Source organism: Dictyoglomus sp. LHC4 (genome assembly GCF_055181355.1).
On record NZ_CM143707.1, the window covers coordinates 1,095,759 to 1,557,131 of the forward strand.

At 32.2% G+C, this 461,373-nt stretch carries 480 protein-coding genes, 32 tRNA genes, 3 rRNA genes, 3 other RNA genes, 2 riboswitches and 3 other annotated features (2 of these 523 running past the window's edge); of the genes, 277 read left to right on the forward strand and 241 right to left on the reverse strand.

The genetic code is table 11. From position 1 onward, the window contains the following. Together ACY3JO_RS05340 and ACY3JO_RS05345 are read right to left on the reverse strand one after the other, a co-directional pair. Positions 1-2,060, reverse strand: partial view of a RelA/SpoT family protein gene (locus ACY3JO_RS05340; protein WP_463084015.1) — the 5' portion only. The gene continues 121 nt to the left of window position 1, outside the view; 2,060 of the gene's 2,181 nt are visible here — the first part of the coding sequence; it begins with the start codon at positions 2,058-2,060; its stop codon lies off the left edge, out of view. A 27-nt stretch (positions 2,061-2,087) separates the two neighbouring features. Beyond that, on the reverse strand, positions 2,088-3,251 hold the full coding sequence (locus tag ACY3JO_RS05345) for an MFS transporter (RefSeq protein WP_463084016.1): 1,164 nt from the start codon (positions 3,249-3,251) through the stop codon (positions 2,088-2,090). Positions 3,252-3,344: 93 nt separating this feature from the next. On the opposite strand from ACY3JO_RS05345, the gene ACY3JO_RS05350 reads away from it, so the two are divergent. The 78 genes from ACY3JO_RS05350 (at position 3,345) to ald (ending at position 69,637) form a co-directional block, all read left to right on the forward strand. Further along, positions 3,345-3,626 carry a TMEM165/GDT1 family protein gene (locus ACY3JO_RS05350; protein ID WP_463084017.1) on the forward strand — a complete coding sequence of 94 codons (282 nt, stop codon included), beginning with the start codon at positions 3,345-3,347 and terminating at the stop codon, positions 3,624-3,626. Between the two features lie 165 nt (positions 3,627-3,791). Continuing rightward, the gene (gene rpoB, locus ACY3JO_RS05355; RefSeq protein ID WP_463084018.1) at positions 3,792-7,004 is read left to right on the forward strand and encodes a DNA-directed RNA polymerase subunit beta; all 3,213 of its coding nucleotides are present in this window, start codon (positions 3,792-3,794) and stop codon (positions 7,002-7,004) included. 19 nt (positions 7,005-7,023) lie between these two features. After that, entirely contained in the window at positions 7,024-11,304 is a 4,281-nt protein-coding gene (rpoC, locus tag ACY3JO_RS05360; protein WP_463084019.1) for a DNA-directed RNA polymerase subunit beta', read from the forward strand. Between the two features lie 104 nt (positions 11,305-11,408). Then, positions 11,409-11,795: a 30S ribosomal protein S12 gene (gene rpsL, locus ACY3JO_RS05365; RefSeq protein ID WP_148805443.1), complete on the forward strand. Its 387-nt coding sequence runs from the start codon at positions 11,409-11,411 to the stop codon at positions 11,793-11,795. Then, positions 11,795-12,265, forward strand: coding sequence for a 30S ribosomal protein S7 (gene rpsG / locus ACY3JO_RS05370; protein ID WP_463084020.1), 471 nt, complete (start codon positions 11,795-11,797; stop codon positions 12,263-12,265). Before rpsL ends, rpsG begins: the two co-directional genes overlap by 1 nt. Before the next feature lie 21 nt (positions 12,266-12,286). Next, complete coding sequence (fusA, locus tag ACY3JO_RS05375; RefSeq protein WP_463084021.1) at positions 12,287-14,362, forward strand: elongation factor G; 2,076 nt, start codon at positions 12,287-12,289, stop codon at positions 14,360-14,362. Between the two features lie 20 nt (positions 14,363-14,382). Then, positions 14,383-15,600 (forward strand): elongation factor Tu, encoded by a 1,218-nt coding sequence (gene tuf, locus ACY3JO_RS05380; RefSeq protein WP_463084022.1) that lies wholly within the window; start codon positions 14,383-14,385, stop codon positions 15,598-15,600. A gap of 18 nt (positions 15,601-15,618) precedes the next feature. Further along, entirely contained in the window at positions 15,619-15,939 is a 321-nt protein-coding gene (gene rpsJ, locus ACY3JO_RS05385) for a 30S ribosomal protein S10 (protein ID WP_463084023.1), read from the forward strand. 15 nt (positions 15,940-15,954) lie between these two features. After that, a complete protein-coding gene (rplC, locus tag ACY3JO_RS05390) occupies positions 15,955-16,599 on the forward strand; it encodes a 50S ribosomal protein L3 (RefSeq protein ID WP_463084024.1) in 645 nt (214 codons plus the stop codon). An 18-nt stretch (positions 16,600-16,617) separates the two neighbouring features. Beyond that, entirely contained in the window at positions 16,618-17,247 is a 630-nt protein-coding gene (gene rplD / locus ACY3JO_RS05395; RefSeq protein ID WP_463084025.1) for a 50S ribosomal protein L4, read from the forward strand. Then, a complete protein-coding gene (gene rplW / locus ACY3JO_RS05400; RefSeq protein ID WP_463084026.1) occupies positions 17,244-17,531 on the forward strand; it encodes a 50S ribosomal protein L23 in 288 nt (95 codons plus the stop codon). The genes rplD and rplW overlap by 4 nt, the downstream gene beginning before the upstream one ends. Before the next feature lie 13 nt (positions 17,532-17,544). Next, positions 17,545-18,390, forward strand: coding sequence for a 50S ribosomal protein L2 (gene rplB / locus ACY3JO_RS05405; protein ID WP_463084027.1), 846 nt, complete (start codon positions 17,545-17,547; stop codon positions 18,388-18,390). Between the two features lie 13 nt (positions 18,391-18,403). Next, positions 18,404-18,688, forward strand: a complete 285-nt coding sequence (gene rpsS / locus ACY3JO_RS05410) for a 30S ribosomal protein S19 (protein ID WP_012547998.1) — start codon at positions 18,404-18,406, stop codon at positions 18,686-18,688. A gap of 15 nt (positions 18,689-18,703) precedes the next feature. Then, positions 18,704-19,048 carry a 50S ribosomal protein L22 gene (rplV, locus tag ACY3JO_RS05415; protein ID WP_148805470.1) on the forward strand — a complete coding sequence of 115 codons (345 nt, stop codon included), beginning with the start codon at positions 18,704-18,706 and terminating at the stop codon, positions 19,046-19,048. Position 19,049: 1 nt separating this feature from the next. Continuing rightward, a complete protein-coding gene (rpsC, locus tag ACY3JO_RS05420) occupies positions 19,050-19,787 on the forward strand; it encodes a 30S ribosomal protein S3 (protein WP_463084028.1) in 738 nt (245 codons plus the stop codon). Then, positions 19,774-20,193 carry a 50S ribosomal protein L16 gene (gene rplP, locus ACY3JO_RS05425; RefSeq protein ID WP_463082235.1) on the forward strand — a complete coding sequence of 140 codons (420 nt, stop codon included), beginning with the start codon at positions 19,774-19,776 and terminating at the stop codon, positions 20,191-20,193. Before rpsC ends, rplP begins: the two co-directional genes overlap by 14 nt. A gap of 3 nt (positions 20,194-20,196) precedes the next feature. After that, complete coding sequence (gene rpmC, locus ACY3JO_RS05430) at positions 20,197-20,400, forward strand: 50S ribosomal protein L29 (RefSeq protein WP_463084029.1); 204 nt, start codon at positions 20,197-20,199, stop codon at positions 20,398-20,400. A gap of 18 nt (positions 20,401-20,418) precedes the next feature. Beyond that, a complete protein-coding gene (gene rpsQ / locus ACY3JO_RS05435; protein WP_463084030.1) occupies positions 20,419-20,760 on the forward strand; it encodes a 30S ribosomal protein S17 in 342 nt (113 codons plus the stop codon). Beyond that, positions 20,741-21,103 (forward strand): 50S ribosomal protein L14, encoded by a 363-nt coding sequence (rplN, locus tag ACY3JO_RS05440; protein WP_463084031.1) that lies wholly within the window; start codon positions 20,741-20,743, stop codon positions 21,101-21,103. The genes rpsQ and rplN overlap by 20 nt, the downstream gene beginning before the upstream one ends. Before the next feature lie 12 nt (positions 21,104-21,115). Continuing rightward, positions 21,116-21,433: a 50S ribosomal protein L24 gene (gene rplX / locus ACY3JO_RS05445; protein WP_463084032.1), complete on the forward strand. Its 318-nt coding sequence runs from the start codon at positions 21,116-21,118 to the stop codon at positions 21,431-21,433. Positions 21,434-21,451: 18 nt separating this feature from the next. Continuing rightward, positions 21,452-21,991 (forward strand): 50S ribosomal protein L5, encoded by a 540-nt coding sequence (gene rplE / locus ACY3JO_RS05450; protein WP_463084033.1) that lies wholly within the window; start codon positions 21,452-21,454, stop codon positions 21,989-21,991. A gap of 23 nt (positions 21,992-22,014) precedes the next feature. Further along, complete coding sequence (locus ACY3JO_RS05455) at positions 22,015-22,200, forward strand: type Z 30S ribosomal protein S14 (RefSeq protein ID WP_463084034.1); 186 nt, start codon at positions 22,015-22,017, stop codon at positions 22,198-22,200. An 11-nt stretch (positions 22,201-22,211) separates the two neighbouring features. Then, on the forward strand, positions 22,212-22,607 hold the full coding sequence (gene rpsH / locus ACY3JO_RS05460; protein ID WP_463084035.1) for a 30S ribosomal protein S8: 396 nt from the start codon (positions 22,212-22,214) through the stop codon (positions 22,605-22,607). Positions 22,608-22,624: 17 nt separating this feature from the next. Continuing rightward, on the forward strand, positions 22,625-23,167 hold the full coding sequence (gene rplF / locus ACY3JO_RS05465; RefSeq protein ID WP_463084036.1) for a 50S ribosomal protein L6: 543 nt from the start codon (positions 22,625-22,627) through the stop codon (positions 23,165-23,167). 13 nt (positions 23,168-23,180) lie between these two features. Beyond that, positions 23,181-23,549, forward strand: a complete 369-nt coding sequence (rplR, locus tag ACY3JO_RS05470) for a 50S ribosomal protein L18 (protein WP_463084037.1) — start codon at positions 23,181-23,183, stop codon at positions 23,547-23,549. A gap of 17 nt (positions 23,550-23,566) precedes the next feature. Continuing rightward, on the forward strand, positions 23,567-24,103 hold the full coding sequence (rpsE, locus tag ACY3JO_RS05475) for a 30S ribosomal protein S5 (RefSeq protein ID WP_463084038.1): 537 nt from the start codon (positions 23,567-23,569) through the stop codon (positions 24,101-24,103). Further along, positions 24,100-24,546, forward strand: a complete 447-nt coding sequence (rplO, locus tag ACY3JO_RS05480; RefSeq protein ID WP_463084039.1) for a 50S ribosomal protein L15 — start codon at positions 24,100-24,102, stop codon at positions 24,544-24,546. The genes rpsE and rplO overlap by 4 nt, the downstream gene beginning before the upstream one ends. Then, a complete protein-coding gene (secY, locus tag ACY3JO_RS05485) occupies positions 24,546-25,805 on the forward strand; it encodes a preprotein translocase subunit SecY (protein ID WP_463084040.1) in 1,260 nt (419 codons plus the stop codon). Before rplO ends, secY begins: the two co-directional genes overlap by 1 nt. After that, positions 25,802-26,455, forward strand: a complete 654-nt coding sequence (locus ACY3JO_RS05490) for an adenylate kinase (protein ID WP_463084041.1) — start codon at positions 25,802-25,804, stop codon at positions 26,453-26,455. Before secY ends, ACY3JO_RS05490 begins: the two co-directional genes overlap by 4 nt. Then, the gene (gene map / locus ACY3JO_RS05495) at positions 26,445-27,197 is read left to right on the forward strand and encodes a type I methionyl aminopeptidase (protein WP_463084042.1); all 753 of its coding nucleotides are present in this window, start codon (positions 26,445-26,447) and stop codon (positions 27,195-27,197) included. The genes ACY3JO_RS05490 and map overlap by 11 nt, the downstream gene beginning before the upstream one ends. Positions 27,198-27,207: 10 nt before the next feature. Further along, positions 27,208-27,459 carry a translation initiation factor IF-1 gene (infA, locus tag ACY3JO_RS05500; RefSeq protein WP_463084043.1) on the forward strand — a complete coding sequence of 84 codons (252 nt, stop codon included), beginning with the start codon at positions 27,208-27,210 and terminating at the stop codon, positions 27,457-27,459. Next, a complete protein-coding gene (gene rpmJ, locus ACY3JO_RS05505) occupies positions 27,449-27,562 on the forward strand; it encodes a 50S ribosomal protein L36 (protein WP_148805503.1) in 114 nt (37 codons plus the stop codon). The genes infA and rpmJ overlap by 11 nt, the downstream gene beginning before the upstream one ends. A 17-nt stretch (positions 27,563-27,579) precedes the next feature. Further along, entirely contained in the window at positions 27,580-27,954 is a 375-nt protein-coding gene (gene rpsM, locus ACY3JO_RS05510; protein ID WP_463082220.1) for a 30S ribosomal protein S13, read from the forward strand. A 57-nt stretch (positions 27,955-28,011) separates the two neighbouring features. Further along, entirely contained in the window at positions 28,012-28,407 is a 396-nt protein-coding gene (gene rpsK, locus ACY3JO_RS05515) for a 30S ribosomal protein S11 (RefSeq protein ID WP_463082219.1), read from the forward strand. Between the two features lie 20 nt (positions 28,408-28,427). After that, on the forward strand, positions 28,428-29,048 hold the full coding sequence (gene rpsD, locus ACY3JO_RS05520) for a 30S ribosomal protein S4 (protein WP_463084044.1): 621 nt from the start codon (positions 28,428-28,430) through the stop codon (positions 29,046-29,048). Positions 29,049-29,078: 30 nt separating this feature from the next. Next, positions 29,079-30,050: a DNA-directed RNA polymerase subunit alpha gene (locus ACY3JO_RS05525; protein ID WP_463084045.1), complete on the forward strand. Its 972-nt coding sequence runs from the start codon at positions 29,079-29,081 to the stop codon at positions 30,048-30,050. Beyond that, positions 30,047-30,397 carry a 50S ribosomal protein L17 gene (rplQ, locus tag ACY3JO_RS05530; protein ID WP_463084046.1) on the forward strand — a complete coding sequence of 117 codons (351 nt, stop codon included), beginning with the start codon at positions 30,047-30,049 and terminating at the stop codon, positions 30,395-30,397. Before ACY3JO_RS05525 ends, rplQ begins: the two co-directional genes overlap by 4 nt. Next, on the forward strand, positions 30,397-31,215 hold the full coding sequence (locus tag ACY3JO_RS05535; protein ID WP_463084047.1) for an energy-coupling factor transporter ATPase: 819 nt from the start codon (positions 30,397-30,399) through the stop codon (positions 31,213-31,215). The genes rplQ and ACY3JO_RS05535 overlap by 1 nt, the downstream gene beginning before the upstream one ends. Continuing rightward, positions 31,206-32,069 (forward strand): energy-coupling factor transporter ATPase, encoded by an 864-nt coding sequence (locus ACY3JO_RS05540; RefSeq protein WP_463084048.1) that lies wholly within the window; start codon positions 31,206-31,208, stop codon positions 32,067-32,069. Before ACY3JO_RS05535 ends, ACY3JO_RS05540 begins: the two co-directional genes overlap by 10 nt. Beyond that, entirely contained in the window at positions 32,057-32,863 is an 807-nt protein-coding gene (locus ACY3JO_RS05545) for an energy-coupling factor transporter transmembrane component T family protein (RefSeq protein WP_463084049.1), read from the forward strand. Before ACY3JO_RS05540 ends, ACY3JO_RS05545 begins: the two co-directional genes overlap by 13 nt. Continuing rightward, positions 32,791-33,600 (forward strand): tRNA pseudouridine(38-40) synthase TruA, encoded by an 810-nt coding sequence (gene truA, locus ACY3JO_RS05550; protein WP_463084050.1) that lies wholly within the window; start codon positions 32,791-32,793, stop codon positions 33,598-33,600. Before ACY3JO_RS05545 ends, truA begins: the two co-directional genes overlap by 73 nt. Positions 33,601-33,653: 53 nt before the next feature. Then, positions 33,654-34,082 carry a 50S ribosomal protein L13 gene (gene rplM / locus ACY3JO_RS05555; RefSeq protein ID WP_463084051.1) on the forward strand — a complete coding sequence of 143 codons (429 nt, stop codon included), beginning with the start codon at positions 33,654-33,656 and terminating at the stop codon, positions 34,080-34,082. A gap of 14 nt (positions 34,083-34,096) precedes the next feature. Beyond that, positions 34,097-34,513, forward strand: a complete 417-nt coding sequence (gene rpsI, locus ACY3JO_RS05560) for a 30S ribosomal protein S9 (protein ID WP_463082210.1) — start codon at positions 34,097-34,099, stop codon at positions 34,511-34,513. A gap of 15 nt (positions 34,514-34,528) precedes the next feature. Beyond that, positions 34,529-35,056, forward strand: coding sequence for an AmmeMemoRadiSam system protein A (amrA, locus tag ACY3JO_RS05565; protein ID WP_463084052.1), 528 nt, complete (start codon positions 34,529-34,531; stop codon positions 35,054-35,056). 3 nt (positions 35,057-35,059) lie between these two features. Then, the gene (gene amrS, locus ACY3JO_RS05570; RefSeq protein WP_463084053.1) at positions 35,060-36,073 is read left to right on the forward strand and encodes an AmmeMemoRadiSam system radical SAM enzyme; all 1,014 of its coding nucleotides are present in this window, start codon (positions 35,060-35,062) and stop codon (positions 36,071-36,073) included. Continuing rightward, the gene (locus tag ACY3JO_RS05575; protein ID WP_463084054.1) at positions 36,070-36,471 is read left to right on the forward strand and encodes a hypothetical protein; all 402 of its coding nucleotides are present in this window, start codon (positions 36,070-36,072) and stop codon (positions 36,469-36,471) included. Before amrS ends, ACY3JO_RS05575 begins: the two co-directional genes overlap by 4 nt. Then, a complete protein-coding gene (locus tag ACY3JO_RS05580) occupies positions 36,468-37,805 on the forward strand; it encodes a phosphohexomutase domain-containing protein (RefSeq protein WP_463084055.1) in 1,338 nt (445 codons plus the stop codon). The genes ACY3JO_RS05575 and ACY3JO_RS05580 overlap by 4 nt, the downstream gene beginning before the upstream one ends. Positions 37,806-37,998: 193 nt before the next feature. Continuing rightward, positions 37,999-39,828: a glutamine--fructose-6-phosphate transaminase (isomerizing) gene (gene glmS, locus ACY3JO_RS05585; protein WP_463084056.1), complete on the forward strand. Its 1,830-nt coding sequence runs from the start codon at positions 37,999-38,001 to the stop codon at positions 39,826-39,828. 5 nt (positions 39,829-39,833) lie between these two features. Then, positions 39,834-40,226 (forward strand): holo-ACP synthase, encoded by a 393-nt coding sequence (gene acpS / locus ACY3JO_RS05590; RefSeq protein WP_463084057.1) that lies wholly within the window; start codon positions 39,834-39,836, stop codon positions 40,224-40,226. Then, positions 40,226-41,152, forward strand: a complete 927-nt coding sequence (locus tag ACY3JO_RS05595) for a tetratricopeptide repeat protein (RefSeq protein WP_463084058.1) — start codon at positions 40,226-40,228, stop codon at positions 41,150-41,152. Before acpS ends, ACY3JO_RS05595 begins: the two co-directional genes overlap by 1 nt. A gap of 264 nt (positions 41,153-41,416) precedes the next feature. Then, positions 41,417-44,023, forward strand: a complete 2,607-nt coding sequence (gene alaS, locus ACY3JO_RS05600; RefSeq protein ID WP_463084059.1) for an alanine--tRNA ligase — start codon at positions 41,417-41,419, stop codon at positions 44,021-44,023. Next, complete coding sequence (gene ruvX / locus ACY3JO_RS05605; protein WP_463084060.1) at positions 44,020-44,460, forward strand: Holliday junction resolvase RuvX; 441 nt, start codon at positions 44,020-44,022, stop codon at positions 44,458-44,460. Before alaS ends, ruvX begins: the two co-directional genes overlap by 4 nt. Positions 44,461-44,473: 13 nt before the next feature. Next, positions 44,474-44,548: transfer RNA gene (locus tag ACY3JO_RS05610), tRNA-Val, on the forward strand. A gap of 5 nt (positions 44,549-44,553) precedes the next feature. After that, positions 44,554-44,775, forward strand: a binding site (T-box leader). Positions 44,776-44,839: 64 nt separating this feature from the next. Next, a complete protein-coding gene (thrS, locus tag ACY3JO_RS05615) occupies positions 44,840-46,741 on the forward strand; it encodes a threonine--tRNA ligase (RefSeq protein ID WP_463084061.1) in 1,902 nt (633 codons plus the stop codon). Positions 46,742-46,753: 12 nt separating this feature from the next. Beyond that, positions 46,754-47,527, forward strand: coding sequence for a prepilin peptidase (locus ACY3JO_RS05620; protein WP_463084062.1), 774 nt, complete (start codon positions 46,754-46,756; stop codon positions 47,525-47,527). Next, the gene (locus ACY3JO_RS05625) at positions 47,524-48,003 is read left to right on the forward strand and encodes a prepilin-type N-terminal cleavage/methylation domain-containing protein (RefSeq protein WP_463084063.1); all 480 of its coding nucleotides are present in this window, start codon (positions 47,524-47,526) and stop codon (positions 48,001-48,003) included. Before ACY3JO_RS05620 ends, ACY3JO_RS05625 begins: the two co-directional genes overlap by 4 nt. Then, positions 47,978-48,370, forward strand: coding sequence for a type IV pilus modification PilV family protein (locus ACY3JO_RS05630; protein WP_463084064.1), 393 nt, complete (start codon positions 47,978-47,980; stop codon positions 48,368-48,370). Before ACY3JO_RS05625 ends, ACY3JO_RS05630 begins: the two co-directional genes overlap by 26 nt. Further along, complete coding sequence (locus ACY3JO_RS05635) at positions 48,367-48,921, forward strand: PilW family protein (RefSeq protein ID WP_463084065.1); 555 nt, start codon at positions 48,367-48,369, stop codon at positions 48,919-48,921. Before ACY3JO_RS05630 ends, ACY3JO_RS05635 begins: the two co-directional genes overlap by 4 nt. Before the next feature lie 13 nt (positions 48,922-48,934). Further along, positions 48,935-50,134, forward strand: a complete 1,200-nt coding sequence (locus tag ACY3JO_RS05640; protein ID WP_463084066.1) for a hypothetical protein — start codon at positions 48,935-48,937, stop codon at positions 50,132-50,134. Positions 50,135-50,206: 72 nt separating this feature from the next. Next, positions 50,207-51,202, forward strand: coding sequence for a type IV pilus biogenesis protein PilM (gene pilM, locus ACY3JO_RS05645; protein WP_463084067.1), 996 nt, complete (start codon positions 50,207-50,209; stop codon positions 51,200-51,202). A gap of 4 nt (positions 51,203-51,206) precedes the next feature. Continuing rightward, entirely contained in the window at positions 51,207-51,761 is a 555-nt protein-coding gene (locus ACY3JO_RS05650; protein ID WP_463084068.1) for a PilN domain-containing protein, read from the forward strand. After that, positions 51,758-52,327, forward strand: a complete 570-nt coding sequence (locus ACY3JO_RS05655) for a type IV pilus inner membrane component PilO (RefSeq protein ID WP_463084069.1) — start codon at positions 51,758-51,760, stop codon at positions 52,325-52,327. The genes ACY3JO_RS05650 and ACY3JO_RS05655 overlap by 4 nt, the downstream gene beginning before the upstream one ends. Positions 52,328-52,337: 10 nt before the next feature. Then, positions 52,338-52,910: a hypothetical protein gene (locus ACY3JO_RS05660; protein ID WP_463084070.1), complete on the forward strand. Its 573-nt coding sequence runs from the start codon at positions 52,338-52,340 to the stop codon at positions 52,908-52,910. 1 nt (position 52,911) lies between these two features. Then, positions 52,912-57,705: an AMIN domain-containing protein gene (locus ACY3JO_RS05665; RefSeq protein ID WP_463084071.1), complete on the forward strand. Its 4,794-nt coding sequence runs from the start codon at positions 52,912-52,914 to the stop codon at positions 57,703-57,705. A 24-nt stretch (positions 57,706-57,729) separates the two neighbouring features. Further along, the gene (locus ACY3JO_RS05670) at positions 57,730-58,803 is read left to right on the forward strand and encodes a M24 family metallopeptidase (RefSeq protein ID WP_463084072.1); all 1,074 of its coding nucleotides are present in this window, start codon (positions 57,730-57,732) and stop codon (positions 58,801-58,803) included. Between the two features lie 22 nt (positions 58,804-58,825). Then, positions 58,826-59,383 (forward strand): elongation factor P, encoded by a 558-nt coding sequence (gene efp / locus ACY3JO_RS05675; protein WP_463084073.1) that lies wholly within the window; start codon positions 58,826-58,828, stop codon positions 59,381-59,383. Positions 59,384-59,420: 37 nt separating this feature from the next. Next, complete coding sequence (gene accB / locus ACY3JO_RS05680) at positions 59,421-59,864, forward strand: acetyl-CoA carboxylase biotin carboxyl carrier protein (RefSeq protein WP_463084074.1); 444 nt, start codon at positions 59,421-59,423, stop codon at positions 59,862-59,864. Beyond that, positions 59,857-61,200 (forward strand): acetyl-CoA carboxylase biotin carboxylase subunit, encoded by a 1,344-nt coding sequence (accC, locus tag ACY3JO_RS05685; protein ID WP_463084075.1) that lies wholly within the window; start codon positions 59,857-59,859, stop codon positions 61,198-61,200. The genes accB and accC overlap by 8 nt, the downstream gene beginning before the upstream one ends. Before the next feature lie 31 nt (positions 61,201-61,231). Then, positions 61,232-61,597: an Asp23/Gls24 family envelope stress response protein gene (locus ACY3JO_RS05690; RefSeq protein WP_463082185.1), complete on the forward strand. Its 366-nt coding sequence runs from the start codon at positions 61,232-61,234 to the stop codon at positions 61,595-61,597. Then, complete coding sequence (locus ACY3JO_RS05695) at positions 61,594-62,127, forward strand: Asp23/Gls24 family envelope stress response protein (RefSeq protein ID WP_463084076.1); 534 nt, start codon at positions 61,594-61,596, stop codon at positions 62,125-62,127. Before ACY3JO_RS05690 ends, ACY3JO_RS05695 begins: the two co-directional genes overlap by 4 nt. After that, a complete protein-coding gene (locus tag ACY3JO_RS05700; protein WP_463084077.1) occupies positions 62,128-62,343 on the forward strand; it encodes a DUF2273 domain-containing protein in 216 nt (71 codons plus the stop codon). It begins immediately after the preceding gene. Positions 62,344-62,345: 2 nt separating this feature from the next. Next, a complete protein-coding gene (gene nusB / locus ACY3JO_RS05705) occupies positions 62,346-62,780 on the forward strand; it encodes a transcription antitermination factor NusB (RefSeq protein WP_463084078.1) in 435 nt (144 codons plus the stop codon). Beyond that, positions 62,761-64,623, forward strand: coding sequence for a 1-deoxy-D-xylulose-5-phosphate synthase (dxs, locus tag ACY3JO_RS05710; protein ID WP_463084079.1), 1,863 nt, complete (start codon positions 62,761-62,763; stop codon positions 64,621-64,623). The genes nusB and dxs overlap by 20 nt, the downstream gene beginning before the upstream one ends. Further along, positions 64,620-65,444, forward strand: a complete 825-nt coding sequence (locus ACY3JO_RS05715; protein WP_463084080.1) for a TlyA family RNA methyltransferase — start codon at positions 64,620-64,622, stop codon at positions 65,442-65,444. Before dxs ends, ACY3JO_RS05715 begins: the two co-directional genes overlap by 4 nt. Next, the gene (locus ACY3JO_RS05720; RefSeq protein ID WP_463084081.1) at positions 65,420-66,211 is read left to right on the forward strand and encodes an NAD(+)/NADH kinase; all 792 of its coding nucleotides are present in this window, start codon (positions 65,420-65,422) and stop codon (positions 66,209-66,211) included. Before ACY3JO_RS05715 ends, ACY3JO_RS05720 begins: the two co-directional genes overlap by 25 nt. 7 nt (positions 66,212-66,218) lie before the next feature. After that, positions 66,219-67,964: a DNA repair protein RecN gene (gene recN / locus ACY3JO_RS05725; protein ID WP_463084082.1), complete on the forward strand. Its 1,746-nt coding sequence runs from the start codon at positions 66,219-66,221 to the stop codon at positions 67,962-67,964. 1 nt (position 67,965) lies between these two features. After that, positions 67,966-68,496 (forward strand): NUDIX hydrolase, encoded by a 531-nt coding sequence (locus ACY3JO_RS05730; protein ID WP_463084083.1) that lies wholly within the window; start codon positions 67,966-67,968, stop codon positions 68,494-68,496. A 25-nt stretch (positions 68,497-68,521) separates the two neighbouring features. Continuing rightward, positions 68,522-69,637 carry an alanine dehydrogenase gene (ald, locus tag ACY3JO_RS05735; RefSeq protein ID WP_463084084.1) on the forward strand — a complete coding sequence of 372 codons (1,116 nt, stop codon included), beginning with the start codon at positions 68,522-68,524 and terminating at the stop codon, positions 69,635-69,637. Between the two features lie 35 nt (positions 69,638-69,672). On the opposite strand, the gene hslO is transcribed toward ald, so the two are convergent. Continuing rightward, positions 69,673-70,560, reverse strand: a complete 888-nt coding sequence (gene hslO, locus ACY3JO_RS05740; protein ID WP_463084085.1) for an Hsp33 family molecular chaperone HslO — start codon at positions 70,558-70,560, stop codon at positions 69,673-69,675. 89 nt (positions 70,561-70,649) lie between these two features. Between hslO and ACY3JO_RS05745 the strand changes: the two genes are divergently transcribed. From ACY3JO_RS05745 to ACY3JO_RS05790, 10 genes are all read left to right on the forward strand, one after another. Next, on the forward strand, positions 70,650-71,423 hold the full coding sequence (locus tag ACY3JO_RS05745) for a basic amino acid ABC transporter substrate-binding protein (protein WP_463084086.1): 774 nt from the start codon (positions 70,650-70,652) through the stop codon (positions 71,421-71,423). 10 nt (positions 71,424-71,433) lie between these two features. After that, entirely contained in the window at positions 71,434-72,090 is a 657-nt protein-coding gene (locus ACY3JO_RS05750; RefSeq protein ID WP_463084087.1) for an amino acid ABC transporter permease, read from the forward strand. Continuing rightward, the gene (locus tag ACY3JO_RS05755) at positions 72,083-72,811 is read left to right on the forward strand and encodes an amino acid ABC transporter ATP-binding protein (RefSeq protein WP_463084088.1); all 729 of its coding nucleotides are present in this window, start codon (positions 72,083-72,085) and stop codon (positions 72,809-72,811) included. Before ACY3JO_RS05750 ends, ACY3JO_RS05755 begins: the two co-directional genes overlap by 8 nt. Before the next feature lie 86 nt (positions 72,812-72,897). Then, complete coding sequence (aroE, locus tag ACY3JO_RS05760; RefSeq protein ID WP_463084089.1) at positions 72,898-73,737, forward strand: shikimate dehydrogenase; 840 nt, start codon at positions 72,898-72,900, stop codon at positions 73,735-73,737. Continuing rightward, positions 73,725-74,891 (forward strand): chorismate synthase, encoded by a 1,167-nt coding sequence (gene aroC / locus ACY3JO_RS05765; protein ID WP_463084090.1) that lies wholly within the window; start codon positions 73,725-73,727, stop codon positions 74,889-74,891. The genes aroE and aroC overlap by 13 nt, the downstream gene beginning before the upstream one ends. Then, positions 74,879-75,952, forward strand: a complete 1,074-nt coding sequence (gene aroB, locus ACY3JO_RS05770; protein WP_463084091.1) for a 3-dehydroquinate synthase — start codon at positions 74,879-74,881, stop codon at positions 75,950-75,952. The genes aroC and aroB overlap by 13 nt, the downstream gene beginning before the upstream one ends. A gap of 69 nt (positions 75,953-76,021) precedes the next feature. Continuing rightward, positions 76,022-77,050 carry a 3-deoxy-7-phosphoheptulonate synthase gene (aroF, locus tag ACY3JO_RS05775; protein WP_463084092.1) on the forward strand — a complete coding sequence of 343 codons (1,029 nt, stop codon included), beginning with the start codon at positions 76,022-76,024 and terminating at the stop codon, positions 77,048-77,050. After that, positions 77,047-77,889: a prephenate dehydrogenase gene (locus ACY3JO_RS05780; protein ID WP_463084093.1), complete on the forward strand. Its 843-nt coding sequence runs from the start codon at positions 77,047-77,049 to the stop codon at positions 77,887-77,889. Before aroF ends, ACY3JO_RS05780 begins: the two co-directional genes overlap by 4 nt. A gap of 3 nt (positions 77,890-77,892) precedes the next feature. Beyond that, positions 77,893-79,200, forward strand: coding sequence for a 3-phosphoshikimate 1-carboxyvinyltransferase (gene aroA / locus ACY3JO_RS05785; protein WP_463084094.1), 1,308 nt, complete (start codon positions 77,893-77,895; stop codon positions 79,198-79,200). Then, entirely contained in the window at positions 79,184-79,486 is a 303-nt protein-coding gene (locus tag ACY3JO_RS05790; protein WP_463084095.1) for a YerC/YecD family TrpR-related protein, read from the forward strand. Before aroA ends, ACY3JO_RS05790 begins: the two co-directional genes overlap by 17 nt. Positions 79,487-79,495: 9 nt before the next feature. On the opposite strand, the gene ACY3JO_RS05795 is transcribed toward ACY3JO_RS05790, so the two are convergent. The 5 genes from ACY3JO_RS05795 to ACY3JO_RS05815 form a co-directional block, all read right to left on the reverse strand. Further along, positions 79,496-80,482 carry an ABC transporter ATP-binding protein gene (locus ACY3JO_RS05795; RefSeq protein WP_463084096.1) on the reverse strand — a complete coding sequence of 329 codons (987 nt, stop codon included), beginning with the start codon at positions 80,480-80,482 and terminating at the stop codon, positions 79,496-79,498. Next, positions 80,475-81,443, reverse strand: a complete 969-nt coding sequence (locus tag ACY3JO_RS05800; protein WP_463085655.1) for an ABC transporter ATP-binding protein — start codon at positions 81,441-81,443, stop codon at positions 80,475-80,477. Before ACY3JO_RS05800 ends, ACY3JO_RS05795 begins: the two co-directional genes overlap by 8 nt. An 11-nt stretch (positions 81,444-81,454) precedes the next feature. Beyond that, a complete protein-coding gene (locus ACY3JO_RS05805; RefSeq protein ID WP_463084097.1) occupies positions 81,455-82,840 on the reverse strand; it encodes an ABC transporter permease in 1,386 nt (461 codons plus the stop codon). Positions 82,841-82,850: 10 nt separating this feature from the next. Then, positions 82,851-83,915 carry an ABC transporter permease gene (locus ACY3JO_RS05810; protein WP_463085656.1) on the reverse strand — a complete coding sequence of 355 codons (1,065 nt, stop codon included), beginning with the start codon at positions 83,913-83,915 and terminating at the stop codon, positions 82,851-82,853. 73 nt (positions 83,916-83,988) lie between these two features. After that, positions 83,989-86,091 carry an ABC transporter substrate-binding protein gene (locus ACY3JO_RS05815; RefSeq protein WP_463084098.1) on the reverse strand — a complete coding sequence of 701 codons (2,103 nt, stop codon included), beginning with the start codon at positions 86,089-86,091 and terminating at the stop codon, positions 83,989-83,991. A 149-nt stretch (positions 86,092-86,240) separates the two neighbouring features. Here ACY3JO_RS05815 and ACY3JO_RS05820 point away from each other — a divergent pair. The 10 genes from ACY3JO_RS05820 to ACY3JO_RS05865 all read left to right on the forward strand — a co-directional run bounded on the left by ACY3JO_RS05820 (position 86,241) and on the right by ACY3JO_RS05865 (position 92,175). After that, positions 86,241-86,315: transfer RNA gene (locus ACY3JO_RS05820), tRNA-Gly, on the forward strand. Positions 86,316-86,333: 18 nt separating this feature from the next. Beyond that, a tRNA-Cys gene (locus ACY3JO_RS05825) sits at positions 86,334-86,409 on the forward strand. 18 nt (positions 86,410-86,427) lie between these two features. After that, positions 86,428-86,502, forward strand: a tRNA-Ala gene (locus ACY3JO_RS05830). A gap of 31 nt (positions 86,503-86,533) precedes the next feature. Further along, positions 86,534-87,229 carry a hypothetical protein gene (locus ACY3JO_RS05835; protein ID WP_463084099.1) on the forward strand — a complete coding sequence of 232 codons (696 nt, stop codon included), beginning with the start codon at positions 86,534-86,536 and terminating at the stop codon, positions 87,227-87,229. A gap of 90 nt (positions 87,230-87,319) precedes the next feature. Further along, complete coding sequence (locus ACY3JO_RS05840) at positions 87,320-88,171, forward strand: sulfide/dihydroorotate dehydrogenase-like FAD/NAD-binding protein (protein ID WP_463084100.1); 852 nt, start codon at positions 87,320-87,322, stop codon at positions 88,169-88,171. Further along, positions 88,146-89,540, forward strand: coding sequence for an NADPH-dependent glutamate synthase (gene gltA, locus ACY3JO_RS05845; protein ID WP_463085657.1), 1,395 nt, complete (start codon positions 88,146-88,148; stop codon positions 89,538-89,540). Before ACY3JO_RS05840 ends, gltA begins: the two co-directional genes overlap by 26 nt. A 3-nt stretch (positions 89,541-89,543) precedes the next feature. Then, positions 89,544-89,792 (forward strand): metal-sensitive transcriptional regulator, encoded by a 249-nt coding sequence (locus ACY3JO_RS05850; RefSeq protein WP_463084101.1) that lies wholly within the window; start codon positions 89,544-89,546, stop codon positions 89,790-89,792. 66 nt (positions 89,793-89,858) lie between these two features. Continuing rightward, positions 89,859-89,935 (forward strand) — tRNA-Arg (locus tag ACY3JO_RS05855). A gap of 21 nt (positions 89,936-89,956) precedes the next feature. After that, positions 89,957-90,781 (forward strand): DUF4388 domain-containing protein, encoded by an 825-nt coding sequence (locus tag ACY3JO_RS05860; RefSeq protein ID WP_463084102.1) that lies wholly within the window; start codon positions 89,957-89,959, stop codon positions 90,779-90,781. Beyond that, complete coding sequence (locus ACY3JO_RS05865) at positions 90,778-92,175, forward strand: NAD(P)/FAD-dependent oxidoreductase (protein WP_463084103.1); 1,398 nt, start codon at positions 90,778-90,780, stop codon at positions 92,173-92,175. Before ACY3JO_RS05860 ends, ACY3JO_RS05865 begins: the two co-directional genes overlap by 4 nt. On the opposite strand, the gene ACY3JO_RS05870 is transcribed toward ACY3JO_RS05865, so the two are convergent. Then, positions 92,157-93,677, reverse strand: coding sequence for an amidohydrolase (locus ACY3JO_RS05870; RefSeq protein ID WP_463084104.1), 1,521 nt, complete (start codon positions 93,675-93,677; stop codon positions 92,157-92,159). The two genes, ACY3JO_RS05865 and ACY3JO_RS05870, sit on opposite strands and share 19 nt — an antisense overlap. 113 nt (positions 93,678-93,790) lie before the next feature. Here ACY3JO_RS05870 and ACY3JO_RS05875 point away from each other — a divergent pair, with 113 nt between their 5' ends. The 9 genes from ACY3JO_RS05875 to hflX are packed head-to-tail and all read left to right on the forward strand — an operon-like array spanning position 93,791 to position 105,041. Beyond that, positions 93,791-94,183, forward strand: coding sequence for a Fur family transcriptional regulator (locus ACY3JO_RS05875; RefSeq protein ID WP_463084105.1), 393 nt, complete (start codon positions 93,791-93,793; stop codon positions 94,181-94,183). Beyond that, positions 94,146-94,637 (forward strand): arginine repressor, encoded by a 492-nt coding sequence (gene argR, locus ACY3JO_RS05880; protein WP_463084106.1) that lies wholly within the window; start codon positions 94,146-94,148, stop codon positions 94,635-94,637. The genes ACY3JO_RS05875 and argR overlap by 38 nt, the downstream gene beginning before the upstream one ends. After that, entirely contained in the window at positions 94,638-96,068 is a 1,431-nt protein-coding gene (locus ACY3JO_RS05885) for a histidine kinase N-terminal domain-containing protein (protein WP_463084107.1), read from the forward strand. Position 96,069: 1 nt separating this feature from the next. Then, positions 96,070-97,392 carry a tRNA (N6-isopentenyl adenosine(37)-C2)-methylthiotransferase MiaB gene (miaB, locus tag ACY3JO_RS05890; protein ID WP_463084108.1) on the forward strand — a complete coding sequence of 441 codons (1,323 nt, stop codon included), beginning with the start codon at positions 96,070-96,072 and terminating at the stop codon, positions 97,390-97,392. After that, on the forward strand, positions 97,385-99,973 hold the full coding sequence (gene mutS / locus ACY3JO_RS05895; protein ID WP_463084109.1) for a DNA mismatch repair protein MutS: 2,589 nt from the start codon (positions 97,385-97,387) through the stop codon (positions 99,971-99,973). The genes miaB and mutS overlap by 8 nt, the downstream gene beginning before the upstream one ends. Next, positions 99,961-101,685, forward strand: coding sequence for a DNA mismatch repair endonuclease MutL (mutL, locus tag ACY3JO_RS05900; protein ID WP_463084110.1), 1,725 nt, complete (start codon positions 99,961-99,963; stop codon positions 101,683-101,685). Before mutS ends, mutL begins: the two co-directional genes overlap by 13 nt. Continuing rightward, the gene (miaA, locus tag ACY3JO_RS05905; protein WP_463084111.1) at positions 101,682-102,659 is read left to right on the forward strand and encodes a tRNA (adenosine(37)-N6)-dimethylallyltransferase MiaA; all 978 of its coding nucleotides are present in this window, start codon (positions 101,682-101,684) and stop codon (positions 102,657-102,659) included. The genes mutL and miaA overlap by 4 nt, the downstream gene beginning before the upstream one ends. Then, on the forward strand, positions 102,652-103,857 hold the full coding sequence (locus tag ACY3JO_RS05910) for an LL-diaminopimelate aminotransferase (protein ID WP_463084112.1): 1,206 nt from the start codon (positions 102,652-102,654) through the stop codon (positions 103,855-103,857). Before miaA ends, ACY3JO_RS05910 begins: the two co-directional genes overlap by 8 nt. Further along, complete coding sequence (gene hflX / locus ACY3JO_RS05915) at positions 103,821-105,041, forward strand: GTPase HflX (RefSeq protein WP_463084113.1); 1,221 nt, start codon at positions 103,821-103,823, stop codon at positions 105,039-105,041. Before ACY3JO_RS05910 ends, hflX begins: the two co-directional genes overlap by 37 nt. On the opposite strand, the gene ACY3JO_RS05920 is transcribed toward hflX, so the two are convergent. Next, entirely contained in the window at positions 105,030-105,719 is a 690-nt protein-coding gene (locus ACY3JO_RS05920; protein ID WP_463084114.1) for a DUF72 domain-containing protein, read from the reverse strand. The two genes, hflX and ACY3JO_RS05920, sit on opposite strands and share 12 nt — an antisense overlap. 196 nt (positions 105,720-105,915) lie before the next feature. Between ACY3JO_RS05920 and rho the strand changes: the two genes are divergently transcribed. The 31 genes from rho (at position 105,916) to holA (ending at position 128,569) form a co-directional block, all read left to right on the forward strand. Continuing rightward, positions 105,916-107,322 (forward strand): transcription termination factor Rho, encoded by a 1,407-nt coding sequence (rho, locus tag ACY3JO_RS05925; protein ID WP_463084115.1) that lies wholly within the window; start codon positions 105,916-105,918, stop codon positions 107,320-107,322. 6 nt (positions 107,323-107,328) lie between these two features. Beyond that, positions 107,329-107,835: a GerMN domain-containing protein gene (locus tag ACY3JO_RS05930; protein ID WP_463084116.1), complete on the forward strand. Its 507-nt coding sequence runs from the start codon at positions 107,329-107,331 to the stop codon at positions 107,833-107,835. A gap of 2 nt (positions 107,836-107,837) precedes the next feature. Beyond that, positions 107,838-108,563 carry a metallophosphoesterase family protein gene (locus ACY3JO_RS05935; RefSeq protein ID WP_463084117.1) on the forward strand — a complete coding sequence of 242 codons (726 nt, stop codon included), beginning with the start codon at positions 107,838-107,840 and terminating at the stop codon, positions 108,561-108,563. A gap of 5 nt (positions 108,564-108,568) precedes the next feature. After that, positions 108,569-109,117 (forward strand): phosphodiesterase, encoded by a 549-nt coding sequence (yfcE, locus tag ACY3JO_RS05940; RefSeq protein ID WP_463084118.1) that lies wholly within the window; start codon positions 108,569-108,571, stop codon positions 109,115-109,117. 63 nt (positions 109,118-109,180) lie between these two features. Continuing rightward, positions 109,181-109,258: transfer RNA gene (locus ACY3JO_RS05945), tRNA-Pro, on the forward strand. Positions 109,259-109,270: 12 nt separating this feature from the next. Next, a tRNA-Gly gene (locus tag ACY3JO_RS05950) sits at positions 109,271-109,345 on the forward strand. Between the two features lie 16 nt (positions 109,346-109,361). Continuing rightward, positions 109,362-109,438: transfer RNA gene (locus ACY3JO_RS05955), tRNA-Arg, on the forward strand. A gap of 30 nt (positions 109,439-109,468) precedes the next feature. Continuing rightward, positions 109,469-109,545 (forward strand) — tRNA-His (locus ACY3JO_RS05960). A 23-nt stretch (positions 109,546-109,568) separates the two neighbouring features. After that, positions 109,569-109,645: transfer RNA gene (locus tag ACY3JO_RS05965), tRNA-Arg, on the forward strand. Between the two features lie 5 nt (positions 109,646-109,650). Continuing rightward, a tRNA-Lys gene (locus ACY3JO_RS05970) sits at positions 109,651-109,726 on the forward strand. Positions 109,727-109,731: 5 nt separating this feature from the next. Continuing rightward, positions 109,732-109,815, forward strand: a tRNA-Leu gene (locus ACY3JO_RS05975). Between the two features lie 17 nt (positions 109,816-109,832). Then, positions 109,833-109,907 (forward strand) — tRNA-Gly (locus ACY3JO_RS05980). Between the two features lie 154 nt (positions 109,908-110,061). Further along, a complete protein-coding gene (gene tig / locus ACY3JO_RS05985) occupies positions 110,062-111,354 on the forward strand; it encodes a trigger factor (protein ID WP_463084119.1) in 1,293 nt (430 codons plus the stop codon). Between the two features lie 7 nt (positions 111,355-111,361). Then, on the forward strand, positions 111,362-111,949 hold the full coding sequence (gene clpP / locus ACY3JO_RS05990) for an ATP-dependent Clp endopeptidase proteolytic subunit ClpP (protein WP_463084120.1): 588 nt from the start codon (positions 111,362-111,364) through the stop codon (positions 111,947-111,949). 26 nt (positions 111,950-111,975) lie between these two features. Continuing rightward, positions 111,976-113,205, forward strand: coding sequence for an ATP-dependent Clp protease ATP-binding subunit ClpX (gene clpX, locus ACY3JO_RS05995; RefSeq protein ID WP_463084121.1), 1,230 nt, complete (start codon positions 111,976-111,978; stop codon positions 113,203-113,205). 12 nt (positions 113,206-113,217) lie between these two features. Continuing rightward, positions 113,218-115,860 (forward strand): valine--tRNA ligase, encoded by a 2,643-nt coding sequence (locus ACY3JO_RS06000; protein ID WP_463084122.1) that lies wholly within the window; start codon positions 113,218-113,220, stop codon positions 115,858-115,860. 34 nt (positions 115,861-115,894) lie between these two features. Further along, entirely contained in the window at positions 115,895-117,208 is a 1,314-nt protein-coding gene (rsxC, locus tag ACY3JO_RS06005; protein ID WP_463084123.1) for an electron transport complex subunit RsxC, read from the forward strand. A gap of 18 nt (positions 117,209-117,226) precedes the next feature. After that, on the forward strand, positions 117,227-118,198 hold the full coding sequence (locus tag ACY3JO_RS06010) for an RnfABCDGE type electron transport complex subunit D (RefSeq protein ID WP_463084124.1): 972 nt from the start codon (positions 117,227-117,229) through the stop codon (positions 118,196-118,198). Next, positions 118,195-118,731: an RnfABCDGE type electron transport complex subunit G gene (locus ACY3JO_RS06015; RefSeq protein WP_463084125.1), complete on the forward strand. Its 537-nt coding sequence runs from the start codon at positions 118,195-118,197 to the stop codon at positions 118,729-118,731. Before ACY3JO_RS06010 ends, ACY3JO_RS06015 begins: the two co-directional genes overlap by 4 nt. Positions 118,732-118,742: 11 nt before the next feature. Further along, positions 118,743-119,339 (forward strand): electron transport complex subunit RsxE, encoded by a 597-nt coding sequence (gene rsxE / locus ACY3JO_RS06020; RefSeq protein ID WP_463084126.1) that lies wholly within the window; start codon positions 118,743-118,745, stop codon positions 119,337-119,339. A 4-nt stretch (positions 119,340-119,343) separates the two neighbouring features. Further along, positions 119,344-119,931, forward strand: a complete 588-nt coding sequence (gene rsxA / locus ACY3JO_RS06025) for an electron transport complex subunit RsxA (RefSeq protein WP_463084127.1) — start codon at positions 119,344-119,346, stop codon at positions 119,929-119,931. A gap of 15 nt (positions 119,932-119,946) precedes the next feature. After that, positions 119,947-120,747, forward strand: coding sequence for an RnfABCDGE type electron transport complex subunit B (locus tag ACY3JO_RS06030; protein WP_463084128.1), 801 nt, complete (start codon positions 119,947-119,949; stop codon positions 120,745-120,747). Positions 120,748-120,752: 5 nt separating this feature from the next. Then, positions 120,753-121,715, forward strand: a complete 963-nt coding sequence (locus ACY3JO_RS06035; protein WP_463084129.1) for an FAD:protein FMN transferase — start codon at positions 120,753-120,755, stop codon at positions 121,713-121,715. Continuing rightward, positions 121,712-122,239 (forward strand): Gx transporter family protein, encoded by a 528-nt coding sequence (locus ACY3JO_RS06040; RefSeq protein WP_463084130.1) that lies wholly within the window; start codon positions 121,712-121,714, stop codon positions 122,237-122,239. The genes ACY3JO_RS06035 and ACY3JO_RS06040 overlap by 4 nt, the downstream gene beginning before the upstream one ends. Further along, entirely contained in the window at positions 122,236-122,481 is a 246-nt protein-coding gene (locus tag ACY3JO_RS06045; protein ID WP_463084131.1) for a DUF4321 domain-containing protein, read from the forward strand. The genes ACY3JO_RS06040 and ACY3JO_RS06045 overlap by 4 nt, the downstream gene beginning before the upstream one ends. Before the next feature lie 15 nt (positions 122,482-122,496). Beyond that, complete coding sequence (locus ACY3JO_RS06050) at positions 122,497-123,306, forward strand: permease-like cell division protein FtsX (protein WP_463084132.1); 810 nt, start codon at positions 122,497-122,499, stop codon at positions 123,304-123,306. Beyond that, positions 123,303-124,433 carry a murein hydrolase activator EnvC family protein gene (locus ACY3JO_RS06055; protein ID WP_463084133.1) on the forward strand — a complete coding sequence of 377 codons (1,131 nt, stop codon included), beginning with the start codon at positions 123,303-123,305 and terminating at the stop codon, positions 124,431-124,433. Before ACY3JO_RS06050 ends, ACY3JO_RS06055 begins: the two co-directional genes overlap by 4 nt. Before the next feature lie 28 nt (positions 124,434-124,461). Next, the gene (locus ACY3JO_RS06060; RefSeq protein WP_463084134.1) at positions 124,462-125,715 is read left to right on the forward strand and encodes a S41 family peptidase; all 1,254 of its coding nucleotides are present in this window, start codon (positions 124,462-124,464) and stop codon (positions 125,713-125,715) included. Beyond that, a complete protein-coding gene (locus ACY3JO_RS06065) occupies positions 125,716-126,273 on the forward strand; it encodes a helix-hairpin-helix domain-containing protein (protein WP_463084135.1) in 558 nt (185 codons plus the stop codon). A gap of 3 nt (positions 126,274-126,276) precedes the next feature. After that, on the forward strand, positions 126,277-127,605 hold the full coding sequence (locus ACY3JO_RS06070; RefSeq protein WP_463084136.1) for a ComEC/Rec2 family competence protein: 1,329 nt from the start codon (positions 126,277-126,279) through the stop codon (positions 127,603-127,605). Next, a complete protein-coding gene (gene holA / locus ACY3JO_RS06075) occupies positions 127,586-128,569 on the forward strand; it encodes a DNA polymerase III subunit delta (RefSeq protein WP_463084137.1) in 984 nt (327 codons plus the stop codon). Before ACY3JO_RS06070 ends, holA begins: the two co-directional genes overlap by 20 nt. Here the strand turns inward: holA and rpsT are convergent. Then, positions 128,559-128,834, reverse strand: coding sequence for a 30S ribosomal protein S20 (gene rpsT / locus ACY3JO_RS06080; protein ID WP_463084138.1), 276 nt, complete (start codon positions 128,832-128,834; stop codon positions 128,559-128,561). The genes holA and rpsT overlap by 11 nt on opposite strands. A 132-nt stretch (positions 128,835-128,966) precedes the next feature. Here rpsT and lepA point away from each other — a divergent pair, with 132 nt between their 5' ends. From lepA to ACY3JO_RS06115, 7 genes are read left to right on the forward strand one after another with little or no spacing between them, the layout of a single operon-like run. Then, on the forward strand, positions 128,967-130,769 hold the full coding sequence (lepA, locus tag ACY3JO_RS06085) for a translation elongation factor 4 (RefSeq protein ID WP_463084139.1): 1,803 nt from the start codon (positions 128,967-128,969) through the stop codon (positions 130,767-130,769). A gap of 5 nt (positions 130,770-130,774) precedes the next feature. Next, positions 130,775-131,533, forward strand: coding sequence for a 5'/3'-nucleotidase SurE (gene surE / locus ACY3JO_RS06090; RefSeq protein ID WP_463084140.1), 759 nt, complete (start codon positions 130,775-130,777; stop codon positions 131,531-131,533). Positions 131,534-131,539: 6 nt separating this feature from the next. After that, the gene (hemW, locus tag ACY3JO_RS06095) at positions 131,540-132,664 is read left to right on the forward strand and encodes a radical SAM family heme chaperone HemW (protein ID WP_463084141.1); all 1,125 of its coding nucleotides are present in this window, start codon (positions 131,540-131,542) and stop codon (positions 132,662-132,664) included. A 17-nt stretch (positions 132,665-132,681) separates the two neighbouring features. Further along, positions 132,682-133,278: an ANTAR domain-containing response regulator gene (locus ACY3JO_RS06100; protein ID WP_463084142.1), complete on the forward strand. Its 597-nt coding sequence runs from the start codon at positions 132,682-132,684 to the stop codon at positions 133,276-133,278. Next, positions 133,275-134,303, forward strand: coding sequence for a glycosyltransferase family 4 protein (locus ACY3JO_RS06105; RefSeq protein WP_463084143.1), 1,029 nt, complete (start codon positions 133,275-133,277; stop codon positions 134,301-134,303). The genes ACY3JO_RS06100 and ACY3JO_RS06105 overlap by 4 nt, the downstream gene beginning before the upstream one ends. Next, on the forward strand, positions 134,290-136,149 hold the full coding sequence (gene mnmG, locus ACY3JO_RS06110) for a tRNA uridine-5-carboxymethylaminomethyl(34) synthesis enzyme MnmG (protein ID WP_463084144.1): 1,860 nt from the start codon (positions 134,290-134,292) through the stop codon (positions 136,147-136,149). The genes ACY3JO_RS06105 and mnmG overlap by 14 nt, the downstream gene beginning before the upstream one ends. Continuing rightward, complete coding sequence (locus tag ACY3JO_RS06115; protein ID WP_463084145.1) at positions 136,136-136,897, forward strand: class I SAM-dependent methyltransferase; 762 nt, start codon at positions 136,136-136,138, stop codon at positions 136,895-136,897. The genes mnmG and ACY3JO_RS06115 overlap by 14 nt, the downstream gene beginning before the upstream one ends. A 12-nt stretch (positions 136,898-136,909) precedes the next feature. Here the strand turns inward: ACY3JO_RS06115 and ACY3JO_RS06120 are convergent, their stop codons facing one another. Next, positions 136,910-137,137, reverse strand: coding sequence for an FmdB family zinc ribbon protein (locus ACY3JO_RS06120; protein WP_463084146.1), 228 nt, complete (start codon positions 137,135-137,137; stop codon positions 136,910-136,912). A 163-nt stretch (positions 137,138-137,300) separates the two neighbouring features. Between ACY3JO_RS06120 and ACY3JO_RS06125 the strand changes: the two genes are divergently transcribed. Genes ACY3JO_RS06125 through ACY3JO_RS06135 form a run of 3 tightly spaced genes read left to right on the forward strand, consistent with a single transcriptional unit; the run spans position 137,301 to position 139,371 of the window. Next, on the forward strand, positions 137,301-137,879 hold the full coding sequence (locus tag ACY3JO_RS06125; RefSeq protein WP_463084147.1) for a hypothetical protein: 579 nt from the start codon (positions 137,301-137,303) through the stop codon (positions 137,877-137,879). A 12-nt stretch (positions 137,880-137,891) separates the two neighbouring features. Beyond that, entirely contained in the window at positions 137,892-138,854 is a 963-nt protein-coding gene (locus tag ACY3JO_RS06130; RefSeq protein ID WP_463084148.1) for an ROK family protein, read from the forward strand. Continuing rightward, a complete protein-coding gene (locus ACY3JO_RS06135) occupies positions 138,823-139,371 on the forward strand; it encodes a CDP-alcohol phosphatidyltransferase family protein (protein WP_463084149.1) in 549 nt (182 codons plus the stop codon). Before ACY3JO_RS06130 ends, ACY3JO_RS06135 begins: the two co-directional genes overlap by 32 nt. A gap of 5 nt (positions 139,372-139,376) precedes the next feature. Here the strand turns inward: ACY3JO_RS06135 and ACY3JO_RS06140 are convergent, their stop codons facing one another. Further along, positions 139,377-141,440, reverse strand: a complete 2,064-nt coding sequence (locus ACY3JO_RS06140) for a phosphodiester glycosidase family protein (RefSeq protein ID WP_463084150.1) — start codon at positions 141,438-141,440, stop codon at positions 139,377-139,379. Between the two features lie 92 nt (positions 141,441-141,532). Between ACY3JO_RS06140 and ACY3JO_RS06145 the strand changes: the two genes are divergently transcribed. Genes ACY3JO_RS06145 through hisIE form a run of 9 tightly spaced genes read left to right on the forward strand, consistent with a single transcriptional unit; the run spans position 141,533 to position 148,703 of the window. Continuing rightward, positions 141,533-142,558 carry an ATP phosphoribosyltransferase regulatory subunit gene (locus ACY3JO_RS06145; RefSeq protein WP_463084151.1) on the forward strand — a complete coding sequence of 342 codons (1,026 nt, stop codon included), beginning with the start codon at positions 141,533-141,535 and terminating at the stop codon, positions 142,556-142,558. Then, a complete protein-coding gene (hisG, locus tag ACY3JO_RS06150) occupies positions 142,540-143,166 on the forward strand; it encodes an ATP phosphoribosyltransferase (protein WP_463085658.1) in 627 nt (208 codons plus the stop codon). Before ACY3JO_RS06145 ends, hisG begins: the two co-directional genes overlap by 19 nt. After that, positions 143,153-144,409, forward strand: coding sequence for a histidinol dehydrogenase (hisD, locus tag ACY3JO_RS06155; RefSeq protein WP_463084152.1), 1,257 nt, complete (start codon positions 143,153-143,155; stop codon positions 144,407-144,409). The genes hisG and hisD overlap by 14 nt, the downstream gene beginning before the upstream one ends. Before the next feature lie 4 nt (positions 144,410-144,413). Then, complete coding sequence (hisC, locus tag ACY3JO_RS06160) at positions 144,414-145,466, forward strand: histidinol-phosphate transaminase (RefSeq protein WP_463084153.1); 1,053 nt, start codon at positions 144,414-144,416, stop codon at positions 145,464-145,466. Then, on the forward strand, positions 145,463-146,023 hold the full coding sequence (hisB, locus tag ACY3JO_RS06165) for an imidazoleglycerol-phosphate dehydratase HisB (RefSeq protein ID WP_463084154.1): 561 nt from the start codon (positions 145,463-145,465) through the stop codon (positions 146,021-146,023). The genes hisC and hisB overlap by 4 nt, the downstream gene beginning before the upstream one ends. Then, the gene (hisH, locus tag ACY3JO_RS06170) at positions 146,020-146,622 is read left to right on the forward strand and encodes an imidazole glycerol phosphate synthase subunit HisH (protein WP_463084155.1); all 603 of its coding nucleotides are present in this window, start codon (positions 146,020-146,022) and stop codon (positions 146,620-146,622) included. The genes hisB and hisH overlap by 4 nt, the downstream gene beginning before the upstream one ends. Further along, entirely contained in the window at positions 146,619-147,347 is a 729-nt protein-coding gene (locus ACY3JO_RS06175) for a 1-(5-phosphoribosyl)-5-[(5-phosphoribosylamino)methylideneamino] imidazole-4-carboxamide isomerase (protein ID WP_463084156.1), read from the forward strand. Before hisH ends, ACY3JO_RS06175 begins: the two co-directional genes overlap by 4 nt. Then, complete coding sequence (hisF, locus tag ACY3JO_RS06180; RefSeq protein ID WP_463084157.1) at positions 147,337-148,092, forward strand: imidazole glycerol phosphate synthase subunit HisF; 756 nt, start codon at positions 147,337-147,339, stop codon at positions 148,090-148,092. Before ACY3JO_RS06175 ends, hisF begins: the two co-directional genes overlap by 11 nt. Then, a complete protein-coding gene (gene hisIE, locus ACY3JO_RS06185; protein WP_463084158.1) occupies positions 148,077-148,703 on the forward strand; it encodes a bifunctional phosphoribosyl-AMP cyclohydrolase/phosphoribosyl-ATP diphosphatase HisIE in 627 nt (208 codons plus the stop codon). The genes hisF and hisIE overlap by 16 nt, the downstream gene beginning before the upstream one ends. A gap of 8 nt (positions 148,704-148,711) precedes the next feature. On the opposite strand, the gene ACY3JO_RS06190 is transcribed toward hisIE, so the two are convergent. Further along, on the reverse strand, positions 148,712-150,625 hold the full coding sequence (locus ACY3JO_RS06190) for a transglycosylase domain-containing protein (RefSeq protein WP_463084159.1): 1,914 nt from the start codon (positions 150,623-150,625) through the stop codon (positions 148,712-148,714). A 72-nt stretch (positions 150,626-150,697) separates the two neighbouring features. Between ACY3JO_RS06190 and rapZ the strand changes: the two genes are divergently transcribed. From rapZ to ACY3JO_RS06460, 54 genes are all read left to right on the forward strand, one after another. Continuing rightward, positions 150,698-151,591 carry an RNase adapter RapZ gene (gene rapZ, locus ACY3JO_RS06195; RefSeq protein WP_463084160.1) on the forward strand — a complete coding sequence of 298 codons (894 nt, stop codon included), beginning with the start codon at positions 150,698-150,700 and terminating at the stop codon, positions 151,589-151,591. Continuing rightward, positions 151,588-152,562: a gluconeogenesis factor YvcK family protein gene (locus tag ACY3JO_RS06200; protein WP_463084161.1), complete on the forward strand. Its 975-nt coding sequence runs from the start codon at positions 151,588-151,590 to the stop codon at positions 152,560-152,562. The genes rapZ and ACY3JO_RS06200 overlap by 4 nt, the downstream gene beginning before the upstream one ends. Positions 152,563-152,634: 72 nt before the next feature. Next, on the forward strand, positions 152,635-153,825 hold the full coding sequence (locus tag ACY3JO_RS06205) for a phosphoglycerate kinase (RefSeq protein ID WP_463084162.1): 1,191 nt from the start codon (positions 152,635-152,637) through the stop codon (positions 153,823-153,825). 19 nt (positions 153,826-153,844) lie between these two features. Further along, positions 153,845-154,201 carry a roadblock/LC7 domain-containing protein gene (locus ACY3JO_RS06210; protein WP_463084163.1) on the forward strand — a complete coding sequence of 119 codons (357 nt, stop codon included), beginning with the start codon at positions 153,845-153,847 and terminating at the stop codon, positions 154,199-154,201. A 32-nt stretch (positions 154,202-154,233) separates the two neighbouring features. After that, on the forward strand, positions 154,234-154,983 hold the full coding sequence (gene tpiA / locus ACY3JO_RS06215; protein WP_463084164.1) for a triose-phosphate isomerase: 750 nt from the start codon (positions 154,234-154,236) through the stop codon (positions 154,981-154,983). A 16-nt stretch (positions 154,984-154,999) separates the two neighbouring features. Beyond that, positions 155,000-155,221 (forward strand): preprotein translocase subunit SecG, encoded by a 222-nt coding sequence (gene secG, locus ACY3JO_RS06220; protein WP_463084165.1) that lies wholly within the window; start codon positions 155,000-155,002, stop codon positions 155,219-155,221. Positions 155,222-155,246: 25 nt separating this feature from the next. Beyond that, complete coding sequence (locus tag ACY3JO_RS06225) at positions 155,247-155,378, forward strand: hypothetical protein (RefSeq protein ID WP_463084166.1); 132 nt, start codon at positions 155,247-155,249, stop codon at positions 155,376-155,378. Positions 155,379-155,442: 64 nt separating this feature from the next. Then, positions 155,443-156,372, forward strand: coding sequence for an ABC transporter permease (locus ACY3JO_RS06230; protein ID WP_463084167.1), 930 nt, complete (start codon positions 155,443-155,445; stop codon positions 156,370-156,372). Positions 156,373-156,399: 27 nt separating this feature from the next. Continuing rightward, positions 156,400-157,002, forward strand: a complete 603-nt coding sequence (locus ACY3JO_RS06235) for an ABC transporter permease (RefSeq protein ID WP_463084168.1) — start codon at positions 156,400-156,402, stop codon at positions 157,000-157,002. Further along, complete coding sequence (locus ACY3JO_RS06240) at positions 156,995-157,279, forward strand: ABC transporter permease (RefSeq protein WP_463084169.1); 285 nt, start codon at positions 156,995-156,997, stop codon at positions 157,277-157,279. Before ACY3JO_RS06235 ends, ACY3JO_RS06240 begins: the two co-directional genes overlap by 8 nt. After that, the gene (locus ACY3JO_RS06245) at positions 157,251-157,676 is read left to right on the forward strand and encodes an Asp23/Gls24 family envelope stress response protein (RefSeq protein ID WP_463084170.1); all 426 of its coding nucleotides are present in this window, start codon (positions 157,251-157,253) and stop codon (positions 157,674-157,676) included. The genes ACY3JO_RS06240 and ACY3JO_RS06245 overlap by 29 nt, the downstream gene beginning before the upstream one ends. After that, positions 157,673-159,316 carry a DAK2 domain-containing protein gene (locus ACY3JO_RS06250; RefSeq protein ID WP_463084171.1) on the forward strand — a complete coding sequence of 548 codons (1,644 nt, stop codon included), beginning with the start codon at positions 157,673-157,675 and terminating at the stop codon, positions 159,314-159,316. The genes ACY3JO_RS06245 and ACY3JO_RS06250 overlap by 4 nt, the downstream gene beginning before the upstream one ends. Before the next feature lie 6 nt (positions 159,317-159,322). Continuing rightward, positions 159,323-161,677 (forward strand): ATP-dependent DNA helicase RecG, encoded by a 2,355-nt coding sequence (recG, locus tag ACY3JO_RS06255; RefSeq protein ID WP_463084172.1) that lies wholly within the window; start codon positions 159,323-159,325, stop codon positions 161,675-161,677. Further along, positions 161,667-162,239, forward strand: coding sequence for a 16S rRNA (guanine(966)-N(2))-methyltransferase RsmD (rsmD, locus tag ACY3JO_RS06260; protein ID WP_463084173.1), 573 nt, complete (start codon positions 161,667-161,669; stop codon positions 162,237-162,239). The genes recG and rsmD overlap by 11 nt, the downstream gene beginning before the upstream one ends. Continuing rightward, positions 162,236-162,721: a pantetheine-phosphate adenylyltransferase gene (gene coaD, locus ACY3JO_RS06265; protein WP_463084174.1), complete on the forward strand. Its 486-nt coding sequence runs from the start codon at positions 162,236-162,238 to the stop codon at positions 162,719-162,721. Before rsmD ends, coaD begins: the two co-directional genes overlap by 4 nt. A gap of 2 nt (positions 162,722-162,723) precedes the next feature. Next, on the forward strand, positions 162,724-163,167 hold the full coding sequence (locus tag ACY3JO_RS06270) for an ATPase (RefSeq protein ID WP_463084175.1): 444 nt from the start codon (positions 162,724-162,726) through the stop codon (positions 163,165-163,167). Then, the gene (locus ACY3JO_RS06275; RefSeq protein ID WP_463084176.1) at positions 163,149-163,757 is read left to right on the forward strand and encodes a S16 family serine protease; all 609 of its coding nucleotides are present in this window, start codon (positions 163,149-163,151) and stop codon (positions 163,755-163,757) included. The genes ACY3JO_RS06270 and ACY3JO_RS06275 overlap by 19 nt, the downstream gene beginning before the upstream one ends. An 81-nt stretch (positions 163,758-163,838) precedes the next feature. Beyond that, entirely contained in the window at positions 163,839-164,108 is a 270-nt protein-coding gene (rpsO, locus tag ACY3JO_RS06280; protein WP_463082082.1) for a 30S ribosomal protein S15, read from the forward strand. Between the two features lie 4 nt (positions 164,109-164,112). Continuing rightward, positions 164,113-166,194 (forward strand): polyribonucleotide nucleotidyltransferase, encoded by a 2,082-nt coding sequence (locus ACY3JO_RS06285; protein ID WP_463084177.1) that lies wholly within the window; start codon positions 164,113-164,115, stop codon positions 166,192-166,194. Positions 166,195-166,208: 14 nt separating this feature from the next. Further along, positions 166,209-167,477, forward strand: a complete 1,269-nt coding sequence (locus tag ACY3JO_RS06290) for a M16 family metallopeptidase (RefSeq protein WP_463084178.1) — start codon at positions 166,209-166,211, stop codon at positions 167,475-167,477. Position 167,478: 1 nt separating this feature from the next. After that, the gene (gene dapB, locus ACY3JO_RS06295; RefSeq protein ID WP_463084179.1) at positions 167,479-168,273 is read left to right on the forward strand and encodes a 4-hydroxy-tetrahydrodipicolinate reductase; all 795 of its coding nucleotides are present in this window, start codon (positions 167,479-167,481) and stop codon (positions 168,271-168,273) included. A 16-nt stretch (positions 168,274-168,289) separates the two neighbouring features. Then, entirely contained in the window at positions 168,290-169,186 is an 897-nt protein-coding gene (dapA, locus tag ACY3JO_RS06300) for a 4-hydroxy-tetrahydrodipicolinate synthase (protein ID WP_463084180.1), read from the forward strand. Continuing rightward, a complete protein-coding gene (locus tag ACY3JO_RS06305; protein ID WP_463084181.1) occupies positions 169,176-170,819 on the forward strand; it encodes a ribonuclease J in 1,644 nt (547 codons plus the stop codon). Before dapA ends, ACY3JO_RS06305 begins: the two co-directional genes overlap by 11 nt. A gap of 2 nt (positions 170,820-170,821) precedes the next feature. Continuing rightward, entirely contained in the window at positions 170,822-172,759 is a 1,938-nt protein-coding gene (locus ACY3JO_RS06310) for a DNA translocase FtsK (protein ID WP_463084182.1), read from the forward strand. A gap of 72 nt (positions 172,760-172,831) precedes the next feature. After that, positions 172,832-173,842: a BMP family lipoprotein gene (locus ACY3JO_RS06315; protein WP_463084183.1), complete on the forward strand. Its 1,011-nt coding sequence runs from the start codon at positions 172,832-172,834 to the stop codon at positions 173,840-173,842. A gap of 63 nt (positions 173,843-173,905) precedes the next feature. After that, positions 173,906-175,438, forward strand: coding sequence for an ABC transporter ATP-binding protein (locus ACY3JO_RS06320; protein WP_463084184.1), 1,533 nt, complete (start codon positions 173,906-173,908; stop codon positions 175,436-175,438). Next, entirely contained in the window at positions 175,435-176,538 is a 1,104-nt protein-coding gene (locus ACY3JO_RS06325) for an ABC transporter permease (RefSeq protein ID WP_463084185.1), read from the forward strand. Before ACY3JO_RS06320 ends, ACY3JO_RS06325 begins: the two co-directional genes overlap by 4 nt. Beyond that, positions 176,531-177,457 carry an ABC transporter permease gene (locus ACY3JO_RS06330; protein ID WP_463084186.1) on the forward strand — a complete coding sequence of 309 codons (927 nt, stop codon included), beginning with the start codon at positions 176,531-176,533 and terminating at the stop codon, positions 177,455-177,457. The genes ACY3JO_RS06325 and ACY3JO_RS06330 overlap by 8 nt, the downstream gene beginning before the upstream one ends. After that, positions 177,438-178,100: a lysophospholipid acyltransferase family protein gene (locus ACY3JO_RS06335; protein ID WP_463084187.1), complete on the forward strand. Its 663-nt coding sequence runs from the start codon at positions 177,438-177,440 to the stop codon at positions 178,098-178,100. Before ACY3JO_RS06330 ends, ACY3JO_RS06335 begins: the two co-directional genes overlap by 20 nt. Next, on the forward strand, positions 178,087-178,722 hold the full coding sequence (locus tag ACY3JO_RS06340; protein ID WP_463084188.1) for a lysophospholipid acyltransferase family protein: 636 nt from the start codon (positions 178,087-178,089) through the stop codon (positions 178,720-178,722). The genes ACY3JO_RS06335 and ACY3JO_RS06340 overlap by 14 nt, the downstream gene beginning before the upstream one ends. Then, positions 178,719-179,570, forward strand: coding sequence for a 4-hydroxy-3-methylbut-2-enyl diphosphate reductase (gene ispH, locus ACY3JO_RS06345; RefSeq protein WP_463084189.1), 852 nt, complete (start codon positions 178,719-178,721; stop codon positions 179,568-179,570). Before ACY3JO_RS06340 ends, ispH begins: the two co-directional genes overlap by 4 nt. A gap of 2 nt (positions 179,571-179,572) precedes the next feature. Then, a complete protein-coding gene (gene der, locus ACY3JO_RS06350) occupies positions 179,573-180,874 on the forward strand; it encodes a ribosome biogenesis GTPase Der (protein ID WP_463084190.1) in 1,302 nt (433 codons plus the stop codon). Between the two features lie 5 nt (positions 180,875-180,879). Further along, positions 180,880-181,485: a glycerol-3-phosphate 1-O-acyltransferase PlsY gene (gene plsY / locus ACY3JO_RS06355; protein WP_463084191.1), complete on the forward strand. Its 606-nt coding sequence runs from the start codon at positions 180,880-180,882 to the stop codon at positions 181,483-181,485. Next, positions 181,467-182,507, forward strand: coding sequence for an NAD(P)H-dependent glycerol-3-phosphate dehydrogenase (locus ACY3JO_RS06360; RefSeq protein WP_463084192.1), 1,041 nt, complete (start codon positions 181,467-181,469; stop codon positions 182,505-182,507). The genes plsY and ACY3JO_RS06360 overlap by 19 nt, the downstream gene beginning before the upstream one ends. A gap of 59 nt (positions 182,508-182,566) precedes the next feature. Then, positions 182,567-183,634 (forward strand): recombinase RecA, encoded by a 1,068-nt coding sequence (gene recA / locus ACY3JO_RS06365; RefSeq protein WP_148807583.1) that lies wholly within the window; start codon positions 182,567-182,569, stop codon positions 183,632-183,634. 61 nt (positions 183,635-183,695) lie between these two features. Further along, positions 183,696-183,783, forward strand: a tRNA-Leu gene (locus ACY3JO_RS06370). A gap of 74 nt (positions 183,784-183,857) precedes the next feature. Beyond that, positions 183,858-184,844: an ABC transporter ATP-binding protein gene (locus ACY3JO_RS06375; RefSeq protein WP_463084193.1), complete on the forward strand. Its 987-nt coding sequence runs from the start codon at positions 183,858-183,860 to the stop codon at positions 184,842-184,844. After that, the gene (locus ACY3JO_RS06380) at positions 184,841-185,830 is read left to right on the forward strand and encodes a dipeptide ABC transporter ATP-binding protein (protein ID WP_148807585.1); all 990 of its coding nucleotides are present in this window, start codon (positions 184,841-184,843) and stop codon (positions 185,828-185,830) included. Before ACY3JO_RS06375 ends, ACY3JO_RS06380 begins: the two co-directional genes overlap by 4 nt. A gap of 3 nt (positions 185,831-185,833) precedes the next feature. Beyond that, positions 185,834-186,133, forward strand: coding sequence for an Asp-tRNA(Asn)/Glu-tRNA(Gln) amidotransferase subunit GatC (gene gatC / locus ACY3JO_RS06385; protein ID WP_148807586.1), 300 nt, complete (start codon positions 185,834-185,836; stop codon positions 186,131-186,133). 5 nt (positions 186,134-186,138) lie between these two features. Further along, the gene (gene gatA, locus ACY3JO_RS06390) at positions 186,139-187,587 is read left to right on the forward strand and encodes an Asp-tRNA(Asn)/Glu-tRNA(Gln) amidotransferase subunit GatA (protein ID WP_463084194.1); all 1,449 of its coding nucleotides are present in this window, start codon (positions 186,139-186,141) and stop codon (positions 187,585-187,587) included. Positions 187,588-187,589: 2 nt separating this feature from the next. Beyond that, positions 187,590-189,035 (forward strand): Asp-tRNA(Asn)/Glu-tRNA(Gln) amidotransferase subunit GatB, encoded by a 1,446-nt coding sequence (gatB, locus tag ACY3JO_RS06395; RefSeq protein WP_463084195.1) that lies wholly within the window; start codon positions 187,590-187,592, stop codon positions 189,033-189,035. Next, positions 189,032-190,720, forward strand: coding sequence for a GspE/PulE family protein (locus ACY3JO_RS06400; protein WP_148807589.1), 1,689 nt, complete (start codon positions 189,032-189,034; stop codon positions 190,718-190,720). Before gatB ends, ACY3JO_RS06400 begins: the two co-directional genes overlap by 4 nt. 1 nt (position 190,721) lies before the next feature. Beyond that, positions 190,722-191,924 carry a type II secretion system F family protein gene (locus tag ACY3JO_RS06405; RefSeq protein WP_148807590.1) on the forward strand — a complete coding sequence of 401 codons (1,203 nt, stop codon included), beginning with the start codon at positions 190,722-190,724 and terminating at the stop codon, positions 191,922-191,924. Between the two features lie 80 nt (positions 191,925-192,004). Next, positions 192,005-192,241: a type IV pilin protein gene (locus ACY3JO_RS06410; RefSeq protein WP_463084196.1), complete on the forward strand. Its 237-nt coding sequence runs from the start codon at positions 192,005-192,007 to the stop codon at positions 192,239-192,241. A 43-nt stretch (positions 192,242-192,284) separates the two neighbouring features. Further along, the gene (locus tag ACY3JO_RS06415; RefSeq protein WP_463084197.1) at positions 192,285-192,449 is read left to right on the forward strand and encodes a hypothetical protein; all 165 of its coding nucleotides are present in this window, start codon (positions 192,285-192,287) and stop codon (positions 192,447-192,449) included. Positions 192,450-192,504: 55 nt separating this feature from the next. Then, positions 192,505-192,954, forward strand: coding sequence for a hypothetical protein (locus tag ACY3JO_RS06420; protein WP_463084198.1), 450 nt, complete (start codon positions 192,505-192,507; stop codon positions 192,952-192,954). A gap of 42 nt (positions 192,955-192,996) precedes the next feature. Beyond that, positions 192,997-193,431, forward strand: coding sequence for a pilus assembly FimT family protein (locus ACY3JO_RS06425; protein WP_463084199.1), 435 nt, complete (start codon positions 192,997-192,999; stop codon positions 193,429-193,431). Further along, on the forward strand, positions 193,428-193,814 hold the full coding sequence (locus ACY3JO_RS06430) for a type II secretion system protein (protein WP_463084200.1): 387 nt from the start codon (positions 193,428-193,430) through the stop codon (positions 193,812-193,814). Before ACY3JO_RS06425 ends, ACY3JO_RS06430 begins: the two co-directional genes overlap by 4 nt. Position 193,815: 1 nt before the next feature. Beyond that, complete coding sequence (locus ACY3JO_RS06435) at positions 193,816-195,456, forward strand: lamin tail domain-containing protein (protein ID WP_463084201.1); 1,641 nt, start codon at positions 193,816-193,818, stop codon at positions 195,454-195,456. After that, entirely contained in the window at positions 195,453-195,884 is a 432-nt protein-coding gene (locus ACY3JO_RS06440; protein WP_463084202.1) for a hypothetical protein, read from the forward strand. The genes ACY3JO_RS06435 and ACY3JO_RS06440 overlap by 4 nt, the downstream gene beginning before the upstream one ends. 1 nt (position 195,885) lies before the next feature. Next, positions 195,886-196,776 (forward strand): hypothetical protein, encoded by an 891-nt coding sequence (locus ACY3JO_RS06445; RefSeq protein WP_463084203.1) that lies wholly within the window; start codon positions 195,886-195,888, stop codon positions 196,774-196,776. Between the two features lie 197 nt (positions 196,777-196,973). Continuing rightward, entirely contained in the window at positions 196,974-197,270 is a 297-nt protein-coding gene (locus ACY3JO_RS06450; RefSeq protein WP_463084204.1) for a PilN domain-containing protein, read from the forward strand. Continuing rightward, positions 197,267-197,812 carry a type 4a pilus biogenesis protein PilO gene (pilO, locus tag ACY3JO_RS06455; protein ID WP_463084205.1) on the forward strand — a complete coding sequence of 182 codons (546 nt, stop codon included), beginning with the start codon at positions 197,267-197,269 and terminating at the stop codon, positions 197,810-197,812. The genes ACY3JO_RS06450 and pilO overlap by 4 nt, the downstream gene beginning before the upstream one ends. A 2-nt stretch (positions 197,813-197,814) precedes the next feature. Beyond that, positions 197,815-198,345, forward strand: a complete 531-nt coding sequence (locus tag ACY3JO_RS06460; RefSeq protein WP_463084206.1) for a hypothetical protein — start codon at positions 197,815-197,817, stop codon at positions 198,343-198,345. Here ACY3JO_RS06460 and ACY3JO_RS06465 read toward each other — a convergent pair. Genes ACY3JO_RS06465 through ACY3JO_RS06480 form a run of 4 tightly spaced genes read right to left on the reverse strand, consistent with a single transcriptional unit; the run spans position 198,342 to position 201,645 of the window. Further along, positions 198,342-199,103 carry a PilW family protein gene (locus tag ACY3JO_RS06465; RefSeq protein ID WP_463084207.1) on the reverse strand — a complete coding sequence of 254 codons (762 nt, stop codon included), beginning with the start codon at positions 199,101-199,103 and terminating at the stop codon, positions 198,342-198,344. The two genes, ACY3JO_RS06460 and ACY3JO_RS06465, sit on opposite strands and share 4 nt — an antisense overlap. After that, positions 199,100-199,660 carry a type IV pilus modification PilV family protein gene (locus tag ACY3JO_RS06470; protein WP_463084208.1) on the reverse strand — a complete coding sequence of 187 codons (561 nt, stop codon included), beginning with the start codon at positions 199,658-199,660 and terminating at the stop codon, positions 199,100-199,102. Before ACY3JO_RS06470 ends, ACY3JO_RS06465 begins: the two co-directional genes overlap by 4 nt. A 33-nt stretch (positions 199,661-199,693) precedes the next feature. Continuing rightward, positions 199,694-199,936 carry a hypothetical protein gene (locus tag ACY3JO_RS06475; protein WP_463084209.1) on the reverse strand — a complete coding sequence of 81 codons (243 nt, stop codon included), beginning with the start codon at positions 199,934-199,936 and terminating at the stop codon, positions 199,694-199,696. Beyond that, the gene (locus ACY3JO_RS06480; protein ID WP_463084210.1) at positions 199,933-201,645 is read right to left on the reverse strand and encodes a DUF4900 domain-containing protein; all 1,713 of its coding nucleotides are present in this window, start codon (positions 201,643-201,645) and stop codon (positions 199,933-199,935) included. Before ACY3JO_RS06480 ends, ACY3JO_RS06475 begins: the two co-directional genes overlap by 4 nt. A 245-nt stretch (positions 201,646-201,890) precedes the next feature. Next, positions 201,891-202,111 (forward strand) — a binding site (T-box leader). 43 nt (positions 202,112-202,154) lie between these two features. Between ACY3JO_RS06480 and ilvB the strand changes: the two genes are divergently transcribed. From ilvB to cimA, 8 genes are read left to right on the forward strand one after another with little or no spacing between them, the layout of a single operon-like run. Next, complete coding sequence (gene ilvB / locus ACY3JO_RS06485; protein WP_463084211.1) at positions 202,155-203,828, forward strand: biosynthetic-type acetolactate synthase large subunit; 1,674 nt, start codon at positions 202,155-202,157, stop codon at positions 203,826-203,828. A gap of 16 nt (positions 203,829-203,844) precedes the next feature. Beyond that, complete coding sequence (gene ilvN, locus ACY3JO_RS06490) at positions 203,845-204,327, forward strand: acetolactate synthase small subunit (protein WP_463084212.1); 483 nt, start codon at positions 203,845-203,847, stop codon at positions 204,325-204,327. Positions 204,328-204,353: 26 nt separating this feature from the next. Then, positions 204,354-205,349 (forward strand): ketol-acid reductoisomerase, encoded by a 996-nt coding sequence (ilvC, locus tag ACY3JO_RS06495; protein WP_463084213.1) that lies wholly within the window; start codon positions 204,354-204,356, stop codon positions 205,347-205,349. A 23-nt stretch (positions 205,350-205,372) separates the two neighbouring features. Beyond that, entirely contained in the window at positions 205,373-206,884 is a 1,512-nt protein-coding gene (locus tag ACY3JO_RS06500; protein WP_463084214.1) for a 2-isopropylmalate synthase, read from the forward strand. A gap of 37 nt (positions 206,885-206,921) precedes the next feature. Continuing rightward, on the forward strand, positions 206,922-208,196 hold the full coding sequence (gene leuC / locus ACY3JO_RS06505; RefSeq protein WP_463084215.1) for a 3-isopropylmalate dehydratase large subunit: 1,275 nt from the start codon (positions 206,922-206,924) through the stop codon (positions 208,194-208,196). 2 nt (positions 208,197-208,198) lie between these two features. Further along, positions 208,199-208,699: a 3-isopropylmalate dehydratase small subunit gene (gene leuD / locus ACY3JO_RS06510; protein ID WP_463085659.1), complete on the forward strand. Its 501-nt coding sequence runs from the start codon at positions 208,199-208,201 to the stop codon at positions 208,697-208,699. Continuing rightward, entirely contained in the window at positions 208,699-209,790 is a 1,092-nt protein-coding gene (gene leuB, locus ACY3JO_RS06515; RefSeq protein WP_463084216.1) for a 3-isopropylmalate dehydrogenase, read from the forward strand. Before leuD ends, leuB begins: the two co-directional genes overlap by 1 nt. Positions 209,791-209,796: 6 nt before the next feature. Beyond that, positions 209,797-211,371 (forward strand): citramalate synthase, encoded by a 1,575-nt coding sequence (cimA, locus tag ACY3JO_RS06520; RefSeq protein WP_463084217.1) that lies wholly within the window; start codon positions 209,797-209,799, stop codon positions 211,369-211,371. Here the strand turns inward: cimA and galK are convergent. The 10 genes from galK to rpsB all read right to left on the reverse strand — a co-directional run bounded on the left by galK (position 211,368) and on the right by rpsB (position 219,203). Next, the gene (gene galK / locus ACY3JO_RS06525; protein ID WP_463084218.1) at positions 211,368-212,513 is read right to left on the reverse strand and encodes a galactokinase; all 1,146 of its coding nucleotides are present in this window, start codon (positions 212,511-212,513) and stop codon (positions 211,368-211,370) included. The two genes, cimA and galK, sit on opposite strands and share 4 nt — an antisense overlap. Positions 212,514-212,515: 2 nt before the next feature. Continuing rightward, a complete protein-coding gene (gene galT / locus ACY3JO_RS06530) occupies positions 212,516-213,475 on the reverse strand; it encodes a galactose-1-phosphate uridylyltransferase (RefSeq protein ID WP_463084219.1) in 960 nt (319 codons plus the stop codon). A gap of 215 nt (positions 213,476-213,690) precedes the next feature. Next, positions 213,691-214,833 (reverse strand): 1-deoxy-D-xylulose-5-phosphate reductoisomerase, encoded by a 1,143-nt coding sequence (gene dxr / locus ACY3JO_RS06535; protein WP_463084220.1) that lies wholly within the window; start codon positions 214,831-214,833, stop codon positions 213,691-213,693. Continuing rightward, positions 214,830-215,612 carry a phosphatidate cytidylyltransferase gene (locus ACY3JO_RS06540; RefSeq protein ID WP_463084221.1) on the reverse strand — a complete coding sequence of 261 codons (783 nt, stop codon included), beginning with the start codon at positions 215,610-215,612 and terminating at the stop codon, positions 214,830-214,832. Before ACY3JO_RS06540 ends, dxr begins: the two co-directional genes overlap by 4 nt. Further along, positions 215,605-216,333 carry an isoprenyl transferase gene (locus ACY3JO_RS06545; protein ID WP_463084222.1) on the reverse strand — a complete coding sequence of 243 codons (729 nt, stop codon included), beginning with the start codon at positions 216,331-216,333 and terminating at the stop codon, positions 215,605-215,607. The genes ACY3JO_RS06540 and ACY3JO_RS06545 overlap by 8 nt, the downstream gene beginning before the upstream one ends. Continuing rightward, entirely contained in the window at positions 216,311-216,526 is a 216-nt protein-coding gene (locus ACY3JO_RS06550) for a hypothetical protein (protein WP_463084223.1), read from the reverse strand. The genes ACY3JO_RS06545 and ACY3JO_RS06550 overlap by 23 nt, the downstream gene beginning before the upstream one ends. Positions 216,527-216,530: 4 nt before the next feature. Then, positions 216,531-217,088 carry a ribosome recycling factor gene (frr, locus tag ACY3JO_RS06555; RefSeq protein WP_463084224.1) on the reverse strand — a complete coding sequence of 186 codons (558 nt, stop codon included), beginning with the start codon at positions 217,086-217,088 and terminating at the stop codon, positions 216,531-216,533. Next, positions 217,081-217,830, reverse strand: coding sequence for a UMP kinase (pyrH, locus tag ACY3JO_RS06560; RefSeq protein ID WP_463084225.1), 750 nt, complete (start codon positions 217,828-217,830; stop codon positions 217,081-217,083). The genes frr and pyrH overlap by 8 nt, the downstream gene beginning before the upstream one ends. A 4-nt stretch (positions 217,831-217,834) precedes the next feature. Next, positions 217,835-218,431 (reverse strand): translation elongation factor Ts, encoded by a 597-nt coding sequence (gene tsf, locus ACY3JO_RS06565; protein ID WP_463084226.1) that lies wholly within the window; start codon positions 218,429-218,431, stop codon positions 217,835-217,837. Between the two features lie 28 nt (positions 218,432-218,459). Then, positions 218,460-219,203, reverse strand: coding sequence for a 30S ribosomal protein S2 (gene rpsB / locus ACY3JO_RS06570; protein ID WP_463084227.1), 744 nt, complete (start codon positions 219,201-219,203; stop codon positions 218,460-218,462). Positions 219,204-219,429: 226 nt separating this feature from the next. Here rpsB and ACY3JO_RS06575 point away from each other — a divergent pair, with 226 nt between their 5' ends. The 12 genes from ACY3JO_RS06575 to ACY3JO_RS06630 all read left to right on the forward strand — a co-directional run bounded on the left by ACY3JO_RS06575 (position 219,430) and on the right by ACY3JO_RS06630 (position 229,303). After that, positions 219,430-219,729 carry a hypothetical protein gene (locus ACY3JO_RS06575; protein ID WP_463084228.1) on the forward strand — a complete coding sequence of 100 codons (300 nt, stop codon included), beginning with the start codon at positions 219,430-219,432 and terminating at the stop codon, positions 219,727-219,729. A gap of 138 nt (positions 219,730-219,867) precedes the next feature. Beyond that, positions 219,868-220,338, forward strand: a complete 471-nt coding sequence (locus tag ACY3JO_RS06580) for a ribosome maturation factor RimP (protein WP_463084229.1) — start codon at positions 219,868-219,870, stop codon at positions 220,336-220,338. 15 nt (positions 220,339-220,353) lie between these two features. Continuing rightward, complete coding sequence (gene nusA, locus ACY3JO_RS06585) at positions 220,354-221,442, forward strand: transcription termination factor NusA (protein ID WP_463084230.1); 1,089 nt, start codon at positions 220,354-220,356, stop codon at positions 221,440-221,442. Then, positions 221,435-221,722 carry an RNase P modulator RnpM gene (rnpM, locus tag ACY3JO_RS06590; RefSeq protein ID WP_463084231.1) on the forward strand — a complete coding sequence of 96 codons (288 nt, stop codon included), beginning with the start codon at positions 221,435-221,437 and terminating at the stop codon, positions 221,720-221,722. The genes nusA and rnpM overlap by 8 nt, the downstream gene beginning before the upstream one ends. Next, entirely contained in the window at positions 221,722-223,710 is a 1,989-nt protein-coding gene (infB, locus tag ACY3JO_RS06595; protein ID WP_463084232.1) for a translation initiation factor IF-2, read from the forward strand. The genes rnpM and infB overlap by 1 nt, the downstream gene beginning before the upstream one ends. 3 nt (positions 223,711-223,713) lie before the next feature. Further along, a complete protein-coding gene (locus ACY3JO_RS06600; RefSeq protein ID WP_463084233.1) occupies positions 223,714-223,995 on the forward strand; it encodes a DUF503 domain-containing protein in 282 nt (93 codons plus the stop codon). A 21-nt stretch (positions 223,996-224,016) separates the two neighbouring features. Next, positions 224,017-224,379 (forward strand): 30S ribosome-binding factor RbfA, encoded by a 363-nt coding sequence (gene rbfA, locus ACY3JO_RS06605; RefSeq protein ID WP_463082027.1) that lies wholly within the window; start codon positions 224,017-224,019, stop codon positions 224,377-224,379. Then, complete coding sequence (locus ACY3JO_RS06610; RefSeq protein ID WP_463084234.1) at positions 224,363-225,358, forward strand: DHH family phosphoesterase; 996 nt, start codon at positions 224,363-224,365, stop codon at positions 225,356-225,358. The genes rbfA and ACY3JO_RS06610 overlap by 17 nt, the downstream gene beginning before the upstream one ends. Next, positions 225,333-226,211 carry a tRNA pseudouridine(55) synthase TruB gene (truB, locus tag ACY3JO_RS06615; RefSeq protein ID WP_463084235.1) on the forward strand — a complete coding sequence of 293 codons (879 nt, stop codon included), beginning with the start codon at positions 225,333-225,335 and terminating at the stop codon, positions 226,209-226,211. The genes ACY3JO_RS06610 and truB overlap by 26 nt, the downstream gene beginning before the upstream one ends. Positions 226,212-226,216: 5 nt before the next feature. Then, positions 226,217-227,800: a bifunctional riboflavin kinase/FAD synthetase gene (locus ACY3JO_RS06620; RefSeq protein ID WP_463084236.1), complete on the forward strand. Its 1,584-nt coding sequence runs from the start codon at positions 226,217-226,219 to the stop codon at positions 227,798-227,800. Then, positions 227,800-228,537, forward strand: a complete 738-nt coding sequence (locus tag ACY3JO_RS06625) for a biotin--[acetyl-CoA-carboxylase] ligase (protein WP_463084237.1) — start codon at positions 227,800-227,802, stop codon at positions 228,535-228,537. Before ACY3JO_RS06620 ends, ACY3JO_RS06625 begins: the two co-directional genes overlap by 1 nt. Continuing rightward, positions 228,512-229,303: an HAD-IIA family hydrolase gene (locus ACY3JO_RS06630; protein WP_463084238.1), complete on the forward strand. Its 792-nt coding sequence runs from the start codon at positions 228,512-228,514 to the stop codon at positions 229,301-229,303. Before ACY3JO_RS06625 ends, ACY3JO_RS06630 begins: the two co-directional genes overlap by 26 nt. On the opposite strand, the gene ACY3JO_RS06635 is transcribed toward ACY3JO_RS06630, so the two are convergent. The 6 genes from ACY3JO_RS06635 to ACY3JO_RS06660 are packed head-to-tail and all read right to left on the reverse strand — an operon-like array spanning position 229,272 to position 236,269. After that, entirely contained in the window at positions 229,272-230,006 is a 735-nt protein-coding gene (locus ACY3JO_RS06635; RefSeq protein ID WP_463084239.1) for a DUF3307 domain-containing protein, read from the reverse strand. The genes ACY3JO_RS06630 and ACY3JO_RS06635 overlap by 32 nt on opposite strands. After that, on the reverse strand, positions 229,991-231,127 hold the full coding sequence (locus ACY3JO_RS06640) for an HD domain-containing phosphohydrolase (protein ID WP_463084240.1): 1,137 nt from the start codon (positions 231,125-231,127) through the stop codon (positions 229,991-229,993). The genes ACY3JO_RS06635 and ACY3JO_RS06640 overlap by 16 nt, the downstream gene beginning before the upstream one ends. Beyond that, entirely contained in the window at positions 231,117-232,886 is a 1,770-nt protein-coding gene (locus tag ACY3JO_RS06645; protein ID WP_463084241.1) for a CHASE2 domain-containing protein, read from the reverse strand. The genes ACY3JO_RS06640 and ACY3JO_RS06645 overlap by 11 nt, the downstream gene beginning before the upstream one ends. Before the next feature lie 57 nt (positions 232,887-232,943). Further along, positions 232,944-234,716, reverse strand: coding sequence for a FecR family protein (locus ACY3JO_RS06650; RefSeq protein WP_463084242.1), 1,773 nt, complete (start codon positions 234,714-234,716; stop codon positions 232,944-232,946). A gap of 56 nt (positions 234,717-234,772) precedes the next feature. Next, positions 234,773-235,540, reverse strand: a complete 768-nt coding sequence (locus tag ACY3JO_RS06655; RefSeq protein WP_463084243.1) for a type III pantothenate kinase — start codon at positions 235,538-235,540, stop codon at positions 234,773-234,775. Positions 235,541-235,543: 3 nt separating this feature from the next. After that, positions 235,544-236,269: an ECF transporter S component gene (locus ACY3JO_RS06660; protein ID WP_463084244.1), complete on the reverse strand. Its 726-nt coding sequence runs from the start codon at positions 236,267-236,269 to the stop codon at positions 235,544-235,546. A 147-nt stretch (positions 236,270-236,416) separates the two neighbouring features. Between ACY3JO_RS06660 and ACY3JO_RS06665 the strand changes: the two genes are divergently transcribed. Then, positions 236,417-236,971 carry a 5-formyltetrahydrofolate cyclo-ligase gene (locus ACY3JO_RS06665; protein ID WP_463084245.1) on the forward strand — a complete coding sequence of 185 codons (555 nt, stop codon included), beginning with the start codon at positions 236,417-236,419 and terminating at the stop codon, positions 236,969-236,971. 118 nt (positions 236,972-237,089) lie between these two features. Here ACY3JO_RS06665 and ACY3JO_RS06670 read toward each other — a convergent pair whose 3' ends face one another. The 48 genes from ACY3JO_RS06670 to ACY3JO_RS06905 form a co-directional block, all read right to left on the reverse strand. Further along, complete coding sequence (locus tag ACY3JO_RS06670; protein ID WP_463084246.1) at positions 237,090-237,608, reverse strand: TlpA disulfide reductase family protein; 519 nt, start codon at positions 237,606-237,608, stop codon at positions 237,090-237,092. A gap of 225 nt (positions 237,609-237,833) precedes the next feature. Beyond that, a 5S ribosomal RNA gene (gene rrf / locus ACY3JO_RS06675) occupies positions 237,834-237,950 on the reverse strand. Positions 237,951-238,016: 66 nt separating this feature from the next. After that, positions 238,017-241,030: ribosomal RNA gene (locus tag ACY3JO_RS06680) — 23S ribosomal RNA — on the reverse strand. 55 nt (positions 241,031-241,085) lie between these two features. Then, positions 241,086-241,161: transfer RNA gene (locus tag ACY3JO_RS06685), tRNA-Ala, on the reverse strand. A 15-nt stretch (positions 241,162-241,176) separates the two neighbouring features. Beyond that, positions 241,177-241,253: transfer RNA gene (locus ACY3JO_RS06690), tRNA-Ile, on the reverse strand. An 80-nt stretch (positions 241,254-241,333) separates the two neighbouring features. Further along, positions 241,334-242,881 (reverse strand): 16S ribosomal RNA (locus ACY3JO_RS06695). Together the 16S, 23S and 5S rRNA genes with 2 tRNA genes alongside form the textbook arrangement of a ribosomal RNA operon. Before the next feature lie 7 nt (positions 242,882-242,888). Continuing rightward, positions 242,889-243,026, reverse strand: a complete 138-nt coding sequence (locus ACY3JO_RS06700; RefSeq protein ID WP_463084247.1) for a hypothetical protein — start codon at positions 243,024-243,026, stop codon at positions 242,889-242,891. A 52-nt stretch (positions 243,027-243,078) separates the two neighbouring features. Then, positions 243,079-243,981: a radical SAM protein gene (locus ACY3JO_RS06705; protein ID WP_463084248.1), complete on the reverse strand. Its 903-nt coding sequence runs from the start codon at positions 243,979-243,981 to the stop codon at positions 243,079-243,081. Continuing rightward, on the reverse strand, positions 243,978-244,577 hold the full coding sequence (locus tag ACY3JO_RS06710) for a TatD family nuclease-associated radical SAM protein (RefSeq protein ID WP_463084249.1): 600 nt from the start codon (positions 244,575-244,577) through the stop codon (positions 243,978-243,980). The genes ACY3JO_RS06705 and ACY3JO_RS06710 overlap by 4 nt, the downstream gene beginning before the upstream one ends. Next, positions 244,574-245,338 carry a TatD family hydrolase gene (locus ACY3JO_RS06715; protein ID WP_463084250.1) on the reverse strand — a complete coding sequence of 255 codons (765 nt, stop codon included), beginning with the start codon at positions 245,336-245,338 and terminating at the stop codon, positions 244,574-244,576. Before ACY3JO_RS06715 ends, ACY3JO_RS06710 begins: the two co-directional genes overlap by 4 nt. 22 nt (positions 245,339-245,360) lie before the next feature. Beyond that, an RNA gene (gene ffs, locus ACY3JO_RS06720) (signal recognition particle sRNA large type) lies at positions 245,361-245,626 on the reverse strand. A gap of 12 nt (positions 245,627-245,638) precedes the next feature. Then, on the reverse strand, positions 245,639-245,866 hold the full coding sequence (locus ACY3JO_RS06725; RefSeq protein WP_463084251.1) for an ABC transporter permease: 228 nt from the start codon (positions 245,864-245,866) through the stop codon (positions 245,639-245,641). A 54-nt stretch (positions 245,867-245,920) separates the two neighbouring features. Then, positions 245,921-246,012 (reverse strand) — tRNA-Ser (locus ACY3JO_RS06730). A 30-nt stretch (positions 246,013-246,042) separates the two neighbouring features. Further along, positions 246,043-246,477: a nucleoside deaminase gene (locus tag ACY3JO_RS06735; protein WP_463084252.1), complete on the reverse strand. Its 435-nt coding sequence runs from the start codon at positions 246,475-246,477 to the stop codon at positions 246,043-246,045. Positions 246,478-246,485: 8 nt separating this feature from the next. After that, the gene (gene cutA, locus ACY3JO_RS06740) at positions 246,486-246,797 is read right to left on the reverse strand and encodes a divalent-cation tolerance protein CutA (protein ID WP_463084253.1); all 312 of its coding nucleotides are present in this window, start codon (positions 246,795-246,797) and stop codon (positions 246,486-246,488) included. A gap of 13 nt (positions 246,798-246,810) precedes the next feature. After that, a complete protein-coding gene (locus ACY3JO_RS06745) occupies positions 246,811-247,458 on the reverse strand; it encodes an HAD-IIB family hydrolase (RefSeq protein ID WP_463085660.1) in 648 nt (215 codons plus the stop codon). Then, on the reverse strand, positions 247,433-247,564 hold the full coding sequence (locus ACY3JO_RS06750; RefSeq protein WP_463084254.1) for a hypothetical protein: 132 nt from the start codon (positions 247,562-247,564) through the stop codon (positions 247,433-247,435). The genes ACY3JO_RS06745 and ACY3JO_RS06750 overlap by 26 nt, the downstream gene beginning before the upstream one ends. Beyond that, complete coding sequence (locus ACY3JO_RS06755; protein WP_463084255.1) at positions 247,557-248,192, reverse strand: TIGR03936 family radical SAM-associated protein; 636 nt, start codon at positions 248,190-248,192, stop codon at positions 247,557-247,559. The genes ACY3JO_RS06750 and ACY3JO_RS06755 overlap by 8 nt, the downstream gene beginning before the upstream one ends. Further along, positions 248,185-249,975: a TIGR03960 family B12-binding radical SAM protein gene (locus ACY3JO_RS06760; protein ID WP_463084256.1), complete on the reverse strand. Its 1,791-nt coding sequence runs from the start codon at positions 249,973-249,975 to the stop codon at positions 248,185-248,187. The genes ACY3JO_RS06755 and ACY3JO_RS06760 overlap by 8 nt, the downstream gene beginning before the upstream one ends. Then, positions 249,972-251,075, reverse strand: coding sequence for a rod shape-determining protein RodA (rodA, locus tag ACY3JO_RS06765; RefSeq protein ID WP_463084257.1), 1,104 nt, complete (start codon positions 251,073-251,075; stop codon positions 249,972-249,974). Before rodA ends, ACY3JO_RS06760 begins: the two co-directional genes overlap by 4 nt. Positions 251,076-251,077: 2 nt before the next feature. Then, entirely contained in the window at positions 251,078-252,301 is a 1,224-nt protein-coding gene (locus ACY3JO_RS06770; protein WP_463084258.1) for a DUF1015 family protein, read from the reverse strand. Further along, positions 252,298-253,248, reverse strand: coding sequence for a sensor histidine kinase (locus ACY3JO_RS06775; RefSeq protein WP_463084259.1), 951 nt, complete (start codon positions 253,246-253,248; stop codon positions 252,298-252,300). Before ACY3JO_RS06775 ends, ACY3JO_RS06770 begins: the two co-directional genes overlap by 4 nt. A gap of 82 nt (positions 253,249-253,330) precedes the next feature. Further along, entirely contained in the window at positions 253,331-254,023 is a 693-nt protein-coding gene (locus ACY3JO_RS06780) for a response regulator transcription factor (RefSeq protein WP_463084260.1), read from the reverse strand. Then, positions 254,020-254,733: a YggS family pyridoxal phosphate-dependent enzyme gene (locus ACY3JO_RS06785; RefSeq protein ID WP_463084261.1), complete on the reverse strand. Its 714-nt coding sequence runs from the start codon at positions 254,731-254,733 to the stop codon at positions 254,020-254,022. Before ACY3JO_RS06785 ends, ACY3JO_RS06780 begins: the two co-directional genes overlap by 4 nt. A gap of 6 nt (positions 254,734-254,739) precedes the next feature. After that, entirely contained in the window at positions 254,740-255,651 is a 912-nt protein-coding gene (locus ACY3JO_RS06790; RefSeq protein ID WP_463084262.1) for a biotin/lipoyl attachment domain-containing protein, read from the reverse strand. Continuing rightward, a complete protein-coding gene (locus ACY3JO_RS06795) occupies positions 255,648-256,361 on the reverse strand; it encodes a purine nucleoside phosphorylase YfiH/LACC1 family protein (RefSeq protein ID WP_463084263.1) in 714 nt (237 codons plus the stop codon). Before ACY3JO_RS06795 ends, ACY3JO_RS06790 begins: the two co-directional genes overlap by 4 nt. Further along, on the reverse strand, positions 256,358-258,055 hold the full coding sequence (locus ACY3JO_RS06800; RefSeq protein ID WP_463084264.1) for a radical SAM protein: 1,698 nt from the start codon (positions 258,053-258,055) through the stop codon (positions 256,358-256,360). The genes ACY3JO_RS06795 and ACY3JO_RS06800 overlap by 4 nt, the downstream gene beginning before the upstream one ends. Beyond that, entirely contained in the window at positions 258,052-259,122 is a 1,071-nt protein-coding gene (ftsZ, locus tag ACY3JO_RS06805) for a cell division protein FtsZ (protein ID WP_463084265.1), read from the reverse strand. The genes ACY3JO_RS06800 and ftsZ overlap by 4 nt, the downstream gene beginning before the upstream one ends. A 27-nt stretch (positions 259,123-259,149) precedes the next feature. Next, positions 259,150-260,361, reverse strand: coding sequence for a cell division protein FtsA (gene ftsA, locus ACY3JO_RS06810; RefSeq protein ID WP_463084266.1), 1,212 nt, complete (start codon positions 260,359-260,361; stop codon positions 259,150-259,152). Beyond that, entirely contained in the window at positions 260,362-260,940 is a 579-nt protein-coding gene (locus ACY3JO_RS06815; protein ID WP_463084267.1) for a hypothetical protein, read from the reverse strand. It abuts the gene before it with no gap. 4 nt (positions 260,941-260,944) lie between these two features. Further along, positions 260,945-261,829, reverse strand: coding sequence for a UDP-N-acetylmuramate dehydrogenase (murB, locus tag ACY3JO_RS06820; RefSeq protein ID WP_463084268.1), 885 nt, complete (start codon positions 261,827-261,829; stop codon positions 260,945-260,947). Beyond that, positions 261,813-263,204 (reverse strand): UDP-N-acetylmuramate--L-alanine ligase, encoded by a 1,392-nt coding sequence (gene murC / locus ACY3JO_RS06825; protein ID WP_463084269.1) that lies wholly within the window; start codon positions 263,202-263,204, stop codon positions 261,813-261,815. The genes murB and murC overlap by 17 nt, the downstream gene beginning before the upstream one ends. A gap of 2 nt (positions 263,205-263,206) precedes the next feature. Beyond that, positions 263,207-264,286, reverse strand: coding sequence for a UDP-N-acetylglucosamine--N-acetylmuramyl-(pentapeptide) pyrophosphoryl-undecaprenol N-acetylglucosamine transferase (locus tag ACY3JO_RS06830; protein WP_463084270.1), 1,080 nt, complete (start codon positions 264,284-264,286; stop codon positions 263,207-263,209). Then, the gene (locus ACY3JO_RS06835; RefSeq protein WP_463084271.1) at positions 264,283-265,368 is read right to left on the reverse strand and encodes an FtsW/RodA/SpoVE family cell cycle protein; all 1,086 of its coding nucleotides are present in this window, start codon (positions 265,366-265,368) and stop codon (positions 264,283-264,285) included. Before ACY3JO_RS06835 ends, ACY3JO_RS06830 begins: the two co-directional genes overlap by 4 nt. Further along, positions 265,355-266,725, reverse strand: a complete 1,371-nt coding sequence (murD, locus tag ACY3JO_RS06840; protein WP_463084272.1) for a UDP-N-acetylmuramoyl-L-alanine--D-glutamate ligase — start codon at positions 266,723-266,725, stop codon at positions 265,355-265,357. The genes ACY3JO_RS06835 and murD overlap by 14 nt, the downstream gene beginning before the upstream one ends. Beyond that, on the reverse strand, positions 266,710-267,648 hold the full coding sequence (gene mraY, locus ACY3JO_RS06845; protein WP_463084273.1) for a phospho-N-acetylmuramoyl-pentapeptide-transferase: 939 nt from the start codon (positions 267,646-267,648) through the stop codon (positions 266,710-266,712). Before mraY ends, murD begins: the two co-directional genes overlap by 16 nt. Beyond that, a complete protein-coding gene (locus ACY3JO_RS06850) occupies positions 267,645-269,042 on the reverse strand; it encodes a UDP-N-acetylmuramoyl-tripeptide--D-alanyl-D-alanine ligase (RefSeq protein ID WP_463084274.1) in 1,398 nt (465 codons plus the stop codon). Before ACY3JO_RS06850 ends, mraY begins: the two co-directional genes overlap by 4 nt. Beyond that, on the reverse strand, positions 269,032-270,522 hold the full coding sequence (locus ACY3JO_RS06855; RefSeq protein WP_463084275.1) for a UDP-N-acetylmuramoyl-L-alanyl-D-glutamate--2,6-diaminopimelate ligase: 1,491 nt from the start codon (positions 270,520-270,522) through the stop codon (positions 269,032-269,034). Before ACY3JO_RS06855 ends, ACY3JO_RS06850 begins: the two co-directional genes overlap by 11 nt. Next, the gene (locus tag ACY3JO_RS06860) at positions 270,519-272,072 is read right to left on the reverse strand and encodes a peptidoglycan D,D-transpeptidase FtsI family protein (protein ID WP_463084276.1); all 1,554 of its coding nucleotides are present in this window, start codon (positions 272,070-272,072) and stop codon (positions 270,519-270,521) included. Before ACY3JO_RS06860 ends, ACY3JO_RS06855 begins: the two co-directional genes overlap by 4 nt. A 20-nt stretch (positions 272,073-272,092) precedes the next feature. After that, entirely contained in the window at positions 272,093-272,398 is a 306-nt protein-coding gene (locus ACY3JO_RS06865; RefSeq protein WP_463084277.1) for a hypothetical protein, read from the reverse strand. Next, a complete protein-coding gene (gene rsmH, locus ACY3JO_RS06870) occupies positions 272,395-273,288 on the reverse strand; it encodes a 16S rRNA (cytosine(1402)-N(4))-methyltransferase RsmH (RefSeq protein ID WP_463084278.1) in 894 nt (297 codons plus the stop codon). The genes ACY3JO_RS06865 and rsmH overlap by 4 nt, the downstream gene beginning before the upstream one ends. Beyond that, entirely contained in the window at positions 273,276-273,716 is a 441-nt protein-coding gene (gene mraZ / locus ACY3JO_RS06875) for a division/cell wall cluster transcriptional repressor MraZ (protein WP_463084279.1), read from the reverse strand. Before mraZ ends, rsmH begins: the two co-directional genes overlap by 13 nt. A 170-nt stretch (positions 273,717-273,886) precedes the next feature. Continuing rightward, positions 273,887-274,255: RNase P RNA component class A (gene rnpB, locus ACY3JO_RS06880), an RNA gene on the reverse strand. Positions 274,256-274,567: 312 nt separating this feature from the next. Continuing rightward, entirely contained in the window at positions 274,568-275,284 is a 717-nt protein-coding gene (locus ACY3JO_RS06885; RefSeq protein ID WP_463084280.1) for a zinc ribbon domain-containing protein, read from the reverse strand. A 66-nt stretch (positions 275,285-275,350) separates the two neighbouring features. After that, the gene (locus tag ACY3JO_RS06890; protein WP_463084281.1) at positions 275,351-277,207 is read right to left on the reverse strand and encodes a glycoside hydrolase family 127 protein; all 1,857 of its coding nucleotides are present in this window, start codon (positions 277,205-277,207) and stop codon (positions 275,351-275,353) included. Positions 277,208-277,830: 623 nt separating this feature from the next. Continuing rightward, positions 277,831-277,906 (reverse strand) — tRNA-Val (locus ACY3JO_RS06895). Positions 277,907-278,462: 556 nt separating this feature from the next. Continuing rightward, positions 278,463-278,537: transfer RNA gene (locus ACY3JO_RS06900), tRNA-Ile, on the reverse strand. Between the two features lie 106 nt (positions 278,538-278,643). Continuing rightward, a complete protein-coding gene (locus ACY3JO_RS06905; RefSeq protein WP_463084282.1) occupies positions 278,644-279,996 on the reverse strand; it encodes a TrpB-like pyridoxal phosphate-dependent enzyme in 1,353 nt (450 codons plus the stop codon). A 43-nt stretch (positions 279,997-280,039) separates the two neighbouring features. Next, positions 280,040-280,276: a binding site (T-box leader), on the reverse strand. 128 nt (positions 280,277-280,404) lie between these two features. On the opposite strand from ACY3JO_RS06905, the gene cysE reads away from it, so the two are divergent. From cysE to ACY3JO_RS06935, 6 genes are all read left to right on the forward strand, one after another. After that, complete coding sequence (gene cysE, locus ACY3JO_RS06910; protein ID WP_463085661.1) at positions 280,405-281,073, forward strand: serine O-acetyltransferase; 669 nt, start codon at positions 280,405-280,407, stop codon at positions 281,071-281,073. A 22-nt stretch (positions 281,074-281,095) separates the two neighbouring features. Next, a riboswitch (TPP riboswitch) is annotated at positions 281,096-281,206 on the forward strand. Between the two features lie 92 nt (positions 281,207-281,298). Next, positions 281,299-282,099, forward strand: coding sequence for an energy-coupled thiamine transporter ThiT (locus ACY3JO_RS06915; RefSeq protein WP_463084283.1), 801 nt, complete (start codon positions 281,299-281,301; stop codon positions 282,097-282,099). An 11-nt stretch (positions 282,100-282,110) separates the two neighbouring features. Beyond that, complete coding sequence (locus ACY3JO_RS06920; protein ID WP_463084284.1) at positions 282,111-282,755, forward strand: thiamine diphosphokinase; 645 nt, start codon at positions 282,111-282,113, stop codon at positions 282,753-282,755. Positions 282,756-282,823: 68 nt separating this feature from the next. Then, on the forward strand, positions 282,824-285,247 hold the full coding sequence (gyrA, locus tag ACY3JO_RS06925; protein WP_463084285.1) for a DNA gyrase subunit A: 2,424 nt from the start codon (positions 282,824-282,826) through the stop codon (positions 285,245-285,247). Further along, positions 285,244-285,660, forward strand: a complete 417-nt coding sequence (locus ACY3JO_RS06930) for an archease (RefSeq protein WP_463084286.1) — start codon at positions 285,244-285,246, stop codon at positions 285,658-285,660. The genes gyrA and ACY3JO_RS06930 overlap by 4 nt, the downstream gene beginning before the upstream one ends. Next, complete coding sequence (locus ACY3JO_RS06935) at positions 285,660-286,661, forward strand: DUF933 domain-containing protein (RefSeq protein WP_463084287.1); 1,002 nt, start codon at positions 285,660-285,662, stop codon at positions 286,659-286,661. Before ACY3JO_RS06930 ends, ACY3JO_RS06935 begins: the two co-directional genes overlap by 1 nt. Before the next feature lie 6 nt (positions 286,662-286,667). On the opposite strand, the gene ACY3JO_RS06940 is transcribed toward ACY3JO_RS06935, so the two are convergent. Further along, on the reverse strand, positions 286,668-287,081 hold the full coding sequence (locus tag ACY3JO_RS06940; protein ID WP_463084288.1) for an RrF2 family transcriptional regulator: 414 nt from the start codon (positions 287,079-287,081) through the stop codon (positions 286,668-286,670). Positions 287,082-287,153: 72 nt separating this feature from the next. Further along, entirely contained in the window at positions 287,154-288,152 is a 999-nt protein-coding gene (locus ACY3JO_RS06945) for an alpha/beta hydrolase family protein (RefSeq protein WP_463084289.1), read from the reverse strand. Between the two features lie 116 nt (positions 288,153-288,268). Between ACY3JO_RS06945 and ACY3JO_RS06950 the strand changes: the two genes are divergently transcribed. Next, the gene (locus tag ACY3JO_RS06950) at positions 288,269-289,495 is read left to right on the forward strand and encodes an endonuclease Q family protein (protein WP_463084290.1); all 1,227 of its coding nucleotides are present in this window, start codon (positions 288,269-288,271) and stop codon (positions 289,493-289,495) included. Here the strand turns inward: ACY3JO_RS06950 and ACY3JO_RS06955 are convergent. Genes ACY3JO_RS06955 through ACY3JO_RS06965 form a run of 3 tightly spaced genes read right to left on the reverse strand, consistent with a single transcriptional unit; the run spans position 289,492 to position 291,937 of the window. Next, complete coding sequence (locus ACY3JO_RS06955; protein ID WP_463084291.1) at positions 289,492-290,283, reverse strand: ParB/RepB/Spo0J family partition protein; 792 nt, start codon at positions 290,281-290,283, stop codon at positions 289,492-289,494. The genes ACY3JO_RS06950 and ACY3JO_RS06955 overlap by 4 nt on opposite strands. Positions 290,284-290,285: 2 nt before the next feature. After that, complete coding sequence (locus ACY3JO_RS06960) at positions 290,286-290,870, reverse strand: metallophosphoesterase family protein (RefSeq protein ID WP_463084292.1); 585 nt, start codon at positions 290,868-290,870, stop codon at positions 290,286-290,288. Continuing rightward, entirely contained in the window at positions 290,867-291,937 is a 1,071-nt protein-coding gene (locus ACY3JO_RS06965; protein WP_463084293.1) for a bifunctional phosphoglucose/phosphomannose isomerase, read from the reverse strand. Before ACY3JO_RS06965 ends, ACY3JO_RS06960 begins: the two co-directional genes overlap by 4 nt. A gap of 128 nt (positions 291,938-292,065) precedes the next feature. Here ACY3JO_RS06965 and ACY3JO_RS06970 point away from each other — a divergent pair, with 128 nt between their 5' ends. From ACY3JO_RS06970 to ACY3JO_RS06980, 3 genes are read left to right on the forward strand one after another with little or no spacing between them, the layout of a single operon-like run. Further along, on the forward strand, positions 292,066-292,476 hold the full coding sequence (locus ACY3JO_RS06970; protein WP_463084294.1) for an OsmC family protein: 411 nt from the start codon (positions 292,066-292,068) through the stop codon (positions 292,474-292,476). Positions 292,477-292,500: 24 nt separating this feature from the next. Continuing rightward, a complete protein-coding gene (gltX, locus tag ACY3JO_RS06975; protein ID WP_463084295.1) occupies positions 292,501-293,940 on the forward strand; it encodes a glutamate--tRNA ligase in 1,440 nt (479 codons plus the stop codon). A 14-nt stretch (positions 293,941-293,954) separates the two neighbouring features. After that, complete coding sequence (locus ACY3JO_RS06980; protein ID WP_463084296.1) at positions 293,955-294,569, forward strand: YaaC family protein; 615 nt, start codon at positions 293,955-293,957, stop codon at positions 294,567-294,569. Here ACY3JO_RS06980 and ACY3JO_RS06985 read toward each other — a convergent pair. From ACY3JO_RS06985 to rplU, 7 genes are read right to left on the reverse strand one after another with little or no spacing between them, the layout of a single operon-like run. Further along, positions 294,536-295,564 carry a polyprenyl synthetase family protein gene (locus ACY3JO_RS06985; RefSeq protein ID WP_463084297.1) on the reverse strand — a complete coding sequence of 343 codons (1,029 nt, stop codon included), beginning with the start codon at positions 295,562-295,564 and terminating at the stop codon, positions 294,536-294,538. The two genes, ACY3JO_RS06980 and ACY3JO_RS06985, sit on opposite strands and share 34 nt — an antisense overlap. Next, the gene (locus ACY3JO_RS06990) at positions 295,555-296,166 is read right to left on the reverse strand and encodes a ThuA domain-containing protein (RefSeq protein WP_463084298.1); all 612 of its coding nucleotides are present in this window, start codon (positions 296,164-296,166) and stop codon (positions 295,555-295,557) included. Before ACY3JO_RS06990 ends, ACY3JO_RS06985 begins: the two co-directional genes overlap by 10 nt. Before the next feature lie 3 nt (positions 296,167-296,169). Beyond that, entirely contained in the window at positions 296,170-296,625 is a 456-nt protein-coding gene (locus tag ACY3JO_RS06995) for a VOC family protein (RefSeq protein ID WP_463084299.1), read from the reverse strand. Continuing rightward, complete coding sequence (gene nadD, locus ACY3JO_RS07000; RefSeq protein WP_463084300.1) at positions 296,615-297,229, reverse strand: nicotinate-nucleotide adenylyltransferase; 615 nt, start codon at positions 297,227-297,229, stop codon at positions 296,615-296,617. The genes ACY3JO_RS06995 and nadD overlap by 11 nt, the downstream gene beginning before the upstream one ends. A gap of 2 nt (positions 297,230-297,231) precedes the next feature. After that, a complete protein-coding gene (obgE, locus tag ACY3JO_RS07005) occupies positions 297,232-298,536 on the reverse strand; it encodes a GTPase ObgE (protein WP_463084301.1) in 1,305 nt (434 codons plus the stop codon). An 8-nt stretch (positions 298,537-298,544) separates the two neighbouring features. After that, the gene (gene rpmA, locus ACY3JO_RS07010; protein WP_148807410.1) at positions 298,545-298,805 is read right to left on the reverse strand and encodes a 50S ribosomal protein L27; all 261 of its coding nucleotides are present in this window, start codon (positions 298,803-298,805) and stop codon (positions 298,545-298,547) included. A gap of 19 nt (positions 298,806-298,824) precedes the next feature. After that, entirely contained in the window at positions 298,825-299,139 is a 315-nt protein-coding gene (rplU, locus tag ACY3JO_RS07015; protein ID WP_463084302.1) for a 50S ribosomal protein L21, read from the reverse strand. Between the two features lie 204 nt (positions 299,140-299,343). Between rplU and ACY3JO_RS07020 the strand changes: the two genes are divergently transcribed. Beyond that, positions 299,344-300,483 (forward strand): DUF362 domain-containing protein, encoded by a 1,140-nt coding sequence (locus ACY3JO_RS07020; RefSeq protein ID WP_463084303.1) that lies wholly within the window; start codon positions 299,344-299,346, stop codon positions 300,481-300,483. On the opposite strand, the gene ACY3JO_RS07025 is transcribed toward ACY3JO_RS07020, so the two are convergent. After that, positions 300,475-301,461 (reverse strand): Gfo/Idh/MocA family protein, encoded by a 987-nt coding sequence (locus tag ACY3JO_RS07025; RefSeq protein ID WP_463084304.1) that lies wholly within the window; start codon positions 301,459-301,461, stop codon positions 300,475-300,477. The two genes, ACY3JO_RS07020 and ACY3JO_RS07025, sit on opposite strands and share 9 nt — an antisense overlap. 170 nt (positions 301,462-301,631) lie before the next feature. Here ACY3JO_RS07025 and ACY3JO_RS07030 point away from each other — a divergent pair. The 11 genes from ACY3JO_RS07030 to ACY3JO_RS07080 all read left to right on the forward strand — a co-directional run bounded on the left by ACY3JO_RS07030 (position 301,632) and on the right by ACY3JO_RS07080 (position 306,528). Next, positions 301,632-301,707: transfer RNA gene (locus ACY3JO_RS07030), tRNA-Lys, on the forward strand. Positions 301,708-301,715: 8 nt separating this feature from the next. Continuing rightward, positions 301,716-301,793, forward strand: a tRNA-Glu gene (locus ACY3JO_RS07035). Between the two features lie 4 nt (positions 301,794-301,797). After that, positions 301,798-301,873: transfer RNA gene (locus tag ACY3JO_RS07040), tRNA-Val, on the forward strand. A gap of 26 nt (positions 301,874-301,899) precedes the next feature. After that, positions 301,900-301,978: transfer RNA gene (locus ACY3JO_RS07045), tRNA-Asp, on the forward strand. A 28-nt stretch (positions 301,979-302,006) separates the two neighbouring features. Beyond that, a tRNA-Thr gene (locus ACY3JO_RS07050) sits at positions 302,007-302,081 on the forward strand. A gap of 18 nt (positions 302,082-302,099) precedes the next feature. Further along, positions 302,100-302,513, forward strand: a complete 414-nt coding sequence (locus ACY3JO_RS07055; RefSeq protein ID WP_463084305.1) for a SoxR reducing system RseC family protein — start codon at positions 302,100-302,102, stop codon at positions 302,511-302,513. Beyond that, a complete protein-coding gene (locus tag ACY3JO_RS07060) occupies positions 302,506-302,754 on the forward strand; it encodes a putative signal transducing protein (RefSeq protein ID WP_463084306.1) in 249 nt (82 codons plus the stop codon). Before ACY3JO_RS07055 ends, ACY3JO_RS07060 begins: the two co-directional genes overlap by 8 nt. A gap of 57 nt (positions 302,755-302,811) precedes the next feature. After that, positions 302,812-304,059, forward strand: coding sequence for a glutamate-5-semialdehyde dehydrogenase (locus ACY3JO_RS07065; protein ID WP_463084307.1), 1,248 nt, complete (start codon positions 302,812-302,814; stop codon positions 304,057-304,059). A 20-nt stretch (positions 304,060-304,079) separates the two neighbouring features. Further along, complete coding sequence (proC, locus tag ACY3JO_RS07070) at positions 304,080-304,898, forward strand: pyrroline-5-carboxylate reductase (RefSeq protein WP_463084308.1); 819 nt, start codon at positions 304,080-304,082, stop codon at positions 304,896-304,898. Further along, a complete protein-coding gene (locus tag ACY3JO_RS07075; RefSeq protein WP_463084309.1) occupies positions 304,895-306,064 on the forward strand; it encodes a S1C family serine protease in 1,170 nt (389 codons plus the stop codon). Before proC ends, ACY3JO_RS07075 begins: the two co-directional genes overlap by 4 nt. Next, entirely contained in the window at positions 306,064-306,528 is a 465-nt protein-coding gene (locus ACY3JO_RS07080; RefSeq protein ID WP_463084310.1) for a 23S rRNA (pseudouridine(1915)-N(3))-methyltransferase RlmH, read from the forward strand. Before ACY3JO_RS07075 ends, ACY3JO_RS07080 begins: the two co-directional genes overlap by 1 nt. A 2-nt stretch (positions 306,529-306,530) precedes the next feature. Here ACY3JO_RS07080 and ACY3JO_RS07085 read toward each other — a convergent pair whose 3' ends face one another. From ACY3JO_RS07085 to rpsF, 59 genes are all read right to left on the reverse strand, one after another. Then, positions 306,531-307,601, reverse strand: coding sequence for an LptF/LptG family permease (locus tag ACY3JO_RS07085; RefSeq protein WP_463084311.1), 1,071 nt, complete (start codon positions 307,599-307,601; stop codon positions 306,531-306,533). Positions 307,602-307,604: 3 nt separating this feature from the next. Continuing rightward, on the reverse strand, positions 307,605-309,935 hold the full coding sequence (locus tag ACY3JO_RS07090) for an endonuclease MutS2 (RefSeq protein WP_463084312.1): 2,331 nt from the start codon (positions 309,933-309,935) through the stop codon (positions 307,605-307,607). Next, positions 309,936-312,332, reverse strand: coding sequence for a phenylalanine--tRNA ligase subunit beta (gene pheT, locus ACY3JO_RS07095; protein ID WP_463084313.1), 2,397 nt, complete (start codon positions 312,330-312,332; stop codon positions 309,936-309,938). It abuts the gene before it with no gap. A 12-nt stretch (positions 312,333-312,344) separates the two neighbouring features. Further along, positions 312,345-313,364 (reverse strand): phenylalanine--tRNA ligase subunit alpha, encoded by a 1,020-nt coding sequence (pheS, locus tag ACY3JO_RS07100; protein WP_463084314.1) that lies wholly within the window; start codon positions 313,362-313,364, stop codon positions 312,345-312,347. Then, positions 313,357-314,163, reverse strand: a complete 807-nt coding sequence (locus ACY3JO_RS07105) for a TrmH family RNA methyltransferase (protein WP_463084315.1) — start codon at positions 314,161-314,163, stop codon at positions 313,357-313,359. Before ACY3JO_RS07105 ends, pheS begins: the two co-directional genes overlap by 8 nt. 11 nt (positions 314,164-314,174) lie before the next feature. Then, positions 314,175-314,516 carry a 50S ribosomal protein L20 gene (rplT, locus tag ACY3JO_RS07110; protein WP_463084316.1) on the reverse strand — a complete coding sequence of 114 codons (342 nt, stop codon included), beginning with the start codon at positions 314,514-314,516 and terminating at the stop codon, positions 314,175-314,177. A gap of 18 nt (positions 314,517-314,534) precedes the next feature. Beyond that, positions 314,535-314,735, reverse strand: coding sequence for a 50S ribosomal protein L35 (rpmI, locus tag ACY3JO_RS07115; protein ID WP_463081920.1), 201 nt, complete (start codon positions 314,733-314,735; stop codon positions 314,535-314,537). Next, positions 314,728-315,312 carry a translation initiation factor IF-3 gene (gene infC, locus ACY3JO_RS07120; RefSeq protein WP_463085662.1) on the reverse strand — a complete coding sequence of 195 codons (585 nt, stop codon included), beginning with the start codon at positions 315,310-315,312 and terminating at the stop codon, positions 314,728-314,730. The genes rpmI and infC overlap by 8 nt, the downstream gene beginning before the upstream one ends. Then, positions 315,309-316,334, reverse strand: a complete 1,026-nt coding sequence (gene rpoD, locus ACY3JO_RS07125; protein ID WP_463084317.1) for an RNA polymerase sigma factor RpoD — start codon at positions 316,332-316,334, stop codon at positions 315,309-315,311. The genes infC and rpoD overlap by 4 nt, the downstream gene beginning before the upstream one ends. Before the next feature lie 26 nt (positions 316,335-316,360). Continuing rightward, positions 316,361-318,103 carry a DNA primase gene (gene dnaG, locus ACY3JO_RS07130; RefSeq protein WP_463084318.1) on the reverse strand — a complete coding sequence of 581 codons (1,743 nt, stop codon included), beginning with the start codon at positions 318,101-318,103 and terminating at the stop codon, positions 316,361-316,363. Then, on the reverse strand, positions 318,104-319,138 hold the full coding sequence (locus ACY3JO_RS07135; protein ID WP_463084319.1) for a deoxyguanosinetriphosphate triphosphohydrolase: 1,035 nt from the start codon (positions 319,136-319,138) through the stop codon (positions 318,104-318,106). A gap of 48 nt (positions 319,139-319,186) precedes the next feature. Next, positions 319,187-321,856 carry a pyruvate, phosphate dikinase gene (gene ppdK / locus ACY3JO_RS07140; protein WP_463084320.1) on the reverse strand — a complete coding sequence of 890 codons (2,670 nt, stop codon included), beginning with the start codon at positions 321,854-321,856 and terminating at the stop codon, positions 319,187-319,189. A 92-nt stretch (positions 321,857-321,948) separates the two neighbouring features. Continuing rightward, positions 321,949-324,012 (reverse strand): glycine--tRNA ligase subunit beta, encoded by a 2,064-nt coding sequence (gene glyS, locus ACY3JO_RS07145; RefSeq protein WP_463084321.1) that lies wholly within the window; start codon positions 324,010-324,012, stop codon positions 321,949-321,951. Between the two features lie 4 nt (positions 324,013-324,016). Further along, on the reverse strand, positions 324,017-324,904 hold the full coding sequence (glyQ, locus tag ACY3JO_RS07150; RefSeq protein ID WP_463084322.1) for a glycine--tRNA ligase subunit alpha: 888 nt from the start codon (positions 324,902-324,904) through the stop codon (positions 324,017-324,019). Between the two features lie 5 nt (positions 324,905-324,909). Then, positions 324,910-325,623, reverse strand: a complete 714-nt coding sequence (recO, locus tag ACY3JO_RS07155; protein ID WP_463084323.1) for a DNA repair protein RecO — start codon at positions 325,621-325,623, stop codon at positions 324,910-324,912. After that, on the reverse strand, positions 325,607-326,266 hold the full coding sequence (deoC, locus tag ACY3JO_RS07160; protein ID WP_463084324.1) for a deoxyribose-phosphate aldolase: 660 nt from the start codon (positions 326,264-326,266) through the stop codon (positions 325,607-325,609). The genes recO and deoC overlap by 17 nt, the downstream gene beginning before the upstream one ends. 17 nt (positions 326,267-326,283) lie before the next feature. Continuing rightward, entirely contained in the window at positions 326,284-327,177 is an 894-nt protein-coding gene (era, locus tag ACY3JO_RS07165) for a GTPase Era (protein ID WP_463084325.1), read from the reverse strand. Continuing rightward, entirely contained in the window at positions 327,177-327,569 is a 393-nt protein-coding gene (cdd, locus tag ACY3JO_RS07170) for a cytidine deaminase (protein ID WP_463084326.1), read from the reverse strand. Before cdd ends, era begins: the two co-directional genes overlap by 1 nt. Then, entirely contained in the window at positions 327,569-329,170 is a 1,602-nt protein-coding gene (locus tag ACY3JO_RS07175) for a CTP synthase (protein ID WP_463084327.1), read from the reverse strand. The genes cdd and ACY3JO_RS07175 overlap by 1 nt, the downstream gene beginning before the upstream one ends. Then, positions 329,167-330,441 (reverse strand): hemolysin family protein, encoded by a 1,275-nt coding sequence (locus tag ACY3JO_RS07180; RefSeq protein ID WP_463085663.1) that lies wholly within the window; start codon positions 330,439-330,441, stop codon positions 329,167-329,169. The genes ACY3JO_RS07175 and ACY3JO_RS07180 overlap by 4 nt, the downstream gene beginning before the upstream one ends. Positions 330,442-330,469: 28 nt before the next feature. Continuing rightward, positions 330,470-330,829, reverse strand: a complete 360-nt coding sequence (locus ACY3JO_RS07185; protein WP_463084328.1) for a diacylglycerol kinase — start codon at positions 330,827-330,829, stop codon at positions 330,470-330,472. Beyond that, on the reverse strand, positions 330,826-331,257 hold the full coding sequence (gene ybeY, locus ACY3JO_RS07190) for an rRNA maturation RNase YbeY (protein WP_463084329.1): 432 nt from the start codon (positions 331,255-331,257) through the stop codon (positions 330,826-330,828). The genes ACY3JO_RS07185 and ybeY overlap by 4 nt, the downstream gene beginning before the upstream one ends. Then, on the reverse strand, positions 331,254-332,150 hold the full coding sequence (locus ACY3JO_RS07195; RefSeq protein ID WP_463084330.1) for a PhoH family protein: 897 nt from the start codon (positions 332,148-332,150) through the stop codon (positions 331,254-331,256). The genes ybeY and ACY3JO_RS07195 overlap by 4 nt, the downstream gene beginning before the upstream one ends. 7 nt (positions 332,151-332,157) lie before the next feature. Continuing rightward, on the reverse strand, positions 332,158-332,328 hold the full coding sequence (gene rpsU, locus ACY3JO_RS07200) for a 30S ribosomal protein S21 (protein ID WP_148807442.1): 171 nt from the start codon (positions 332,326-332,328) through the stop codon (positions 332,158-332,160). A 16-nt stretch (positions 332,329-332,344) separates the two neighbouring features. Then, a complete protein-coding gene (locus ACY3JO_RS07205; protein WP_463084331.1) occupies positions 332,345-333,598 on the reverse strand; it encodes a MiaB/RimO family radical SAM methylthiotransferase in 1,254 nt (417 codons plus the stop codon). A gap of 4 nt (positions 333,599-333,602) precedes the next feature. Continuing rightward, positions 333,603-334,343, reverse strand: coding sequence for an RsmE family RNA methyltransferase (locus tag ACY3JO_RS07210; RefSeq protein WP_463084332.1), 741 nt, complete (start codon positions 334,341-334,343; stop codon positions 333,603-333,605). Positions 334,344-334,351: 8 nt separating this feature from the next. Next, positions 334,352-335,389, reverse strand: a complete 1,038-nt coding sequence (hrcA, locus tag ACY3JO_RS07215; RefSeq protein ID WP_463084333.1) for a heat-inducible transcriptional repressor HrcA — start codon at positions 335,387-335,389, stop codon at positions 334,352-334,354. Between the two features lie 97 nt (positions 335,390-335,486). After that, complete coding sequence (locus ACY3JO_RS07220) at positions 335,487-336,329, reverse strand: SDH family Clp fold serine proteinase (protein WP_463084334.1); 843 nt, start codon at positions 336,327-336,329, stop codon at positions 335,487-335,489. Between the two features lie 15 nt (positions 336,330-336,344). Then, positions 336,345-337,022, reverse strand: a complete 678-nt coding sequence (locus tag ACY3JO_RS07225; protein WP_463084335.1) for a rhomboid family intramembrane serine protease — start codon at positions 337,020-337,022, stop codon at positions 336,345-336,347. A 27-nt stretch (positions 337,023-337,049) separates the two neighbouring features. Further along, positions 337,050-337,427, reverse strand: coding sequence for a RidA family protein (locus ACY3JO_RS07230; protein WP_463084336.1), 378 nt, complete (start codon positions 337,425-337,427; stop codon positions 337,050-337,052). Between the two features lie 3 nt (positions 337,428-337,430). Further along, positions 337,431-338,033 carry an RdgB/HAM1 family non-canonical purine NTP pyrophosphatase gene (gene rdgB, locus ACY3JO_RS07235; RefSeq protein WP_463084337.1) on the reverse strand — a complete coding sequence of 201 codons (603 nt, stop codon included), beginning with the start codon at positions 338,031-338,033 and terminating at the stop codon, positions 337,431-337,433. Further along, positions 338,030-338,752: a ribonuclease PH gene (gene rph, locus ACY3JO_RS07240; RefSeq protein WP_463084338.1), complete on the reverse strand. Its 723-nt coding sequence runs from the start codon at positions 338,750-338,752 to the stop codon at positions 338,030-338,032. The genes rdgB and rph overlap by 4 nt, the downstream gene beginning before the upstream one ends. 2 nt (positions 338,753-338,754) lie before the next feature. Further along, on the reverse strand, positions 338,755-339,675 hold the full coding sequence (locus ACY3JO_RS07245) for an alanine-tRNA synthetase second additional domain-containing protein (protein WP_463084339.1): 921 nt from the start codon (positions 339,673-339,675) through the stop codon (positions 338,755-338,757). A 6-nt stretch (positions 339,676-339,681) separates the two neighbouring features. Beyond that, entirely contained in the window at positions 339,682-340,209 is a 528-nt protein-coding gene (locus ACY3JO_RS07250; protein WP_463084340.1) for a FumA C-terminus/TtdB family hydratase beta subunit, read from the reverse strand. Then, positions 340,206-341,048, reverse strand: a complete 843-nt coding sequence (locus ACY3JO_RS07255; protein WP_463084341.1) for a fumarate hydratase — start codon at positions 341,046-341,048, stop codon at positions 340,206-340,208. Before ACY3JO_RS07255 ends, ACY3JO_RS07250 begins: the two co-directional genes overlap by 4 nt. After that, a complete protein-coding gene (locus ACY3JO_RS07260) occupies positions 341,041-341,346 on the reverse strand; it encodes a DUF4387 domain-containing protein (RefSeq protein ID WP_463084342.1) in 306 nt (101 codons plus the stop codon). The genes ACY3JO_RS07255 and ACY3JO_RS07260 overlap by 8 nt, the downstream gene beginning before the upstream one ends. Before the next feature lie 14 nt (positions 341,347-341,360). Further along, positions 341,361-342,701, reverse strand: a complete 1,341-nt coding sequence (locus ACY3JO_RS07265) for an acyclic terpene utilization AtuA family protein (protein ID WP_463084343.1) — start codon at positions 342,699-342,701, stop codon at positions 341,361-341,363. After that, entirely contained in the window at positions 342,694-343,944 is a 1,251-nt protein-coding gene (locus ACY3JO_RS07270) for a methylaspartate ammonia-lyase (RefSeq protein WP_463084344.1), read from the reverse strand. The genes ACY3JO_RS07265 and ACY3JO_RS07270 overlap by 8 nt, the downstream gene beginning before the upstream one ends. 4 nt (positions 343,945-343,948) lie before the next feature. Beyond that, the gene (locus tag ACY3JO_RS07275) at positions 343,949-345,400 is read right to left on the reverse strand and encodes a methylaspartate mutase subunit E (RefSeq protein WP_463084345.1); all 1,452 of its coding nucleotides are present in this window, start codon (positions 345,398-345,400) and stop codon (positions 343,949-343,951) included. Positions 345,401-345,412: 12 nt separating this feature from the next. Continuing rightward, entirely contained in the window at positions 345,413-346,780 is a 1,368-nt protein-coding gene (gene glmL / locus ACY3JO_RS07280; protein ID WP_463084346.1) for a methylaspartate mutase accessory protein GlmL, read from the reverse strand. Between the two features lie 2 nt (positions 346,781-346,782). After that, positions 346,783-347,199 carry a methylaspartate mutase subunit S gene (gene glmS, locus ACY3JO_RS07285; protein ID WP_463084347.1) on the reverse strand — a complete coding sequence of 139 codons (417 nt, stop codon included), beginning with the start codon at positions 347,197-347,199 and terminating at the stop codon, positions 346,783-346,785. Positions 347,200-347,204: 5 nt separating this feature from the next. Beyond that, positions 347,205-348,302, reverse strand: coding sequence for a M20/M25/M40 family metallo-hydrolase (locus ACY3JO_RS07290; protein ID WP_463084348.1), 1,098 nt, complete (start codon positions 348,300-348,302; stop codon positions 347,205-347,207). After that, positions 348,292-349,092: a glutamate racemase gene (gene murI / locus ACY3JO_RS07295; protein ID WP_463084349.1), complete on the reverse strand. Its 801-nt coding sequence runs from the start codon at positions 349,090-349,092 to the stop codon at positions 348,292-348,294. The genes ACY3JO_RS07290 and murI overlap by 11 nt, the downstream gene beginning before the upstream one ends. After that, a complete protein-coding gene (locus ACY3JO_RS07300; RefSeq protein WP_463084350.1) occupies positions 349,085-350,422 on the reverse strand; it encodes an N-acetylmuramoyl-L-alanine amidase in 1,338 nt (445 codons plus the stop codon). Before ACY3JO_RS07300 ends, murI begins: the two co-directional genes overlap by 8 nt. A gap of 73 nt (positions 350,423-350,495) precedes the next feature. After that, positions 350,496-350,768 (reverse strand): hypothetical protein, encoded by a 273-nt coding sequence (locus ACY3JO_RS07305; RefSeq protein ID WP_463084351.1) that lies wholly within the window; start codon positions 350,766-350,768, stop codon positions 350,496-350,498. A gap of 42 nt (positions 350,769-350,810) precedes the next feature. Then, positions 350,811-351,162, reverse strand: a transfer-messenger RNA (tmRNA) gene (ssrA, locus tag ACY3JO_RS07310). Between the two features lies 1 nt (position 351,163). Further along, a complete protein-coding gene (gene smpB, locus ACY3JO_RS07315; protein WP_463081884.1) occupies positions 351,164-351,625 on the reverse strand; it encodes an SsrA-binding protein SmpB in 462 nt (153 codons plus the stop codon). A gap of 24 nt (positions 351,626-351,649) precedes the next feature. Beyond that, on the reverse strand, positions 351,650-352,639 hold the full coding sequence (galE, locus tag ACY3JO_RS07320; RefSeq protein WP_463084352.1) for a UDP-glucose 4-epimerase GalE: 990 nt from the start codon (positions 352,637-352,639) through the stop codon (positions 351,650-351,652). 15 nt (positions 352,640-352,654) lie between these two features. Continuing rightward, complete coding sequence (locus ACY3JO_RS07325; protein ID WP_463084353.1) at positions 352,655-353,758, reverse strand: DegT/DnrJ/EryC1/StrS family aminotransferase; 1,104 nt, start codon at positions 353,756-353,758, stop codon at positions 352,655-352,657. Continuing rightward, entirely contained in the window at positions 353,758-355,149 is a 1,392-nt protein-coding gene (locus tag ACY3JO_RS07330; protein WP_463084354.1) for a GumC family protein, read from the reverse strand. Before ACY3JO_RS07330 ends, ACY3JO_RS07325 begins: the two co-directional genes overlap by 1 nt. 18 nt (positions 355,150-355,167) lie before the next feature. Beyond that, complete coding sequence (argB, locus tag ACY3JO_RS07335) at positions 355,168-355,941, reverse strand: acetylglutamate kinase (protein ID WP_463084355.1); 774 nt, start codon at positions 355,939-355,941, stop codon at positions 355,168-355,170. After that, positions 355,934-356,521 (reverse strand): GTP-binding protein, encoded by a 588-nt coding sequence (locus ACY3JO_RS07340; RefSeq protein ID WP_463084356.1) that lies wholly within the window; start codon positions 356,519-356,521, stop codon positions 355,934-355,936. The genes argB and ACY3JO_RS07340 overlap by 8 nt, the downstream gene beginning before the upstream one ends. A gap of 24 nt (positions 356,522-356,545) precedes the next feature. Continuing rightward, a complete protein-coding gene (locus ACY3JO_RS07345) occupies positions 356,546-357,028 on the reverse strand; it encodes a roadblock/LC7 domain-containing protein (RefSeq protein WP_148807469.1) in 483 nt (160 codons plus the stop codon). A 76-nt stretch (positions 357,029-357,104) separates the two neighbouring features. After that, positions 357,105-358,466: a replicative DNA helicase gene (gene dnaB / locus ACY3JO_RS07350; RefSeq protein WP_463084357.1), complete on the reverse strand. Its 1,362-nt coding sequence runs from the start codon at positions 358,464-358,466 to the stop codon at positions 357,105-357,107. Continuing rightward, entirely contained in the window at positions 358,467-358,925 is a 459-nt protein-coding gene (gene rplI / locus ACY3JO_RS07355) for a 50S ribosomal protein L9 (RefSeq protein WP_463084358.1), read from the reverse strand. A 4-nt stretch (positions 358,926-358,929) separates the two neighbouring features. After that, positions 358,930-359,877: a DUF2232 domain-containing protein gene (locus ACY3JO_RS07360; protein ID WP_463084359.1), complete on the reverse strand. Its 948-nt coding sequence runs from the start codon at positions 359,875-359,877 to the stop codon at positions 358,930-358,932. Positions 359,878-359,925: 48 nt separating this feature from the next. Continuing rightward, positions 359,926-360,183: a 30S ribosomal protein S18 gene (gene rpsR, locus ACY3JO_RS07365; protein ID WP_463081875.1), complete on the reverse strand. Its 258-nt coding sequence runs from the start codon at positions 360,181-360,183 to the stop codon at positions 359,926-359,928. After that, complete coding sequence (locus ACY3JO_RS07370; protein WP_463084360.1) at positions 360,180-360,617, reverse strand: single-stranded DNA-binding protein; 438 nt, start codon at positions 360,615-360,617, stop codon at positions 360,180-360,182. Before ACY3JO_RS07370 ends, rpsR begins: the two co-directional genes overlap by 4 nt. A 6-nt stretch (positions 360,618-360,623) precedes the next feature. Beyond that, positions 360,624-360,917 (reverse strand): 30S ribosomal protein S6, encoded by a 294-nt coding sequence (rpsF, locus tag ACY3JO_RS07375; RefSeq protein ID WP_463084361.1) that lies wholly within the window; start codon positions 360,915-360,917, stop codon positions 360,624-360,626. A gap of 160 nt (positions 360,918-361,077) precedes the next feature. Between rpsF and ilvE the strand changes: the two genes are divergently transcribed. The 7 genes from ilvE to ACY3JO_RS07410 are packed head-to-tail and all read left to right on the forward strand — an operon-like array spanning position 361,078 to position 368,694. Continuing rightward, positions 361,078-361,965, forward strand: a complete 888-nt coding sequence (gene ilvE / locus ACY3JO_RS07380) for a branched-chain-amino-acid transaminase (protein WP_463084362.1) — start codon at positions 361,078-361,080, stop codon at positions 361,963-361,965. Further along, on the forward strand, positions 361,955-363,232 hold the full coding sequence (gene lysA, locus ACY3JO_RS07385) for a diaminopimelate decarboxylase (RefSeq protein ID WP_463084363.1): 1,278 nt from the start codon (positions 361,955-361,957) through the stop codon (positions 363,230-363,232). Before ilvE ends, lysA begins: the two co-directional genes overlap by 11 nt. Then, positions 363,229-364,503 carry a homoserine dehydrogenase gene (locus ACY3JO_RS07390; RefSeq protein ID WP_463084364.1) on the forward strand — a complete coding sequence of 425 codons (1,275 nt, stop codon included), beginning with the start codon at positions 363,229-363,231 and terminating at the stop codon, positions 364,501-364,503. The genes lysA and ACY3JO_RS07390 overlap by 4 nt, the downstream gene beginning before the upstream one ends. A 2-nt stretch (positions 364,504-364,505) precedes the next feature. Next, positions 364,506-365,546 carry a threonine synthase gene (gene thrC / locus ACY3JO_RS07395; protein ID WP_463084365.1) on the forward strand — a complete coding sequence of 347 codons (1,041 nt, stop codon included), beginning with the start codon at positions 364,506-364,508 and terminating at the stop codon, positions 365,544-365,546. Then, the gene (gene thrB, locus ACY3JO_RS07400; protein ID WP_463084366.1) at positions 365,543-366,436 is read left to right on the forward strand and encodes a homoserine kinase; all 894 of its coding nucleotides are present in this window, start codon (positions 365,543-365,545) and stop codon (positions 366,434-366,436) included. Before thrC ends, thrB begins: the two co-directional genes overlap by 4 nt. Positions 366,437-366,453: 17 nt before the next feature. Further along, positions 366,454-367,452 (forward strand): aspartate-semialdehyde dehydrogenase, encoded by a 999-nt coding sequence (locus ACY3JO_RS07405; RefSeq protein WP_463084367.1) that lies wholly within the window; start codon positions 366,454-366,456, stop codon positions 367,450-367,452. Between the two features lie 18 nt (positions 367,453-367,470). Further along, complete coding sequence (locus ACY3JO_RS07410; protein ID WP_463084368.1) at positions 367,471-368,694, forward strand: aspartate kinase; 1,224 nt, start codon at positions 367,471-367,473, stop codon at positions 368,692-368,694. 24 nt (positions 368,695-368,718) lie between these two features. Here the strand turns inward: ACY3JO_RS07410 and rplL are convergent, their stop codons facing one another. From rplL to ACY3JO_RS07475, 13 genes are all read right to left on the reverse strand, one after another. Beyond that, positions 368,719-369,096 (reverse strand): 50S ribosomal protein L7/L12, encoded by a 378-nt coding sequence (gene rplL / locus ACY3JO_RS07415; RefSeq protein ID WP_463085664.1) that lies wholly within the window; start codon positions 369,094-369,096, stop codon positions 368,719-368,721. A gap of 16 nt (positions 369,097-369,112) precedes the next feature. Then, positions 369,113-369,649, reverse strand: coding sequence for a 50S ribosomal protein L10 (gene rplJ / locus ACY3JO_RS07420; protein ID WP_463084369.1), 537 nt, complete (start codon positions 369,647-369,649; stop codon positions 369,113-369,115). 173 nt (positions 369,650-369,822) lie between these two features. Further along, positions 369,823-370,551, reverse strand: coding sequence for a 50S ribosomal protein L1 (gene rplA / locus ACY3JO_RS07425; protein ID WP_463084370.1), 729 nt, complete (start codon positions 370,549-370,551; stop codon positions 369,823-369,825). A 63-nt stretch (positions 370,552-370,614) separates the two neighbouring features. Then, a complete protein-coding gene (gene rplK / locus ACY3JO_RS07430) occupies positions 370,615-371,043 on the reverse strand; it encodes a 50S ribosomal protein L11 (RefSeq protein ID WP_463084371.1) in 429 nt (142 codons plus the stop codon). A gap of 15 nt (positions 371,044-371,058) precedes the next feature. Beyond that, positions 371,059-371,589, reverse strand: a complete 531-nt coding sequence (nusG, locus tag ACY3JO_RS07435; RefSeq protein ID WP_463084372.1) for a transcription termination/antitermination protein NusG — start codon at positions 371,587-371,589, stop codon at positions 371,059-371,061. Between the two features lie 16 nt (positions 371,590-371,605). After that, positions 371,606-371,818, reverse strand: a complete 213-nt coding sequence (gene secE / locus ACY3JO_RS07440; protein WP_463084373.1) for a preprotein translocase subunit SecE — start codon at positions 371,816-371,818, stop codon at positions 371,606-371,608. Between the two features lie 29 nt (positions 371,819-371,847). Further along, a tRNA-Trp gene (locus ACY3JO_RS07445) sits at positions 371,848-371,924 on the reverse strand. Continuing rightward, positions 371,923-372,072: a 50S ribosomal protein L33 gene (gene rpmG / locus ACY3JO_RS07450; protein ID WP_463084374.1), complete on the reverse strand. Its 150-nt coding sequence runs from the start codon at positions 372,070-372,072 to the stop codon at positions 371,923-371,925. The genes ACY3JO_RS07445 and rpmG overlap by 2 nt, the downstream gene beginning before the upstream one ends. A gap of 23 nt (positions 372,073-372,095) precedes the next feature. Next, positions 372,096-373,313 carry an elongation factor Tu gene (tuf, locus tag ACY3JO_RS07455; RefSeq protein WP_463084022.1) on the reverse strand — a complete coding sequence of 406 codons (1,218 nt, stop codon included), beginning with the start codon at positions 373,311-373,313 and terminating at the stop codon, positions 372,096-372,098. Between the two features lie 71 nt (positions 373,314-373,384). Then, a tRNA-Thr gene (locus tag ACY3JO_RS07460) sits at positions 373,385-373,460 on the reverse strand. Between the two features lie 18 nt (positions 373,461-373,478). Beyond that, positions 373,479-373,555 (reverse strand) — tRNA-Met (locus ACY3JO_RS07465). 8 nt (positions 373,556-373,563) lie between these two features. Further along, positions 373,564-373,649: transfer RNA gene (locus ACY3JO_RS07470), tRNA-Tyr, on the reverse strand. 16 nt (positions 373,650-373,665) lie between these two features. After that, positions 373,666-373,740 (reverse strand) — tRNA-Thr (locus ACY3JO_RS07475). A gap of 165 nt (positions 373,741-373,905) precedes the next feature. Here ACY3JO_RS07475 and ACY3JO_RS07480 point away from each other — a divergent pair. Further along, positions 373,906-375,555, forward strand: coding sequence for a S1 RNA-binding domain-containing protein (locus ACY3JO_RS07480; RefSeq protein WP_463084375.1), 1,650 nt, complete (start codon positions 373,906-373,908; stop codon positions 375,553-375,555). Between the two features lie 54 nt (positions 375,556-375,609). On the opposite strand, the gene ACY3JO_RS07485 is transcribed toward ACY3JO_RS07480, so the two are convergent. Further along, complete coding sequence (locus tag ACY3JO_RS07485; protein ID WP_463084376.1) at positions 375,610-375,963, reverse strand: hypothetical protein; 354 nt, start codon at positions 375,961-375,963, stop codon at positions 375,610-375,612. Between the two features lie 93 nt (positions 375,964-376,056). On the opposite strand from ACY3JO_RS07485, the gene ACY3JO_RS07490 reads away from it, so the two are divergent. Both ACY3JO_RS07490 and serS read left to right on the forward strand, forming a co-directional pair. Next, positions 376,057-376,758: a metal-dependent hydrolase gene (locus tag ACY3JO_RS07490; RefSeq protein WP_463084377.1), complete on the forward strand. Its 702-nt coding sequence runs from the start codon at positions 376,057-376,059 to the stop codon at positions 376,756-376,758. A gap of 10 nt (positions 376,759-376,768) precedes the next feature. Beyond that, positions 376,769-378,049, forward strand: coding sequence for a serine--tRNA ligase (serS, locus tag ACY3JO_RS07495; protein WP_463084378.1), 1,281 nt, complete (start codon positions 376,769-376,771; stop codon positions 378,047-378,049). 31 nt (positions 378,050-378,080) lie between these two features. On the opposite strand, the gene ACY3JO_RS07500 is transcribed toward serS, so the two are convergent. Both ACY3JO_RS07500 and ACY3JO_RS07505 read right to left on the reverse strand, forming a co-directional pair. Continuing rightward, complete coding sequence (locus ACY3JO_RS07500; protein WP_463084379.1) at positions 378,081-380,330, reverse strand: vitamin B12-dependent ribonucleotide reductase; 2,250 nt, start codon at positions 380,328-380,330, stop codon at positions 378,081-378,083. Positions 380,331-380,332: 2 nt separating this feature from the next. Next, the gene (locus ACY3JO_RS07505; RefSeq protein WP_463084380.1) at positions 380,333-382,948 is read right to left on the reverse strand and encodes a tetratricopeptide repeat protein; all 2,616 of its coding nucleotides are present in this window, start codon (positions 382,946-382,948) and stop codon (positions 380,333-380,335) included. Between the two features lie 133 nt (positions 382,949-383,081). Here ACY3JO_RS07505 and ACY3JO_RS07510 point away from each other — a divergent pair, with 133 nt between their 5' ends. Next, complete coding sequence (locus tag ACY3JO_RS07510; RefSeq protein WP_463084381.1) at positions 383,082-384,122, forward strand: 6-phosphofructokinase; 1,041 nt, start codon at positions 383,082-383,084, stop codon at positions 384,120-384,122. Between the two features lie 12 nt (positions 384,123-384,134). On the opposite strand, the gene ACY3JO_RS07515 is transcribed toward ACY3JO_RS07510, so the two are convergent. Both ACY3JO_RS07515 and ACY3JO_RS07520 read right to left on the reverse strand, forming a co-directional pair. Next, the gene (locus tag ACY3JO_RS07515) at positions 384,135-384,587 is read right to left on the reverse strand and encodes a DUF2062 domain-containing protein (RefSeq protein WP_463084382.1); all 453 of its coding nucleotides are present in this window, start codon (positions 384,585-384,587) and stop codon (positions 384,135-384,137) included. Continuing rightward, positions 384,568-385,071 (reverse strand): HIT family protein, encoded by a 504-nt coding sequence (locus tag ACY3JO_RS07520; RefSeq protein ID WP_463084383.1) that lies wholly within the window; start codon positions 385,069-385,071, stop codon positions 384,568-384,570. Before ACY3JO_RS07520 ends, ACY3JO_RS07515 begins: the two co-directional genes overlap by 20 nt. 64 nt (positions 385,072-385,135) lie before the next feature. Here ACY3JO_RS07520 and ACY3JO_RS07525 point away from each other — a divergent pair. After that, positions 385,136-385,225, forward strand: a tRNA-Leu gene (locus tag ACY3JO_RS07525). A gap of 12 nt (positions 385,226-385,237) precedes the next feature. On the opposite strand, the gene pfkA is transcribed toward ACY3JO_RS07525, so the two are convergent. From pfkA to eno, 39 genes are all read right to left on the reverse strand, one after another. Next, positions 385,238-386,191, reverse strand: a complete 954-nt coding sequence (pfkA, locus tag ACY3JO_RS07530) for a 6-phosphofructokinase (protein ID WP_463084384.1) — start codon at positions 386,189-386,191, stop codon at positions 385,238-385,240. Beyond that, complete coding sequence (locus tag ACY3JO_RS07535; protein ID WP_463084385.1) at positions 386,188-387,009, reverse strand: acetyl-CoA carboxylase carboxyltransferase subunit alpha; 822 nt, start codon at positions 387,007-387,009, stop codon at positions 386,188-386,190. The genes pfkA and ACY3JO_RS07535 overlap by 4 nt, the downstream gene beginning before the upstream one ends. Next, positions 386,994-387,848, reverse strand: coding sequence for an acetyl-CoA carboxylase, carboxyltransferase subunit beta (gene accD / locus ACY3JO_RS07540; protein ID WP_463084386.1), 855 nt, complete (start codon positions 387,846-387,848; stop codon positions 386,994-386,996). Before accD ends, ACY3JO_RS07535 begins: the two co-directional genes overlap by 16 nt. Positions 387,849-387,907: 59 nt before the next feature. Beyond that, a complete protein-coding gene (locus ACY3JO_RS07545; protein ID WP_463084387.1) occupies positions 387,908-391,291 on the reverse strand; it encodes a DNA polymerase III subunit alpha in 3,384 nt (1,127 codons plus the stop codon). 38 nt (positions 391,292-391,329) lie between these two features. Next, a complete protein-coding gene (locus ACY3JO_RS07550; protein ID WP_463084388.1) occupies positions 391,330-391,632 on the reverse strand; it encodes a hypothetical protein in 303 nt (100 codons plus the stop codon). Positions 391,633-391,662: 30 nt separating this feature from the next. Continuing rightward, positions 391,663-392,289 (reverse strand): uracil-DNA glycosylase, encoded by a 627-nt coding sequence (locus tag ACY3JO_RS07555; protein WP_463084389.1) that lies wholly within the window; start codon positions 392,287-392,289, stop codon positions 391,663-391,665. After that, entirely contained in the window at positions 392,277-392,933 is a 657-nt protein-coding gene (locus ACY3JO_RS07560) for a protein-L-isoaspartate(D-aspartate) O-methyltransferase (protein ID WP_463084390.1), read from the reverse strand. The genes ACY3JO_RS07555 and ACY3JO_RS07560 overlap by 13 nt, the downstream gene beginning before the upstream one ends. A 7-nt stretch (positions 392,934-392,940) precedes the next feature. Next, entirely contained in the window at positions 392,941-393,807 is an 867-nt protein-coding gene (locus ACY3JO_RS07565; protein WP_463084391.1) for a spermine/spermidine synthase domain-containing protein, read from the reverse strand. Further along, complete coding sequence (locus ACY3JO_RS07570) at positions 393,804-394,079, reverse strand: acylphosphatase (RefSeq protein ID WP_463084392.1); 276 nt, start codon at positions 394,077-394,079, stop codon at positions 393,804-393,806. The genes ACY3JO_RS07565 and ACY3JO_RS07570 overlap by 4 nt, the downstream gene beginning before the upstream one ends. Positions 394,080-394,091: 12 nt before the next feature. Next, positions 394,092-394,168: transfer RNA gene (locus ACY3JO_RS07575), tRNA-Pro, on the reverse strand. A gap of 10 nt (positions 394,169-394,178) precedes the next feature. Continuing rightward, positions 394,179-394,253: transfer RNA gene (locus ACY3JO_RS07580), tRNA-Pro, on the reverse strand. Between the two features lie 30 nt (positions 394,254-394,283). Next, positions 394,284-396,155 (reverse strand): ATP-dependent helicase, encoded by a 1,872-nt coding sequence (locus ACY3JO_RS07585; protein ID WP_463084393.1) that lies wholly within the window; start codon positions 396,153-396,155, stop codon positions 394,284-394,286. Between the two features lie 22 nt (positions 396,156-396,177). Next, positions 396,178-396,420 (reverse strand): cell division topological specificity factor MinE, encoded by a 243-nt coding sequence (gene minE, locus ACY3JO_RS07590; protein WP_463084394.1) that lies wholly within the window; start codon positions 396,418-396,420, stop codon positions 396,178-396,180. A 15-nt stretch (positions 396,421-396,435) separates the two neighbouring features. Then, a complete protein-coding gene (gene minD / locus ACY3JO_RS07595; RefSeq protein WP_463084395.1) occupies positions 396,436-397,230 on the reverse strand; it encodes a septum site-determining protein MinD in 795 nt (264 codons plus the stop codon). Positions 397,231-397,247: 17 nt separating this feature from the next. Beyond that, positions 397,248-397,829, reverse strand: a complete 582-nt coding sequence (locus ACY3JO_RS07600; RefSeq protein WP_463084396.1) for a septum site-determining protein MinC — start codon at positions 397,827-397,829, stop codon at positions 397,248-397,250. Continuing rightward, positions 397,822-399,549: a penicillin-binding protein 2 gene (mrdA, locus tag ACY3JO_RS07605; protein WP_463084397.1), complete on the reverse strand. Its 1,728-nt coding sequence runs from the start codon at positions 399,547-399,549 to the stop codon at positions 397,822-397,824. Before mrdA ends, ACY3JO_RS07600 begins: the two co-directional genes overlap by 8 nt. Next, positions 399,546-399,992, reverse strand: coding sequence for a hypothetical protein (locus tag ACY3JO_RS07610; RefSeq protein ID WP_463084398.1), 447 nt, complete (start codon positions 399,990-399,992; stop codon positions 399,546-399,548). Before ACY3JO_RS07610 ends, mrdA begins: the two co-directional genes overlap by 4 nt. Continuing rightward, a complete protein-coding gene (mreC, locus tag ACY3JO_RS07615) occupies positions 399,977-400,765 on the reverse strand; it encodes a rod shape-determining protein MreC (protein WP_463084399.1) in 789 nt (262 codons plus the stop codon). The genes ACY3JO_RS07610 and mreC overlap by 16 nt, the downstream gene beginning before the upstream one ends. Positions 400,766-400,777: 12 nt before the next feature. Further along, on the reverse strand, positions 400,778-401,824 hold the full coding sequence (locus ACY3JO_RS07620; protein WP_463084400.1) for a rod shape-determining protein: 1,047 nt from the start codon (positions 401,822-401,824) through the stop codon (positions 400,778-400,780). 28 nt (positions 401,825-401,852) lie between these two features. Continuing rightward, on the reverse strand, positions 401,853-402,440 hold the full coding sequence (locus ACY3JO_RS07625) for a Maf family protein (protein ID WP_463084401.1): 588 nt from the start codon (positions 402,438-402,440) through the stop codon (positions 401,853-401,855). Then, entirely contained in the window at positions 402,437-403,273 is an 837-nt protein-coding gene (locus tag ACY3JO_RS07630) for a YitT family protein (RefSeq protein WP_463084402.1), read from the reverse strand. The genes ACY3JO_RS07625 and ACY3JO_RS07630 overlap by 4 nt, the downstream gene beginning before the upstream one ends. A gap of 5 nt (positions 403,274-403,278) precedes the next feature. Then, on the reverse strand, positions 403,279-403,995 hold the full coding sequence (locus ACY3JO_RS07635) for a WecB/TagA/CpsF family glycosyltransferase (protein WP_463084403.1): 717 nt from the start codon (positions 403,993-403,995) through the stop codon (positions 403,279-403,281). Then, a complete protein-coding gene (gene csaB / locus ACY3JO_RS07640) occupies positions 403,989-405,002 on the reverse strand; it encodes a polysaccharide pyruvyl transferase CsaB (RefSeq protein ID WP_463084404.1) in 1,014 nt (337 codons plus the stop codon). The genes ACY3JO_RS07635 and csaB overlap by 7 nt, the downstream gene beginning before the upstream one ends. After that, positions 404,999-406,109, reverse strand: a protein-coding gene (gene prfB / locus ACY3JO_RS07645) for a peptide chain release factor 2 (RefSeq protein WP_463084405.1) whose coding sequence is annotated in 2 segments (ribosomal slippage) — positions 404,999-406,036 and positions 406,038-406,109 — 1,110 coding nt in all. Because the reading frame shifts where the segments join, the coding sequence is not laid out codon by codon here. Before prfB ends, csaB begins: the two co-directional genes overlap by 4 nt. Before the next feature lies 1 nt (position 406,110). Then, positions 406,111-408,468: a preprotein translocase subunit SecA gene (gene secA, locus ACY3JO_RS07650; protein WP_463084406.1), complete on the reverse strand. Its 2,358-nt coding sequence runs from the start codon at positions 408,466-408,468 to the stop codon at positions 406,111-406,113. Positions 408,469-408,477: 9 nt separating this feature from the next. Continuing rightward, positions 408,478-409,020 carry a ribosome hibernation-promoting factor, HPF/YfiA family gene (gene hpf, locus ACY3JO_RS07655; RefSeq protein ID WP_463084407.1) on the reverse strand — a complete coding sequence of 181 codons (543 nt, stop codon included), beginning with the start codon at positions 409,018-409,020 and terminating at the stop codon, positions 408,478-408,480. Positions 409,021-409,041: 21 nt separating this feature from the next. Then, positions 409,042-409,752, reverse strand: a complete 711-nt coding sequence (locus ACY3JO_RS07660) for a ComF family protein (protein ID WP_463084408.1) — start codon at positions 409,750-409,752, stop codon at positions 409,042-409,044. Continuing rightward, positions 409,740-410,894, reverse strand: coding sequence for a non-hydrolyzing UDP-N-acetylglucosamine 2-epimerase (gene wecB, locus ACY3JO_RS07665; protein ID WP_463084409.1), 1,155 nt, complete (start codon positions 410,892-410,894; stop codon positions 409,740-409,742). Before wecB ends, ACY3JO_RS07660 begins: the two co-directional genes overlap by 13 nt. Continuing rightward, a complete protein-coding gene (gene speB / locus ACY3JO_RS07670) occupies positions 410,887-411,786 on the reverse strand; it encodes an agmatinase (protein ID WP_463084410.1) in 900 nt (299 codons plus the stop codon). Before speB ends, wecB begins: the two co-directional genes overlap by 8 nt. Continuing rightward, the gene (gene speD / locus ACY3JO_RS07675) at positions 411,773-412,174 is read right to left on the reverse strand and encodes an adenosylmethionine decarboxylase (RefSeq protein WP_463084411.1); all 402 of its coding nucleotides are present in this window, start codon (positions 412,172-412,174) and stop codon (positions 411,773-411,775) included. Before speD (ACY3JO_RS07675) ends, speB begins: the two co-directional genes overlap by 14 nt. Before the next feature lie 100 nt (positions 412,175-412,274). Next, complete coding sequence (gene purD / locus ACY3JO_RS07680; RefSeq protein ID WP_463084412.1) at positions 412,275-413,528, reverse strand: phosphoribosylamine--glycine ligase; 1,254 nt, start codon at positions 413,526-413,528, stop codon at positions 412,275-412,277. Next, entirely contained in the window at positions 413,525-414,154 is a 630-nt protein-coding gene (purN, locus tag ACY3JO_RS07685; protein ID WP_463084413.1) for a phosphoribosylglycinamide formyltransferase, read from the reverse strand. Before purN ends, purD begins: the two co-directional genes overlap by 4 nt. Then, entirely contained in the window at positions 414,127-415,203 is a 1,077-nt protein-coding gene (gene purM / locus ACY3JO_RS07690; protein ID WP_463084414.1) for a phosphoribosylformylglycinamidine cyclo-ligase, read from the reverse strand. The genes purN and purM overlap by 28 nt, the downstream gene beginning before the upstream one ends. Next, positions 415,152-416,531, reverse strand: a complete 1,380-nt coding sequence (gene purF / locus ACY3JO_RS07695; protein ID WP_463084415.1) for an amidophosphoribosyltransferase — start codon at positions 416,529-416,531, stop codon at positions 415,152-415,154. Before purF ends, purM begins: the two co-directional genes overlap by 52 nt. Positions 416,532-416,549: 18 nt before the next feature. Further along, complete coding sequence (gene purL, locus ACY3JO_RS07700; protein ID WP_463084416.1) at positions 416,550-418,670, reverse strand: phosphoribosylformylglycinamidine synthase subunit PurL; 2,121 nt, start codon at positions 418,668-418,670, stop codon at positions 416,550-416,552. Positions 418,671-418,682: 12 nt separating this feature from the next. Then, complete coding sequence (gene purQ, locus ACY3JO_RS07705) at positions 418,683-419,336, reverse strand: phosphoribosylformylglycinamidine synthase subunit PurQ (protein ID WP_463084417.1); 654 nt, start codon at positions 419,334-419,336, stop codon at positions 418,683-418,685. Continuing rightward, on the reverse strand, positions 419,333-419,587 hold the full coding sequence (gene purS / locus ACY3JO_RS07710; protein WP_463084418.1) for a phosphoribosylformylglycinamidine synthase subunit PurS: 255 nt from the start codon (positions 419,585-419,587) through the stop codon (positions 419,333-419,335). Before purS ends, purQ begins: the two co-directional genes overlap by 4 nt. Next, on the reverse strand, positions 419,584-420,891 hold the full coding sequence (purB, locus tag ACY3JO_RS07715; RefSeq protein WP_463084419.1) for an adenylosuccinate lyase: 1,308 nt from the start codon (positions 420,889-420,891) through the stop codon (positions 419,584-419,586). The genes purS and purB overlap by 4 nt, the downstream gene beginning before the upstream one ends. 135 nt (positions 420,892-421,026) lie before the next feature. Beyond that, positions 421,027-421,128, reverse strand: a riboswitch (purine riboswitch). A 2-nt stretch (positions 421,129-421,130) separates the two neighbouring features. Then, positions 421,131-422,405, reverse strand: a complete 1,275-nt coding sequence (eno, locus tag ACY3JO_RS07720) for a phosphopyruvate hydratase (protein ID WP_463084420.1) — start codon at positions 422,403-422,405, stop codon at positions 421,131-421,133. 152 nt (positions 422,406-422,557) lie between these two features. Here eno and ACY3JO_RS07725 point away from each other — a divergent pair, with 152 nt between their 5' ends. The 8 genes from ACY3JO_RS07725 to ACY3JO_RS07760 all read left to right on the forward strand — a co-directional run bounded on the left by ACY3JO_RS07725 (position 422,558) and on the right by ACY3JO_RS07760 (position 434,981). Further along, entirely contained in the window at positions 422,558-423,145 is a 588-nt protein-coding gene (locus tag ACY3JO_RS07725) for a phosphoribosyltransferase (RefSeq protein ID WP_463084421.1), read from the forward strand. Next, a complete protein-coding gene (locus tag ACY3JO_RS07730; RefSeq protein WP_463084422.1) occupies positions 423,142-424,755 on the forward strand; it encodes a glycosyltransferase in 1,614 nt (537 codons plus the stop codon). Before ACY3JO_RS07725 ends, ACY3JO_RS07730 begins: the two co-directional genes overlap by 4 nt. A 12-nt stretch (positions 424,756-424,767) precedes the next feature. After that, positions 424,768-427,251, forward strand: coding sequence for a sugar phosphate nucleotidyltransferase (locus ACY3JO_RS07735; protein WP_463084423.1), 2,484 nt, complete (start codon positions 424,768-424,770; stop codon positions 427,249-427,251). 73 nt (positions 427,252-427,324) lie between these two features. Next, positions 427,325-429,316, forward strand: a complete 1,992-nt coding sequence (locus ACY3JO_RS07740; protein ID WP_463084424.1) for a sodium-translocating pyrophosphatase — start codon at positions 427,325-427,327, stop codon at positions 429,314-429,316. Between the two features lie 122 nt (positions 429,317-429,438). Then, on the forward strand, positions 429,439-432,363 hold the full coding sequence (gene ileS, locus ACY3JO_RS07745; RefSeq protein WP_463084425.1) for an isoleucine--tRNA ligase: 2,925 nt from the start codon (positions 429,439-429,441) through the stop codon (positions 432,361-432,363). 20 nt (positions 432,364-432,383) lie between these two features. Continuing rightward, positions 432,384-433,274 (forward strand): ABC transporter substrate-binding protein, encoded by an 891-nt coding sequence (locus ACY3JO_RS07750; protein ID WP_463085665.1) that lies wholly within the window; start codon positions 432,384-432,386, stop codon positions 433,272-433,274. After that, the gene (locus tag ACY3JO_RS07755) at positions 433,264-434,199 is read left to right on the forward strand and encodes a FecCD family ABC transporter permease (RefSeq protein ID WP_463084426.1); all 936 of its coding nucleotides are present in this window, start codon (positions 433,264-433,266) and stop codon (positions 434,197-434,199) included. Before ACY3JO_RS07750 ends, ACY3JO_RS07755 begins: the two co-directional genes overlap by 11 nt. Then, positions 434,196-434,981: an ABC transporter ATP-binding protein gene (locus ACY3JO_RS07760; protein WP_463084427.1), complete on the forward strand. Its 786-nt coding sequence runs from the start codon at positions 434,196-434,198 to the stop codon at positions 434,979-434,981. Before ACY3JO_RS07755 ends, ACY3JO_RS07760 begins: the two co-directional genes overlap by 4 nt. Here the strand turns inward: ACY3JO_RS07760 and ACY3JO_RS07765 are convergent. Genes ACY3JO_RS07765 through ACY3JO_RS07825 form a run of 13 tightly spaced genes read right to left on the reverse strand, consistent with a single transcriptional unit; the run spans position 434,956 to position 445,298 of the window. Further along, complete coding sequence (locus ACY3JO_RS07765; protein ID WP_463084428.1) at positions 434,956-435,546, reverse strand: hypothetical protein; 591 nt, start codon at positions 435,544-435,546, stop codon at positions 434,956-434,958. The two genes, ACY3JO_RS07760 and ACY3JO_RS07765, sit on opposite strands and share 26 nt — an antisense overlap. A 3-nt stretch (positions 435,547-435,549) precedes the next feature. After that, positions 435,550-436,212 carry a ribulose-phosphate 3-epimerase gene (gene rpe / locus ACY3JO_RS07770; RefSeq protein ID WP_463084429.1) on the reverse strand — a complete coding sequence of 221 codons (663 nt, stop codon included), beginning with the start codon at positions 436,210-436,212 and terminating at the stop codon, positions 435,550-435,552. 1 nt (position 436,213) lies between these two features. After that, positions 436,214-436,759 (reverse strand): PASTA domain-containing protein, encoded by a 546-nt coding sequence (locus tag ACY3JO_RS07775; RefSeq protein WP_463084430.1) that lies wholly within the window; start codon positions 436,757-436,759, stop codon positions 436,214-436,216. After that, positions 436,756-437,808: a dual-specificity RNA methyltransferase RlmN gene (gene rlmN, locus ACY3JO_RS07780; protein ID WP_463084431.1), complete on the reverse strand. Its 1,053-nt coding sequence runs from the start codon at positions 437,806-437,808 to the stop codon at positions 436,756-436,758. Before rlmN ends, ACY3JO_RS07775 begins: the two co-directional genes overlap by 4 nt. Beyond that, positions 437,798-439,093 (reverse strand): 16S rRNA (cytosine(967)-C(5))-methyltransferase RsmB, encoded by a 1,296-nt coding sequence (gene rsmB, locus ACY3JO_RS07785; RefSeq protein ID WP_463084432.1) that lies wholly within the window; start codon positions 439,091-439,093, stop codon positions 437,798-437,800. The genes rlmN and rsmB overlap by 11 nt, the downstream gene beginning before the upstream one ends. Then, positions 439,093-439,782 (reverse strand): zinc metallopeptidase, encoded by a 690-nt coding sequence (locus ACY3JO_RS07790; RefSeq protein ID WP_463084433.1) that lies wholly within the window; start codon positions 439,780-439,782, stop codon positions 439,093-439,095. The genes rsmB and ACY3JO_RS07790 overlap by 1 nt, the downstream gene beginning before the upstream one ends. A 30-nt stretch (positions 439,783-439,812) precedes the next feature. Further along, complete coding sequence (gene fmt / locus ACY3JO_RS07795) at positions 439,813-440,754, reverse strand: methionyl-tRNA formyltransferase (protein WP_463084434.1); 942 nt, start codon at positions 440,752-440,754, stop codon at positions 439,813-439,815. Beyond that, entirely contained in the window at positions 440,751-441,209 is a 459-nt protein-coding gene (gene def, locus ACY3JO_RS07800) for a peptide deformylase (protein WP_463084435.1), read from the reverse strand. Before def ends, fmt begins: the two co-directional genes overlap by 4 nt. Positions 441,210-441,221: 12 nt before the next feature. Beyond that, positions 441,222-443,336, reverse strand: a complete 2,115-nt coding sequence (gene priA, locus ACY3JO_RS07805) for a replication restart helicase PriA (protein WP_463084436.1) — start codon at positions 443,334-443,336, stop codon at positions 441,222-441,224. Between the two features lie 9 nt (positions 443,337-443,345). Next, positions 443,346-443,549 carry a DNA-directed RNA polymerase subunit omega gene (gene rpoZ / locus ACY3JO_RS07810; RefSeq protein ID WP_463084437.1) on the reverse strand — a complete coding sequence of 68 codons (204 nt, stop codon included), beginning with the start codon at positions 443,547-443,549 and terminating at the stop codon, positions 443,346-443,348. Beyond that, positions 443,536-444,165: a guanylate kinase gene (gene gmk, locus ACY3JO_RS07815; protein ID WP_463084438.1), complete on the reverse strand. Its 630-nt coding sequence runs from the start codon at positions 444,163-444,165 to the stop codon at positions 443,536-443,538. The genes rpoZ and gmk overlap by 14 nt, the downstream gene beginning before the upstream one ends. Further along, positions 444,162-444,422 (reverse strand): DUF370 domain-containing protein, encoded by a 261-nt coding sequence (locus tag ACY3JO_RS07820; RefSeq protein WP_463083587.1) that lies wholly within the window; start codon positions 444,420-444,422, stop codon positions 444,162-444,164. The genes gmk and ACY3JO_RS07820 overlap by 4 nt, the downstream gene beginning before the upstream one ends. An 18-nt stretch (positions 444,423-444,440) precedes the next feature. Further along, the gene (locus ACY3JO_RS07825; protein ID WP_463084439.1) at positions 444,441-445,298 is read right to left on the reverse strand and encodes a YicC family protein; all 858 of its coding nucleotides are present in this window, start codon (positions 445,296-445,298) and stop codon (positions 444,441-444,443) included. Positions 445,299-445,367: 69 nt separating this feature from the next. Between ACY3JO_RS07825 and rsmI the strand changes: the two genes are divergently transcribed. The 3 genes from rsmI to ACY3JO_RS07840 are packed head-to-tail and all read left to right on the forward strand — an operon-like array spanning position 445,368 to position 448,347. Then, positions 445,368-446,231 carry a 16S rRNA (cytidine(1402)-2'-O)-methyltransferase gene (gene rsmI / locus ACY3JO_RS07830; RefSeq protein ID WP_463084440.1) on the forward strand — a complete coding sequence of 288 codons (864 nt, stop codon included), beginning with the start codon at positions 445,368-445,370 and terminating at the stop codon, positions 446,229-446,231. Positions 446,232-446,257: 26 nt separating this feature from the next. Next, positions 446,258-447,265: a phosphate acyltransferase PlsX gene (gene plsX / locus ACY3JO_RS07835; RefSeq protein ID WP_463084441.1), complete on the forward strand. Its 1,008-nt coding sequence runs from the start codon at positions 446,258-446,260 to the stop codon at positions 447,263-447,265. Then, positions 447,262-448,347 carry a type IV pilus twitching motility protein PilT gene (locus tag ACY3JO_RS07840; protein ID WP_463084442.1) on the forward strand — a complete coding sequence of 362 codons (1,086 nt, stop codon included), beginning with the start codon at positions 447,262-447,264 and terminating at the stop codon, positions 448,345-448,347. Before plsX ends, ACY3JO_RS07840 begins: the two co-directional genes overlap by 4 nt. Here the strand turns inward: ACY3JO_RS07840 and ACY3JO_RS07845 are convergent. The 17 genes from ACY3JO_RS07845 to ACY3JO_RS07925 form a co-directional block, all read right to left on the reverse strand. Beyond that, entirely contained in the window at positions 448,344-449,405 is a 1,062-nt protein-coding gene (locus ACY3JO_RS07845) for a glycosyltransferase (protein ID WP_463084443.1), read from the reverse strand. The two genes, ACY3JO_RS07840 and ACY3JO_RS07845, sit on opposite strands and share 4 nt — an antisense overlap. A gap of 28 nt (positions 449,406-449,433) precedes the next feature. Further along, on the reverse strand, positions 449,434-450,600 hold the full coding sequence (locus ACY3JO_RS07850; RefSeq protein WP_463084444.1) for a glycosyltransferase family 4 protein: 1,167 nt from the start codon (positions 450,598-450,600) through the stop codon (positions 449,434-449,436). Positions 450,601-450,816: 216 nt separating this feature from the next. Then, positions 450,817-451,260, reverse strand: a complete 444-nt coding sequence (aroQ, locus tag ACY3JO_RS07855; protein ID WP_463084445.1) for a type II 3-dehydroquinate dehydratase — start codon at positions 451,258-451,260, stop codon at positions 450,817-450,819. Further along, positions 451,247-451,777, reverse strand: a complete 531-nt coding sequence (locus ACY3JO_RS07860; protein WP_463084446.1) for a shikimate kinase — start codon at positions 451,775-451,777, stop codon at positions 451,247-451,249. The genes aroQ and ACY3JO_RS07860 overlap by 14 nt, the downstream gene beginning before the upstream one ends. Further along, positions 451,774-451,902, reverse strand: a complete 129-nt coding sequence (locus ACY3JO_RS07865) for a hypothetical protein (protein WP_463084447.1) — start codon at positions 451,900-451,902, stop codon at positions 451,774-451,776. The genes ACY3JO_RS07860 and ACY3JO_RS07865 overlap by 4 nt, the downstream gene beginning before the upstream one ends. A 144-nt stretch (positions 451,903-452,046) precedes the next feature. After that, complete coding sequence (gene speE / locus ACY3JO_RS07870; protein ID WP_463084448.1) at positions 452,047-452,961, reverse strand: polyamine aminopropyltransferase; 915 nt, start codon at positions 452,959-452,961, stop codon at positions 452,047-452,049. Positions 452,962-452,996: 35 nt separating this feature from the next. Continuing rightward, the gene (gene speD, locus ACY3JO_RS07875) at positions 452,997-453,425 is read right to left on the reverse strand and encodes an adenosylmethionine decarboxylase (protein WP_463084449.1); all 429 of its coding nucleotides are present in this window, start codon (positions 453,423-453,425) and stop codon (positions 452,997-452,999) included. A gap of 162 nt (positions 453,426-453,587) precedes the next feature. After that, the gene (gene thpR, locus ACY3JO_RS07880; RefSeq protein ID WP_463084450.1) at positions 453,588-454,169 is read right to left on the reverse strand and encodes an RNA 2',3'-cyclic phosphodiesterase; all 582 of its coding nucleotides are present in this window, start codon (positions 454,167-454,169) and stop codon (positions 453,588-453,590) included. After that, complete coding sequence (pgsA, locus tag ACY3JO_RS07885) at positions 454,150-454,647, reverse strand: CDP-diacylglycerol--glycerol-3-phosphate 3-phosphatidyltransferase (protein WP_463084451.1); 498 nt, start codon at positions 454,645-454,647, stop codon at positions 454,150-454,152. Before pgsA ends, thpR begins: the two co-directional genes overlap by 20 nt. Continuing rightward, entirely contained in the window at positions 454,644-455,963 is a 1,320-nt protein-coding gene (rimO, locus tag ACY3JO_RS07890; RefSeq protein WP_463084452.1) for a 30S ribosomal protein S12 methylthiotransferase RimO, read from the reverse strand. Before rimO ends, pgsA begins: the two co-directional genes overlap by 4 nt. After that, complete coding sequence (locus tag ACY3JO_RS07895) at positions 455,960-456,703, reverse strand: helix-turn-helix domain-containing protein (RefSeq protein ID WP_463084453.1); 744 nt, start codon at positions 456,701-456,703, stop codon at positions 455,960-455,962. Before ACY3JO_RS07895 ends, rimO begins: the two co-directional genes overlap by 4 nt. Next, complete coding sequence (locus ACY3JO_RS07900; protein WP_463084454.1) at positions 456,679-457,398, reverse strand: pseudouridine synthase; 720 nt, start codon at positions 457,396-457,398, stop codon at positions 456,679-456,681. Before ACY3JO_RS07900 ends, ACY3JO_RS07895 begins: the two co-directional genes overlap by 25 nt. 2 nt (positions 457,399-457,400) lie before the next feature. Further along, complete coding sequence (scpB, locus tag ACY3JO_RS07905; protein WP_463084455.1) at positions 457,401-457,910, reverse strand: SMC-Scp complex subunit ScpB; 510 nt, start codon at positions 457,908-457,910, stop codon at positions 457,401-457,403. Further along, positions 457,885-458,559, reverse strand: a complete 675-nt coding sequence (locus ACY3JO_RS07910) for a segregation/condensation protein A (protein ID WP_463084456.1) — start codon at positions 458,557-458,559, stop codon at positions 457,885-457,887. The genes scpB and ACY3JO_RS07910 overlap by 26 nt, the downstream gene beginning before the upstream one ends. After that, the gene (gene trpS, locus ACY3JO_RS07915; protein WP_463084457.1) at positions 458,553-459,545 is read right to left on the reverse strand and encodes a tryptophan--tRNA ligase; all 993 of its coding nucleotides are present in this window, start codon (positions 459,543-459,545) and stop codon (positions 458,553-458,555) included. The genes ACY3JO_RS07910 and trpS overlap by 7 nt, the downstream gene beginning before the upstream one ends. A gap of 46 nt (positions 459,546-459,591) precedes the next feature. Next, entirely contained in the window at positions 459,592-460,197 is a 606-nt protein-coding gene (locus ACY3JO_RS07920) for a site-2 protease family protein (RefSeq protein ID WP_463084458.1), read from the reverse strand. A gap of 9 nt (positions 460,198-460,206) precedes the next feature. After that, a protein-coding gene (locus ACY3JO_RS07925) for a pyrimidine-nucleoside phosphorylase (protein ID WP_463084459.1) crosses the window boundary here: on the reverse strand, positions 460,207-461,373 show its 3' portion. 138 nt of this gene lie beyond the right edge of the window; the window shows 1,167 of its 1,305 coding nt (coding positions 139-1,305); its start codon lies beyond the right edge, outside the window — the gene reads right to left on this strand; its stop codon occupies positions 460,207-460,209.

Here is a 461,373-nt window from a genome sequence, read left to right on the forward strand (position 1 = left end):
TCTTTTCCAACCTTTGTTCCTAAGTCCAATATATTTATTCTTGCCTGTGAGATTCTCTCTATTAGATCTTTCAATAGGCCTACTCTGTCTATAGCATCTATCTCAATACCTGTTTTATATTTTCCTCCACCTTTGAGCTTTTGCCATTCAATAGTAATAACTCTTTCTGGATATCTATTTTTGAGGTGTATAAGATTAGGGCAATCTTTCCTATGTACCACTATGCCCCTACCTTTTGATACATAACCCATAACTTGGTCTCCTGGTATAGGGTTACAACATTCTGCAATTCTGATCATAATATTGTCTAAGCCAGATATTTCGAGACCTTCTACTAATTTGTTTTTTTCAGTTTCCCCCAAAGTCACTATAATTTCTTTTTTAAGCTCCTTCTTAAACCTCTCGATAAATTGTTGAGGGGTTATTTCTCCAGTACCTATGCTAAGTAAGAAAGACTCTATTTCTTTGAAACCATGTTCGTTCAAGAAATTCTTACCAATGGAAGATTCTAATAAATCATTTATAGAAATCTCATCTTTATTTAACACTTCTTTTAACCAATCTTCATTTTTCTTTATTTCATTCTCAATAGTTTCTTTGGCTTTTTGAAGTGTTTCTTCTCTTGCTAATTTTTTAAAGTATTGCTTTATCTTATTTTTAGCTTGACTTGTTCTTACAATATTAAGCCAGTCCCTACTTGGTTTTCCCTCCTCTTTACTTGTTATGATTTCAACAATATCTCCATTTTGAAGAATATAATTTAAAGGAACTATTTTCCCGTTTACTTTAGCTCCTTTACATCTATGGCCCACTTCAGTATGTATAGAATAGGCAAAATCTAAAGGAGTTGATCCTTGAGGTAAGGCAATAATATCTCCCTTAGGAGTAAAAACATAGATCTCTCTTTCAAAAAGATCACTTCTTATAGAATCTAAGAATTCTTGATCATCCAACAGTTCTTTTTGCCATTCAAGAAGTTGTCTTAACCACGATAATTTTTCTTCAAAAGAATCGGGCTTCTTTATCTCTTCTTTGTAAAGCCAATGGGCAGCAACTCCGTATTCTGCTATTCTATGCATTTCCCATGTTCTAATCTGCACTTCAAGAGGTTTTCCATCCATAGCAATTACTGTAGTATGAAGTGATTGATAGTTATTAGATTTTTTATTGGCAATATAATCTTTAAATCTTCCAGGAACTGGTCTCCATAAATTATGGATGATTCCTAATACTTCATAACATTCTATCTCATTGTTTACTATAATTCTTACTCCTAATAAATCATACATTTCTTCTATTTCAATTCCTCTACGAATCATTTTTTGATAGATGCTATAGAGGTGTTTTGCTCTTCCAGTGACTTCTGCTTCTATGTTAGCTTTTTTAAGTTCTTCTTTAATTATTTCAATGGCTTTCTCAATAAATTCTTCTCTCTTTTTTCTTGTTTCAGCTACTTTATTAGCTACGTAATGATATTTATCTGGTTCTAAATATCTAAAAGCTAAATCTTCTAATCTCCACTTTATATCCCAAACACCTAATCTATGAGCAAGGGGTGCATAGATTTCTAAGGTTTCTTTTGCTATTCTTTTTCTTTTTTCTTCTTCATGGTATTGAAGAGTTTGCATATTATGTAATCTATCTGCAAGCTTGACTATTATTACTCTTATGTCTTTCGCTATAGCTATAAACATTTTTCTCAAATTTTGAGCTTTATAAGCTTCTGTGGGGTAAAAACTTAATCTTTCTAATTTTGTAATAGCAGCTACCAAGGAAAGGACATCTTTTCCAAATTCTTTTTCCAATTCTAAAGGGGTAACATTTGTATCTTCTAAGACATCGTGAAGCAAACCTGCTATTACTACAGTTTCATCCATTCCAAGATTCGTGAGTATTTTGGCAACCTCAACGGGATGAGTTATGTAGGGTTCTCCAGATTTTCTTAATTGATCTTTATGAGCCTTTTGTGCGAAGAGGAAGGCTTTCTTCAGGTTTTCTGAAGAATATTTATTATTTGATGCTTGTAATAATTCCTGAAGTAAGTCTTCCTCATCTTTCATAATTTTATTAATTATACTATGAAAATGTTAAAGAATAAAGATTAATCCTATAGCTGAAAGTATTCCTAAAAATCCTCCAAAAAGAAAAGGGGCAGATGGACCAAAATAACTCCATAAAAGACCTGCTAAGAAGGAGGCTGGGAATAGTCCTATACCTACTAAGGTAGCGTGAAGACCAATTACCGTAGCCCTTAAATCTGATGGTGCAAGATCTGCAATAAGAGCTTTTTCAACCCCTTCTGTAAAGGATATATAAAGTCCATAAAGTACAAAAAGTAACCATAAATAGGGAAATTTAGATATAAATCCAAAGCCTAAATATACTAAACCATAGAATAAATATCCTATGATCAAGATTTTTTTGCGTCCTATTTTATCTGATAAAGCACCCGCAGGAAATGAAAATAATGTATAAACTAAGTTGTATAAAAGATAAAGATAAAGTACGTCAAGCATTGATGCACCTAAATTCTTTGATCTTAAAAATAGAAACTGGTTAGAAGAATTTCCGAGGGTAAATATAAAAGTAAATATTAGAAAAGCTTTCAATCTTTTATCCAGATCCCTCCATTTTAGTTTTAAAGTTAATTTAGATGTTGAATTATGTTTCATAGTTTCTTTTGCGAGGAATAATACTAAGACACCAAGAAAGGCTGGGATTATGCTTATTAGTATTATTTTTTTAAAGGTAGGTATGTAAATAGATAAATTAGAAGATGTTTCTTTGATTCCCAAAGAACTTATTATCCATATGGATATTAGAACCCCAAGAAAAGCTCCAAGAGTATCCATTGCTCTATGAAGTCCAAATGCTTTTCCTCGATTTTCTATAGAAGATTCCGCAATAAGTGCGTCTCGAGGAGCGGTCCTTATTCCTTTGCCAAATCTGTCAAGGATTCTACCAATAAAAACTCCAATCCATGAACCTGCAAGGTATAAAAAGATTTTACCAAAAGCTGAAAAAGCGTATCCTGCTATTGCAATGGGTTTTCTTTTTCTATTTTTGTCTGAAATATAACCCGAGTAAACCTTTAAAAGAGATGCTAAACTTTCTGCAAAACCTTCTACAATTCCTAATATGGCAGGTCCAGCACCTAAAGCAAGAAGATAGAAAGATATTAAAGGATAGAACATCTCTGTACTTATATCCGTAAGAAAGCTTGCTATACCAGTAATTATGACATTCCACATTTATTTTTCACCTCCTTGTAAATAATTTAGATATATATTATACTACCTTCATATAGTGTATGTTTATAGCTTATAATATGGAGGTGCTATAAATTGGATTTAAAGAGTAAAATGGAAATACTCTTATTGACCTTTGGAACTATATTTTTAGCAGAGCTTGGTGATAAAACTCAACTTGCTGTTTTGAGTCTTTCTGTAAAATCAAAACAGCCTTTTTGGGTTTTTTTAGGTGCAGCTTTAGCTTTGTCTTTAATTTCTTTTTTAGGAGCTTATCTTGGTGATTTATTGACAAGATATATTCCAAATAGTATATTTGAAAAAGTTGTTGGTATATTGTTTATTTTAATAGGAATATTTATAGTGGTCAAAAATTAAAGAGAAAAATCAGAAATAAGAAAAAGAAAGTAAAAAGAACCAAAAATAGAACATATTTCCTAATTTTTTAGGAATTCCCTCCTCTTTTTTTATATTTAAAATATAACCTCTCTATAGTATAATGTTATTTTGTCTAATCTCAAAATAGGGAAAAGGAGATGAGGTATGAGGAAAAAGGATTATAATATTACTGTTTTTTGGGATGATGATAGACCTATTTTTCAAAATATTCCTGATCTTCTTAAAATTCAATATGACTCATTTAATTGGTTTTTAAAAGATGGTTTAAGAGAGGTTTTAAACGAGATTAGTCCTATTGAATCAACAAGACAAGGACTTTCTTTGGTATTTGTTACAACAGAAGATGGTATCAAAATCGATCCACCCCAAAAATCTCCTGATGAATGTTTAGAAAAGGGTCTTACTTATGAATCTTCCATATATGTTAGAGCAAGACTTTACTTTAAGGATGAGAACAAAAACATAAAAGATATTAAAGAACAAATGGTATTTTTGGGAAATATTCCCCAAATGACAGAAAGAGCTACTTTTATTGTAAATGGGACAGAAAAAGTCATAGTAAACCAAATAACAAGGTCTCCAGGTGTATTCTTCCAAGAAGAAGGACACAGTATTATAGCAACCCTTATTCCTACGAGAGGTGGATGGATAGAATTCGAACTTGATGGAAATGGAATGATTTTTATTCATCCCAATGGTATTAAAAAATTTCCAGTATCTCTTATCCTTAGGGCTTTGGGATATGATCTTGATTTCTTTTCACAATATTTAGGAAAAGATGAATTAAGTTATCTTGAAACCACTTTTTCAAGAGATAATGTAAGTGATAGAACTCAGGCAATATTTGAAGCATGTAGTAGATTGAGACCAGGGGATGTTCCAAGTAAAGAGGATGAAGCCTTAAGAGTAATTAAGCAACAATTTTTTGATGTAAGAAAATATAATTTAGGAAAAGTTGGAAGATACAAACTTAATCAGAGGTTAGGTCTAAATATCCCTTTAGATAATTATGCTTTAACTGAAGAAGACTTTGTAGAAATTATCAAAAGAATCACTATGGTTAAAACAGGAAAAGATGATGTGGATGATATTGATCACTTAGGAAATAGGAGAATAAGATCTGTAGGAGAACTTTTACAAGTTCAATTTAGGGCTGGACTTGCAAGGGTAGAGAAATTAATAAGAGAAAAAATGGCTTTAACTGATCCAGAACAAGCAAGTCCAATAAACTTAGTAAGTACAAGGCCATTGATGGCGGCAGTGAGAGAATTCTTCAATAGAAATCCATTATCTCAATTTATGGATCAAACAAATCCACTTTCAGAACTAGCCCATAAGAGAAGAATAAGTGCTTTAGGACCAGGAGGATTAACTCGTGAAAGAGCCACCTTTGAAGTGAGAGATATACATCCATCCCATTATGGTAGAGTATGCCCTATTGAAACACCAGAAGGTCCTAATGCAGGTTTGATAAACTATCTTTCTACGTTAGCGATAGTAGATGATTATGGTTTTATTAGAACACCATATTATAAGGTAAAAGATGGAAAAATAACTAACGAAATAGTATATCTTTCTGCTACTGACGAGGAGAAATATACCATTGCTTCTTTTGATGTTCATCTCAATGAGGATAAGGAAATAGTTGATGAATTAGTACACGCAAGAAGAAAGGGTAAATTTATTCTCTGTTCTCCTAAGGAATTAGATTTTATTGGAGTTTCTCCATATCAAACAGTGAGTATTTCTACCGCTTTAATACCTTTCCTTGAACACGATGATGCTAACCGTGCTCTTATGGGGGCTAACATGCAAAGGCAAGCTGTCCCCCTGATAAATACAGAGCCACCACTTGTTGGTACTGGTATAGAAGAGACAGTAGCAAGAAATACTGGAGTAATGGTGATCTCAGATGTAGATGGGGTGGTAAAAAGAGTAACTTCATCCGAAATAGTTATAGAGACAGATGATAAAAAGGAGAAAAAATATAATTTAATAAAGTATAGAAGAACCAATCAGGGAACTTGTTGGAATCAAAAGCCAATTGTTGAAGTTGGCCAAAGAATTAAAAGGGGAGATATTCTTGCAGATGGTCCATCTACATCCAAAGGTAGACTTGCTCTTGGAAGAAATGTTCTTGTGGCCTTTATGCCTTGGGGGGGTTATAACTATGAGGATGCTATTATTATTAGCGAAAGATTAGTAAAAGAAGATATCTTTACATCTATCCATATTGAGGAATACGAGATAAAGGCAAGAGACACAAAATTGGGCCCTGAGGAAATTACAAGGGATATCCCTAATATAAGTGAAGATGCTATAAAGTACTTAGATAAGGATGGAATAATAATGATAGGTGCAGAGGTTAGTCCTAATGATATATTAGTTGGAAAAGTTACTCCAAAGGGAGAGACCGAGCTAACTCCAGAAGAAAGGTTACTCAGAGCAATTTTTGGAGAAAAATCAAGGGAGATAAAAGATACTTCTTTAAGAATGCCTCATGGTGAATGGGGTAAAGTAATAGATGTTAAGGTTCTTACAAGAGAAAATGATGATGAATTACCTCCAGGAGTAAATAAGATAGTTAAAGTAAGAGTTGCTCAAATTAGAAAGATTTCTGTAGGGGACAAATTGGCTGGAAGACATGGTAATAAAGGTGTAATTGCTACTATATTACCAGAAGAGGATATGCCTTTCTTAGAGGATGGTACTCCTGTAGATATAATATTAAATCCTTTAGGAGTACCTTCTAGAATGAATGTAGGACAGATTCTTGAAACTCACTTAGGATGGGCTGCTAATGAACTCGGTATTTATGCTATAGTACCACCCTTTGATGAGGTATTAGGAGAAAATAGATCTGCAAATCTTGTTAAGGAGATGTTGAGAAAAGCAGGTCTTCCAGAGGATGGACGTGTAACCCTTTATGATGGAAGAACAGGAGAACCTTTTGATCAAAAAATTACCGTGGGCTATATGTACATAATGAAGCTCATACATCTTGCTGATGATAAGATTCATGCAAGATCTGTTGGGCCCTATTCTCTTGTAACTCAACAACCATTAGGTGGTAGAGCTCAATTTGGGGGTCAAAGATTTGGAGAAATGGAAGTTTGGGCATTAGAGGCTTATGGAGCTGCCCATACTTTAGAGGAAATGTTGACCTATAAATCTGATGATGTGACAGGAAGAACTGAAGCTTATTCTGCTATTGTATCTGGAAATCTTATAAAAGAACCAGGTATTCCTGAATCCTTTAAGGTTCTTGTAAGGGAATTACAAGGACTAGGCATAAAAGTCTCAGCCTATATTGGTAATAAATTAGTAAATCTTTATAAGCTTGAAAATGAATCTTAAGGAAGGGGAGGATTAAACCTTGAGAATTAAAGATTTTGATAAATTAGTTTTTGGATTAGCTTCTCCAGAAGATATATTGAGTTGGTCTTATGGAGAAGTTAGAAAGCCTGAAACAATAAATTATAGAACTTTTAAGCCTGAAAGGGATGGCCTTTTTTGTGAGAAGATATTTGGACCAGTCAGGGATTATGAGTGCCATTGTGGTAAATATAAAGGACAAAGATATGAAGGTATAACTTGTGATAGATGTGGAGTTACGGTTACAAAAAGTGATGTTAGAAGAGAGAGAATGGGGCATATAAAATTGGCGGTACCTGTAGTTCACATATGGTATTTTAAAAATGTACCTAACTATATAGGATTACTTTTAAATATAAGCAGTAAGCAATTGGAAGAGGTTATTTATTACCATTCATATATAGTTTTATCTCCAGGAGATACACCATTACAAAAGATGCAGATTCTTACAGAGGAAGAATATGAAAAAGCTCTGAGCGAATTTGGTAATAGCTTTAAAGTAGGAATGGGTGCTGAAGCTATCAGAAAACTTCTTAAAGAAATAGATCTTGAAGAACTTTCTTATGATTTAAGAAAACAGATAAATGAATTACAAGGACAAAAGAAAGTAAAACTTATTAAAAGATTAGAGATTGTGGAAAGTTTTAGATTATCTGGAAATAAACCTGAGTGGATGATATTAGAGGTATTACCAGTCATACCACCAGATTTAAGACCTATGGTTCAACTTGAGGGAGGAAAATTTGCTACTTCAGATTTAAATGATCTTTATAGAAGGGTGATAAATAGAAATAACAGACTTGCAAAACTTTTAGAAATAAATGCTCCCGAAATAATTGTAAGAAATGAAAAAAGAATGTTACAAGAAGCAGTAGATGCGCTTATAGATAATGGAAGAAGAGGAAAACCTGTTACTAATGCTAGTGGGAGATCTCTTAGATCCTTATCTGATATTTTAGAGGGTAAACAAGGTAGATTTAGGCAAAACTTATTGGGTAAGAGAGTTGATTTTTCAGGAAGAGCTGTTATTGTTGTAGGACCAGAATTAAAGTTACATCAATGCGGATTGCCTAAAAAAATGGCTTTGGAGCTTTTCAAACCATTTGTAATAAATAAATTAATAGAACATGGTTTTGCTACAAATGTTAAGAATGCAAGGAAAAAAATTGAAAGAGAAACTTCTGAAGTATGGGATGTGCTAGATGAAATAATCAAAGAAAAACTTGTTCTTTTAAACAGAGCACCTACTTTACATAGGGTAAGTATTCAGGCATTTGAGCCTAAATTAATAGATGGAAATGCTATTCAGCTCCATCCTTTGGTATGTCCACCATATAATGCAGATTTTGATGGAGATCAGATGGCTGTTCATGTTCCTCTTTCCTTAGAGGCTCAAGCTGAAGCTCGTATCCTTATGCTTTCTTCTAATAACCTTATTTCTCCAGCTCATGGAAAACCATTAACATTACCAACTCAAGATATAGTTATTGGACTTTATTATCTTACCTTAATGGTACCAGGAAGAGAAATTGAAAATATAAGATTCTCAAGTCCTGAAGAAGTATTACTTGCTTTAGATGAAAGAAAAGTTGATTTACATTCTAAAGTGTATGTTTATAGAAAAAGCATGGAAGAAGTGTATAGAGTTGAATTTCCTGTTGAAAAAGTTTATATTGAGACTACTCCAGGTAGATTAATTTTAAATGAGGTTTTACCTGATAAATTAAGATATCATAATGGAGTTTTAACAAGAAAAGAAATTAGGAAAATTGTTGAAAAGTGCTTTAGTGAGTATGGTTGGGGAAGGACTGCAGAATTTTTGGATGAACTCAAAAAATTAGGCTTTATGTATGCTACAAAAGCTGGAGTTAGCTTCTCAATTGTGGATATAGAAATACCAAAAGAAGCAAAGGAAAAGATTATAAAAAAAGCTGAAGAGGAGGCTTTAAACTTACAAAAAGCAATAGAAAGTGGTCTTTATTCTGAAGAAGAAAGATATCATAGGGCTATTGAAATATGGACTAAAGCAACCGAAGAAGTAAAAGATATAATGCTTGCTAATTTTGATATGCTTAATTCAGTATTTATGATGGCCTTTTCAGGTGCAAGAGGTAATGTGGATCAAGTAAGACAACTTGCAGCAATGCGCGGATTAATGTCTGATCCTTCAGGTAGAATTATGGATATACCAATCAAGTCAAATTTCTATGAAGGACTTACTATATCAGAGCATTTTATATCATCTTATGGTGCTCGTAAGGGAGTAGTAGATACAGCTTTAAGAACGTCAGATTCTGGATATTTAACAAGAAGATTAGTGGATGTTGCTCAAAGTCTTGTAATAAAAGAAGAAGATTGTGGAACAAATGATGGAATATATGTGGAACCATTAGAAGATGAAGGAAAGATTGTATTAACACTCAAGGATAGAATTATAGGAAGATTTACAGCGGAGGATGTCTATACAGATACAGGTGAACTAATTGTAAGAAGAAATGAATATATAGATGTAGAAAAGGCTAAAAAAATAGAGGCTGCAGGTATAGAAAGAATTAAAATAAGATCTCCTATGACATGTAAAAGTGAAAAAGGTATTTGTCAAAAATGCTACGGTGAAGATTTAGCTATGCATAGAATAGTTAATATAGGTGAGGCTGTAGGTGTTATTGCTGCTCAGTCTATTGGAGAACCTGGTACACAGCTTACTATGAGAACTTTCCATACTGGTGGAGTAGCATTAACCTCTATAAGCCATCAAAATATTCAAGTTAGAGTAACTGGAAATGTAAAATTTGAAAATATTAAATTTAGAGAGAGATTTGAAGTTCTTGGAAAGAAAGAAAAAGTAGTTGTAAGTCCTAAGGCAAAAGTAATAATTGAAGGTGTAAATGAAAAAGAAGAAATTTTATTACCGCCTGGTGCTGTTTTGTCTGTATACGAAGGGGAAGTTGTAACCAAGGGGATGAGTTTAGGATATATAGAACCTAACTTAAGATATATCATGTCACCATATAATGGTAAGGTACTAAGTGTAAGGAAAGAAGATGGGGAAAATAGAAGATTTACATTTGTAGGGATTAAATATGATCGGGATAGAGGAAAAATTGATTATATATATAACGAAGAGTCTCATTATTGGGTCTATACTTTAATAATTAAAGGCGATGATGGAAAAGAATATAATGTATCTTTGCCAGAAGGTACTGGTTTTCTATTTAGGATAGGTGACAGAATTGAGGCTGGAGAAATTATAGCTGAATATAGTAGAGAAACTGTTAAAATACAAGCATGTAAAGATGGTGAAGTGGTAGAGATTAATGAGGGTAATGGAGAGATTATAGATAATATTGTTGCAACAGGAGAGGCTTATATTATTATAAAAACATCAGATGGTGAAGAAATTTACAGAATTCCTCGAGGTTTGAAAATACATGTAAAAGTTGGTTCAAAAGTTGAATTTGGCACAATCCTTGCTTACTTCCCATCCTATCAGCAGAGAACTGCAAAAACTGAAGATATTGTTCAAGGTCTTCCTCGTGTTGAAGAACTTTTTGAGGCACGAAAACCAAAAGGAAGGTCAATTATTGCTGGTAAGAGTGGTCTTGTAAAGATTGTAAGGACAAAATCAGGAGAAAAAATTGTTATAGAAGGAGAAGATGGAAAGGATGAACACATTTTACCACCTAATGCTCAATTATTAGTAAAAGAGGGTGATTATGTAACAGTTGGACAAGAGTTAACTAAGGGTTATAGAAACCCAGCTGATATTTTAGCTAATGAAGGACTTGCTGCCTTACAAAGATATATTGTGGATGAGGTACAAAAGGTATACACAAAACAAGGAGCAGAGATAAATGATAAACATATAGAAGTAATTGTGAGACAAATGACTAATAGGGTGAGAATAGAAGATCCGGGTGATAGTAACTTTTTGGTTGGTCAGTTAGTTAATAGAGTTACTTTTGAAAAAATCAGGCAGAAACTTGAAGAAGAAGGAAAAGTACCACCTATCGCAAAAGATGTTGTATTAGGTATAACAAAAGCAGCTCTTACAACTGATAGCGTTATTTCTGCAGCATCATTCCAAGAAACAACAAGAGTTCTTGCAGAAGCAGCCGTAAAAGGCAAAGAGGATCCTTTGGAAGGATTAAAAGAAAATGTTATTATAGGTAGATTAATTCCAGCAGGTACAGGACTATTTAAGAGAATTATTCCTGCAAAATCTCAAGCTCAAAAAGCTGAAGTCTTAGAAAATGGAGGTGAACCAGAAGAAATCTCTTGACAAAATTAAGTATATAATGATAAACTTTTTCGCTTGCTTTTAGGGGCATACTTTTATAGTTTTTAATAAAAATTTCAAAAAGATATAGAGTAGGAGGTGTAATTTTGCCTACCATAAATCAATTAGTAAAAAAAGGAAGAAAACCGAAAGAGAGAAAAAGTAAGTCTCCAGCCCTCATGGGTAATCCCCAGAAGAGGGGAGTATGTATTCGTGTTACTACAATGACTCCCAAAAAGCCTAACTCTGCTTTAAGAAAGGTAGCAAGAGTAAGGCTTACTAATGGAGTTGAAGTATGGGCATATATTCCTGGTATTGGCCATAATCTTCAAGAACACTCTGTAGTTCTTGTAAGAGGAGGACGTGTTAAGGACTTACCAGGTGTACGATATCACATTATACGTGGTGCCTTAGATGCTGCTGGTGTTGAAGGCAGAAAACAAGGAAGATCAAAATATGGAACTAAGCGTCCAAAAGAGGGAGGTAAGAAATAATGCCTCGTAGAGGACCTGTTACTCCAAGAGAGATTCCGCCTGATCCTGTTTATAATAGTGTACTTGTACAAAAGTTGATAAATAAGGTTATGTTGAATGGTAAAAAAAGTACTGCTGAAAAAATTGTATATGGAGCAATGGAAATAATTAGAGATAAAACAAAGCAAGATCCTTTAACTGTTTTAGAAAAAGCAGTACAAAATTTAACTCCACTTCTTGAAGTAAGACCAAGGAGAGTAGGAGGAGCTACTTATCAAGTACCTATAGAAGTTCCTCCACGAAGAGGACTTTCTCTTGCTTTAAGATGGCTTGTAAGAGCTGCAAGAGAAAGAAAGGGTATGCCTATGAGAGAGAGGCTCGCAGCTGAGATTTTAGATGCTCTCAATAATACAGGAGGCGCTATTAAGAAGAGAGAAGAAATGCATAGAATGGCAGAAGCTAATAAAGCTTTTGCTCATTATAGATGGTAGTTAAAAAGGAGGAAGATAAAAGTGCCTAGATGTCCACTGGATAAATTAAGAAATATAGGAATAGCAGCTCATATAGATGCAGGTAAGACTACACTTACTGAGAGGATACTGTTTTATACAGGAAGAACTCATAAATTAGGCGAAGTACATGAAGGAACTGCTACTATGGATTGGATGGAGCAAGAAAGGGAAAGAGGAATAACCATAACAGCTGCTACTACAACTTGTCGCTGGAAGGATCATGTTATCAATATAATTGATACACCAGGACATGTAGACTTTACTGTTGAAGTTGAAAGATCGATGAGGGTTTTGGATGGCCTTATTGCTGTTTTCTGTGGAGTTGCTGGTGTACAACCTCAATCTGAAACTGTATGGAGACAGGCTACTAAATATAATGTGCCAAGAATCATATTTGTAAATAAGATGGATAGGGTGGGTGCTAACTTTTTCAGGGTTGTAGAGATGATTGAAGATAGATTAGGAGTCAATGTGGCACCTGTTCAAATACCTATTGGTAGCGAGGACAATTTTAAGGGTGTTATAGATCTTTTAGAGAGAAAAGCAATTGTTTATTATGATGATCTTGGTATTAAGTGGGAAATTACAGAAATACCTGAAGAGTTAAAGGAACAAGCAGAAGAATATAGACATAAACTTGTTGAAAAAATTGTAGAGCTCGATGACGAGCTCTTAGAAAAATATTTAGAGGGAGAGGATATTCTTGTATCAGAACTAAAAAAGGTGTTAAGAAGAGCAACTATTGAAGGAATATTATATCCAGCGTTATGTGGATCTGCTTTTAAAAATAAGGGAGTTCAGCCCTTGCTTGATGCTGTTATTGACTACTTACCTTCTCCATTGGATTTGCCACCTGTTAAAGGTATAAATCCTATAACTGGAGAGGAAGAAATAAGAATAGTGAGCGAAGATGAATCTTTTGTTGCTCTTGCTTTTAAGGTTATGACTGATCCTTATGTAGGGAAGTTAACTTATTTTAGGGTATACTCGGGTAAATTAGAGAAAGGAAGCTACGTTTATAATTCTACGAAAGGTAAAAAAGAAAGAATTGGAAGGCTCCTTCAAATGCATGCAAATCATAGAGAAGATATTGATGCAGTATATGTGGGAGATATAGCTGCTGCTGTAGGCTTAAAATATACAACCACTGGAGATACTTTATGTGATGAGAATAGACCTATAATTCTGGAAGGAATGTCATTTCCAGAACCTGTTATTTCTGTTGCAATTGAACCTAAGAGTACTGAGGAACAAGACAAACTTAGTCTTGCTTTACAAAGACTTGCAGAAGAGGATCCTACTTTTAGGGTAACTTATGATGAAGAAACAGGTCAAACTCTTATTCATGGTATGGGAGAGTTACATTTGGAGATTATTGTTGATCGTTTGAAGAGAGAATTTAAGGTTGATGCTAATGTGGGTAAACCTCAGGTCTCCTATAGAGAAACTATAAGAAAACCAGTAAAGATAGAAGGAAAATACATTAGGCAGACTGGTGGTAGAGGTCAATATGGACATGTATGGCTTGAGTTGGAGCCATTGCTAAGAGGAAGCGGACTTGAATTTATTAACAAGATAGTGGGTGGTGTTATACCACAGCAATTCATTCCTGCTGTTGAAGCTGGTGTGAGAGAGGCTGCAGATAGAGGTGTATTAGCAGGGTATCCTGTTACTGATATAAGAGTTTCTCTTTTTGATGGATCTTATCATGAAGTAGATTCTTCAGATATGGCATTTAAAATAGCAGCCTCACAAGCCTTTAAAGATGGTGTTTTAAAGGGTGATCCAGTTCTTCTTGAACCAATAATGAAGTTAGAAATAATTGTTCCTGAAGAATATATGGGTGATGTTATAGGAGATCTTAATAGCAGAAGAGGAAGAATAGAAAAAATTGAATTTATAAATAATTCAAGAGTTATAAAAGCCCTTGTTCCTCTTGCTGAGATCTTTGGCTACGCTACAACTCTCCGTTCATTAACTCAGGGAAGAGGAATATTCTCAATGGAGTTCTCTCATTATGAAGAAATGCCATTAAATATTCAGGAAAAAATCTTATCTTCAAATTTTAAAAAATAATGAATAGGAGGAGATAAAGGATGGCGAAGGAGAAATTTGTAAGGACGAAGCCACATGTAAACATAGGTACGATAGGTCATGTAGACCATGGTAAGACGACATTAACGTCAGCCATAACGATGGTATTAGCGGCGGAAGGATTAGCGAAGCCATTGAAGTATGAAGACATAGATAAAGCGCCAGAGGAGAGGGCGAGAGGAGTGACGATAAACTTATATCATGCGGAATATGAGACACCAAACAGGCATTATGCACACATAGATGCGCCAGGGCATGCTGACTATATAAAGAACATGATAACAGGGGCTGCACAGATGGATGGAGCGATCTTAGTAGTATCAGCGGCGGATGGGCCAATGCCGCAGACGAGGGAGCACATACTATTAGCGAGGCAAGTAAACGTGCCATACATAGTAGTATTTTTAAACAAGATAGACATGGTAGATGATCCAGAGATCGTGGACTTAGTGGAGATGGAAGTAAGGGACTTATTAACGAAGTATGGATATCCAGGGGATGAAGTACCAGTAATAAGGGGGTCAGCATTAAAAGCTGTAGAGGTAATGAGTCAGAATCCGAACACGAAGAGAGGGGAGGACAAGTGGGTAGATGCGATATGGGAATTAATGGATGCGGTAGACAGTTACATACCATTACCGGAGAGAGATGTAGACAAGCCGTTTTTAATGCCAATAGAGGACATATTTAGCATAACAGGTAGAGGGACAGTAGTGACAGGGAGAGTAGAGAGAGGAAGAGTGAAGGTAGGGGATGAAGTAGAGATAGTAGGGTTAACGGATGAGATAAAGAAGAGTGTAGTAACAGGGGTAGAGATGTTCAGGAAGCAATTAGATGAAGCGATAGCTGGAGACAACATAGGGATATTATTAAGAGGGATAGACAAAGATGAAGTAGAGAGGGGGCAAGTAGTAGCGGCGCCAGGGAGCATAAAGCCACATACGCATTTCAAGGCGCAAGTATACGTATTAAGGAAGGAAGAAGGGGGAAGGCACACGCCATTTTTCAGTGGATATAAGCCACAATTTTATTTCAGGACTACTGATGTAACTGGGGAGATAAAATTACCAGAGGGAGTACAGATGGTGATGCCGGGGGACAATATAGAGATGGAGATAAAGTTAATAAAGCCTGTAGCATTAGAGGAAGGTTTAAGATTTGCAATTAGAGAAGGTGGAAAGACTGTTGGTGCAGGCGTCGTAACTAAAATTATTGAATAATGGGGGCGATCAGTAGACATGAGTAGTTATTCAGATAGACAAAAAATAAGAATTAAATTAAAAGCATTTGATCATAGAGTTCTTGATCAATCAACTAAAAAGATTATAGAAACAGTAAGAGGAACTGGGGCTAAGATTTCTGGCCCTATTCCTCTTCCTACAAAGGTTACAAGATATTGGGTATTACGTTCTCCACACGTGAATAAAAACTCTGGAGAACATTTTGAAATAAGGATTCATAAAAGACTAATTGATATAGAAAATCCAACAGCAAAAACAGTGGAAGCTCTTATGAGTTTAGAGCTTCCAGCTGGTGTTGAAGTTGAAATTAAAACATAGAGAGGGGTAAAGACTATGGCTGCTCCTACAACAAAAGCTATATTAGGTAGAAAAGTTGGAATGACCCAGATTTTTGGTGAAAATGGCGAGATTATACCAGTAACAGTAATAAAAAGTGGACCTTGCCTTGTATTAAATGTAAGAACTAAAGAAAAAAATGGATATAATGCTATTCAATTAGGGTTTGAGGGGTGTAAAGAGAGTAAGCTAAATAAGCCATTGTTAGGTATATTTAAAAAATTGGGATTTCCACCCTTTAAAGTTATAAAGGAAGTAAGAGTAGTTAATACTTCAGATTTTGTTCGTGGTCAAGAGATAAAAGTAGATATATTTCAAGAAGGAGAATTGGTTGATGTAACTGGTAAGAGTAAAGGGCATGGATATACTGGACATATTAAATTGTGGAATTTTGCACGTGGTAGAATGTCTCATGGTTCTAAATTTCATAGAAGAAGAGCGTCAATTGGTGCTGGTGGAGTTCAGCATGTAATGAAAGGTCAGAAAATGGCAGGAAGATGGGGCAATGAAACTATCACTGTTCAAAATCTAAAGATTGTAAAGGTAGATAAAGAAAAAGATTTAATTTTGGTTAAAGGTGCTGTTCCTGGTCCTGTAGGTAACTTATTAATTATCAGAAAAGCTGTTAAGGATATAAAGTAATAGGAAGGGGATAGAAAAATGATTCAAGTACCTTTATATAACCAAAAGGCAGAAAAGATTGGAGAGATTGAGTTAAAAGATGAGTTATTTGGAATAGAGAAAAGACCTGACCTTTTCTACACATGTGTGGTCATGCATTTAGCTAATGGTAGACAGGGTACTCATTCTACCAAGAGGAGAGGAGAGGTAAATAGAAGTAGTAGAAAGGTTTGGCCACAAAAAGGTACAGGTCATGCGAGACAGGGTGATAGAAAAGCTACTCATTGGGTAGGTGGAGGTAGACCTTTTGGTCCAAAACCTCGCGATTATTCTTATAAGATTCCTAAAAAGATGAGAAGACTTGCAATAAGATCTGCATTATCTACTAAGCTTATGGAAAATAATCTTTATATTTTGGATAAAATTGAATTATCACAACCTAAAACAAAAGAGTTGGTAAATATATTAAATAATTTTGGATTAAAAGAAGCAAAAGTACTTATAGGTATACCTCAAAAAGATGAAACATTAAAAAGAGCTGCTATGAATTTAGAGAATGTAAAAACGATGGTAGCATCTTGTCTTAATGTGTATGATTTATTAAAATATGATTATTTGTTATTGACTGTTGATGCTATACCTGTAATAGAGGAGGCATTTTTGAAATGAGAGATCCATACACTGTTATTATAAAGCCTGTTCTTACTGAAAAAAGTTTAAATTTGACTAAAGAAGGTAAGTATGTTTTTGAAGTGGCTAAGGATACAAATAAAATAGAAGTTGGAAAAGCAGTTGAAGAAATTTTTAAGGTAAGGGTTAAAAAAGTAGCTATAATAAATGAAAAACCAAAAAGACGTAGATTAGGTCTTTCTCAAGGATTTACTCCAACAAGAAAGAAAGCCATAGTAACTTTAGAACCAGGTTATAAAATAGAGCTTATTAGTGGAGTATAGGAGGTAGAAAAGGATGGGACTTAAAAAATTTAAACCTACTACGCCTGGATTAAGACATTTAATATTGCCTGATTTTTCAGAGATTACTAAAGAAGAACCTGAAAAATCTCTGCTAAAACCACTTAAGAAAAGTGGTGGAAGGAATAATTTTGGCCATGTTACTACAAGATTTAGGGGTGGTGGTCATAAGAGACTTTATAGAATAATTGATTTCAGGAGAGATAAAGATGGAATACCTGCTAAAGTAACAAGTATAGAGTATGATCCAAATAGAACTGCCAGGATAGCGTTATTACATTATGCTGATGGAGAGAAAAGATATATTATAGCTCCAGAAGGTTTAAAAGTTGGAGATATTATTATGTCTGGCGAAAATGTTGATATTAAAGTAGGGAATAATCTTCCTTTAAAGAATATTCCTGATGGAACATTGATTCATAATTTAGAGTTATATCCTGGAAAAGGGGGTCAGCTTGTAAGGGCTGCTGGAACAGCTGCTCAAATCTTAGGTAAAGAAGGAAAATGGGCATACGTAAGGCTCCCATCGGGCGAAATAAGGTTGTTTGATTTAAATTGTAAAGCAACTATTGGTCAAGTAAGTAATGTGGATAATCAGAACATATCCTTAGGAAAAGCAGGGAGAAGCAGATGGCTTGGTAGAAGACCTCATGTAAGAGGTTCTGCTATGAATGCTGTAGATCATCCTCACGGAGGCGGTGAGGGTAAGGCACCTATAGGTCATCCAGGACCTCTTACTCCTTGGGGTAAACCAACTCTTGGGTACAAGACAAGGAAAAAGAGAAAGCCTTCTGATCGTTTCATAATTCAAAGAGCAAACGACAAAAAAGAAATGAAGTAAAGGGGAGGAGCTCATGGGTCGTTCATTAAAAAAGGGTCCATATGTAGATCCAAAACTTCTTAAAAAGATAAGAGAGTTAAATGAGAAAGGCGAAAAAAGAATTATTAAAACTTGGTCAAGGAGATCTGTTATTGTTCCAGAAATGGTAGGACATACTATTGCTGTATATAATGGAAGAAAGCATATTCCAGTGTATATTACAGAGAATATGATAGGGCACAGATTAGGAGAATTTGCCCCTACAAGAACATTTACAGGTCACAGAATACCTACTGCTCGTATTACAGCGATTAAGTAGGGAGGTTGAATTTAGATGATTGAAGTAAAGGCTGAAAGCAAATATATTAGAATATCTCCTTACAAGGCAAGAAGGGTTATTGATCTTGTAAGGGGTAAAATGGTTAGTGAGGCTGAGGCTATTTTAGAAAACCTTCCTCATAAAGCTGCACATTTTATACTAAAATGCTTGAGATCTGCTAAAGCAAATGCTGAGCACAATTATGGGCTTAGGGCTGAAAGATTATATGTATCAAAGGCTTTTGTAAATGAGGGTCCACGTTGGAAGAGGTTAAATCCACGTGCAAGAGGAAGGGCAGATATTATACAAATTAGAAATAGTCATATAGTAATCTATTTAAAAGAGAAGGAGGAAGAATAATATGGGGCAGAAGACACACCCTTATGGTTTTAGATTAGGTATAACAAAAGATTGGAAAAGTCATTGGTATGCTGAAAAATCTGATTATTCCTCCTTAATACATGAAGATTGGGCTGTAAGAAATTATATTAAAAAGAACTATTATCAAGCAGGAATATCACGTGTTGATATTGAGAGAAAAGCTATAAATAGAGTTGATATAACAATTCATACTGCAAGGCCTGGTGTACTCATCGGAAGAGGTGGAAGTGAAATTGAAAATATAAGGAAAAATCTTGTTAAATTAACTAATAAAAATGTTTTTGTTAATGTAGTAGAAGTAAAAAATCCAGAACTTGATGCCCAACTTGTAGCTGAGAATATAGCAATGCAAATAGAAAAAAGAATAAGTTATAAGAGAGCAATGAAACAAGCAATAAATAGAGCTTTAAGGGCTGGAGCAAAGGGTATAAAAGTAATGTGTAGTGGAAGACTTAATGGTGCAGAAATTGCAAGATCAGAGTGGTTTAGAGAGGGCCGTATTCCTTTGCAGACTTTAACTGCTGATATTGATTATGGCTTTGCGGAGGCTTTTACTATCTCAGGTGTAATAGGAGTAAAAGTTTGGATATATAAAGGAGATATTCCTGAACTTCATAAAGGACCTATTCAAGAGTTACCGGAAAAGGCTACACCTCAAAAGGTTATAGATGAAGATATGTATGAGAAAGATGAGGTGAATTACGATGTTGATGCCTAAAAGAGTTAAACATAGAAAACAACATCGTGGAAGATTAAAGGGAGTAGCTACGCGTGGCAATAGGGTAGTATTTGGTGATTATGGTATACAAGCTTTAGCTCCAGCATGGATAACGAGTGAACAAATAGAAGCTGTGAGAAGAACTCTTACAAGACATGCTGGGAAAAATGGAAGAATATGGATTAGGATTTTTCCAGACAAGTCTGTAACAGCAAGGCCTGCAGAAAGTAGAATGGGTGGAGGCAAAGGTGATGTTAAAGGATGGGTAGCAGTAGTAAAGCCAGGTACAATACTTTTTGAAATTGGAGGAATCCCTAAGGAAGAAGCCATGGAAGCAGTAAGAATAGCGGGTAGTAAATTACCTATTAAGACAAGATTTGTAACAAGAGAATTGGGTGGTGATTAATATATGGGGAGAAGAGCTATGGAGTTAAGGGAAAAAACCAATGAAGAGTTAATGGGAGAATTAAAAAAATTGAGATCGGAGCTTTTTAATCTCCGAGTACAACAATCAACAGGTGGGTTAACTAATCCTCATAGATTGAAGGAAATAAGAAAAGATATTGCGCGAATTCTTACTATTCTGAGAGAGCGTGAACTTAAAAAATCTTAATTTAAGGAGAGAGATTAAATGAGTGGCAAGAGAAGAGAAATGATAGGAAAAGTTGTAAGTGCAAAAATGCAAAAAACTATTGTTGTTTTAGTAGAACAGACTTATACTCATCCATTATATAAGAAAACAGTAACAAGAAGGAAAAAGTATAAGGCTCATGATGAGCTTCAAGAAGCTCGTGAAGGTGATGTTGTATTAATAAGGGAAACAAGACCACTATCAAAAGAAAAAAGATGGAGATTAGTAAAGATCTTGAAAAAAGCAGAATTAATACCTACCTTATCTGAGGAAAATGTGGAAGAGAATATTACTAATGACAGTATAAGGGAAGGTGATTTAAATGATAATGCCTCAAACTAGATTGGTAGTAGCAGACAATAGTGGAGCTAAAGAGATAATGTGCTTTAGAGTTTTAGGAAAAAAGAGAATAGCTCAGATTGGAGATATTATAGTGGCCAGCGTAAAAGACGCTGTTCCAAGAGCTAATATCAAGAAGGGTGATGTAGTATATGCTGTGGTTATTAGAACAAGAAGAACTATAAGAAGAAAAGATGGATCTTATGTAAGATTTGATGACAATGCAGCAGTAATAATTGATAAGGATGGTAATCCAAGAGGGACAAGAGTGTTTGGACCAGTAGCCAGAGAATTAAGGGAAAAGAATTTTATGAAAATTATCTCTTTAGCAACAGAAGTCATATAGAGGTGAAGAGAGATGGATATTAAAAAGGGTGATTTAGTTCTCGTAATATCAGGAAAAGATAAAGGAAAAAGAGGAAAGGTTATCTCTGTTCTTCCTGCTGAAGAGAAAATAGTTGTCGAAGGAGTTAATATTGTAAAAAAACATGTACGTCCTTCTGCTAAAATGAGGCAAGGTGGAATATTTGAGAAACCGGCACCTTTATATAGGTGTAAAGTGATGCTTATATGTCCTCGTTGTAACCAACCTACGAGGATAAAGCATACATTTTTAGAAGATGGAAAAAAAGTAAGAGTTTGCTCTAAATGTAAAGAGATTATTGATCGTGTTTAATAAGGGAGGAAGGTAATAATGGAAGTTTTAAAGCAAAAATATATTCAAGAGGTAGTTCCTGCAATGATGAAGAAGTTCGGATATAAGAATCCAATGGCTGTACCTAAAATTGAAAAGATTGTAGTAAATATTGGAGTAAGTGAAGCAGTACAAAATCCAGGAGCAATTGAAGCTGCAGCCCGAGATCTCAGTATCATTACAGGGCAAAAACCCATAGTACGAAAAGCCCGTAAATCTATAGCAAACTTTCACTTAAGGAAAGGTATGCCTATAGGATTAAAGGTAACTTTAAGGGGAGAAAGAATGTATGCCTTCTTATACAAATTGATAAATCTTGCTTTGCCAAGAGTGAGAGATTTTTCAGGTGTTTCACCTAATTCTTTTGATGGTAGAGGTAATTACTCCTTAGGTCTTAAAGAACAATTAGTTTTTCCTGAAATAGAATATGACAAGATAGATAGAATAAGAGGGATGGATATTACCATTGTGACAACAGCAGAAACAGACGAAGAAGCTAAGGAGCTTCTTTCTCTTCTTGGAGTGCCATTTAAAAAATAATTTAAAAAGCGAGGGAGGAAATTGTGGCTAAGAAATCACAAATTGTAAAATGGCTTAAACCTAAGAAATATAAGGTCAGAGAATATAATAGGTGTAGAATATGTGGAAGACCAAGAGGATATATAAGAAAGTTTGGTCTTTGCCGTTTATGTTTTAGGGAACTAGCTTTAAAAGGCGAATTACCAGGTGTTAAGAAAGCAAGTTGGTAAGGAGGGTTGCTATGAACGTAACAGATCCTATTGCTGATATGTTAGTTAGAATTAAAAATGCAAATATGAGGCGACATCCTACTGTTGATATTCCTCATTCAAGAATTAAGGAAAAACTTGCAGAAATTTTGCTAAAGGAAGGATATATAGCAAAATATGAGGTAATAGGAGAGATTCCACAAAAATATATTAGGATTTATCTAAAATATAGAGGAAAAACTCCCGTAATTCAGGAATTGAAAAGAGTGAGTAAACCCGGTAGAAGATATTATGTTAAGAGAGAAGAAATTCCAAGGGTTCTTGGAGGTTTGGGAATTGCTATCTTATCTACCTCTAAAGGAATTATGACAGATAAAGAGGCAAGACTTTTAGGGGTCGGTGGAGAGCTTATTTGTATGGTATGGTAGAAAAGGAGGAATAAAATATGTCACGAATAGGAAGAAAACCTATACCAATACCACAAAATGTACAAGTAGAAATAAGTGATGGAAATCTTGTAAAGGTAAAAGGTCCTTTAGGAGAGCTGGAAAGAACTTTCCATCCTCTTCTATCTGTAAAGAGAGTAGATAGCCAAATAGTAGTGGAGAGAGCTAATGACGAAAAATTTACTAAAGCCTTACATGGTTTAACAAGAGCTTTAATAAATAATATGGTAATAGGAGTAACACAAGGATTTGAGAAAAGACTGGAATTGCAGGGCACAGGATATAGAGCAAGGGTACAAGGCAATAAACTTGTGTTAGAATTGGGTTTTTCTCATCCCGTAGAGCTTGATATTCCTACAGGGCTTACAGTAACAGTACAAGATAATACTAAAATAAGTGTGAAGGGTATTGATAAAGAACTAGTGGGGCAATTTGCAGCTATAATTAGAAGAATTAGACCTGCAGATCCATATAAAGGAAAAGGTGTAAGATACGAAGGTGAAAAGATTAGACAAAAAGCTGGTAAGACTGGTAAGAAGTAGGAGGTTTGACATTATGATTATAAAAAGATCAAGAAAGGAACTTAGAAAAGTAAGGCATTTAAGAATAAGAAAAAAGATTTATGGAACTCCTGAAAGACCAAGATTAGCTGTTTTTAAAAGCTTGAGATATATATATGTTCAGATAATTGATGATACGAAAGGTTATACTTTAGTATCGGCTTCTTCCTTGGAAAAGGAATTAAGATCACAGTTAAAATCTACTAAGAATATAGAAGCTGCAAAATTAGTGGGTGAAGTGATAGCAAAAAGAGCTTTAGAAAAAGGAATTAAAAAAGTAGTTTTTGATAGAGGTGGATTTTTATATCATGGTAAAGTCAAGGCTCTTGCTGATAGTGCAAGGGCAGCTGGCCTTGAATTCTAAAAAAGGAGGGAACTTCTTTGAAAGAGTTAGAACCTGTCTTTAAAGAAAGAGTTATAGAGATAAGAAGAGTAGCTAAAGTGGTTGCTGGTGGTAAAAATTTGCGTTTTAGAGCCTTAGTTGTAGTGGGTGATGAGCAGGGTACTGTTGGGGTAGGTATAGCAAAAGCTGCTGAAGTGCCAGATGCTATTAGAAAGGCTGTAAGAAGGGCTAAGAAGAATGCTGTGAAGATATCAATAAGCAAAGGTACCATTCCGCATGAAGTATATGGAAAATTAGGAGCATCTAAAATACTTTTAAAGCCCGCTGCACCTGGAACAGGTGTTATAGCTGGTGGTGCTGCGAGAGCAGTTTTAGAGCTTGCAGGAATTAAAAATGTTTTGGCTAAAGCTTTGGGTTCTACTACAGCCATAAACCTTGCTCAAGCTACTTTTGAAGCTCTTAAAAAACTTAGATCTATTCCTGAAGTAGCTGTAATGAGAGATAAAAAGATAAGAGAGATAATAGATGTAAAACCTAAGGAAGAGAATACCCAAAATAGGGAGGGAGAAAATTGAAACTATTTGAATTAAAGCCTAAATTAGGATCTCGTAAAAGGCCTAAGAGATGGGGATGTGGATATGCTGCTTCTGGTAAATATGCAGGTAGAGGTATGAGTGGTCAGAATGCAAGAACTGGAGATGGCGTACGACCTGGTTTTGAGGGTGGTCAAACCCCATTAACTAGAAGATTACCCAAAATGGATGGTATCCCAAATCCTCCCTGCAAAAAATTTACTGTAGTAAATCTTTCAGTTTTAGAGGAAAAGTTTAATGCAAATGAGGTTGTTGATCCTAATATACTTTTGGAGAAAAAAATAATAAAAGAAATTGGATATGGTGTAAAAATTCTTGGCAATGGTGAATTAACTAAACCTCTTTTTGTAAAAGCTCATGCCTTTAGTGAAAAAGCCCGACAGAAGATAGAAAGTGTGGGCGGAAAAGCTGAGGTGATTGAATAGTGTTTGATACTTTAGCTAGGGCTTTTAGAATACCAGATTTAAGGAAAAAGATACTTTTTACTCTTTTTATTTTTGCAGTATATAGATTAGGTGCTCATATACCTGTACCTGGAGTAGATAGGGTTGCTCTATCAAATCTTTTTAAAGGCCAAGGGGCTTTAGGATTTTTAGATTTATTTACAGGAGGAGCGCTATCAAGATTTTCTATATTTTCTATGGGTATTATACCTTTTATTAATGCTTCCATTATGATGGAACTTTTAACTGCTGTATTTCCATCATTAGCTGAGTTAAAGAAGGAAGAAGATGGAAGGAAAAAGCTAACAAGATATGCAAGGAATCTTTCTGTTTTATTAGCAGCCATTGAAGCTTTTGGATTAACTATTTTTATGCATAATTATAAAGTTATTCCAAGTCTTACCCCATTATATGTAATAAGTAGTGTAATAACATTAACAGCGGGAAGTACTTTTATAATGTGGCTTGGTGAGCAGATTTCTCAATATGGAATAGGAAATGGTGTATCCTTAATAATATTAACATCTATAGTTGCAAGATTTCCAACTGATTTGGCAAGAACTTTTGCTTTACTAAGTAGGGGGGAAATTGGAATTTTAAATGTAATTGCCTTCTTTACTCTTTTGATATTAATTATTATAGGTGTGGTTTGGGAAGAGAGTGCAGAGAGAAGGATTCCTGTACAATATTCTCGTAGAATTGTGGGAAGAAGAGTTTATGGAGGACAAAGTACCTATCTTCCTTTAAAATTAAATCAAGCTGGTGTGATACCAATCATTTTTGCAATTACAATTCTTATGGTTCCACAAAGTTTTATTCCGTTTGTAAAAATTGGCTGGCTGAAGAGTGTTTTAAACATTTTTTCTCCAAGTTCCATTTTCTATCCTATTATTTATTTTCTACTTGTTCTTGGATTTACTTACTTTTATTCATCCATAGTATTTGATCCTGCAGATTTAGCTGAGAATTTTAAGAAATATGGTGGATTTATTCCAGGAGTAAGACCAGGAAAACCAACAGAGGAATATTTATCGAAAACTTTAAATAGATTAAACTTTTTTGGTGGTGTATTCTTAGGATTGATTGCTTTGTTACCTACTTTTATTGAAAGAATTACTGGTGTTACAGAATTTCAACTTGGTGGAACAAGTATATTAATTATGGTTGGTGTGATATTAGAGACTATAAAGACTCTTGAAGCTCAAATGATAATGAAAAGTTATGAGGGGTTTTTAAAATGATGAAAGCAATTATATTTTTAGGTCCTCCAGGAGCTGGAAAAGGTACACACGCGAAAGAAATTAGTTCTATCTTAAATATTCCCCACATTTCTACAGGGGATATATTTAGGGAAGCTATTAAGAATCAAACTGAACTTGGAATGAGGGTTAAAGAATTTCTTAATTCTGGTAAATTGGTACCTGATGAACTTGTGTGGGAAGTAGTGAAAGATCGTTTAAATGCAGAGGATTGCAAGAATGGTTTTATATTAGATGGTTTTCCCAGGACTATTTTGCAGGCAGAATTATTAGATAAATATTTAAGTGAAAGGAATGCAGATTTAAAAGTTATATATTTGGAAGCAAGTGATGATTTAGTAATAAAAAGACTTTCATCAAGAAGGGTTTGCAAAAATTGTGGGGCAATATATAATATAATTTCTATGCCTCCTAAAAAGGAGGGAATATGTGATATTTGTGGAGGAGAGTTATATCAAAGAAGTGATGACTATCCCGATGTTATTAAGAAAAGATTAGAGACTTATTATAAAGAGACTCAGCCTCTCATTGATTATTATAAAAACAGAGGAGTAATGTATACAATAAGTGCCGAGAAAGATAGAGAAGAAGTTTTGCAGGGAATATTAAAGGTGGTAAAAGATGGCAATTGAGTTAAAAACAAAAGATGAAATAGCAATTATGAGAGAAGGAGGAAGAATATTATCAAAAATTTTTAACGAGATAGAAAGAATCCTAAAAAGTGGAATGACAACTTATGATTTAGCAAGAAGAGCAGAAGAATTTATGAATAACTATAATGTTAAACCGGCTTTTAAAGGTTATAGGGGTTATCCTGAGATAATATGTGTTTCAATAAATGAAGAAATAGTGCATGGAATTCCAAGCACAAAGAAACTAATAGAAGATGGAGATATTGTAAGTGTAGATATTGGTATAGAATATAAAGGATTCTTTTTAGATTCAGCAAAAACATATGCTATAGGAGATGTTTCTCCTTTAGCTCTAAAGCTTATAAGAGTTACTGAAGAGGCTCTTTGGCGTGGAATAGAGAAGGCTAAAGTTGGAGCAAGACTTTCAGATATATCATGGGCAATTCAAGAATATGTTGAAAAAAATGGATTTAATGTTATAAGAGATTTTGTTGGACATGGTATAGGAAGGAGATTGCACGAGTCCCCAAATGTTCTTAATTATGGGCCACCAGGAATGGGACCTGTATTACAAGAGGGGTTAGTTATTGCTATAGAGCCAATGGTTGTTACAGGAAGTTATGAGGTCAAAATCTTGAATAATGGTTGGACAGCTGTTACAGTAGATGGTGGACTTTCTGCTCATTTTGAACACACAGTAGCAATTACTGAAAATGGTCCTCAGGTATTGACCATAGATTAAGGGAGGGCCTATGACAAAAAAGGATAGAGAAGTTATTGAAGTTGTAGGAACTGTAAAAGAGGCATTGCCAAATGCTACATTTAAGGTACAATTAGATAATGGTCTTGAAATAATGGCTTATATATCTGGAAAAATGAGGATGAATTTTATAAGAGTAATGCCAGGTGATCGAGTAAAAGTAGAGATTTCAATATATGATCTTACTAAAGGAAGAATAACATATAGATTTGTAAATAAGGAGGGTAATAAGGATGAAGGTTAGAGCTTCGGTGAAGAAAATATGTGAAAAATGTAAGATTGTAAGGAGAGGCGGAAGAGTTTTTGTTATATGCGAAAATCCGAGACATAAACAGAAGCAAGGATAGGAGGTGTTTTATTTAAAATGGCACGTATTGCAGGAGTAGATTTACCAAACAATAAAAAAATAGAGATTGCTCTAACATATATATATGGAATAGGAAGAACTACAAGCAAAAAGATTTTACAAGCTACTGGTGTTGATCCTAATAAAAGAGTAAAGGATTTAACTGAAGAAGAAATAAGCAAATTAAGAGAGGAAATCGAAAATAATTATAAAGTAGAAGGTGATTTAAGGCAAGAGATAGCCTCTAATATAAGACGTCTTATAGAAATAGGATGTTATCGTGGTATTAGACATAAGAGAGGATTACCTGTAAGAGGTCAAAGAACTCGTTGTAATGCACGTACAAGAAAAGGCCCAAGAAAGACTGTAGGTGCTAAGAGAAAGGAAAAATGATTTTTAGCTTTAAATAAAACTGATAAAATTTGTTAAAACAGGAGGGAAACTAAGTAAATGGCTAAAAAGAAGAGAACAAGAGGTCCTCGTAAAGAGAAGAAGATTGTTCCTGTAGGAGTTGCACATATAAACTCAACATTTAATAATACGATTGTTACCATTACAGATCCTGAAGGAAATGTTCTTACCTGGGGTAGTGGTGGCACAGCTGGTTTTAAAGGTACAAAGAAAGGCACTCCTTTTGCTGCTCAACTTGCAGCTGAGATGGCAGCTAAAAAGGCTATTTCAGAGTATGGAATGAAGAAAGTAGATGTGTTAGTTAAAGGTCCAGGACCTGGACGTGAGACTGCTATAAGAGCCTTGCAAGCTGCAGGCCTTGAAATCTCTCTTATAAAGGATGTTACACCAATACCTCATAACGGGTGTCGTCCACCCCGTAGAAGAAGAGTGTAAAATTTAAGGGAGGAGAGAAAATGGCAAGATATACAGGACCAGATTGTCGTTTGTGTAGAAGAGAGGGAATGAAATTATTTTTAAAGGGTACAAAATGTTTTTCTGAAAAATGTCCTTTTGATAGAAGAGCTTATGCTCCAGGACAGCATGGCAGAGCTCAGAGAAAACTAACAGAATATGGATTGAGATTAAGAGAGAAACAAAGGGCTAAAAGAATATATGGTGTATTAGAGAGACAATTTAGAAGATATTTTGAGATAGCTTCTAAAGGAAGAGGAGTTACAGGTGAACGTCTTTTACAATTATTAGAAACAAGACTTGATAATGTGGTTTACAGACTTGGATGGGCTCTTTCTCGTGATCAAGCAAGACAAATAGTTTCTCATGGTAAGATTGCTGTTAATGGAAGAAGAGTTAATATACCATCTTTTAATGTAAAACCAGGAGATGTAATAGAACTTTTAGACAAAGATTTACTTCCAGTTCAAGAAGCTGTCTCTGTATTGGGAGGTAGATCTGTTCCTGCCTGGTTAGAATTGGATAAAGATAATTTTAAGGGTAGAGTTTTGAGACTTCCTGTCAGAAATGAAATAGATACACCAGTACAAGAACAACTTATTGTAGAATTCTACTCTAGATAGTTTTGTGATAGGAAAAGGGAGGTAGATAATTTGATAATAGAAGAAAATGTAAGGGTTATTATTGAAAAGAAAACTGATGATTATTGTCGTTTCATAGTAGAACCCTTAGAGAGGGGTTATGGTTGGACAATTGGAAATGCTTTAAGGAGAATACTTTTATCATCTATAGAAGGTGCAGCAGTTGTTTCTGTAAGGATTGAAGGAGTAAAACATGAGTTAGAAGTACTTCCAGGTCTTAAAGAAGAGATTCTTGAAGTATTAATGAATTTGAAAAGGATGGTAGTAAAGATAGAAGATAATAATTCCCATATACTCCATCTTGATGTTATGGGTCCAAGAGTAATAAAGGCAGGAGATTTCGTAGCACCTGCTAATGTTAAAATAATAAATCCCGATTTGCAAATTGCAACCTTAGTTGATGAAGTACCATTTAGAATGGAAGTAGAAGTTAAAAAAGGAAAAGGTTATGTTACTGCTGAAGAAAATAAGGAGCCTAACCAACCTATTGGAGTTTTAGTTTTAGATTCTATTTTTTCTCCTGTAAAGAAAGTTGGTTATGAGGTAGAAAAGACGAGGGTAGGTAGAAGGACAGATTTGGATAGACTTGTTTTAGATATATGGACTAATGGATCTATAACTCCAGAAGAAGCTTTTAGAGAAGCATCGAGAATTCTTATGGAATATTTTAAACTTTTAGCAGAGAAAGACTTTCAAATTTCCTATGAAGAAGTAACCGAAGAAATTACAACTTTGGAAGAAGAGAGCAAGAAGGGATTAACTCTTGAGGATTTAGGTCTTTCAACTCGCGCTTATAATTCCTTAAGACATGCTGGTATACACACTATTGAGGATTTACTTACAAAGACAAGAGAAGATCTAATTAAGATTAAAAACTTTGGTTTAAAGTCTCTACAAGAATTGGAGGAGAAGCTTAGAGAAAGAGGCTTGAGTTTAAGGGATACTGAAAACCTTGATTTAGAGAAAGGAGAGGACTTAGAATGAGACATCGAAAGGCATATAGAAAATTAAGTAAGCCAACACCTCAAAGAAAGGCTCTCTTAAAAGCTCTTCTAATTTCTTTATTTAAAAACGGAAAGATAATTACAACTTTACCAAGAGCAAAAGAGGTAAGTAGGTTAGCTGAGAAACTTCTTACTATAGCCAAGGATGACTCTGTTCATCATAGAAGGTTAGTTTATGCATGGTTACAAGATAGAGAACTTGTGAGGAAAGTTTTTGTGGAGATAGCCCCAAAATATAAAGATAGAAATGGTGGATATACAAGAGTATTAAAAGCTGGTTTCAGAAGAGGGGATGCAGCAGAAGAGGCAGTAATTGAACTTGTATAATGATTCAATTGAGAAATGTTTCTTATGTCTATCATGAAGGTACAATTCAGGAGAAGGTAGCTCTAAAAGATATTAATATAGAGATACCTTCTCCTTCTTTTTTAGCTGTAATTGGGGCTAATGGTTCAGGTAAGTCAACTTTTGCAAGGCTTTTGAATGGCCTTCTTATTCCTACTCATGGTGACGTGATTGTTGATGGTTTAAATTCTAAAAACTTTGAAAATTTGTGGGAAATAAGAAAAAGGGTAGGATTAGTTTTTCAAAACCCAGATAATCAAATAGTAGGAATGACTGTTGAGGAAGATGTGGCTTTTGGTTGTGAAAATCTTGGTTTGTCTCCCAAGGAGATTGAAGAAAGAATTGCTTTTGCTTTAAAATCTGTCGGGATGGAAGAATATAGAAAATATCCTCCTCATCTTCTTTCTGGTGGACAAAAACAAAGAATAGCAATAGCTGGAATATTGGCCATGTTACCTAAATATATAGTTTTAGATGAACCTACAACTATGTTGGACCCAAAAGGTAGAAAAGAGATAATGGAGGTTATAAAAAAATTATATAAAGAAGAGAAAACTTCTATTATACTTATTACTCATCACATGGAAGAGGTTGTATGGGCAGATAGAGTGGTAGTCTTTAATAAAGGAGAGATAGTTTTAGAAGGTTCTCCAAAAGAGATATTTATGGAAGACGAAAAGTTAGAAAAGTGGGGACTTTCTATACCATTAGTTACAAAGCTCTCTAAATGTTTAGTTGAAAGAGGTTTTAAAATACCTCATCCCATTCTTACCATTGAGGAACTTTCTGTATGGCTTTGATAAGACTTAAGAATGTACAATATATATATTTAGAAAAGACCCCCTTAGAACGAGAAGCAATTAAAGATATTTCTTTGGATATAAGGGAAGGGGAAAGTATAGGAATAATAGGGAAAACAGGATCTGGTAAATCAACTTTGATTCAGTTGATTTCAGGTCTTCTTTATCCTACCCAAGGAGAAATTTTTATAAAAGACAGAGATATTAGAAAGTGGAATTCTAAAGAACTTTGTAAGATTATTGGGATTGTTTTTCAATATCCAGAACATCAGTTTTTTGCTGAGACAGTTTTTGAAGAGGTAGCATTTGGTCCAAGGAATATAGGGATATCAGATGAAAAGTTAGAAAATTGTGTAAGAGAAGCCCTTATTACAGTTGGATTGCCATATGAAGAGATTAAAGATAGATCTCCATTTAATCTCTCTGGTGGAGAAAAAAGAAGATTGGCTATAGCAAGTATTCTTGCTATGAATCCAGAGGTACTTATATTGGATGAGCCTACTGCAAACATAGATCCTAAAGGTAAAATCGAAATAATGAACTATATTAATAGGTGGGTACAAAGTAAAAATAAAACCTTAATCTTGGTTTCTCATGATTTGGATGAGATAATAAAAACTGTTAAGAGGGTAATAGTTTTAAAAGAAGGAAAAATTATTTTTGATGGTCTTATTGAAAAATTGTTTTTAAATTATGAAAAAGTTGAAGAAGCAGAGTTGGAGCTTCCGGAAATTCTTAAATTAAGAAAGGTATTAGAAGATAAAGGCTATCCTTTGGAAGGAGCATTTACTTTGCATGAAATTGTAGAGAGAATTGTAGCTTTTAAGGAGCATATTTCGATATGGAAATCTTAAAGACTTTTCCATTGGGACAATACGTTCCGGGAAATTCTTTACTTCATGGAATTAGTGCTAAAGCTAAGATTATAGTATCTTTTTGTTTGATAATTATTATTTTTCTTCTTAAACTGAATTTCTATTCTTATTTACTTTTCTTTCTCTTGGTTTTACTTGGTATAATGATATCTTCTTTAACAATAAACTATTTTATTAGAAGTCTAAAACCAGTTTATTTCTTGATATTATTCACATTTGTAATTCATTTTTTCTTTGGGGAAGAAGGTGGAAGAGTATATTTTAGATATGGAATTATTCATATTACTGACAATGGTATCAAAATGGCTTTATTTATGTCTTTAAGACTCATATACTTAGTATTGATAACTTCCCTTCTTACTCTTACCACTTCAGTATTAGAGTTAGCCCAAGCTATTGAGGATCTATTAAAGCCATTGAATTTTGTTAAATTTCCTGTACATGAATTTTCCATGATGATGACTATAGCAATAAGATTTGTTCCTACTCTTTTAGAGGAAACAGATAAGATTATTAAAGCCCAGAAGGCGAGAGGAGCGGAATTTGGAAAAGGAAATTTAATATCTCAAGCCAAAAGTTTACTGCCTATAATTATTCCTTTATTTATAAATGCCTTTAGAAGGGCAAATGAACTGGCTGAAGCTATGGAAGCCCGTTGTTATAGAGGAGCAAAGGGTAGGACAAGATATAGAGTATCTTATTGGACTATAAAGGATTTAGTATTCTTAACTATTGGTATTTTATATCCAATTTTATTGCTGGTATTTTTTTAGTTGATATGCCAAACTGGAAATTGCAGATATCTTATTTAGGAAGAGATTTTTATGGCTTTCAAAGATTAAAAGGTAAAAGAACAGTTCAAGGGGAGATGGAGAAAATATTGAGTTATATATTTAATGAGGAAATAAAAATTGTTGGGGCTGGAAGAACTGATGCTGGTGTCCATGCATTGGGACAGGTAATTAGTTTTAAATCTCAAAGAGAATGGGAGGAAGAAAAAATTAAATCTGTTTTGAATAAATTACTTCCTACGGATATTGTAGTGAAAAATGTTGAAAAGGTTGAAGACAATTTCCATGCAAGGTTTTCTGCTAAAAGAAGGTGGTATATGTATTTCATATATAATCATTCAGAGAAAAATATTTTTTTAAGTGACTTTTCTTGGTGGATAAAAGAGCCTCTTGACAGGAATCTACTAATGAGATCAGCATTTATTATAAAGGGTAAACATGATTTTGTGAATTTTGCAGTTAAAGAATCAGAAAAAAACACTGTTATTGAAATTTTGGAATCATTTTGGTGTTTTAAAAAAGACCATCTTTTTTATTTCATATGTGCCCCCTACTTTCTAAGAAAAATGGTAAGGTTTTTGGTAGGTAGTATGGTAGAGATATCCTTGGGTAGGAAAAGTTTAGGCGATTTTGAGAGTTATTTAATAGAGGAATATAGAGATAGATTTTCAGCTCCTGCTCCCTCTAATGGTTTATATTTATATAAAATAGATTATTGACATATTTTACAAATTTATATTAAAATGCAACGGGAAAGGAGGAATGTTTAAAAATGAAAACTTTTATGGCAAAAAAAGAAGAGGTAAAAAGAGAATGGTATGTGGTAGATGCCAAAGGAAAAGTTCTTGGAAGGCTTGCCTCAGAGATAGCTAAAATATTAAGGGGTAAGCATAAACCTATTTTCACACCCCATGTAGATACAGGTGATTTTGTGGTTGTGATTAATGCTAAGGATGTAGTTCTTACAGGAGAAAAAGAAAATCAAAAAATCTATTTCTTTCATTCAGGATATCCAGGAGGGCATAGATTAATTCCTGCTAAGGAGTTAAAGGCTAAGAAGCCAGAGATGTTAATATATCTGGCTGTTAAGGGAATGTTACCTAAGGGTCCATTAGGAAGAAAAATGTTAAAAAAATTAAAGGTTTATCCTGGACCTGATCATCCACATCAAGCACAAAGGCCAAAAGAACTGAATATATAAAACGGGAGGGATAAATGTTGGAGTTTGCAAATCAGGAAGTAAAAGTAATTCATGAGGTAGGTGGCAGAAAGACAGCAAGAGCAAAGGTTTGGCTTAGATTTCCAGGAGAAGGTAAAATAATAGTTAATGATAAACCAATGGAAGAGTATTTTGGAGGGAGAATTTTTTTCCATAAAGTGGTACAAAAGCCTTTGGAACTTACTGGTATGAAAGATCAAGTAGATGTTTTAGCTCAAACGATTGGTGGGGGAGTCAGCGCTCAAGCTCAAGCTCTTGCTCATGGAATATCTAAGGCTCTTGTTGCCTTAAAAGCTGATTGGAGAACTCTTCTTAAGAAAGAGGGACTTTTAAAGAGAGATCCGAGAGAAAAAGAAAGAAAAAAGTATGGCTTAAAGAGAGCACGAAGAGCACCTCAATACTCAAAACGTTAATATGGAAGAATTTATATGGATATTGGTTATCATACAGTCTCTTTGGCAAGGAAAGCTATTGAGACATATCTCAGGGAGGGGAGAGTAATTTCTCCTCCCTTGGATTTGCCTCATGAACTTCTTAGAAGGAGATCAGGTGTATTTGTGTCTTTACATAAAAGACCTAATGGAGAGCTTAGAGGATGTATTGGTAGTATTTTACCTACTACTCCCAATATAGCTGAGGAAATTATAAGGAATGCTATAAGTGCAGCTATTGAAGATCCTCGATTTCCCCCTGTATCCTTAGATGAATTAGATAATATAGAAATTTCTGTAGATATTCTTTCCCCTTTGGAAGAAGTTCAAGATATTTCAGAACTTGATCCCCAAAAATATGGTATTGTAGTTCAGAAAGGATGGAGAAAAGGGGTATTACTTCCTGATTTAGAAGGTGTGGATACAGTGGAAGAACAGCTAAGTATCGCTCTTGCTAAGGCTGGAATATATCCCGATGAGGATTTTAAAATATATAGGTTTTCTGTTCAAAGATTTAAGGAATGATTAATGAGAGAGGCTCTATTTTGCCAAAAATTAAATCAAGGGAAAGTTCAGTGTCTTTTATGTCCTCATAAATGTATAATTTATCCTAATAAAAAAGGAATATGTGGTGTTAGAGAAAATAAAGAAGGTACTCTTATAACTCTTATATACGGAAAAGTAAGTTCTATTGCTTTAGATCCTATTGAAAAAAAACCTCTATATCATTTTTATCCAGGAAGTTCAATTCTTTCTATAGGCACAACAGGTTGTAATTTTAAGTGTCCTTTTTGCCAAAACTGGAGTATTTCTCAAGTTTTACCAGAGGAAATTTACTTAGAAGAAATTTCTCCAGAAACTCTTGTTAATATTGCTTTGAAAAATAAATCCATAGGAATAGCTTATACGTATAATGAGCCTTTTATATGGTACGAATTTGTTTTTGACGTTTCTAAACTCGCTAGAGAATATAACTTAAAAAATGTTTTTGTAACTAATGGATTTGTTGAGGAAGAACCTTTTTTAGAGATTGCCCCACTCATAGATGCTATGAATATAGATATTAAGTCAATTAATCCTGATTTTTATCGAAAACTTTGTAAAGGAGACTTAGAAAAGGTAAAAAGAATTATAGTTTTGGCTTTTGAAAAAGGAATTCACATTGAGTTAACAAATTTAATTATAACAAATTATAATGATAAGAAGGAAGAAATAATCGAATTAATTGAATGGGTAGCTGAAATTAGTAAGGATATTCCTTTACATTTTACTAGATATTTTCCAGCATATAAATTTATAGAGCCTCCTACTTCCCTTGAAATAATTAATTTTGCATATGAAGAAGGAAGAAAAAGATTAAATTATGTATATACTGGAAATGTAAGGGATGTTAGGGGTAGTACTACATATTGCCCTTCTTGTGGTAGTGAGTTGATTGTAAGAGAAGGATATTTTATAAGAAAAAATCTTTTACGAAACAATAATAAATGTCCTTATTGTGGTTATGAACTTCTTATATATGTAGGGGGTAATTTGTCATGAACTTTTTTAAAAATAAAAGAATAAGAAATTTTTTAATTTTTCCATTTCTTTTATTATGTTTTATAGGTTATAGTTATTACGATTGGTTGAAAGACTCTCCATGGAGAGAGAAATGGAGAAATATAGAAAAATATATAGGGAAAGAAATAACCATAAAAGGTGAGGCTACAAACCCTTATGGTATATGGGGAAGTATATATTCTGCCTATTCTCTTACTTTTGAAAACTTTCAGATTACTGTATTAAGTACTACTGGAATTCCTGCTGAAGGTGAAAAATTAATTGTAACTGGTGAGGTAAGAAAGAATTTTGAAGTAGTTGGTTTTTGGCAAGGTAAAGAGGTGAATGAAAAATATGATATTGTTATTTTGGAAAAGGAGAGGAGTGAAATTAAGTGAGAGAACTTTTTGGTACTGATGGCATTAGAGGTATTGTTAATAAAGCCTTAACTCCTGAGCTCGCGTATAAATTAGCTAGAGCTCTTGTAGGTTATTTTGATAATTCTCAAGGCAAGAAGGTTCTTATTGCTCAAGACACAAGAAGATCTTGTGATATGATAAAAAGTGCTTTGTCTGCAGGACTTACTTCAGGTGGTATAGATGTATTAGATGCTGGAATATTGCCAACATCATCTGTATCTTATTTAGTGAAAACTAATCCAGATATTTTATTGGGTATTGTAATTTCAGCCTCCCACAATCCTGTTGAATATAACGGTATAAAGGTTTTTGCCAATGATGGATTTAAGTTACCTGATGAAGTAGAGGAAAAGGTTGAGGAATATATGAAAGGAAATGATAATTATTACAGGGCAGACCCTTATGAAATAGGAAGAATATTTCAATTTAATGAAGGAAAAGAAATATATAAAAATTATCTTAAACAAGTAGTGAATGAAGACTTCACTGGTTTTAAAATTATGTTGGATTGTGCTAATGGATCTGCATCTAATGTGGCACCTGAAATTTATAGAGAATTAGGTGCAGAAGTGTATGCTTATAATACTAAATATAATGGTCTTAATATAAATGAAAATTGTGGAGCAGTATATCCAGAGATAGGTAAAGCTCTTTTTATAGAAAGTAAGTCTGATATAGGATTTACATATGATGGAGATGCGGATAGAGTCATAGGATTCTTTAAAGATCAAATTATCGATGGGGATAAAATTTTGGGTATTATTGCAGAATATTTTAAAAGGCAAGGAATATTAAGAAATAACAAAGTAGTTGGTACAATTATGACCAATTATGGGCTTGAGATGTATTTAGATAAAAAAGGTATAAAACTTATTAGGACAAATGTTGGTGATAGGTATGTACTTGAGACTATACTAAAACATGATTTAAATTTAGGTGGAGAAACTTCTGGCCATATAATTCTTTTTGATTATTTACCTACAGGAGACGGAATTCTCACATCTCTTTTTTTAGTAAAAATTTTTAAGCACATGAAAGATGATTTTGTAAGAATATTGGAAGAAATAAAACTTTTATCTCAAGTACATGATAAGATAAATATAAGTGAAATAAAACTAACGGAAGATGATGAGAAAAAAATAATAGATATTGCTAAGGAGGTGATAAAGGATAATAGTATAAGAATTATTATAAGAAGATCTGGCACAGAACCAGTTTTAAGAATCACATTAGAAGGAGATGTCCCTAAAAAGGAATTAGAATGTTTTCTAAAAGATATTAAAGAGAAAATTTTAAGTTATTTAAGTATCTAAGCGCCAGGACTTGCCTTTTAGGCAAGTTGACGAGGTGGAGGTTAATCGAGGTTTTCGGCGGATGCCTCCAGGCAGTAGCTACCTGCCTTAAGGGGACTCACAAAACTGGTAGGTGACTACCAGGACAAAAGGTCCCTAAGTAGCATTAGGGGCATTCTCCTTCTCCCAAAAAAATTTAAGGAGGAGGAGAAAGATGTGTGGTATTTTTGGATATATAGGAAGTAATAATTCTTTGCCTTATATAATATCGGGTCTCGAAAAATTAGAGTATAGAGGTTATGATTCAGCTGGTATTGCTTATATAAAAAATGGGGAGATAGAAATTAAAAAAGTGGTAGGAAAAGTACAAGACCTTAAGAATAGTTTAGATTTCTCTACTATTTCAAATATTGGTATTGGTCATACGAGATGGGCTACTCATGGTGGTATTACTTACGAAAATGCACATCCTCATGTGGATTGTTTTAAAAATATTGTCTTAGTACATAATGGAATAATTGAAAACTACAAAGAGGTAAAAAATTTTTTAGAGAATAAGGGTCATAAATTCTTAAGTCAAACAGATACAGAAGTTTCAGTTCATCTTTTAGAGTTTCTTATAGAAGAAGAAAAACTTAGCTTAGAGGAGGCTATTGAAGAAATCTTCAGAAGACTTGAAGGATCTTTTGCTTTTTTAGTTATGGATAAGAGAAGAGATAGAGAACTTTTTGCTATAAGAAGGCAAAGTCCACTAATTATAGGATACGGAAAAGGAGAGAATTTTATAGCTTCTGATATTCCTGCTTTAGGTATGTATACAGATACTTTTTATTTTTTAAAGGATAATGAATTTGCTAAGGTTACTCCTGAAAAAGTAGAGATATTCCATGTGACTGGTGATAAGAGTATATTAATTACAATTAATCCAATAAAAATACCCCAAGATAATATAAGGGCTGAGAAAGATGGTTACCCTCATTTTATGCTTAAAGAGATATTTGAACAGCCTTCTGTTGCAAGAAGAATTATTTCTAATTTAGAAAAGTACGATAATATTTTTGAAATTAAAGAGTTAAAAGAGAGTAATATTGAATGGGATAAAATTCAACATGCTTTCATAATTGCTTGTGGTACATCATATCATGCAGGCTATTTCGCAAAATTTCTATGGGAATCAGAGCTTCCTTTTTCTGTAGATATAGAACTCGCCTCACAGCTCTACTACAGATCTCTAAAGATTCCTCAAAATACTCTTTTTATTGCTATAAGTCAGTCTGGTGAGACAGCAGATGTGATTACAGCAGTTAAAAATTTGAAAGGGAAAGGTTTTAAAGTTTTATCTTTAGTGAATAACACCCAAAGTACTATTGCAAGGGAAAGCGATTATGTAATAGGGCTTAAAGCTGGAGTTGAGATTGGGGTTGCAGCTACAAAAACTTTTATAGCTCAATTAATATGGTTAGGTCTGTTAAAAGATTATATAAAAGCTAAAGTTTTAAAAGAAAATATTAATTTAGATGATTGGAATTTACTGCCCACTTATTTAGAAAACTATTTAGATAGTGTAAAGAATCTTGTAAAAAATATTTCGGATAAATATTATTTGAAAAGAAATTTTCTATATCTTGCTCGTGGTAAAAATTATCCATTAGCACTGGAAGGTGCATTAAAACTTAAAGAGATATCTTATATACATGCTGAGGCAGTTCCTGCAGGAGAAATTAAGCATGGTCCTATTGCACTTTTAGATCCTGATACTCCTGTTTTTGGTTTAGTATATAAAGATGAGACCTATTCCAAAATGGTAAATAACTTAGAAGAAGCAAAGGCACGTAAAGCTCCAATTATAGCTATAGGTAATGAAAAGGATGAAAAATTATTAAATTTGGTAGATGATTTGATTCCTATACCTAATATTGATCCTTTTTATTATCCATATTTAGCTGCTATTGTTTTACAGCTTTTTGCCTATTATATGGCTAATAATTTAGGTAGAGAGATAGATCAGCCAAGAAATTTAGCAAAATCAGTTACGGTAGAATAGATAATATGGAGAACGTTATTATTGATGTAGGTTTAGATATTGTTGAGATAGAAAGAATAAAGAAATTATTTGAAAAATATGTAAGATTTAAAGAAAGGATATATTCTTTAAGAGAGTTAGAGCAATTAAGTGGGAAAAAAGATTTATATCCCTCTTTGGCTGCGCGTTTTGCAGCCAAAGAGGCCTTTATAAAAGCCATTGGTGGGAGATATTCAGGTTGGGATTGGAAAGATGTGGAAATTCTTTACGGAATAAATGGAAAGCCTGAGATTAATCTTAGGAATAAAGCTCTTGAATTTGCCCTTCAAAAAGGAGTTAAAGATATAAAAGTGAGTATTTCTCATACTCATAAATATGCGGTTGCTGTAGTTTTAATAACTATAAAAGGGGATAAATAATGAAGGAAAGTCCTTTAGAAAAATTGAGGAAAAAAATAGAAGAGTTGAAGAAGATTTCTGGAAGACTTATAGTACCTGATTTTAAAGAAAGTGAGTCATATATTGAAAAATTTTTGACATTAAGACAAGAAGTAGAGGAATTGCTTATTGATCTGAAAAAATTAAATGTTCCAATTGATCCAGAGCTTTCTAGATTGAGTGAAATAGATGGCGAATTAAAGAAGAATATAAATTCTTTGTATAAGATAATGAGAAAGAGTAATAGACTAAAAAACAAATCTAATCTTTATCCTAAAGAATATTGGTGGTGGCACATAGTTGGGATAGTGGATGAAAAAAGGAAAAGAAAATTAAAAAGAATTTTTTTAGGAAGTGTTATTGCTATTATTACAATCGGGCTAATTATTTTTATATCTTTAAATTATAAGACACCTGCTGAAGAGATCTTAGAAACTATTGATCAAAGTTATAAGTTTATGGCAGCTAAAAAATATGAAGAGGCTGAAAAATTATTAAAAGAAAAAATCAAACAATATAAAGACGAAGAGGAGTTATACATAGTATTAGGGATTATTCAAGAAGAAGAAGGAAAAATAAAAGAAGCTGAAGAAACCTTTAAAAGAGGGCTTTTTATAAGTGGTGAGGAAGATAGGTTTTATTTACAGAGAGCATTAGAGTATAAAAGATTACGTAAATTTGATAAGGCTAAAAAAGATATTAAAGAAGTACTTGAAAGAAATAAAGATAATTCTAATGCTTTGTATATTTTAGCCACTATTTACGAAGAAGAAGACAATATTCTTGATGCTATAAAAACTTATAAGATTATTGAAGATTTAGGTGATAAAGCTGACCCGCAGATTTTAGTTATGGCGAAAGTTAGACTTTCAGTGCTACTTCAGAAAGTAACCTTACCACAAAAATAGGGTTATAATTGAAATTTGTTTGGTTTTGTGGTATATTCAATTTAGAGAGCCCTGCTGTGCGCGTGGTGTATGCTGTGGTCCTGGCTCAACACCTTGTTTCAGGAGGCTGATCTCCTGGCTTGGGATTGCGGCTCTTAAAGAGCTACATAACCAAGCAGGGTAGGCCTCAAAATTGTGGAACGGGGCACAAGGACTTCGGCATCACGGCATAGCGGGGCTTTTAATAATTGTTTAAAAAATTCTTACATTAGAGGGGTTTTAGAAATGAGAATAAGCCAACAAATAAGAGAGAAATTTACACAATATTTCGTTAGAAATGGCCATTTACATTTACCCAGTGCATCTTTAGTTCCTGCAGATGATCCCACCTTACTTTTTACCACTGCTGGAATGGTTCCTTTTAAACCATATTTTTTAGGGCAAGGTATACCGCCTAAAAGGTGTATTACCACAATTCAAAAATGTTTTCGAACTACAGACATAGAAAGGGTCGGCCTTACCCCAAGGCACTTAACTTTTTTAGAGATGCTTGGTAATTTTTCTTTTGGGGATTATTTTAAGAAGGAAGCAATTGGTTTTGCTTATGAATTCTTGACGAAAGAATTAGAGATTCCTTTATCAAGAATTTGGATTTCTGTATACGAGGAAGATGATGAGGCTTTTGAAATTTGGAATAAAATAATGGGAATTCCAAAAGAAAGAATAGTAAGATTAGGAAAAGAGGATAATTTCTGGGGTCCTCCAGGACCTACGGGACCTTGTGGTCCATGTTCTGAGATATATTATGATTTCGGTCCCAAATCTAAGGGGGAAGGAAATTGCAAGCCAGGTGATCCTTGTGATCGTTTTATGGAGATATGGAATTTAGTATTTATGGCTTACTATATGGATGAAGAGGGAAAACTTTCTCCTCTACCTCAAAAGAATATAGATACAGGAATGGGACTTGAGAGAATAGTAACAGTTGTTGAGAATGTTAGTAATGTTTTTGAAACAGATCTTTTTCAACCAATTATTCAAAAGGTAAAAGAAATTATTAATGATTCTGATTTGGTTGCGGAAAGAATGGTTTCAGATCATATTAGAGCTATCACTTTTCTTATGAGTGATGGTGTGGTTCCTACTAATGAGGGAAGAGGCTATGTTTTGAGAAGGTTAATAAGAAGAGCATTAAGAAGAGCCTATAAGTTAGGAGTGAAAGAGCCTTTTCTTTACAAAATTGTGCCTACTGTTGTAGATGTAATGGAAGATGCTTATCCTGAATTAAAAGAAAAATCTGACTATATTATGAAAGTACTCATCAAAGAAGAGGAGCAATTTATAAGAACCTTAGAACAAGGTCTTAATCTTTTGGAGGATTATTTTAGAAAATCTACAAGTAAAGTTGTTAATAGTGAGTTTGCTTTCAAACTTTATGATACTTATGGTTTTCCTATTGAATTGACACAGGAAATTGCAGAAGAGGTAGGGTTTAAAGTTGATATTGAAGGATTTAATAAAGAAATGGAGAAACAAAGAGAGAAAGCAAGATTGTCTACTCAAGAAAAACTTGAAAGTATATTCATATCATTATCTGATGATGAGGTATATCAATTAAGAGAGATTCCTAATACTGAATTTGTAGGATACGATACTCTTTCTTCTGAAAGTAACGTTCTTTTTTTCTTGGGAAATAAACATAATAGAGAAATAAAAGAAGAGGAAGAAGTATACTTTATATTAGATAAAACTCCATTTTATCCAGAAAGTGGAGGTCAAGTTGCAGATGCTGGCAAAGTATTTAATGATAATGTGGAGGTAATAGTTTCTGATGTAAGAAAACTTGGAGATAAATTTATTCTCCATAAAGGAAAAGTAGTTAAAGGAATCTTTAAAGAAGGGATGAATGTTAAGGCAGAAGTAGATAAAGAAAGAAGATATCATACTATGAGACATCATACTGCCACCCATTTATTACATTCAGCTCTTAGGAAGATTTTAGGTAATCATATTATGCAATCTGGTTCTTTAGTTTCTCCAGAATTTTTAAGATTTGATTTTACTCACCATTCTCCTATAACAGATGAGGAATTGAGACTTATTGAGAGAGAGATAAATAAAAATATTTTATCAAATTTTAAAGTTGATAAATTCTGGACTACATTAGATGAAGCAAGAAAAATGGGAGCAATAGCTTTATTTACTGAAAAGTATCAGAAGGATGTTAGGGTTATTAAAATTGATGATGTTAGTATGGAGCTTTGTGGTGGTATTCATGTAGATTATACAGGAGAGATAGGAAGTTTTTATATTTTCAGAGAAGAAGGAATTGGGAGTGGAATAAGAAGGATATTTGCAGTATGTGGGATTAAAGCTTGGGAATATCAGAAAGAAAAGGAAAATATTCTTAAAAGGTCTATGGATTTATTAGGTGCAAATAATATGGAAGAAATACCTTTAAGAATTGAAAGATTAATTTCAGAGTTAAAAGAAAAAGATAAAAAGATAGAAAACCTAGAGGAAGAAATAATTAAAAAAGAATCCTCTAATTTACTAAATAAAATTGAGATGGTTGGGGATATAGCTATACTTTGTGAAATTGTTGACATGGATGATGAAGCTATAAAAAGATTGGGAGATTATTTAAAGAGTAAAAAAGAAAATCTTGTTATAGTTCTTCTAAAAGAGATTGATGGACGTTTTGCAGGCACGGTTATGATAAGTCCTAAGTTAGTAGATAGAAATATTCTTGCTAAAGACATAGTAAGAGTAATAACAGAAGAGTTTAAAGGAAGAGGTGGGGGAAGGGATACATTAGCACAGTTTAATATTCCTAAAATAGATATCACGAAAATTAAGGAATATTTGAAGGATTATTTTAAAAACAAATGAGTAGATATCTTGGAATAGATTGGGGAGAAAAATATATAGGTTTTGCTATTTCTGATCCATTAGGGATTATAGCTCAAGGATTGGATGTTATAGAGTTTAAAAGCGAAAAATCCTTTTTCGACTATCTCAAAAGTATACTTCAAAGATATGATATTGAAGGGATAGCGATTGGCTATCCGATAAGCTTGCGAGGACATGAGAATGAGAAAACAGAAAAAATAAAAGAATTATCCAAGAAAATAGAAGAAAAATTTAAAATCAAAACCTATTTAGTAGATGAAAGATTCACTACTATGGAGGTAGAGAGGGTTTTAATAGGGGCTAATGTTAAAAGAAAGGATAGAAAGATTATTAAAAATAAGCAGTCAGCAATAATTATACTACAAAAGTTTTTGTCATCCATACAACTTGACACCGAAAAACAAGAAAAGGTATAATTTTACATCGTAAGGGCGCGTAGCTCAGTGGGAGAGCACTATCTTGACGCGGTAGGGGTCGGTGGTTCAATCCCACCCGCGCCCACCATAAAAGAAAAGGCGAAGAAGAGGAAAGTAATCTATTTCAGATATACAGAGAGGAAGACGAAAAGCTGGAAGTCTTCCATATCTGAAATAGATGAAAACCACCTCGGAGCTTCCTGTTGAAATTCCATTAATGGAAGAGTAAGCGGTGACGGGTGATTCCGTTAAAGATCAAGAGTGGATCTTTTTTAGATCCATTAAGGTGGAACCACGGGAGCTCTCGTCCTTTAATGGGACGAGAGCTTTTTTATTTGTAGAATAAATAGTGAAAAATTAAACGGGAGGTCAGAATATTATGAGTTGGAAAATGGTATATAAAAATAAAAGTTGGGAGAAAAAAGGCAGTTTGCTGAATGCATTAAGGGAAGAAGGCTTAGAAGATATAGTATTGGGAGCAAGGAGTAATGGTATTTTAACTGATCTGAAAATAACTCCTCCTTTTGGTAGTGTAGTGGAAATTGTGGATTGGGATGATGCTGATGGGAAAATTATTTATTGGCATACTTCTTCTCATATTTTAGCTCATGCAGTTAAAGAATTGTTTCCAGAGGTTAAATTAGGAATTGGACCTGCTATAGAAGATGGATTTTATTATGATTTTTATAAGGACACTCCTTTTACTCAAGAGGATTTAGAAAAAATAGAAGAAAGAATGAAGGAGATAATAAAGAAGGATATACCTATAGAAAGAATAGAGTTAACGAGGGATGAAGCAAGAAAATTATTAGAAGAATTAGAAGAGAATTTTAAATTAGAGCTTCTTGAGGAAATACCAGAAGGAGAAAAAATATCCTTTTATAGACAAGGTAATTTTATAGATCTTTGTAAGGGTCCTCATTTACCTTCTACAGGAAAAGTAAAAGCTATAAAGTTATTAAGCACCTCTGGTGCTTATTGGAAAGGAAATGAAAAAAATCCTATGTTGCAACGAATTTATGGTATATCTTTTCCTTCTGAGAAAGATTTAAATGATTACCTAAAAGAAAGGGAGGAAGCATTAAAGAGAGATCATAGGAGATTAGGAAGAGAACTTGGGATATTTAATACCTTTGAAGAAGCTGGTCCAGGCTTAATTTTTTATCCACCAAAAGGAGCTTTATTAAGACTAATTATTGAAGAATTTGAAAGAAAAGAGCATTTAAGAAGAGGTTACTTACCAGTTATTACTCCTCATTTAATGCAAGCTGATTTGTGGAAAATATCAGGTCATTGGGATAATTATAGAGAGAATATGTTTTTTTTACAAGTAGATGAAAAAGATTATGCTGTAAAACCTATGAATTGTCCAGGGCATGTTCTTATATATAAGTCTACTGTAAGAAGTTATAGGGATTTACCTCTTAGATTTTTTGAAATGGGAACTGTTTATAGATATGAAAGATCAGGGGTATTATATGGACTTGAGAGAGCCAGAGGTTTTACTCAGGATGATGCACATATTTTCTGTACAGAAGAACAATTGGAAGATGAGATTAAAGGAGTATTAGATTTTGTATTTTTTATGTTAAAAAGTTTTGGCTTAAATGAATATGAAATTACTCTTTCTACGAGACCCGAAAAATATATTGGATCTGATGAAATATGGGAAAAAGCAACGACAGCTATTAAAAATGCTTTAGAGAGTGTAGGGGTTAGTTATCAAGTTGCTGAAGGTGAAGGTGCTTTTTATGGTCCTAAGATTGATTTAAAGTTAATGGGGTTACTTGGAAAAAGATGGCAAGGGCCTACAATTCAAGTGGATTTTAATTTACCAGAAAGATTTGATTTAACCTATGATGCTTCTGATGGAACAAAGAAGAGACCTGTTATGATACATAGAGCAATATTAGGTTCCTATGAAAGATTTATAGGTATTCTTATAGAACAATATGGTGGAAGATTTCCTTTATGGCTTGCACCTGTTCAAATTGCTATTCTTCCTATATCAGAAAAGCATGAAGATTATGCCTTAGAGATTGCTAAGATTTTAAAAGGAAATGACTTCAGGGTAGAAGTTGATTTAGATCAAGCCAAGTTGAATTATAAGCTTAGAAAGGCTATAAATAACAAAATACCTTATATCTTTATAGTAGGGGATAAAGAAAAGGCAGAAAGAAAGGTAAGTGTAAGGACCCATAATCAAGATTTAGGAGTTTTTGAACTTAATGTCATCATTAACAGGCTTTCAGAGGAGATAAATACCAAAAAAGCCTTATAGGAGGATAAATAAATGTCATTTAAGATTCTTTTTACTATCTGGTTTTTCTTGCTAGGGAGTGCTGTTGGTAGCTTCTTAAATGTTTTAATATATAGACTTCCTCGAAAAGAATCTATTTTATTTCCTCCTTCTCATTGTCCTTCTTGTAATCATAAATTGGCACCGAAGGACCTTGTACCTATTTTCAGTTATATGTTTCTTAAAGGGAAGTGTAGATACTGTAGAGCAAAGATTTCTATAAGATATCCCTTGGTTGAGACCCTTACTGCAATTTTTTTTGCCCTATCTTTTTGGATATATGTAGGGTCTTTTCACTGTTTAAAAATATTAATACTTTTCTCATTCCTTTTGCCAATCTTTTTTATAGATCTCGAACATATGTTGATTCCTGATGTTTTGACTTTTGCTGGTTTAGGAATAGGTTTTTTTCTTTCTCTATTAGAAGGTAAGATTTATCAAAGCATTTTAGGAAGCATTGTTTTTGGAGGAATATTACTTTTAATATACTTAGGTGCTCTTCTAATATTAAAAGAAGAAGGCATGGGACAGGGAGATATAAAGTTGGGATTTTTTTTGGGAAGTTTTCTTGGATTAAAACTATCCTTATTAGCTTTATTTTTGAGTTACATTTTAGGGGGTGTTATATCTATCTTTATTTTGCTATTTAAAAATAAAAACTTAAAAACTGCTATACCTTTTGGTCCTTTTCTAATCTTGGGATCATTCATATCTTTATTTTGGGGAGAGTCTATAATAAGTCTTTATATTTCTTTATTTATTAAATGACACATTTAAACGGATATACACTGATAGAACTTTTAATAACTGTTGTCATTATTGGAATTTTATCCTATATTTCTTTTCATTTTATAATTTCAATCTTAGATAGAGCCAACCTGAATAGTTGTGCTATATTAATATTAAAAGAGCTTGTAGAACTTAGAGATAGTGCATATTCTTGTGATGAGGGTACTCCAAACATTTTATTTTTCTTTCCTTCCATAGACAAGATTGTTTTAAAATGTTATGATAAAAAAAGTAGTTTTTATAAAATTACGAAAACAATTGATCTGGCAGAAAAGAATATAGATCTTGTATTTTCAATTTTTGGTGTAAATGAATATGTTTACTTTAATAGGTTGGGAATTCCTTCTTCAGGGGGTTCTGTTGTAATAAGGTATAAAAATATGAGAAAATATATAGTAGTAACTCCTGCTACAGGGAGGATATATATAAGTGATAAAATGCCAGAAGGTTTGTAAGTATAGTGGTTTTAGTGTATTAGAAGCATTAATAGCTGGTGCGGTACTTTTAATAGTATTTGTAGGAATACTACAAATGTATTTTGTAACCTTTTATAATGCTCCAAAGGTAGAAAACCTTGTTAGAGCTAACTATATCCTTTCAAAAGAGGCAGAATTAATTTTTTCAAAAAGTTATACTTTTTTAGATAGTTATATAGCTTCTAATTATCCTAAGGTTGTAGAGGATAAAAACATGGTATATACTATTACATGTACAATAGATAATACTCTTACATGGGGAAAATTCATAAGATTAGAAGCATCTTGGAATGAAGGTAAAGAAAGTAAAAATTTTAGAATTGAATTTTTTAGGGCTAAATTATGAAAAAGGGTTTTACTTTAATAGAACTTTTAATAGGTGTTTCTATATCTCTCATTATAGTTGCCCTTGTAGTAAGCTTTTTAACTACAGGTTCCTTGGGTTATCAGTTTATTAATAAGAAAATACAATATCAAAGAAATGCAAGATTGGTGGCAGAGAGACTTATTAGGGAAGTTAAAAAGGCATCTATTATAGATAGTGCTTCAGACGGTAGTAATTTAATATTTAGTTATACTTATTATAACTTTAGTGCTGATCCTATTTCATCCACATTATCTACCATAAGATATTATGTAGATAATAATGGTATTCTCAGAAGACAAGTAAAACAGGGAAGTCTGTGGGTAGGTAATAATCCCCTAACAGAAAGTGATTTCAAGGTTATACCTCCTATATTTTTTTATTATGATGATTCTGGAAATATTGTTTCTTCACGGAATGCTCAAATTATTCAAGTGGTACTTAAATTTGATGGAAATAAAGATAATGTTGTTGATTATACCTTGACTTTTTCAATGTTTCTCCCTATAAAAAACACTTATTATTTAAAATAGGGGGAAGAGAAAAATGTTTTCTAATAATAAAGAAAAGGGACAATTAGTGATATTAATGAGTATTGTTATCTTTATATTCATATTGGGGTTAATTATTGTTCAACTTATACCCTCAGAAAATGTTATTACAAGGAGGACTCTTGAAAGTAATCAAGCCTTTTATTTAGCTCAATCAGGGTTACAACAAGCTTTTTATATAATAAATTCTAATCCAGATTTGGCATTTTTGACCCTTACTTTAAGAAAAATAAACGATGGCAATATGTTATCCTATACAATGACCTATACTAATGGAAGTGTATTTAATTTTAGATACAATATAAGTTCCATATCTGTTGGTGAATATACTATTACTGTTTCTTATACTCTTTCAAAATTAAATTCAGGGGGAATTTTGTTAGATTATCCTATATACAAGATAAGATGTGAAGGCTATGTACCATCCATGGATAACTTTAGAGTTATTAGGAAACTTGAAGTTTATGGAAATAATACTGAAATAACTCTTGATCCTTTTAAATTTGCAGTTTTTGCGGGTAAGTCTGTTAATTTTTCAGGAAAATCTGCGATTATTGAGGGAGAGAGATTGCCTGATGGGACCTTTGATACTGCCATATACTCCAATGGTCCTGTAGATTTAAGTAATCCTCCACTTATAAATGGTACCTATTCTCCTGTATTAGGGAGAGACGTTATTGCGAATGATAATTCCCTTTCTATGCCAACTTTAAATGAGGATTATCTTAAAGGTGTAGCTATGTCACAAGGTCTCTACAGATCTAGTGGAACAGTAGATTTAAAAGATTTAGTTGCTTATGCAAAGAGTAATCCTAATTGGTACAATTCTGCCACTAATACTTGGTTGACATGGTCACTAGTTATATATATAGATGGTGATGCTAAGATAGCAGGAAATGTTGAGTTTCAAGGTATGGTTATTATAAAAGGAGATGTTAAGATTACAGGTACAGGGAATAAAATAAGGGGAATATTATATGCTGCAAAAGTTGATTCTGTTACAAATGATCTTTCTATATTTGGAAATCCTATTATTGAAGGTACAAGTATAGGTGAGTCCGTAAGTATTGGGGGTAATAGTACTGTAAAGCACAATAGAAATTACATCGAAAATATCATGCAAACTCATAGTATAACAAATGTGGTAAAGGCTACAAAGACAAAATTGAAAATTCTTTCTTGGAATGAATTTTAAAAGGATTGTATATTTATATATTTTGTATTAAAATAAAATCTAATTCAGGGAGAGGTTGAAAGGAAGGGAAAGATGGGGATTTTTAATTTATTTTCTTCAGAAGAGCCTATTTTGGGTATTGAATTTGGAAATCCTATAAGATTAGTATATGGGGGGAGGAGAAGAAAAGATAAGAAGATTGTAATTAAAAATTCAGTTTCTTGTGTCTTTTCATCTGATATTTTTCAAGGAGGTCAACCCTTAGATATTTCCAAAATAATAGAGACTCTTAAAAAGGACTTAAAAGTATTTAGAGCAAAGAACCCAAAAACATATGTAGCTATACCATCTTTAAATGTGGTAGTAAGATTTTTTAATTTTCCTTATATGCCAGAAGAAGAACTTAGAGAGGCTATAAAATGGGAGCTTGATAGGTACATTCCATTTTCTGAGGAAGATATAGTATACGATTTAGAGATTATTGATGTAATAGAAAGGGAAGGAAGTAAAGAGTGCAGAGTAATGCTGGTTGCAGTACCAAAAGAAATCGTAAATCCATATTTGGAAATAGTAAAATCCTTAGGGCTAAATTTAGAGGTGGTGGATATAAGTATTTTTTCGGCCGTAAGATCAGTAGTATTTAATAGAAAAGAGCTTCCTAAGGGTAATACCTTGTTCTTGTATACCCACGATAATATTGCAGAATTTGTTGTGCTAAAGGATAATCACCCCGTATTTTTTAGAAGCACTATTATGGAAGAATGGAATCCACATGAAGAAGGAGTAGATGAACTTACAAGGTCTTTTATTCTGGAAGATTTTGTAAGAAAAATTCAAGAGTCTATTAATTTTTTCTTTCTACAGTTTCCAGAGGAACATATAGATCAAGCTATAGTTATGGGTAGCAATGCTAAAAATAAGGATTTTGTGGATCTTTTAGAGGCTCTCTTAAATGTACCATCAGAAGTAGCCCCATTGACTCCTAGTCCTGATATAATAATAAATGCAAAAAAGCAAGATAAATCATTTTTAGAAGACCTTTCTTCTTGGGTAGTACCTATAGGATTATTTTTCTGGGGAAGGATGTAGGGATATGTTTAAGATTAACCTTTTACCGAAGGAAGCTAAGAAAAAAGAGGCAATAAGAATTCCCTTTTTAGGTATTCTTATTACTGTGGTTGGGATATTACTTCTATTTGGAGAAATTATTCTTTATTTTAATCTTTCATCTGAAGTTAATAATTTAAGAAACGAAAATACTTCTCTTGAAGCCCAAATAAATGATCTTAAAATAAGAATAAAAGAATTACAAAAATTGCAAGACATAAAAAAACAATATGAAGAAAAGATAAATTTATTAAATGAGATTTCTTCTAAAGAGATATCTTGGGTTGATATTTTTGAGACAATAAATGGAATTACTCCTAAAAATCTTTGGATTAAAAGTTTTAGCTTAGATTCTTTGAATAATGTAAATATCGAGGGATTTGCTGTAAGCTACAAAGATATAGCAATTTTTTTAGATCAGTTAGAAAAAACCAATCTTCTGGAAAAAATTACCTTGGGTTTTGCTCAGAAGGTTGGACAGCCTCCACTTATTGCTATTAATTTTAGGATAGCAGCTCAGTATAAGAGGGGTGAAAGATGAAACCAAATATAAATATATGGATAATTGTAGGTATTTTTTTATTTGTTGTTGTTGGATTTTATTTTCTTGTATATAAATCTTTAGAGAATGAGAAAAACATATTGATGGAAAGCATCGATAATAATCGCCAAATGCTTCTTAAGTATCAGTTAAGTTACAAAAAGAGTTTAGAAGAGTGGGAGAAATTTAAAGAATCTATGCAGAGATTTGCTGAATTACAACAGAAGTTACCTACAAAGGAAGATCTTCCTCATCTTTTAGCTTTTGTAGAGACTATATGTAAAGAATCAAAGCTTTCTATAAATAGTTTTAAGCCAATTCAAGTACAAGAACAACCTCAGCCTACTTCACAAGAAGGGAAAAAGGAGGCTCCAAAACCTCTTTATGAAGAAAGAGATTATAGTGTGGACTTACAAGGTAGTTATGGTGGATTTCTCTTATTTTTAGCTAAGCTAAAGACAGCACCTCGTATTATTCTCTTAAAGGATTTAAAAATTGATCCTGTAGATACTACCGCCAAAGAACTGAAATTTTCATTCATACTGTCTACATTTATAATTAAATAGGTGAGGAAATATGGATATTAAAAGTATATTTAATGATCCTAAACAAAGGTTAATAGTACTTATAAGTCTTTTTATTATTGTAGGTGCAATTGGGGGATATTATGTTGTAACAAATTATGTGCTAACCCCCAAAGAGGAGCCTGTTATAACAACACCTAGAGCAAAAACTACAACAGAGACTTATACTTTTACCGAAATATTGGAAACTTTTACTGAACAAATAGGAGTGGTCTTTACTTATTCAAATGTTGCTTTAGGAAGAAGTAATCCTTTTCTACCAGTTATTGACTTGAATCCAAAACCACAGCCTAAGATATCATCTTTACCTCAATCAACTCTGAGAATTTCTGTATTACCTCAATCTTCTTCTGTTGGTAAGTCTTGGTATAGTGATTTTAAGCTTACAGGAATAATAAGGAGTAAAGATAGAAGTTATGCGATTATAGAAGAAGGTGATAGGGGATATATTATAAGAGAAGGAGAAATGTTTAAGGGGGATATATATCTTGAAAAGATTTTTGAACATTCGGTAATTTTAAGGAAAGGAAAAGAAACAACTACTATTAAACTGGGAGGTGAATAGTTTGTCTTACATAAGAAAATTAATTTCTTTGATTCTGTTTATAAACTTCTTGTTAATTGGGGGGATATTTGCTCAAAGTAGTTTAAAAAGTTTAGTGGGAATTCAAGTAGAAGATGATAGTGGTGGTACCATAAATATAAATATTTATTTTTCAACTACTTCGGTACCAAAATATGATATTAAACAATCTGCCTCAAAAATTGTAGTAACTTTTTATGATACTCAGATAAAAACGGCATCAAAAAATGTTGAAATAAATAAAGGATTTTTGACTAATTTAGAACTCTCTCAAAATAAAGATAATGCTATACTTGTAATAAATTTTGTGGGATCCTTACCTAAGTATTTAGTTACTTCTACTTCTGGAATTATAAAAATCAAACTAAGTCCTTCAGGTGCATCATCCCAAGGAGAAACTTCATCTATTAAACAGATTTCTTCAATAGAAAATACTCTTTTGAATATAAAGATTGATAAGAATTACAAACCCAATCTTATAGTGTTAGAGTTTTCTAGTAAAGCCCCAGATTTTAAAAGCTCGCTCCTTAAAAACCCTTTAAGATTTGTTATTGATTTAAATGATACGATAAACAAACTTGGCTCTAAGGTTATATCTGTAAATTCCAGTCCTATTATTTCAGTTAGAACTTCTCAATTTGGTGCCAAACCATTTGTTACAAGGGTAGTAATTGACTTGAAGACTTCTTTTCCTGCCATATCTGCAAAATCAGCTGATAATAAAATATATGTAGGGACAGAAGAGGTTTTAGCTAAGATTGTTCCAACAACCGCAAAGACTGTGAGTCAGAAGGCAATAGAAGCGCTAGAAAAAGAAAAGACTCCAAAGATAACTGAGATAAAAACTAGAGAAGTACAAGAAGAACAAAAAGTAGAGAACAAATTGGAACCTCCTAAGCTTGTAGAAGTAAAAGATAAATTCCAGCAAAAGATTTCAGTTTCTTTTGATAGGGCTGAGATAAGAGATGTTTTAAAAGCCATGGGGCAGTTGGCTGGACTTAATATAATAACAGATATCGGTGTCCAAGGAAGAATAAGCGTCTATTTAAAAGATATTCCATTTAGAGATGCTTTTTACGCTTTACTTGCATCATCGGATCTTGGATATGTGCAACAAGGAGAAGTAATTATTGTAGCAAATCTTGATAAGCTTCAAAAAATTGAAAGTAGAGATTTAGTTACAAAGGTATATCAACTTAGATATTTTGAAAGCCAAAAGGCTAAGGAAATTCTATCCAAAACATCTAAGACTGCAATTTTTGATTCTGATGATACGAGAAATTGGCTAATAGTTTCAGCTCCATCAACAGAATTTCCGAAGATAGAGAATTCCATCAAAATTTTAGATATACCATCTGAAAAAGTTGCTGAGACAAAGGGATTAGGTAAGGTTCAAGTTGAAAGGTTTGAAGATACATATCTTATTTCTCTTAATGCGAAGGGAGAAGATATTAAGGATATTCTTCAAGAAATAGCCCAGAAAACGGGTAGAAATATAATATTTTCAAAAGATATTTCTGGGGGTTTATATCTTACCTTAAACAAAGTTTCCTTAGATAGAGCTATAGATCTTATTATTAGAAGTTTAGGATATACATATGAGATAAGAGAAGGTGGATTTATAATAGTGAGTATACCTAAGGGTGAAGCTCCTTCAACAACTATTTTAGAGATAAAAGAACTTGTTAAGATAGATAAAATTAGTGATGTTTATTATGTTACCGCAGATCTTAGAAAATCTGATATAAGAGATATACTCCAAGAGATAGCAAAGAAAACAGAGTTTAATTTTGTAATAGATCCAAAGGTTTCAGGAAGTGTAGATCTATTTGTAAATAAAGTACCACTGGATGAAGTTCTTACTATTTTACAAAGACTTGCCAATTTTGATATGGAAAAAGTAGGGAAGACCTATTATGTTAAACCTAAGGAAATACAAACAGCACCTACAGTGGTTCAGCCTATATTAACTAAATTATATGTTCTTAAATACATTGATTTACAAGATATTTTGAGGGTAGGAGGGGCATTAGTAAAGAACATAAGTTTAAGTTATGATAGTAAGACGAGGTTATTGATAGCCCAAGGTAAGGAAGAGGACTTGAAGGTACTTGATGATCTAATAAGCAGGATAGATGTAGAAAGGAAAGGGGAAGAGGTAGTAGTAGCGAAGGAGCTATTAAGGGTAGAGAAAGAAGAAGGGAAGATATATATAAGCTGTGATTTGAAGAAGGCAGATATAAGGGAAGTATTAAGGGAGCTTGGGAAGAAGGCAGACATTAATTTTGTGATAGATCCAAAGGTAACAGGAGAAGTAGATCTCTATCTAAATAGGGTAGAGTTATCGGAGGTATTGAACATACTCCAGAAGGCAGCGAAGATAAGCATAACGAGAGATGATAAAGTGACCTATGTAAAGATGCAAGAGGAGAAGATAGCGGTACCAGTAGAGACAGCGAAGACGAAGATATATGTTTTGAAATATATAGACCTATCAGACATAGAGAGGGTAGGAGGGGCATTAGTAAAGAACATAAGTTTAAGTTATGATAGTAAGACGAGGTTATTGATAGCCCAAGGTAAGGAAGAGGACTTGAAGGTACTTGATGATCTAATAAGCAGGATAGATGTAGAAAGGAAAGGGGAAGAGGTAGTAGTAGCGAAGGAGCTATTAAGGGTAGAGAAAGAAGAAGGGAAGATATATATAAGCTGTGATTTGAAGAAGGCAGATATAAGGGAAGTATTAAGGGAGCTTGGGAAGAAGGCAGACATTAATTTTGTGATAGATCCAAAGGTAACAGGAGAAGTAGATCTCTATCTAAATAGGGTAGAGTTATCGGAGGTATTGAACATACTCCAGAAGGCAGCGAAGATAAGCATAACGAGAGATGATAAAGTGACCTATGTAAAGATGCAAGAGGAGAAGATAGCGGTACCAGTAGAGACAGCGAAGACGAAGATATATGTTTTGAAATATATAGACCTATCAGACATAGAGAGGGTAGGAGGGGCATTAGTAAAGAACATAAGTTTAAGTTATGATAGTAAGACGAGGTTATTGATAGCCCAAGGTAAGGAAGAGGACTTGAAGGTACTTGATGATCTAATAAGCAGGATAGATGTAGAAAGGAAAGGGGAAGAGGTAGTAGTAGCGAAGGAGCTATTAAGGGTAGAGAAAGAAGAAGGGAAGATATATATAAGCTGTGATTTGAAGAAGGCAGATATAAGGGAAGTATTAAGGGAGCTTGGGAAGAAGGCAGACATTAATTTTGTGATAGATCCAAAGGTAACAGGAGAAGTAGATCTCTATCTAAATAGGGTAGAGTTATCGGAGGTATTGAACATACTCCAGAAGGCAGCGAAGATAAGCATAACGAGAGATGATAAAGTGACCTATGTAAAGATGCAAGAGGAGAAGATAGCGGTACCAGTAGAGACAGCGAAGACGAAGATATATGTTTTGAAATATATAGACCTATCAGACATAGAGAGGGTAGGAGGGGCATTAGTAAAGAACATAAGTTTAAGTTATGATAGTAAGACGAGGTTATTGATAGCCCAAGGTAAGGAAGAGGACTTGAAGGTACTTGATGATCTAATAAGCAGGATAGATGTAGAAAGGAAAGGGGAAGAGGTAGTAGTAGCGAAGGAGCTATTAAGGGTAGAGAAAGAAGAAGGGAAGATATATATAAGCTGTGATTTGAAGAAGGCAGATATAAGGGAAGTATTGAGGGAGCTTGGGAAGAAGGCAGACATTAATTTTGTGATAGATCCAAAGGTAACAGGAGAAGTAGATCTCTATCTAAATAGGGTAGAGTTACAAGATACTATTGATATATTGAGTAGGATAGGAAATATAACCTTTGAAAAGTTGGGTGTTGTGACATATGTCAGACCTTATGTACCACCAGTTGTAACAGCTAAAGATGGAGTACAGACTATTACAAAAGAGTATAAGCTAAAATATATATCCTTAGATACATTAAAATCTGTAGTTTCAGGTCTTGCTAAAGATGTAACCTTCTATTATGATCAAACCTCAGGATTTTTGTTGGTTCAGGGTCCTGTAGACCAAGTTACAGCTGTGGAAAATATGATAGCAAAACTTGATAAGCCAACCCCACAAGTAAAAGTAGATGTTCAAATAGTAGAGGTATCAAGAGAAAATGTAAAGGATATAGGTATAGCGTGGGGTACACAAAATATAGGTACAGGTATTAAAATAGAAGCTAATGTTGGTTGGCAAGATCTGAAGTTAAGTATTATAAATCCTGAAAGTGTGCTTGCTACTATAAAGGCTTTAGAGACCCAAAACAAAGCTAAAATACTTGCTCAACCAAGTATGACAACTATAAGTGGTAAAGCTACAAGAATCATGATAGGTGATAGGGTACCATTGGTATCTTATGATGCTCAAGGTAATAGATCAATTACATATATAGATGTAGGAATAATACTTGAGGTAACACCAACTATAAATCCTGATGGTACTATTACTGCAAATATTAAGCCTCAGGTTAGTACAATAAGTGGTTATGCAGGAAAGGAAGGAGATGTACCTGTAATATCGACCAGAGAAGCTCAAACCATAGTTAACTTGAAGAATGGTGAAACTCTTGCCTTAGGTGGTTTGTTAAGACAAGAAGAAATTGAAAGTATGTCTAAGGTACCACTCTTAGGAGATATCCCAATTCTTGGAGAGCTCTTTAAAGCAAGGAAGACTCAAAATGTTCAGAAGGAGCTTATTATACTTATAACTCCTAAGACGATAGAATAAGATAAAAATGAGGATAAATATTTTATGAATGCAAGAATTAGAGAAGTACAAAATAAACTAAATAAAGAAGAAATAGATGGGATTGTTATTAGTAATATAGTGAATATTAGATACCTTACAGGATTTACGGGCTCAACAGCTGAACTTGTGCTTCTGAAGGAGGGGGGTTACATATTAGTTGATTCAAGGTATTGGGAACAAGTACACCAGGAAGTTGATATGGTGGAGCCTGTTCTTATTAATAGTGATGTGAATTTATTCTCCTTCTTAAAGGATCTTTCAAAAAAAGAAGATTTTAAGAGAGTAGCTTTTGAGGGACAATCATTCAATTATTTTAAGTATAAAAAATTGATTGAAAGTTTATTGAATATAGAATTGATTCCAGTAGAAAATTGGGTAGAAGAGATGAGAATGGTTAAGGATGATAATGAGATAGAGAAAATAAAAACAGCTTTAAAAATTGCAGAAAAGGCTTTTGAAGAAGTATTAGAAATTATAAAGCCAGGCATATCTGAAAGAGATTTAGCAATAGAATTAGAGTATCAAATGGCAAAAAAAGGTAGTGAGAAAATAGCTTTTGATACAATTGTGGCATCAGGACCAAGAGCTGCACTTCCTCATGGAAAAGCGAGCAATAAAAAGATATATGGAAATGAATTTATTGTATTTGATTTTGGGGCTGTTTATGAGGGATATAATTCGGATATTACAAGAACCGTGTATATCGGAAACCCAACTGAAGAAGAACTTTTAGTATACAATATTGTTTTTGAAGCACAGAAAAAGGCAGAAGAAGTAATAAAGGAAGGCATAGAAAGTAGTTTTGTAGATAAAGTTTCTCGTGATATAATTCAAGAAAATGGTTATGGAAATTATTTTGGTCATGGCCTTGGGCATGGTGTAGGACTTGAGATACACGAATTTCCAAGGTTATCCCCAAAAGGAAATTGGATTCTAAAGAAAAATATGGTAGTTACTGTTGAACCTGGTATTTATATTCCTGGAAGATTTGGGGTAAGAATTGAAAATATGGTGGTTGTTAAAGAGGAAAAGGCAACTATATTAAATAGTTTTACTAACGAACTTATAATAGTATAGGGAAAGGGAGGTAATAAAAAAGATGATTTCAGTAAATGATTTTTATCCTGGTCTTACTATTGAATTAGATGGAGAAATATATATAGTACTTGAGTACCAACATGTACATATGGCTCAAGGTCAGGCAACAGTTAAGGTAAAATTAAAGAACTTGAAAACAGGAAATGTATTGAGAAGAACATTTAAATCAGATGAATATGTTCCTCAAGCTTTTATTAATAAAAGAGAAGCAGAATTTCTTTACAAACAAGGAGATGAGTATTATTTTATTGATCATGAAACCTATGAACAACATATGCTCACTGAGGAGCAATTAGGAGATGCAATTAAATACTTAAAAGAAGGTACTATTGTTAGTGTGCTTTTTTATGAAGGAAATCCTATTGGTATAGAGCTTCCTACCACAGTTGTTTTAGAGGTTATAGAAACTGATCCCGGTCTTAGAGGAGATACAGTTTCAGGTGGATCAAAACCTGCAAAATTAGAAACAGGATTAGTAATACAGGTCCCTTTATTTATACAAATTGGAGATAAAGTTGTAGTGGATACTCGTTATGCAAAATATGTTGAAAGAGCATAGATTTTAATAATGAGTTTTAATAAAGAGGAGTATAACTATGAAAGAATGGTCTTTAGAAGAGTTAAAAGAGTTAATATGTCTATTTAACAAGAGTAATCTTTCAGAATTAATAATAGAAAATGGGGAAAATAAATTGGTTTTAAGAAGAGGAGATAATGTTGTTTCTGTTGCCTCAACTGAAGTAGAGCTTAATGTTGAAAAATCACAAACCATAAAAGATGTTACCGAGGAAGGTGTATATATTACTGCTCCTTTAGTTGGAGTTTTTTATCGTTCCCCTGCTCCAGGAGCTCCTCCTTTTGTTGAAGAAGGTGATTTGGTTGAGCCAGGGCAAACAGTATGTATAATTGAAGCCATGAAGCTAATGAATGAAATAAAGAGTCATGTAAGGGGGCGAGTTAAGAAAATATTGGTTGAAAATGGTCAGGCGGTGGAATTTGGACAAAAACTTTTTCTGATAGATACGGAGAGCAATGTTTAAAAAAGTTCTTATTGCAAATAGAGGCGAAATTGCAGTTAGAATTATAAGGGCTTGTAAAGAATTAGGCATTAAAACAATAGCTGTATATTCTGAAGCCGATAAAGAATCTCTTCATGTATATATGGCGGATGAGGCTATCTGTATAGGTCCACCTCCCGCTTCACAAAGCTACCTAAATATTCCAAACATAATAAGTGCTGCTTTAATATCAAATGCTGATGCTATCCATCCTGGGTATGGTTTTTTGGCAGAATCATCAAGATTTGCTGAAATTTGTCAGGATCATGGTATAGTGTTTATAGGTCCTAAAAAGGAAGTTATTGAAAGTTTAGGGGACAAGGCAAGGGCTAAAAAAATAATGAAAGAGGCGGGTGTTCCTTTGCTACCTGGGTCTGAGGGACTTGTTGAAGATGAAAAACAAGCAGTAAAAATTGCTAAAGAGATAGGTTTTCCTGTGCTTATAAAGGCTACTGCTGGTGGTGGCGGTAAAGGAATGAGGATTTCATATAGTCCTGAGGAATTGGTAAAAAATATAAGACTTGCTAAATTAGAAGCTGAGAAAAATTTTGGAAATCCTGGCGTGTACATTGAAAAGTTTATAGAAGAACCAAGACATGTAGAGATACAGATAATGGGAGATGCTTATGGTAATATTGTTTCTCTTGGTGAGAGAGATTGTACTATTCAGAGAAGATATCAAAAATTAATTGAGGAATCTCCTTCCCCAGTAGTAGATAGAAGATTGAGAGAGGCTATGAGTAGAGCTGCAGTTCGAGGAGCGTATAAGGTTGGATATGTAGGTCCTGGAACCTTTGAATTTCTTTTGGACAAAGATGGGAGATTTTATTTTATGGAAGTAAATACGAGAATTCAGGTAGAACATACTGTAACAGAAATGGTAACTGGTATTGATCTTGTGAAATGGCAAATACTAATTGCAGCTGGAGAGAAATTAGATTTTAAAGAGATAACATTAAGAGGACATGCTATAGAGTGTAGAATTAATGCTGAGGATCCTGATAATAATTTTGCTCCATCTGCTGGAAAAATAGAAAAATATATACCTCCAGGAGGCCCTTTTGTAAGAATTGATACTCATCTTTATGAAGGTTATGAAATGGTACCATTTTATGATTCTTTACTGGCAAAGATTATAACTTGGGGAAAAGATAGAAATGAGGCTATAATAAGGATGAAAAGGGCTTTGGAGGAATTTGTTTTGAGAGGAATTAAAACGACAATCCCTCTTCATTTAAAAGTACTAAATAACAGTTCATTTATAAAAGGAGACTATTCTACTAACTTTTTATCAAGAAGGGTGTTAGTAGAGGATTAATTTTTGATAAAATAGAGAGTGGTGATAAACTATGAAAGAAGAACTTTCATATGGAACGGTAAATATATCAAAAGGTGTTATCTCTGTAATAGCTGGTATTGCTGCTCAAGAGGTAGAAGGTGTCGCTCAAGTAGGAGAGCCTTCTTCTTCATTTATGAAACTTGTATCGGGTATACCTCTTGGAAGGGGCATAAAAATTGATCTATATGAAAAAGATGTATACATAATGATACCTATTTATGTAAAACAAAATGTTTTTTTCCCTGAAGTTGCAAGAGAAGTTCAGTCGCATGTTAAAGAAGTAATAGAAAGTATGACAGGATTAAATGTAAGGGAAGTGAATGTTATTATAAAAGGAGTATTGATAGGTAAAAAAGATAAGGAGGAGAAGAAATGAAACTTAATAAATATGAAATTATTATTTACTCTATAATTTTGTTAATTTTCTCTTTTATTGATCTTATTTTAATCCTTGGACTTTTCAAATGGGAATTGGCATTAAGTATAATAAATTGGGCTAAGGGACCTGGTTTTTTATTTTCTACTGTTTTACTTATAATTCTTTTTGTTCTTGCTTTTTCTTCAAGCTTTGCTCTGATTATAAATAGAGAGAAAACATCTGTGGTTATAGGAAATAGGACGGGTTTAGGTGATGTAATGATTTCTGTTAATGGTATTAAGAGTTCTATTAGAGAGATAGCTGGATATTTTTCTGAGATTCAAGATATAAGACCTGAGATTGAAATCATAAAGGATAAAATATATATTACTTTGAGAATAAAAATTCCTGCTAGTGTTGATATAACAAGAATTGTTAATGAGATGCAACAAAGATTAAGAGTTTATTTTGAAAGTGTCTTACCTTTGAATTTAGAAAAAATAAACGTAATGATCGATGATGTAGTTCCTTCAAAAAGGGGTAAGTAGATGAATCTTGAAAGGATAAAAAATTATAAATATAGGCTTATTTTCTCATTAATATTCTTAATACTAGGAATTCTTACCCTTGCTATTGGTTTTTGGAAAACCTTATTTCTAATCATTATGTTTCTAATAGGATATATAATTGGATCTATAATTGACAAGAACCTATTGTTCCTTTTTATAGAAAAAATTAAAGAGATATTTATGATGGGAAGGTAAAAATGAGCAAAGAAAGAACAAGATGCAGAGAGAAGGTTTTGATGTATTTGTTCCAGCAAGAATTAGGTCAAAGCGTTGAAGTGGATTTTGGTGATTTTTCACCCCAAGCTCAAGTTTTTGCTCACAAACTCTACGAAAGTACTCTTTATTTTAAAAATGTTGCTGATGCTATTATAAGTAAATTTAGTAAGAATTGGAGATTAGATAGAATCGGAGGCTTAGAGAGAAACATTTTAAGAATGGCAATAACTGAAATGTTTGCTTTTGAAGATATTCCACCTGGTGTTACTGTTAATGAAGCTGTTGAGTTGGCTAAAAAATATGTCAGTCCAGAAGCTGGAAGATTTGTTAATGGTATTTTAAGAAATATAGTTAGGAATTGGGATGAGGTTTTAAAAATTAGAGAGGAATATTTAAATGTGGTTAGAGAGAATTAATTCTCCAAATGATTTAAAATCTCTATCTGTGGGAGAGCTAAAGAATTTAGCTGAAGAAATTAGGGGAGTAATTATTAACACTGTAGAAAATAATGGTGGTCATTTAGCATCTAATTTAGGAACTGTTGAATTAACTTTAGCTCTTCATTATGTTTTTGATACACCAAAGGATAAGATAATTTGGGATGTAGGGCATCAGGCATATACTCATAAATTAGTAACTGGAAGAGCAAAAGATTTTCATACATTAAGACAATATGGCGGAATCAGTGGATATATTGCTCCTTGGGAGAGTGAATATGACCATTTTGCTGTAGGACATGCTGGTACATCTTTATCTGCTGCTTTAGGATTCGCTAAAGCAAGGGATATTAAAGGAGAAGAATATAAAGTTGTAGCAGTGATAGGTGATGGTGCCTTGACTTCTGGAATGGCATGGGAGGCATTGAACCAAATTGGATTCTTAAATACAGATCTTATTGTTATATTAAATGATAATGAACATTCTATTTCACCAAATGTAGGAGCTTTAGCAGTTTATTTGGCTAAATTAAGGAAACATCCTCTTTATAGATTTTTTAAGCAGACAACCCAGAATTTTTTGAAAAAGTTACCTTTAGGAAAAACCTTATTATCCTTGGATCTAAAATTGGAGAGAAGTTTAAAGAGTCTTCTTTTGGAAAATCCCATATTTGAAGATTTAGGTTTTAAGTATTTTGGCCCCTTTGATGGGCATGATATACCTCTTTTAGTCTTCGTATTTAAGGGTATAAAAGATAATCTATCTTGTCCAGTTTTGATACATGTCACAACAAAAAAAGGAATTGGTCATAAAGATGCAGAAGCCATACCTTCCAAGTTCCATAGTGTGGGATCAAAGAAAGAACGTGAAAAAAAGGTACCCACTTACACTGAGATTTTTGGTAAGACATTGGTAGAATTAGGGGAAAGATATGAAAAGATTGTAGCCATAACAGCTGCAATGCCAGATGGTACTGGACTTTCCTATTTTGCAGAAAGATTTCCAGAAAGATTTTTTGATGTTGGAATAGCAGAGCAGCATGCAGTGACTTTTGCAGCAGGGCTTGCCATGAATGGATTAAAACCTGTAGTTGCTATATATTCTACTTTTCTTCAGAGATCCTTTGACCAGATCATTCACGATGTTTGTTTACAGAAGCTTCCTGTAGTATTTGTATTAGATAGGGCTGGTCTTGTTAGTGATGATGGACCTACTCATCAAGGAATTTTTGATCTCTCTTATTTAAGGCTTATCCCCAATATAGTTGTTTCTTCTCCAAAGGATGAATCTGAACTTAGAGATTTATTATATACAGCAATTAATTATCCTGGTCCATTTGCAATAAGATATCCCAAAGGAAAAGGATACGGAGTAAAACTTCCTTCTAATCCTAATAAGATTGAAATAGGTAAAGCTGAGATATTAGAAGAAGGTGAGGATGTTCTTTTCTTGGCTATAGGTTCCATGGTGTATACTGCTTTGGAAGCCCATAATATTTTGAAGGAGAAGGGAATATATGCTAAAGTAGTCAATTTAAGATTTTTAAAACCTTTAGATATTCCATTACTTGAAGAATTATTCTCTAAGTTTAAATATATCTTTACATTAGAGGAAAACATTATAACAGGAGGACTTTTTGGAGCAATTTCTGAATTTGTTTCTAAGTTCCATTTTAACGTAAATGTATATCCCATAGCATTGCCAGAAAAGTTCATAGAGCATGGAAATGTTGAAATCTTAAAAGAAATATATGGTTTAAAAGAATATCATGTAGTAAAAGAAGTATTAAGGGTTCTTAATAAAACAAGGGTGGAAGGTTGAAAGAAAAAACTCCTAAGGAAAGGCTTGATACTCTATTAGTTAAAAAAGGATTTTTTGAAAGTAGAGAAAAAGCTAAGTCTGCTATTATTGCTGGACTGGTTAAAGTAGATGGCAAGATAGTAGATAAACCTGATATAAGATTTTCACCTTTTGTTTCTATTGAAATTCAACAATCTCTCCCCTATGTTAGTAAGGGTGGATTTAAACTAAAAAGGGCTTTAGATGAGTTTAAGATAAATGTTACAGGATTTATAGCTATTGATATAGGTGCAAGTACTGGTGGGTTTACTGACTGTTTATTACAAGAAGGAGTAAAAAAAATTTATGCTGTTGATGTGGGAAAGGGTGTTTTACACGAAAAATTAAGAACGGATACAAGAGTTATAGTGATGGAAGGGATAAATGCAAGATATTTAAAGGAAGGTGATATTCCTGATAAGGTTGATATTATAACTATAGATGTATCCTTTATATCAATATTGAAGATATTTCCTGTTATAAGACCTTTTTTAAAAGATGAAGGAATGGTTATTTCATTGATAAAACCTCAATTTGAGGCATCTCCAAAGGATGTTAATAAGGGCGGTATAGTAAAGAATATTGACGTCCATTTAAAAGTGATAGAAAATATTAAAAATAATTTAAAAGATCTTGGATTTTATTTAAAAAATACTACATATTTTTATAGCAAGGAAGGAAAAGGAAATATAGAATATCCAACATTGTTTGTTTTAAAAGAAAAATATGAGATTTCTATGGATAAGATAAAGGAGATAGTAGAGGAGGCTTTTTCAAATTGGAAATTACTTTCCAAAAAATAGGAGTATTTTACAACCCTAAAAAAAGAGATGCAAAAAAGGGGATAGAAATAATAAAAGAGTGGGCAGTAAAGAAGAATTATGAAGTTCTAATTGATAATGATGATGTAGATTTGGGAATAGCAATTGGTGGGGATGGTACTGTATTATATTCTTTAAAAAGGGTGGCATCTAAGGGTGTTCCTATAGCTGGAATAAATACAGGTAGACTTGGATTCTTAACTACTGTTGAGTTTAAAGATATAAGTAAATTTTTATTTTCTTTAGATGAAAAGAAGTTTTTTATAGAACAGCATCCTGTAATCAAATTAAAAATTGATGAGAAGATTTATTATGCCTTTAATGAGGTTGTATTTTTGAAATCTGAGAATACTCCATTGATATCTTTAAATCTTTTAATAAATGGGTCTTTGTTAAATACACAACCTGCAGATGGAGTAATTATTGCCACTTCTGCTGGTTCTACAGCCTATGCCTTATCTGCTGGTGGCCCTATAATTTTCCCTGATCTTGAAGCTTTTGAATTTTTGCCCATATGTGCCCATTCTCTTATATCCAGACCTGTTGTTTTTCCAATTAATTCGGAAATTCAAATCAATTTTTCAAAAAGGTCAGTACAAGTGCAAGTTTGGGTTGATGGTAAAAAAGTAGATCTTGTTGGAAATAGACAAAAAGTTATTATAACTAAAGCGGAATTTTATGGAAAACTTATTTTCCTTCCAGGATGGGATTTTATTAATAGATTAAAAAAGAAATTACATTGGAGGTAGATAAGAAATGCTTCTTGCTCTTAGAGTTAAGGATTTTGCAATAATAGATGAAATAACTTTGGATTTTCATGATGGTTTAAACGTAATCACTGGAGAAACAGGTGCTGGTAAATCTCTGCTTGTGGATGCTTTAGCCTTTTTGCTTGGAGAAAGAGCATCAACAGACATTATTAGAACTGGAAGTAATAGAAGTTTAGTAGAAGCTATGTTTGCTATGAATGAAGAAGCAGAAAGACTATTGGATGAATGGGAGATTCCAAAAGAAAAGGATGGAACATTACTTGTATCAAGAGAATTAAATAAAAATGGAAGAAGTAAATGTAGGGTAAATGGTGAACTTGTTACGGTAGGAATGTTAGAGCGTTTACTCTCGAATATTCTTGAAATACATGGACAACATGAACATCAGAAAATTCTTCATAAGGATTTTCAGTTGGAAGTTTTTGATCTCTTAGGTGGAGATTCATTAATAAAACAAAAGGAAAAGGTTAAAGAATTATTTTCCAGATTAAAAGGCCTTTATTCTGAAAGGGAAGAGATTTATGCAAAGGAAAAAGAGAGACAGCAAAGAATAGATCTTTTATCTTTTCAGATAGAAGAGATTGAAAAGGCAAATTTGAGAATGGGGGAAGAGGAAGAATTATTAGAGCAGCGGCAAAAGCTACAAAATTTTGAAAAAATAAGATATGGTATTGAGGATGCTATAAAATATCTGTATGAAAATAACGAAGGATATTCTGCTTTTGAATTAATTGGAGAAGGATTAAATAGTATAAAAGCTCTTTCTTCTATAGATGAAAATATTTCTAGAATATTAGAACTTTTAGAAAATGCTAAATTATATCTTAGTGAGGCAGTTGATAATTTAATGAGATATAAAGATAATTTAGAGATAGATCCTAATGCTCTTGAATATATAGAGGAAAGACTTTATAGAATATCTCAATTAAAAAGGAAATATGGTAAAAATATTGAAGAAATCTTAGATTATAAAGAAAAAGCTAAAGAAGAACTTAACACTTTATCCAATATGGAAGCCCATTTAGAGAACATTGAAAAGGAGATAAAGGAATTAGAGGAAAAGCTTTTATACGAAAGTGAAGTTCTTTCCCAAATGAGAAAAGAGGTTGTTGATAATTTTGTAAGAAAGGTTGAAAATGAGTTAAAGGATTTAGGAATGGAACATGCAAGATTCTCGGTTGATTTTCAAGAACCAACAGGAGGATTTATATTTATTGATGGAGTAAAAGTAGGAGAAAAAGGAAGAGAAGTTATAGAGTTTATGCTTTTATCAAATCCTGGAGAGTCTTTTAAACCATTGAGACATATAGCATCTGGAGGAGAACTCTCAAGAATAATGCTTGCCTTAAAAACTATACTTAACGAAGTTGATAATACACCTGTTTTGGTATTTGACGAAATAGACACAGGTATTGGAGGGGAAACGGCTTATCTACTTGCTCAAAAATTGTGGAATATATCTAAGAAGAGACAAATTTTCTGTGTGACACATTTACCCCAAATAGCAGCATGGGCTGATTATCATTTCCATGTGGAGAAGAAGATTATAAATGATCAAACAAGAATAAGGGTTTCTTTGTTAGAGGATAAAATCAGAGTGATGGAAATATCAAGAATGTTAGGAGGTAGTATAGTTTCTGAAGTAAGTCAACAGCATGCTAAAGAGCTGTTAATAAAAGCGTCAGAACTTAAAAGTAGAGAAAACTTGAGAGAAATAGGAGGTGGGATGTAAGTTGGATGAGAAAATAGTAAACGAAAGGGAAATTTATAAAGGAAGAATAATTACAGTAAAAGAGTACGATGTAGTACTTGAAAATGGAAAATTAGCTAAGAGAGAAGTAGTACATCATCCGGGTGCAGTAGCTATATTACCAATAGCAAGGGATGGATCCGTATTTTTTGTAGAGCAATATCGCCTTCCAGCTAAAAAAGTCTTATTAGAAATACCAGCTGGAAAACTTGATTTTGGAGAAGAACCAATAAATTGTGCTAAAAGAGAACTGGAAGAAGAAATAGGGTATATTCCAAAAAATTTAAAGTTAATCCATGTTTTTTACCCATCACCTGGAATAAGTGATGAGGTGTTATATCTATATGAAGCTACAGATCTTGAGAAGACAAATACAAATCCTGATAATGATGAATTTTTAAAAATAATTTCTTTAACAGTAGATGAGATAATAAAAGCTTTAGAAGGTGGTAAGTTTGAGGATTCTAAAACCTTAATTGCTATTTATTATTTCTTAAGATTAAAGAAGATATAAGACAGCAAGGAGGCTTAATAAAGATATGATTATAGGTGTTCCTAAAGAGATTAAACCTGAAGAAAATCGTGTTGCTATTGTTCCAGGTGGAGTACAAACAATGGTCAAAAAAGGACATAAAGTATATATTGAAAAAGATGCAGGATTAGGGAGTGGTTTTACAGATGAGGAATACGAAAAGGCAGGAGCAATAATATTAGAAAAACATGAGGATGTGTTTTATGAGGCAGAATTAATTTTAAAGGTAAAAGAACCCTTACCTGAAGAGTATCCTCTTCTTACTGAAGGAAAAATTTTATTTACTTACTTGCATTTAGCAGCATCTGAAGAACTTACAAAAAATCTTATTAAAAGTAAAGCAATATGCATAGCTTATGAAACTGTACAAACAGAAGATGGTTTTTTACCACTTCTTGCTCCTATGAGTGAGATAGCAGGCAGAATGGCTCCCCAAGAAGGTGCTAAATATTTAGAGAAACCTTCTGGTGGAAGAGGAATTTTATTAGGTGGAGTTCCAGGAGTCCCTTCTGCCAGTGTGGTTATAATAGGTGCAGGAACTGTTGGTTTTAACTCTGCAAGAATAGCTTATGGAATGGGTGCATCTGTAACTTTATTGGATATAAATCCAAGAAAATTAAGATTTGTGGACGATTATTTCCAAGGAAAGGTGAATACGATGATAGCAGATGAATACAATATTAGGATGGCTGTAGAATATGCGGATCTCCTTATTGGAGCAGTATTAGTACCAGGGGCAAAAGCTCCCAAAATAATTACGAGGGATCTTTTAAAGAGAATGAAAACAGGTGCTGTTATTGTTGATGTAGCTATTGATCAAGGTGGCTGTGCTGAGACATCACGACCAACAACTCATTTAAATCCTATTTATGAGGAGGAAGGAGTAATACATTATAGTGTGGCTAATATGCCTGGAGCTGTTCCAAGAACAGCAACGAGAGCTTTAACTCTAAATACTCTTCCTTATGTAATTGAAATTGCTGATAAAGGTTGGGAAAAAGCTGTGAAAGAGAACAAAAGTCTTGCCAAAGGTGTAAATATAGTAAAAGGGGAAATCACCTGTGAAGCAGTTGCTAATGCTTTTAACCTACCTTACACTCCTTTAGAAAAAGTATTAAGTTAATGTATAGAAAAACCCCTGGTTTTTCCAGGGGTTTTTTAAGTTTTGTTTTTAAGTTCAAGAATAATTTTTTCTATATCATGTTTTTGAAAAATATATTTCTTACCACAAAACTCACATTTCACTTCTATGTCTTCATTTCTTTTTTGTAGTTCTTCTAATTCCTTTAATCCTAAAGCAATGAGAGTATTTTCAGCTCTTTCTCGACTACACCTGCATGAATATTTCAATTCTTCTCTATTAAACATGTCGAAATCAAATCCTTCAAATATTTTATTAATTATATCTTCTGGATTTAGTCCATTTAATATCATTTGACTTGGTGGTTTTAATCTATTAATATTTTCTTCTAGCTTACTTACAATATCTTCCTCTGAATCTGGTAATATTTGTACAATATAACCTCCTGCTGCAATTACTTTTCCTTCTTTATTGACATAAACGCCTGCAGCAACAGCTGATGGTTGTTGCTCAGAGGAAGCAAAATAATAAGCTAAGTCTTTTGCTATTCCTCCAGAAACAAGTGGTGTCATTCCTTGATATGGCTTTTTAAGTCCAAAATCTCTTATGACACTTAGTACTCCTTCTTTTCCTATTGCAGAAGCTACATCAAGCTTTCCTTCTGGGGTAGGTGGCAGATCTATGTAAGGTCTTTTAATATACCCTCTTACATTTCCATTAGCATCAGCATCAGCAAAAACATTTCCTAAGGGGCCATTCCCTACGATTTGCAAACTAATTCTTTCATCTTTTTTCTTAAGCATTTTCCCCATAATAGCTGTTAGGGTAAGAGTTCTTCCTAAAACTGCTATCGCAGTAGGAGATGCATTATGTATAATCCTGGCCTGTTCTACCAGTTCTGTTGTTTTAGCAACGTAAGCAATAATTTTTTTGTCTTTAGAGATTCCTCTTATTAGGTAATCCATAATTTTTCACCTCCACTTCATATATTATACTTGACTTTTATGAATATTTATTCTTATACTTTTAAAAAATTCAAAAAGGGGGAAAATTTATGCGAAAATTATGGGTAATATTATTTCTATTAATATTTCTCTTAAGTTTACCAACATTTGGAGCTTCTGCTTTAGAGAAGATTAAGAAAGCAGGTATTCTTAAAGTTGGTAGTGATGTGGCTTATGCACCTTTTGAGTTTATGGAAGGTGATAAGCCTGTAGGTTTTGATATAGATATAGCTAATGAAATTGCAAAAGCCTTAGGAGTGAGATTACAAGTTATAAATACTTCTTTTGATGGAATAATAGCTGCATTAAAAGCAAAGAAGTTTGATATGATCATTTCTGCAATGACAATTACAGAAGAAAGAAAAAAAGAAATATCCTTTTCTATCCCTTATTATGATTCAGGACAAATTATAGTTATAAGAAATGATAATAAAGATATAAAAAGTGAGAAGGATTTAAAGGGTAAAATAGTTGGAGTACAGTTAGGTACCACAGGAGAAATAAGTGCTAAAAAGTTAAAGGATCAGGTAGGTATTAAAGAGATAAGGAGCTATGAAACAATTCCAGAAGCATTTATGGATCTCGAACTTGGAAGACTTGATGCAGTTATAAATGATCTTCCTGTATCCCTTTATTATTCAAAGAATAACCCAAAGTTAAAATGTGTAGGAAAACCCTTTACTAAGGAACAATATGGTATTGCTGTGAGGAAAGAAGATACTGATCTTTTAAGGAAAATAAACGAAATTTTAGTTAATTTAAAGAAAACTGGTAAATATAAAGAAATATATAAAAAGTGGTTTGGTACAGAGCCAATAGATTAGAGGTGATATTTTGGATTTTAATATAAATATCTTCATAGAAAGTATCCCATATCTGTTGAGAGGCGCATTAGTGACTTTGCGCCTCTCAATTATATCTGTAGGTATTGGTGTAGTTTTGGGATTATTTATTGGGCTTGCAAGAATTTCAAAAAAATATATTTTTAGGATACCAGCCACATTGTATGTAGAAGTTATAAGAGGTACACCCTTATTAATGCAACTTCTTATCATATATTATGCTTTACCATCCTTTGGTATAAATTTAGGAGCTATTACTGCTGCTATTGTTGGTCTATCGATTAATAGTGCTGCATATTCAGGAGAAATTTTTAGGGGTGGGATTCAATCTATAGAGAAAGGACAAATGGAAGCTGCGAGATCCTTAGGTATGTCCTATTTTCAAGCCATGAGATATGTAATTTTGCCACAAGCTTTTAGAAGAATTCTTCCTCCTTTGACGAATGAATTTGTTTCTATGTTAAAGGAAAGTTCATTAGCCTCTACTTTAGCTGTTACTGAGCTTCTAAGGGCTGGTAGAGAGATAGTTGCTTGGAAAGCAAATGTTTTTAGTCCCTTTTTAGGAGTTACTCTTATTTACCTTCTTATGACTTTACCTTTAACCCGTTTATCAATATGGATTGAAAAGAGGTTGAAAACAGGTGATTAAAGTTGTAAATCTACATAAAAAGTTTAAAAATCTTCATGTATTAAAAGGCATAAACCTGGAAGTAAAAAAAGGAGAAGTTTTAGTTATTATTGGTCCAAGTGGAGGGGGTAAAAGCACACTTTTAAGATGTATAAATAGTTTGGAAGAACCTACTGAAGGAGAAATATATATAGATGGAGTAAAAATTACAGATCCTCAGGTAGATATAAATAAAATAAGACAAAAGGTAGGTATGGTTTTTCAATTATTTAATTTGTTCCCTCATCTTACCGCTCTTGAAAATATAACTTTAGCTCCAATAAAAGTTAAAAAGATAGATCCTAAAATAGCTAAAGAGAAGGCATATGAACTCTTGAAAAGAGTAGGGCTTCAAGATAAAGCTAATAGTTATCCATCTCAACTTTCTGGGGGGCAACAGCAAAGAATAGCAATTGCAAGAGCATTGGCCATGGAACCAGAAGTAATGCTTTTTGATGAACCAACTTCTGCTATAGATCCTGAAATGACAAAAGAGGTTTTAGATGTAATAAGGGAACTTGCTTATGATGGCATGACTATGATAATTGCTACTCATGAAATGGGTTTTGCAAGGGAGGTGGCTCATCGAGTTATATTTTTAGATCAAGGACAGATAGTGGAAGAAGGTAATCCTAAAGAATTTTTTGAAAACCCTAAGGAACAGAGAACCATTGAATTTCTAAGTAAAATCCTTTCTGTTTGACAAAATCCGCTTTTTTTGGTAAATTATCCTTTAACTAAGAATCTCAAAGGGGAGATAATAGTGGAAAGAGGGGTGAATTATTTTCTTTGATTTCTTCATCGACAAAATTATTAGGACTTATTGGATACCCATTAGGGCATTCTATATCTTTTTATATACACAATGCCTCTTTTCAGGCATCAGGTATTGATGCTATTTACTTAAATGTACCCATTTTACCCGAGAATTTTAACCAAGCATTTTTAGGATTAAAGTATTTACCTATTTGGGGACTTAATGTAACTGTACCTTTCAAAGAGAAGGTTATAGAATTCTTAGATGATCTTTCACCCACATCTAAAATGCTGGGGGCAGTGAATACTATCTATAGAGATAAAAGTAATCGTTGGTTGGGTGATAATACAGATTTACCAGGTTTTTTATATACGTTAAGGGAATTAAATCTTCCTCAGGACGTGATTTATTTAGTATTAGGAGCAGGAGGAGCATGTAGAGCAGTTTTATATGCATTAGTTGAATATGGAGTAAGGGAAATCTTTTTAACAAATAGAACCTATGAAAGGGCAGAAAAGTTAGCAGAAGAAATATTGAATAATAAAGGTATTGTTATTAAATTATTACCTTGGGAAGAGAAGGAGAAAGTTAGAGATAAATTTGTACTTATAAATACTACATCATTAGGACTTGATAGCAAGAGTAATCCTTGGGATTCATCTTTAGATAAGGCTGTTTTTGTTTATGATCTGATATATAACCCACCTTTGACACCTCTTTTGATGATGGCAAAAGAAAATAATATTCCTTATAAAAATGGTCTTGATATGCTCATATATCAGGCAGCATTTTCTTGGAAGAGATGGTTTGGATTTATGGGACCTGTGAATATTATGAAGGAGGAGGCAGAAAAAATAATATGCGCTTTTTAACAGCTGGTGAGTCTCACGGAAAAGGTTTATTAGTAATAATAGAAGGAGTTCCTGCAGGGATTAAGATAAATAAAGAAGATATAGATAAGGAGCTTCGTAGAAGGCAAAGAGGATATGGAAGAGGAAAGAGGATGGAAATTGAAAAAGATATGGTGGAAATCATTTCAGGAATAAGAGGTGGATATACCTTAGGATCACCAATAGGGTTTTTAATAAAGAATAGGGACTGGGAAAATTGGAAAAATGTTATGGATCCCGAAGAAATTTACGATTATGTTCCTGTAACAAAACCAAGGGCAGGCCATGCTGATTTTGCTGGAGTTATAAAGTATCATTTTGATGATATAAGGAATATTTTAGAAAGGGCAAGTGCAAGGGAAACATCTGCAAGGGTTGCAGTAGGAGCTATAGCTAAATGTATATTGAGAGAATTTAATATAGATATAATAAGTTTTGTTGAAGGAATAGGTAATATTGAAAGTAGATTTGATATTAATAACTTTTCTTGGGATGATATTAAAAATAAAGTAGAGAACTCAGAACTTAGAATGATTGACGATGAATTAGAAGAACAAGCCAAAAAGTTGATAGATGAAGCAAAGGAAACGGGAGATACTCTTGGTGGGAGATTTATTTTACTTGCCAAAAATGTCCCTATTGGGATAGGAAGTCATGTTCATTGGGATAGAAGACTTGATGCATTGTTGGCATGTGCAGTTATGAGCATTCCCTCAGTGAAGGGAGTAGAAATTGGAGAGGCCTTTTCATCAAGTAGAGAAAGGGGATCCAGAGTTCATGATGAATTTATTAATGAAAATACAAGGTTGAGAAAAACAAATTATGCAGGAGGAATAGAAGGTGGTATGTCAAACGGAGAAATAATAATGATTAGAGCTGCAGTAAAACCAATACCAACTTTAAGAAAACCATTAAAAACTTTTGATATAAAAGAAAAGAGGATAACGGAAGGATACTATGAAAGAAGTGATGTTTGTGTAGTTCCATCTGCAGGAGTTGTAGGTGAAGCAATGATGGCTTGGATAATTGCGGATGAACTCCTTAAGAAATTTTCTGGAGATCATATAGAGGAGATTAAATTGTCTTATGAGAATTATAAAAATTATGTATATAAGAGGTTGGGATGGAAGAGTTAAGGATTTATTTGCCCGATAAAAGAGAATATCCTATATATATTGGTGATGATATATTGAAGGAAAAGATTAATGGATTAATTTTGCCATACTCCTCTTATTTTGTTATATCTCATAAATTTTTAATTAATTATTACAGGAATGATTTCGTAAATATAAAGGAAGATTCATATATATTTGTTCCTGAAGGAGAAAAAAGTAAATCCTTTAAAGAAGTAATTAGAATTGTTAGGAATATGGCTAATTTAGGTGCTGACAGAAAGAGTGTTTTATTAGCTTTTGGTGGTGGTGTTATTGGAGATTTAACAGGATTTGTGTCTTCTATTTATATGAGAGGTATTGATTATATACAAATACCTACTACTTTACTTGCACAAGTTGACAGCTCCATAGGAGGGAAGACGGGGATAAATATACCAGAAGGAAAGAATTTAGTGGGTACTTTCTATCATCCAAGAGCTGTTGTTATTGATGTTAAAACCTTAGAAACCCTTCCTCAAAGGGAATATATAAGTGGTATAGCGGAGATTGTTAAATATGGATTAATTATGGATTATGAGCTTTTTGAATATTTAGAGAAAAATTATTTAGAAATTAGAAATCGAAATAAAGAAAAATTAATATGGATTATAAGGAGAAGTCTTGAATGTAAAAAATACGTGGTTGAAAGGGATGAAAAAGAATCATCTTTAAGAATGATCTTAAACTTTGGACATACATTTGGCCATGCCATTGAGGTAAAAAGTAAATATAAAAAGTATTTGCATGGAGAAGCAGTGGCTATTGGTATGATATTAGCTACCCAGTTGGCGTATAAACTGAAGATGTGTGATTTCTCAGTTTATGAAAGATTAAAAAGACTTTTATTAAATTTTGGGTTTGTAGTGAATAACCCCTATAAATTGGAAGAACTTATTCCATTTATACAGCGAGATAAGAAAGCTTTTAAGGGCAAATTAAGATTTATATTACCTGAAAAGATTGGAAATGTAAAGATCATAGATTATTTAAAAGAAGAAGATATACTAAGGGTTATGAAAGAGGGTGATAGTTATGGAATCTGAGTTTTATGAGTTTAAAAACTTATCTTTTTTATTAAATTATAATCTTGTTAAAGGAGGAAAGATAAGAAAATGATAATTGTATTAAAAGCAGGAGCTTCTGATGAAGATATCCAAAAAGTTGTTGATAAATTGAAAGAATTTAATTATGGTGCCCACATTTCAAGAGGTGAAAATAGAGTTGTTATTGGTGCGATAGGGGAGAAGAGAATGGAAGAGAAAATTTTGATAATGGAACAGATAAGTTCATTACCTTTTGTTGAACAAGTAATTCCTATATTATCTTCATACAAATTAGTAACAAGAGAATTTAATCCTTCAGGAACAAAAATAAGAGTTTCTCCTGATGTGGAAATAGGAAATGATCAAATAGTAATTATGGCAGGTCCTTGTGCCGTGGAAAGCAAAGAACAGCTATTTGAGATTGCAGAATTTATAAAAGATGTAGGAGCTAAGGTTTTAAGAGGAGGTGCTTTTAAGCCTCGCACATCTCCTTATAGTTTCCAGGGTCTTGGAATAGAGGGATTAAAACTACTTTATAAAGCAAAGCAAAAATATGGATTACCAGTGATAACAGAAGTAATGGATCCAAGAGATTTAGAAATAGTAGCAGAGTACGCAGATATAATTCAGATAGGCGCCAGAAATATGCAGAATTTTACCTTACTTAAAGAGGTGGGTAAATTAAGAAAACCTGTTCTATTAAAAAGAGGTATTTCCGCCACTTTAGAAGAATTCCTTTTTGCAGCTGAATATATAATGGTAGGTGGAAATTCAGAAGTTATCTTATGCGAAAGAGGAATTAGAACCTTTTCGGATTACTCAAGAAATACTTTAGATTTAACTATTGTACCAGCTTTAAAGTATAAAACCCATCTTCCTATATTTGTAGATCCAAGTCATGGGACTGGAAACTTTAGATATGTTCCAAGTATGGCAAAGGCAGCTATAGCTGCAGGAGCTGATGGATTAATAATTGAAGTTCATCCACATCCAGAAAAAGCTCTTTCAGACGGTCCTCAATCTTTAACCTTCTCTGATTTCAGAAGACTTATGAATGAATTAAAAAGCATAGCTAATGCTATAGGTAGAAGGTTATGAAGATAGGAATAATAGGATTAGGATTAATTGGTACATCTATAGCAATGGCAACTAAAAAAGAAAATAGAGATATAGAGATATGGGGAATTGATAAAAATCTTGATACAATAAATTTTCTGAAGGATAAGGACATTTTTAGCTATATCTCTATCGATATACCTGAAATTGAGAAAGAAATATATAATACGGATATAATATTTATATCAGTATATCCTTCAGGGGTTAGGGATGTACTTTTAGAGCTTAAGAATTACATAACAGAAAGAAGTATCATAAGTGATACCAGTAGTACTAAGGGAAAAATTATGACTTTTGTAAATAACGATAAATTATTATGTGAAGTTTTTATAGGGGGACATCCCTTAGCAGGGAGAGAGATTTCAGGAGCATATGGTGCTATCCCTGATTTATTCAAGGGTAAGATTTATTTTCTTTCCCCTGCTAAGGGGGTAGAAAAAGATAAAATAGATATTTTGATGAATTTTATCAAAAATATAGGAGCATTACCAATTTTGATTGATCCATATGAACATGATAGGATTCTTGCATACTCGAGTCATTTACCACAGATTGTTGCTTATTTGTTGTCTTATACGTCAATAAAAAATTCAACTAATTTTTTTGGAACAGGATTTAAGGATACAACAAGAATAGCAAAGAGTGAAACTAAACTTTGGATGGATATTATAAAGGAAAACTATGATGAAATATTGAATGTATTTTTTGAGTTTAAAAATAATATAGATTTTTTTAGTAACTATTTAAGGGATAAAAATTTCGAAAAAATAGAAGAAATATTTAGAAGAGCAAGAGAAAAAAGAATGAAAATTGAGGGGTAAAATATGAAAAAAATCGTTATTAAGAGGAGTGTATCTTTAAGAGGAGAGGTTTTAGTACCAGGGGATAAATCTATCTCCCATAGAGCTTTAATTTTTTCTGCTCTATCTGAGGGAGAAGCTAAAATAGAAAATTTTTTGTTTTCTCAAGATTGTCTTTCCACATTGAATTGTTTGAAAAGCTTAGGAGTAGACATAGAGATTATTGGAAAAGTAATAAAAGTAAGAGGAGAAGGAATTAAAGGTTTTAAAGAGCCTGAGGATGTTTTAGATGCAGGTAATTCTGGAACTACAATTAGGCTTCTTACAGGGCTTTTAAGTGGTATACAAAACATGTTTTCAGTTATAACAGGGGATAATTCACTAAGAAGGAGACCCATGAGAAGAGTTATTGATCCATTGGTAGATATGGGTGCAATAATCTGGGGAAGAAATGATAGCAATAATCCTCCATTAGCTATAAAAGGTAATCAACTTAAAGGTTTCAAACATATATTAAAAGTGGCAAGTGCTCAGGTTAAATCAGCTCTTCTTATAGCTGGTTTATTGGCTGAAGGTGAGACATGGGTTACTGAACCTGCATTATCAAGAGATCATACAGAAAGAATTTTTGAATATTTAGGATTACCATTGGAAAGAGACGGTTTGACACTAAAGACTCACAAAATAGAGGGTTATAAAGCAAAGGATTTTTACATTCCAGGGGACATATCTTCTGCTGCATTTTTGATTGGAGCAGGGCTAATCTCTGAAGGATCAAGTATTGTTATTAAACATGTAGGATTAAATCAAACACGGGTAGGTATGTTGGAGGTATTAAGAAAATCAGGAGCAAAAATTGAAATATTAAAGGAATGGGAAGCTGGAAAAGAACCTATTGGTGATATCAAAGTGGAATTTTCAGAGATAGAACCAATAGAAGTTATGGGAGACATTGTACCAAGGCTCATTGATGAAGTCCCGATTTTGGCTATTATTGCAACACAGGCAAAAGGTAAAAGTGTTTTTAAGGATGTGGAAGAGCTGAAGGTGAAAGAGTCCGATAGAATAAAAGCTATAGTTAATGGAATAAATAAAATGGGGGGTAAGGCAGAAGAAATTGACGGAGGATTTGTAGTATATGGTCCTTCTAAACTCATTGGATCGGAGATTGATACTTTTAATGATCATAGAATTGCCATGGCATTTGCTATTGCAGGTTTAGTAGCAGAAGGAGAAACGATAGTAGAAAGTGAAAGTATTAGTATTTCTTTTCCTAATTTTGTTGAGGTTGTTTCTCAGTTAGGAGGTAATATTATTGAGTTATCAGCCTAAATGGGTAGATGATGATGTAAAATTTTTGGTGAAAGCAATTCTTTCTTTAAAAAATGAAGAAGAAGTATTAAGATTTCTTGAGGATATATGTACTATTAATGAAATAAAAGAGTTATCTCAAAGGTTTAAAGTCGCAAAAATGCTTTATGAAGGAAAATCTTATGAAGAGATTGAAAAAGAAACAGGAGCAAGTTCTGCTACTATTAGTAGAGTGAAAAAATTTCTATATTATGGAGCAGATGGTTACAAAACTATATTAGATAGATTGATAAAAAAAGAAGGGTAGGACTTAATCCTACCCTTCTTTATATAACCAGCATTTCACCCAATGATCTTTCGCAACATTAATTTCTCTTGGTTCTTCTTTCTTACATATTTCCATGGCAAAAGAACATCTTGGATGGAAACGACAGCCCTCTGGTGGATTTATAAGATTTGGAGGTTCTCCAGGTGGTACTTCTCTTAGTTTAAATCTATTTGTAGGATCTGGATCTGGTATAGCTGAAAGAAGGGCTTTTGTATATGGATGTAAAGGATTATTTAGTAATTTGTCAGTTTTCGCTCTTTCTACTAAGTTTCCAGCATACATAATGAAAATCCAATCTGAGAATGATCTTACAGTAGCAAGATCATGAGTTATATAAATTAAACTCATATTATGGTTCCTTTGGATGTCTCTTAGAAGATCTAAAATCTCAATTCTTACAGATGCATCTAACATAGATACAGGCTCATCAGCTATTATTAGCTTAGGTTTCATAATTAGAGCTCTTGCGATAACAACTCTTTGCATTTGTCCACCGGAAAGCATGTGGGGATACTTATTTATAAAATCCGAAACTGGCGTTAATTTTACTTCTTCCAGTGCCTTTATAATCATTTCTTTTCTTGATTCTGGTGTTCCTATCTTATTAATAATTAAAGGTTCTTCTAAGATTCTATAAACAGTAAAGTGGGGGGCTAATGCTCCAAAAGGATCTTGTTGTACAAATCCTGTTTCTCTTCTGTACCAATTTAGTTCCTTAAAAGGTAAATTTGTAATATCTTTATCCTCAAAGAAAATTTTACCATCAGTAGGTTCGTAAAGCCTCAAAATTGTTCTTCCAAGAGTGGTTTTTCCAGATCCACTTTCTCCTACTAAAGATATGGTTTCTCCTTTCTTTAACTCAAAGTTTACACCATCTACAGCTTTTACATATAGGGGCTGTGATATTATTGTTTTCCTGATTTCAAACCAAACCTTTAGATTTTCAACTCTAAGTAAGATTTCATTATTATTCATGGCTCTCACCTATATAACATTTAGCGTAATGTTCTTCACCTTTTTTAAACATAGGAGGTTCCTTTTCTCTGCATATATCCATAACATATTGGCATCTTGGATGAAATCTACATCCTTTTGGTGGAGATATAAGACTTGGTGGAGATCCTGGAATAGACTTTAACTTTTTTGTTGTCTTTAAAGTTGGTACACTGTTAAGAAGCATCATAGTGTATCCATGAGCAGGTGAGCTATAGAAGTTCTCAGCTGGACTTAATTCTACAATTTCTCCTGCATACATTACTGCTACTTTATCTGCTAGTTCACTTGTGGTTGCTATATCGTGGGTTATGAAAATATATGTAAGGTTGAGTTCTTTTTTCAAAATTTTTAATAAGTTTAAAATATTGGCTTGAGTAATAACGTCTAAAGCGGATGTTGGTTCATCTAATATCACTATCTTAGGATGTGTAACTAATGCCATTGCAATAACAACTCTTTGTTTCATACCTCCAGATAGTTCGAAAGGATATCTTTCTGCAAAGGATTCAGAAATACCTACAAAACTTAACATCTCTTTTGCTCTGTTAAAAGCTGAATTCTTATCCATTCCCATATGTGCTATTAATGGTTCTGCAACTTGATAGACGACTTTTAATACTGGGTTAAGAGAGTTCATGGCTCCTTGAAAAACCATAGAGATTTTACTCCATAGTACGTTTTTGCGGAAATTATCTTCTTTTAAAGATAATATATCTTCACCGTCAAGATATATTTTTCCACTTGCTTTTTCTAGATTTCTTGGAAAAAGTCTTAGGATACCTCTTGCAAGAGAACTCTTTCCACAACCTGATTCTCCAACAATAGCTAAAGTTTCCCCTTCTTTTAATTCAAAACTTACATTTCTTACTGCCTCTAAACTTCCTTTTTGAGTTTTATAAGAAACTGAAAAATTATCAAGCTTTAGTACTACATCTGTCATCTTCTTCACTCCTATATCTCTTTTAATCTTGGGTTTACTATCTTATCAATTACAAATCCAAGTAATGCAAAGGAGATAGCCATAAGAATAATTATGATGGATGGTTCTATTACCCAATAGTAGAATCCTTTATATAAGGCTCCATTTTGAAATGCATCTTCAATAATTCTTCCAAGAGTTGGTTCTGTTGGATCTAAAACTCCAAATAAAGATAAAATTGCCTCTAAAAATATATAAGAGGGTATACTTATAATCAAGCCAGGGATTACAGGTGGTAAGATTTTAGGAATAATATATAAAAAAACTATTCTCATATTACTTGCCCCATAAGTTCTTGCAGCTTCTATATATGGTAAGGTTTTGACTTGTAATACCATAGCTCTTTGAGTTTTTATACCTGACCCAAAAAGACTTAATATTATTAATACAACAAGTAATTTCCATATGGTTAATTTATAGAATAAGGAAATCATGATCATAAGGGGTAGAAATGGAAGAAGCATATATATTTCTGTGAATCTTTGAATTAGGTTATCCACAATTCCACCATACCAACCACTTATTGTTGCAAGAATTAGGTGAATAATAGTAATGCTTAAAGAAGCACCTAAACCGAAGGCAAGGTCTATAGGCATTCCCCATAATATTCCTAATTCTAAGGGTCTTCTCAAGTGATCAGTTCCAGCTATACCAAAGACCTTTCCATATATTATAGGTTCTATCTCAATAGTATCTGATTTATCTGAAAATTGCACTTCAACTATAAAAGAATAGGATCCCTTAGCAATAGATTGGTTTTCATTAGGTTCAATAAATAGCCCTTTCATTGTAGTTACAGGGAAAGGAGGATAATATCCCAACTTGTCTTGAATATATTTAGTTAAATTTTCTTCAATAGATGATTCATTTGCTAAATAAAAAGTATCTGCTTCTGATCTTTGTTGTTTTTCTAATAGAAAAATCTTATCTCCTTTGGAATTGATCCAATAAAGTCTTAAAATTGGTGGGTTGTTTTTATAACTGCTCTTGAGGAATATATTAACTTCGCTAGGAAAATCATCATGAAAATAAGAAAAATTATACTCGTATTTAAGAATCTTAGGATTATCTGATATGGTCTCAATTTTAGGTTCTTTAAGATTTATGTTTTTGGGGAGATTTTTCCCTGTAAATAAAGCCCACCAGGAGGGCATTGCATTTCTCGGATATTTAAGCCATGCCTGACTATCATTCCATAAAGTTTTAACCTCATTATAAGGCATACTTAAATAAGCATAAATAGAGAGTACAATTAATATAAAAAATATAAATAGGGAAAATAAACCAGCTTTGCTCTTAATAACTTCTTTTATTATTCCTTTTAAACTATAAGATGATGTAAATTCCATATTGTCCATACTTTTCACCTCATATTCTAACTCTTGGATCTATTAGAGCATAAATAAAGTCTAAGAGTAAAACAGTAGCTCCTAAAAGATATGCATATATTACGGTTATTCCTACTATCACTGGAGCATCAAAAGATCCTATAGCTCGAGAAAGAACCATACCTAATCCTGGCCAGTTGAAAATACTTTCTGTAACTATTGCTCCCATCCATGAGGATATAAGAGCCAAAGCAAAAGAGGTCACTATAGGTGGAAGTGCAGGCTTTAATATATATTTTCTTTCTATGATTTTATCAGGAAGTCCTTTAGCCTTAGCAACCTCTACATAATCTTCTGTGGAATATATGAGGAAAAAGTTTCTTTGGCTATATGTTCCCAAGAAAAGATAGCTTAAAAGCCATGATAAAACTGGTAGGATCATATGCTTTAAAACACTCAGAATCTTCCCTAAAATATCATTGGGTGGTGGAAAATCCATAAATCCTCCTGGAGGTAAGATATGAAGCCACGAGTAGAAAATCATTATAAAAAAAATTCCATAAAACCATCCTGGTATAGTAGATAGTGGTGATAAATAAACTATTAATTTGTCAAAAAAGGAACCATATTTTCTAGAAAGTTTTAACCCAAGATATAAAGTTACAAAAAATTCTAAAAGAGTAATGGTTGTAAAGAGTAATACGGATAAAGGAATTCTTTCTAAGATAATGTTTTTAACAAGCATTGATCCACTATCGCTGGTCATAGTAGTAGCAGTACCCAGGTCCAAAAGTAATGCTCTCTTCAAATGATAGATACTTCTTATTAAGAAGGGTTGGTCAAGACCTCTTCTTTTTAATTCATTTCTTACTCTACTTTCAATAATCTTTTGTTTCTGCTCATCAGTATATCCTCGTACTGTGGGATCATTTCTTAAATTCATTGCGACATTCATTCTTATTTCATCTTCAACTATTTTATCTACATATCCACCTGCATTTGCTATTACTATTGTCAAATAAATAGCAATAGCAACGGTAATAAAAATTGCTACTGCTCTTTTAAGAAAATATAGAAGTACTTTTTTTAGCTCTTTTATCTTCATCAACCTCCCTTTTATAAAAGTTCAAAAAAAAACCCAGGGGATTTTTTCCCCTGGGTTTATATTATACTATATTTTACTTCAAAAATTTAGTATTCTTTAAGAGAACTGTATGGGCAACAGTATCTGCTTTTTCAAGATAGTATGGACCATTACTTACCCAGAAATGTTTAAATCTATTATACCAGTTAGCAAGAGCGTTATATCTTTCTTTGATCTCTCCTTCTTTTACATATTTTCCTACGAAATTCTTAAATGGTACATAGTTGTCTTTTTGTGATTTATCAAGCATTTCTTTAAGTACTCCTAAACTTGGTCCACCAATGTAGTTCATCCATTCTACCTTTTGGGACTCAGCTTTATCAGCAGAAAAGGCAAGTTTACCTTCTTCTTCTGCTCTTATTCCAATTGCAAGGGTATGCCATGGGAATAATACAGAGGTGGTTGGCCAGAGAGCTGTCAATTCTGCATCGAGTTCAGCATAGTTAGTATAGTATTCGATAATAAGTGGATTTTCTTTTATAATCTTCCATGCAACAAAACTTTCTCTCCAAGAATTAAAGTAATCTACATAACCCTCATCGTAAAGTTTACTATCTTTACTTGCTCTTTCAAAACCTATAATAAAGTCAACCAAATAATCTGCAATACTTTGAACTGTTCCATCATGATATTTACTCTTACCAATAACATCTCCATAGTTGATTACTACTTTTACTTTAGCTTCCTTTACACCAGCTTCTTTTGCAGTAACCATATTTTGTTTCTTTACATCCCATCCATACCATGCATCATCTGGAACAGTAACAGTCTTAACCTTCTTAAATTTCAACCAGTTTTCTGATCCTTTATTGGGGAATGTAGGAACATCAGCTGTAACAGTAAGATCTACACTCTTGATTCCAAAGAGTATAGGAAGACCTGTGTATGGATGGTAGATCCAGTTTCTTCCAAAAGTTGCTTCCCAGAAAATAGTATCATAAACCCAATTAGATCCAGCTACTGGGTTCCATGGATCAATTATTACTTCAGCCATACCTGCCTTAACGCTTCCACCTTCTTTACCCGCGATTCTTAGTGTGTATGGCCAAGCTCTTGATGAATTTCCACCTGCATAATCTACTGCAATATCAATGTTCTTTCTTCTCACCCATGCAGCTTTTTGGTCAATTAAAAAGACTCTCACTGAATCTTTCAAGCAAAGTTCTAATGCCTTTCTCATTAAGTAGTTTCTTTCAGCTATAGATTTAAAGTTTCTTTGAGCAAGTTTGTTCGCTATATCTCTAAATTCTTTATCTGGTTTATAAGCTCTCCAAAGTGGAGAATAGGACATTTCAGAATCTGGTGTATAGAAGAATCTAAAGTTATCTGCCATATCTCTTGAAAGGACAGTTGTTATCCAGCCGCCTGTATAAATATCCCATTGACCATCTTCAGGATTACCTCTTATCCATAGTGGGGATGCTTCTCTTGAAGTCTTATACATTCTCTCTACCGTAAATCCTAATTTTTCAAGCTGTGTTGATACATAATCTCCTATTTGCTTTCTTCTATCCTCAGTTCTGATGATAAATTTTATTACTACAGGATTTCCTTTATAATACCATTTTCCACCTTTTAGCTCTGCTCCCATCTTTTTCATTTCTTCATCAATGATCTTTTTGCCTTTTGCAAAATCATATTTATAGAGTTTCTCCAAACCTGCTATAGTGTCTTTATATCTTTCATATTCTGGAAACCCTTTATTGAGAGGTAAAAGCTTTACTTCTGCAAGTCCTCCCATGATTTCATCCACTATATATTGCCTATCTATTATCACATTCATTGCTTCTCTAATTCTCTTATTACTAAATGGGTTTAATCTACCATCTTTATAGGTTGGTCCTACTGGGTTAAAGGTAAGTTCATAATAAAGTCCAAAGGATGTTCCATAAATTAAATTTGGATCTTCTTTGACCCTCTTGAAAAGTTGTGGGTCACTTATTTCGTTGAAATATATGTCAATATCTCCTTTGGACATCATTTCTACCGCTTTTGCCATATCCTTTTCTGGAATAAATGCTACTTGGTCAAGCCATCCATTTGGGTTCACATTGACTGTTTGTGCTTGAGACGATAAGAGGAAAAGGACTACAAGAAATACTACTAATAAAAGAACCCTAACACCTCTCTTTGGCATTTTAACACCTCCCGATGAAGATAATTTTAATTCTTATAATAATAAGAAAATATATTATTGTCAACCAAAATAATTATTTTAATTGATTCTTGACAAAATTAAAAAAAGAATTTATCCTCTATAAAAGAGTTGATTTTATACTTGGGAAGGCGGGTGTAGCTCAGAGGTAGAGCATCGGCTTCCCAAGCCGAGGGTCGCGGGTTCAAATCCCGTCGCCCGCTCCAAAAATGGTTAAAATTTGTGGCGGCATCGCCAAGCGGCTAAGGCAGGAGATTGCAAATCTCCCATTCCCCGGTTCGAGTCCGGGTGCCGCCTCCATTTTAAAAAAATCTTGGTGGGGCTGTAGCGCAGAGGGAGCGCGCTTCCATGGCACGGAAGAGGTCGGGGGTTCAAGTCCCCCCAGCTCCACCAATTTTTATTAATATTCTTTAAGAAGAAAGATATGTTTATAAAAAAACTCTTTCCACTTTTTATCATGATACTATTTGGACTTCTTACCATATCTGAAGGTAAGAATGGTGATGTATTATTAAAGATAGCAAAAGAGCAAGAAGATAGATTTTGGAAGAATCCTGATAATAGTTATGTGGCTTGGAATATTGCAGTAGATTATTATACTAAGCTGTATCAAACAGCAAATTATTTAGAGCTTCAGGAAAATTTGGTTAGGTTGCATATTGAAGGTGTTAAGATTAATGCTAAAAATCTTAATTTTTTTAACCTTCATTATGGTTATGCTATAAATTATCCTTTAAAAGTTTCTGTTCTTAATCTTAAGAATTATCCTAAATTTGATTATTATTTGTATGATAAAACATTACCCCTCTTTGTAAGTATATACAATAATGGGACAAGAGAGTTAGATTTAGGTAAAGCAATTTTTGTGTTAGAAGACATTTCTCGTAGTGAAGAAAGATTATTAAATAATGATGATACTTTTAGAAAACTTTTAGGTGATTCTTTGATATATATTCCTATAAATAAGATTCTAAAATCTAAAGAGTCATTTTCTTTTATCCTTCTTTTTACTTATAGCAATCCTCCCAAATCATTTAAAATAACAATAGGAGAGATTAATATAAATGTTATGTTTTTTGAAAATTTTCCTCTTATAGAATCCTCTTCTCCAAAAGCTTAATATAATTGCTTAATATAATATACCCATTTGGGTTTACTTGTTTATCCTTTAATGCTATACTTTTTCTCAAAAAAAAGGAGGGATTAATTCTTGTTTGAAATATTGGATAAGAAAATATTAGCTCCAGGAGTTAAGTTAATTAAAGTTAAGGCTCCTTTAATTTCTCAGAAGGCATTAGCAGGGCAATTCGTTGTAATAAGAGTTTATGAGAAAGGTGAAAGAATTCCTTTAACTATAGCAGATAAAGATGAAAAAGAAGGAAGTATTACAATAGTTTTTCAGGAAATAGGGAAAACCACAAAACTTCTTGGAAAATTAGAAAAGGGTGAATATATACTTGATGTGGTTGGTCCCCTGGGCAAACCAAGTGAAATAGATAAATATGGGGTAGTAATTGGTGTGGGAGGTGGAGTAGGAATAGCAGCACTTTTTCCTATATTAAAATCTCTAAAATCTTATGGAAATTATGTAATAAGTATTATAGGTGGAAGAAGTAAAGATTATGTAATTTATAGAGATGAAATTGAAAATTTAGTAGATGAAGCTTATATTACAACAGATGATGGTACCTTGGGAAGAAAAGGACTTGTTACTGATGTTCTTAAGGAATTATTAGAAAATAGGAAAATAGATAGAATATGGGCTGTAGGTCCTACTATTATGATGAAGGTAGTTTCTGAGGTTACGAGACCATATGATGTGCCAACTATAGTAAGTCTTAATCCTATAATGGTGGATGGTACTGGTATGTGTGGAGGATGTAGAGTTACTGTGGGTGGTGAGATAAAGTTTACCTGTGTGGATGGTCCAGAATTTGATGGACATTTGGTTGATTTTGACGAACTTTTATTAAGGTTAAAGACTTATAAGGAAGAAGAAATGCTCGCTCTAAAGATTCTTGAAGAAAGCGAGGCGAATAGGATTGAAAGTTTTAAAGACTAAAACTCCGATGCCTGAACAACCAGTAAAAGAAAGGATTAAGAATTTTGATGAGGTGACATTAGGCTATACTGAAGAGCAAGCTTTAATTGAGGCAAGCAGATGTTTGCAATGTAAAGATGCTCCTTGTATAAAAGGATGTCCTGTAAATATTGATATTCCCGCTTTTATTAGACTTATAAGAGAAAGAAGATATGATGAGGCTATTAAAAAAATTAAGGAGACTAATAATCTTCCAGCTACAACAGGAAGAGTATGTCCTCAGGAGAACCAATGCGAAGCACTATGTACTTTAAAAAAAGTTGGAGAACCAGTAGCAATTGGTAGATTAGAAAGATTTGTTGCAGATCTTGAATTAAAAGAAGGTATAGAAATTCCCAAAATAGAGAAAAGATATAATAAAAAAGTAGCGGTAATTGGTTCTGGCCCTGCAGGATTGACGGTAGCGGGAGATTTATCGAAGAAGGGAATTAATGTAAGTATCTTTGAGGCTTTTCATGAACCTGGAGGAGTCTTAATTTATGGAATACCTGAGTTTAGACTTCCTAAAAGAATAGTTAGAGCAGAAATAGAATATGTTAAAAAATTAGGAGTTAATATATACACAAATGTGGTGGTTGGTAGAACTATAACCATAGATGAGCTTTTGAAGGAATATAATGCCGTATTCATAGGTACGGGAGCTGGTGCTCCTCAGTTTTTGAACATACCTGGGGAAAATCTTGTGGGTATATATTCTGCTAATGAATTTTTAACAAGAATTAATCTCATGAAAGCATATAGATTTCCCGAATATGACACACCGATAAAAATAGGAAAAAGAGTGGGTGTAATAGGAGGAGGAAATGTAGCTATGGATGCTGCAAGAACAGCTCTAAGATTAGGTGCAGAAGAAGTTCATGTCTTATATAGACGTACTGAGGAAGAGATGCCTGCAAGATATGAAGAGATCATCCATGCAAAGGAAGAAGGAATTAGATTTAATTTCTTGGTTGCTCCTGTTAAATTTATTGGTGATGAACATGGTAAAGTAATAGGTATAGAACTTCAAAGAATGGTACTTGGAGAACCAGATAGTAGTGGAAGGAGAAGACCAATTCCCGTTCCCGATTCAAACTTCTTTTTCCCTTTAGATATTATAATTGTAGCTATAGGAACTATACCAAATCCACTAATAAGTATGACTACTCCGGATTTAGCTATAAGCAGAGATGGAACTATAATAATTGATGAAAAAACAGGAGAAACATCAAAAGAAAGGGTTTATGCAGGAGGAGATATTGCAAGCGGTTCAGCTACGGTAATAAATGCTATGGGTGCAGGAAAAATAGCGGCAAGGAGTATTATTAAATATTTATTGGAGGAGAATTAAACATTGGATAAGAAAGATTATCTTGTAGCTTTAAGAAGGATAGAAGGGCAGGTTAGAGGACTTCAAAGAATGATAGAAGAAGATAGGGACTGTAAGGAGATTATTTCTCAAATTGCTGCAGTAAGATCTGCTTTAAAGAGGGTGGGAATATTATTAATAGAAAATTATACTAAAAAGTGTCTTGTTGAAGGAGATAAAGATTTAGAAAACGAGATAAGTGAATTATTAAGAGATCTTCAATCACTGTTCTAATAAATAAGAATCTTTAACTTTCTTGACTTATTTAAAAAAAACATTTTATAATCAATTTAGAAGAGTGCGCCCGTAGCTCAATAGGATAGAGCGGCGGACTACGAATCCGTAGGTTAGAGGTTCAAGTCCTCTCGGGCGCACCATATATATGAGGGGAGAGGTATATGCCGCTTACTGGTAATTTAAAAGAATTTGATTTAGTCTCTTTGATACAGATACTATCTGGAAAATTTTCTTCTGGAAAACTCATTGTTAATAAACCTTTTAAGAAAGGAATTCTTTATTTTAAAGACGGAAGAGTAATCAATGGCGAGGTTGGTAAGCTCAAAGGAATGCCAGCTTTCCTTGAACTATTTACTTGGGATGATGGAAATTTTGAGTTTGTTGATGAAACAAATGTAGATGTTTCTGTTGCTATATCTATGTCTCCTGAAGCTTTAGTTTTAGAAGCAGCAAGAATTATGGATGAGTGGCATGAAAAAACAAAAAAATTAGGATCTCTTACAGTCGTTCCTTTCTTTCCTAATCCATCTCTTGCTATACCATCAAATGTTCAAGTACTTCTTTTAAGAAAAGATCCAGAGAATATGACACCCGAAGAGAAGGAAAGGTTCATTCTATCAAATATAGATGGTAGGAGAGATTTTGCTACAATTGCAAGAATAAGTGGATTAGGCACATTATTGGCTATAGATGTGGTATTAAATAATTTAGAATCTGGGAGACTTGCATTAAGAGATCTTGTAAATTTGCTGTATGTGGTACCTGAGAAGGTGGGTAACGTTTCATCTAATGATCCTGCAGTCCAAAAGATGCTGAAGATTATGGATGGAAAGATAAATATGGAAAAAATCCTCTTGGAAATTGAAGAAGAAAGAGGTAAAATTATTCCGGAACTTGTGAAATTGGTTAAAGGTGGTAGAGTAAGATTGAAAGAAGGTCTTGAATATCTACCAAGATTATCACAGGAGAATTTATATCCAGTATGAAGTATGATGTGATTATAGTTGGTGGCGGACCAGCGGGTATATTTAGTGCCATATCTTTAGTAAGGGGTAATAAGCCCCTTAAAATTTTGCTAGTAGAAAAAGGAGATATTACCAGTAGAAGGATATGTCCAGCTATTGTAAATAGACAAGGATGTGTTTTATGCCCGAGGTGTAATATTGTATCTGGATGGGGTGGGGCTGGCGCTTTTAGTGATGGTAAACTTACTTTTTCAACTGAGGTAGGTGGTTGGTTAAAGGATTATATTGGTGAGCAAAAGCTAATAAAATTGATGGATGATGTAAACGATATTTATACCGAATTTGGAGCAGATCAACCTATTGTAAAACCAGATCCTGATAAGTTTGCGTATTTCCAGAGAAAAGCAATAGCAGCAGATTTAAGATTAGTCTATTATGCTATTAGACATCTTGGTACTGAAAAATGTGCACCTATATTACTCAACATGTATGAATATCTAAAGGACAAAATAGATATTATCATGAATAAGCAAGTTATTAGAATTATTGTTGAGGAAAATAAAGTTAAAGGCGTAGAATTAGAGGACGGAAAGATTTATTATGCTGATTTTGTGGTTGTTGCTCCTGGTAGAGAGGGATCTAAATGGTTTTCTGAAGAGGGTAAAAGAATTGGGCTTTCTTGGGTCATAAATCCTGTAGATATTGGAGTGAGAGTAGAAATTCCTGCAGCAGTTATGAAGGAACTTACAGACGAATTATATGAGGCAAAATTTATATATTACACAAAAACTTTTGATGATAAGGTAAGGACTTTTTGTATGAATCCATATGGTGAGGTAGTAATGGAACAAAATGAAGGGATAATATCAGTAAATGGACATAGTTTTGCTGAAAAGAAAACTGAAAACACAAACTTTGCTATTCTTGTTTCAAAGAATTTTACCGAACCTTTTAAAGACCCAATTGCATATGGTAGAGCAATAGGTAGTCTTGCTAATTTATTGAGTAATGGTGTTATACTACAAAGATTAGGAGATTTATTAGCGGGAAGAAGATCCACATGGGATAGATTACAAAAAGGAATGGTTGTTCCTACTTTAAAAGATGCAGTTCCGGGAGATCTAAGTTTGGTATTACCTTATAGATATTTAGTGGATATCATTGAGATGATTCAAGCTTTAGATAAAGTTACTCCAGGGGTCTATTCTCGACATACTCTTCTTTATGGTGTAGAGGTTAAGTTTTATTCAGCAAGAGTAAAATTAAGCTCTTCTCTTGAAACAGAAATTAAGAACTTATATGCTATAGGAGATGGTGCAGGAATTACAAGAGGTCTTATGCAAGCATCGGTTTCAGGTTTAGTAGTTGGACAAGAAATTCTTAGGAGGCTTACTTCTTATTCATTAAAATCATAAGAAGGATTTTTATGTACAAATCTTCCTCTACAGATGGTTGCTAAGACTTTTATATCCAAAATATCTTTTGGATCTGTATCTAACGGATCTCTATCCAATATTACTAAATCAGCAAGTTTATTTTTTTCAATAGAACCTTTTTCATCATTCAAAAAACCAATGTAAGCACTATTAAAAGTAAACATTTTAATAGCATCTTTTATGGATATGCTTTCATCAGGATTTGGATGATTGACTGCAGAATAAATACCTAAAAATGGATCTATAGGAGTTACAGAACTATCAGACCCACCTCCAGCAGTTATGTTATGTTCTATAATACTTTTTAATGGTATTATTCTTTTACTTCTTTCTTTTCCTAAAAATTCCTCGTATAATTTCCCCTCTCCTCCCCAAAAGTATAAAAAGCTTGGTTGTATAGATAACATTAATTCCAAATCTGCTACCATTTTTATATGTTCATCTTTAGGTAATTCAAAATGCTCTATCCTATGTCTATGATCTTTCTTAGGGTAAGCCTTTAATACCTTCTTATAAGCTTTGAGGAGAAGATCAATTCCTCTATCTCCTACAGCATGAAAAGCTATTTGCAAGTTTTCGTTATGTGCGGATCTAATAAAGTTTATTAAGGAACCTAAATCCCAGTATAAGACGCCAAAGTTTTCTTTATCTACATTATATGGTTCCGACAAAGCTGCTGTCATACTGCTAACAGAACCGTCTACAAGAAGACATCCTCCAATTTGATTTAAGCCAAGTCCTTTTACCTTTTTTATAGAAGTTGTTTGGTAATATATGAGTACATCTATTGGAAAGTATTGCCTTAATCCCAATAAAAGTTGAGGAATATTGGGAGGGGATGTGTATCCGCCCTCTAAGGCATGTATTGTTGTGACACCTTTTTCTGCTGATTTTTTTAATATCTTTAAAATACCTTTTATTAATAAAGAAGGTTCAATATTTTGATAAACCTTTCCAACCACTATCTGATGATCTCTTCCTGTTAATATTTCACCTTCTGAGTATGATGAATTTAAGTTTAAGACTTTTTCTCCCATTGTATTTATAATACTTGAATGTGCATCTTTTCTTATTATTAAAACTGGATGTTTTGGAAAATATTTATCTAAATCTTCTTTTGTAATATTTGTTTTTTCTTCAATATTTTCAGGATCAAACTCCTTAGCAATAATCCATTCACCTTCTGGCATTGAATCTCTTAATGCCTCTAAAGCTTTAATAATTTCCTTTAGAGAAGAGAAATTACTTAAATCCAATAAAATATCACTGATGGCAGTTGATGAAAGATGAACATGAGAATCTATAAATCCTGGTAATATATAGCCTTCCTCAAAATTATATATAGGTACATTAGTTTCAGAAGGTAAGGGTTCATTTCCTAAATCTATAATTTTGTTATTTTCTATTAAAATCCAAGAATAAATGTTAAAATAAGGATCAAACGAATATATTTTTTGAGCTTTAAGAAAATATTTTTTCATATATCTTCCTTATTGATTTTTATTTTGAAATATTATATCACAAAAAACAGAACATTTTGACAAAGTAATAATTATAATCTAAACTTTAATATGGAAAGGAGATGAAAAAAGCTATGCAACGAGAAACAAGACAAAGAAAGTTAGTCTCGGAGATTTTAATGGAGAGTATGGATCATCCAGATGCTCTTACGGTTTTTAGAAGAGCAGAGGAAAGAGGGGCAAAAATAAGTTTAGGCACTGTTTATAGAACTTTAGAACTTTTAGTGAATGAGGGAAAGGCTATTAAATTTTATGATAGAAGTGCAGTTGCTCGATATGATGCAAAGATATTGCCTCATCATCATTTAATTTGTAAGATCTGTAGGAAGGTTGAAGATTGGGAAGGAGAAAATTTATATAGTGAAATGATTAGGAAAGAAATAGAGAAAAGTACTTCTTTTAAAGATGTAGATTTTCATATGATTATTTATGGAATTTGTGAAGAATGTGCAAAAAGGAGTAGATAATATTTTAAGTAAAAGAGAAAGATTAGAAAAGATCAAAATTATTTTAAAACAAAATAATATAGGTACCCAAAAAGAGTTAATGGAAGCCTTGAAAAAAGAAGGGATTAATGTAGTACAGGCGACTTTATCTCGAGATCTCAAAGAATTAGGAGTCATAAGACAAAATACTGAGTTTGGAAAAAGATATATTATTCCAGAGAATAATTTCAATTTACCATCCTTAAAAGACCTGTTCAAAAGGGTCGTGATAAGCATTGATTATGCAGAAAATCTTATTTTGGTAAAAACTTTACCTGGTAATGCACAGGCTGTCGCCTTTATGTTAGATAATTTTATGAAAGATTGGAATTATTTTGTGGGTAGTGTAGCAGGAGATGATACGATATTAATAGTTTTGAGAACTAAGGAGAAAATACAAGAAGCATTATCTAAACTTCAAAATTTACAGGAGTAAATGCTTAATAATAAAAAGGATACCATATATCTTTTTGAAGAATTTAAAGACTATTTACCCTATTTATATCTAATTTCTGATTTATTAGGAGCAGATCTTTACTTATATCAACCTATCTGGGATTTATCTGCTGTGGTTTTAATATCTGAGGCTCATCCTAAGGTAGTACCTCCTATTTCTTTGAGGCAAGAAGTGGGAAAGCTTATATTTTTTGAAGATGAGCAGGAGATATTTAAGCTAATAGACTCTGATAAATCAAAAATAAGAAAAACTGATATTGTCATAGGAGGATTTCCAGTAGAAGAGGAGTTTTATTCTATTAAAAAATCAGGAAAAATTATAGGAATTCTTAAGATACAGAGAAATCTTTTAATACATAATGAATTTCCTTATAATTCAAGGGTATTCAAAGAAACATCCCATTGGTTAATAAAATCTTTTATTAAACAAGAACTAAGTTGGAAAGGATATGTGGACCCTCTATTAGATAATGAGGGGGTTTTAATCCTTGATAAAGATGGTATAGTGCTTTTTGCTAATATGGCTGGAATGAGACTATTTAGAACTCTTGGAGAAGTGGGAAATATCTTGGGAAAAAAAATTAAAGATCCTTTCTTCTATAAATTCGTAGATGCTTATAAAGAAATGGGTACTGTTAAAGCATATGGGGAAGAACTCTTTGAAGAATATGGCGAAGAAACAAGAAGTTTTTATAAGAGAATACTTCCAGTTACAAAAGGGGATAATTCTCTATGGAGAATATTTTATTTAATAAAAGAGACAACTGAGCTTCGTCAAAAGGAAAGGGAATTAAATTTTAAATCAGTACTTATCAAGGAAATTCATCATAGGGTAAAAAATAACTTGCAAACTATAGCAAGTCTTTTAAGGATACAAATGAGGCGACTTGACTCTGAGAGTGCCAAGATAGCACTACAGGAAAGTATTAATCGAATAAATAGTATTGCATTAGTACATGAATCTTTATCTAAATTTGAAGAAGATAGAGTTGATATCATAGAAGTAGCTGAAAAATTACTTAATGCATTTAAGCAGACCTATCAGCATCTTCCTTGTAATTTTAAATTTGTAAAAAATAGAAAAAATATTTTCTTGTCATCTAAGAAAGCCACATCAGTTAGTTTAATTATGAATGAGCTGTTACAAAATGCAGTAAAGCATGGTACTTCTGAAGATATAGTTACAGAAATTATCCTTTCCATAAAACAAGATGATAAGTATATAATATTAGAGGTAACAAATAATCTTTTCGATAAAGAAACGAAAAGTTCAGAGCTTCTTTCCTCTAAAGGAAGTTTAGGTTTTCAATTGGTTCAAATGTTAGTAGATGAAATTAGAGGTAAAATAGATATTGATAAAGTAGATGATACATTAAAAATTAAGTTGATCTTTTCAAGAGGTGACGAATAAAATGCCTAAGTATCATATAATTACCTATGGCTGTCAAATGAATAAGTCAGATTCAGAGAAAGTAGCAGGTATACTTGAAAAATTAGGTTTTCTTCCTACCGAAATGGAGGAAGAAGCGGATCTTATACTTTTAAATACTTGTTCTGTAAGAGAAAGAGCTGAAGAGAAAGTATTTGGTAAATTAGGGGAGCTTAAAAAGTTAAAAAAGAGAAATCCAGAGTTAAAAATTGGAGTTTTTGGTTGTATGGCTCAAAGGATGAAAGATGAGCTTTTAGGAAAATTCCCTCATGTGGATTTCGTTTTAGGGAGTTATAAATTTGTAAGCCTTCCTGAGATATTAGAAGAACTAAAAGATAATAAAAAAGTTGTACTATTTGATGATGAGCCTTATCCGGAGGATGTGGATTGGAAAATCATAAAGAGGGATAGTAAATTTCAAGCTTGGATACCTATTATTTATGGATGCAATAATTTTTGCACGTATTGTATTGTACCTTATCTTAGAGGGAGAGAAAGAAGTAGAAAATTAGAAGATATTGTAGAGGAAGCAAAATATTTAGCAGGACAAGGAGTTTTAGAAATAACTCTTCTTGGACAAAATGTGGATTCTTACGGAAAAGATCTTGGTGATGTAGATTTAGCTGATCTTTTAGAAGAGATTCATAAGATCCCTAATATTAAGAGAATAAGATTTCTTACCTCTCACCCAAGGGATGTAACTGATAAGCTTATTAAAAGAGTGGCAAAACTTCCTAAGGTTTGCCCGCATTGGCATTTACCATTACAAGCTGGATCTGATAGAATTTTGAAAAGAATGGGTAGAGGATACACATATCAAGAATACAAGGATTTAATATATAGAATAAGATCTGAAATCAAAGATGCTTCCTTTTCTACCGACATAATAGTAGGATTTCCCGGCGAAACAGAAGAAGATTTTCAAGCTACAAGAAGAGCTTTAGAAGAGCTAAGATTTGATACGGTAAATTTAGCTATTTATTCTCCGAGGCCTGGGACTCTAGCAGCTAATTTTGAGGATCCAATACCTTTTGAAACTAAAAAGGAATGGTTTGAAGAATTAGAAAATCTTCAAAGAAAAATAATATATGAAAAAAATTTGAGAATGATAGGAAAGGAAGAAGAGGTAATTGCTGAAGAAATTAATCCTAAAAATCCAGAAGAATTAAGTGGTAGGACAAAGAATTTTCGTCTTGTATTTTTCCCAGGCGATAAATCCCTTCTTGGAAAATTATTAGTAGTAAAAATAAAGGAATCCAGATTATGGTCTCTAAGAGGCGAAGTTGTAAGAGAGGTGAATGATTAAATATTTTATGGAAAATATGACCCCTCTTTATAAACAATATAAGAGCATAAAAGACCAATTTTCAGATGCCATCCTTCTTTTTAGGCTTGGAGATTTTTATGAGGCTTTTGAGGACGATGCAAAGATTATATCTCAAGAATTAGATATTGTGCTTACCTCAAAAGAGATTGGAAAAGGAAAAAGAATTCCAATGGCAGGTGTGCCCTATCATGCTTTAGATAGCTATCTTTCAAAATTGGTACAAAAAAAATACAAAGTTGCAATTTGTGAGCAAGTTGAAGATCCTGCTTTGGCTAAAGGGCTTGTGAAAAGAGAAGTAGTAAGAGTTATTACTCCTGGAACTCTTGTTGAGGATACTCTTTTGGAAGATAGAAATAATAATTTTCTATCCTCAATCTATATATTAAATAAAGAATATATAGGTATAGCTACAATTGATGTTTCAACTGGAGAATTCTTTGGAACCGAGTGGATGGGTAAAGATGCTGAGGAAATAATCTATTCTGAATTTGTGCGATTAAAACCTAAGGAAATTATTTTGCCCTTTTCAACAAAGGATATTTGGGGTGAAATATTAACAGATTTAAAGAGAGAGGTTGATCCTAAAATTACCCTCGTTCCTGAGGAATATTTCGAAGAGGCAGAACATAGTTTGGAATTTTCCGAACCAAAAGAGAATTATCCCTTAGCCTTAAAGGCTTCTTATGGTATTTTAAATTATATAAAAGACGTGATGTTTACAATACCTACTCATATTGGTAGATTAGAGTTTTATAAACCTCATCAATATTTAATACTTGATAGTACTGCTATAAAGCATTTAGAACTATTAGAAACTGTTAGAGAGGGACAGAGAAGAGGAAGCCTTATATGGGTGATTGATAAAACTTTAACCTCAATGGGAGCAAGACTTCTAAAGAAATGGCTTCTGCAACCTCTGCTTAATGTTAACATTATCAGAAAAAGACAAGAAGCTATCAAGGAATTATTAGAAAAAGAAGTATTAAGAAGAGAGTTTGAAGAACTATTAAAGAACATGCCAGATCTTGAAAGAATAAATTCTCGCATAAATTATAATACTGCTACTCCGAAGGAACTTATATATCTCATGCAAGCTTTATCCTTCTTGCCTTTCTTAAGAAAGGTCTTTGAGAAAGTAGAATCTTCAAAATTAATTGAGTTAAAGGAAAATATACCAAATTTGGAACCTCTTTATGAGGAGTTAAATAGAGCTTTAGTTGATTCTCCTCCATCCCATATAAAAGAAGGTGGCTTTATTAGAGATGGTTATAATGAGGAGCTTGATGAGTTAAGAGCACTTCTTAGAGATAGCAAGAATTGGCTTATTGATCTTGAGAATAGGGAGAGAGAAAGAACAGGTATAAAGTCTCTCAAAATTGGATTTAATCAGGTTTTTGGATATTACATAGAGGTTACTAAAGCAAACTTAAACCTTGTTCCACCCGAATATATAAGAAAACAGACATTAGTAAATGCAGAAAGATTTATTACACCCGAGCTAAAAGAATGGGAAAATAAGATTCTCCATGCTGAAGAAAATATTAAAAGAATAGAAGAAAATTTATTCCAAGATTTGAGAAAAAAAGTTGTAGGAAGGTCTAAGGATATAGAAACTTTTGCTCAGGTTGTTGCAGAATTGGATGTCTATATATCTCTCGCTAAAACTGCTAAGGATTATGGATATGTTTGTCCACAAGTTACAAATGATTATGAAATAATAATAAGGCAGGGTAGACATCCTGTAATTGAAAGAATGTTACCTCCTGGTACCTTTGTTCCAAACGATACCTATTTAAGTAAGGATAAATTTATAAAGCTTATTACGGGACCAAATATGGCAGGTAAATCAACATATATAAGGCAAGTTGCTCTTATTGTTATTCTTGCTCAAATGGGGTCTTTTATTCCAGCTGAGGAGGCAAAAATAGGGGTTATAGATAGGATATTTACAAGAATTGGAGCATGGGATGATATCTCATCTGGCGAAAGTACATTTTTGGTAGAGATGAAAGAAGTTGGAAATATACTTTCTCATGCTACAGAGAGAAGTCTACTTATTTTGGATGAGGTAGGAAGGGGAACTAGTACCTATGACGGAATAAGTATCGCGTGGGCGGTATTGGAATATATCCATAATAAACTTAAGTCCAAAACCCTATTTGCAACCCATTATCACGAGCTTACTGAACTTGAAAAGGAGCTTAAGAATCTACAAAATTTGAGTGTTGTTGTTCAAGAAAGGGGGAAGGATATAATATTTCTTCATAAAATAGTCGAAAAACCAGCAGATAAAAGTTATGGAATATATGTGGCCCAACTTGCCGAATTACCAAAAGAGATAATTGAAAGAGCTGAAAAAATACTCGTAGAATTGGAAAAGGGCAGAGAAATTCAAAAGAAAGAGATTGTTCAACTCCCACTTTTTTCAGAAGTTACAGATATGCGATTTGAGAAATTAAAAAAGGAGATATTATCTATTAATACTAACGAATTAACACCTATTCAAGCCCTTTTAAAAATCCATGAGTGGAAAGAAATTATAAAAGAATGGGAAAAGTAATAATACTTCCGGAAGAAATTAGAAATAAAATAGCAGCAGGAGAAGTTGTAGAAAGGCCAGTTTCTGTAGTTAAGGAACTGGTAGAAAATTCAATAGATGCAGGAGCAAGAAGAATAATAATTGAAATTATTAATGCAGGAGAAAATTTAATTTCAGTTACCGATAATGGAGAAGGTATGTCTAAAGAAGATGCTATTCTTGCACTTAATAGGTTTGCCACTTCAAAAATAAAAAAAATTGATGATCTATTTAAGATAAAAACATTAGGTTTTAGGGGGGAGGCATTAGCGAGTATAGCCAGTGTTTCAAGAATGGAAATAAGAACAAAGACTGAAAAAGATAAGGGGGTTTTTATAAGAGTAGAAGGTGGAAATATATTGGATGTATTACCATGGGAAGGAAGTATTGGTACAAGTATTAGGGTTAAAAATCTCTTTTATAATGTGCCAGCAAGAAAGAAATTTTTAAAGACTAAGACCACAGAAAGTAATCTTATAGTAGATTTTGTAAAGAAGATTGCATTGGCTTATCCTAATATATCTTTTCAGTATATTGATGATGGAAAGACTAAATTTACCACTTTAGGGAGTGGGAAAATAGAGGATGTAATAATTGAAGTGTTTAAAAATATAAATTTGGATGATTTTATAGAATTTGAGAATACATATGGTGATTATTCTATTTGGGGATTACTAAGTAAACCTGGGAAGTTAGTTTCCATAAAGCCTCAAGATTTCTTTTTTGTTAACAAAAGATGGGTAAGAAATCTTAGTATATTTCAAGCAGTAAAGGAAGGATATAGAGGTAGAATATTGGAAGGTTATTATCCCTTTGTGATTTTATTTTTAAATGTTCCTTATGAGGAAGTAGATGTAAACGTACATCCTACAAAAAGGGAAGTAAAGTTTGAAAAGGAAAAAGAGATTTTTAGTTTTATAGAAAATTCTATAAAAGGGGCTTTGAAGAATTACGAGAAGACATTTAGAACATTAGAATTAGATCGCAACATAAATATTATTGAAGAAAATTATGAAACTAATAATGAAAAAACTTTCAAAGAAGTTATTCAATTACCTCTAACATCAATTGAAAAGAGCTATATTTCTGAAAAGGCTGAGAAATATTTACCTAAAAAAAGTTTTGGCTTTAGAATAGTTGGACAGATATTTAATAATTATGTAATAGTAGAAACTGGAGATAAGTTATTTATTATAGATCAACATGCTGCCCATGAAAGGATTAGATATGAAAGATTAAAAGAAGAAGTAAATTTAGGTCTTCTTCAAAATGTAGAGATTATTTTACCTATTATAATTGATGTTTCCTTAGAAGAAAAGAAGCAGTTAGAAGAAAAAAGAGGAATTTTAGAAAAATTTGCTTTTTCATGGGAAGATTTTGGCCCTAATAGGATAAGGCTTATAAAGGTACCATATGAGTTTTTGAATTTTGAGCCTGTATCCATTGAAAATCTTTTTAAAGAAATAATTTCTGGGATAAATGAAAAAGATTTAGAAGTTTTAGAAGATAAAATTATAAAAAGTATAGCTTGTCACGGAGCTATGAGGAGTGGTGATATTTTAATAAAGGAGGAGATGGAAGCTCTTATACAAATGGTTTTTGATAATCAAATCCCTATTACATGTCCTCATGGAAGACCTTATATATGGGAAATAAAAAAAGAAGAGTTGGAGAAGTACTTTCATAGAAAATGAAAATACCCATAGCAGTTATTTTAGGTCCAACAGGTACAGGTAAAACAGCTCTCTCTCTTGAGCTTGCTGATATTCTTCCAATAGAGATTATATCTGTTGATTCTATGCAAGTTTATAAAGATATGGACATTGGTACTGCAAAGCCTTCTGAAGAGGATAGAAAAAAAGTACCCCATCATATGATAGATATTGTCTCTCCTGATTATCCCTTTACAGTGGCAGAGTTTAAAGAAAGGGTTGAAAAAATAATACCTGAAATATATGAAAGACGTAGATATCCTCTACTTGTAGGTGGTACGCCCCTTTACTATAAAGTATTATTTGGTGAATTTTCTATTCCTCATGTACCGCCAGATTATAAGTTTAGAGAAGAAATGAAAAAAAGAATAGAAAAGGAAGGTATTGAAAGGATATATGAAGAATTGAAAAAAGTTGACCCTAGAACGGCTTCTAAAATTCATTTTAATGATTATAAAAGGATTATTAGAGCATTAGAAGTTTACTATAGGGTAGGAAAACCTATAAGTGAATTAGCTGGTACTAAGATTGAAGATAAATATTTAGTTTCAAAAATTGGACTTTTTTTACCAAAAGAATTGCATTATGAAATTCTTGATAAAAGAGTTGATAAGATGATAGAAATGGGATTAGTGAATGAGGTTAGAAGGCTTTATGAAAAGGGAATAGATGAAAATAAGGTTTCAATGCAAGGTATAGGTTATAAAGAAATATTACAGTATATTAAAGGGAAGATAAGTTTGGAAGAAAGTATACAATTAATTAAAAAAAGGACAAGATTATTTGTAAAAAGACAATATACATGGTTTAAAAAGGACAAAAATATTCATTGGTTTAATGTTTCTTTATATGATCTTCACCAATTGGCAATATTAGTTTATAATACCATAATCAAAGATTGGGAATTATTAGGATATAAATTCAAAGAAAGGGAAGGTGAAAATTTTAATGATTAAAAAGTCTAAAAGAATAGAGAATTTACCCCCTTATCTTTTTGCAAGAATTGATCAATTAAAAGAAGAGGCGATAAAAAGAGGTATAGATATAATAAGCTTGGGAATAGGAGATCCTGATCAACCTACTCCAATGCCAGTAGTGCAAAAATTGTGTGAAGAAGCATTAAATCCTGCAAATCATAGGTATTCATCTTATGAAGGAATGTTAGAATTTAGAAAGGCAGTAGCGGATTGGTATAAGTATAGATTTAATGTAGATCTTGATCCTAAAAAAGAAGTTTTAACCCTTATTGGATCAAAGGAAGGATTGGTGCATATTATTTGGGGACTTGTGGATAAGGAAGATATAGTTTTATGTCCTGATCCAGGATATCCAGTTTATAAAATAGCAACACTTCTTGCAGAAGGTATCCCTTATCCCATACCTTTGAAGAAGGAAAATAAGTTTCTTCCTAAATGGGAGGATATTCCATCGGATATAGCTAAAAAGAGTAAAGTAATGTTTCTTAACTATCCAAGTAATCCGACAGGGGCTGTGATAGATAAGCATGGCTTAGAAGAAGCTGTATCATTTGCAAGAGAAAATGATATAGTGATTTTATATGATAATGCTTATTCAGAGATAACCTTTGATGGGTTTGTTGCTCCAAGTATCTTAGAAATAAAAGGGGCAAAAGATATAGCTTTAGAGTTTGGTTCGCTTTCTAAAACTTTTAATATGACTGGTTGGCGTATTGGTTATGCTGTAGGAAATAGTGATCTAATATCTATTCTTTCTACTGTTAAAACCAATGTGGACTCAGGAGTTTTTCAGGCTATTCAATATGCAGGGATAGAGGCTTTATATAATCTTAGAGATTTTCCAAAGGAAAGTAGTAAGATTTATCAAAATAGAAGAGATATGGTGTTAGATGCTTTCAAAGATTTGGGGGTTGAGATTCTTCCTCCTAAAGGAACTTTTTATGTTTGGGTACCAGTTCCCGAAGGTTTTACATCTACTGATTTTGCTGCCTTTTTATTAGAAGAAATAGGAGTATTGGTAGTACCTGGGATTGGATATGGAGATTATGGAGAAGGTTATATAAGAATTTCTACTACTGTAGAAGAAAATAAACTTAAAGAAGCTTTAAGAAGAATAAAAGAATTTTTCGGTAAGGGGGATTGGAAATCGAAAAAGCCATCCTTGTTGCTAAAATAGAAGATTTAGATGATTTAGAAGAATTAAAACTATTAACAAAAACTGCTGGGGTTTTAGTTAAAGAGGTTTTAGTTTTTGGAGGTGAACCAGATACTTCTTCATTTTTAAGAGTTGGAAAGTTAAATGAGCTGAAGGATCTGGTTCTTAGAAATCAAATTGATGTGGTAATTTTTAATAATGACCTTACTCCTGTACAACTGAGGAATATAGAGAAGGAAATACCAGTTAAAATTATAGATAGAACTATGATTATTTTAGATATTTTTGCTCAACATGCAAGGACTAAGGAAGGTAAGATTCAAGTTGAACTTGCCCAACTTCAATATCTTTTGCCAAGGCTTGTGGGAAGGGGCGAATCTCTTTCCAGATTAGGAGGAGGAATTGGTACTCGAGGACCTGGTGAAACAAAATTAGAGATAGATAGAAGAAAGATTAGACGAAGAATTCATACCTTGAAGAATGAATTAGAAGAGGTTAGGAAAGAAAGGGAGGTACAGAGGAAAAAAAGATTAGATATTCCACAAATTGCTCTTGTAGGTTATACAAATGCTGGAAAATCAACTTTGTTTAATGTACTTACAGGAGAGAATGCTAAGGCAGAAGATCTACTTTTTGCAACTTTGGATCCAATGGTAAGAAGGGTGAAGTTTGAGAATGGTTGGGAATTTCTAATTTCAGATACAGTTGGCTTTATTAGAAATCTTCCCGAAGAGTTGCTTGCAGCTTTTAGAGCAACATTAGAAGAGATATATTATGTAGATGTTATATTACATGTCATTGATATATCTAACAAAAATTTTGAGATGCATATAGAAACTGTTGAATCTTTATTAGAAGAAATGGGAATTGAAGATAAACCTATAATAAGAGTATATAATAAAATTGATTTGTTAAATAAAGCTGAGTTAGCTTATCTGAGAAAAGAGTTATTTTATAGGCCTTCGGTTTTTATCTCAGCTTACCATAAAATCGGAATTAATAAATTAAAAATTGCAATTGTAAAAGAATTGCTAAAAGGTGTTAGAACATATAAGTTTAAAATACCATATGAGAGATGGGGTACATTTCAAAAAATTAAAAATAGAATTTATATTGAAGAAGAAAAATATCAAGATAATTTTGTAGAGATTAAAGCAAAGGTTCCAAAAGAATACAAGAAGGTTTTGGATTCTTTAAGATTTTAAGAGTTCCCACATAGTGATTCCATTTTCCAACATATAATCATTATTAAAGAATAAATATATTTTTTTAGGATTTAATTTTTTGATTTCTTCAGCGTATTTTATAATTTCACTGTCTTTGTAATAGTATGAATACCATTTTTCTCTTCCATGAAACCTCATATATAGTTGAGAATATAAATTTAGTATCATTTTATCTGGTAATTTAGGAGCACTTACTGATACTATAGTCATTCCATGGTTTTTTATTATATTAATAATCTTGTCATCAAACCATTCTATATTTCTCGGTTCAAAGGCAAACTTCTCTTTTAAATTGGAAAAATCATAAAATTTAATAATTTTCTCTAAATAGTTTATTTTTATACTTGGAGGAATTTGAAAAAGATAAAAATCAATAAAGTGATCTAAATCTAAGAAAACTTCATAAAATTTATCCCATTCTTCCATTGCTTCATCGTTAAATCTATGTAGGTGGGTGATTGAACGATTTACTTTGATAACAAATCTTAAATTCTCTGCAAAGGACAGCCATTTTTTAATTGTTTGTTTTTTAGGAATATGATAAAAGGTGCTATTAACTTCTATAGCATTGAAAGGAGTATTTTCAATGTACCAATCTAAGCTTCTTTTTGGATTCCAACTATAATTCCATCCTGATGTTCCAATATAAATATCCACTTTTATTTACCCCTTCGATATTATATAATAGAATCATAAAAAATTATAAATTTTTTAAAATTTTGTGTTTCCTTTGTTGACTATTTTTTACTTTTGTTCTATACTACCATGAACTTTCAAGAATGTACCTTATCTATTTTATTACTTGTATTTTTTACATCCGTAAAAAATTTCCTTACAAGAGGAGGTTTGAGGAATGCCTTATGAGGATTTAGCAATAAAAACAAGAGCAGAATTAGCAGAAATAGCAAGAGAATTGAAAATACCTGGGTACTATCGTATGACAAAAGAAGAAATGATAGAAGCAATAAGTAGGAAATTAGAAGAGGGGGGAGAAAATTTAATTGAGGAAAAAGGTGAGGAGATGGAAACCAAAGTAAAGCCAGATGTTTTAATTGAAAGTAAAGGAGAGACGGAGATAAAGAACGAAGAAAAGCAAGAACAAAAGGATAAGGTTATTATTGATGGTTTTGAGTGTGTTTTTAGAGAGGGTTATTTAGAGATTCAGGAAGAGGGATATGGTTTTATAAGGAAAAACTTTAAGCCAAGTGATGAAGATGTATATATATCTGCATCCCAAATTAAAAAATTTGGACTTAGGTATGGTGATTTAATTGGAGGAATGGTTAGACCACCAAAAGAGAATGAGAGATGGTATGCTATATTAAGGATAGATACGGTTAATGGAAGAGATTTAATGCATTCTCGCCAAAGGCCCAAATTTGATGATCTTATTCCGTACCATCCTACAGAAAGACTAAAATTAGAAACAACCCCAGAAGAAGTAGACACAAGACTTATTGATCTTTTAGCTCCTATTGGAAAGGGGCAAAGAGGTTTAATTGTTTCTCCACCAAAAGCTGGTAAAACAACTCTTTTAAAGAAAATAGCAAATGGAATTTCTGCTAATCATAAAGAAGTTAAATTATTTATTCTACTAATTGATGAGAGACCTGAAGAGGTAACCGATTTTAGAAGATCTGTTCAAGGCGAAGTAATTGGATCTACTTTTGATGAACCACCAGAAAGGCATATACAAGTTGCTAAGTTAGTTCTTGAAAGAGCAAAAAGATTGGTGGAATATGATGAACATGTGGTTATTCTCTTAGATAGTATAACAAGACTTGCTAGGGCATATAACTGGGCAGTACCATCAAGTGGTAGAACTCTTTCAGGTGGAGTTGAGCTTGCAGCTTTACATCACGCTAAAGAATTTTTTGGGGCTGCCCGAAATATAGAGGGTGGAGGAAGCTTGACTATTCTTGCTACAGCTCTTATTGAGACTGGTAGTCGTATGGATGATGTAATTTTTGAGGAATTTAAAGGTACTGGAAATATGGAGCTTGTTTTAGACAGGAAGTTGGCAGATAGAAGAATATTCCCAGCTATAAGTATTTCAAGATCTGGTACAAGAAAAGAAGAACTTTTATATCCTGAGGAGCAGTTAAAGAAAATCTGGTTCTTGAGAAGAACTTTGATAGGGCAAGAAGAGGGAGAAGCTATTGAGGGTTTAAAGAGAATGTTAAGAGAAACAAGAAATAATGAGGAATTTCTGAAATTTATTGATGGGATTATAAAGAAAGGAAATACTGTAAGAAGGTAGGTTAAGGTGACAAAAAGAATATTAATTATTTTATTTATAGCTCTAATAATAGGGACTTTGGCTTTTCTTCTCACTAAAGAAGATATTTCTATAAGGTTATATGTTTACAATCCTCAGAAACAGGCCTTAGAAAGCAAGGATATAAATATTAAGTTGACCAAACTTGAAAAATATTTTATAAAGGAAAAAACATATAAAGAAGCAATCAATAATCTTATTTCTTATTCTGACAATAATATATATCATCTACCTATACCAAAAGGGACAAAAATTCTTAATATATCTGTCAAAAACAATATAGCTTATATAGACTTTTCCGATGAATTAAGGAAGAACCATCCTGGTGGAAGTTTGGGAGAGATGTTAACTGTTTATAGCATTGTAGATACGCTTACAGAGTTTCCAGAAATTAAAAAGGTTCAAATTTTAATAAGTGGTGCTGTGGTAGAGACCTTAGTGGGACATATGGATTTAACCTCTCCTTTAGAAAGGGATCTTTCATTGGTTAAATAAAAATGAAAATTGGGATTATTTCAGATATTCATGCTAATTTGCCTGCATTAGAAAAGGTCTACAGTGAACTTGAGAAAGAAGTAGATGAAATATATTTTTTGGGAGACATAGTAGGCTATGGTCCATATCCCAATGAGTGTATGGAATATTTAAATAAATTTGGTTATTCTGTATTAGGTAATCATGATGCTGCAGTAGTTGATTTGAGAACCTATGACGATTTTAATCCTTATGCTCAATTTGCAATAGATTGGACAAAAGAAAGATTAAGTTGGGAGAATATTGAAAAATTGAAAAAGCTTCCTCTTATTATTGAAAACAATAATTTTTGTTTAGTTCATGGAAGCATCAGAGAACCTCTTGATGAATATTTAATAAATTATTATTCAGTATTGGCCAATTTTGAGATTATGGATGAGAATATTTGTTTCTTTGGACATTCTCATTTGGCTGGGGTTTTTGTATATTCGGATAAAGAAATATACTATGTAAATTTTAGCGAAGGAGGAGAATTAAAGTTACAGAAAAATAGTAAATATTTAATAAATCCTGGTAGTGTAGGTCAACCTCGAGATGGTAATTGGAGAGCAGGTTTTGTTATATATGATGTTGATAAAAAAATTTTAAAATTTAAGAGAGTTGAATATGATATAGGAAAAATACAAAATTATATGAAACTCTTGGGCTTTCCTAAACAGCTTTGGGAAAGGCTCCAATATGGGAGGTGATTAATTTGAAAGTACTTATTATGAGTGATACTCATGGTGATACAAGTTTTTGGGAGTATGTAAATGATTTTTTGTCAGAAGCAGATTTCGTTATACATGCTGGAGATGTTCTTTATCATGGTCCAAGAAATCCACTACCTGCAGGATATAATCCTAGCAAGCTTGCTGAACTTATAAATAACTCAAAACCTTTCTTTTTTTCAAAGGGTAATTGTGATGCTGATGTGGATCAATTAGTTATAAAATTTCCTATTTCTTCTCCTTATCTTCTGTTATATGTAAATCCTTTGAAGATTTTTGTTACTCATGGAGAAAATAAAAATGAAGATGATCTTTTTAATCTTGCAGAACTTTTTGATGTAGATCTTTTAATATTTGGACATATCCACACCCCAGTTCTTAAAGAAAGAGATAAAAGAATAATACTTAATCCTGGAAGTCCTGCTTTACCAAAGACAGAATATAAATCTGTGGCTTTTCTTAATGGAGAGAAAGTTTCGATTATAGACATAATAAGCAAAAAAGAGATTTTTAGTTTGAAATTGACTAAGTGATAATATAATTACATGTTAACTCTTGACTTTAAAGACAATTTTTTATAATATTTATTTAGCAGTCGGGGCATGGCGCAGTTGGTTTAGCGCGCCTGGTTTGGGACCAGGAGGTCGCTGGTTCAAGTCCAGCTGCCCCGACCATATAATAAAAGAGCGGGAGTAGCTCAGGGGTAGAGCATCAGCCTTCCAAGCTGAGGGCCGCGGGTTCAAATCCCGTCTCCCGCTCCAAATTTGATGGGCTCTTGCGCCCATAGCTCAGGTGGACGGAGCGGCAGACTTCGAATCTGCGGGTCGGGGGTTCAAGTCCTCCTGGGCGCGCCAGTAAGAGTAGGTCAAAAAATGTGAATGATGGTGAACGTAGCTCAGGATGGTAGAGCGCTGGGTTGTGGCCCCAGTGGTCGCGGGTTCAAGTCCCGCCGTTCACCCCATAATATATAATAATATATAAAAAGCGCCCGTAGCTCAGTAGGACAGAGCAACGGACTTCTAATCCGTGGGTCGGGGGTTCGATTCCCTCCGGGCGCGCCATTCGCGGGCCGTTAGCTCAACTGGCAGAGCACCTGACTCTTAATCAGGGGGTTGCAGGTTCGACTCCTGCACGGCTCACCAGTTGTGCGAGGGTGGCGGAATGGCAGACGCGCTAGACTTAGGATCTAGTGGGATTTCCCGTGTGGGTTCAAATCCCACCCCTCGCACCAAAGAGATAAGTTGATGAGCGGGAGTAGCTCAGGGGTAGAGCGTCTCCTTGCCAAGGAGAAGGCCGCGGGTTCAAATCCCGTCTCCCGCTCCAAATTTGTATAATATACCCAATGCAAACATTTTTTACGCAAATTTAATAAACTCTTTTTTATTTTTCTTCTTTAATAGTATTTTTTATGATGATATAATATAGCTTTGGTATTTAATATAAAATAATGCTATTTTAACAGATAGGAGGTAATGTAATGACAATTAATGAGACCAACATTAAATATGATGTAGAAAAGCTTGAAGGAAGCAGAGTAAAAGTGAATGTAGAAATAAATCAATCGGAGAGGAAGAAAAGCCTTGAAAAAGCATATAAATCTTTGGTTAAAAGAATTCAAGTACCTGGTTTTAGAAAAGGTTATACTCCTCGTCCTATTTTGGAAAGATACCTTGGAAATGAGACCTTTGAAAGTGAAGCAATAAAAATAGTTGCGAGAGAAACCTTGGAATGGTTTTTAAATAAAGAAAATGTTACACCTCTTCGAGATCCTTATTTTGATATTCCTGATTCTTGGAAAGAAGATGAAAATTTAAAATTCTCTTTTGTGCTAGAAGTGCCACCAGAATTTAAGCTTGGAAGCTATAAAGGTTTAAATATCAGAAAAGAAAAAGTAGAAGTTACTGAGGAAGAAATTAATAGGGTTATAGAACAGATAGAATTACAACTTAGTAAATTAAATCCTGTAGAGGAAGGACAAGTTGAGAAAGGTGATGTGGTCTATTTAGAAAGAATTAAAGAAGATAGTTCCCAGCTTCCCCCGATGTGGTTTACATTAAATGGAAAAGTGTTTCCAGAACTAGAAGATAAGATATTGGGAATGAAACCAGGAGAAGAAAAGGAATTTGAGATAACTTTTCATGAGGGTTTTTATGAAAAAGATTTATCAGGTCAAACTTTAAAATTAAAATGGAGGGTTAATAAGATTTGGAGATATGAAAGGCTTGATCAAGAAACTTTTCTTCAAAAGGTTGGTGTACAGTCTTTTGAAGAGTTTAGAGAGAAAGTAAGAGAAAGCATAAAGGAAGAAAGAGAAAGAAGGTCTGAGGACAAAGCTTTCTCTGAGATTATGAGCAAAATATTGGAAAATACAGAACTTGACCCTCCTTTAAGTTATGTACAGTATCTTGCAGAAAATATTTTTAGAGAATTCGTTAATGATCTTGCAAAAAGAGGAATGAGCTTAGATGATTATCTTAATGAGAAGGGAATAACAAAAGATGAGTTTATTAGAAATGTCATAGAGGATGCAAAGAATAGAATACGGATGGAGATGATTCTTGAAAAGATAGCGGAAGTTGAAAATATTTCTGTTTCTGATCAAGAGATAGAAGATTCTATAAGAGAGATTGCTGATAGTGAAGGTAGAGATTACGAAGAGATTAAAAAAGAAATTGAGAAAGGAGATTTAATAAATACTCTAAGAAGAAATCTTATTAGAGAAAAAGTTAAGAAATTTTTATTAGAACAAAACTTAATAGAGGAGGAATAGATCTATTATGACATTAGTACCTATTGTTATAGAACAGACCCCAAGAGGGGAAAGAGCATATGATATTTATTCAAGGCTTTTGAAAAGTAGGATTGTTTTTTTAGGTACAGCTATAAATGATGATGTGGCAAATCTTATAATTGCGCAACTTTTGTTTTTGGAATCTGAAGATCCTGAAAAGGATATTTATCTTTATATAAATTCTCCTGGTGGTGAAGTTTCAGCAGGACTTGCTATTTATGATACTATGAGACATATAAAGCCTAAAATAGCCACTGTATGTGTAGGTCAGGCAGCAAGTATGGCTGCTATCCTTTTAAGTGCAGGAGACAAAGGTAAAAGATATGCTTTACCTCATTCAAGAGTAATGATACATCAACCACTGGGTAGTGCATATGGCCCTGCTGCAGATATAGAAATTCATACAAGAGAAATCCTTAAAATAAAGAGGATATTAAATGAAATATTGTCATATCATACAGGACAACCTATAGAGAAGATCGAAAAAGATACTGACAGAGATTTCTTCATGTCTGCTTATGAGGCAAAAGAGTATGGTGTTGTTGATGAAGTATTAGAAAGTAAAAAAGGCTAAATCATAGATAAAGGAGATATCAATTTATGGGAAATAGAGAGCTTCATTGTTCCTTTTGTGGAAAGAGTCAAAAAGAGGTTAAAAAACTTATTGCAGGACCAGGAGTTTATATTTGTGATGAATGTATATCAATAGCTTATAAAATATTGGAAGAAGAGAATAAAAAAGACGATACTTATGATAACTTTGAACTTCCAAAACCATCCGATATTAAATCTTTCTTAGATCAATATGTTATAGGGCAAGAGAAAGCAAAAAAAATATTATCAGTAGCAGTTTATAATCATTATAAGAGAATATTTATGAGAGATAAATTAAAAGAGGATGTAGAAATTCAGAAAAGTAATATACTTCTAATTGGACCAACTGGTGTAGGTAAGACTCTTCTTGCAGAAACTCTTGCAAAATTCTTAAAGGTACCTTTTGCTATAGCAGATGCTACTACACTCACTGAGGCTGGCTATGTGGGAGAAGATGTTGAGAATATTCTTTTAAGACTCATTCAAAATGCAGATTGGGATGTTAAAAGAGCAGAAAAAGGAATAGTTTACATTGATGAGATAGATAAGATATCGAGAAAATCTGAAAATCCATCTATTACAAGAGATGTTTCTGGGGAGGGAGTTCAACAAGCTTTATTAAGAATTGTTGAGGGAACTATAGCTAATGTACCCCCACAAGGTGGGAGAAAACATCCTTATCAGGAGTTTATTCAGATAAACACAAAAGATATTTTGTTTATTGCGGGTGGCTCTTTTGAAGGAATAGAAAAAATAGTAGAAAAAAGACTTGATTTATCAAGTATCGGATTTGGTGCACAGATAGAACCTAAAAATAGAAAAAGTTTAAGTCAAATCCTCTCAAATATCATTCCAGAAGATCTTATAAAATTTGGAATGATTCCTGAATTTGTTGGAAGATTTCCTGTTGTAGCAGTTTTAGAACCTCTTAGTGAGGAAGCCCTTATGAAGATATTAGTAGAACCTAAAAATGCTCTTGTTAAACAATATAAGGCATTATTGGCTTTAGAAGGGGTAGAATTAGATTTTACAGAGGATGCATTAAGAGCTATAGTTAAAGAAGCACAAGAAAAGGCTACAGGTGCAAGAGGATTAAGAGCTGTAATGGAAGAACTTATGTTAGAACTTATGTATGAGCTACCATCTTTAGGAATCAAAAAATTTGTCATCACACCAGAATTAGTTTATAATCGTGGAAAATTATCTATAGAAAAATTAAAAAAGATGGCAGGTTAGGGGGTTTATTTTATGAAAGAGGAGATGGCTTCTGTTTATTCCTTTTTGGATGTGGAGAAAAAATGGTATGATTATTGGCTAGATAAGGATTATTTTCATGCAGAAGTAGATGATTCAAAAGAACCCTTCTGTATAGTGTTGCCACCCCCAAATATTACAGGTTCTTTACATTTAGGCCATGCTTTAAACGCGACTATTCAGGATATCTTGATTAGATGGAGAAGAATGCAAGGTTATAATGCATTATGGATTCCAGGCACTGATCATGCAGGCATTGCAACCCAAATGGTAGTAGAAAGAGAACTTTTAAAAGAGGGAAAAAGCAGATGGGATTTAGGCAGAGAAAAATTTTTGGAAAAAGTATGGAACTGGAAGGAAAAATATGGAAATACTATTGTAGAGCAGTTAAAGAAACTTGGGGTTTCATGTGATTGGAAAAGATTTAGATTTACCATGGATGAAGTATATTCAAAAGCTGTAATTAAGGCTTTTGTTGAGCTTTATAAAAAGGGATATATATATAGAGGAGAAAGAATAATAAATTGGTGTCCCCGTTGTAGAACAGCTATCTCTGATTTAGAAGTCAGATATATAGAAGAGTCCTCCTATTTATGGTACATAAAATATCCTTTCTATGATGAAGAAGGTTATATAGTTATAGCAACTGCAAGACCTGAAACCATGTTAGGTGATACTGCTGTAGCTGTTAACCCAGAAGATGAGAGATATAAGAATCTTATTGGGAAAAAAGTTATTCTACCATTAGTAGGGAAAGTAATTCCTATTATTGGTGATGAGACAGTAGATCCTAACTTTGGCACTGGTTCTTTAAAGGTTACTCCAGCTCATGATGCTGATGATTTTGAGATAGGTAAAAAACATAATTTGGATTTCATATCTGTGATTGATGAAAAAGGATTTATGAATGAGAATGCTGGTAAGTATAAAGGACTTAGTGTTTTAGAATGTAGAAAGAAAATAGAGGAAGATCTGGAAAAAGAAGGATTTCTTTTAAAGAAAGAAGTATATGTTCATGATATTGCCACTTGTGATAGATGTAGTACTCCCATAGAACCTATGATATCTAAACAATGGTTTATGAAAATGGATAATTTAGCAAATCCTGCCATATTAGCAGTCGAGGAAGGTAAAGTGAAATTTATTCCTGATAGATGGAAGAAAGTTTACTTTGATTGGGTGTATAACATTAGAGATTGGTGTTTATCAAGACAGTTATGGTGGGGGCATAGAATTCCCGCTTGGTATTGTAATGATTGTGGCCATATAAATGTGGCTGAAAAATCTCCTGATAAATGTGAGAATTGTGGTTCATCTAATCTAAAACAAGATGATGATGTATTAGATACATGGTTTAGTTCTGCTTTATGGCCTCTTGGTGCTTTAGGATGGCCAGAAGATACAGAAGATCTTAAATATTTCTATCCTACCTCTGTACTGAGTACAGCGAGAGATATTATTAATCTTTGGGTTGCCCGAATGATTATGATGGGGCTTGAGTTTAAAAAGGATGTGCCTTTCTACCATGTATATGTTCATCCAACAGTACTCACAAGAGAAGGAAAACGTATGAGTAAATCGAAAGGAACAGGTGTAGATCCCTTGGATTTAATTAATAAATATGGTGCAGATGTTACAAGATTTGGCCTTGCTATTCAATGTACTGAAATGCAAGATTTGAGGTTTCATGAAGAGAATTTTGAAAACACAAGAAATTTTACTAATAAAATATGGAATGCTTCCAGATTTGTAATATCAAATTTGGAAGATAGAAAATATTCAGAAGTAAAATTAGAATACCATCTCTTATCCTTATCAGATAAATGGATATTGAGCAGGCTTCAAAAAGAGATTAAAGAGGTAACAGATCATTTAGAGAATTATAGATTTAGTGAATATGTAAAAACTATATATAATTTCTTTTGGAATGAATTTTGTGACTGGTATATTGAGGTGGTAAAACCCAGACTATCTCAAAAAGAGAATCCAGAAAGTAGGTTAGTTTCTCAAACTATTCTTTGGAAGGTGTTAAGTGATAATCTGAAACTTCTTCATCCTGTAATGCCTTTTATTACCGAAGAGATTTGGCATAAACTGCCAGAAAACAGCGAAAGTATAATGATATCATCTTGGCCTATCTCTGATGATACCTTTATTGATGAAAAAGCAGAAAAGGAAATGGAATTTATTATGGAGTCAATTAGAACAATTCGAGCAATTAGATCTGAATTCAATATCTCTCCCTCTGATGTTATAAAAGTAGATTTTTACACTCTTGATAAAGATAAGGAGATTTTACTTCTCGGTAATTCTGGATATTTTGCTACGCTTGCAAAAGCAAAAATTAATAAAGTTGATGAAAAGAAAGATATTAAAAATGTAGTACATAAAGTCTTAGAAGATGTTGATTTATATGTAAATCTAAAGGGTTTAATTGATATAACAAAAGAAAAAGAAAGAATAAAGAAAGAATTAGAGGAAGCATTAAATTTAAAGAAGAAAATTGAAGAAAGACTTTCTAACGAGGAGTTTCTAAGAAAAGCCCCAGAAAATGTGGTAAAAAAGGAGAAAGAGAAATTAGAAAGTATTAATAAGAAGATAAGGAGCTTAGAAGAAAGTTTTAATACATTAGAGTAGTTAAGTAGTTTAAAAAATAAACAGGGAGGTTATTATGAAAATATATGGCTTTAAAGGTGGTGTACATCCCCCTGAAAAAAAGGAATTATCAAAGGATGTACCAATAACAAAAATTCCTCTCCCTGAAAGATTAATTATTCTTACAATTCAGCATACAGGAGCTCCTACAATCCCTCTTGTTAAAGCTAAAGACCATGTATTTAAAGGACAAAAAATTGGAGATGCGCAGGCTTTTGTTACAGCTCCTATTCATGCTCCAACTTCAGGAACTGTAAAAAGAATTGCACTTTTTCCTCATCCCAATGGAAGAAATGTTTTGGGTATTGAGATAGAGCCAGATGGAAAGGAAGAGATTTTTCCGGATATTCCCAAAGATTTATCATGGCAAAATCTTTCGCCTGACGAGATTAAAAAGAGAATTAGAGAGGCTGGTATTGTTGGACTCGGAGGTGCTGCTTTTCCTACCCATGTGAAGATGTCACCTCCACCAGAGAAAAAGATAGATACGGTTATTCTCAATGGAGCAGAGTGTGAGCCGTACTTGACTATAGACTATAGGCTTATGTTAGAGAAACCTCAACAAATTATAGAAGGATTGAGGATATTGATGTATGTATTAGGAGTTAAGAAGGGAATTATTGGTATTGAGAATAACAAGAAGGATGCAGCGGAAGTTTTGAGAAAATATATAGATAGGGATATAGAAATTGCTATTTTACCCACGAAATATCCTCAAGGTTCTGAAAAGCATCTTATAAAGGCTATTTTAGATAGAGAAGTTCCTTCGGGAGGTCTTCCTTTAGATGTAGGGGTAGTTGTTAATAACGTGGGAACAGCAGTAGCTATCGCTGAACATTTTAAAACAGGTCTTCCTTTAATTTCTCGTGGAGTAACAGTTACAGGTGAGAATATTAATTCTCCTAAAAATTTAGAGGTTTTGATAGGTACTCCTGTATCAAAACTTATTGAGGCTGCAGGAGGATTTAGAGAAAAGCCAGGAAAGATTATATTTGGTGGACCTATGATGGGTATAGCAATTTATGATATGGATACACCAGTTATTAAAGGTACATCAGGTGTGGTTGTTTTTTCTGAGAAGGAAACAAAATATTATGAGCCTGTGGAATGTGTAAGATGTGGAAGATGTATCGATATTTGTCCTATGGGATTAATGCCTACTATATTAGCTAAATATGTAAGAAAAGGTAAACTAATAGAGGCGGAGGAGTTAGGTATATTAGATTGTATAGAATGTGGTTCTTGTAATTATATATGTCCTTCCAGAAGACCCCTCCTTCAATGGATAAGAGTAGGTAAAACGGATATCTTGGCAAAGAAAAGAAAGTAAAAGGAGGCATAACCATTTATGAAGTCAGATGTGGATAAATTAATAGTTACTTCATCGCCTCATATTTTTGTTAAAGAAGATGTTTCATATGCAATGAGGCAAGTAATTTATGCACTAATACCTGCTACTCTTGCAGGTGTTTATTTTTTTGGTTTGTATTCTTTATTGGTTATATTAGTAAGTATAATTTCAGCAGTTTTATGGGAAGCTTTTGCTCTTATTTTGAGGAAAAAGCCATTAAATATACTTTTAGATTTTAGTGCTGTAGTTACAGGGCTTCTTCTTGCCCTTACTTTACCTCCTAAGGTTCCATTATGGATTCCTATAGTGGGATCTGGCGCAGCTATTCTTCTTGGAAAGCAGGTTTTTGGAGGATTGGGTGATAATTTTTTAAATCCTGCTTTAGTTGGAAGAGCCTTTCTCCTTTCTTCTTATCCTCAAATAATGACCTCATGGATGAAACCTATTCATAAAGTTGGAGGCATGGTTTCACAAGCATCCCCCCTTACTTCTACTGCAACCCCTCTTGCTATAGAAAAACTTAAACTTACTGGTTACCAAATACCATCATATTTACATCTTTTTATTGGTGATATTCCAGGATGTATAGGAGAAACTTCTGCCTTATTATTGCTTTTAGGTGGTCTTTACCTTATTTATAAAGAAATAGTGGATTGGAGAATACCACTTTCATATATTTCAACGGTTATTATAATTTCACTTTTATTCGGGAAAGACCCTATTTTTCAAATATTGGCTGGAGGACTTTTTTTAGGCGCTTTCTTTATGGCTACTGATTGGGTAACAACCCCTCTTACAACAAAAGGTAAAATTATTTTTGGAATAGGAGCAGGTTTCTTTACAATGATTATAAGATTATTTGGTATTTATCCAGAAGGAGTATCTTATGGAATTCTTGTTATGAATGCTTTGACTCCTCTTATAGATAGAACCTTAAGACCTCGCAAATATGGAGAGGTGAGAAAATGAAACAGATATTAAGATATGGATTAATCCTTTTTTTGGTATGTAGTATATCAGCTGGTGTTTTAGCTTTTACATATGAAAACACTCAGAAAGTAATTGAGAGCAATAGGAAAAAAGAAAAAGAGAGAATTTTAAAGGAAATAATTCCAGAGGCAACAGATTTCAAAAATGTTGAGAATCCTCCAAAATCTGATAGTAATTTAGTAAAAATAACCGAAGTGTATATTGCTTATAAAGGAAATGAAAAAACTGGAGCTGTTTGGGAAGTGACATCAAAGGGTTATAGTAGTGATATATTGATGATCATTGGTACGAATAAGGAAGGTAAAATTTCTCAAATAACTATACTTTCTCAACAAGAAACACCAGGCCTTGGGACTGAAATTGTTAAGGACAGTTTTTTAAATCAGTTTATAGGAAGAGATACCCCAAATTTAGAAGTAAAAAAGAATGTTACTCCTGTATCAGGAGCAACTATCTCTTCTTCTGCAATTGTGAGAGCTATAAATGAGGTTCTGAAACACAAAAACTTTTAGGGGGAAGAAAAATGAAAAAGCTATGGATATATATAAAAAATGGTATTTTTAAGGAAAATCCTGTTTTGATATTAATGATAGGTCTGTGTTCTGTACTTGCTGTTTCTATTAGTTTACAAAATGCGATTGGAATGGGTCTTGCTTTTACCTTTGTTATGGTTTTTTCTAATTTATTTGTATCTCTTTTAAGAAAATTTACACCTCATGACATAAGAATACCTATTTTTATTGTGGTTATTGGTACTTTTACTACCATTGTTGATCTTGTTATATCTGCTTATTTTCCAGAACTTTATAAGGCTTTAGGTATTTTTATTCCATTAATTGTGGTAAATTGCATAATAATTGGTAGAGCTGAGGCTTTTGCTTATAAACATTCGGTAATGGAATCTATTGCTGACGGTATAGGAATAAGTATAGGTTATATATGGGCTATAGTAGCCTTAGGAGCTATAAGAGAATTCTTGGGATCAGGAACTCTTTGGAATATAAATATTATTCCAAATTTTCAGCCAGCTAAGGTTTTTATAATGCCTCCTGGAGCTTTTTGGGGAATAGGATTATTGATAGGAATATTGAAATGGATAGATAGTAAAATTAGGAGGTAACAACATGGGATATATTGGAAAACTATTTCTTCTTTTTCTATCTGCTTCTCTTATCAATAATATTGTTTTTATGAGATTTTTGGCTTTATGTCCTTTTGTAGGCATGAGTTCTTTTCTTGAAACATCTATAGGCATGGGTGTTGCTGTAGCTTTTGTTATGACCATGGCATCGGTGGTTACATTTTTCATCTATTATTATATTCTCATTCCCTTTAATTTAATTTTTCTAAAAACCATATCTTTTATATTAGTGATTGCAGTTTTAGTACAACTTGTGGAGATGTTTATAAAAAAGACTTCTCCATCTCTTTATAAGGCTATGGGTATCTATTTACCATTAATAACTACAAATTGTGCTATATTAGGTGTTACGCTTTTAAATATAAACTATCAGCATAATCTTATTGAATCTATCATTTATTCATTGGGTGTCTCTTTTGGTTTTACAATTGCCTTAGCACTTCTTGCAACCATAAGAGAAAGGTTATCTTTTTCAGATATACCTAAATTTTGGCAAGGATATCCTATCGTTTTTATAACAGCTGGTCTATTGGCATTAATTTTTCTTGGATTCCAAGGACTTGCCCACTAAAAAGGAGGAAATGATATGGAATTAATAATAATATCAATCTTAGTATTAGGAGGGATTGGTTTTCTTTTTGGCTTAGGTTTAGCAGTAGCAGGTGAGAGATTTAAGGTAGAGGTTGATCCTCGTATTTCTCAGATTATGTCGGTTTTACCGGGGGGAAATTGTGGTGCATGTGGTTATACAGGTTGTGAGGCTTGTGCTGTAGCGATTTTAGAGGGTAGAGCACCTATTACTGCTTGTATTGTAGGAGGGGATAAAGTAGCGAAAGAAATTGCAGAAATTATGGAAGCTAACGAAGAAGTTAGTCTTGTGAAACAGGTATCTTTCCTTACATGTCAAGGAGGCAAAGGAATTGCTCAGGAAAGGTTTATATATAAAGGAGTAGAAACATGTAAAGCGGCAAATTTGGTTCAAGGAGGTTATAAGGGTTGTCCTACTGGATGTTTAGGATATGGTGATTGTGTTAGAGCTTGTCCTTTTGATGCTGTACATATGGGAGATGATACTCTACCTAAAATTGATGTGAATAAATGTACTGGATGTGGTTTGTGTGTGAAAGCATGTCCAAGAGGTATTTTAACTTTATTACCTGTTAATATCCCTTTACTTCTTGGTTGTAGAACAGAACTTCCAGGACCTGATGCAAGAAAGGTATGTTCTCATGCATGTATTGGATGTAGTATTTGTGAAAAGGTATGCCCTAAAGGAGCAATTAAGATGGATGGTAGATTTCCAGTTATAAATTATTACATTTGTGATGGTTGTGGAATCTGTGTAGAAAAATGTCCAACAAAGGCTCTTATATTATTAAAGCGTTAATTATATTGTCTATATTAATTTTCACCATTTTCTTGGTTAGAAGTTATCAAGAGAATAGGGAAGCATCTCATATTGGTATTTTAATGGATACTTTTGTTGATATAAGAATCTGGGGAAAAGACAGTGATAGAGCTCTTAATGAATCTTGGGCATTAATAGAAAATTTGAGTAAAAAAATTGACAGGTTCAACCCATATAGTGAAATAAGTAAGATCAATAAAAATGCTGGAAATTATGTTGAAATTTCTTATGACATTGTAGACATTATCAAAAAGGCTAAATATTTTGCTCAAATCACGAATGGTTATTTTGATCCAACGATAGCTCCTCTCATGAAGATTTGGGGATTTTATGATAAGAGTTACAGAGTTCCTGACAAAAAAGAGATTGAAGATAAACTTCAATATGTGGATTATAGAAAAATTCATATAAGAGGAAACAGAGTTATGATAGAAAAGGGAATGGAAATAGATTTGGGGGGTATTGCTAAAGGATATTTAATGGATAAAATATTTGAAGTTTTGAGAAAATATTCTATAGATAGGGCTGTTTTGAATTTTGGAGGACAAGTTGGAGTTTATGGAAGACCTCAAAAAGGAATTCTTTGGGAAGTAAGTATCAAGCATCCCCGTAAAGATCAAGGTTTTATTGGAAAAGTATGGATAAAAGAAGGTTCTGTTTCTACTTCTGGAGATTATGAAAGATTTTTTATTAAAGACAATGAGAGATATTGTCATATAATTAATCCTAAAAATGGATATCCATCAAACTCTGTTATAAGTGTTAGTGTGATAAGTAAAAGTGGAACAGAAGCTGATGCTCTATCAACAGCTTTTTTTGTTTTAGGTAAAGATACCATATCTTTATGGAAAGAAAAATTTTCTTACTTGGGCTTAGTTATTGTTTTTCCAAATTTAAATGTATGGTATTCTCCTAATCTGGAATTTGAAGTGGAGAGTAAAAAGTGAAAAGGATAAAGGAAAATAAAGTTGTTTATATTACTACCTTAGGTTTAATGATATCCTTAGCTTGTGTTCTCTATTATTTTGAAAGTATTTTTATCTCTCCTTTTCTTTTTCTACCAGGTGGAAAAGTTGGAATTGCGAATTTAGTTTCCTTAGTTGCTATTTATACTGTAGGTATAAAAGAAGCTATAATTATGACTGTACTTAGAGTTATAATAGTGAATGTAATTATGGGAAGATTTTTAGATATCTCTTTTTATTTAGGGTTTTTTGGCGGATTGATAAGTAATCTTTTTATGGGTTTCTTTTCAAAAACCTCAATAAGTGTTATAAATAATAGCATCATAGGAGCAATTATTCATAATATGACCCAACTTTTTATAGTTGCCTTTTTCGTTTTTCATAAGGGTATTTTTTACTATGCCCCATTCCTTATCATTTTTGGGTTTTTAGCAGGTCTTTTTAATGGAATAGTGGGTGGGTATCTAATAAAATATATTAAAAACTATTTAGGGGGTGACCTATGAGAAGAAATAAAATATCTACAAAACTTCTAATCTTTCTTATTGTTCTGGGACTAATTGTGGGTGGAGTTATTGCTGAGACATTTGGAGATAAGTTAGAACTTTTAAAGAAGGGATTAAATATTGGCTTTTCCCCAGTTACCCTTAACATGTATTTTTTTACTTTCACATTAGGATTTGATTTAAAAATTAATTTAGGTGGAGCTTTAGGAGTATTAATTGTGTTGCTTTTTTATAATATTTAGAGTTATAATTTAACTATGGGTAGTAGGGATTTTATAGAGGGGTTAAAAAACAAAGGTTTTTTTGTCTTTATAGGGTTTTTTATACTCTATATACTTTTATTGTTTTTGATTATTTTTATTACTTCTATGAATGGATCTCTAAATCTTTGGGCAGAGAAGATAAAAATTTATGCTTTTGTAAATCCAAAAACTTCTGATTCTGATATAGTTAAATTATTGACAGATTTAAAATCTAATTTTCATTTCAAGGAAGCAACTTATATAACCCAGAAGGAGGCCTGGGAAAAGCTAAAGGAAGTTGTAGGAAGAGAGAATGATATTTTTGCTTGGGGATCACCTGATTCTTTGCCTAAAACTATCGAAATAACCCCATCTTTATTAGAAAATATACCTGATATTATAAGATATCTTCTTAATTACAACATTGTTGAAGATGTAAGATATCCTGAGGAAATGGTTACTCAATGGTATAATTTGCAGGGCTTAGTGGAGATCATTAAAAAGATTTTTACATACTTAGGTAGTTTGTCTTTTCTTTTATTGTCTGTCGAATTACTTACTCATACTCATCTTGCTTATCCCATATTTTCAGTACCGTCTCAAATAATTGAGAATATAATAATAACAACAATTTCCTTTTTTTCTGCATTGGCTTCTATAAGTTTCTTGGGGAACATTTTTAAAGACCATATATCAACAATACTTCCTTATTTTTCTTATGTATTTGATTTAAAACACATCTTGATATGGACTTTTTATTTTGTAATCTCTAACGTAATTATTAGTTTTACTTCTGCCTTGATAAGCTTTCAGAGACTTAGATGAGAAGGATAATTGCAATAATAATTTTTCTATCACTATTATTAGTACCCATATTTACATGGGGTAACGTAGATAATACCATAGTTCAAAAACAAAAGGAATTGCAGAAAAAAAGAGAGCAAATAAATAGTTTAAAGATGCAAGTTAAAAATTTAGAAAAGAAGGAATTGAATATTGTTCAAGAAATAAGCAAGATTGATATGGATCTTGATAAAGCAGAAAGAGATCTTAGTATAGCGGAAACGAAACTTAGAGAAACTCAAGCAAAATTGGTGGTATTATCAACACAATTAAGTATAATGCAAAGAAATTTGAGATATAGAAGTTTAAACTACAAAGAATCCTTAGGTGATATTTTTAAGACTATACAACCTAAGATATATTTAGATATCATTTTTACACAGGATGTATTTGCTTCTGTTGCTGTTCCATATTATTTGAAGATATTAATGAAAAGAGAAGTAAATAGATTACAAAGTATTGATAAACAATGCAAAGATATAGATAAGAAGAAAAAAGAATGGGAGGCTGAAAAAAGGAAAGTTGAACTTTTAGTGAAGGATATATCAGAAAGAAAAGGATATATAGAAGCAAAGAAGAGAGAAAGAGAAACCTTTCTTCAGAAAATTAGAGAGCAGAAAAGGTATCAGCAACAAGTAATTGCAACCTTAGAGCGAGAGTCAAAGGAGATTGAGAATTTGATAAAGAGATTGGCATCTTCAAAAATTCAAAAAGCTAAAAAAGGATACCTCTCTTGGCCTGTTATTGGGAGTGTTACTTCTGGATTTGGTATGAGAAGACATCCTATACTTGGAGGGGCTCCTCTTTTCCATACTGGTATAGATATTTCAGCAGATTATGGAACACCTATAAGAGCGGTAGCTTCTGGTAGAGTTATTTTTGCAGGATGGTATGGCGGATATGGAAATATGATAATAATAGATCATGGGGGTAACATATCTACTGTTTATGGACATTTATCAAGAATAGCTGTAAGATCTGGAGAAGAAATTTCTGAAGGTGATATAATTGGATATGTAGGAAGTACAGGTTTAAGTACAGGTCCCCACTTACATTTTGAGGTGAGAGTAAATGGTGAACCTGTAGATCCAATGAATTGGTTAAAATAATAGAAAGTTATAAATAAAGGAGGAAAGAATGAGATTTAAAAAGAGAATTTTAATACTTGCTTTCATTGCTTTAATAGTAGTATTTTTAATCCCAAAATTAAATATAGCTAAGGATTCCATTGATGACATTATTACAAGTATTAGAGTTTTTATTGAAACTGTTTATTATGTAAGAAATGCATATATTGAGAAAAATTTAGATAATAAGAAATTAGAGTATGAAGCAATAAGAGGATATTTAAAGGCTTTAGATGATCCATATACCGAATTTTTTGATCCAAAGGCTTTTAAGACCTTTACAGAGGATATGCAGGGTTCTTTTGGTGGGGTTGGAATGAGGCTCGAGTCTAAAGACGGAAAAATTTTAGTTGTATCACCTATAGAAGGAACACCAGCTTTCAAGGCAGGTATAAAACCTGGAGATCAGATAGTAGAAGTGGATGGGCAAAGTGTGGTTGATAAACCTTTAGATCTTGTAGTTTCTATGATTAGAGGGGAGATAGGTAAAGAGGTAAAAATAAAAATATACAGAGAATCAGAGAAGAAATATTATGAGTTTGTTTTGAAGAGAGCACTTATAGAAGTGCCTGTTGTGGAATATAAGGTTTTAGATAATAATATTGGTTATATAAGATTTTATGAATTTACTCAAAACTCACCTCAAAAATTATCTGATGCATTTAGAGCATTGGAGAAGAAAGTAAACGGAGTAATATTAGATCTTAGAAATAACCCTGGAGGAGATTTAAAAGCTGCAGTTACTATAGCAAGTTTCTTTATTTCTGAAAATGATCAAGTAAAAACTATTATTAAAGATAATAATACATCTAGAACATTTGATACAAAAGGTATAATTGTTTATAGACAGGATAGGGATAAAAGATTATATGGAGAGAAAGTAGTAAAAGGAATATATAAATGGAATAAGCCTTTAATAGTTCTTGTTAATAGGTATTCTGCAAGTGCATCTGAGATTTTGTCAGGAGCTATAAATGACTATAATAAAGGTATATTAGTAGGAGAGAAAACTTTTGGTAAAGGAGTAGTTCAAACAATTTTCACTCTTTCAGATGGATCAGCTGTTAAAATAACTACAGAAAAATATTTACTTCCATCAGGTAGAGATATAAATAAAGAAGGTATAGTTCCAGAGGTATTAGTAGAGATGGCTCCAGAGAATGTGGGTAAGGATAATGATGTTCAGTTAAATAGAGCTATAGAAATATTGAAAAAGAATGTCTCTCTTTTAAGGGATAAAACCAAAGTAGTATTAAGAAAATAGATGTTTGATAAAAAAGAAAAAATAATTATCATAATTTTTGTATGTTTAGTTATTGTTTTTACCTTATTTAACTTATTTGGAAAGGAACAGAAAATATTAGAAAAGGATGTAGATAGTTTTATAGTGGTACATGTGGCAGGAGAAGTTAAGATTCCTGGGGTGTATAAATTACGAGATGGGGCAAGGGTTATTGATGCTATAAATATGGCAGGTGGTCCCTTGTCCTCTGCTGATTTAGATAAGCTTAATCTTGCAGATTATTTGAAGGATGGATCAAAAATAAACGTTCCTTCTAAAGACCAGTTCTTAAATTTAGTGACATCTTCTAAAGAAGAATTAAGAACTTCGGTTGGTATTTCCACCAATGATAAGATTAATATAAATACTGCTTCCAAAGAACAACTTGAGACTTTACCTGGAATTGGGCCTACCCTTGCTCAAAGAATAATTGATTATAGGAATGAACATGGATTATTTACTTCTTATGATGATCTATTAAATGTTAAGGGAATAGGAGAAAAGAAACTTGAAAAATTAAAAGATAAAATAACTTGGTGACCTTTGGGAATACCTTATTCATTTATTTTTTTAATAAGTTATGTTATAGGAATTATTATATCCAAATATCATTTTAGTTTTGGAGTACCCTTTTTTATTCTTGCATCCTTCATCTTTTTAAGGAGAAGATTTTTACTTATTTTCTTATCTTTGTCTTTTTTCTTTCTTGGATTTTTGTTATATAGGGTAGCATTACCTCAATATGAACTTTTCCATAAAAAATATCATGAGATTTATGGAGAGGTAAAAGATGTGAGATTTTCTCCAAATTATATACAATATGTTATAAAAGCAAATATTAGTAAGGAAGAGTTTATTATGTCTGTTGGTAAAAGTGTCAAGTATGAAGTAGGAGATGTGCTCCTTTTTAAAGGAGTAGAATATTATCCATTAGAAAATAATAATATTTGGAGTGAAAGTATTATATATAAAGTAAAAGTTAAGGAGATACAATTAGTCGAACATAGATACCTAAATAGATTTAAGATTTTAAGGTTAAGATTTAAAAAATATGTTGATCACATTTTGAGTTTTTTTAGTAATGATAAAAAAGAATTTATAAAGGCTATTACAATTGGAGAAAAATTAGGACTAAATAAAAATATAAAAGAGATATTTTCTGAAACTGGTACTTCTCATTTTTTAGCAATTTCAGGTTTACATGTTTCTTTGTTAATAGGAATTTTTATTAACTTGTTACCTTTTAGGAAAGTATTAAGCAGAATTATTTTTCTTCCTATACTTATTTTTTATGGTTATATTATTGGAGATAATCCGCCTATATGGAGAGTTATAGGGGAATATATCTTTCTACTTTTAGCTTTTCTTTTTAGACGTGAAGAAGATACTTTGAATGCAGTTTTCTGGGTTGCATTGATTAATCTTATAATATTTCCGTTAAAGCTTTTTAATTTAAGCTTTCAACTTTCTTATCTTTCCATGTTAGGTCTTCTGTGTAAGCCTCAATTTCCTAAGTTTTTACCTAAATTTTTTCAGGAAATTTGGGAAAGCTCTTTTTGGTTAATGATATTTTTATCTCCTCTTTATCTTTACTATTTTAAAAAAATTTCTTTCATCTCAATTCTCTCAAATATTTTTTCAATTCCCATAGCCTATACTATTTTAATTCTTAGTTTTTTATTATTTTCCATTAATATTTATCCAATTAATAGTATTTTTGTAAAACTATTATCTATTTTGATTGATATTCTGCTAAATGGTTTGCAATTCATACTTTCTCATTATAAAATTAGTCTTGTAATTTCCTTATTTCTTATCTTTTTACCAATAATCATGAGGAAGAGAGAGGATTATGAATTACTGGGAGTTTAGGCATTCATTAAAAGAAAAGAAGTTTTCTCCTGTTTATCTTTTTATAGGAGAGGAAAAATTTTTAATGGAAGAAGCTTTATTGGAACTTAAGAAAGTGAGATTTAAAGAATTTAACTATGTGGCCTTTTTTGGAGATGAAATAAATTGGAATGACCTTCTCCCATATTTAGAATCACCTCCGCTTTTAGGGAATCAATTTATTGTAGTTAGGCACGTCCAAGACCTTAAAGATCAAAATATTCCAAAAAAATTGGAGATTTTATTTAGAAGAATGACTAATACTTGTCTAGTTTTTATGGCTAATGCTGAAGAAGAAAAACCCAAAAAGATTTCTTTTTCAAAAATGATACCCCCAGAAGGAGTTGTAGAGTTTACTAAATTTAGGGCTGATGCCTTGAGAAAATGGATAAAAGAAAAATTTCAAGAGAAGGGTAAAAATATTGATGATGAAAGCATATATTTTCTATCGTCTTATTATTCTGAAAATATAGGATTACTCATTCAAGAGATTGATAAAGTGTGTATTTTTGCTATAGATAAAAAGGATATTACAATTGATGTTTTAAAGAGAGTACTCTCTCCTGTGGAGATAGCCTTTTATACTTTTTTAGATGCTATTTTGAGGAGAGATTTCTATCTTGCTTTGTCTGGAATTGATACTCTATTTAATGAAGGAACGTATCCTCAAGTTATATTGGAAATCCTTATTAGACAAATAAGACAACTTCTAAGAGCAAATGCATTATTTAAAGATGGGTATTCAAGTGAAGAGATTAGGGAAAAACTTGGTTTACATCCCTTTGTAGTGAAAAAGCTTTTAGATGCATTAACAAAATACTCTGCCGCAGAAATTTTTGAGATATATCTTCTTCTGCGGCAGACTGATTTAGAGTTTAAGACTACAACTAAAGATCCAAGAGTACTTTTGGAAAAAGTACTACTAAAAATTGGGGCTAAGATTTGACGGCAAGTTTTTCGTTAAGAAGCTTCATGAGTTTTGATTTCTTTCTTGCTGCAGTATTTTTATGAAGAGTTCCTTTTTGTGCTGCTTTGTCTATTGCACTTATTACTTCTGGAAGGATTTTTTTAGCTTCTTCTATTTTATTTTCTTTGAGGAGATTAAGAAACTGTTTTGTATAAAATTTAATTTTTCCAAGTCTTACACGATTTCTAATTCTGTTTCTTTCACTTATCTTTATTCTTTTAATTGCAGATTTTGTATTTGCCATATTCCTTTTCCCTCTCCTTTATAAAAATTTTTGATTTAACAGTGTGAATTATACCATAAAATTAAAATAGTTCAAAAGATTTTACAAAATGTTATATAATCAAAAATATGGCAAAGATTGGGAGGAGGAGTTATGCGAGATATAACTAAAATAAGAAATTTTAGCATTATTGCACATGTAGATCATGGTAAATCTACATTAGCGGACAGACTTTTAGAGTTTACAGGAGCTATAGATAAGAGAAAGATGAGAGATCAATTGTTAGATACTCTGGAAATTGAGAGAGAAAGGGGAATCACGGTAAAAGCTCAAGCAGTAAGGTTTTTTTATAAGGCAATGGATGGAGAAAACTATGAATTCAACTTAATTGACACACCTGGTCATGTGGACTTTACTTATGAAGTATCAAGGAGTTTGGCGGCTTGTGAAGGTGCAATTCTAGTTGTAGATGCCTCTCAAGGAATAGAAGCACAAACGATAAACAATCTTCTTCTTGCTCTTGAGAATAATCTGACCATAATTCCTGTTATAAATAAGATAGATCTTCCAAATACAGAACCTCAAAAGGTAGCTGAAGAAATTAAGGAACTCCTTGGGAGTGATTATATAGGAGAAACTTTTTTTGTAAGTGCTAAGGAAGGCTGGGGAATTGAGGAATTATTGGAAGGTATTGTTAAATATATACCATATCCAAAGGGAGATATTAATGATCCCTTAAAATCATTAATTTTTGATGCTAAATATGATCCATATAGAGGTGTTGTAGTCTATGTAAGAGTCTTTAGCGGAATGGTAAAGGTAGGTGATAAAATAAAATTTATGTCTAATAACGTGGAATATGAGGTACAAGAAGTAGGAGTATTTACTCCTGATATGGTAAAGGTGGAAAGTCTTCTTTCAGGAGAAGTTGGATATATTATTGCTAATATAAAGAATATTTCGGAAGCCAGAGTAGGAGATACAATTACAAAAACTGATAATCCAGCAAATTTACCTTTGCCTGGTTATAGAAAATTACAACCTATGGTTTTTTGTGGTGTCTATCCAATTGAGAATGAAGATTATGAGAAATTAAGGGATGCCTTACAAAAACTAAGTCTAAATGATGCTTCTTTATATTATGAACCTGAAAGTTCGCCTGCTCTTGGTTTTGGTTTTAGATGTGGTTTTTTGGGACTTTTACATTTGGAAATTATACAGGAAAGATTAGAAAGAGAGTTTGATTTAAATATAATTACTACTGTACCTTCTGTAGCTTATGAGGTAATTACGAAAAAAGGAGAGAAAAAAAATATTCAGAATCCTTTGGATTTACCTCCTCCATATGAAATCTCTGAGTTTAGAGAACCATTTGTAATAGCAAGCATTGTAACACCTAACGAATATCTTGGGTCGATTATGGAATTGATTGATAGAAGAAGAGGAGAATTTAAGGGTATGGAATATCTTACTACTAATCGTGTGTTAATTACTGCTGAGATCCCTCTCTCTGAGATTATAACTGACTTTTTCAATGTATTAAAATCTGTTACCCGTGGGTATGGATCATTAAGTTATGAGCTAATTGGATATAAAAATAGTGATTTAGTAAAATTAGATGTATATATCAACGGAAAACCTGTAGATGCAATTTCTCTTATTGTACATAAAGAAAAGGCTTATGAAGAAGCAAGAAAATTGGCACAGAAGTTGAGAGAAGTTATACCACGTCAACTTTTTGAGGTAGTAATACAAGTAGGTATTGGGAGTAAGGTTATAGCTCGTGAAGAGATAAAGCCTTTAAGAAAAAATGTTCTTCAAAAATGTTACGGTGGTGATGTAACAAGAAAAAAGAAACTTTTAGAAAAGCAAAAGGAAGGTAAGAAGAGAATGAAGAAAATAGGTCATGTGGAAATACCTCAAGAAGCTTTTTGGACTGTATTAAAGAGGGATTAGGAATTATGGAAAGATTAAGAATACTTATAACAAATGATGATGGAATAAATACACCTGCTTTAGAGATTATGAGCGAAAGACTAAAAGATATAGGAGATGTTTATATTATTGTACCTGAAAGAGAGAGAAGTGGAGGAAGTCATGCTATTACTCTTCATAAGCCTTTAAGAGTTAATGAGGTAAAATCGAAAATTCCAAATATTAAGTGTTGGACTACTAATGGCAATCCTGCAGATTGTATTCTTTTGGGGCTTTATGCTTTACTTCCTAACTTCCCTTCTGTTGTTATATCTGGGATAAATAAGGGATATAACTTAGGAACTGATATTATTTATTCTGGCACAGTTTCTGGGGCAAGGGAAGCATCTCTTAATGGTATACCTGCTATTTCCATTTCTGTATCTCATGAAGGAGAGGAGGAAGATTATGAAAAGGCTGTAGAGTTCTTAATAAAATATATACACTTATTTTTAAGGATATTACCTAAGGAAATTTTTTTGAATATAAATGTACCACCTAAAGCTGATATTTCAAATGTTTTTGTAACTTACCAGGGTAAGTTTCATTATAAGAATAGAGTGGAAAAAAGATATGACCCCAGAAATAAAGAGTATTATTGGCTTCATGGCGAAATAGAAAAGCAAGCAGAAGAAGGTTCTGATATCTGGGCAATTAATCATGGGATGATCTCTATCACTCCTCTTCACTCTAACATGACTTATTTTCCATTAATAGAAATAATTAAAAAGCTTATAACTGAATAAATATTTATGAAAACTATAGGAGTATATATTCATTATCCTTTTTGTGTGAAAAAGTGTCCTTATTGTGATTTTACCTCTTTTGTTTATTCTATTGAGGAAGAAGAAAGATACATGGAATATATTACTAAAGAGATACAACTTAAGGCTAAAGGAGAGATTGTAGATACGATATATTTCGGTGGTGGAACGCCGTCTTTAATGTCTTTAAAGGTATTGAATTCGATTTTTGAAAGTATTGATAAAAATTATAAGATAGGAAAAGATGCAGAGATAACAATAGAAGTCAATCCTGGTACTATAGACAAGGAGAAATTAAGTTTTTGGAAGAATATAGGAATTAATAGAATAAGTATAGGAGCTCAATCATTCATAGATGAGGAATTATTCATTTTAGGAAGGATTCATACTGTTTCAGATACGTTAAAAACATTTTTTTTATTGAGAGAATATGGTTTTGATAACGTAAATTTTGATCTTATTTACTCTATACCTTTTCAGAACTCTAATAACTTTTATAAGTCCTTGGATTTTACCCTTTCCCTAAGTCCCGAACATATCTCTATATATAATCTTACAATAGAGGAAGGTACATTATTTTATGAAAGATATATAAAGGGAGAATTTACTTTACCTGATAATGATGAAGAAGCTAATATGTATGCGTATGCGATGAATCTATTAGAAGAGGTAGGTTTTATCCATTATGAGATCTCTAATTTTGCACGAAACATTAATCTAAAATGTAGACATAATTTGAAGTATTGGAATCAAGAAGACTATCATGGATATGGTGTATCAGCTTATTCTTTTACTAATCACATAAGGTATGGAAATTACAAAAATCTTTTTGTATACTATGAGAAAATAAATAATGGTGAATTGCCAATTGAAAATATAGAAATTTTAAATGATGAAACTTATCCTAAGGATTATCTTTTTGTAAAGCTAAGGCTTATGGAAGGAGTTTCTGAAAAGGAGTTTTTTGAAAGATTTGAAAAAAAAATATCAGATTATATTCCAAATCTCTCTCTTTTTTTGAAGGAAGGTCTTATAAAGAGAAAAAAAGATAGAATATGTTTGACTAAAAAGGGAATATTACTTGCAAATGAAATATTTAAAGATATCCTTTGAGGAGGTTGCTGATACATATGAAAAAGCCTATAAGAGTATTAATAGCAGAAGATGAACCTATAGTTAGAATGGATATAAAAGAGATTTTAGAAGGACAGGGTTATGAGGTGGTAGGAGAAGCTTCAGACGGTCAGCTGGCTATAGAACTTGCAAGAAAATTGAAGCCAGATGTGATAATTATGGATATTAGAATGCCTAATTTAGATGGTATTGAGGCAGCTAAGATATTAACTCAAGAGGAAATTGCTCCCGTAATTTTTCTTACTGCCTATTCAGATAAAGAATTAGTAGAAAAAGCAAAAGAAGTTGGAGTTATATCTTATATTGTAAAGCCTTTTAAAGAATCTGATCTTTTTCCAGCTATTGAAATAGCTATTGCAAGATTTAAAGAATTTCAACTTTTAAGAAAGGAAGTAGAAGACCTAAAAGATGCTCTCGAGACAAGAAAGCTTGTAGATAGAGCAAAAGGATTGCTTATGGATAGAGAAGGTTTAAAAGAGCATGAAGCTTTTAGATTAATTCAGAAAGCAAGTATGGACAAAAGAAAACCTATGAAAGAAATAGCTCAAGCTATTATATTAGCCTACGAATTAAAAGACAAGAAGGAAAAATGAACATATTAATATCTTTTTCTTTATCTTTAATTATTTCTTTAATAGTTACACCTTGGATAAGAAGGAAAGCCTTTATAATAGGTGGAATAGATATTCCTACAGATAGAAAAGTTCATACTAAACCTATTCCAAGAATTGGTGGTGTTTCATTTTTTTTAGGAGTTTTAATAGTAAACATTCTTTTTAATAGGTCTCTTATTGTAGAGAGGATATTAATGGGGGGATCATTAGTATTTTTAGTAGGATTATTAGATGATTTTGTGGAATTAAAACCAGCACCTAAATTTTCTCTTACATTTATAGCTATACTTTTGGCAGTTATATTGGGAGTTAGAGTAGATTTGTGGAGAATTCCTTATACAGGAATAATAATAAAAGGTTTTTGGGCTCATTTAATATCATTTATATGGCTTTTAGGCATTGCAAATGCCATGAATTTTATAGATGGTCTTGATGGTCTTGCTGGAGGTGTATCAGCAATATCTTCTTTCTCTTTACTCATTATTTCTTTACTTTTGGGAAGATTAGAGATGGCATTTTTATTGGCAAGTATTTTGGGAGGTGTATTAGGATTCTTATTTTTCAATTTTCCACCTGCTTCTATTATTATGGGAGATTCAGGGGCAATGTTTTTAGGTTTTATATTAGGAGCTATATCTATAGTGGGAGTCTTAAAAATAAGTACTATCATTAATTTGTTTATTCCAATTCTTGTTATGGGATTTCCAGTTCTTGACACAGCTTTTTCTATTGTAAGAAGACTAATTGAAGGTAGGGCACCTTGGAAGTTTGATAAGGATCATATACATCATAGGTTTTTGAAGATTGGTATGACAACAGAGCAAAGTATTGCTTTTATTTATTTATTTACCATTTGTATGTCTTTAGTGGCAATACTAATTTCTTTAATTCAGGATCCTTATATATCAGCTCTTCTTGTTTTTGGCACTTTATTTTTAATATTATTTATACTAAAAAAGTTAGGAGTTTTAGAGATAAGGAGAAATGGCAATGGAAAAGTATGATGTCATTGTAGTAGGTGGTGGTCATGCAGGATGTGAGGCTGCTTATGCAGCCTCTCGTCTTGGTGTTAAAACTCTTTTGATTACTATGAATTATGATACCTTGGGATGGCTTCCTTGCAATCCAGCTATGGGTGGTCCTGGGAAGGGTCATCTAATACTGGAAATAGATGCTTTGGGTGGTGCCATAGGAAGAATAACAAATAGAAGCATGATTCAAGTAAAATGGCTAAATACTTCTAAGGGCCCAGCAGTAAGAGCTCTTAGGGCACAGGTAGATAAATGGCTTTATCCTATAAAGATGAGAGAATTTCTTGAAAAGCAGAAAAATTTAGATGTCTATCAAGGAGAAGTTATAGATCTAATTGTAGAAAATGATGAGGTAAAAGGTGTAGTTTTATCAACTAAAAAAGAGTTTTATGCTGAAAGAGTTGTTATTACCCCTGGTACTTTTATGAATGGTGTTATCCATGTAAGTACCTGGTCTAAGCCAGCAGGAAGAATGGGGGAATTTCCATCTATAGGTCTTTCTGATGCTCTTAGGAGATTAGGCTTAGAAGTAGGAAGATTTAATACAGGCACTACTCCTCGAGTAGATAAAAGAACTATTGATTTTAGTAAGACCATACCTCAACCAGGAGATGAAGAACTTCACTCTTTTTCTTTCTGGGAAGAGCCAGAACCAAGAGAGCAAGTTTTATCATATTTAACTAGAACCACACAAAAGACGAAAGAAATAGTACTTAATAATATTCATCTAACAGCCTCTCGAATTGGGGGGATGGTAAAAAAAGGACCGAGATATTGTCCATCTATAGAGGAAAAATATGTGTGGTTTCCTCATCATGAAACTCACCAAGTTTTTCTTGAACCAGAAGGAAGAAACTCGGTAGAGATTTATGTACAAGGAATATATACAAGTTTGCCAGAGGAAATTCAAATCCAAATTTTAAGAAGTATTCCAGGCTTAGAGGGGGTTGAACTTATAAGGCCTGGATATGCTATAGCTTATGATTTTGTATATCCTCAACAGTTAAAGACTACTCTTGAAACCAAGAAAATAAAAGGTTTATATTTGGCGGGTCAAATAAATGGTACTACTGGCTATGAAGAAGCTGCCGCACAAGGATTAATTGCAGGAGCTAATGCTGCGTTAAGTCTATTAGGAAGGGAGCCACTTATTGTAAGAAGAGACGAAGGATATATAGGGGTACTTATAGATGATCTTGTAATAAAGGGTGTGGATGAGCCATATAGAATTTTAACATCAAGAGCAGAATATAGATTACTCTTAAGACCTGATAATGCAGATCAAAGACTTACTCCCAAGGCTTACAAGTTAGGTCTAATAGATGAAGATATGTGGAAAATGTTTCAAGAAAAAATGGAAAAGTTAAAGCTTGAAAGAAAGAGACTTGAAAAAACATCAGTAAATCCTAATGAAATTAATAACTTATTAATAGAAAAGGGTACTAATCCTATAGAACAGTCGATTTCTCTTATCCAGATATTGAAAAGACCTGAAATAACCTATGATGATTTGGAAAAAATAGGTCTTTCTGGAGATTTACCAAAAAAGTGGAGAAGCATAATAGAAACAGATATTAAATATGAAGGATATATACAAAAGGAACTCCAAAAAGTTAAAGAATTTCAGGAATATGAAGATTTAGTAATTCCTCCTGATATAAATTATGACGAAATACCGCATCTTTCTCGAGAAGGAAAAGAAAAGCTTGAAAAGGTAAGACCAACTACTTTTGGACAAGCTCAGAGAATTACAGGGGTAAATGCTGGTGATCTTGCCATACTTTTGTATTATTTAAGGCAGAAATATGCAAGAAGGTAAAGACTGGAGAGATCAATATTTTGGTAGAGATTATTATCAATATCTTGCTAAACATCTAACTCCAGAGCGTACAAAAAGGGAAGTAGATTTTTTAGAATCTGTACTAAGCTTAAAAAGGGGATCTTTAATATTAGATCTTGGTTGCGGATTTGGAAGACATACTTTGGAACTTGGCAAAAGGGGATACAGAACAATTGGAATAGATCGTTCATCTGAACTTATTGAGATAGCAAAAGAAAATGCTAAAAAAGAAAAAGTTTTTAATGTGGAATTTTATGTGATGGAATACAAAGATATTGATAAGCTTGACTATAAATTTGATATCGTATTTTCTCTTTATACCAGTTTTGGGCTCTCCACATATGAGGAAGATAAAGAGACTCTTAATATGGTATATCAAGTGTTAAAAAAAGATGGTAAATTTCTTATAGATATTGAAAATAGAGACGCCCTTCTTAAGTATTTTATTCCATACTCTTGGGATCTTTTTGGGGAGGATTATGTTTTACTTACAGAACATTTTTTTGAGCCAGATACGGGATTTTATATATCAAATAGAATAGTTATTGATTTGAAAAACAATATTAGAAAGGAATTTGTAAGAAGAATATATCTTTATTCTCCTTCAGAGATTATACATCTTTTTAAAGAGAGCGGATTTCATGTAGATAGGCTTATAGGAGATTATGAAGGTCGTAAATTTCATATTGGATCAAGAAGATTAATAATATTGGCAAGTAAAAAATAAAAGGGGGAGAAATTATTCTTCCCCCTTACTATCAATAGATTTTTCATTAGAATTAGAAGATTTTTTCTTATAATCTGTAGTATAAAATCCTGATCCTTTAAAGACAATTCCTACAGGCGAGAAGATTTTTCTTAAGTTGCCACCACATTTTATGCAAGTTTTTGGTGGTTCTTCTCCAAGGTTTGCCATAATCTCATATCTTTCATGACACCTTTCGCATTCATATTCATAGATAGGCATTACTTTCACCTCCTTAGTATAATTATTAAACTTTCTTTTTAAGGTTCACTATTTCATATTTTTAAATCTTAAGATATTTATTGTCAAGAAGTCTTATTTTAATGTAAAATGTATTAGTGTGAAACTTTTTAATTTAGTTTAAGTTTAAAGGAGTGACTTAATTATGAAGAAGGTTATTTTTTGTTTTTTAATATTTACTATATTAATGATTAGCGGTTGTATAAAACCCGTAAATATATCCCCTCAAATTACATCCAAAGAGGGAGTAGAAGTACGCGTTGATATTATTAGGGATTCAAGATGGTATAATCTTTCAGAGGATATTTTGGTTATAAATCTAGAAATAGTGAATAACTCTTCAGAAAATATTTGGGGTTATCCACTGGGAAAATCTGTGATTATAGATCAAAACGGAAAACAATTTTCACCAATAAGAGAGATATATTATCAACCCTCCACAACTCCAAAAGTATCTTTTGAAGTTTCATTTGGGACAAATCAACCTCCTACTTTTTCTTTCAGTATAAGTTCTTCTGATAAAGAAAAATCTTTGGAAGAAATTATAAAAAGTTATGAACTTTTAAAGTTTAAGGATGGGAGAATTTTTGCAGGTTCAAGAGTAAGTGGTTTGATAGCTTTTCATCTACCTTATTGTAAATTCCCCGCAAGATTTATCATTCCTGATGTTCTTTTTGAAACAACAATGAGGAAAATAAATTTTGAATTTATATTAGTAAGATAAAGGAGGTTGAAGATGCGAAAAGCTATAGGTGTTGACTTAGGTGGTACTAAAATAAATGTACTTCTGGTTAATGAAAAGGGTGAGGTAATCTCAAGAGATAAACAACCTACTGAGTCTGAAAAGGGAAGAGACTATGTAATTCAAAAGATTAAGAACATGATAAATAAAGTACTTGTTGAAGCAAATATTAAAATTAATGATATAGAGGGTATAGGTATAGGTTTTCCAGGTATTATGGATAGAGAAAAGAAAACAACCTTATATGCTCCTAATTTAGGTGAAGAATGGAAAAGAGAGGTACCTTTAGGAGAAGGGCTAGAGAATGATTTTAAGGTGCCTGTATTTTTGGAAAATGATGTAAATTTAGTGGCTTGGGCAGAATGGCTTGTGGGGGCAGGAAGAGGGACTAAATCAATGATATCTGTCGCGATTGGCACAGGGATTGGTTCTGGAATAGTGTTAAATGGTAAATTATGGATTGGAGCACATGGAATGGCTGGTGAATTTGGGCATACTACGGTAATTCCCGATGGGCCTATTTGTGGTTGTGGAAATAAAGGATGTATTGAAGCAATTGCCTCAGGAAGTGGTATAGAAAGATATGCAAAATCTATTCTTCTAGATAATAAGGATAGTCTTATATGGAATTTAGTAAATGGAGATGTAGATAAAGTAACTGTAAGGGTAATATACCAAGCCGCAGAAAAAGGAGATAAATTAGCTATAGACATTTTCAATAGAGCAGGATATTATCTTGGTATAGCATTGGCGAATTATGTTCATATAATTGATCCTGAGAAAATAGTTGTAGGCGGTGGTGTTGCTAATGTAAGAGATTATATTGGAAAGCCTATGAGAGATGAGTTTTATAAAAGAGTTTTACCAAGCTTAAGGGATAAGATATCCTTTGCATGGGCAGAGTTAGGTGAAGATGCAGGAGGCATTGGAGCAGCTTTATTGGTGTTATATAGGTGAGATTAACATGTTTACTATTCCTAATTTATTGACCTTTATAAGATTTATTATTGTACCCTTTTATTTTTATTTTTTAGTTTCTAATCGTTACATGACAGCAGCAGTTCTTTATGGACTTGCTGCTGTCAGTGATATATTGGATGGATATTTGGCAAGAAAATTGAATCAAGATTCTGAGTTGGGAAAAATAATAGATCCAATAGCTGATAAGTTAATTGTAGGAGTAACTCTTATATTTTTTGCATTCAAAAGAACTTTTCCGCCAATACTGGTTATCATATTTGTATTAAAAGAGTTATTGATGCTTTTGGTGGGTTTGTGGTTTTTATTAAAAGGTATAAAGATAATATCTTCAAGAATATATGGAAAGATTGCAATGGTGTTAACCTCTATATCTGTATTAATGGCATTACTTCAACTACCCTTATCTATATCGGTTTTTGCTGTTGGACTTTTCTTTTCCATATTTGCAGGCTTAGATTATTTAAACTATTACTTAAAAGTTTTGAGAAAATAATTTTTTTATTTAAAATTTAAGCTATCAATGAGAAGGTTTCCAGAGATTTTATTGTTTAATCCAACCAAATAGATGCTAGCTAATCTAAGAGGAATTTTTGGAGTATATTTATTTATAGATATTAAAGGTCTTATTTCTGTGAGATCTTTATTAATAGTTGTCCATTTATTAAAGTTATATTGTAGTGTTGTTGTTAGATCCATTACCCATGGGGTTCCATCTTCATCATAAAATAATAACCTAATCCAACCATTTCCTTGCCCTTTTAGTGCAATAGAGAGGGAAGTTTTATCAGGAGGAATTGATATATTTAAATCAACATAGATAAAAGAATTCTCTTCTTTTGAATCATAGACTAACATAAAAGAACTTTTTCCTGTGTATGCATCTGATGTAAGTTTATAAAATGTACTATCGGGATTATAATTTTTTCCCCTTATATTCCATTTCTTGTCTTCCTCAAAATCTTCTATTATATTTGGTATAATTTCTATTGTATAAGTCACGGAAAGATTATCAAATGTATACGATAAGGTTGTAATTCCTGTGTTAATCGCAGTTAATCCCTTTCCATTTCTCCTAAAATAATTAGGGTCAAATTTTAATCCGTCTAATGAGAGAATCTTTTCCCTTTGAAAATTATCTATAGAATATATTTTAGGGAAAACACTATCACCCAAGTATACTTTATCTTTATCAATCTCTATTTTTAATGCTACATAGTCCCATACATATATTTTTTTAGAAGCTTCCAAATTGGATAAATAAATTGTTAAACTTGATTCTCCTAATTCCCTTCCTTCTATCTCTAATTTTGAGGGATTAAAGTTTATATTATTATTGGCTATGGTCCATGTTAACATTGTATATGTAATAGAATAGGGATGATAATTTTCATCTTGAAGTAATAGCTCCAATTTTAATTTTTCTCCTTTTCTTATATAGATATCGTCCTTTTCTTTAAAGCTTAGATATGTAGGATTTTTATAAGGATAGTTATTTTTAACTCCTATTCCTACTGGAACATTTCTTTCTGATACTTGGTTGATTAAATTTCCCCAAATTATTTTTTGACTTGATCCTCCCCCATCAAGATTAATGGCGTCTCTAATACCCATATTTTTTACAAGTTCACATGTTTCTGGAATAGAAAGACCTAAGGAATTATTATTTCTCCCTTCTATCACTATAAAGAAAATTTTATCATCTGTTATTCCTGCAACAGTACGAGGATGTCTTGAGTTGATGATATTTGAGGTAAAAGGAATTTCTCCTGTTTTGTCAAATACGATTTCACCATTTTTTATAAGAATAGGCCCTCCACATACTGCTTCTTTTAACATTATAGGAGGATTACTTTCAACTATTATGTCTATTTTTTTATCTAAACTAAAGAAAGGAAGATATTTTAAGGCAGTACCCCCTAAAGATATAATACAAGAATTATCTTTAATAATAGATTTTTTTACCCCATAATATATGTTAGTAATTTTGCCTGAGGTTGTACCTAAGGAAGGAATTCTATTATCTAAACTTACTTCTATATCAACTCCTGCTACTGCATTATCTAATATTTTGGTCTCTTTTCCAAAAAATTTAGTGAAAATTGTGATTTGGTCTACCCCACGAGGAGAGTTTAAATTATTAATTGGTATTATTGTATTGTCAATTTTTAGTTTTATGTTGATATTGAAAATATCTATAATAGCTTTATTGTCTGAAGTTATTCCAAAGACTCCCCTTTTTATAGGTAAATGTAACAGTTCATAATTCTTAACTACAAGTCCAACAGGCTCTTTACTATTAGGATCAAAGAAGTTTGCGTTTATAATAATATCATAGCTCTTTTCTTTTAGTATATCTGAAAGTTTTGTGTTTGTTACCACTGTTTCTATGTCTAATAAAGGATCAAATTGATTTATTGAAGTGATGTGATATACTAAACTATCTGATGTAACCTTTTTATACTCTATAGAAGGAGCTATATAGAAGCTTTCTGCTCCTAATATGTAGGATACTAAAAGTAGGATGAAAATTAGTAATTGTATAAATTTAACTGCCTTATTCATATTTGATATTATATCTTATGGGCTTTCTCTTGACAAAAAATATATTTTTTAATATAATCTTTACTACTTTAATAATTTAAAGTGATAAATAAATGAAGAGTATAAACATAGAAAATATAATTAGAAAAGAATTAGAACTTTGGGGATATACAGAGATTAGAATCCCTATAGTTTCAGAAAATTTATGGGGAAATGAAAATCTCTTATTTTTTGAAAAAAATGGTAAATTGTTATCTCTTCGTCCAGAAATGACCTCTGAAATACTAAGAAATATAAAAAGGGAAAACCTCCCTATTAGACTTTTTTATATGGGACCTGTCTTTAGTCTTAACGGATATAGTTTAGAAGAAAAATTTCAAATTGGTTGGGAACTTATATATTCACCTTCTCTTTGGAGAGATTTAGAGATATTATTAACCATTAAAAATATACTTAAAAAAATAGGCATAGAAAATTATATTATTGAGATAAGTGACACAAACATTTGGAATTTTTTAAGAAAATATATTAAAGAAGAAGAGATTAAGAGTTTAAAAAATCTTTTGCTAATAAAAGATTATGTATCTCTAATGGAATATGTAGAGAAACTTTCTTTATCAATAAATGTTTTAAATGATATTAAAAAACTTCTATTTTTTGAAGATAGTTATTCCTTTTATGATAAAGATTTAAATGATGAACTTAAGTCATTAAACTCTTTCAAAAGAGAGTTGATAAACTTAGGATATTCATCAGAATCTATATTAATAAATCCAGCTTTTATTAGACCTTTTGAATACTATAACGGACTAATATTTGAGGTTTATTTGGAGGATATGAAGCAAGCCTTAGGAGGAGGAGGAAGTTATGTGGCTACGAATAAAAATGGAGAAAAAATTTTTGGTACAGGTTTTGCTTTTGTTGAAGAAGATTTGTTAAAAAATATAAATGATAATAACCATAAAATTAATAAAAAATATTATGTTTGTTCCGAGAAAGATTTTCATAAAATTCAGAAATTGATAGAGGAAGAAAGAAGGAAGGGTAATATTGCTGTTTTTGTACCTAAGGAATTAGAAGGTCTAAATATAAAAGAATTAGAAAAGGATGGTGAGATTATATTAATAGAGAACCTTTAATTAGAATAGCTCTTCCTACGGGGAGAATGTTAGAACAAGCATTAAATTTCTTAAAGATTTTAGATCCATCATTAGAGAATGATGTTTCAAACAGGAAATTGAAATTCAAAGGAGAAAGGTTTGAAATCTTTTTTGCTAAACCATGGGATCTTCCATTATATGTGGAGGAGAGAGTTGCTGATTTGGGAATTATAGGTAGAGACATAATAATAGAACAAGAAAGAAAAGTAGTATCATTAATTAAACTTCCTTTTGGATATTGTAAAATGGTACTTGCAGGCTTTCCTGATAATAAGAATCTGGAAGAAGTGAAAATTGCATCTAAGTATGTAAATATTACAAGGAAATATCTCAATAATCGTTGGAATAGAATAAAAATAATAAAACTTAACGGATCTGTTGAATTGGGTCCTATTTTAAATATATCAGATTATATTGTGGATTTAGTAGAAACAGGTCGAACATTAAAAGAAAATGGGCTTGTTGTTAAAGAGATTCTTTTTGTATCTTCTGCATGTTTAATAGCTAATATATCCAGTTATGTATGGAAAAGAAAGGAAATATCAGGTATTTTGAAAGAGGTGGAGAACATTTATGAAAATAATTAAAGGTGATGAATTTAATCCTCTTCTTTTAACAGAAGATAAAGAAAAAGAGATCGATATAATTGAAAAAGATGTGGAAGAAATAATAAGATTAGTTAAAGAAAAGGGTGATGAAGCTTTATATGAGTTTTCATTAAAATTTGATAATTTTGATATAAAGAAAAATGGATTAAAAATATCTGTGCCTGATAAGGTCGAGGTTTCATCAGATTTTGCAGAAGCTATAGATATAATGATAAAAAGGGTTCAGAATTTTTACAGCCATGAATATAAAAATTCTTGGTTTTATACTGAAAATGGAAGCTTATTAGGGCAACTATTAGTACCAATGGAGAAGGTTTTATTATATGTTCCAGGAGGTAAAGCATCCTATCCATCTACTGTTGTTATGGGTACTATTCCTGCTAGAATAGCTGGAGTAAAGAATATTTATATAACTACCCCTCCAAGCAAAAAAGATGATAAAAATCTTCTTTATACTCTTAATAAACTTGGTATAAAGGAGTTGTATCTATTAGGTGGAGCTCATGCTATAGCTGCTTTTTCTTATGGTACTTATTCTGTTCCTAAAGTAGATATGATTATTGGACCTGGAAATTTGTATGTGGCTATTGCTAAAAAGAAGGTTTTTGGAGATGTGAGCATAGATGGTATATTTGGTCCCAGTGAGGTTTGTGTATGGTTTAAATCAGAAGATATAGATATAAATATAGTGGTGTGTGATTTTTTAGCCCAGTTAGAACATTCACCTTTTGATCGTGGCTGGCTAATATTAGACGAAAAAAGACTTAATCTTGTGGTTGAGAAAATAGAGGAAGAAATAAATAAGTCATCAAGAAGAGATATCTTAGAAAAATCTATTAAAAATGCTTATATTATAGTGGAAGAAAGGGAAGAAAAAGCCATAGAGATTATAAATACTATAGCTCCAGAACATTTAGAGATTGTGGATCCTAATGGAGAAAGATTTTTACCTTACATAAAGAATGCAGGGGCTATTTTTATAAATCAGTCTTCTATTTTTGGGGATTTTATAGCAGGACCAAATCATATTCTTCCTACAGGTGGTTCTGCAAGATTTTCTTCAGGTTTAAATGTTAGTATGTTTTTAAAAAGAGTAAGTTTTGTAAAATTAGCTGATGAAGATAAAGGAATATTATCATATTTTGGAAGTATAATAGCAAGAGAAGAGGGTTTTGATATGCATGAAAAGAGTCTAAAAAACTACTCTAAGAAAGGAGATTAGATAATTGGGTTGGAAAGATATTATTAAAAGTGATTATAAGGGTTACAAGGTAAATATTCCTGATCTTCCTATAAAACTCTCAAGAAATGAAAATCCTTATGATATACCATTATACATTAAGGAAGAAGTTTTGAAAAAGTTAGCTGAAACCCCATGGAATAGATATCCAGATGGTAGCGCCAAAAACCTTAAAGATAAGCTTTCAGAATTTTTAGGGGTAAGTCCTGAGAATTTACTTTTAGGTACAGGCTCAGGAGAGGTTATACAAATCATTTTTAATGGGCTATTGATGGAAGGGGATAAAGTTGTTCTTCCTATTCCTACTTTTCCTTTATATGAAAAATTACTTCAGCAAAAAAAAGTTAGAATTATAAAAACATATCTTAATGAAAAAGATTTTTCATTAGATCTCGAAAAGCTAAGAGAAACCTTTAAGAATAGTCCAAAACTTTTAATTTTGACAAATCCCAATAATCCTACTGGTAATTTTCTTATAAAAGAAAAGGATTTAGAAAAAATCTCTGATTTCTCTGGTTTTGTATTGATAGATGAAGCTTATTTTGAATTCTCTGGTTTAACTTTTCTTCATTATATTAATCAATTACCAAATCTTTTAATTTTAAGAACTTTTTCTAAAGCCTTTTCTTCTGCAGGAATAAGATTAGGATACCTTATCGCTAACTCAAGGATAGTAGAATATTTAGACAATTTTAGATTGCCATATAATTTAAACATTTTTTCTCAGATTGCAGGAGAAATTCTTCTTTCTTATTGGGGGTATTTAAAAGATAAGATTGATATAATTAAAAAGGAAAAGGAAAGAGTTTATAAAGAGATGAAAACTATGGACGGAATAATTGTATATCCTTCTGTTACCAATTTTATACTCTTTAGATCTAATAAGAAGGATGAAATCTTGAAACGATGTGAAGAAAATGGTATCTCTTTAAGGGATTTTAGTAAAGAACCAATTTTAGAAAATTGTTTAAGGGTATCAATAGGAGATAGAGAAGAGAATGATCTTTTCTTAAAAATATTAAGTGAGGTGCTTTCATGAGAAAAGCCAGCATTGAAAGAGAGACAAAAGAAACATATATAAAGATAGATATCAATTTAGATGGAACAGGAAATTTTGATGGAGAATATCCTATTCCTTATTTTAAACATCTTTTGACTTCCCTTTCTTTTTATGCGCAATGGGATGTAAATATTATAGCTAAAGGAGATATAGAGGTAGATCCTCATCACTTAATAGAAGATACAGGAATAGTTTTAGGAGAGGCTTTTATTACTGCAATAAAAGATTCTAATTTTAATAGATTTTCACAGAGAATTATTCCTATGGATGATGCTCTTGTGATGGTAGTAATAGATATTAGTGGAAGGCCTTATTTTTCTTTAATGGATGATGGAGAACTTCTAAGAGGCGGACTTGTAAAAGAGTTTCTAAGAGCTTTTGTAAATAAGGCAGGTATTACACTACACATTTGGATTCTTTCAGGAGAAAATACTCATCATATTGAAGAGGCAATTTTTAAGGGCTTAGGGCTTGCTATTAAAGATGCAAGTCAAACTATAGATAGTTTAAGATCTACAAAGGGAAGGATATTATGAAAGTTGTAATTATAGACTATTTAGGTGGTAATCTTTTTAGTATTTTGAAGGCTTTAAAATATATAGGAGTAGAGACTATAGTAAGTAAAGATCCTGAAGATTGGTTTAGAGGAGATGCAGTTGTATTTCCAGGCCAAGGAAATTTTGCTCAAGCTATATCGGAGCTGAAAAAAGATTCGAGAGATGAGACATTAAAAGAAATTCTTAAAAATAAATATTTTTTAGGTATCTGTTTAGGACTTCAGATTTTATTTGAAGAAAGCGAAGAATCTAAGTTGGAAAAAGGATTAGGAGTTTTCAAAGGAAAGGTAAAAAAGTTACCTGCCAAAAAAATTCCTCATCTTGGATGGAACAATGTAGAATTTGAAAAGCATGGTAGACTTTTAAATGGAATTCCAAATAAATCATTCTTCTATTTTGTTCATTCTTATTATGTTAATCCTGAGGAAGATATTGTAATTGGTTTAACAGAATATTCAATAAAATTTCCATCCTATATAGAAAAAGAAAATATTTTTGGAGTCCAATTTCATCCTGAAAAAAGTAGTAGTTATGGAATAAAGCTATTAGAAAATTTTATTAAGGAGTGTAAAAAATGATTGTCATTCCTGCTATTGATCTTTTTGGAATGAAAGCTGTTAGAATGGAAATGGGTAAAAAGGAAAAGATTGTTTTAGAGTTTGATAATCCTATTGAACTTGCAAAATATTGGTATTTAAAAGGAGCAAAGGCTCTACATGTTATAGATTTACAATCTGCTATAGATAACAATGATGAGAATAAGGAGATTATAAGGAGAATAATAGAGGAAATAGACATTCCTGTTGAGGTAGGAGGGGGATTTAGAAGTTATGAAAAAATAAAGAGCGCATTAGATTGGGGTGTTTGGAGAGTTATTGTGAGTAGCATTTTAGTGGAAGACACAAATTTACTTAAAAGGATATTCGATGAATTTCCAGAGAAAATTATACCAAGTTTAGATTGGAAAGAGGGAAAGATTGGAATAAAAGGGTGGAAAAATTTTATTGAATGGGATGATATTAAAGAAAAATTTGAAACATTAAATATTAAAGAGGTTATCTTTACTGATATATCGCGTGACGGTACATTGAAAGGTATAAATATATCTCATATTAATAATTTTTTGAATTTAAATAATTGTGATATTTGGGTCGCGGGAGGGATCTCTTCTATAGAAGATGTCATAAAGATCAAGGAATTAGCAGAGGTAACAGGGAGAATAAAAGGCATAATTGTGGGAAGAGCTCTTCTTGAAGGAAGGTTAGATTGGGAGGAGGTTAATCAAGTTATAAATGCTGGCTAAGAGAATAATTCCGTGTTTAGATACTATTGGAAAACAGGTTGTTAAAGGAACAAGCTTTAGAAATATTAGAGTTGTAGGAGATGCTAAGGAATTTGCTCATCGGTACGAGCGAGAAGGTGCGGATGAGTTGGTTTTATTAGATATAACAGCCAGTGAGGAAAACAGGAAAACTTTTATTGAGGTAGTTTCAGAAGTAGCAGAAGAACTTTTTGTTCCTTTGACAGTAGGAGGAGGTATAAGAGATATAGAAGATGTAAGAAATCTTCTTAAGGCTGGAGCTGACAAAGTTTCTATTAATACTTCTGCTGTCAAAAATCCTGATCTTATAAATAAAATAGTAGAAGAATTTGGAAGTCAATGTTTAGTTGTAGCTATAGATGTAAAGAGAAAAAATAATAGAGAGTGGGAAGTTTATGTTAAAGGGGGTAAAGAGCCAACGGGTATAAATTTTAAAGATTGGATACAGGAAGTAGAAAGAAGAGGAGCTGGCGAAATTCTTTTAACAAGTATTGATGCAGATGGTCATCAGTCAGGATATGATTTGGAGCTTTTAGAGTTAGCTTTAAATTACTGTAATCTTCCTATTATTGCTTCAGGTGGTGCAGGTAATTTGGAGGATTTATATAAAGCTCTTTATATTGGAGTTGATGCGGTACTTGCTGCTTCCATTTTTCATTTTGGAACTTATAGTATTAGGGAAGTAAAAGGATACTTAAAAGAAAGGGGTATATGGATAAGATTATGAATATAGATGAGCTTATTAAAGATTTAAAATATGATGAGAAAGGATTAATACCAGTTGTTGTACAGGATTATAAAACAGGAAAAGTTTTGATGTTAGCATACATGAATGAAGAAGCACTAAAGAAAACAATTGAGACAGGTGAAGCATGGTATTTTAGTAGAAGTAGAAATGCTCTTTGGCATAAAGGGGAAACCTCAGGACACTTTCAGAAGGTTATAGATATAGCAGTTGATTGTGATAAGGATACTATTCTTTTATTAGTAGAGCAAGTAGGAGTAGCTTGTCATACAGGTAATTTTTCCTGCTTTTATAGAGCAAAAAATTCAGGAGATAGTTTTCTCTTTTATCTTGAGAAATTTTTGAAAGATCGAAAGGAAAAACTTCCAGGAGAGTCTTATTCTGCAAAACTGTTTAAGGAAGGAAAAGACAGAATACTTCAGAAGTTAGGAGAAGAGATAGTTGAGACTATAATAGCAGGGATGAAGAATAATAGAAATGATTTTATCTATGAAAGTTCTGATCTTTTATTTCACCTTATAGTAGCTCTTATAGAAGAGGATATAGAGTTAAAGGATATCATTGAGGAATTAATTAGAAGGCATAGAGCTTAAGTTGGTTTTTATGGTGTATTTGTTTGAGTAGAAGTTTCTGTAACAGGCATAGAATATTCTATTAAGAAATCAAAATCTCTTGGAGGAATATCTTTAAGAGCATTACTCATAAATTCTTTCCATACCATAGCTGGGAGTAATCCACCAGGTACTTTATTTGTTGGAGTGTAGTCATCGTTACCCATCCAGACCCCAGTGCAAAGATCTGGAGTAAAACCTATAAACCAAGCATCTCTGTAATCATCAGTTGTTCCTGTCTTTCCTGCCGCAGGTCTGCCAATATTTGCTCTTTTTCCTGTACCATTTGTTATTACCCGTTTCATCATTTTGACAAGTGTTGATATTAAAGCTCTTTCAATAACAGGTATAGTTTCAGGAATTGCATTATATATTATATTTCCCTTACTGTCTTCTACTCTCAAGATAGCTATAGGAGTAATTCTGTTTCCTCCATTTGCAAAACCAGAATAAGATCTTACCATTTCGTATAAGGTTACACCTGAAGTACCAAGAGCAAGTGCTAAACTTGGTTCTAAAGGACTCTCTATTCCAAGTTTTCTTGCATTTTTAATTACATCACCTACGCCCATTTCTTCCAATAGGAGTATGGTTGCTATATTATATGAATTTTCTAAGGCTTCTTGAAGTGTAACGGTACCATGTAATTTTCCATCATAGTTTTTGGGTTTCCATTCCTTTTTATTAAAAGTATAGGTTACTTCTTTTTCTTCAATCAGATCCCATGGTCTAAAACCTTTTTGAAGAGCAGTCAGATATACGAATGGTTTAAATGCAGACCCAGGTTGTCTTACAGCCATAGAGACTCTATCAAATTGACTTTTACTATAATCTAAACCACCTACCCATGCTTTGATGTATCCAGTATTGGGATCTAAGCAAAACAAAGCTCCTTGGGTTACGTTATATTTTTTTCCATACTCATTTATAATTTTTAAAAGCGCTTTTTCAGCCATATCTTGCATTTTTGTGTCTATAGTTGTGTAGACTTTAAGTCCGCCTTCATACACCATATCTTTTCCATATCTTTTAATGAGGTCTTTTAATACAAAATCAAAAAAATAAGGAGCTGAATAACCAGAGTTTGGATTATTTCTTTTCACAATGCCAAGAGGTGCCTTTATAGCTTTTTTATAGTCTTCTTCTGATATATACCCAAGATTATACATTTTCTCTATCACAATATTTCTTAGCTTTAGGGCTAAATCGGGATTTCTATAAGGAGAATTAATCTCAGGTGCGGGAATCAACCCTGAAAGAAGTGCTGATTCAGGTACATTTAAGTCTATAGCGCTTTTCCCAAAATAAAATTGGGCAGCAGCTTCTGCCCCGTAAACTCCATGACCCCAATAGATAAGGTTTAAATACATTTCTAATATTTGTTGTTTTGTAAAATATCTTTCAAGCTGTAAAGCTATATATATTTTCTTTATCTTTTTCTTTATCGTTCTTTCTGGACTTAAGAATAATAATTCTGCTAATTGTTGAGTTATAGTACTTCCTCCTTGTTTTTTCTCTAAGTGGAATAGATCAATGATAGCTGCTCTTATAAGCCCTCTTAAGCTTACACCACTATGGTTATAAAATTCCTTATCTTCAGAGGCTATTACAGCTTGTTGTAAATATGGAGAAATTTTATATAAAGGTACGTAAATCCTGTTTTCCTTATATATTTTTCCAAGTATTTTATTATCGGAAGAATATATTATGGTAGTTTGACTTGGTTTTATTTCCATCCATTTATTAATAGGTGGTACTTCTCTTATCACCAAGAAAACATATATTCCTAAAGACAAACTTGAAAGCAAAATTAAACTAATAATAGCAATTAATATATATAAAAGGGTTTTTTTCCATTTTTTTTCTTTTTTTATCGCGACTTCTTCTATGTATTTTTTAGTCAATTTTATCTCTTTGTACCTCCTTAAAACATATGGTATTATGTATTATATAAAATCAGGGAAGGTTTTAACAATATGAAGGCAAAAACAGATAACTTTAGTCTTTACATTATTACAGGACTTTCAGGAGGAGGAAAGTCGCAAACATTACGTATATTAGAAGATTTAGGATTTTTCTGTGTAGATAATATACCTCCCAAGCTTGTTCCTATTCTTATAGAACTTTGTTTTTCTACTGATGGCAAAATATCAAGAGTTGCTTTAGTTATAGATATAAGAAGTGAAAACTTCTTAGAAGATTTTAGAGAAATGATAGAGAATATTAAAAAATTAAATGTTTACTATAAGATTTTATTTTTAGAAGCTGAGGATGAGGTTATAGTAAGAAGATATAATGAAACCCGACGTAGACATCCATTAGATAGAGAGGGTATAGGAATTCTCGAAAGTATAAAACTGGAAAGACAGAAATTATCAGAAATAAAAGAAATGGCAACCCATATAATTGATACTTCTAATATGAGTACTAAAAATCTTAAAGATAAGATACTTGAAATTGTATCCGAAGATATTTCCAATGTTAAATTAAGATTCATGGTAGGAATTACCTCCTTTGGTTTTAAATATGGGGTACCTATTGATGCACATCTTGTTTTTGATGTGAGGTTTTTACCTAATCCATTCTATATTTTAGAGTTAAGACCTTTGTCTGGTGAAAATGAAAAAATAAGAAATTATGTATTAGAAACTAAAGAAGCAAAAGAATTTTTAGATTATTTAAAAAGACTTTTAGATTTTTTAATTCCTCTTTATCAAGAGGAAGGAAGAACAAATCTTAATATTGCAATAGGGTGTACAGGTGGAAGACATAGGGCAGTAGTTATAGCGAATGAAATAGGAAATTATTTATCAGATAGGTATAATGTGAAAATTTTCCATAGAGATATAGATAAGGATATAAAAATATGAAGAGAATAAAAAATGTAACAGCTATTGGTGGGGGAACAGGTTTATCTAATATATTAAGAGGGCTGAAATATTATCCTATTAATATAAGTGCTGTTGTAACTGTTAGTGATGACGGGGGAAGTTCAGGAAGACTTAGTGAAGAACTAGGTGTTTTACCTCCTGGAGATATTCGTAATTGTCTTGTTGCTTTAGCAGATGAGGAATCGTTGATGGCAAAGCTATTTCAATATAGATTTAAAGAAGGAGGATTAAAAGAGCATTCTTTTGGGAACTTATTTTTAGTTGCTATGTCAGATATCTTAGGTGATTTCTTATTAGGTATAAAAGAAACAAGCAAAGTATTAGCCATAAGAGGTAAGGTATTGCCATCCACATTAAATCGTGTAAGTTTGAAAGCGATTTTTGAGGATAATACTCAAATTATTGGAGAGACGGCTATTTCAAATTATAAAAAAAGTAGAATTAAGAAGATTGAATTGATACCAGTAAAAGATGGGGAAAAGATATGTGCGACCCCTGAAGCTATTTATGCATTAAAAAAATCTGATATTATAACTATTGGTCCTGGAAGTTTATATACAAGTATAATTCCAAATCTTATTCTTGATGAAATCAAAGAAACATTGAAAAATATTTACTTAAATGATAAAGCTAAAATTATTTATATTTGTAATGTCATGACTCAGCCAGGAGAGACAACAGGATATAAGGCTTCAGATCATTTAAAAGCTGTTATTGAGCATATTGGTTTTAATATTTTTCATTATGTAATTTTAAATAATAAAAAGCCAAAGGATGATATACTTAAAAAATATCAGGAAAATGGAGCTGATTTTGTTCATCCTGATATAGAAAATATTAGGGCTTTAAATGTGGAGATAATTTCTGGTGATTTTATTTCTGAAACAAATGTAATTAGACACGATCCTTATAAAGTTTCCAATTTCCTTGTTAAAAATTTTTTAGAATAAAATAGTTTTATAAATTGACAAAAGATTGTAAAATTCTATAATATAAAGTAAATAAAGGAAGGAGGATTTTCTATGCCAAAAAAGACCATTTTAGATTTGACGGATGAGGAGCTTAAGGGAAAGCGTGTACTTGTAAGGGTTGATTTTAATGTACCTATTAAAAATGGAATTATAACTGATGATAGAAGAATAAGAGAAGCTTTACCAACAATTAAATATTTAATGGAAAAAGGAGCAAAAGTTATTCTTATATCTCACCTCGGTAGACCAAAAGGTTTTCAAGATGACTTAAGGTTAGATCCAGTTGCTAAAAGACTAAGTGAATTACTCGGAAAATCTGTTAAGAAATTAAATGATTGTATTGGAGAAGAGGTAGAAAGAGAAGTTGCTAATATGAATCCTGGAGATGTTGTTCTTTTAGAAAATATTAGATTCTATAAAGAAGAGGAAGCAAATGATCCAGAGTTTGCCAAGAAATTAGCAAAACTTGCTGATTTATATGTAAATGATGCTTTTGGTACTGCTCATAGAGCACACGCATCAACAGCAGGTGTTGCTAATTATATTCCTGGTGTAGCTGGTTTATTGATGAAAAAAGAGATTGAAGTTATGGGTAAAGCATTAGAAAATCCTGATAGACCTTTTATTTGTATTTTGGGTGGAGCAAAGGTTTCTGATAAAATTGGTGTGATCCAAAATCTTGTGAATAAAGTAGATGTTTTATTAATTGGTGGAGGTATGATGTTCACTTTCCTTAAGGCATTGGGTTATGAGATAGGTAAATCTATTATTGAAGAAGATAAACTTGATCTTGCGAAAGATTTGATAAATCTTGCCAAAGAAAAAGGAGTAAAATTTGTTCTTCCTGTAGATGCTGTGGTTGTTAAAGAGATTAAGGAGGATGCTCCTACTACTATTAAAGATGTGGATAAGTTTGATAAAGTTGATATTGGAGTAGATATAGGACCAAAAACTGTAGAACTATTTAGAGAGGAAATAATGAAAGCAAAGACAATTATATGGAATGGTCCTATGGGAATATTTGAAATACCTGCTTTTGCAAATGGGACAAGGAAAGTAGCTGAAGCTATCGCAGAAAATAAAAATTGTATAAGTATTGTGGGAGGAGGAGATACTGCAGCTGCCGTACAACTCTTTGAATTAGAAGATAAATTTACTCATATCTCTACCGGTGGAGGAGCCTCTTTAGAGTTCTTGGAAGGAAAAGTACTACCGGGGGTAGCAGTTCTTCAAGATAAATAAGTAAAAAGAGGGGGATAAATTGGCAACTATAAGAGAGACACTGGAAGAAATATCAAGGTTAGATGGTGTGCAAGTTTCGGTTTTGGTTAGTGACGATGGTTTGGTTATAGAAAGTGTAGGTAGAGATGGTTCAAATGCGGAACCACTTGCAGCTGTTGCCTCAGGAAGTTTAAGGGCATCAGAAATGATAGGGACAGAACTTGCAAAGGGTAGTACAAGAGAGATGGTCATTATATTTGAGGATGGTGCAGTATTTATTGTTCTTGTAGAAGGAAAACCTGCCATTCTTGTTGTAGTATCAAATAGAGGTGCAAATTTAGGAAAAATTAGGATAGGGATTAAAAAAGGAGTCTTTCAATTGGCAAGAATCATATAATTTTAATTATTTTGAATTAGGAGGGAACTATCTTGAGAAAAAAGATTATTGCGGCTAACTGGAAGATGTACAAAACTTGTACAGAGACAGAAAGTTTTATTGCTGAATTTAAAAATTTAGCAGGAAATTATGAGGAAAAGGAAGTAGTCATTTGTCCACCTTTTACTTCACTATTTGTTGTTCAAAACTTACTTAAGGATACACCATTTAAACTTGGTGCCCAAAATATGTTTTGGGAAAAAGAAGGTGCATATACAGGAGAAATATCTCCGGTAATGTTGAAGGATTTAAATTGTGAGTATGTTATAATAGGTCATTCTGAAAGAAGGCAATATTTTTGTGAAACCAATGAAAATATAAATAAGAAAATAAAAACTGCTTTTAATTGGGGACTTACACCCATATTTTGTGTTGGTGAAAAATGGGAAGAGAGAGAGAAAGGTAAAACTGAAGACATAATAAGAGAACAAGTAACTAAAGGATTAGAAGGACTTCCAATGGAAAATGTTGAAAAGATAGTTATTGCTTACGAACCAGTATGGGCAATTGGTACTGGGCATTCTGCAAAAGGAGAAGATGCAAATGAAGTTGCAAAATTGATAAGGGATATTATATCAACCCTATATAATAGTGATATTGCTAATAAAGTTAGAATACAATATGGGGGAAGTGTGAATCCTCAAAATATAGTAGAATTTTTAAGCCAGTCTGAAATTGATGGAGCCCTCGTTGGAGGAGCAAGCCTAAAACCTCAATCTTTTTGGGAAATTGTAAAATCATAAGAGAGGTGTAATAATAATGCAAGTATTATTATATATAATTCATTTTTTAGTATCTTTGGGAATGATAGTGGTAATCCTTTTCCAATCAGAAGTTGGAGAGGGACTTGGCTTTATAGGGGGAGGAGAAACTACTTTTTATAAGGCCAAGCGTAAGATGGAGAAAGGATTAAAACAAGCAACTGTAGTTTTAGCAGTATTGTTTATGGTAACATCTGTTCTTATTTTTGTTCTCCATTAAATAAATACATGGAAGGTACTTTAAAATGAGGAAAATTTTTGGGTTCTTTTTGTTAGTTTTTTTAATTTTTTCCATGATGGGTTTATCTGTAGCTCAAACTCCACAATCAGGTCTTTCTGGAGTAAGATGTAGGGTAGTGTGGATGGATAAGAAATAAGTAGAATTTAAAGAGGAAAAGGGCTCTGCTCCTCTTCCTCTTTTTTCAAGAAAGGAGGAAAGAAGTGCTAAGATACATAATAAGAAGACTTCTACAAGCTATACCAGTTTTTATAGGAGTTACACTTATTACTTTTATTTTATTTTTTATTGCACCTAGCGATCCAGCACGATTAATTGCAGGGCAAAGAGCTGATACTGAGACATTAGCCAGAATACATTCTACATGGGGGCTTGATAAGCCTCTTCCTATTCAATATTTACTTTTTTTGGGAAGGATTGTAAGGTTTGATTTTGGTCGATCATTTAAAACAAATATTCCTGTTATAGTATCTATTGGAGAAAGATTACAAGCAACTGCAATTCTTGGTCTTTTTGCCTTTCTTATAGCAATTTTAATAGGCGTTACTGCTGGTATTATTTCTGCTGTAAAACAATATTCTATTTTTGATTATTCTGCAATGGTTATTGCTCTCTTGGGAGTTTCTGCTCCAGTTTATTGTGTAGGAATAATCCTTCTATTAATATTTGGTTTTAACTTAGGATGGTTACCTTTAGGAGGGTATGTAACAGAATATGGATTTAAGGCTGTTATTCTTCCTGCAATAACTCTTGGAACAAGACCTGCGACTTACTTTGCTCGCCTTTCTAGAGCTTCCATGTTAGAAGTAATTAGACAGGAATATATATTAACTGCAAGAGCAAAGGGGGTTTCTGAAAGAAAGATAATTTTTAAACATGCATTAAGAAGTGCTCTTATTCCTGTTGTTACGTATGCAGGAATGGTGATTGGTGATCTCCTTACAGGAGCAGTTTTAAAAGAGACAATTTTTGCTTGGCCCGGAATAGGAAGATTAGTTGTACAAACCATATTTGATAGGGATTTACCAGTCTTGCAAGGTGGGGTTATTGTCATGGCTTTTATATACATTCTTGCTAACCTTGTAGTTGATCTTTCCTATGCACTTATAGATCCAAGAATTAGATATGATTAATGATATTTATTGGGGGTAAAAAGTATTATGACAATGGAAAGAGAAAATTTGTTGCAAAGCAGAAAGCCAAGAAGCTTATGGAGAATTACTTGGAAAAGGCTTGCAAAGAATAAATTAGTTCTCTTAGGGCTTGGAATAGTTATTTTTTTTGAAATTGTAGCTGTTTTGGCTCCTTATATTACTCCATATCCGTGGAATGAAGTGGATTTATCAAGAGCTCTTCAACCTCCAAGCTGGAAACATCTCTTAGGGACAGACGAATTTGGAAGAGATATATTCAGCCGAATTATATATGGTAAACGTGTATCATTACAATTTGCATTTTTTGCCCAGTTGATATCCATATCCATAGGCACAGTATTAGGACTTATTGCAGGCTTTTATGGGGGTTGGGTTGATGATCTTATAATGAGAATAGTAGAAATTCTCTTTGCTTTTCCATTTTTATTATTTGTTATTGCAGTAGTATCAACCTTAGGACCTGGAATACAAAATCTTTATTTAGCAGTAGCATTAATTGGTTGGGCTGGTGTTTCCCGTATAATTAGGGGGCAAGTTTTAAGTTTAAGAGAGAGGTTTTGTAGCCGGTGCTATAGCTATTGGCGCTTCTACTTGGAGAATATTGTTTAGACACATATTGCCTAATGCCCTTTCTCCATTTATAATAGAAGCTACCTTAGGAATGGGTGGAATGATTATGTTAGAGGCTGGTTTGTCTTTTTTGGGTCTTGGTATACAAGCTCCAACTCTGAGCTGGGGTTCTATGGTACAAGCGGGGCTCGCATATCTAAGGAGTTGTTGGTGGTATCCTATAGCTCCCGGTGTTGTTATAATGATAGTAGCTTTTGGATTTAATCTATTAGGGGATGGTTTGAGAGATGCGTTGGATCCAAGACTTTATATCTAAAAAAGAAAAAAATAAGCAAAAATATTATACAGAAATAGGGTGGATCGAAATTTCACCAAATGCAATAGCTTCTATTGCAAGTATGGCAACTATACAAAGTTATGGTGTAGTAGGTATGGCTGCAAGAAATATAGCAGATGGAATTTCTGAATTATTAAAATTGGAAGAGGTTAATAGGGGTGTTGATGTTGAGATTGATGAGAATGGAATAAAAATAAATCTTTATATTATTGTAGCGTATGGTGTTAAGATTCCTGAGGTTGCCCATAATATTATGGAAAGAGTTAAATGGAATCTTGAAAAGGTAACTGGTTTATCAGTTAAAGAAATAAATGTTAATGTGTGGGGAATAAGACTTCAAGAAGAAAAGGAGTCATTTCCTTGGGAAGAGATATGATGAGATTAGAAAAGATTGATTCAAATCTTTTGATAAAGCTTTTTGAATACGCAACTTACGAATTAAAGAAACATAGAGAAGAGATAGACTTACTTAATGTTTTCCCAGTGCCCGATGGTGATACAGGTACCAATATGTTATATACACTTCAATCTACATTAGATGAAATTAGAAAAGTTAAAAATAAAACTATAAAGACAATAGCAGAAGCTGCAATAAAAGGTTCATTAATGGGAGCTCGTGGAAATTCTGGGGTTATTCTTTCACAAATAATAAGAGGCTTCTGTGAGGTAATAAGAGAAAATGAGTATATTGATACAAAAGTATGGATTAAAAGTTGGCAAAATGCTACAAGAGTTGCATATAGAGCAGTAATAAAACCAACAGAAGGAACCATATTGACAGTATTAAGAGAAGGAGTAAAAGAAGGTGTAATTGCCTCAAGGGAAACGAATGACATTACATTAATTATGGAAAGAATGTTAAATAAAGCTAAAGAATCTTTAGCAAACACTCCTAATCTTCTTCCTATTTTGAAGGAAGCAAAAGTTGTAGATGCCGGAGGACAGGGACTTGTATGGATATGGACAGGATTCTATGAGGTTCTTAAAGGGATAGAATTTTTCATTGAAGAACCAATAAAGGAGAAAGAGGAAAAGATAGAAGTAAAGGAAAGACCTGAAGTAGAGGTTCTTGAAAGTTATGTAATTACTTATCAATATTGTACAGAATTTATAATAAATTCTTCTGAAAACACAGATTTCAGTAGTTTCAAGAAATGGTTAGAGAGTCAAGGTGATAGTATTGTTACTTCTGAGGCTCCTGGACTTTTGAAAGTTCATATTCATACTAATCATCCTGGTCTTGTTTTAGAAAAAGCCTTGGAATTAGGTTCGCTTTCAAGAATAAAGATCGACAATATGGCAGAACAACATGAAGAAAGATTAAAAGAAGAGATAAATAGAGATAGTATAACTCCATTAAAAGAGATAGGATTTGTTGCAGTTTCTTGGGGCGAAGGGATTAATGAAATATTTAAAGGATTAGGAGTAGATATCATTGTAAATGGAGGTCAGACTTTAAATCCCAGCGTAGAATTGCTTTCAGATGCAGTAGAAAAGGTAAGAGCAAAAAAAGTATTTGTTTTACCAAATAATAAAAATGTTATATTGGCAGCAAAACAGCTGGAAAATATACATAAAGAAAGGGTTGTAATTATACCTACAAAACATGTTTTAGAAGGAATAAGAGCTCTTTATGAATATAACCCAAGAGATACATGGGAAATCCTAAAAGAGAAGATGGAAAAAAGTATTGAAAGAATTAAAGTTGGAGAAATAACCAGAGCTGTAAAGGATTCTTCTTATAATGGATTGAAAATTGATGAGGGAGATATTATCGGATTGACAAATGATGAGGTAAAAGTTGCTGGTAAAAATATAGAGACTGTATGTTTAGATCTTCTTTCGCTTCTTGTTGATGGAGACTCAGAGGTTATATCTGTTTTTTATGGAAAGGATATATCTCAGGAAGAGGCAGAGAAATTAGTTAATAAATTAAATAACCAATATCCTTCATTATCAATTGAACTCCTTTATGGTGGTCAACCTTATTATTTTTATTATCTAGGTGTTGAATAGTTGGTAATGCAAGAAAAAGTGAAAATTATTAAAGGACTAAAATCGGTCCTTGAAAAGGAAATCTATTCAGGATATTCAAATAAAGCTATTAAATATGGTTTAGAGAAGACTGTAAGTGTAGCTATTAATCAATTTCCTATCTGGAATGGTTTCTGGACTCAAAAGGTATTAGATTTAGTGAAAGATTATGGTAAAAAAACTTTGGATGAGAGAAAGATAGTGGTGGATAAAGTATATGAAATAATTGATAAAGCTATAGTATTCTACTCATCTGAAGATTTTTGGAATAAATCGATACAATATATAAAAGGTATTGGTCCCAAAAAAGCAAAATTGTTTGAGAAACTTGAAATTAAAACTCTTTATGATCTTATAACTTATTATCCCAGAGACTATGATGATAGATCTAAGTTAAAAAAGATTTCAGAATTAAAACAGAACGATAAAGTTACTGTTAAAGTTAAAATAATCGAGTATGAGGAAGGAAGAACACTATATAAGAAAATTCCTATTGTAAAGGCAAGGGTGGTAGATAATTCAGGAGTAGCTTTTGCAGTCTGGTATAATCAAAAATATATTAAACAGGTTTTACCTCCTGGGACTCAAGTTCTTTTATCTGGAATACCAGAAAGGGTTTTGGGATATTGGGAATTTGAAAATCCGGAATATGAGATATTGGAAGAAGAAGAAGAAGAAAAAGAATTGATTCATGTGGGAAGAATTGTTCCCATATATTCATTAACTGCTGGACTTTCTCAAAAGGTAATTAGAAAAATAATTTATGATGCTTTAACAGAATATACAATGTTTATAGAAGATCCTATACCTCAAAGTTTAAAGCAGAAATATAATCTTTTAGATAAGCCAGTAAGTGTTTGGGAAAAACATTTTCCAACCTCCTTTCTTACCTTGGGAAGTGCTACAAAAAGGCTTCTTTTTGAAGAACTTTTCTTTATGCAGTTATTATTAATTAGGAAAAAACAGGAGATAGAACAACTTAAGGCTCCTATCTTTAAAACAGACAACCCTTTAGTTGAGGAATTTATCTCTAAATTACCCTTTGAACTTACAAATGCACAAAAAAGAGTTTGGGGGGAGATTAAAAATGATCTTTCATCTGGTAAACCAATGCATAGATTATTACAAGGAGATGTGGGTTCTGGAAAAACTATTATAGCAGTCCTTTCTATAATATGTGCCTATGAAAACGGATATCAGTCTGCTTTTATGGTTCCTACAGAAATATTGGCAGAGCAACATTACAATAGATTGAAAGAATATCTTGAGCCTTTAGAAATTAGAGTTGGTCTTCTTACAAGTAGTGTATCTAAAAAGGAAAAAAATAGAATTTATACTGATCTTGCTGAAGGTCGATTATTTGTTGTTATAGGTACTCACGCATTAATTGAGGAGGATGTTAAATTTAGTAAATTGGGATTAGTAATTATAGATGAACAACATAGATTTGGAGTAACTCAAAGATCAATACTTTGGAAAAAAGGGGAAAATCCTCATCTTTTAGTTATGACCGCAACTCCTATTCCAAGAACTTTAGCTATCGTTTTATACGGAGAGCTTGATGTTTCAGTAATTGATGAATTACCTCCAGGTAGGAAACATGTAATAACATATCTTGTTTCTAAGAGGAATAGAAAAAAGATCTATGATTTTGTAGCTAAGGAAATAATGCAGGGTAAACAAGCATTTGTTGTATGTCCTTTGATAAAGGAATCGGAAAAGTTAGAGGCAGAATCGGCAAAGAAGTTATTTGAAGAGCTTCAAAAGTATTATCCTCATATTCCTATGGGACTTATCCATGGTTTAGTTCCTAGCGATGAAAGAAATATGATAATGGAAAAATTCGGAAAAGGAGAAATAAAAATGTTGGTAGCAACAACAGTGATAGAGGTAGGAGTAGATATACCAAATGCTTCTATAATGGTTATTGAAGATGCTCATAGATTTGGTCTTGCCCAACTTCACCAATTGCGAGGTAGGGTTGGTAGAGGATCAGAGCAGTCTTATTGTTTTTTAATAGCTAATACTAATACTGAAGAGGCCAAAAGAAGATTAAAAGTAATGGTAGAGACAAATGATGGATTTAAGATAGCAAGCGAAGATCTTAATATTAGGGGTCCTGGTGAATTTTTTGGAGTAAGACAACATGGAGCACCTTCAATGAAAGTTTTAAATGTGAATTTATCAGATTTATCTCAAAATATGAGACTTTTGGAAATAGCAAGAGAAGAGGCTATTTCTGTTTTAAAAAACGAAATCGAAATGAAAGATAATGAAAGACTAATTCTTGAAAGACATCTTTCAGTGAATAATCCTTATAAGGAGAAGGGAATTGTCCTCTGAAGTAAGAATTTCCGGTGGATATTTGAAGGGTCAGACCATGAAGACTCTTAAAAAGGGGAATTATAGAATTACAATGGAACAAGTGCGAAGTTCTATTTTTAATATTTTAGATGAAAAAATAAAAGATTGTAACTTTTTAGATTTATTCGCTGGATCGGGAATTGTGGGAATAGAAGCCTTAAGTTATGGTGCAAAAAAAGTAGTTTTTGTTGAAAAACATCTGCCTGCTGTAAGATTAATAAGAGAAAATTTAAAGAAATTTGGATTAGAGAATAGGACAGAAGTTCATCTCGATGATGTTTTTACATTTCTTAGAAAAAATCCTCATGAAACTTTTGATATTATTTTTGCAGATCCTCCTTACGAATTAGGAGAAAAGATAAAGGATGTGGTAAAATACATAGTAGAAAATAGATGGCTTAAAGAAGATGGCATATTGATAATAGAACATCATAAAAAAACAGAGATTTTAAAAGAATATAATAGTTTGTTATTAATTTTTAATAAAAATTATGGAGAAACAGTATTATCTTTTTACGGTTTTAAAGGAGTAAATACATGATTAGAGCTGTATATCCAGGAAGTTTTGATCCTGTTACCAATGGTCATATAGATATAATACAGAGAGGGGCTAAGATATATGATGAGGTGATTGTTTTAGTAGCTGAAAATATATCTAAGATACCTCTTTTTACTTTAGAAGAAAGATTAAGTATGCTGAGAGAAAGTCTACAGCATATCCCTAATGTTAAAGTAGACTCCTTCAAAGGTTTATTAGTGGATTATATTAAAAAAATAGATGTGAGAATAATAATAAGAGGGTTGAGAGCTGTTTCAGATTTTGAATATGAATTTCAACAAGCATTAACCAACAAAAAACTTTATCCTGAATCTGAGACAGTTTTTTTAATTAGTGATATTAAATATACTTTTTTAAGTTCAAGTATGGTAAAGGAAATAGCCAAATTTGGTGGGTGTGTGGAAGATTTAGTTCCAGAATGTGTAGCTAAAAAACTTTATGAAAAATTTAATGTAAAAAGATAAGTATGGATATTGATAAATTATTAGAAAACTTAGAAAAACTTAAAAGTATTTTAGAAAATTCACCTACTGTTCCTGTATGGGATAAAATTATTCTTGATAAAGAGAAACTTTTAGAACTTATTAATGATCTTGAGAAAAGTATACCTGTCGAATTTTTAGAAGCTAAAAAAATAGTAGAAGAAAGGGATAAAATACTTAAAAGAGCTTATGAAGATGCAGAAGATATTATAAGAAACGCAAAGGAAAAGGCTAAGCTTCTTGTCAGTAGCAATAATATTACTATAGAAGCTCAAAAAGAAGCTGAGAAAATTATAAATAATGCTAAGAAAGAGGCAACTGAAATTAAAAAGGAGATGGAAGATTATATTGATAACCTTTTGAATAAGGTTGAAAATTTACTGGAAAGAGAAATAGAGTTAATAAGAAAGTGCAAATTAGAACTATAATTATAATCCTCTTATTTATAGTTTTTACTTTAGAAATAATTTCCCAATTTTATGTTTACTTTTATGATGGTTTTTGTGTAAATATAAAAGAGATTTTAGAAAATCTGCCTCAACATTTTCCTGATAATTTTTATGTGATACTTTTAAAAGAAAAAAAACCTCATTTTTATAATTTTATTTTTCTCTTTTTAAAGGGTCATTTGTATTTGAAGGACAATCTAACCAATGTGAAAATGGAAAGCTTTCATGGATATAAAATAAGAAAAAACATATACATATATGGAAAATCTTCTGATATTATTTTAAATCTTGCTTTCTGGAGTTTTGAGAAAAAATTGAATTTTCCTAAAAATCTAAAGATTTCAGGGACAGGAGAGATTTCTTATAATGGAGAGATCAATCCTATACTTGGGTTAGATTTAAAATTAAGTGTAGCTAAAAGAAATGGAATTAACGTTATGTTTTTACCTTTTTCTCAAAGAAAAGATAGAGATTATAATGGAATTGTGTATGTATATTCTAAGGATTTTGATGATGCAAAAAGAAATTTATTAATGTTTGTATTACCTAAGGTTGGCATAACTGAATAATTTATGTTAAAATATATTCAACCTATAGTGATGGGTTTCCATTACTATAGGCGATTTTTTGAAATAAAAAAGGAGGTAAAAATGGCTCTAACAAAAGAAGAAAAAAGAAAAATTATTGAAAAATTTAGATTGAATGAGAATGATTCTGGTTCACCAGAGGTACAAATTGCTTTGCTTACTGAAAGGATAAAGAGGCTTACTGAACATTTGAAGGTTCATAAGAAGGATTACCATTCTCGTGTTGGTCTTTTAAAGATGATAGGAAGAAGAAGAAAATTATTAAAATATCTTCAAGAGAAAGATTTTGAAAGATATAAGAAACTAATACAAGAATTAGGGTTAAGAAAGTAAGGTTATGCGGCAAGTTTATACATTTACTAAAGAATATGCAGGAAAACCTTTAAAAATAGAAGTTGGAAAGGTTGCTTGGCAGGCAACAGGGGCAGTTCTTGTACAATATGGGGAAACCACTGTTTTAGTTACTGTTGTAGCTTCAGAAGAAAGCAAAGAAGATGTTGATTTCTTCCCATTAACAGTGGAGTATGTAGAAAGATTATATGCTGCAGGCAAAATTCCAGGAGGTTTTTTCAAGAGGGAAGGTAAGCCTACAGAGCCAGAAATTCTTTTTGCTCGTTTGATAGATCGTCCTTTAAGACCCTTATTTGCTAAAGATTTTAGAAATGAAGTACAAGTTATAGTAACTGTACTTTCTTATGATAACGAAAATTCTACAGATATACCATCAATCATTGGTGCATCTTCTGCAATAATGCTCTCAGGACTTCCATTTAAGGGTCCAGTAGGAGCAGTTAGAATTGGTTGGGATAGTGATAATTGGTATATAAATCCATCTGTTTCTTTATCAAAGAATTTGCTTTTAGATTTAGTTGTGGCTGGCACTAAAGATGCTGTTCTTATGATAGAAGGAGATGGCAAGGAAGTATCTGAAGAGATTTTCTTAGAAGCTATAGTTAAAGCTCATGAAGCATTACAAGATTCTATAAGCTTTCAAGAAGAAATTATCTCTACAGTAAATCCTAATCCCTTTTCTTATAATCCATTTGTAATCGATGAAAGACTAAAGCAAGCGGTTCTTGATTTCGTAACCTTAGATAAAATCAAAGAGGCAATATTTACACCTAGTAAATCGGAAAGACAGAAATCCTTAGAGGACTTAAAGAAAAAAGCTCTTGATTACTTGAAACCTATCTATGGAGAAGTAAAAGCACAAATAGATGAAATTATAAATGAAGAAGCAAAGGCAATATTAAAGAAAGTTATATTGGAGGAAAAGAGAAGAGTTGATGGAAGAGAACTTGATGAGTTAAGACCAATAAGTTGTGAGGTAGGAGTACTTAGTAGAGTCCATGGATCAGCTTTGTTCCAGAGAGGGGAAACGCAAGTTCTTTCTGTAGTAACCTTAGGTGCAGGAGAAGAACAGATAATTGAAAGTGTAATAGAGAATGAGCCTAAAAGGTATATTCATCATTATAATTTTCCACCCTTCTCAGTAGGAGAAGCAAAACCTTTAAGAGGGCCAAAGAGAAGAGAAATTGGTCATGGTGCTCTTGCTGAGAGAGCTTTACTCCCACTTATACCCAAGGAGGAAGAATTTCCATATACTATTAGGGTTGTATCAGAAGTATTAAGTTCTAATGGTTCAACTTCTATGGCTAGTGTTTGTGGTAGTAGTTTATCTTTAATGGATGCTGGAGTTTCTATAAAAACACATGTAGCTGGTGTGGCTATGGGATTAATAAAAGATGGTGATAGGTATGAAATATTGACTGACATTCAAGGTCTTGAGGATGCTTTAGGTGGTATGGATTTCAAAATAGCTGGTACACGTAATGGGATAACAGCAGTACAACTTGATATAAAGGTAGATGGTCTTACTTTTGATATTATCGAGAAAACCTTAAGGCAAGCTAAAGAAGCAAGAACCAAAGTTATTGAAATAATGGAAAAAACTATTCCTGAACCAAGATCTCAAATATCACCTTATGCTCCTCGTATCATGGTATTAGAGATCAATCCTAATAAAATTGGAGATCTTATTGGGCCGAGTGGTAAGAATATAAAAAAGATTATAGAAGAGACAAATACTACTATAAATATAAAACCTGAAGGATTAGTTTACATTTCTGCTCCCAATCAGGAATCGGCTGAAAAAGCAGCTGAAATGGTACAAAATTATACTAGAGAGATAAAAGAGGGAGATGTATTCTTAGGTAAAGTTGTAAGAGTTACAGATTATGGAGTATTTGTAGAAATATTACCTGGAAAAATAGGACTTCTTCATATATCAAAGTTTAAAACTACAAAAAGCGGAAAAAGTGAAGTAAGAGAAGAGATTAACTTAGGAGATGAGATATTGATTAAGGTTGATTCTATTGATCCAATGGGTAGAATCAGTCTGAGCAGAAAAGATCTATAACTCATGTTAAAAGGATGCTAGTTACTGAAATAGAGATTGAAAATGGTCTAAAGATAATTCACGATTTTAATCCAGGCAGAAAAACCATAAATGTTGTAGTAGCAGTAAAGGTAGGAACCCGTGATGAAGATAGAAAAGAGCATGGCTTAGCTCATTTCGTAGAACATTTACTCTTCAAAAACAATTCTGCCCGGAGAATTGATGATATTCACGAAGAAATAGATCGTTTAGGCGGAGAGTTAGATGCCTTCACCACAAGGGAAACTACCTATTTCACGTTAAAGATTTTAGGATATCATTTTACAAGAGGAGTTAAACTTCTCAGTGATATTATATTAAAACCTGACTTTACTGAGGAAGAAATAGAGTTAGAAAAAATGGTAGTTAAAGAAGAGATAAAAATGTATAAAGATTCACCTGAAGAATTAGTCTTTGATAATTTTCTTAAGGCATCTTGGGATGGTCATCCACTGGTAAAAGAAATTCTTGGGACTGAAAAAAAAGTGTCAAGTTATAATAAAGATCTTATTGTTTCTTTTTATAAAAAACATTATGTACCAAATAAGTTCATTATTGGTGTAGGTGGTAATATCCCTACAAAGAAAGTTGAAGAAACTTTCAAAAACTTTTTTATTTTTAATGAGTCAAATATCAACAATGTAAATAAAAAAATCTCTTCTAAATCGCCCGTTTTTAAACCTAAAAATATTTTTCTAAGGAGAAATTTTGAGCAAATTCAATTGATATGGGGAACTGAAGGATACCCACCTGGTCATGAAAGAAGAGAAGCTTTGTCTCTCCTTTCTGTATCATTAGGGGGTGGAATGAGTTCAAGATTATTTAAAGAATTAAGAGATAAGCGCGGTTTAGTTTATAATATTGAGACCCAACTTATTACCTTTAGAGATGTATCTCTTTTTGGTATTTATACAGCTACTTCTCCTAATTCATTTTTAGAAACCTTTAAAACTCTATCAGAAGAAAAGGAAAAACTTTTAAAATATGGAATAAAGAGAGAGGAATTAGATCTTGCAAAGAAACAAACCATAAATAATATACTTATGGCTATCGAAAGTCCAACGCAGAGGCTTTTTTATTTAATAGACTCTTATCTAATATATGGAAGAATTTTTCCTTGGATTGAAAAGATTAAAAAGATAAGAAAGGTGAAAATAGATGATGTTAATGATACTATAATAGATATCTTTAACAAGCCTTTTTCTTTAGCAGTAATAGGTACTTTAGATCCTCAAATCAAAAATTTTTTAAAGGGGAGAGAGTAATATGATTAAAGTGGTTCTATTTGGTGCTTGTGGTAAGATGGGAAAAGTTATTGGAAAGGCAATAGTTGATGCAGATGATATGTTACTTGTAGGTGCAATAGATCCTAAATTTACAGGGGAAAATTATGGAAAAATTATAGGTACTGATAAGATTTTTTTAGATGTGGTGGGATCAATTGATGAAGTAAAGGATGATTTTGATGTAGGAGTAGATTTCACAACAGCAGAAGCAGCTTATGAAAACATAAAGAAGGTTTTATTAAAAGGTAAAAGAATGGTTGTAGGAACAACAGGACTTCCTAAAGAAAGTATAGAAGAGATAAAGAATTTAGCTATAGAAAATAAGACTTCGATATTGATTGCACCTAATTTTGCTCTCGGTGCAGTTCTTATGATGCAGATTGCAAAACAAATAGTAAAATATTTTCCTGATGTAGAAATAATAGAATTGCATCATAATGAGAAGATAGATGCTCCTTCAGGAACAGCATTATTAACTGCCGAACTTCTTTCTCAAGAGATGAAAAAATATAATCTAACCCATAAAGATGCCACAAAAATTGAAAAAATTCCTGGATCAAGAGGAGGAAAAGTAGAAAGTATAAATATTCATAGTGTTAGACTTCCTGGACTTGTAGCTCATCAGGAAATTATATTTGGAGGTATAGGTCAAACTCTTTCTATCAGGCATGATGCTTTGAGTAGGGAGTGTTATATTCCTGGAGTCCTTATGGCTTTAAGAGAGGTTGTAAAAAGAGATGGTTTCTTTTATGGATTAGAAAGCTTTTTAGAATAGAGGGGAGGTAAAACTTATGATTCATTTTGGTTCATTAATTACTGCTATAATAACACCTTTCAGCAACGATGATGAAATAAACTGGAAAGAAGTAGATAGAATAGTAGATAAGCTTTTAGAGGATGGCAGTGATAGTATTCTTGTATCTGGTACTACGGGCGAAGCACCAACTTTGTCTAAGAAGGAAAAATTAGAACTTTTTGTAAGAATAAAAGAAAGAGTAGGAAACAAAGCTAAAGTAATTGCAGGAACAACTACTTATTGTACAAAAGAATCGATAGAGCTGACAAAGGAAGCAGAAAAAATTGGGGTAGATGGTATTTTAGCTACTGCACCATATTATAATAGGCCACCTCAAGATGGATTGTACTTACATTTTGCAAAAATAGCATCTGAAACCTCATTACCAATCATTGTTTATAATATCCCATCAAGAACAGCAGTTAATGTTCTTCCTGAAACACTAAAAAGATTAGCCAATGATTACTCTAATATTGTGGGTGTTAAAGAAGCAAGCGGTGATATGAATCAGATTTCTACCATAAGAAGAATTCTTCCACGCCCCTTCTTACTATATAGTGGAGATGACTCTATGACTTTACCTCTTTTAAGTGTGGGGGGAGATGGAGTGATAAGTGTAGCATCCCATATTGTAGGAAAAGAAATAAAAGAAATGATAAATAGCTATTTTAAAGGTGATATAAACAAAGCATCTGAATTACATTTAAGACTTTTGCCTATATTTAGGATACTTTTTGTAACCACCAATCCTATACCATTGAAAGAGGCATTAAATTTATTAGGGTATAATGTGGGTAAATGTAGACTTCCACTAAGCCCTATAGATGCAAAAAGTAGAGCTGAGCTTATAAAAGTATTGAAGGAGTATGGATTTGAAGTAAATGAAGGATAAGTTGAAGATTATACCTCTTGGAGGATTTGGAGAAATTGGGAAAAATATGTTGGCTATCCAATACCAGGATAGCATTTTGGTTGTAGATGCAGGTTTAATGTTTCCTGATGGTGATATGTTAGGAATTGATTTCATAATACCAGATATCTCATATTTAGTTTCTAATAAAGAGAAAGTTAAAACTATTTTTGTAACTCATGGGCATGAAGATCACGTAGGAGCTTTACCATATATTTTAAAAGATATAAATGTGCCTATTTACGGAACTTCTTTGACCTTAGGACTTATAGAGAGAAAGTTGGAAGAATTTGGGTATAAAGCAACCCTGAAGAAGGTTGTACCTGGAGAATCTGTAGAAATATCACCCTTTATAATTGAAACTTTCAGGCAAACCCATAGTATACCAGATACTGTTGGACTTGCTATTAATACACCAGTAGGATTAATAGTTATAAGTGGAGATTTTAAATTTGATCAGAATCCCATAGATGGTATAATCCCTGATTTTAAAAAGATGGCTGAGCTTGCTGGAAGAGGTGTTCTTGCCCTTTTTTGTGATACTACGAATATCGAACAGCCAGGTACAACTCCCTCTGAGAGTCTTGTTAAAAGCACTTTTGAAAATATATTTGCATCTACGAAAAGTAGGATTTTTCTTGTTACTTTTGCTTCTAACTTTCATAGAATACAACAAGCTATAAATATGGCTAATAAATTTGGTAGAAAAGTGGCTATTGCTGGTAAAAGCCTAATAAACAATATAGAAGTAGGGAAGAAATTAGGATACTTAGATATACCGGATAATCTTATTATGAATATTAGAGAGGTAAATAATCTTCCTCCTGAAAAGGTATTGGTACTTTCCACTGGAAGTCAAGGAGAACCTTATTCTGCATTATCACTTCTTACTAATCATTCTTATAAACAACTTTCTTTGCAACCTGGAGATACTGTTATTCTTGCCACAAAACCTATACCAGGAAACGAAATGGTTGTGTATAGATTGGTAGATCAGCTTTTTAGAAAAGGGATTGAGGTAATATATGGAAAAGATGCAGGTGTACATGTATCAGGTCATGCTGCTCAGGAGGAGATAAAGCTTTTAATAAACATTCTAAAACCTAAATATCTTATACCCTATCATGGAGAGTATAGGCATTTAGTATTACTTAAGAAGTTAGGTAAAGATTTAGGTTTTTCTGAAGATAGTATAATTCTGATGGAAGATGGTGATGTTTTAGAATTAGATCAACAAACAGCTAAAATAGTTGATCATATAGAACTTTCTAATGTTTATGTGGATGGGTTAAGTGTGGGAGATGTTGGAAATATTGTTCTTAGAGAAAGAAGAGCATTAGCAGAAGATGGAGTACTAGTAATAGGTGTTTTATTAGATAGTGCTACTGGGTTAATTCTTGAAGGACCTGAGATAATATCTAAGGGTTTCATCTTTATGAAGGAATCTGAAGAATTAATAGAAGAAGCCAAAGAGGTTGTTAGAGAATTATTTAAAAAGAAAATTAAAAATGGTAATATAAGTAAGGAAGTATTAGTGAAGACCTATCTGGAAAATTTTTTTAATGAAGAAATAAGAAGAAAACCTGTAATAATTCCTTTAGTATGGGAAATATAGTTATGGAGAAACATAGGCTTATAGGAATAATTATTTTCTCTATTGTTATATTTATTTTCATGGCTTGGTTATTCCCTGATGCAAGTGGGCGTTTAGGGAAAACTTTAATAGACTTTTTAACTTTGGTTTTTGGTATATACCTAATTCCTTTATTTCTCTATCTAATAAGTATTTCATTTATGCTCATTAAAAAGGACTATCAACCAAATATTTTAAAGGCTTTATCATTTTATTTTTTATCTTTATTGTTTCTAATTTCGATCTTGATACATATTTTTAATCTTCAAAATTATGGTAAATTTATTGGAAGATTATCTTTTAGCATATATCAATATGTAGGAATAGGTGGATACATACTATTAACTTTGTTTTTTACTTTTTTAGGATTTCTCTTTTATCCATCCTTTGAAATTTTTAATAAAAAAAAGACTGTTTCAAAGGAAGAAAAGGTAGTAAAAAGAAAGAAAGAAGGAAAGATTGATAGGATACAAAATAAAGAGCAAGTCAAATTTATAAATACTTCTCAAAAACCTGTTACTAAAGAATTTTCTATCCCTCTAAATATTCTTTCCTATTCTACTCAAAAAAATGATGAGGAAAACTACGAAAAAATTGCTCGTAATTTGGAGGAAACCCTTAAAAGCTTTAAAATAGAAGCTAAGGTTAAAGACTGGAATATTGGACCTTCTGTAGTGAGATATAATATATCTATACCTCCTGGAGTTAGAGTAAATAGAATTTTGAGTCTTTCTAATGATTTAGCTTTAGCTCTTGCAGTACCAAGTGTAAGATTTGAGGCTCCAGTTCCCGGTGAATCAGTTATAGGAATTGAAATTCCAAGAAGCAAGCCAGTTAAAGTATATTTGAGGGAAATCTTAGAGAGTGATGTTTTTAAAAAATCTGTTCATACATTAACTATAGCTCTTGGAAAGGATTTGATTGGAAATATAAAAGTTGGTAACCTTGCAGAAATGCTTCACCTTTTGATTGCTGGTACTACAGGTTCTGGTAAGAGTATGTTTATTAATTCTTTAATTTTAAGTCTCTTATACAAAAATCCCCCTGAAAATTTAAATCTCATTCTTATAGATCCAAAAAGAGTAGAATTGTCAACGTATAATAAATTATTAGGTAAATATATGAGACACAAAGTTGTGATTGAGCCTAAAAAAGCTGTTTATGCGTTAAGATGGGCAGTCTCAGAGATGGAAAGAAGATACGAGTTATTTGAAAAATTGGAAGTAAGAAACATAGATGAATATAAAAATCTTTCTCAAATAGAAGAAAATTTACCCTATATAGTAATTATTATAGATGAATTGAATGATCTTATGATGATAGCTCCAAAGGAAATAGAGGATTTAATATGTAGAATAGCTCAAAAAGCAAGAGCTGCTGGTATGCATTTAGTGGTTGCTACCCAAAGACCCTCTACTGACGTAATAACAGGCCTTATAAAGGCTAACATTCCTTCTCGTATTGCTTTTGCGGTATCATCACAAATAGATTCAAGAATAATATTAGATGATGCAGGTGCTGAAAAACTTATAGGAAGGGGAGACATGCTATTTCATCCAATAACAAGCAGTCATCCTATAAGGCTCCAAGCACCTTATGTGGAAGACAAGGATATTAAAAATGTGGTATCATATATTGCAGAAAATTTTGGAAGTTTAAATTATGATGTTATTACCTTTGAAGAGAAAGAAGAGGCAGAAGGAAAAGAGATTGAGGAATTTGGAGATCCACTTCTTCCAAAAGTGATAGAACTCTTGAAGGGAAAAAAAGTAATTTCTACTTCTTATATTCAAAGAAAATTTAGTATAGGTTATAATAGGGCAGCAAGAATATTGGATATATTAGAAGAAAAGGGTTATGTAGCATCACAAGGAGAGGGGAAACCAAGAAGAGTATTAAGGGGAGGTGATGACATCTCATAAGATCAGGAATTTAGAATTTTAAGGGGTTGTTTGTTTTAGAAAATTTTCTCAATGGAGGAGGTTTAAATTATTATGCGTAAGTTTTTAATTGCTTTTTTAATTCTTTCTCTTATCCTATTTTCTTCTGTAGGATTTTCTGCAAAAACTATCAGAGTTGGCATAGTATATGATGTAGGTGGTAGAGGAGATAAATCTTTTAATGATGCTGCATATAATGGTTTGCAAAGAGCGATCAAGGTACTTAAAGTGGAAGGAAAGGATTTAGAACCTGGTCCTGGAGGGGCAAATAGGGAAGAGCTATTAAGGACCCTTGCTGAACAAAACTATGACTTAGTTATTGGGGTAGGTTTTCTTTTCACTGATGCTATTACAGCAGTAGCTAAAGATTTTCCAAAAGTAAAGTTCGCCATTGTAGATGGAGTTATAGAGAGACTTCCTAATGTTTCCTCTTTAGTATTTAACGAGCATGAAGGATCCTTCTTAGTAGGGGTTATCGCAGGTTTAATGACTAAGAGTAACATTATTGGATTTGTAGGTGGAATGGATATTCCCTTAATACACAAGTTTGAAGTTGGGTATAAAGCTGGAGCATTATATGTTAATCCAAAAGTAAAGGTATTGATAAATTATATTGGTGTAACAGGAGATGCATTTAAAGATCCAGTTAAAGGTAAAGAATTAGCCTTAGCTCAATATAAACAAGGAGCTGATATAATTTATCATGCTTCTGGTGCATCTGGAGAGGGAGTATTTGAGGCAGCAAAAGAAACTAAGAAATATGCTATTGGAGTAGATTCTCCTCAATCTTGGATCATGCCAGATAGAATTATTACAAGCATGTTAAAGAGGGTAGATGTAGCAGTATATGAAACTATAAAAGATGTAAAGGAAGGAAAATTTAAACCTGGAATTAGAGTTTTTGGTGCAGCAAATGGTGGCGTTGATTATGAAAAAACAAAGCTTCTTCCATTAGGTGTAATATCAAAAGTTGAACAAGTTAAAAAAGATATAATATCAGGAAAAATCGTAGTTCCATATGATGATAAGACCTTCGAAGAATTTAAAGCAAAATATCTAAAGTAAAAATATAATTTCTTACCCCCTCCCATTATGGGAGGGGGTTTATATAGGGAGGTAAGTAAACAAGTGGAAAAGATAATAAGATTAGAAGGAATAACCAAGATATTTCCAGGGGTTATTGCGAATGATAATGTATCCTTAACTATTTATAAGGGAGAAATTCATGCAATTGTTGGGGAAAACGGTGCTGGAAAATCTACCTTAATGAAGATAATATATGGTCTTTATAGACCAGATAAGGGTGAAATTTATATAAATAGTAAAAAGGTTAATATAAATTCTCCTAAAATTGCTATAAGTTATGGTATAGGCATGGTGCATCAGCATTTTATGCTGATACCTCCTTTTACAGTTATTGAAAATATTATTTTGGGATCAGAAGTTAAAAATGGTATATCTTTAAATTTAAAAAAAGCTGAAGAGAATCTAAATGATATTATTAATTCTCTTGGTTTTAAAATAGATTTGTATGAAAAGGTTGAAAATCTTTCTGTTGGTGAGGCCCAAAGGGTAGAAATTTTGAAACTTTTATACAGAAGGGCTGAAATATTAATTTTAGATGAACCTACAGCTGTGTTAGCTCCCCAAGAAGTAGAAGAGCTTTTCACTATTCTTAGAAAGCTTTCTTCTCAAGGGAAAACCATCATATTTATTTCTCATAAGTTGAGTGAAGTCCTTGAGATATCTGATAGAGTGAGTGTAATGAGAAGAGGAAAATTAGTGAATACAGTAAATACTAAAGAAACAAATAAGTTTGAACTCTCTCAAATGATGGTAGGAAGAGAGGTTTTTCTAAAAGTTGATAAAGTTAAAAGAGAAAGAGGAGGCGAAATATTTAGAGTTGAGGATATATGGGTAAGGGGAAGAAAGGGATTAGATGTAGTTAAAGGTGTATCTTTTAATATAAGAGAGGGAGAAATTTTGGGGATAGCAGGAGTTGAAGGAAATGGACAATCTGAGCTTGTAGAAGCTATAGTAGGACTTTTACCTTTAAAAAGAGGGAAAATACTATTTAAAAACAAGGACATAACTTTGGAAAAGATTAGACAAAGACGTCTTCTTTTTGGTCATATACCAGAGGATAGGCATAAAAGAGGATTAATTTTAGATTTCTCTGTAGCGGAGAATTGCATTTTAGGGCTTCACTATTTTAATAAATTTTCAAAGGGAATATTTATAGATTATTCAAAAGTGTATAAACATGCCAATGAAATTGTAGAGAAATATCAAGTAAAAACTCCTAACATAAAAATACCTATTAGGAATTTATCAGGTGGTAATCAACAAAAAATAGTTTTAGGAAGGGAATTGAGCTTTTTACCTGATCTTTTAATCGCAGCTCAGCCAACTCGTGGTTTAGACATAGGAGCTACAGAATTTGTTCATCAACTTTTAGTAGATCTAAGAAATCAAGGAAAAGCTGTGCTTCTTGTTTCTGCAGATTTAGATGAAATTTTAAATTTAAGTGATAGAATTTTGGTAATGTATAATGGAGAGATAGTAGGATCTTTTAGTCAATCGGAAGTTGATGAAAAAGAATTAGGTTATTACATGACTGGGGTTAAGAAACAAACTGAATTAAAGGAGGCATTAATTTGAAAAATCGGGAATTTATAGAAAACTTAATTCTCAATATAATAAGTCCTTTAATATCAATATTTATAGCATTATTTTTGGGCGGGATTATTATTTATTTACTTGGACATAATCCATGGGAAACATATAAAGAAGTAATAAATTTTGCTCTTGGAAATCCAAATGGATGGGGTTATGTATTATTTAATACCACATCTTTTATATTAGCTGGATTAGCAGTAGCTGTTGGTTTTAAAGGAGGTCTTTTTAATATTGGTGCAGAAGGACAAATTCTTGTAGGAGGATTAGTAGCTGCTTTGGCAGGTCTTTATATAGCTCCCTTATTTCCATCCTTTCTACATTTACCCATTACTCTTATTTTTTCAGCTTTAGGTGGAGCCATTTGGGCCTTTATTCCTGCCATATTAAAGGCAAGATTAGGGGTTCACGAAGTTATTAATACCATAATGATGAATTGGATAGGCTATGCTCTAACTAATTATTTAGTTGTTAATACTTTTAGAGAAAAAGGAGTTTTATATCCATTACCCCAAACTGATAAATTGCCTCCTTCAACAGTGCTACCTAAGCTGTATTCAATTTTTCAAAAGATAGGTATTAACATACCAGAAAGTAATCCTGTAAATTATGCATTGGTAATTGCAATATTAATGGTTATAGTTACTTACTATTTGTTATGGAAAACTAAATTAGGCTATGAGATAAGGGCTTTGGGGCTTAATATAAATGCATCAGAGAATGCAGGTATAAATGTGAAAAATGTCATATTGGTAACTATGTTAATAAGTGGTGCTATGGCTGGACTTGCTAGTATAAACGATGTTTTGGGATACAGATATAGATATCTCGATAATTTTTCCCATGGACTTGGTTTTACTGGAATAGCAGTTGCTCTACTTGGGAAAAATCACCCTGTAGGCATAATATTTTCTGCACTTCTTTTTGGTGCATTAAATAGAATGGCTATTGGTTTGGATGTTTTTACTCATATACCAAGAGAAATAATTTCAGTTCTGCAAGCAGTCATAATATTAACTATTGTGGTAGGTAATGAAGTACTCATTCGTTTTCTGAAAAAAAGGAGGAAAGTTATATATGCTTGAAATAATTTTTGCCTGGGAAACCATAACTTCTGCTATAAGAATGGCAACTCCACTTGCTTATGCATCCTTAGGGGGAGTTTTTTCGGAAAGAACTGGAGTAGTGAATATAGCTTTAGAAGGTATTATGTTATTTGGAGCATTTTTTGCTGCAGTTGGAACATATTTTTTTAAAAATCCTTTAATTGGAGTATTATTTTCTATAATTGCTGGTTCTATTATTGCATTTATTCATGCAGTGGTATCAATTAAGTTTAGAGTAAATCAGATAGTAAGTGGTACAGCATTAAACATGTTAGCTGTTGGAGGTACTACTTTTTTGTCAAGGCTGATATTTAAAGCTGCAGGATCCTCTCCCCATATTGAGGGTTTTATACATATAGATATTCCAATCATCTCTAAAATCCCTGGCATAGGGTTAATTTTTAGAGATCTTTCTCCATTAATTATCCTTATGATTGTTCTTGTTTTTTTATCCCAATATATACTATATAGAACAGCCTTTGGTTTAAGAATAAGGGCAGTAGGTGAAAACCCACAATCAGCAGATACATTGGGAGTAAATGTTTATAAATACAGATATATAGGTGTGCTCATAAGTGGAATTTTAGGAGGTATAGGAGGTGCCTTTCTTTCCTTAGAGCATGCAAGGGTTTTTGTCGAGAATATGACCGGGGGAAGAGGTTTTATAGCTCTTGCTGCTATGATATTTGGCAATTGGAATCCTATAGGTTCTTTAGGTGCATGTCTACTTTTCGGTCTGGCTGAAGCTCTAAGAATGAGACTAGAAGGTGTAGGTATTCCAACGCAATTTATACAAATGATACCTTATATTCTTACCATGTTAGTTTTAGCAGGAGCTGTAGGTAAATCTACTCCTCCCTCAGCAGATGGAGTACCCTATGAAAAAGAGGAGATATAGGGAAAGGTTTCAAATATTTGTTTATAAAAGTATTGCAGTTGTTCTTAGAAGATTACTAAAATGGTTTTATAATTTGGAAGTGTATGGTATAGAAAATATACCATTAGAAGGGCCTGTCATTATTGCTCCTAATCATAGGAGTAGTCTTGATGTTTTAGTTATAGCTACGACTCTGCCAAGACCTATTAAGGCTTTGGGTAAAATAGAACGATTCGAATATCCCATATTTGGTAGATTTGCAAGGTATTTGGGAGGAATTCCGGTTAAAAGAGAAAATATTGATTTGTCTGCTGTAAAGGATGGTTTAGAAGCTATAAGAAAAGGTGAAGTACTATTAATATTTCCAGAAGGCACACGTTTAAAAAGAGATAAGGGAGATATTAAAATCAAAAGAGGAATTGGTTATTTTGCAGCGAAGACTAAGACTCCTGTTATTCCTACGGCTATAATTGGAGCTGATAATATATGGCCTCCTGAGAAAAAACTTCCACATTTATCTGGTAAAGTAAAAGTTATATACTCAAAACCATTGATTTATGAGGGTGAGCATGATAGAAAGAAAGAAGAAGAATTTACAAATAAAGTAATGGAAATAATAAATCAAATTTTAATGGAAGCAAGGATAGAAAATGAAGAGAATTAAGAAGGAAATTTCCCATTTTTTCTATAAAATAATTATTTATGTTGTAAGATTTCTATTAAAAATTTTATGGGGCTATAAAGTTGAAGGGAAAGAAAAAATTCCCGAAAGTTCTTTCATTCTGGTTGCTAATCATGTCAGTTTATTGGATCCTATTGTTATAGGTGCTGCCTTTGATAAGAGACTTTTTTATCTTGCTAAAAAAGAACTTTTTAAATCTAAGCTTTTCAACCCTTTTCTAAGATGGCTTGGAGCTATAGATGTAGATAGACAGGATTTTAAGTTTGAAACATGGAAGAAAATTAAAAAACTTATAAAAGAGAATGAGACGATTGTAATTTTTCCTGAGGGAACAAGAAATGAACATCCTGAGAAAGGACTTCTTGAGATAAAGGATGGAGCTTCCACTCTTGCACTTACTCATGGTCTTCCCATACTTCCAATTGGAATTAAGGGTACCGAAAAGATCTGGAGAAGAAGAAAAGTATTTCCTCAATTAGGAGGAAATATTACTATAAAAATAGGAAGACCAATTTTTGTTATAAAAAATAATAAACCTACTAAAGAAGAGATAAAAAATCTTAATTATAAGATTAAAGAAAGTATTATGGAGCTTTTAAAATGAGGGTATATTTAGTAACACCTTATGGATGGTGTTCAGGCGTTAAGAAATCTATTAGTTTAGCAGAAAAGATTTTACAGACAAAGGGTGAAGTATATACATTAGGTGCATTAGTGCATAATCCAAAAGTGATAGAAGATTTAGAAAGAAGAGGAATAAAAATTTGGAATAATGAGTCCATTCCAGAGGGAAAAAAGCTTATTGTAAGAGCTCATGGTTTGCCATATAAGGAGGTAGAAAAATATAAAGAGTATGGTAATGAAATCTATGACGCAACATGTCCCTTAGTTAAGAGGGTACAAAAATTAGCTGAATTTTTAAGAAAAAATGGTTATAAAGTATTAATTGTTGGTGAGAAAAAACATCCAGAAGTGATTAGTATAATGAGTTATGCTGAAGAAAAGGGCGTATTAATTGAAAATATTAATGATGCTATAATGGTAGAGCCATTTCCTAAAATAGGTATAGTTATTCAGACGACTCAAAGTTGGGAAGAAGTGGAAGAGATTATAAAGTTAATACTAACTAAAGGGAAGGAAATAAGAATTTTCAATACCATATGTCCTGAAGTTGAGAAAAGGCAGAAAAAGGCAAAGATATTATCAGAAATGGTAGAATTAGTATTAGTTCTGGGAGGAAAAAATAGTGCTAATACAAGAAGATTGTATAATATTTTAGTTAAAAATGTACCTACTTATCATATAGAAAACTTAGAAGAAATTGATATGGAATGGTTTAATAATAAACAAAAAATTGGTATTATAACAGGCACATCTACACCAGAATCTTTTGTAGAGGAGGTTTTAAGATTATTAGAAACTCATCATCCCTTAGAACTACATTTGGTATAGATGTGGGAATCCCTGTAGTAAGTATTGTAGGAAGGCCTAATGTAGGAAAATCTGTGCTCTTTAATAGAATTGCAGGAGAGGAAAAAGCTATAGTTGCTGATGAGCCTGGAGTTACCAGGGATCCTTTAGTGCATCTTTGCGAATATGAAGGTAAGTTTTTTTATCTTATAGATTCAGCAGGGTATGGATTAAATGATAATTTAAGTGAACTTGTTAAAGAAAAAATAAATGAAGTGATTGAAATAAGTGATCTTATACTATTTGTGGTAGATGGAAGATCAGAGCTTACCTCTCTTGATTTTGAATTTTCTGAGATTCTTAGGAAATCTGGGAAAAGGATAATTTTAGTAGTAAATAAAATGGAAGGAAGAATTGATTCTGAAATTCATCTTTCCCCTTTTACTGTGTTGGGTTTAGGTGAACCTTTCCCTATCTCTGCTATTCATAAACAAAATCTTACTGAGCTTATTGAGAAAATATTATCCCTTATTCCAAATGTAGAAGTAGAAAAGGAAGAAAAGTTAATAAAATTTGCTTTTGTAGGTAGACCAAATAGTGGTAAATCATCCTTAGTAAATACCTTAATAGGTAAATATAGAAATATTGTTAGTGAAGTTCCTGGAACTACAAGAGATACAGTGGATATAATATGGGAATTTAATGGAAAGAAATACATGATTCTTGATACTCCAGGATTAAGAAGGCCTTCAAGAGTTGAAGAAGAGCTTGAAGAATTATCAGTAAGAAAAGCATTAAATACTATAAAAAGATTGGACGTAGCTATAATGGTTATTGATCTTTCGATAGGAATTAGAGATCAAGAGAAAAGAATTTTGCATTATATTGAAGATAAGGGAAAGTCTTGTTTAATTGTTTTTAATAAAACCGATTTATTTCCTTCTTTAAAAGAAAGAAGAGATTTTGAAAAAATAGTTCCGAGTTTACTTTCCTCTTTTGATTATTTCCCCTTTATATTTACATCTGCCCTTACTGGATATAATGTGAAAAAGATTATTCCTTGGGTAGACAAATTGTATGAACTAAGTCATATGAGAATTCCTACATCTCAAATTAATATGGCAATTCAAGAAGCTTTAAGTAGAGTTTCCTTTTCAAAAAAGGGTAAAAGTCTGAAAATCTACTACGCTACACAGGTTGAAACTGCCCCTCCAAGAATAGTCTTCTTTGTAAATGAACCAGAAATCATGAATAAGAATGTTCAAAAATATTTTGAAAAGTATATTAGAAATTACTTTTCTTGGACAGGTACTCCTATAAAAATAGAAGTAAGAAAGAGGGAGTAAAAGCCATGATCACAAAAATCTTGTTAATGTTGTTTTCTTATCTATTAGGATCTATACCCAGTGCATTAATTGTAGGTAAACTTTGGAAAGGTATAGACGTAAGAAATCATGGAAGTGGTAATTTAGGCGCTACTAATGTTCTTAGAGTGCTTGGATGGGGACCTGCTATTATTACAGCCTTGATGGATGTGGGTAAAGGAGTTTTAGCTGTATATCTTGCAACATCTATTCTTAAAAATGACCATATAGCTATTTTATTGTGTATTATCTCTGCAATTATAGGACACTCTTTTCCTATATTTGCTGGTTTTAGAGGAGGAAGAAGTGTAGGGATTTCTTTCGGTATTCTTATTTATCTTTTTCCTAAAGCCTCTTTGACTGTTTTGATAGTTGCCATAATAATTGTGAGTATAACAAAATACAAATCAGTAGCTTCTATTACCTCTGCTATTATTTATCCTTTTATTTTATATTCTTTAGAAAGACCAGTAATAGAATATATGATTTGTGTAGTAATTGTATGTCTTTTTATTATTTATAGACATATACCTAATATTGAGAGGCTTATAAGAGGGGAGGAACATAAAATAGATTGGAGAATAAAAAGATAAAGATTACAGTTTTTGGTGGTGGAAGTTGGGGAACCACATTAGCAGATATATTATCGGAAAGGAATTATGATGTAACTCTTTGGGTACGAGATAGCAAAAAGGCAAAAATTATAGAAGAAAAAAAAGAAAATATCTTTTATCTTCAAGGGTATAAGTTAAATCCTAATTTAAAGATTACAAGTAATATAGAATTAGCCACAAAAGATACTCTGATAGCAATTTTGAGTATTCCTATTCAAGGCTTGAGAGGTTTTATTAGATCAAATAGACATTATCTTACCCATATTCCATATTTTGTTAACACTGGAAAAGGTATAGATATAGAAACTCTTAAAAGACCTTCTGAAATAATTATGGAAGAGCTTAATATTGAACAGGGACAAGTTGCTATTTTTTCAGGTCCAAGTTTTGCAAAAGAAGTGATGGAAAGAAAACCCTTAGCTATGGTGATTGCTTCTCCAAGTATTGTAACTGCAGAATTTCTACAAAATATTTTTAATATGGATTTTATGAGAGTATATAGGAGTAATGATATGGTAGGTGTGGAATTAGGTGGTGCTTTGAAGAACGTAATTGCAATAGCAGCTGGAATATCGGATGGTTTAAATTTTGGATATAATGCAAAAGCAAGTCTTATTACAAGAGGTTTAGCAGAAATTAATAGATTTGCTATTTTATTTGGAGCTAATCCTTTTACTATACTCGGTCTTTCTGGACTTGGAGATTTAGTACTTACAGCAACAAGTACTTTAAGTAGAAATTGGAGGATAGGAAAATATGTGGGAGAGGGGAAAAGCTTACAAGAAGCATTATCTGAACTTCATGGTATGGTAGCAGAAGGAGTTTATACTGTAAAATCAGTTTATAATCTTTCCCAGAAATATAATATCTATATGCCTATTACTGAAGAAGTTTATGAAGTGTTGTATGGTGGAAAATCCCCAAAATCAGCTCTAATAAGTCTTTTATCAAAAGAACTAAAACACGAAATTGACGAAAATTTTCAAATTAACTTGTTATAAAAAATTACTCTTGTTATAATACTTTTAGAAATATAAAAAATTATGAGGTGTATTAAAGTATGGAAAAAGAAAAAGCCTTAGAATCAGCAATTTTTCAGATTGAAAAGCAATTTGGAAAAGGCTCTATAATGAAATTGGGAAGTAATGAAAGATATGAGGTACCAGTTATTCCTACTGGTATCCTTACACTGGATTATGCTTTAGGAGTTGGAGGAGTTCCAAGAGGAAGAATTATTGAACTTTTTGGACCTGAAGGTTCTGGTAAGACAACAGTTGCTTTACAGATCATTGCTTCTGCTCAAAAGCAAGGTGGAATTGCTGCTTTTATAGATGCTGAACATGCCTTTGATCCCAATTATGCAAAAAAAATAGGAGTAAATTTAGAGAACCTTCTTATTTCACAACCAGATACTGGAGAACAAGCTTTAGAAATTGCTGAAATTCTTGTAAGAAGTGGCAGTGTAGATGTAATTGTCATTGATTCGGTAGCTGCTTTAGTGCCAAGGGCAGAGCTTGAGGGAGAAATGGGAGATGCCTTTATAGGTTTGCAGGCAAGACTTATGTCCCAAGCTTTGAGAAAGCTAACTGGGGTTATTAGCAAATCCAAAACTGTAGCCATATTTATAAACCAGTTAAGAGAAAAAGTTGGAGTTTTCTTTGGAAATCCTGAGACTACACCTGGAGGAAGAGCCTTAAAATTCTATGCCTCAGTTCGTATTGATGTGAGGAAAGCAGAATCAATGAAGGAAGGAAGTGAGGTTACAGGAACAAAAGTAAAGGTTAAAGTTGTAAAGAACAAAGTGGCTCCTCCATTTAAAGAAGGCGAGTTTGAATTAATATATGGTGAGGGAATATCAAGAGAAGGATGTATATTGGATGCTGGTGTAGAAGCAAAGGTTATTGAGAAAAGTGGAACATGGTATATATACAAAGATATAAGGTTAGGCCAAGGTAGGGAGAATGCAAAAGCATATCTTAAAGAGCATCCAGAACTTGCTGATGAGATAGAAAGAGAAATAAGAAAGATATGGGGTTTTGAAACCTCTCAAGTATCAGAAAAATCTCAAGAGAGTGAGAAAACAGAAACAAAAGAAGAGAAGACTACAAAAAAATCTTCTTCTAAATAACAAAATTATCTCAGAATCTTGACATTAGATTATAGTATTTATATAATCAAAATCAAGAAATGCCGAGGTGGTGGAATTTGGCAGACACGTAGCATTGAGGGTGCTATGGGCTTTCGCCCGTCCGGGTTCAAATCCCGGCCTCGGCACCAAATTAGAATATGAACTCTTCCCCAGTACTCAGGGAAGGGTTTTATTTTAATTAGCTAACGGAGGAATCTTTATTGTGGATGATTATTTGTTAGAGGTAAAAAATCTAAGAACATATTTTTTTACAGATGAAGGGATTGTTAAAGCAGTAGATGATGTATCCTTTGGTTTAAAAAAGGGAGAGAGTTTAGGAATTGTGGGAGAATCAGGAAGTGGTAAAAGTGTAACTGCTCTCTCTATCATGAGACTCATACAAGATCCTCCTGGAAAGATTATTGGTGGGGAGATAATATTTAGGGGAGAAGATCTTCTTAAGAAGAAAGAAGAGGAGATGAGAGAGGTTCGTGGAAACAAAATATCTATGGTATTTCAAGACCCAATGACCTCTCTTAATCCTGTTTTTACAATAGGGGATCAGATAATGGAAGCTATAATCCTTCACCAAAAGTTAGATAAAGTTTCAGCAAGGAAGAAAGCTATTGAGATGCTGGAAATTGTTAGAATACCGGAAGCCTCAAAAAGAATTGATGAATATCCTCATCAATTTAGTGGTGGAATGAGACAGAGAGTAATGATAGCAATGGCATTGTCTTGTAATCCTGAAATTCTTATAGCTGATGAACCCACTACTGCTTTAGATGTTACAATTCAAGCCCAGATTATAGAATTAATAAAGCAACTTCAAAAAGATTTAGGAATGTCTCTTATATTAATAACCCACGATATGGGGATAGTGGCAGAAAGTTGTAAAAATGTGCTTGTTATGTATGCTGGAAAAGTAGTTGAGTATGCTGATGTGCGTACCATATTTAAAAAGCCATCCCATCCTTATACAATTGGACTTCTTGAATCAGTACCAAGGCTTGATGTAAGGAAAGAAAGATTGAAGGCTATAGAAGGTCAACCTCCAGATCTTGTTGCCCTTCCAAATTATTGCTATTATGCTGAAAGGTGTCCTTATAAAACAGAAAGATGTTTAGAAGAAATACCAGATTTAATTGAAGTAGAACCAGGTCATTATTCTCGTTGTCTTTATGCTAAGGAAATTGGAGTGAAAGTATGAATAACTATACAGATGATGTAATTTTAGAAGTTAAAAATCTTAAAAAATATTTTCCAATAAAAAGAGGTATTGTATTTTCAAAACATGTGGGGGATGTAAAAGCAGTAGATGGAGTAAGCTTTTATATTAGAAAGGGAGAAACGTTAGGTCTTGTAGGAGAATCAGGTTGCGGAAAAAGTACAGTAGCAAGAACTATTATCAGACTTTTAGATCCTACTGATGGTGAAATTATATTTGATGGGGTAGATATATCAAAACTTCCATATAGTTCTCTAAGAAGAATAAGAAGAGATATGCAGATTATATTCCAAGATCCATATTCATCTTTAAATCCAAGAATGACTGTAAGCGAAATAATAGGTGAGCCATTACAAGTTCATAAAATAGTATCCTCATCAAAAGAAAGAGAGAAGAGAGTACAGGAGTTATTGGAACTTGTAGGACTTGCTCCTTATCATGCAACTCGTTATCCTCATGAATTTTCTGGCGGTCAAAGGCAAAGGATTGGAATAGCAAGAGCCTTGGCATTAAATCCTAAATTCATAGTTGCAGATGAGCCAACATCTGCATTAGATGTATCTATAAGATCTCAGATTATAAATCTGCTTCAAGATTTACAAAAAGAATTTAAATTGACTTATTTGTTTATATCTCATGATTTAGCTGTTATAAGACACATATGTGATAGGATAGCTGTTATGTATTTAGGTAAGATTGTGGAACTTTCTGAAAATGAAGATTTATATACTTCACCGTTACATCCTTATACTCAAGCTCTTCTTTCTGCTATACCTATACCAGATCCTGAATTAGCAGAGAAAAGAAAGAAGATAGTACTTACAGGAGATGTACCAAGTCCCGTAAATCCACCATCTGGGTGTAGGTTTCATCCCAGATGTCCCAGTGCAATGGATATATGTTCAAAAATAGAGCCTGAATTAAAAGAGATAAAACCAAATCATTTTGTGGCTTGCCATTTATATTAAATTATGGAAAAGCAAGATTTTAAAAATCAACTAAAGAAAACTGCTCATCTAGCAAGATTATATCTAACGCCAGAGGAAGAAGAATTGTTTTCTCGTCAATTACAAAGTATTCTTGATTATTTTAATAAACTTCAAGAATTAGACACCACCAATGTAGAGCCAATGGCACATGTATTACCTCTATCTAATGTATGGAGGGAAGATGAAGTTAGAAAGAGTATTTCTAAGGAAGAAATTTTTATGAATGCTCCTGAAGTGGAGGAAGACGGATTTAAAATTCCAAGAATTTTGAAAAGGGAATAATTAGTATGAGAAATCTTAAAGAAATAAAAGATTTATACAATAAAAATGAGCTAAAAGTAAGGGAATTAATAGATTTTTATTTAAAAAAGATAGAAGAATGGGAACCCTTTATTCATGCTTTCCTTACAGTGCCTTATGAAGAAATAGAAAAACAAATTAATGAACTTGAGAAAAAACCTAAGGATTTACCTCTTTATGGAATTCCTATTGCTATAAAAGATAATATCCTTACTAAAAATATCAGGACTACTTGTGCTTCTAAAATTCTTGAAAATTTTATACCCCCATATGATGCTACTATCATAAGAAGACTTAAAGATAACGGGGCAATAATAATTGGAAAGACAAATTTAGACGAATTTGCTATGGGGTCTTCTACAGAAAATTCTGCCTTTGGTCCTACTAAAAATCCTTGGGACATTGAAAGAGTCCCGGGAGGATCAAGTGGTGGATCTGCAGCTTGTGTTTCAGCGGGAGAGATACCTGTTTCAATAGGATCTGATACAGGTGGATCTATAAGATTGCCTGCATCCTTCACTGGAGTTATAGGGTTAAAACCTACATATGGCCTTGTATCACGATATGGACTTGTAGCCTTTGCCTCATCCTTAGATCAAATAGGGCCTTTTGGTAGAAGAGTGGAGGATGTAGCCTCAATTCTTCAGGTTATTGCTGGACATGATCCTATGGATTCCACTTCTTCCCCTTATGAAATTCCAGATTATTTTGAAAATTTAGGTAAAAGTGTAAAGGGATGGAAAGTAGGATTTCCTGAAGAACTTTGGCAAAAAGGAGTTTCAGAGGAGGTTTTAAAGGTTCTTGATAGATCCTTTGATGTATTTAAAGATTTAGGGGTTGAAATAGTAAAAATATCTCTTCCTTCTGTAGAATATGCCCTTTCTGTTTATTATATAATTGCTACCTCTGAAGCAAGTTCAAATTTAGCAAGATACGATGGAGTAAAGTATGGATACAGAGAAGAGGTGGAAGACCTCATATCAATGTATAAAAACACAAGAGGCCATGGATTTGGAAGTGAAGTTAAAAGAAGAATAATATTGGGTACTTACGCTTTAAGTGCTGGATATTATGATGCTTATTATTTAAAGGCAACAAAGGTAAGGAATTTAATTAGAAGAGAATTTGAAGAAGCATTCAAAAAAGTTGATATAATTGTTTCACCAACAAGTCCTATTCTTCCTTTTAAATTAGGAGAGAAAATATCCGATCCTCTCCAAATGTATCTTACTGATATAATGACAATACCAGTAAATCTTGCTGGTATCCCTGCCATCTCTATGCCTGCTGGCTTCTATAATAATCTTCCTGTAGGAATTCAATTCATGAGTACTTTCTTCTCAGAAAATAGACTTCTTCAATTTGCCTATGCATATCAAGAAATGATGGATTTTTCAGATAAATATCCAACTCTTCCTCAAAAGGAGAGGGCTTAAACATGTTCAAACCAGTAATAGGATTGGAAGTACATGCTCAGCTATCTACTAAAACTAAACTTTTTTGTTCTTGTAGTACAGATCATGAAAATGTTCCACCAAATACTAATGTTTGTCCAGTATGTATGGGATTTCCAGGAGTCCTTCCAGTTCTTAATAAAAAAGCTGTGGAATTCGCAATAAAAGCTGGATTAGCTTTAAACTGTGAGATTTCAAATTACTCAAAATTTGACAGAAAAAATTATTTCTATCCAGATTTACCAAAAGGATATCAAATATCTCAATATGATTTACCTTTATGTAGGAATGGTTATTTAGAAATTTTTGTGGATGGAGAAGTTAAGAAAATAAGAATTAAGAGAATTCATTTAGAGGAAGATGCTGGAAAATTATTACATGTAGGAGTAGGGGATAGATTATCAGAAGCTGATTATAGTCTTGTTGATTTCAATAGAGCAGGTATCCCTCTTATTGAGATCGTTACAGAACCCGATATAAATTCTCCTAAGGAAGCAAGAATATTTTTACAGGAACTAAGATTAATCTTGAGATATTTGGAAATAAGCAGTGGAGATATGGAAAAAGGTTCTCTAAGATGTGATGCCAATATTTCAATACAAACTCAAGAAGGAGTTTTAGGGACAAGAACTGAGATAAAAAATGTGAATTCTTTTTATTCCTTAGAGAAGGCTTTAGAATATGAAATTGAAAGGCAGATTGAACTTTTGAAAAAGGGTGAACAAGTAATCCAGGAAACAAGGCATTGGGATGAAAAAAATCAAAAAACAGTAAGTTTAAGAGGAAAAGAAGAAGCAGAAGATTATAGATATTTCCCAGAGCCTGATCTTCCTCCTTTAATCGTAACAGAAGAGATGAAAGGGAAATTAAAAATGGAAATTCCAGCATTGCCTAAGGAATTAAGAGAAAAATATTTTGCATTAGGCTTATCACAAACTGAAGTCGAAATAATTATTTCTGAAAAGAAATTGGCAGAATTTTTTGATAAGTCTCTGGAATTATATAATAATCCTAAAAATCTTTTAAATTGGATATCTGTAGAAATCTTGAGTTATATGAACGATAATAATATTTCCTTTAAAGACTTAAATATACTTCCTGAGAATTTTATAAAATTAATACAGATGGTAGATAAAAATGAAATAACTCGTCCTGTAGCAAAGGATGTATTAAGAAAATATCTTACCACAGGTAAAGATCCTGAGAAAATAGTGGAAGAAAATGGACTAAAAATAGTATCTGATACAACCTATTTACAAGAGATTATTCAAAAGGTTATATTAAATAATGAAAAAGCAGTTTCTGATTGGAAGAAGGGGAAGAAACAAGTATTGAACTTTTTAGTAGGACAGGTGATGAAGGAGACAAAAGGAAGAGCAAGTTTAGATGTGGTAAAAAATCTTCTTGAAGAAGAATTAAATAAATTATGAAAGAGAAAAAGCCCTTAGGAGAATATCTTTTAGAATTAGGACTTATAACCAAAGAGCAATTAGAGAAAGCTCTTGAAGAACAGAAGAAAACTGGCGCTAAATTAGGACAAATACTTATAGAAAGAGGATATGTAAAGCCTGAAGATATCGGAAAAGTATTAGAAAGACAAAGTGAAATTCCTTATGTTTCTTTATCCGAAATACCTATTGATGAAAAATTAGCTGGATCTTTTCCAGAAAATCTTTTAAGAAAATATAAGTTTATACCTATAAAGAAAGAAAGTGGAATAATCCATGTGGCTATAGTTCCTCCTATCGATCCTGTAGTAGTTAATGAAATAAGAAGAATAGTAAAGGCACCAATAAGATTGTTTATTACCACTGATAAAGAGTTTAATCAGATTATGTCAAAACTTTTCCCCTTAGAGAAAAGTACTCTTTCTGCTGTTCAAGACTTTCAAAAAAGTATGCCAGTAGAAACAGTGGTAGAAGCTCCTCCCGTAATAGGTGTTGAAGAGGCTCCTATTGTTAGATTGGTGTCTTCTATAATTAATGAAGCGATTACAAGAAATGCCAGTGATATTCACTTAGATCCCCAAGAGAAAGAGATGAAGGTAAGATATAGAATTCATGGAATTCTTTATGATATTATGAGTATTCCTAAGGAAATCCAAGATGCTGTAGTAACAAGAATAAAAGTAATATCAGGAATGGATATAGCGGAAAAAAGAAGACCTCAAGATGGAAGAGCTACTTATAGATATGAAAATAGAATCTTTGATCTAAGAGTGGCATCAGTAGGTACTATCCACGGGGAAATGGTAGTTATAAGATTGCTGGATAAATCAAAGGTACTTATTGAGCTTGATAGGTTGGGCATGACAAATGAAGATCTTAATGTTTTTGAACATCTTATTAAAAGACCTTTTGGAATGATTCTTGTAACAGGTCCTACAGGAAGTGGTAAAACCACCACCTTATACTCAGCTTTAAATGTTTTAAATAAACCATCTGTAAATATAATAACCTTAGAAGATCCAGTGGAATATGAGCTTCCAGGAATAAATCAGATTCAAATACAACCAAGGATAGGTATAGATTTTGCTATGGGACTTAGAAATATCTTGAGGCTTGATCCAAATATTATAATGGTGGGTGAAATTAGAGATTCAGAAACCTTAAATACTGCTATTGAAGCTGCTTTAACAGGTCATTTATTGTTAAGTACCTTTCATGCCAACGATTCTGTAAGCGCTGTGGCGAGATTAATACAAATGGGATTGGAGCCTTTTTTAATTGCATCTTCCCTTATAGGTATAGTAGCCCAAAGATTAGTAAGAACCATATGTCTATCTTGTAAAGAAGAGTACACACCTTCATCTGAGGAAATAGAAGAACTTGGATTGCCGAAGGAAGAAGGAAAAAATATAAAGCTTGCAAGAGGTAAAGGCTGTCTATTTTGTAATTATACAGGATATTCTGGAAGAACCGGAGTTTTTGAGATATTAAAAATAACTAAGAACATAAGAACATTAATAAATGAAAGAGCTTCTATTGATGAAATTAGGGATATGGCATTGAGAGAAGGAATGAAGACCTTACATATGAATGCAAGAGAAAAGGTACTATCAGGAATAACTACCATTGAGGAGGCACGTAGAGTAATAGCTTGGGAGGAGGATTAATTTGCCCTCCTATAGATATGTGGCACGAGATCTTGAAGGAAGAAGATATAAGGGTATAATTGAAGCAGGTAATGAAAGAGAAGCAAGAAGAATTCTTAAATCAAGAAAATTATATGTAGTATCTTTAAAAAAAGAATCATCATTATGGAAAACTTTAACATATAAAAAGAAAGTTACTCTTCCAGAACTTGTATTATTTTCATCCCAATTTGCAACCCTTTTAAGATCGGGAATTATCCTTACAGAATGTCTTACTACTCTATCAGCTCAAACAAATAATCCTTACTTTAGAGATGTTCTTAATGATATAAGAAAAAATGTGGATTCAGGATTGAGTCTATCAGAGGCTCTTTCTAAATATCCTAATGTTTTTCCTAAGATATTTATAAGCTTAGTGAGGACAGGAGAGATTACAGGAAGTCTTGATATTATGTTAGAGAGACTTTCAAGATATTTTGATGAACAACATGAACTAAGGGAAAGGATAAAATCAGCCACCACATATCCTATAATAGTTATGGTAGCTGCAGTTTTGGTTGTAATATTTATGCTAACCTTTGTAGTACCAACTTTTCAAAGGATATATGGTAGAACCAATGTACCTCTTCCTCTTCCCACAAGGATTACCATATCCTTAGGTAACTTTGTAAAGAATAATCTTTTAATTATCTTTATTTTGACCTTTGCAATCATCATTGGAGTGAAACAAAGTTTAAAAAATAAAAAAATAAAAAGATGGTGGGATGAATTTAAACTCAATATACCCAAAATAGGTGATCTCTGGAGAAAAGTATTATTAAACAGATTTTCCAGTACTTTTTATGTACTTATAACAGGAGGAATATTAATAACTCAATCCTTAGAAATCCTTGAAGACGTAATGGGGAACCTATATTTTTCAGAAAATCTTAGAAAAATTCTTTCTGGAGTTTTGGAGGGTAGAAATCTATCTGAACTTATCGATGAAAATGTATTCACTCCTCTTCTCAAACAGATGATAGCAGTAGGAGAGAGAAGTGGTAGATTAGACTCTATGCTAGAAGAATATAGTAGGTTCTCTCAAAGGGAAATAGAGATTGGAACAAAGAGAATAACATCCCTTATAGAGCCAGCCTTAACTTTATTCTTAGGGGTTGTGGTTTTCTTTATAGTTATTTCAATGTATCTTCCTATGTTTAATATGGTTAGACTTTTCAGAAGATAGTAATACTTGCTAAGTAAGTATCTTGTGATATAATTTTATAAAGAAAAATAATTTTAAATTTAAGAAAGGAGGTGAATTAAGTGAAGGGAAATAAAGGTTTTTCATTATTGGAACTATTAGTGGTGGTAGCTATTCTTGGAATCCTGGTAGCTATTGCATTACCAAGATATTTTGATGCAGTAGCAGATGCAAAGAGAAATGCACAAAGAACAAATATTGCCATAATAAGGACAAGCTTAGAATATTACAGGAATAAGAATAATAAATATCCTCTAAGTATTGATGAGTTTAATCAATTCTTGACAAGACAGGAATAAGAATAATAAATATCCTCTAAGTATTGATGAGTTTAATCAATTCTTGACAAGTACAATCTATTTCTCTGAAACACCTACTTGTCCATATAATAATTTAACCTACAGTGGTGTTGCATCTATACCAGCTACTTGGACACCTGGTAATGCTCATGAATTATATTATGCAGGTACTGCTCTTTCCTACACATTATCATATACTGCTCCATAATTTAACGAGTAATATTCTCGCCCCGAAGCTTGCCTTCGGGGCTTTTTATTAATTGATGAATAAAATTATAGATATTCTTAAAAAAATTGAGAGACCATTATTATATACTTTCCTTATAAGTGTTCTATTAATCCTTTTATATATGCTTTTTAATATATTTGTGTGGCTTAGAGTTCAGGCTTATATCATTTCCCATGAGATTATTATAAATGCAAATTATGCTCTACAGCTTTCAGTTCTAAAAAATGAAAAAATAGTCTATAATTTTTACTATTCTCCTAAGACAAATTCTATTCAATTTTATTGGATGTATGGAGAAAAAACTAAAAAAACTTATCTCTCTCCTCACCTTATACCATCAGGAATAAAAGCAGATAGTCCAACAGGGACTTATACTTTTTATTTTGAAAATGGCAATATTTATCCAGAAGGAGAAATATCTCTTTCCACCTTTCTTTCAAAAAGAGTTATAAGGTTTTTTAAAAATGGAAAGGTAAGTTTTTAATATTTCTTGTAAAAACTTTTAAATATTTGATAAAATAAAAATATGAAAAAGGGGTTCTCATTCTTAGAGGTTATAGTTGTAATATCTATTTTAGGGATCCTTTTATGGGTTGCCTATACATCCGTATTAAGTAAACCAGACTCTAAAATATTATTACAAAATACTATAAATCAATTTACTCAGGATATAAGATATATAAGACAAAGGGCAATAATAAATAAGACTGTTTGGACATTAACAATCACTCCTTCAGCATACACTTCCTATACCTTTCTTGATGATAAAGGAAATATAGTAACAAGATCATTTAATAAGATTTCAGTAAATACAACTGCTACTTTATTTTCCTTTGATAGAGACGGCTATTTAACTGCTGATGATACAGAAACATATGCTATTTTAACATTAACGATTGATAATTATACTTCTACTATAAAGATAAACTCCTTAGGTTTTATTGAGGTACAAGGTCCATGAAAAAAGGATTCACCTTCTTAGAAGTTTTAATATCAATACTTCTTATAGGTATATTTATGGCATCCTTTGGAGTTGGGTTATATCATATTTTAAATGAGGATGATCTGGAAAAGATTGAAAGTACATGTTTGGAATTATCTGAAAGAGTAATGGAAGATTATAAAAGAACTATTTTAGCAAATTGGACAGCTTCTTTTCCTGTTTCTGGAAATTTTGCAAGTATTGGGTATACAAGCTATATTTATACAATGGTTATTACAGATATTACAAATTCACTAAGACAATTTACTATCACAGTTTGGAATGATATAAATAATAACAATATATTAGACGATTTTGAGGGTAAGTCAATTCTTGTTAGTTTAATTTCAAGGAGAAGATAATATGAAGAAGGGCTTAACCATAATTGAGGTAATCATAGGGGTTTTAATATTAGGAATGATCGCTCTTCTTCTTGCTAATATTCTTATAGGGACCATGGATCTTTTTGCCAGAAAACAAGAGTCTCAAGAAATATTTTCAAATGCTCAAATAATTCTTGATAGATTAACAAGAGAAATAAGGCAAGGCTCTCAAGTATTAGATATAAGTTTTGCCACTGATACTCTTGGTAGACTCACCGTTCAGCTTTGTACGGGGGATACAAGAAGTTTCTCCTACACATTATATAATGGTAAATATTATTTTACAGTTGATGGAGATATTCAGGCAGGTCCAATAAAAGAATTAAGATTTATTGGTTATGATTTTAACGGTACCTATACCACATTAACATCTACTATAAGGACATTGTCTATTACTCTTGTCATGGATAACAATGAAAAATATGTAACTTTAGTATCTTTAAGAGCACAGGTTCAAAGTCAAGTTTCAGGTGTATATATTACTGAGATTATGTATTATCCTTCACCAAGAGATAAAAGTGGAAATATTCAGGATGAGCGGGATATGGAATTCATTGTTATATATAATGGAACTACTTATACTGTGAATTTAAAGGATTGGAGGGTAAATCAAACTACAAAGATTTCTGATAGTTCTTCAGGTACTTTCTCTTTATCTCCACAAAGCTATGCTATTATCGGAGGGAACGCTTCAAATCTAAGTAACTTTTACAATCTTCCTTCCTCTTATTTATATTTAAAAACTCAACAGCGAGGACTTTATAGAGGAAATTCTGAAATACCAGATGATAAAGGATCTATTATTTTAGAGGATGATAGACAAAATATAATTGATCAGGTGAATTATTCTTACACTTGGGGTGGCTATCCATCTGGAACTAATTATTATTCATTAGTTCGTAAATCCATATCCGCTCCTTCCAATGATCCATCAAATTGGAGAAATAGTCCATATTTAAATTATTCTACAACAAGTCCTTCGCAAGTTTACGTGTATTGTCTACTTCCAAGATTAATAATTACAGAGATAATGTATTATCCTCCTGCATGGGATAAAAATGGTACAAATAGGGGAGAAAGAAACATGGAATTTGTTGAATTATATAATCCTACCAATCAAACAATAAATATCCAAAATTGGAGTATAAATAATAATAAATTTAATACCCTTGTCTCAGGGACATGGAATATACCCCCTAATGGTTATGTAATAATTGGTGGAAGTGGTTCAACACTTAATACATCATACAATCTTCCAGGAACTTATACTTACATAAGAACTTTAAATTCTGGACTTGGTGGTGGTACAGCACTTTTGCCTAATACCTCTGGAAGTGTAGTATTAAAGGATAATAATGGAAATATTATAGATCAAGTAAATTATTCTAATACATGGGGAGGATATATGATTTATACTGCAAATCCACCAAACTATTATTACTATCATTACTCCTTAGAGAGGAGAAATATATTTGGTATTTCTCAAGACCCTAATAATTGGGGCAGTAGTACAAATTTAAATTATTATTATAGAATACAACGAAGAATTGGTTTAATAATCTATTATTATCATTATTATTCATATTGCACTCCAAGCTCTAAAAATTCAATAATGCCATGAGAAAAGGGCAAATTTTAGTTGCAGTTTTATTAGTTTTTGCTATACTTAGCTTAGTTATAAGCGGTGTTATATCTATGTGGGAGGGGAATATTAAAAGTATTTCTGCTCAAATAGGGGAAAAACAAGCATTATATCTTGCAGAAGGGGTAGCAGAAATTGCTATTTATAGCCTTATATGGCTTACAAGTCCTGCCCCCTATTTTTCCAATACTTATACCTTTTCCTTTACAGGTTTTTGGGGAACTGCAAGATTGGAATATAATTTTGATAACACAAGTAATTCCTTTGTAATTTATGCAACAGCTCAAGTAGAATCAGTATATACAGGGGAAAGATATATCTATACAAGAACCTTAGATATAGAAGGAGTAAGAACAGGATCCTCTGCTCCTTATTCTCTTACTATTAATCAATGGACGGAGGAATGATATGATCTCAATTCATTGGGTTGATGGAAGGTTAAATATAGGACAAGTAAATATTAAAGGCAGAAAAATTGAATTGAAAAATAAATATAGCCTTGAAATACCAAAAGGGGATTTTTGGAATAGAAAAAGGGACATAGAAGATATAAAGAAAACATTAAATGATTTTTTAAAAAAGAATAAAATAAAAGATAACAATGCAGTGGTTTTTTTTGAGAATAAAGATATAATGATGAGAATTGTAGAGTATCCAAAGATGCCCGTTAAAGAGCTTGAAACTTACATTTTGGATGATTTAGAAGAATCTCAGGGTATAGACTTAGATAATTATTCTGTAGCTTTTTCTCCCATATCAAATGATAAAGATAAAGTAAAGCTTATTGTTGCAACTTTACCTAAGATTATAATAGACTCTTTTAAAGATATTTTTGAAAGTAATAAAATATCTCTTATTCGTTTTGAGCCCACCTCTTTATCAATTTTGAGATATCTATTGTATATACAAAAGGAAAATATCAGCTCTGTCATATTTATTGGAAATGATACTACAGATCTTATATTTTTGAATAATAGAAAATTATCTTCTTTTATAAACTTAAGTGTTGGCATTAATGATTTTACAAACTTAGATTCCTTAGAGGTAGATCCTGTCTATATAAGTTGGAAAGAAGAACTGATTACTTATTTAAATAGTGGATTATTCGATATGGAAGAAAAATCAGTTGTTATTGTAGGAGAAGATGATAGGTTTTTAAATGTAGGAGTTAATCTATTAGAAAATTTATCTTTAACCTTCAATACCAGCTTAATACAAGAAACAAGTTTACCCTTCTTAGGTTCAATTCTTTATAGAGAGAAGGTTGTACCAGATCTTAATTTTATAAAATTTAAATAGGTATTGATAAAGAGCTAATTACCCGTTCTTTATTATCTCTACTTTTATCTTTATCTTTACTATTTCCTTTAAATTTCTATTTAGATCTTAAAATTAAAGATTTAAATAGAAGAATACAAAGTTTAAATCAGGAGATAGCAAAATATAATGATCAGATTCTTAATTTAAGAAAACAGGTAGATGATGGAAATTTGTTGTTGCAAACTTTGGAAGGATGGTTTGATGAAAGATCATCTGTAGCATTACCTTTTTTATTCCTTTCTGATCTTAAAAATTTTATCCCGAGGAGTTGTTGGCTTACAAATTTTCAGATTGGCTTAGATAGAAAAATTATTATTGAAGGATATAGTCTTGATACGGAAGGAGTAGCAGATTTCATGCTTGCTTTATCTCAATATGAAAGAATTAAAAACATAAAATTAGAAAGTTCAATTTTAGAAATTGTTGGAGATAAACCAATTCAAAAATTTAGAATGGTAGGGTTTTTAAAATGAGGGATAAAATTCATATTTATATTTTTCTATTAATATTTCTCTTAGGTTTAATCCTTTTTATAATGCCCAAATATAGTCAAGTAAATAAGCTGGAGAGTCTTTATAGGAATAAGAGATTAGAATTAGAAAATACTATTGAGAGTTTAAATATTCTTAGAGATACATTAAATAAAATAGAGGAGAGGAAAAAATTAATTTTTGCTGAGAGAAATCTTCTTTTTCTAAAAGAGGAAGAAATTCCCATCTTTTATAAAGATTTAAGTATAGTTATAAAGAAAAATAATATAAGATTTTTTGAAATAAAACCAGGTGATATGGAAGACGTGAAAGATTTACCTGAAAATTTTCCCTTAAAAATGCAGAAACTACCCATAGAATTAAGATTAGTAGGAAACTACAATCAATTTTTGGATTTCTTTAGAGATCTTTATAACCAAAACTATCCTATAAGTTTTACCCAGATACAATTAACAAATAATGAGGATGGTAAGCTTATTTTATATACATCCTTTGATATATATATTCTTAGGGGAGGGGAGTAATAATGAATAAATTAGACTATTTTTTAGGATCATTATTGATAGTATCCATGGGTTTAAATGCATATTTAGTCTTAAATGTAGATAAAATGCTACCTAAGGAAGAGCATATAGAAATTATAAATGTGAAAAATGCATCCTTAGAAACAGATAAAAATGTCAATATAAAACCTTATGAGATAAAACCATTAAAAAGTTACAAATTAGTCCTCGGGAGGGATGATCCTTTTGCACCCCTTGTAAAAGTAAAGGAAAATAAAGAGACAAATACGAGTCAAAATTTAAACCCGATTAATAATCCTTTTATAGAGAAAAAAGAATCTTTTGAGGAGAGAGTTCCATATGAGCTTAAGGGTATCTTAAAAGGTGAGGAAAAAGGATTAGTTATTCTTGAAAAAGAAGGAGATGATAAAGGTATAGTTTTAGAGGAAGGAAGTTTAATAGATGGGTATAAGATTTATAAAATAGATGTAGAAAAGGGAGAGGTAATATTAAGAAAAGGAAATATTTCTTATAAATTAAGAATGAAAATTTAATAGGCTATAGGAAGCTCTTCTAAAAAGACCGCCCCTTTAAATTTTATCTCTTTATTTCTGTAGATATTTTGATATCTTCTTTGAGCACTTATAGTTATTTCTACCTGTTGTATATTTATACTTCTTGAGGTTATGGTATTTGTATACGTTGTATATGTATAAGATGATGTTATATCAATAACATAATAATTTACTGTAAACCCATTATTTAATATATAATCAGCTATAACCTTTGATCCTTCACCAGTAGTGAAGGTCAAGTTTGTAGGATAATTAATTATTTTTGCTATTTTTACAACTCTTGTTCCTCCTGTTTCTACAACTGTTAGAGTGAAAGTAGTATATTGGGGAGTCCAATTTATAAATTTTCTATAATAAAGAAGCATTCTTGCATTTGGTAATAAGGTATCTTGGGGATTTCTTGGGACAGTCAAATATGCATTTAAATAATATCCTCCAGATGTGGGTGTGATAGTTAATAATTTATTATAGGATACTTTTTCATTTATATTTAAATTAAAGTGAGAGTTATCTTTTAAAATAATACTTGCATCAGGAGGATATATGAAAATACTTTTTAAAACTGAATCTAAAATCTGAGATTTTGCTGTAGATAATTGATCTGACATCTCTCTATCAAGCCTTTGAATGATAAGGTCCCTCTGTATAGAAAACCACATACTAAAAGCAGCAGTTATCACTATGAAAAGAATTGTAATAGATATTATTAATTCAGGTAAAGACATTCCTTTTTTCATGGCCTTGATATTACTCCTACAATCTCAGCCAATGGATTTTCATATCTTTTTGGAGGACTTCCAGATCCCGGTTTATGAAAATTAGTATCAATTTTTCCATTTCTATTTGCATAATATACCCTTATTGTAATTCTTTTTAGTATGACTGTGGAAGTTCCAGGTTGAAAGTAATCTTTAATTAAGAATTGTATAGCATATTTGGGAGATCCATTTACTTGAGGTATATTAATAAATTGTGTATATATCATATCACCTGAAGATGGATCTGCTGGAATAGCAGGAGATATGGTTGGTATTGCTGGTATTGCTCCTTGAGCACCTGGTTTTTCATTTTCTTTTATAGCTTGAAAATTATCAAGGCTGTTTCCAGACCAAACCTTAATTGTTTCTATAATATTTTTTGCTATATCTTGAGCTTCAGCTCTGTCTTTTAATCTTTTATTTAAAGAAAAACTTAGTACTGTTGCCCCTGTTGCTCCCAAAACAAGAATCATCAAAATTATAGCAAAAATTACCACACCAATTAAAGATTGTCCTTTCTCTCTTTTATTTTTCAAACCCATCACCCCCTAAAATTACTTACCCTTAAATTACTCAATAAACTCCACAAATGGAGGATAAGGACCTCTTTTATTTTTGTTTTCTTCCTTAGTTTTAATTTGATTTGTATATGTATTTTTCTCCTCAAGCTCTAAATTTATATCCCTTTCTACTTTACTCTTTATTTCCATAGATGAATATTCTTCAGGTTTTGAAGGTATTAATCTAAATATGAGAATAACTATAAATATGGCTATACTGATTATGAGCAATATTCTATCTAAATCTTTCATCTCCAACTCTCCACCCACGAATCTATAGTTATCCATCTCTGTGTTTGAGGATTACCTTCTTGAATTGTTCTATTTGTAGTAGGGAAGTATGGAGGAGCATAACCAGTACGCATTCTATAATCATACCAGAAATCTCTACCATAACCTGTTTTCGGTATAGGATTACCGTTACTATCTGTAGAAAATGTACCAAATGCTCCGTACCTCTTTGATATAATTCCGCCAAGTAAATGTACATAACCTGCAGGAGATCTTGTATTGTAGTTCATTACTTGAACAACTCCATTTGGTGACATTAATACTCCGTGAATATTCGGATCAATAAGAGGTGAACCATCTGGATTTTTAGTATCAATCCATATATTTCCATTTTGTGCTAAAAGTCCAAGGACATTAATTGCATTAGGATTATTTCTTGGATCATCTTCATAAATAAGATTATTTGTAATAGTAATTGTGTATGTTGCAATAACAGATAATCTTTGATCTTTTTGAATTAACCCTTTTATACTTGTTATGTTTCCATCCACATATATGACTCCATTTGGAACTTTATTTATTACAATAGTATTATTCCCTATTTTTACATAAGTTTTATTATTTTCAAGATCAATGGTAAAAACATACGTATTACTCCCTTGAGTTATAGTATAAACCGCTCTTCCTGATGAATCTTTGCCAAATTCTATACTTGCATCTCCTTTTACGTATATACCGCCTCCATTTGCAATTGTAATAGTATATACACCATCTGGAGGAGGATTGTTGTTAATAGGAAGACCTAAGTAGCTTCTAACGACAGAGTATGTTGGAGAATAAGTCGGAAAAACATCGCCAGGGAAATATGATAGTGCTGCGTAAAGCTGAGTATATGTTGTAGGTGGAAGATCAATTTTGCTTGCACCTCTTATAAAGCCTTGTGCAAAGAACGGAACATCTCTTGGAGGATTACTATCTGCAGCAAGTCTTTTAATATTACCACCATTATAAAACAAAGCAGTTGTTGCATATGATGTTACTATATCAAAAAATTGTGGGGTATAAGCAAAAGCAAATTCACCATTGGTGTGAACTGGCCCATAAAATCTTGTTCTATCTGTAAACCATACCGTTGTTCCGTCAGTCATTTGGTGTAAATCTGTAAATAAAGCAAATCTTGCAAAATTTTCTCTTCGTAAAACTCCCTCAATTTTACCAGTAACAGTAACTGTTAGAGTAACTAAAGGTGAAAAATTTACTTTCCTACCTGTACATACAATGGTGTAATTATATGTATAGGTTATATAATCGGTAACTCCACCTCTAACGCTTGCTGAATAAGCAGATAAAGTAAAAGAGTAACTGTTTAAAGAATATACTGTGGTAGGATCTACCTGAGCAGTATTTGTATATATAAATTGAATGGTATTTATAAAATTTGGATTTGATGAAGATAGTATACTTCTCATTCTATCTTCTGTAATTTCAGAAACTTTAAGTTTACCTATTTCTTCTTTCAAGTAATATCTTGCAGTAGTTAAAATACTTTTAATTCCTATTTGAGTGGCATATAAAACCTGATCTCTTGCTTGATTTCTCCGTGTGAAATAGGATTGCTCAATAGGGAGATTTAGAAGCAAGGCTATAAGCGCGGTTACAAAAATAGCAAGAGTTAAAGCTGTTATTAAACTTATATCCCCCTTTTCCCTCTCCCTTTTTTTAGTTATCATACTCTCTACTCCCTTTATTTATAATTTCTTCTTTTAAATAATTATACCCCAAAAATTGCTATATTATAACAAACTTTTGGGTTTTTATTAAATAACTAACACAAATTTTTTATCATAAAATAACTTTACATAATATATATTATCGGAAGTAAAAATAAAAATAGAAAAATTCAGATAAAAATTTCCCTTAACCCCCTTTACAAAAAATATTTTGTATGATAATATTTCTGACTAAACACATAAAATCAAAGGCGATGAAGAGGAGTAGTATGTAGACTTGCATCTTTTACAGAGAGCCAGGAGTTGGTGCGACCTGGTGTTGCTGTCTACAGAACTCGCCTCGGAGCTTGAAGTCTGAAACTTTTAGTAGGATTTCACGTATCTCTGCGTTAAAGAGAAGAGAGGCCTTAAGTATAATTATCTTAAGGCAATAAAGGTGGTACCGTGGGAGCTTCTCATCCTTATTGTGGTTGAGAAGCTTTTATTTTAAGAAAGGAGGTAAAAATATCATGCAGATGACAGTAGCTGAAGCAATAATAAAATATATGCAGGAAGAAGAAGGGGTTGAAATATTATTTGGTTATCCAGGTGGTGCTGTTATAGGTTTTTATGATGCATTATATAATTCTACTCTTAAGCATGTATTAGTAAGACATGAACAAGGTGCAGCTCACGCTGCTGATGGTTATGCAAGATCCACAGGCAAAGTAGGTGTATGTGTGGCTACTTCTGGCCCAGGAGCTACCAATTTAGTGACAGGTATAGCAACAGCATATATGGATTCTACTCCTATCGTGGCTATAACTGGACAGGTAAGAACTTCTGCTATAGGGAAAGATTCATTTCAAGAGGTAGATACCCGTGGTATAACCATGCCAATTACTAAACATAATTATCTATTGAAAGATCCAAGTGAGGCACTAAGGATAATTAAAGAGGCTTTTTATATAGCAAAAACAGGTAGAAAAGGTCCTGTTTTAATTGATATTCCAGCAGATGTATTTTCTTCAAAAATTGAATACTCTGTTCCTGCCAAAGTAGAGCTTCTTGGATATCGTCCTAATTGTGAACCACATCCATTACAATTAAGAAAAGCAGCTCAATTAATAAAAGAGTCAGAAAGACCAATTATACTAGCAGGTGGTGGAGTAATATCTTCGGATGCTTCTACAGAGCTTATTAAATTTGCAGAAAAAATTAATACACCTGTAGTAACCACATTAATGGGAAAAGGCTCTATACCAGAAGATCATGAGTTATGTTGTGGGTTTATAGGGATGCATGGGGCTGCTTATGCAAATTATGCTATAAATGAAAGTGATCTTATTATTGCTATAGGAGTAAGATTTAGTGATAGATCCACAGGAAAAGTAGAAACCTTTGCTCCACATGCTAAGATAATTCATATAGATATAGATCCAGCTGAAATTGGTAAAAATGTTTCTGTTGATATACCTGTTGTGGCAGATGCTAAAAGAGCTTTAGAGAAATTGTACGAGATAGTAGAGCCAAAAGATAATCCTATCTGGTGGGAAAAGATTAAGGAATGGAAGACTAAGTATCCTTTAAGATATAGATGGTATGATGACGAGATAGTACCCCAGTATGTAATTGAAAAAATCTATGAAAAAACCAAAGGAGAAGCTATAGTAGTCACAGAAGTAGGACAAAATCAAATGTGGGCTGCCCAGTTTTATAAAGTAAAAAGACCCAGACAATTTATTACTTCTGGGGGCTTAGGAACGATGGGATTTGGATTTCCAGCCTCAATAGGAGCCAAAATAGCAAATAAAGATAAAATTGTTATTGATATAGCAGGTGATGGAAGTATACAGATGAATATTCAGGAATTAGCTACTGCTTCAGCAGAGAAACTACCTGTTAAGATCTTTGTTTTAAATAATAGCTGTCTTGGTATGGTCAGGCAGTGGCAAGAACTTTTTTATAGCAAGAGATATGCATGTACATTATTAGATGTAGCTCCTGATTTTGAAAAATTAGCAGACGCATATGGAGCCTATGGGAGAAAAGTTACTAAAATTGATGAACTAGAAGATGCTATTGAGTGGGCACTGAATATAAACGATGCTCCAGTAATAGTAGATATTAAAGTAAAAAGGGAAGCTAATGTCTTTCCTATGATCCCAGCCGGTGGTTCTATTGATAAAATGATGATTGATTAAAGGAGGCGAATGATTTATGCAACATACTTTATCATTAATTGTAGAAAATAAGCCTGGAGTATTAGCAAGAATTGCAGGACTCTTTAGTAGAAGAGGTTATAATATAGAGAGTTTAGCAGTTAATACCACAGAAACTCCTAATCTTTCACGTATTACATTAGTAGTAAATGGAGATGAAAAGGTATTAGAGCAAATAACAAAGCAAGCTTACAAACTGATAGAAGTTATTAAAGTTAATGATTTTACAAGTGTTCCTGTTGTAGAAAGAGAACTCGCTTTAATAAGAGTTAAATCAGATGCATCAACTCGTAGGGCTATTATAGATTTAGTTGAAATATTTAGGGCAAGTATAGTTGATGTTAGTGATAAAGATCTTATTATTGAAGTTACTGGAGATAGCGAGAAAATAGATGCCTTTAAGAAGAATTTGGAACCATATGGAATTAAGGAAATGGTACGTACTGGAAAAATCGTTATGGAGAGAGGACTAAAATTATAATAATTTTAATATGAGGAGGTTCTACTATGGCAAAGGTTTATCATGATTCAGATGTTAGTTTAGATATAATTAAAGGTAAAACTATTGTTATTATTGGCTATGGTAGTCAAGGTCGTGCCCATGCCAGAAATTTGAAGGACAGTGGACTCAACGTTATAGTGGGAGCAAGACCTAACGGTGAATCATGGAAAAGAGCTGTAGAGGAAGGTATGAACGTAGAAAAAATAGAGGATGCTGTACAAAAAGCCGATATAATGATGTTTTTAATTCCAGATACAGAACAACCACATATCTATAATAATCAAGTAATGCCATATTTAAAACCAAATCAAGCTTTAGGATTTGCTCACGGATTTAATATACATTTTTCTCAAATAGTTCCACCACCCTTTGTTGATGTATTTATGGTAGCTCCTAAAGGGCCTGGACCTCTTGTAAGAGATTTATATGTAGAAGGTAAAGGAGTACCTGCATTGTTTGCTGTATATCAGGATTATTCTCAAAAAGCCAAAGAAATTGCTCTTGCTTACGCAAAGGGTATCGGAGCTACAAGAGCAGGAGTAATAGAGACTACCTTTAAGGAAGAAACAGAAACAGACCTTTTTGGAGAACAAGTAATATTATGTGGTGGAGTTACTGCGTTAATTAAGGCTGGATTTGAGACTCTTGTTGAAGCAGGTTATCAGCCAGAAGTTGCTTATTATGAGTGTTTACATGAGATGAAGCTTATTGTGGATCTTATAAATCAAGGTGGTATAAGCTTTATGAGAAAAGCTATCTCAGATACAGCTAAGTATGGTGATATAACAAGAGGTCCAAGGATTGTTAATGAAGAAACTAAAAAAGAGATGAAAAAGATATTGTATGAAATTCAAAGTGGACAATTCGCAAAGGAATGGATACTTGAAAATCAAGTAGGAAGACCAGTTTTTAATGCTCTATTGAAAAAGGATGAGGAACATCTAATAGAAAAGGTTGGAAAAATCTTAAGAGAAATGATGCCTTGGTTAAAGAAAAAGTAATTAATTTAAGGTGGTGAGTTTTTATGTCAAAGGTATACATCTTTGATACAACTTTGAGGGATGGAGAACAAACTCCTGGAGTTAACTTAAATAAGGAAGAGAAATTAGAAATAGCAAAACAACTTGCTAAGCTTAATGTGGATATCATTGAAGCTGGATTTCCAATTGCATCTCCTGGAGAATTTGAGGCTGTAAAGAATATAGCAGATAATGTAAGAGGGCCTATTATTGCTGCTCTTGCAAGAGCTATTCCTTTAGATATTGATAGAGCATGGGAAGCTATAAAAGGAGCAGAATCTCCAAGGATTCATACCTTTATTGCCACTTCTGATATACATATTGAGAAAAAACTAAGAAAAACAAGAGATGAGGTTCTTGAACAAGCTGTTTCAGCTGTTAAATATGCAAAAAGACATTGTAGTGATGTGGAGTTTTCAGCAGAAGATGCAGTTAGAAGTGATTTTAATTTTCTATGTAAAGTGTTTGAAGCTGTTATAGAGGCTGGAGCAACCGTCATAAATGTACCTGATACAGTTGGTTATGCTTTACCCTGGGAATTTGGTGATCTTATTAAGAGGCTGAAAGAAAATGTAAAAAATATAGATAAAGTTATAGTTAGTGTACATTGCCATAATGATTTAGGGCTTGCTACTGCTAATTCTCTATCTGCAATAATAAATGGAGCAGAACAAGTAGAATGTACAATAAATGGATTGGGTGAAAGAGCTGGAAATGCAGCCATGGAAGAAATTATTATGGCAATAAAAGTCAGAAGACTTCCTTATGAAGTGGATATTAATACTCAGGAAATATATAAAACAAGCAAATTAGTAAGTACTCTAACAGGTATTCCTATTCAGCCTAATAAAGCAGTAGTTGGAGAAAATGCCTTTGCTCATGAATCAGGTATCCATCAACATGGAATAATTCAAGATCCAACTACTTATGAAATTATTGATCCTAAAATGATAGGTATACCTGAAAGTAGAATAGTCCTTGGTAAACATTCAGGCAAACATGCTTTTGAAAAGAGATTACAAGAATTAGGTTATAATTTGTCAGCAGATCAATTGGAGGAAGCTTTTAAGAAGTTCAAAGAATTGGCTGATAAAAAGAAGGAAATTACAGACAGGGATATTGAGGCAATAGTATCTAATCAAATGAGACTTATACCTGAATTTTATAAGTTAGAACATCTTCAAGTAGTGAGCGGAATAGGAATAGTACCAACTGCAACTGTAATTATTGCAGAAGATGGCGAAACAATAAAATCTGTAGAGATAGGAAATGGTCCAGTAGACGCTGTTTATAAAGCTATATCAAAGGCAGTAAAAATACAACATAATCTCGAAGATTTCTCATTAAAGTCTATTACTGGTGGTACTGATGCTTTAGGAGAAGCAGTAGTAAAGATATCAGATAAAGACGGAAACTTTTATGTTGGTAGGGCATCAAGTACTGACATAGTAGAAGCAAGTGCAAAAGCTTATTTAAGGGCTATTAATCAAATGATTATGTTTAGAGGTAAAGATTAACAGAATAAGTTTCGTAAAAAAGGAGGCTTTTAGATAAATGGGAATGACAATAACAGAAAAAATATTAGCAGATCATTCTGGAAGAGAGGAAGTATATCCAGGAGAATTAATTTTTGCAAAACTTGATTTTATTCTTGCCAATGATATTACAGGCCCACTTGCAATTAAAGAATTTGAAAAAATTGGGGCAGAAAAGGTATTTGATTCTGAAAGAATTGCTTTAATTCCAGACCATTCTACACCTAACAAAGATATAAAGTCAGCTATGCAAAGTAAAATTTTAAGAGATTTTGCAAAAAAACATAATATAAAATACTATTACGAGGTCGGTAGAGTTGGAATTGAACATGCTTTACTCCCTGAGGAAGGTTTAGTATTACCAGGTGATTGTATTATTGGAGCTGATTCTCATACATGTACCTACGGAGCATTAGGAGCCTTTTCAACAGGTGTAGGCAGTACTGATTTTGCTTATGCTATGGCAACTGGAGAAATATGGTTTAAAGTTCCAGAAAGTTTAAAATTTGTTTATTATGGAAAATTACCACAGTGGGTAACTGGAAAAGATCTAATACTACAAACAATAGGATATATAGGAGTTGATGGTGCAAGATATAAAGCAATGGAATTTACAGGTGAGATCATTAGAACTCTTCCTATGTCTGATAGGCTTACCATATGCAATATGGCTATTGAAGCAGGAGCAAAAAACGGAATAATAGAACCCGATGAAATCACATTAGAGTATATAAAAGGAAGAGCAAAAAGAGAGTATAAATTCTATAAAAGCGATTCTGATGCTAATTACAAAGAAATCTATGAATGGGATGTAAGTAAGTGGGAGCCAGTTGTGGCTTTTCCTCATTTACCAAGTAATGTAAAGCCGATTTCTTCAATAAGTAAAGACATTTATATAGATCAAGTCTATATAGGGTCATGTACTAATGGTAGAATCGAAGACTTAAAGATGGCAGCTAAGATTTTAAAAGGGCATAAAGTACATCCTGATGTTAGACTTATAGTAACACCTGCCACACCGCGTATATATATGGATGCATTAAGAGAAGGCTTAATAGAAATATTTTTAGAAGCTGGAGCTTCAATAACACCACCAAGTTGTGGACCGTGTTTAGGAGGACATTTGGGAGTATTGGCAGATGGCGAGAGAGCTGTAGCAACAACTAATAGGAATTTTGTTGGTAGAATGGGTCATCCTAAAAGTGAAGTATATTTAGCTAATCCCGCAGTAGCAGCTGCTTCTGCTATTCTTGGAAGAATAGCTGCTCCGTGGGAAGTGGAGGTGGAAGAGTAATGATGGTTTTCAGAGGGTTTGCATTAAAATATGGAGACAATATTGATACCGATGTAATTATCCCTGCAAGGTACTTAAATACAACCGATCCAAAGGAACTTTCTGAACATTGTATGGAAGATCTTGATTTGGACTTTAAAAATAAAGTAAAAGAAAAAAATATATTAGTAGTAGGAGAAAATTTTGGCTGTGGCTCTTCAAGGGAACACGCACCTATTGCAATTAAAGCTTCTGGAGTTCAATGTATAATAGCAAAATCCTTTGCTCGTATATTTTATAGAAATGCTATAAATATTGGCTTACCAATATTGGAGGTGCCAGAAGCAGCTGATAAAATAAAAGAAGGGGATGAAATAGAAGTAGATTTTGACAATGGAATTGTAAAGAACATAACAACGGAGGAGACTTTTAAAACATTCCCCTTCCCTCCCCTTATTCAAGAAATAATTAAAAAAGGTGGTCTAATTAATTTTGCTAAAGAAAGAATTGAAGGAGGGAAATAATGAAGCTTAAGATAGCAGTACTTCCTGGTGATGGCATAGGTCCTGAAGTAGTTAAGCAAGCTATTAAGGTTATTAAAACTATTGAGAAAAAATATGGGCATAATATTGAATTGTTAGAGGGCATTGTTGGAGGAGAAGCAATTGATAAATATGGAGATCCTTTGCCTGATGAGACATGGAAATTATGTGAAGAAAGCGATGCTATACTACTTGGAGCTGTAGGTGGACCTAAGTGGGACAATCTTCCGGGTGAAAAACGTCCTGAAAAAGCTCTTTTAAAACTTAGAGGTGGCTTTAATCTTTTTGCTAATATTAGGCCAATTAAAGTATTTGAAAAACTTTCATTTTCATCTACTATAAAACCAGAGGTTTTAAAGGGAGTAGATTTTGTAATAGTTAGAGAGCTTACCGGAGGACTATATTTTGGAAAACCCAAAGAGATAAGGGTTGAAAATGGAGAAGAGATGGCTATAGATACTATGACATATAAAGCTTCTGAAATAAGAAGAATTGCCCATGTTGCTTTTAAAATGGCTCAAAAAAGAAATAAAAAAGTTACATCAGTAGATAAAGCGAATATATTGGAATGTTCAAGGTTATGGAGAAAGATTGTGGATGAGGTAAGTAAAGAATACAAGGATGTGAACTTAGAGCATATGTACGTAGATAATTGTGCCATGCAGATTGTAAGAAATCCTAAACAGTTTGATGTGATTCTTACTGAAAATACTTTTGGAGACATTTTAAGTGATGAGGCAGCAGTAATTACAGGCTCAATAGGAATGTTACCTTCAGCAAGTTTAGGGGAAGGGACAAAAAGTTTATATGAGCCCATTCATGGTACAGCTCCAGATATTGCAGGAAAAAATATAGCAAATCCTTTGGCAACAATTCTTTCTGTGGCTATGATGTTCCGTTATTCTTTTGACTTAGAAAAAGAAGCGAAGGATATAGAAAATGCAGTGGATAGAGTAATTGATATTGGATACTTTACACAAGATTTATTTATAGGAAATCCCTACGCAAAGCAATTAGTAAGTACAGAAGAAATGGGTGATTTAGTTTGTAAGATAATTGAGGGAGGTGCTTAGTAATTCATGACAAAAATCTTTTTATATGATACTACCTTAAGAGATGGAGCTCAAAGTGAAAGAATTTCTTTTTCTTTAGAAGATAAAATTAGAATAGCTCAAAGACTTGACGAATTTGGTTTTGATTACATAGAAGGAGGATGGCCAGGTTCTAATCCTAAGGATTTAAATTTTTTCAAAAGAATTAAAGAAATACCACTTAAAAAAGCCAAGATAGCAGCCTTTGGGAGCACAAGAAGGGCCCAGGTAACACCGGAGGATGATGCTAATTTAAAATCTCTTTTAGAAAGCGAAACACCTGTGGTTACAATTTTTGGAAAGACATGGGATCTTCATGTTATAGAAGTTTTGAAAACCACTTTAGATAATAATCTTAAAATGATATATGATTCAGTTAAATATCTAAAAAGTCATAATAAAGAAGTAATATATGATGCTGAACATTTCTTTGATGGCTTCAAGTCTGACCCGGAATATGCTTTAGCTACATTAGATGCTGCAGTCGAAGGAGGAGCTGATTGGATTGTATTAGCTGATACAAATGGTGGTACACTACCATGGGAAGTAGAAGAAATTATGAAAAAAGTAAAAGAGAGAATAAAGGTTCCTTTAGGTATTCATACACACAACGATAGTGGTGTTGCAGTTGCTAATTCAGTAATAGCAGTTAGAGAAGGAGCTACACAAGTTCAAGGAACTATAAATGGATATGGGGAAAGATGTGGAAATTCAAATCTATGTACAATAATTCCAATTCTTCAATTAAAAATGGGATATGAGGTGATTCCAGAAGAGAAATTAGCTCAGCTTACAGATTTAGCTAATTGGGTTTCTGAAGTAGCAAATCTTCCTCCTGATCCTACTGCTCCTTTTGTTGGAAGAAGTGCTTTTGCTCACAAAGGTGGAGTACATGTAAATGCTGTGTTAAAAAATCCCAAGTCTTACGAACATATTGATCCATCAAAAGTAGGAAATAAAAGAAGATTTCTCATATCTGAACTTTCAGGTACAAGTACGATAGTATCAAAAGTAAAAGAATTAAATATTGATATTGATAGAGATTCACCTCTCGCAAAAATGATATTAGAACAAATTACCCATCTTGAAAATGAGGGCTACTATTTTGAAGGCGCAGAAGCATCATTTGAGCTTTTAGTAAGACATGCCTTAGGGCAAGAAACTAAATTATTTGATCTAATAGGATTGAGAGTTATTATAGAGAAAATTGGAGATAAAGGTGAAACTATTACTGAAGCAACATTAAAACTAAAAGTCGGAGATAATGTGGTTCATGTTGCAGCCGATGGTGATGGTCCTGTACACGCATTAGATCAAGCATTGAGAAAAGCTCTTATTGAGTTCTACCCAGAGTTAAAAAACATCCATCTTTCAGATTTCAAAGTCAGAGTACTTAATGGAGGTGCAGGTACTGCAGCAAAGGTAAGAGTATTAATTGATTCTTCTAATTCTAAAGGGGACACTTGGAGTACTGTGGGAGTTTCAACTAATATTATCGAAGCAAGTTGGGAAGCATTAGTCCAGAGTATAGAATATGGAATTCTAAAAATGCGGGAGATTTAAATCTCCCGCACCCCATCTGAGATATTTAGTAATAGAATTCCTGGGTCAAAACCAAATTTTTCTCTATAGCTCTTAGAAATGTTATCAGACCATTTATCTAATGTGTCTTGATGAACTAAATTTACTGTTGATCCCCCAAAACCGCCACCTGTCATTCTCGATGCAAATGCACCATATTCTAAGGCTTTTTCTACTAAAAAATCTAATTCTTCACAAGTAACCTCATAGAGATACTTTAAACTTAAATGGGAATCTAACATATATTTAGGAAGACTTTCCCAATTATCCCTTTTGATATCATTAACAAAATCAACAACCCTTTTATTTTCGTTATAAACATGAGCTACTCTTTCTTTTAATGGTGAAGGCAAGAATTCTTGTGATATTTTAAAAGTTTCATCATTTAAGTCTCTAAGTGAATTTATAGGAAGATATTTCCTAAGAATTTTTAAGGCTTCCTCCCCTTCTCTTCTCCTTGTAGAATATCCTTCACCAGCAATAGAATGCTTAATTTTTGTATCAACCACAACTAATTTTAAATTTCTCTTATTTAGATCAAAAGGTACATTCTCAAAATCCAAAGTTAATGTATCAATAAATAAGGCTGTATTTTCTTTACCAAAAGTAGCGATAAACTGGTCCATAATACCACATGGTGCACCCACAAAATTATTTTCAGCTCTTTGAGATAATTTAGCAATCTCTTTTTTATCTATCCCAAGATTAAAATAAGTATTCATTCCAAAAGCTACAGCAACTTCATAGGCTGCAGAACTTGAAAGTCCAGATCCCATTGGTATATCGCCATATATTAATGCGTCAAAATAAGGTATTTTACCTTTCAGTTTTATAATTTCATTGATAACCCCTTTTAAATAATTTATCCAAAGTTTTTCGGGATTATATTTGAGAGAGTTAAAGTCAAATTCATAAAGTTCTTTAAAATTGTCCGAATATATTCTAAATTTATTGAGATTATTTTCCTTAATGCAAAAATAAAAATATCTATCAATACTTACTGGTAACACAAATCCATAATGATAATCAGTATGTTCGCCTATGAGATTTACTCTTCCCGGAGCTCTAAAAATTCTAAATCCTTCTATATGGCCAAAAATCCTCTTAATGGTTTCATTAAGCATCTTTAAAGCCTCCTTATAACATACCTCATAAGTTCAGCAGATTCTTCTGGAGGTAAAGGGTTTATGAAAGTTCCGGCACCAGACTCTACTCCTGCTAAATATTTTATTTTGTCTTTTGATCTATGTAGAGAATAAAATTCTATATGAAAATGATAATTAGGAAACTCACCTTTTACAGGTTTCTGATGAAAAACCATCATATAGGAAAAATTAAAGCCATATACATTATCATAGGCTTTTGTGATTTTCTGAATTATTTCAGCAAGATATATTTTTTCAGCATATGTCATCTCTGGAAGAGATCCTAAATGTCTTTTAGAGTATATATGTAATTCAAAGGGATATCTTCCATAAAAGGGCACAAAAGCTACAAAATGTTTATTCTCATATACAACTCTTACTCCCTCACTAAGTTCTCTTTCTAGAATTGAACAAAAAAGACATTTATTCTTTTGATTGTAAAATTCATAGCTTGATATAATCTCTTTTTCTATAATTGGAGGAATATAAGGAAAAGCATATATTTGTCCATGCGGGTGGTGTAAACTTACACCTATAATTTCTCCTCTATTTTCAAATATAAAAACATATTTTATAAAATCCAGACTTCCTAAATCCTTGTATCTATCTTCCCAAACTAAAACTAACTTTTCTATTTGTTCTAAGGGCATTCTTGACATGGATGAATCATGCTCCATAGTATAAAGAACAACTTCACATACTCCTCTTCCCCCTTCTAATTTATACAAATCATCTTCCCAAGGTATAATATCAGGAGTTTCTTTTGTTAAGGATGGATATCTATTTTCGAAAACTGCTATATCAAAAGGTTTTGGAATCTCTACACCTCCATAGCATAGTGGACATACATTTCTTGCTGGAAGAACAGGTCTTTCTTGGACCTTCTCAGCCACAATTACCCATTCTTTTAAAAATGGATGCCACCTAAGTTCACTGCTCATCCTTAATCTCTCCCTCTAATTCAAAATCGTAATAATACATAAGCCTCCCATCTTCTTTTGTTTCTACCTTTTTAATCATTTTCCATTTCCTCATAAATGATTCCTCCTAAGAAATAGTATTACACAAATTTTAGACTGATTTTAGCAAAAATTCAACAAATATAAAACTCCCCAATAGATTATGTGGACTCTAATTCTAATAACGGGTACTATATTTAAGAAGAGTAGGTTTTAATAAGATTTTCCGATTCTTTTTTAACCCATTCAATAAGGCTAAACAGTTCATCAATGTTGTCAATGTTATTTTTTCCTTTCCATTTTTCCATAAGTTCCATTATTAAAGGAACAATTTGAGGAAATCTTATTTTTCCATTTATAAAATATGAAACAAATATTTCATCAGAAATTGCAAGAATTGCAGGATATATATCACCGCTTTTTACCACATTATAAAGATATCTGATAATAGGGAACTTGTCATCATCAACTGGATAAAATTCAAGTATTAAATTTTGTAAGTTTAATTTTTCCCATTTATAAATTGGTCCTTCAGGATAAAAAAGAGCATATTGAATTGCATACCTCATATCAGGAGGTGAAAGATATGCCATCATACTACCATCTAATAATTCAATGATTCCATGAACAATACTCTGTGGATGTATAACAACTTTAATATTTTCATACGGTACATTAAAAAGATAATGAGCTTCCACAATTTCTAAGGCTTTATTAACCAGATTTGCAGAATCAATAGTAGTTTTTTTCCCCATTTTCCATCGGGGATGTTTCAATACATCCTCTATTTTTGCATTTTCAATATCTTTTTTGTCATTTTTAAAGAAAGGTCCTCCTGATGCTGTTAATATAATATTCTCTATATGGATCCTATTTTTAATAAGCTGGAATATAGCACTGTGTTCACTATCTACAGGTATTATTTCTGATTTTGTATTTTTTAACCACTCTTTAATAAATTTTCCTGCAGTAACGATTACTTCTTTTGTGGCTAAGGCAATTTTTTTATTATTTAAAATTGCTTTTTGAGTAGGGTAAATAGCCTCTATCCCCGAAATAGCCATAACAATCAATTCTGCTTCGCTTAAAGACGCTAAAATTTCTAAACCTTCTCTTCCATAATAAACTTTAGGAGAATAATTTAAATTTGGTAACTTTACTGATTTATTATAAATAGAGATATAGGGAGGTTTAAATTCTTCTATTACATCTTGTAATAATGATATATTCTCCCTTACAGCTAACCCTAAAAGTTTAAACTTGTTTTTATGTTTTCTTATCACCTCTATAGTTTGTAAGCCTATTGATCCAGAGGCACCTAATATTACTATGTTTCTCATAATAATCGTAAGATAAACAACATGTAATAAGTAGTGGGTATTATAAAAAATAGACTATCAAATCTGTCTAAAATCCCACCATGACCTGGAAGTAACGAAGATGAGTCCTTTACCCCTATCTCTCTTTTTAACATTGATTCTACAAGATCTCCTAATTGTCCCATTATACCTAAGGATATTCCAAGAATTATAGGTAATAAATATTTTTCATAATAAATAGCCCCAAAAGCAAGAGATACTATAATTGATCCTATAATACCTGCAACAGTTCCTTCTATTGTTTTGTTAGGACTAATAGAAGGTGCTAATTTATGCTTACCAAAAAACTTACCTATAAAATATGCTGCTGAATCACTAACCCAAGTAACAAAAAGGGTATAATAAGTTAATACTTCACCTTGAGGAAGATTTCTCAATAACAAAAAGTAGCCCGACAAAAAAGGAATATAAAAGAAGCCTAAAAAGGTGAGTGATATTTCTATTATAGAATGCTCTTTTTTCAGTAATTCATATATAAGGATTGAAACTATAAGTAGAGGTAAGAAAATTCTCAGGGCCCATCTACTTTCGAGATAAAGAAAGGTTAAATATAAAAAACCAGCCATTATACCTTCTGTTTTTAGAGTTTTATAATTATTTTTCTCTAAAAGAGAATAAAATTCGTAAAGTCCTAAACATGCGACTAATACTACAAATATAAAAAAAGGTTGATCACCTACATGAACAATCCATAAAATTAAGGGAATTCCCCATAAGGCAGTAAAAATTCTTTTAAGCATTGTTATCTAAACCGCCAAATCTTCGTTTTCTTTTAGAAAACTCAATACAGGCTAATTTTAAATCTTCTTCGTTAAAATCAGGCCAATACTTTGGTGTAAACCATAACTCTGTATAAGCTAATTGCCACAAAAGAAAATTGCTTATCCTAAATTCTCCACTTGTTCTTATTAAAAGATCTGGATCGGGAATATCATAGGTTGAAAGAAAAGATGAAAAGGTGTTTTCATTTAAATCATCTAATGAGAATTTTTTAGATTTTACCTCATTTAAAATCTTTTTTACTGCCTCTAATATGTCCCACCTTCCACCATAGTTTAATGCTATTGTTAATATTCTATCCTTCCCGTTTTTAGTTTCTTCAATTACATATCTTATTCTTCTTTGTAAATAATCTGGTAAGGCTTCTATATTTCCTATAATCTTCAATCTAATATTGTTTTTAATTAATTTGTCTTTAAACTTATCAATGCTTTCATCCAGAAGTTTCATTAGACCTTCTACTTCTTCTCTTGGTCTTTTCCAGTTTTCTGTAGAAAAGGCAAAAAAGGTTAAATATTTTATCCCCCAATTAAATGCAGTTTCAGATATTCTTTCAACAACCAAAGCACCTTCTTTATGCCCCATCAATCTTGGAAGATTTCTTTCTTTCGCCCATCTTCCATTTCCATCCATTATAAAAGCTATATGATTTGGTAATTTATCTTTTGGAATCTCTATCATCTTTGATGTTTCTTATTTGATAATTTTCATATGATAATAAGAAATACCACTTCCCATTTACTCTTTTTTCAGCAACTATTCTCAAATCTCCAAAGGCTTCGCATGGTGCATCTAAATAGTTTAAGTCAAAAATTATATTTTCTTTGCCAATTTCTCTTTCTATTTCTTCATATTTTCTTCCTAAATAACTCATAGACTTAAACTTCCATAATCTCTTTTTCTTTTATTTTTATGAGTTTCTCAATTTCATCTATGAATTTGTTAGTTAGTTTTTGCAGTTCTTCTTGCAGGCGAAAAAATTCATCTTCTGATATTTTTCCTTCTTGTTTTTCTTTTTTAAATATCTCTAAATAATCTCTTCTAATATTTCTTATGGCTACACGTCCATTTTCTGCCTCTTTGTGTACTACTTTAACAAGTTCTTTTCTTCTCTCCTCAGTAAGTGGTGGAAATACAACCTTTATTGCCTGACCATCGTTTTGTGGGGTCAATCCAAGATCAGATTTTAATATAGCCTTTTCTATTTCTCCTAAAATACTTTTATCCCATGGCTGAATAATAACTACTCTTCCTTCTGCCACTTTAAGACTCGCTACTTGGTTTAATGGCATAAGATTCCCATAATATGAAACCTTTATTTCATCAAATATTCCTACAGAAGGTTTACCTGTTCTTATACCTTGAAATTCTTTTTTTACAACCTCTACTGCCTTTTTCATTTTATCTTCTATTTCTTTAAAATGCTCTTTACCCATCTTCTCCCCCCTTATCGGATATAATTTCAACCTCTCCTATATAGGTTCCTACTTTTTCTCCTAATATTACTCTTCTAAGATTCCCTCGCTCGGACATATTGAATACAATTATAGGTATTTTATTATCCATACACAAAGAAACTGCTGTTGCATCTAAAACTTGCAATCTTAATTTAAGAAATTCAATCGGTTCTATGGAATCAAATTTTTCAGCATCAGGATACTTTAATGGATCTTTATTATAAACCCCGTCAACTTTTGTTTCTTTTAGAATAACTTCTGCTTTAATTTCAGCTGCCCTTAAAGCAGCAGCAGTATCGGTAGAGAAAAAGGGATTTCCAGTTCCAGCTGCAAAAATTACTACTCTACCCTTCTCCAAATGTCTTATGGCTCTTCTTCTTATAAAAGGTTCAGCAATTTGTCTCATCTCAATTCCTGTTTGTACTCTTGTTACAACTCCAAGTTTTTCTAATGCATCCTGTAATGCAAGAGCATTTATAGTTGTGGCTAACATTCCCATATAATCAGCAGTGACCCGATCTATTCCTAAAGTTCTACTTTCTCTGCCCCTAAAAAAGTTTCCTCCTCCTACAACGACACCTATTTCTACCCCTAAATCGTGAACTTCTTTTATGTCTTCCGCAATATTTTTAATGCTCTCAGGATCTAAACCAAAACTTTGAGCTCCACTGAACGATTCTCCGCTTATTTTTAAAAGTATTCTTTTATATTTAGGTTCCATACACTTACTCTTCTCCTACAACAAACCTGGCAAATCTTCTCACCACTATATTTTCTCCCAGTTTTGATATGGCCTCAGTTATTAAATCCTTTACTTTTATTTCAGGATTTCTTACAAAGGGTTGCTCTAATAGACACACTTCTTCATAAAACTTTTCAAGTTTTCCTTCTATTATTTTTTCAATCACTTGGTCAGGTTTTCCTTCATTCTTAAGCTGAGTTCTATATATTTCTTTTTCTTTTTCAATAATCTCTTGAGGAACATCTTCTTTACTTACATATTGGGGGTTCATTCCTGCAATCTGGAGAGCTATTTCTTTTGCTAACCTTCTAAATTCATCTGTTCTTGCTACAAAGTCTGTTTCACAGTTTATTTCTACTAAAACTCCAAGTTTTTCTCCCGTATGTATATATGCCTCTATAATCCCTTCTTTTGCTATCCTTCCAGCTTTTTTAGCAGCCTTTATAACACCCTTTTCCCTCAATATGGTAACTGCTTTTTCCATATCTCCATTAGCTTCCTCCAAGGCTCTCTTAGCCTCCATTACTCCTGCTCCTGTTCTTTCTCTTAATTCCTTTATCATTTCAATAGTTATTTCCATCTTTATTCAACCTCCTATTTTTAATTAATTATTCTGAAATTTCTGATTGAAGATCTTCTTCTTTGAACTCAAGAGAAAACTCTTTTTCTCTTAGATCTCTACCCTCTATAATAGCGTCTGCTATTTTTGAAGTGATAAGTTTTATAGATCTTATTGCGTCATCATTTCCTGGAATTGGATATGTAATTAATTCAGGATCACAATTAGTATCCACAATGGCAACAATAGGTATACCCAACCTATTTGCTTCTTTTACAGCAATTTCTTCTCTTTTGGGGTCAACTATATACAATACATCTGGAACTCTCTCTATACCTCTTAAACCATCAAATATTTTTACAAGTTTTTCTAATTCTCTGTTTAATCTTGATGCTTGTTTTTTAGGTAGCTTTTCAAAATAACCATTATTCTTCAGCTCTTCTAATTTTATCATATAGTCAATCCTTGCCTTTATAGTAGTAAAATTAGTTAACATACCTCCAAGCCATCTTTGTGTAACATAAAACGCTCCACATCTTTTTGCTTCTTCTTCAATGGTCTGTTGAGCTTGCTTTTTTGTTCCCACAAAAAGAAAAGTTTTACCTTCTTTTGCTTGTTCTTTTACAAACTCATAAGCTTCTTCAAGTTTTACAAGTGTTTTTTGAAGATCAATAATGTGGATACCATTTCTCTCAGAAAATATGTATTCTTTCATTTTTGGACACCATCTTTTTGTCTGGTGTCCGAAATGAACTCCTGCTTCTAAGAGCTGTTTCATTAATACGTGTGCCATTGTAACACCTCCATATTTTGGTTTTTTCCTCCCCTTCCTTCTTCTTCTCTTGGAACTTCTCCTAAATGAGAAGCACCCCCAAGAGAATCTGGAAGGGTGAGTTCTCAAATCATTTAAAAAGGAGTATATCACGAAGTGATTTGGTTTACAAGACTATTTAAAGAAATTTTTATTTATGGTATACTTTGTTTAAAGTTTCTTTAAAAGAATGGGAGTTGTATTAAGATTGAACTACAATCTACCAATATATATAGTAAGAATATTGAAAAAGGATGAGAATATTAATAGATATGATATTCCTGTGGTTGCTATTGGAAATGCTCGGGAAATTTTAATACTTTGTCAAAAGATATTGGCTCCAAAACTCAGTTTGTCAGAATTTTTTCAAATATACAAAAAACAGGCAGAAGATAGAGGGATAAGTACTAAAAATTTAGAAATAAACACTTTCTTAAAGATCTTAGCTTTTTTGAATGTTATAGAAATATATGAAATACCAAAAGAAATATTTAGTAATGATGGTTAAAATAAGCTAAAATTTTTAATTATTTTATTGCTTTTTATAGTGATTTAATGTATACTTAAATAAAGTTTGTTAAAAGAGAAAGTTTAAGGAAGAAAAAGTGGGAACTCCCACTTTTTCTTTTTAATAAGGTAAAAGAAAATGAAAGATCAAATATATATGGAATTCATTAAAAAACTAAGAAGTATCGTGGAGCCTGTCTGCGAGAGATACTATTTTGAACTTGTAGATTTAGAATATCAAAGAGAATCTCGTGGATGGGTACTAAGGGTATTTGTTGATAAAGTAGGAGGTGTCACAGTAGAGGACTGTGCTTATATAAGTGAAAAAATAAGCAAGGAACTTGATATCCACGATCCAATTCCACATTCATATGTGCTTGAAGTTTCATCTCCCGGTTTAGATAGACCATTAAAGAAAAGGCGAGATTTTGATAGACATATTGGCGAAAAAGTAAATATTTTACTTTTAGAAAATATTGAGGGGAGAAGGAAGGTTGAAGGAAAAATTATAAATACCGATGAAGAAAATGTAATAATAGAAGTTGATGGTAGATTTATTCATATTCCTTTCTCCAAAATAAAAAAAGCAAAGTTGATTGTAGAATTTTGAGGAGGATGATAATTTATGAGATTAGGTGAAGATTTCTGGGTTGTTTTAGAACAGATTATTAAAGAGAAAAAATTAGATAAAGCTGTAGTTATAGAGGCTTTAAGAAAAGCCTTGCTTTCAGCTTTTAAGAAAGCTTATGGTACAAGCAAAGGTGCACGTGTAGAGATAGATGTAAATAGGCAAGAAATAAGAATTTATGTGGTAAAGAGAGTGGTTGAAAAGGTATTAGATCCAATTTCAGAAATTACACTTGATGAGACAGAGGCCTTAAAACCTGATGTAAAATTAGGAGATGAAATAGAAATAGAAGTGGAACCTCAAGAATTTGGGCGTATAGCTGTTCAAGTTGCAAAACAGGTTATTATGCAAAGTTTGAAAGAAGCCGAAAGGAAAATTTTATATGATAAATATAAAGCTAAAGAGGGAGAATTAGTTAATGGTACTGTGGTAAGAATAGAAAGAGGAAATGTTTATGTAAGATTTCCTGATATTGAGGCAGTGTTACCTGTAAAAGAACAGATTCCAGGAGAAGAATATTGGATAGGAAGAAGGTTAAGAGCTTACCTTTTGGAAGTAAGAAAGACCACAAAAGATCCCTTAGTAATATTATCACGAAGCCATCCTGGATTTTTAAAAAGGCTTTTTGAATTGGAAGTGCCTGAGATTAAAGAAGGAACTGTAGAAATTGTGAGCATAGCAAGAGAACCAGGTTTAAGATCGAAGGTTGCTGTTTATTCTCATTATCCTGAAATAGATCCAATTGGTGCTTGTATTGGGTTTAAGGGAGTTAGAATACAAAATATTATAAATGAGCTTAATGGAGAGAAAATTGATATAGTATTATGGAGTAAAGATCCAGCGGAATTTGTTGCAAGAAGTTTAAGTCCTGCTAAACCCGTATCAGTAGAAATAAAGGAAGATGAACATAAAGCTGTTGTTATAGTGCCTCCTGATCAATTCTCTTTAGCTATAGGTAAAGAAGGTCAAAATGTAAGATTAGCTGTAAAACTTACATCATGGAGGATTGATGTAAGGACTCCGGAAGAATATTCTAAAGAAAAAGATAATAAGGAAATAGAGAAGGTGGTAGAAAAAAATGAATAAGCATGTGCCTAGAAGAACATGTATAGGTTGCGGAGAGAAAAAGCCCAAAAGAGAGCTTTTGAGAATTTTTAGAGATGAAGATAATAATATAAGTTTTGATCCTACTGGTAAAGCTTCGGGTAGAGGTGCATATTTATGTCCAAAGATGGAATGTTTAGAATTGGCTTTCAAGAAAAGAGCATTTTCACATGCTTTAAGATGTGAGGTTTCTTTCGGAACATTACATAAACTTAAAGAAGAATTACAAAACGAAATTTCTCGTCGGGGGGAGATAAAGTAATGAAAAAGAGAATATATGAATTAAGTAAAGAACTGGGTATAGAAAGTAAAGACTTGTTAAAGATTCTTAGTGATTTAGGAGTTAATGCAAAGTCAGCATTAAATGTAATAGATGAAGAAGTGGAAGAGATTATAAAGGAACTTGTTACAGGAAAGAGTAAAGTAGAAAATCCCCCCACTATCTCAGAGGCTATTCAAGTTGAAGAAATAAAGGAAGATCAAAAATTAATAGAGACAAAATCTCAAAAAACAGAGGAAAACGAGCAAATAACTGTTAAAGAAAGGGAAAAGGTATTAATAATACAAGGAAGTATGAGGGTAAAAGATGTTGCTGATGCTCTCTCCGTATCCCCTACAGAGTTAATAATGGAACTTTTAAATATGAAAATATTAGCCAACGTGAATCAACTTTTAGATCCAGATGTTATTAAGAAACTTGCTAGTAAACATGGATATAAAGTAGAAGAGGAAAAACCTCAAGCAATAGTTAAGAAAGTCCAATTAACACCTGAGGAAGAAGCAAGACTAAAACCAAGACCACCTGTTGTGGTAGTAATGGGACACGTGGATCATGGTAAAACTACCCTCTTAGATGCTATTAGACAGACAAAGGTAGCAGAAAAAGAATATGGTGGAATAACTCAACATATTGGAGCGTCAATGGTAGAACATAATGGAAGAAAAATTGTCTTTTTAGATACTCCTGGTCATGAGGCCTTTACAGCTTTAAGGGCAAGAGGTGCTCAAGTTACAGATATAGCTGTACTTGTGGTAGCTGCTGATGATGGTGTTATGCCTCAAACAGTTGAAGCAATCAATCATGCCAAAGCAGCTAATGTACCTATTATTGTGGCTATAAATAAGATTGACAAACCTGATGCAAACCCTGAAAGAGTAAAACAACAATTATCTGAATACGGCCTTATTCCAGAAGAATGGGGTGGAGATACCATAATGGTGCCTATCTCTGCCATAAGGAAACAAGGCATCGAACAATTATTAGAAATGATCTTACTTATGACAGATATCTTAGAATTAAAGGCTGACCCTGATAAGCCTGCCAAAGGAACAATTATTGAAACAAAAATAGATAAAGGTAAAGGACCTGTGGCAACAGTAATAATTCAAGAAGGAACCCTCAGATTAAGGGATGTTTTTGTGGCTGGTGAGGTTATGGGACGTGTTAGAACAATGGTTGATGATAAGGGTAGATCTCTAAAGGAGGCCTATCCTTCTTGGCCTGTTGAAATTTCAGGATTTGAAGAGTTGCCACAAGCTGGAGATATTCTTGAAGTTGTACCTAATGAAACAGTTGCTGAAGAGATTTTAGAGGAAAGAAAGAAAAAGAAGGAAACATCTAATATAGAAGTGGTAGGACTTGGTGAAAAAGTTTTACCATTAATTGTGAAAGCTGATACTCAAGGTTCTTTAGAGGCTATTTTACAAACTATAGACAAACTTCCAACAGAGGATATAACTGTTAAAATAATACATTCAGGTGTAGGGGGAATAACAGAAAGTGATGTCATGTTGGCCTCTGCCTCTAAAGGTATGATTATAGGTTTTAACGTAAGACCAGATTCAAGGGCTCAAGAAGCTATTGCGAAAGAAAAAGTAATTGCTAAAACATACAGAATTATATATGAAATAATAGATGATTTACAGAATTATATCAAAGGGTTAAAAGCCCCTCAGATCAAGGAAGTAATTATAGGAAGAGGTGAAGTGAAAGCTACGTTTAATGTTCCCAAGGTTGGTACTGTGGCAGGAGTATATGTTAGAGAAGGTAAAATTCAAAGAAACGCAAAGGTTAGACTAATAAGAGACGGTGTAGTTATATATGATGGAAAGATAGCCTCTTTGAAGAGGTTTAAAGAGGATGTCACAGAGGTTCTTACAAATTTCGAATGTGGAGTAGGTTTAGAGAACTTTGGAGATATAAAACCAGGAGATATTTTGGAAATATATACCGTTCAACAAGTTCAGTAATTTATGTTAATAGGAGTATGTAGAGTTATTTTATCGATTCCAGAAAGTTTCTCCCTTAAGGAAAAAAGGAGAGTAAAGAGAAGTATTGTGGACAAAATAAGGACAAGATTTAATGTTTCTATAGCTGAGGTAGACTCTCAAGAAATATGGAACGAACTTGTCTTAGGAATAAGTATTGTATCTACGGAGTCAAAACATATATATCAAATATTATCAGATGTTATAAAATTGTTAGAAGAACAAAAAGACACAGAAATAGTAGATTATGAAATAGAAATTTTGTAAATTACTAGGAGTGATGTTAACATGAGACAAAGACAAGAAAGATTAAGTGCTTTAATTAGAGAAGAAATAAGTGAGATATTATTAAGAAGGGTTAAAGATCCTCGTATCTCATCTAATTTTGTTGTAATAACTGAAGTAGAAATTAGTAAAGATCTTAGATATGCAAGAATATATGTGAGTGTTTATGGTAGTGAAGAAGAGAAAAGAGAAACGATGAAGGGACTTGAAAGTGCTAAAGGATTCATAAGAAGCGAATTAGGAAAGGATCTTAGAATAAGATTTATCCCAGAAATTTCTTTTGAGCTTGACGAATCCTTAGAAAGAGGAGACAGGATACTTAGAAAATTGAAAGAATTGAAATTAGAGGATGAAGAAGATCAATAAAGAGATTAGAAAACTAATATATATAATAGATAAATATCAAGATTTTATTTTATTCACACACATAAATCCTGATGGAGATGCTGTTGGATCTATATTAGGATTTTATTATTTTCTATTAGAAATAGGAAAAAAACCATATATTTTTTTAAATTCACCTATCCCCTCTTATTATAGATTCCTTTTAAAGGGAGATGTAAATATAATAAGTAATTTGGATAGATCATATAATATAGGTATTGTCTTTGATTGTAGTGATATATATAGGGTTAAGGAAGATTTAAACGTAAAAGAAAAAACTAAAATACTAATAAATATAGACCATCATACTTCAAATTCAAAATTTGGAGACATAAATATTATAAACGAAAAAGCTTCATCGGTAACAGAAATTATTTACGATATTCTTACCAAATCAAAATTCAACATATCAATAAATGTAGCTACTTGTCTTTTAACTGGTCTAATAACTGATACAGGAAGCTTTAGATTTAGTAACACTACTTCTAAAAGCCTAAAAGTAGCAAGTAATCTTGTTAAGATAGGGGTTGATATTTCCTCTATATCAAAGGAGATATACGAGAAAAGAAAACTTTCGTCATTAAAATTATTAGGAATATCATTACTAAGAATAAATGTTGATAAAGATATTGCTTGGAGTTTTATCAATATGGAAGATATGGAGAAATATAATGCAACCTTAGAAGACATAGAAGGAATAATAGACAATCTTAGGGTATTGAAAGATGTGAGAGTCGTAGTGTTCTTCTATCCAATAAATGAAAAAACATTAAAAGTCAGTCTAAGATCTAAAGATAATCGTATTAATGTAAGTAAATTTGCACAATCTTTTGGTGGAGGGGGACACAAAGAGGCAGCAGGTTTTCAAGTAAAAAATAGTAATTCCGATGTTTATAACTTAGTTATCAATAAGCTAAAAGAGTTTATTGAAGAAAATGAACGGATTTCTTTTAGTAAATAAACCTCCTGGTATAACCTCCTTCGATGTAGTAAAAAAAATACGAGAAATAACAAAAATAGATAAAGTAGGACATATGGGCACTTTGGATCCCAGAGCATGTGGGCTTATAATAATAGGCTTGGGAAAATATGTAAGATTAGAGGAATACATTTTAAACTTTACAAAAACATATATTGTAGAGATTCATTTTGGTATAAGTAGTGACACTTATGATAGAGATGCTTATTCTTTTAAATATCAAAACAGAAAAAATCAAGATATTTCTCCCCAAAAAATAGAAGAAATATTAAAAAGCTTGTTAGGAGAAATTGAACAAGAACCACCAATCTATTCTGCTCTTCATATAAATGGTAAAAGGGCTTATGAACTAGCAAGGGAAGGAAAAAATTTGAAACTTCCAAAAAGGAAGGTAAAAATATTTAAGGCTGAACTATTAGATTGTAAGAAAAATAAATTTCCCATTGCTTTAATTGAATTTAAGGTTTCAGCTGGTACCTATATAAGAAGCCTTGTAAAAGATATAGGTGAGAAACTTGGATGTTATGCAATAACCTCTTTTTTATTAAGGACTGAAATTGGTCATATCTCTATAAATGATAGTATACCTTTTAACAAACTCTATAAACATTGGAAAAAAAATTTAATTTCTCCAGTTAAAATATTAAACTTTCCTCTAATAAAAGTTGATACTCTGAAAGAGAAAAGAATTTTAAATGGAAACGATGTTCTTTTACCTACTTATGAAAATAATGAAATTTTTGTCTCAGTGGTTAATTCAAAAGATAAGTTTATTGCTGTAGGTAAGATAAAAGGAAATGTTCTAAAACCAGAAAAGGTCTTTTCAATTGAATAATTATTATGGAAAAAGATATTAAAGTAATAAAGTTAAACAATATAGAAAAAAAGGAAAAACTAATTCTAAGTATAGGAGTATTTGATGGAATACACAAAGGACATTCCTCTATTCTAGAAGAGATGTTCAACTATGCACTGATTAATGATTCAAACACTGGAATAATAACTTTTGAAGATACATATCCCAAAGTTTTCAAAAATTTATCCTCTTTTCTACTAACAAAGGATGAGAAAAGAGAAATGCTAAGTTTAAAAGGAATTGATTATATGTTTTGTTTACCCTTTGACTCAAAACTTAGAAATCTCAGTCCCAAGGATTTTATTGAATTTCTTAGAAAAAATATGGAATTCTCATGTATACTCGTAGGGGATAATTTCAAGTTTGGAAAGGGAAGAACAGGAGATGTAAGTACCTTATTAGAATTGAGTAAAAATTACAATTTTAAAGTATTAGTAAAGCCACTTTATGATATAGATAATACAACTATATCAAGTAGTATGATAAGAGAAGCCCTTCAAAAAGGAGATATTTCTTTTGCTAATAAAATGTTAGGCTATAAATATTTTATAAGAGGTAAAGTGATAAAAGGTGATAATATAGGAAAAAAGATAGGCTTTCCAACAGTAAATGTAAAACCTGATCCTTCTAAACTTATTCCTAAAAATGGAATATATAAAGGTAAAGCTAAAATAAAAGATAAAATATATCATTCTGCTATTTATATAGGAACAAGACCTACTTTTAATGGTGAAGAGCTTCGTATAGAGGCATATTTATTTGATTTTGCTGGTAATATTTATAACGAGATTATTGAATTGGTCTTAGAAGAATATATAAGACCTGATATAAAATTTCATTCATTGGAAGAATTAAAGAAACAAATAAATCAAGATCTTTTATCTATAAAGTATAGAATATATGAAGAAGAAAAAGAAATTAAAATCATAACAATAGACGGCACTGCAGGATCTGGTAAAACTACAATAGCGAAATCTTTAGCAAGAAAATTTAATTTTGATTACATAGATAGCGGTGCATTATATAGAAGTGTGGGATTTTTGGCTATGAAATTTGATATTTTTGATGAGTGTAAATTGGTAGAAATTATAAAAGAAAATCAAATAAAATTTTTGTGGGATGGAGAAAAATTTAGAGTTTTCTATAAAGAAATAGAATTAACAGATTTGATAAGAACTACAGAAGTAGGACTTGTAGCTTCTAAAATAGGTAGATTTAGAGGAATTAGAGAGGTTATAACAGGCTGGCAGAGAGATTTTCTTAAAAAAGTGAAACGGGGATTAGTTTTAGAAGGTAGAGATAGTGGAACAATAGTTTTTCCAAATGCAAATTTAAAGCTTTTTATTAATGCTAATATTGATATAAGATGTGAAAGAAGAGCAAAAGATCTTAATGATATAAATAAAGAAAAGGTTCTTGAAAGCATAAGAGAAAGAGACTATTTAGACATAAATAGAGATTTAGCACCTCTTAGGCTTCCTCAAGGAGGTTATTTTATAGATAATTCATATACCACAATAGACGAAATTCTAAACATTATTACTACTTTGTTTATGAGATCAATGTAATGGTGATCATTTATTATAAACAAGTAACATCTACTATGGATATTGCTCACGATTATGCTTCAAAGAACTTTCCTCATGGTACAATTATTTTGGCTGATATACAGACAGAAGGAAGAGGTAGATTAAGAAGAAAATGGATTTCTCCTGAAGGTGGACTTTGGTTTTCCATAATCCTTTATCCTTCTATCTATCTGAAAGAGAAAATAGATTGTTTAGGTATTCTTATATCTGTAGCAGTATATAAAGCTTTAGATAAATTCTTGAAAGAAAAAGATATTCTTAATTTTAAATGGCCTAATGATATAGAACTCAATAAAAAGAAAGTTGCAGGAATACTATTGGAAAGTATTTATGAAAATAATGAAATAAAATACATAATAGCAGGTGTCGGAATAAATCTTTTTGTAGAACAATCATATTTTGAAAAATATAATATAGATGCTACTTCTCTTAAAGACCTAATGTTAATTGGAGATAAACTAATCATATTAAAAGAAATAAGAAATCAGATTCTTTCTCATATAGCTAATTTTCCTGAGAATTGGGAATATATATTTCAATTTTACAAAAGTAAGTTTCCATATATTGGGATAAAGGCTATAAATAAAATCAATAAAAAAGAAGTTAAAATTGTAGATATAGATGGTAATGGTAGTATTATATTGGAAGAAGATAAAGAAATTAAAAAATATCCATGGGGAGGTATTTCACTTGAAATTAAAAGGATTACTTATTGATCTTGATGGATCTATTTATAGAGGAGATGTCCCTCTTCATTACAGTAAAGAGTTCATAGAATTTTTAAGAAAGAAAAATGTGAAATTCATATTTCTAACTAACAATTCTACTAAACTTCCCGAAGAATATGTAGAAAAACTACGAAAAATGGGAATTTTCATTAATACTGATGAGATTCTAACATCTGGAATTGCTACAGCTATATATCTAAAAAAAATTAAAAATCAAGGTACAGCTTACGTTATAGGAGAAAAAGCATTGAAAAAAGTTATTTCTGACATTGGGTGGGAATTATGCGAAGATAAGGATATGGTTGATTCTGTGGTAGTAGGATTAGATAGAGAGTTTACTTTTGAGAAATTAAGAAAAGCGAACTATCATATACGAAATGGGGCAAAGTTTATAGCTACAAATCCCGATAAGACATTTCCAACTGAAAATGGTATAGATCCAGGGGCTGGATCCTTGGTAGCAGCTGTTTCTGCAGCATCTCAAAAAAGACCTTTTATAATTGGGAAACCATCACCATACATGGGAAAAATTGCTATAGAAAAGTTGGGCCTAAAATTAGAAGAAGTAGGAGTTGTTGGGGATAGAATAGATACAGATATTTACTTTGGAAAAAGACTTGATGTAAAAACTTTTTTACTCCTTACAGGAGTAACTCAAAGTAAAGATTTAGAAAGATCGAAGATAAAACCTGATTTTGTATTTGAAAATCTTGAGGATTTAACTAAATTCCTAAAAGAGTATTTAGAAAAGTAATCATAGAAAATATGAAGGTAAAATCATATATTAATATCAATAGAAAAGATATAAAGTTTCTATAAGTTTTATTAATGATCATTTCTAAAATTCTCAAAATTATAAAAACAAAAAGTGATAAATAAAATGAGCCTCTATAATAAGTAACGAATATTATAGTTCTTAAAATAACTTCCATATATTTTTCTTTTATTAATATTCCATCTTTGTAAAATATATTTTTTCCTCCAAAGGTTTTTACAATATAAAAATAAAAGATAGTTCCTGCAAAAGCAACAAAAAAATAACCAATAGATAAAAGAATATAGTAATCACTATTATATAAGCGATTTAAAAAGGATAAAGGAGAGCTTAGATTTAGATATTTGGGCTCTTTTGCTTGAGGTAATAAAAAAACAGAAGCTAAAGTTATAAAATGTTGAATTTGATCTTTCAAAAATTCTCTAATACCATTACTTTTGGATATTTTTTTGATTTTTGAAAGATCTATTATAGTGTGTAGTAAAAATAGAATAAAAATATAAGAGAAACACATTGGGGAAGTTAAGTAAGGTATGGAAAGTATAATTGTAATTACTAAGTAAATACTTGTATGTATCAGAACCCCATATTTATTATAGACTTTATATTTAAATACTCTGTTGGTCTGTAAAGTGAAATCTGCAATAAGATGTGCTAAAAATAACCTTAAAAACCAGAACATTTAAGTAATCCCTTTCTATAAAGAGATAGAAGAGCTTCAACTATAGAAGGATCAAATTGCTTTCCCTTTTCCTCTTTAATTCTATCTATTGCTAAATTTAAACTTATACCTTTTCTATAAGGTCTATCAGATATTAAAGCATCAAGACTATCTGCCACAGAAATAATTCTCCCAATAAGAGAAATCTCTTCACCTTTTAAGCCTTTTGGATATCCTTTACCATCGTATCTTTCATGGTGTTCTTCAATACCTTTTATAATATCTTCTAAAAGATCAATGGGTGCTAAAATATTTTTCCCTATTATTGGATGCTTTTTTATCTCCATTAATTCATCTTCAGAAAGTTTATCCTTTTTTCTCAGAATATCATCCTCTACCCCAATTTTTCCTATATCATGTAGTAACCCTGCAAGTCTAATTTTTTCTAAGTAATCAGAATCTAAATTTAATTCTTTACCAATCAAATATGAAAGTTCAGAGACCCTTTTTGAATGTCCGTGAGTATAAGGATCTTTTGCATCAATAGCATTTACAAGAGATTCTATAGTATCAAAAAATAGACTTTTTAAGTTATTGTATAAAAGAGCATTTTTTATTGCCACAGCTGCTTCATTTGCTATAGTTTGTAGTAAGTCTAAGTCCTCATAGTCAAAAGGTTTATCGCTTTTTTTGTTTATAACTTCTATTACACCTATTAGTTCATCTTTATATAACATTGGTACCCCTAAAACTGATTTGGTTTTGAAAGAAGTTAAATAATCAAATTTTGGATTGAATATATTACTACTTTCCACATTATTTTCAATAATAGGAGCTCTTGTTTGAGCAATTTTTCCTGCAATACCCTCCCCTACTTTTACTGTATATCTTTTGAGGGTATCTCCCTTTTCTCCAAGAGCTACTTCAAAATATAATTCTTCTTTTTTGGAGTTAAGAAGAAGTAACGAACAAGCTTCAACCATTAAACTCTCTTTTACTATTTCCATGATTATTTTTAAAAGATCAGAAAGATTTAAATTTGAAACAATCTTATAGGAAATTTCCCTAATTAAATAGAGTTTCTCTATTTCTTTTTTTAAAAATATATTTTCTTTAAGTATTTTACTTATTTTAATTTTCATTTTTATACTCTAATACTCTAAATACATGAACAGGTTTTTCTTTTCCTTTAATATTGAAAAAACCAAGATCTTCAATAATAAACTTATCTTTTATTTCATTATATGTCTGTTCACATATCAGAATCTCTCCTCCTTTAGCTAAACCTTCTAATCGAGATGCAAGATTTACAGTATTTCCAATTGCTGTGTATTCTATCTTCTGTTTGGGGCCTATAATACCTACTAAAGCTTCTCCGGAGGAAATTCCTATTCCCACTTCAAAAAAAGGATATCCTTTACTTTTCCATTCTAATTGTAGTTTCTTGATCTTTTCTTGTATTTCTAAAGCAGAAAGTACAGCTTTTTCTGCAGTATTTTCCAAAGGATAAGGAGCTCCAAAAATTGCCATTATTGCATCTCCCATAAATTTATCTACAGTCCCATTGTTTTTTAAAATAATATCCGAAGAGCTCTTTAAGAAATCATCTAAGATCTTAATTATCTCTTCAGGTTCTCTTATATCAGAGTAATAAGTAAAATTTCTAATATCTGCAAACAGAACGCTTATCTTCTCTCTTTTAGTAGTGAAAATTTTATCTCTATCTGTTTTAAGAAGCATTTCAACTACTTCTGGAGAGACAAATCTTTGAAATAATGTCTTAATTTCTCTCTTTTCTTGTTCTGTTTTTATAATTTCATATAACATGTTAAATAAATAAGAAATTAAAAGCCCAAATACTGGTATGTAATATGGAAGTAACGTATTAAAATAAACAAAAAATAAATTGGCTATTGTGAGGTATAATAAGGAAAATACCACGGATATTACAAATATAAAAATTGCCTTGTATTTTCTTATTAAAATAGTAGGAATAAAATTCATAAGTAATGTAATTATATATAATGGGAATCCATCATTAAAAGGTTTTATAAAATCTTTGCTAATAAGTGTGTCTATAGCATTAGCATGAACTTCTACTCCCGGCATTTTTCCTAATCTAATAGAACTTCCATATCTTATAAAACCATAAAATGGTGTAAAATGAGTATCGTGTAATGTTTCAGTTACTGCACCGATAAGAACAATTTTATTTTTGAAAACATTTGGATCAATATTTCCTTTTAATATATCAACAAAAGAGTAAACAGGATATCTAAAAGGTCCTCCTCTGTAATTTATATATATGTTATTTTTTTTATCTGTGAACAATTTTGTTTTAGAAATATATTCGTCTGAAGTTAGAGAAAGATATTCTAATGCTATTGAAAAAGGAAAAGAAATCCATTCCTTCTCTAAGACAAAATTTTTTAGTTGGAATCTTCTTATAAATCCATCCAAATCATGTTCTGGATTAACGAGTCCAACATTAGTGTTTTTCAAAAATTTATCAATGGGAAGAAAGAGTCTTTTAAGAGAACCATATCTTGGATCATCCACTGATATATAAAAAGCGGAAAGTATTATCCTTTTATCTCTTTTTAAAAGTTCCTCAAATTTCTCATCATCTACCGGAGTTGTTTCTGTATCAAAATATATATCAAAGGCTATAATTTTGGGATTTTTTCCCAGTTTATTTATTAATTCTACATATAAAGATCTATTCCAAGGAAAATTACCTAATTCTTGTATTGAATTATCGTCAATTCCTATTATTATGATATTATTTTCTGGCTCTTTCTCCCCTCTAAATATAAATCTTAAGTTAATAGAACCTAATTCAAGTTTTTGTAGTACTTGACTTTGAAACAATAATAGAGTCACTATAAAGGATATTAGCACTATTATACATCTTATGATTATGCCATTCTTTATAAACCTATTTATATAATTCACTTTTTAAAGTCTTAACTTTGTTGATACAAAATATATATCTGTCGGATTACCATAAGAATCAAAAGTTCTTTTTATAGTTATTATAGCATCTACATTTTGAGCTAATGGATATGTCATATTTAAAGTCATAATTGTATTTTCATTAAAGAGCATAAATGGTGTTTTTATCTCTTTTTGCTCGTATAGTAAGTTCACCTTTAATCTTTCATTTAATGACATAGTAAATCTACTATATATAGATGGACGCATACCATTAAAAGATTGGTAATTTATATTTAAAAAGGCAATATTTAATATATTAGTGTCTAAGTCTAATGTTAAGCCAAATATTCTATTTACAGACTCTTTTAAAGGGGATAGAGTATTAAGTACTTTATTCTTTTCATAATAAGCATTGAAATAGCCAGGATAAAAATTATCAGAAAAGTTTATTAACTGGGCACTAAAAACACTGTTGAAAAGGCTGAAATTGCTTTGAAGGCCTAATGCAACACCATTTTCATTTAGAACTCTTGGATCACTAATTGTTACTCCATCATGTATTATTCTTTGTGCAAAAGATGAATAAATAACAGTATTTTTTGTCAAAAAGTACGATAAATCTGCTCCAACTATTGCTTGTCTTTTATTTTCATCAACATCCATATCCATCATACCATTTATACCTATTTCTAATCTATTTATGGGTCGATAAAAAGCTCTCAATGCATATGTTGAGGTTAGATTCTCATATTTATTAAAAGGAGAAGGAAAGAGAGTAAGAATACCCTTTCTTTTTGGATCTTCTAATCGAACTACTAATCCGTCCATCTCATAGGTGGAATATCTATTGGCAATTAATCCATATCCAAGAGTAAAGTGATCTATAACACCATATTTTATTCCAAGCCAAGGTAAATTTAGTTCTCCATACCTTACTTTTCCTTGAATATAACTTATACTTTCTCCATCGGTATATAAAGAAAGATCAAGACCGAGTTTTAATATTCCAAAAGAAATTTCTGGAGAAAAAGAAAGTTTAGCAAGCATCAAATCATTCTTTTTATATAAGCCATAATCTAAATTGTTATTAAGCGCTAATCTGATCCCTTCGGATGATTCCCTTTGAGGAGGAGTAATAGGTTTCTCTTCTTTAATCTCTTCTTTGGGCTTTTCTTCTTTTGGTTTCTCTTCTTCATCAAACTTTTCAATTTCTGTTATTGGTGTCGGATTTTCAGGAGGATTTTCAGGTTTTACAATACTTTGAAAACCTTCTTTTACCTCTACTGTTACACCTTTAGCAGTAAAAAAAACTACTCCTTTAAGAGTTTTCACCACAGTTGTTCCATCTTCACTTACTTGTTGAATCCATTCTGTACCCCTTACACCTGCAACAGCTGTAGGTGTTTGTATCTCTACTCTTTCTCCTGTAGATAATATCTTCTCAACTGTCGCCCACACTTTTCCTAAAAGTAATTTAAATATTGATACATCTTTTTGTGTATTTTTGTCGCGATCCAATTTTAAAATATCAAGCTGGGTATTTGGAGCAAGTTTTAAGGTTGATCTATCTGAAAACTCTAATATAGCTTGTGAGTTTTGTTGTACCCAAATCTTATCTCCTGAAGAAAGTTCCATTTTTAACTTAGCAGGTATCCATAACTCTGATTCAGCCCTTTTTACATAAACATTTCCTTTTAGATATGTTATTATTGCTACCCTTTTTGATGATTGAGCAAAAATAGGGACAATAAGGATCAATAAAACTAAAAGAAAGACAAAAAGTTTTTTAAACATTTTTAATACACCCCGCTAAATTATTTTTAAAATAATCTTAAACTTTTTATATTATATCACAGGTTCTTTTTATAAAGATAATAAAGTCCTTTAAGAGTAAGATAAGGATCAATATTTTCCAATTTAAGGTACTTTGAATGAGGCACTATTCTTTTAGCCCAACCACCAGTACTTATAAGAACAGGATTTCCATTCATTTCTGATATTTGTCTTTCTAAAATTCCATCAACAAGTCCTGCAAACCCAAAAACTATTCCAGCTTGAATTGCAGATATAGTGTTTTTTCCTAAGGAAGATTCTGGAGCTTTGATATCTACTTGAGGAAGTTTAGCAGTTTTTTCAAAGAGGGCGTAGGATGCAGTCCCTACACCCGGTGCTATAGCTACGCCTAAAAATTTTTTATTCTCTATAGCAGAAAACGTAGTTGCTGTGCCAAAATCTATAGCTATTCCAACTGGACCATACTCTTCTTGAATAGCAACTACATTACATATAAGATCTGAACCCACCTCTTTTGGGTTTTCAGTCTCTATGGAGATTCCTGTTTTTATTCCTGGTTCTACAACAAAAGGAGAATAATTGAAGATATATCTTATGGCATCAACAAAAACTGAGGTAAGAGATGGAACCACAGAAGATATAGCTATACCTTCTACTTTAGCCTCGGAAATACCATTTCTTTTTAGAGTCCATTCAATAAGTAGTGAATATTCATAGCTTGTAGAGTATTTCTTAGTCTCAAATTCATAATGAGACATAATTTTATTCTTTTTAAAATAAGCTATATCAATATTTGAATTGCCGATATCTATGGTTAAAAGCATACCTTATGAACTCTCCTTAATTAATCTTTTTAATAAAACAACTATAGGTGGACAAATTATTGACGCGATAATTGCTTCTGGAATACCATGAAGAATTCCTATAGATATAATAATTCCTAATGGGAATATTTTAAAGATTGCTGCAAGACCAAGAGTTCCCACAGTGTTAGTCATACTTCCTAAAAAGGATGCTATTCCAATAGCAACTATTTCTCCTTCTTTTTCTTTTATCATAAATAAAATTAAAAAAGCTATAATAAAAGAGATTAAAGCTATTAAAAAACTAAATTCTAAAGTGTAATTAATAAGGCTTTCTGTAAACCACTCTCTCACGATATAGATACCACTAAGATACGCGAAAGAGAAAACCACAAAAGAAATAATAAAAGCGGTAGAGTTTTTAAGCTTCTTTTGAGACCTAAAAAAGGATAAAAGAAAATTATAAACAAGACCTGAAACAATACCAATAAAAGGTCTTGCAGGAAAAAGCACCCAGAAAGGAGCAATATGTGAAAAATACATAACTGCAGAAAGGCCAAAAATGCTACCTACTAAAGCTCCAAACCATGGCCCCATTACAATGCCTGCTAATATCACTGGAATATGCATTATTGTTGCAGCACCTGCTGGTGTTGGTAGTGATATATAGCCTATACGTGAAAAACCTAATAAGAGGGTAATTGCAACAAAAAGAGATGCTAATGAGATTTGTCTGATGTTTTTAAACATTTTAATACCTCCCTTCCGGCTCCCCCAACAAGGGATGCCGTTTTTTGATTTGATTGTTTATATTTGATATTGTCCCGCGATCATAAAGATCTGCAGGCTTTTTTGAATTATAATATATAAACTAAAAAAAGAAAAGAGGTTATATAAATGGATAAGAAAGAATTGCGGAAGATATTTTTAGAAAAAAGAAAGAGTATAAGAAATAAAGAGGCAAAATCTTATGAAATTTTTCATAAGCTAAAGAATTTAGTTATTTGGGGAAAAGCATCTATAATTAACACTTATGTTTCTATAAAAGATGAGGTAGATACAAGGTTCATAATTTATCATGCTCTTGTAGAAAACAAAAGAGTATTTTGCCCCGTTATCTTTGGTAACGACTTAAAATTTGGAGAAATTAAGACAATTAATGATTTAGAAAAAGGTCCATTTGGAATACTGAAACCTAAGGAGATCTATGAGATAGATTATAACTTATTCGATATTATTATAGTACCTGGAATTGCTTTTGATGTTAAAGGTTATAGAATAGGTTATGGTAAAGGTTATTATGATCGTTTTTTAAGCAACATTAAAAGAGGTATAAAAATAGGTTTAACCTTTGACGATTTAATCATTGATGAACTTCCAAAAGATCCTTACGATCAAAAAGTTGATATTATTATTTCAGATAAAAAGATTATTTTTACTAATAATTATTGAATACCTATACAAGATAAGCACAAAATAACACTATTTCTATAGATTTCATAAAATTCTCCCATATAAATACCAATAGTCAAAAAAAAGAATATAAGAAAGAATATAAAAAATCTTATAATTACTTTTTTAACCATTTTTCTAATTCCTTTTTAATATCCTTTTCTGAAAGAATTCCTAAATAAATTTTTCTTATAATAAAATTTTTATCAATTAAAAAAGATGTCGGTATAGCTACAATTTGATAGGTATACCCTACTTTCCCTTCTCTGTCAGAAAGAATAGTAAAACTAACTGGATTATTCTTTAAGTAATCATTAACATTTTTAGGATTGGAGTCTAGACTAACAGCCACTATTTCAAATCCTTTATTTTTATGTTCCTTGTATAGCTTATCTAATAACGGCATTTCATATCTACATGGAGGGCACCATGTAGCCCAAAAATTTAATAAAATAACCTTCCCTTTAAAATCAGAAAGCTTATAATTTTTTCCCTTTAGATCTTTAAGTGAAAAATCTATAGCTTTTTCATTTTCTCCTATATTAGCTATTGAGTAAGATGTATGGATTAACAGGACAAGTAATGTAATTATTAAAAAAATTTTTAAAAATCTATTATTCTTCATAATTTTTTCCATTTTAAACTCCTCCCTTTTTGCACATATTAATTAAAAGAACTTTCCAGGCGAGGTAGGGGGTGATGGGTGAGGGGGGAAGGGGACCCTCACCTGGAAAGGTTCTTAACAAATTCTTTTTGAAATAATCTTAACATTTTAAAAATTTTTTGTCAAGATTCCTAATTTTAAAATTGATAAAAAATAATATCAGAAATAATTTACACTGATCAAAAAAAAGAGGAGGCTCTCTGGCGATGACCTACTCTCCCACCCCGTTGCCAGGGCAGTACCATCGGCGCTAGAGGGCTTAGCTTCCGTGTTCGGAATGGGAACGGGCGTTTCCCCTCCGCTCTAATCACCAGTAGCCTCCTCTTCCTTCATAACTCCATCATAAATCCTCTTTGAGAGAGATCACACCGTAACCAGCCAGGCGTCAAAGCCTCGGCATATTAGTACCGGTCGGCTTCACGCATTGCTGCGCTTCCACCTCCGGCCTATCTACCTCCTCTTCTCGGAGGTGCCTTACCAGGTTTTCCCTGTGGGAAACCTTATCTTGGGGTGGGCTTCGCGCTTAGATGCTTTCAGCGCTTATCCCGTACGGACTTGGCTACCCAGCTCCTGCACCTGACGGCACAACTGGTACACCAGAGGTCCGCCTGCTCCGGTCCTCTCGTACTAGGAGCAGTTCCCCTCAAGTTTCCTACGCCCGTGGCGGATAGGGACCGAACTGTCTCACGACGTTCTGAACCCAGCTCACGTACCGCTTTAATGGGCGAACAGCCCAACCCTTGGGACCTTCTCCAGCCCCAGGATGCGGTGAGCCGACATCGAGGTGCCAAACCTCGCCGTCGATGTGGACTCTCGGGCGAGATCAGCCTGTTATCCCCGGAGTAACTTTTATCCGTTGAGCGATGGCCCTTCCACTCGGGACCACCGGATCACTAGGCCCGACTTTCGTCTCTGCTCGGCCCGTCGGCCTCACAGTCAGGCAGGCTTAACGCCCTTACACTTTAGGCACGATTTCTAACCGTGCCAAGCCTACCTTTGGGCGCCTCCGTTACCTTTTAGGAGGCGACCGCCCCAGTCAAACTGCCCACCAAGCACTGTCCCCCAAAAGGCTCTTCTTTTGGGGTTAGAACCCCAACACCACAAGGGTGGTATTCCACCGACGGCTCCACAGAGGCTGGCGCCCCTGCTTCTCAGCCTCCCACCTATCCTCTACATGTGGTGCCAAAGTTCAATGCCAGGCTGCAGTAAAGCTTCACGGGGTCTTTCCGTCCTGCCACGGGTAGTCCGTATCTTCACGGACACTCTAATTTCACCGGGCCCCTCGTTGAGACAGCGCTCCAGTGGTTATGCCTTTCATGCGGGTCGGAACTTACCCGACAAGGAATTTCGCTACCTTAGGACCGTTATAGTTACGGCCGCCGTTCACTGGGGCTTCGGTTCAGGGCTTCGGGTATCCCCCTAACCCTTCCCCTTAACCTTCCAGCACCGGGCAGGCCTCAGCCCCTATACATCGGCTTCTACGCCTTAGCAGAGACCTGTGTTTTTGGTAAACAGTCCCCAGAGCCACTTCACTGCGGCCCTTTCAGGCTATTCACCTTACTCGGGCACCCCTTCTTGCGAACGTACGGGGCCATTTTGCCGAGTTCCTTAACGAGGGTTATCCCGCGCACCTTTGGATCTTCACCTCGCCCACCTGTGTCGGTTTGCGGTACGGGCACCCGCTAACCTCCCTAGAAGCTTTTCTCGGCAGTGTGGGCTCAATGCCTTCGCCCTCTCTCGAGGACTCCCCATCACTCCTCGGTTCATCGGGAGTGCGGATTTGCCTACACTCCCTCCCTTAGAGCTTGGACCTGGTATGTCACCACCAGGCGCACCTACCCTCCTGCGTCCCTCCTTCGGTATTAACGGTTAGCAGGTGGGGCCGGAATATTAACCGGCTGTGCATCACCTACGCCTTTCGGCCTCGGCTTAGCTCCCGCCTAACCCTGGGAAGACGAGCTTTACCCAGGAAACCTCGGGCTTTCGGTGGGAGGGATTCTCACCCTCCTTTTCGCTACTCATGCCGGCATTCTCACTTCCGCCTCGTCCAGCGGTCCTTCCGGTCCGCCTTCTCCCTACAGCGGAACGCTCCCCTACCGCTCTACCTACCCGAAGATAGGTAGAACCCAAAGCTTCGGTGCCGGGCTTTAGCCCCGTGTATTTTCGGCGCAGCTTGGCTCGATCAGTGAGCTATTACGCACTCTTTGAATGATGGCTGCTTCTAAGCCAACATCCTGACTGTCTTCGCCAAGCTACCTCCTTTACCACTTAGCCCGGACTTTGGGACCTTAGCTGTTGATCTGGGCTGTTCCCCTCTCGACTATGGAGCTTATCCCCCACAGTCCGACTCCCAGCTATCCACCTAAGGCATTCGGAGTTTGACTGGACTTGGCAGCGGATCCCCGCCCCTCGCCCAACCAGTGCTCTACCTCCTTAGGTTTCATCGGCTGAGGCTAGCCCTAAAGCTATTTCGGGGAGAACCAGCTATCTCCAGGCTCGATTAGCTTTTCACTCCTACCCACAGCTCATCCCATAGCTTTTCACTGCTAACGGGTTCGGACCTCCACGGGGGGTTAACCCCGCTTCATCCTGGCCATGGGTAGCTCGCCTGGTTTCGGGTCTAATGCGTGTGACTAGTCGCCCTCTTCAGGCTCGCTTTCACTTCGGCTCCGGGACTCCTCTCCCTTAACCTTGCCACACGCATTAACTCGCCGGCTCATTCTTCAACAGGCACGCAGTCGAGCCAGCTCAAAAGAGTTACCCCTTTTGAGCATCGCTCTCCTACTCCTTGTGGACGTACGGTTTCAGGTTCTATTTCACTCCCCTCTCTGGGGTTCTTTTCACCTTTCCCTCACGGTACTATGCGCTATCGGTCACCAAGGGTATTTAGCCTTAGGCGGTGGTCCGCCCTGATTCGCGCAGGATTCCACGTGCCCCACGCTACTCGGGACTAAGGCCCATAAGAGATACATACTTTTCGCCTACGGGGCTCTCACCCTCTTTGGCCAGCCTTCCCAGACTGTTCGGCTAAGTATGTATTCCCTTACGAGAGAGTCGCGGCTCCCTCCGGCCTTATCCCTCTACCCCTGAGTGGCAACACCCGCGAGCTTCTCCACCACTCAGGTTTAGGCTCCTCCCCTTTCGCTCACCACTACTCAGGGAATCGATTATCTCTTTCTTCTCCTCGGGGTACTAAGATGTTTCAGTTCCCCCGGTTCCCCTCCCTAAGAGTTTCCCCTTAGGGATACTCTGGCATTACCCAGAGTGGGTTTCCCCATTCGGAAATCCCCGGATCATAGCTTGCTCGCAGCTCCCCGGGGCGTTTCGCCGCCTGCCGCGTCCTTCTTCGGCCCTTGGTGCCTAGGCATCCACCGTACGCCCTTTCTACTTTGACGCCCGGCTGATTACTGCATCATCCCTCTCTATCTTCTCTTGTCTAAGGTACAAATTTGGTGGAGCTGACCGGACTTGAACCGGTGACCCCCTGCGTGCAAAGCAGGTGCTCTCCCAGCTGAGCTACAGCCCCACCCCTCAAATAAAATGGTGGGCCCTCCTGGACTCGAACCAGGGACCTCACCCTTATCAGGGGTGCGCTCTAACCACCTGAGCTAAGAGCCCACTTTAAAAATCATAATTAGTCGGGAGAAAAGAGGGAGAAGAGATAAAGGAAAAAGAGAGCACTTTTCTTTCTCCATAAGAAAGGAGGTGATCCAGCCGCACCTTCCGGTACGGCTACCTTGTTACGACTTCACCCCAATCATCCGCCCCACCTTCGGCAGGCTCTTCGCCTGACTTCGGGTGTTGCGGACTCTCGTGGTGTGACGGGCGGTGTGTACAAGGCCCGAGAACGTATTCACCGCAGCGTGGCTGATCTGCGGTTACTAGCGATTCCGCCTTCACGCAGGCGAGTTGCAGCCTGCGATCTGAACTGGGGGTGGCTTTAGGGATTCGCTCCACCTCGCGGCTTCGCTCCCCTCTGTACCACCCATTGTAGCGCGTGTGTAGCCCAGGGCATAAGGGGCATACTGACTTGACGTCATCCCCACCTTCCTCCGGCTCATCGCCGGCAGTCCCCTTAGAGTGCCCGGCTTTACCCGCTGGCAACTAAGGGCAGGGGTTGCGCTCGTTGCGGGACTTAACCCAACATCTCACGACACGAGCTGACGACAGCCATGCACCACCTGTGCAGGCTCCAAATAAGGGAAAACCCCCTCATTCGGCACTTACCCTTTCGGGTAAGCTTTCAGCCTGCATGTCAAGCCCTGGTAAGGTTCTTCGCTTAGCATCGAATTAAACCACGCGCTCCACCGCTTGTGCGGGCCCCCGTCAATTCCTTTGAGTTTTAGCCTTGCGGCCGTACTCCCCAGGCGGGGCACTTATCGCGTTTGCTGCAGCACGGAGAGTCTGACTCCCCACACCTAGTGCCCATCGTTTACGGCTAGGACTACCGGGGTATCTAATCCCGTTCGCTCCCCTAGCTTTCGCGCCTCAGCGTCAGGGCCAGTCCAGAGAGCCGCCTTCGCCACCGGCGTTCCTTCCGATATCTACGCATTTCACCGCTACACCGGAAGTTCCGCTCTCCTCTCCTGCCCTCTAGCTTAGCAGTATCAGATGGCCTCCCCAAGTTGAGCTTGGGGCTTCCACATCTGACTTGCTAAGCCGCCTACACGCCCTTTACGCCCAGTAAATCCGGACAACGCTCGCCCCCTACGTCTTACCGCGGCTGCTGGCACGTAGTTAGCCGGGGCTTTTTCCTCGGGTACCGTCAGTTCTCTTCCCCGAGAAAAGAGGTTTACACCCCGAAGGGCTTCCTCCCTCACGCGGCGTCGCTCCGTCAGGGTTTCCCCCATTGCGGAAGATTCCCGGCTGCTGCCTCCCGTAGGAGTCTGGGCCGTGTCTCAGTCCCAGTGTGGCCGACCACCCTCTCAGGCCGGCTACCCGTCTTCGCCTTGGTGGGCCATTACCCCACCAACTAGCTGATAGGCCGCAGGCCCATCCCAGAGCAGTATACAGAGTTGCCTCTGTATACTCTTTCCTTACCTTAGCTCTCCGCTCGGTAAGTATATGGGGGTTTAGCACCCCTTTCGAGGTGTTATCCCCCTCTCTGGGGTAGGTTACCTACGTGTTACTCACCCGTGCGCCGCTCTCACTCCTATCGGTTATCCCAATAGGAGCTACCGCTCGACTTGCATGCCTTAGGCACGCCGCCAGCGTTCGTCCTGAGCCAGGATCAAACCCTCCATCCAATATATATCATACCTTCTCTTTCGGGTCTGTATCCTCGCTCCCTATATGCCTTCCTCTCTTCTTCCTTCTCTCTTCTCTCTCCCTTTTCTCCCTTTGTCTAATGTGCATCCGCCCTTTACCATCGGGCGGATTAAATTCTATCATATATATTTCCCTTTTGCAAGAGGGGGATTTAAATTTTTTAAAAGAAATTAGCTTATATATATATTCTTGTAAACCCCATATTTTTAGCTAAATTTATTGCTTCCTTATATTCATTTAGTAATATTGTTCTGTTTATTAATGGATATTCATAGGCTTTATAAAGCGGTCTGTATTGAGGCATTATGTTTATAAAAACATCTGTAGAGATTTCCCTTTTTAAAAATTCAAGCCATTCCTTTACAGATGAAACCTCATTGGGAAGAAGGAGATGTCTTACAATTAGGCCTCTTATAGCTACACCATTCTCGTCCGTTATAAGATTTCCTACTTGTCTATACATTTCTTTTACTGCTTCTTTTGCTACCTCAGGATAATCAAATGCATTAGCAAGTTTTAAAGATATATCATAGGACCAAAATTTTATGTCTGGCATATATATATCTATTATACCATCTAACTCTCTAAGGGTTTCTAAAGACTCATATCCACTACTGTTATAAACTAAAGGTATATTTAAACCCTTAGGAATAGCATAATAAAGAGCTTCTAGTATTTGAGGTACATAATGAGTAGGTGTAACAAGATTAATATTGTGACAACCCATATTCTGTAGTTTAATCATTATATTTGCTAAAGTTTCTGTATCAATAATTTCTCCAATTCCTAAATGACTAATAGTATAATTTTGACAAAAAATACAACCCAGGTTGCAATAAGTAAAGAATATAGTACCAGATCCCCCTTTACCAACTAAAACCTTTTCTTCTCCAAAATGAGGGAAATAACTTGATATAGTTATTTCTGATGAAGCCTTACAATACCCTTTTTCTCCTTTTTTTCTATTTGCTTTACAATTTCTTGGACACAGGTTGCATGATTCCAGTTTTTTACTTAAGATATCGATTTTTCTTTCCAACTCACCTTTCTTATAACTCTCAATGTAAATAGGCCTCATAAAGACCTTGTAAATTCCCTTACCTTAAATTTTACATTTAAATTATGGGCTACTTCTTCACATTTTTTTATATCTATAGAAGGTATATTAACAACACTTACCCATACATTTTTAATATAAATAGTAGAGATTTTGATAAATTCAATTAAATGTTTATATGCATCTTTAAATACTGGTCTTGATATTAAGCTATATTTATATTCATTTTCTGCATTTAGACTAATAGAAATACTATCTATAAAAGATGCAATTTCTGGCAAAATGTTTTTTCCATGAAAGACATTAGCATGTCCATTAGTATCTATTCTTATGTTTTTGTTGGGACAGTATTCTTTAACATATCTTGAAACTTTCTTTACTATTTCTACTCTTAATAAGGGTTCTCCATATCCACAAAATACTATTTCTTTATAGTCATTCAAATTTAATTCTTTTAATTCAGTAATAATATCTTTAAAGGTAGGTTCTTTTTCTAACCATAAAATTTTATCACCGATTCTATCTGAATAATTGCGTATACAAAATATACATCTATTAGTACATTTATTGGTTATATTAAGATACAAATTTTCACCTAATACATATGCTACGTTCATATAGTTATATTTTTGAATATTCTTTTTAAATTTTTCTTCATAATATCAGAGAGAGTGTTTAGATCTATTCCTTTTATTTCAGATATTTTTTGGGCTATCTCAGGTAAATAGGCAGGTTCATTAATTTTTCCTCTTATAGATTGAGGAGGAAGATAAGGTGCATCAGTCTCAATAGTTATTAAATCTAATGGTAATTTTTTTAAAACTTCTCTTAAATTATTTGCATTTGGATAAGTTATAGGTCCAGAAAAACTGAACAAAAAATTCCAATCTGCTATAATTTTTGCTATTTCATAACTTCCACCAAAACTATGCATTATACCTCCTACTTCCCATACTCTTTCGGCTTTCATAATACTTATAAGATCTTTCCAGGCCTCTCTACTATGAATGACAATAGGAAGTTTATTTTCTTTGGCATATTGAATAAATTGTATAAATACTAGCTTCTGAGAATCTTTTGAAGAGTATAGTTTATAATAATCAAGCCCTATCTCTCCAATAGCTATTACCTTTAAAGTAAGAAGTTTATCCCACTCTTTTTTATTAAATTCAAATTTGTCGGATTCATGAGGATGTAAGCCTATGATTGCATAAATATCATCATCTTCACTTAGTTCCACTGCAATTCGGCTTGACTCTATGTCATATCCTACTACAAAAAATTTACTAACCTCTTTTTCTTTAGCTCTATTTAAGATCTCTTTCCAAGAAGCATAAAGTCTCTTATCATTTAGATGAACATGTGTATCAATCCACATACTTTAAAATAATAGCCCAGGGCTATGCATCCACCATCGATTTGATCCTCCGGGAGAAGAGAGATAGGAAAGCTCCAATTAGGGTCACTGCGGCACCTAAGAAGTACCTCTTACCGTTGCTTCCTTTCGGACCTGGCGGGGTTTGAGGACCTCTTAGTGCACAGCTCCTAATCTTCATCGCTTCCATCTCTCCCTTCTTACCCACAAGATCAAACCTCAGGTGGCCTTTCGGCCCTGCTATAGCGGATTGCAGGTTCAGGGCACCGCTAGCTCCCCGCCTAAGCATAGCCCTGGGCATTTTTATTCTTGAATTCTTAATAATATGAATAAAGTACTAAAAATGACCCAAACAAATGAAAGTATTAATAAGAAAACTAATATTTTACCTATCCATGCCCCTATGCTTTTTTCATTTTTAAAAAACAAAGAAAAATTTAACTCTTTTACAACTGCAAAAGCAGCTAATATACCCACAAAAAAACTAATTATAATACTCGTTAGACTCATTAATTCTCTTATATTTTTCATACTCTTTAATATTAATTAATTATTATATTAATGTATATAATTATTTATACTAAATGGCGGAGAGGGTGGGATTCGAACCCACGAGGCCACCCTCGTGGCCTACTCGCTCTCCAGGCGAGCGCCTTCGTCCACTCAGCCACCTCTCCGCTTTATTTATATTTTATCATAAAACTATGTTAAGGTGAACTCCTTAAATTAGTAAAAAACTTTTTTAGCATTTCCTCGCTTTCTTCTTTCATTATTCCAGTTATAATTTCCAATTTCTGCCACTTTTTATAATTTTCAATATTGCATATAAACCTTGAAAATCCTTCTTCATGATTACTCGCCCCATATATTAATTTATCAAATCTTGCTTGTAGTATAGCTCCGAAACACATTATACAAGGTTCAAGTGTTACATATATAGTACAGCCATAAAATCTCCAATCACCAAGCTTTTTATATGCTTTTCTTATAGCTATAATCTCTGCATGGCAAAGAATATCTTTTTTTGATTCACGAAGATTGTATCCCCGAGAAATTATTTCTCCATTTTTTACAATAACAGCACCTACAGGTACTTCATTCTTTTCTAAAGCCTTTTTTGCTTCTCTTAATGCTTCTGACATAAAAAAGTTCATATCTTTACCGAGTCCATTACCCATTTTATATAATCGGGAAGTCCATAATTTATTGGGATACCTATAATTTCAGGAAGTTCATATGGGTGTAACTCTTTCACTTTTTTTACTAAATCTGGAAATTTACTTTTATCTGTTTTTAATAAAACTATCACTTCATCTGTAATTTGTTTTTCATTATTCCAATAAAAGTAAGACTTAACATTAGGAATAATGTTACCACAAGCAATTAGATGATCATCTAAAAGAGCGTTGACTATTTTTTCTGCTGTTTCTTCCTTATCCACCGTCAAAATACATAATATCATTTTTTTCTTCACCTCACTTTAAATTAATAATCTTCTCCGCAATTCTATATAAAGAATCATTTGGATTACAATCTAATATAAAATTAACAACTTTATTAAGTTTCTCTGACGAGTTTACCAATGTAAAACTTAATCCAACTAATTTTAACATATCTTCATCATTATCAAAATCCCCAATAGCAATAACTTCTTTAGGAGATATATTTAACGTATTTATAAGGATTTTGAGGGCATTACCCTTTGATATACCATATGGTAATATTTCTAAATAATAAGGAGCAGAGAATACAGCATTAATTTTATTATTATAATTTTCATCTATATGAGATTTAATAATTTTCAAATCTTCTTCTTTTCCTTCCAAGAATATTTTATTTATTTTTTCGTTTTCTCTTTCAAGTAACAATAAAGCCTTTTCATCTTCAACAAGCATATCTTCATAATATACCCTTACTTTTATTTTTTCATAATATATCTTTATAAATTGAAGCGAATCTTTAACTTCTCTATTGGATAAATATCTGATAAATAAAAATCTATTCTCCACAGGATAATATATTCCAGCCCCATTGTACAATATTACTGGTATATTAATATTTAATATTCTTATCTTTGATTCTATAGATGACCATCTTCTACCCGTTGCTATGGTAAAATCTATTCCTTTTTTCTCTGAGTTTTCTTATAGCAATAATGTTTTGAGACGATAAGGTTTCTGTATAATCAACTATACTTCCATCAAAATCAGCTACAAGTAGCTTATACATTTAAAATTACTTCTCTTACTTGATTTATTAGCAAAGGTTTATAGGAAAAAATTTCTAAGAATTCTTCCCCTCTAATAATTGAATCCTCTATCTTTTTGGTCTTCAACTCTATATTATGCCTATTGTTCCTTTTTTCTATTTTCATATCGTAAATATACCTTTTCAAATCTATTTCCTTTATCTTTTCTCCTCTTCTTACTAATATATAGACCTTATCATTATTCTTAAATCTTTCAATATCTTCTAAAAAAGAAATTTCATTAACCACAAAAACTTCTAACTCATAATTTATGCCGTAAGTATCATTGATAAGAGATGATTTAGGTGATTCTAACACCTCAAAAAATTGAAGATCTTCAGGTAATTCTTTGTTCCATTTATTAAGAACTTCTTCTTTTTCAATATAATACTTTAACGTAATATCTAACCACTCTTTTTTGCTCTCAATTCCAACTGGACAAGGTAATCCCAAGGATATTAGAGGCCTTGGACTATATCCCTGAGAATAAGCTACAGGTAAGCCAGACCTCCTTACAGCTCTATTCATAAAATTTAACATATCTATTGAACTTATATATTTAAGCAACCTTTTTTTGTAAAATGCAAGTCTATAGACTATTTTATCCATAATGAGATACTCCACAAAAATCACAAAATAATCCCCATTCACAAGGAGGTGTCTCTTCACATTTATAAGCTTTTTCTCTTTCTTTTATAAGATAATTTTTACTAACCCCGCAAAATATATGATCCCAGGGTAAAGGATCATATATATTTTTCTTTTCTGTATACCATTTAGGATTTATATTTAGATTATTAAAGATCTTTTCCCAAATATCTATTCTTAAAAACTCTGTCCAACTCTCAAATCTGCTTCCCATTTGCCAAGCTAAATTAAGAATGTCCGAAAGTCTTCTGTCACCTCTTGAAAAAATTGCTTCCAAATAACTCATATTATAGTCATGGAAATCTATAGAAATATTTTTTCTTTTAAGAGCTTTTCTTAAAATATTTTTTCTTCTCTCAATTATTTCTCTATCCTCAAATTTTTCCCATTGAAATGAGGTATGAGGTTTTGGAACAAATATGGAGAAGCTCAAATGTATTTTAGATCTTCTATTTAACCTTATTATTTTTTCAACTAAATTGACAGTTTCATAAATGTCCTCGTCTGTTTCTGTAGGTAGTCCTATCATAAAGTATAGCTTAATATTATTCCAACCTTTACTAAAAGCTACATCGAGAGTCTTAAAAAACTCTTCTTCTTTAAGGTTTTTATTTATCACTTTTCTCAACCTTTCAGTTCCTGCTTCTATCGCGAAAGTAAGACTTGATTTTTTATTTTTTTCTACTTTCTCTGCAAGCTCTAAGGAGAATTTATCAGCCCTTAGAGATGGTAAAGTAAAGTCTACATGTTTTCCTTCAAAATCCTCGTTCAATAAATCTAATAGTTTTTCTATACTAGGATAGTCGTTAGTACTTAAAGATAATAAACTAATTTCTTCATAACCTGTGCTCTCAAATATTTCCTTAGCATATTTTCTTATAGTATCTATACTTCTGTATCTTTTAGGTCTATATATATAACCCGCAAAACAAAATCTGCAACCTCTTTGACATCCTCGCATTATTTCTATTGATCCACGATCATGGGCGACCTGCTGGATGGGCACAATAGGACGAGTTGGAAATGGAGCGTTTTCTAAATCATAGACAATTCTCCTTGATATTTTGGGAGGAACCCAAGGATATAGAGGAATTATTTCTTTAAATTTATCCTTTTCATAAATTGGCTTATATAATGAAGGGATATATATTCCTTCTATTTTTACAAGTTCTTTAAACAATTGAGTTTTATTTTCTTTTGACTCTTTCCACTCCAAATATACATCAATAATTTCGTTAATAGCTTCTTCTGCTTCACCAATAAAAATTACATCAATAAAATCAGCAATAGGTTCTGAATTTAATACTGTAGGACCACCTGCAATTATTAAAGGATAAGATTCATCTCTATCCCTTGAGAATATAGGAATATGTGATAAATTTAATATGGTAAGAATTCCAGAGTAGGTAAGCTCATAGGATAAACTAAAAGCCAACCAGTCAAAATTCTTAATAGGCTTTTTCGTTTCTAATGAAAAAAGAGGGATTTTTCTATCCCTTAGCAAATTCTCTAAATCTATATAAGGAGCAAAAACTCTTTCACATAGTGCATCCTCTCTATTATTTAGTAAAAAGTAAATTATCTGAAAACCTAAATGAGACATTCCGATTTCATATAAATCTGGAAATGCTAATGCAACTTTCAATTTAACTTTATTCCAGTCCTTAATAATAATATTGTGCTCATTGCCTATATATCTTGAGGGTTTTTCTACTTTATCCAGGATTAGTTCTAAATCTCTCATAAAATATTTATTTCACTCCTCAATGTAATATTAAACATTAATCCCAACATAGCATAACTTACGATTAATGAGGTTCTTGCAAAACTTACAAAGGGCAGAGGAATACCAACAACTGGTGCCATTCCCATAACCATACTTAGGTTTATAAAGGTCTGGAATAAAAGGGTAAAAAGTATTCCTCCAATCACTAACTTACCAAAATTATCTTTTAGCCTTTTCCAAATTTCCCATATATTTCTAAATAATAAATAATAGAGGAAAACTAGCAAAACACTACCTATAAACCCAAATTCTTCAGCAAGAGATGAAAATATAAAATCAGTATGTTGTTCTGGAATAAGACTTAAATGGGTCTGGGGACCTTGTAACCATCCTTTTCCCAAAATTCTTCCAGAACCTATAGCTATCATAGATTGAATTACTTGATATCCACTACCAAGAGGATCTCTCATAGGATCAAAGAATGTCAATATTCTCTGTTGTTGGTAAGGCTTAAGAAAAAGCCAAAGAAAAGGAAGAATAGTAAGTATTAGAAAGAAGGTTCTTATAATATATTTTTTGGGAATACCATAAAGATATAAAACAAAAATTCCAGAAGCAAAAATAACTATTGCTGTTCCAAGATCCGGTTGTATAACCACTAACATGGTAGGAACTAAGATGAGTGATAAAATTAAAGAATAGTCTTTAAAAGAAAAACTTTTTTTATGTTTTGATAATTCAACAAGAAAGCCCGATATTGATATTATTATAAAGAGTTTTGATAATTCAGAGGGCTGAAAAGAAAAACCAAAAATAGAAAACCATCTTTGAGCCCCTAAACTTCTTCTTCCAAAGAAAAGAACAAATATCAGCAAAATTATATTTAATAGATATATTAATCTCCAAGCCCTTTCCCAAACTCTAAAGGGAACGGACATAAATAGAAAGAAAAATGTAATCCCTATTAAAAAAGCTACTAATTGTCTATTTACAAAAAAAAAGGGTGAAAGTTCCTGATAAGTTAGTCTACTTACAGTAGTATCATAAATAAGAAAAAGTCCTACAAACGTAAGTAATATAGATAATATAAAAATACGTACTAAATATTTTCGTACCATGTTTATTCATCCATTTTCCAAAGGACAAATCCTGATGCTGGTTTTGGATAAAAATATGTAGACTTTTGAGGAAGTCTTTCTCTGTTTATAGCCAAAGCATAGACGATTTCAATAGGTATGGAGGGTAATATGAAAGCATATCCAAATTCGTTAGAATTTATGTTTTTTCTTAACTCTTTAAGATCATGGGAAAATCTTATTAATCCTTTTTCTTGTAAATCACTTTCGGTAGTATTTAATATACCTTCCCAAACACCTTCTTGAAGTAGAGTTGTAGGTAAGATCCACCATAAGTCTGAAGCGTCATTATTCCTACTATTTATATATGAGGTATTCGGAACTAATTTCAATATTCTATTATCTTTAAGAAGGTATATGAAAGGTTTGTTTGGGTTAAATACAAGATCTAAATCATCTATATTCTCCCCTAAATATACATCAAAGTTATTTCTAAGATCCTCAATATTTAATTGAACTTCTTTACTAACTATTCTATGGGTTGGTAAAAGCTTAACTCCTGGATCGTATAAGTCAGTAATAAGCATAAGTATATATTTGGCTTTTTCATCTTTAGTCTCACTATAATAAAGCCATGAGGCTTCATATCTATGGTGGCCATCTGCAATTAAAATCTTTTTTCCAATCAAATATTCTTCAATGAGATTTATAAGTGATTCATCGTTTATTTTCCATAGATAATGACCTCTATAATCCCAGCTAGTTACTTTAATGAGAGGTTTCTCCTTTTCAATCTTCTTCCACAATGATGAAAGTTTTCCTTCTTTGTCTTCATAGATGCCCCAAATAGGTTCAAGATTAGCCCTTAATTCTTTGAGAAGCTCTAATCTATCTTTCTTTGGACCAGAAAAAGTACGTTCATGAGGTAAAATGTTTTCACCTAAGGGTTGTAATTCTAATATTCCTAAAAGTCCATACATCTTATCTATTTTATCTCCCCATTGATACTCTTGCTTATATAAAAAGTATCCTTTTTCCTCAAAGACAAGAATACCTTGATTTATCCACTCTTTAAAAACTTTAGATATTTCTATATAATCAGTTGGATGTTTATCTCCTAATGTAAGATAAGTTATATTGTAAGGATGCATAGATAGAAAATAATCCCTTTCTTCTTTTTGTATCACATCATAAGGTGGAGCAATAAGTTTTTCTAAGGGAAGATTTAAATTATATCTTAAAGCTCTAAATGGTAAAAACTTAATCATATATTATTACCTTCCTTTCTTTTAGGAATTATAATTTCAAATTTTGTCCCTTCTCCAAGTTTACTTTCTACTTTTATACTCCATCCGTGTCTTTCAACCAACTTTTTGACAATAGAAAGCCCTAACCCTGAACTAAATCCATCCTCATTAGTGCGAGACTTACTTACTCTATAAAATCTGTCAAATATTCTATCTATATCCTTCTCAGGAATTCCAATACCTGTATCTTGTACCCATAAGACTAAGTATTCATTTTTATCATTTACTCCTACCTCAATTTTCCCTAAAGAAGGGGTATACTTAACAGCATTTTCAATCAAATTAAATAAAATAGTGTCTAAATACTGTGGATCTGCAAATATTACAATGTTTTCTGGCAAATTTATACTTACTTTTAAGTTCTTCTTAGAAATATGAGGACTAAGTCTATCTAAGACATTAATTACACTTTCATAGAGAGATACATCTTTAGGTTGAAGTTCTATAACACCAGCCTCTAATCTTGATAAATTAAGAAGATTACTTATTAGTTTTGACATTCTCTCTATTTCTCTTCTTAAATAAGGAAAAAATTCACTATATATTTCTTCAAGAGTAATTTTTTTTTCAGAGAAAAGATCTATTAATATCTGTATAGAAGTAAGCGGTGTCCTTAATTCATGAGATGCATTTCCTAAGAATTCCTTGAAGTTTTCCTCCATTTTTTGTATAGGAGTATAATCATTTATTATTAACATCACTTCATTATTTTCCTTTAAATAATAGGCTTCGATTTCTAAAAATTTTCTTTCGTTTCCCCAAAAATTGAGGGATATTTTATTATATTTTTGATTTTCTAATGTTTTTCTAAATACATCATCTATTTCATAATCCGGTATTAATTCTATTAACTTTTTCCTTCTCGCTTTTTTTGGTATATCAAAAATTTCAGAAGCCTTCTTATTCACACATAGCACAGTACCATCCTTGTTAATGATAATTACCCCTATAGGAATATATTCTAAAAGAAAATTCCATCTTTCTTTTAACTTATTTATTTTCGTTCGCCTCCTGGAATTTGTAACCTAAATTTCTAACTGTCACAATATATTTAGGATGACTAGGATCATCCTCTACTTTTTCTCTTAACCATCTTATATATACATCTACCGCTCGAGGTTCTCCCCAAAAGTTCTCTCCCCATATATGTTTTATAATCATATCCCTCGTCCACACTCTTCCAGGTGAAGATATTAATAGTTTTAATATTTCAAACTCTCTATATGAAAGATTAACTTCTTTTCCTTTCACTTTTACAGTTCTTTTGACTAAATCCATTTCAAAAGGTGGGGCAACGATTTTTTGACTTTTTAAAAGATCTGATTGATACCTTCTTAAAACAGCTTCTATCCTTGCAAGTAGTTCTTTTGCGCTAAAAGGTTTTGTAATATAATCATCTGCTCCTATTTTTAAACCAAGAACTTTATCTACTTCTTCATCTTTAGCTGTTAACATTATAATCGGTACATTACTTACTTTTCTTATCTCTTTACATACTTCCCATCCATCCTTTTCAGGTAACATTATATCAAGAAGCACTAAATCAGGATTGAAGAGCTTGAATTTGTTTAATGCTTCTACGCCATCATAAGCTGCTTCCACTTCATACCCCTCTTTTTTCAATAAAAGCGATAGAGAGCTTACTATACCCTTATCATCTTCCACTAGTAATATCTTTTTCATCCTCTCACCTCAAATTCTTTAGAGAATATTATTCTTCCTAACCTAAGAAGGTTAGATCCCTCTTCAATAGCTATTTCAAAATCTTCCGACATTCCCATTGATAGATACCTTAAGTTTAGGTTCTCCTTAACTTTTAAAACCTCCCAGATATTATAAAGATTTCTAAAAACCCTCCTTACTTCATCTTTATCTGTAGTCAAAGGACCTATGGTCATAAGACCTTCTATTTTTAGGTATTCGTAACTCAATAATTCATTTAATGATTTCCAAAATTCATCCTCCTTAAACCCATATTTTGTTTTTTCTCCTGATAAGTTTAATTGAATTAATACCTTTACCACTTTGTTTTCTCGTTGTGCTTCTTTATTTAAAGCTTTAGCAAGATCCAATCTATCTAAGGAATGAATCAAGTCAAATAATTTTAATGCTTTCTTTACCTTATTTGTTTGTAAATGACCCACTAAGTGCCATTCACATTCTAAATCTCCTGCTAATTCGTTTATTTTTTTTTCTGCTTCTTGCACTCTATTTTCTCCAATTTTTCTAACTCCGACCTCATAAGCCTTTCTTATATAAGTTGCTGGAAAACCCTTAGAAACTGCAACTACTTCAATTTCATCAGAATTTTTTCCCACTCTAAGAGCAGTTTTCTCTATCTTTTCTTTTACTTTTTCCCAATTTTCTTTAATAAAATTCAATTCGTTATCCATAAGAGATTAATATATCTTTAGAATTTTTCCCTTAATAATCCTTTCTTTTAATATTATATTGTTAAATTCTAAAGGTAAAGTAGTTAATTTGTAAAAATTTTTTAAAAATTCAACTTTTAAGACTTTTGTTCTGATCAGATTTTTGGAAGGAAAATCTGTATCGATTATTATATATTTACCAGATTCTACAAAATTTTTAGAAAAAAGTATTAAAGATTTAGGTGGTAACTCCCTTATCACACATAAAGAATCCCCCTTTTTTACCCTTTTTCCAGAAAAAGAGGTATATTTTACAATATTGAGTTGTGAAAGTGATACCTCATTAAGATTTCTGTCTATTAAATTATCGATAAAAAAAGAAACATATCCAGATTTAATTGCAAAAATATAATTTTCTCCCTGAATCCTCTCTATATCCTTCCGAATATTTCCTTCTAAAACCTTTATACTGTTAAAAATTTTTAACCTTTCTTTAGACACACTTTTAAGATATAAAATATCTTTATCTATTTCTTTGAAATCATTATTAAAAACTTTAATCCTGATTTCATCAATTTTCAAATTAATTTTATCTCCCAGTCTATTTATTTCTTCAAGTAGATCTATGTATCTTTTATAGTATGAAGTATTCTGTTCTATCTTTTTATTAACTGTATCCATATAACCAATTATTTGTCCTACTCTAACTCTCTCCATATCCTCTATACTTGTTCTAAAGATTCCATCAACTGGAGCTCTTATAAGACTCTCATCAAGTTCAAAATATCCAATTATAGGAGGGATTCTATTAGACAGTAAAACATGAGTGAGAAAAACTATGAAAATTATAAAAATAATAAAAAATGGTAAAACTCTTCTAAAAAGTCTTTTTCTATCCTTTCTTAATCTATAAAAACCCTCTTTATAAAAAGGATTCATTTTAAAAATATATAGGCGATATTTCTTTGGGATGTTTTATTTCTCCTATAGGAGTAATAAGCATTGTTGCAATAGGTACATATATCAGATATATCAACGTTTTCTTTTGGTATTTTCTCTTCTTCGAGTTGTTGCAAAAGAAGAGCTATAAGATCATATTTTACCTTTTCTTTTTCATATATAAGGTATTTTCTATATTCCTTAGGCAACTGAGAAATAAAGTCTTGCTTAACCTCAAAACAGCAAGAATGAATGCTTGGACCAACACCTATAAATATATCCTCAGAAGAGATATTATATCTATTCTTTAATTCGGATATTAATTTTTTCGGAAGTTTTTTAATTGTTCCTCTCCATCCAGAATGTGCCAAACCAATCAATCTAATTTTAGGTATATAGACAAAAATTGGAATGCAATCTGCAAAAAACATAATAAGGGGATGTCTTCTTTCTTGGGTCAGCATAATATCAGTTTTATTTGCAATTTTGGGGAAAAAAGATACATTGCTAATTTTTGGTACATATATATTATCTCCATGGACTTGTTCTGCTACAACCCATCTATTTGGAAATATCTTAATTAAAGAAAGAAACCTTATATATGAAGGGATATGCCTAAAGGAGAAACAAAAAGGAAAAGAATATGGATCTGATACGAATCCATGGGATATTTCGTGAAATTTATTCAAAAGTTTGGATTGCCAAATCATATACACACCCCACAAGCCTTACAATAATCGTTACATGGCAAAGTAATAACTCCTTGATATGCCTTCTCTCTTTCTCTCCACAAAAATTCTCTTTTAACTCCCGTATCTATAAAACTCCAGGGAAAAATTTCATCCTTTTCTTTTTCTTCTAAGTAATACTCTTTCAATAGATTATCTTTCACGAGTTTCTTTAAAATTCTTAAACTATAAGGATCTTTTATATATTCTCTAAAAAATTCTTTCAATCTTCTATCTCCTCTACTTAAAACTCCTTGCCAAAAAACCCAAATGATATTTTCATCTTCCATTTTTGCATTATCCATTTTTCTAAGATTTTTTAATAGATAAGATCTAACCCTTTCAATATATTCAACATCTGCCATTTTTTCCCATTGGAAAGGTGTATGGGGTTTAGGAATAAAGGTAGACACACTTACACTTATCTCCATTTTTTTAACAATTCTTCTGATATTCATTATTAAATCCAAAATCCCTTCAATATCTTCCCAAGTTTCAGTAGGTAATCCAATCATAAAGTATAATTTTAAGGTTTTTATACTATAATCCTTAATTTTCCCACTAAAATTTAGGATATCATCATTAGTAAACTTTTTATTCAATACTTTTCTAAGCCTATCAGTACCTGCCTCTGGAGCTATAGTAATAGTTTTTTGATTAGTAATTTTTATAAGATCTAATATGTCTTCTGTAATATCTTCTAGTCTAAGAGATGAGAAAGATATAAGTATTTCACCTCTCTCTACATAATCCTTAACACTTATCAAACTTAAAGAGGGATCTATGGCAGGAACAATAAATCCTAATTTAGGTATATCCTCTCTATAGAACCAATTAACCTTTTCATATATTCTCTCTATGGAAGAAACTCTATAGGGTCTATAGAAATAACCAGCCAAACAAAATCTACATTGATATTTACACCCTCTAACCAATTCACATAATGCCATATCAGAAAATACACCTTTGTTAGATGTTATAGGTGAAACCATGGGGTTATTGGGAAAATTTGAATAAATTCTTCTTCTTAATGGTAATTTTTGTTCTCCCCATATTTTCTCTATTTTTTTACCGTTATATGTGAATTTGATAAATTTAGGTATATAAAAACCCTCATAATCCTTTACAGTATTTAAAAACTTTTCTTTTGTCCAACCATTTTTTTTCTTTAATATTAAAGCTTCTGATAATTCTGAAACCATGTCTTCTCCTTCACCTATTAGTATTAGATCAAAAATCTCAGATATTGCCTCTGGATTGGAGCTTAAAGCAATTCCCCCTCCAATTATTAGAGGATAACCGTCATCCCTTTCGTAACTATAAAGGGGAATTTTTTCCAAGTTTAAAATATAAATTATATTAAAAAAATCCAGCTCAAAACTAACAGAAAAAAGCAAAACATCGAAGTCTCTTAATTCCCTAAATCCCTCAATTGAATAAACTCTATAATCTTTTCTCCTTTTCCAATCCACAGGAATATATGCTCTTTCGCATAAAATTCCTTGTTGCTCATTAAAAATATGATATAAACCTATATATCCCAAATTATTTATGGATACATTATATGTGTTAGGGTATATAAATAATAACTTTACATCTCCACCCTTTTTACTTAACTTAAATCCTTTCTCACTGTTTAATATATCTAATATTTCTTTCTTTAGTTTCCAGTTCAAGAGTATCTCTTTCTCCGTAAAATAGCAGGAATATCTAAATCATCTTCTGATATGTTAGTATAATCCTTCTTATTAGAACTTTCCTCTATCTCTTTACCTTGATGATCAAAACCTGTGGCTATCAATGTAACTTTTATACTATCCTTCATATTTTCATCAATTACAGCACCAAACTTAATATTTGCTTCTGGATCAACCTTAGGAGTAATAACTTCTGCAATTTCTTCTACTTCATGTAAGGATAAATCTAAACCCCCTGTTACATTAAATATAACTCCTTTAGCCCCATTAATAGAGAAGTCTAAAAGAGGACTTTGTAAGGCATTTTGAGCTGCTTCTTTTGCTCTATTTTCGCCTTTTCCTACTCCTATACCCATGTAAGCTGTACCAGCCTTTGACATTATAGATTGTATATCAGCAAAATCTAAGTTTATCAATCCAGGAACAGTAATCAATTCTGTAATTCCCTGAACAGCTTGTTTTAAAACCTCATCGGCTTTCTTAAAAGCCTCAACTAAAGGCAATCTACTATCACCAAGTTTTAAAAGTTTATCATTAGGTATTATTAAAAGAGTATCAACTTTATCCTTAAGTTTCTCTATTCCCTCCATAGCATTAACTCTTCTTTTTCTTCCTTCAAAAGTAAAAGGTAACGTTACTACAGCTACCACAAGTTTTGCAATTTCTTTTGCTATTTCAGCTATAACTGGAGAAGCTCCTGTTCCAGTACCTCCTCCCATTCCTGCAGTTATAAATATCATATCTGTATCATCTAAGATATCTTTCAAAATCTCTTTACTTTCTATAGCTGCTTTTTCTCCAATCTTAGGATCTCCACCAGCGCCAAGACCTTGAGTCACTTGCTCCCCTATTTGGATTTTATGAGGAGCTTTATTAAGATCAAGTACTTGAATATCAGTATTAACTGCAATAAACTCAACACCATGAATTCCAGCTTCAATCATCCTATTAATAGCATTACCACCACCACCACCAACACCAACAACCTTAATTTTTGCCCTTATCTCTCCATTATTTAAGCTGTCTGTAAATCTTGATAAAGTCAATTTCTAACACCACCTTCCCCTAATTCTTTACTCTTTAAAAGGTCTAAATATATTGTTAAATGTTTCTTTTAAATAGTCAAGAAATTTTTTATTTTTATCTTCAAAAGAAATAGTCTTCAAAAAACTCTCTAAAGCCCCTACTGCAGAAGAGTAAAATACAGCATCTTTTTCTCCCAGAAAACTTCTCATTTGAGAAGGAGCACTTATTCTAACCGGTACTTTTAAATAATTACTTGCAAATTCATCTATACCATCTAAGAGAGCAGTACCACCTGTAAGCACAATACCTCCTGGAATAATTTCTAAGGGAGAATTTAGTTCTTCTAGTTTTTTTTGTATAAATTCTAAAATCTCTTCTACGCGAGGTTTTATGATCTCTCTAACTTGAGACGTAGATACTCTAATTTTTCTTTCTTGTAATGAGGTAACTTCTAACGTTTCTTCTTCTTCATCTTTTAAAGTTCCTAATATTTTTTTAACCTTTTCTGCTTCTTCGGTAGAAATTCTTAGCGTAATAGCCAAATCTCTTGTTATTCTTTCCCCACCTAATTTTAATATACCAATACTATAAAGACAACCTTCTCTATAAATAGCAAGATTAGTTAAATCTCCTCCAATATCTACCATTACTACTCCTAATTTTTTTTCTTCTGGAGTAAGTACTGCTTCTGCTGCTGCTATCTCTTGAGGAACAAATCCTTCAATATTCACTTCTGCTTTTTCCAAAGTATTGATAATATTTCTAAGTTGAATTTTATCATGAGTTACTAACAACAAATCAGATTCTAAGCGAGTACCTATCATGCCGACTGGATTTACAATTCCATCTTGGCCATCTAATCTAAATCCCCTAACTACATGATATATAATTTCCCTATCCGGTGGAATAGAGGTTGCTTTTGCTGCATCAATCGCCCTTTCAACATCCTTTTCCGTAACTTCTTGTTCTCTGCTTTTTACTATAATCATGCCTCTGCTTGGAATGGCTGCTACTTTTTCTCCACTAATTGCTGCATATAATCTTGATATGTTCTTTATTCCTGCAATTTTTATGGCCTTATTTAATGCATCTTTTATACTATTACTTGCCTCTTGGATATCAACTATAACTCCATATTTTATTCCCTTAGAAGGTGAGATAGAAAAACCAATTATTTCAATGTTTTTTTCTAAAACATTTCCTACCACAACTGCTATTTTTGTAGAGCCTAAATCTATAGCCCCAACAGTATCGGCCATCTATATTCCTCCAATAAAAGGAATCCTAAATCTGAAATCTAAACTTTTGTTTTCTATACTCATCTTCTTGACAATTTCTTTAAATGTTTTAATTTTTTCTTTAAAGTTATCATTAGAAAATTTTAATAAAAAGTTATTTCCATAAATCTCAAAATAATTTTTATAAAAAACTATTTTTTTTATATTTAGATCTTTAAAGGCTTCTAATATTGTTCTAATAAATTGAATATCCTTTGTACCTTCTATCTTTATTGTACCATCAAAAGGTTTAAATTTCTTCATCTCTTTAAGGTTTTGATTATAAAAAATTTTTATACTGTCATAGTCTACCTCAAGAAGAGTTACCTCAGGTTCCCAATTAATCTTTACACCCCAAGGAAGATAATTTATGTCTTTTATTATTATTCCATGTTTTCTCTCAACTAGGTTGATTTTTCTATTTAAAAAAAGAAGATTACTAAATTTAAAAACTTGACAAACATCCTCTTTAATTTTCGTATCACCATCATTTGTTATTACATATAAGATCCACGTAGATGAAAAGATTATTGTTAAAATTAAGACAAGAAATTTTCTCATAATTTTACCAAATCCTAATCTCAGGTTCTAACTCTATACCATATTCCTTCCTCACTTCTTCCTTAATTAAACTTATCAAAGAAATAACATCCTTATATTTAGCATGGCCTAAATTAACAATCACATTAGCATGTTCATAAGATACCATGGCATCTCCAATTCTTTTTCCTTTTAAACCAAGTCTTTCTATAAAAACTCCTGCTGGCCCTTGAGGAGGATTTTTAAAAACACTTCCTGCAGAGGGATATTTAGGTAACCTTTTAGTTCTTTCTTTTAAGTATTCTTTAGCTTGTTCTATAGAAATATCTTTATCTTTTTTTTCAAATCTTATCAATACTGATTTAACAATATACTCTTTTGGAATATTAGAACTCCTATAAGAGAAATGTAAATCCTTCTTATCTATATATTTTATACTTAAAGAATTATCCACAACATATAATCCTTCTATATAATCTCCAATAGCCTTTCTCCACGCTCCTGAATTTCCTGTTACAGCCCCACCAATGGTTCCTGGAATTCCCATTAAAAATTCTAATCCACCTAATTCGTTTTGCCATGCAAAATACAACAATTCTGAAATCAAACATCCACTCTCAGCCTCAACTATTAAAGAATCTATTCTTTTAACATTACCAAGGTTTCTACATATTTTTATCACTGCTCCTTTTATTCCCTCATCAGAAATCAGCACATTAGTTCCCGCTCCTAAAATCTTTGTAGGAATTTCTTTTTCTTTAAGCTCAGACAATATATAAATAAGTTCATCCCATGAATAAGGAATAATAAATAAATCTGCTTTTCCACCTATTTTAAAAGATGTATAAGGAGCCAGATCATGCTGTGAAAATATTCTACTCTTAAGTTTCTCATTATTGATGATATTCAACCTTACTTTCACTCCTCAATTTAGCAAGTAGCACTTCACCTACTTTCCAAACATTTCCTGCTCCTATTGTCAGTAATATATCTCCATCTCTTAATATGTCTAATGCTGTAGAAGCTGCATTGGTTAAGTTTTCCACATAGTATATATTAAAATCTGGCCTTTTTTTCTTAATTTCTTCATATATTTTTTTAGCCGAAATTCCTAATATAGGTTTTTCACCAGCAGAATAAATCTCTGTCAAAATGACTATATCAGCTAAGGTTAATGCTTCTGCTATGTCTCTATAAAGATAGAAAGTACGTGTATATCTATGAGGTTGAAAAACTACTACTATTCTTCTGTTATAAAGTTTAAGAGTTGACAAAGTCGCTTTTATCTCTGTGGGATGATGTCCATAGTCATCAAAAATTAAAACATTATTTTCTAATATACCTTTTAGTTGTATTCTTCTTTGTACTCCATTAAATTTTTCTAATACTTTGATTGTTAGATCCATATCTAATCCAAGTATTTTAGCAGTGGCTAATGCGGAAAGAGAGTTTAATACATTATGTTTACCTGGTATTTTTAACTTAACCTTACCTATTTCCTTTCCCCTGAAATAAGCCACATATTCAGATCCATATGGTGTAAGATTTATTATATTAGCAGTAAAATCTGCATTATCAAAGCCATACGTATAAAATTCTTTATTAATATAGGGTATGATAGACTTTATATTATCGCATTCTGAACATAATAAAACTTTTCCATTTTGGGGTATTTTATCTATTACATTAAGAAATGTTTCTTTTATCTTACCTAAGTCTTTATAATAATCTAAATGATCATTATCTATATTAGTGACCACAAGAATAAATGGAAAAAGTTTTAAAATAGAACCATCACTTTCATCTCCTTCTGCCACTAAAAAATCTCCATTCCCTAGTTTTGCATTTCCACCTATATCTTCTACTTCTCCACCTACAATAATTGTAGGGTCCACCTTATTATTTTCAAGAACAAGCCCTATTAAAGAGGTGGTTGTTGTTTTTCCATGAGTCCCGCTGACAATAATAGACTTTTTTTCTTTAGTTAGTTCTCCTAAAAGTTCACTACGATGTAATATGGGAATATTTCCTTCTTTTGCAGCTAAATACTCCTCATTTTCAGGAGGAATAGCTGAAGAGACTATAACTACATCCACACCTTTGAGATTTTCCCTATGATGTCCATTATATATTTTTACACCCTTTGCTTTTAATCTTATTGTAGAAATATTTTCTTGTATATCAGATCCTGATACTTTATAACCTTTTTCTGCAAAAATGTATGCAAGAGCACTCATACCTGTGCCAGCAATACCAATAAAATGAATCCTCTTATAATTAAACAAATTTAGTTCCTCCCTTCTAATGTCTCTAAAATCAAATTCCAAAAATATTCTCTACCATAAGGATTAGAAATTGAAATACAAGCAGTAGAAGCTTCTAATAACCTATTATCATCCCAATTCATAATATGTTTAAAAAGTAGATTAGGATTAAGATCCTTCTCGAAAATTATCTCTCCTCCTCCCCTCTTAACTACAAATTCTGCATTATATATTTGGTGATTATCTTTCGCATGTGGATAAGGAATATATATGGCAGGTAAACCTGCTACCAAAAACTGAGAAATGGTTGTAGCACCAGCCCTACTTATAGCAAGGTCTGATGCCCTTATTGCAATCTCCATATTTTTTATGAAAGGAACAGGATTATATCCTTTGTTAACCCATTCTTCAAGGGGGATATCTTTTACAAATTCCACATAATTTCTTTCACCTATTTGATGAAGTATCTGCCAACCATTCTCTAAAATCTGAGGAATAATCTCTTTTACTACCATATTTATCATCCTTGCCCCCTGACTTCCTCCAGTAATTAGAAGAAGTTTTCTATCTGTTCGAAACCCTAATTCTTTTTTACAATTCTCTTTATCTAAAGTCAATAATTCAGTTTTTATAAAATTACCAGTTACAAAAATTTTTGATCTATCTCCCAAATATTTTTTTGTGTCAGAAAAAGTAACTGCTACACCTGTTGAAAAGGGAGTAAACAATTTAGTTACTCTTCCTGGAATAACATTTTGCTCATGAAGCCAAAAAGGATATCTTCTAATAATAGCAGAGATCAAAACTGGAACTGTAATGTAGCTTCCAAATACTATTAAAAGATCAGGTTTTATTTCATTTAAAATATGTATACTTTTTTTCACCGAGGATAAAAACTTTGTAGATTTTAATTCTGTACTTCTGTTAAGTGGAAGACCATAAAACCGATATTTCCCAACTATAAGTCTTTCTTCTAAACTATTTTCTCTTCCTATAAAGATAATTTTCCAATGGGGTGCTTTACTAATAATAAAATCGGCCATATTAATGGCTGGTATCACATGCCCACCTGTTCCTCCAGTAGCAAAAACTAAACTAATCATTTTCTATCACCCATACTTCCAAGTTTCATTAATAATCCTACTTGAGCCCAATTAACTATTAGAGCAGAACCTCCAAAGCTTAAAAAAGGTAATGGTAAACCCATAACAGGTAAAAAACCTATATTCATTAATATATTTAAAATAATTTCAATACTCCAAAAAACTAATATTCCCATACTTAATAACCCACTAAAAAGATCTTTTTTCGAAATATTTAAAGATAAATAAAATATAGTTAAAATTAACAAAACATAAATAAAAATAATAAAAGTACCAGCTATTAATCCTCCTTCCTCAAAGATTACTGGCAACAAGAAATCATTATATGCTTCTGGAATATAAAATTTCAAGCTACCTCTACCCCAACCCTTTCCAAATAATCCTCCATCTTTTATTGCATTTAAAGCTTGACTTTGCTGATAAGTGGAAAAAAGGGGGAAAAATGATCCACTCATAACTATTCTCTGCTTCCTATAGTCACCAGTTAATATTGAGATACTTATAAAAAGGATCAAGATTAAAGCCAAAAGCGTGGTTTGTTTATAATCCATATTAGAAATAAAGAGAATTATAAAGGTTGAAAGAGAAAATAATATTAGCATACTTACATTAGGTTGAAGATACAGAAGAAAAGCTATTAAAAATAAAAAAATCATTATCCATATTAACCTTATGTTTTCTAATTTTTTATCCTTATTTAAAGATAAAAATTGAGCAAGAAAAATAATCCATGTAAACCTCATTATCTCAACTGGTTGAATCTGGATAGGCCCTATTTCAATCCAACGTGCAACATTTCTTGAGACTTTCCCAAAAGGTGGTATAAAAACTAATATTAATCCTAAAAAACCTAATATTAAGAAAGGAAAAGAAAACTTTTTCCAAAAACTTATCGGGATTATTGATATAAAAAATGCAATTCCAATACTTAAAGGTAAATAAATCAATTGGTGTTTAGAAAAATAAGAAGGGTTATTGAGCGAAATACTTGCCCACTTCCAGCTCGCTGTATGAATTACTGGAAGCCCAATAAGGGAAAGTAGCAATGATAAAATAAATATCATTCTATCATATTTTTTCATTTTTTAATCTCTCAACTATCTTATTAAAAGCTTTACCTCGCTCTTTATAATTCTCAAACATATCAAAACTTGCACAAGCAGGAGAAAATAATATTACATCACCAAAATCTGATAAATAATAAGCCCTTTTAACAGCTTCCTCTAATGTATTTGCTTCTTCATATGATATATCATAAGATTTGGCTAAATCTCTCATTATATTTTTAGTTTCTCCAATAAGAACTACATGCTTTACATTGCCATTTTGTTTTATACTTTCAAAAAGTTCGGTAAAATCAAAATTCTTATTTCTTCCACCCAATATTAATAAGATACTTTTATTAATACTTTTTATAGCTGATACGGTTGAAATTGGATTAGTAGCCTTTGAATCATTAATAAATACTCTTCCATTTATGGTATCTACTTTTTCTAGAGCAAAAGGTATTCCCTTAAACTTATTTCCCACATCTTCAATAACTTTTTCATCTATACCAAGAATTAATCCTACTAAAGATGCAGCCATAAAATTCTTTAGTAAAACACTATTCCATAACCCATTAGGAGAGGGATGTATAAAACCATCTTTGTTCTCTGTATGATAAATAAGTTTATTTTTATCGAAATATATGCCATACTCTTTAATTGGGTTTTCACTAAAGTATAGTTTATTTACAGGGTACTTTTTGACTACTTCCCTAATAATATCTTGATCATAATTTATAATAGCAAAATCTTCTTTTTTTTGATTCATAAAAATTCTTTTCTTTGCCTCTATATATTCATTCATGCTACCATATCTATCTAAATGATCGGGATAAATGTTTGTAAAAACTGATATGTAAGGTCTGAAACTCTCAATATCTTCCAACTGAAAACTGCTTACTTCTAATACAAAATAACCTTTATCAAGATTTTTTACAACACTTATAAATGGTAAACCTATATTACCAGCCACCACATTATCTATCTTTGCTCCATTTAAGATCTCTCCTATTAAAGTAGTAGTTGTTGATTTTCCTTTGGTTCCAGTCACAGCAATAATAGGTACCTTTGCAAACCAATAAGCAAGTTCTATTTCTCCAACAATTTTTAAGTTTCTTTTTATAGCTTCTTGATAAATAGGATTTGTTTTCGGGATACCAGGACTTAACACTAATAAATCAATATCTTGTAAAAGTTCTACTGGATGATCTCCAAAGAAGAAATCTATATCTTTTTCCTTAAGCAAAGGGATCAAATCTTTAAAACTATCTTCTTTTTTATAATCATTCACAATTACATCTATGCCTTCATTTTTTAAAAATTCTGCAATCTTCAAACCACTTATACCAAGCCCTAAAACTAAAGCTTTTTTAAAATTTAAATTAACATCCATAAAATAATTCCTCCTACAATCATAATGATATGAATTATATTAAATCTTGCTACTATCTTTGTTTCTTTCCATCCTTTTAACTCAAAGTGATGATGAAGAGGACTCATCAAAAAGATTCTTTTCTTTTTCCATTTATAAAAGAATACTTGTATAAAAACGGATAAAGATTCTATTAAAAAAATACCTCCTAAAAAGATCATTAAAAGTTCTACCCTTTTTGTTAAAGCTAAGGCAGAAATTGCTCCTCCTAAGGAAAAAGCACCCACATCTCCCATAAATATTTCAGCAGGATGCATATTGTACCAAAGAAAGGCTAAGATAGATGCTATAATAACACCTATATATATGTTTATTTGTAAGGAAGTATAAGAAAATTTATAAATTAACAAGGTTAAAAAAGTAATTAAAGTAGTCCCACCTGCTAATCCGTCAAGGCCATCAGTCAAATTAACTGCATTAGGTACTGCGATAAAAAGGCAAAAAAATAATATAAAGTAAATAATTCTTGAGTTAAATAGAGTGTATGAGCCCCAACTTAGCTTATAATCTGGAGTAAAAAATAAACCATAAGCAAAGAACAGTATCAAGGTTAAAGCAAAAGATAGAAATATTTTTTTAAGAGGTCTTATTCCATAATCTTTATTTCTGAGTAGTTTTAAATCATCTATAAGTCCTAATAATCCAAAAAGTATGGTGGATAAAGAGATAAAAAAGGTTTCTTTTATAAATAAAAAGGGTAATGAAATAATTATAAAAATTAATCCTCCCATTATAGGAGTTCCTGATTTAGAAAAATGAGATAAAGGTCCTTCTTTTCTAACATATTTGCCTATTTGTTTATTCTTTTGAAGTTTAATCCAGTAATTTAAAAAAAACCATGAAAATATGAAAGAAACAATACTGAAAAATAATAGTTCTTTCATATTTCCTCCTCAATGAACTTAATGAAATTTTCCATTTTCATAGCTCTTGAACCTTTAATTAAAATAATGTCATAAGGTCTCAAAATTTCTCTTAAAAAATCCTTTATCTCTCTTTCATCTCTCGTATAAAAAATTTTAGAATCAAGAATATCTTTTAATTCAGATTTCATATCATCAATAGCCTTACTAAACTCTTCGCCATAAAACAATAAATAATAAAAATCCTTATCTATAGCATATTTTATTACTTCTTTATGTGCAGAAATGCTATATTCCCCAAGTTCTAACATATCCCCTAATAATAGGACTTTCCTACCATATGAAGGCAATATATCTAAGTACTCAATAGCTGTTTTAACAGAATCAGGATTTGCATTATATGTATCATCAATAACTTTAATCCCTTTATATGTATTTTTAGTAGTCAACCTCTGTTTGGGTAATGACAAATCATAATTAACAAAAGAAAAATTATTTACAGATTTAGGAGAAAATATCCACAATACTCCAAAAGCAGAAAGGACATTTCTATATATGTTTAATGGATATAAATTTAGTAAGATCTCAATCTTAGATTCATCTGGAAAACCTATAGACATTCTTACTTTATCATCTAATTTATCTAAAATTTTCCCTCTTATATTACTTTCCTCATTAAACCCGAAGGTATATTTATTTAATTTTAAATTTTCAAAAATCCACATACTTAAGTCATCATCTCTATTTAAAATTGCATAACCTTGATCATTAATATAATCAAAAATCTCAGCTTTTGCCTCCATAATCGCTTCTCTGGAACCTAAAATTCCAATATGAGCCCAACCTATATTAGTTATGACTCCTACATCAGGTTCTGCAATTTTACTTAATTCTCTAATCTGTCCTTTACCTCTCATAGCCATTTCTAAAACTAAGAAATTCGTATCTATTTCCGTTTCTAATATAGTTAGTGGAACTCCAATTTCATTATTATAATTTTCTCTACTTATATTAACTTTTCCTATCTTACTTAACAATTCACCAATTAAATTTTTAGTGGTAGTCTTACCGCTACTACCTGTAACTCCAATAACCTTTGCCTTAATCTTTTTCCTATAATAATTTGCTAAATCTTGTAAGGCTATAAGAGTATCTTTTACCTTTATAACAATTACTTCTTCCGCTGGAATCTCCAAATCTCTACTAAAGATGAAGCCTTTTGCACCTTTTCTTATTACCTCGTTTATAAAATCATGTCCATCAAATTTCTCTCCTTTTAATGGTATAAATAGATCTTCAGGTTTAATTGTTCTTGAATCTATAGATATACTATTTACTACGTCTCTTAAATTCCCTTTAATTAGAAATCCCTTTGTAGCTTTTAGCATTTCTTCTACAGTAAGATTAATCTTCATACCCTGATAGGCGCTCCTTTATATATTTTCTTGCTACTTCTTGATCACTAAATGGATATTTCTGGGTTCCTATAATCTGATAGTTTTCATGTCCCTTACCTGCAATTAGCACAGTATCGTCTTCTTTTGCCATTTCTATGGCTTTTTTTATTGCTTCCTCTCTATTTTCTATAATCTCATAATTTCTAAAACCAACTCTTTTGACCCCCGCCTCTATGTCCCTAATGACTTTTAAAGGATCCTCAGTTCTTGGATTATCCGAAGTTATTATCACATAATCAGATAATTTAGCAGATATTTCACCCATTTTATCTCTCTTTGTAGGATCTCTATCTCCACCACATCCAAACACTACAATTATCCTTCCTTTAGTAAACTCTTTAATTGTCTCAAGAACATTCAGTAATCCATCTGGTGTATGAGCATAATCAACAATTACATTAAAATCTTGCCCCTCTTCTATAAACTCTAATCTTCCCTTTACTCCTTTAAAAGTAGCTAAATATTTACCAATATCATCTAAGTTTTCACCGCTTGCTATTAATAAACCTACAGCCAAAAGAAGATTATAAATATTAAATTTTCCTCTTAACTTGGTAGACAATTCTATTTGACCTTTAGGAGTAATGGCTTCTATGAACATTCCTTTTTTATTTACAAAAACTTTTTTAAGTACTATATCCGCTTTCTCATCATATAGAGACACCCAATAAATTTTTTTATGTTTTAGATTTATTTTTCCTGTCCATTCATTATCTTTATTTATAATTCCAAAGCCATCCTGCTCTAAATAATCAAAGATTTTCATCTTTGAATTAAAATACTCTTCCATAGTTTTATGAAAATCTAAGTGATCTTGAGTTAGATTGGTAAATATAACACCTTTGAATTCTAATCCTTCAATTCTCTTAAGAGCTAAAGCATGAGATGATACTTCCATAGAAACATATTCTATTTTTTTATCTACCATCTTCCTTAGAAGTTCCTGTAATTCATGAGGCTGTGGGGTTGTAAAATTGGAGGGATAGATCTCATCATCTATTCTATAATCTATAGTACCTATAAGACCTGATTTCTTACCTTTTGATTTCCAATAATGGTAGATTAAGTTCGCAGTAGTAGTCTTTCCATTAGTACCTGTAACTCCAAATATCTTTAAATGTTTATTTGGAAAATCATAAAAAGAAGAAGAAAAAATCCCAAGAACCTTGAATATATCATTTACTTTAATATAAGTTATTCCATCTTTTATTACATAATTTAAATCACCATTGTAAAAGATTACTTTAGCCCCATTTGATATTGCATGATCAATATATTTTTTCCCATCATCTTTAGTTCCAGGCAAAGCAAAAAATACATAATCATTTTTAACCTTTCTTGAATCTACACTAATACCTTCTATATATAGAGAAGTACTTCCTATAATATCAATTATTTCTTCTTTAAAATAACCTAATATATTCTGCAAATTTTTCAATTTATTAACCTCCCATATATAGAGAGTTTTTTAACAATCTCACCAAATATAGGTACTACTGTTTCTCTTGCAAACCTACCTTTCTTTGGCTTATCTAACATAACAAGAATACAATATTTTTTATCATCTAAAAAGAGGTAACCTAAGAAAAAGTGATTGTAATAAGATGTATATCCAAATTTACCAGAAATTTGAGCAGTTCCTGTTTTTCCAGCTATTTTATAATTTAGATCAGCTAGGATATTTGCAGTTCCTCTCTTTACTACCTGAAACATATAATTTAATGTCTGCAAAGATGTATCTTTAGAAAAAACTTGTCTGTATATTTCTGATTTAGATGTATATATAATTTTACCATTATTTTCTATCTTTTTGATTAGTTTAGGTTTTACTAAAAACCCATTATTTCCTACAAAACTAAGAGTCCATAACATTTTCAAAGGTGTCATCCCAATACCATGTCCAAAACCTAACGTACCATGCATAACAATACTACTTTTAACATCAGGTAAAATTGTATCTCCAGAAAATATCTTCACATCTAATGGTATATCAGAATCTAACCCTAAGAGTTTAAAATATTTTTCCCAGATAGATGCAGGTATCTTTTTTGCTAAATAATAAAAATATATATTACAGGATCTAACTAAAGCATCTTCTATATTTACTAATCCATGATGCTCTGTACATCTTACTTTATAACCGTCAATTATTTCTTCTCCTTTACAGTAGACAGAAAAATTTTCATCTACCAATTTTTCTTCTAATACAATAGCAGTTGTAACTACTTTAAAGAGAGATCCAGGTTCTAAAACAGTATTTAAAAGATTTCTAAATCTATTATTCTGTTCTATTATTTCATCAAGATTTCTACTTAAATCAATTTCAGGAAGAGTAGTTAGGGCAATAATTTCTCCTGTATTTAAATCCATAATTCCACCAAAAGCACCATCTGCATTATACTCTTTCATGTATTCTCTTAAATACATAGTCAAAAGCTCTTGAAGATTTTTATCTATAGTAAGATAAATACTATATCCATTTCTTAAGTAAGAATCAAGATATGCCTCTAATCCCGATAGTCCTTGGTTATCAACTCCGACAAAACCAATAAGATTTGAAATTCCTATTCCCATAGGATAAGTCCTATAAGGTTCATCTATAAAAATAATCTTTTTATTATCAACATATTTTTCTATTCTTTTAACATCTTCATCAGAGAGCATTCTTTTAATCCAGACAAATTCATATGGAAGATTTATCTTTTTGTAAAGTTCATCTGAAAAAAGTTTAAGATTATTGGAAAGTATGGATATTATTTTTTTTCTCTCTTTACTCTCAATACCTTTAGGATTAATAGTTAAAGATTTCCTTTTAATATTAAATACAATCTCTTCCCCATTTCTATCTAATATAATCCCCCTATCTTTTGTCCTTGTTTGGGGGTAAGATATATCCCTTCCTAACTGGAGTGTAATGACAAATATTTCAATAAAAAAAATTGTTATAATCCAAAAAGTTAAAAATATTCGTGCTCTTATAATATTCATAACAACTTATATTATCATATTTATTGTTCTAAAGAAGCTGCGTAGTACTTCTCACTTATTACCTCTGCCACACTACCATTATAAACTTTTATTTCTACTACATTTTTAGGATAAGTTAAACCCAATTTTTGAGCCTTAATTTCTATATCTTTAATACTTAAAGATGACTGAATTCTTGTTTCCAAGTATACTTTTTCTTTTTCTAAGTTATCTATTTCTCTGTTTATTTTTGTTATTTCACTTTTAAGAGTTGAAACTTTTACATTTAAAAAAACTGTACTTAAAAACACTAAAAAAAACAATATAATTACTAAAAATTGTTTCAACTTTCCACCCTCCTTTCCCCCACTCTCAACTTTGCACTCCTTGCCCTCTTATTATTTTCAATCTCTTCTTTTGAAGGTACTACTGGCTTTTTAGTAATAACTTCAAATTTATCTCTGTTATTCTTTAAAAAATTTTTTACAATTCTATCTTCCAAGGAATGGTAGGTTATAACTACAATTCTTCCTTGCGGATTAAGAATATGAGGTGTAATTTCTAAGGACCTTTCTAAAAGATCTAATTCTCTATTTACAGCTATTCTCAATGCTTGAAATATACGGGTTGCAGGATGCCTTTTATAATTTTGGATATTTTTCCCTATAACTTCTAACAAATCTTCCACACATTTTAAGGGTTTTATTTTCCTCCTTTCTACTATTTTCCTTGCTATCTTGTAGGCGTTGGGTTCCTCACCATATTTGTAAAAAATTTCTGCAAGTTCCTCTTCAGAAAAATTATTCAAAATATATTCAGCTGTTAAAGAGTCATCTTTAGAAAATCTCATATCCAAAGGTTCCTCAGGCCTTTGAAAGGAAAAACCCCTCTTGCTTCTCTCTATATGATATGATGAGAAACCAAGATCAAATAAGATACCATCAACCTTAGCTATATTTAGCTTTTCTAAAACTTCTGGAATTCTATCAAACGTTGTATTAAAAAGTACAAAATTATCTCCATAAATTTTCAACCTATTTTTAGCTATTTCTAAACTTTCTATATCTCTATCTATACCTATTAGTAACCCTGATCTATTTAATTCTCTCAATATGGCACTACTGTGTCCCCCAAGTCCACAAGTAGCATCAATATAGATTTTTCCAGGTGTCACCTTAAGGTAATATAACACTTTATCAAGCATAACTGATTTATGTATAATTTCTATCTCTTCCATAAGTCCTTTATCTTTTCATTTATTTCGTTCATATTATTCATTAAATCTTCTTCTCTATTAATTTCTTTCCACTTTTCCTCTGCCCAAATCTCTATATGTTTACCAGCCCCTACAATAACCACATCTCTATTAAGTTGGGCATATTCGATAAGAAAAGAGGGAATAAGAATTCTGCCCAACTTATCTGTTGTAACTTGTACAGAGCCTGAAAACCAAAACCTACATAATCTTCTTATATAATCATCCGTAGGAGAAAAACTACTTATTATCTCTGAGAAATTATTCCAATCCACAATAGTATAAATGTTTAAACATTTTTCAAAGCCTCTTGTTATATAAAAAGTATCTCCCAATAGTTGTCTAAAAACTGTAGGTATAACTATCCTCCCTTTCTCATCTAAAGAATAATGATATTCCCCACAAAACAATTTAATATCCCCCACAAAATTCCCACTTTTTACCACCTTTTTACACAATTATACAATGTAATCCTTAACAAATAGAAATAAGAGTTAAATATGATGCAACAAGGGTTTATTAAGACTGGTTAAATTAATGCCTAACTTTTGTTCAAATTTTGTTTAATAAATGCCAAGAGGGAAGAAGCAGACCATAAGCCGAATTCTGTTCCCCTTTTTAGGAGCGGCAACCATCTATCTAGGGTAAGGATTACTCCTTACCTCAAGCGGCCAACCCGAGGGTCGGCGGGCCACCTCAACCCCTCCTATTTGGCCTTGCACCGGGTGGGGTTTGTCAAGCCAGGAAGGTCACCCTTCCTACTGGTGAGCTCTTACCTCACCTTTTCACCCTTACCCATATAAGGATTTTCATTAACCTTATATGGGCGGTCTGTTTTCTGTGACACTTTCCTTCAGGTTACCCTGACTGGGTATTACCCAGCACCCTGCCCTGTGGTGTTCGGACTTTCCTCGGAATCTTTCGATTCCGCGGTTGCCTGGTCTACTTCTTCCCTCTCATACAATTTAGTCCAAGGTACAACTTCAAAACCTCTAAGTCCTTCTTTCCTAACTATTTTCCAGTAAGGAACTTTATATGTTACTTTCCTTTCGTATCCGCATTCACAGTATAAAGTCTTTTCTTCTATTCCATCTTCAATAGTTGTCGGAGCTTTGATTAATTTATAACGTACATTCAAAACTTTACCACAATTAGGACATCGAGGAGTTGTTAAATATTTAATAACTCTATCACCTATATATAATATCAAGATTGCAAAAAGTAATAATATTAATTCCATAAATTTCCTACCTTAATAATATTATTCCAACCATAAAATTCTACCACAATTTGGACAATTTACAATATCACCTTTTTTAACCTTTTCTAAAACAGCTTTAGGTATCGAAAGTCTGCACCCTTCACATATTTCTTTATTTATAACTCTGGCAATTGCTCTACTATTTTTAGATTTTAATAGATTATCAAACTCAATCAAATCTTGCTCAGGTATCTTAGACCTTTTCTCAGAAATGTTATTAGATAAGTTCCTTATCTCATCTTTAACTAAATTTATTTCATTTTCTAATATTTTCTTCTTTTTTTCAAACTCTTCTTTCATTTTTTGTAATTCTAAACTTACATCTTTTTTCCTTAAATCTATTTCTTCTGACTGAATCATTAAATTTAATATTTCATCTTCAAGATTAGTAATTTGTTTCTTTAGGTTTTCAATTTCCTTTTCAACATGCATTACCTCTTTAGGATTTTTTAAAGTTAAGCTCCTTTTTTCCTCCTGAGATAGTTTTTCCCTATATATTACAACCTTATCTTCCTTTTCCTTTTGCTGATCTCTAATTAACTTAAAATTATCAATGATCTTTCTTAACTCTTCTTCTTTATCATTAATCACCTTAAGATTTTCATTGAGATAGTTTTCAAATTCTAATTCCAAATTTTTAAGCCTTCTTTCATAATCTTTTAGTTGTAACATTAATTCTTGAATTTCCAATAAACTTGGTATTATTTCTCTCCTCATACTTTCTCCCTAAAATTTTTTATTTATATAAAGTATATCATTTAAAGTATATCATTTTATTATAATCTATCCTTTTCTTATCCAAACTGTCATAGGACCTTTTTCTCTATTTGCCCATGCATAATATGGTATGGCTATAAATTCTACCTCTTTTTTGTTTCTTTCTACTTCTTCCTTCGGTAAATATAAATTGTTCTCCCAAATTCTTCTGTTTACAATCTTTCCCTTGCCTTTTATCGTAACTATTCCTCCAAGAATCTCTGATAGCTCTGCTTTTAAATTATACTCAGAAATTTCCATGTATCTTGGATCTCCCCATGAATTGCCAACCTGCTCCATACAGTAAATTATTGGTCCCCTCTTTATCGTTACTTTCCCTATATTGTCTTTTACCTTTGGATGGCTCTCTATTATTTCTATCTCCATGGGTAATCTTAAATTTATTTTGTCCCCTTCATTCCATTGATTCTCTATCTCTATATATCCATTTTTTATTTCCTTTGTATTTAAATGATTTCCATTTATTTTTATCGTGTAGCCCTTTGCCCAGCTCGGTATCCTTAAAAAGATTTTGTATTCTCCTTCTGCTTTTATTTCAAACTCTATATTCCCTCCCCATGGATAATTAGTCCTTTCTATGAGTCTTATCTCCTTATCTCCCCATGGAATTTTGGCTTCATTCTCTCCATATAAATGAACCCATATTCCTTCTTCTGATGTAGTGTAAAAGTATCCCGGTATTGATGCTATTAATCTTGCTATGTTTGGTGGACAACAAGCACATGCAAACCATGGCTTTCTTCTGTGTTCTCCATTGTCTTCTAATGGGTTTACATAAAAGTATTCTTTACCATTCAGAGATATCCCTGATAGTAATCCATTGTATAATGTTTGTTCCATTATATCTGCAAATCTTCTTTCCCCTTTTGCAAGTAGCATCCTAAAATTCCACATGAAACTTCCTATTGCTGCACATGTCTCTGCATATGCTGTAATATTTGGTAGTTCGTACTCTTCTCCAAAGGCTTCTCCTTCATGTCTTGCTCCTGCACCTCCTGTTATATACATCTTCCTTTCTACAAAATTTTTCCATAATCTTTCTAATGCCTCCATTAGCTCTTTTTCTCCTGTGTCTAAATAGAGATCTGTAGCTCCACAGTTTAGATATAAGGCTCTTACTGCATGTCCTATAATTTCGGTGAGTTCTCTGAATGGTTTGTGGTCTATGTGATATGTTTCTCCGCCTATTAGTCCTCTTCCTCTTTCATCTATAAAGAATTTTGCAAGATTTAAGTATCTTTTATCTCCTGTCTCTCTGTATAGTTCTACAAGTGCCATCTCTATCTCGGGATGTCCACATGTGCCTTCTTTTTTGTCTGACCCAAATACATGGTCTATATGGTCCGCAAATCTTTTTGCAATGTCTAACAAAGTGTCTTTTCCCGTTGATCTGTGATGCGCAATTCCTGCTTGTATTAAATGTCCTGCACAATATAGTTCATGCATGTCTTTTAGGTTTGTCCATCTGTACCTTTTTCTTTCAAAGGTAAAATAGGCATCTAAATATCCGTCTTCATCTTGGGCTTCTGCTACTTCCTCTATGGTTTGATCTAATATCTTTTCTAAATTTTCATCTCTTCCATAAGATGCAAAGGAAAATGATACTGCTTCTTGCCATTTATATACATCTGTATCATTAAAGAAAAAACCATAATAGTCCCCTTCTACTTTTCCTGCTGCTCTTCTAAAGTTGTAAAATCTTTGTGTCTCTTCCAATAGTCTATATTGCTCTGGTAAGGTAACATCGTGTAGTGTTATTATTCTTTTCCCCCAAAAACCAGATACCTTTACAGAGGATATAGGTATTGTCTTTAATCTCGCATATGGACTCTTTGTAGTATCAATTACAAAGCTTCTATTCATCTTCTGTTCCCTTTTATTATTGATTTATTGAAAAATTTTATTAGCTTTCTCTTTAATTATTTTACGTTTTTCCAAAGTCTTGTCAAAAAGAGGATTAAAAACTTCAGGTAACCTTTTTATGATCTCACTAAAAGAACTCTTTTTTTCTAAGAAAAGTTTAGCTATTCAATATATATGATTTAAAATCACATGTCTTCATCTATCTCTGACATTTTAGTAAGAGTTAACTTTGAAACTTTTATTTTAGATATTTTTTCTATGTTTTCAATCGTTAATGGTCTTATAAAAGAAATAATGGGTCTTCTTCATTAAGAACATCTTTGATTACATCTAATAAATCTCTCAATTCAAATTGTTTTACCTATAGAAAAATATGTTTTGCTTTAATAGCCATATCTCTTTTACTATTTTCTTTCTTTATTTCAGGTACATTTTTTTCAAATCTTTAAGTTTATTTTTAACTCTTTGTAGAAATTATAATTCCTACACTTTCATTACCCATGAATCCAAAAAGTATGGTATTTTTTAGCTTTTTTCTGCTTATTCTAATATATATTATATAAAATTAAGAATAGAAAATATGGATCAGATTTGGGTCAATAGTAATTAAAATTAATTAAAGATGGTGGGCGGAGTAGGATTTGAACCTACGACCTCCTGCTTGTGAAGCAGGCACTCTAACCGCTGAGCTATCCGCCCAAGTTTGCTAATGATAAAGTAATACAAAAAGAAATTTTTGTCAATAACTATAAAGGAACCTTCCGGAAATTCTAAAATACAGTATTAGAATCTACAAATATCTTATCATTTTTCCCATTCTCCCATATACCCCAAATTATATAAGTTCTATAACAAGTAATGAAAGTTTTTAAGATGTCCCACAGAGTCACTCAAATACATACTTTTCTATAACCAAATCTAGTTCCATTAACTATTAACCCCTTCTATCTCACTTCTTTTCTTTGAAAAAAATACTTTCCCAACTTTCTTAATTAACTCATGTAAAATCTCCGTTGCAACTTTTTGAACCTTATAATGATATGTAGAGTTTAAAACAGCCAAAGATAAAACGATAAATACATCACTATGGGATTAAGGTTTGCCTACCTTTTTAGAGGCTAAAATTGGGTTTTCATTTAAAACTCTTTCACTAATTAAAGTGTTTTACAAAAAGAATATTTATCTTCTTCTTTCCTTTCATCCATTAACTAAAATCAAAAAGGATTTATAATGAAAATTACATAAAAATAAAAAATGGTGGGCCCGCCAGGATTCGAACCTAGAACCAACCGGTTATGAGCCGGCTGCTCTGCCGTTGAGCTACGGGCCCAACTTTCAACGAAAATTATATTATATTCTTCTATAAATTTCAAGAGCTTAAGTGTAATTTAAAAAGTAGAGGGGAGAAATCTTAAATTCTCCCCTCTTCAAATAGCTTAAATCTTAGGTAGATCCTTAAGTGCTTCTTCAACCTTTTCCTTGGGATAAGAATAATCTTCCAGTCTACCTGTTAAATATTGATCATAGGCAGAAAGATCAAAGAAACCGTGACCACTAAGGTTAAATAATATTACTCTTCTTTCTCCTTTTTCCTTGGCATCCAAAGCCTCATCAATAGCTGCTCTTATAGCATGGCAAGATTCTGGTGCTGGTACAATACCCTCCGTCCTTGCAAAAAGAACTCCTGCTTCAAATACTTTTGTTTGAGGATATGCTACAGCCTCAATATATCCATTATGGTAAAGAGCACTTACCAAAGGTGCCATTCCATGATAACGTAAACCTCCTGCATGAATAGAAGGAGGAATAAAATTATGTCCAAGTGTGTACATCTTTAAAAGAGGGGTCATTTTAGCCACATCACCAAAATCATATGTATATATACCTTTTGTAAGACTTGGGCAAGATTCGGGTTCTACAGCAATAATTCTAATCTTTTTACCCTTAAATTTTTCTCTTACAAAAGAAAAAGAAAGACCTGCAAAATTACTTCCCCCACCCACACATCCTATAATCACATCAGGAAATTCTTCTGCCATTTCCATCTGCAACAAAGCTTCTTCTCCAATTATGGTCTGATGTAAAAGTACATGATTAAGTACGCTACCAAGTGAGTATTTTGTATCATCTCTTTTAACTGCATCTTCTACTGCTTCACTAATAGCGATACCTAATGAACCAGGAGAATCTGGATCTTTCTCTAAAATTCTTCTTCCAGCTTCCGTATCTTGACTTGGGCTTGGTACAACCTTTGCACCCCATATTTCCATTAAGGATCTTCTATAAGGTTTCTGATAATAACTTACTTTAACCATATATACCTTGCATTCTAACTTAAAGAAATTGCATGCCATAGATAAAGCAGAGCCCCATTGGCCTGCTCCAGTCTCTGTAGTTAATCTTTTTACACCTTCCAGTTTATTGTAGAAAGCTTGAGCTACTGCAGTATTTGGTTTATGGCTTCCTGGAGGACTAACCCCTTCATATTTATAATATATATGTGCTGGAGTATCTAAATATTTTTCCAAATTTACAGCTCTATACAAAGGTGTGGGTCTCCAAAGCTTATAAATATCTAACACTTCTTCAGGAATAGGAATATACCTTTCTTGACTCACTTCTTGTTTAATTAACTCCAAGGGAAAAATAGGTGCAAGATCTTCAGGCTTAACAGGCTGTAATGTTGCAGGATGAACTACAGGAGGTAGCGGAAAAGGAAGATCAGGTATAATGTTGTACCAATCCTTAGGAAGTTTTGACTCTTCTAAAATATACTTATACTGACTCATACATTAAAAACCTCCCCTAATAAAAATTAAAGCCTCCTCATCCACAAAAGACGAGAAGGCTTGTTCTCGTGGTACCACCTTAATTGAGGTAGATATACCCCAACTCTTTGCCCACTTAACGGAGGCTAACCCGTTGGAGACTACTCGGAGATATATTTTCCCTTTCGTTCCAAGGCTCGAGGCCCCATTCACTACCTGCAAGATGGCTAGTTTACAGCTAATACCAACCTCTCTGTTATCTTGCTATTTGGTAGATACTATTTCCCTTCACAGCCTTTCCTATTTTTAGATGATATTATACTATAAATTTTCAATAACAAAAACTCTTGGTAGAAAATTTTTTATTTTTATGTTATTTTATATCAAATTGGTATAATTTATGAAGGATGGGGTGAAAAAATGCTTAAAATAATTGAAACAATAGTTGCAGACTATAAGGCTGTATTTGAAAAGGATCCTGCTGCAAGAAGTTTTTTAGAAGTAATACTTTGTTATCCGGGTTTTCATGCTATATTATTACATAGATTAGCCCATTTTCTTTGGAAATTAAAAATACCAGTTATTCCACGTTTAATTTCCCATCTCAATAGACTTTTAACAGGAATAGAGATTCATCCTGGAGCAAAGATTGGTAAAGGTTTCTTTATTGATCATGGTATGGGGGTAGTAATAGGTGAAACAACAGAAATTGGAGATAATGTACTCATATACCAAGGTGTTACCTTAGGAGGAACAGGTAAAGAAAAGGGTAAAAGACATCCTACAATAGGCAACAATGTGGTTATAGGAGCAGGAGCAAAAGTTCTTGGTCCAATAACTATAGGAGACAATACAAGAATAGGTGCTGGATCTGTAGTATTAAAGTCTGTCCCCCCCAATTGTACAGTTGTGGGAGTACCAGGAAGAGTTATAGTTCAAGAGGGGAGAAAATTAACTCCTAAGGAAATGTTAGAACATGGTAATATCCCAGACCCTGAACTAAGTTTAATTGAAGAACTAAAATCAAGAATTGAGTACCTTGAAAATAGAATAGAAAAGCTGGAAAAACTATTAAGAGAAAAATCAGAAAATTTATGATATAATTACAGATTAAAAGAAAAAAGGTTCCCGGGGGAGCCTCTGAATCCGAGGCTGAGAGGGTAGTGGAAGCTACCGACCCTTTGAACCTGATCTGGGTAATGCCAGCGTAGGGAAGGGCTAAGGATAAAAAAGTATAATATATTTAAGATTTATAAAATTTAAGGTTCCCTTCCACTATGCTGGCGAGGGAACCTTAAATTTTAATATAGGAGGTGCTTCATAATGTCTCAAAAGCCTGTAAGGCTTCTTACAGAGGGTGCTCTATCCATAGCTTTATCTCTACTTCTTTGGTATTTGCGAATAGGAGCTATGCCTCAAGGTGGAAGTATAAGTATGCAAATGCTTCCTCTCTTTATCTTTGCTTTAAGATGGGGAACATTATCAGGTATTTTAGTAGGATTAGTATATGGGGTTATACACTCTTTACAAGATATGTATGTTGTTCATTGGGCCCAATATTTATTAGATTATCCCATTGCTTTTAGTTTAATAGGCCTTTCAGGAATAGCAAAAAAGGTTAAGGCCTCAAAAATAATTACCTTTTTTATAGCTTTACTTTTCTTAGCAGGTTCAATTCTGTTTGTGGTTAATATATCTAATGAACTTCCTCAAGCTCAAAAAACTCTTGAAGAGTTAAAATTAAAACTTCAATCTGCCCAAGGTGAAGAAAAAACTAATATAGAAGAGGATATTAAAGATTTAGAATTTAAGTTGAAGTGGTTCCCAATTTCAAGAATAGTTTTAATAGTTGCAGGTATTCTTGGGGCATTACTTTTAATTTATGGTGCAGTCCTCAGAAAGACCCAAGAACCCATAGAACTTGGAGTATTTATTGGTGGTCTTGGAAGATTATTTGCTCATTTCCTGTCAGGCGTGATTTTCTTTTCCCAATATGCTCCACCTGGGACACCTGCATGGATTTACTCCCTAATATATAATCTTTTTGTAGTTGTACCTAGTACTTTTGTATGTTTACCATTAATACTACTTATATACCCCAGATTAAAAGAAAGTGAGATATAATAAAAGAATCTATGAAAATAGTAATTTTTGCAAATGGAGAAAGCACTTTAGATATAAATGATATAGGAACTATATTTCCTGTCGACAAAATTATTTGTGCTAACGGTGGTACTAAATTGGCATTAAGGTTTGATATAACTCCTGACATAATTATAGGTGATTTAGATTCATTAACAGAAGATATATTTAAAAAGTTTGAGAATAAAAAAATAGAGTGGAAAATCTATCCAAAAGAAAAAGATGAAACTGATTTAGAATTAGCTGTAAGAGAAGCTATAAAATTCAACCCCCAAGAAATATATTTTATTGGACTATTGGGGGGAAGAATTGACCATTTACTTTCTAATCTATTCTTTTTAGAAAAAGTAAAAGATATGGGCATAGAGCCATATGTAATAGATAAAAACTTAAATATATATCTTATGAAAGGGGAAGAAGAAAGAATATTTTGGGGGAACAAGGGAGATAAACTCTCCCTTATTCCCTTATCAGATGTAGTTGATGGGATCTTTTTAGAAGGCTTAAAATACCCATTACAAAATGAACCCTTATATAGAAATCTTACAAGAGGAATAAGTAATGAATTCGTTTTACCACAAGCAAAAATAAAAATTTCTGAAGGGACACTCTTTGTAATACACCTACACAAAAAATAAGCTTTTATGTTAAAATATATAGTCTTTATTTTTCAAAATCATTGAAATTTTTTTATTCTGGGGAGAAAATGGAAAAAAGCAAAATAATATTAGTTGGCTTAGAAAAAGAGATGGAAAATTCCTACTTAGATTATGCTATGAGCGTAATCGTAGGAAGAGCTTTACCTGATGCAAGGGACGGACTAAAACCTGTACAAAGAAGAATCATATATTCCATGTACGAATCTGGAATGCTACATAATAGACCCTATAAAAAGAGTGCCCATGTAGTAGGTAATGTCTTAGGTAGATATCATCCTCATGGTGATACTGCTGTCTATGAAGCCTTAGTAAGAATGGCTCAGGTTTTTTCCTTCAGATACCCATTAATAGATGGACATGGGAATTTTGGTTCCATAGACGGAGACGAACCAGCAGCTATGAGATACACAGAGGTAAGACTTGCTCCTATAGCATCAGAAATAATTGCAGATATAGAAAAAGATGTGGTAGATTTTATACCCAACTATGACAATTCACTAAAGGAGCCGGTAGTACTTCCCACTAAAATTCCTCAACTTCTTATGAATGGTTCTTCTGGAATAGCCGTTGGAATGGCAACTAATATCCCACCTCATAATTTAGGAGAATTAATAGATGCCTTACTATATTTAATAGAAAATCCTCATGCAGGGCTTGATGAAATATTAAGGTTTATAGATGGTCCTGATTTTCCAACAGGTGGAATAATTGTGGGAAGAAAAGGAATAAGAGAAAGTTACTTAACAGGTAAAGGTAAAATCATAGTAAGAGGAAAGGTTAAAATAGAGGAAACAAAAAAAGGTGAAAAAAATATTATTATTACCGAAATACCCTATCAGGTTAACAAGGCTAATCTACTAACCCAAATTGCCGAACTTGTACAAGAAAAGAAAATAACTGGAATAAAAGACCTAAGAGATGAGTCGGATAAACATGGAATAAGAGTTGTAATAGAGCTTAGAAAAGAAGCAGAACCCCAAATTGTTATTAATCAGCTTTATAAACATACCCAATTAGAGACCACTTTTGGAGTTATCATGCTTGCCATTTTAGATGGTCAGCCTAAAGTCTTTAATCTTATAGAATTACTTAAGATTTTCTTAGAACATAGAAAGGATGTTGTACTGAGAAGAACTAAGTATGATCTGGAGAAAGCAAAGGCAAGAGCTCATATTTTAGAGGGACTGTTAATAGCGTTAGATCACTTAGATGAAGTAATAAGAATTATAAGACAAGCTGAGAATGCTGATTCTGCAAGAGAGGAATTAATGATAAAATTTAAGCTCACACAGGTACAAGCCCAGGCAATCCTTGAAATGAGATTACATCAATTAACAAAGCTTGAAAAAGAGAAATTAATAAGTGAGATGGAAAGCATAAGAAAAACTATTGAAGAACTACAAAAAATACTTAACGATGAAAAAGAATTACGGAAAGTAATTGCAGGGGAACTAAAAGAGATAAAAAATAAATACTCTGATAAAAGAAGAACAGAAATTCAAGAGGAAGAAAAAAGCGATATAACTATTGAGGATTTAGTACCTGATAATCCTGAAGTTGTATGTCTTACTCGAGAAGGATATATAAAGAGACTTCCATTATCCACGTATCAAATACAGAAAAGAGGTGGAAAGGGTCTTAATACTCTTGCCAATAATATAAATGACATAATAACTTCTTTTGTAGTTACATCTACAAGAAGTACATTATTTTTATTCAGCAACAAAGGAAGGGTCTTTTACATAAAAACCTATGAATTAGATGAAACTTCAAGACAAAGTAAAGGTACTTCTCTTAAGAATTATATAGGCATATCAGAAGGAGAAGAAATAACAGAAATTATATCTTTAAATGAATTTCCTCAAAATCTCTATTTCCTATTTGTAACCTCTCAAGGAATAGTTAAAAAGACCCCTGTGGAAGAATTTCAAAATGTTAGAAAAACCGGTATAAATGCCATAAAATTAGCAGATAATGACCTATTGGTTAACGTATTCTTAACCACTGGAAACGATCAAATTATATTATTTACAAAGAAAGGTAATGCTATAAGATTTGATGAAAAAGATGTTAGACCTATGGGGAGATCTGCTCAAGGAGTGGTAGGAATAAAACTAAGAAAGGGCGACTCTGTAATAGGTGGAGTAATAGTTAAAAATGATGAAGACATTGTACTTGTTACAGAATATGGCATAGGGAAAAGGATAAAACCTGATGAGTTCAATTTGCAAAAAAGAGGTGGAATTGGAATTAGAGCAATAAAAATAACACCTAAAACAGGTAATTTGATAGGAATAAAAAATGTGTCAGAAAATGATGAAGTATTAATTAGCACTCAAAAGGGGCAAATCATAAGATTAGCTGTAAAAAATATACCTATCATGAATAGAAATACTCAAGGGGTAAAATTGGTAAAATTAAACGATGAAGATAGAGTAGTTAGTATTGATCTGATGAGTAACGAAGAATGAAAAAATATGAATTAATAGATCATACAGCAGATATAGGGATAATTGCATATGGAAGTACGAAAGAAGAAGCCTTTGAGATATCAGCAGAAGCAATGTTTGACCTTATGTGTCCGTTAGAAAAAATTGATGAAAAGGAAAGGTTTGACATTGAAGTGGATGCTGAAGATTTAGAATCTTTACTTGTTACATGGTTAAATGAACTCCTTTATGTATTTGACGTTAAAAGACTTATATTCAAGAAATTTAATGTCACCCTTATAGGGAATAATCAACTGATAAGCCGCTGTTTTGGTGAAAAATTTGATCCTAAAAAACATGAAATCATAAGAGAAATAAAAGCAGTAACATATAATCTATTAAAGATTGAAAATAAAGATAATCAATGGATAATACAGGTGGTATTTGATATTTAATGGCAAACTTAATAGTTGGAGAATCTCAATCAGGAAAAACAACACTTATAAAAGTCCTTTCAAGAGGAAAGGCACACATTAAATTTTCTGATTATAATATATGTGCAGTACCCAAAGAGGATGAAAGGCTAATAGAACTTTGGAAAACATTTAAAAGTAAATCTATTAATTTTATAAACTTAGACTTTATGGATCCACCAGGTAATGCTACTTTTACATCCCTAAATCCCCAACTTCATGAAAAAATACAAAAAGCAGAAATAATTCTTTATATGCTGCCCCTTTTTAGAGAAGATAAAGATCTTGATGAAATAAAAAACCAAGAAAATGAATTGATACTAAAAGATCTGGAAACCATAGAAAAACTTTTGAAAAATAGAAAATTAGGTATACCTGAAAAAGCAGTTTTAGATAAAATCCAAAAAAGTTTATTAGATGAGATTCCATTAAGCAATATGGTATTTAGAGAGGATGAACTAAAAATACTTTCTGCTTGGAATCTACTATCTATAAAACCAATTTTTTACATAATAAATATCTCAAATACTCAATTAGAAGATGAAAAACTTCTAAATTCCATAAAGGAGAAATTAAAAGATAAAATATATTTCTTATTTCCGGCTAAATTAGAAGAAGAACTCTTAGAACTTGATGAAAAGGATGTCACAGAGTACTTGTCCATGTATAACTTATCAAAAAGCATAAGAAATCTATTAATAGATAAAATTTTTGAATTTAACAATCTTATTTCCTTCTTTACAGCTGGAGAAAAGGATGCTCGAGCTTGGAAGTTAAAAAAAGGAAGCACAGCTTTAGATGCTGCCGGTGTTATTCATACAGATATTGCAAAAGGTTTTATAAGAGCTGAAGTAATAAGATGGGATGAGCTTGTAAAAATCGGTGATTGGAAAAAGGCATATCAAGAAGGAAAAGTAAGAATAGAAAAGAAAGATTATATAGTAGATGATGGAGATGTATTATATATAAGATTCCACATATAAAATTACTTAAGTCTTTTCTTCTTTAACAAAATCATAAAGTGTATATTTAGCCAGCGTTTCTCTTAGTTTATTTGTCATCTCAATCCATAAAGGTCGCGTTTCACACTGAGAAACTCTCTTGCATTTATTAGGAGAAACTATACAATCCACTAATGCAGTCCTACCTTCTAAAGCTTCCACTACCTCTAAAATCTTAATTTCCTTTGGATCACCATTTATATAATAACCACCTTCTGCTCCAACCTCAGCCTTAACAAATTTGTTTTGCGAAAGAACTCTCATAATTCTTTCCAAGTATCTTAAAGGAATCTCTTCAGCCTCAGATATTCTCCTTACACTTACAGGATTTCCTTCTTTTTGATTTTTAGCTATGTATATGAGAGCTCTCAAACCATATCTTGACCTTGTCGATAATTTCATAATTATTACACCTCTAAATTCATACTTTTTTAGGATATTTTACATATTATCCTTTTAAAAGTCAAACATCAATCAGATCAAAACATTCTTCAGCCATTGAAAAGATTTATTACCCCAAATCTCATGTCCTCCATCAAAAAACTCATAATTTAAATTATCAGATACATTTAAAAAGTCATATACTTTTTTAACCTTTGAAAAAGCAAATTTTGTCGCTTCTATAGGAAAAATAGGATCTTTTATACCATGCTCAATAAATAGAAATCTTGGCGCAATAAGTCCTGCAATATCATACATCTCTGCATATTTCAAAATACTATAAATATAATTACATTCACAATGAGAAATACTTAATATGCTGTCTTTAAAAGTATTTAAATATCCACTAATAACGGTAGCTTTAATACGATCATCCAAGGATGATGCAAATAAGGAAGAGGTCCCACCACCTGAAATCCCATAAATGCCTATAGAATCTTTTTTTACCTCAAGGAAATTGTGAAGTACATCAATACTTCTTATTATATCCCAAACCCTAAGCCCTATAACTGTTTTACCAAGCATTAAAGCCCAGAAAAATAACTCTCTACATGAAGAAATCTTTTCCTTCTTTATTATTTTCCTGTATCCAAAACCCAATTGTTCAACAACAAATGTAATGAAACCATGTTTTACCAATGAGATTCCAAAATCTTTCATATAACCAGACGGAATTTCTCTTTCATTACCATTCTCATCAAGTCCAATAGCATCACTCATTCCTATACCATGACCAGGAACAGCAATAACAGCAGGAGCAGGAAATTCTACCTTTTTGGGAGTAAGAAGATAAGCATAAACTTCTATATCTTCTGCCGAATTGAACATGATAAGTTCTCTCTTATAATCCTCAAAATACTTAGTATCTAAAACCCTCAAATTGATATCACATTTTTCTGGAAATCCCCCTAAAAGTTCAATTAACTTTAATCTAAAATTTTTTCTCCAATTTAGCCATTCTTCCTTATTCTTTGCCTTAAATCCATATAATCTTTCATTTTGATAAAGCTTTTTAAAATATAAAAAGTCCATAAGTATCCTCCTTAACCAAAATACTGTTTATATTGTACACCAGTAACTTATTTGATGTTAACAGAAATAAATGACTGTTTTAAAATAACTCAAGATGAATTAAAGAGGTTAATAAATTGAAGTTAATTACGGATTTTCATATACATTCAAAATGTAGCAGGACTACAAGTAAAGATATGGATCTATATGTCCTTACAAAATGGGCTAAAATTAAGGGAGTAAATATTTTAGGTACTGGCGATTTTACACATCCATTATGGTTTAACGAGTTGAAAGGTAAATTAAAAGAAGAAAACTACGGCATATATTCTTACAATAATATTTATTTCATTTTATCCTCAGAGATAAGTTTTATATATAATCAAAATAACAAATTAAGGAGAATTCATCTTCTTATTTTTGCTCCTTCCTTTGAGATAGCATATAAGATAAATCGTATACTTGAAAAATATAGTAATTTAACGTCAGATGGAAGGCCAACATTAGGTAAACCCATACAAAAAGTTATACCTCAACTTTGGGATTTATCTGAAGAGATCTATATAATACCCGCTCATGCTTGGACACCTTGGTACTCTATATTTGGCTCAAAATCAGGTTTTGACTCAATAGAAGAGGCCTTTAGTAATTATTCTAAATACATTTTTGCTATAGAGACTGGATTAAGTAGCAACCCCTCTATGAATCGGAGGTTAAGTAAATTAGATAAGATTTGTTTAATTTCAAATTCAGATGCCCATTCCCCAAATAAAATAGGTAGAGAAGCTAATGTACTTAATTGCAATTTAAATTACAAAGATATCTTTAATGCTATTAAAAATCAAGATAAAGATAAATTTTTATATACTATAGAATTTTTCCCAGAAGAAGGAAAATACCACTTTGATGATCATAGAAATCATAATATATTATTACACCCTAAAGAGAGTATTAAGTTAGGGAAAATCTGTCCCATTTGCAGTAAACCACTTACTATAGGTGTTCTACATAGAGTAGAAGAATTAGCTGATAGAGAAGAGGGATATTTACCTATTAAAATACCTTATAAAAATTTAGTACCATTGGAAGAGATTATTGGGCAAGCTTTAAATAAAGAACCTTCATCACCTATTGTACAAAGGGAATATTTAAAAATCATATCAAATCTTGGAAATGAGCTAAACATCTTAATGGATGTATCATTAGAGGATATAATTAGAATTTCTGGAGAAAAAATTACCAAAGGTATAGATCTTATGAGACAGGAAAAATTAAAAAAAATTCCTGGATATGATGGGGTCTATATTAAAATAATAATTTTTCTAGAAGAGGCATCTTTAGAAAATCAACTTTCTCTCTTCTAAAAAGGCCTTTTGAAAAGCTCTAAAATTTTATCCTTTAAAGTTATGCCTGGTACTAAGTTTTTAAAATCTTCAATAGCCTTATCAAATCCGATATCATAACCTCTTTTCTGACTCTCTAACCATTTATGATCTGATATATAAACGTAAAGATCTGCTTCTGTTCTTCCTGGGAAAGCATCCAAAAGTCTTTCTTGTTGGATTTTTTTAACAATTGGTAGATAAATATTTCTATACCAACCTCTTGCTGCTTCTTTAATATTAACCTCCTCTCCCCTTTTTTCGCTCATATAATATTTATGTTCTAAAATTTGATTTAAAAGCTTTCTATACTGCCCTATTTCTGTAAGAATTATTTCTCTTAATCCTGTAATTAATTCAAAATCTGACCTTTCTCTGTGTAATATATTTTCTATACTGTTTTCAGAAGGAATATATTCAATTACATGAGCATCAATCTCTTTTTGACCTAATTTCTTTGCTACAGCCACTCTATGATTTCCATCAACAACATAATATTCGTCTTTTATTTTATAAACCTCGATAGGAGGTAAAATTTTTCCTCTCAAAACTGCATTTTCAAGCTCTTGTAATCTACTTTTTGAACTACCTTTTAAAGGTCTAAATTCTTTATCAAAATCTTTATATCTTCCAACACTACCCACAATCTTATCAACCTCAATAGTCTGATAACCTAAGTCTCTCCATCCTGAAATTTCTTCTTCTTTTAAAACTTCATCAAAACTCTTTAAATGTTTTTTATTTTTAAAAAATCTCTTAAAAAACCTCATTTCTATAAATCCAAAAGAATTATTCCAGAACAGTTTATAATTTTTGTATTACCAAGCTCTGCAAATCTTTTAGAGTTATAAACATAATTCATGTGTGTATGTCCGTGAAGAAAATATTGAGGTTGATATTTCTCTATTAATTTTAGAAAAGCTTTAAAACCTTTATGAGCTAAATCATCTCCTTCATGAATTCCAAAAGGTGGAGAGTGAGCTACCACAATGTCTACACCTTTTCTTAACTTTAAAAATAATCTTCTAATTCTCCACTCCATTTCCCTTTCGGTATATTGAAATTTACCTACACTATATTTTATAGAACCACCAAGTCCCAAAATTTTCTTCCCTTTAAACTCTATTATCCTTCCATCAATACTTTCACAACCTTCTGGAGGCCTCTTTTCATATATCTCATCGTGATTTCCATGTACATAAAACACTGGTACATTTAACATTGTAGCTATATAAGTAAGAAGTTCAGACATAACATCCCCACAGGATATAACCCCCTCTACCCCTTTATATGGAGTTATATCAAATTTTTCATAAAAATTTGGAGATTCAATATCAGATATAGCTAATATCTTCAACTTAAGGGCTGTCCTATCCTCATCTTAAGTTCATTAATATATCCTATAGAGAAAGGATCCTTATCTGCTAAATAAGCAAGATATACAGTAGCAAAATCTCCTAAATATGTCATAGAAAAGAACTGAGTAAGAGGAGATTTTCCTTCAGCTTGCCACATGAATATAGGTACTCCTCTTTCAGAGATTTTCTCTTTCATAAACTCTACCCGAATCTTCATTTCACCATCAAGAGAAGTGTACAAGAAAATAAGAGTTAATGGTTTAATAACTTCATCCATAGCTTCCCACGCCATAATTTCATTATGGTTAAGCTCTGGAAAGAAGTGATAAAATGCAGGATATTTTGAATTTTCATTGATTTGACATTTCCATCTATAAGCTGCTACCTTCCATTTTTCCTCTACAGCATAAATAACAGGAATACGCTTAAAGATCATTTTTGCAACTTTTTTGGCCACATTTTCTTCTGTTGGTACTTCTCTCTTGAAGCTTTCTCTTGCCTTTTTAAGATAATTAATAGTCTCCTCTATATCTGACTTTTTGGAGGATACTACTCCTATTTTTTCCAAAACTACAAAAGAAGGAATTGTTACATAGCCTATAGCAGCTCTTGGTGCCATGCCTGATGGTATCTCAACCAAAGTAAGATTTTTTTCATTTGCAAATTCTTTTAATTTTCCTCCACTTGTTACTGCCACAACAGAGGCTCCTTTATCATAAGCAGCTTTGGCAGAATTTAAAGTTTCTACAGTATTACCTGAATAACTAACCGCAAATACTAAGGTTTTACTATCCACCCAAGTAGGGAGATCATAATCTCTGTTTACATATATAGGAAATCTTGCTTCTTTAAAAAGAACACTATGTAAAACGTCGCCTCCTATAGCAGATCCACCCATACCAAGCACAATAACCTTCTCTATGTTATAAGACACATTTTTTATAGGAGCAGAGTAAGAAACTTCTGCAGCTCTTTCTATTTGTTCTGGTAAATTATAAACTGCTGAGTACATGTCCTTGGGGTCTAAGTTTTTAAGAACTTCAATCTGATCTAATTTCTCTACCATCTTTATGCCTCCCTTAATTATTTTGTTTGTGAAATTATTTTAGCTTATAATTAAAGCGTTGACAATAATTAAATACTCTGTATACTTTAAAAGTATTTAAGATAGTTTAAGAAAGGAGGATAAAAGAAATGGAAACAAGAGTTGTATGGAATGGAAAAATGAAATTTACAGGAACAACTACTTCCAACTTCAATATCGTCATGGATTCTACACCAGATCATGGAGGAGAAAATGAAGGACCTCGCCCTATGGAGCTTATACTCGTAGCTCTTGGGGGATGTACAGGTATGGATGTAATCTCTATTTTAAATAAAATGAAAGAGAAGGTTGAACATTTTGAGATGAAAATCACAGCAGAAAGAGCCCAAGAACATCCTAAGGTTTATACTAAAATACATATTGAATACATTTTCAATGGGGAAAATTTAAATGAAGCTAATATCAAAAAAGCCATAGATCTTTCTCAAACAAAATACTGCTCTGTATCTGCTATGTTAAAAAATACAGCAGAAGTTACATATTCATATAAAATAATTTAATGGAAGGGAGAGAACAGGCTACATATGGATAATATAAGAGTAAGAATAGCACCAAGTCCTACTGGATATCTCCATGTAGGGACTGCTCACACTGCTCTTTTTAACTGGCTTTTTGCAAAGCATAACAATGGTAAATTTATATTAAGAATTGAGGATACTGATATACAAAGGTCATCAAAAGAATATGAAGAAAATATTTTAGAAGGACTAACTTGGCTTGGTCTATATTGGGATGAAGGTCCATATTATCAAACTCAAAGATTAGATTTGTACAGAAAATATGCAGAAGAACTTCTTAAAATAGGTGCAGCATATTATTGTTATTGCACTCCTGAAGAATTAGAACAAAGAAGACAAGAGGCTTTAGCTCAAAAAAGACCTCCAAAATATGATAGAAAATGCTTATATCTATCAGATGAAGAAAGAGCAAAATACGAAAGATGGGGACGAAAACCTGTAATAAGATTATTAGTCCCAGAAGGTAAAACTATTTTTAATGATATCATAAGAGGCGAAATAGAATTTGATAATGAGGATATAGGAGATTTTGTGATAATGAAATCAGAAGGCATTCCTACCTATAATTTTGCTGTAGTTGTAGATGACTACACAATGGGAATCACTCATGTAATAAGAGGAGAAGATCATATATCAAATACTCCAAAACAGCTTTTTATATATAATGCCCTCAACTGGACTCCACCTGAATTTGCCCATTTACCTTTACTTCTTGGTCCGGACCGATCTAAACTTTCAAAAAGACATGGCGTTACATCTGTTACAGAATATAAAAAGATGGGATATTTACCAGAAGCTTTAGTTAACTACCTTGCTCTTTTAGGATGGACCCCAGAAGAAAATAAAGAAATTTATACAATTGAAGAATTAATAGAACTTTTTGATTTAAGAAGGGTCACAAAAAATCCAGGTATTTTCGATATAACAAAACTTGAGTGGATAAATACACAACATATAAGAAGACTTTCTGTAGAAAAATTGGCTGAGCTTACTTTGCCATTCTTAGAAGGAGTGGAATGGTTCTATAAGAACAATTTTGATAAAAATTACTATTTAAAAGTTGTCTCTATTCTACAAGAAAGATTAAAAACTCTATCCCAGATACGAGAATATGGAGATTATTTCTTCTTAGATAAACTAAATTACGACCTTGAAACTGTAAAAAAAGTATGTAAAAGTCCAGATATACATATCTACTTAGAGAAAATTAAAGAAGAATGGTCTAAAATTCCAGATTCAGAATTCAACGCTCAAAATTTAGAAAACATATTAAGAAATTTAGCTGAAACCCATCAGATTCCAACAAAAAATTTAGTCCATCCTATTCGTGTTGCGTTAACAAATAAAACTGTTGGGCCAGGTCTTTATGAGCTTACAGAAATTCTTGGGAAAGAAAGAGTCATAAAAAGATTAGAAGAGTTTATAGAGTTCCTTAAAAAACTTTAAAGCCCAAAAGTAATATGTTAAGACGCTCTCCTTATAAAGATATAATAAATTACGAAAATATCCTTTCTAAGGATATAGTAGAAGGAGAGCGTCTTTTTCTGCACTATACCTTAATACAAGCAAAAAGCAATATAGAAATAGCCGAAAAATCTGACTATTTTGTCTCTCCTCTTCTCTTTTTCTATGGTATAGTAGCATTAGCTAAAATTATAATTTTTAAAAACTCCAAGATTATACCAAGAGAGGTTTTACATGGACTTACAGTAAGAGTAGCTGGAGCAAAATCCATAGATTGGACTAAAAATTATGATCCTAAAAATGAAACAGTTCTCGTTAAGGAAAAAGGTCTCTTTCCTCTTTTTTACAAATCTATATCTTCTCATGCTCTTCCCGAGGGTGAAAAATACACCTTAGGAGATCTCTTCCTCTTTCTCGAAAGAAAAACCTCATTAGAACCCTTAGCTGTCCATTATCTTATTCTATTTCTTCTATCCATGTTAGCAAGATATGAACCTCAAAAGTGGGGATGGGCATATGAAAAATCTTCTTTCTCAAGAGAATTGAATACCTATTTAAAAATTGTAGGAAGAGAGATTTATGATCTTTGGAGGGAGAAGATTAATTTATAATAGCTTTCAAAAAGATCCTTAATCAGGGTAATATTATAAAGATCTTTAAAACTCATCAGCTTATTATAACTTTTATCAAAGTATTTTTCAGCAGTATTAAAGGTAGCTTCTTTTACCCTTTTTTTATCTAAAAGTTCAATTATGTATAAAATATCCCTCTCAGATAATCTTTCCCTCATCCATATTTCTTCTAACATCATTCTTTCCTTATCTGAAGCCTCCGAATATAAGTACAATACAGGATAAGTTTTCTTCCGTCGTAAAAGGTCATTAAAGGTATTCTTTCCTGTTTTATTTGGATCCCCCCAAATTCCCATAGCATCATCAGTTATTTGGAAGAACAATCCAAAATCTCTACCAATCTCTTGGAAGATTTTTGCTATATCTTCCTTATAAATTGCTGAATAAGCCCCTAAATAGAAGCTCGTGGAAAAAAGTTTAGCTGTCTTTTTCTCTATCATAATAAGATATTCTTTAAGAGATACTTCCTTCTTTTTTTCAAACAATAAATCCAGATATTGACCTTCTATAAGTTCTCTTATAGTCTCAGTAATAGTTGATAGGGTTTTAGTAAGAAGCTTAGGATTTAAATTAGATAGAACCTGAAATGTCATATCAAATAAAAGATCTCCCACATTTATAGCTTGAGCTTCTCCCCAAATTTTCCATACAGTCCATCTTCCATGTCTTTTCTCATCTCTATCTTGAATATCATCATGAACAAGAGAAAAATTATGAAGAAATTCTAAAGAGGATGCTATATCTAAAGCAGAGTCAAGATCACCTCCTAAGGATTGATTTATTAATACACAAAAAAGAGGTCTTAATCTTTTTCCAACTTTAAACTCCACAAGAGGCTGAAAGTTTTCATCCACCCAGCCCATATGGTATGCAGTAATAAAATGAACTGGAACCTCTGATGAAAACTTATTCCAATTTTCTTGTAATCTTTTCTCTATTTGAAGAAGATATTTTTGAATTTCATTCATATCCATTCCATTATTTCTTTAAAAAATTCCAAAAATTGTTTATCTGATAAAGCTTCGTTATGAGCAGGTGTTATACATACTACCTTTCCATTACCATAATAATGATACCATCCTGCTATGGAATCCCCATTTAAGGATTGGGAATAAAGAAAAACATTTGTTCTTTCTTTATCACAATATACAAAATAGTGTTCATCAAAAAGCTCAAAATTTATATTTTCCCCATCCTTAGGCGATTTTCCGAAATATTCTACTTTCCCTCTTTCAGGATGATATTTAAAATAACCTCTTAATATATCTTTTACAAAAAGACTTTCTGGATTATAGGAGGCAAGACCAGAGTGCCAGACTAAAAATTTTCCTCCTTCTAATATATAATTTTTTATATTACTTTCTATATCTTTTCGCATCCAAACTTTGTCTTTATCTTGCTCTATTCTATTTCCCCTTCCCAAAATAATCAAATGATAATTTTTTAAATCAGTAGAAAAATCATCTGGAATTATGTAATCAATATAGTCCTCTTTATTTTTTACTTTTTCTAAGGCTTCTTTTAAATAAATTTCGGGATGATAAAAATCTCCTAATATTGCAAGAATTCTCCTCATTTTCTAAAAATTCTCCAAAAGTTCTATTATAAATTTTATTTTTTCAAATGAATCGAGATAAGTATACATACCACCTGTATAGTAGCCTTGCTGAGCAATTTCTATACCATTTTTCTTAAAATCCTCCATTATCTTTTGTGTACCCTTTACTAAAAATCCTAAATGATGTAATCCTTCCCCATGAGTATCTAAAAACTCTCTCCAAGTAGAAGGATTATCATCCGGTTCAATAAGTTCTATCTCTACGTTCTTAAAATTTTTAAAGAAAGCAAGCTTAGCCCTTGCTGGTGTAGGATTTCCTTTATATTGTGTCTTAGCTTTTTCATAGACATCAGTGATAATAATTTCAGGTTTTTCAACCCCAAAAATTTTAGAATATTCCTCTACCGCCTTTTCAATATTTCTCACAATTATACCTATCTGAACCACTACATCAGTACCTAAAATATCATTCACCATTTTCTTTTTCCTCCTTACAATATATTCTATTTTTTATTATATAATTTTCTACAAGCTCTGGTAACAAGTATTTAATAGACAATCCTTTTTTTATTCTATCCCTAATCTCTCTTGCCGAAATAGGGAAATATGGAAATTCTAGAAAAAAGATCCTATCTCCAAATTTTTCAAAAAGTTCCTTAATTTCTTTGGAAAAATAATTTTCTCCTCTACTTCCAATAACTATTTTTGAAAGTCTCAAAATATCATAAGGATCTTTCCAAGTTAGAAAATATTTAAATGCATCTTGTCCCAGTAAAAGATACATCTCCGTATTATAAAAAAGTGAAGATAGATCTTTTAAAGTGTCAATAGTGTAAGAAACACCTTCTCTTTCAAGCTCTATAGGTAATACCTCAAAATAAGGATTATTAAGAATAGCTAACATAACCATCTCATATCTTTGTTTTGAAGTAGCTTCTGGAATTTCTCTATGGGGTGGTAACTTATTAGGTATAAAAAATACCTTATCTAAATGAAATTTTTCTCTTGCATACTCTGCAAACCAGAGATGTCCATAATGAATAGGATCAAAAGTACCTCCTAAAACCCCAATTCTCTTCATAGTTATCCTTTCAATATTAAAGAATTATTTTTTTTATCAAATATAAACATGTAATCTCCTATTTTAACTATATCCCCATCAGACACTATATATTTATTCAAAAGTTTTATAATTCCTCGTCTTTTAATATAATTAGAAAAATAGGCAAAGGCTTGTGGATTATAAAGATCTAATTTATTAGCCATTTTTTCAGTTTTATCATCTTTAAGTACCCATATATTCTCTTCATTTTTCTCAAGTAATGGTACCTCTACCTCTTTAATTAATTCTTTATTAGAAATCTCTTTCTCTAAGTCAATAGCAGGAATATCTTTCTTCTTTTCTTTCACATATTTTTCTAACATTTCTAAAAACTTATCTATATTTATTCCCTCTTTGGCTGAGATAAAGATATAAGGTATATTTAAGCTTTTAAGCCATTCTTCAATTTCTTTCATTCTTTCTTGAGTCTCTGGTAAATCAATTTTATTGATTACCATAATCCTCGGTTTTTCAAGAAGTTTTGGACTATAAAGATTTAACTCTTTTTGTAATATTTCATATGCTTTTTGTGGAGGATTCTCCAAATCACTTCCATCAAGAACAAAAACCAGAACTGATGTTCTCTCAATATGTCTTAAAAATTCATCTCCCATTCCCTTGTTTTCATGGGCTCCTTCTATGAGTCCTGGAATATCTGCTACAGTAAATGTAAAATCTCCTCTATCCACAACACCAAGATTAGGGAATTTTGTTGTGAAAGGATAAGGAGCAATTTCTGGAGTTGCATTAGTTATTTTTGAAAGAAGAGATGATTTACCAGCATTTGGAAAGCCCACAAGTCCTATGTCAGCTAAAAGTTTTAATTCTAAATATAGCCACCTTTCCTCTCCTTTTTCTCCCTTTTCCGCAAAATAAGGAGTTTGTCTTGTAGAGGTTGCAAAATTAGCATTACCCCTACCACCCTTACCACCTTTTGCTATCACTATTCTTTGTCCATGGGATGTCAAATCCCCTAATAATTCTCCTGTTTCAGCATCAAAAATTAAAGTTCCTACTGGAACTTTAATAATTAAATCCTTTCCATCTTTTCCTTTTTGATTTTTACCTTTTCCGTGCTCTCCTCTCTCAGCATAATAATGACGTTTATAATGGAAATCGAGTAGAGTATCCAAATTCTCATCAGCTTCTATAATTACATCTCCACCCTTTCCACCATCACCACCAGCAGGTCCTCCTTTGGGCACATACTTTTCTCTACGAAAAGCAATACATCCATTACCTCCATCACCTGCTTTAATATATATTTTTGCCCTGTCTATAAACATACCTTAGACTAATTTTGAGAAACAGGAAGAACATTTATATATTTTCTGCCATGTTTTACAGAAAACTTAACAATACCTGGTTTTAATGCATAAAGAGTGAAATCTTTACCCAAACCCACATTTATACCAGGATAAATCTTTGTACCTCTCTGTCTAACTAATATATTACCAGCATCCACCAACTGCCCCTCAAATCTCTTTACTCCCAAATATTTAGGATTACTATCCCTACCATTTCTACTTGCTCCACCTGATTTTTTGTGAGCCATTTATTTTCACCTCCCATTTTTAAGGTGTTACTATTTCTTGTATTAAAAGTTGTGTGAATGGCTGTCTATGGCCATACTTCCTCCTATAATGTTTCTTTCTTTTGAACTTAAATACAATTACTTTTGGATATTTATCCTGCCTAACTACCTTTGCCTTAATCTTAGCACCATCTACGTATGGCTTTCCTACCAAAACATTATCCTCTTTACTTACCAATAGAACTTTATCCAATACTATCTCTTCACCCACATTTGCTTTTAATTTTTCCACATTAACTAAGCTTCCCACACTTACTTTATATTGTTTTCCTCCTGTTTCCACTATAGCAAACATTCCCTATAACCTCCTTACAAAAGTTGATATTTTAAATGAATTAACATTACAATTTATCACTTTATACAAGTATTTGTCAAGATTTCAAGATTAGAAAGTAAAATTTGACAGCTGTAGTTACATAATTCTATACTTATTCTATACTTTAATGAGCTTTTACTTTTATACATATATTTTGCATAGTATGAAAAGGAGGTTAATAATATGAACCAAAAAAGTAAAGTTAGTATAGTGAGAACAACTAATAAAAATATATATAATGCTGTTGGAGATGCAATAGATCTTATTGGCGGGATTGATAAATTTGTAAAGTCAGGTGATGTTGTTCTAATAAAACCAAATGCCTTTATAAGCAAGGAAGAGAAAGGTTTTATTTCAGACCCTGATGTGGTTCTCTCCATAGCAAGGTTATGTAAAGAACAAGGAGCAAAAGAGGTGTATATAGGAGAGAGAACACCTACTGTTTACAAATGGTATCCTCAAGAGAAAATAGATATAGCAAAAGTAGTATGCTTTGATGATACTCATTTTAATTTAAAGGTATTACCTAATGCAAGAGTTATAAAAACAGCTATTCCCATACCTAAAATTGTAGTAGATTGTGATGTATTTATAAATGTACCTGGTCTAAGATTTCATGCCTTAACTATTATATCAAACGGTATGAAAAACATAATGGGAATTATGCCTAAGGAAACAACTCTTTTGATACACCTTTTTGGATTAGAGGATGCAATTGTAGACCTTAACTATTTTAGAAGAAGTAATCTTGTAATCTCTACTGCAATACATACTATAGTTGGAAATTTCCCAGTTACAGGGTATGGAATAGTGAGTAACACATTAATTGCTGGAGATAATGTGGTTGCTGTAGATTCTGTATCGGCATTAATATTAAATGCTGATCCTCACAATATAAGACATCTAACTTTAGCAAATGAATTAGGGCTTGGACCTATAGATATGGAGAATATAGAACTTGTTGGTGAATCTATAGAATCTTTAGAGTGGAGAAAAAATATTGCTTGGCCAATTATAGACTATGAAAATTTTAGGGACAGAATAAATATAATAGATCCATTTAAGGCATGCCAGGGATGTAAAAGAGCAGTAAGCAGTGGGCTCTCAGACATCATTGAAAACTATCCAGATGTTGGTCTTTCAGATTTAACTATAGTATTAGGCCCTGTCGAAGATTTGGACAAATTTAAACTGACAGATAAAATCATTCTTTTTGGGAATTGCACTTTTCCATATAGAGATAGAGGACTATATATACAAGGTTGTCCCCCAAGAGCTAATATGGCAAAGCAAGCAATAAAGGATATTAAAAATTTAAAGTAATATAATTTTATCACTATCTGCTGATTCTCTTGCCTTAATAGCTACCTCAGTAACATAGAAGGAATCTTCTGGCCTAACCATACATTTTCCCTTCCCCATAATTTCATTGATAAAATCCACAAAGATATTTTTTCCTGGCATAAGTGGTAACTCTTCACCTTTATAATTCTCGTTTATTAAAAATACCTTGTTAAAAATGATTTCTATTATACCATCCGTACCCACAATTCTCATTCTATCATCATCATGAGTTGGAGCATTAGATGGTCTTAAATAATCAATGCTTAAAGAAGCAAATATTTCATTTTCCAAAGTAAAAAAACAAAAAGCTGTAACCTCTAAATCCCCATAATCTTTGTTATATTTTCTTGAGTGAGTAGCATATACTTTTTTAAATTTCTTATTGGTAAACCAATAAATCCAATCAATAGCATGAATTCCTACCCATAGAATAGTCCCCCCATAAGATTCTCTGTGTTTATAAAACTCTGGTCTATACCCTAATTTGTAAGATTTTTGAGTATTTATTAATCTAATATTACCTATTACACCTTCTTGAATTTTATGCCAAGCTGTTAGAAACCATGGTTTATATCTTATTCCAAACATAGCACATAGATGTTTATTGGATTCATAATAAACTTTCTTTAGACTTTCTAGATCTTCCATAGTAGTAGCCAATGGTTTCTCACTAAAAACATGACAACCATACTTCAATACTTTCATATTTATCCTTGCAATATCTCCAAAATGACAAGCAACTACTGCTATATCAGGCTTAGTTTCTTCGATCATCTTCTCATAATCATCATACACATTTACCTTATAAGGAAGAGCTTTTAACATTTCTAAAACCTTGCTTATGTTCTCACCATATGATCCAGGAGCAACACCAACAATTTTACATTCAGTAATTTCCTTTAATCCTTCCATCACGTAATTTATATGTCCAGAAACACCTATAATAACTATTTTCATTACTTTTTACCTCCTAAATAGATAATTTCTATGATCATTATATCTTAGAAATGATCATTGAAAAATCTCTTAATTTTTGATAAAATACAGCTTGGAAAGATCAGAAGATAAATTGTACATTTGAGATGTTGACAAACTACCAATAATATAGTATATAAAAATACCTGTGTGAGCCGCTAGCTCAGTCGGTAGAGCACCTGACTTTTAATCAGGGGGTCACAGGTTCGATTCCTGTGCGGCTCACCAATTAAAGCGCCCTCATCGTCTAGCCCGGCCTAGGACACCGCTCTTTCAAGGCGGTGACGGGGGTTCGAATCCCCCTGAGGGCGCCAAAGTGGGCGGATAGCTCAGTGGTTAGAGCGCCTGCCTTACAAGCAGGAGGTCGTAGGTTCAAGTCCTGCTCCGCCCACCACTAAAAAATGATATAATATATAATGTGGGGTCGTGGTGTAGCCCGGTTTAACACACCTGCCTGTCACGCAGGAGACCGCGGGTTCGAATCCCGTCGACCCCGCCATTTTTTTATAGTAAATTGAAGCTTGAGGGCCGGTGTAGCTCAGAGGCAGAGCAGCCGATTCGTAATCGGCATGTCGCCGGTTCGAATCCGGCCTCCGGCTCCATAAGAAGGTGTTATTTATATGGTTGAATTTGGCAAAGTTATAGATAAAAAGGGTAATATTTTAAAGATAGAACTAAACCCTACCTCTACGTGCAAGACATGTGGTCTTTGTCATTCGGAAGGTACATATAACTTTTATCTTGATGCCTTAGATAATTGTAATGCAAAAGTTGGCGATATAGTTGTTATTGAGATAGAAAGAAAAAAATATTATAAGGCCTTATTTTTGATATATGGATTACCTTTAACTCTTTTCATTATTGGTGTTATTTTGGGATACTTATTTAATCACAAAATACATTTTGACCATCAACTTTTTGGATTAATCTTGGGCTTCTTATTAATGGCTCTTGGTTATATTTTGGTAAGATTTTTAGATCGTAAGTTAAGTAAAAAGCAACAATATATTATGGTGGCTAAAAAAGTTGTTTAAAGATTTTAAGCCTCCAAAGGGATATAAATTACTCATAACTGCACCAAACTATATAATTGGTGAATTAGTATATAACTTATTAACCACTTCAGGTTTACACCCTCAAATTTTATCTTCCTCCTTTCCCTATACAGATCCTGTATATATGGGCAGAGGATTACCTGTTTACATAATAGTACCAGAAAACGAGTTTGAAGATGCTAAAAGAATTATAAAAGAAGAAAATATAGATAATAATTGACTTAATTTACTAACCTTTTTATAATCAGAAAAATCTTAAGTTCTGGGGTGAGAAAAGATGGAGAATATGGAAAAGAAATTACAGGAAGCTAAAACTGCAACTTATAAATTAGCATTACTTAATACAAAGGCAAAAAATGAAGCATTAAGAAAAATAGTAGAAGGTATAGAGAAAAATATTCAAATAATATTGGAGGAAAATAAAAAAGATCTAAAAAGAGGAGAAGAAAAAGGCTTAAGTAAAGCATTAATGGACAGAATACTTCTCAATGAGAAACGTCTAAAAGATATTGCTCGAAGCATTGAAGATGTAATTAAACTGCCAGATCCAGTTGGAGAAATCATTTCTATGCAAAAAAGGCCTAATGGGATACTAGTAGGACAGATGAGAGTACCTATTGGTGTTTTAGCTTTAATCTACGAAGCACGACCAAATGTAACTGTTGATGGAGCAATTTTAGCAATAAAATCGGGAAATTCTATAGTTTTAAGAGGAAGTTCAGATGCCTTATATTCAAATATTATCCTTGCTAATATAATGAAGGAAGCATTATCAGAATCAGAAGTACCCCCAGAAAGTATCCAAATTATAGAGACACCAGAACATTCAGCTGTAGAAAAACTTCTTCAAATGAGAGATTATATAGATGTGGCCATACCGAGAGGAAGTGCAAATTTTATTAAATATGTAATGAATATATCTAAGGTACCTGTTATAGAAACTGGCGCAGGAAATAATCATATATATGTAGAAGAAGATGCTGATTTTGACATGGCAAAAAAAATAATAATAAATGCAAAAGTTCAAAGACCATCTGTGTGTAATGCTATTGAAAAACTTCTTATTCACAAAAATATTGCAGATAAATTTATACCATTAATAGTTGAAGATTTAAGAAAATATAATGTGGAGATTAGAGGTTGTGAAAAAACATGTCAAATTATAAAAGATGCAATTTTAGCTACAGAAGAAGATTGGTACACTGAATATTTAGATTTTATTATTGCAATAAAAGTAGTAAATTCTTTGGAGGAAGCTATAGAACACATAAATAAATACAATACAAAACATTCAGAAGCCATTATAACAAAAGATTATCATAAAGCAATGACTTTTCTGCAAAGAGTTGATGCAGCTGCTGTTTATGTTAATGCATCTACGAGATTCACTGATGGTGGAGAATTTGGACTTGGAGCAGAGATAGGAATATCTACCCAGAAACTTCATGCTAGAGGACCTATGGGATTAAAGGAGCTGACCACCACTAAATATATCATCTTTGGAGAAGGTCAGATAAGAGAATAAGAAAGAAGGGAGAATTTAGTATGAAACTTGGTATTATTGGTGGAGGAATGATGGGAGAAGCTATTCTCTCGGGTATACTTTCCTCTTCCTTTTTAAAAAAAGAAGATATTTTAGTCTCAGAACCTCTTGAAGAGAGAAAGAAATATTTAACAGAAAAATATGAAATAAAGGTGGTTTCTGATAATGTATATACTGTGAATAATTGTGAATATATTCTTTTAGCTATAAAACCTCAAAACTTCAAAGAGGTACTTCAGGAAACTTCTCCACATATAAAATCCCATCATGTAATAATATCAATAGCAGCTGGTATTCCTATTTCCTTAATATCTAAATATATAAAAGAAGCAAGAAGTATTATCAGAGTAATGCCTAATCTTCCCTGTACTGTTAATAAAGGATCAATAGCGATTACATATTCAGAAGCAAAAGAGGAAGACATTAAGTTTACTAAAAGTCTTTTTGAAACAATTGGAAAAGTATGGATTTTACCTGAAAAATATTTTGATACAGTAACCGCTCTTACGGGAAGTGGTCCAGCTTTTGTTGCTTTAATTCTACAAGGTTTTACATTATCAGGTGTAAAAGGTGGGATACCATATAATATATCAAAAGAGATGGTTATTCAACTTTTCGAGGGAGTATTGGAGTATATTAAGAGTAAAAATCTTACCTTTGAAGATATAATTAGAATGACTTCATCACCTGCTGGCACAACCATCATGGGACTTGAAGTTCTATATAATGAAGGGATTATTGGAATAATTATGAATGCTATAACGTCATCCAAAAATAGAGGCTCTGAAATAATTAATGAGATTAAGGAGGGGCTACTATGAGAAGAGAAAGAGGAATATGGCAGGTTATACTTATTATTTTCATCTTGGGAGCTATAATAGGTGGTTTAATTGGAACTGTTGGAGGTTACTATTTAGTTAGTAATAAAAATAAAACATCATCCACAGAAATATCCAATAATATTCTTCCCACCCAAGAGGTTTATGTACCAAGTGCCTTAGGATCTTTTGAAAAAGATATAGTAGCTATTGTTAAAAAGACAATGCCAGCAGTTGTAAACATAAGTACTATTACTTTAGTTGAAGACTTTTTCTTTGGAGTATACCCTCAGTCAGGAGTAGGTTCAGGCTTCATCATAGATCCTAAGGGATACATTCTTACAAACTATCATGTGGTAGAAAGAGCAAGAAAAATAGAAGTTACCCTATCGGAAGGTAAAAAATATACAGGTAAGGTAATAGGATATGATAAAAGATCAGATTTAGCAGTAATCAAAATAGATGCTGAAAATCTTCCTTATCTACCTTTAGGAGATTCTGATAAATTAGAACCAGGTCAATTTGCCATAGCTATAGGAAACCCTTATGGTCTTAGTAGGACAGTTACCTTAGGAATAGTTAGTGCTCTTAATAGAACCATTATTGAACCTAATGGAGTAAGACTTGAAAATCTTATTCAAACAGATGCTGCTATTAACCCTGGAAATAGTGGTGGACCACTTATAAATATAAAGGGAGAAGTTATAGGTATAAATACTGCAATAAAAAGTGATGCCCAAGGAATTGGGTTTGCTATACCAATTAATAAAGCTAAACAAATTGCAAACAAATTAATTAAAGAAGGAAAAATTATCTATCCATGGATAGGTATAAGAGGATATGCTATTACTTCTGATATGTTGGATTATATTAAGTTCCCTGTAAATAAAGGAGTAGTTATAGCAGAAGTAGTACCTGGAAGTCCTGCTGATAAAGCTGGTTTAAAAGGAGGAAACAGAATCATTTATGTTGATGGTACTCAAATAATTGTAGGTGGAGATATCATCACTAAAATAGACGGAAAAAGTGTAGATAGTATGGAAGAACTAAGATCAGAAATACAAAAAAGAAAAGTAGGAGATGTTGTAGAAATAACATACATAAGAAATGGAAAGGAATATACCGTTAAAATTAAGTTAGAAGCAATGCCTGAGGACATATCTGGATAGTGAAAATTAAGATTTTATTAGTAGGAAAAATAAGAAATGAATTTATTAGGGTAGGAGTCCATGAATATAGAAAAAGGCTCCTACCCTTTTTTAATATAGACATCGAATATCTACAAAATTTCTCCGATTTGCCTAAGGAAATTGCTTTATCAAAAGAAGGAGAAATTATAAAGAAAATAATTAAGGATAAAAAATATATTATATCCTTAGATAAAGAAGGCAAAGAATTATCCTCTGAAGAATTTGCTTATAAGCTTTTTGATTTAGACAAAATCTCTCAAAATAATGAAACAATTTTTATTATCGGAGGAATATATGGAATACCAGAAGACATTAAAAAATCCAGTAATCTTATCTTATCACTTTCCAAAATGACCTTCACTCACGAATTTGCATTATTAATCCTATTAGAACAGATATACAGAGGAATAAAAATTTTAAAAAACGAACCTTATCATTATTAAGATTATTTCCTCTTTGTAAGAAGATATATACCTAAGATTAAAAAGATTGTATTTCCTAACCATGCTCCTAAAAAGTAAGGAATAATCCCTGCCTTGGCAAGAGATCTTCCTATAGAAAATAAAATGTAATACACAAAAATAGAAATAACGCTTAAACCAAAAGAAAGAGATCTACCACCTTTTCCCATCTGAAGACCTATTCCAAGAGCTAAAATTGCAAAAATTGGACAAGTAAAAGGGAGAGCAATTCTTATATGAAACTCTGTCTTTAGATTTCTTGTATTTAATCCAATTCCTTCAAAAAGTCTTATCTGATTTATAATATCAAAAATACTCATTTCCTCAATAGGCTTTGATGAAGGTGTTAATTGCTCTGGAGTTCTAGTTAGATTAACCTTTTGTTCCTTGAATTTTCCTTGAAAAATCATTTCCCCATTATCATTAAGTGAATATACCTCTCCATCTTGAAATCTCCAACCCACGTCTTCATTGAAATATGCCCTTTTAGCAGACGTAATTAATTTTATCTTTCCACCTTCTAAAAATTGAATTAATAGTATATCCTCAAATTTTTTATTTTTAAGATCCACTTTTCTGAAAAAGTAGAAATTATGGTTTTCATTGAAAAATACATTCTCACGTGCAGGAACTAGTACTGTATTATATACCTTACTTAATAATATTTTTTCTCTTTCATAGGCCTTAGGAGAAAGAATTTCATTAAAATAAAACATAATAATCTGTACAGAAAAAGACAAAATAAGTATAGCAGGCAAAAAATATCTTATAGAAGCTCCTGAAGCTTTCATTGCCATAATTTCTCCATGTTCACTAAATTGGCCAATAACAAAGATAACTGCGAGAAATATAGCCATAGGAAAAGTATAAGTTAAGTATGGGGGAATCTTTGTCAGAAAAATCTGAAAAGCTAAATCCAAAGGTACCGAACGAGCTATAACCAAATCCATAATACCAAAAAGGGGAGAAATAATTAAGATAGTAGAAAAAAGCAAAACTCCCACAATAAACACAGGTATAAAATTTTTGAGAAAATATTGAGAAATTATTTTCAAAGCCTAAACGAGGCTTTCCAATATGGCAATTGTAGCCCCTTCTCCTCCCTCCGCTGGTGATGCTAAATAAAATTCTTTTACATAAGGTGCACTTTTTAAATATTCGTGAACAACATTTCTTAATTTACCCGTACCTTTCCCATGAATTATTCTTACTCTTCTTAATCCAGCTAAAAAGGCCTTTTCTAAATATTTTTTTAATTCTTCTAATGCCTCATCTACAGTCATCATTCTTATATTAAGCTCAGAAGGAACCTTCTCTTTATTATCTCTTTGTATATATACATATTTATTAATAATCTGTTCCTCCTTTGGTATAACCTGCTCTAATTCATTCCAAGGAACGTTTATTTTTATAATTCCCACTTGTACTGTAACTATTTTTTTCTCTCTATCTATATCCAGTACTATACCTTCTTTTTTTGTATTTTTAATCCTTACTCTATCTCCTTCTTGAGGAATATATTCTATATTAACAAATTCCTCTTGAGAGATAAGATCCTTTTTAATTAATCTTATATCTTCTTGAAGTTTCTGTGCCTCTTTCATATTAATATTCCCTTTTTGCAATTCCCTAATTATATTTTTTACTTTATTCTCTACCTCCAACAATTCCTTCATTATCTCCTTTTTCTGTTTATCCCTTAACTCTTCCTTTTCTTTTTGTATACTTCTCTTCTCTTCTTCTATTTTTCTTTTCTCCTCCTGTAACTCTTTCCTCACCTTTTCTACCTTTTCTATTTCTTCTTGAAGCTTTCTTCTTCTCCTTTGTAATTCTCCTATAACCTCTTCCAATTCTATTTCTTTTTCACTTAGAAAACCCATTGCTCTATCCAAAATTTTTCTTGGCAAGCCAAGTTTTTTAGCAATTAAAAGTGCATTACTCTTACCAGGTATTCCGATGTTTATTTTATATAAAGGCTTAAGAGTATTCTCATCAAATTCAAGAGAAGCATTCTCCATACTTTTATATTTGGAAGCCAAAATCTTAAGCTGAGGAAAGTGAGTTGCTATAACATTTATTGTACCTTTACTATGGAAGTACTCCAATAAAGCTACTGCTAATGCAGCACCCTCTTGTGGATCTGTACCTGCTCCAAGTTCATCCAGAATTACTAAAACCTTTCTATCTCCAGTTTTCTCCAAATAATCTATAAATGAAATTATGTTAGTCATATGGGAAGAAAAGGTACTAAGATTTTGCTCAATACTTTGTTCGTCTCCTATATCTGGAAATACTTGATTGAATATTCCAAGAGCAGTGCCTTCTTTAGCAGGTACTGGAATTCCTGCTTGATTTAAAAGTACAAAAAGACCGATAGTTTTTAATGTTACAGTTTTTCCCCCAGTATTAGGACCTGTAATAACTAAGGTATTAAATTTTCTTCCTACTTCTAAACTTATAGGAACAGCCTTTTCTCCAAGAAACGGATGCCTACCTTCCCTTATAATTATTACAGTATTTTCATCTATAATGGGTATTATAGCATTATACCTTTGCGCCCATTTAATTTTCGCATATACAAAATCCAAATAGAAAGCAGTATTTAAGGTTTCTAAAACCTCCTCTTTATGTTCTAAGAATTGTAAAGAAAGCTTTCTTAATATCTTCTCTATCTCTTTTTTTTCTTCAACCGCTAATAAAGCTAACTGATTATTTAACTCAACGATAGAAAGAGGTTCTACATATACTGTAAGTCCAGAAGTAGATTGGTCATGCACAATTCCAGAAATTTTAGTCTTAAATTCTTGTTTTACAGGGACTACATATCTTCCATGCCTTATAGTGACAATTTGATCTTGTAAATATATACGCCAATCTTTATTTATAATATTATTTAAAGTTTCTTTGATTTTTTGTTGGATTCTCTCCTTCTTTTGTCTTATGGACTTTAACTCAGGAGATGCTGTATCAAGTATTTCAGCATTTTGAATAGCTTTTCTTATCTGTGAATAAAGATCTGATAATACAAATATACTCCTTCCCCATAGATTTGGTGCTAAATTTTTAGCTTTATTCTGATAATCTTTCAATTTTTTAAAAGTCTCTAATGTATTAGCAATTTCTTCAAATTCTTCAGGATATAATATTCCACCTATCTCTACCTTCTCAATATAACTTCTTAAATCTTTTACTCCAGAAAAGGTAGGATAACCTAAAGAATAGACTGTTTTTAAAGCCTCTTCATTTAATAAATGCCATCTCCTAATAATATCTATTTCTGTAATTGGCCTCAAATTTAATATTTGCTCTTTTCCACCTGTAGTTTCAGCATCCTTTTCTATCTCTTTTATAATCTTTTCCCATTCTAATACTTTTAAAGCTTTTTCCATTTATTTCTGCCTTAAATACACTCCTATTTCTGAAAGATTTAACAGTATATTTTTGATAATATCATCTACCTCATTATCAGTAAGGGTATAATCTTCTGAAACAAAAAACATAGAGAAAGTAACACTTTTGTATCCTTCCTCTATCTTCTCCCCTTTATATACATCAATAACACTTAAATTTTTTAATAAATTTCCAGAAACCTTTCTTATAACATTTTCTAAGTTTACTACTTGCATATCTTCTGGAACAAGAAGAGCAAGATCTCGCTTAATACCAGGATATATTGGTATAGGTTTATATTTTGTCTTTTCTTTTACAAAATTAAGTTTATCTAAATTTATCTCAGCAAAATACACTCTCTCCCTTAAATCCATTTCTTGAGTAATCCATGGATTTACTTCACCGAGATATCCCACTATTTCTCCATTTAAAGATATTTTGCTTTGTCTTAAAGGATGTAGAAAAGAATAAGTACTATTTAGAAAATCAGGCTTAGTACCCCATATTTTTTCAAAAAGAATTTCTATTATTCCTTTTAAGTCATAAAAATCTACTTTTCTAATCTCATATGGTATATTCCATGTATTTGTATACCATTCCCCAGAAAGCAAAATTGCCAAATGTTTTTCCTCAATATAATCGCTAGTGTTTTTGTAAAATACTTTTCCAATTTCAAATAGAAATACATCTTTATTTTGTCTATTATTATTAATTTGAGCAACTTTCAGAAGAGATGGAAGAAGGGAGGTTCTTAATACAGAGTTTTCCAAACTTAACGGATTTTGTATATTTATATAATTATTGAAAGGAGAGGTGTCTAATACGCCTGAGTTTTTAAGATCTTCGCAAGACATAAAACTAAAATTAATGGTCTCATAAAGTCCTATATCAGATAGAAGTTCTCTTATTTTTCTTTCAACAATCTCTTCTACCAAAGGTGAATCTACAACCATTCCTTTCTGGAGTGGTAAAGATGCTATGTTATTGTATCCATAAAAACGTGCAATCTCTTCAATTAAATCTATTTCCTCCTTAATATCTTGTCTATGAGATGGTATTTCTATCTCTAATATTGGATTGTGAGATATAACTTTAAATTCTATTTTTGATAATATTTCTGTAATTTCATGTTCTTTTAATTCTGTACCAAGAATCTTATTTACTCTTTGAGGTCTTAAAAATATTTTTGGTAAAGGAGGCAATCCTTGATTCAGATCTATTTTATCTTTTGATATCTCACCTTCAGCAACCAATCTTATCATCTCAGCAGCATAATCTAGTATCTCTGCAGTCCTATAAATATCTACACCTCTTTCAAAACGCAAGGAAGCATCAGTTCTTAAACCTAATTTTCTTGCACTTCTTCTAATATTAACAGACATAAAATTGGCTGCTTCAAGAAGTACATTCTCAGTGTTTTCATTTATTTCTGTTTCTTTTCCTCCCATAATACCACCAATACCTACAACTCTTTCTACATCAGCTATAACTAAAACATTTTCATCCAATTCTTTTTCTTCCCCATTTATTAATACAATCTTTTCTCCCTGTTTTGCTCTTCTGACAATTAATTTTCCTCCTTTAATAAGGTCAAAATCATAAGCATGCAAAGGCTGGCCTGTTTCTAGCATTATATAATTAGTAACATCAACTACATTGTTTATAGATCTAAGTCCAACTCTTTCTATTTTCCATCTTAACCATAAAGGAGAAGGACCTATTTTGACCCCCTTTATAAACTTTAAGGTAAAACGGGGACAAAGTTCATAATCCCATACCTCACAATCTGCAAACTCTTTTATAGAATAAGTTGAATCTTTCGGTTTCTTATATTCAAAATTTAAAGGAATACCAAAATACCCAGATACCTCTCTTGCAATTCCTATATAACTTAAACAATCTCCTCTATTTGATGGTACATCTATTTCTATCAAATAGTCTCCATCCCCAAAATATTCACTAAATTTTGACCCAACCTTAAAATCTTGAGGCAGAATCATAATTCCTTCTTTATCATCAGAAAATTCTAATTCATATTCTGAGCAGAGCATTCCTTCAGAAATAATGCCTCCAAAATCTCTCTTTTCTAAAGTTACACCTAATATCTGGGTATTGGGTAATGCTACGGGCACCTTATCACCAATATTGATATTTTTTGCTCCTGTCACAATACTTAAATTTTTATCCCGTACATCCACATTACACACTAAAAGATGATCATATTTAGAATGTTTATTTATATCTTTTATCTCTCCAATTAATATCTCATTCCAGTTTTTACCTATCTCTTTTTGAATAGTAGCATATAGACCAAGATTTCTTAATGCATTTACCAATTCTTTTACAGGAACATTCTCTTTTAGATAATCCATTAACCATCTATATGAGATAAGCATCTTATACCCCCTTTAAAATTGTTTTAAAAATCTTACATCATTTTCATAAAACAACCTTATATCATCTATTCCATATATTTGCATGGCTATTCTATCTGGTCCCATACCAAAAGCAAATCCTGAGTATATTTCAGGATCAATATTTACCACTCTAAATACTTGAGGATGTACCATTCCACACCCGAGAATTTCTAATACACCAGAATATCCACAAGCCTTACATCCTTCACCCTTACATACTCCACACTCTACATACATTTCTGCACTTGGCTCTGTGAAGGGGAAATAACTTGGTATAAAGTATACTTTTCTATCTTTACCAAATAATCTATGAGCAAAAATAGAAAGAACACCTTTTAATTCTGCAAAAGTTATGTCTGTATCAACAGCCAAACCCTCTATTTGATGAAACATGGGACTATGAGTAGCATCTGGCATATCTCTCCTATAACATTTACCAGGGGCAACAATCCTTAATGGAGGTTTTTTCTTTTCCATAACTCTAACTTGTACAGGTGAAGTTTGGGTTCTCAATAAATGTTCTTTATCAATATAAAAAGAGTCATGGGATTCTCTTACTGGATGATCTTCTGGTATATTTAATGCAGTAAAATTATAATAATCTGTCTCTAATTCCGGTCCATAAACCACTTGAAACCCCATCTCTTTAAAAACAGATAAAATCTCTTCTATAACTTGATTTATGGGGTGAATTTTTCCTACTATTTTTTTTCTTCCAGGAAGTGTGATATCAATATTCTCTTGATACAACTTATTTTGCAATGTTTTGTATTTTAATTCTTTTTCCTTTTCTTCATACAATTTTTCTAAAACCTCTTTCCATTCATTAACAAGTCTACCAAGCTTTACTCTTTCTTCCTGAGGTAGTTTACCTAATGATCTTAATAACTGAGTAAGAAAACCTTGTTTCCCTAATACTTCTCTCTTTATTTCCTCAAGCTCATTTGAATTTTCTGCTCTAATGATTCTTTCCTTTGCCTCTTCAAACTTCTTAATATAATCTTCATTCATTTATAATTCCCCCTTCATATCTTTGTCTTTGAGCTTCAAAAAGAAAAATAGAAGTAGCAATTGAAACATTAAGTGAATCTACTTCTTTTTTTAGAGGAATTCTTAGTAAAATAGGATTCATCTCTAAATATTCCTCTTTTTTAACACCCCATGCCTCATTTCCTACAATCAGTAAAAAAGAATCTACAAGATTTTCTCTAAAATAAATTTTTTCTGCCTTAGGATCTGCAATTATCACTTTCCATCCTTTAAATTTTTCCTTAATCTCATTTTTACTTGCAAACCATATGGGTAATCTAAATATGGAACCTGTAGAGGCTCTAATCACCTTATAATTATAAGGATCTACTGTATTTTTACTAAGAATCACAGCTGTAACTCCTGCTCCTTCTGAGACCCTTATAATAGTTCCAAGATTTCCAGGGTCCTGTACATCATCCACAAAAAGAACCGTTATATTATTTTTATCTTTTAAAATCTCCCATTTTTCACTTAAAAATAAAGGAAACACCCCCATAATTCCTGGGGGTGTTTCTAAAAGCGATATTTTCTTCATTAATGAATCATCTACAATCCTAATTATACTAAAGGAAACTAATTTTTCTATTTCTTCCCTTTTTTCTTCCCAATAACTTTTTGAGACAAAAACTTTCTCAATTAAAACTCCACTTTTTATCGCATCTAAAATCAATCTCCAGCCCTCAACTATGCATTTATTTAGCTTTCTGCGTTTCTCCTTATCATGAAGCTTTAAAATTTCTTTGACCTCTGGATTAGAGATGCTGGAGATATATTTCATCTCATATTTTACTATTTTACCTGATTTACAATCTCCTCAAAAACTTTTGGTTCATTAACACAAAGATCTGCTAAAACTTTTCTATCTAATTTAATGTTTGCTTTTTTCAAAAGTCCCATAAATTTACTATAAGAAAGGCCAAACTTTCTTGCAGCTGCATTGATTCTAATAATCCAAAGTCTTCTAAAGTCTCTCTTTTTTCTTCTTCTATCTATATAAGCATCAAAAAGAGCTTTAATTACAGATTGATTAGCTATCTTAAATATTCTGCTTCTTCTTCCTCTAAAACCCTTTGCAAGTTTTAAAATCTTTTTATGTCTTCTTCTTGTAATTGTACCACCTTTAACTCTCATTTCTTCATCTCCCCTATTCTATAGACTATATGGTAGATTTCTTTCTACCTTCCAACGATCAACACTTTTAATTTCTCCAGGAATATCTAATCTTCTCTTCCTGGAAGAACTCTTCTTACTTAAATTATGTCTTTTTCCGGCCTTCTTATGCAAGATTTTGCCAGTAGCAGTTACCTTAAACCTCTTAGCAGCTGAAGATCTTGTTTTCAGCTTACTCATTTTTTACCTCCTCTAATACTACTTTTTTATTTGAAGATTTTTTTGTAGGCACAAGCATTGTAACCATAGTCATTCCAACTTGTTGCCCTTTCTTTTCTGCTGTGCCCAAATCTGCTATGTCTTGCAAAATTCTTTCTAAAAGTTTATCACCCCATTCATTATAAATCAACTGTCTACCTTTAAAAAGTATTATCAGTCTTACCTTATATCCTTTTTCTAGAAATTCCCTTATTTTCTTTAGTTTAACCTGATAATCATGCTCTTCAATATTTGGTCTTATCTTGATCTCCTTTACTTCTGAAGCTATTTTTTGGCTCTTTTTAGCTTCTTTTTCCTTTCTTGTTAATTCATACTTAAACTTACCATAATCCATTATTCTACAGACAGGAGGATTTGCATTAGGTGCAACTTCTACAAGATCTAAATGTCTTTCTCTCGCCAATCTAATAGCTTGATCAATAGACATTATACCAAGTTGTTTACCATCTTCCCCTACTACTCTTACCTCCTTTGCTCTTATCTTCTCATTGATTCTATAATCTTTCTCTATTGAAATACACCTCCTTAAAAAAATTATTCTTCTAAGTAATCTTTTATCTTTTTACTTCTGCTTGGATGGCGCAATCTTCTCAATGCCTTGGCTTCTATTTGCCTTATCCTTTCCCTCGTTACATTAAAAAGTTTACCTACTTCCTCTAAAGTTCTTGGTTGATTATCTTCTAACCCAAATCTTAATTTAAGAATCTCCCTTTCCCTCTCAGAAAGCTCATTCAATAATTCCTCTATATCTTTTTTCAAAGATTTTTGAATTGCAATATCAGCAGGACTCATACCTTTGTTTTCCACGAAATCAGCCAATCTATTATCTTCATCCTCACCTACAGGCATCTCCAAAGATAATGGCTCTTGTCCTATCATACTTATCTCTCTTATCTTTTCTACAGGAAGACCCACCCTTTCTGCAATCTCTTCTTCAGTTGGCTTTCTTCCAAGTTCCTGCGTAAGTTGTCTTGTAACTTTATGTATCTTATTCATTGTCTCTACCATATGTACTGGTATTCTTATGGTCCTTGCTTGATCAGCAATAGCTCTTGTAATTGCTTGTCTTATCCACCAAGTAGCATAGGTAGAAAACTTATATCCTTTTCTCCAATCAAATTTTTCAACAGCTTTAATAAGACCAAGATTTCCTTCTTGGATAAGATCTAAAAAAGATAAACCCCTTCCAATATATCTTTTGGCTACACTTACTACTAACCTTAAGTTAGCCTCAATAAGCTTCTTCTTAGCCTCTTCCTCTCCTTCTTCTACCCTTTTGGCAAGTTCTATCTCTTCCTCCGGGGTAAGTAATGGAATCTTTCCGATTTCTTTTAAATACATCTTTACAGGATCATCTAATTCTATCTCTTCTGGAAGCTCTAAATCTTCCTCAATAGTTTCAGGTATACTATCCTCTTTTATATCCACAAATAAATCTTCCGCATCGATTAATTCATGGTCTTCCAAATATTTTTCCACTTCCTCTATATTATCCTCAGGATAAGGAAATTCCGTCAAAACTTCGTCAAGAGTTACTTTTTTAGGTTTTTTCTTAGTCATTTAAAATCATCGCCTCCTTAAAAATTTCACTTCTTTACTTCTAAGAGACTCCTCAAGAAATATATTTCTTCCATAATTTCTTTTTCTTTTTCAAGATCAGTCAATGATTTTGATAACTCCTCTATCAATCTGTTTATCTCCTTTTTTATTCTAAGCTTTTGAAAATGATCCCACAAGTAGGGAATTATATCTTTTTGTTTTATAAAATCTTCACCTGATAAAATTGCCCTCTCTATAAGGATTCTTTTATCTTCTTCCCATTGACTTAAAAATTCTTCTAAACCCTTTTCTTTATCCCAAATCCTCCACTTTTTTAAAACATCCTGATACAACACAAAGGTAAAATCATCAGGACTCATATTCTTTATTTGTGTATGTTCAACATCTAATAAAATCAATCCTAACAAAGCTTCTTCCGTTTTTGATACTCCATAATAACGTGTTATTTGAACCTTAGCTTTATCCTCTACTATTCTACCAGAAAAAATTCTCTTCTGTATCTCTTTTTGAAGCCCTTCTTCTGGCACTCCTATTCTCTTACTTATTAGTGGTAAGTATTGCTTTATTTTTTCTTGCTGGACAAGTATATTTTTACTACGAAGAATGGAAGATGTCAATATTTCAATTATTTCTTCTAATTTTTCTTTAAAGGTCATGGGTAAATTTAATACATGATCAATAAGAAAATCTAAAGAAGGTTTACTATCTTTAATAAGATACAAGAATTCATCTCTTGAATATTTTTGTATAAACTCATCTGGATCTTTTACATCAGATGGAAGAGATAACCAATATACATCTAAACCTTCCAACTCAAGAATAGATAATGCTCTTTTCCCTGCTTGAAAACCTGCTGGGTCTTGATCATATCCTAATATCACTTTATTAGTATAATTTTTCAAAAGCTTCGCTTGTGAAGAAGTTAATGAGGTACCTAAGGAAGCCACCACATTACCTATACCTTCTTGATGAAGTGAGATAGCATCCATATATCCTTCAACTAAAATTGCCTCCCCATCTCTTTTTATAACTTCCTTTGCTTGAAATAGGGCATATAGATTTTTACCTTTACTAAATATCTCACTCTCTGGAGAGTTTATATATTTAGGTTCTTCGTTAGTTATGGTCCTTGCCCCAAAACCTATTATATGACCTCTAAGATTAAATATTGGAAAAATTATTCTTCCAGCAAAAGGATCTTTCCATTCATCTTTTACGTTATATAAAATTTTAGATTTAATAATATCCTCTTTTTGAAAACCTTTTTTAATAAGATATCTAAGAAGAAGCAAGGAATTTTTAGGAGAAAACCCCAAAAGAAATTTTTCTTGAGTCTCTGGTAAAATACACCTCCTTTTTAAATATAATCTTCCTTCTGCTCCATATTTACTTGTTAGATAAAGATGATAAAACACACCAGCAGACTTATAAATTTCTAATAAAACATTACCTTCTGCTGTGATAGTCTCTGATTTTTTTGGTAATTCTAAACCTACCTCATGTGCTAATTCTTCTAATGCTTCTCTGAAGGTTATATTTCTGTAATTTATAAGAAAGGAGAAAACATCTCCCGCAGCCCCGCACCCAAAACAATGGTAAAGTCCTTTATCAGGACTCACATAAAAAGATGGTGTTTTTTCCTGGTGAAAAGGACAAAGGCCTACATAATTTTTCCCACTTTTTTTAAGATTCACATATCTTGAAATAACATCTACTATATTAATCCTTTGTTTAACTTCCTCTACAAAATCCTCCATCAAAAAACTCACTTAGAAGAACCTCCATGGCTTTGGGATAAAGATACTTTCATATAACTCTATTGCATATCTATCTGTCATTCCTGCCAAAAAGTCTTTAATTTTTATTACTAAATCATCTTCTGGAAGATTTTGAGGAAGTTTTTTAGGATTTTTCATAAAGTAATCAAAAAGTCCATATAATAGAAGTTTAACCCTTTCATTTTCTGATTTGACATGCGGATTTATATACAAAGTCTCATATAAAAAATTTCTAAGCTCCTCTATAGCATCAAGAATATCATATTCAAATTCAAGATGATCTTTATTTAGGCTGTTAAAGACTAAATTCTTTACCATGGTATCTATTCTTTCTCTATGTGTTTTCCCAAGAATACTTATAACCTTCTCAGGTATATACTTCTCATCTATCACTCCTGCTCTTAAAGCATCATCAAGATCATGATTTAAATAAGCTATAACATCTGAAAATTTTACAACTTCACCTTCTAAAGTCTCGCAAACTTTGTTACTAAAACAAATTCTAAGATCTTTTTGCCCTTTGCTATGTTGTAGTATACCCAACCTTACCTCATATGTTAAATTTAACCCCTTGCCACCTTTTTCTATTTTATCAACAACTCTTAAACTTTGTTCAGCATGAGAAAAACCAGAATAACCATAAGACTTTAAAATCTCATCAAGAACATCCTCTCCCATATGTCCAAAAGGAGTATGGCCCAAATCATGCCCTAAAGCTATAGCCTCAGTGAGATCTTCATTTAAAGAAAGAGCTCTTGAAATAGTTCGAGCTATTTGTGATACTTCAAGGGTATGAGTTAAACGAGTTCTATAATGGTCTCCCTCTGGAGCAAGAAATACTTGAGTTTTATGTTTTAACCTTCGAAAAGCCTTAGAATGGATAATTCTATCTCTATCTCTCTGAAAACATGTCCTTAAAGGACATTCTTCTTCGAATACAATTCTACCTTTGCTTTTACTACTCAAAGTAGCATAAGGTGAAAATAAAATTTTTTCTTGTTCTTCTAATCTCTCCCTGATTAACATTCTCTTAGGGGGAGAATTTTTGCTTCTCCCCCTAAATTTATCACCTCTTTAAGCTGTCCTATCTACAAATTCCATTTGTTTTTGATATTTCAATGTAGCTTGTGCAGCAGCAAGTCTCGCAATAGGTACTCTGAAAGGTGAACAACTTACGTAATTCAAACCTATTTGATAGCAGAACTCTATAGACTTAGGATCTCCACCATGTTCACCACAGATTCCAACTTTTAAGTCAGGTCTTGTAGATCTTCCTTTTTGAATTGCTATTTTCATTAGTTCTCCTACACCTTGTGTATCTAAGTGTTCAAATGGATCATCCTCAATGTATCCCTTTTCTCTATATCTTCCTAAGAACTTACCTTCAGCATCATCACGGCTGAAAGCAAAGGTCATCTGAGTAAGGTCATTAGTACCAAAGGAGAAGAATTCAGCAATTTGAGCAAGTTTGTCAGCAATCAATGCAGCTCTTGGAACCTCAATCATAGTCCCAACCTTATATTCAATATTAACTCCACTCTTTTCTAAAACTTCTTTTGCTACTCTATGTATTAAATCTCCAAGAACTTTCATCTCAGACTCTAATGCTACAAGAGGGATCATAATTTCTGGTTTTACAGGAAGTCCTTCTTTAGCTACTGCAACAGCCGCCTCCATAATTGCTCTTACCTGCATTTCAAATATTTCTGGATAAATCATTCCCAATCTACAACCTCTAAATCCCATCATAGGGTTAAACTCATGCAATCTCTTTACTACAGAAAGTAACTTTTCTTTTTCTTCTAACTCTTTTCCTGTAATTCCTTTTGCTTTCATAACTTCAACCTCTACAGTTAAATCCAGTAATGGTGGTAAGAATTCATGTAATGGTGGGTCAATTAATCGTATTGTTACAGGTTTTCCTTGCATAGCTTTGAATAATCCTATGAAATCCTCTCTTTGTATTGGTAATAATTTTTCTAAAGCCTTTCTCCTTTCCTCTTCATTTTCTGCAAGAATCATCTCTTGTACTAATGGAAGCCTATTTCCTAAGAACATATGCTCTGTTCTTGCAAGTCCTATTCCTTCAGCACCATATTCAAATGCTTTTTTGGCATCTTCAGGAGTATCTGCATTAGCTCTTACACCAATCTTCCTGATTTCATCAGCCCAAGAAAGAAGCTCTATTAATTCGTTGCTTAAAGTAGGTGGAATCATTGGAACTTCTCCTAAAATAACTTCACCAGTAGAACCATCTATTGTAATAACATCATCTTTCTTTACTAACACATCACCCACACGAAATTCTTCTTTCTCAAGATCTATCTTTATTGCCTCACATCCTACTACAGCAGGCTTACCCATTCCTCTTGCAACTACAGCTGCGTGGCTTGTCATTCCACCTCTACTTGTTAATACACCTTGAGCCGCTGCAAGACCACCAATATCATCTGGTGTGGTTTCAGGTCTTACAAGGATGACTTTTTCTCCTTCTTTTCCTCTCTTTTCTGCCTCACGAGAAGAGAATACTATTTTTCCAGAAGCTGCACCTGGAGATGCAGGAAGACCCTTTGCAATTACTTTCTTTTCAGCCTTTGGATCTATTTGGGCATGAAGCAACTGATTTATCTGCTCTGGAGAAACTCTTAATATAGCTTCCTCTTTTGTAATTAATCCTTCCTTAACCATATCTACAGCTATTTTAACCGCTGCTGCAGCTGTTCTTTTTGCATTTCTTGTCTGAAGCATATAAAGTTTTCCTTTCTCAATTGTAAACTCTATGTCTTGAACATCTCTATAATACTTTTCAAGTAAATCTCTAACTTCAAGAAGTTGCTTATAAACTTCAGGCATTTCTTCCGCTAATTTTGAAATTGGTTGAGGAGTTCTTATTCCTGCTACCACGTCTTCACCTTGTGCATTAGTTAAATATTCACCATAGAATTCTTTTTCCCCTGTAGATGGATTTCTTGTAAAGGCTACTCCTGTACCACTATCATCACCCATGTTTCCAAAAACCATAGTTACAATATTTACTGCTGTACCATAGTCCTCTGGAATATTATGAAGTTTCCTATAAATTATGGCTCTTTCATTATTCCAAGAATCAAAAACTGCTTTTATAGCCTTTTCAAGTTGTTGATATGGATCTTGAGGAAAATCTTTACCAGTCTCTTTCCTAACAAGCTCTTTATAGGCTTCTACTACTTTCTTAAGAGTTTCGGCTGTAAGTTCACTATCTAATTTAGCTCCTTGATCTTTCTTATAGTGATCTAAAATCTCCTCAAATTTCTCATGAGGAATACCAAGAACTACGTTTCCAAACATCTGTATAAATCTTCTATAAGAATCATAAGCAAATCTTTCATTATTACTCTTTTTTGCTAAACCTTTAACAGTCTCATCATTAAGTCCAAGGTTTAAAATTGTATCCATCATTCCTGGCATTGATACAGGTGCTCCGGATCTTACAGAAACAAGTAGTGGATTCTCAGGATCAGCAAATTTCTTACTTGTCTTTTCCTCCAATTTTTTCATTGCTGCTAAAACTTCTTCCATTAAACCTTCTGGAAGTTTCTTATCGTTTTCGTAATATTCTTTACATACTTCAGTGGTTATAATGAATCCTGGAGGAACTGGGAGACCTGCTTTGGTCATATCTGCTAATCCTGCACCTTTTCCACCAAAAAGAAGACGGTTTTTACCATCTGCCTCCTCAAATAGATATACTCTTTTCTTTGACATATGTCATCCTCCTTACTTTTATATTTTTTTAAACTTATCTTATGAGATTATATCATAAACGTATCAAGACTAATTTTAATGAAAGTTTAAAGTTATGAAAGTTTACTCCAATCACAAAATTCCCATAAAAAGGTCTTAATATTCCAAATTAAAGAAAGCCTATTATTCTTTTCATCTTCATTTGGAGACATCACTAAAACGTTGTCAAAGAATGCTTCTATGTCATTAGCAAAAGTAATTAATAGTTCATGCTTAAAAAGATTCAGATAATCACCTTTTTCTAAATCTTTTTCTAAATCATTCTTTATTTTAATAAAATCCTCATATAAATTTTTCTCATAATTTGAGACAAAAAGTTCTGGTCTGATTTCTTTTAGGGTTAACTCCTTTGGTAAGATCCTATAAAGCCTATTGAAAGCTTTGACCACACTATTAAAATTTGGATCCTTTTTTATTTCAATAATAGAAGCAATTCTTCTCTTTGTTTTCCATAATGGATCAAAATCCACGTTCAAAACACTTTCCACTACCTCAAGAGGATACATATCTAATAAAATATTCCTTAATCTTTGACCTATAAAAATAAAACCTTGATAAAGTCTATCTCTACCCTCACCAAAACCATATACTTTCCAAGCATACTCAAGAAGCTCCTTTATACTAAGCCTAATATCACTTTCTAAAAATATCTTTATAAGACCCCCTGTAATTCTTCTTAGTCCAATAGGATCCTCAGATCCAGTAGGGAAAAGACCTAAAAAGAAATATCCAGCAAGGCTATCTATTCTATCCGCAATTCCTAAGAGAGATGCTAAATAGTGAGATGGTATCTTTTCATCTAAGGTTCTTGGATAGATATATTCACCAATTATTATAGGAATAGGTTCTTTTTCTCCTGAAACTTTAGCATAGATACTTCCTATTATAGCATGTAGTTCAGGGTACTCACTAACCATTAAAGTTCCTAAATCTGCTTTATATAAATCAACGCTCCGTACCAATATTTTTGTTTCATCTTCAGAAAGAGATAAAATCCTTGCAATTTCATAAACTATTTTCTTTACTCTTTCTACTTTATCTCTAATAGTACCAAGCTTTTCTTGGAAAATAATACCTTCTAATTTTGACTTATAACTTTCCAAAGGATTCTTAATATCTTCATTAAAGTAATATTCTGCATCAGCAAGTCTTGCTTTCAAAACCCTTTCATTACCCTCTATTACAATATCTGCATAATCCTTTGTCCCATTTCTTATTACTATAAACTTGTTAACTAAATTACCATCTCCATTTCTCAATGGAAAATATCTTTGTTTCTTTTCCAATGTCACCTTCAAAACTATATCTGGTAATTTTAAATATCTTTCATCAAAGTGTCCTAATAAAGCAGTAGGATATTCTACTAAGAAATTAACCTCATCTAATAGCTCTGCATCATAATCTAATATGAGAGAATTAGATTCAGCTATTTCTTTTATTTGTTTTAAAATATTATCCTTTCTTTCTATATGATCAACAATTACAAAATTTTCTCTTAAGATATTTAAGTATTTTGTTGCATCATTAACTTCTATGAAGGATCTTAAATAAAATCTTGGAGGTCTTGTGTATTTTGATGAATTTACTCCTGCCACACTTATAGGTACCAATTCATCTCCATAAAGAGATAGAATCCAGCGTATGGGTCTTCCAAAAGTAAAATTAACGTTTCCCCATTTCATCATCTTAGGAAATCTTATATTCTTAAGCATATCTACTACAAAAGATTGGATAATTTCTATTGTAGGTTTTCCTTCTCTTACCCTTTTTAAAAAAACATATCTTCCTTTTGGAGTATCTTTTATAATTAAATCTTTTAAATCTGCCTTATTTTGTTCAGCAAACTTTTTAGCAACATCTGTCCATTCACCATCCCTATATGCTATATGGGCTGCAGGTCCTCTTATCTCTTCTTCTTGAGATTCTTGAAAATCCTTTAATTTTTCCACATATATAACTAACCTTCTTGGTGTCGCCCAAACTTTTAAATCACTGTATCTTAAATAATTTTTTTCAAAATAATCAACAGAAAAATCTTTTATTTGTTTAATTGCTGGTTCCAAAAAACTTGCTGGCATCTCTTCTGTGCCTATTTCAACTAAGAGATCTTTTTCCAAGATTTTATTCCCCCTTTCTCCAAGCCTTATTTAGAAGAGGATATCCTAAAGCTTCTCTACTTTTTAAATAGTTTTCAGCAGCTTTTGATGCTAATTTTCTAATTCGTGATATATATTGTGTTCTTTGTACCACACTTATAGCACCTCTTGCATCTAATAAATTAAATGTATGAGAACATTTCAAAACGTAATCATAAGCAGGAAAAGTTAATCCACTTTCTAATAATCTTTCTGCCTCTTTCTCATATTCATTAAATAAAAATCTTAATCTCTCAACATCAGCTAACTCAAAATTATATTTACAATGCTCTATTTCTCCCTGCAGGTGTATATCTCCATAAGTTACATTGTCTTGCCATTTTATATCTTTGAAATCATCAACCCCCTGTATATACATAGCAATTCTTTCAAGACCATAGGTTATTTCAGCAGATATAGGAAACAAATCAAATCCCCCACACTGCTGAAAATATGTAAATTGGGTAATCTCCATTCCATCTAACCAAACTTCCCAACCTATCCCCCATGCTCCTAAGGTAGGAGATTCCCAATTATCTTCAACAAACCTTATGTCATGCTTTTCTATATCAATACCTAAATATCTTAAACTTTCAATATAGATTTCTTGAACATCATCTGGAGAAGGCTTAAGGATTACCTGATACTGATAATAATGTTGAAGACGATTTGGATTTTCTCCATACCTGCCATCAGTAGGTCTTCTCGAGGGCTCTACATATGCAACATACCAAGGTTCTGGACCTAATACTCTAAAAAAGGTAGCAGGATTCATGGTACCAGCACCGACTTCTATGTCATACGGTTGTTGAATTATACATCCTTGTTTATGCCAAAACTCATCAAGTTTAAAAACAATCTCTTGAAAAAGCATTTTTTCTATACCTCCTGTTCTATCCTTTTTGTCAAAATAGGCATTAATTTTTTTATTTCTTCAAAGCGTGTAATCATATTAGAGCCAATCATATAATTAAAATCATAAGTTAAAATCTCGTTATATTTGTTTATAACCTCTAAATCTATTTCTATATCCAAATTATTACAATCTACACAATAAACTTTATAATCTTCAATATTCAATAACAATTTTTCATCACTACTAAATTTTCTTCCACACTTTACACAGTTAGTTGGGATGAAAGGTAAAAGTCCAAGTTTTTGCCAAAGTTTAATTAAGAGGATATCACCTGAAGTAGTAGCGTTATTCTTTTTTATTTCCTTTAAAAAAATATATAATAGATCAAAAACTTCATTATCTTTTACCCCCTCAGGAAGAAATTTCTCAGCCCTTTTTATATAAGTAGTAGCATGTATAAAGGTATCTACATCCCTTTTTATATTATCGAATCTCTCTATTACCTCCCAATTTATAAGAAGATCTAATTCTTTCCTTTTCACAAAATATCCTTTTCCAAGAGTGATAACCTCAACCTTTCCTCTTAGGCGATTTTTTATTTTTAAAGCACCTGGAGCCTTCACCCAATACTTCCCTTTCTCTTTTCCGTAAAAAAGTAAAACCAAATCTCCATCTCCTATTTTCCTTCTATCTATAATTAACCCTTCTTCATAATAATATCTACTCTCTAAGTTCATTTATTATAGCTATCCCATTAGATGTACCAATTCTATCAGCACCTGATTCTATCATTTGTAAAGCTTGTTCTAAAGTTCTTATACCTCCTGCTGCCTTAACTTTTAACTCATTTCCTGCAATTTTCTTAAGAAGCCTCACATCTTCTAATGTTGCTCCTGAGGAGCCAAAACCTGTAGATGTTTTTACAAAATGAGCTTTTTCTTCTTTTACTATATTTGTAACATAAATTTTCTCTTCATCTGTTAGATAACATGTCTCAATAATAACTTTTACTACTCTTCCTTGCGAAGCCTCTAAAACTTTTCTTACATCTTCCCTAAGTACTTTTTCATTCTTATCTTTTATAGCAGAAATATTAATTACCATATCAAACTCTTCTGCACCTTTTTTTAAAAGATCATCAACCTGAAAAGCTTTTGATGAAGAAGAGTTTAGACCATGAGGAAAATCTATAACTGTACAAACTTTTATATCAGAACCTTTTAAAATACTATATGCTAATGGGACAAAATAAGGTTGAATGCATACAGAAGCAAAACTATATTTTAATGCCTCTTTACAAAAATCAGTCACATCATTTGAGGAGGTATTAGGTCTTAGTAAGGTATGATCTATCATTTTTGCTAAAGCCTTTTTATCCATAAATTTTCCTCCTAATATTAAATATATCCAAGCTCTCTCAAAATTTCAGGTTTCTTTCTCCATTTTTCTCTAACTTTTACCCAAAGATCCAAATAGACTTGTTTTTTAAAATATTCTTCCAACTCCATTCTTGCAAGAGTACCTATTTTCTTCAACATTTGACCATTTCTCCCAATTAAGATAGCCTTCTGAGTAGGTCTTTCAACTATAATGGTTGCACGAATATAAATGAGTTGTCCGTTTTTTCGTTCATCAATTTCATCTACATATACTGCAACCGAATGAGGTACTTCTTGATGAGTAAGATGAATTATCTTTTCTCTTATTATTTCTGAAATCCAGAATTTATCAGTTTGATCAGTTAACATATCTGGAGGATATAAAAATTCACCTTCTGGAGATAATTCTTTTAGTTTTTCTAAAAGTAAATCTTTGTTAGTACCATATAGAGCTGATATTTCAATTATATTATTTGGATCTACTCCTAAGGAGATAATCTTATTTTTTCTTTCTTCCAAAATTTTCGGTAATACAGCATCAATCTTATTGAGTAATACTAAATAGGGCTTTTTTTGCCCTTTTACAAATTGAAGAAGGGATTTATTATCTTCATCAAGTTCTAAGGTTGCATCAATTACATATAATACAACTTCAGAGTCTTCAATAGTCTGTTTAATAGTTTTTTGCATATACTCTCCAAGCAAATGTTTTGGAGGAAACCATCCAGGAGTATCTAAAAAAATAAATTGTGCGTCTTCTAAAGTCAAAACTCCCAATATCCTTTGTCTTGTTGTTTGAGGTTTGTCAGCTACTATAGAAACTTTTTCTCCTACTAAAAGATTCAATAGGGTGGATTTACCAGCATTTGGCTTACCTATAATACTTACATAAGCAAGTTTAGTATTGCCCATTATTTTTCCTCCAATTTAAAATTGTGAGGTAATAACTCTTCTGCTTTATATCTATAAAATCTTTCTTCTTCAGAATTATACAATAATACTTTCATCTTAGGAGAAAATTCCATCATAACCTGCCTACAAGCCCCACAAGGTGGTACTCCATCTCCATCTTTACCAACAATCACAATTTTCAAAAATTCTTTCTCACCTTCACTAACTGCTTTAAAAATAGCAACCCGTTCAGCACAAATAGTTAGACCATAAGAAGCATTTTCTATGTTTACTCCAGTATATATCTTTCCACTCTTAGTTAACAAAACAGCTCCTACAGGAAAGTTAGAATAAGGAGAATAGGAAAATTTCAAGATATCTCTTGCAATTTTAAGAAGATCTTTATCTTCCATTATTTGGCTTTCTCCTTTACTATAGTTTCTATGAATCCTTTAAAGAGGGGATGAGGATTAAGAGGTCTTGATTTGTATTCAGGATGAAATTGGGTAGCCACAAACCATGGATGATCTACAAGCTCAATCATCTCAACCAATCTTCCATCAGGAGAAGTACCCACTACTTTAAGACCGTTTTTTTCAAAAAGATCTCTATATTTATTATTAAATTCGTATCTATGTCTATGTCTTTCATAAACAATCTCTTGCTGATAATACTTATAAGCTAAGGAAGATTTATCAATTACGCATGGATAAGCCCCAAGTCTCATAGTTCCACCCTTATCTTGAATATTTTTTTGTTCAGGCATAAGATCTATTACTGGATCTTTAGTGTTTTCATTAAACTCACTACTGTTTGCGTCCTTTAACCCAATACTTCTTGCAAATTCTATAACTGCACATTGAAGTCCTAAACATAAACCCAAGAAAGGAATCTTATTTATTCTTGCCCATCTAATTCCTTCTATCATTCCCTCAACGCCTCTTGCCCCAAACCCTCCAGGTACCAAAAGCCCTTCAGTTCCCTCTAAGATTTCATTTACATTTAATGAATTTACCTTATCACTTTCTATCCATCTTATATTTAACTTTACTCCATAAAATCTCGCTGCATGATTAAGGGCTTGTACTACACTTAAATAAGCATCTGGTAATGTTACATACTTTCCTAAAATTGTTACATTTATTTCTCTCTCAAGTTTTTTATTTACCATTTCGGACCAATCTCTTAAGTCACTCTCTCTTTTCTCCAACCCCAAAATATTACATACCAAATCTCCTAATCCTTCTTCTTCAAAATAAAGAGGTATAGCATAAATATCATTCACATCCACCCCACTTATTACTGCTTCAGGCTCCACATCTGTAAATAAGGCAATCTTTTCCCTAATACTCTTTGGCAATTTATCCTTTGCTCTACAAAGGATTATATCCGGCTGAATTCCTATACTTCTTAATTCTTTAACACTATGCTGGGTAGGTTTAGTTTTTAATTCTCCTGTAGGAAATAAAGATGGAACAAGAGTAACATGAAGATAAACAACATTATCTTTACCTACATCTTTTCTAAATTGCCTTGCAGCCTCTAAGAAAGGTAAGCCTTCAATATCACCTACTGTGCCTCCTATCTCCACAAGAACTAAATCAGCTTGGGTTTCGTTTGCTACTACTTTAATGCTTTCTTTTATCTCTTCTGTAATATGAGGAATTATTTGTACCGTTGAACCCAAGTATTTTCCTTCTCTTTCCTTTTTTATCACTCTTGAATATATCTTGCCTGTCGTAACATTATTTAGGGCAGACAAATTTACATCCAAAAATCTTTCATAATGCCCCAAATCAAGATCCGTTTCTGCACCATCCTCAGTTACAAAAACTTCTCCATGTTGATATGGATTCATAGTACCAGCATCCACGTTTATATATGGATCGAACTTCAGTGCTGTTACTTTATAACCTCTACTTTTTAAGATACGTCCCAAAGATGCCGTTGTAAGACCTTTTCCTAAGGATGATATAACTCCACCAGTAATAAAAATGAACTTTGTATCCTTCATTTCTCCTCTTCTCCCTCATCTTTCTTAGTTTTTTTTATAATTTTTACTTTCTCAATTCTTTGTCTTCTTACACTCTCTATTTTAATAACTACATCCCCTAAATCAATCTCTTCACCTTTTGATGGCACTCGCCCTAAAATATCCAAAATGAGCCCCCCTAAGGTATCATATTCTGTTTCTGGCAATCTCATACCCCAAGACTCCTCTAATACATCATTAAGTTCATAAATATTCATCTTAGCATCCACTAATAATGTGTGATCATCTATAAAAGAGAATTTAGTTTCTTCTTTATCATACTCATCTTCTATCTCTCCTACAATCTCCTCTAAAAGGTCCTCTAAGGTTACCAAACCTGCGGTACCACCATACTCATCTACCACTATAGCCATGTGTGCCTTTCGCCTTCTCATCTCATTAAAAAGCTCATTAATCTTCATATTCTCAGGTACATATATCACTTCTCTTATAAGATCTTTTAAGCCAATATTTTGATCCTTTTCGGCAAGAGCTTTTAAAATATCTTTAGCATGTACAATACCTATAATATTATCAATACTTCCTTCATATACGGGTAACCTTGAATGACCTTCTTCAATTATTTTTTTCCATGCCTCTTTTAAGGAAGCATCAGAACTTATACATACCATATCTATTCTTGGCACCATAACTTCATGTACTTCTGTATCTGTAAACTCAAGGACATTATTAATTAATTCCTTTTCTTCTTTTTCTATTATTCCCTCTTTCTCACCCACATTTACCAAGGTTAAAAATTCATCTATAGTAGCAAAGGGTGAAATTTTTTCTTGGCTTCCACCAATTATTTTATAAAAAAGGCTACTAAAAGTCAGTACAAAGTTGGTAATAGGAAGCATTATTAAATATATGGGATAATATAAATTAATTACAGATAAAGCATACCTCTCTTTATATCTTAATCCTAAAGATTTAGGTATTACTTCTCCAAAAATTACTATAAAGAAGGTAGAAAGACCTGTAGCAATAGCTATACCAAAATTTTGAGTTATGCTTAGAGCTATTCTCGTAGCAATCGAAGAAATCAAGATATTTACAAGATTATTAGCAATAAGGATCGTACTTAAGAGCTTCTGAGAATTTTCCATTAATTTCATCAACCTTTTTGCTCTTTTATCACCATTCTCTGCTAAATGGTGAAGTCGAATCTTAGGTGATGAGAGAAGCGATGCCTCTAAAGCAGAAAGAAAACCAGAAATAAATAATAAAATTAATATCGTAAAATATTCCAGCTTTTCCTCACACCCCTTTTATTGAAGTCTAAAGACTTTTAATATATTTTATAAATATTAAAATACCTGAAATAAAAGCCAAAAGCGACAATATAAAAACAGCTGATGCTGACAAGTCCTTAACTATTTTTATCTGAGGAGAATAACTATTATTTATAGAGTCCATAGCCTTTTCTATAGCAGTATTCATATACTCAGCACTTATAACAACTCCAATCCATAATAACACAACAAGTATATCATTTAAGCTAAAATGAAAATAAAGCATAAAGAGAATTAATATACCTGTAATTAATATCTGAATTTTAATGTTTCTTTCGTATTTAATACCAAATACAAAACCATCTACTGCTTTAGTGAAACTTTCCCTAAGACTTCTATTTTTCATTTTTTCCATAGACTTATTAATTTTAAGGTCTCTCTTTCCATTTCTTCAAAATCTTTTTCTTCTTCATGATCATAACCAAGAATATGTAAAGTGCCATGAAGACTTAAAAAGGCTATTTCATCTAATAAATCTTTATTATTTTCTATTGCCTGTTTTGTCGCAGTATCATAAGAGATATATATTTCACCAATAAGTCTACCCTTCGGATCTTTTCCTAAGGAAAATGACAAAACATCTGTAGGTATATCTTTCCCTCTATATTTGCTATTTAGCTCTTTAATCTTATCATCATCAACTATAACAATAGATAAATCATATTTATTATGTAAAAATCCCTTTTTCTTAAAAACCTCTTTAATAAAGTCTTTTACTTTATCAAGTTCCTTCTTATTAATTTTATTCTTCAAATCAAATACATTTATACTCATTTAATTTTTTTCTCCCATTTTTCATAAGCTTTAATTATCTCTTTCACTATATCATGTCTAACCACATCTTCTTCCGTTAGTTCCACAAAAGTAATACCTTTTATTCCCTGCAAAATTTCCCAAGCATGTGTAAGACCAGACATTTTATTAGCATCAAGATCTGTTTGAGTAACATCACCTGTAACAACCATTTTACTTCCAAAACCAAATCTTGTTAAAAACATTTTCATCTGCATTGGAGTCGTATTTTGTGCCTCATCCAGAAGAACAAAAGAATCTTTGAAGGTCCGCCCTCTCATATATGCTAGTGGAACTATCTCTATCATATTTCTCTCTATATTTTTTAAAAGTCTTTCTGGTCCTAAAAGTTCTTCTAAAAAATCATATAACGGCCTAACATATGGATCTACTTTTTGTTGTATATCCCCAGGGAGAAAACCAAGCTTCTCACCTGCTTCAACTACTGGTCTTGTCAAGACTAGCTTCTTTACTATATTATTCCTCAAAAAATAAATACCCATAGCTATAGCCAAAAAGCTCTTACCTGTTCCTGCGGGCCCTTTTGCAATAACAATTTCATTTTTTTCTATAGCTTCCACATATTTTTTCTGCCCTGGGGTTAATACTTTTACTATTTTTTTATCAAAAATTAGAAATTTACTTCCATCAGTAGGCTCTTTCTTAGAAAAACTATTTATCTGGTCCAATAAATATTGTTCAACCCTTTTTATAACTTCGGGAGATCCATTCATTGTAATCCTATTTTCTAATATTTTTATTTCTATGTTTTCTTCTATAACCTCTATTTCTTTTAACTTTTTAGCAATATTTTCCTTATATGCTTGTAATTCTTTTGGTATTATTATCTCTGTATTAATTATAGTCCTTTCCATATATCACTTACTTTTTCTTCTTTGATTGAGCCTTTTTTCTATTTCTTTTTTCACTAGGTTTTTCATAATATTCATGTCTACGTATATCTGACAATACTCCATCTTCTTGTAACTTTTTCTTAAATCTCTTTAAAGCACTATCCAAGCTTTCATCTTTTCCTACTCTTACTTCTGTCACATTCTTCCCTCCTTTCTTATCCTATTTTTAATTCATCTTTCGCTAATTTTGCATAAACTTTACTCTTTTCTTCATCTATATCTTCTAATATTACTTTTACATAATTACCTTCTTCCAAATAGTATGGCCCTTTAAACTCCACCTTTATATAATTATCAGTAGTACCCCTATATATATCACTCTCTTTCTCTTCTATCATAACCTCTATTTCTTTACCTATAAAAGATGATACATATTCCTCCCATAATAAATTACTCAGATCTAACAATTTTCTTTTCCTCTCTTCTATTATCTTAGGAGGAAGAGGGATAAGCTTTCCAGCAAGAGTAAAAGGGCGAGGAGAAAAAGGAAAAACATGTATTTTCATAAACCTAATTTTTTTAGCAAATTCTAAGGTTTGTTCAAAATGTTCATCGGTTTCCTCAGGATATCCAACTATTATATCTGTAGTAATTGCAATATCAGGGACTTTTTCCCTTAATTTATTGACAAGATCAGAAAAATATTTGGTATCATATTTCCTATTCATCTTTCTAAGGATCTCATCAGATCCACTTTGAAGAGGTATATGCCAATGCCTACAAAGCTTAGGATGAGAAGCAATAGAAATCAATTTATCAGATATATCCATTGGTTCTAAAGAACTTAGTCTTACCTTGTAAAGTCCTTCTATTTCAAATATTTCAGTAAGAAGCTTTACTAAAGCATTTTTATCTCCTAAATCATGCCCATATGCACCTAATCTTATTCCTGTTAATACTATCTCTTTATGGCCACGAGCCACCAATTCTTCAACTTCCCTGATTACATAATCCAAACTTTTACTTCTTTCTCTACCACGAAGATAAGGAACTATACAATAACTACAAAATTGATTGCAACCATCTTGTATTTTAAGAATAGCTCTTGCTCTATCCTCAGATACCAAGAATACGGAATCTTCATTACTCCCGAAAAATTCCCACTTTTGTCTATTATCTAACAAAAAATCTACCTTCAATTCTTCTAGTAAAAGTTTAATCCTCTCTGGGTAACAACCAGCAAGTGCAATTTTAGTATTTTTATAATGGTTTCTTATGTAATTAATGAGTCTTCTGGCTTTTCTCTCTGCTACATGAGTTACAGCACAACTATTAATAAAGAAAAGATCAGGTTCGTCATTTAAAGATACTACATCCCATCCCTCTTTTATAGCTAAATATTTAAGCTTCTCTGTTTCATACTGATTTACTTTACATCCAAAAGTATAAAAAGCAACTTTTCTACTCAAGGTATTATAGTAAACCTAAGCCTCCTTTCTCATAGAGAAGGAGAGCAGAAGAAACAATAGCAGCAGTGTCCACTTTTAATATTCTTGGTCCCATATTGAAAAGTTTTCCTCCAAAATTTCTCATCATCTCTATCTCTTCTTCACTAAAGCTTCCTTCTGGACCTATAAAAAGAAAAACTTTATCTTTAACTCCATTTTCAAACACTTTTTTTAAGTCCTCTTTAGCCCCTTCCCATGCTACCAATATATCTGCCTTTTCTTCTTTGGCCAACCTAATACATTCTTCCACATTCATTACGTTAAAAAGATTTGGTACAGAATTCCTTCCACATTGTTTAACTGTTTCTCTTATTATTTTATTCCACCTAACATACTTTTTCTCAAATTCCTCTTTTGTTAAGTTTACAATACTTCTTTGGGTTTGTAAAGGAATAAAAGCAAAAACTCCCAACTCGGTACACTTTTCCAAAATTAGCTCCCACTTATCTTTCTTTGGTAAACTTTGACAAAGATAAATATTTACCTTGCTTTCTTTGTCACCAATCTCAGAAACGATTTTGCAAGTTATTTCTTTATCATTTACTTTTTCAACTAATGTTAGATACAACTTAGAATCATAATTTACCTGTAGCAGATCTCCTTTTTCTATTCTCAACACTTTAGAAATATGGTAAACATCATTCTTATCATCAATTATCAAATAATCTGGGGGCTTTAGTTTTGAAGCAAAGAAAGTTGGAGACATAAATAATATTAATCTCCTAAAAGTTGGGTTAACCTTTCTGATAAGGTTCTACCTATAAGTTCTACAAAGGCTAAAGATCTTTCATATTTCATTCTCTTCGGACCTATCATACCAATAGACCCTATAGTATTTTCTCCCAAAGAATATACAGTTGTAATAATACTACAATCACTTAGTTCAGGGATACTAATCTCTCCTCCAATAAGTATTGTTAAACCCTTTCTAAGATAGGAGGTAAAAAGTAAAGAAGAGATAGTTTTTTCCTCCTCTAAGACATCTAATAAGGTTTTTACTTTATTTATATTCTGAAACTCCAAATACTGTAATATCTTTGAAACACCAGCTAAAATTACACCCTCTTCTCTTTCTGTATATAATAAGTCTTGTAAAATATCTAAAATTCCAGTTTTTATTTCTATCGGTACTTTAAAATCTAGTTTTTCCTTAGATAATGTCCAATAAATCTCCTGAAGCTCCTTATTTTCGAACCTTGTATTAAGTTTCACCCTCAAATCATTAAATTCCTCTTCAGGCATAGAGTTAGACAATCTTACTATCTTTTCCTTAACAATACCTGTAGAAGTAGTAACAATTATAACAACAGCATCTTCTTTCAAATCTATAAACTCAATCTTTTTCAAAGTAGTTTTATCAAGTTGGGGAAATAGAACTACACCAATAAATGCAGTTTTCTCAGAAATTAACTCAGCGACTTTTCTAAGAAGCCCTTCCCAATCAATTGAAGAAAAAATTATACTATTAGCCACCTCTATGTCCTCATTATATAATTCGTAATTGTCTAAAAGAAAATCCACATAGAAACGATAACCTCTATCAGATGGAATCCTACCAGCCGAAGTATGAGGTTGTATTAGATAACCTTCTTCCTCTAAATCTGCCATCTCATTTCTAATGGTAGCAGGACTCCATCCCAATAAATATTTTTTAGCTAATATTCTTGAACTTACCGGTTGAGCAGACTCTATATAATCCTTTACTGTAATTTTTAGTATGATCTTTTTTCTATCGTCTAACAACTTTAGCACTCTCCCTTTAAGACTGCTAATTTTTCCTTTAACATAATAGCACTAATTTTAATTTCATGTCAAGTTTAAAAAAAAGATTAAAGGGTTTAATTTGTTATTATTTTTCATTACCCTTATGCACCCCTTTATATGGTTGATAGGGAACTGGTATATACTGAACAGAAGGTCTTGTTCCTGGATTTTGAGGATAAAGGTTCATAAGGGCATATATCTCTTTCGGTAATCCTACCTTAACAGGTAACCCTAATTTTATGGCCTCCTCAACAGTTATAGGATAATCATGAGTCCATGTACCTGTAGCAAGAATCTCTGAAAGTTCTTTAGCTTTTTCTTCTGACATTTTGTCTTTTAACAGTTCATAAACCGATTCTTTTACTTGCTTAATAGCCTTTTCTGCCACATCTCCTAATATAAGAGTTTTATCCTCAACCTTATCTGCACCTTTTCTATTTATTGCGTTTAATATGGAAGCTGCAGGATATTCACCAAGTTGTGGATCTACTGGACCAAGAACCGCATTTTCATCCATAATGATCTCGTCTGCCGACAAAGCTATAAATGTACCACCAGACATAGCATAATGGGGAACAAAAACTGTTACTTTCCCCTTATGATTTTTCAAAGCATGAGCTATTTGTTCTGCTGCAAGTACAAGTCCACCAGGAGTATGTAAAATAAGATCAATAGGCATATCTTCCGGGGTCAATCTTATTGCTCTTAAAACTTCTTCTGAATCCTCAATATTTATATACCTTGCTATTGGAATACCAAAAAGGTTCATTGTTTCTTGTCTGTGAATTAGGGTTATAACTCTTGATCCTCTTTTTCTCTCTATAAGCTGTATTAACCTAAATCTTTCAGCCTCAATAACCCTTTGTCTTACTATGGGAGACAAACTACTTAATATAAAGATTATCCAAAATATGTCCCAAAAACCCATAAAATCCCTCCCTATTTAAAAATAATAATAATACCAATATCTTTTTCTAAAATATTTAGAAATCATAAACCCAAAAACAAAGCCACCTATATGAGCCCACCATGCAATTCCACCACTTAAGTCTAAAAATATCAATGAGAAAAAACCAGAAAATAACTGCAAAATAAACCATAAACCCAAATAAATAAAGGCAGGAACATAAATAAAATCAATAAAAAAACCCCAAAAAGCTATAGTTAAAATTCTTGCTCCTGGATAGAATCTGATATAAGCCCCTAAAACTCCCGCTATAGCACCACTTGCCCCAATAGCAGGTATATATGGATTTACACTAAATAAAACTTGAACTAACCCAGCAACAATTCCAGAAAAAAGATAAAAAAGTAAATATCTAAAATGTCCCATAGCATCTTCCACATTATCTCCAAATATATAAAGATATATCATGTTACCAATAATATGAGACCATCCCCCATGAAGAAACATGGATGTAAAAAGAGATAAAATCGCAGACGATAACAAACTTGGATTATAGAAACGATAAGGCAAAACACCAAACTTAAAGAAGATATTTTCCCTAATATATGATGGTAATGTAATTTCCCATAAAAAAACGGCTATATTAATAAATATAAGTAAGGTATTAACAAAAGGATATTTTTTTGAAGGAATATCGTCTCTCAGAGGGATCATTCTATTAACTTTCTTAAATAATATATTTTATAGTATGGCTATTGCTTCTATCTCAATTTTTGCACCACGAGGTAATGCTGATACTTGTATAGTAGATCTTGCTGGAGGTTTTTCTGGAAAATAGTCTTTATAAACTTCATTCATTAGAGAAAACTCAGATAAGTCTATCATAAATACTGTAATTTTTACCACATTTGCTAAACTTGCCCCTACAGCCTCTAAAATGCCTTTTATATTCTCCAATACCCTTTTAGTTTGCTCCTTTATATCTCCATCCACCATATTTCCAGAAGAAGGATCAATAGGAATTTGTCCTGATATAAAGATTAAGTTTCCTACCTTTACAGCTTGAGAGTAGGGACCAATAGCAGAAGGAGCCTTTGAGGTTGATATAATCTCCTTCATAAATTAACCTCCTTTAATTAAAATTGGAAAAAACTCTTTTAACTTTTTAAATGCTATAGTTCTATGACTTATCTCATTCTTTTCCTGCTCTTTCAATTCTCCAAAAGTTTTTCCGAGGGGAGGATAATAAAAAATTGGATCATAACCAAATCCAGAATCTCCCCTTATTTCATAAGCTATATAACCTTCCACAACTCCTCCTGTCACTATTTTTATATCATTTTTATGATCATAGTATACTACTTTACAAATAAACCTTGCAATTCTTTTTTCCCAAGGTACATCTTTTAATTTTTCAAGTATAATATTCATCCTTTCCTTATAACTTAATTCCTCCTCAAACCTTGAGGAATAAACTCCCAATATATCCTTTAACATATTTACCTCTAATCCAGAATCTTCACCTATAGCTGGCAGATTTAATTTTTCAGAAATAAATTTTGCCTTTAGAAAAGCATTTTCTTCGTAAGTTTTTCCTATTTCTTCGGGTAAAGATATCTCTATAAATTCATCCAAGGTTTTTAAATAATCTTTATATTCTTTTAAAATTTCATAAATTTCTTTTATTTTTCCTTTATTTTTTGTAGCTAATACTAAATACCTCATAATAAACCTAATGTCTTTTTTTGGATTTCTATTAGGTTTAGAATACCTTGTTTAGCCAAACTTAACATCTGTTCTAATCGTTCGTGAGTAAAAGGTACCTTTTCAGCAGTCCCCTGGATCTCAACAAATCTTCCACTCTCTGTCATTACAACATTGAGATCAACCTCTGCCCTCATATCCTCGTTTGCTGAAAGATCTAACAAAATCTCACCATCTACAATTCCAACACTTATAGCAGCAACAAACTCCTTTATGGGTATCTCCTTTATAAGTCCTTCTCTTCTTAATTTTTCTAATGCATCGTATAAAGCAACAAAAGCTCCAGTAATTGCAGCTGTCCTTGTTCCCCCATCAGCCTGAATAACATCAGCATCAATCCAGAGAGTCCTTTCACCTAACTTAGAAAAATCTATAACAGCTCTCAAAGAACGTCCTATCAGTCTTTGTATCTCTTGAGATCTTCCGTTTATTGTCCCTTTTACTATATCTCTTACTTTTCTCTCTGGTGTAGATCCAGGAAGCATTCCATATTCTGCAGTGAGCCACCCTTGGTTAGTTCCTTTCAAAAATGGTGGTACTTTATCCTCCATAGATACAGTACATATTACTTTAGTTTCGCCCATCTCAATAAGAACTGAACCAAGAGGATATTTTAAATATCTTCTTGTAATTTTAACTGGCCTAAGATCTGTGTTTGATCTTTTATCAATCCTGATCATTGTCACCTTCCTCTTTCTTTAAGTTTATTAACTATTTTATCATACTCATCTTTACTCACAAAACCTACAAGCAAGTATTCTTGTCCTTCTGAAAAAATAAGTTCTGGATATAAATAAAATTCCTTTATCTCTCTAGTGTTCTTAACATGAAGTCTTGGCCCTGCACAATGTATTACTTTGTCTCCTATTTTAATATGTTGTTTATCCCAATAAGAAACTTCTAAACTCATATCAATATATTCTCTAACTTTTTCTTCTATTTCTTTGGTATCTATATCAGGTTTTTCTTTTAACTTAATAACAAATCCATGTTTAATATCACTATGCCCTTCAATATATCTATATAACCCATATTCTTCTAATACTATACCTGTTAAGTCCTCAGCAGTATGAGCTCGTAATCTATATATCAAAGAAGGAAATACTATATTTACTATTTCTTGAGGTAAAGGACCAAACATATTAGGTCTCGTTACTATAACTTCCTCTCCAATCCCTATCAAAAGATCTGCGTTTCTTTTTAAATAAGGATAAATAAGTTCAAAATGCTCACAAACAACTTTTTTTTCATTTTCCAAGGCTTTTAGAATAGATTCTGCCAATATATATATAGGATAAAAAGCTAATTCAAACCTAACATCCACATGATAAATAAAATCATAAAAAATATTTCTTTGAAAATCTTCTATTATAGGCGCTGGACGTCGATATATACCTTCATCATCATTAGTTAAACTTAACCCTGGAAACAATCCTCTTATAAGCAAGGATTTCCCTGAACCAGAATCCCCAATTACTCCAATAAGTTTATCATCAGGAAGCAAAAAATTCTGAGAAATCACAGATCCAAGAAGCATAAGTCTTGCTTCTCCACGAGGGGCATAATAAATAGCTTCCTTTAGAAGTACTTTTGTATGAATCATTTTATATTATTTCCAAAAAGAATTACCTTCAGAATCTATGGCAACCATAGCAGGAAAATCTTCTATCTCAAGATAATAGATAGCTTCTGGTCCTAATTCAGGAAAAGCAAAAACTTCCATTTTCTTTATTTTATCTCCCAAATAGGCTCCAGCACCTCCTACTGTTACAAGATAAACTCCCTTATACTTTTTAAAATACATTTCAGTTTCTTTATTTCTTTTCCCTTTTCCTATAAAACCGACTATTCCTTGAGAAAGTAGCCATGGCACAAAAGGATCCATTCTTTTACTTGTTGTAGGACCAGCTGATCCTGAAGCTTTTCCTGGAGGTGCGGGTGATGGCCCCATATGATAAATAAGACTATTTTTGAGTTCTAAAGGTATATCTTTCCCTTCTTTTATTAGATCAACAAGAATTTTACATGCTTGGTCTCGAGCAGAATATATAGGACCATCTAATAATAGCCATTCACCTACTTTTAAAGATTTAAGTTCATTTATCTCATTTGGAATATGAATCTTATTAAACTTCATATTTCAAACCACCCATGTCTTATAGCAGAACATTGCATATTTATGGCCAAAGTAAAACCAGCAATGTGCACAGGAAATACCTCAATATGTACTCCTAATGCAGTAGTCTTACCCCCTAAACCTCCTGGACCTATATTTAACTCATTAATCTCATTTAACAATTTTTCCTCCATTTTGGCCCAATACGGATCATTATTCTTTTCTTTCAGGGGTCTTAAAGTAGCTTTTTTGGATAATAAAGCAGCCTTTTCTAAAGTTCCTCCTATACCTATTCCAACAAGTAAGGGAGGACATGCATTTGGACCATAGTTTTTTACATGATTGACTATCTCACTAATAAGTTCATCCTCATTTATTGTTGGTAGAAGGCTTTTAACAATGCTGGCATTTTCACTTCCAAAACCTTTTATCAATATATAAACCCTTAATTTATCCCCAGGTTTTATTTCGTAATGCACTATTGCAGGTGTATTATCTTGAGTATTTATCCTTTTAAGAGGGTCTTTAACTACAGAAGGCCTAAGATAATTTTTTTTATAAACCTCTGATACAGCCCTATTTATGAGATCATTAAGATTTCCTTTTATACATACATTATCTCCTATTTCTACAAAGACAATCACCATCCCACAATCCTGACATATAGGAATTCTCTTTTCTCTTGCTATCTTTGCATTCTTAATAAGTATATCAAGAACAATTCTTGCATTCTCATTATCTTCATTATTATATGCCTCTAAAAGTGCATCTTCCACATCCTTAGGTAATTCAAAGTTAGCTTTTGTTATAACATGGACTAATTCATTATAAATTATGTCCCCCTCTATAACTCTAAACATCTATTTTCACCTCAAGTAAAGGTGCATGTTGCTGAGCTCCATAAACATCTGAATCTCCGGGACTTCCTGATGGAACTTTTCTTTTAATGTTTGCTTTAACCGCATATACAGGATCAAAGTAAATAACCGAAATTACATCTGATCCTTTGATCCCATACAAGTTTGCCCAAAAATTTTTTGAAAAATAGTTCATATTTTTAAGTTTTTCATATACTTCCTTTTCCTTAAAGATTATGTCGATGGTTAAAATAAAAGGACCACTATTTTTTGTTCTTATAACTTTTGCTAATTCCACCATACTCCTCATAATAACTATACATCTACCACTTTAATAGGAAATTCATAGTCGTCAAGTTTTATAAGATGATATAATTTAAACTCAAAAACTTCCCCCCATATAACCTCCGAAGGAGAGAAAGGAAAAGCAAGATTACCTGCTGTTGCTATTCTTCCCTTATAACCATAATGAAGCAGCGTAGATCTTATATATCCTAATATCATCTTTGTTATATTAATATCCTTACTTATGACCTCTGTAACAAGACCTAATTCATGAGATACACCATTAAATCTTTCCCATTCACCCATTACTCCATTCTTTCCATATAAACGAAAATAAATTTGGTAATCATCCGTCATATCTCTAAAGTTTTCTCTTACTAATTCTCTATGAATTTCCAATATTTCATCTATTTGTGAAATCATGATAGGATCTCTAATACCTGCTATACATACACCTCTTATTCCAACAAACTTTGCTCCTTCTACTTTTAACCACTTTTCTTTTCCTTCTATAAATCTTGAACCCTTTACAACAACTGTTTTCTCATCCTTTTGAGTAAAAGTGGTAGTTGTCAAATCAATAATTCCATCTGGTCCATGTAAGAAATAAGGATCACTTTTTTCATATAATGTATGGGCAGCAACAGAGGTAACTGTACACTTTCTATTCTCATTTATGGGAAATACTTCAAAATGATCATCAAAGAGAACACCTATAAGTCCATCTCTTCCACTTCCTGGTTCTGCTGCAATAGCCCCACATTCTAATATTTTACCTAAATGAAGAGATAATCCCTTAGAATAACCATAATGTATAGGTAAAGCAGAAAAAGGTGCAGGGTCATAACTTCGTCCACAAATTATTATATTCACACTTTTTTTATAACCTTCTATAAAAGGATCAATACCAACCTGTGCTACAATATTTGTAATACTTTCTAAATCCTCTACTCCAACTTCTGAGGAACCATCCAAGGTTTTAATATTTCCGTTAGTTATGGATTCCTTTATTTTATCTTTAGGAATATCCGTATATATTATAGCTATTTTCATGTGCCAGTTATTTTCTTCTAGTATCTCCTTTACTATTTCAAAGGTCCAATCTACAGATGATTTACTGCCACATCCTCCAGCACTTCCTATAAATAATGGAATATCCAATTTATGAACCATATTAATTAGGTATTTTAAATCTCTTTTTGTAGCACCACGATCTACGAATGAGATACCCCTTCCAAGATAATATGGGCCAGGATCAGTAGACCCAGCATCAACAGCAACTAAATCCGGCTTTATTTCTAAAGCATTATAAAAACTTTGTTCTGGAAAACCATATCCAAGAATTGCTGTGGGAGCATAGATTTTAAACACTTTTTACTAAGCCCTTCCTTCTTAGAATTTGAAGTGTTCTATTCATTTCATTATTTACTATCATTAAACCTTCATCTACCCCCATTCCAGGTTTTGCTAATATCTGATCTGCTTGAACTGCAAGACTTATATGCACAGAAACTTGAGCAGACCTATCTGTCTCATTACAACTTCCTCCTATATAAGTACCAATGTTATGTTCTTTACAATATAAAGCTGCTTCAATAGAATTATGAATACCACCTAAAACAGGAGTTTTTATTTGTATCATATCAACCGCCTCTGCTTTTATGAAATCTCTAATATCTTCAAGACTATTACACCATTCATCAGCAACTATTTCTACTCCCACACCTCTTCCTTTTAGCTCTTTTCTCAATTTGCTTAAAAACTCAATTTGTTTCTCCCTATTTTCTAAATCAACAGGACCTTCTATTCTGAGTTTATGTGGAAATGAAATTTTTTCAAGCCTCGCTAAATATTCCACTATTTCATCGATATTATAATTAAATGCTATACCTATAGTTCCATATACATCTATGTGAAAAATTGGTAAATATCCTTCCTCTCCTAATATTCTTATCCTTTCTTTGAGCCAGCCTAAATATTCTATTAATTTTTCTCCTCTCCACCCTAATTTTGTCTCTACATTATTTATTAAACCATGTGGAAGAACATCTACTCTCTTCAGTATCATTTTATCCACACTAATATAACGATCGTCTCCTGATTGAGCAAAAATCGGAATTCTCTTTATATCAAAATTTAAATTATACTCCTCTCTTATTATCTCAGTCATAGTCTTCCTATAATGTTTTGAAAACACATCAAGAATTGCTTGAGAAATTCCATACCTTACTGCAGTATGTAACTTATGATCATTTATTTTGAAATTATCAATCTTAAAACATAAATCCTTAAAACTTTTCCATTCATCCTTTAACAGAAATGGAAAAACATGTTGCTCCAAAATTTGTACCCATTCACTAGTTTTAAAGAGAGGATCTCTTCCTCCTGCACCAGAATATTGAATAGCAGTACAATCCCCATAAGCTATCTGATTATCCTCTAAAATGAATATAATAGATATACTTTCTCCTTTCTGTCTTATAGCCTCATAACCTTCAGTTAATGGTACTCCTCTATAGGCGAAACCATCTTCACGAGCCCCTGCTTTAATAGCTCTTTGGTCATCAAAATAGAAACCAGAAAGTCCTATCGAATACAGTACATCTTTAATCATTTATTTACCTCGGTCTTCCTATTAATCTTCCCTTACTAATTGAATAGATATCATCAAGTACCATTTGAAAACTTACATTCCTTTTCTCAAAACGAGCTCTCTCTTCCAATCTTTCCTTATGAAAAGTTTTTATCTCTTCATCAAAAGGTAGATTTCCAAAATCAAAAAATCTAACAGCACCCTCATTATCCCGTATTGGCATTACTCTTCCATAGGTATATTTACTTGGCGCAAAAGGTACATCCAAAATTCCTGATAAGAAAGCCTTAGCGGCTCCCACAGCTATATCCCCTTCCCCTATTTCATAAACCCTATTGAGGATAGATCTTACTTCTCTTTCAATAATATATTCCTCTTGGCTTAACTTCTCTTCATCTATAAAATTTTGGTTTTCTAACATATTTAAAACCTGACGAGTATTCTTAAGGGCTAAGGCATTTGCTTCTTTTGTGGGAATACCAATAGCTTCTTGGGTTGTTTTTACAATTATCTTTGTGACCTTCGATATAGCCCCAGCTATAGTCCCAAAACTTATAACTGCGTAAGCTTTAGCTTCATCTTCTGGAAAACCTCCCATCCAGTGATGGAGAACAGTAGTTATATGAACATCATAATAACCAAAACTCGCAAGATATTCTCTTGTTAGTTTCTCTAAAATTTTTATTGAAGCTACATCTTGAATAATATTACCACATTGTCCATATCCTACACTAAAACTTTTCACTCCTTGTTCTGCTGCAAGAATAGCTTCTATTATTCCAATACTTATTGAGATAGAAGGTGGAACTAAAGTACCAGTGAGAGGTCCAAAAGATTCTCTATTTATAAATATTCCTTCTTGTGCATAAATTCCTACTAGATAATCTACATATTGCCAATACAAAATTGAATTTTCCAATGGAACATCCTTAGCATAAGGAATATTATAAGTTATTCCTCCCCCTTCAAAAGATGTAAAACCTGCAGCCAAAGTAATCTCAGCAAGAAGTCTTGCATCTGGAGTACCATGTCTTATTTCAACAGGCACTTTTACACTTTCTATGATTTCTCTACAAGCTTTTACTCCATAATTAACAGCTGGAAAGCCATTAAGAAGATACCTTCCTTCTTTTAAACTTTCTTCTACTCCCAATTGTGCTTCTTTATATCTATTCTGCCGAGTATAACTATCAATAGTTGTAGGTAAGATATCTGCTCCTCCCTCATCTTGTAAATATTGAAGAAGAGCAATATGATCTTTTAAAATTGGAATACCTGCTCTTGGTTGTAATAAGGTTTTATTATTCTGAGATGCTTCTTTTAATACATAATCAGTCTGCTTTTCTTTAGGTAAAGATGTTAAATATAAAAAGGCTTCTTTTAAATTAACTTCTCTACCTGTAGGCCATGAATTCAAGACCTCTTCTCTCATATTAAGAAAATATTTATGATCCCATTTCTTATTTTTTATAAACATAATCTCATCCCTCTATACTTTGTTTATATATTTTTCTACAAGACTAATAGATTTATCCTTATAGATCTCCGAGATTACTCCTATAGCAAACATTATATATTCATTATCTACATAAAAGGTAGGATTTTTAGGCTTCAATATAAAAGGTTCATCGTTAGAATATATTACACCCTTTAAACTTTCCACTCTATAAGGATTATATATTAAAGGCCCACCTGTACATACCACTTTATCCAATTCCCTTAAATCTTTCCCATATTGGAAAAGCAAGGTTCCCATAGGGGTATACACCATTTCTATATGCCCTACATGTCTCTCTGTAGCAATCTTTACAGCAAAAAAAGCAAGAATAGCGTCTAGATGTAAATCTTCATCATTTTTGGGGATATAACTCGTATTAATGCTTAAAAATTTTACTTTTTCCTCTATAACTTTAACCTTATAATGTGAGAAACTTTTTATAATATCTTTTTTGGCAGACTCAAATAAAGATAGTGCAGATACTCTAACACCCAAATCTCCTTCCACAGATCTTTTTACATATGGCTCTTTTAATCCCTTTAAGATTACATTATTCTGGGTAGATTCTCCCTTTGCCACAGAACAAACATCAGTAGTTGCTCCTCCCACATCAATCAATAAACATTCACCATATATCTCTGAGAAACTTTCCAAACCTTTTAATACAGCAAGTGGTGTGGGCATTACTACACCGTCTATTAATTCTTGCACTTTATCTAATCCCTTTGCATGTATAATGTTTCTTAAAAAGACCTCTCTGATAATGTTTTGGATCTTTTCTATATTTATAACTCCATATTCAGGCATTACATTTTCTGTTATGTATATTTCCTTACCATTAGCTAAAAAAATATTTTTTATTTCATCTTGTAAATCTTTATTTCCAGCATAGATAAAAGGAATATTTAAGGGAAGCTTTGATAATTTTTTAGTATTTGTTATTGGATAGTATCTATTTCCCCCATCTGTTCCCCCAGCCAAAATTATAATATCTGGCTTTAAATAAAGAATCTCGTCCAAATCCGAATCTGTAAGTTCATAGGAATAAGTCTTAAGAACCTTTCCTCCTGCTCCTAAACTTGCTTTCTTAGCTGCCTCAGAGGTTAAATCTGGAACCAAACCTATAGCAATTGTTTTTAAACCACCAGCAGCACTGCTTGTAGCTTTTTTAATATTAAAATCCATTATATTTAGTCCAGTTTGTCTTTCTATTTCAGAAATTACATTTTGAAGACCTATCGTTACATCTTCATTTACAGTAGATGGATATTTTGCTTTTCCTATAATTTCACTTTTATCTAAATCAAAAGCTAAACCTTTGGTAAATGTACTTCCTATATCAAATATGATTGCCTTCATAATTATTTATCTAACCCTAAATCTTTTTTCAAATCTCTAATAACTTCATCTGGCATTGTTTTTGGTGGATAAACTCTATGAAATCCTAATTCCTTAAATTTCTTTTCCACTTCTTCCCAATTTTTTTGGCCTATTCCCAAATTTCCACCTATATACAACACTACATTATCAAGACCTGCCTCTTGCAGTTTTTCCTTAAATCCTCTACAATCAAGCTCAGCATGTCCATATAAAGATGAAACTAAAATAGCTCTTGCATCTGATTCAATCGCTGCTTTTATGAAATCTTCTTGAGAAGAAAGAACTCCAATATTAACCACATCAAAACCTGCAGATCTTAAAGCATAGTCCAAAATTCTTAAACCAACCGCATGTACATCAGCCCCTATTACTCCGAGAACCACTGTCCTCTCCCCCATTAAAATCACCCCTTAATAAGATTAAATATTAATAGAGATGTATTATAAAGATTATCTAATTTAATTTTCTCCTCCTTAGAATGAGCATTCTCCATACCTATCCCCACATTTATAGTCTTTATACCATAAGAATTTAGAATATTAGCATCACTTCCCCCCATAGTATAAGTAAATACTGGAGTCTTTCCCATTTTATTTAATATGCTTTCTATATACTTTACTAATGTTTCATTAGGATCGATAGAAAAACCTTTGTAAAGACTTTCTTTCTTTAAATCAAAACTTCCACCTCTATCCTTTAGTGCCAAAAGTTCTTTTTCCATATTTTGCCATTGCGTACTAAGTTTACTCTCATCTATACTTCTAAATTCACCCTCCAGATAAACTTCATCTGGAACTATATTTGTAGCTCTTCCACCTTTTATAATACCAATATTAGAGGTTACATCTTTTTCTATTCTTCCCCATTTAAGTTTCAATAAAAACTCAGAAGCAAGAAGAATAGCATTTATTCCTTTCTCAGGAGAGGTACCTGCATGGGAGGCTTTACCCAATATCTTTAAATAAAACCTATCATGATATGGAGCACTAAGTATTAACGTACCAACATCACCTTCTCCATCTAAGACATATCCCTCTCTTGCATGTAAAAGTGAAAGATCCACATTTTTAGCCCCTAAAAGTCCGATCTCTTCGCTAACAGTAAAAAGAAATTCTACTTTCCTATTTTTAATATTATTTTCTTTTATTGCAGTTACAGCCTCTATTATAGCTGCTATTGCAGCTTTATCATCAGCCCCTAAAATAGTATTTTTATCACTGACTATGTAATCACCTTCAATCTTTGGATTTATATTTTCACCAGGACTTACTGTATCCATATGAGCGGATATTAAAAAAGGTTCTCCTTCACCATCCATAATTGCTATTAAATTTCCTGAATTTCCCCCTATTTTTTCACCTGAAAAGTCTTCATAAACTTCCAAACCTAATGCTTTTAATCTGCTCTTTAAAAATTGAGAAAAATCTTTTTCCTTAAGGGAAGGGGAAGGTATTTTGACTATTTGAAAAAAAGTATTAATAAGTCTCTCTTTACTTAGCAATCATTTCACTCCTTTCAATTTCAACTTGCTCTACTTTCCATTCTACATTAAGCAATTTATTTAATATTCTTTCAAATCCCACAGAATCACCCGTGGTATATACTTTTACAATAGGATTGGATAAATCCTCTTTTGACAGAATTCTTAATATCTCTTGGGACGGATCTATAATTGGAATTTGGGAATATAGTCTTTCTATAACAGGTTTGATAAAAGGTAAATGAGTACATCCTAAAACTAATCCATCAATATCTTTATCAATTAAAGGATCTATACATTTTTTAAGCTCGTTTGTTACTATTTCACCATCTATTATCCCGTTTTCAATGGTTTCTAAAAGAGGGCCTTCACTACAAGATTTTACATATACTTCTATATCTTGGGATACAAATTTATTTATTAAAGTAGGATAAATTTTACTTTCTTTTGTTCTACGGGTTGCAAGAACCCCTATTCTTTTCCAACTTGTATTTTTTATTCCATCAATAGCACTTAATATAATACTATATATCTTTATATGATAATCTTTAAACCTATCAAGTAAATAATCATAGGCAACAGCTGATGCAGTATTACATGCAATTATAATTTCTCCAATATCCAATCTTGTAAAAAACTCTACAATTTCTGATACTCTTTCTTGAATAAATTCTACCTTCTTAATACCATAGGGGAAATATTTTGTATCTCCTAAAAAATAAACTTCATCGTAAATCTTTCTTTTAACAACTTCTTTAAGAACAGAGAGACCACCGACACCAGAATCTAAGATACCAATCTTCTTACTCATTTTTTACTTCTCCCTTTCTATATAATTCTATAGCTTCAATAATCTTTCCTATAAGTTTATCCTGATATTCATCTTTTAACAATAATTTTCTATCCTCCTCGTTGGTTAGAAAACCCATTTCTATAATTACAGATGGTATAGGAACTCTGGAAAGTACATAGAACCTACCTTTTATACTCCTTCTAACAAGAAATTCACTTTTGTTGAAAATATTGAAAAGCATATTAACTAATCTCTCCGATAAATCAGTAGCATAACAAATCTCAATACCTCTAATATCATTGGAAAAAGCTGCATTTGAATGAATACTAATAAATAAAGAAGATGTGATAAGATTATTATTCAAGTTTATAGAAGAATTAACAATTTTCACACGATCATCCAAGGAGATATTAGAATCATCACTACGTGTTAGAATAACATTATAACCTTTCTGCTTGAGGATTTCAGCAAGTTTAAGTGAGACTTTCAGATTAATATCTTTTTCTTTAATATCTCCATATATAGCACCAGGATCACTACCTCCATGTCCTGGATCAATAAAAATAGTAAAATTATTATTTTCTAATTTATTTTCCTCTGAACTTAGCACTTCCTTCTTAAAAGATATTTTTAGTGCATTTTCTCCTATTTCTTCTGCAGTTTGAATTGAATCTGTATATGTCTCAAAAACTAATCTCATAATCCTTTTACCTTCATTTCTTAAACCAATTCTTAAAATCTTAACGGGATATACATTTATGGTTAACTCTTGAGAAGTCAAAGAAAAAGTTGAATCTATGAAATCATAGTAAACTCTTGGAGGATCATATAAAATCTTTTTTTCCTGAAAGTTATAATTTCCAAGAAAAGTAAGAAAAAAATCTACACTATCCTTTTCCTCTTTCCATTTTAAATCTGTTAATACAGATTGAATATTAGTATTTTGTTTTTGGCTTTTCTCTTCTGTTATATCATTTCCCGAAAATCTGACATAAATATTACCATCATTTAGTTTAATATCATAATTAGGGATTTTATCTTTAAATTCTACCACAACTCTAACAATATAAGGTGCTACATTAAATTGGGAAAAACGAATATTTTTAATATTAGCATCTTTAGGTATAATTTCTCCTTTGTTGTTTATATAAACTGTATTTAAAAGGTCAATCACAAGGCGAGAAGGATTTTGCAATACTAAAGTTTTTACTTCAACAGGGGATTCTGCTTTGAAAACTATAGATAGTAAATTTTTAGAATATTTTATTTCTAAAACTTCATGAACAATAAAAATAGTATTCTCTTTTAGATAGACTCTATACCCCAATAATCTAAAAAAAGAGGACAAAGGAAAATATATAACATCTTCTCTTATAATAGGATATAAAAGGGTAGTTTCTTTCTTATTTATTATGCATTTTTTATCTCCAATGTTTACAGAAAAAACCTCTTTTTTTTTCTCGATAAAGAATTACCTTATTATTTTCTTGGGAAAAATCATATTTAAAGGTTGATGCAAACAAGGGTAAAGGCATATATATTTCTGAATCTTTTATTTTCAAAACAGTAAGAATTTTAGTTTTCTCGCCTAAAAAATTTATTTCAAGAGAAGAGAGTTCTTCTCCTAAAATTATTACTGAAAGATGAATACTAAAAAACAAAAAAAATAAAACATATATGCTTACTTTCTTCAACTTTGTTAACTCCTCAATTCATTATGGTTACTTTAATAATTTTGGTGGAGGCGGCGGGAGTCGAACCCGCGTCCAGAGAGCAAGAACCAAAAGCCTCTACAAGCTTAGCGGGAGTTTTAAGATATTCGGCCCTTACAGACTCCCTCCCACAGGATTCTGTAAGTGCCTATCCCCTCTTATCTTACCCTCCCTTAGGGGAATCAGGAGGGGCAGCTGGCTTACTATGACACTCTTCTAATCCTGCCAGCCCGGATTAGAAGAGCGTAGCTGCTAAATTAAGCAGCTAAGGCTAAATTTGTGTTGGCACTTCTTTTTCGCCGTTGTTTTACGAGGTAACGGCACCTCGGCTTGCAGCTTTTGATCCTTGTACTCCCTGTCGAAACCAATCGCCCCCACTAATACTTCATCTTATATAATCTTTCTAATTCTCTTCTTTCAGCTTTTTCTGCCAAATCTTTTCTTTTATCGTACAACTTTTTACCTTTTGCTAATCCTAACTCTACTTTTGCCCAACCACGTTCATTAAAGTATATAGATAAAGGAATTAATGTCAAGCCCTTTTCTTTAACTTTACCTACAAGATAAGCAATCTCATCCTTATTCAGTAATAACTTTCTTGGTCGCTTAGGATCATGATTATATATATTACCATGCTCATAAGGGCTTATGTGAAGATTATAAATCCAAACCTCACCGTTTTTAACATCAGCATAACTATCTTGCATACTTACTTTACCACTTCTTAGAGACTTTACTTCAGTACCTGTCAAGGAAATACCAGCCTCAAAAGTCTCTAAGATAAAGTAATCATGCTTTGCTTTTCTGTTTACTGCTACAATCTTTTTTTCCTTTGCCATTTTCTATGTAAATTATATCAAATTTTACTCTGAATATCCAAAGGGGTGATTTTTCATCCAATTCCATGCAGATAAAATCATGGTTTCTAAATCTGGAAAATCAGGTTGCCATTGCAATTCTTTTTTAACCTTATCAGAGCTTGCTACAAGCACTACCGGATCCCCAGGTCTTCTTGGTGCCTCTTTTATTGGAATTTTTTCACCAACAACCTTTTCAGCAGTCCTTATAACTTCTTTAACAGAATATCCTTTTGAATTACCAAGATTAAAAACCTCAGAATTCCTTCCATTTAATAAAGCTTCTAAAGCTAAAATGTGTGCCTTTGAAAGATCGGATACATGTATATAATCCCTAATGCATGTACCATCAGGAGTTGGATAATCTGTACCATATATTTCTACATATTCTCTTTGCTTTAAGGCTGTTTTTAAGACAATGGGTATTAAATGTGTTTCAGGTCTATGATCCTCTCCTAATTCTCCCTCTATATCTGCACCAGCAGCATTAAAATATCGAAGAGAAATATACTTAATTCCAAAAAGCTTATCATACCAATCTAACATTTCTTCAAACATCAATTTCGAAGATCCATAAACGTTAGTAGGATTTTTAGAGTGTTCCTCTGGAATTGGAATAATTTTAGGTTCACCGTATACAGCTGCAGTTGAAGAAAAAATAAAATATTTAACTCCAAAATCTTTCATAGATTCTAAAATGTTCAATCCACCTAATATATTATTTTCGTAATATTTACCAGGATTTTGCATAGACTCTCCTACAGTACTCAAAGCTGCAAAATGCATAACTGCATCAATCTTATATTTATTAAAAACCTCTTTTACTTTTTCTTTATTTTTTAAATCTATATTCTCAAAATATTTAGACAATATGGCTTTTTTATGCCCTTTCTCTAAATTATCCAAAACCACAACTTCATATCCCTTTTTAAGAAGATCTTTAACTACATGACTTCCTATATATCCTGCGCCACCAGTTACTAATATATATCCCATTACGATAGTCCCCCTTCAATTTATGAAAAATTCTCTGATTGATTCAATAATATACTCTACTTCTTCATTGGTAAGCTCTGGCCACATCGGTAATGCAATAACTTCTTTACTTGCTTTTTCAGCCTCAGGAAAATCTCCACTTCTATAACCTAAATCTTTATAACATTCTTGTAAATGAAGAGGTAAGGGATAATATATAGCAGTACCAATACCTTTATTAGCAAGATACTCCTGTAATTCATCTCTATTTTTAGTTCTTATCACGTATTGATGGAATACATGTTTCACATATGGCTTTACTTCAGGTACTATAATATCTAAATCTCTTAGACCCTCCGAATAGATCTTCGCAATTTCTATTCTTCTCTCAATCCAATGATCTAAATACTTCAATTTTATCCTAAGAATAGCAGCCTGTATCTCATCTAATCTACTATTATGACCTATTAATTCATGATAATATTTTTTCCTACTTCCATGTACTCTAAGTAGCTTTATCTTTTCATACAATTTTTCATCATTAGTTGTAATTAAACCACCATCACCATAAGCACCTAAATTTTTTGTAGGGAAAAAACTAAAACATCCAGTATTCCCAATATTTCCTGCTCGCTTACCTTTATACTCAGCTCCTATAGCTTGACAAGCATCCTCTATAACATAAAGATTATATTTCTCAGCAAGATATTCAATATCATCCATCTCTGCCATCTGTCCAAAAAGATGTACGGGAATAACAGCTTTTGTCTTTGGGGTTATTGCATCTTCTATCTTATTAGGATCTATATTAAAAGTTTTAGGATCTATATCTACAAAAACCGGTTTTGCTTTTAATAAAGAAATTATCTCTGAAGTAGCAAAAAAAGTAAAAGGGGTTGTTATAACTTCATCTCCTTCTCCGATACCCAAGGCTTCTAAAGACAATAAAAGGGCATCAGTACCTGAAGCAACTCCTACTGCGTATTTTGTACCACAATAATCTGCAAGTTCTTTCTCAAGAAGTTCCACATTCTCACCTAATATAAATTGCCCCCTTGCCATTACTTCTTCTAAAACAGGCAATAATTCAGAAGATATTTTTTTATATTGTCTCTTCAAATCAAAAACTGGAATATTCATTATTTACCTCCCAATTTACTCCATTCTCTTTTAAAACCTTCCCAAAAATTGAAGAAAAAGGCAAGAAAAATACCTAAAAACACACTACTTATTCCTGCTATAAGTACATTAAGAACGGTAGAAGGTTTTGATTTTTTTATGGGGGGCTTTGCAGGATCAAGAACTGATATATTAACCATCTCCTTAGTCTCGTCTATTTTTGCTTGCTCATATTGGGACAAAAGCATGGTATAAATGGTTTCTTGTACCTTTACATCCCTTAATAATTTCGTTAATCGCAAACCTAATTCTGGTAGATTAGAAAGTTTTCTTTGATATTCTTCTAAAATTCTACTCAGCGCCTTTTCTTTTGCTTCATTACTTAAAATATTAATCTGAAGGCTAAACAGATCATAAAGAGAAGTATTATTTATGGCTTTATATATTCTTTCTAGTTCATCTCTCAAAAGTTTCTTTGTTTGCTCTATTGCATATTTCATTGAAACTACCTTGGGGTGATTTTCCCCATAATCAATAGTAAGCATAGCTAGTTCTGATTCTTGAGAAATAAGTTTATTCCTTAGATCTGAAAGAATAGTTGATGTGGCTGTAAGAGAAGTAATAGCAAGTAAATCTTTTTTCTGAAATTTTTGCTGTTTTATAAGCTCATTTTTAAGATTTTCAAGACTTTCCTTTGCTACATTTAAAGATACCAAAGTTATCTGTCTTTCACCTTCCAGTTTTGCCAAATTGTCAATAACAGTTTTTGCTTCTTCATTCACATCAAAAATAAGATTTTTTTCTTGAAACTCTCTTAAGCGATTTTCAGCCATCTCAAGCTCCCTTTTAACCCTCTCTATCTGCTTCTCTAAAAATTCTCTTGTTCTCTTTGCTGAATATATATTAAGGGATGCATTTATTTTCTCTAAGGCTTCTACATAAGTATTTGCTATGTCCGATGCAAGCTTTGGATCCTTGGCTTCTGCAGTTATGGTTATAGTATTTTCTTTATCATTAATTGTGATTTTAATACTTTTCATCAATTTTTCTAAAGCATCTTCTTTAGTTTTCTCTTTAAAATAATTTTCTAAGTTTAATTTATCAAAAACATATTCTGCGGCTGTTCTACTTTTTAAAATAGCCACCATATTAGCTGAAGGTGTTGTAGGAAAACCTACACCAAGAGAAAATGGAAGACTTTGAGCTAAAGCTGCTAAAGAAGAGCTACTAGTACTTTGGCTTGGAAGAAGTATAACAGTTTTAGATTCATATATCTTAGGAGAAAGTAAACTATAAAGAAGGGCTACAATAGTTGATATTAAAAATAAAGATATTATGAGTTTTTTTCTTTGCCAAATAACAAAAAAAAGCTCTACTAAGCTTATTTCTTCATCATATCTTGTTTCATTCATTACCCTTCCCCCTTATTCTCAAACATAGAATAAAGTTCCCTCTTCATAATTCCAAGCTTTTGAGAAATCATCTCCTCCCCATATTTGTACCTTTTCTACCCCATTTTTAATAGCAAATAAAGAAGATTCAATCTTAGGAATCATTCCTCCAGTTACCTTTCCATTTTTTATCAGTTCTAAAGCGTTATCTACATTAAGAGATTTTATAACTATTTCTTTACCCTCTTCTTTGATCATAACTCCTGGAACATCAGTACAAAAAATAAGCCTATTAACTTTAAGAAAAACTCCTAAGGATAATGCTGCAGTGTCAGCATTTATATTGTAAGAATTTCCCTCGTTATCCATCCCAATAGATGATATTACAATCACATATCTCTTCTCTAACAAAGCATTAATAGGTTCCAATTCCACATTAATAACCTCTCCTACAAAACCAAGATCAATATCATCAATATATAATTTTTTACAATAAAAAATAGACTTACCATTGATCCCAACAGCCTTTATATTTTCTTTTTTCATTTGGGATAAAACCCTTCCTTGTATTTCTCCAGATAGAACCATCTCTACAATTTTTAGCGTTTCCTCATCTGTAACTCTTCTTCCTTTTATAAATTTGGGCTCCAGTCCAAACTTCTCCATCCAAAAATTAATTTCTTTTCCTCCACCGTGAACCAAAATAAAATTCTCTCCTTTTTCATGCAAAATTTTTATCTCTTTTAAAAAAAGGGAGAGCTTATTTAAAAGGTTTCCACCTATTTTTATTAAGTTAATATTTTTCTTATCCACGGGTTAACTTTAACAAAACCTCCTGAGATATAGCTTTCAATGTCTCCATTACTCCCTTTCCTTCTATTGCAACCGCCTCAAAATATTTATATTTACCTTCAGGATTTAGCTTCTCATTTAACTCTTCAACGCTTACTATATCAGGCAGATCTCTTTTGTTATATTGAAAAACAAATGGTAAACTATTAAACTCATAACCAACAGCTGCTAACTCCCTTTTTAATGCTTCAAAAATTCTAACATTCTCTTCTAATCTGCTTCTCTGAGAATCCACCACAAAAACTAACCCGTCTACTCCTCTTAAAATTAGTTTTCTACTTGCCTCATATAAAGCTTGCCCTGGGGTTGTATACAATTGAAATCTTAATTTAAATCCTTGAACTGTTCCTAAATCTAAAGGAAGAAAGTCAAAAAATAGAGTTCTTTCTGTTTCTGTAGCTAAAGAAACTAATTCTCCTCTCCTATCAGGAGAAACCATTTTGTATATTTGTTGTAAATTTACAGTCTTACCACTCAAACCGGGACCACAATAAACAATCTTACAAGTAATCTCTTTTGCAGCGTAATTTAAGACAGCCATAAATTTTCACCTTTTCTAAAAATTTTACTTTTTAAAGAAATCTTCTATATCATTAAAATTGAATTCAGCTTTTGGAATATCTTTCTGTTTTTCCTTAATTTTCTTGATTATTTTAGCTAAATTTTCGCAAGCCTTTTGTGCAAAAAGTCTTACCATTCCTAATGTAGTAGAATCATCAAAAATAACTAAGAGCAACACTTGTTTTTCAATATGGGATATATGCAGATGGTTTCTTTTACCTTGATGAAATATTAAAGAAAACTCTTCTTCTCCAAGAAGTTTCGCCAGTTCTTGAGTCGCAGAGAAAGCTCCTGCAGCTAAGGCAGATATAGTTACAAAATCAAACTGAGAAGCAGTACCTCTACCACCAATAACAGTACCACTTTTATCTATCAATAGAGCAGCCTTGGCTTTTGATTCCGATAAAAATTGTCCCAAATAACGTTCAATCTCTTCCTGGTCCTCCAATGATATAACTAAAGATAATATCTGTTCTCTTTCATCCATTTAGAACCCTCCTTAGATATTACTTAATTAAAATTTTTTACAGAAATTATAATCCTTTAAAAGTCTATAGTCAAACTTAGAATTCTTCTCTTAGACTTAGCGACTTAAAGGAAGTAGAATTTTTGAGAAATAGCAATTTCACAGTTCCTGTGGGTCCATTTCTTTGTTTAGCTATTATGATTTCCACCTCTTCTGGCATATCTGATTCTACTTCTGATTCTTGAGCTTTATAATATCCTTCTCTATATATAAAAATTACCACATCAGCATCTTGCTCTAAGCCTCCGGATCCTCTTAAATCTGAAAGTTGTGGTCTTCTTTCTGCTCTTGTTTCCACAGCCCTTGATAACTGAGATATAGCTATTACTGGAACCTCTAATTCACGGGCTAAGGATTTTAATCCTCTTGAGATTTCTGATATTTGTTGATGCTCGCTCTTATCTCTATCGAGCAACCTTATAAGCTGTAAATAATCCACAATTATAAGAGAAAGTCCTCTTTCTGCTTTTAATCTTCTTGCTCTTGCTCTCATCTCTATAACATTCAAATCAGGAGTATCATCAACAAAAATAGGTGCTTCAGCAAGTTTACCAAAAGCTCTTGCTAATTTTGGCCACTCATGTTCTTTAATCTGACCAGTTCGCAACCTGTGAATATCTATTTGGGCTTCTGACCCTAAAAGTCTTAAAGCCAATTGAAAACTTGACATTTCTAAACTAAAAATAGCAACGGGTAAATGCTCTTCTAAGGCTACATGTTGGGCAATATTTAAACAAAAGGATGTTTTTCCCATACCAGGCCTTGCAGCCACAATAATGAGATCAGAAGGTTGTAAACCCCCAGTTTTTCTATCCAAATCCCAAAATCCAGTAGGAATACCCGTATACGGTTTTCCAGTCTGGTGTAATCTCTCTATTTCTTTAAAACTTTTTGCAAGTATATCTCTAAGAGGTACTAAAGTTCTAAATCTATGGTGTTGAGCTATATCAAATATTAACTGTTCAGCTTTATCTACCAGAAGTTCTGGTGCCTCATTTTCTCTATAGCCTAAGGATACTATTTCCGTACCCGCATATATAAGCTTTCTAAGTAAAGCCTTCTCAGCAACAATATTAGCGTAATATTCTACATTTGCTGCTGTGGGTACTACATCCAATAAAGAAGCAACATATACACTTCCCCCAACTCTTTCTAACAAATTTCTGCTTCTCAACTCCTCTGTTACAGATACTAAATCTACTGGAAGGCCCTTCTCAAAAAGCTCTACAATCACTCGAAAAATAATACTATGATGTTCATAATAAAAACTATCCGATTGAAGAATTTCAATAACTTTCGCAATAGCATCTCTGGAAAGGAGCATAGCCCCTAAAACAGCCTGCTCTGCTTCTTCATTATGAGGTGGAACTTTTCCTAATATATCTTCCCTATTTTTCATCTATTTCTCAGCTTCCACGATAATTTTTGCTTTAGCAACAACTTGAGGATGAAGTTTTATGTTCACTTCATATTCCCCTAAAGATTTTATCGGTTCATCTAACTCCACTTGTTTTTTATCTATACCAAGTTTTAATTTTTCGTTTATAATATCTGCCACATCTTTACTAGTTATAGAGCCAAAAAGTTTACCTGTTTCTCCTACCTTAGCTTTTATAACATATGTGTTTTTCTCTAATAATTCCTTTTCCTTTCTAAACTTTTCTATCAGTTTTTCTTCCTTTTTCTTTTTAGAAATTTCCTGTAATTTTAAATTTTCTAATAATCCCTCATTGACTTCTTGAGCTAATCCTTTTGGAAACAAATAATTTCTTGCATAACCGTCACTTACATCAATAACATCTCCTTTTTTTCCAAGATTATTTACATCTTTTAAAAGCATTACTTTAATCTTTTTCATATTTCTACTCCCTTTTCATCAAGATTTTCTCTCTTAAAGAATAAAAAATATCTATAAGCCCTACAATAAATATTATACTCCCGAAAATAGGATTTAAAATTATGAAAATCAATAATAACCATCTAAACCATTTAACCATAATATAATTTTTTAGAAATATCCAAAGAATAATATATCCATTCAAAAGTACCAAGGATTGAATCAATAAATAGATATTTATACCTAAATATTGAATCCACGATAAAGTTTTTAAAAAACTATAAGTTATTCCAGAGATAATATAAAAAAGAAAAAGAATAAATAATAACTTTTTAGAAACCCTTAAAGATTCTATATTTGGTAACTTGGGAATATCTACCTGAAATCTTCTTAAAACCCTCTCAGCTATGAGATAATTTGTAATTACTTGGGTAAAGGCAGATATAATTAGAAGGGTTGGGATAAAAAGATTTATATTTTTTACAAAATTTCCTTGTAAATTAATAATTTCTTGAAATTCCTTATCTTTAAAATATTTAGATAAAAGTTCTGATGATTTCTGCCAACTTTCCTTATAAACATCTAACCCCAGAGCTTTTTCAAAGGGGATCTTAAAAAATATCATAGAAATCATGATATCTAATACTTGAAAAAATAGAAGTATAACAAAACCGACAAACAACAACTTATATATATTCCATTTTGCTTTTATGCCGTATCCAATAAAAATACCCAAAAAACCAGAAGGTAGAAATAAAGCAAAAGTACTAAATGGATTCATCATTAAACTTGCAAGTATAAAAGAAATAAGAAGAGAAAGAAAGTTTATCTTAATACTATGCCGATAAGATAAAAAGATAAATGGCAAAGAACAAAAGAAAATTAGAGGAAAGAACCAATAAGAAAGCCAAAATAAAATAATACTTATAGCTGTTATTAAACTTCCTTCAGCAATACTGCGAGTATTGAACATACATCAAAAAAGGAGGGAGAGTATAAACTCTCCCTTTTAATAATCATTTTACTTAACCACATAAGGTAAAAGTGCCATATATCTTGCTCTTTTTATAGCAGTACTTAATTGTCTTTGATGTCTTGCACAGTTGCCACTTACTCTTCTTGGAATAATTTTGCCCTTTTCCGTCATAAATCTGCGTAATCTTTCCACATTCTTATAATCTATATAATCTATTTTTTCACTACAAAATACACAAAACTTTTTTCTTCCAGAAGAATATGCAAATCTTTGAGTTTTAGCAGAAACCTTATCATTACTCATTCATCTACCTCCTCGCTTTCCTCCAGTAATTCATTTAAAATCTCTTCTTCACTTTCAATTTCAATACTTGTAACATCTTCAATAGGTTCCTCTAAAGAGTTTGGTTCACTATTTTCCTCTTTCTTTCCCAAAAAATGAACATTTATAGCCTCTACTTCTACTACTTTTCTTTTCTGACCATCAGGAGTTTGATAAATCCTTGTCCTTAATCTTCCTTCAACCGCCACAAGTCTTCCCTTTTTTAAATAATCACCACATATTTCTGCAAGCCTTCTCCATGCCACTATGTCTATGAAATCTGCTGTTCTCTCACCCTTACTATTTTTGGGCCTGTTAACAGCTATTCTAAAAGTAGTAACAGGCACTCCACTTGGAGTGTATCTCATCTCTGGATCTTTTACTAAATGTCCAATCAATAATACTTTATTAAGCATAATTCATTATTCTTCCTTCTCTAATAAAGTAATCATATACCTTAAAATCTTCTCCCTCAACTTCAACCTTCTTTCAAATTCAGATAACTGATTTTGTGGGAATAAAAAAGTCATAATCACGTAATATCCATCATTAAACTTCTTAACTGGATAAGCCAATGTTTTCTTACCCCAGTTATCAACTGTTTGGACCTCTCCACCTAAACTTTCTATATCCTTTTTAAGGTCCTCTGTAAGTTGATTCAATTCTTCTTCTGAAAGCTCAGGACTGATTAAATACATTATCTCATACTTACGCATCTCTAACCTCCTTTGGACTTTTTTGGCCCCATGTTTTAAGCATGGAGCAGGATTTAGCTCAAAAATTATACTATTATTTTAACAAAAAGCCAAGATATTTCAATTGAAATTTTTTCATCATAACTGTATAATTTTACTTTAAAAAAAGGAGGAGCTGAAAATGGGGTTAGTGTATATAAATGGAGAATTTATCCAAACAGAAAATGCAAAAATCTCAGTCTTCGATCGAGGTTTACTATATGGTGATGGTGTTTTTGAAGGTATAAGAGCCTACAATGGTAGTATATTCAAGTTAAAAGAACATTTAGAAAGATTATATGCATCAGCAAAAGCCATTTGGTTAAATATACCTCTTTCTTTTGAAGAAATGGAAGAAGCTGTAATAGAAACTGTAAGAGTTAATAATTTAAAAGATTCATACATAAGACTTATTGTAACTCGTGGTGAGTATGGATTAGGGATTGATCCTTGGGAATGTAAAAAGGGTACCGTAATTATAATTGCAGATAAAATAAAGGTTTTTCCTGAAGAATTTTATGAAACTGGTCTTACTGCAGTAACAGTAGCCACTCGTAGATCACCAACCGACGTTTTGGATCCCAGAATTAAATCTCTAAATTATATGAGTAATATTTTAGCAAGAATTGAGGCACGTATTGCCGGAGCTGCCGAAGGTATCATGCTTAATCATCAAGGATATGTAACAGAGGCCACTGTTGATAATATCTTTTTTGTCAAAAAAGGAATTTTATTTACACCTTCTGTAACTCTGGGAGCTTTACCTGGGATTACAAGAGCAACAGTCATAGATTTGGCTAAGAAAGAACTCGGTCTAGAAGTGGTAGAAGGTTTCTTTACAAGATATGATCTATATAATGCTGACGAAGTTTTTCTTACTGGTACTGCTGTAGAGATAATCTCTGTTATTAAAATAGATGAAAGAATTATTGGAAATGGTAAACCTGGAGAAATAACTCAAAAAATAAGAAAAATATTCCATGAATATGCCCAATCTGGCATAGCGGGGAGTCCAGTATATGCAAAATAAAATATATCCTGAAACTTTTTATTTCCAAGATGAATGGAAAATAGATGGTATCAGTATTAAAAATTTAGCAGAAAAATATGGTACTCCATTATATGTAATTGATAAAAAAACATTAATAACTCAAGCCCAGAAATATATTAACTCATGGAAAAAGTACTATAAAAACAAATTTAAAGTACTTTTTGCTATTAAGGCTCTACCAATATTAGAAGTAATACGGATTTTCCATAAAGAAGGCTTAGGATTCCTTGTATCAACAGGTGGAGAACTCTTTATAGCAAGATCAGCAGGTGTAGATTCTCATAAAGTTTATTTTCATGGTAATGCAAAAAGCATTCATGAATTAGAATATGCTATAAAGGAAAATATAGGGGCCATAATAATCGACAACTTTGATGAATATGAAAAAATAAAATTCCTTACAGATAAACATTCAACTTCTATAAATGTACTTATTAGGTTAATACCAAATATTGAAGTAAGTACACACAAATCTATTAGAACAGGTCAAATAGATACTAAATTTGGTCTTCCCATTAACCAAGTTTATGAATTGATAGAAAGAATTAAGAAAGAAAAATACATAGATTTTAAAGGATTACATGCTCATATTGGTTCTCAAATTTTTGATATAAGTGTCTATACAAAATTAGCTGAAGTATTAAGCGAAATATATAATAATTTAAAATCAGCCAATACTAACATAGAAGAAATGAGTATAGGTGGAGGATTAGGCATTGCATATACAAAAGACGATAACCCTCCAGAAATAGAAGATTTAGCTTACCAAGTATCCCAAAAATTTGAAGAAACTATTGGACATCATTTCACATTAATATGCGAACCAGGTAGATCTTTAGTAGGAAGAGCAGGAATTACAATTTACAAAATAGAAAGTAGAAAGGAGATTCCAGGTATAAGAAAATACGTATCAGTAGATGGTGGAATGTCAGATAATATTAGACCTTCTTTATATGGAGCTAAATATTCAGCCTTATTAATAACATCTAATGAAAGTACAAATACTATATATACAATAGCAGGAAAACATTGCGAATCTGGAGATATTCTTATAAGGGATTTTGAAGATAAATGGCCAAATTATGGGGATTATTTAATAACATTTTCTACAGGAGCCTATAACTTTTCAATGTTTACTTGGTATAATGCTACGCTTAGACCCGGTGTAGTACTGATAGAGAATGGAAAAGACATATTAATAGTTAAAAGAGATACTTATGAAGATCTTTTGAGAGGTCAAATATGAAAATTGGACTTTTAGGTGGAGGACAAGTAGGACAAGCACTTTTTAAAGTACTATATTCAGAAAAAGAAACCATTCTAAATATTCTTAGAGAACCTTTAGAAATTAAAAAAGTTCTTGTAAAGGATTTAAATAAAAAAAGAGAAATTCCAAAAGATTTATTAACAACAAATCCTGAAGAAATCATATTAGATCAAGAAATCCAAATCATAGTTGAATTAATGGGAGGAATTGAACCTGCTTATTCCTATATAAAGAACGCATTAGAAGAAAGGAAAGTTGTGGTTACAGCCAATAAGGAAGTCATTGCTTTATATGGAGAAGAACTATATAAGATAGCAAGGAAAAAGGGCGTAGATATATTATTTGAGGCAAGTGTAGGCGGAGGTATACCAATAATAAAAACAATAAAAGAAGCCATGGTAGTCGATAAAGTAAAAGAAATCTGGGCTATATTAAATGGCACTACCAACTATATACTCACCAAAATGGAAGAAGAAATGAAAGATTTTGATGAAAGCTTAAAGAAGGCTCAAGAATTGGGATATGCTGAACCAGATCCATCAAAGGACATCTCAGGTTTAGATACAGCCTATAAATTGTCCATCCTATCCTCTTTTGCTTATCACACAACCATTACACCTCAATACATATACAGGGAAGGAATAGAAAGTATAACATTAAGAGATTTGTTATACGCAAAAGATTTAGGTTATAAAATAAAATTGCTTGCTATAAGCAAAGAAAATAACGGAGAAATTGAAACAAGAGTACACCCAACTATGATTCCAATAAATTCTCCACTTGCATCAATAAGAGGGGTATATAATGCAATCCTTTTAAAAACAGAAAAAAGAGGAGATATTTTATTATATGGTGAAGGTGCTGGTCCCTATCCTACTTCTATGGCATTACTATCCGACATATTAGAATCTGCTTATACTTTACTATATTCGTTACCTCGATATTATTCTTTTGCTTATCTTTATCCTTCCAAAATAAAAAGCTGGGAAAATTTCTTTACCAGATACTATATAAGAATTTGGGTAAAAGATCAGCCAGGGGTTCTTGCACAAATTGCTAAAATATTAGGAGAAAATAGTATAAGCATATCCTCCGTTATTCAGAAAGAAACGTCAGAAAAGGAAGAAAAAGCAGAAATAGTTATTCTTACGCATAAAACAAATGAAAATAGTATGCAAAAAGCTATAAGTGAGATTAAAAAACTCCCCATCTTAGAAAATTGGGGAAGTCTAATAAGAATTGAGGGATAAAAATGAAAGGAGTACTTTTTAAATACAAAGAATTTCTACCCTTAACAGATAAGACACCTATTATATCTTTACATGAAGGAGACACACCTCTCATTTATGCGTACAATCTCTCAAAAATTTATAACATTGATATTTGGCTTAAATATGAAGGTATGAATCCGACAGGTTCTTTTAAAGATAGAGGAATGGTAGTCGCTATAGCAAAAGCTCTTGAAGAAGGAAGCAAAGCAGTAATATGTGCCTCTACAGGAAATACCGCTGCTTCAGCTGCTGCTTATTCTGCATTAGCAAATTTAAAATCTTTTGTTATTCTCCCAGAAAAAGCTATTGCTTTAGGAAAATTAGCGCAAGCACTAATGTATGGTGCAAAGGTTATAAGTATAAAAGGGAATTTTGATGATGCCTTAAACTTAGTAAAAATAGCAGGACAAAAATTCCCCATAACCATTGTCAACTCAATAAATCCATATAGATTAGAAGGACAAAAAACTGCTGCCTTTGAAATATGTGACACCTTAAAAAGAGCACCTGAAAATTTAGCTATTCCTGTAGGAAATGCAGGAAATATATCCGCATACTGGATGGGCTTCAAAGAATATTTTAAAATAGGAAAAACTAATACTTTACCCAAAATGTTAGGTTTTCAAGCAGAAGGTGCTGCTCCTTTAGTAAAAGGATATCCTATTGAAAATCCACAAACTATAGCAACAGCAATAAAAATAGGAAATCCCGCAAGTTGGGATAAAGCAATAAATGCAGTTAAAGAATCTTCAGGCTTAATAGATACTGTTAGCGATGAGGAGATCTTAGAAGCTCAAAAAGAGTTAGCAAGTAAAGAAGGAGTTTTTGTAGAGCCGGCTTCTGCAGCATCATGGGCTGGTGTAAAGAAACTCATAAGAAATGAAAAATTTAAAGGTAATGAAGTAGTTTGTGTACTTACAGGACATGGCTTAAAAGACCCAGATATTGCCATTAAACAAGCAAAAATAGAATATGTTATAGAACCTGATATAAAAGAATTAGAAAGGATTTTAGAAAAGTGATCTACCATATAAAAGTTCCTGCCACATCAGCTAATATTGGACCAGGCTTTGACTCTATCGGTATAGCCTGGAATTTATATCTTCACATTTCCATAAAAAAAGATGAATCACACAAAGATAATATAAAGATTATAAATAAAAATAAAATAAATAATGATCTTTTTATTAAAGCTTTCAATGAAACAATAAATTATATAAATAAGAAACCATCAAATTATACTATAGAACTCTGGTCAGAAATTCCAATAGGAAAGGGCTTAGGAAGTAGCGCATCAGCTATAGTAGGCGGAATATATACAGCAGAGATAATAACCAATACCTCTCTTAATCTATACGAGAAACTGAACATTGCTTTAAAATTTGAAAACCACTTGGATAATATATCTGCAGCTATAAATGGTGGTATAAATATATGTTTAAAAAATGAAAAAGAGATTTATATATCCAAATTACCAATAAACTATGATTTTTGGGGATTAATTTATATACCAGACTATTACTTATCAACTCAAGAAGCAAGAAGTATTTTACCCCATAATTATAAAAGAGAAGATGTAGTGTTCAATCTTCAAAAATTCGGAATACTAATATCTGGATTATTTCAAAAAGATGAAAAATTAGTAAAAATGGGCTTAGAAGATAAGATTCACCAACCTTATAGATTTGAATTAATAAAAGAATACCATTTGTTATCAAAAGAAGTAGAAAAATATGGCAAAAAAATTGTTTTAAGTGGTGCTGGTCCATCTCTTCTTGTTCTTCTATTCAATGAACAAGAAGCTCTTGAAATTTTAGAAAAATTAGAAAATAATTTAAAGGAAGCCTTAAAAGGTGAATTTAAATTATTAAAAATAGAACACAATGGCATCACTTTAGAGAAACTTAATTGAAAAAAGGAGGTTAAGAGATGCCCTATAAAATTGCAGTCGTAGGAGCCACAGGTTTAGTGGGACAAGAAATGCTAAAAATCTTATGGGAAAGAAAAATTCCAATAAGTGAAATTTATCCCTTTGCATCAGCAAAATCTGAAGGGACTCATGTAGATTTCGGAAATGAAAAAATAAAAGTAGAGAAAGCCACTGTAGAAAATATTTCAAAAGCAGACTTTGCCCTCTTCTCAATAGGAGAAGACATAAGCTTAGAACTTGCTCCAGAAATTGCTAAAAAAGGTACAATAATTATAGACAATAGTAATGCGTTTAGAATGCATCCTGATGTACCTTTAGTTATTCCAGAAATTAATCCTGAAGATTTAAAAAATCACAAAAATATAATAGCTAATCCAAACTGTTCTACTATTCAAATGTTAGTAGCTTTAAATCCTTTACATAAAAAATGGAAACTTAGAAAAATATTTGTGGCTACATACCAATCAGTTTCTGGAAAAGGAAAAGAAGCTATTAATGAACTTATGGAAAGTACAAAGGCTTTCTTAGAAGAAAAGGAATTTGTTCCTTCTGCTTTCCCTTATCCTATTAGTTTTAATTTAATACCTCACATTGATACTTTTGAACATGAAAATTATTCAAGAGAAGAGATGAAAATGGTTAGAGAGACTCATAAAATTCTTCATGATTCATCAATAAAAGTCTCTCCAACTTGTGTAAGAGTACCTGTTATAAGAGGTCATTCAGAAGTAATTTATGCAGAATTTGAAAATGATTTTACTTTAGAGGAAGTATATAAAACTCTTGAAGAAGCACATGGAGTTAAAGTTATTGATAAACCTCAAGAAAAACTTTATCCTATGCCACTATTTTGCGATGGGAAAGACGAAGTATTTGTAGGAAGAATAAGGAAAGACCTCTTTGATCCAAGAGCTATCAACATGTGGGTAGTATCTGATAATATAAGGAAAGGTGCAGCTCTTAACGCGGTACAGATATTAGAAAAATTGATTTTCTAAATTAGGGAGGAATGAAAAGTGAGTTTAGTTGTTCAAAAATATGGTGGTACTTCAGTAGGATCAATAGAAAGAATCAAAAACGTAGCTAAAAGAATAGCTAAATATTATAAAGAGGGCTACAAATTAGTAGTAGTTGTCTCTGCTATGGGTGATACAACAGACGATTTAATAGAAATGGCGGAAAAAATAAATCCTAATCCTGAGCCCAGAGAAATGGATTTTTTACTCTCATCTGGAGAAAGAATATCTGCAGCTTTGACAGCCATGGCCTTACAAAATTTAGGAATACCAGCAATAGCACTTTCTGGAAAACAGGCAGGAATTATAACTGATAATATTCACACAAAAGCTAATATACTTAAGATAGAACCAAAAAGAATTCTTGAAGAATTAGAAAAAGGAAGAGTTGTTATAGTAGCAGGTTTTCAAGGATATGAACTTCAAAAAGGAGATGTAACCACATTAGGAAGAGGAGGCTCCGATGCAACTGCAGTTGCTCTTGCAGCAGTTTTAAAAGCAAATTTATGCGAAATATATACCGACGTTGATGGAATTTTTACTGCAGATCCAAGAATAGTTCCTAATGCTAAAAAATTAGACTTTATATCCTATGAAGAAATGTTAGAAATGGCAGGACAAGGAGCGCAAGTTATGCAGCTTAGGTCTGTAGATTTAGCAGCAACTTACAAAGTACCTGTTACAGTAAGATCAAGTTTCAATGAAAATTCTGGTACTTTAATTGGGGAGGGAAAAGAAGTGGAAACAAAACAAAAAGTAAAAGGAATAGCCCATAATAAAAATATAGCTAAAGTAACCATAGTGGGTGTACCTGATAAACCAGGTATAGCTCATAAAATATTTGCCCCATTGGGAGAAAGGGCTATAAATGTTGATGACATAGTACAGAACGTTAGTAAAGATGGTATCACAGATTTATCTTTTACTGTACCTGAAAAAGAGTTGCAAAAGACTATCGAAGCAATACAAGAAGTGGTAAAAGAAATAGGTGCAAAAGAAATAAATTATGATAATAATGTAGGAAAAGTATCGATAGTAGGATGGGGAATTCAAAGTACTCCAGGAATTGCAGCAAAAATGTTTGGTATTCTTGCATCTGCTGGAATAAATATAGAGATGATAACAACTTCAGAAATTAAAATTACATGTATTATAAGAAGAGATTTGGTTGAAAAAGCTGTTAGAGCATTACATGATGGATTCAATTTAGGGGGAGAAGAATAATATCTTCTCCCCCCCATTTTAATACTACTTAATTTCTACTACTGCTCCTTCTGCCTCTAATTTAGCTTTAATTTCTTCAGCCTCTTGTTTTGAAACACCTTCTTTTACTGGTTTAGGAGTAGAATCTACAAGATCTTTTGCCTCCTTCAAACCAAGACCAGTAATTTCTCTTACTACCTTTAAAACCTTTATCTTGTTTGCTCCTGCATCTTTTAGAATGACATCAAAAGTTGTTTTCTCCTCTACAGGAGCAGCCGCGGCTCCAGCTCCTGCTACTGGTGCCCCAACAGCAACAGGCATGGCTGCACTAACACCAAACTCTTCTTCCAATGCCTTTACTAATTCCACTAACTCCAAAACCTTCATCTCTTTAATAGCTTGAATGATTTCTTCTTTATTCATCATTCCTTACCTCCCTTTATTGATTTATAGAAATCTTTTCTTTTTCTTTAGAGATAGCATCTAATGTCCATACCAATTTGTTTATAGGCCATTTTAGACTCCATACTAAGGAACTTAAAGGTGAAGCTATACTTCCTACTACTTGTGATAAGATAACTTCTTTTGGTGGTAGGTTTGCCATCTCTTTTATTTCATCTGCTGTATATATGTCTCCATCTACCACTCCACCTTTAAGCTTTAAAGCCTCATGATCCTTTGAATAATCTGCTAAAGCTTTTATAACAGCAAAAGGATCATCATAACAGTAAGTTATTGCTGTCGGTCCTACAAAAAACTTGTCAAATTCTTTGTCAGGATATAACTTTTTGATGGCCAATAAAGCTAATGTATTTTTTACTACTCTATATTCTGCTTGTAATCCTCTAATTTTGCTACGTAGTTCAAAAAGATCAGCCACTGTTAGACCTTTAAAATCTGTAAATATTAATGCATTAGCCTTTTCCATTTTTTTATACATCTCTTCGACTTTTTGAACTTTCTCTGGTTTTGGCAAATTTTTCACCTCCTTTTCCTTTTTTATTAAATATAAGGGAAAGCCTTCTGGCTTTCCCTTATGGAATATACATATATTTCGAAAAACCAGCAAGGCCTACGTAGGATTTTAATATTTTTTTACCTACGGTCTTCGGCCCAAGTTATAGAATTTTATTTAATATCCGTATAAGTTTATGCTGCCTCCTCTTGTCTTATAATATCTGCAAGATTTTTAGTATCAATAGGAACACTTGGCCCCATTGAAGGAGATATATGTACACTCTTAAAATATTGACCTTTAGCAGAAGGGGGTTTTAATCTTAATATAGTGCTTAAAACTGTCATTAAATTTTTATACAAAGCATCCTCAGAAAATGAAGCCTTTCCAATAGGAACGTGAATTATTCCATATCTATCTGTTCTAAACTCTACTCTTCCTGCTTTATATTCCTTTACTGCCTTTGCTATGTCATTAGTTACTGTACCAGTTTTTGGGTTTGGCATAAGTCCTCTTGGACCTAAGATCTTTCCTAGTCGAGATGGAATCTTTAATGCACCCATAATATCAGGTGTAGCAATAGCAACATCAAAATCTAACCAACCATTCTCAATCTGTTTAACTAACTCTTCTCCTCCTACATAATCAGCTCCAGCCTCTTTTGCTTCTTGAGCTTTTTCTCCTTCAGCAAAAACCAATACCTTTTTCTCTTTACCAGTGCCATACGGTAGTACAACCGTACCTCTAACTTGTTGATCAGCATGACGAGGATCAACACCTAATCTTACAGCCAAGTTAATAGTTTCATCAAATTTTGTAGTAGCAAGTTTTTTTACTAAGCTTACAGCTTCTTTGGGTGAATATAATTTACCCTTTTCAACTAATGATGCTAATTGTAAATATCTTTTTCCTCTTTTTGCCATTTTATGTCCTCCTTATCTCTTTGTGGTTTTAACGAGGGTATATCCTCTCCCACCTAAACCCATCTATTCTTCTATTATTTCAATACCCATACTTCTAGCTGTACCCTCAATCATTCTCATTGCAGCTTCCATATCATGTGCATTTAAATCCTTCATCTTTAACTCTGCAATTTCTCTTATTTTACTTCTTTTAATTTTTCCAACTTTTATTTTATTAGGCTCTCCTGATCCCTTTTCCACACCAGCAGCCTTTTTTAGGAGATCAGATGCAGGAGGCGTTTTAGTAATGAAAGTAAAGGTTCTATCCTCATAAATAGTAATTTCAACCGGTATAATCATTCCCTCTTGACCAGCTGTTGCTGCATTATATGCCTTACAGAATTCCATTATATTTACCCCATATTGCCCTAAAGCAGGACCTACTGGAGGAGCAGGCGTTGCTTTTCCTGCGGGTAACTGTAGCTTAACTTTCCCAACAATTTTTTTAGGCAAGACTATTCCCTCCTTTTAATCAGTTTTCTCTACTTGAGTATGATCAATTTCCGTTGGAGTTTCTCTCCCAAAAATAGATAAAAGAACTCTAACTGTTCCTTTATCAGGATAAACCTCATCCACAAATCCCTCATATCCCATAAATGGTCCTGATTTAATATATACCCTATCTCCTTTTTTAACCTTAAGTTCTGGCCTTATTTCTTTCTGCTCCAAAAATCTCTTAATCCAATGTTCTTCTTCTGGATTAAGCGCACTTGGCTTTCCTGGAGTTCCAACAAAACCAGTAACTCCAGTAGTATTTCTAATAATCCTTTTTACATCTTCATCTTCCACCATTCTAATAAAAAGATATCCCGGAAAAACTTTTTTTATCTGAATTCTCTTTTTTCCACCTTTTACTGTCATTACTTTTTCCTCAGGAACAACAATTTCAAATACCTTATCTTCTAAATGTAATAGCTTTATTTGTCTTTCTAATATTGCTTTTACCTTATGTTCATGTCCGGCCAATGTATGTACTACATACCATTTAGGCTCTGCCACTGACATTACCTCCATTTTAGCCTGTAAAACTTCCTATAATAAGTCTACTTAAAAGAGTAAAGACAAAATCATAGAATGATATAATTATAATTAACAATATTAATGTTATCCCTAAGGCTAAAGATAATTGAAAGACATTATTCTTATCAGGCCACACAACCTTCTTTAATTCTAATCTTTCCTCAGCCCAAAAATTTTTTATTTTCCCCAATATACTTACCTTTACCATATATACACACTCCTAAATATAAAAATTTTTGGCAGGCCCGGCAGGGCTCGAACCTGCAACCCCCGGATTTGGAGTCCGGTGCTCTCCCTATTAGAGCTACGGGCCTACCTTACTTCTCTATGAACAGTATGCTTTCTACATCTTGGGCAATACTTTTTTAACTCCAACCTATCTGGATCGTTTTTCTTATTTTTTTCTGTAGTGTAATTTCTTTCTTTACATTCTGTACAAGCCAATGTTATAATTACTCTCATCCTATTATAACACCTCTCAGTTATTATTCAATAATTTTAGTTACGACGCCTGCACCAACAGTCTTTCCACCTTCTCTAATTGCAAATCTTAAACCTTCCTCTAATGCTACAGGCTTTATTAACTTTATCTCCATCTCTATATTGTCCCCCGGCATCACCATCTGTACTCCCTCTGGTAATTTTATCTCCCCAGTTACATCAGTAGTCCTGAAATAAAATTGTGGCTTATATCCACTGAAAAATGGCGTGTGCCTTCCCCCTTCTTCCTTCCTTAATACGTATACTTGCGCCTTGAAATGCGTATGTGGCTTTATGCTCCCTGGCGCCGCTACTACTTGCCCCCTCTCTACTTCATCTTTGTCTATCCCTCTTAATAATATCCCTATGTTGTCTCCAGCTATCGCTTCATCTAATTGCTTCCTGAACATCTCTACCCCTGTTACTACACTCTTCTTTATCTCATCCGTTAACCCTACTATCTCTACTTCATCCCCTACCTTCACTCTTCCTCTCTCTACTCTCCCTGTCACTACTGTCCCTCTACCTGTTATGCTAAATATGTCCTCTATTGGCATTAAAAACGGCTTGTCTACATCTCTCTCCGGTAATGGTATGTAACTGTCTACCGCATCCATTAATTCCCATATCGCATCTACCCACTTGTCCTCCCCTCTCTTCGTGTTCGGATTCTGACTCATTACCTCTACAGCTTTTAATGCTGACCCCCTTATTACTGGTACTTCATCCCCTGGATATCCATACTTCGTTAATAAGTCCCTTACTTCCATCTCCACTAAGTCCACGATCTCTGGATCATCTACCATGTCTATCTTGTTTAAAAATACTACTATGTATGGCACGTTTACTTGCCTCGCTAATAGTATGTGCTCCCTCGTCTGCGGCATTGGCCCATCCGCCGCTGATACTACTAAGATCGCTCCATCCATCTGTGCAGCCCCTGTTATCATGTTCTTTATATAGTCAGCATGCCCTGGCGCATCTATGTGTGCATAATGCCTGTTTGGTGTCTCATATTCCGCATGATATAAGTTTATCGTCACTCCTCTCGCCCTCTCCTCTGGCGCTTTATCTATGTCTTCATACTTCAATGGCTTCGCTAATCCTTCCGCCGCTAATACCATCGTTATGGCTGACGTTAATGTCGTCTTACCATGGTCTACATGACCTATCGTACCTATGTTTACATGTGGCTTCGTCCTTACAAATTTCTCCTTCGCCATCCTTTATCTCCTCCTAAAATTTGGTTTTGATTAAAAAATTAGAAATAAAATACCTACAATTATATTTAAAATGGAGCCCACGACCGGGATCGAACCGGTGACCTTACCCTTACCAAGGGTACGCTCTGCCGACTGAGCTACGTGGGCCCATTTAATATAAAAAATTGGTTGCGGGGGAGGGATTTGAACCCTCGACCTCCGGGTTATGAGCCCGGTGAGCTACCTGGCTGCTCTACCCCGCGATATTAAATGGTGGGGAGGGAGGGATTTGAACCCCCGAAGGCGTCCGCCAGCAGATTTACAGTCTGCCCCCTTTGGCCACTTGGGTACCTCCCCATATTCACACATCTCATGGAGCCGAGGAAGGGATTCGAACCCCCGACCCGCTGATTACAAATCAGCTGCTCTGCCGCTGAGCTACCTCGGCTCAATTTTTTCTTTTATAAACTTATCTCAACTGGACACTGAAAAGTATATACATAAATCAAATCTAAGTCAAGGGGCAGGCTTATTTTTTATAACAGTAATTGATGATATAATTAAAAAGGTTTTTGGTAATTTATTAAGCTATATTAAAGGAGGGATTCTATATATGGAAGAATTATCAGAAATAAAATTAGAAGAATCAGATTTATCATTAACTACAGATACTCTTGTTTATGGTGCCGTTCTAAGTGAGGATAAAGATGGAATATGGTTAGACATTGGAAAAAAATATGATGCATTTTTACCATATACTGAATTATCTAAGGAAATAAGATCCAAGATTGAGAAAAAACAGAAGGTAGATAAAATACCCGTCATTATTCGGCATATTAATTTTAAAGATGGTGTTATTTTAGTATCAAACAAAAAAGCCATAGAAAATAAAATATGGGAAGAGTTAATGTGGGCATATGAAAATGAAAAACCTATAAAGGGTAAAGTAATTGACTATCAAGATAGAAAATTTATTATTGAGATTGAAAATGAAATCACTGGAATAATACCACATAGAGAGATAGATATGTCCCCATTAAAACCTCCAAAATTTTATCTAAACAAAAAAGTGGAAGGGAAAATAGTAAAAATTAACCCGGAAAGAAAACAATTAATTATATCCGTTAGAGAATTATTAGAGAAGGAACAAGAAGAAAAAAAATTAGACCTATGGGAAAAAATTAAAAACTCTGATATAGTGAGAGGCAAGATCATAAAAGTAGAAGATGATAAAATAACAGTAGACCTTGGTTTTGGTATAATCGGAACTGTCAATTATGATGAATTATCGTGGCTCCTTATTAAAAATGTTAGGAGATTTTTTGATGTTGGAGATATTGTTAAAGCTAAGATTTTAAGGTTAAATGATGAATCAAAAACTGTAGAACTCAGTATTAAACAAACACAACCCAACCCATGGAGTGTATTTAAAGAAAAATACCCAATAGGAAGTATTATAGAAGGAGAAATAATTAAAATCACAAATGGAATTCTCGTTAAAACAGGTAATTTATTGGGGTATGTACCTCAAAATGAGATCACATGGGGAAGAATTAACGAAGAAAGAGAAAAATTTAAAGTTGGAGACAAAATAAAAGTAAAGGTATTATCGGTTGATGATGAAAGGCAAAGAATCATTTTGAGTATAAAGCAAACTGAACCCAATCCCTGGGAAGTAATTGACGACATCTTAAAAGTAGGAGAAATAACAAAAGGTAAAATCATTAATATTACAGACTTTGGGGTCTTCTTAGAAATAAAACCAGGCTTAGAAGGCTTAATTCCTAAAAAATATATCTCTTGGGAAAGAATAGATAACTTTTCAATTTTCTTTAAAATAGGAGACATAATAGAGGTTAAAGTTATAAATATCGATAAGGAAAATAGAAAACTCACTTTAAGTAGAAGAGATTTATTAAGAGATCCTTGGGAAGACATAGATAAAAGATTTAGAGAAGGAGATAACATAAAAGGAAAGATAATAGAAAAAACAAAAGATGGAATAATTGTAGAAATAGAACCAGGTATAGAAGGATTCCTACCTCAAAATCAAGTATACCTTGATAAAGAAGATAATGAAAACATTACAGATTACATAGAAGCTAAAATCATAAGAATTATTACTCAAAACAGAAAAATCATTCTTTCAAGAAAAGCATTATTAAAAGAGAGATTAGAAAAGGAAATTAGAGAACAACTAAAAGACTTTTCTCCTCCGCCTATAACATTAGGCGAAATCTTAAAGCTCAAAAATATTCAATAGCATAAATACTACCTTCCCCTCCTTTTGTTATTTTGAAGGAGGGGGGGTACTTTTTTATTTGGACATAATAATTTCTAAAATCCTTGTGATTTTTTTATCTAATAGAGCAATTTTTTGATCTAAATCTTGAAAGTTTAAGGTTGTGGATTGTTTCTCTGCTACTTTTTTAACTTCTTCTAATAAAGATGTTTCTTGTGTTCTTAAAACTCTCAACATCTCTGAAATTTCCCTTATCTCTCTCTTCAAAGCTTCTTCCTTATTGGATAATTCTTCTATTTTTTTATTTATCTCATACATCTCTGTAATTTTACCTTGGGATGAACTTAAAATTCTATATAAGAACACAAGAAAAACAATAATTATTCCAAAAATAACAAAATCTAAAATTCTACTAATATTAATCACCATTCTCCTTGTTCCCCCTCACAGACATTTTTAAATAGACTCTGAATTTTCTGTTATACTTATAAAATATATCATACAAGGAGGAAATAGTAAATAATGATATATAAGACACATTTAGCTTTAAATTACTTAGTTCTACAGACTATTCTCAAAATATCAGATGAGATGCCAGAAAAGATACTAACTCCTTGGGGTATTGGCACTATTATAGGAACAACTATTGGTACTTTTATACCAGATGTTGATGCACCTCACTCAGAAGTCTCAAAAAGACTTCTTCCAGCAAAAACACTGCTCAAATTACTCATACCTATTTTATCTGTTTTTTTCAGTTTAGCTTTATCTTTACTTATATTATATTCTAAAACTGGGTTAAACTATATATATGACGAAATAATCTTATTTTTTGTTATTTTTACAATTGTATCTATAATTTTATCTTTAGTTTTTAAGTTATTACTAAAACCCTTATTTGTACATAGAGGCTTTCTTCACAGCATATGGGGTTTATTAATTATAAACCTTTTTCTGTCTGCAATGTATATTAATAACCTTAAAAATCTTCCATTAAATTTTATAAACATGTATAATGGTTTCTATATAGGAATTAATATTGGCTATTTAGGCCATTTAATAGGAGATATGATGACATTTCATGGGATTAATCCCGTATTTCCAATAAAATGGAAAATAAGTCTGAAAATATTTCGTACAAATAGCTTAGAAGAAAAGATTTTTATGATTATCTTAATAATGGTAAACATAATCTTTTTTCTTGCAAATATTTTTAAATTTTAGGAGGTAAACCATGATTGATATCAAAACATTAAGAGAAAATCCTGATCTAATGAAAGAAAATATCCTATTAAGAAACTTAGATCCAGAAAAATATAATGTGGACTATATTTTAGAATTAGATTCCAAAAGAAGAGAACTCCAAAAAGAATTAGATAACCTAAGATCACTAAGAAATAAAATATCACAAGAAATAGGCAAAAAACAAGGTCAAGAAAGGGAAAAATTAATCAAAGAAGCTAAAGAATTAAAGGAAAAAATTGAAAAGATCGAAGAAGAGTTCAAAAATATTGAGAAAGACCTTTATCAACGTCTCTGGCAACTTCCTAATTTTCTTTCGCCAAAAGCCCCAAGAGGAAAAGATGAAAATGATAATGTAGAAATTAAAAGATGGGGTGAAATTAAAAAATTCAACTTTACTCCCAAGGATCATTTGGACTTAGGAATGATGGATGATTTATTGGATTTTGAAAGAGGTAGTAAAGTTACAGGATCAAACTTCTACTATTTAAAAAATGAAGCTGTAATATTAGAATTTGCTCTTATGCAAATGGTTATAGATACTTTAGTTCCAGAAGGTTTCAAAATATTTATTACTCCAGACTTAGCCAAAATGGAGATCATTGATGGCATAGGTTTTCAACCAAGAGGACCTGAAGCCCAAATATATAGAGTAGAAAATTTTGATTTAGGCCTTATTGCTACTGCAGAAATAACTTTAGGTGGTTACCACAAAGATGAAATTTTAGATGAGTTAGATCTTCCACTAAAATATTTAGGCTTTTCTCACTGTTTTAGGACAGAGGCTGGAGCATATGGAAGATATAATAGAGGCCTTTATAGAGTCCACCAATTTAGTAAAGCAGAAATATTTATTATATGTAGGCCTGAAGACTCAGAAGACATGCATGAATACATATTAGGATTAGAGGAAAAAATCTTCCAAAAATTAGAAATACCATATAGGGTTTTAGATATTTGCTCTGGTGACTTGGGAGCACCTGCTGCAAGAAAATTTGATATTGAGGCATGGATGCCAGGGAGAGGAGACTTTGGAGAGGTTACAAGCTGTTCAAATTGCACGGACTACCAAGCAAGAAGACTAAATATAAGATTTAGAAGAGTAACAGGAGAAGTAGAATATGTACATATGCTAAATGGTACAGCTATTGCAATTTCAAGAGCATTAATTGCTATCTTTGAAAATTATCAACAAGAAGACGGAAGCATCTTAATTCCGAAAGCTTTACAACCTTATACCTTAGGTGTTAGAGAGATTAAACCCAAAGCATAAAATAAGCCCCCTTAAAATGGGGGCTTAATTTTTAATAACACTTTGAGTATCCACAAACTCTACACGTTAAGCACCCTTCTACCATCTGTAGAGGTGCACCACACTCTGGACATGGAACTCCTGAATAGGAACTTTCCTTATCTGAAGATTTAGGTATAATTACAAAATTATTGTGAGAGGAAAAATTTACACCACCTTCTTTTAGCCCTAAATATTTTTCCAATGCTTTTGCAATAGCATCAGAACAAGAGAAGATAAAATCACCCTCTTCTGATCTTGTAGGATTAGGACATCTTATTCCCTTCAATTGTTTAATAATAGAATTTATATCTACACCACTCCTTAAGGCCAGAGAAATTAGTCTTGAGATTGCTTCAGTTTGAGATGCTGCACACCCTCCTGCTTTACCTAAGGTTGAGAAAACTTCACATATGCCAAATTCATCTTCATTCACCGTTACATATAGATTACCACAACCAGTCTTTATTTTTATTGTTGCACCATGAGTTATATTTGGACGTGGACGTGGTTTTACTTTATGTTCAGTTCTGTCCTCTCTTTCCTTTTTCATTTCTACACTCAAAACTTGTTCTGTTCTTGATTTATCCCTATATACAGTTATTCCTTTCAAACCTAACTCATAAGCCATTAGATAAATTTTTTTTATATCATCTTTGGTAGCTGATTGCCTTAAATTTACAGTCTTTGATACCGCATTATCTACATATTTTTGAAATGCAGCTTGCATTAGAACATGATCTTCATAATCTATATCCAATGCTGTAACAAACAATTTTCTTATCCTCTCTGGTATCTCTTCCATATCTTGAATAGTGCCTTTTTCTAATATCTTTTCTATTATTTCATCTGAATATATCCCTTCCTTTATTAATGCTTCTTTAAACAAAGGATAAATCTCATTCCATTCCCCTAAGCTCACCTTTCTTTTATATGCCAAAGCAAAAATAGGCTCAATACCAGAAGAGGCATTAGCTATTATACTAATACTTCCCGTAGGAGCAATAGTAGTTAGAGTAGCATTTCTTAACCTTAAACCTATATCCTTATAAATACTCTTTTCCCAATTTGGGAAAACTCCTCTTTTTTCTGCAAGATTTAGAGAAGCATTTCTTGCTTCATCAAGGATAAACCTCATAATTTCTTCCGCAATATCTCTTGCTTTCTGAGTATTATAAGGAATTTCAAGAAGAGTCAAAAGGTCATAAAAACCCATAACACCAAGTCCAATTTTTCTATTAGCTTTTGTAATCTTTTCTATTTGCTTTAAAGGATATGTATTAGCATCAATAACATTATCTAAAAAATGAACTGCCTTGTGTACTGTTTCTCTTAATTTATCCCAATCAATCTCATTCTTCTCACCATTACTCCTAATCATTTTACCAAGATTTATAGATCCCAAATTACAAGATTCAAAAGGAAGTAAAGGTTGCTCACCACAAGGGTTTGTAGCCTCAATTTCTCCAACTCCAGGCGTCGGATTTTTCCTGTTAACTTCATCAATAAACACTACCCCAGGTTCCCCATTTTTCCAAGCCTGTTCTACAATAAGATCAAATATTTCTCTTGCTTTTACTTTTTTAACAACTTCTTTGTTTCTTGGATTTATTAATTCAAAATCGTCATCCCTCAAAACAGCTTCCATAAATTTATCTGTAATAGCAACAGATATATTAAAGTTTGGTAGCAACCCTTCTTTATCTTTACAAGTAATAAATTCAAAAATATCAGGATGATCAACTCGAAGAATTCCCATATTTGCGCCTCTTCTTACACCACCCTGCTTTATTGTATCTGTCGCTGCATCATAAACCTTCATAAAACTCACTGGCCCAGAAGCAACACCTCCGGTTGTTCTAACAATATCCCCCTTAGGACGAAGGCGAGAAAATGAAAATCCAGTACCTCCTCCAGACTGATGTATTAAAGCTGCATACTTCAATCCCTCAAATATACTCACTAATGAATCCTCAATTGGTATAACAAAACATGCTGATAGTTGTCCTAATGGCCTACCAGCATTCATAAGTGTAGGCGAATTAGGAAGAAACTCTAAAGAAACCATCACATCATAAAATTTTTCTTTTGTTTCTTCCCAATTAGCGTTAGAGTCATAAATAAGATCTATTTTAGCAATACTTTCAGAAACCCTCTCAAACATCTCTTCTGGAGTCTCAATAACATTTCCATTTTCATCCTTTTTGAGATATCTCTTCTGTAATATATTTAAAGCTTGCTCAGTTAATTCTACTTTCTTCATTTTTAATTACTCCCTTTCCCTTTAAGTTTTTCCACTTCATCTAATAGACTCTTTAAAGATTCATCGTTAGGCTTATATTTAAGTCCATCCTTTATAATTTTTTTAGCCATATCTACCTTTCCTTTTTGTATTAAAACATAAGCAAGATTAGAATAAGCCTGAATATAGTCAATTTTAGTATTTATTGCTTTTGAAAACCAATACTCAGCATTATCATAATCTCCCAACATATAATAACAAACCCCAATATTATTCATAGCCTCAAAAGAGTTAGGATTTACCTCCAATGCTTTCTCGAAAAACTCTATGGCTTTCTGATAATTTTTATTATTGTAATAATCAAGACCTCTTTGTACTAAAACCCTATCGTTTAATTTTATTTGGGGTAAAGATTTTTTGACTCCCTGAGCCTCGTAAACTTTCTTTAAAAGGGCTAAAACTTTATCGTCATAGGGATCATAAGATAGTGCTTTCAATAATAATTCCTCAACCTTTTTATAATTTTTCAATTGATAATAAATTAATCCTAAATTGACATACAAATCCTTACTGTCCGGCTTTTGGTTAAGGAGATTTTCATAAATATTCTTTGCTTCTTCATATTTTTCTTTCACATAGTAGTATTGTGCCATATAATTCAACGCTTCTTCATGATTAGGATCTATCTCTAATATCCTTTTTGCAATTTCCAATGCTTTATTCTGATCTTTCAAATCAAAAGAATATAATCTCATCAAATTTTCCATAGGCGGTATTGAATATTTATCATAGGATAGAGCTTTATATGAACTTTCTTCAGCTTTGTATATTAAACTTTTATCCTTTTCTCCTAAATAATGATAAGACTGTGCATAAAATGCTCCTACAAGATTATATGTTAAAGATCTGTAATATGCATTTTTAAGCATACCTTCAATATGATATAAACCTCTATTAAAGGCATAATTTTTATCATTTTCATTAGTAGTAGCTCCCATTATATTTAAATAGGCCTTTACTGCTGCTTCTCTAAATGCTGATTCTTGAGGACGAAGTCTAATTGCTTCCTCAAATAAAGCTGATGCCTTTCCTGCATCTCCTGAGACAGAATAATCCAAACCGAATCTATAAAACACCTCTGCTCTGAAAAATCTTGCTGATATATAAATGCTAAACAAACTAATAAAAGTAAACATAATAAATAGAATACTTTTTAACATATGAGACAAATTCCTCACATCTATCTTCCATACTTTATCAGAATCATAAAATTTATAGGATAGAAGTATAAAAGCAGTAAGAGACCAAAAATAAAGATATGTAGCTGATAATCCAAAAAGAACCAAACTTTGGATGATAAAACCAATCCATCCTGAAATAACCCCTAAATATAATATCCTCTCTGAGTTAGGAATTTTATCAATCATGTAAACACCATTCCTGAAAGTATTTATTAATATCATACAAAAAGATATAAGGCCAAAAATGCCAAGAGGAAATAGAATATCAAGAAATTCATTATGTTCCCTATCTGGATATCCTTTACCCCGATCATATCTTGCAAGATCTAAGGATTTATATAGAGTAAAATTGAAAGAGAAAGTTTCAGGACCAAGTCCTATCAGTAACCTCATTGATTTTAAAATTTTATCCGTAAAAAGATTAATACTATCTCTCCACGTTAATATACGAGGATTTGATTGTGTAACGCCTAATCCTACACCAATACTTTGGAATCTTTCCTTTAGCGAGAAAACTCCTAAATTTTGTCTTTTTATATAGTATTCTTGTTCTGTAAAATAGAAGATTCCTATTGTAAATATCATTCCTACGATTAGCAATATTGTGATTAAAGAATTTTTCTTTATAAAATTTCTATTTCTTAAAAACATATATCCATAATAGAATACCAGAGATATAATGAAGGCTATCCAGGAACCACGAGTATAACTACCTAATAAAACCAAAAAAGAAGAAAGAAAAATTAGGAGATATAATATTTTTGAATAGTATTCTTTCGAGGTGTAAATCTTGGACAAAATAATAGGAATAACCATTACTAAAAAATGGCCTAAAAAGTCAGCATGCCCTAAGGTAGAAATAATTCGTGATTCAGTTCTAACCTTCTCAAACCAAGGCATCAATCTGTATATCTGTAAAATTCCAACAAAAGTTACAATAACTGTGGAGAAAATTATTGCCCAGAAAAAATAGTTTTGTTCTTTTTGAGAATCAACCACATCATAGATAAGGAAAAAAATAACAAAATAAAAGAAATAGCTAAGAAACCCCATCTGTCTCATATAGGAACCAAAAAAGCTTAGATAAAAATTAGTTGAAAAAATTGTAGATAAAATCCAAGAAATTAAGAATAAAAAAACCCATATAGAAAAACTCTTAGGAGGTAGTATAAATTCTCTTTTTCCTAAAATTAACCACAGACAGATAAGAAATAGAGCTAAACTCCCTAATATTCTTATTAATGTTACCTTAGGTAGCTCCGAAACATCGTGTATCCGCAAAAAATGTGGTTGAGTAATAGGTACTAAGAAAATTAATAATAACAAAGATGCAAAAATAAAGAGTCTAAGATAATGATCAGTATACTTCTCTTCAATCTTATTAACTTTTTTCTTCATCCTAACTCTCCCTCATATATATTAATTTTAACGATGGTAATAAAGTCTAACAAGGGTTAAAAACCTTGTCAATTTTTCTACTTAATAATAAAATCATAATAAGCATTAAAATTTGACAAAAGGAGGATGAAAAATGAGTAAAAAACGTATAGGTGTACTTACTGGTGGTGGAGATTGTCCAGGCCTTAACCCAGCTATACGCGGAGTAGTTATGAGAGCTTTAGATTATGGAGATGAAGTTATAGGACTAAAATACGGTTGGGCTGGTCTTATTAAAGCAGATGCTGTACCCTTAAAATTAGAAGATGTGGAAGATATATTAGAAATTGGTGGAACTATATTAGGTAGTTCAAGAACAAACCCATTTAAGAAGGAAGAGGATGTACAAAAATGCATCGAAAGTTTTAAGAAACTAAATTTAGATGCCCTAATAGCTATTGGAGGAGAAGATACCCTGGGAGTAGCGTCTAAATTTAGCAAACTTGGACTTCCCATGATTGGAATTCCAAAAACAATAGACAAAGACTTAGAAGAAACTGATTATACACTTGGTTTTGATACAGCAGTAGAGGTGGTAGTAGATGCAATTAAAAGATTAAGAGATACTGCAAAATCTCATGCAAGAGTAATAGTAGTTGAAATAATGGGTAGACATGCTGGATGGCTTGCTCTTTATGGAGGATTAGCAGGTGGAGCAGATTATATTTTAATTCCCGAAGTAGAACCAAATCTTGAAGAACTATATAACCATATAAGAAAACTATATGATAGGGGTCATACATATGCAGTAGTAGCCATAGCAGAAGGTGTACAGCTACCTGGTTTTACATACCAAAAGGGTCAAGAAGGAATGGTCGACGCTTTTGGACATATAAGATTGGGCGGAGTAGGTAATGTCTTAGCAGAGGAAATCCAGAAAAATATTGGAATAGAAACAAGAGCTGTAATACTTAGCCATCTTCAAAGAGGAGGAAGTCCTTCTATTAGGGATAGAATCTTAGGATTATTACTTGGTAAAACAGCAGTTGATTTAGTACACGAAGGTAAATCTGGTTACTTTATTGCAGTGAAAGGAAGTGAATTAGTACCAGTAGATATTACATTAATTGAAGGAAGAACTAAGAATGTTAATCCAGCATTTTACGAAAGTGTAAAAACATTCTTTAATAAATAAAAAAAAGACTTTTTAGGAAGAGGGGGGTTTTACCTTCCTCTTCCTTTTTCTATATGTGATTATAATATCTTTCACAACAAAATAAGATAAAATTGAAAATAAAATTGATATAATAAGATTTCCTAAAAGATATTTTAGAATAAAAATTTTTGCACCTGTTCTTTCTAATCCACGCCATCTAACTTTTCCTGTTGTTATAAAATCTCCTAATATATAACTCAATGTCCAAAAAAAGGGAGACGTAAAGTAGTTCATTATGAATGTTCCTAAAATGCCCGCAAGATAATTAAGTTTAAATATGCAACAAATAAAAATCATTATAATTCCACCCAATCCAAAAGTAGGAAAAATTCCAATAAACACTCCTATACTAAAGCTTAAAGCTATTGTTTCTGGCGTATCTTGAATTCTTACAAGCTTTAAATAAATATATCTCAGAAATCTCTTAATACTTCTTTTTTTCATTATAGATTTTTTCAATGGCAGACTTTAATTTTTTATATGTAGATGCTAAATCCTCTGGTATTACTTTAGTATCACCTATAACTACCATAAAATTTGAATCACCATTCCATCTTGGAACAACATGTAAATGTAAGTGCTCTGATATACCTGCACCAGCTGCCTCTCCTATATTCATACCAATATTAAAACCATGAGGTTTCATAATATTACTTAATGCCTCGACAGATACCTGCAGTAGAAACATCATTTCTTGTAATGTTTCTTTATCAAGAGATAAAATATCATTTGTATGTTTATAAGGTACTATCATTAAATGTCCATTATTATAAGGATATAAATTTAGGATTATGAAATTATATTCGCCTCTCAATAATATGTAATTCTCTTCATCTTTACTTTCCATAGGCTTTGTACAAAATATACAGTCCTTTGATTTTTCAGCTGTAAAATATTTTATCCTCCATGGACAAAAAAGTCTTTTCATCTTCTCTCTCCTTCCTTTACACTTGACAAAATATAGCCTTAAAAGTTAATATTTATAAAAAAGTGCCGAAGTGGCGGAATTGGCAGACGCGCCAGACTCAAAATCTGGTGGGTGGGTGACACCCGTGCCGGTTCGACTCCGGCCTTCGGCACCAAAATTTTTAATCTTACCATATCTTCTCCATCTCCCAATACAATTCAGAAGGTACTCCTTTCTTATTATTTATTACATCCTCTAAAGGGACAGAAACAGTAGTATTTTTTTGCCATCCTATCATTACTCCCGAAAACCCATTCATGAGGACTTTCACAGCTTCCACACCCATAAAAGTTGCAATAGTCCTATCTAGTACTGATGGGGATCCTCCTCTTTGTATGTGTCCAAGTACGACAATACGAGTAGGTATACCTATCCTATCTTCAATTTGTTTTCCAATAAAATAAGCACTTCCAACTCCCTCTGCAACTACTATAATATTATGTCCTTTATTCCTTTTTTGTCTTTCTTTTAATTTTTTTGTAATATAAGGAAAATCTATAGGAACCTCAGGAATAAGCACAATATCCGCACCACTAACTAATCCAGCAACAAAAGCTATATATCCACACTCCCTACCCATAACTTCTATAACAAAAGTCCTCTCATGAGCAGCAGCTGTATCCCTTATTTTATTTATAGCATCAATAACATTATTACACGCAGTGTCAAAACCTATTGAAAAGTCAGTTCCCCATATATCATTATCTATACTTCCTGGAATTCCTACTACTTTTATACCTCTCTTATATAGCTCAAAAGCTCCTTTAAGAGAACCCTCTCCACCAATTACAATTAAACCATCTATGTTTTGATTTTTTATGTTCTCTATAGCTTTTAAAATACCTTCTTCCTTTTCAAAATCCTTTGATCGAGCAGTATGTAAAATCGTTCCACCGCGTTGAACAATTTCACTTACATCATCTCTCCCAAGCTTTCTAAAATCCCCTTCTATTAAACCCTGATATCCCCTTTCAATCCCTATAATTTCTAAATTTTTAGATAATCCATATCTAACAATAGCCCTAATTGCAGAATTCATTCCAGGTGCATCACCACCACTGGTAAGTACACCTATCTTCATTTTTCTTTTTCCTCCTCTTGAAATCTTCCATAATTTCTTAACTTCAACCATCTTTCTTCTAATAATATTTTTACATCCTTCTCTTTCAACCTTTTTAATACCCTCTTTAAAGCTGATCTCAAATTATTAATTGTCCCTTCAAAATCCTGATGAGCACCCCCATTAGGCTCTGAAATTATCTCATCAACAAGACCTAACTTATAAAGATCTTCAGCAGTAATCTTAAGAGCCTCAGCAGCCTCAGGAGCTTTAGAAGAATCCCTAAACAAAATTGATGCGCAACCTTCTGGAGATATTACTGAATAATAGGCATTTTCAAGTATCATTATATAATCTCCAACCCCTATTCCTAATGCACCACCACTTCCACCTTCACTTAAAACTACTACTATTATTGGAGTTTTTAATATAGACATTTCTTTTAAATTTTGAGCTATTGCCCAAGCTTGGCCTCTTTCTTCAGCCCCTATACCTGGATATGCTCCTGCTGTATCAATAAAGGATATTACTGGTAAAGAAAATTTCTCTGCCATCTTCATAATTCTTAAAGCTTTTCTGTAACCTTCAGGATGGGGCATACCAAAATTCCTTTTCATCTTTTCTTGAACAGACTTCCCCTTCTCTTGACCTATAATTACCACACTTTCATCATTAAAAGTCCCTAACCCTGCAATGATTGCAGAATCATCACCATATAACCTATCTCCATGTAATTCAATAAAATTGTCAAACAATGCATCTAAAAAATCAGAAAAGGTAGGACGGTTTGGGTGTCTTGCAAGAAGTATTCTCTCCCAAGGCGTTAATCTTCTTTCCATGATTTCCTCCTAAGATGAGTCAATATTATAAATAAAGTATTTTTAAGTTTCTTCCTTTCTACTACTAAATCGACCATACCATGCTCTAATAAAAACTCTGACCTTTGAAATCCCTCTGGAAGTTTCTGTTTTATTGTTTGTTCAATAACTCGAGGCCCTGTAAAACCAATTAGTGCACCTGGTTCAGCAATAATTACATCTCCTAAGGAACCAAAACTTGCCAAGACACCTGCAGTTGATGGATGGGTTAACACATTGATATATGGTATTTTAGCCTCACCTAGCCTTGCAATTGCAGCACTTGTTTTTGCCATTTGAAATAAAGAAAAAAGTCCTTCTTGCATTCTTGCTCCTCCTGAAGATATTACACTAACCACAGGTATTCTGTCTCTTAATGCTCTTTCAATTGTTCTCACCACTTTTTCTCCTACAACTGACCCCATGCTGCCCCCAATGAATCTAAAATCCATCACCATTATATGAACAGGAATTCCATTAATCTCCCCTTTACCAACAATAATGGCATCTTTTAAACCGGTAGCTTCTTGTGCCTCTTTTATTCTTTGGGTATAGGGTTTTGTATCTATAAAACCGAGTATATCAATAGGTGAAATATGAGCATCAAATTCCTCAAAAGTGCCATCGTCAATTAAAAGATCTATGCGCTCGTATGAGGTTAACTGATCATGATATCCACATTTTATACATACTTTTAGATTTTCATACCAATCCTTGGAATAGATGATTTGAGAACATTGAGGACATTTAATCCATAAACCATCGGGAATATCTCTAAATTTATCTTTGTTTTCATTTCTTCTTAGAAAATCCCTAAACATTTCCCCTCCCTAAAATTTTAATTTTTGATTATTTTACCATACAAAGTTATTTTATCTAATTACAGATCTTTTATATGTCTTAGTTCAAAAGTAACACCAAACTTAAAAAGCAGAATTAAATCTTTTTTAATATCCTCATTCCATTTAATCCAAAATTCAGGTGATATTAAAATTTTTTCATTATCAACCTTTATTATCACAGGCGTTAATCCTTTTCTATTTTTTAATATCTCCCTAATTTTATAAATCAACTCATACGTTCTATTCGCGTTTAAATTAATTAAAAGAACATTTCCATCCAATTCACCTACTTGTTCTACCATAATTTTTACTTTTTCTTCATTTTCATCTTTATCTACTTCTAACTTACCTCCTACCACAACTCTCTTACCTTCTTGTAAAACATCCTTAAAATTGTTATAAATAGAAGAAAAAACAGTTATATCAGCTTCACCTGTGTAGTCTTCTAATGTAGCAAAAAGCATTTTTTGGTTCTTTCTATCTAAAATTTCCCTAACATTCTTAAGAATCCCAGGCATGATAATCCAGCTTCCAGATTCCACATCTACCAACTCATCAATAGTATTTTCAAAGAGTTTTTGTGATATTTCTCTCAATTCTTCTTGAGGATCATAGGAGACATAAAGACCTAGCATCTCTTTTTCCATCTCCATTAATTCTTCCACAGTAAATTCTTCAGTATTAATAATCATTGGATCTTTAATTAATTCTATAGTATCTATTAAGGATGCTTGTGTAACTGGCACCTTTTTAGTCGATTGTACTGAATCTAAAAGCTTATCAATATTTTCAAGTAAAGATCTTCTAGTTAATTCAAAACTATCAAAAGCACCACTTTTTATCAAGCTTTCTAAAGTTCTTTTATTAATCACTCGAGAATTCAATCTTTTAACAAAATCTAAAACAGACTTAAATTTACCATTTTCTCTCTCATTTACAATCGCTATAGCAACTCCCTCACCCACATTTTTTACAGCAGAAAGTCCAAATCTTATTCCTTCATTTGTAACTGTAAAATGAACCATACTTTCATTTACATCTGGGGGTAGAATTTTAATACCCATTCTTTTAGCTTCTGCTATATATTTACTTAACTTTGAAGTATTATTCCTCACACTTGTTAATAATGATGACATAAACTCCTTTGGATAATAAACTTTAAGAAAAGCAGTTTGATAAGACACATAGGCATAAGCTGCACTATGAGATTTATTAAAACCATATTCTGCAAATTTTGCCATATCCTCAAATATATCCTTAGCTACCTCTTCCGGAATACCTCTCTCTTTTGCACCTTTAACAAATATCTCTCTTTGCTCTTCCATAACTTCTGGCTTCTTTTTACCCATAGCCCTTCTTAAAACATCAGCTTGTCCTAATGAAAATCCTGCCAATTTATGAGCAATTTCCATAACCTGTTCTTGATATATAATCACACCATAGGTTTCTGAAAGAATAGGTTCTAAAGAAGGATGCATATATTCTACTTTTTCTTCTCCTCTCTTTCTCTTTATATAACTTTCTAATCTTCCTAAAGGACCAGGCCTATATAAAGCTAATACTGCTATTAAGTCTTCAAATTTTTCTGGCTTTATTTCTCTTAAAAGATTTCTCATTCCTCTACTTTCTAATTGAAAGACCCCTATTGTCTCACCTTTCTGCAACAATTCATAAACCTTAGGATCATCCAGTGGTAAATTATCTATATCTATATCAACCCCATAATTTTCTTTTATCTTTTTCAAAGTATCATAAATTACAGTAAGAGTTCTTAAACCAAGAAAATCCATCTTTAATAGTCCAAGTTCTTCTAAATTTGTCATAGGAAATTGAGTTACAATTTCACTGCTATTCATTACTTGGAGAGGCACATACTCCATTAGTGGATCCTTAGAAATAACTAAACCAGCAGCGTGTACTGAAGCATGCCTTGCGTGTCCTTCAATCCTTTTTGCAATATCAATAATCTTTTTAGCTTGAGCATTATTTTCGACAAGATTTTGTAATTCTTGTGAACTTTGTAAAGCTTCTTCTATACTAATGTTTGGAGGTATTAATTTTGCAATTCTATCTACTTCGTTATAAGGAACATTTAAAACTCTACCCACATCTCTTACAGATGCACGAGCTGCCATAGTACCAAAAGTAATAATTTGAGCCACATGTTCTTTACCATATTTATTTCTTACATAATCAATAACTTCTTCTCTTCTTTCAAAACAAAAATCAATATCAATATCAGGCATTGTTATTCTCTCAGGATTTAAAAATCTTTCAAATATCAATCCCCATCTTGTAGGTTCAATATTTGTAATACCTAAAACATAGGAAACCAAAGATCCTGCAGAAGAACCTCTTCCAGGACCTACTGGAATCCCTTTACTCTTTGCATACCTTACAAAGTCCTGTACAATTAAGAAATATCCAGAAAATCCCATTTGTTTTATTACTGAGATTTCATATTCTAATCTTTCTCTAATATGATTTGGAATATTATCTCCAAATCTTTTTCTTGCCCCTTCCCAACAAAGTCTTTCAAAATAAGAATCTAATGTTTCACCTTCAGGTACCTCAAACACTGGTAAAATAACCTTGTTTAAAGGTAGTTCCAAATTACATTTTTCTGCAATTTTTACTGTGTTTTCTAAAGCTTCAGGTATACTTTTAAAAATTTTAGACATCTCTTCTTCTGATTTAAAATAAAATTCATTTGTTTTAAATCTTAACCTATCTTTGTCGTTTAATTTAGATCCTGTTTGAATACATAGGAGGATATCATGAATCTCAGCATCTTCTTTATTTAAATAATGTACATCATTAGTAGCTACAAGAGGGATGCTAAATTCCTTAGACAATTCAATTAATTTTTCATTAACATATTTTTGTTCTTCTAAACCATTATCCTGAAGTTCCAAATAGAAATCTTCTCCAAATATATCTAAATACTCTTTTATAGCTTCTTTTGCTTTGTCTATTCTGTTATTTAGGATGTAAGTAGGAACCTCTCCAGCAAGACAACTTGTAAGAGCTATTACTCCTCTTGAATATTCTCTCAGAAGTTCTTTATCAACCCTTGGTTTATAATAGAAGCCCTCTATAAAAGATAAGCTAACTAATTTAGTTAAATTTTTATAACCCTCAAAGTCTTTTGCAAGAAGAATTAAATGAAAAAGATCTCCTCTTTGGCCTTTTTTCTCAAAGCGTGAATCTGGAGTTACATATACTTCACAACCAATTATAGGTTTAATTCTCTTCTCTTTCGCTATTTTATAAAAATCAATAACACCATACATCACACCATGGTCTGTTAAAGCTACAGCAGACATGTTAAAACTAACAGCTTTTTCCACCAATTCATCAAGCTTACAGGCACCATCAAGCAAACTATACTCTGAATGTACATGGAGATGTACAAATCCCATACATATCACCAAGTTTCAAAATAAATATTACTTTTGTATTATAACTGAGAAGGATCTAAACCCAAGAGAACAAAAAAACTCTCTAATGCTCTTTTTTTCCCTCTTAATTCTGGATCATTTTCATCATTTATTAAACTTTTATATTCTTCAATAGCAAACTTTATTGTCTCTTCTAATCCCTTTTCCTCTATACTTTTATAAAGCTCCTTATACTTACTGTGTCTTGATTCTGCATTTTTTCTCCAATAATCTGGGTTTTCTGTATTCACACTCATAAGAATATCTTGCTTTGCAAGTTTAGAAAATCCATCTAATCCCTTAAGGACAGAATCCTTATCCATTATAAATCCTCTCCTTTCAAATAATATTTTTTACCAAAAGGAAAGTTGTTCTTTTTCTTCCTTTCTGCTTTGCTCTTCCTTTTGCTGTATAATATCATCATACAATTTTTTAAGTTCAATAAAATCTTTTTTAATTCCATCAAGAAGCTTCCCATGATATAAAGCTGCAGCTGGATGATACGTTACAAATACCAACCTCCCATCAACTTGATAGTGTTTACCATGAGATGTGTTCATATTCACTATATGCCCTAATAATACATAAGCAGCATGCCTTCCTAAAGCACATAATATTCTTGGACTAATTATTTCTATCTGTTTTTTTAAAAAAGGATAACAAGCATTGATCTCTTCTGGAAGAGGATCTCTATTATTAGGAGGTCTACATTTTAAAACATTGGCTATATATACATCTTCCCTTTTCAACCCCAAGGATTCAATCAGTTCTGTTAAAAGCTTCCCTGCAGCCCCAACAAAAGGCCTACCTTGTTGATCTTCATGAAAACCAGGTGCTTCACCAATAAACATAATAACAGCATCAGGATTTCCTTCACCAAAAACTAAATTAGTTCTTTCATTCCATAATGGACAATTTTTACACCTTTCTGATTCTCGTAACAACTCATCTAAACTTCTTATTTTATCTAATCTTTCCATCCAAACTCTCCTTTCAACTGGACAAATCTAACACCTCCAAGATTTTCCTTCAACATTTTGCCATTTTTTTTAATAATCTTATATAAATTTTGAAAATCTCTCCCCCCTATGGGAATAACCATAATTCCTCCCTCTTCTAACTGCTCCCATAGAGGAAGAGGAACATCGTAAGATGCAGCTGTCACAATAATCCTGTCAAAAGGCGCTTTTTCTTCCCAACCCAAAGTACCATCTCCTACCTTAAAATATATATTAGTATAACCTAAAAATTTTAAAATTTTTTGGGCTCTCTCTGATAGTTCTCTGATCCGCTCAATCGTATATACTTCCCTTGAGAGTTCAGCCAATATTGCTGTCTGATAACCAGAACCTGTACCTATCTCTAAGACTTTTTCCTTTCTGGTTAGTTCTAAAGCTTCTGTCATTATGGCTACCACATAAGGCTGGGATATGGTCTGCCCAAAACCTATTGGTAATGCTTCATTTGCATATGCTAAATCTATATACTCTTGGGGTACAAAAAGATGTCTTGGAACTTTACTAATAGCATTAAGAACATCAGGAAATCTTATTCCTTCATTCCTTAATATCTCTATCAAATTTTCTCTTTTTTGTTTGAATAAATCAGTATCTTTAAAATCCAAAGTCAATTCAACTTCTTAAATACTTAGGAATACAAAATAAAGATAAATGAGTGTCTCCATCATAAAATTTTAATTCACCGTGAGTTCTTTCCTTTATCCGCTTATTAATTTCATCTTTTTGTAAGAATGGTGAGACACTCTTATCTTTAAAACCAATCAAAAATCCCCAACTACTATCAAAAGAAGGAACAAAAGTCTGGTATGAATATGAATTAGAAAATACTTTCTTTAAATTATCCCTTATCCAAAAATGTCTATATTCTTGCCCTAATTGTGTTGTATCTCCCTGTGTAACTAATATTCCATTATGGTCTAATATATTCCAAACCATAAAATAAAACTCTGGTAAATATAATCGGTAAGCAGGAGTATCAGGATACGGTTCAGGTAGATCTAAAACCACAACATCAAATTTATCCGTTGTATTCTTAACAAATTCCCATCCATCTTGAAATATTAATTTAACTTTCTCACTTTTAAAAGAACCTTGATGCCATTCCCATAAATACTTCTCAGAAAACTCAACTACTTCAGGATCAATCTCAATTGCAACAATTTCCACATAGTTATATTTTAAAAGCTCTCTGAGGGTAGCTCCTTCTCCTGCACCAACAACTAGTATCTTATAAGGATTAGGGTGCAATATCATAGAAGGATGAATAAGAGCTTCATGATATATGAATTCATCCTTTTCTGCGGACTGTATTTTTCCATCTATTATCAAACATTTTCCATAGGTTGGATTTTTAATAATTTGAATCTTTTGGTAATAGGAAACAATATCAACCAAAACTTCCTCTACCATATAGCAATGTAGCTGATCTTCTGCAACTGTATCTACATACCATCTATAATTTTTCATAGTCCATTTCATTTTATCTCAAAATCAGTAAAGTTATTTATTTTTTCATCACTCCAAATCACATCAACCTTTTCTACTATTGCTCCTAAGGGACCTTCTTTTAATTTTTCCAAAAAAAGTTTCAATGCTTCTTCTTCTCCTATAGCTTCTACTTCTACTCTTCCATCATTTAGATTTCTCACATAACCTAAAATACCAAGACGCTTTGCCCATTTATAGGCAAAATATCTAAAACCAACTCCCTGAACTACTCCTGAAATATAGACATGAAAATACTTCTTCATAAAAAACCAAATTGGTCGGGGCGACTGGACTTGAACCAGCGACCTCCTACTCCCGAAGCAGGCGCGCTAGCCAACTGCGCTACGCCCCGCATAATAAGATGGTCGGGGCGACTGGACTCGAACCAGCGACCTTCCGCACCCCAAACGGACGCGCTTCCCCTGCGCTACGCCCCGACTCGCGTTATTTATTATACCATAAAATACTTATTTTTTCACATTTATAAGATGAGAAATTTCCTCAACAAATCGAGATGGCTCTTGATATCTATTATATCTTTTTGAAGCATAAGACATATATAATTTCTCTTTGGCTCTTGTTATACCCACGTAACACAATCTTCTCTCTTCTTCTATTTCTTCTCTTGTAGTTGCATTGTAATGAGGTAGTATCCCTTCTTCAAGACCTACAAGAAATACAATATCAAACTCCAATCCTTTTACACTGTGTAGAGTAATAAGAGAAATCTTATCACTCTCAAGAGAATTTTCTATCTTACTACTACTTAACGTAAGATGAGACAGGAATTCTCCCAAATCATTTTTTTCTGAAAACCCCCTACTAAACTCAATTAATTCTAAGAGGTTTTCTTTTTGTACTTCTAAAGTATCTCTATCATACTTCTCTATTTTTCTCATATAGCCAGTTTTATCAATAATAGTCTCTATAAGGCCTTCAATATTTATCTTATCTTTTATTTCTAATAAATAATTCCAAATATCTAAAAAACTTTTTACCTCTTTCTTCATCTTTGAGACTTCCTTAACCGCTTCTAACAAAGAATAACCCTTGTTATAATATTCCTTTATAAAATTAAAAGTAGCCTCACCAATACCTCTCTTAGGTACATTAATTATTCTCTTTAAGCTTATAATATCATTGGGATCATGTAAGATATTTAGATATGCTACCATATCTTTAACTTCTTTTCTATCAAAAAAACTTATTCCCCCTATTACTTTATACGGAAGATTAGACCTAATAAAGGCTTCTTCGAACACTCTTGATTGCCTATTTGTCCTGTATAAAACTGCAATTTCAGAAGGATTTTTACCCTTCAAAAGTTCTATTTTTATTTGTCTTACCACAAAGCCTGCCTCATCTTCTTCATTTATAGCCCTAAAAAGTATAGGATAATTTCCATCCTTTTTATCACTCCGTAATTTTTTAGGATATCTTTTATCATTATTTACTATCAAGGCATTTGCTATATCCAGAATTTGTTGTGTAGATCTATAATTTTTAGTTAAAAATATTACTTTCAAATTTTTGAAATCTTTCTCCAACCTAAAAATATTTTGATAATCAGCTCCCCTCCAGCTATATATACTTTGATCGTCATCTCCAACTACAGAAAACCTTTTTTTCTCTTCCACAAGAATTTTAAAAAGCTCGTATTGGGCTTTATTAGTATCCTGATATTCATCGACTAAAACATATTCTAATTTGTCCTGAATATATCCTCTTAAGGCAAGATTTTCTTGCAATAATTTAATAGAATAAATGATAAGGTCTGCAAAATCAACAGCATTATTTTTCCTTAAATAATTTTCATATTTCTTATAGATTTCTAATATTATCTCATCAAAATTACTAGAAATCATATACTGAAAATCTTCAGGAGTTATTAGTTTATCTTTTAGGCGAGAGATTTTATCTTTAATATCCTTAGAGTTATAATCGTTTTCTCTTGCAATATCCTTAAGTATCTCTTTAACAACTTCCTCTTGTGCGTCTTCATCATATATCACAAAATTGCTTGGAAACCCAAATCTTTTTCCATAGGTTTTTAAAAGATATAACCCAAATCCATGAAAAGTTCCAGCCCAAACTTTTTCAGCATCTTCTGATGATATCAGTCTTGTTATCCTACTTTTCATCTCAAAAGCTGCTTTATTCGTAAAAGTTAAAGCCACAATGTTTTCAGGCTTTGCATACTTTTTAGATATAAGATAAGCTATTTTGTAAGTTATTACTCTTGTTTTACCACTTCCAGCTCCTGCAAGTACTAGTAAAGGATTATCCACATCTAAAACTGCGGATAACTGTTCCTCACTTAAGTCTTTAAGAAAATCCATAATTCTTACCTCTCCCAAGAATCTATTCTTTTAATGGTATATCAATTCTTAAAATAGATTTGTTATCCTCCTGAGATAATTCAATTCTCATATTATCAGGTTCAAAAGTGAGATATTTAGAGACTGCTTTAATTAAATCTTCTTTTAAACTTTCTATCATTTTAGGTTCAATCTTTGCCCTATCATAAACAAGAATAACTTGAAGTCTCTCTTTTGCAATTTCTTTAGAAGATACCTTTTTACTCCATATATTAGTTATGATCATCTTAACCTCCCCTTTTTACCCCTTAAATATTTTAAAAATCTTTTCTAAGAAGCTCTCAGATTTTTCAAGCTCATCCCATGAAACATCTTCTCCTAAAAGCCTCTTCACTATTAAATTAAAAGCTAAAGCGGATTTATACTTATTTCCTGAATAAATAATAGGTTCTCCTTTATTTATACTTATTATTAAATTTTCATCTTCTGGAATAATTCCTAAAAGTTCTATAGACAGAATATCCAACAAATCATCAACACCAAGCATTTCACCATTTTTTACCATATCAAACCTTACTCTGTTAACAATAAGTCTTGGATCTCTATGTCCATAAGCTTCTAAAAGTCCAATAACTCTATCTGCATCTCTTACTGCTGAAACTTCAGGAGTAGTAATAACTATAGCCTCGTCAGCACCCGATATAGCACTCTTAAATCCATGCTCTATACCAGCTGGAGAGTCTATTAATACATAATCAAACTCTATCTTAAGATCATTTATTACCCCTTTCATCTGTTCAACAGAAACAGCCTCTTTTTCCTTTGTTTGGGCAGCAGGTAAGAGATATAGATTATTTAATCTTTTATCCTTAACTAATGCCTGTTTTAGACTACATTTTCCTTCCACCACATCCACTATGTTGTAAACTATTCTATTTTCTAAACCCAGAAGAAGATCTAAATTTCTAAGTCCTATATCTGTATCTACAAGAGCAACTTTAAGACCCCTCATAGCAAGACCAGTTCCAATATTAGCCACAGCAGTGGTCTTACCAACACCACCCTTCCCTGAAGTTACCACTATAGATTTACCCATCTTTTTTACCCCCTAAATTAATATGTATCAATCTTAAGTTTACCATCCTCTATATATAAAAAATAACCTGCCTTTTTATGCCTTGCTTTGGGTATATCTAAAATATAAGAGGCGATTTGAATCTTTTCAGGCTCAAGTCCCAAAGCAAATATAATAGCTTTGTCATTATTTTCATATCCCGCCCATATAGAACCTCTGATCTTTCCTAAAACAAAAACACTCTTATTACAAATTATTTCTGCCCCTGAATTTATATCTCCTAAAATTAAAAGATTTTCTCTTGAACTAACAAGTTTACCACTTCTTATAGGACCGATAATAATCTTTGCAATATTGGAGTAAGGAACTCTTATCTTAGGTAAGTCCTTATTTAGCATTATACCATAATTTTTATAAATTTGTTTTTGGAGTTCCTCCCAATCTGAATTATCTATTTCTCTTCCTTGGAAGTCTATATAAATATTTACACCTTTAAAAAATTTTTCTTTATTCCTGATCTCATCAATTATAAGATTTTTAATTTCATCCCAAGATAAAGATGGATTAACTACCATCTTTATACCCTCTTTTAAATCCCCTTTTATAGATATGTTACTCAATATTTTTACCCCCCTTTATCATATATTCAATTATCTTTCTTGCTATTGGAGCTGCCCTACCTCCTCCGCTTTTTCCATGCTCAACAAAAACAGTCACCACATAAGGAACATCGTTAACTCTAAAGAAAGAGGAAAACCAAGCATGGCTTTCTCCATGCGGGTTCTCAGCTGTTCCTGTTTTTCCAAATATTTCTACCCCTGTAAATTTTACAGCTATTCCTGTTCCCTCCTCCACCACTTTTTTCATTCCCTCCTTTAATATTTCCCATATTGATTTATTTACTTTTACTTCTTTAATAATCTCAGGCCTAACCTCTTCTATACCATTTTCAGTTACTATATCTTTTAAAACATGCGGTTTAACCAATATTCCTTCTGTAGCAATCATACTCATCATAGAATGTATTTCTAAAGGAGTAACCAGTACAAAACCTTGACCGATGGAAAGATTTACCGTATCTCCAGGATACCAAGGCTCTTTAAAGGTTTTTGCCTTCCATTCCTTAGATGGAATAAATCCTTTTACCTCTCCTGGTAAATCTATACCCACCTTAGAATCTAACATAAAATCTTTTGCATATTTAAAAATCTGATCTTCTCCTACCTTTAATCCTACATTGTAAAAAACCACATTACAAGATTGGGCTATTCCATCCACAAAATTAATTCTTCTATGTCCACCCTTTTTCCAGCATTTATAAAAATATCCTCCTAGGTGAAATTCTCCTGGACAGTAAAAAGTATCATTTGGTGAGATCTTTTTATTTTCTAAGGCAGAAAGAGCAACTATCAATTTAAAAATAGAACCTGGAAGGTATAAGGCTGAAATTGCCTTATTGTTTAACGGTTTGTTGATATCATTAATAAGATTATTCCATTCTTCTTTTGTAAAACCTGTTATAAACTTATTAGGGTCAAAGGCAGGATGACTTGCCATAGATAAAACTTCGCCTGTATCTGCCCGAGATACAATGACACAGCCCCTTTCCTCTCCTAAGGCATCTTCAGCAACCTTTTGAATGTTCAGATCTAAACTTAATATTAATGATTTACCAGGTACAGGATCCTTCTGGCCAATTGTGATCTTTTCAGTATTTGAAGCATGCAATAATATTCCTCTAAATCCCTTCTTACCCCTTAAATATTTTTCATAAAATGCCTCCACTCCGTATTTTCCAGACTTTTCTCCCAAAGAATAATCACTTTCCTCATCTTCAAGTTCTTCTTTACTTACCTCACCCATGTATCCAATTACATGAGAGGCTAATGCTCCAAAAGGATAATATCTCTCAAATTCAATATTTATAGAAAATGGTGGTAAATCATCTCTATTCTCTTCTAAAAGTAATATTTCCTTTATATCTAAATTATTTTTTAAAAGTACCACAGGATAGAAAGGTGAAATTTTATTATAAATCTTTTCGATATCTTTATCCTTCATTTTTATAATACTGCTTAATCTATTTACTTTTTCTCTCTCATATTTGTAAGGAGGAATTAAATATAATGAATATTTTATCTTATTTTCAGCTAAAATAACTCCATTTCTATCATATATGATACCTCGAGGGGCAGGAAGAATTACTGATTTCATATAGTTTCTTTGGGCAAGATCCTGATAAAAATCACCCTTATATATTTGAAGATAGAAAAGTCTTAATATAATCAATAAAATAGCCACCTCTATTATTCTTTTAAAGAAAATTTCATGGTTCTTCATTCTTTTTCAGTAGAATAAATCTCAGGAATAAAAAAATAAAAAGGAATAAAAAATACAAGATTAGATGATATATATCTTAAGAGGTCTATTACATAATTCAAACTAAAATTATAACCAAAGTTCCAAAATAAAAAGGAAAGGGTACTAAGGCCAATTATTAAAAAGAAGGCACTACTTTTATGAATAGAGATAAAACTCTTTCTCCACATTTTTATTATAACTTCAATAATAACCCAATAAATCAGAAATAAATAGAAAGGAATAGTAGAAAAAATTTTTAAAGAAAAAGATAGTATAATGGATATTCCTTGAAAATATAAACTTTTAAAAAGAAGAAAAACAAAAAAAACTAAAACCAAATCAGGATGAAATCCTAAAAAGAAAACTTTTGTCTGTAAAAAAGCTAAAATTAAAGAACTTAAGAAGATTAAAATTTCAGACAAACTGCAACCCCCTCCATATTTGATAAATCAACCCTTGGATATACTTTTATTCTGGTAAAAGCTAAAACATTCCTCTCTTCTAAATGAGAAATATATCCTACCTTTAAACCATAAGGTATATATTCATCAATTCCGGAAGTTATTACATTATGATTAGTTTTAATACCATGATCTGAAAATATATAAGCCATTTCTATATGATCAAAGGCTCCTTTAACTATTCCATAATCTTTTGTTTCCCATATCATTACTCCTACTACTGTACTGGGGTCATAGATTGTCTTTACAACTGAAAAATTTTTCCCTGTTTTATAAATTTTTCCAATTATCTGATCCTTATAAATTACTGCCATCCCTTTTTTGACACCATCTTTTTCTCCCTTATCTATTTTAAATTCAAGATTCCACTTTACAGGATCCCTTCCAATAATGTTAGCATAAACAAACGAAAAATTTTTCTTTTCTAATTCCTTTAACCATATTGCTGCCTCTTCTTTCTGTCTTAGATTTTCTAAAATCATTTTAAGCCTTAAATTTTCCTTATATAAATCAAAGTTTTCGTTCCTTAATATCTCTATTTCCCTTTGCAAATTTCCAGTTAAAGTAAAAAGAGCTTTCAATTCATTGAGAAAATTTTTTGAGTCATTAATTATATTAGAAAACACTTTTTGAATATTAGTGGCCCAAATTTCTACGTATCCACTCCCCCAAAGAATAATATAGAGTAGCAGTACTAAAAATACCAACCGCCATTTAATTCTTTGTTTATTCATTTATAAATACTTTTAATAACTCTCTTTAACTGAAGCAAGTACCTGTTTATATTTATCAAATTCTTCAATAATTTTTCCTGTTCCTTTTACTACACAAAGTAAAGGCTCTTCTGCAACTATAGTTACAACTCCTATTTGTTCTGATATATATGAATCAAGACCCCTCAGGAGAGCACCTCCACCAGCTAAAACTATACCTTTATCCATAATATCTGCTGCAAGTTCTGGAGGCGTTTTTTCTAAGGTATCTCTAATTGCTTCTACAATCACATCAATTGTATCCTTTAAAGCTTCTCTAACTTCTACTGAACTAATCTCTATATTACGAGGCACCCCAGTAAGTAAATCTCTTCCTTTAACTTCCATATAAGTTTTATTTTCTTCTCCAAAAGCAGCATTTCCAAGGTTAATCTTTATCTCTTCAGCAGTTCTTTCTCCTATAAATAGGTTGTATTTTTTCCTTATATAATGAACAATAGCTTCATCCATCTCATCACCAGCCACCTTTATTGAGGTGCTAACCACTATTCCTCCTAATGAAATAACAGCTATTTCAGTAGTCCCTCCACCAATATCTACAATAATATTACCAGAAGGTTCCCATATTGGGAGATCAGCACCTAATGCACTAGCAATAGGCTCTGTGACCAGCAAAACATCTCTTGCACCAGCAGAATATGCAGTATCTAAAACAGCTCTACGCTCTACAGGTGTTGTTCCTGATGGTATACCTATAACCATTCGAGGACTTACTAAAAAATCTCTCTTATTGTGGACCTTCTCTATAAAGTATCTAATCATCTTTTCTGCAGCATCAAAATCTGCTATGACTCCATCCTTTAATGGCCTTATAGTGATAATCTCTTCAGGGGTTCTTCCAAGCATTTTCTTTGCTTCTTCACCAACAGCAACAACCTTCTTATCACTTCTTCTTATTGCCACCATAGATGGTTCAAAGATAACTACTCCCTTACCTCTAACATATACAACTGTATTTGCAGTTCCTAAATCAATACCTAAATCCTTAGAAAAAAATCCTGCCAAAAAATTCAAAGCCATAAGTCCTCCTTCTTTCTTTTATAATATTTCATAAAAGATTATATCCAAATTTATCAAGAAGATAATTCAATCTTACTAATGGTAATCCCACTATATTATAGTAATCACCTTCTATTTTTTCAATTAATAATGCTCCTTTACCTTGAATTCCATAAGCACCAGCTTTATCCATAGGTTCACCTGTTGAAACGTATCTTTCTATCTCCTCATCCGAATAATCCCTCATTTTTACCTTACTTCTAACAGAAGAAATATAATGTATATTTTCAGGAATTGCCCATACAACTATACCCGTAAAAACATAATGATGTTTACCTCTTAGCCTTTTAAGAATTCTTATAGCATCTTTTTCATCTTTTGGTTTACCAACAATTTCCCCATCTAATACCACAATAGTATCAGCTGAAATAATTAAAGTATATTCATTTTGGCATAGTTCTGCTGCCTTTTGAGCCTTCATTAAAGCATTTTTCTTCACCAAATCTACAGGCGAGATACCTCTTTTCCCTTCTATTTCTTCCACCTCTACTGGTAAAACTTTAAAATCAATACCTAAACTCTTAAGAAGTTCCTTTCTTCTGGGAGAATTAGATGCAAGAATTATTTCTCTTTTCATTGTTTGAAAGATTTAAATCCCTCCCCTAATACTTCATGAGCTGGTGTTATTACAACAAAAGCTTTTGGATCACTTTTATGAATTATTTCCTTTAATCTACCAACTTCTGATTGACTTACTACACAGTATAAAATTTCCCTCTCTTTCCCAGTGTATAATCCCATACCATAAAACACTGTAACTCCTCTGCCTAATTCTTTGAGAATTTTTTCTCCAATATCCCTTGGTCTATCTGAGAAAATAAGAGCAGCTTTAGTATATGATAATCCTTGTTGTACTAAATCTATGGAATATCCTTGAATAAAAATAACAAGAAGAGCGTATAAAGCCAAAACAAAGTCAAAAATAAAACCTGCGGAAATAACTATAATTCCATCTATTATTAACAATGATTGTCCCAGATTTAATCCGGTAAAATGAGAAAATACTTGAGCTAAAATATCTGTTCCACCAGTAGATCCTCCGTATTTAAATACTATACCAAGCCCTAATCCCCCCAATATACCACCATAAACCGTCGCAATTATTGGGTCTTTTATAACAGGTAATTTGAAAAGATTAAGTAGATCTACAAATAAAGATAGTATAAAAGTTCCGTATAGAGTCTTAAAGCCAAAAGAGGAACCAAGGATCTTAATACCCAATACAAATATGGGCATATTTAAAAGAAGCATAGTAATACCAACAGGAGATCTAAAAATATAGTATAGAATAATAGCTATTCCACTAACTCCCCCACCCACAAGCTTGTTAGGAGCTAAAAATACATCTATACTTACAGCTATCAAAACAGCCCCCAAGGTTATTCCCAATAAATCAATAATTTTTTTCATAAATTCTACCCCTTTGTACATATACTCAAAAATTTTAGAAGTCTTGGAAACCTTACAAAAATTCTTTTAGGTTCTTGTAAAATTCTGTAAAACCATTCTAACCCAAGTTTTCTAAAAATCCAAGGAGCTCTTCTTTTTACACCAGAAAGAACATCAAAACTACCTCCAACCCCCATAGCAATTCTTACCTTCAAGTCCCTTTTATACTTGCTAATAAAAAATTCTTGTTTAGGAGCACCTAAAGCCACGAATAAAATCTTTGCTCCAGATTCATTAATCATTTTAATTATTTTTTCCTCTTCTTCATCAGAAAAATAACCATTTCTAAATCCCGATACCAATAAATTTGGATATTTTAATTTTAGATTTTCAACTAATTTCCTAACAACTTCCTCTTTTGCTCCAAGAAAAAATATTGGAAATCCATATATTTCTGCTAAAGAAAGAATTTTTTCCATAGCCTCAATACCCGGGAATTTTCTAATAAAATATCCCTTTCTTTTAGCGAGAAGAGTTATACCAATCCCATCTGGAATATTTAAATCAGACTCATATAACACCTTTTTAAACTCAGGATTTTCATTAGCTATTACCAACATTTCTGCATTTGGAGTGAATATAGTATTACATTTATTACTCTCTATAAAGAAGAGTATTAATTTTTTAAATTCATCATCATCTAAGGATGAAAATTTAATCCCTAAAATATCCACATTTAACATATTTCTTTCTTAAAGTTATCTATGTCCTCCATTATTTTCTCTTTTTGCATAATTTTTACTTTTTTTAAGTATTCTTTATATTTATCATAATTCTTCAAAATTTCAGTAACATAATCTTTTATTTTATTAGATGAAAGTTCATCAACTACAAATTTCCAGCCAATATCTTCACAAAAACCTTTAACCTTCTCATCATAAGAAATTGCAATGAAAGGAATCTCAAAAAGTACAGATAGGATATGACTATGAAGTCTCATTCCAATAAAAATTATATTCATAGGAAAAAACTCTTCAATATTATCATCCGTTAGCTCTATAAATTTAATTTTTGATTTTATATGGTTGTCTAATTCGTCAAAAAGATATTTGTCTTCAGTATGTAAAGCATAAAATATCATCTCTTTTTCTATTAATCCTTCTAAATTAGTAAGAAAGGAGTATATATCATTCAAACTATAATTTCTCCATCTTCTTAAATTAAATCCCATATATTTTCCCTCTACCTTTTTATAATTAAAGTCTAATAAAAAGGCTAAATCTGTTGATAATTTAATCTTTTCTTCCGGAACATTTATCTTTTTCAAATAATTATAAGAAAAAGAATCCCTTACATAGACTTTGTTACACTGAGTTAATATATAACCTAACAGCTTCTCCTCAATTCTATTTCTTAAAGGAGAAAAGCTTTGACCCAAAAGATATATCTTTTTATTAAAAAGCAAAGCAAAGAAAACTATAGATAAATAATAAAAAAAAGATTTTAAGCTTGTTTTGTCTTGAAAAAGACCTCCTCCACCTGCAACAACAACTTCTGCCCATTTTAAAGCTTTATATACTTGAAGGAGTGAAAATTTATTAAAAACCTTATAATTTGAATTTTTATCTTTTTTCTTTGATAAAACACCTATCTCAAAATTCGTACTCAAAGATAATAATAAGCTCTTTAAAAGAAGCTCATCACCAATATTCCCCTCCCCATAGTATCCAAAAAGAAGCACTCTTTTCATTTACCTTTTTTCCTTTGCCATTCACTAAATAAATATACCTCAATAAAAGGATCTAAATCACCATCAATAACCGCTTGTACATTACCCACCTCCAAACCAGTTCTATGATCTTTTACTAATGTATATGGATGAAATACATAAGATCTAATTTGATTTCCCCAACTTATCTCTTGTACTTCTCCTTTTAAAGATGCTATTTGTTCTCTTCTTTTCCTTTCTTCCAATTCCTCAAGACGGGCTCTCAAAACCCTTAAAGCCATCTCTTTGTTGGCATGCTGTGATCTCTCGTTTTGGCATTGAACTGCTATACCAGTTGGAATATGGGTTATTCTAACAGCTGATTCAACTTTATTTACATGTTGTCCTCCTGCTCCTCCTGCCCTAAAAGTTTCTATTTTTAAATCTTCAGGTCTTATAACAATATTACTTTCAGGAATTTCAGGAATAACCTCTACCAAAGCAAAGGATGTATGTCTTCTATGATTAGCATCAAAAGGGGAAATCCTTACAAGTCTATGAACCCCTTTTTCTCCTTTAAGATATCCGTAAGCTCTCTCACCTTCTATTAACAAAGTAGCACTTTTTATTCCCGCTTCTTCTCCTGGAGATATATCTAATATTTTTACGTTAAAACCTTTTCTTTCTGCCCATCTTATATACATCCTCAAAAGAATTTCAGTCCAATCTTGAGCATCGGTACCTCCTGTCCCTGCATGTAGAGAAAGAATAGCATTAGCATTATCATGCGGGTCTTTTAGGATTAAATTAATCTCAAAGTTTTTAAGTTTTTCTCTAATTTCCTTTAATTTCCTTTCAAACTCCTCTCTAAATTCATCCCCCTCTTCAATAAGATCTTTCCATTCTTTCAATTCAATAATTTCTTTTTCTATTGAAAGCCAATCATTTAACTCCTTTTGCAAGTTGTTATATTCACTTAAAAGGGCTTTATTTTTCTCCGGATCATCCCAGCTACTCTTTGCAATTTTATTTTCTAAATCCTTTAATCTTGACTTTATCCTATCTAAGTCAAAGATAACCACCCAATTTATTGAAAGTCTCTAATATTTCTTCATATGATATTAACAAATCCGCTACAGAAACTCCCAAATCAACTCCTCCTTCCACGATTTGCTGTTTTTGTTTCTTCAGTAACACGGATATTAAATAAGTATCTTATACTTTCCCAATCAAAAGTATTTACCATATCTTGGAACATTTGATAAGCCTCTTTTTTATATTCTACTAAAGGATCATGATGAGCAATAGCTCTCAAACCAATACCTTCCCTCAGAACTTCCATATCATTAAGATGCTCTATCCAGAGTTTATCAATTACATATAAAAGTACTATTCTCTCAATTTCTTTCCAGGTATCTTCTCCAAATTTCATCTTTCTCTCTTCATATTTTTCTTTAATTGCCTTCTCTAATTTCTGTTTAATAGTCTCAAAATTATCTCCAGCTATTATCTCTTCCCAATTTGATGGTAAAAATCCGAATACCTCAAGAAACATATTTTTCCAGCTTTCCTTTTCCTGAGAAGACATCTGATTAAAGAATCTTTCTAATACTCTATCTAAAATCTTTTTTACTATTTCTTCCAAATTATTCATTGTTAATATTTTTCTTCTTTCAGAGTAAACTATTTCTCTTTGTTTATTAAGTACATCATCATACTCTAAAAGTTGTTTTCTTATCTCAAAATTTAACTTTTCCACCTTAGCTTGGCTATTTTCTATTAATCTTGTAAGTAAAGGAGACTCAATAGGTTGTCCTTTTTCCATCCCCAATCTATCCATTAAAGCTTTTATCTGATCTCCTCCAAAAAGCCTTAAAAGATCATCTTCCAATGAAACGTAAAACCTCGAAGAACCAGGATCTCCCTGTCTACCTGCGCGTCCTCTTAACTGATTATCAATTCTTCTACTTTCATGTCTTTCTGTCCCTATAACATGAAGACCTCCAAGCTCAGCAACCCCTTCACCTAAAACAATATCTGTCCCTCTTCCTGCCATATTCGTAGCAATAGTTACTGCATATTTCTGCCCTGCTTTAGCAATAATTTCAGCTTCCTTTTCGTGATATTTTGCGTTTAATACATTGTGGGGAATCCCCTTCTTTTTAAGCATTTTACTTAATCTTTCTGACTTCTCTATAGATGTCGTACCTACAAGCACAGGCCTTCCAATTTTGTATAATTCTTCAATTTCCTTTACCACAGCCTCAATTTTTTCTTCTTCTGTTTTAAAAACAAGATCCGGATAATTGGTTCTCCTTAAAGGTTTATTCGGAGGTATGACAACTACCTCTAATCCGTAAATCTTAACAAATTCTTCCTCCTCGGTAGCTGCAGTTCCCGTCATACCAGCTATCTTCTTATACATTCTAAAATAATTTTGTATAGAGATGGTTGCTAAAGTAACATTTTCTTCCCTTATTCTTACACCTTCTTTTGCCTCAATAGCTTGATGCAATCCATCACTATATCTTCTTCCAAACATTAATCTTCCTGTAAATTCGTCAACAATTATCACCTCTCCGTCTTTAACTATATAATCCCTATCTCTATGATAAAAATTAAGAGCTTTTAAACACTGAAGAAGAGCATGAGCTAAATCCATATTTTGAAAATCATATAGATCCTTTACACCTAAGAATTTTTCCGCCTTTCTCAAACCTTCTTCTGTTAAAGACACCGTTCTCGATTTCTCATCAGTAGTATAATCTTCATCCTTCTTTAAATATCTTGCAGTTCTAATCGCAAGCTTATATACCCGACTATCTCCCTTAGCTGGACCTGAAATAATAAGAGGAGTTCTTGCTTCATCTATTAGAATACTATCTACTTCGTCAATAATCGCATAGTTTAATTCTCTTTGTACTAAATGATCAGCTGATAATGCTATATTATCTCTTAAATAATCAAATCCAAACTCATTATTAGTACCATATGTAATATCTGCCAAATAAGCTTTTTTCCTTTCTAAAATTGGAGTATCATTTTGTAAAAGACCAACTTTCAAACCTAAAAACTCATAAATTGGTCCCATCCAATATCTATCCCTTTTAGCCAAATAATCATTAACTGTTACTATATGTACTCCTTTTCCCTCTAAGGCATTCAAATAGGCAGGGAGGGTTGCTACCAGAGTTTTACCCTCTCCCGTTTGCATTTCGGCTATTTTTCCTTGATGTAAAACAATTCCACCCATTAGTTGTACATCAAAGTGTCTCATCCCAAGAATCCTCTTTGCTACCTCTCTTACTACTGCAAAGGATTCTACTAATAAATCATCAAGGGTAGCACCCCTTTCTAATCTCTGTTTAAACTCTGATGTTTTTCTTTTTAGTTCATCATTAGATAATTTACTTATCTCAGATTCTAAAGCGTTAATTCTCTTTACGTATTCTTCTAATCTTTTTAAAGTTCTTCTGTTAGAATCAAATAATTTAGATAGTAATCCCATCTCATTTACTTATTCTCCTTCGTCCGTTATAATTAATCCATAATTTCCATCTTTTCTTCTATATAAAATAGAAGTTTTATAAGTATCTGCATCTATGAAAACAAAGAAATCATGACCTAAAAGTTCCATTTGCAATATGGCTTCTTCTATATCCATAGGTTTCAATGAAAATCTTTTAACTTTAACAATCTTTTTCTCTCCTCCTTCTTCCTCTTTTGTAAACATTTCAATCAAAGAAGGAGCCCTCTTTTCTCTGTCTATCATTTTTTCTTTATATTTTTTAAGTTGTTTTTCCAATTTATCAATTACCAAATCTATACTACTTCTAAAATCTTGATTGGCCTCAGATGCTTTTATTATCTTTCCATTTGCCCTAATGGTAACTTCTACTCTATGAGCTCGACTACCATCTTTCCAATCTTCTTCTGAAAAGATAACCTCTATATTTTCAATATTATCAAAAAAGCGAGATAGTTTTGAAAGTTTTCTCTCAGCATATTCTTGCAAATTAGGAGAAATAGACACATTTTTACTTGAAAAGTTAATCTGCATAATCCAACCTCCTTGAAAATTTTATAAAAGAGCTCTTACAGCTACAAATACATAAATCTTATCCAAAATTTTTATATTGTTTTTTAAGGTATAAGCGCACACCTTTATTGTAGATCCAGTGGTATAGACGTCATCTACAATCAAAATATTTCTATAAGGCAAGTATTTCACCTCTTCTACTAAACCAAATGCTCCTTTAACATTTTCCTTCCTTTCCTTTAAACTAAGTGTTTTTTGTGGTTTTATCTCCTTATTTAATGACAAAAGAGAACCATATGGTTTTTTAAGACTTTTACTTAAAAAATACGCTAAATACTCTGATTGATTATAACCCCTCTCCACAAGTCTTTTATTACTCAATGGCACATAGGTGATAAAATCAATGTCCCATTTCTTACTTAAGATTTTATCCTTAGCAAGATCTGCTATAAATTTAGCCACATTAGGTTTATTTCTAAATTTGAGGTTCTTAATTACTGTTTCCCACATATCATCATAATATCCTAAAAATTCAAATCCACTCCATATAGGGCTCTCTTTAATACAATTATAACAGATTTCTGAAATACCTGTAAGAGGTCTTCCGCAAAATCTACAATATTTATTAGGAATTTTGAATTTACTAAAACATTCTGGACAAACATAACCTAATCCATATCTACCACAAAAAATACATTTTGAGGGAAATATTATATCTAAAATAAAGTCTAAATAATGTCTCATGAATGGCATGGATTAAACTCTACTGGAAGAGAGGAGCTAAATCCGAAATAATAAAGAAGAATATCTCTTATTCTTTCACTTGCCTTTCCGTCACCATAAGGATTTAGAGCTCTTGCCATTTTATTATACTCGTCTTCATTAATTAATAATTTACTTACCTCCTCAACTATTCTTTTCCTATCAGTTCCTATTATCTTTACTGTACCTGCCTCAACTGCCTCAGGTCTCTCAGTAACCTCCCTTAATACTAATACAGGTTTTCCTAAGGATGGAGCCTCCTCTTGAAGACCTCCCGAATCTGTAAGAACTAAGTTGCAATTTGCTATTAGATATACCATCGTTACATAATCAACAGGAGATATAAGAATAGCTTTCCTCTCATTACCTAATATGGAATTTACAGTTTCTCTTATAACAGGATTTGGGTGTACAGGATAAACTATGTAAAGATCTTTAAATTCACTCAAGATTTCTTTTAATGCTAAGGTAATGTTTTCCAAAGGTTTTCCCCAGTTTTCTCTTCTATGAGAAGTAACTAAAATATATTTCTCTTTGGGAATTTCTACAGGAAGTTTAACCTCAAATTTTTCAAGGTTGTTATATACAAATAAAAGAGCATCAATCACTGTATTACCAGTTACAAAAATATTGTTAAATGGTACATTTTCTTTTAATAAATTTTCTTTTGCTCTCTTTGTTGGAGCAAAATGTAGATCAGAAAGTACACCCGTAAGATGTCTATTCATCTCCTCAGGATATGGTTGATATTTATCATAAGTTCTTAAACCAGCTTCTACATGTCCAATGGATATCTTTTTATAAAAAGCGGCTAAACTGGCTGCAAAGGTTGTAGTTGTATCTCCGTGTACCAATACCATATCGGGAGTATCTTTTTGCCATATTATATCTAATCCCTCAAGTACCTTTACAGTTATTTGAGTAAGGGTTTGTTTTTCCTGCATTATATTTAAATCGTAATCAGAATTTAATTTAAAGATTTCCATAACTTGATCTAATAGCCCTCTGTGTTGTGCAGTAAGGATAATCTGAAGTTCAAAAAACTCAACATTCCTTAAGGCATATGCTACAGGAGCCATTTTTATAGCTTCTGGTCTTGTACCAAATACTAATGCAATACGCTTTTTATCCATTATTTTTCTCCATGTTGTATTTTTTATAATATCCTATTATTTTATAAATAAATCTCGCTGCTATATAATCTGCATAGTTAAGTCCAGGAATGGGAGAAAATTCTACAAAATCTACTCCTATTATCTTTTTATTTTTAAATATTCCCCTTAAAATACTCAGTACTTCATACCAAGATAATCCACCAGGCTCAGGTGTACCTGTAGCTGGCATTTCAGAAGGATTAAACACATCAAAATCAAAGGTAATATAAACATTTTCATTTTCAATGCTCGTTAATATATCTCCGATCACCCTATTAAAATCCTTTGTATGAATATCAAAATCCCAAAAAACCTTAATATTTGCTTTCTTTTTAATATATTCTCTTTCTCCTTCACTTAAACTTCTTATACCTATCTGAACAATATTAAGCCTCTCTGAAGCTTCTCTCAGTGCACATGCATGACTATCCCTAGTACCTTCATACTCTTCCCTAAGATCTGAATGTGCATCAAAATGAAGAACAGAAAAATTATAACCCATATTGAGATAAGCCCTTAAAATCCCTTTTGTTATTGTATGTTCGCCACCTAAAAATATGGGAAACTTATTCTTTTCAAGAATATCTTTTACTATCATCTCTATATTTAACAAACTTTTCTTTAAGTCTCCTAAAGGAAGAAAAAAATCAGGAAAAGTATAGATACCTATTTTAGCAGGAATATCGTCAATCTCTTCATCATATAATTCAATATTGTAGGAAGCTAATAAAATGGACAGGGGACCATCACGGGTCCCCTTTTTATATGTAGTTGTAATTTCCAAAGGAAAAGGAACAATAACAACTCTTGAATCTTCAATAGTAAAAGACGAAAGTCCACCAAAGGAAGGAAGGGGTCTATACTGATCCATTTTTTCCTCTTTTTAAGAGATTGACTGGAAAATCTCTGCCTCTTACCAATATTTCCCAATCAGATCTTTCAGGTGAAAGTTTTTTTTCAAGTATTTCTTTAGCCTTATCAATATTGAAGGTCTTGCATGAAAAGATATCAACACTCGCATAGTTTAAATCTGGCCATGTATGTATTGCGATGTGGCTTTCTGCAATAAGCACCACTCCTGAGATACCCCAATCTAAAGGATCATCCTCAGGTACATATCTCATTACATATGGTGGCATAATCTTTTGCATGCCTATCATATCAGGCAGTTCATCTAAAAGATCATAGATATATTGTACATCTTCTAACTTTTCCTTAGGACACCCATATAAGTCTAAAACTAAATGCGGTCCTAACATCTCTTCTTCCTTTTACCCCTTTCCTCAAAATTTTGTTCAACGCTAAATATAATACAATCAACCCCCTATGTCAATAATTTTTGAAAATTTTTTCTGAAAATTACATATCTTCTACTTCTAAGGCAATATCTTTCCTATAATACATATTCTCAAAAAAGATATTTTGGATATCTTTATAAACTTTCTCTCTCGCCTCCTTAAAAGATTTACCTAAACCTACCACATTTAATACTCTTCCACCAGAAGTAACCAATTTACCATTTCTAAAGGAAGTTCCTGCATGAAAAATTATTGTCTCTTTTGTCTCCTTTATATTAATTTCTTTACCGACTTCATACTTTTCTGGATATCCTTTAGATGCAAGTACAACACATACAGCCTTTTTTTCAGAATATTCATACCCATAATATGTTTTGATATTTTTACCGTCTTTAAGATCCAATAAAGAAAAACCAATAATAGGAAGAATAACTTGAGCCTCTGGGTCTCCGAGCCTAACATTAAATTCTAAAACATATGGTTCGTTATTAACCAAAATCAATCCCCCATAAAGAAAACCCTCATATTTTAAATTATTCTCTTCGAGTTCAGATAATAATGGCTTAAATATCAATTTTAAAGCTTTCTCTATTAAACTACTATTAATCCATGGTACAGGCGCAAAAGAGCCCATACCTCCAGTATTAGGACCAGTGTTTCTTTCTCCCACTCTTTTATAGTCTTGAGCTGGTGGAAGTACATAGATTTCCCCGTCTTTAATAGCTACAATGAGAGAAAATTCTTTACCTTCAAGGAATTTTTCAATCACTACTCTCCTTCCAGCTTCTCCTAAAATACCCTCCTTTAATAACTTACCCAAGACTTCTATAGCCTCATTCTGAGAGTTAACAATAAAAACACCTTTACCAGCAGCCAAACCATCAGCCTTAATTACTAAAGGATAATGCTCTTTTTCCAAAAAACTTTTAGCAGATTCAAAATCATCAAATATTTTAAAATCTGCAGTAGGTATTTTTGCTTTCTCCATAATTTTCTTTGCAAAAGCTTTGCTTGCCTCTAGCATTGCTAGATTTTTAATTGGTCCCCATATACTTAAACCCTCCTCTAAAAATCTATCTACAATACCCATAGAAAGAGGCATTTCAGGCCCTACGATAGTCCAATCAACTTTATTTTCTTTAGCAAAATTTACAATCTCATTTATATTTTCAGATTTTATAGGTACACATTCTGCAAAACTACTGATACCGGCATTCCCAGGAAGAGCATAAATTTTTTCAACCCTTTTATCTTGGGATAACTTCCAACATATGGCATGCTCTCTCCCACCACTTCCAATAACCATCACTTTCATATATTTTCATCCCCCTTCTTCTTAAATACTACTCTTCTTCCTATTATCTCGTATTCTTCGGTTAGAATTTTTTTGACGGATTCTACTATTAATTTATGTTCTTCCTGCAATATTCTTTCAGCCAAAGTTTCTGGAGTATCATCATCATAGACAAGTACTGCTCTCTGGCCTATTATTGGACCTGAATCTATACCCTCATCCACAAAATGAACAGTACATCCGCTTATTTTCACCCCATATTCCCATGCTTTTTTTTGAGCTTCCAATCCTGGAAAGGAGGGAAGAAGAGATGGATGGATATTAATAATTCTCCATGGAAAAGCCTCAAGGAGGGTTTTACCTATAATCTTCATATATCCCGCCAATACTACTAAATCTACTTTATATTCAAGGAGAATTTCTCTTATTTTTTCCTCATATTCCCTTTTAGACCTGTAATCTTCTCTTTTTACAACATAAACGGGAATATTTTCCTTTTTTGCTCTCTCAATAGCATAAGCTTCTTTTTTATTACTAATAACAACTACTACCTTTGCTGGATAATCATCTTTTTTTGAAGCATCAATAAGGGCTTGTAAGTTTGAACCCCTACCTGAGACTAAAACTCCAAGTCTTTTCTTTTCCATTCAATTTTTACGCCACCTTTCCCAGATTTTAATGATCCTATAATATAGCTCTCTTCTCCCATAGAATCTAAATCTTTCAATATCTTTTCTTCATTACCAGAAATCACAAGAATTAAGCCAATCCCCATATTGAAAACTCTAAAAGCCTCTTTTATACTTATATTCCCTTTCTTTATAAAAAATTTAAATATCCATGGAATTTCCCAAGAATATTCAATAATAGCAGTTAAATTATCGGGAATAATTCTTGGTAGATTACCTACAATTCCCCCACCTGTTATATGGGCAATACCAAGGATATTTTCTCTATATCTCTCTAAGAGAGGCAAAATTTTAGGGGAATATATTTTTGTCGGTCTTAATAACTCCTCTAACAGATTATGTCCGTCTATATCTTTCTTTAAAGATATTTTCTTTTTCTTCAAAATATACCTTATTAAAGAATAACCGTTACTATGAAATCCGGAAGATTTGACCCCAATTAAAATATTACCATCCTTCATTTTATCTTTTTTAGGAAGTAAATTATCTTTTTCTACAATTCCAAGTACAAAACCCACCAAATCAATCTCCTTACCTCTATATATACCAGGCATTTCAGCAGTTTCTCCACCAACCAAACTACAATTTGCTTCCTTACAAGCTAAAGAAATACTCTTCAAAATTTCTTTATAGACCTCTGGATCAATTTTTGATCCACCAAAATAATCTAAAAAGACTAAAGGTTTACCACCAGAGGTTAGAATATCATTGACATTCATAGCTACTAAATCAAAACCTATACCTGAAAACTTACGATATTTAACTGCAAGACTCAACTTAGTTCCTACTCCGTCAGTACTAAGTAAGAATAAAGGATTCTTAAATAGCTTAAAATCCAATTCTAAAACACTGGAAAAACCGTTCCAATAAGGTAATACATATGCTTGATGGGTAGATTCTATCTCCTCTCTAACCTCTTGTAATGCTTTTTCTACTTTAGAAATATTAACTCCACTCAGACTATAAGTAATTTTTTCTCTTTGTTTACTATTTTTCTTCCGAAACATTCTCCACAATAACCCCTTTCTGGAAGTATACTAACTAAACCCTCCATACTTAAAAAAGCAACAGAATCAAAACCTAAAAGTCGGGCAATCTCCTCAGGAGAGTAATGGTAACTTATTAATTCTTTTGTATTAGGTATATCTACTCCATAATGGCAAGGAGAAATAAGTGGAGGTGATGAAAGTCTAAGATGTACTTCTTTAGCACCTTCTTCCCTAAACTTCTCAGCAAGGATTTTGGCAGTAGTACCTCTCACCAAAGAATCATCTACCAATACTATTTTTTTCCCTTTAATTAAATCGCTAACAAACAAAAATTTCATTCTTACTGCCAATTCTCTTTCCTTTTGCCTTGGTTGTATAAACGTTCTGCCTACATAATGGCTTCTCATGAGAAGCATCTGTAGAGGTATACCTGATTCCTCACTATACCCAATAGCAGCAGGAATACCTGAATCAGGAACAGGAACGACCCAATCTGCAGATACAGGAGCTTCTTTTGCTAATATTCTTCCCATTTGTTTTCTATAATAATAAACCGTTTTATCATCATAGAGACTATCTGGCCTTGAAAAATATATAAATTCAAACAAGCAAAATCTGGAGGGTCTATCTTGAAATGATCTATAATTAAAAACATTTCCATCTTTACTGAAAAAAACCCATCCGCCAGGATTCAATTCTTTAATTTCTATTATAGGTAAATCTTTTAAAGCTGATGTTTCAGATGCAAAAATAACTCCTCCATCTTGGAGTCTTCCCATAAAAAGTGGTCTAAATCCTGATGGATCTCTGATTGCATAAACACCTTCGTGAGTTCCAACTATCAAAGAGTAACTTCCTTCAACTTGATTTAGAACCTCTTCAAGTTTTTCCTGTAAACTTTGTTTTTTTGATTTAGCTGTTAAATGTAATATAACCTCAGTATCTGAATCACTTTGAAATATTATCCCTTCTCTTTCCAAGCTTCTTCTTAAAGAATTAGCATTAGATATATGACCATTATGTGCGAGAGCCATATATCCATACCTGGGAAGATTCACTACAAAGGGCTGAATACTTTGAGGTGATTTCTTACCAGAAGTAGAATATCTAACATGTCCAACAGCAATTTTTCCCTTTAAGTTTTTAAGAGATAATTCATCAAACACTTGAGAAACAAGACCAAAATTCTTATGAATATGATGTCCTTCACTAGAAAAAGTTACAATTCCCGCGCTTTCTTGACCTCTATGTTGTAATTTTAACAATCCTCTATAAGCCAAAAAACTTGCATATCTTTCACTAAAAACTATAACTCCTATAACCCCACATTCTTCTTTTAAGGTCATTTGACCTTTCACCTTCTTTCAGAAAAGGGTCTTTAAGTCTAATTCAAGAAAAGGTCTAACTATAAGTCTATCTGGAATTACTTTACCTATTTTTCGTATATTTAAGTTATATTTCTCTGCATATTTTAAAAACATAGTTTCTTTTTCTCTTGATACCTCCGCAATTAAAATAGGACCTTCACCAAAAAGTATTCTAGCTTTATCTTCTTTTGGAAAACTTACATACAATCCTTTATTTCCCCATACAGATAGTTCTAATAAAGTAGCCAACATTCCCCCTTCACTTACATCATGTAAAGAAAGAATAATTTTTTCCAATCTTATTTCCTCTAAAAAATATTTTAATTTTCTATCCCAAATTAAATCTACATATGGTGGCTCACCCTCTATAACCCCATAAAGATCTTTCATAAATCTTGATCCATCTAAAGTTAATTTTGAAAAATCACCTATAACATATATAGGATTTTCATATTCTTTTAATCCCGGTTTTATTAAATATGAAAGATCCTCAATAATTCCAACCATACCAATAATAGGAGTAGGGAAAATTTTGTTTTCACCTTGACCATTATAAAAACTAACATTTCCACTTACTATAGGTATTTCCAATATTCTTGATGCCAAATTAATACCCTTTACTACTTCTTTAAATTGATAGAAAACATCCGGTTCATCGGGATCCCCAAAATTCAATCCATCAGTTATAGCTAATGGTTTGCCACCAACACAAAGAATGTTCCTACAGGCCTCTGCTACAGCATACATAGCCCCTTGTTTAGGATTCAAATAACAATATCTACCATTTCCATCTGTAACAATAGCAATACCCTTATTTGTATTTTTAATTCTTAAAACAGCAGCATCACCAAATCCAGGTGGTAAAACTGTATTTGTTTGCACAGAATAATCATACTGGGTATAGATTTTTTCCTTAGTTTTTATATCTTGAATTAAAATCTCTATATATTTTTCCACATCTTCATTGGTTACTGTTACTACATTTTCTTTCCTTTCCTTCTTGGGCCCCATTGATGGTGGATCAAATATAAGAGAAGCATCCACTAAAAGCTCGGTAGGTAAATCAACAACCTTTACTCCATTAAAATAAGCTATAAATCTTTCTTCTTTAATTACCTCTCCTATAACTTCTGCTTCAAGATCCCATTTTTTAAACACTTCAATAATATCCTTTACTTTATCTGGTACAACTACAAAAAGCATTCTCTCTTGAGATTCCGATAACAATATTTCTTCTGGCGTCATATTTTCCTCTCTTTGAGGAACTTTATCAAGATAAACTTTTACTCCACATCTTCCTCTACGTGCAGATTCTGATAAAGCACTCACAAGACCTGCAGCACCTAAATCTTGAATACCTATAACACCATCCTTAGCTGCAGCCTCTAAAGTTGCCTCAATAAGAAGCTTACCCAAGAAGGGATCCCCTACTTGAACTGAGGGTTTCTTTTTGTGAGTTTCATCATCAAGCTTCTCTGAAGCAAAACTTGCTCCTTGAAGACCATCTCTACCTGTTCTTGCACCGACAAGTACTAGAAGATTCCCTTCGCCTTCAGCTTTTCCTCGATAAGATTTTTGATTTGGAGATAATAATCCTACACACATAACATTTACTAATGGATTTGATGAATAACATTCATCAAATACTATCTCTCCTCCCACAACGGGTACTCCAATACAATTTCCATAAAAACTTATACCACTTACTACTCCCTCAAAAAGATACTTATTTTTCGGTTTATCAATTGAACCAAATCTTAATGAATCAAGTAGAGCAATAGGCCTTGCTCCAAGAGCCAATATATCCCTTACAATTCCTCCAACTCCTGTAGCAGCTCCTTGAAATGGTTCAACTGCTGAAGGATGATTATGGCTTTCTATCTTGAACACTATTTTATATCCATCTCCTAGATTTACAATTCCTGCATTCTCGCCTGGACCTTGTTCTACCCACTCTGCTTTTGAATAAAAATCCTTTAGATATTTCCTTGAGTGTTTATAACTACAATGTTCAGACCATATTACAGATATAACAGACCATTCTATATCATTTGGCTCTCTACCAAGCAATTCTCTTGCATGTTTTATTTCTTCTTCTTTAAGCCCAAAGATTCCCATGATTACACCCCTTTATTTCAGAAATGATAAGAACAGATTAATCCCATCAGAGCTTCCCAAAATATCTTCTACCGCTCTTTCAGGATGAGGCATCATACCCATTACATTACCCTTTTTATTAATAATTCCAGCAATACTATCAATTGAACCATTTGGATTCTCATATTCATATTTAAGTACTATTTGATTGTTTTCTTTCAGATCTTCTAATCCCTTTTCTGATATATAATATCTACCTTCTTTATGGGCTATAGGTATTTTAATAACCTGATTAGCTAAATACCTATTCAAGAAGATATTTTGATTATTTAATACTCTTATAAAAACAGGTTTACATATAAAAGTATTGGTAACATTTGGTAACATAGCTCCAGGCAAAAGACCTGCCTCTAAAAGTATCTGGAACCCATTACATATACCTAACACATATCCACCTTTATTTGCAAAATCTATTATCTCATTCATGATAGGAGAAAATTTGGCAATAGAACCAGCTCTCAAATAGTCTCCATAAGAAAATCCTCCAGGGAGTATCACCATATCCACACTTTGAAGATCATGATCTTTGTGCCAGAGAAAAACTGGGTCGTGTCCTGTAATCTTTAAAGCATGAAAGGTATCCATATCACAATTTGTGCCTGGAAATACCACTACTCCTACCCTCATTCTCTTTCCACCCTTATTGAAAAATCTTCTGTAACTGGATTAACAAGTACAATCTCACTCATTTTTCTAACTTTTTCCATCACTTCCTCTTCAGAATCCCCCATCAGTTTAATTTTGAGGACCTTTCCAACCCTTACATCTTTTACTTCTTCAAAGCATAAGGAATGAAGAGCATTTCTAATAGTTTTACCTTGAGGATCAAAGATTCCTTCTTTTAAAAAGATCTCTAATATCACTGTCCATTCTTTCACTTTAATTCCTCCTTAACTCCAGATCTCTGAAATATAAAATCTATATTTTTAAGGAATACTTGTGGAGAAAAACAACTTTCTATCTCTTCCTTAGAAAGTTTTTCCGTCACCCTCTTATCTTCTAAAACTACCTCTAAAAAATCTCTTTTTTCATTGATAGCCTTAAAGGCATCTTCTTGAATCCATGAATAAGCAATATCCCTTAAAACCCCTTTTTGAGTAAGAGCTAATAATAAGTTTTGAGAATAAAATATTCTATAATTAGTATTCATGTTCCTCAGAATATTCTCTTCATTGACTTTTAAATCTTTAACTATCTCATAAGTTAGATTAAGTATATAATCAGTGAGAGTAGTAGCATCTGGGAATATTAACCTTTCTACAGAAGAATGACTAATATCTCTCTCATGCCATAAAGGAATGTTTTCAAAAGCAGAGTTCATATAGGACCTTATTACTCTTGATAATCCACAAATTCTTTCAGAAAGAATAGGATTTCTTTTATGAGGCATAGCTGACGATCCCTTTTGCTTCTCCCTAAAAGGTTCTTCCAATTCTCCTACTTCCGTTCTTTGGAGATGTCTAATTTCAAGAGCAATTCGTTCACAAGATGAAGCTATCATTCCTAAAACATAAATTACTTCTGCATGTCTATCTCTTGGAATAACTTGTGTAGCAACTGGTTCTGGTTCTAATCCTAAAATCTTACATGCCAATTCTTCTACTTCAGGAGACAAATGGCTTAATGTACCAACAACACCTGAAAATTTTCCATATCTTATGTTTTCTTTTGCCTTTCTTAACCTTTCTAAATTTCTTTTTAGTTCTGACCACCATCCCAAAAACTTAAAACCTAAGGTGATTGGTTCTGCATGCATTCCATGAGTTCTTCCCATCATAGGTAAATCTTTGTATTGAATCGCTTTTTTTGATACTTCAGCCAATAATTTTAAGAGATCTGATTCTATATAATTAAGAGCTTCTAAAATTTGTAAAGAAAAAGCAGTATCCATAACATCTGACGATGTAAGTCCTTGATGGATGTATTCAGAGCCTTCTCCTACATACTGGGCTACATTAGTTAAAAATGCTATCATCTCATGATTATTAATCTTTTCTATCTCCTTAATTTCTTCGACTTTAAATCTTGCTTTCTCTTTTATTTTTTCAAATGTTTCACTTGGGATCTCTCCTAATTTAGTTCTTGCTTCTAATACTGCTTCTTCTACCTTCCACCAAAGAGAATATCTTTTCTCATCAGACCATACTTCTCTTAATTCCTTTCTAGTATATCTTTCTAACACTCTTTTTACCTCCTTTAAAAGCAAAAAGCCCAAGCTCATAGGTTCTCCTTACGAGGGAACCTACCCGCCTGGGCTTTTATCCCTTCGGTGTAGCAAGATCAACAATCTTGCCAGCTCCGCTTGGATCTTTCAACCCTAAGGAGCTCTTCCGCTCGTAGCCAGGCAATTTACGGTTGCCTGGTAGAAACTCCCGAGCCATATTCTCGGGATTATACGAAGCTTAAGTAGATTATATAAAACTATCTCTTGAAGTTCAATATACCCCTATAAATTGCAGAATCTCCTAAATCTTCTTCTATTCTAAGCAATTGATTATATTTAGCTATTCTATCAGTTCTACTCAATGAACCTGTCTTTATCTGCCCACTATTCACTGCTACTGCTAAATCAGCAATAAATGTATCTTCGGTTTCTCCAGACCTATGAGATATGACAGTTCGATATCCAGCTTGATGGGCAATTCTTATAGTATCAAGAGTCTCTGTTAAGGTACCAATTTGATTAACTTTTATCAATATAGCATTTGCAATTCTTCTTATGATTCCTTCTGCCAAGATTTTTGGATTGGTAACAAATATATCATCACCCACAAGTTGTATTTTCTTGCCTAACTTTTCTGTTAGCTTCTCCCAACCATCCCAATCTTTTTCAGAAAGTCCATCTTCTATAGAAACAATAGGATATTTATCACATAGATATTCATAGAAAGAAATCATCTCTAAAGATGATAGAGCCTTGTTTTCAGCCTTCAAAATATATTTACCTTCTTCATAAAACTCACTAGCAGCTGGATCTAATGCTAAAGCCACATCCTTACCAGGTTCAAATCCTGCAGATTTAATTGCTTCCACCAATATAGCCAGAGGTTCCTCATTTTTCTCTAAATATGGTGCAAAACCACCCTCATCACCTACATTCGTATTTAAACCTTTACTCTTAAGGATACTCTTTAAGGTATGAAAAACTTCAACAGCCCATCTTAGAGACTCTTTAAAAGTCGTAGCTAAGGGAACAATCATATATTCCTGAAAATCTAATGGGTTATCAGCATGTTTTCCACCATTAATTACATTCATCAAAGGAGTTGGCAACTCTCTTGCTTGTACTCCACCTAAATACATATAAAGAGGTACACCTAAGGATTTTGCAGCTGCTCTTGCAGTAGCAAGAGATACCGCCAGTATAGCATTTGCTCCAAGTTTTGACTTGTTATCAGTACCATCAAGATCTAGCATTGTTTTGTCAACTGTATATTGATCTAATGCCTCTAAACCAATTATTTCTTGTGCAATAACCTCATTTATATTTCTTACCGCCTGTAAAACTCCTTTTCCTTTATATCTCTTAGGGTCGTTATCTCTTAACTCTAAAGCCTCCCTACTTCCTGTAGATGCTCCTGAAGGAACAATAGCCCTTCCTATAGAACCATCTTCTAAATAGACCTCTGCTTCTACAGTAGGATTTCCTCTTGAGTCTAAAACTTCTCTACCACGAACATCAAGAATTGCAGGCATAATTAGAAACACCTCCCAATTTTGATTTGTTTTTATTTTATAAGGTTATTATAACACTTATTCTTAATAAAAACTTTAAATTTTCTTTTAAAAGAGACCACTTTAATATAGAATATATTAGAAAACAAAAATATTAAGCAAGGAGGCGAAAAATGGAGTACTTGGCACCCAGTTGGGAAGAAATTTATAATCTATGTCTTGATCTTGCAGATGAGATTAATAAGAATAAATTTAATCCTGAAGTCATAGTTGGGATTGCACGAGGGGGATGGATTCCTGCAAGAATACTATCTGATCTTCTTGGAAACTCTTACACAGCTAATCTTAAAATTGATTTCTATAGAGGGGTTGGAGAAACTAAAGAAAGACCAATTATAACTCAAACTATCTCGACAATTGTTGAAGGAAAAAAAGTATTAATAGCTGACGATGTGGCAGATAGTGGAAAAAGCTTAAAGGTTGCTAAAGAACACTTAGAACAATGTGGGGCAACTCAAGTAAAAATTGCTACCATATATTACAAACCCTGGTCTATCATTAAACCCGATTTTTACATAAGAGAAACAGAAGCATGGATAATCTTCCCATGGGAAAGAAAAGAATTTGTATCTAAAATGATAGAAAGCTTAAAAGCAAAAGGACTTAGACATGATGAAATAATGAAAGAAATAGAAAAAAGCGGAATTCCTAAGGATTTAATATTAAGATTTATAAATGATTTAATAGGAGAAGAATCATGAAAAATGCTATTTCAGCAGGTGGAGTAATTGTTAATCCTATCAACAAAAAAATTTTTATCCTAAAAAAAAAAAATTCTAATTGGGTTCTCCCTAAGGGACATGTAGAAAAAGGAGAATCTCCAGAAGAAGCAGCTATAAGAGAGGTAAAAGAAGAAACAAATTTGAATGTGAGAATTATAGATTTTATAGGAAAGACCCACTATATTGCTCCTGCCACAGAAAGACATCCTGAAGAGGACAAAACAGTATTATGGTTTCTTATGGAATCCTATGATTCTAATAATGTTAAAATTGAGGAAGATGTATTCTCAGATGGAAGATTCTTGTATTTTAATGATGCATATAATCTTCTTACCTTCGAGCAAGAAAAAGAAATATTGAGAAGAGGATATGAGTTATATATCCTTCAAAAAGGCGAAAAAAAACTTCATGTTTTAATGTTAAGCTGGGAATATCCACCAAGAATTGTAGGTGGACTCAGTAGACATGTGAAAGATCTCAGCAACGCTTTAGCAGAGAAAGATACTAAAGTTTCTATTGTAACATGTGGCACTAAAGACGTCACTTGGGAAGAGCATAAAGAGAATCTCTCTGTTTACAGAGTACCAGAGAAAATAATAGAAATCCCTAATTTTATCTCATGGATCTACTTTCTTAATCTTTCCATGATGATTAAAGCCTTAGAAATAAACAGGACAAATCCTATAGATATCATACATGCTCATGACTGGCTATCTGCTTTTACTGGATATGTACTAAAACACTCTCTTAAAAAACCTCTTATATCAACAATTCATGCAACCGAACATGGTAGAAATCAAGGGATATATACTGAAGAACAAAAATTTATCCATAATGTGGAATGGTGGCTAACATATGAATCTTGGAAAGTAATTGTATGCAGTAACAATATGAAAGATGAGGTAAAATCTCTTTTTAACTTACCGGATGACAAGATAAAAATTATCCCTAACGGTATAAACCCTGAAAACTTAAAAACCACATTAAATTATAATGAAGTAAAAAGCAGATATCTTAACCAAGATGAAAAAATGATACTTTTTATTGGTAGAATGCATTATCAAAAGGGAGCAGAGTATCTTTTAAGATCTATACCCTATATTATCAATGATTATCCAAAAGTTAAATTCATCTTTGTAGGGACAGGGCCACAACTTGATTATTTAATTGAAGAAAGCAAGAATTTAGGTGTAAAAGAAAAAGTTATATTCACAGGCTTTGTAGATGATAATCTGAGAAATGCTCTACTCTATGCATCTGATATATGTGTTTTTCCTAGTATTTACGAACCTTTTGGGATAGTTGCATTAGAAGCTATGGCTTTAGGAAAGCCTGTAGTAGCAAGTAGGCTCGGTGGCTTTGCTGAGATAATTGAAGATGGAATAGACGGTATACTTTTTGAACCTAAAAATATATTAGATTTAGCAAACAAAATAAAAATGCTTTTATACAATGATGAGTTAAAAGAAAATATTGGAAAAATGGCAATGGAAAAAGTCTTGGAAAAATATTCTTGGAAAAGTATTGCTGTAGAAACTAAAAAGGTTTATTTTGAGATTTATAGAGAATATCTAAAAACTGATTGGTAAGGGGGTTTTTTCATGAAAGTTGTTGTAATGGCAGGGGGAGAGGGAACAAGATTAAGACCTCTAACCATCACACGTCCCAAACCTATGACCCACATTGTTGGTAAACCTATAATGGAACATATTATTAATCTTCTTTCAGAACAGGGTTTTAAAGAATTTATTGCCACTTTATATTATTTACCTGAAATCCTCCAAGAATATTTTAATGATGGATCTAATTGGAACATAAAACTCGATTATTCCATAGAAGAATCTCCTCTTGGTACAGCTGGAAGCGTAAAATATGCCCTTAAGGATAAGGAAAGGGAAAGAATTTTAATAGTAAGTGGAGATGCCTTAACAGATTTTAACTTTCAAGAAGTTATAAGATTTCATGAAGAAAAAAAAGCCTTAATTACAATTGTATTAACAAGTGTAGAGAATCCTTTAGAGTATGGCGTGGTAATTACAGATGATGAGGGAAGAATAGTTAAATTTTTAGAAAAACCCAGTTGGGGAGAGGTATTTAGTGATACAGTTAACACAGGTATATACATTTTGGAACCTGAGGTTTTAGATTATATACCAGAAAATGAGCCCTTTGATTTTAGTAAAGACCTATTCCCAATGCTTCTTGAAAAAGGTGCACCTTTGTATGGTTACATAGCAAAAGGATATTGGTGTGATATAGGAAACTTAGAACAATTTCTCAAAGCCAATATTGATGTACTAACTGGAAAAGTAAAAATAAAGATTCCAGGTAGAGAAATTCTTCCTGGTATCTTTGTAAACGAAGATGTGGACATTTCTCACTCAACCTTTATAAAGCCGCCCGTCTATATTGGCCAATTTTCAAAAATAAAAGAAAATGCAACTATTCTTGGACCAACAGTTTTAGGAGATTCTGTATTTGTAGATAGCGAAGCCAAGATTCAAAGAAGTGTGATATTTAATAATACCTATATAGGTAAAAAAACAAATATTTATTCATCCATAATAGGTAGTAAATGTAATATAAAAAACTCCGTAAAAATAGAAGAAGGAGCAAGCATAGGTGACAACAATACAATAGGAGATAGAGTATTTATTAATACAGGAGTCAAAATATGGCCCAATAAATATATAGAGACTGGATCCATTGTTAATACAAGTATTGTCTGGGGAAGCCATTGGAGAAAAACCCTCTTTGGTCAAAGGGGAATTACAGGAAAAATAAATATAGAAATAACCCCTGAATTTGCAACCAAAATAGGTGCGTCTTTTGGTACCATACTTCCCAAATCATCTTATGTGGTAATGAGTAGAGATGCAAGGCCAGCTTGTAGAATGATAAAAAGAGCTATTTTAACAGGTATTCTCTCTACAGGTGTAAATGTGTTTGATATAAGGACTCTTCCAATACCCGTATCCAGATATGCTACCCCAAATTTGGATGCTGTTGCAGGAGTTCATATAAGAATATCGCCTTACGACCCTGACAAAATATTAATAGAATTTTTTGATAGATCAGGTATTAATATTGATAAAAATACTGAAAGAAAAATAGAAAATACTTTCTTCAGAGAAGATTTTAGAAGAACTTATACGGAAGAAGTAGGAGAAATAAAATTTCCTCCGCACGTAATAGAATATTATACATGGGGATTACTTAAATCAATAGATAAATCAAGCATTGAAAAAAAGAGATATAAAATTGTAATTGATTATCAAGGAAATAGTGCTTCTTTATTCTTACCCAATATACTTTCCCAATTAAAGATAGAAAATATATCTCTTAATCTATATGGAGAAGATACACATAAAATAAAGTTTCCCAATGAAGAAGTCATTAAAATTACAAAGGCTGTTGGAGCTGATTTTGGCTTAATTATTAATAATGACGGTGAAAGTTTCTCAATAATAACACCAGAGGGAAAATATCTTGCAAAAGATAAGTTAATCGCAGTTCTCACCTATCTTACATTAAAACTTTATCCAAACTCGCAAATAGTCATACCGGTGAATATTTCCCAATCAATAGAAAAGATAGCTAAAAATTTAGGAGGAAGAATAATAAGAAGCAAAATTTCACCTTCTGAATTAACAAAAACTTTATTAAGAACAGAATCCAAATTTGGAGCTAGTGAAGATGGCCTTATATTTCCTGATTTTCAACCTGTTTTTGACGGAATATATGGTCTATTAAAGTTTCTTGAAATCTATTCAAAGAATAATCTCACACTAAAGGAATTAGTAGAAGAATTACCAGAATATTTCAAAGTAAAAGCTACAGTAGATTGTTATGCAGAAAATAAAGGAAAAATCATGAGAAAGCTTATAGAAGAGAATGCTGAAAAAAACATAGAATATATAGATGGAATAAAAGTATATATAGATGATTCTTGGGTACTTATTATTCCACACCCAGAAGAGCCTGCCCTTATAATATATGCTGAATCTATAACTCTAAAGAAGGCTCAAGAATTATTGGAGGAATTCAGCCAAAAGATTAAAGATTTAAACATAGTTTTAATCTAATTTTAACTTGACATTAATATATCTTCAAATTATCTTAAAATGAGGTAAAAATTTCTAAAAGGAGGATTAAGAAATGCAGAATCTACTGTGGATTGTACCCATTTCAGGCACAATTGGTCTCTTAGTAGCTTTTCTTATTGCAAGAAATATTCTTAAAGAAGAAGAGGGACCTACAGAGATCCAAAAAATCATGAAAGCCATACAACAAGGAGCAGATGCATTTCTAAATCGTGAAATAAAAACTGTATCAATATTTGCAATAATATTCGGTATTTTTATGGCAATAGTATTGCAACCTCTATTAGGGTTAGCTTTCATTGTAGGTGCATCCTTTTCTATGCTTTCTGGATATATAGGAATGAAGATAGCTACTAGAGCAAATGGAAGAACCACCTATGCAGCCTCTAAATATGGAGTAGGTAAAGCTTTGGATATTGCATTTTCTGGTGGAGCGGTTATGGGACTTATGGAAGCAAGTTTAGGAATCTTTGGTTCTAGTTTAATTTATCTCTTATTAAGTAATTTTATGCCAGATCCAAGATTAAAACTAGAAGTTATTAGCGGATACGCATTAGGAGCAAGTTTTATTGCCCTTTTTGCTCGTGTAGGTGGTGGTATTTATACAAAGGCTGCAGATGTAGGAGCTGATCTTGTTGGAAAAGTAGAAGCAGGAATTCCTGAAGATGATCCAAGAAATCCTGCTGTGATAGCTGATAATGTAGGAGATAATGTGGGAGATGTGGCAGGAATGGGAGCAGATTTATATGAATCCTATGTAGGAGCCATCCACGCTGGTGCGGTATTAGGATTTGCATACGCTGAGACGAAAGGTCTCCTTTATCCATTCCTTTTTGCAGTAATAGGTCTTTATGCATCTATTATAGGAATCATCTTTACAAAAGTATATGCTGCAAGAAAAAATGCTGATCCTGCTAATGCCTTAAGAAATGGAACCTTTATTGCAGCTATTATCACTATTATTGGATCTTTCTTTTTATCTCAATCACTATTAGGAAATTTAGGTCCTTTCTGGGCAGGCACTATCGGAATTATTGTGGGTATAGCAATAGGTTTAATAAGCGAATACTATACATCTAATAAACCAATAGAAAGAATTGCATATGCCAGTACTACAGGTCCAGCTACTAACATTATAACTGGTCTTTCTGTAGGAATGGAAAGTACATTCCTTGCTATAGTTGTTTTAGCAATTGGTATATATTTAGCTTATTTAGCTAATGGTATGTGGGGAATAGGAATCGCAGGGGTTGGAATGCTTGCAACCTTAGGTATTACACTTTCAGTGGATGCTTATGGACCAATAGCTGACAATGCTAGTGGTATAGCAGAAATGGCCCACCAAGGAGAAAAAGTCAGAGAAATAACAAGCTCTCTTGACGCTTATGGAAACACTACTGCAGCTATGGGTAAAGGTTTTGCTATAGGTTCAGCCATATTAACTGCTCTATCTTTGTTTGCTGCTTTTAAAGAATGGGCTCATATCCAATATATAGATGTCTCAAAGGCATCAGTGCTTGCAGGTACTCTTATTGGTGGAATGCTACCATTTTTATTCTCCGCCCTATCTTTAAAGGCAGTAGGTGAGGCAGCTACTCATATGGTAGAAGAGGTAAGAAGACAATTTAGAGAAATAAAAGGACTTCTTGAAGGAAAAGCAGATCCAGACTATGCAAGATGTGTAGATATAAGTACTCGCGGTGCTCTAAAAGCTATGATTCTTCCAAGCCTTATTATGATACTATCACCATTTATAGTTGCCTTTCTTTTAGGAAAAGAAGCCTTAGGTGGTATGCTTACTGGAGCAACTGTATCTGGAGGACTTTTAGCTATATTTATGGCAAATGCTGGTGGAGCCTGGGATAATGCTAAAAAACTAATTGAACATGGTAAATTTGGGGGTAAGGGTTCTGATGCTCATAAGGCAGCCGTAGTAGGAGATACAGTAGGGGATCCTTTCAAAGATACTGCTGGACCTTCAATTAACATATTAATAAAACTTATGGCTGTAATTTCCCTTGTATTCTTACCAATATTCTTTCATTAAAAATTCAAAGATAAGAAAGGGGTGGAAGATTTTCTTCCACCCCTTTTTTTATTCTTGACATAAATCTCATATATAATATACTAACCTAAGTCTTTACATATATTTTTGGAAGGAGGGATAACTTGTTCAAGAAACTACCATCACTAATAAACTTCCCACAGATGGAAGAAGAGATAATGAAATTTTGGAAAGATAGAGATACATTTAAAAAATCCTTAGAAATAAGAAAGGGATCACCCAGATTCAATTTCTATGAGGGACCACCCACCGCCAACGGTAAACCTCATGCAGGTCATGTTCTACCCAGAATATACAAGGACCTTTTCCCAAGATATAAAACCATGCAAGGATATTACGTGCCAAGAAAAGCAGGATGGGATACCCATGGACTTCCTGTAGAGCTTGAGGTAGAAAAAGAGTTGGGTATTAACAGCAAACAAGAAATAGAAAAATACGGGATAGAAGAGTTTAATAAAAAATGTAGAGAAAGTGTATTTAGATACGAAAGGGAATGGCGACTATTTACAGAGAGAATTGGTTTCTGGATTGATATGGATAATCCCTATATTACATTAAGTAATGACTATATAGAATCAGTCTGGTGGCTTTTAAAAAAGATTTGGGAAAGAGGCTTACTTTATAAAGGATATAAAATTGTCCCTTGGTGTCCAAGATGCGAAACAGCTCTATCAGATCACGAGGTAGCTCAGGGTTATAAAGAAACAGAAGACCCATCTATTTTTGTAAAATTTAAGATAAAAAATCAAAATGATACATATTTTCTTGCATGGACTACAACTCCATGGACCCTTATATCCAATGTAGCATTAGCTGTACATCCTGATGAAGATTATGTGAAAGTAAAATTTAATAACGAATACTACATATTAGCAGAAAAAAGGTTAACTTATGTATTTCCAGAAGGAAACTACGAAACAATAGAAAAGTATAAAGGCAAAGATTTAGAAAAAACTTATTATGAACACCTATTCAATTTCTTACCCATCGATAAAGATTCTCATTATGTTGTACTTGGAGATTTTGTAACCTTAGAAGATGGTACAGGAATTGTCCATATCGCACCAGCCTTTGGAGATGAGGACTTCCAAATAGGGAAGAAATATGATCTTCCCTTCTTACAACCTGTAGATCAAAATGGCAAATTTATAAAAGAGGTTGAACCATGGGCAGGGATGTTCATTAAAAAAGCTGATCCCTTAATCATTGAAAATCTAAAAAATAGGGGCTTATTATTTAAAGAAGAAAAATTTCTACACTCTTATCCATTCTGTTGGAGATGTGATACTCCTTTGATTTATTATGCCAGAGCCTCATGGTATATAAAAACTACTGCAGTAAAAGAAGATTTACTGAGAAATAATCAAAAAATAAATTGGTATCCAGAACATATTAAAGAAGGAAGATTTGGTAATTGGCTAGCTAATAATATCGATTGGTCGCTAAGTAGAGAAAGATATTGGGGTACTCCACTACCCATATGGATATGTGAGTCTTGTGGACACCAAGAATGTATAGGAAGCTATAAAGAATTAGGTATCACTGATACAAAAAACTTTGATCCTCATAAACCTTATATAGACAAAATTACATTAAAATGTCCAAAATGCGGGGATACAATGTATAGAGTACCTGAAGTTATTGACTGTTGGTTTGATTCAGGAGCTATGCCAGTAGCCCAATGGCATTATCCTTTTGAAAATGAGGAGGAATTTAAAGCTTCTTTTCCCGCAAACTTCATATGCGAAGCTATTGATCAAACAAGAGGATGGTTCTATAGTCTTCTTGCTATATCTACCTTAGTATTTAACAAACCTGCTTATAATAATGTTCTTGTAACGGAATTAGTTTTAGATGAAAAAGGCGAAAAAATGAGTAAACATAAAGGTAATGTAGTTGATCCCTGGCTAATATTGAATAAATACGGAGCAGATGCTTTAAGATGGTATATCTTTACTGTAAGTCCTCCATGGGTACCACTAAAATTTTCGCCTGATGCTGTAAATGAAGCCCTTAAAAAATTCCTTTTAACCTTATGGAATACTGTTTCTTTCTTCTCCATTTACGCAGAAATAGATGATTTTAATCCAACACAAAATAGTATTTCATTAGAAAAACTTGAAGATCTCTCTGATAGATGGATTATATCAAGACTAAATAGCTTAATATTAAAAGTAAAAGATGATATGGACAAATTTAATGCTACTTCTGCAGCAAGATCAATACAAAGTTTTGTCATAGATGACCTAAGTAACTGGTATATTAGATTAAATAGAGAAAGATTCTGGAAATCTAAAAAAGACAATGATAAATGGTCAGCTTATACAACTACTTATACTGTAATAAAAGAGCTTACTAAGCTTTTAGCTCCTTTTATCCCATTTACAACAGAAAAAATATATCAAGAAATAGTTAGAGTAGCAGAAAAGGAAGCCCCCGAAAGTGTGCATCTTTGTGATTATCCTCAAGGAGAAATTAAATATATAGATTCTGTATTAGAAGCAGATATGGAAATAGTTAGAAATATTGTTACTATAGGAAGAATGCTTAGAAATCAAGCAAACATAAAAATAAGACAACCGTTATCAAAGATATGGATAAACACGAAAGGAAATAAAGAGAATCTTGAAAAACTTTCTAAATACATAAAGCAAGAACTTAATGTCAATGATGTAATTTTCGATAATCTAAAAGCAAAAGACAATATATTAATTCATCAAGACGATAACCTGCAAGTAGGATTGGACATAACAATAACAGAAGATTTATTAAAGAAAGGAATATTGAGAGAGTTAGAGCATAAAATTCAAATGCTAAGAAAAGAAGCAAAATTAGATTATGCCGATAGAATAAAATTCTACTATCAAGGGTCTCCTAAAATAAAGGAAATCATAGAAGAAAACAAAGAAGAACTCTCAGAAGAAATTTTGGCTATTGAAATACATGAAGGAGAAATACCAGATACTGCTTATAAAAAGAATATAAAAGTGTATGATGAAGAGATATTAGTAGGTTTTGAAAAAGTTTAAAAGGGGGGTTTAGATAAGTGATGAAATTTAAAAAACTATCCATTATATTTATCATATTAATTTTAGTAAATACTATCTTTTCCTTTTCTTCAATCTTACCAATATCTATAAAAGATGATATAGGAAGAGAAATAACCATTAAAGAGTATCCTAAGAGAATTATATCTCTTGCTCCTTCATCAACTGAAATACTTTTTGAAATAGGTGCTGGAGATAGAGTGGTTGGAGTCACTGATTTTTGTAACTATCCAAAGGAAGCTCAAACAAAAGAGAAAGTAGGAGGTTTTAGCAATCCTAACATAGAAAAAATTATCTCCTTAAAACCAGATTTAATTGTTCTATACAAAAGTTTTCCAAAGGAAGTTTTTAACCAATTGGAAAAATCTCTTCAAAATGCTTTATTTATTGTTCTTGATCCAAAAACTTATGAAGATGTAATGAAAGATATCATATTAGTAGGCAAGGCCGTAGGAAAAGAAAATGAAGCAAGGAAAGTTTACAACAATATGCTTAATGGATGGTTAGAGATACAAAAAAGAGTTGCTTCTATAAAGAAATCTCCAAGGGTTCTTTTCTTAATTTGGAATGATCCATTTATATCTGTATCACCTTCCACCTTTCTGGGTGATCTTTTGAAAAAACTAAAAGCCAAAAATATTGTAGAAAATAACGAGCCAGAATACCCTATTCTTAGTTTAGAGTATATTGTCTCAAAAAATCCTGATGTTATAATTATTGGAGAAATGTCAGGTATATCAAGGGAATCAATAATAAACCATCCAATATTAAAAGATACGAATGCAGTAAAAAATAAAAAAGTTTTTACAGTAAATGATGATTTAGTTTTCAGACCAGGCCCAAGACTTGTGGAGGGATTTAAAACGCTTTATAAAATCTTATATGAAAATTAAACTTTCCTTTCTACTATTACTTTTACTTTTTTTAAGTATTATATCTGTAAAAATAGGAGACATAAAAGAGAATAATGAAGTCCGGGGAATCATTATATATAACATAAGACTACCCCGGACTCTTTTATCTATTTTTGTTGGTGGAAATCTTGGTATTGCAGGAGCTATTCTTCAGAGTCTTTTCCACAATCCATTAGCAGAACCTCATATTGTAGGCTTATCCTCCGGCGCACTATTAGGTACTACTATATATTTTCTTATGGCTGGAAGTACCTGGGATATAGATCCCCTTTTTACACCTTGGTCTGCTATTTTAGGCTCTCTTTTTGTTCTATTCTTACTTTTAACCTTTAATCAAAAATTTCAAAGTTCAAACACCTTAATACTTTTAGGTGTATCATTAAACTCTTTATTATCTTCCTTTACTTCTTTATTACTTTTTTTAAAACAGAAAACTTTCCAAGGGGTTTATTTTTGGATTCTTGGAGGCTTTAATGGCAAATCATGGAATCACTTTTATATTCTACTTCACTACTCATTAATAAGCATACCATGGACTTTCTTGTGGAGGAAAAAATTTAATATTCTATTCCTAAGCGAAGAAGAGATATATAGTCTTGGAATCTCTTTAAAAAAGATCCAACCATTAATAATAATACTTTTAACAATTTTAATAGCCCCATCAGTTGCAGTATCTGGAATGATAGGATTTGTTGGCCTTATTTCTCCCCATCTAATGAGAGTATGGGAAACATCAGACTACAAGTGGCTAATACCATCAAGTTATCTTGCAGGATCCATCCTTTTATTATCATCGGATATTTTATCAAGAATTCTTTTTTATCCAACAGAAATACCAGTAGGTATAATAACGTCTTTCTTAGGTGTACCATTCTTTATCTATCTTCTTATCAAAAGACAATGATAAAATTTTTAAATGTAAGTGCTGGCTACGAAACTAAGAAAATAGTATTAAAGAATTTTACCTGGGAAACACCCGAAAAGGGTTTTATAGGAATAATTGGCCCTAATGGGGCTGGGAAAAGTACTATTTTTAGATTAATTATAAGGTATATTGTACCTATTTTAGGTGAGATATATTTAAATAATATCAATATTAAAAAATATTCACAGGAGAATTTAGCAAGAATTATAGCTCTTCTTCCTCAAAAACCTATATGGGAACCCTCTTTATCAGTAGAAGAATATATATCCTTAGGTAGGTACCCTCATCATCCCTCATGGAGACCATTAAGTAAAAAAGATATTATAAGAGTAAATGAAATTATGATATCAACAGATACCATAATACTTAGAAAGAAAAAATTACATCAACTTTCAGGAGGAGAATTACAAAGGGTTATTATCGCAAGAATACTAGCCCAAGACCCTCAAATTATCCTTCTAGATGAACCTACAAATAATTTAGATCCATATTATCAAATAAGCATCTTAGAGAAGATTAGAGAATTAAGCAAAGAAATACTAATTATAGCTAATCTACATGACATAAACTTAGCCTCTTTTTATACAGATTATGTCTTAGCTTTAAGAAATGGTATGGCTCTATCCTTCGGGAAAACAAAAGAAGTATTAAATTGTAATCTTTTAAATCAACTCTTTAATATAAGATATACAGAAATAAATTATAAAAATAAAAAAATATTTTTACCTTTTCACATTACCAATCAGGAAGAGAAATCTTAGAAAGCCTTCTATCTATAAGCCAGATTCGTATTATAAGGGCAAGTATACCACCAAATATCACTTGGGAGAACGTTAGAAGATAAAAGAAAGCAAGAACAACTAAAAAAATCTTCGTTTCATTTTTCTTTGAAGCAAAAATGAAATGTTTACTTAGAGTAATCTCTCCCTTTACACTACCTGGATATTCTCTGTATATCCAAATATTACTTAAAAATCCAGGAATATCCAAATAAAAGAAATATAAAGATAGGGTAAATCCTACAATAACCTCATATATCTCTTTACTAAAACCTTTTTGAGTTGTAAGATACCATACAAAAAGTACATATATTATAAGAAACATATTAAGAAACCAAAATATTGGTCCTCTCTTTTTGGGTTTCTCTTTTTCTTTCTTCTCATCCTTTCTCCAAGGTGGGACAATCTCTCCTACTCCTTCTACTTTTATATATTTCTTAGCATCATCTTCATAAGACATACTTTCCCTTTTTTCCAGTATATCACGAAATATAATCATAAAAATGACTGCCAAAGGAATAAACCACGGTTCATAAATAAATCCCATTTATTATACCTCCTTATAAGTAATAGTCTTCATTCTTAAAATAACATTTTTAGGATCTTCTGAACCAAAAATTCCTTGTCCACTAATCAATATGTTTGCCCCAGCACTAACCACCAAAGGAGCAGTTTTTAAATCAATACCCCCATCTACCATTATATCTAAATTTATCCCCTCCTTAATAGCTCTTTCTCTTAGATCTCTTATTTTTTTTAGACAAAAAGGTAAAAATTCCTGTCCCCCATAACCAGGATTTACAGTCATAAGTAGAACTAAATCCACCTCTCCAAGAAGATAATCCAAAGTAGACAGAGGAGTTGCTGGATTCAAGGTTATAAAAGGACGAACTTTATACTCTCTTATATATTTTAATAATCTTTGAGGATGATAGGTATTTTCAATGTGAAATCCTAAATGATCAGCTCCAGACTCTATAAACATATCTACAAAAAGTTCTGGTTTTTCAACCATAAGATGTACATTAAGAGGTAAATTAAATCTCTTTTTTATCGCCTTCACTAAAGATGGACCATAACTTAGATTAGGGACAAAATGTCCATCCATAATATCAACGTGTAATGCATCTGAATATTCCTCAACAAGTCTTATAGATTTTTCCATATTTAAAAGATCAGCTGAAAGAATTGAAGGAAAAACTTGGACTTTCATTTTACTCTCCCTCAGAAGTGTATGTAGATTCAGGAGTATTTCCATAAGAAGACGTGGTAAAGGTATATAAAAGAACCGTTCCACCCTTTTCCATATATATATTAGCTTGAGGGACTTGTTTTACCACATATCCCTCCTTATTTCCATCAAAATCAACCACAAAACCTGCCTTCTCAAGAATATTCAAAGCCTCTCCCATATCTTTATACCTCACATCTGGAACTTTAGCAAAAGAGGCAGGCATATTTACCCATAAAATTATACTACTTCCTATTGGAACCTTAGTAGTCAATGGATTCTGATCTAAAACCAATAAAAAATCTTTTTTTCTATCCATTAATATACCACCAATCACAATTTTAAAGTTTTTTTCTGATAATATCTTAGAAGCTTCCATAATATTTTTTCCTCTTACATCAGGAGGAACAACAGATTCTACATTTGAAGATACAGCATTCTTAAAAAGGATTATAAAAAGAATAAAGATTAATAGATTTATTCCTATAAGGATGTAAAGTATAAGCTCCTTAATTGGAATTTTTTTCATAATTCAATCCCCCTCATACCTAAATAAGTCGCTCTTAATTGGCCACATCCAGCCCTAATTTTACATCCATAAGAAATTCTTAATGTATTATTTATACCATTCTTATCTAAGATCTCTTTAAACTTCCTAATAGAATAAATATCAGAAGGTTCCCATGGATATTCCTTTACTTTATTCCAAGAAATTAAATTCACATGAGCAGGTTTACCCTTAAGAAGTATAGATAGTTTATTTGCATGTTCAATTCTATCATTAAAATCTTTTATAAGCACATATTCAAAAGTTATTCTTCTTTTTGTAACACTTGCATAAAACCAAGCACTTTCTAATAACTCTTCTATGGGATATTTTTTATTAATGGGAATTATTTGATTTCTAAATTCATTGTCAGGAGCATGTAAAGAAATAGCAAGCCTTACTTTAACTTTTTCATTTGCAAGATCATATATCCTTGGAACTATTCCAACAGTAGAAATAGTTATATGTTTACTACCTATTCCAAATCCCCAATCACTGTTGAATATCTCTATAGATCTTATTACTGCATCATAATTAGCTAAAGGTTCACCCATTCCCATAAAAACTATATTGGAAATTCTTTCTCCTTCATTCCATAACTCTTTTTGAATTGTCAATGCTTGCCCAATAATCTCCTCAACCTTTAAATTTCTTTTCAAACCTATTAGTCCTGTAGCACAAAATTTACAAGAAAAAGAACAACCTACCTGCACAGATATACATATGGTATTTCTATTATGATGCCTTATAAGAACGGTTTCTATATTTTCACCATCTGATAATTGTAAAAGATATTTGATGGTATTATCTGCATCTTTCTTATCAACAACATGAGGAAGGTCAAAAGAGAAAAACTCTTTTAATTTATTTCTTAGATTCATAGGCAAATTACTCATCTTCACAGGATCCCATTCTCCTTTTTTATATATCCAATTCAAAAACTGATCTACCCTATAGGATAGCTCATTCCATCCTTTAAATATCTCTAAAAGATTTTCTTTATTTAGTGAAAATATATTTTTAGTACTCACGGCTCAACAAGCTAATAAAAAAACCATCAGTTTTATATTTATAGGGTAAAACTCTAAATATCCCATTAAACTCCTCATACCTATAGGAGAATTTTTCTAAAATAAAATTGGGATTATTTTGGAGAAAAGATAAAACCACACCTTCATTCTCACTCCAAGTAAGCGTACATGTACTATAGAGAATTTTTCCTCCTCTTTTAACTAATTTTCCCGCTCTCTCTAAAATCTTTAATTGTAATTTAGAATTTTCATAAATTTGATCCTTTGCTAACCTCCACTTTATTTCAGGTTTATGACTCAAAACTCCTAAACCTGTGCATGGGGCGTCTAAAAGAACTTTATCAAAAATACCATTAAAAGATTCTGGAATAGATGTAGCATCTATATTTAAAGTCTCTATTATTTTAACTCCTAACCTTTTTGCATTCTCTTCTACTAAACTTATCCTATTTTTATTAATATCTACAGATACTATTTTTCCCTCATTTTTCATTAATTCAGCCATATGTGTACTTTTAAGACCTGGAGCAGAACAAAGATCAATAACTTTTTCTCCTGGTTTTGGATTTAATATTAAAGCAGGTAACATAGAAGCTTCACTCTGTATAATGAAATAACCTTCTCTAAATAGGTCTAAATTTTCTAAAAAAACTCCATTTTTCAGTATTAAGGCTTGATCAACTAAATAACCATCTTCTACATCAATACTTCTTTTTGTTAATTCTCTTTTCAAATCTTCTTTATTTGTTTTCAGGGTATTCACCCTTACAGAAAATCTCTGAGGTTTATTACTCCAAGACGCTATCTTAATCTTTTCAGCTGTGCCTAAATAATCGTCCCATTCATCTAATATAAAATCTGGAATAGCATATTTTAGATTTTCAGAAAAAGATCTTAAATCAAGATTATTCCTATTTTCAATGATTCTTCTTGCAACGGCGTTTATTAACTTAGCTTCTTTGGGAACTTTCTCTTTTGCTACTTCAACGATTTCATTTATTGCAATAGGAAGAATAGTATTTCTAATAAAATATACATGATATACTACTAATCTTAAAAGAATTTTTGCATATAAAGAAAGACTATCTTTTTTAACATATTTTCTCCATATAAAATCTAAAGTATCTCTCCACCTCGTAACTCCATAAACCAACTCTGTAATAAGATGTTTTTCATTGATAGAAAGATTGTAAATAGGAAGCCTATTCCTCAGAAGAATATTTAAATAGGCTTCCTTCTTTTCTAATTCATATAAAATCTCAGCTGACCTTTTTCTTACCTCCATTAGTCGCGATTTCTCATATTTGCAAGTAAAATAAGACGGAAGAGGTTCAATAATGCAGTTAAAGCAGCAGCAAGATAAGTAAGAGCTGCAGCATTTAAAACTTGCTTTACCCCCTCTGCTTCTTGAGGTGTAACAATTCCCAAAGATAATAAAATCTCACGAGCTCTTTTACTTGCATTAATTTCCACAGGAAGAGTAACAACATAGAAAAGTACAGCCAAAGAGAAGGCCAATATACCTATATTCATGAGACTAGGGCTACCAAATAAAAATCCTAAGAAGAAAAGTGGAAAAGCAAGATTAGTCCCTAAATTAGCTATAGGTACAAGAGAAGATCTAAGAGCAAGAGCATAATAACCTGTAGCATGTTGAACAGCATGTCCAATTTCATGAGCAGCTACACCCACTGCTGCTACAGAATAAGAAGAATAAACAGGTTCAGAAAGCCTCAAAACCTTTGATGATGGATCATAATGATCTGTGAGACTTCCTGGAGCCATCTCTATTCTAACATCATTTAAACCAAGAGCTCTCAATATTATTTCAGCCGCCTCTCTTCCCGTTAATCTCTTAGAGTTAGGTATCTCTGAATAATATGTAAAGGTAGCTCTAACTTTCAAGCTCGCATATATAGACAATAACAATGCAGGTAGCAATATAATATATGTGGGATCCCAAAAGAAAAACATTTATATATCACCTCCAAATTTAATATATTATTAATCAAATTTTTCACCTATACTTAGACGATAACCATTTAAAAATTCTTTATAGGTCATCTTTTTTTTATTTTCGGGTTGAAGCTCTAATATATATAATATCCCATTTGTAGCTTTAATACCAATGCCTTTATTTCTATCTATAACAGAAATAGTACCATTTTCATATTCTAAATATTTATTGGTAATCTCGTAATTTGCCTTGTAAACTTTAAGAATTTTACCTCTAAAAAAGGTAAAAGCCCCAGGTTCTGGAGACAAAGCTCTAATCTGACACCATATCTTTTTAACATAATTTTTCCAGTCTATTCTCTCCTCTTCTTTAGAAATCTTAGGAGCATAAGTTGCCTCACTATCATTTTGAGGTGTAGGTTTTAAAGTACCATCTTTTATTTTAGGAAGCACCTCTAAAAGTAAATCTGCCCCTAAATTAGCTAATTTTATAGTTAAGGATTCCCTGTTATCTTCAGGAAGAATAGGAATCTTCCTTATTGCATAAACTGGTCCTGTATCTAAGCCTTTTTCCATTTGCATAATAGAAATTCCTGTCTCATCTTCACAATTCATTAGAGCTCTTTCGATAGGAGATGCACCTCTATACTTAGGTAAACAAGATGCATGGATATTAATACCACCAAAAGATGGTATAAGCAAAAGGTTTTCTGGTAGTATCTTTCCATAAGCTGCAACTATAAAGGCATCAGGATTAAGATTTTTTATAATTTCTTCTATTTCAAAATTGTTCCTTAGTCTCTCCGGCTGATATAGAGGAATATTTTTCTCCTTAGCAAAAAGTTTAACAGGTGATGGAATTATTTTTTTACCTCTTCCTTGCGGTTTATCAGGTTGAGTTACTACTGCCAATATATTTAATTTCTCATATATTTTTTCTAATATAATTCTTGCAAAAATTGGAGTACCAAAAAATATTACCCTCATCATATATTGTTTCCTACCTCTTCTACTATACCTCTATCCACAATTAAAACTCCATCTAAATGATCTATCTCATGTTGAATAACCCTTGCTAAAAGACCCTTTGCTCTATATTTTTTCACTTTTCCACTTAAATCTTGAGCCTTAAAAACAATTCTTTCATATCTTTTTATTTTTAACTCTATACCTGGAACACTTAAACAACCCTCTAAACCAATAACCTCTCCTTCAGCCTCCAATATTTCAGGGTTAATAAAAGCAATAGGTTTATTTTCATAATCGACCACTATAATTCTAAGAGATTCTCCTACTTGAGGAGCAGCAAGTCCTACACCATTTGCAAATTTCATCGTCTCAATCATATCCTCTACAAGTCTCTTAATCTTTGTATCTACATTCTCAACTTTATGAGCTTTTTGCTTTAACACAGGATCTCCAATCTTTCTTATTTCAAGTATCATTTCTATATCACCTCATAAATTAGTTTCATTCATATCTACATTTATTATAAATTTTACATTAGAAAAAGGAGTTTTACTATCCTCACAAATATCTTTTAGCATCCTACTCTCTATAATTCCTTTTCTATCTTTTATCAATATCTGATATCTAAACTTATCCTTTATAAGATAAGGATAAAAAGGAGCTGGTCCTAAAACCTCCAAATCAGCATATTTTTCCTCCAATATAGCTACCATCTTTTTACCCTCACACACAACTTCGTCTTCATCTGAACCTTCTACTATAATCTGATGTAAAATAGAAAAGGGAGGATAAAAAAGTGATTTTCTTAATTTTAACTCATAATTTAAAAAGGTTCCATAAGAATTGCTTTTTATAGCTTTTACCACATAATGGGAAGGAGAATAAGTTCTTAATATGATTTCTTCGCCTTTAAAGAAAGATTTAATTCTATTTAACATATTGAAAGCTTTTTCAGGCATAGAAAAATCAGGGATATGAATGAAATTATCCAAATTATATATTATAAGAACTCCTGCATCTTCAAGATCTAACCACGGTTCTATCATTTTTGTACCTACAATAATATCAGCCTCTTTTATTAAGGATTCATACTGAAGCTCTATCTCGCTATCTATTCTTAGAACCTTACAATTCTTGAAAGTTTTAACTAAATACCTCTCAAGTTTTTCAGTACCGATACCACCAAAAATAAAATTATATCCTTGACATACAGGACACATAGTAGGTGGAAGAGAAGTAAAACCACAGTAATGACATTTTAAAACTTTGTCTTCATCTTGGTGAAAAACTAACGGCGATCTACAATGAGGACACATAAAAATATATCCACAATCCACACATTGAATACATGTAGAAAAACCTAAGCGATTTAACAATATCAGAACTTTCCTCTTTACCCTCATATTATCATTTATTCTCTTTAAGGAATAGCTATCTAAAAAATCTTCGTTTTTATTTCTTCTTAAATCAATTATCGTAATTTTTTTCTTTATTAAATCGGGAACTCTGACAAAATTAAACATTTTTTTAGAAATAGCCTGATAAAAATCCCTTATAGAGGGAGAACTGGATCCCAATATGATGGGAATTCCTTCAAACTCTGCCCTTTTTAAGGCTACTTTAACACCATCATATTTGGGTTCTTTCTCTCTCATATCATAAAATTCATTCTCTTCTTGATCAACAATAATTACCCCAAGACTATTAAAGGGTAAAAAAAGTCCTTTAGTTGTACTAAGAATGATAGCCCTTTCAGTTCCTGCAATTTTATATACTCTATATGCCTGAGACTCTGTTAAAAGTCCATGATAAAAGTAAAAAGGGACTGGAACTAAATCTGATAAAAATTCACCAAATTTAATTAAAGTCTTTATAGTTGGAAATACTAAGAGAACACTTTTTCCTTTTTGATAAAAATATTTTAATAACTCAAAATACATTTTCCATCTTTTTTTCTGAGATTCAATAAAAAGTAAAAGAGGTTTATTAACAATTTTAAGTATATTATCTATATCTATTTCAAAGTTTCCCCAACTATCGCTGATCTTTTCACTTTGAAAAACAGTTTTTCTTGGTGCTTTCTCCTTTATTACAATTTCAAATCTCTCCTCTATGGCCCCTTTTTTAATAAGCTCATTTATAACCGATTCAGAAACCTTTCCTACTTCTTTTCTTAGTTCTTCCACTGTTTTTTCCTCAAAAAGGCTTATAAAAACTTTTTCTTGCTTTTTTGTCATATCTACAGCCACATCCTTAGCTACCAAATATCTTTTGATATCTAAGTCAATTCCTGTAGGAAATATATAATTTGCAGTCCTATATAAAGAATTCCCATAGTAATCACTTACCCAATTAACTAAATTAATAAGAGATGTTCCAAGAGATGGAACCTCTGTTAGTTGAGCATGTATCGGCTGAAGATTATATTCTATGCTATTATCTTCTAAGATATCCCAAATATAACCAATTTTTTTAGATTTTTTTAGGGGAACAATAACAGGACTACCTATTTCAATATGTGAAAATTCCTCTGGAATTGAATAGTATAAAAAATCTCTTTCTGGAATATAGGTTTCAAAAAGAATTACTTTTGCTACCTTCACCAAAAGCTCTTATAGTTCGCTCTCTTCTCCCTCTTTAAAGGTGACCTTTCCTTTAGCTATTTCTTCCATAGCAAGAATTAATGGATCCTTAGCCACAGTCTTTAAGAACTTTAGTTCCTCAAAAATTTGTCTTGCCCTTTTTGAAACTGTTACTGTCAATACATATTTATTTGAGATTTTTTCTAAAAGTTCATCAATATTAAGTTCTTTCATCAAATTCACCTCCAAATAATTTTAAAAAATATTCAATTTTCTCCTTACAAAGTTTATGCCTCTCTGCTATTATAATACTTCTTACTCTATCAACTGCATTTTCTATATCATCATTTATAACAGCATAATCATAATAAGAAATTTTAGAAATTTCAAGAGGAGCATTTTTAAGACGGATTTCTAAATCTCTTAGATCCTCTGTTTCTCTGCCTATAAGTCTTCTTTTTAATTCTTCAAAATCAGGTGGTAAAACAAATATTAATATGGCTTTATCATTAATCTTTTTAACATTTATTCCACCTTGCACATCAATTTTTAATATAACATCAACCCCTTTATTCACAAACTCCTCTATTATTCTCTTGGGAGTACCGTATAGATATCCATGCACCACTGCCCATTCTAAGAACTCTCCCTTTTCAACCATCTCTTTAAAAGTTTTTTCGTCTGTAAAATAATAACTTTTACCTTCTTCCTCTCCTAATCTTTTGGGTCTTGTAGTAAAAGATACAGATTTTACTAAGTTTGGTACTAATCCAAGAAGTCTTTCTAAAATAGCATCCTTACCAACTCCAGAAGGGCCAGAAAGAACAAAAAGATTTCCTTTAAAAATCATTTTTCATTCTCCTCTAATTTTTCTCCACCCTCTATTCTCGCTGCAATAGTTTCTGGATGTAAAGCAGACAAAACTATATGACCACTATCTAATACAAGTACGGCTCTTGTCTTTCTTCCATAAGTTGCATCTATAAGTTCATTACGATTTTTAGCATCAGATAAAAACCTTTTTATGGGTGCAGAATCAGGACTTATAATAGCCACAACTCTCGAGCTCACCACCATATTACCAAACCCAATATTAATAAGTTTCATAATTAGTTCCACTCCCCTCTATTCAATATTTAATGTTAATTCTCTAATTTTTTCTAATTCTTTTTTTAAATCAATAGCATAAAACATAATAGACGTTTTTGCAGTTTTACTTGATAAAGTATTTATTTCTCTATTCATTTCTTGAAGTATAAATTCCAATGTTTTCCCTATAGACCCATCCTTTTTTATCTCTTCATAAAATCTTCTTATAAATTCATCAATTCTAGTTATCTCTTCATTGATATCAGTTTTCATAAGAAGAAGAGCAACTTCTTGATAAAGTCTATCCTCATTTATATTGTTGAATTCAAATTCCTTTAACTTCTTTTCTAAAAAGAGTTTTGCCTCTTTTTGCCAATTCTCTTCTTCTCTTTTAACATTAGAAAGGAGTGTTTCTATTTTATTTAGACTTTCTAATATAGCCTTTTTAATGCTTTCTCCTTCTTCCCTTTTATATCTATCAAACTCTTCTATTAACAACTTTGTCTCGGAAATTATTTTTTTACAATCCTCATCATTAAAAATTCTATTTTCTGTAAAGAATATTTGAGGGTTAGCAAGAATCTCTTTCCAATTATATATAGCCTCTGAATTTCCAGTAATTTTACCAAGATCTTTTAAGATATTACTAAGAAGATCTATATTTAACCTTGAATAGTTTTCAGGTGATTTATGAATCTTTAAAGAAAAAACCACATATCCCCTTTTTACATAGCGTTTTATCTCAGTAATTATTTCCCTTTCTAAAAAAGAAAGAGCATCAGGTAAGTTTACCTTAATTTCTAAAAAACGATGATTGTAGCCTTTTATTTCTAAAAAAAAAGTAAGGCTATCAATAACAAATTCTCTAAATGCTGAAGAAGTCATACTTTTCATTTTACTATAATTTTACTTCACCACTTTACATTTGCCAAGTGGAAAAATATATTTATAATTTAAGTAAGTATGGGAAAATTATATGTGGTAGCAACACCAATAGGAAATTTAAAAGATATTACTTTTAGAGCTATAGAGGTTCTAAAAAGCTGTCCCATAATTGCTGCCGAGGACACTAATCATACTAAGATTTTATTAAAAAAGTATGAGATTGAAAATAAAACTATCATTTCTTATTACAAATATAACGAGAAAAAAAGAGTAAAATTATTTTTAGATTTACTTATAAACAAAAATTTAGACATTGCTTTGGTTTCAGATGCTGGAACACCATGTATATCTGATCCTGGTTATCAAATAGTAAAAACTGCCAGAGAAAATGATATAGATGTAATTCCAATTCCTGGCCCCTCATCACTAATAGCAGCTCTTTCCATATCAGGAATCCCTCTTAATACCTTCTACTTTGCAGGTTTTTTGCCTAAATCATCAAAAAGAACAGAATATTTAAAAAAGATAGAAGAAAAAGAGATAGAAACTTTTGTTATATATGAATCCCCCAAGAGAATTGATGAACTTTTACAAGATATATTAAAAATATTTCCCAATTCTATATTATGCGTATGTAGAGAACTTACAAAAACCTTTGAAAAGGTATATTATGGTAATATAGAAAAGGTAATAGAAGAAGTTAGTAAAGATCCATATAAAGAAAAAGGGGAATATACTATTATAGTAAACTGGGAAGGAAAGGCTAAAAAAGACTTCGAAAAAGATATTTCCATTGAAGCTATACTTTTTGATGAACTTATTAAACAAGACCTTTCTTTAAAAGATGCAATTGAGAAAGTATCTAAAAAATTAAACATACCTAAAAAAGAAGTTTATAAGGCGTCAATAAACTTAAAAGAGAAAATTAAGAGAATATTATAACATTTAGAAAGGAGGAATTTTGTTTCATGAAAATAGCTCTTGACGCAATGGGGGGAGATTATGCTCCTATAGAGATTGTAAAAGGAGCCATTGAAGCACTATCTGAAATAAAATCAACAATTGTACTTGTAGGGAATAAGACGTTAATTGAATACGAGTTAAATAAATATAAATTTGTGAAACATAGAATTGAAATAGTTCATGCAGAAGAAGTAATAGAAATGCACGAACATCCAGCTTTTGCAGTAAAAGAAAAAGAAAATTCCTCAATTGTAAAATCTATTAAATTAATAAAGGAAAAAAGTGTAGATGGAATGGTATCTGCAGGTAATACTGGAGCAGTAATGAGTAGTGCATTACTCTATTTGGGAAGGCTAAAGGGAATTAAAAGACCAGCTATAACTACATTTCTTCCTACTATAAACAATATACCCACTATTATGTTAGATATAGGGGCAAATGTAGATTGTAAAAAGGAATATTTAGTACAATTTGCCTTAATGGGTAAAATATATATGGAATCAATTTTTAATGTAGAAAATCCTAAAATAGCATTACTAAATATAGGTGAAGAGGAAGGAAAAGGTAATCAGTTGGTTCAAGAAACTTATTCTTTATTAAAGAATACGCCTTATTTTAATTTTTATGGAAATGTGGAAGGAAAAGATTTATTTAAAGGAATAGTCAATATAATTGTATGCGATGGATTTGTAGGAAATATCGCTATAAAAACAGCGGAAGGTTTAGCAGAAACCTTACTTGAATTAATATCAAAAGAATTTAAGAGCTCATGGTGGAGTATTATTCTCGCCTTACTTCTAAAATCAAAATTCAGAAATGTGAAAAAAAGTATGGATTATAGCGAATTTGGTGGAGCTCCTCTTCTCGGGATAAATGGTAATGTTATCATATCCCATGGAAGATCAAAGTCCAAAGCTATTAAAAATGCACTAAAATTAGCAGAAAAGGTGATAGACTTAAGAATTAATGATAAAATTATGGAAGGATTAGAAAAACTTTCCATAGAGAGGTGAGGAAAATTAGACCTGATAAATTTGAAAAAATTATTAATCTTGCAATAAATCTTGATGCTTCAGATATCCATCTTAAAGTGGGAACACCTCCTGCAGTAAGAATCATGAAAGATATAGTCTTATTAAAAGAGGATCCTTTAACTTCAGAGGAAGTAGAAAACTTAGCCTTCAGTATAATGCCTCCAACAGCAAGAGAAATTTTTCAAAAGAATAAAGAAGTGGATTTTCCTTTTGAAAAAAAAGGATTAGCAAGATTTAGAGTAAATGTCTACACCCAAAGACAAACCATAGCCATTTCAATGAGATTAATAAAAATTAATATACCATCAATAGAAGAATTAGGTCTCCCTCAAATAATAAAAAGTCTTGTAATGAAGAGAGCAGGTCTCATATTGGTTACTGGCCCATCTGGTTCTGGGAAGTCCACCACATTAGCAGCAATGATCGAATATTTAAATCAAAATGAGAACCTAAATATTATCACCATTGAAGACCCTATTGAATATGTCTTTACAGATAAATTATCTCTCATCTCTCAAAGAGAAATAGGAATTGATACTGCTTCTTTTTCTTCAGCTCTTAAAATGGCTTTAAGGGAAGACCCAAACGTAATTATGGTGGGAGAGTTAAGAGATCTTGAAAGCGTTTCCGTAACCCTGCAAGCGGCTGAAACAGGACATTTGGTACTAAGCACCTTGCATACTATAGATGCTGTTTCTACAATAAGTAGAATCGTAGATATGTTTCCTCCTCACCAACAAAATCAAGTTAGATTTCAGCTTGCAAGCACCTTAGTAGGAATTATTTCCCAAAGGCTTCTTAAAAGAAAAGATAAAATGGGCTTAGTTCCTGCATGCGAAGTTCTAATAGGAAATTCTACTGTAAGAAAATGGATAAGAGAGAATAAACTAACAGAGATTCCAAAGATTATTCAAGAAGGTCAATTAGAAGGAATGCAATCCTTCAATCAACACTTATTAGAGCTCTATAGGAAAAACATAATAGAAGCAAGTGAAGCTTTGATGGCAAGTCCTAACCCTTCAGACTTAGAACTTGCCATCAAAGGCATCACAGCAGGCTAAACTACAGTTAATTCTTTTCTAATACTTAGCATATCCATCATTGTAAAATATGCCAATAGATAGGAAAGCAAGCTTTCAGACCCTTGATTCACGTTAACTCCATCAGGAGTTATGGCATCATAGCATCCATATGTCTCATTATCTATAAGAGAGACTTTCCTTGAGTTTTTTCCGTGAAACCACATAAAGACATCTTTGGCTTTACCAACATAACTTACATCTTTTAGGACCTCATAAGCCTCTTTGTAAAGCAATATCATTTCTCCTGCTTCTACTGGTTGTTCATCATATTCCGCTACAGTTCCACCTCTTATATACCAACCATTGCAACCTATGGGTTTAAAATATCCATATCTAAATACAATTTTCTCTAAAAACTCCATACTATCTAATGCTATGTCCCAAATATCTTTTTCCCTTAACACCTTATAAGCCACAAAAAGAGAGAGAGGAAGAATCGCATTACTATACGCCATTATATCTTCAAACCATCTCCATGATTCATCCATATTTTCTCTAAATTGTCTTACTAAGGATTTGGAAAGGTGAGAAATATATTCTTTAATTTGAGCTCTATCTAAGGTGCTTTCTTTTAAAGAATAGTATAACCCTAATATAACATATGCTTTAGCTCTTGGAGATTTTATATATTCAATATATTTCAAAGCATTATGCAAAAGTTCTTTATAAAGCATTCTTACATTTAAAGGTAGTATATTCTCAGAAACACAGTAACCAAGAGCCCATATTGTTCTTCCAAAACTATCTTCAGAACCTTCATCTTCCAAAAATCTTCTATCATAACCCATAAAATTTCTAAAGTTACCTTTTGGGGTTTGAGCATTTAATATAAAAGATGAATATCTATATATAAGATTTAAATATTTTTCCTCTCCATAATTTCTATAAAACATAGTAGCAACAATTAATGCCCTCGAATTATCATCGGTAGTATACCCAAAACGGGGATCTGGAACTCCAAACTTTGAGTGTTGAATAATTCCAGTATCATCAGTTAGTCTGAATAAATGTTCATCTCTGGGGCGAATAAGTTCCATTTTTTCCACCTCCTTCCACTAAATGTTTCTATCTTTTTATTTTAACTTCGTCAAATAACTTTATATATCTCTCTGCCACTACATTCCACCACATACTTTTGCCATATTCAAAGGCTTTTTTCTCAATATTTTCTCTAAGATCTTTATTGTAGTAAACTTCTTTAATAGCTTTTGCAATAGCATTAGAATCTCTAAAATCAACTAATATTCCTCTTCCACCCGAAAGAAGCTCCTCTGCATACCTATAAGCTGTTGATATGATAACTTTTCCAGAAGCAAGAGCATAACTCAATGTACCACTTACTGCTTGTTCTTTACTTAAATATGGCGTCACATAGATATCTGATAATTGTAAATATTTCAATATCTCATCTAATGTTAAATATCTATTTACAAACATTACATGATCCTCTAAATTACATTCCTCAACCATATTCATCAATTTATCTCTATAACTTTCTCCAGAATGCTTAATTATACCAGAATGAGTTCTACCAAGAATTAAATATATGATATTGGGAATCTCGTCTTTTACTTTAGCAATAGCTTCAACAGCATACTCAATTCCCTTTCCTGGTCCAATAAGCCCGAATGTGCTTACTACAAATCTTTCTTCTAAACCAAACTCTTTCTTAAGTTTTACCCTATCTACTTTAGTATTTATTGGAACACCATGAGGAATATGTACAATCTTTTCCTCAGATATACTGTAAATATTCACCAATAATTCAATAGTATTTCTGGCCATTGTTACCACTTTTACTGCTTTTGACCCAATATAACTTACAATATACTTTTGTTTGTCGGTTGGATTTAATAGGACTGTATGCAAAACAAATATAAATGGTTTCTTAATATTATCAACTAAATTAAGAAGATATTCTCCATATTCACCACCATATATACCATACTCATGTTGTATTACCAAAAGATCTATATCTGATTCATTGATAAATTGTGCAACTTCAAAATAACTTTCTTTTTCGAATTGTCTTAATTCTTTAATAACTTTCTCATTATAAAAATAAATATCATCACTTATAGCAATAACATTTGTATTAACAAAAGGATTATATAAAGGAGCAATTTTATCTATTTCAGATACTAAATCTTCAGTAAAAGTTGCTATACCACATACTCTTGGAGGATAAGTACTCAAAAAAGCTACATTTATAGCTACTCTATCTTTTACCATAAGTCCCCACCTCCTTTATAGAGTGAGAATATCAAAAGACTTGTTTTTAGATGAAACTTTAAATCAGATTTTAGTCTACCGATTTTTGTGGTACCAAAATAGTTATTTTTTATATATTTACATTATATATCTATCTGTAAAAATTATATATAATAACAGAAAAATAGTCAAGTTGTATATTTGAGATGATAATAGTATGAATAAAAAGATTTCTAATCAAGAGTTACAAATGTAAGAAATATAATCTAAGGCAAGAAGATAACTATAAATTCCAAATCCTGATATCTGACCTATACATACTGGAGCAATAACTGACTTATGTCTAAAATCTTCTCTTGTATAAATATTACTTAAATGAACTTCTATAGTGGGTTTTTTTACTGCAGTTATAGCATCTCTTATCGCATAACTATAATGGGTTAAAGCCCCTGCATTAATAATAATAAAGTCTACTTTACTACCCAAGTCCTGAATCCAATCTATAATCTGACCCTCCCAATTAGATTGCAAAATAGTTATCTCAAACCCCTTCTCCTTTGCTTTTTTTGTAAGAATATTATTCAAAGTTTTAAAATCTACATCACCATAAATATGGGGTTCTCTAATACCCAAAAGATTAAGGTTTGGACCATGTATTAATAATATTTTACATTTTTCCATATGCTTGCAGACCTTTAATTATCTCTTTAACAATTAAATTAGGATTTTTTCCTTCAGTGCCTAAAATCAAATGGGCAGTTTCTCTATAATACTTTTGCCGCATTTCATATATCTCTTTAACTTCCTTTATATCTCTTTTAAGAATTGGTCTTTTCTTAAACTCTTCTTCTTTTTGCAATCTATTTATTAAGGTATCAAAATTACCATATAAGTAAATTACAAAGGATTTTTCTTTTAATAATTTTCTATTCTCTTCTTTTAGTATAATTCCCCCTCCTGTTGAGATTATAACTTTTTCATAATCCTCTATCACTTCATTAAGATAAAATGACTCCCTTTCTCTAAAATAATCTTCACCCTTATCAGAGAAAATTTTAGTTATTTTTTCCCCCTCTTTTTCTTCTATATAACAATCCAAATCAATAAAAGGATAACTCAACTCTTTTGACAAAAACAAACCTACTGTGGTTTTCCCACTACCCATGAAACCTATAAGGGCTATCCTATTTATATTCATCTACCAATAAAATACATTCCCCAAAGTATGAATATGCTTGCTAAAAAAAATACCGACACAATCAGCGCAACTATCCTGATAACTTGCATTTTCTTTTCTTTTTTTGTTTTTGCTTTCTTTGCCATAAAATTATCCCTCCGAATTATACCCTTCTCTTACATCATAACAGTTATTATAGTGAGGACACTTCTGACAACATCCTATCTTGTGATTCAAACACTCATTATAATATGGGCATTCCTCACAACAAAACATTAAAAACCTCCCTTTTAATCCTCTACCGCATATAGAGGAGCATTATCATATGCTACTCTATCTTCCTTTTCAATTATATTTCTTAGATTTTTAGGTAATGAAAACATCATTTTATGGGTTTCCCCATCATAAAACTTCAGCCCCTCTAAGCCTTTATTTTTCAATATATCATCAATTTCTTTTTCCGAATATTCTTTTGGATCTATTTTATCACTTGCAAATATAAAACTCCATATGAAATCATAAGCAGGTACATAAGCTTGGTAAGATCTAACCTTTTTAAAAATAGCTCTTAATGTTGAATTCATCACTGCATGGAAATATATCTTTAAATGATGTGTGGTACCCGCCTGCATTACAAAAATTCCATTTTCCTTTAAATGTTGTTTAACGATATTATAAAATTCATAAGTAAACAATTTTACAGCTGGACTTCCTTCCATAGGTTCAGATAAATCACTTATAATTACATCAAATTGATCCTCTGTTCTTTCTAAGTAGGCCCTTGCATCATCTATAATAAGTTTCGTTCTATGGTCTTCAAAAGAACCTTGATGCCACTCTGGCAAAAACTCTTTTGAAACCCTAACTACTTCCCCATCTATATCCACCATTACTGCTTCCTTTACATCTTTATGTCTTAAAACTTCACGGAGAGTGGCACCTTCAGCTCCACCCATAATCAAAACTTTCTTTTGTTTGGATGGATTTAAAACAAGAGCAGGATGTACTATTGCCTCGTGATATATAAACTCATCCTTTTCACTGGATTGAATTCTTCCATCCAAAATTAAACACTTTCCATAAAAACTACTTTCTATAACCTCAATCTTTTGAAAAGGTGATTGCCCTGTATAATAAAACCTACTTACACCATGCCAGTGAATCTCACTGGGATGATTCTTTTCAGTTATCCAATAAGCATCCATACATTGTCCACCTTTCCAACATTATTTTTTACCAGTCAACCTACAGTCTCTTTTTCCTCTTCCTTCTCCTCCTTAGGCTTATAATTAAAATTACCTGCCTCTATTGGAAGAATACCGCGCTTGGCCTCAAAAGTTATTACTTGTTCTGCATGCAAATAATTATTCAAATATTCAAAAGCCTTCCATGGATTAACATGATCTCCACAAGTAAAGAGATCGCAAGCAGCAAATCCATATTCTGGCCATGTATGTATAGCAAGATGAGATTCAGATATAACTACTACCCCGCTTACACCATATGGACTAAATTTGTGAAATACGACCTCAACCACTTCTGCTCCAGCAACAACAGCCGCATTTACCATTATTTCCTTAATCTTTTCCACATCATTTAATATTTCACGGTTGCAATTGTACATCTCAGCCAAAATATGCCTTCCTAAGGATTTCCCAGTGATATTCACTTCGGTCCCGCCTCCTTTCTCAAAAATTTTACGAAAGCAATTTTATCACTAACACCATTATTTATCAAGAGATTTTCTAGGAAAAATAGCTAAAAATAGGAGTTTTTTGAAAATTTATTCTTCTTTATCCTATTTTTTGCATTATTTTAAGATTATTTCTATTTACATATGTTTTTTAAGAGTCACTTTATAAATTGGTTGATATATAGGTCCTTGAGGAGTAAGGTTACTTTCAAAAAGTACGATTTCTTCAACTAAAATCTCTTCTTTTTTAAAATCAAAATCCTGTAAAATTCTAATATTTTCTTTAACCCTTCCAAGAGTTAGATGAGGAGAAAAAGGCTTTTTCTCTTTTGGTATTCCTTTTTTTACCAAACGTCTTTCAATAAGATCAAAGATCTTTTCCAAATTTCCTAATTCATCTTTAATTCCTATCCACAATACTCTCGGAGAACTAAGAGACGGAAATCCCCCAAAACTCTCTAAAGTTATAGAAAAAGACTCTACATAGTGACTTACCTCATCCAAAACCTCTTTAATTTCATCAACATATTTTTCAGGAACTTCTCCTATAAATCTTAAAGTAAGATGAAAATTCTCTTTTTCGACCCATTTTACATTACCAATTATGGAATTTCTTACACTTTTCTGAAAAACAAAAATCCTTTCCTTTAGATTTTCTGGAAAATCTATGGCTATAAATAATCTTTTATAATTTATGTCTTTAGAAGATTTCTCTGTCATATTTGTAAAAATAATAAGCTCCAGAATATAAAGTCAAAATTAAAGCAATTCCTATCAAATACTCTTTCAAAGGTAGGCTTAGAATATAAAAAATTATAGCCATATCTTGAAAAACTGTTTTTATCTTGCCTGATCTTAAGGCAGGAAGAACTATATTTTTTTGTAGTAATGCCATTCTCAATCCCGTAACCATAAATTCTCGGAAAAGAATAAATATTACAATCCATGGCGATATCAAATTCATACTAACAAAATATATTAAAATACTTATAACCAAGATCTTATCAGCTAAAGGATCCAAAAATTTACCTAAATTAGAAATTTTGTTATATCTTCGAGCAATTTCTCCATCTAAATAATCAGTCAGAATAGCTAATAAGAATAAAGCAAAAGATAAAAAAGAACTCTTCGATAAAAGTAAAAGGATAGGAAAGGTTAAGAAAATACGGAAAATAGTAAGGAAATTAGGAATATTCATACTATCTCTCCTAATAAATCATAAGATTTGTATTTTTTAATTCTAACCTTTACTTTTTCACCCATTTTAATTTTCTTTTTTTCTGCCCCTAATATGTAGATAAGACCATCTACTTCTGGAGCTTCTCTCCAACTTCTTCCGTAAAAATATCGCCCATCAAAACCTTCTACTATAACTTCTAACTCTTTATCTACCATCTTTTTATTTAAATCCTTAGATATTTCCCTTTGTTTACTCATAATAATATCTACTCTTTTTTTCTTTTCTTCTTCATCTATTTGATCTGGAAGATTTTGGGCTTTGGTACCATCCTCTGGATAATATGGAAAAACTCCGAGTCTATCAAAATAGTATTCTTGTATGAAATTATATAATTCCTCGAACTTTTTTTCTGATTCTCCTGGAAATCCCACAATAAATGTTGTTCTAATTACAGCATCAGGGAAATTTTCACGAATGTTAATCCAAATATTAATTATTTCACTTTTTCCATAATTTCTATTCATATTTTTAAGGATCTCATCATTAACATGTTGTAAGGGAATATCAAAATAAGGCACAATCTTCTCAGAATTCTTAATAAGTTGGATAATTTCATTATCTAATCTACTTAGATATAAATATAGCAATCTTATATAAAAATCTCCTTTAATTTTTTCAAGCTTACTAAGAAGTCTTGCTAAGGATGGTTTTCCATATAAATCTTCACCATATCTTGTGGTATCTTGAGATATTATATTAATCTCTTTTACACCATTTCTTATTAGTTTCTCTACCTCATTTACAATATCTTCTATCTCTCTACTTCGCATCCTACCCCTTATATACGGAATAGTACAATAACTACAAAAATTATTACATCCTTCTGATATTTTCACATATGCACTATAAGGAGTAAAAAGTAATCTGGACATTGCAGAAGTATAAAGAAAGTTAGAAGCTGGAGAGGTAATAACTTTTTCCGTAAATCTGTTATCTTTATTCAACAAACTTTTGAAATTCATATATTCACCAGGTCCTATAAACAAATCTACAAATGGGAATTTACTCTCCAAATCCTTTTTAAATCTTTCCACAAGGCAACCTGTAACTACTATCTTTTTACCTAATTTCTTATATTTCTCTAATGAACGTATATTACTTTCTGATTCCTCTAAAGCAGGTTTTATAAAAGCACAAGTATTAACCAATAGAAGATCTGCCTCTTCTTCTGAGAATGTAAGAGTATACCCTAATTCTTTCAAAAAACCTAAAATTATTTCTGTATCCACTTGATTTTTAGCACAACCTAAATGTATAATACCTGCCTTTTTCATGGTACCTTTAATTTTATTACTTCTCCTCTTTTTCCTAAAACACCCATGCTTTGTTCATTATAAAATATTTCTATACCCCCTGCATTTCCTATATGAAAATATAAAGATGTATAAGTCCAAGTTAATACATCCCCCTTATTTAAAATTCCCTCATAAATAATCTTTTCATCATTGAAAACCCTAATCCAAGTTCTTTCATTAGCAATCACCTTTATAGTAGAACTTAACGTATTTTCACTCTGCGGAAAGATCGTCTCAGTGGAAGTATAAGTAGAACTTCCAAGGGAATATGTATATGAACTTTCTTGTTTATTACTTATAGAATAAAGAGTATATGTAGGTTCTTTTTGAGTTATTAATCTTGATTGAAAATATGATGATATAAAAATAGTTGTTAAGAGTATAACAACAACCAAGATATATATTCCATATTTCCACTCACACCTACTTCTATCCTTATTTTTAAAAGGTATCTCTATTTTATCTTCATTTCTGCCATACTGTGAGTAGTATAAATCTATAATATTATTTTCATTTAGGCCAATAATATTTGCATATTTCTTAATGATTGCCTTTTTATAAAAATCAGATAGATTAATCTTATCAAAAGTATCATTTTCTATAGCTTCTAAATATCTATAACTTATCTTTAAAAGAGAGGAAACTTCTTTTAAATCTAATCCTTTCTTCTCTCTCTCTTCTCTAAATATCTCTCCTAAGCTTTTAGGCTCTCCAACCATGTCAACTCTCTTTTAGTCAAAAATCTAATATCTCCTGGTTTTAAATTTCCAAGCTTTATTTCTCCTATTTGTACCCTTTTCAATTTTAATACTTCATAATTAAACAAGGATAACATTCTCCTTATCTGTCTTTTCCACCCTTGATATAAAACCACTCTAAGCATGCTTATATTTCCTTTAGCCCAAAGTATTACAAATTCAGCTGGTAATGTTTTTCCTTCTTCTAAAATAACACCTTCTCTTAGTTTTTTCAACTCTTCTTCTGTCGGAATTCCTTTTACAATTACTTCATAAACCTTAGGTATTTTATATTTCGGATGAATAATATAATTAGCAATCTCCCCATCATTAGTACAAAGTAAAATACCTTCACTATCTTGATCTAATCTTCCTACAGGATATACCCTATAAGATATATTTTTGATTAATAAAAGATCTTTTACCGTTTTTCTTCCAAAGGGATCATATAAGCTTGATATATATCCCACAGGCTTATATAAAGCCAAATAGATCTTTTTTTCTGGAGTTAAAATTTTTCCTTCTACTTCTACTTTATCTTTCTCTGGATCTATTTTACAACCTAAGGTAGTTATTACATTTCCATTTACTTTTACCTTACCTTGAATAATAAGTTCCTCTGCTTTTCTACGAGAAGTAAAACCGCATTTTGCAATATATTTTTGAAGCCTTTCCATACCTATTTTTTAATTCTTTCCTCTAATTCTTTTTTATCTTCTATAATAAAATATCTAAAGAATTCTTCTCCAATTCCATATATAAATGGTCTTCCAATAGTCTCTTTTCTTCCTATAATCCTTATAAGCCTTCGCTCTAACAAATTAGAAAGAATTCCATCAACTTTTGTTCCCTTTATAGCTTCTATCTCAGCCTTTGTCACAGGTTGATGATAATAGATTATAGCAAGCACTTCTAAAGCTGATCTTGATAATCTCTCAGTACCCTTAGATGAATATCTCCATACAGCTTCTGCAGTATCTGGCGAGGTTGCAAATTCATATCCATCATTTATTTTATAAATATTAATACCTCTTTCTTCATACTCTTTTTTAAGTTCTTCTAATAATTCCTCCACCTCTTTATCATCTATATCCAAGAATTTGGCTATCTCCTTAGAAGAAATAGGTTTCTCAGAAACAAAAAGGATAGCTTCTATCTGTTTTTTATACTTTTGTCTCAACTCTCTCATCTTCCATCACTTTAAAAATTATCTCTCCTAAATATTCATTTTGGAAAACCACAACCTTTCCTTTATTTACTAAATCACATAAAGCAAGAAAATAACAGATTTTATCTATTTTATTTTTCCCTTTCACTATCTCCGAAAATTTTCCTTCTTTTTTAGCTATAATATCCAAAGCTTTATTTTCAATATCTATTATAAAATGATCCTCTAAATAATTTAACTTCTGTATTAAGCTTTTTTTTCTTTCCAGAAAGAGAAGATAAATTTCTGTCAAATTTATTTTTTCATTTTGGTCCAAAATTAATACGTCTTCCTTTTTACTAAAACCTCGTCTAAATATAAGAAGGCTCCTTCCCTCTTTTTCCCTTAGATAAGGAACCAATTCTCTCCAATCATCAGAAAAAGGCAAAAATTCATCTTCCTTTTTCTCTACGTCAGATATATTCTTCTTTTTTGAACCGAATAATCTTTTAATTTTACTCTCTAATATTTCTACTGTTACATCTAAAAAAGATGTCGTAAGCTCAAGATCATTCCACTTATTTTCTCCCAATGAGTAATACTGATCAATCAAATCCTTAAGAGGAAAAATAGATATATCAATCTCCTTTTGCAAGAATTCCTTTATTGTGAGAAATGGATTAATTACCATTTTATCTTTAATCCCATAGCTTCTCTAACAATATCCATGGTTTTTCGAGCTTCTTCTCGAGCCTTTTTATTTCCTTCAAATAGAATATCCCAAGTAGTCTTTTTATCATTAAAATAAATCTTACGTTTTTCCCTAATAGGTGTCAAAAAGCTATTTAATTTTTCTGAAAGTTTCATTTTACACTCTACACATCCAATCTCAGCCCTTCTACAGGCCTTTGCAATCTCTTCAGTTTCATCTTTATTAAAGATTTTATGATAAGCAAAAACAGCACAAACTTCTGGATGTCCTGGATCATTTCTCCTTATACGTGCAGGATCAGTTACCATTCCTCTTACTATCTTTTTAAGTTCTTCCTCCTCTGTATCTAAAGGGATCGTATTGCCATAACTTTTTGACATTTTTCTCCCATCTGTCCCTACAAGTTCTGGGACATCAGAAAGTTTGGCTTGAGGTTCTGGAAATATGGGAGAATAAAAATAATTAAATCTTCTTGCTATCTCTCGAGTAAGTTCTAAATGAGGTAATTGATCCTCTCCAACAGGAACAGTATCAGCTCTATAAATTAAAATATCTGCAGCTTGGAGAACAGGATACCCTAAGAATCCATATGTAAAAAGGTCTCTTCCTTCCATCTCTCTTAATTGCTCTTTATAGGTAGGATTTCTTTCTAACCATGGTAGGGGTACAAACATGGAAAATAACAGAAAAAGTTCAGCATGCTCAGTTATATCTGATTGCCTAAATATCACAGCTTTGTTAGGATCTATTCCCACTGCTAACCAATCACATATCATATTAAAAACATTATCTTTCACCTCTTCTGTCTCCCTATAATGTGTGGTCAAGGCATGCCAATCAGCAATTTCAAAAAAACATTCATAGGAATTTTGAAGTTCTACCCAATTCTTTAAAACTCCCAAAAGATGCCCCAAATGCAATTTTCCCGTTGGTCTCATACCACTTAATATTCTCCCAGCTTTCATTCAAAACCCTCCCAGATAATTCAGTATTTTTCAAGATAGGATTATATCAAAAATTTAGTCCTAAAAGATAAAAGAAGAAACTTAAAAGGGGACTCATAATTGTATAAAGAATATTAGTCAAAATAAGAATCATTAGGATAAATATACCATAAATTCCTAAAGATTGATAATACCTTCTATATTTATAAGGAAGAATTGCTTCTAACACATGAGAACCATCTAAAGGGGGAATAGGTATTAAATTAAAAATGCCTAAAAAAACATTAAGAATAGCAAGCTCTATACAAAATCTGATAAAACCGATTGGAATATATAATCCTTCTATTCTCCAAAATATACTTACTAAAAAAGCTAAGGTAAAATTAGCAAAAGGACCAGCCAAAGATACTAAAACTATACTTTTTTCTCCCCTTCTTAAATTATCAAAATTAACTGGAACAGGCTTTGCCCAACCAAACCTAAAAAGGAGTAGCATTAAAAAACCAATAGGATCTATATGAGCTAAAGGGTTCAAGCTTAACCTACCTGAAAGACGAGGAGTAGTATCTCCTTCCATTTCAGCCATCTTTCCATGAGCATATTCATGAACTGTTATTGCTATCAATATGGCTACTATTCTCCATAAATATAATACTAAGTTATTAAATCCCATAAATACCTCCTACATAATTATATCCAATATTAATGGTAATGGCTCCCTTTTATGGGGACCTATTTTTATCGCTTCTTTAAATACCTCTTGAGCTTTTCTTAATTTTTCAGCATCATTAGCATAAAAAGTCACTATAGGTTCATTTTTAGTAACTTTATCTCCTATCTTCTTATGCAATTTTAAACCAACATAAAGATCAATTTTATCATCCTTTTTAGCCCTCTCTGCACCTAAGGTCATCACCGTTTGAGCCACCTTGTATGCATCTAACTCTTCAATATACCCTTCTTCTAAGGTATATATCTCCTTTTGTACTTTGGCATTTAAAAGAGGAGAGTAATCATCAATAATCTTAAAGTCTCCGCCCTGATAAATTATTAAATCTCTAAGTTTATTAAAAGCCTTTCCACCTAGCAAAGCACTCTTAACTTTTTCTCTCAAAATCTCGTCATCTTCTTTTTCCCCAGCAACTTTAAGAGCAACAATTGATAAAACCGTTACTAACTCTATTAGATCTGAAGGTCCTCTACCCTTTAATACCTCTATTGCCTCTAATACTTCTAAAGAATTACCGACAGTGTTCCCTAAGGGCTGGTCCATTTGAGATATTACAGCAGCCATTTTTCTACCCATATTTTTTCCAATTTCAACCATGATTTTAGACAACTCCTTAGCTGAATTTATATCTTTCATAAATGCACCTTTACCTACCTTAACATCCAATACAATTACATCCGAACCTCCTGCTATCTTTTTACTCATTACGCTACTTGCGATAAGAGGAATAGAATCAACAGTTCCTGTTACATCTCTTAAAGCATATATTTTTTTATCAGCTGGTACTAAATTCTCTGTTTGACCAACTATAGCTATTCCTATTTCTTTAACTTGCTTAATAAATTCTTCATCGGATAAATAAGTTCTAAAACCTGGAATTGACTCTAATTTATCAATAGTACCTCCTGTATGTCCAAGACTCCTCCCTGACATTTTTGCTACAGGATACCCTAAGGATGCAATAAGAGGAGCAAAAACTAATGTTGTTTTATCACCTACACCCCCTGTACTATGTTTATCTATTTTTGTTCCTGGAATATTTGATAAATCCAAAACCTTACCTGAAAAAGCCATTTCCTTTGTTAAAGAAACAATCTCTTGAATATTCATACCTCTAAA

Excerpts from the sequence above, each read along its gene's own strand:
- rnpM (WP_463084231.1), top strand. The coding sequence starts at position 221,435 with ATGAATAAGCATGTGCCTAGAAGAACATGTATAGGTTGCGGAGAGAAA.
- ACY3JO_RS07625 (WP_463084401.1), bottom strand. The coding sequence starts at position 402,440 with ATGAAAAGAGAAATAATTCTTGCATCTAATTCTCCCAGAAGAAAGGAA.
- ACY3JO_RS06335 (WP_463084187.1), top strand. The coding sequence starts at position 177,438 with ATGAAAAAGAGGAGATATAGGGAAAGGTTTCAAATATTTGTTTATAAA.
- ACY3JO_RS05910 (WP_463084112.1), top strand. The coding sequence starts at position 102,652 with ATGATTAAAAAGTCTAAAAGAATAGAGAATTTACCCCCTTATCTTTTT.
- ACY3JO_RS06760 (WP_463084256.1), bottom strand. The coding sequence starts at position 249,975 with ATGAGAGATTTAGAACTAATCCTGGATAAAGTAGAAAAACCCTCAAGA.
- ACY3JO_RS07210 (WP_463084332.1), bottom strand. The coding sequence starts at position 334,343 with ATGTCTCCAACTTTCTTTGCTTCAAAACTAAAGCCCCCAGATTATTTG.
- ACY3JO_RS07520 (WP_463084383.1), bottom strand. The coding sequence starts at position 385,071 with ATGAAAAGACTTTTTTGTCCATGGAGGATAAAATATTTTACAGCTGAA.
- ACY3JO_RS07230 (WP_463084336.1), bottom strand. The coding sequence starts at position 337,427 with ATGAAGGAGATTATATCAACCTCAAAGGCTCCTTCTGCTATTGGTCCC.
- ACY3JO_RS07895 (WP_463084453.1), bottom strand. The coding sequence starts at position 456,703 with ATGGTTGGAGAGCCTAAAAGCTTAGGAGAGATATTTAGAGAAGAGAGA.
- rsmH (WP_463084278.1), bottom strand. The coding sequence starts at position 273,288 with ATGGAAGAGATAGAAATTATACATAAATCAGTTATGCTTGATAAAGTG.
- hisIE (WP_463084158.1), top strand. The coding sequence starts at position 148,077 with ATGGATAAGATTATGAATATAGATGAGCTTATTAAAGATTTAAAATAT.
- pilO (WP_463084205.1), top strand. The coding sequence starts at position 197,267 with ATGAGGGATAAAATTCATATTTATATTTTTCTATTAATATTTCTCTTA.
- rplU (WP_463084302.1), bottom strand. The coding sequence starts at position 299,139 with ATGTTTGCTATAGTGGAAACAGGAGGAAAACAATATAAAGTAAGTGTG.
- ACY3JO_RS06055 (WP_463084133.1), top strand. The coding sequence starts at position 123,303 with ATGAGAAGGATAATTGCAATAATAATTTTTCTATCACTATTATTAGTA.
- ACY3JO_RS06545 (WP_463084222.1), bottom strand. The coding sequence starts at position 216,333 with ATGATAGAGATTCCAAAAGATAAATTACCAAATCATATAGCTTTTATA.
- rplT (WP_463084316.1), bottom strand. The coding sequence starts at position 314,516 with ATGAGAGTTAAAGGTGGTACAATTACAAGAAGAAGACATAAAAAGATT.
- ACY3JO_RS07505 (WP_463084380.1), bottom strand. The coding sequence starts at position 382,948 with ATGAAGAAAAAAGTTAATAAGATTGAAGAGAAGTATACTGATCATTAT.
- ACY3JO_RS07565 (WP_463084391.1), bottom strand. The coding sequence starts at position 393,807 with ATGAAATGGACTATGAAAAATTATAGATGGTATGTAGATACAGTTGCA.
- ACY3JO_RS06250 (WP_463084171.1), top strand. The coding sequence starts at position 157,673 with ATGATGAGATTAGAAAAGATTGATTCAAATCTTTTGATAAAGCTTTTT.
- gatA (WP_463084194.1), top strand. The coding sequence starts at position 186,139 with ATGAGAAATCTTAAAGAAATAAAAGATTTATACAATAAAAATGAGCTA.
- leuC (WP_463084215.1), top strand. The coding sequence starts at position 206,922 with ATGGGAATGACAATAACAGAAAAAATATTAGCAGATCATTCTGGAAGA.
- ACY3JO_RS07480 (WP_463084375.1), top strand. The coding sequence starts at position 373,906 with ATGGAAGAATTATCAGAAATAAAATTAGAAGAATCAGATTTATCATTA.
- ACY3JO_RS06380 (WP_148807585.1), top strand. The coding sequence starts at position 184,841 with ATGAATAACTATACAGATGATGTAATTTTAGAAGTTAAAAATCTTAAA.
- ybeY (WP_463084329.1), bottom strand. The coding sequence starts at position 331,257 with ATGAGTATAAATGTATTTGATTTGAAGAATAAAATTAATAAGAAGGAA.
- argR (WP_463084106.1), top strand. The coding sequence starts at position 94,146 with ATGGAATTTGTGAAGAATGTGCAAAAAGGAGTAGATAATATTTTAAGT.
- ACY3JO_RS07195 (WP_463084330.1), bottom strand. The coding sequence starts at position 332,150 with ATGGAAAGGACTATAATTAATACAGAGATAATAATACCAAAAGAATTA.
- hisH (WP_463084155.1), top strand. The coding sequence starts at position 146,020 with ATGAAAGTTGTAATTATAGACTATTTAGGTGGTAATCTTTTTAGTATT.
- ACY3JO_RS06785 (WP_463084261.1), bottom strand. The coding sequence starts at position 254,733 with ATGGATAACGAATTGAATTTTATTAAAGAAAATTGGGAAAAAGTAAAA.
- leuB (WP_463084216.1), top strand. The coding sequence starts at position 208,699 with ATGAAGCTTAAGATAGCAGTACTTCCTGGTGATGGCATAGGTCCTGAA.
- ACY3JO_RS06725 (WP_463084251.1), bottom strand. The coding sequence starts at position 245,866 with ATGAAAAATATAAGAGAATTAATGAGTCTAACGAGTATTATAATTAGT.
- ACY3JO_RS06610 (WP_463084234.1), top strand. The coding sequence starts at position 224,363 with ATGAAGAAGATCAATAAAGAGATTAGAAAACTAATATATATAATAGAT.
- ACY3JO_RS07390 (WP_463084364.1), top strand. The coding sequence starts at position 363,229 with ATGAAAATTGGACTTTTAGGTGGAGGACAAGTAGGACAAGCACTTTTT.
- ACY3JO_RS07755 (WP_463084426.1), top strand. The coding sequence starts at position 433,264 with ATGAAAATTAAACTTTCCTTTCTACTATTACTTTTACTTTTTTTAAGT.
- thrC (WP_463084365.1), top strand. The coding sequence starts at position 364,506 with ATGAAAGGAGTACTTTTTAAATACAAAGAATTTCTACCCTTAACAGAT.
- ACY3JO_RS05575 (WP_463084054.1), top strand. The coding sequence starts at position 36,070 with ATGAACTTTTTTAAAAATAAAAGAATAAGAAATTTTTTAATTTTTCCA.
- rpsD (WP_463084044.1), top strand. The coding sequence starts at position 28,428 with ATGGCAAGATATACAGGACCAGATTGTCGTTTGTGTAGAAGAGAGGGA.
- csaB (WP_463084404.1), bottom strand. The coding sequence starts at position 405,002 with ATGAAAAGAGTGCTTCTTTTTGGATACTATGGGGAGGGGAATATTGGT.
- ACY3JO_RS07175 (WP_463084327.1), bottom strand. The coding sequence starts at position 329,170 with ATGAAGGATACAAAGTTCATTTTTATTACTGGTGGAGTTATATCATCC.
- ACY3JO_RS05700 (WP_463084077.1), top strand. The coding sequence starts at position 62,128 with ATGAATCTTGAAAGGATAAAAAATTATAAATATAGGCTTATTTTCTCA.
- lysA (WP_463084363.1), top strand. The coding sequence starts at position 361,955 with ATGCAAAATAAAATATATCCTGAAACTTTTTATTTCCAAGATGAATGG.
- ACY3JO_RS06060 (WP_463084134.1), top strand. The coding sequence starts at position 124,462 with ATGAGATTTAAAAAGAGAATTTTAATACTTGCTTTCATTGCTTTAATA.
- rsmB (WP_463084432.1), bottom strand. The coding sequence starts at position 439,093 with ATGGAGGTAAGAAAAAGGTCAGCTGAGATTTTATATGAATTAGAAAAG.
- ACY3JO_RS06635 (WP_463084239.1), bottom strand. The coding sequence starts at position 230,006 with ATGTTCTGGTTTTTAAGGTTATTTTTAGCACATCTTATTGCAGATTTC.
- era (WP_463084325.1), bottom strand. The coding sequence starts at position 327,177 with ATGGGCAATACTAAACTTGCTTATGTAAGTATTATAGGTAAGCCAAAT.
- ACY3JO_RS06735 (WP_463084252.1), bottom strand. The coding sequence starts at position 246,477 with ATGTCAGAAGCATTAAGAGAAGCAAAAAAGGCTTTAGAAAAGAATGAA.
- ACY3JO_RS07825 (WP_463084439.1), bottom strand. The coding sequence starts at position 445,298 with ATGAAAAGTATGACTTCTTCAGCATTTAGAGAATTTGTTATTGATAGC.
- ACY3JO_RS07255 (WP_463084341.1), bottom strand. The coding sequence starts at position 341,048 with ATGTTTAGAGTTATAGAGGGGGACATAATTTATAATGAATTAGTCCAT.
- ACY3JO_RS05535 (WP_463084047.1), top strand. The coding sequence starts at position 30,397 with ATGATTCAATTGAGAAATGTTTCTTATGTCTATCATGAAGGTACAATT.
- glmS (WP_463084347.1), bottom strand. The coding sequence starts at position 347,199 with ATGGGGGAGAGGACAGTGGTTCTCGGAGTAATAGGGGCTGATGTACAT.
- rplI (WP_463084358.1), bottom strand. The coding sequence starts at position 358,925 with ATGAAAAAGATTAAAGTAATGCTTTTAAAAGATGTAAATAATCTTGGA.
- ACY3JO_RS06145 (WP_463084151.1), top strand. The coding sequence starts at position 141,533 with ATGAAGAGTATAAACATAGAAAATATAATTAGAAAAGAATTAGAACTT.
- ACY3JO_RS07090 (WP_463084312.1), bottom strand. The coding sequence starts at position 309,935 with ATGGAAAAAGCTTTAAAAGTATTAGAATGGGAAAAGATTATAAAAGAG.
- rplB (WP_463084027.1), top strand. The coding sequence starts at position 17,545 with ATGGGACTTAAAAAATTTAAACCTACTACGCCTGGATTAAGACATTTA.
- ACY3JO_RS05815 (WP_463084098.1), bottom strand. The coding sequence starts at position 86,091 with ATGCCAAAGAGAGGTGTTAGGGTTCTTTTATTAGTAGTATTTCTTGTA.
- pilM (WP_463084067.1), top strand. The coding sequence starts at position 50,207 with ATGGGGATTTTTAATTTATTTTCTTCAGAAGAGCCTATTTTGGGTATT.
- ACY3JO_RS07775 (WP_463084430.1), bottom strand. The coding sequence starts at position 436,759 with ATGAAAAAAATTCCAATTAAGGAGCTTATACTTTACATCCTTATAGGA.
- nusA (WP_463084230.1), top strand. The coding sequence starts at position 220,354 with ATGAGATTAGGTGAAGATTTCTGGGTTGTTTTAGAACAGATTATTAAA.
- ACY3JO_RS07270 (WP_463084344.1), bottom strand. The coding sequence starts at position 343,944 with ATGATTAAAGATGTACTGTATTCGATAGGACTTTCTGGTTTCTATTTT.
- mutS (WP_463084109.1), top strand. The coding sequence starts at position 97,385 with ATGATTAAATATTTTATGGAAAATATGACCCCTCTTTATAAACAATAT.
- rpsB (WP_463084227.1), bottom strand. The coding sequence starts at position 219,203 with ATGGCACACGTATTAATGAAACAGCTCTTAGAAGCAGGAGTTCATTTC.
- ACY3JO_RS07025 (WP_463084304.1), bottom strand. The coding sequence starts at position 301,461 with ATGAAAATAGTTATTATAGGTGTTTCTGGACATATAAATTACGTGATG.
- ACY3JO_RS06050 (WP_463084132.1), top strand. The coding sequence starts at position 122,497 with ATGGGTAGTAGGGATTTTATAGAGGGGTTAAAAAACAAAGGTTTTTTT.
- ACY3JO_RS07790 (WP_463084433.1), bottom strand. The coding sequence starts at position 439,782 with ATGTTTTTCTTTTGGGATCCCACATATATTATATTGCTACCTGCATTG.
- ACY3JO_RS05655 (WP_463084069.1), top strand. The coding sequence starts at position 51,758 with ATGAAACCAAATATAAATATATGGATAATTGTAGGTATTTTTTTATTT.
- ACY3JO_RS06540 (WP_463084221.1), bottom strand. The coding sequence starts at position 215,612 with ATGCTTAAAAGAATTTTTACTGCCTTATGGGGAATTCCCTTAATTTTA.
- rpmC (WP_463084029.1), top strand. The coding sequence starts at position 20,197 with ATGGGGAGAAGAGCTATGGAGTTAAGGGAAAAAACCAATGAAGAGTTA.
- rplA (WP_463084370.1), bottom strand. The coding sequence starts at position 370,551 with ATGGCAAAAAGAGGAAAAAGATATTTACAATTAGCATCATTAGTTGAA.
- pheS (WP_463084314.1), bottom strand. The coding sequence starts at position 313,364 with ATGAATGAAGATTATATTAAGAAGTTTGAAGAGGCAAAGGAAAGAATC.
- ACY3JO_RS05635 (WP_463084065.1), top strand. The coding sequence starts at position 48,367 with ATGAAAAAGGGTTTTACTTTAATAGAACTTTTAATAGGTGTTTCTATA.
- ilvB (WP_463084211.1), top strand. The coding sequence starts at position 202,155 with ATGCAGATGACAGTAGCTGAAGCAATAATAAAATATATGCAGGAAGAA.
- ACY3JO_RS07370 (WP_463084360.1), bottom strand. The coding sequence starts at position 360,617 with ATGCTTAATAAAGTATTATTGATTGGACATTTAGTAAAAGATCCAGAG.
- ACY3JO_RS07135 (WP_463084319.1), bottom strand. The coding sequence starts at position 319,138 with ATGTTAATCAGGGAGAGATTAGAAGAACAAGAAAAAATTTTATTTTCA.
- ACY3JO_RS06480 (WP_463084210.1), bottom strand. The coding sequence starts at position 201,645 with ATGATAACTAAAAAAAGGGAGAGGGAAAAGGGGGATATAAGTTTAATA.
- ACY3JO_RS06660 (WP_463084244.1), bottom strand. The coding sequence starts at position 236,269 with ATGTTTAAAAACATCAGACAAATCTCATTAGCATCTCTTTTTGTTGCA.
- ACY3JO_RS06175 (WP_463084156.1), top strand. The coding sequence starts at position 146,619 with ATGATTGTCATTCCTGCTATTGATCTTTTTGGAATGAAAGCTGTTAGA.
- ACY3JO_RS06985 (WP_463084297.1), bottom strand. The coding sequence starts at position 295,564 with ATGGATATGAATGAAATTCAAAAATATCTTCTTCAAATAGAGAAAAGA.
- rplE (WP_463084033.1), top strand. The coding sequence starts at position 21,452 with ATGGAAGTTTTAAAGCAAAAATATATTCAAGAGGTAGTTCCTGCAATG.
- amrS (WP_463084053.1), top strand. The coding sequence starts at position 35,060 with ATGAGAGAGGCTCTATTTTGCCAAAAATTAAATCAAGGGAAAGTTCAG.
- rpsH (WP_463084035.1), top strand. The coding sequence starts at position 22,212 with ATGAACGTAACAGATCCTATTGCTGATATGTTAGTTAGAATTAAAAAT.
- ACY3JO_RS06830 (WP_463084270.1), bottom strand. The coding sequence starts at position 264,286 with ATGATTAGTTTAGTTTTTGCTACTGGAGGAACAGGTGGGCATGTGATA.
- rplL (WP_463085664.1), bottom strand. The coding sequence starts at position 369,096 with ATGAATAAAGAAGAAATCATTCAAGCTATTAAAGAGATGAAGGTTTTG.
- ACY3JO_RS05670 (WP_463084072.1), top strand. The coding sequence starts at position 57,730 with ATGAATGCAAGAATTAGAGAAGTACAAAATAAACTAAATAAAGAAGAA.
- ACY3JO_RS07245 (WP_463084339.1), bottom strand. The coding sequence starts at position 339,675 with ATGATTCATACAAAAGTACTTCTAAAGGAAGCTATTTATTATGCCCCT.
- speB (WP_463084410.1), bottom strand. The coding sequence starts at position 411,786 with ATGGATCAGTATAGACCCCTTCCTTCCTTTGGTGGACTTTCGTCTTTT.
- ACY3JO_RS05860 (WP_463084102.1), top strand. The coding sequence starts at position 89,957 with ATGCCGCTTACTGGTAATTTAAAAGAATTTGATTTAGTCTCTTTGATA.
- ACY3JO_RS07275 (WP_463084345.1), bottom strand. The coding sequence starts at position 345,400 with ATGTTTATAAAAAATAAGAAATGGGATCATAAATATTTTCTTAATATG.
- hemW (WP_463084141.1), top strand. The coding sequence starts at position 131,540 with ATGAAAACTATAGGAGTATATATTCATTATCCTTTTTGTGTGAAAAAG.
- ftsA (WP_463084266.1), bottom strand. The coding sequence starts at position 260,361 with ATGGCCGATACTGTTGGGGCTATAGATTTAGGCTCTACAAAAATAGCA.
- ACY3JO_RS07740 (WP_463084424.1), top strand. The coding sequence starts at position 427,325 with ATGCAGAATCTACTGTGGATTGTACCCATTTCAGGCACAATTGGTCTC.
- ACY3JO_RS06245 (WP_463084170.1), top strand. The coding sequence starts at position 157,251 with ATGCGTTGGATCCAAGACTTTATATCTAAAAAAGAAAAAAATAAGCAA.
- accD (WP_463084386.1), bottom strand. The coding sequence starts at position 387,848 with ATGTTTAGGGATTTTCTAAGAAGAAATGAAAACAAAGATAAATTTAGA.
- ACY3JO_RS07055 (WP_463084305.1), top strand. The coding sequence starts at position 302,100 with ATGGTTGAATTTGGCAAAGTTATAGATAAAAAGGGTAATATTTTAAAG.
- mraY (WP_463084273.1), bottom strand. The coding sequence starts at position 267,648 with ATGAAAGAACTATTATTTTTCAGTATTGTTTCTTTCATATTTTCATGG.
- rbfA (WP_463082027.1), top strand. The coding sequence starts at position 224,017 with ATGAGACAAAGACAAGAAAGATTAAGTGCTTTAATTAGAGAAGAAATA.
- ACY3JO_RS07765 (WP_463084428.1), bottom strand. The coding sequence starts at position 435,546 with ATGGGATTTATTTATGAACCGTGGTTTATTCCTTTGGCAGTCATTTTT.
- purN (WP_463084413.1), bottom strand. The coding sequence starts at position 414,154 with ATGGAAAAGAAAAGACTTGGAGTTTTAGTCTCAGGTAGGGGTTCAAAC.
- rpsC (WP_463084028.1), top strand. The coding sequence starts at position 19,050 with ATGGGGCAGAAGACACACCCTTATGGTTTTAGATTAGGTATAACAAAA.
- rpsQ (WP_463084030.1), top strand. The coding sequence starts at position 20,419 with ATGAGTGGCAAGAGAAGAGAAATGATAGGAAAAGTTGTAAGTGCAAAA.
- dapB (WP_463084179.1), top strand. The coding sequence starts at position 167,479 with ATGATTAAAGTGGTTCTATTTGGTGCTTGTGGTAAGATGGGAAAAGTT.
- ACY3JO_RS06780 (WP_463084260.1), bottom strand. The coding sequence starts at position 254,023 with ATGAAAAAGATATTACTAGTGGAAGATGATAAGGGTATAGTAAGCTCT.
- scpB (WP_463084455.1), bottom strand. The coding sequence starts at position 457,910 with ATGAGAGAGTTGAGACAAAAGTATAAAAAACAGATAGAAGCTATCCTT.
- mrdA (WP_463084397.1), bottom strand. The coding sequence starts at position 399,549 with ATGAAGAACCATGAAATTTTCTTTAAAAGAATAATAGAGGTGGCTATT.
- ACY3JO_RS07660 (WP_463084408.1), bottom strand. The coding sequence starts at position 409,752 with ATGCCATTCATGAGACATTATTTAGACTTTATTTTAGATATAATATTT.
- ACY3JO_RS06100 (WP_463084142.1), top strand. The coding sequence starts at position 132,682 with ATGAAAAAGCCTATAAGAGTATTAATAGCAGAAGATGAACCTATAGTT.
- ACY3JO_RS07725 (WP_463084421.1), top strand. The coding sequence starts at position 422,558 with ATGGAGTACTTGGCACCCAGTTGGGAAGAAATTTATAATCTATGTCTT.
- ACY3JO_RS07510 (WP_463084381.1), top strand. The coding sequence starts at position 383,082 with ATGAGTAAAAAACGTATAGGTGTACTTACTGGTGGTGGAGATTGTCCA.
- ACY3JO_RS06440 (WP_463084202.1), top strand. The coding sequence starts at position 195,453 with ATGAGAAAAGGGCAAATTTTAGTTGCAGTTTTATTAGTTTTTGCTATA.
- ACY3JO_RS06500 (WP_463084214.1), top strand. The coding sequence starts at position 205,373 with ATGTCAAAGGTATACATCTTTGATACAACTTTGAGGGATGGAGAACAA.
- glmS (WP_463084056.1), top strand. The coding sequence starts at position 37,999 with ATGTGTGGTATTTTTGGATATATAGGAAGTAATAATTCTTTGCCTTAT.
- tuf (WP_463084022.1), top strand. The coding sequence starts at position 14,383 with ATGGCGAAGGAGAAATTTGTAAGGACGAAGCCACATGTAAACATAGGT.
- rpoZ (WP_463084437.1), bottom strand. The coding sequence starts at position 443,549 with ATGAAAGAACTTAATATTGATGAACTTTTAGAAAAAATCTCAAATAAA.
- murD (WP_463084272.1), bottom strand. The coding sequence starts at position 266,725 with ATGGATGTTAATTTAAATTTTAAAAAAGCTTTAGTTTTAGGGCTTGGT.
- ACY3JO_RS06955 (WP_463084291.1), bottom strand. The coding sequence starts at position 290,283 with ATGAGGTTTTTTAAGAGATTTTTTAAAAATAAAAAACATTTAAAGAGT.
- hisF (WP_463084157.1), top strand. The coding sequence starts at position 147,337 with ATGCTGGCTAAGAGAATAATTCCGTGTTTAGATACTATTGGAAAACAG.
- ACY3JO_RS06665 (WP_463084245.1), top strand. The coding sequence starts at position 236,417 with ATGGATAAGAAAGAATTGCGGAAGATATTTTTAGAAAAAAGAAAGAGT.
- rplF (WP_463084036.1), top strand. The coding sequence starts at position 22,625 with ATGTCACGAATAGGAAGAAAACCTATACCAATACCACAAAATGTACAA.
- rpsS (WP_012547998.1), top strand. The coding sequence starts at position 18,404 with ATGGGTCGTTCATTAAAAAAGGGTCCATATGTAGATCCAAAACTTCTT.
- ald (WP_463084084.1), top strand. The coding sequence starts at position 68,522 with ATGATTATAGGTGTTCCTAAAGAGATTAAACCTGAAGAAAATCGTGTT.
- ACY3JO_RS07225 (WP_463084335.1), bottom strand. The coding sequence starts at position 337,022 with ATGATCCCTCTGAGAGACGATATTCCTTCAAAAAAATATCCTTTTGTT.
- ACY3JO_RS06460 (WP_463084206.1), top strand. The coding sequence starts at position 197,815 with ATGAATAAATTAGACTATTTTTTAGGATCATTATTGATAGTATCCATG.
- galT (WP_463084219.1), bottom strand. The coding sequence starts at position 213,475 with ATGAGCAGTGAACTTAGGTGGCATCCATTTTTAAAAGAATGGGTAATT.
- ACY3JO_RS05620 (WP_463084062.1), top strand. The coding sequence starts at position 46,754 with ATGTCATTTAAGATTCTTTTTACTATCTGGTTTTTCTTGCTAGGGAGT.
- rsxE (WP_463084126.1), top strand. The coding sequence starts at position 118,743 with ATGAAAAAGCTATGGATATATATAAAAAATGGTATTTTTAAGGAAAAT.
- ACY3JO_RS06890 (WP_463084281.1), bottom strand. The coding sequence starts at position 277,207 with ATGAATAGAAGCTTTGTAATTGATACTACAAAGAGTCCATATGCGAGA.
- rpsK (WP_463082219.1), top strand. The coding sequence starts at position 28,012 with ATGGCTAAAAAGAAGAGAACAAGAGGTCCTCGTAAAGAGAAGAAGATT.
- rodA (WP_463084257.1), bottom strand. The coding sequence starts at position 251,075 with ATGGTACGAAAATATTTAGTACGTATTTTTATATTATCTATATTACTT.
- ACY3JO_RS06420 (WP_463084198.1), top strand. The coding sequence starts at position 192,505 with ATGAATAAAATTATAGATATTCTTAAAAAAATTGAGAGACCATTATTA.
- ACY3JO_RS06125 (WP_463084147.1), top strand. The coding sequence starts at position 137,301 with ATGAAGAAGGTTATTTTTTGTTTTTTAATATTTACTATATTAATGATT.
- rpsF (WP_463084361.1), bottom strand. The coding sequence starts at position 360,917 with ATGCGTAAGTATGAGATAATGTATTTAATCAGTCCTGAGCTTTCAGAA.
- ACY3JO_RS05870 (WP_463084104.1), bottom strand. The coding sequence starts at position 93,677 with ATGAAAAAATATTTTCTTAAAGCTCAAAAAATATATTCGTTTGATCCT.
- ACY3JO_RS07900 (WP_463084454.1), bottom strand. The coding sequence starts at position 457,398 with ATGGAAAGGCTTCAAAAATATATTGCAAAATGCGGTTTTACTTCTCGT.
- hpf (WP_463084407.1), bottom strand. The coding sequence starts at position 409,020 with ATGCAGATTAACTTTTCAAGTAAAAATGTGTCTATTTCTCCTAATTTG.
- miaB (WP_463084108.1), top strand. The coding sequence starts at position 96,070 with ATGCCTAAGTATCATATAATTACCTATGGCTGTCAAATGAATAAGTCA.
- ACY3JO_RS06930 (WP_463084286.1), top strand. The coding sequence starts at position 285,244 with ATGAAAAAATATGAATTAATAGATCATACAGCAGATATAGGGATAATT.
- nadD (WP_463084300.1), bottom strand. The coding sequence starts at position 297,229 with ATGAAGAGAATTGGGGTTTTAGGAGGTACTTTTGATCCTATTCATTAT.
- rsxA (WP_463084127.1), top strand. The coding sequence starts at position 119,344 with ATGGGATATATTGGAAAACTATTTCTTCTTTTTCTATCTGCTTCTCTT.
- ACY3JO_RS07250 (WP_463084340.1), bottom strand. The coding sequence starts at position 340,209 with ATGAAGTTTAATAAGATTCATATTCCAAATGAGATAAATGAACTTAAA.
- ACY3JO_RS06850 (WP_463084274.1), bottom strand. The coding sequence starts at position 269,042 with ATGAAGATTAATCTTACTGTAGAAGAAATGCTAAAAGCTACAAAGGGA.
- lepA (WP_463084139.1), top strand. The coding sequence starts at position 128,967 with ATGCGAGATATAACTAAAATAAGAAATTTTAGCATTATTGCACATGTA.
- amrA (WP_463084052.1), top strand. The coding sequence starts at position 34,529 with ATGGATATTGGTTATCATACAGTCTCTTTGGCAAGGAAAGCTATTGAG.
- ACY3JO_RS06915 (WP_463084283.1), top strand. The coding sequence starts at position 281,299 with ATGTCTCAAAAGCCTGTAAGGCTTCTTACAGAGGGTGCTCTATCCATA.
- ACY3JO_RS07500 (WP_463084379.1), bottom strand. The coding sequence starts at position 380,330 with ATGAAGAAAGTAGAATTAACTGAGCAAGCTTTAAATATATTACAGAAG.
- ACY3JO_RS06225 (WP_463084166.1), top strand. The coding sequence starts at position 155,247 with ATGAGGAAAATTTTTGGGTTCTTTTTGTTAGTTTTTTTAATTTTTTCC.
- efp (WP_463084073.1), top strand. The coding sequence starts at position 58,826 with ATGATTTCAGTAAATGATTTTTATCCTGGTCTTACTATTGAATTAGAT.
- ACY3JO_RS05595 (WP_463084058.1), top strand. The coding sequence starts at position 40,226 with ATGAAGGAAAGTCCTTTAGAAAAATTGAGGAAAAAAATAGAAGAGTTG.
- ACY3JO_RS07750 (WP_463085665.1), top strand. The coding sequence starts at position 432,384 with ATGAAATTTAAAAAACTATCCATTATATTTATCATATTAATTTTAGTA.
- ACY3JO_RS05835 (WP_463084099.1), top strand. The coding sequence starts at position 86,534 with ATGTTTATAAAAAAACTCTTTCCACTTTTTATCATGATACTATTTGGA.
- ACY3JO_RS06065 (WP_463084135.1), top strand. The coding sequence starts at position 125,716 with ATGTTTGATAAAAAAGAAAAAATAATTATCATAATTTTTGTATGTTTA.
- dapA (WP_463084180.1), top strand. The coding sequence starts at position 168,290 with ATGATTCATTTTGGTTCATTAATTACTGCTATAATAACACCTTTCAGC.
- mreC (WP_463084399.1), bottom strand. The coding sequence starts at position 400,765 with ATGAATAAACAAAGAATTAAATGGCGGTTGGTATTTTTAGTACTGCTA.
- ACY3JO_RS06670 (WP_463084246.1), bottom strand. The coding sequence starts at position 237,608 with ATGGAAAAAATTATGAAGAATAATAGATTTTTAAAAATTTTTTTAATA.
- cutA (WP_463084253.1), bottom strand. The coding sequence starts at position 246,797 with ATGATATTATGTATTTTGACGGTGGATAAGGAAGAAACAGCAGAAAAA.
- clpP (WP_463084120.1), top strand. The coding sequence starts at position 111,362 with ATGACATTAGTACCTATTGTTATAGAACAGACCCCAAGAGGGGAAAGA.
- ACY3JO_RS06140 (WP_463084150.1), bottom strand. The coding sequence starts at position 141,440 with ATGAATAAGGCAGTTAAATTTATACAATTACTAATTTTCATCCTACTT.
- fmt (WP_463084434.1), bottom strand. The coding sequence starts at position 440,754 with ATGATGAGGGTAATATTTTTTGGTACTCCAATTTTTGCAAGAATTATA.
- ACY3JO_RS06425 (WP_463084199.1), top strand. The coding sequence starts at position 192,997 with ATGAAAAAGGGGTTCTCATTCTTAGAGGTTATAGTTGTAATATCTATT.
- obgE (WP_463084301.1), bottom strand. The coding sequence starts at position 298,536 with ATGTTTATAGACAGGGCAAAAATATATATTAAAGCAGGTGATGGAGGT.
- rpsI (WP_463082210.1), top strand. The coding sequence starts at position 34,097 with ATGTTGGAGTTTGCAAATCAGGAAGTAAAAGTAATTCATGAGGTAGGT.
- cimA (WP_463084217.1), top strand. The coding sequence starts at position 209,797 with ATGACAAAAATCTTTTTATATGATACTACCTTAAGAGATGGAGCTCAA.
- ACY3JO_RS07515 (WP_463084382.1), bottom strand. The coding sequence starts at position 384,587 with ATGAAAAAAAGAAGTATTAAGAGATTTCTGAGATATATTTATTTAAAG.
- thpR (WP_463084450.1), bottom strand. The coding sequence starts at position 454,169 with ATGACAGAGAAATCTTCTAAAGACATAAATTATAAAAGATTATTTATA.
- ACY3JO_RS06445 (WP_463084203.1), top strand. The coding sequence starts at position 195,886 with ATGATCTCAATTCATTGGGTTGATGGAAGGTTAAATATAGGACAAGTA.
- ACY3JO_RS07325 (WP_463084353.1), bottom strand. The coding sequence starts at position 353,758 with ATGAATATTCCAGTTTTTGATTTGAAGAGACAATATAAAAAAATATCT.
- ACY3JO_RS05640 (WP_463084066.1), top strand. The coding sequence starts at position 48,935 with ATGTTTTCTAATAATAAAGAAAAGGGACAATTAGTGATATTAATGAGT.
- recG (WP_463084172.1), top strand. The coding sequence starts at position 159,323 with ATGCAAGAAAAAGTGAAAATTATTAAAGGACTAAAATCGGTCCTTGAA.
- ACY3JO_RS06130 (WP_463084148.1), top strand. The coding sequence starts at position 137,892 with ATGCGAAAAGCTATAGGTGTTGACTTAGGTGGTACTAAAATAAATGTA.
- ACY3JO_RS05490 (WP_463084041.1), top strand. The coding sequence starts at position 25,802 with ATGATGAAAGCAATTATATTTTTAGGTCCTCCAGGAGCTGGAAAAGGT.
- ACY3JO_RS06700 (WP_463084247.1), bottom strand. The coding sequence starts at position 243,026 with ATGATAGAATTTAATCCGCCCGATGGTAAAGGGCGGATGCACATTAGA.
- ACY3JO_RS05865 (WP_463084103.1), top strand. The coding sequence starts at position 90,778 with ATGAAGTATGATGTGATTATAGTTGGTGGCGGACCAGCGGGTATATTT.
- ACY3JO_RS06795 (WP_463084263.1), bottom strand. The coding sequence starts at position 256,361 with ATGATTTGGCAATCCAAACTTTTGAATAAATTTCACGAAATATCCCAT.
- ACY3JO_RS05935 (WP_463084117.1), top strand. The coding sequence starts at position 107,838 with ATGAAAATTGGGATTATTTCAGATATTCATGCTAATTTGCCTGCATTA.
- thrS (WP_463084061.1), top strand. The coding sequence starts at position 44,840 with ATGAGTTGGAAAATGGTATATAAAAATAAAAGTTGGGAGAAAAAAGGC.
- speE (WP_463084448.1), bottom strand. The coding sequence starts at position 452,961 with ATGGATGCTTATTGGATAACTGAAAAGAATCATCCCAGTGAGATTCAC.
- ACY3JO_RS06010 (WP_463084124.1), top strand. The coding sequence starts at position 117,227 with ATGAAGTCAGATGTGGATAAATTAATAGTTACTTCATCGCCTCATATT.
- rpsR (WP_463081875.1), bottom strand. The coding sequence starts at position 360,183 with ATGAGTAATGATAAGGTTTCTGCTAAAACTCAAAGATTTGCATATTCT.
- frr (WP_463084224.1), bottom strand. The coding sequence starts at position 217,088 with ATGGGTAAAGAGCATTTTAAAGAAATAGAAGATAAAATGAAAAAGGCA.
- ACY3JO_RS06305 (WP_463084181.1), top strand. The coding sequence starts at position 169,176 with ATGAAGGATAAGTTGAAGATTATACCTCTTGGAGGATTTGGAGAAATT.
- ACY3JO_RS06015 (WP_463084125.1), top strand. The coding sequence starts at position 118,195 with ATGAAACAGATATTAAGATATGGATTAATCCTTTTTTTGGTATGTAGT.
- ACY3JO_RS06465 (WP_463084207.1), bottom strand. The coding sequence starts at position 199,103 with ATGAAAAAAGGAATGTCTTTACCTGAATTAATAATATCTATTACAATT.
- rplP (WP_463082235.1), top strand. The coding sequence starts at position 19,774 with ATGTTGATGCCTAAAAGAGTTAAACATAGAAAACAACATCGTGGAAGA.
- rplM (WP_463084051.1), top strand. The coding sequence starts at position 33,654 with ATGAAAACTTTTATGGCAAAAAAAGAAGAGGTAAAAAGAGAATGGTAT.
- galK (WP_463084218.1), bottom strand. The coding sequence starts at position 212,513 with ATGCTTAATGAAACCATTAAGAGGATTTTTGGCCATATAGAAGGATTT.
- ACY3JO_RS06935 (WP_463084287.1), top strand. The coding sequence starts at position 285,660 with ATGGCAAACTTAATAGTTGGAGAATCTCAATCAGGAAAAACAACACTT.
- ACY3JO_RS05545 (WP_463084049.1), top strand. The coding sequence starts at position 32,057 with ATGGAAATCTTAAAGACTTTTCCATTGGGACAATACGTTCCGGGAAAT.
- ACY3JO_RS05540 (WP_463084048.1), top strand. The coding sequence starts at position 31,206 with ATGGCTTTGATAAGACTTAAGAATGTACAATATATATATTTAGAAAAG.
- ACY3JO_RS07820 (WP_463083587.1), bottom strand. The coding sequence starts at position 444,422 with ATGAAACTTATTAATATTGGGTTTGGTAATATGGTGGTGAGCTCGAGA.
- gatB (WP_463084195.1), top strand. The coding sequence starts at position 187,590 with ATGTTCAAACCAGTAATAGGATTGGAAGTACATGCTCAGCTATCTACT.
- ACY3JO_RS06980 (WP_463084296.1), top strand. The coding sequence starts at position 293,955 with ATGTTAAGACGCTCTCCTTATAAAGATATAATAAATTACGAAAATATC.
- nusB (WP_463084078.1), top strand. The coding sequence starts at position 62,346 with ATGAGCAAAGAAAGAACAAGATGCAGAGAGAAGGTTTTGATGTATTTG.
- ACY3JO_RS06755 (WP_463084255.1), bottom strand. The coding sequence starts at position 248,192 with ATGGATAAAATAGTCTATAGACTTGCATTTTACAAAAAAAGGTTGCTT.
- aroC (WP_463084090.1), top strand. The coding sequence starts at position 73,725 with ATGCGCTTTTTAACAGCTGGTGAGTCTCACGGAAAAGGTTTATTAGTA.
- mutL (WP_463084110.1), top strand. The coding sequence starts at position 99,961 with ATGGGAAAAGTAATAATACTTCCGGAAGAAATTAGAAATAAAATAGCA.
- ACY3JO_RS06815 (WP_463084267.1), bottom strand. The coding sequence starts at position 260,940 with ATGAGAAAATTTCTTGTCTTAATTTTAACAATAATCTTTTCATCTACG.
- rplN (WP_463084031.1), top strand. The coding sequence starts at position 20,741 with ATGATAATGCCTCAAACTAGATTGGTAGTAGCAGACAATAGTGGAGCT.
- ACY3JO_RS07865 (WP_463084447.1), bottom strand. The coding sequence starts at position 451,902 with ATGGCAAAGAAAGCAAAAACAAAAAAAGAAAAGAAAATGCAAGTTATC.
- ACY3JO_RS06315 (WP_463084183.1), top strand. The coding sequence starts at position 172,832 with ATGCGTAAGTTTTTAATTGCTTTTTTAATTCTTTCTCTTATCCTATTT.
- ACY3JO_RS07185 (WP_463084328.1), bottom strand. The coding sequence starts at position 330,829 with ATGAAAAATAGAAGTCTTAGGGAAAGTTTCACTAAAGCAGTAGATGGT.
- pheT (WP_463084313.1), bottom strand. The coding sequence starts at position 312,332 with ATGCTTATCTCATATAGATGGTTAATGGATTATCTAAAAGAGAATGTT.
- ACY3JO_RS06970 (WP_463084294.1), top strand. The coding sequence starts at position 292,066 with ATGGAAACAAGAGTTGTATGGAATGGAAAAATGAAATTTACAGGAACA.
- gyrA (WP_463084285.1), top strand. The coding sequence starts at position 282,824 with ATGGAAAAAAGCAAAATAATATTAGTTGGCTTAGAAAAAGAGATGGAA.
- ACY3JO_RS06120 (WP_463084146.1), bottom strand. The coding sequence starts at position 137,137 with ATGCCTATCTATGAATATGAATGCGAAAGGTGTCATGAAAGATATGAG.
- pyrH (WP_463084225.1), bottom strand. The coding sequence starts at position 217,830 with ATGGAACCTAAATATAAAAGAATACTTTTAAAAATAAGCGGAGAATCG.
- ACY3JO_RS06235 (WP_463084168.1), top strand. The coding sequence starts at position 156,400 with ATGACAATGGAAAGAGAAAATTTGTTGCAAAGCAGAAAGCCAAGAAGC.
- ACY3JO_RS05885 (WP_463084107.1), top strand. The coding sequence starts at position 94,638 with ATGCTTAATAATAAAAAGGATACCATATATCTTTTTGAAGAATTTAAA.
- ppdK (WP_463084320.1), bottom strand. The coding sequence starts at position 321,856 with ATGTCAAAGAAAAGAGTATATCTATTTGAGGAGGCAGATGGTAAAAAC.
- ACY3JO_RS07330 (WP_463084354.1), bottom strand. The coding sequence starts at position 355,149 with ATGAATGAAACAAGATATGATGAAGAAATAAGCTTAGTAGAGCTTTTT.
- rpmA (WP_148807410.1), bottom strand. The coding sequence starts at position 298,805 with ATGGCTCACAAAAAATCAGGTGGAGCAAGTAGAAATGGTAGGGATAGT.
- ilvC (WP_463084213.1), top strand. The coding sequence starts at position 204,354 with ATGGCAAAGGTTTATCATGATTCAGATGTTAGTTTAGATATAATTAAA.
- dxr (WP_463084220.1), bottom strand. The coding sequence starts at position 214,833 with ATGAGAAACATAGTAATATTAGGTGCCTCTGGATCAATAGGCTTACAA.
- ACY3JO_RS06990 (WP_463084298.1), bottom strand. The coding sequence starts at position 296,166 with ATGAGGAGAATTCTTGCAATATTAGGAGATTTTTATCATCCCGAAATT.
- ACY3JO_RS06885 (WP_463084280.1), bottom strand. The coding sequence starts at position 275,284 with ATGAGGAGAGAAATAATACCAAGTTTATTGGAAATTCAAGAATTAATG.
- clpX (WP_463084121.1), top strand. The coding sequence starts at position 111,976 with ATGGGAAATAGAGAGCTTCATTGTTCCTTTTGTGGAAAGAGTCAAAAA.
- ACY3JO_RS06330 (WP_463084186.1), top strand. The coding sequence starts at position 176,531 with ATGCTTGAAATAATTTTTGCCTGGGAAACCATAACTTCTGCTATAAGA.
- ACY3JO_RS05695 (WP_463084076.1), top strand. The coding sequence starts at position 61,594 with ATGAAACTTAATAAATATGAAATTATTATTTACTCTATAATTTTGTTA.
- ACY3JO_RS07570 (WP_463084392.1), bottom strand. The coding sequence starts at position 394,079 with ATGAAGAAGTATTTTCATGTCTATATTTCAGGAGTAGTTCAGGGAGTT.
- rimO (WP_463084452.1), bottom strand. The coding sequence starts at position 455,963 with ATGAAAAAGGCAGGTATTATACATTTAGGTTGTGCTAAAAATCAAGTG.
- ACY3JO_RS06965 (WP_463084293.1), bottom strand. The coding sequence starts at position 291,937 with ATGGTAGAGAAATTAGATCAGATTGAAGTTCTTAAAAACTTAGACCCC.
- aroB (WP_463084091.1), top strand. The coding sequence starts at position 74,879 with ATGGAAGAGTTAAGGATTTATTTGCCCGATAAAAGAGAATATCCTATA.
- serS (WP_463084378.1), top strand. The coding sequence starts at position 376,769 with ATGATTGATATCAAAACATTAAGAGAAAATCCTGATCTAATGAAAGAA.
- rsmI (WP_463084440.1), top strand. The coding sequence starts at position 445,368 with ATGGGAAAATTATATGTGGTAGCAACACCAATAGGAAATTTAAAAGAT.
- acpS (WP_463084057.1), top strand. The coding sequence starts at position 39,834 with ATGGAGAACGTTATTATTGATGTAGGTTTAGATATTGTTGAGATAGAA.
- rho (WP_463084115.1), top strand. The coding sequence starts at position 105,916 with ATGCCTTATGAGGATTTAGCAATAAAAACAAGAGCAGAATTAGCAGAA.
- eno (WP_463084420.1), bottom strand. The coding sequence starts at position 422,405 with ATGCCTGCAATTCTTGATGTTCGTGGTAGAGAAGTTTTAGACTCAAGA.
- holA (WP_463084137.1), top strand. The coding sequence starts at position 127,586 with ATGAATTACTGGGAGTTTAGGCATTCATTAAAAGAAAAGAAGTTTTCT.
- leuD (WP_463085659.1), top strand. The coding sequence starts at position 208,199 with ATGGTTTTCAGAGGGTTTGCATTAAAATATGGAGACAATATTGATACC.
- ACY3JO_RS06715 (WP_463084250.1), bottom strand. The coding sequence starts at position 245,338 with ATGTGGATTGATACACATGTTCATCTAAATGATAAGAGACTTTATGCT.
- dnaB (WP_463084357.1), bottom strand. The coding sequence starts at position 358,466 with ATGAAAAATAGGGAAGATATATTAGGAAAAGTTCCACCTCATAATGAA.
- ACY3JO_RS05780 (WP_463084093.1), top strand. The coding sequence starts at position 77,047 with ATGAAGATAGGAATAATAGGATTAGGATTAATTGGTACATCTATAGCA.
- ACY3JO_RS07635 (WP_463084403.1), bottom strand. The coding sequence starts at position 403,995 with ATGTTAAATGTGGATATTTTAGGGATTAAATTTTCATCCTTAGATGAT.
- ACY3JO_RS05800 (WP_463085655.1), bottom strand. The coding sequence starts at position 81,443 with ATGACAGATGTAGTACTAAAGCTTGATAATTTTTCAGTTTCTTATAAA.
- ACY3JO_RS06940 (WP_463084288.1), bottom strand. The coding sequence starts at position 287,081 with ATGAAATTATCGACAAGGTCAAGATATGGTTTGAGAGCTCTCATATAC.
- smpB (WP_463081884.1), bottom strand. The coding sequence starts at position 351,625 with ATGGCAAAGGAAAAAAAGATTGTAGCAGTAAACAGAAAAGCAAAGCAT.
- tig (WP_463084119.1), top strand. The coding sequence starts at position 110,062 with ATGACAATTAATGAGACCAACATTAAATATGATGTAGAAAAGCTTGAA.
- rpsO (WP_463082082.1), top strand. The coding sequence starts at position 163,839 with ATGGCTCTAACAAAAGAAGAAAAAAGAAAAATTATTGAAAAATTTAGA.
- hisB (WP_463084154.1), top strand. The coding sequence starts at position 145,463 with ATGAGAAAAGCCAGCATTGAAAGAGAGACAAAAGAAACATATATAAAG.
- ACY3JO_RS07485 (WP_463084376.1), bottom strand. The coding sequence starts at position 375,963 with ATGGTGATTAATATTAGTAGAATTTTAGATTTTGTTATTTTTGGAATA.
- ACY3JO_RS06270 (WP_463084175.1), top strand. The coding sequence starts at position 162,724 with ATGGATATTGATAAATTATTAGAAAACTTAGAAAAACTTAAAAGTATT.
- ACY3JO_RS06400 (WP_148807589.1), top strand. The coding sequence starts at position 189,032 with ATGAAAGAGAAAAAGCCCTTAGGAGAATATCTTTTAGAATTAGGACTT.
- ACY3JO_RS07920 (WP_463084458.1), bottom strand. The coding sequence starts at position 460,197 with ATGGGATTTAATAACTTAGTATTATATTTATGGAGAATAGTAGCCATA.
- ACY3JO_RS06105 (WP_463084143.1), top strand. The coding sequence starts at position 133,275 with ATGAACATATTAATATCTTTTTCTTTATCTTTAATTATTTCTTTAATA.
- minD (WP_463084395.1), bottom strand. The coding sequence starts at position 397,230 with ATGGGTAAATCTATAGTGGTAACTTCAGGGAAGGGTGGTGTTGGTAAG.
- trpS (WP_463084457.1), bottom strand. The coding sequence starts at position 459,545 with ATGAAAGCTGGGAGAATATTAAGTGGTATGAGACCAACGGGAAAATTG.
- ACY3JO_RS06580 (WP_463084229.1), top strand. The coding sequence starts at position 219,868 with ATGAAAGATCAAATATATATGGAATTCATTAAAAAACTAAGAAGTATC.
- hisD (WP_463084152.1), top strand. The coding sequence starts at position 143,153 with ATGAAAATAATTAAAGGTGATGAATTTAATCCTCTTCTTTTAACAGAA.
- ACY3JO_RS06475 (WP_463084209.1), bottom strand. The coding sequence starts at position 199,936 with ATGAAAGATTTAGATAGAATATTGCTCATAATCAGTATAGCCATATTT.
- ACY3JO_RS07730 (WP_463084422.1), top strand. The coding sequence starts at position 423,142 with ATGAAAAATGCTATTTCAGCAGGTGGAGTAATTGTTAATCCTATCAAC.
- ACY3JO_RS05745 (WP_463084086.1), top strand. The coding sequence starts at position 70,650 with ATGCGAAAATTATGGGTAATATTATTTCTATTAATATTTCTCTTAAGT.
- ACY3JO_RS07545 (WP_463084387.1), bottom strand. The coding sequence starts at position 391,291 with ATGGGATTTGTACATCTCCATGTACATTCAGAGTATAGTTTGCTTGAT.
- tuf (WP_463084022.1), bottom strand. The coding sequence starts at position 373,313 with ATGGCGAAGGAGAAATTTGTAAGGACGAAGCCACATGTAAACATAGGT.
- ACY3JO_RS06650 (WP_463084242.1), bottom strand. The coding sequence starts at position 234,716 with ATGTTTAAAAAACTTTTTGTCTTTCTTTTAGTTTTATTGATCCTTATT.
- truB (WP_463084235.1), top strand. The coding sequence starts at position 225,333 with ATGAACGGATTTCTTTTAGTAAATAAACCTCCTGGTATAACCTCCTTC.
- map (WP_463084042.1), top strand. The coding sequence starts at position 26,445 with ATGGCAATTGAGTTAAAAACAAAAGATGAAATAGCAATTATGAGAGAA.
- ilvE (WP_463084362.1), top strand. The coding sequence starts at position 361,078 with ATGGGGTTAGTGTATATAAATGGAGAATTTATCCAAACAGAAAATGCA.
- ACY3JO_RS05810 (WP_463085656.1), bottom strand. The coding sequence starts at position 83,915 with ATGAAGATAAAAGAGCTAAAAAAAGTACTTCTATATTTTCTTAAAAGA.
- rpe (WP_463084429.1), bottom strand. The coding sequence starts at position 436,212 with ATGAAAGTCCAAGTTTTTCCTTCAATTCTTTCAGCTGATCTTTTAAAT.
- ACY3JO_RS06790 (WP_463084262.1), bottom strand. The coding sequence starts at position 255,651 with ATGAATCCTTTTTATAAAGAGGGTTTTTATAGATTAAGAAAGGATAGA.
- rpsG (WP_463084020.1), top strand. The coding sequence starts at position 11,795 with ATGCCTCGTAGAGGACCTGTTACTCCAAGAGAGATTCCGCCTGATCCT.
- ACY3JO_RS07860 (WP_463084446.1), bottom strand. The coding sequence starts at position 451,777 with ATGAATATAAATAGGATAGCCCTTATAGGTTTCATGGGTAGTGGGAAA.
- rplQ (WP_463084046.1), top strand. The coding sequence starts at position 30,047 with ATGAGACATCGAAAGGCATATAGAAAATTAAGTAAGCCAACACCTCAA.
- rplX (WP_463084032.1), top strand. The coding sequence starts at position 21,116 with ATGGATATTAAAAAGGGTGATTTAGTTCTCGTAATATCAGGAAAAGAT.
- pgsA (WP_463084451.1), bottom strand. The coding sequence starts at position 454,647 with ATGAATATTCCTAATTTCCTTACTATTTTCCGTATTTTCTTAACCTTT.
- ACY3JO_RS06200 (WP_463084161.1), top strand. The coding sequence starts at position 151,588 with ATGAAGAGAATAAAAAATGTAACAGCTATTGGTGGGGGAACAGGTTTA.
- hslO (WP_463084085.1), bottom strand. The coding sequence starts at position 70,560 with ATGGATTACCTAATAAGAGGAATCTCTAAAGACAAAAAAATTATTGCT.
- aroQ (WP_463084445.1), bottom strand. The coding sequence starts at position 451,260 with ATGGAAAAATGTAAAATATTATTAATACATGGTCCAAACCTTAATCTT.
- rpmI (WP_463081920.1), bottom strand. The coding sequence starts at position 314,735 with ATGAGTAAGCTGAAAACAAGATCTTCAGCTGCTAAGAGGTTTAAGGTA.
- ACY3JO_RS05875 (WP_463084105.1), top strand. The coding sequence starts at position 93,791 with ATGCAACGAGAAACAAGACAAAGAAAGTTAGTCTCGGAGATTTTAATG.
- ACY3JO_RS06705 (WP_463084248.1), bottom strand. The coding sequence starts at position 243,981 with ATGAGGCCTATTTACATTGAGAGTTATAAGAAAGGTGAGTTGGAAAGA.
- ACY3JO_RS05625 (WP_463084063.1), top strand. The coding sequence starts at position 47,524 with ATGACACATTTAAACGGATATACACTGATAGAACTTTTAATAACTGTT.
- ACY3JO_RS07075 (WP_463084309.1), top strand. The coding sequence starts at position 304,895 with ATGAGAAGAGAAAGAGGAATATGGCAGGTTATACTTATTATTTTCATC.
- murI (WP_463084349.1), bottom strand. The coding sequence starts at position 349,092 with ATGAGTAAGAAGATTGGTATCTTAGATTCTGGTGTCGGTGGTCTCTCT.
- rplC (WP_463084024.1), top strand. The coding sequence starts at position 15,955 with ATGGCTGCTCCTACAACAAAAGCTATATTAGGTAGAAAAGTTGGAATG.
- ACY3JO_RS07630 (WP_463084402.1), bottom strand. The coding sequence starts at position 403,273 with ATGAAAAAAATTATTGATTTATTGGGAATAACCTTGGGGGCTGTTTTG.
- deoC (WP_463084324.1), bottom strand. The coding sequence starts at position 326,266 with ATGGATAAAAAGGCTTTAGCAAAAATGATAGATCATACCTTACTAAGA.
- ACY3JO_RS06030 (WP_463084128.1), top strand. The coding sequence starts at position 119,947 with ATGGAATTAATAATAATATCAATCTTAGTATTAGGAGGGATTGGTTTT.
- aroA (WP_463084094.1), top strand. The coding sequence starts at position 77,893 with ATGAAAAAAATCGTTATTAAGAGGAGTGTATCTTTAAGAGGAGAGGTT.
- ACY3JO_RS07760 (WP_463084427.1), top strand. The coding sequence starts at position 434,196 with ATGATAAAATTTTTAAATGTAAGTGCTGGCTACGAAACTAAGAAAATA.
- pfkA (WP_463084384.1), bottom strand. The coding sequence starts at position 386,191 with ATGAAGATAGGTGTACTTACCAGTGGTGGTGATGCACCTGGAATGAAT.
- ACY3JO_RS06945 (WP_463084289.1), bottom strand. The coding sequence starts at position 288,152 with ATGGACTTTTTATATTTTAAAAAGCTTTATCAAAATGAAAGATTATAT.
- rpsT (WP_463084138.1), bottom strand. The coding sequence starts at position 128,834 with ATGGCAAATACAAAATCTGCAATTAAAAGAATAAAGATAAGTGAAAGA.
- proC (WP_463084308.1), top strand. The coding sequence starts at position 304,080 with ATGAAACTTGGTATTATTGGTGGAGGAATGATGGGAGAAGCTATTCTC.
- ACY3JO_RS05795 (WP_463084096.1), bottom strand. The coding sequence starts at position 80,482 with ATGAATAATAATGAAATCTTACTTAGAGTTGAAAATCTAAAGGTTTGG.
- ACY3JO_RS06045 (WP_463084131.1), top strand. The coding sequence starts at position 122,236 with ATGAGAAGAAATAAAATATCTACAAAACTTCTAATCTTTCTTATTGTT.
- glyQ (WP_463084322.1), bottom strand. The coding sequence starts at position 324,904 with ATGCTTTTTCAAGAGATTGTTTTTAAACTTGATGAGTTTTGGCATAAA.
- ACY3JO_RS05805 (WP_463084097.1), bottom strand. The coding sequence starts at position 82,840 with ATGGACAATATGGAATTTACATCATCTTATAGTTTAAAAGGAATAATA.
- rpmJ (WP_148805503.1), top strand. The coding sequence starts at position 27,449 with ATGAAGGTTAGAGCTTCGGTGAAGAAAATATGTGAAAAATGTAAGATT.
- rplD (WP_463084025.1), top strand. The coding sequence starts at position 16,618 with ATGATTCAAGTACCTTTATATAACCAAAAGGCAGAAAAGATTGGAGAG.
- ACY3JO_RS06285 (WP_463084177.1), top strand. The coding sequence starts at position 164,113 with ATGCGGCAAGTTTATACATTTACTAAAGAATATGCAGGAAAACCTTTA.
- ACY3JO_RS06995 (WP_463084299.1), bottom strand. The coding sequence starts at position 296,625 with ATGGTGAATGATATTTTAGGTACTGATGTAGTGGTTCAGATAGGTATA.
- plsX (WP_463084441.1), top strand. The coding sequence starts at position 446,258 with ATGAAAATAGCTCTTGACGCAATGGGGGGAGATTATGCTCCTATAGAG.
- rpsM (WP_463082220.1), top strand. The coding sequence starts at position 27,580 with ATGGCACGTATTGCAGGAGTAGATTTACCAAACAATAAAAAAATAGAG.
- ACY3JO_RS07490 (WP_463084377.1), top strand. The coding sequence starts at position 376,057 with ATGATATATAAGACACATTTAGCTTTAAATTACTTAGTTCTACAGACT.
- ACY3JO_RS06710 (WP_463084249.1), bottom strand. The coding sequence starts at position 244,577 with ATGAACGTAGCATATGTATTAGGTGAAAATTTGTATCTTAATATAACC.
- purM (WP_463084414.1), bottom strand. The coding sequence starts at position 415,203 with ATGTTTCGGAAGAAAAATAGTAAACAAAGAGAAAAAATTACTTATAGT.
- ACY3JO_RS07585 (WP_463084393.1), bottom strand. The coding sequence starts at position 396,155 with ATGGATTTTCTTAAAGACTTAAGTGAGGAACAGTTATCCGCAGTTTTA.
- ACY3JO_RS07845 (WP_463084443.1), bottom strand. The coding sequence starts at position 449,405 with ATGGAACTTATTCGCCCCAGAGATGAACATTTATTCAGACTAACTGAT.
- coaD (WP_463084174.1), top strand. The coding sequence starts at position 162,236 with ATGATTAGAGCTGTATATCCAGGAAGTTTTGATCCTGTTACCAATGGT.
- rph (WP_463084338.1), bottom strand. The coding sequence starts at position 338,752 with ATGATCAGGATTGATAAAAGATCAAACACAGATCTTAGGCCAGTTAAA.
- rpoB (WP_463084018.1), top strand. The coding sequence starts at position 3,792 with ATGAGGAAAAAGGATTATAATATTACTGTTTTTTGGGATGATGATAGA.
- rplV (WP_148805470.1), top strand. The coding sequence starts at position 18,704 with ATGATTGAAGTAAAGGCTGAAAGCAAATATATTAGAATATCTCCTTAC.
- rpmG (WP_463084374.1), bottom strand. The coding sequence starts at position 372,072 with ATGAGAGTAATTATAACATTGGCTTGTACAGAATGTAAAGAAAGAAAT.
- ACY3JO_RS06000 (WP_463084122.1), top strand. The coding sequence starts at position 113,218 with ATGAAAGAGGAGATGGCTTCTGTTTATTCCTTTTTGGATGTGGAGAAA.
- ACY3JO_RS05345 (WP_463084016.1), bottom strand. The coding sequence starts at position 3,251 with ATGTGGAATGTCATAATTACTGGTATAGCAAGCTTTCTTACGGATATA.
- ACY3JO_RS07105 (WP_463084315.1), bottom strand. The coding sequence starts at position 314,163 with ATGAAATATATCTCCAGCATCTCTAATCCAGAGGTCAAAGAAATTTTA.
- ACY3JO_RS06905 (WP_463084282.1), bottom strand. The coding sequence starts at position 279,996 with ATGAGTCAGTATAAGTATATTTTAGAAGAGTCAAAACTTCCTAAGGAT.
- speD (WP_463084411.1), bottom strand. The coding sequence starts at position 412,174 with ATGTTAGGACCGCATTTAGTTTTAGACTTATATGGGTGTCCTAAGGAA.
- ACY3JO_RS06600 (WP_463084233.1), top strand. The coding sequence starts at position 223,714 with ATGTTAATAGGAGTATGTAGAGTTATTTTATCGATTCCAGAAAGTTTC.
- secE (WP_463084373.1), bottom strand. The coding sequence starts at position 371,818 with ATGGTAAAGGTAAGTATATTGGGGAAAATAAAAAATTTTTGGGCTGAG.
- ispH (WP_463084189.1), top strand. The coding sequence starts at position 178,719 with ATGAGGGTATATTTAGTAACACCTTATGGATGGTGTTCAGGCGTTAAG.
- wecB (WP_463084409.1), bottom strand. The coding sequence starts at position 410,894 with ATGGATAAAAAGCGTATTGCATTAGTATTTGGTACAAGACCAGAAGCT.
- ACY3JO_RS06435 (WP_463084201.1), top strand. The coding sequence starts at position 193,816 with ATGAAGAAGGGCTTAACCATAATTGAGGTAATCATAGGGGTTTTAATA.
- ACY3JO_RS07360 (WP_463084359.1), bottom strand. The coding sequence starts at position 359,877 with ATGTTCAATACTCGCAGTATTGCTGAAGGAAGTTTAATAACAGCTATA.
- plsY (WP_463084191.1), top strand. The coding sequence starts at position 180,880 with ATGATCACAAAAATCTTGTTAATGTTGTTTTCTTATCTATTAGGATCT.
- aroF (WP_463084092.1), top strand. The coding sequence starts at position 76,022 with ATGATAATTGTATTAAAAGCAGGAGCTTCTGATGAAGATATCCAAAAA.
- ACY3JO_RS06920 (WP_463084284.1), top strand. The coding sequence starts at position 282,111 with ATGAAAATAGTAATTTTTGCAAATGGAGAAAGCACTTTAGATATAAAT.
- ilvN (WP_463084212.1), top strand. The coding sequence starts at position 203,845 with ATGCAACATACTTTATCATTAATTGTAGAAAATAAGCCTGGAGTATTA.
- ACY3JO_RS07535 (WP_463084385.1), bottom strand. The coding sequence starts at position 387,009 with ATGGAAAGAAGATTAACGCCTTGGGAGAGAATACTTCTTGCAAGACAC.
- rplR (WP_463084037.1), top strand. The coding sequence starts at position 23,181 with ATGATTATAAAAAGATCAAGAAAGGAACTTAGAAAAGTAAGGCATTTA.
- ACY3JO_RS06310 (WP_463084182.1), top strand. The coding sequence starts at position 170,822 with ATGGAGAAACATAGGCTTATAGGAATAATTATTTTCTCTATTGTTATA.
- ACY3JO_RS07850 (WP_463084444.1), bottom strand. The coding sequence starts at position 450,600 with ATGGTAAAAGATAGAGTAGCTATAAATGTAGCTTTTTTGAGTACTTAT.
- rapZ (WP_463084160.1), top strand. The coding sequence starts at position 150,698 with ATGAAGGCAAAAACAGATAACTTTAGTCTTTACATTATTACAGGACTT.
- recA (WP_148807583.1), top strand. The coding sequence starts at position 182,567 with ATGGAAAAAGAAAAAGCCTTAGAATCAGCAATTTTTCAGATTGAAAAG.
- ACY3JO_RS07065 (WP_463084307.1), top strand. The coding sequence starts at position 302,812 with ATGGAGAATATGGAAAAGAAATTACAGGAAGCTAAAACTGCAACTTAT.
- dxs (WP_463084079.1), top strand. The coding sequence starts at position 62,761 with ATGTGGTTAGAGAGAATTAATTCTCCAAATGATTTAAAATCTCTATCT.
- infB (WP_463084232.1), top strand. The coding sequence starts at position 221,722 with ATGAAAAAGAGAATATATGAATTAAGTAAAGAACTGGGTATAGAAAGT.
- purQ (WP_463084417.1), bottom strand. The coding sequence starts at position 419,336 with ATGAGGGTAGGAGTAGTGGTATTTCCAGGCACAAATTGTGATATGGAT.
- rplW (WP_463084026.1), top strand. The coding sequence starts at position 17,244 with ATGAGAGATCCATACACTGTTATTATAAAGCCTGTTCTTACTGAAAAA.
- ACY3JO_RS06290 (WP_463084178.1), top strand. The coding sequence starts at position 166,209 with ATGCTAGTTACTGAAATAGAGATTGAAAATGGTCTAAAGATAATTCAC.
- ACY3JO_RS06770 (WP_463084258.1), bottom strand. The coding sequence starts at position 252,301 with ATGATTAAGTTTTTACCATTTAGAGCTTTAAGATATAATTTAAATCTT.
- ACY3JO_RS07340 (WP_463084356.1), bottom strand. The coding sequence starts at position 356,521 with ATGGCTGTCTTAAATTACGCTGCAAAAGAGATTACTTGTAAGATTGTT.
- ACY3JO_RS06340 (WP_463084188.1), top strand. The coding sequence starts at position 178,087 with ATGAAGAGAATTAAGAAGGAAATTTCCCATTTTTTCTATAAAATAATT.
- ACY3JO_RS07345 (WP_148807469.1), bottom strand. The coding sequence starts at position 357,028 with ATGGATGAAAGAGAACAGATATTATCTTTAGTTATATCATTGGAGGAC.
- ACY3JO_RS06655 (WP_463084243.1), bottom strand. The coding sequence starts at position 235,540 with ATGCTTTTAACCATAGATATCGGCAATTCAAATATTGATATAGCTTAT.
- ACY3JO_RS06115 (WP_463084145.1), top strand. The coding sequence starts at position 136,136 with ATGCAAGAAGGTAAAGACTGGAGAGATCAATATTTTGGTAGAGATTAT.
- ACY3JO_RS06430 (WP_463084200.1), top strand. The coding sequence starts at position 193,428 with ATGAAAAAAGGATTCACCTTCTTAGAAGTTTTAATATCAATACTTCTT.
- miaA (WP_463084111.1), top strand. The coding sequence starts at position 101,682 with ATGAAAATACCCATAGCAGTTATTTTAGGTCCAACAGGTACAGGTAAA.
- ACY3JO_RS07550 (WP_463084388.1), bottom strand. The coding sequence starts at position 391,632 with ATGGATAAGGATTCTGTCCTTAAGGGATTAGATGGATTTTCTAAACTT.
- gltX (WP_463084295.1), top strand. The coding sequence starts at position 292,501 with ATGGATAATATAAGAGTAAGAATAGCACCAAGTCCTACTGGATATCTC.
- ACY3JO_RS07620 (WP_463084400.1), bottom strand. The coding sequence starts at position 401,824 with ATGGCTTTGAATTTTTTGGCAGGATTTTTTTCTAAGGATTTAGGTATT.
- ACY3JO_RS06835 (WP_463084271.1), bottom strand. The coding sequence starts at position 265,368 with ATGAAAAAATATGATAGAATGATATTTATTTTATCATTGCTACTTTCC.
- surE (WP_463084140.1), top strand. The coding sequence starts at position 130,775 with ATGGAAAGATTAAGAATACTTATAACAAATGATGATGGAATAAATACA.
- accC (WP_463084075.1), top strand. The coding sequence starts at position 59,857 with ATGTTTAAAAAAGTTCTTATTGCAAATAGAGGCGAAATTGCAGTTAGA.
- ACY3JO_RS07020 (WP_463084303.1), top strand. The coding sequence starts at position 299,344 with ATGAACCAAAAAAGTAAAGTTAGTATAGTGAGAACAACTAATAAAAAT.
- ACY3JO_RS07910 (WP_463084456.1), bottom strand. The coding sequence starts at position 458,559 with ATGGTAATTAATCCATTTCTCACAATAAAGGAATTCTTGCAAAAGGAG.
- purL (WP_463084416.1), bottom strand. The coding sequence starts at position 418,670 with ATGGGAATCTTTGGGCTTAAAGAAGAAGAAATAAAACATGCAAGAGAA.
- rdgB (WP_463084337.1), bottom strand. The coding sequence starts at position 338,033 with ATGAGGTATTTAGTATTAGCTACAAAAAATAAAGGAAAAATAAAAGAA.
- ACY3JO_RS06750 (WP_463084254.1), bottom strand. The coding sequence starts at position 247,564 with ATGTATAAGCTACTTGTAGCTGATTTTGATGGAAGTATAGTTGATTAT.
- ACY3JO_RS07555 (WP_463084389.1), bottom strand. The coding sequence starts at position 392,289 with ATGGAAAGATTAGATAAAATAAGAAGTTTAGATGAGTTGTTACGAGAA.
- ACY3JO_RS05660 (WP_463084070.1), top strand. The coding sequence starts at position 52,338 with ATGGATATTAAAAGTATATTTAATGATCCTAAACAAAGGTTAATAGTA.
- rsxC (WP_463084123.1), top strand. The coding sequence starts at position 115,895 with ATGAAAATATATGGCTTTAAAGGTGGTGTACATCCCCCTGAAAAAAAG.
- gmk (WP_463084438.1), bottom strand. The coding sequence starts at position 444,165 with ATGATTTTTAAAGGAAATCTTTTTGTTCTTTCTGGCCCTTCTGGAGTT.
- ACY3JO_RS05690 (WP_463082185.1), top strand. The coding sequence starts at position 61,232 with ATGAAAGAAGAACTTTCATATGGAACGGTAAATATATCAAAAGGTGTT.
- purD (WP_463084412.1), bottom strand. The coding sequence starts at position 413,528 with ATGAAAGTGATGGTTATTGGAAGTGGTGGGAGAGAGCATGCCATATGT.
- rpsJ (WP_463084023.1), top strand. The coding sequence starts at position 15,619 with ATGAGTAGTTATTCAGATAGACAAAAAATAAGAATTAAATTAAAAGCA.
- def (WP_463084435.1), bottom strand. The coding sequence starts at position 441,209 with ATGATACTTGAAATAAGAAAGATTGGAGATCCTGTGTTAAAGCAAAAA.
- secG (WP_463084165.1), top strand. The coding sequence starts at position 155,000 with ATGCAAGTATTATTATATATAATTCATTTTTTAGTATCTTTGGGAATG.
- ACY3JO_RS07260 (WP_463084342.1), bottom strand. The coding sequence starts at position 341,346 with ATGGTGGAATTAGCAAAAGTTATAAGAACAAAAAATAGTGGTCCTTTT.
- ACY3JO_RS06625 (WP_463084237.1), top strand. The coding sequence starts at position 227,800 with ATGGTGATCATTTATTATAAACAAGTAACATCTACTATGGATATTGCT.
- secA (WP_463084406.1), bottom strand. The coding sequence starts at position 408,468 with ATGGGATTACTATCTAAATTATTTGATTCTAACAGAAGAACTTTAAAA.
- ACY3JO_RS07405 (WP_463084367.1), top strand. The coding sequence starts at position 366,454 with ATGCCCTATAAAATTGCAGTCGTAGGAGCCACAGGTTTAGTGGGACAA.
- ACY3JO_RS06205 (WP_463084162.1), top strand. The coding sequence starts at position 152,635 with ATGCCAAAAAAGACCATTTTAGATTTGACGGATGAGGAGCTTAAGGGA.
- ACY3JO_RS07220 (WP_463084334.1), bottom strand. The coding sequence starts at position 336,329 with ATGGGTTTTTGGGACATATTTTGGATAATCTTTATATTAAGTAGTTTG.
- ACY3JO_RS06640 (WP_463084240.1), bottom strand. The coding sequence starts at position 231,127 with ATGAAAATTAAAATAAGTAAAATACTTAAAGAAAATATATTTTTAAAA.
- purF (WP_463084415.1), bottom strand. The coding sequence starts at position 416,531 with ATGACCTTAAAAGAAGAATGTGGGGTTATAGGAGTTATAGTTTTTAGT.
- recO (WP_463084323.1), bottom strand. The coding sequence starts at position 325,623 with ATGAACTTAGAGAGTAGATATTATTATGAAGAAGGGTTAATTATAGAT.
- ACY3JO_RS06620 (WP_463084236.1), top strand. The coding sequence starts at position 226,217 with ATGGAAAAAGATATTAAAGTAATAAAGTTAAACAATATAGAAAAAAAG.
- ACY3JO_RS05650 (WP_463084068.1), top strand. The coding sequence starts at position 51,207 with ATGTTTAAGATTAACCTTTTACCGAAGGAAGCTAAGAAAAAAGAGGCA.
- ACY3JO_RS06860 (WP_463084276.1), bottom strand. The coding sequence starts at position 272,072 with ATGAATATTATAAGAGCACGAATATTTTTAACTTTTTGGATTATAACA.
- glmL (WP_463084346.1), bottom strand. The coding sequence starts at position 346,780 with ATGAAGGCAATCATATTTGATATAGGAAGTACATTTACCAAAGGTTTA.
- recN (WP_463084082.1), top strand. The coding sequence starts at position 66,219 with ATGCTTCTTGCTCTTAGAGTTAAGGATTTTGCAATAATAGATGAAATA.
- galE (WP_463084352.1), bottom strand. The coding sequence starts at position 352,639 with ATGGGATATATATTAGTAACTGGTGGCGCAGGATATATAGGAAGTCAT.
- ruvX (WP_463084060.1), top strand. The coding sequence starts at position 44,020 with ATGAGTAGATATCTTGGAATAGATTGGGGAGAAAAATATATAGGTTTT.
- gatC (WP_148807586.1), top strand. The coding sequence starts at position 185,834 with ATGGAAAAGCAAGATTTTAAAAATCAACTAAAGAAAACTGCTCATCTA.
- alaS (WP_463084059.1), top strand. The coding sequence starts at position 41,417 with ATGAGAATAAGCCAACAAATAAGAGAGAAATTTACACAATATTTCGTT.
- ACY3JO_RS07735 (WP_463084423.1), top strand. The coding sequence starts at position 424,768 with ATGAAAGTTGTTGTAATGGCAGGGGGAGAGGGAACAAGATTAAGACCT.
- tsf (WP_463084226.1), bottom strand. The coding sequence starts at position 218,431 with ATGGAAATAACTATTGAAATGATAAAGGAATTAAGAGAAAGAACAGGA.
- rpoD (WP_463084317.1), bottom strand. The coding sequence starts at position 316,334 with ATGACTAAGAAAAAACCTAAAAAAGTAACTCTTGACGAAGTTTTGACG.
- minE (WP_463084394.1), bottom strand. The coding sequence starts at position 396,420 with ATGATCATAACTAATATATGGAGTAAAAAGGTATCTTCTAAAGAAATT.
- ACY3JO_RS06550 (WP_463084223.1), bottom strand. The coding sequence starts at position 216,526 with ATGAGTTATTTAGGAAGAAAATATGAAGAAATAGAAAGAGAAATTGGC.
- infA (WP_463084043.1), top strand. The coding sequence starts at position 27,208 with ATGACAAAAAAGGATAGAGAAGTTATTGAAGTTGTAGGAACTGTAAAA.
- mnmG (WP_463084144.1), top strand. The coding sequence starts at position 134,290 with ATGGAAAAGTATGATGTCATTGTAGTAGGTGGTGGTCATGCAGGATGT.
- accB (WP_463084074.1), top strand. The coding sequence starts at position 59,421 with ATGAAAGAATGGTCTTTAGAAGAGTTAAAAGAGTTAATATGTCTATTT.
- cdd (WP_463084326.1), bottom strand. The coding sequence starts at position 327,569 with ATGGAAGATAAAGATCTTCTTAAAATTGCAAGAGATATCTTGAAATTT.